Origin of the sequence: Diaminobutyricimonas aerilata, assembly GCF_002797715.1 — a bacterium.
GTDB classification, from domain to species: Bacteria; Actinomycetota; Actinomycetes; order Actinomycetales; family Microbacteriaceae; genus Diaminobutyricimonas; species Diaminobutyricimonas aerilata.
On record NZ_PGFF01000001.1, the window covers coordinates 111,287 to 556,491 of the forward strand.

441 protein-coding genes, 7 tRNA genes, 2 rRNA genes and 2 pseudogenes (2 of these 452 running past the window's edge) are annotated in these 445,205 nt (G+C 70.3%); 275 read left to right on the plus strand and 177 right to left on the minus strand.

Annotated features, from left to right (window positions below):
• Positions 1-948, plus strand: partial view of a bifunctional proline dehydrogenase/L-glutamate gamma-semialdehyde dehydrogenase gene (locus tag CLV46_RS00570; protein ID WP_100362998.1) — the 3' portion only. 2,520 nt of this gene lie to the left of the window's left edge; 948 of the gene's 3,468 nt are visible here — the last part of the coding sequence; its start codon lies off the left edge, out of view; the stop codon is at positions 946-948.
• A 106-nt stretch (positions 949-1,054) separates the two neighbouring features.
• Here CLV46_RS00570 and CLV46_RS00575 read toward each other — a convergent pair whose 3' ends face one another.
• Complete coding sequence (locus CLV46_RS00575; RefSeq protein WP_100362999.1) at positions 1,055-1,639, minus strand: TetR/AcrR family transcriptional regulator; 585 nt, start codon at positions 1,637-1,639, stop codon at positions 1,055-1,057.
• A 117-nt stretch (positions 1,640-1,756) separates the two neighbouring features.
• On the opposite strand from CLV46_RS00575, the gene CLV46_RS00580 reads away from it, so the two are divergent.
• Positions 1,757-2,776 carry an aldo/keto reductase gene (locus CLV46_RS00580; RefSeq protein ID WP_100363000.1) on the plus strand — a complete coding sequence of 340 codons (1,020 nt, stop codon included), beginning with the start codon at positions 1,757-1,759 and terminating at the stop codon, positions 2,774-2,776.
• A 39-nt stretch (positions 2,777-2,815) separates the two neighbouring features.
• On the opposite strand, the gene CLV46_RS00585 is transcribed toward CLV46_RS00580, so the two are convergent.
• Both CLV46_RS00585 and CLV46_RS00590 read right to left on the minus strand, forming a co-directional pair.
• Entirely contained in the window at positions 2,816-3,523 is a 708-nt protein-coding gene (locus CLV46_RS00585) for a hypothetical protein (protein ID WP_100363001.1), read from the minus strand.
• Positions 3,524-3,596: 73 nt separating this feature from the next.
• A complete protein-coding gene (locus CLV46_RS00590; RefSeq protein WP_245866405.1) occupies positions 3,597-3,953 on the minus strand; it encodes a GntR family transcriptional regulator in 357 nt (118 codons plus the stop codon).
• A 202-nt stretch (positions 3,954-4,155) separates the two neighbouring features.
• Between CLV46_RS00590 and CLV46_RS00595 the strand changes: the two genes are divergently transcribed.
• Both CLV46_RS00595 and CLV46_RS00600 read left to right on the plus strand, forming a co-directional pair.
• The gene (locus CLV46_RS00595) at positions 4,156-4,695 is read left to right on the plus strand and encodes a Dps family protein (RefSeq protein ID WP_100363003.1); all 540 of its coding nucleotides are present in this window, start codon (positions 4,156-4,158) and stop codon (positions 4,693-4,695) included.
• A gap of 161 nt (positions 4,696-4,856) precedes the next feature.
• Positions 4,857-5,588: a hypothetical protein gene (locus CLV46_RS00600; RefSeq protein ID WP_100363004.1), complete on the plus strand. Its 732-nt coding sequence runs from the start codon at positions 4,857-4,859 to the stop codon at positions 5,586-5,588.
• 55 nt (positions 5,589-5,643) lie between these two features.
• Here the strand turns inward: CLV46_RS00600 and CLV46_RS00605 are convergent, their stop codons facing one another.
• Positions 5,644-6,081, minus strand: a complete 438-nt coding sequence (locus CLV46_RS00605; RefSeq protein ID WP_100363005.1) for an Lrp/AsnC family transcriptional regulator — start codon at positions 6,079-6,081, stop codon at positions 5,644-5,646.
• A gap of 104 nt (positions 6,082-6,185) precedes the next feature.
• Between CLV46_RS00605 and ddaH the strand changes: the two genes are divergently transcribed.
• Together ddaH and rocD are read left to right on the plus strand one after the other, a co-directional pair.
• Entirely contained in the window at positions 6,186-7,049 is an 864-nt protein-coding gene (ddaH, locus tag CLV46_RS00610; protein WP_100363006.1) for a dimethylargininase, read from the plus strand.
• Complete coding sequence (gene rocD / locus CLV46_RS00615) at positions 7,046-8,269, plus strand: ornithine--oxo-acid transaminase (RefSeq protein ID WP_100363007.1); 1,224 nt, start codon at positions 7,046-7,048, stop codon at positions 8,267-8,269. Before ddaH ends, rocD begins: the two co-directional genes overlap by 4 nt.
• A gap of 114 nt (positions 8,270-8,383) precedes the next feature.
• On the opposite strand, the gene CLV46_RS00620 is transcribed toward rocD, so the two are convergent.
• Genes CLV46_RS00620 through CLV46_RS00630 form a run of 3 tightly spaced genes read right to left on the minus strand, consistent with a single transcriptional unit; the run spans position 8,384 to position 10,718 of the window.
• Positions 8,384-8,689, minus strand: a complete 306-nt coding sequence (locus tag CLV46_RS00620) for an EthD family reductase (RefSeq protein WP_100363008.1) — start codon at positions 8,687-8,689, stop codon at positions 8,384-8,386.
• Positions 8,690-8,733: 44 nt separating this feature from the next.
• Positions 8,734-10,161 carry a dihydrolipoyl dehydrogenase family protein gene (locus CLV46_RS00625; protein WP_100363009.1) on the minus strand — a complete coding sequence of 476 codons (1,428 nt, stop codon included), beginning with the start codon at positions 10,159-10,161 and terminating at the stop codon, positions 8,734-8,736.
• Positions 10,158-10,718, minus strand: coding sequence for a hypothetical protein (locus tag CLV46_RS00630; protein WP_100363010.1), 561 nt, complete (start codon positions 10,716-10,718; stop codon positions 10,158-10,160). The genes CLV46_RS00625 and CLV46_RS00630 overlap by 4 nt, the downstream gene beginning before the upstream one ends.
• A 131-nt stretch (positions 10,719-10,849) precedes the next feature.
• Here CLV46_RS00630 and CLV46_RS00635 point away from each other — a divergent pair, with 131 nt between their 5' ends.
• The 5 genes from CLV46_RS00635 to CLV46_RS00655 all read left to right on the plus strand — a co-directional run bounded on the left by CLV46_RS00635 (position 10,850) and on the right by CLV46_RS00655 (position 14,733).
• The gene (locus tag CLV46_RS00635) at positions 10,850-11,419 is read left to right on the plus strand and encodes a TetR/AcrR family transcriptional regulator (RefSeq protein ID WP_100363011.1); all 570 of its coding nucleotides are present in this window, start codon (positions 10,850-10,852) and stop codon (positions 11,417-11,419) included.
• 70 nt (positions 11,420-11,489) lie between these two features.
• Positions 11,490-12,257 carry a helix-turn-helix domain-containing protein gene (locus CLV46_RS00640; RefSeq protein ID WP_100363012.1) on the plus strand — a complete coding sequence of 256 codons (768 nt, stop codon included), beginning with the start codon at positions 11,490-11,492 and terminating at the stop codon, positions 12,255-12,257.
• Positions 12,258-12,369: 112 nt separating this feature from the next.
• A complete protein-coding gene (locus CLV46_RS00645) occupies positions 12,370-12,945 on the plus strand; it encodes a small multidrug efflux protein (protein ID WP_100363013.1) in 576 nt (191 codons plus the stop codon).
• A gap of 47 nt (positions 12,946-12,992) precedes the next feature.
• Entirely contained in the window at positions 12,993-13,589 is a 597-nt protein-coding gene (locus tag CLV46_RS00650; RefSeq protein WP_100363014.1) for a TetR/AcrR family transcriptional regulator, read from the plus strand.
• Positions 13,582-14,733: an SGNH/GDSL hydrolase family protein gene (locus CLV46_RS00655; protein WP_100363015.1), complete on the plus strand. Its 1,152-nt coding sequence runs from the start codon at positions 13,582-13,584 to the stop codon at positions 14,731-14,733. The genes CLV46_RS00650 and CLV46_RS00655 overlap by 8 nt, the downstream gene beginning before the upstream one ends.
• 4 nt (positions 14,734-14,737) lie before the next feature.
• On the opposite strand, the gene CLV46_RS00660 is transcribed toward CLV46_RS00655, so the two are convergent.
• From CLV46_RS00660 to CLV46_RS00670, 3 genes are read right to left on the minus strand one after another with little or no spacing between them, the layout of a single operon-like run.
• Positions 14,738-16,789 carry an iron ABC transporter permease gene (locus CLV46_RS00660; protein ID WP_245866406.1) on the minus strand — a complete coding sequence of 684 codons (2,052 nt, stop codon included), beginning with the start codon at positions 16,787-16,789 and terminating at the stop codon, positions 14,738-14,740.
• A 2-nt stretch (positions 16,790-16,791) separates the two neighbouring features.
• Positions 16,792-17,754 (minus strand): iron-siderophore ABC transporter substrate-binding protein, encoded by a 963-nt coding sequence (locus CLV46_RS00665; protein ID WP_100363016.1) that lies wholly within the window; start codon positions 17,752-17,754, stop codon positions 16,792-16,794.
• Positions 17,751-18,584: an ABC transporter ATP-binding protein gene (locus tag CLV46_RS00670; RefSeq protein ID WP_211282115.1), complete on the minus strand. Its 834-nt coding sequence runs from the start codon at positions 18,582-18,584 to the stop codon at positions 17,751-17,753. Before CLV46_RS00670 ends, CLV46_RS00665 begins: the two co-directional genes overlap by 4 nt.
• A gap of 136 nt (positions 18,585-18,720) precedes the next feature.
• Between CLV46_RS00670 and CLV46_RS00675 the strand changes: the two genes are divergently transcribed.
• From CLV46_RS00675 to CLV46_RS16590, 3 genes are all read left to right on the plus strand, one after another.
• A complete protein-coding gene (locus CLV46_RS00675; RefSeq protein ID WP_100363017.1) occupies positions 18,721-18,951 on the plus strand; it encodes a hypothetical protein in 231 nt (76 codons plus the stop codon).
• 31 nt (positions 18,952-18,982) lie between these two features.
• A complete protein-coding gene (locus CLV46_RS00680; RefSeq protein ID WP_425430417.1) occupies positions 18,983-20,074 on the plus strand; it encodes an acyl-CoA dehydrogenase family protein in 1,092 nt (363 codons plus the stop codon).
• A 119-nt stretch (positions 20,075-20,193) separates the two neighbouring features.
• On the plus strand, positions 20,194-20,523 hold the full coding sequence (locus CLV46_RS16590) for a hypothetical protein (protein ID WP_157802176.1): 330 nt from the start codon (positions 20,194-20,196) through the stop codon (positions 20,521-20,523).
• A gap of 232 nt (positions 20,524-20,755) precedes the next feature.
• Here the strand turns inward: CLV46_RS16590 and CLV46_RS00690 are convergent, their stop codons facing one another.
• Together CLV46_RS00690 and CLV46_RS00695 are read right to left on the minus strand one after the other, a co-directional pair.
• Complete coding sequence (locus CLV46_RS00690; RefSeq protein ID WP_157802177.1) at positions 20,756-21,148, minus strand: four-helix bundle copper-binding protein; 393 nt, start codon at positions 21,146-21,148, stop codon at positions 20,756-20,758.
• Positions 21,149-21,801: 653 nt separating this feature from the next.
• Positions 21,802-23,061, minus strand: coding sequence for an alpha-hydroxy acid oxidase (locus tag CLV46_RS00695; RefSeq protein ID WP_100363021.1), 1,260 nt, complete (start codon positions 23,059-23,061; stop codon positions 21,802-21,804).
• Positions 23,062-23,233: 172 nt separating this feature from the next.
• On the opposite strand from CLV46_RS00695, the gene CLV46_RS00700 reads away from it, so the two are divergent.
• A complete protein-coding gene (locus CLV46_RS00700) occupies positions 23,234-23,848 on the plus strand; it encodes a flavodoxin family protein (RefSeq protein ID WP_100363022.1) in 615 nt (204 codons plus the stop codon).
• A 53-nt stretch (positions 23,849-23,901) separates the two neighbouring features.
• On the opposite strand, the gene CLV46_RS00705 is transcribed toward CLV46_RS00700, so the two are convergent.
• Positions 23,902-24,303: a hypothetical protein gene (locus CLV46_RS00705; protein ID WP_100363023.1), complete on the minus strand. Its 402-nt coding sequence runs from the start codon at positions 24,301-24,303 to the stop codon at positions 23,902-23,904.
• 130 nt (positions 24,304-24,433) lie between these two features.
• Between CLV46_RS00705 and CLV46_RS00710 the strand changes: the two genes are divergently transcribed.
• Positions 24,434-25,111: a FadR/GntR family transcriptional regulator gene (locus CLV46_RS00710; protein WP_100363024.1), complete on the plus strand. Its 678-nt coding sequence runs from the start codon at positions 24,434-24,436 to the stop codon at positions 25,109-25,111.
• Between the two features lie 211 nt (positions 25,112-25,322).
• On the opposite strand, the gene CLV46_RS00715 is transcribed toward CLV46_RS00710, so the two are convergent.
• Positions 25,323-26,150, minus strand: coding sequence for an ABC transporter permease (locus CLV46_RS00715; protein ID WP_211282116.1), 828 nt, complete (start codon positions 26,148-26,150; stop codon positions 25,323-25,325).
• Positions 26,147-27,148: an ATP-binding cassette domain-containing protein gene (locus CLV46_RS00720; RefSeq protein WP_100363025.1), complete on the minus strand. Its 1,002-nt coding sequence runs from the start codon at positions 27,146-27,148 to the stop codon at positions 26,147-26,149. The genes CLV46_RS00715 and CLV46_RS00720 overlap by 4 nt, the downstream gene beginning before the upstream one ends.
• 90 nt (positions 27,149-27,238) lie before the next feature.
• Between CLV46_RS00720 and CLV46_RS00725 the strand changes: the two genes are divergently transcribed.
• On the plus strand, positions 27,239-28,000 hold the full coding sequence (locus CLV46_RS00725; protein ID WP_100363026.1) for a TetR/AcrR family transcriptional regulator: 762 nt from the start codon (positions 27,239-27,241) through the stop codon (positions 27,998-28,000).
• A 117-nt stretch (positions 28,001-28,117) separates the two neighbouring features.
• On the opposite strand, the gene CLV46_RS00730 is transcribed toward CLV46_RS00725, so the two are convergent.
• Positions 28,118-28,693, minus strand: coding sequence for a mismatch-specific DNA-glycosylase (locus CLV46_RS00730; protein ID WP_100363027.1), 576 nt, complete (start codon positions 28,691-28,693; stop codon positions 28,118-28,120).
• A 24-nt stretch (positions 28,694-28,717) separates the two neighbouring features.
• The gene (locus CLV46_RS00735) at positions 28,718-29,257 is read right to left on the minus strand and encodes a phosphatase PAP2 family protein (RefSeq protein ID WP_157802178.1); all 540 of its coding nucleotides are present in this window, start codon (positions 29,255-29,257) and stop codon (positions 28,718-28,720) included.
• Positions 29,258-29,396: 139 nt separating this feature from the next.
• On the opposite strand from CLV46_RS00735, the gene CLV46_RS00740 reads away from it, so the two are divergent.
• Both CLV46_RS00740 and CLV46_RS00745 read left to right on the plus strand, forming a co-directional pair.
• Positions 29,397-29,774 (plus strand): DUF2255 family protein, encoded by a 378-nt coding sequence (locus CLV46_RS00740; protein ID WP_100363029.1) that lies wholly within the window; start codon positions 29,397-29,399, stop codon positions 29,772-29,774.
• Between the two features lie 130 nt (positions 29,775-29,904).
• Positions 29,905-31,020: an acyltransferase family protein gene (locus tag CLV46_RS00745; protein WP_100363030.1), complete on the plus strand. Its 1,116-nt coding sequence runs from the start codon at positions 29,905-29,907 to the stop codon at positions 31,018-31,020.
• Between the two features lie 43 nt (positions 31,021-31,063).
• On the opposite strand, the gene CLV46_RS00750 is transcribed toward CLV46_RS00745, so the two are convergent.
• Positions 31,064-31,801 carry a GNAT family N-acetyltransferase gene (locus tag CLV46_RS00750; protein ID WP_100363031.1) on the minus strand — a complete coding sequence of 246 codons (738 nt, stop codon included), beginning with the start codon at positions 31,799-31,801 and terminating at the stop codon, positions 31,064-31,066.
• Positions 31,802-31,829: 28 nt separating this feature from the next.
• Positions 31,830-32,615: an SGNH/GDSL hydrolase family protein gene (locus CLV46_RS00755; RefSeq protein WP_245866407.1), complete on the minus strand. Its 786-nt coding sequence runs from the start codon at positions 32,613-32,615 to the stop codon at positions 31,830-31,832.
• Positions 32,616-32,682: 67 nt separating this feature from the next.
• Between CLV46_RS00755 and CLV46_RS00760 the strand changes: the two genes are divergently transcribed.
• Positions 32,683-34,401, plus strand: a complete 1,719-nt coding sequence (locus tag CLV46_RS00760; RefSeq protein WP_100363032.1) for a long-chain-fatty-acid--CoA ligase — start codon at positions 32,683-32,685, stop codon at positions 34,399-34,401.
• A 9-nt stretch (positions 34,402-34,410) separates the two neighbouring features.
• Here the strand turns inward: CLV46_RS00760 and CLV46_RS00765 are convergent, their stop codons facing one another.
• A complete protein-coding gene (locus CLV46_RS00765; RefSeq protein WP_100363033.1) occupies positions 34,411-34,758 on the minus strand; it encodes a hypothetical protein in 348 nt (115 codons plus the stop codon).
• 113 nt (positions 34,759-34,871) lie between these two features.
• Here CLV46_RS00765 and CLV46_RS00770 point away from each other — a divergent pair, with 113 nt between their 5' ends.
• Complete coding sequence (locus CLV46_RS00770) at positions 34,872-35,324, plus strand: iron chaperone (protein ID WP_100363034.1); 453 nt, start codon at positions 34,872-34,874, stop codon at positions 35,322-35,324.
• A gap of 12 nt (positions 35,325-35,336) precedes the next feature.
• Here the strand turns inward: CLV46_RS00770 and CLV46_RS00775 are convergent, their stop codons facing one another.
• Entirely contained in the window at positions 35,337-36,044 is a 708-nt protein-coding gene (locus tag CLV46_RS00775; RefSeq protein WP_100363035.1) for a TetR/AcrR family transcriptional regulator, read from the minus strand.
• A 98-nt stretch (positions 36,045-36,142) separates the two neighbouring features.
• Between CLV46_RS00775 and CLV46_RS16895 the strand changes: the two genes are divergently transcribed.
• The 4 genes from CLV46_RS16895 to CLV46_RS00790 all read left to right on the plus strand — a co-directional run bounded on the left by CLV46_RS16895 (position 36,143) and on the right by CLV46_RS00790 (position 46,268).
• The gene (locus tag CLV46_RS16895; RefSeq protein ID WP_245866408.1) at positions 36,143-36,427 is read left to right on the plus strand and encodes a hypothetical protein; all 285 of its coding nucleotides are present in this window, start codon (positions 36,143-36,145) and stop codon (positions 36,425-36,427) included.
• Positions 36,424-37,179, plus strand: a complete 756-nt coding sequence (locus tag CLV46_RS00780; RefSeq protein ID WP_245866409.1) for an ABC transporter ATP-binding protein — start codon at positions 36,424-36,426, stop codon at positions 37,177-37,179. The genes CLV46_RS16895 and CLV46_RS00780 overlap by 4 nt, the downstream gene beginning before the upstream one ends.
• Positions 37,179-39,668 carry an ABC transporter permease gene (locus CLV46_RS00785; protein WP_100363037.1) on the plus strand — a complete coding sequence of 830 codons (2,490 nt, stop codon included), beginning with the start codon at positions 37,179-37,181 and terminating at the stop codon, positions 39,666-39,668. The genes CLV46_RS00780 and CLV46_RS00785 overlap by 1 nt, the downstream gene beginning before the upstream one ends.
• A 315-nt stretch (positions 39,669-39,983) precedes the next feature.
• Positions 39,984-46,268, plus strand: coding sequence for a DUF7507 domain-containing protein (locus tag CLV46_RS00790; protein ID WP_170028513.1), 6,285 nt, complete (start codon positions 39,984-39,986; stop codon positions 46,266-46,268).
• A 134-nt stretch (positions 46,269-46,402) separates the two neighbouring features.
• Here the strand turns inward: CLV46_RS00790 and CLV46_RS00795 are convergent, their stop codons facing one another.
• Entirely contained in the window at positions 46,403-47,452 is a 1,050-nt protein-coding gene (locus CLV46_RS00795; protein ID WP_100363039.1) for a LacI family DNA-binding transcriptional regulator, read from the minus strand.
• Positions 47,453-47,596: 144 nt separating this feature from the next.
• On the opposite strand from CLV46_RS00795, the gene CLV46_RS00800 reads away from it, so the two are divergent.
• From CLV46_RS00800 to CLV46_RS00840, 9 genes are all read left to right on the plus strand, one after another.
• Positions 47,597-48,856 carry an ABC transporter substrate-binding protein gene (locus CLV46_RS00800; RefSeq protein WP_100365802.1) on the plus strand — a complete coding sequence of 420 codons (1,260 nt, stop codon included), beginning with the start codon at positions 47,597-47,599 and terminating at the stop codon, positions 48,854-48,856.
• 83 nt (positions 48,857-48,939) lie between these two features.
• Positions 48,940-49,902, plus strand: coding sequence for a carbohydrate ABC transporter permease (locus CLV46_RS00805; RefSeq protein WP_100363040.1), 963 nt, complete (start codon positions 48,940-48,942; stop codon positions 49,900-49,902).
• Entirely contained in the window at positions 49,899-50,804 is a 906-nt protein-coding gene (locus CLV46_RS00810) for a carbohydrate ABC transporter permease (RefSeq protein ID WP_100363041.1), read from the plus strand. Before CLV46_RS00805 ends, CLV46_RS00810 begins: the two co-directional genes overlap by 4 nt.
• Before the next feature lie 2 nt (positions 50,805-50,806).
• On the plus strand, positions 50,807-52,582 hold the full coding sequence (locus CLV46_RS00815; RefSeq protein WP_245866410.1) for a DUF5605 domain-containing protein: 1,776 nt from the start codon (positions 50,807-50,809) through the stop codon (positions 52,580-52,582).
• Positions 52,579-53,352 carry an SDR family NAD(P)-dependent oxidoreductase gene (locus CLV46_RS00820; RefSeq protein WP_100363042.1) on the plus strand — a complete coding sequence of 258 codons (774 nt, stop codon included), beginning with the start codon at positions 52,579-52,581 and terminating at the stop codon, positions 53,350-53,352. Before CLV46_RS00815 ends, CLV46_RS00820 begins: the two co-directional genes overlap by 4 nt.
• Entirely contained in the window at positions 53,349-55,160 is a 1,812-nt protein-coding gene (locus tag CLV46_RS00825; protein ID WP_100363043.1) for a D-apionate lactonase family protein, read from the plus strand. The genes CLV46_RS00820 and CLV46_RS00825 overlap by 4 nt, the downstream gene beginning before the upstream one ends.
• A gap of 22 nt (positions 55,161-55,182) precedes the next feature.
• Positions 55,183-55,833, plus strand: coding sequence for a SatD family protein (locus CLV46_RS00830; protein WP_100363044.1), 651 nt, complete (start codon positions 55,183-55,185; stop codon positions 55,831-55,833).
• Complete coding sequence (locus CLV46_RS00835; protein ID WP_100363045.1) at positions 55,830-56,621, plus strand: hypothetical protein; 792 nt, start codon at positions 55,830-55,832, stop codon at positions 56,619-56,621. Before CLV46_RS00830 ends, CLV46_RS00835 begins: the two co-directional genes overlap by 4 nt.
• Before the next feature lie 128 nt (positions 56,622-56,749).
• The gene (locus CLV46_RS00840; protein ID WP_100363046.1) at positions 56,750-57,151 is read left to right on the plus strand and encodes an iron chaperone; all 402 of its coding nucleotides are present in this window, start codon (positions 56,750-56,752) and stop codon (positions 57,149-57,151) included.
• Between the two features lie 72 nt (positions 57,152-57,223).
• Here CLV46_RS00840 and CLV46_RS00845 read toward each other — a convergent pair whose 3' ends face one another.
• Positions 57,224-57,469 (minus strand): hypothetical protein, encoded by a 246-nt coding sequence (locus tag CLV46_RS00845; protein WP_100363047.1) that lies wholly within the window; start codon positions 57,467-57,469, stop codon positions 57,224-57,226.
• A 185-nt stretch (positions 57,470-57,654) separates the two neighbouring features.
• Between CLV46_RS00845 and CLV46_RS00850 the strand changes: the two genes are divergently transcribed.
• Complete coding sequence (locus CLV46_RS00850; protein WP_100363048.1) at positions 57,655-58,692, plus strand: SDR family NAD(P)-dependent oxidoreductase; 1,038 nt, start codon at positions 57,655-57,657, stop codon at positions 58,690-58,692.
• A 10-nt stretch (positions 58,693-58,702) separates the two neighbouring features.
• On the opposite strand, the gene CLV46_RS00855 is transcribed toward CLV46_RS00850, so the two are convergent.
• Positions 58,703-59,251 (minus strand): TetR/AcrR family transcriptional regulator, encoded by a 549-nt coding sequence (locus CLV46_RS00855; RefSeq protein ID WP_100363049.1) that lies wholly within the window; start codon positions 59,249-59,251, stop codon positions 58,703-58,705.
• Positions 59,252-59,281: 30 nt separating this feature from the next.
• Positions 59,282-60,310, minus strand: a complete 1,029-nt coding sequence (locus CLV46_RS00860; protein WP_100363050.1) for an NADPH:quinone reductase — start codon at positions 60,308-60,310, stop codon at positions 59,282-59,284.
• A 119-nt stretch (positions 60,311-60,429) separates the two neighbouring features.
• On the opposite strand from CLV46_RS00860, the gene CLV46_RS00865 reads away from it, so the two are divergent.
• Complete coding sequence (locus CLV46_RS00865; RefSeq protein WP_100363051.1) at positions 60,430-60,963, plus strand: hypothetical protein; 534 nt, start codon at positions 60,430-60,432, stop codon at positions 60,961-60,963.
• Positions 60,964-61,143: 180 nt separating this feature from the next.
• Here the strand turns inward: CLV46_RS00865 and CLV46_RS00870 are convergent, their stop codons facing one another.
• Together CLV46_RS00870 and CLV46_RS00875 are read right to left on the minus strand one after the other, a co-directional pair.
• A complete protein-coding gene (locus tag CLV46_RS00870) occupies positions 61,144-63,942 on the minus strand; it encodes a family 78 glycoside hydrolase catalytic domain (protein ID WP_100363052.1) in 2,799 nt (932 codons plus the stop codon).
• Between the two features lie 127 nt (positions 63,943-64,069).
• On the minus strand, positions 64,070-65,131 hold the full coding sequence (locus CLV46_RS00875; protein WP_100363053.1) for a LacI family DNA-binding transcriptional regulator: 1,062 nt from the start codon (positions 65,129-65,131) through the stop codon (positions 64,070-64,072).
• Between the two features lie 238 nt (positions 65,132-65,369).
• Between CLV46_RS00875 and CLV46_RS00880 the strand changes: the two genes are divergently transcribed.
• The 4 genes from CLV46_RS00880 to CLV46_RS00895 all read left to right on the plus strand — a co-directional run bounded on the left by CLV46_RS00880 (position 65,370) and on the right by CLV46_RS00895 (position 70,594).
• A complete protein-coding gene (locus CLV46_RS00880) occupies positions 65,370-66,689 on the plus strand; it encodes an ABC transporter substrate-binding protein (protein WP_100363054.1) in 1,320 nt (439 codons plus the stop codon).
• 86 nt (positions 66,690-66,775) lie between these two features.
• On the plus strand, positions 66,776-67,690 hold the full coding sequence (locus CLV46_RS00885) for a carbohydrate ABC transporter permease (RefSeq protein ID WP_100363055.1): 915 nt from the start codon (positions 66,776-66,778) through the stop codon (positions 67,688-67,690).
• Positions 67,687-68,517, plus strand: a complete 831-nt coding sequence (locus CLV46_RS00890; RefSeq protein WP_100363056.1) for a carbohydrate ABC transporter permease — start codon at positions 67,687-67,689, stop codon at positions 68,515-68,517. Before CLV46_RS00885 ends, CLV46_RS00890 begins: the two co-directional genes overlap by 4 nt.
• 49 nt (positions 68,518-68,566) lie before the next feature.
• Positions 68,567-70,594, plus strand: a complete 2,028-nt coding sequence (locus tag CLV46_RS00895) for an alpha-L-rhamnosidase-related protein (protein WP_100363057.1) — start codon at positions 68,567-68,569, stop codon at positions 70,592-70,594.
• A gap of 247 nt (positions 70,595-70,841) precedes the next feature.
• On the opposite strand, the gene CLV46_RS00900 is transcribed toward CLV46_RS00895, so the two are convergent.
• The 10 genes from CLV46_RS00900 to CLV46_RS00945 all read right to left on the minus strand — a co-directional run bounded on the left by CLV46_RS00900 (position 70,842) and on the right by CLV46_RS00945 (position 83,078).
• Complete coding sequence (locus CLV46_RS00900; protein ID WP_245866411.1) at positions 70,842-71,948, minus strand: spore photoproduct lyase family protein; 1,107 nt, start codon at positions 71,946-71,948, stop codon at positions 70,842-70,844.
• Between the two features lie 55 nt (positions 71,949-72,003).
• Positions 72,004-72,324 (minus strand): DUF7882 family protein, encoded by a 321-nt coding sequence (locus CLV46_RS00905; RefSeq protein ID WP_100363058.1) that lies wholly within the window; start codon positions 72,322-72,324, stop codon positions 72,004-72,006.
• 110 nt (positions 72,325-72,434) lie between these two features.
• On the minus strand, positions 72,435-73,832 hold the full coding sequence (locus CLV46_RS00910) for a rhamnulokinase (RefSeq protein ID WP_100363059.1): 1,398 nt from the start codon (positions 73,830-73,832) through the stop codon (positions 72,435-72,437).
• Complete coding sequence (locus CLV46_RS00915) at positions 73,829-75,865, minus strand: bifunctional aldolase/short-chain dehydrogenase (protein WP_100363060.1); 2,037 nt, start codon at positions 75,863-75,865, stop codon at positions 73,829-73,831. The genes CLV46_RS00910 and CLV46_RS00915 overlap by 4 nt, the downstream gene beginning before the upstream one ends.
• A 47-nt stretch (positions 75,866-75,912) precedes the next feature.
• Entirely contained in the window at positions 75,913-76,731 is an 819-nt protein-coding gene (locus CLV46_RS00920; protein ID WP_100363061.1) for an alpha/beta hydrolase, read from the minus strand.
• 46 nt (positions 76,732-76,777) lie between these two features.
• On the minus strand, positions 76,778-77,944 hold the full coding sequence (gene rhaI, locus CLV46_RS00925) for an L-rhamnose isomerase (RefSeq protein ID WP_100365805.1): 1,167 nt from the start codon (positions 77,942-77,944) through the stop codon (positions 76,778-76,780).
• A gap of 372 nt (positions 77,945-78,316) precedes the next feature.
• Positions 78,317-79,177: a sugar phosphate isomerase/epimerase family protein gene (locus CLV46_RS00930; RefSeq protein ID WP_100363062.1), complete on the minus strand. Its 861-nt coding sequence runs from the start codon at positions 79,175-79,177 to the stop codon at positions 78,317-78,319.
• On the minus strand, positions 79,174-80,334 hold the full coding sequence (locus tag CLV46_RS00935; protein ID WP_100363063.1) for a dihydrodipicolinate synthase family protein: 1,161 nt from the start codon (positions 80,332-80,334) through the stop codon (positions 79,174-79,176). Before CLV46_RS00935 ends, CLV46_RS00930 begins: the two co-directional genes overlap by 4 nt.
• Positions 80,331-81,464, minus strand: a complete 1,134-nt coding sequence (locus tag CLV46_RS00940) for a Gfo/Idh/MocA family protein (protein WP_100365806.1) — start codon at positions 81,462-81,464, stop codon at positions 80,331-80,333. Before CLV46_RS00940 ends, CLV46_RS00935 begins: the two co-directional genes overlap by 4 nt.
• Before the next feature lie 573 nt (positions 81,465-82,037).
• Positions 82,038-83,078 carry a LacI family DNA-binding transcriptional regulator gene (locus tag CLV46_RS00945; RefSeq protein WP_342746089.1) on the minus strand — a complete coding sequence of 347 codons (1,041 nt, stop codon included), beginning with the start codon at positions 83,076-83,078 and terminating at the stop codon, positions 82,038-82,040.
• 210 nt (positions 83,079-83,288) lie between these two features.
• Between CLV46_RS00945 and CLV46_RS00950 the strand changes: the two genes are divergently transcribed.
• From CLV46_RS00950 to CLV46_RS00975, 6 genes are all read left to right on the plus strand, one after another.
• The gene (locus tag CLV46_RS00950) at positions 83,289-84,149 is read left to right on the plus strand and encodes a DUF6807 domain-containing protein (protein WP_157802179.1); all 861 of its coding nucleotides are present in this window, start codon (positions 83,289-83,291) and stop codon (positions 84,147-84,149) included.
• Complete coding sequence (locus CLV46_RS00955; protein ID WP_100363065.1) at positions 84,139-85,233, plus strand: Gfo/Idh/MocA family protein; 1,095 nt, start codon at positions 84,139-84,141, stop codon at positions 85,231-85,233. Before CLV46_RS00950 ends, CLV46_RS00955 begins: the two co-directional genes overlap by 11 nt.
• A gap of 221 nt (positions 85,234-85,454) precedes the next feature.
• Entirely contained in the window at positions 85,455-86,756 is a 1,302-nt protein-coding gene (locus CLV46_RS00960) for an ABC transporter substrate-binding protein (protein ID WP_100363066.1), read from the plus strand.
• Between the two features lie 47 nt (positions 86,757-86,803).
• On the plus strand, positions 86,804-87,802 hold the full coding sequence (locus CLV46_RS00965) for a carbohydrate ABC transporter permease (protein ID WP_100363067.1): 999 nt from the start codon (positions 86,804-86,806) through the stop codon (positions 87,800-87,802).
• Entirely contained in the window at positions 87,799-88,683 is an 885-nt protein-coding gene (locus CLV46_RS00970) for a carbohydrate ABC transporter permease (RefSeq protein ID WP_245866412.1), read from the plus strand. Before CLV46_RS00965 ends, CLV46_RS00970 begins: the two co-directional genes overlap by 4 nt.
• Before the next feature lie 9 nt (positions 88,684-88,692).
• Positions 88,693-89,337: a hypothetical protein gene (locus CLV46_RS00975; protein WP_100363069.1), complete on the plus strand. Its 645-nt coding sequence runs from the start codon at positions 88,693-88,695 to the stop codon at positions 89,335-89,337.
• Positions 89,338-89,401: 64 nt separating this feature from the next.
• On the opposite strand, the gene CLV46_RS00980 is transcribed toward CLV46_RS00975, so the two are convergent.
• A complete protein-coding gene (locus CLV46_RS00980) occupies positions 89,402-90,232 on the minus strand; it encodes a CPBP family glutamic-type intramembrane protease (RefSeq protein ID WP_100363070.1) in 831 nt (276 codons plus the stop codon).
• Positions 90,229-91,191 carry a helix-turn-helix transcriptional regulator gene (locus CLV46_RS00985; RefSeq protein ID WP_100365808.1) on the minus strand — a complete coding sequence of 321 codons (963 nt, stop codon included), beginning with the start codon at positions 91,189-91,191 and terminating at the stop codon, positions 90,229-90,231. Before CLV46_RS00985 ends, CLV46_RS00980 begins: the two co-directional genes overlap by 4 nt.
• An 88-nt stretch (positions 91,192-91,279) precedes the next feature.
• On the opposite strand from CLV46_RS00985, the gene CLV46_RS00990 reads away from it, so the two are divergent.
• The 3 genes from CLV46_RS00990 (at position 91,280) to CLV46_RS01000 (ending at position 95,013) form a co-directional block, all read left to right on the plus strand.
• Positions 91,280-91,705, plus strand: a complete 426-nt coding sequence (locus tag CLV46_RS00990) for a VOC family protein (RefSeq protein WP_100363071.1) — start codon at positions 91,280-91,282, stop codon at positions 91,703-91,705.
• Positions 91,706-91,823: 118 nt separating this feature from the next.
• Positions 91,824-93,818 (plus strand): beta-galactosidase, encoded by a 1,995-nt coding sequence (locus CLV46_RS00995; RefSeq protein WP_100363072.1) that lies wholly within the window; start codon positions 91,824-91,826, stop codon positions 93,816-93,818.
• Between the two features lie 10 nt (positions 93,819-93,828).
• Positions 93,829-95,013 (plus strand): multidrug effflux MFS transporter, encoded by a 1,185-nt coding sequence (locus CLV46_RS01000; protein WP_100363073.1) that lies wholly within the window; start codon positions 93,829-93,831, stop codon positions 95,011-95,013.
• A 41-nt stretch (positions 95,014-95,054) separates the two neighbouring features.
• Here CLV46_RS01000 and CLV46_RS01005 read toward each other — a convergent pair whose 3' ends face one another.
• Positions 95,055-95,396, minus strand: a complete 342-nt coding sequence (locus CLV46_RS01005) for an L-rhamnose mutarotase (protein WP_100363074.1) — start codon at positions 95,394-95,396, stop codon at positions 95,055-95,057.
• Between the two features lie 148 nt (positions 95,397-95,544).
• On the minus strand, positions 95,545-98,151 hold the full coding sequence (locus tag CLV46_RS01010) for a glycoside hydrolase family 78 protein (protein ID WP_100363075.1): 2,607 nt from the start codon (positions 98,149-98,151) through the stop codon (positions 95,545-95,547).
• A gap of 288 nt (positions 98,152-98,439) precedes the next feature.
• Between CLV46_RS01010 and CLV46_RS01015 the strand changes: the two genes are divergently transcribed.
• The 6 genes from CLV46_RS01015 (at position 98,440) to CLV46_RS01040 (ending at position 102,976) form a co-directional block, all read left to right on the plus strand.
• Positions 98,440-99,675 (plus strand): Tm-1-like ATP-binding domain-containing protein, encoded by a 1,236-nt coding sequence (locus tag CLV46_RS01015; RefSeq protein ID WP_100365809.1) that lies wholly within the window; start codon positions 98,440-98,442, stop codon positions 99,673-99,675.
• A gap of 1 nt (position 99,676) precedes the next feature.
• Positions 99,677-100,501 carry a phosphoenolpyruvate hydrolase family protein gene (locus CLV46_RS01020; protein ID WP_100363076.1) on the plus strand — a complete coding sequence of 275 codons (825 nt, stop codon included), beginning with the start codon at positions 99,677-99,679 and terminating at the stop codon, positions 100,499-100,501.
• Between the two features lie 40 nt (positions 100,502-100,541).
• On the plus strand, positions 100,542-100,970 hold the full coding sequence (locus tag CLV46_RS01025) for a cupin domain-containing protein (protein ID WP_100363077.1): 429 nt from the start codon (positions 100,542-100,544) through the stop codon (positions 100,968-100,970).
• Complete coding sequence (locus CLV46_RS01030; protein WP_157802180.1) at positions 100,970-101,362, plus strand: AraC family ligand binding domain-containing protein; 393 nt, start codon at positions 100,970-100,972, stop codon at positions 101,360-101,362. The genes CLV46_RS01025 and CLV46_RS01030 overlap by 1 nt, the downstream gene beginning before the upstream one ends.
• Before the next feature lie 49 nt (positions 101,363-101,411).
• Positions 101,412-102,260, plus strand: coding sequence for an NAD-dependent epimerase/dehydratase family protein (locus CLV46_RS01035; RefSeq protein ID WP_100363079.1), 849 nt, complete (start codon positions 101,412-101,414; stop codon positions 102,258-102,260).
• A 269-nt stretch (positions 102,261-102,529) separates the two neighbouring features.
• Positions 102,530-102,976: a nitroreductase family deazaflavin-dependent oxidoreductase gene (locus tag CLV46_RS01040; protein ID WP_100363080.1), complete on the plus strand. Its 447-nt coding sequence runs from the start codon at positions 102,530-102,532 to the stop codon at positions 102,974-102,976.
• A 66-nt stretch (positions 102,977-103,042) separates the two neighbouring features.
• Here the strand turns inward: CLV46_RS01040 and CLV46_RS01045 are convergent, their stop codons facing one another.
• From CLV46_RS01045 to CLV46_RS01055, 3 genes are read right to left on the minus strand one after another with little or no spacing between them, the layout of a single operon-like run.
• Positions 103,043-103,633 carry a DUF3618 domain-containing protein gene (locus CLV46_RS01045; RefSeq protein WP_100363081.1) on the minus strand — a complete coding sequence of 197 codons (591 nt, stop codon included), beginning with the start codon at positions 103,631-103,633 and terminating at the stop codon, positions 103,043-103,045.
• Positions 103,630-104,046 carry a phage holin family protein gene (locus CLV46_RS01050; RefSeq protein WP_100363082.1) on the minus strand — a complete coding sequence of 139 codons (417 nt, stop codon included), beginning with the start codon at positions 104,044-104,046 and terminating at the stop codon, positions 103,630-103,632. The genes CLV46_RS01045 and CLV46_RS01050 overlap by 4 nt, the downstream gene beginning before the upstream one ends.
• The gene (locus tag CLV46_RS01055; protein WP_100363083.1) at positions 104,043-104,939 is read right to left on the minus strand and encodes a hypothetical protein; all 897 of its coding nucleotides are present in this window, start codon (positions 104,937-104,939) and stop codon (positions 104,043-104,045) included. Before CLV46_RS01055 ends, CLV46_RS01050 begins: the two co-directional genes overlap by 4 nt.
• A 343-nt stretch (positions 104,940-105,282) precedes the next feature.
• Between CLV46_RS01055 and CLV46_RS01060 the strand changes: the two genes are divergently transcribed.
• Together CLV46_RS01060 and CLV46_RS01065 are read left to right on the plus strand one after the other, a co-directional pair.
• Positions 105,283-107,136 (plus strand): hypothetical protein, encoded by a 1,854-nt coding sequence (locus CLV46_RS01060; RefSeq protein WP_100363084.1) that lies wholly within the window; start codon positions 105,283-105,285, stop codon positions 107,134-107,136.
• 174 nt (positions 107,137-107,310) lie between these two features.
• Positions 107,311-107,805, plus strand: coding sequence for a hypothetical protein (locus tag CLV46_RS01065; RefSeq protein WP_100363085.1), 495 nt, complete (start codon positions 107,311-107,313; stop codon positions 107,803-107,805).
• 62 nt (positions 107,806-107,867) lie between these two features.
• Here the strand turns inward: CLV46_RS01065 and CLV46_RS01070 are convergent, their stop codons facing one another.
• Both CLV46_RS01070 and CLV46_RS01075 read right to left on the minus strand, forming a co-directional pair.
• A complete protein-coding gene (locus CLV46_RS01070; protein WP_100363086.1) occupies positions 107,868-108,080 on the minus strand; it encodes a hypothetical protein in 213 nt (70 codons plus the stop codon).
• 103 nt (positions 108,081-108,183) lie between these two features.
• Complete coding sequence (locus CLV46_RS01075; protein WP_100363087.1) at positions 108,184-108,768, minus strand: GNAT family N-acetyltransferase; 585 nt, start codon at positions 108,766-108,768, stop codon at positions 108,184-108,186.
• A gap of 56 nt (positions 108,769-108,824) precedes the next feature.
• Here CLV46_RS01075 and CLV46_RS01080 point away from each other — a divergent pair, with 56 nt between their 5' ends.
• Positions 108,825-109,373: a putative immunity protein gene (locus CLV46_RS01080; protein ID WP_100363088.1), complete on the plus strand. Its 549-nt coding sequence runs from the start codon at positions 108,825-108,827 to the stop codon at positions 109,371-109,373.
• Positions 109,374-109,486: 113 nt separating this feature from the next.
• Here CLV46_RS01080 and CLV46_RS01085 read toward each other — a convergent pair whose 3' ends face one another.
• Both CLV46_RS01085 and CLV46_RS01090 read right to left on the minus strand, forming a co-directional pair.
• A complete protein-coding gene (locus tag CLV46_RS01085) occupies positions 109,487-111,784 on the minus strand; it encodes an ATP-binding cassette domain-containing protein (RefSeq protein ID WP_100365810.1) in 2,298 nt (765 codons plus the stop codon).
• A gap of 70 nt (positions 111,785-111,854) precedes the next feature.
• The gene (locus tag CLV46_RS01090; RefSeq protein WP_100363089.1) at positions 111,855-112,481 is read right to left on the minus strand and encodes an SDR family NAD(P)-dependent oxidoreductase; all 627 of its coding nucleotides are present in this window, start codon (positions 112,479-112,481) and stop codon (positions 111,855-111,857) included.
• Positions 112,482-112,668: 187 nt separating this feature from the next.
• Between CLV46_RS01090 and CLV46_RS01100 the strand changes: the two genes are divergently transcribed.
• The gene (locus CLV46_RS01100) at positions 112,669-113,049 is read left to right on the plus strand and encodes a winged helix-turn-helix transcriptional regulator (protein ID WP_100363090.1); all 381 of its coding nucleotides are present in this window, start codon (positions 112,669-112,671) and stop codon (positions 113,047-113,049) included.
• Positions 113,050-113,055: 6 nt separating this feature from the next.
• Here the strand turns inward: CLV46_RS01100 and CLV46_RS01105 are convergent, their stop codons facing one another.
• Complete coding sequence (locus CLV46_RS01105; protein WP_100363091.1) at positions 113,056-113,445, minus strand: hypothetical protein; 390 nt, start codon at positions 113,443-113,445, stop codon at positions 113,056-113,058.
• A gap of 38 nt (positions 113,446-113,483) precedes the next feature.
• Between CLV46_RS01105 and CLV46_RS01110 the strand changes: the two genes are divergently transcribed.
• Positions 113,484-113,882 carry a TIGR03618 family F420-dependent PPOX class oxidoreductase gene (locus tag CLV46_RS01110; protein WP_100363092.1) on the plus strand — a complete coding sequence of 133 codons (399 nt, stop codon included), beginning with the start codon at positions 113,484-113,486 and terminating at the stop codon, positions 113,880-113,882.
• Positions 113,883-113,899: 17 nt separating this feature from the next.
• Here CLV46_RS01110 and CLV46_RS01115 read toward each other — a convergent pair whose 3' ends face one another.
• A complete protein-coding gene (locus CLV46_RS01115; RefSeq protein ID WP_100363093.1) occupies positions 113,900-114,877 on the minus strand; it encodes a serine hydrolase domain-containing protein in 978 nt (325 codons plus the stop codon).
• A gap of 139 nt (positions 114,878-115,016) precedes the next feature.
• Complete coding sequence (locus CLV46_RS01120; protein ID WP_100363094.1) at positions 115,017-115,202, minus strand: hypothetical protein; 186 nt, start codon at positions 115,200-115,202, stop codon at positions 115,017-115,019.
• A gap of 90 nt (positions 115,203-115,292) precedes the next feature.
• On the opposite strand from CLV46_RS01120, the gene CLV46_RS01125 reads away from it, so the two are divergent.
• A complete protein-coding gene (locus tag CLV46_RS01125; RefSeq protein WP_100365811.1) occupies positions 115,293-116,138 on the plus strand; it encodes a PHP domain-containing protein in 846 nt (281 codons plus the stop codon).
• Positions 116,139-116,162: 24 nt separating this feature from the next.
• On the opposite strand, the gene CLV46_RS01130 is transcribed toward CLV46_RS01125, so the two are convergent.
• The 5 genes from CLV46_RS01130 to CLV46_RS01150 all read right to left on the minus strand — a co-directional run bounded on the left by CLV46_RS01130 (position 116,163) and on the right by CLV46_RS01150 (position 121,197).
• On the minus strand, positions 116,163-116,960 hold the full coding sequence (locus tag CLV46_RS01130; protein ID WP_100363095.1) for a sugar phosphate isomerase/epimerase family protein: 798 nt from the start codon (positions 116,958-116,960) through the stop codon (positions 116,163-116,165).
• Between the two features lies 1 nt (position 116,961).
• The gene (locus CLV46_RS01135; RefSeq protein WP_100363096.1) at positions 116,962-118,005 is read right to left on the minus strand and encodes a zinc-dependent alcohol dehydrogenase; all 1,044 of its coding nucleotides are present in this window, start codon (positions 118,003-118,005) and stop codon (positions 116,962-116,964) included.
• Positions 118,006-118,067: 62 nt separating this feature from the next.
• Positions 118,068-118,961 (minus strand): carbohydrate ABC transporter permease, encoded by an 894-nt coding sequence (locus CLV46_RS01140; RefSeq protein WP_100363097.1) that lies wholly within the window; start codon positions 118,959-118,961, stop codon positions 118,068-118,070.
• On the minus strand, positions 118,961-119,938 hold the full coding sequence (locus CLV46_RS01145; RefSeq protein ID WP_157802181.1) for a carbohydrate ABC transporter permease: 978 nt from the start codon (positions 119,936-119,938) through the stop codon (positions 118,961-118,963). The genes CLV46_RS01140 and CLV46_RS01145 overlap by 1 nt, the downstream gene beginning before the upstream one ends.
• Positions 119,939-119,940: 2 nt before the next feature.
• A complete protein-coding gene (locus CLV46_RS01150) occupies positions 119,941-121,197 on the minus strand; it encodes an ABC transporter substrate-binding protein (RefSeq protein WP_100363099.1) in 1,257 nt (418 codons plus the stop codon).
• Positions 121,198-121,339: 142 nt separating this feature from the next.
• On the opposite strand from CLV46_RS01150, the gene CLV46_RS01155 reads away from it, so the two are divergent.
• Positions 121,340-122,359 (plus strand): LacI family DNA-binding transcriptional regulator, encoded by a 1,020-nt coding sequence (locus CLV46_RS01155; RefSeq protein WP_100363100.1) that lies wholly within the window; start codon positions 121,340-121,342, stop codon positions 122,357-122,359.
• A 19-nt stretch (positions 122,360-122,378) separates the two neighbouring features.
• Here CLV46_RS01155 and CLV46_RS01160 read toward each other — a convergent pair whose 3' ends face one another.
• Positions 122,379-122,669, minus strand: a complete 291-nt coding sequence (locus tag CLV46_RS01160) for a helix-turn-helix domain-containing protein (RefSeq protein ID WP_100363101.1) — start codon at positions 122,667-122,669, stop codon at positions 122,379-122,381.
• A gap of 65 nt (positions 122,670-122,734) precedes the next feature.
• Between CLV46_RS01160 and map the strand changes: the two genes are divergently transcribed.
• A complete protein-coding gene (map, locus tag CLV46_RS01165; RefSeq protein WP_100363102.1) occupies positions 122,735-123,511 on the plus strand; it encodes a type I methionyl aminopeptidase in 777 nt (258 codons plus the stop codon).
• Positions 123,512-123,545: 34 nt separating this feature from the next.
• Here map and CLV46_RS01170 read toward each other — a convergent pair whose 3' ends face one another.
• The gene (locus tag CLV46_RS01170; protein WP_100363103.1) at positions 123,546-124,172 is read right to left on the minus strand and encodes a DNA alkylation repair protein; all 627 of its coding nucleotides are present in this window, start codon (positions 124,170-124,172) and stop codon (positions 123,546-123,548) included.
• A 97-nt stretch (positions 124,173-124,269) separates the two neighbouring features.
• On the opposite strand from CLV46_RS01170, the pseudogene CLV46_RS01175 reads away from it, so the two are divergent.
• Together CLV46_RS01175 and CLV46_RS01180 are read left to right on the plus strand one after the other, a co-directional pair.
• Positions 124,270-125,246 (plus strand): annotated as a pseudogene (locus CLV46_RS01175) (serine hydrolase domain-containing protein).
• 10 nt (positions 125,247-125,256) lie between these two features.
• Positions 125,257-125,841, plus strand: coding sequence for a YdcF family protein (locus CLV46_RS01180; RefSeq protein WP_211282118.1), 585 nt, complete (start codon positions 125,257-125,259; stop codon positions 125,839-125,841).
• On the opposite strand, the gene CLV46_RS01185 is transcribed toward CLV46_RS01180, so the two are convergent.
• Positions 125,793-127,265, minus strand: coding sequence for an MFS transporter (locus tag CLV46_RS01185; protein WP_100363104.1), 1,473 nt, complete (start codon positions 127,263-127,265; stop codon positions 125,793-125,795). The genes CLV46_RS01180 and CLV46_RS01185 overlap by 49 nt on opposite strands.
• A gap of 115 nt (positions 127,266-127,380) precedes the next feature.
• On the opposite strand from CLV46_RS01185, the gene CLV46_RS01190 reads away from it, so the two are divergent.
• Positions 127,381-127,950: a TetR/AcrR family transcriptional regulator gene (locus CLV46_RS01190; RefSeq protein WP_245866415.1), complete on the plus strand. Its 570-nt coding sequence runs from the start codon at positions 127,381-127,383 to the stop codon at positions 127,948-127,950.
• A gap of 22 nt (positions 127,951-127,972) precedes the next feature.
• Here CLV46_RS01190 and CLV46_RS01195 read toward each other — a convergent pair whose 3' ends face one another.
• Both CLV46_RS01195 and CLV46_RS01200 read right to left on the minus strand, forming a co-directional pair.
• Positions 127,973-128,833, minus strand: a complete 861-nt coding sequence (locus CLV46_RS01195; RefSeq protein WP_100363105.1) for a PhzF family phenazine biosynthesis protein — start codon at positions 128,831-128,833, stop codon at positions 127,973-127,975.
• 97 nt (positions 128,834-128,930) lie between these two features.
• On the minus strand, positions 128,931-129,518 hold the full coding sequence (locus CLV46_RS01200) for a 2'-5' RNA ligase family protein (protein WP_100363106.1): 588 nt from the start codon (positions 129,516-129,518) through the stop codon (positions 128,931-128,933).
• A gap of 133 nt (positions 129,519-129,651) precedes the next feature.
• On the opposite strand from CLV46_RS01200, the gene CLV46_RS01205 reads away from it, so the two are divergent.
• Both CLV46_RS01205 and CLV46_RS01210 read left to right on the plus strand, forming a co-directional pair.
• Positions 129,652-129,888, plus strand: coding sequence for a hypothetical protein (locus CLV46_RS01205; protein ID WP_157802182.1), 237 nt, complete (start codon positions 129,652-129,654; stop codon positions 129,886-129,888).
• A gap of 69 nt (positions 129,889-129,957) precedes the next feature.
• On the plus strand, positions 129,958-130,611 hold the full coding sequence (locus CLV46_RS01210) for a class I SAM-dependent methyltransferase (protein ID WP_100365814.1): 654 nt from the start codon (positions 129,958-129,960) through the stop codon (positions 130,609-130,611).
• Here the strand turns inward: CLV46_RS01210 and CLV46_RS01215 are convergent.
• The gene (locus CLV46_RS01215) at positions 130,578-131,549 is read right to left on the minus strand and encodes a DMT family transporter (protein WP_100363108.1); all 972 of its coding nucleotides are present in this window, start codon (positions 131,547-131,549) and stop codon (positions 130,578-130,580) included. The two genes, CLV46_RS01210 and CLV46_RS01215, sit on opposite strands and share 34 nt — an antisense overlap.
• A 72-nt stretch (positions 131,550-131,621) precedes the next feature.
• Here CLV46_RS01215 and CLV46_RS01220 point away from each other — a divergent pair, with 72 nt between their 5' ends.
• Together CLV46_RS01220 and CLV46_RS01225 are read left to right on the plus strand one after the other, a co-directional pair.
• On the plus strand, positions 131,622-132,545 hold the full coding sequence (locus tag CLV46_RS01220; RefSeq protein ID WP_100363109.1) for a LysR family transcriptional regulator: 924 nt from the start codon (positions 131,622-131,624) through the stop codon (positions 132,543-132,545).
• Positions 132,546-132,762: 217 nt separating this feature from the next.
• Positions 132,763-133,698, plus strand: coding sequence for an NADP-dependent oxidoreductase (locus CLV46_RS01225; protein WP_100363110.1), 936 nt, complete (start codon positions 132,763-132,765; stop codon positions 133,696-133,698).
• Between the two features lie 127 nt (positions 133,699-133,825).
• Here CLV46_RS01225 and CLV46_RS01230 read toward each other — a convergent pair whose 3' ends face one another.
• From CLV46_RS01230 to CLV46_RS01245, 3 genes are all read right to left on the minus strand, one after another.
• On the minus strand, positions 133,826-134,395 hold the full coding sequence (locus CLV46_RS01230; protein WP_100363111.1) for a GrpB family protein: 570 nt from the start codon (positions 134,393-134,395) through the stop codon (positions 133,826-133,828).
• A 35-nt stretch (positions 134,396-134,430) separates the two neighbouring features.
• The gene (locus CLV46_RS01235) at positions 134,431-134,811 is read right to left on the minus strand and encodes a hypothetical protein (RefSeq protein WP_100363112.1); all 381 of its coding nucleotides are present in this window, start codon (positions 134,809-134,811) and stop codon (positions 134,431-134,433) included.
• A gap of 563 nt (positions 134,812-135,374) precedes the next feature.
• On the minus strand, positions 135,375-135,944 hold the full coding sequence (locus tag CLV46_RS01245) for a dihydrofolate reductase family protein (protein WP_100363114.1): 570 nt from the start codon (positions 135,942-135,944) through the stop codon (positions 135,375-135,377).
• Positions 135,945-136,186: 242 nt separating this feature from the next.
• On the opposite strand from CLV46_RS01245, the gene CLV46_RS01250 reads away from it, so the two are divergent.
• A complete protein-coding gene (locus CLV46_RS01250; protein ID WP_100363115.1) occupies positions 136,187-136,591 on the plus strand; it encodes a VOC family protein in 405 nt (134 codons plus the stop codon).
• Positions 136,588-136,905: a winged helix-turn-helix transcriptional regulator gene (locus tag CLV46_RS01255; RefSeq protein ID WP_100363116.1), complete on the plus strand. Its 318-nt coding sequence runs from the start codon at positions 136,588-136,590 to the stop codon at positions 136,903-136,905. The genes CLV46_RS01250 and CLV46_RS01255 overlap by 4 nt, the downstream gene beginning before the upstream one ends.
• Positions 136,906-136,933: 28 nt before the next feature.
• Here CLV46_RS01255 and CLV46_RS01260 read toward each other — a convergent pair whose 3' ends face one another.
• The gene (locus CLV46_RS01260) at positions 136,934-137,179 is read right to left on the minus strand and encodes a hypothetical protein (protein ID WP_100363117.1); all 246 of its coding nucleotides are present in this window, start codon (positions 137,177-137,179) and stop codon (positions 136,934-136,936) included.
• A 337-nt stretch (positions 137,180-137,516) separates the two neighbouring features.
• On the opposite strand from CLV46_RS01260, the gene CLV46_RS01270 reads away from it, so the two are divergent.
• Positions 137,517-138,377 (plus strand): hypothetical protein, encoded by an 861-nt coding sequence (locus CLV46_RS01270; protein WP_100363119.1) that lies wholly within the window; start codon positions 137,517-137,519, stop codon positions 138,375-138,377.
• Positions 138,378-138,478: 101 nt separating this feature from the next.
• On the plus strand, positions 138,479-139,201 hold the full coding sequence (locus CLV46_RS01275; RefSeq protein ID WP_100363120.1) for an SDR family oxidoreductase: 723 nt from the start codon (positions 138,479-138,481) through the stop codon (positions 139,199-139,201).
• Between the two features lie 72 nt (positions 139,202-139,273).
• On the opposite strand, the gene CLV46_RS01280 is transcribed toward CLV46_RS01275, so the two are convergent.
• Positions 139,274-140,176, minus strand: a complete 903-nt coding sequence (locus CLV46_RS01280) for a LysR family transcriptional regulator (protein WP_100363121.1) — start codon at positions 140,174-140,176, stop codon at positions 139,274-139,276.
• Between the two features lie 120 nt (positions 140,177-140,296).
• Positions 140,297-141,136, minus strand: coding sequence for an alpha/beta hydrolase (locus CLV46_RS01285; RefSeq protein ID WP_245866416.1), 840 nt, complete (start codon positions 141,134-141,136; stop codon positions 140,297-140,299).
• Between the two features lie 458 nt (positions 141,137-141,594).
• On the opposite strand from CLV46_RS01285, the gene CLV46_RS01290 reads away from it, so the two are divergent.
• Positions 141,595-142,224 carry a DUF6198 family protein gene (locus CLV46_RS01290; protein ID WP_245866417.1) on the plus strand — a complete coding sequence of 210 codons (630 nt, stop codon included), beginning with the start codon at positions 141,595-141,597 and terminating at the stop codon, positions 142,222-142,224.
• A 33-nt stretch (positions 142,225-142,257) separates the two neighbouring features.
• Positions 142,258-143,259, plus strand: a complete 1,002-nt coding sequence (locus CLV46_RS01295) for an alpha/beta hydrolase (protein ID WP_100363123.1) — start codon at positions 142,258-142,260, stop codon at positions 143,257-143,259.
• 12 nt (positions 143,260-143,271) lie between these two features.
• Here CLV46_RS01295 and CLV46_RS01300 read toward each other — a convergent pair whose 3' ends face one another.
• The 6 genes from CLV46_RS01300 to CLV46_RS01325 all read right to left on the minus strand — a co-directional run bounded on the left by CLV46_RS01300 (position 143,272) and on the right by CLV46_RS01325 (position 151,053).
• The gene (locus tag CLV46_RS01300; protein WP_211282119.1) at positions 143,272-143,733 is read right to left on the minus strand and encodes a PDZ domain-containing protein; all 462 of its coding nucleotides are present in this window, start codon (positions 143,731-143,733) and stop codon (positions 143,272-143,274) included.
• Positions 143,734-143,939: 206 nt separating this feature from the next.
• Entirely contained in the window at positions 143,940-146,894 is a 2,955-nt protein-coding gene (locus tag CLV46_RS01305; protein WP_100363125.1) for a glycoside hydrolase family 2 TIM barrel-domain containing protein, read from the minus strand.
• A gap of 9 nt (positions 146,895-146,903) precedes the next feature.
• Positions 146,904-147,785, minus strand: a complete 882-nt coding sequence (locus CLV46_RS01310; RefSeq protein ID WP_100363126.1) for an aldo/keto reductase — start codon at positions 147,783-147,785, stop codon at positions 146,904-146,906.
• A gap of 4 nt (positions 147,786-147,789) precedes the next feature.
• Positions 147,790-148,713, minus strand: coding sequence for a carbohydrate ABC transporter permease (locus CLV46_RS01315; RefSeq protein WP_100363127.1), 924 nt, complete (start codon positions 148,711-148,713; stop codon positions 147,790-147,792).
• Positions 148,714-148,724: 11 nt separating this feature from the next.
• Complete coding sequence (locus tag CLV46_RS01320) at positions 148,725-149,609, minus strand: carbohydrate ABC transporter permease (protein WP_100363128.1); 885 nt, start codon at positions 149,607-149,609, stop codon at positions 148,725-148,727.
• Between the two features lie 109 nt (positions 149,610-149,718).
• Complete coding sequence (locus CLV46_RS01325; protein ID WP_100363129.1) at positions 149,719-151,053, minus strand: ABC transporter substrate-binding protein; 1,335 nt, start codon at positions 151,051-151,053, stop codon at positions 149,719-149,721.
• A 250-nt stretch (positions 151,054-151,303) separates the two neighbouring features.
• On the opposite strand from CLV46_RS01325, the gene CLV46_RS01330 reads away from it, so the two are divergent.
• Both CLV46_RS01330 and CLV46_RS01335 read left to right on the plus strand, forming a co-directional pair.
• Positions 151,304-152,053, plus strand: coding sequence for an SDR family NAD(P)-dependent oxidoreductase (locus CLV46_RS01330; RefSeq protein WP_157802183.1), 750 nt, complete (start codon positions 151,304-151,306; stop codon positions 152,051-152,053).
• Positions 152,054-152,067: 14 nt separating this feature from the next.
• Complete coding sequence (locus CLV46_RS01335) at positions 152,068-152,469, plus strand: carboxymuconolactone decarboxylase family protein (protein WP_100363131.1); 402 nt, start codon at positions 152,068-152,070, stop codon at positions 152,467-152,469.
• Between the two features lie 13 nt (positions 152,470-152,482).
• Here the strand turns inward: CLV46_RS01335 and CLV46_RS01340 are convergent, their stop codons facing one another.
• On the minus strand, positions 152,483-153,364 hold the full coding sequence (locus tag CLV46_RS01340) for an SMP-30/gluconolactonase/LRE family protein (RefSeq protein ID WP_100363132.1): 882 nt from the start codon (positions 153,362-153,364) through the stop codon (positions 152,483-152,485).
• 125 nt (positions 153,365-153,489) lie between these two features.
• Here CLV46_RS01340 and CLV46_RS01345 point away from each other — a divergent pair, with 125 nt between their 5' ends.
• Both CLV46_RS01345 and CLV46_RS01350 read left to right on the plus strand, forming a co-directional pair.
• Positions 153,490-154,506 carry a LacI family DNA-binding transcriptional regulator gene (locus tag CLV46_RS01345; RefSeq protein ID WP_100363133.1) on the plus strand — a complete coding sequence of 339 codons (1,017 nt, stop codon included), beginning with the start codon at positions 153,490-153,492 and terminating at the stop codon, positions 154,504-154,506.
• The gene (locus CLV46_RS01350; RefSeq protein WP_100363134.1) at positions 154,503-155,528 is read left to right on the plus strand and encodes a LacI family DNA-binding transcriptional regulator; all 1,026 of its coding nucleotides are present in this window, start codon (positions 154,503-154,505) and stop codon (positions 155,526-155,528) included. The genes CLV46_RS01345 and CLV46_RS01350 overlap by 4 nt, the downstream gene beginning before the upstream one ends.
• Before the next feature lie 100 nt (positions 155,529-155,628).
• Here CLV46_RS01350 and CLV46_RS01355 read toward each other — a convergent pair whose 3' ends face one another.
• Complete coding sequence (locus CLV46_RS01355; RefSeq protein WP_100363135.1) at positions 155,629-156,765, minus strand: Gfo/Idh/MocA family protein; 1,137 nt, start codon at positions 156,763-156,765, stop codon at positions 155,629-155,631.
• A 443-nt stretch (positions 156,766-157,208) separates the two neighbouring features.
• Here CLV46_RS01355 and CLV46_RS01360 point away from each other — a divergent pair, with 443 nt between their 5' ends.
• The 12 genes from CLV46_RS01360 (at position 157,209) to manD (ending at position 170,559) form a co-directional block, all read left to right on the plus strand.
• Positions 157,209-158,480: an ABC transporter substrate-binding protein gene (locus CLV46_RS01360; RefSeq protein WP_100363136.1), complete on the plus strand. Its 1,272-nt coding sequence runs from the start codon at positions 157,209-157,211 to the stop codon at positions 158,478-158,480.
• Between the two features lie 93 nt (positions 158,481-158,573).
• The gene (locus tag CLV46_RS01365; protein WP_100363137.1) at positions 158,574-159,539 is read left to right on the plus strand and encodes a carbohydrate ABC transporter permease; all 966 of its coding nucleotides are present in this window, start codon (positions 158,574-158,576) and stop codon (positions 159,537-159,539) included.
• A complete protein-coding gene (locus tag CLV46_RS01370; protein ID WP_100363138.1) occupies positions 159,536-160,390 on the plus strand; it encodes a carbohydrate ABC transporter permease in 855 nt (284 codons plus the stop codon). The genes CLV46_RS01365 and CLV46_RS01370 overlap by 4 nt, the downstream gene beginning before the upstream one ends.
• 11 nt (positions 160,391-160,401) lie before the next feature.
• Entirely contained in the window at positions 160,402-161,169 is a 768-nt protein-coding gene (locus CLV46_RS01375; protein WP_157802184.1) for a sugar phosphate isomerase/epimerase family protein, read from the plus strand.
• Between the two features lie 16 nt (positions 161,170-161,185).
• Positions 161,186-162,268, plus strand: coding sequence for a Gfo/Idh/MocA family protein (locus CLV46_RS01380; RefSeq protein ID WP_157802185.1), 1,083 nt, complete (start codon positions 161,186-161,188; stop codon positions 162,266-162,268).
• Positions 162,269-162,358: 90 nt separating this feature from the next.
• Positions 162,359-163,207 carry a sugar phosphate isomerase/epimerase family protein gene (locus CLV46_RS01385; RefSeq protein WP_425430397.1) on the plus strand — a complete coding sequence of 283 codons (849 nt, stop codon included), beginning with the start codon at positions 162,359-162,361 and terminating at the stop codon, positions 163,205-163,207.
• Entirely contained in the window at positions 163,204-164,289 is a 1,086-nt protein-coding gene (locus CLV46_RS01390) for a Gfo/Idh/MocA family protein (RefSeq protein ID WP_100363141.1), read from the plus strand. The genes CLV46_RS01385 and CLV46_RS01390 overlap by 4 nt, the downstream gene beginning before the upstream one ends.
• 37 nt (positions 164,290-164,326) lie before the next feature.
• Positions 164,327-165,217, plus strand: a complete 891-nt coding sequence (locus CLV46_RS01395; protein WP_100363142.1) for a sugar phosphate isomerase/epimerase family protein — start codon at positions 164,327-164,329, stop codon at positions 165,215-165,217.
• A 65-nt stretch (positions 165,218-165,282) separates the two neighbouring features.
• On the plus strand, positions 165,283-166,329 hold the full coding sequence (locus CLV46_RS01400) for a LacI family DNA-binding transcriptional regulator (protein ID WP_245866418.1): 1,047 nt from the start codon (positions 165,283-165,285) through the stop codon (positions 166,327-166,329).
• A gap of 167 nt (positions 166,330-166,496) precedes the next feature.
• Entirely contained in the window at positions 166,497-167,903 is a 1,407-nt protein-coding gene (uxaC, locus tag CLV46_RS01405) for a glucuronate isomerase (RefSeq protein WP_100363144.1), read from the plus strand.
• On the plus strand, positions 167,900-169,333 hold the full coding sequence (locus tag CLV46_RS01410; protein WP_245866419.1) for a mannitol dehydrogenase family protein: 1,434 nt from the start codon (positions 167,900-167,902) through the stop codon (positions 169,331-169,333). The genes uxaC and CLV46_RS01410 overlap by 4 nt, the downstream gene beginning before the upstream one ends.
• Positions 169,330-170,559: a D-mannonate dehydratase ManD gene (gene manD / locus CLV46_RS01415; RefSeq protein WP_100363146.1), complete on the plus strand. Its 1,230-nt coding sequence runs from the start codon at positions 169,330-169,332 to the stop codon at positions 170,557-170,559. Before CLV46_RS01410 ends, manD begins: the two co-directional genes overlap by 4 nt.
• Positions 170,560-170,792: 233 nt before the next feature.
• Here the strand turns inward: manD and CLV46_RS01420 are convergent, their stop codons facing one another.
• Positions 170,793-171,578, minus strand: coding sequence for an NAD-dependent epimerase/dehydratase family protein (locus CLV46_RS01420; protein WP_157802186.1), 786 nt, complete (start codon positions 171,576-171,578; stop codon positions 170,793-170,795).
• 403 nt (positions 171,579-171,981) lie between these two features.
• On the opposite strand from CLV46_RS01420, the gene CLV46_RS01425 reads away from it, so the two are divergent.
• The 5 genes from CLV46_RS01425 to CLV46_RS01445 all read left to right on the plus strand — a co-directional run bounded on the left by CLV46_RS01425 (position 171,982) and on the right by CLV46_RS01445 (position 177,158).
• The gene (locus CLV46_RS01425) at positions 171,982-172,881 is read left to right on the plus strand and encodes a DMT family transporter (protein WP_100363148.1); all 900 of its coding nucleotides are present in this window, start codon (positions 171,982-171,984) and stop codon (positions 172,879-172,881) included.
• 40 nt (positions 172,882-172,921) lie between these two features.
• Positions 172,922-174,607 carry a circularly permuted type 2 ATP-grasp protein gene (locus tag CLV46_RS01430; RefSeq protein ID WP_100363149.1) on the plus strand — a complete coding sequence of 562 codons (1,686 nt, stop codon included), beginning with the start codon at positions 172,922-172,924 and terminating at the stop codon, positions 174,605-174,607.
• Positions 174,601-175,530, plus strand: a complete 930-nt coding sequence (locus CLV46_RS01435; protein WP_100363150.1) for an alpha-E domain-containing protein — start codon at positions 174,601-174,603, stop codon at positions 175,528-175,530. Before CLV46_RS01430 ends, CLV46_RS01435 begins: the two co-directional genes overlap by 7 nt.
• On the plus strand, positions 175,527-176,372 hold the full coding sequence (locus CLV46_RS01440) for a transglutaminase family protein (RefSeq protein WP_100363151.1): 846 nt from the start codon (positions 175,527-175,529) through the stop codon (positions 176,370-176,372). Before CLV46_RS01435 ends, CLV46_RS01440 begins: the two co-directional genes overlap by 4 nt.
• Positions 176,373-176,495: 123 nt before the next feature.
• On the plus strand, positions 176,496-177,158 hold the full coding sequence (locus CLV46_RS01445; RefSeq protein WP_211282120.1) for a ThuA domain-containing protein: 663 nt from the start codon (positions 176,496-176,498) through the stop codon (positions 177,156-177,158).
• A gap of 13 nt (positions 177,159-177,171) precedes the next feature.
• On the opposite strand, the gene CLV46_RS01450 is transcribed toward CLV46_RS01445, so the two are convergent.
• The gene (locus CLV46_RS01450; RefSeq protein WP_211282224.1) at positions 177,172-178,470 is read right to left on the minus strand and encodes an MFS transporter; all 1,299 of its coding nucleotides are present in this window, start codon (positions 178,468-178,470) and stop codon (positions 177,172-177,174) included.
• A 174-nt stretch (positions 178,471-178,644) separates the two neighbouring features.
• On the opposite strand from CLV46_RS01450, the gene CLV46_RS01455 reads away from it, so the two are divergent.
• Positions 178,645-179,517: an alpha/beta fold hydrolase gene (locus tag CLV46_RS01455; protein ID WP_100363154.1), complete on the plus strand. Its 873-nt coding sequence runs from the start codon at positions 178,645-178,647 to the stop codon at positions 179,515-179,517.
• Between the two features lie 77 nt (positions 179,518-179,594).
• Here the strand turns inward: CLV46_RS01455 and CLV46_RS01460 are convergent, their stop codons facing one another.
• Positions 179,595-180,422: an aldo/keto reductase gene (locus CLV46_RS01460; protein ID WP_100365817.1), complete on the minus strand. Its 828-nt coding sequence runs from the start codon at positions 180,420-180,422 to the stop codon at positions 179,595-179,597.
• 119 nt (positions 180,423-180,541) lie between these two features.
• On the opposite strand from CLV46_RS01460, the gene CLV46_RS01465 reads away from it, so the two are divergent.
• From CLV46_RS01465 to CLV46_RS01475, 3 genes are read left to right on the plus strand one after another with little or no spacing between them, the layout of a single operon-like run.
• A complete protein-coding gene (locus CLV46_RS01465) occupies positions 180,542-181,837 on the plus strand; it encodes an ABC transporter substrate-binding protein (protein ID WP_245866420.1) in 1,296 nt (431 codons plus the stop codon).
• A gap of 31 nt (positions 181,838-181,868) precedes the next feature.
• Positions 181,869-182,804: a carbohydrate ABC transporter permease gene (locus tag CLV46_RS01470; RefSeq protein WP_100363155.1), complete on the plus strand. Its 936-nt coding sequence runs from the start codon at positions 181,869-181,871 to the stop codon at positions 182,802-182,804.
• A 29-nt stretch (positions 182,805-182,833) separates the two neighbouring features.
• Positions 182,834-183,700 (plus strand): carbohydrate ABC transporter permease, encoded by an 867-nt coding sequence (locus CLV46_RS01475; protein WP_100363156.1) that lies wholly within the window; start codon positions 182,834-182,836, stop codon positions 183,698-183,700.
• Here the strand turns inward: CLV46_RS01475 and CLV46_RS01480 are convergent.
• Positions 183,690-184,721 carry a LacI family DNA-binding transcriptional regulator gene (locus tag CLV46_RS01480; RefSeq protein WP_100363157.1) on the minus strand — a complete coding sequence of 344 codons (1,032 nt, stop codon included), beginning with the start codon at positions 184,719-184,721 and terminating at the stop codon, positions 183,690-183,692. The genes CLV46_RS01475 and CLV46_RS01480 overlap by 11 nt on opposite strands.
• A gap of 313 nt (positions 184,722-185,034) precedes the next feature.
• On the opposite strand from CLV46_RS01480, the gene lplAB reads away from it, so the two are divergent.
• Positions 185,035-186,084 carry a lipoate-protein ligase LplAB gene (gene lplAB / locus CLV46_RS01485; protein ID WP_100363158.1) on the plus strand — a complete coding sequence of 350 codons (1,050 nt, stop codon included), beginning with the start codon at positions 185,035-185,037 and terminating at the stop codon, positions 186,082-186,084.
• Between the two features lie 85 nt (positions 186,085-186,169).
• Positions 186,170-186,460, plus strand: a complete 291-nt coding sequence (locus CLV46_RS01490; protein WP_157802187.1) for a hypothetical protein — start codon at positions 186,170-186,172, stop codon at positions 186,458-186,460.
• A gap of 15 nt (positions 186,461-186,475) precedes the next feature.
• Here CLV46_RS01490 and CLV46_RS01495 read toward each other — a convergent pair whose 3' ends face one another.
• The 7 genes from CLV46_RS01495 to CLV46_RS01525 form a co-directional block, all read right to left on the minus strand.
• Positions 186,476-186,754, minus strand: coding sequence for a GNAT family N-acetyltransferase (locus CLV46_RS01495; RefSeq protein WP_100363160.1), 279 nt, complete (start codon positions 186,752-186,754; stop codon positions 186,476-186,478).
• Positions 186,755-186,783: 29 nt separating this feature from the next.
• Positions 186,784-187,797, minus strand: a complete 1,014-nt coding sequence (locus CLV46_RS01500) for a LacI family DNA-binding transcriptional regulator (RefSeq protein ID WP_100363161.1) — start codon at positions 187,795-187,797, stop codon at positions 186,784-186,786.
• Between the two features lie 13 nt (positions 187,798-187,810).
• Entirely contained in the window at positions 187,811-189,214 is a 1,404-nt protein-coding gene (locus CLV46_RS01505) for a glycoside hydrolase family 1 protein (RefSeq protein ID WP_100363162.1), read from the minus strand.
• Entirely contained in the window at positions 189,214-190,065 is an 852-nt protein-coding gene (locus CLV46_RS01510; protein ID WP_425430418.1) for a carbohydrate ABC transporter permease, read from the minus strand. Before CLV46_RS01510 ends, CLV46_RS01505 begins: the two co-directional genes overlap by 1 nt.
• A gap of 47 nt (positions 190,066-190,112) precedes the next feature.
• Positions 190,113-191,156: a carbohydrate ABC transporter permease gene (locus CLV46_RS01515; RefSeq protein ID WP_100363163.1), complete on the minus strand. Its 1,044-nt coding sequence runs from the start codon at positions 191,154-191,156 to the stop codon at positions 190,113-190,115.
• A gap of 87 nt (positions 191,157-191,243) precedes the next feature.
• Complete coding sequence (locus CLV46_RS01520) at positions 191,244-192,554, minus strand: ABC transporter substrate-binding protein (RefSeq protein ID WP_425430398.1); 1,311 nt, start codon at positions 192,552-192,554, stop codon at positions 191,244-191,246.
• 210 nt (positions 192,555-192,764) lie between these two features.
• Positions 192,765-193,724, minus strand: coding sequence for an aldo/keto reductase (locus CLV46_RS01525; protein WP_100363165.1), 960 nt, complete (start codon positions 193,722-193,724; stop codon positions 192,765-192,767).
• A gap of 53 nt (positions 193,725-193,777) precedes the next feature.
• Between CLV46_RS01525 and CLV46_RS01530 the strand changes: the two genes are divergently transcribed.
• Entirely contained in the window at positions 193,778-194,173 is a 396-nt protein-coding gene (locus CLV46_RS01530) for a MerR family transcriptional regulator (protein ID WP_100365820.1), read from the plus strand.
• Positions 194,174-194,176: 3 nt separating this feature from the next.
• On the opposite strand, the gene CLV46_RS01535 is transcribed toward CLV46_RS01530, so the two are convergent.
• A complete protein-coding gene (locus tag CLV46_RS01535; protein WP_100363166.1) occupies positions 194,177-194,524 on the minus strand; it encodes a gamma-glutamylcyclotransferase family protein in 348 nt (115 codons plus the stop codon).
• 287 nt (positions 194,525-194,811) lie between these two features.
• On the opposite strand from CLV46_RS01535, the gene CLV46_RS01540 reads away from it, so the two are divergent.
• From CLV46_RS01540 to CLV46_RS01555, 4 genes are read left to right on the plus strand one after another with little or no spacing between them, the layout of a single operon-like run.
• Positions 194,812-195,420, plus strand: a complete 609-nt coding sequence (locus CLV46_RS01540; RefSeq protein ID WP_100363167.1) for a SipW-dependent-type signal peptide-containing protein — start codon at positions 194,812-194,814, stop codon at positions 195,418-195,420.
• Entirely contained in the window at positions 195,420-196,085 is a 666-nt protein-coding gene (locus CLV46_RS01545) for a hypothetical protein (RefSeq protein ID WP_100363168.1), read from the plus strand. Before CLV46_RS01540 ends, CLV46_RS01545 begins: the two co-directional genes overlap by 1 nt.
• A gap of 2 nt (positions 196,086-196,087) precedes the next feature.
• Entirely contained in the window at positions 196,088-197,293 is a 1,206-nt protein-coding gene (locus tag CLV46_RS01550; RefSeq protein ID WP_100363169.1) for a signal peptidase I, read from the plus strand.
• Between the two features lie 17 nt (positions 197,294-197,310).
• Positions 197,311-197,775, plus strand: coding sequence for a hypothetical protein (locus CLV46_RS01555; RefSeq protein WP_100363170.1), 465 nt, complete (start codon positions 197,311-197,313; stop codon positions 197,773-197,775).
• Between the two features lie 70 nt (positions 197,776-197,845).
• Here CLV46_RS01555 and CLV46_RS01560 read toward each other — a convergent pair whose 3' ends face one another.
• On the minus strand, positions 197,846-199,585 hold the full coding sequence (locus CLV46_RS01560) for an MDR family MFS transporter (RefSeq protein ID WP_100365821.1): 1,740 nt from the start codon (positions 199,583-199,585) through the stop codon (positions 197,846-197,848).
• 203 nt (positions 199,586-199,788) lie between these two features.
• Here CLV46_RS01560 and CLV46_RS01565 point away from each other — a divergent pair, with 203 nt between their 5' ends.
• On the plus strand, positions 199,789-200,559 hold the full coding sequence (locus CLV46_RS01565; protein ID WP_100363171.1) for a M15 family metallopeptidase: 771 nt from the start codon (positions 199,789-199,791) through the stop codon (positions 200,557-200,559).
• Positions 200,560-200,701: 142 nt separating this feature from the next.
• On the opposite strand, the gene pgm is transcribed toward CLV46_RS01565, so the two are convergent.
• The gene (gene pgm / locus CLV46_RS01570; RefSeq protein ID WP_100363172.1) at positions 200,702-202,321 is read right to left on the minus strand and encodes a phosphoglucomutase (alpha-D-glucose-1,6-bisphosphate-dependent); all 1,620 of its coding nucleotides are present in this window, start codon (positions 202,319-202,321) and stop codon (positions 200,702-200,704) included.
• A gap of 93 nt (positions 202,322-202,414) precedes the next feature.
• Between pgm and pheA the strand changes: the two genes are divergently transcribed.
• Entirely contained in the window at positions 202,415-203,359 is a 945-nt protein-coding gene (pheA, locus tag CLV46_RS01575; RefSeq protein ID WP_100363173.1) for a prephenate dehydratase, read from the plus strand.
• Positions 203,360-203,376: 17 nt separating this feature from the next.
• Here pheA and CLV46_RS01580 read toward each other — a convergent pair whose 3' ends face one another.
• Positions 203,377-204,432, minus strand: coding sequence for a diacylglycerol/lipid kinase family protein (locus CLV46_RS01580; RefSeq protein ID WP_100363174.1), 1,056 nt, complete (start codon positions 204,430-204,432; stop codon positions 203,377-203,379).
• 88 nt (positions 204,433-204,520) lie between these two features.
• Here CLV46_RS01580 and serS point away from each other — a divergent pair, with 88 nt between their 5' ends.
• The 9 genes from serS (at position 204,521) to CLV46_RS01625 (ending at position 215,254) form a co-directional block, all read left to right on the plus strand.
• Entirely contained in the window at positions 204,521-205,786 is a 1,266-nt protein-coding gene (gene serS / locus CLV46_RS01585; RefSeq protein ID WP_100363175.1) for a serine--tRNA ligase, read from the plus strand.
• Positions 205,783-206,586: an HAD family hydrolase gene (locus CLV46_RS01590; RefSeq protein WP_100363176.1), complete on the plus strand. Its 804-nt coding sequence runs from the start codon at positions 205,783-205,785 to the stop codon at positions 206,584-206,586. Before serS ends, CLV46_RS01590 begins: the two co-directional genes overlap by 4 nt.
• A 73-nt stretch (positions 206,587-206,659) precedes the next feature.
• Positions 206,660-207,937 carry an LCP family protein gene (locus CLV46_RS01595; protein ID WP_100363177.1) on the plus strand — a complete coding sequence of 426 codons (1,278 nt, stop codon included), beginning with the start codon at positions 206,660-206,662 and terminating at the stop codon, positions 207,935-207,937.
• 29 nt (positions 207,938-207,966) lie between these two features.
• Positions 207,967-208,054: transfer RNA gene (locus CLV46_RS01600), tRNA-Ser, on the plus strand.
• A gap of 99 nt (positions 208,055-208,153) precedes the next feature.
• Positions 208,154-208,537: a cupin domain-containing protein gene (locus tag CLV46_RS01605; protein WP_100363178.1), complete on the plus strand. Its 384-nt coding sequence runs from the start codon at positions 208,154-208,156 to the stop codon at positions 208,535-208,537.
• Positions 208,538-208,703: 166 nt separating this feature from the next.
• On the plus strand, positions 208,704-209,987 hold the full coding sequence (locus CLV46_RS01610; protein WP_100363179.1) for an LCP family protein: 1,284 nt from the start codon (positions 208,704-208,706) through the stop codon (positions 209,985-209,987).
• A complete protein-coding gene (locus CLV46_RS01615; RefSeq protein ID WP_100363180.1) occupies positions 209,987-211,099 on the plus strand; it encodes a glycosyltransferase in 1,113 nt (370 codons plus the stop codon). The genes CLV46_RS01610 and CLV46_RS01615 overlap by 1 nt, the downstream gene beginning before the upstream one ends.
• Positions 211,100-211,377: 278 nt before the next feature.
• Positions 211,378-214,062: an alpha/beta hydrolase-fold protein gene (locus tag CLV46_RS01620; RefSeq protein ID WP_211282122.1), complete on the plus strand. Its 2,685-nt coding sequence runs from the start codon at positions 211,378-211,380 to the stop codon at positions 214,060-214,062.
• A 76-nt stretch (positions 214,063-214,138) separates the two neighbouring features.
• Positions 214,139-215,254 carry a COG1470 family protein gene (locus tag CLV46_RS01625; RefSeq protein ID WP_157802189.1) on the plus strand — a complete coding sequence of 372 codons (1,116 nt, stop codon included), beginning with the start codon at positions 214,139-214,141 and terminating at the stop codon, positions 215,252-215,254.
• A 17-nt stretch (positions 215,255-215,271) separates the two neighbouring features.
• On the opposite strand, the gene CLV46_RS01630 is transcribed toward CLV46_RS01625, so the two are convergent.
• The gene (locus tag CLV46_RS01630) at positions 215,272-216,315 is read right to left on the minus strand and encodes a LacI family DNA-binding transcriptional regulator (protein ID WP_342746090.1); all 1,044 of its coding nucleotides are present in this window, start codon (positions 216,313-216,315) and stop codon (positions 215,272-215,274) included.
• A 113-nt stretch (positions 216,316-216,428) separates the two neighbouring features.
• Here CLV46_RS01630 and CLV46_RS01635 point away from each other — a divergent pair, with 113 nt between their 5' ends.
• The 9 genes from CLV46_RS01635 (at position 216,429) to CLV46_RS01675 (ending at position 226,884) form a co-directional block, all read left to right on the plus strand.
• The gene (locus CLV46_RS01635; RefSeq protein ID WP_245866421.1) at positions 216,429-217,403 is read left to right on the plus strand and encodes a sugar phosphate isomerase/epimerase family protein; all 975 of its coding nucleotides are present in this window, start codon (positions 216,429-216,431) and stop codon (positions 217,401-217,403) included.
• Positions 217,400-219,130 carry a dihydroxyacetone kinase family protein gene (locus CLV46_RS01640; RefSeq protein WP_100363185.1) on the plus strand — a complete coding sequence of 577 codons (1,731 nt, stop codon included), beginning with the start codon at positions 217,400-217,402 and terminating at the stop codon, positions 219,128-219,130. The genes CLV46_RS01635 and CLV46_RS01640 overlap by 4 nt, the downstream gene beginning before the upstream one ends.
• The gene (locus tag CLV46_RS01645) at positions 219,127-219,591 is read left to right on the plus strand and encodes a ribose-5-phosphate isomerase (protein ID WP_100363186.1); all 465 of its coding nucleotides are present in this window, start codon (positions 219,127-219,129) and stop codon (positions 219,589-219,591) included. Before CLV46_RS01640 ends, CLV46_RS01645 begins: the two co-directional genes overlap by 4 nt.
• Positions 219,588-220,541, plus strand: a complete 954-nt coding sequence (locus CLV46_RS01650) for a 3-hydroxyacyl-CoA dehydrogenase family protein (protein ID WP_100363187.1) — start codon at positions 219,588-219,590, stop codon at positions 220,539-220,541. Before CLV46_RS01645 ends, CLV46_RS01650 begins: the two co-directional genes overlap by 4 nt.
• A gap of 132 nt (positions 220,542-220,673) precedes the next feature.
• The gene (locus tag CLV46_RS01655; RefSeq protein WP_100363188.1) at positions 220,674-222,029 is read left to right on the plus strand and encodes an ABC transporter substrate-binding protein; all 1,356 of its coding nucleotides are present in this window, start codon (positions 220,674-220,676) and stop codon (positions 222,027-222,029) included.
• Between the two features lie 80 nt (positions 222,030-222,109).
• Positions 222,110-223,051 carry a carbohydrate ABC transporter permease gene (locus CLV46_RS01660; RefSeq protein ID WP_100363189.1) on the plus strand — a complete coding sequence of 314 codons (942 nt, stop codon included), beginning with the start codon at positions 222,110-222,112 and terminating at the stop codon, positions 223,049-223,051.
• The gene (locus CLV46_RS01665; protein WP_100363190.1) at positions 223,048-223,926 is read left to right on the plus strand and encodes a carbohydrate ABC transporter permease; all 879 of its coding nucleotides are present in this window, start codon (positions 223,048-223,050) and stop codon (positions 223,924-223,926) included. Before CLV46_RS01660 ends, CLV46_RS01665 begins: the two co-directional genes overlap by 4 nt.
• A 46-nt stretch (positions 223,927-223,972) precedes the next feature.
• Positions 223,973-225,484, plus strand: a complete 1,512-nt coding sequence (arfA, locus tag CLV46_RS01670) for an arabinosylfuranosidase ArfA (RefSeq protein WP_100363191.1) — start codon at positions 223,973-223,975, stop codon at positions 225,482-225,484.
• Positions 225,481-226,884: a glycoside hydrolase family 5 protein gene (locus tag CLV46_RS01675; RefSeq protein ID WP_100363192.1), complete on the plus strand. Its 1,404-nt coding sequence runs from the start codon at positions 225,481-225,483 to the stop codon at positions 226,882-226,884. The genes arfA and CLV46_RS01675 overlap by 4 nt, the downstream gene beginning before the upstream one ends.
• Before the next feature lie 46 nt (positions 226,885-226,930).
• Here the strand turns inward: CLV46_RS01675 and CLV46_RS01680 are convergent, their stop codons facing one another.
• Positions 226,931-228,091, minus strand: a complete 1,161-nt coding sequence (locus CLV46_RS01680) for an epoxide hydrolase family protein (RefSeq protein WP_100363193.1) — start codon at positions 228,089-228,091, stop codon at positions 226,931-226,933.
• A gap of 59 nt (positions 228,092-228,150) precedes the next feature.
• Between CLV46_RS01680 and CLV46_RS01685 the strand changes: the two genes are divergently transcribed.
• Both CLV46_RS01685 and CLV46_RS01690 read left to right on the plus strand, forming a co-directional pair.
• Complete coding sequence (locus CLV46_RS01685) at positions 228,151-229,104, plus strand: helix-turn-helix transcriptional regulator (RefSeq protein WP_100363194.1); 954 nt, start codon at positions 228,151-228,153, stop codon at positions 229,102-229,104.
• 254 nt (positions 229,105-229,358) lie between these two features.
• A tRNA-Ser gene (locus CLV46_RS01690) sits at positions 229,359-229,448 on the plus strand.
• A 55-nt stretch (positions 229,449-229,503) separates the two neighbouring features.
• On the opposite strand, the gene CLV46_RS01695 is transcribed toward CLV46_RS01690, so the two are convergent.
• Both CLV46_RS01695 and CLV46_RS01700 read right to left on the minus strand, forming a co-directional pair.
• Positions 229,504-230,103, minus strand: coding sequence for a dihydrofolate reductase family protein (locus tag CLV46_RS01695; RefSeq protein WP_100363195.1), 600 nt, complete (start codon positions 230,101-230,103; stop codon positions 229,504-229,506).
• 52 nt (positions 230,104-230,155) lie between these two features.
• Positions 230,156-230,914: a DeoR/GlpR family DNA-binding transcription regulator gene (locus CLV46_RS01700; RefSeq protein ID WP_100363196.1), complete on the minus strand. Its 759-nt coding sequence runs from the start codon at positions 230,912-230,914 to the stop codon at positions 230,156-230,158.
• A gap of 50 nt (positions 230,915-230,964) precedes the next feature.
• Here CLV46_RS01700 and CLV46_RS01705 point away from each other — a divergent pair, with 50 nt between their 5' ends.
• Positions 230,965-231,357 (plus strand): TIR domain-containing protein, encoded by a 393-nt coding sequence (locus CLV46_RS01705; RefSeq protein WP_100363197.1) that lies wholly within the window; start codon positions 230,965-230,967, stop codon positions 231,355-231,357.
• Here the strand turns inward: CLV46_RS01705 and CLV46_RS01710 are convergent.
• Positions 231,321-232,499, minus strand: a complete 1,179-nt coding sequence (locus tag CLV46_RS01710; RefSeq protein WP_211282123.1) for a sensor histidine kinase — start codon at positions 232,497-232,499, stop codon at positions 231,321-231,323. The genes CLV46_RS01705 and CLV46_RS01710 overlap by 37 nt on opposite strands.
• Positions 232,496-233,152: a response regulator transcription factor gene (locus tag CLV46_RS01715; protein ID WP_100363198.1), complete on the minus strand. Its 657-nt coding sequence runs from the start codon at positions 233,150-233,152 to the stop codon at positions 232,496-232,498. The genes CLV46_RS01710 and CLV46_RS01715 overlap by 4 nt, the downstream gene beginning before the upstream one ends.
• A 122-nt stretch (positions 233,153-233,274) precedes the next feature.
• Between CLV46_RS01715 and CLV46_RS01720 the strand changes: the two genes are divergently transcribed.
• The 4 genes from CLV46_RS01720 to CLV46_RS01735 are packed head-to-tail and all read left to right on the plus strand — an operon-like array spanning position 233,275 to position 236,768.
• Positions 233,275-233,850 carry a hypothetical protein gene (locus tag CLV46_RS01720; protein ID WP_100363199.1) on the plus strand — a complete coding sequence of 192 codons (576 nt, stop codon included), beginning with the start codon at positions 233,275-233,277 and terminating at the stop codon, positions 233,848-233,850.
• A complete protein-coding gene (locus tag CLV46_RS01725; protein WP_100363200.1) occupies positions 233,847-234,917 on the plus strand; it encodes an efflux RND transporter periplasmic adaptor subunit in 1,071 nt (356 codons plus the stop codon). The genes CLV46_RS01720 and CLV46_RS01725 overlap by 4 nt, the downstream gene beginning before the upstream one ends.
• Positions 234,914-235,579 (plus strand): ABC transporter ATP-binding protein, encoded by a 666-nt coding sequence (locus CLV46_RS01730; protein ID WP_100363201.1) that lies wholly within the window; start codon positions 234,914-234,916, stop codon positions 235,577-235,579. Before CLV46_RS01725 ends, CLV46_RS01730 begins: the two co-directional genes overlap by 4 nt.
• Entirely contained in the window at positions 235,572-236,768 is a 1,197-nt protein-coding gene (locus tag CLV46_RS01735) for an ABC transporter permease (RefSeq protein WP_100363202.1), read from the plus strand. Before CLV46_RS01730 ends, CLV46_RS01735 begins: the two co-directional genes overlap by 8 nt.
• Positions 236,769-236,830: 62 nt before the next feature.
• On the opposite strand, the gene CLV46_RS01740 is transcribed toward CLV46_RS01735, so the two are convergent.
• The 3 genes from CLV46_RS01740 to CLV46_RS01750 are packed head-to-tail and all read right to left on the minus strand — an operon-like array spanning position 236,831 to position 238,859.
• On the minus strand, positions 236,831-237,619 hold the full coding sequence (locus tag CLV46_RS01740) for an ABC transporter permease (protein WP_245866422.1): 789 nt from the start codon (positions 237,617-237,619) through the stop codon (positions 236,831-236,833).
• A complete protein-coding gene (locus CLV46_RS01745; protein WP_100363203.1) occupies positions 237,616-238,506 on the minus strand; it encodes an ABC transporter ATP-binding protein in 891 nt (296 codons plus the stop codon). Before CLV46_RS01745 ends, CLV46_RS01740 begins: the two co-directional genes overlap by 4 nt.
• Positions 238,503-238,859 carry a GntR family transcriptional regulator gene (locus CLV46_RS01750; RefSeq protein ID WP_100363204.1) on the minus strand — a complete coding sequence of 119 codons (357 nt, stop codon included), beginning with the start codon at positions 238,857-238,859 and terminating at the stop codon, positions 238,503-238,505. The genes CLV46_RS01745 and CLV46_RS01750 overlap by 4 nt, the downstream gene beginning before the upstream one ends.
• 182 nt (positions 238,860-239,041) lie before the next feature.
• On the opposite strand from CLV46_RS01750, the gene CLV46_RS01755 reads away from it, so the two are divergent.
• From CLV46_RS01755 to CLV46_RS01765, 3 genes are read left to right on the plus strand one after another with little or no spacing between them, the layout of a single operon-like run.
• Positions 239,042-239,473 (plus strand): hypothetical protein, encoded by a 432-nt coding sequence (locus tag CLV46_RS01755; RefSeq protein WP_100363205.1) that lies wholly within the window; start codon positions 239,042-239,044, stop codon positions 239,471-239,473.
• Positions 239,467-239,688, plus strand: a complete 222-nt coding sequence (locus tag CLV46_RS01760; protein ID WP_100363206.1) for a helix-turn-helix transcriptional regulator — start codon at positions 239,467-239,469, stop codon at positions 239,686-239,688. The genes CLV46_RS01755 and CLV46_RS01760 overlap by 7 nt, the downstream gene beginning before the upstream one ends.
• A complete protein-coding gene (locus tag CLV46_RS01765; protein WP_100363207.1) occupies positions 239,688-240,647 on the plus strand; it encodes an NAD(P)-dependent alcohol dehydrogenase in 960 nt (319 codons plus the stop codon). Before CLV46_RS01760 ends, CLV46_RS01765 begins: the two co-directional genes overlap by 1 nt.
• Before the next feature lie 185 nt (positions 240,648-240,832).
• On the opposite strand, the gene CLV46_RS01770 is transcribed toward CLV46_RS01765, so the two are convergent.
• Positions 240,833-241,210 carry a glyoxalase superfamily protein gene (locus tag CLV46_RS01770; RefSeq protein ID WP_245866424.1) on the minus strand — a complete coding sequence of 126 codons (378 nt, stop codon included), beginning with the start codon at positions 241,208-241,210 and terminating at the stop codon, positions 240,833-240,835.
• 83 nt (positions 241,211-241,293) lie between these two features.
• Here CLV46_RS01770 and CLV46_RS01775 point away from each other — a divergent pair, with 83 nt between their 5' ends.
• Together CLV46_RS01775 and CLV46_RS01780 are read left to right on the plus strand one after the other, a co-directional pair.
• Positions 241,294-241,695 carry an MmcQ/YjbR family DNA-binding protein gene (locus tag CLV46_RS01775; RefSeq protein WP_100363209.1) on the plus strand — a complete coding sequence of 134 codons (402 nt, stop codon included), beginning with the start codon at positions 241,294-241,296 and terminating at the stop codon, positions 241,693-241,695.
• 15 nt (positions 241,696-241,710) lie between these two features.
• Positions 241,711-241,783, plus strand: a tRNA-Arg gene (locus tag CLV46_RS01780).
• Positions 241,784-241,858: 75 nt separating this feature from the next.
• Here the strand turns inward: CLV46_RS01780 and CLV46_RS01785 are convergent.
• Entirely contained in the window at positions 241,859-242,266 is a 408-nt protein-coding gene (locus CLV46_RS01785) for a hypothetical protein (RefSeq protein ID WP_100363210.1), read from the minus strand.
• Between the two features lie 114 nt (positions 242,267-242,380).
• Positions 242,381-242,755 carry a PLDc N-terminal domain-containing protein gene (locus tag CLV46_RS01790; RefSeq protein WP_211282124.1) on the minus strand — a complete coding sequence of 125 codons (375 nt, stop codon included), beginning with the start codon at positions 242,753-242,755 and terminating at the stop codon, positions 242,381-242,383.
• Between the two features lie 143 nt (positions 242,756-242,898).
• Between CLV46_RS01790 and CLV46_RS01795 the strand changes: the two genes are divergently transcribed.
• Both CLV46_RS01795 and CLV46_RS01800 read left to right on the plus strand, forming a co-directional pair.
• Positions 242,899-244,206, plus strand: a complete 1,308-nt coding sequence (locus tag CLV46_RS01795; RefSeq protein ID WP_100363211.1) for a cation:proton antiporter — start codon at positions 242,899-242,901, stop codon at positions 244,204-244,206.
• A gap of 91 nt (positions 244,207-244,297) precedes the next feature.
• On the plus strand, positions 244,298-245,116 hold the full coding sequence (locus CLV46_RS01800; protein ID WP_100363212.1) for a CPBP family intramembrane glutamic endopeptidase: 819 nt from the start codon (positions 244,298-244,300) through the stop codon (positions 245,114-245,116).
• Positions 245,117-245,125: 9 nt separating this feature from the next.
• Here CLV46_RS01800 and CLV46_RS01805 read toward each other — a convergent pair whose 3' ends face one another.
• Positions 245,126-246,334: a DUF998 domain-containing protein gene (locus tag CLV46_RS01805; protein WP_100363213.1), complete on the minus strand. Its 1,209-nt coding sequence runs from the start codon at positions 246,332-246,334 to the stop codon at positions 245,126-245,128.
• A gap of 48 nt (positions 246,335-246,382) precedes the next feature.
• A complete protein-coding gene (locus tag CLV46_RS01810; protein WP_245866425.1) occupies positions 246,383-247,606 on the minus strand; it encodes an ROK family protein in 1,224 nt (407 codons plus the stop codon).
• Positions 247,607-247,760: 154 nt separating this feature from the next.
• On the opposite strand from CLV46_RS01810, the gene CLV46_RS01815 reads away from it, so the two are divergent.
• From CLV46_RS01815 to CLV46_RS01835, 5 genes are all read left to right on the plus strand, one after another.
• Entirely contained in the window at positions 247,761-248,687 is a 927-nt protein-coding gene (locus tag CLV46_RS01815) for a carbohydrate ABC transporter permease (RefSeq protein WP_100363214.1), read from the plus strand.
• A gap of 9 nt (positions 248,688-248,696) precedes the next feature.
• Positions 248,697-249,653 (plus strand): carbohydrate ABC transporter permease, encoded by a 957-nt coding sequence (locus CLV46_RS01820; protein WP_100363215.1) that lies wholly within the window; start codon positions 248,697-248,699, stop codon positions 249,651-249,653.
• 53 nt (positions 249,654-249,706) lie between these two features.
• Positions 249,707-251,044 (plus strand): ABC transporter substrate-binding protein, encoded by a 1,338-nt coding sequence (locus tag CLV46_RS01825; protein ID WP_100363216.1) that lies wholly within the window; start codon positions 249,707-249,709, stop codon positions 251,042-251,044.
• 105 nt (positions 251,045-251,149) lie between these two features.
• Entirely contained in the window at positions 251,150-252,652 is a 1,503-nt protein-coding gene (locus tag CLV46_RS01830) for a glycoside hydrolase family 36 protein (RefSeq protein ID WP_100363217.1), read from the plus strand.
• A gap of 71 nt (positions 252,653-252,723) precedes the next feature.
• Positions 252,724-254,280: a DUF4832 domain-containing protein gene (locus tag CLV46_RS01835; RefSeq protein ID WP_245866427.1), complete on the plus strand. Its 1,557-nt coding sequence runs from the start codon at positions 252,724-252,726 to the stop codon at positions 254,278-254,280.
• Positions 254,281-254,342: 62 nt separating this feature from the next.
• On the opposite strand, the gene CLV46_RS01840 is transcribed toward CLV46_RS01835, so the two are convergent.
• From CLV46_RS01840 to CLV46_RS01850, 3 genes are all read right to left on the minus strand, one after another.
• On the minus strand, positions 254,343-255,557 hold the full coding sequence (locus CLV46_RS01840) for a pyridoxal phosphate-dependent aminotransferase (RefSeq protein ID WP_100363219.1): 1,215 nt from the start codon (positions 255,555-255,557) through the stop codon (positions 254,343-254,345).
• Between the two features lie 162 nt (positions 255,558-255,719).
• Positions 255,720-256,616, minus strand: a complete 897-nt coding sequence (locus CLV46_RS01845; RefSeq protein ID WP_100363220.1) for a dihydrodipicolinate synthase family protein — start codon at positions 256,614-256,616, stop codon at positions 255,720-255,722.
• Positions 256,613-257,824: a Bcr/CflA family efflux MFS transporter gene (locus CLV46_RS01850; protein WP_100363221.1), complete on the minus strand. Its 1,212-nt coding sequence runs from the start codon at positions 257,822-257,824 to the stop codon at positions 256,613-256,615. The genes CLV46_RS01845 and CLV46_RS01850 overlap by 4 nt, the downstream gene beginning before the upstream one ends.
• 90 nt (positions 257,825-257,914) lie before the next feature.
• On the opposite strand from CLV46_RS01850, the gene CLV46_RS01855 reads away from it, so the two are divergent.
• Positions 257,915-258,490 carry a CGNR zinc finger domain-containing protein gene (locus CLV46_RS01855; protein ID WP_100363222.1) on the plus strand — a complete coding sequence of 192 codons (576 nt, stop codon included), beginning with the start codon at positions 257,915-257,917 and terminating at the stop codon, positions 258,488-258,490.
• A 7-nt stretch (positions 258,491-258,497) separates the two neighbouring features.
• Here the strand turns inward: CLV46_RS01855 and CLV46_RS01860 are convergent, their stop codons facing one another.
• Positions 258,498-259,184, minus strand: a complete 687-nt coding sequence (locus tag CLV46_RS01860) for a FadR/GntR family transcriptional regulator (RefSeq protein WP_100363223.1) — start codon at positions 259,182-259,184, stop codon at positions 258,498-258,500.
• Positions 259,185-259,371: 187 nt separating this feature from the next.
• Here CLV46_RS01860 and CLV46_RS01865 point away from each other — a divergent pair, with 187 nt between their 5' ends.
• Genes CLV46_RS01865 through CLV46_RS01880 form a run of 4 tightly spaced genes read left to right on the plus strand, consistent with a single transcriptional unit; the run spans position 259,372 to position 263,843 of the window.
• Complete coding sequence (locus CLV46_RS01865) at positions 259,372-260,658, plus strand: aminotransferase class V-fold PLP-dependent enzyme (RefSeq protein ID WP_100363224.1); 1,287 nt, start codon at positions 259,372-259,374, stop codon at positions 260,656-260,658.
• Between the two features lie 46 nt (positions 260,659-260,704).
• Positions 260,705-262,009, plus strand: a complete 1,305-nt coding sequence (locus CLV46_RS01870; protein WP_245866429.1) for an ABC transporter substrate-binding protein — start codon at positions 260,705-260,707, stop codon at positions 262,007-262,009.
• The gene (locus CLV46_RS01875) at positions 262,006-262,974 is read left to right on the plus strand and encodes a carbohydrate ABC transporter permease (protein WP_100363226.1); all 969 of its coding nucleotides are present in this window, start codon (positions 262,006-262,008) and stop codon (positions 262,972-262,974) included. Before CLV46_RS01870 ends, CLV46_RS01875 begins: the two co-directional genes overlap by 4 nt.
• On the plus strand, positions 262,971-263,843 hold the full coding sequence (locus CLV46_RS01880; RefSeq protein ID WP_100363227.1) for a carbohydrate ABC transporter permease: 873 nt from the start codon (positions 262,971-262,973) through the stop codon (positions 263,841-263,843). The genes CLV46_RS01875 and CLV46_RS01880 overlap by 4 nt, the downstream gene beginning before the upstream one ends.
• Before the next feature lie 143 nt (positions 263,844-263,986).
• On the opposite strand, the gene CLV46_RS01885 is transcribed toward CLV46_RS01880, so the two are convergent.
• Positions 263,987-264,733: an HNH endonuclease family protein gene (locus CLV46_RS01885; RefSeq protein WP_245866432.1), complete on the minus strand. Its 747-nt coding sequence runs from the start codon at positions 264,731-264,733 to the stop codon at positions 263,987-263,989.
• A gap of 195 nt (positions 264,734-264,928) precedes the next feature.
• Between CLV46_RS01885 and CLV46_RS01890 the strand changes: the two genes are divergently transcribed.
• The 5 genes from CLV46_RS01890 to CLV46_RS01910 all read left to right on the plus strand — a co-directional run bounded on the left by CLV46_RS01890 (position 264,929) and on the right by CLV46_RS01910 (position 268,232).
• Entirely contained in the window at positions 264,929-265,744 is an 816-nt protein-coding gene (locus CLV46_RS01890; protein ID WP_100365826.1) for an alpha/beta fold hydrolase, read from the plus strand.
• On the plus strand, positions 265,741-267,156 hold the full coding sequence (locus CLV46_RS01895) for a sensor domain-containing diguanylate cyclase (RefSeq protein ID WP_100363229.1): 1,416 nt from the start codon (positions 265,741-265,743) through the stop codon (positions 267,154-267,156). The genes CLV46_RS01890 and CLV46_RS01895 overlap by 4 nt, the downstream gene beginning before the upstream one ends.
• Before the next feature lie 63 nt (positions 267,157-267,219).
• A complete protein-coding gene (locus CLV46_RS01900) occupies positions 267,220-267,525 on the plus strand; it encodes a DUF7882 family protein (protein WP_100365827.1) in 306 nt (101 codons plus the stop codon).
• Between the two features lie 28 nt (positions 267,526-267,553).
• Positions 267,554-267,883, plus strand: a complete 330-nt coding sequence (locus CLV46_RS01905) for a DUF7882 family protein (protein WP_100363230.1) — start codon at positions 267,554-267,556, stop codon at positions 267,881-267,883.
• An 85-nt stretch (positions 267,884-267,968) separates the two neighbouring features.
• The gene (locus CLV46_RS01910) at positions 267,969-268,232 is read left to right on the plus strand and encodes a hypothetical protein (protein ID WP_100363231.1); all 264 of its coding nucleotides are present in this window, start codon (positions 267,969-267,971) and stop codon (positions 268,230-268,232) included.
• A gap of 20 nt (positions 268,233-268,252) precedes the next feature.
• On the opposite strand, the gene CLV46_RS16595 is transcribed toward CLV46_RS01910, so the two are convergent.
• Both CLV46_RS16595 and CLV46_RS16600 read right to left on the minus strand, forming a co-directional pair.
• Positions 268,253-269,038: an EAL domain-containing protein gene (locus tag CLV46_RS16595; RefSeq protein WP_157802190.1), complete on the minus strand. Its 786-nt coding sequence runs from the start codon at positions 269,036-269,038 to the stop codon at positions 268,253-268,255.
• Between the two features lie 107 nt (positions 269,039-269,145).
• Positions 269,146-269,409: a hypothetical protein gene (locus tag CLV46_RS16600; protein WP_157802191.1), complete on the minus strand. Its 264-nt coding sequence runs from the start codon at positions 269,407-269,409 to the stop codon at positions 269,146-269,148.
• A 213-nt stretch (positions 269,410-269,622) separates the two neighbouring features.
• Between CLV46_RS16600 and CLV46_RS01920 the strand changes: the two genes are divergently transcribed.
• Positions 269,623-269,958 (plus strand): Dabb family protein, encoded by a 336-nt coding sequence (locus CLV46_RS01920; RefSeq protein WP_100363232.1) that lies wholly within the window; start codon positions 269,623-269,625, stop codon positions 269,956-269,958.
• A 102-nt stretch (positions 269,959-270,060) separates the two neighbouring features.
• Positions 270,061-270,912: a serine/threonine-protein kinase gene (locus tag CLV46_RS01925; protein ID WP_100363233.1), complete on the plus strand. Its 852-nt coding sequence runs from the start codon at positions 270,061-270,063 to the stop codon at positions 270,910-270,912.
• Positions 270,913-270,940: 28 nt separating this feature from the next.
• On the opposite strand, the gene CLV46_RS01930 is transcribed toward CLV46_RS01925, so the two are convergent.
• A complete protein-coding gene (locus tag CLV46_RS01930) occupies positions 270,941-271,693 on the minus strand; it encodes a universal stress protein (protein ID WP_100363234.1) in 753 nt (250 codons plus the stop codon).
• Positions 271,694-271,788: 95 nt separating this feature from the next.
• Here CLV46_RS01930 and CLV46_RS01935 point away from each other — a divergent pair, with 95 nt between their 5' ends.
• The 9 genes from CLV46_RS01935 (at position 271,789) to aac(3) (ending at position 280,167) form a co-directional block, all read left to right on the plus strand.
• Positions 271,789-273,480, plus strand: coding sequence for a sensor histidine kinase (locus tag CLV46_RS01935; RefSeq protein WP_100363235.1), 1,692 nt, complete (start codon positions 271,789-271,791; stop codon positions 273,478-273,480).
• The gene (locus CLV46_RS01940) at positions 273,477-274,106 is read left to right on the plus strand and encodes a response regulator (RefSeq protein ID WP_100363236.1); all 630 of its coding nucleotides are present in this window, start codon (positions 273,477-273,479) and stop codon (positions 274,104-274,106) included. The genes CLV46_RS01935 and CLV46_RS01940 overlap by 4 nt, the downstream gene beginning before the upstream one ends.
• Positions 274,107-274,170: 64 nt before the next feature.
• Positions 274,171-275,184, plus strand: coding sequence for an isopenicillin N synthase family dioxygenase (locus CLV46_RS01945; RefSeq protein WP_100365829.1), 1,014 nt, complete (start codon positions 274,171-274,173; stop codon positions 275,182-275,184).
• Between the two features lie 86 nt (positions 275,185-275,270).
• Entirely contained in the window at positions 275,271-275,615 is a 345-nt protein-coding gene (locus CLV46_RS01950) for a hypothetical protein (RefSeq protein WP_100363237.1), read from the plus strand.
• On the plus strand, positions 275,612-277,378 hold the full coding sequence (locus tag CLV46_RS01955; protein WP_157802192.1) for a hypothetical protein: 1,767 nt from the start codon (positions 275,612-275,614) through the stop codon (positions 277,376-277,378). The genes CLV46_RS01950 and CLV46_RS01955 overlap by 4 nt, the downstream gene beginning before the upstream one ends.
• A 17-nt stretch (positions 277,379-277,395) precedes the next feature.
• Positions 277,396-277,899, plus strand: coding sequence for a hypothetical protein (locus tag CLV46_RS01960; protein ID WP_157802193.1), 504 nt, complete (start codon positions 277,396-277,398; stop codon positions 277,897-277,899).
• Positions 277,883-278,530, plus strand: a complete 648-nt coding sequence (locus tag CLV46_RS01965; protein WP_100363240.1) for a hypothetical protein — start codon at positions 277,883-277,885, stop codon at positions 278,528-278,530. Before CLV46_RS01960 ends, CLV46_RS01965 begins: the two co-directional genes overlap by 17 nt.
• Before the next feature lie 63 nt (positions 278,531-278,593).
• Positions 278,594-279,319 carry a phosphatase PAP2 family protein gene (locus tag CLV46_RS01970; RefSeq protein WP_100363241.1) on the plus strand — a complete coding sequence of 242 codons (726 nt, stop codon included), beginning with the start codon at positions 278,594-278,596 and terminating at the stop codon, positions 279,317-279,319.
• A 32-nt stretch (positions 279,320-279,351) separates the two neighbouring features.
• Positions 279,352-280,167: an aminoglycoside 3-N-acetyltransferase gene (gene aac(3), locus CLV46_RS01975; RefSeq protein ID WP_100363242.1), complete on the plus strand. Its 816-nt coding sequence runs from the start codon at positions 279,352-279,354 to the stop codon at positions 280,165-280,167.
• A gap of 6 nt (positions 280,168-280,173) precedes the next feature.
• On the opposite strand, the gene CLV46_RS01980 is transcribed toward aac(3), so the two are convergent.
• From CLV46_RS01980 to CLV46_RS01995, 4 genes are all read right to left on the minus strand, one after another.
• Positions 280,174-281,532 carry a cryptochrome/photolyase family protein gene (locus CLV46_RS01980; RefSeq protein ID WP_100363243.1) on the minus strand — a complete coding sequence of 453 codons (1,359 nt, stop codon included), beginning with the start codon at positions 281,530-281,532 and terminating at the stop codon, positions 280,174-280,176.
• Positions 281,529-281,966, minus strand: a complete 438-nt coding sequence (locus CLV46_RS01985) for a MarR family winged helix-turn-helix transcriptional regulator (protein WP_100363244.1) — start codon at positions 281,964-281,966, stop codon at positions 281,529-281,531. The genes CLV46_RS01980 and CLV46_RS01985 overlap by 4 nt, the downstream gene beginning before the upstream one ends.
• A gap of 368 nt (positions 281,967-282,334) precedes the next feature.
• Positions 282,335-283,624 carry an ABC transporter permease gene (locus CLV46_RS01990; RefSeq protein ID WP_100363245.1) on the minus strand — a complete coding sequence of 430 codons (1,290 nt, stop codon included), beginning with the start codon at positions 283,622-283,624 and terminating at the stop codon, positions 282,335-282,337.
• Positions 283,621-284,385 carry an ABC transporter ATP-binding protein gene (locus CLV46_RS01995; protein WP_342746091.1) on the minus strand — a complete coding sequence of 255 codons (765 nt, stop codon included), beginning with the start codon at positions 284,383-284,385 and terminating at the stop codon, positions 283,621-283,623. Before CLV46_RS01995 ends, CLV46_RS01990 begins: the two co-directional genes overlap by 4 nt.
• Before the next feature lie 172 nt (positions 284,386-284,557).
• Here CLV46_RS01995 and CLV46_RS02000 point away from each other — a divergent pair, with 172 nt between their 5' ends.
• The 3 genes from CLV46_RS02000 to CLV46_RS02010 all read left to right on the plus strand — a co-directional run bounded on the left by CLV46_RS02000 (position 284,558) and on the right by CLV46_RS02010 (position 286,919).
• Positions 284,558-285,667, plus strand: coding sequence for a sensor histidine kinase (locus CLV46_RS02000; RefSeq protein WP_157802194.1), 1,110 nt, complete (start codon positions 284,558-284,560; stop codon positions 285,665-285,667).
• A complete protein-coding gene (locus tag CLV46_RS02005; protein WP_100363248.1) occupies positions 285,664-286,344 on the plus strand; it encodes a response regulator transcription factor in 681 nt (226 codons plus the stop codon). Before CLV46_RS02000 ends, CLV46_RS02005 begins: the two co-directional genes overlap by 4 nt.
• A gap of 131 nt (positions 286,345-286,475) precedes the next feature.
• Positions 286,476-286,919 carry a DUF6069 family protein gene (locus CLV46_RS02010; RefSeq protein WP_100363249.1) on the plus strand — a complete coding sequence of 148 codons (444 nt, stop codon included), beginning with the start codon at positions 286,476-286,478 and terminating at the stop codon, positions 286,917-286,919.
• Positions 286,920-286,962: 43 nt separating this feature from the next.
• Here the strand turns inward: CLV46_RS02010 and CLV46_RS02015 are convergent, their stop codons facing one another.
• Positions 286,963-287,997, minus strand: coding sequence for a helix-turn-helix domain-containing protein (locus tag CLV46_RS02015; protein WP_100363250.1), 1,035 nt, complete (start codon positions 287,995-287,997; stop codon positions 286,963-286,965).
• 55 nt (positions 287,998-288,052) lie between these two features.
• Complete coding sequence (locus tag CLV46_RS02020) at positions 288,053-288,691, minus strand: TetR/AcrR family transcriptional regulator C-terminal domain-containing protein (RefSeq protein ID WP_100363251.1); 639 nt, start codon at positions 288,689-288,691, stop codon at positions 288,053-288,055.
• 26 nt (positions 288,692-288,717) lie between these two features.
• Here CLV46_RS02020 and CLV46_RS02025 point away from each other — a divergent pair, with 26 nt between their 5' ends.
• The 3 genes from CLV46_RS02025 (at position 288,718) to CLV46_RS02035 (ending at position 291,563) form a co-directional block, all read left to right on the plus strand.
• Positions 288,718-289,716, plus strand: a complete 999-nt coding sequence (locus tag CLV46_RS02025; RefSeq protein ID WP_211282125.1) for a quinone oxidoreductase family protein — start codon at positions 288,718-288,720, stop codon at positions 289,714-289,716.
• Between the two features lie 38 nt (positions 289,717-289,754).
• Positions 289,755-290,981 (plus strand): FAD-dependent monooxygenase, encoded by a 1,227-nt coding sequence (locus CLV46_RS02030; protein ID WP_100363252.1) that lies wholly within the window; start codon positions 289,755-289,757, stop codon positions 290,979-290,981.
• A gap of 201 nt (positions 290,982-291,182) precedes the next feature.
• Positions 291,183-291,563 carry an ACT domain-containing protein gene (locus CLV46_RS02035; RefSeq protein ID WP_211282126.1) on the plus strand — a complete coding sequence of 127 codons (381 nt, stop codon included), beginning with the start codon at positions 291,183-291,185 and terminating at the stop codon, positions 291,561-291,563.
• Positions 291,564-291,573: 10 nt separating this feature from the next.
• On the opposite strand, the gene CLV46_RS02040 is transcribed toward CLV46_RS02035, so the two are convergent.
• Positions 291,574-292,440 carry a CE1 family esterase gene (locus tag CLV46_RS02040; protein WP_100363254.1) on the minus strand — a complete coding sequence of 289 codons (867 nt, stop codon included), beginning with the start codon at positions 292,438-292,440 and terminating at the stop codon, positions 291,574-291,576.
• A gap of 110 nt (positions 292,441-292,550) precedes the next feature.
• Here CLV46_RS02040 and CLV46_RS02045 point away from each other — a divergent pair, with 110 nt between their 5' ends.
• Positions 292,551-292,895 (plus strand): MerR family transcriptional regulator, encoded by a 345-nt coding sequence (locus tag CLV46_RS02045; RefSeq protein ID WP_100363255.1) that lies wholly within the window; start codon positions 292,551-292,553, stop codon positions 292,893-292,895.
• Positions 292,896-292,977: 82 nt separating this feature from the next.
• Positions 292,978-294,126, plus strand: coding sequence for an AAA family ATPase (locus CLV46_RS02050; RefSeq protein WP_100363256.1), 1,149 nt, complete (start codon positions 292,978-292,980; stop codon positions 294,124-294,126).
• Positions 294,127-294,174: 48 nt separating this feature from the next.
• Here CLV46_RS02050 and CLV46_RS02055 read toward each other — a convergent pair whose 3' ends face one another.
• Positions 294,175-295,347, minus strand: coding sequence for an MFS transporter (locus CLV46_RS02055; RefSeq protein WP_100363257.1), 1,173 nt, complete (start codon positions 295,345-295,347; stop codon positions 294,175-294,177).
• 82 nt (positions 295,348-295,429) lie between these two features.
• Positions 295,430-296,554: a 23S rRNA (uracil(747)-C(5))-methyltransferase RlmC gene (gene rlmC / locus CLV46_RS02060; protein WP_100363258.1), complete on the minus strand. Its 1,125-nt coding sequence runs from the start codon at positions 296,552-296,554 to the stop codon at positions 295,430-295,432.
• Positions 296,555-296,599: 45 nt separating this feature from the next.
• On the opposite strand from rlmC, the gene CLV46_RS02065 reads away from it, so the two are divergent.
• Positions 296,600-296,779 carry a hypothetical protein gene (locus tag CLV46_RS02065; RefSeq protein WP_100363259.1) on the plus strand — a complete coding sequence of 60 codons (180 nt, stop codon included), beginning with the start codon at positions 296,600-296,602 and terminating at the stop codon, positions 296,777-296,779.
• A 42-nt stretch (positions 296,780-296,821) separates the two neighbouring features.
• Complete coding sequence (locus CLV46_RS02070) at positions 296,822-297,664, plus strand: hypothetical protein (RefSeq protein WP_100363260.1); 843 nt, start codon at positions 296,822-296,824, stop codon at positions 297,662-297,664.
• 36 nt (positions 297,665-297,700) lie between these two features.
• Here CLV46_RS02070 and CLV46_RS02075 read toward each other — a convergent pair whose 3' ends face one another.
• Positions 297,701-298,456, minus strand: coding sequence for a class I SAM-dependent methyltransferase (locus tag CLV46_RS02075; RefSeq protein WP_100363261.1), 756 nt, complete (start codon positions 298,454-298,456; stop codon positions 297,701-297,703).
• A gap of 122 nt (positions 298,457-298,578) precedes the next feature.
• On the opposite strand from CLV46_RS02075, the gene CLV46_RS02080 reads away from it, so the two are divergent.
• A complete protein-coding gene (locus CLV46_RS02080) occupies positions 298,579-299,730 on the plus strand; it encodes an epoxide hydrolase family protein (protein ID WP_100363262.1) in 1,152 nt (383 codons plus the stop codon).
• A gap of 107 nt (positions 299,731-299,837) precedes the next feature.
• Here the strand turns inward: CLV46_RS02080 and CLV46_RS02085 are convergent, their stop codons facing one another.
• Entirely contained in the window at positions 299,838-300,548 is a 711-nt protein-coding gene (locus tag CLV46_RS02085) for a winged helix-turn-helix domain-containing protein (protein WP_100365831.1), read from the minus strand.
• A 350-nt stretch (positions 300,549-300,898) separates the two neighbouring features.
• On the opposite strand from CLV46_RS02085, the gene CLV46_RS02090 reads away from it, so the two are divergent.
• A complete protein-coding gene (locus CLV46_RS02090) occupies positions 300,899-301,114 on the plus strand; it encodes an SCO4848 family membrane protein (protein ID WP_100363263.1) in 216 nt (71 codons plus the stop codon).
• A 41-nt stretch (positions 301,115-301,155) separates the two neighbouring features.
• On the opposite strand, the gene CLV46_RS02095 is transcribed toward CLV46_RS02090, so the two are convergent.
• Positions 301,156-302,148 (minus strand): GbsR/MarR family transcriptional regulator, encoded by a 993-nt coding sequence (locus tag CLV46_RS02095; protein WP_211282127.1) that lies wholly within the window; start codon positions 302,146-302,148, stop codon positions 301,156-301,158.
• Positions 302,149-302,223: 75 nt separating this feature from the next.
• Between CLV46_RS02095 and CLV46_RS02100 the strand changes: the two genes are divergently transcribed.
• Positions 302,224-302,490, plus strand: a complete 267-nt coding sequence (locus tag CLV46_RS02100; protein WP_211282128.1) for a hypothetical protein — start codon at positions 302,224-302,226, stop codon at positions 302,488-302,490.
• Positions 302,491-302,500: 10 nt separating this feature from the next.
• Positions 302,501-303,874 carry a serine hydrolase domain-containing protein gene (locus tag CLV46_RS02105; protein WP_211282129.1) on the plus strand — a complete coding sequence of 458 codons (1,374 nt, stop codon included), beginning with the start codon at positions 302,501-302,503 and terminating at the stop codon, positions 303,872-303,874.
• Positions 303,875-303,927: 53 nt separating this feature from the next.
• On the opposite strand, the gene CLV46_RS02110 is transcribed toward CLV46_RS02105, so the two are convergent.
• Positions 303,928-304,518: a pentapeptide repeat-containing protein gene (locus tag CLV46_RS02110; RefSeq protein WP_100363266.1), complete on the minus strand. Its 591-nt coding sequence runs from the start codon at positions 304,516-304,518 to the stop codon at positions 303,928-303,930.
• A complete protein-coding gene (gene upp, locus CLV46_RS02115) occupies positions 304,505-305,137 on the minus strand; it encodes a uracil phosphoribosyltransferase (RefSeq protein ID WP_100363267.1) in 633 nt (210 codons plus the stop codon). Before upp ends, CLV46_RS02110 begins: the two co-directional genes overlap by 14 nt.
• Before the next feature lie 48 nt (positions 305,138-305,185).
• On the opposite strand from upp, the gene tadA reads away from it, so the two are divergent.
• Positions 305,186-305,617, plus strand: coding sequence for a tRNA adenosine(34) deaminase TadA (gene tadA, locus CLV46_RS02120; protein ID WP_100365833.1), 432 nt, complete (start codon positions 305,186-305,188; stop codon positions 305,615-305,617).
• 100 nt (positions 305,618-305,717) lie between these two features.
• Here the strand turns inward: tadA and CLV46_RS02125 are convergent, their stop codons facing one another.
• Positions 305,718-306,680, minus strand: coding sequence for a cation diffusion facilitator family transporter (locus CLV46_RS02125; RefSeq protein WP_100363268.1), 963 nt, complete (start codon positions 306,678-306,680; stop codon positions 305,718-305,720).
• A gap of 42 nt (positions 306,681-306,722) precedes the next feature.
• Between CLV46_RS02125 and proC the strand changes: the two genes are divergently transcribed.
• Positions 306,723-307,547, plus strand: a complete 825-nt coding sequence (gene proC / locus CLV46_RS02130; RefSeq protein WP_100363269.1) for a pyrroline-5-carboxylate reductase — start codon at positions 306,723-306,725, stop codon at positions 307,545-307,547.
• Positions 307,548-307,944: 397 nt separating this feature from the next.
• Here the strand turns inward: proC and CLV46_RS02135 are convergent, their stop codons facing one another.
• Together CLV46_RS02135 and CLV46_RS02140 are read right to left on the minus strand one after the other, a co-directional pair.
• A complete protein-coding gene (locus CLV46_RS02135; protein ID WP_100363270.1) occupies positions 307,945-308,616 on the minus strand; it encodes a potassium channel family protein in 672 nt (223 codons plus the stop codon).
• The gene (locus tag CLV46_RS02140; protein ID WP_100363271.1) at positions 308,609-310,030 is read right to left on the minus strand and encodes a TrkH family potassium uptake protein; all 1,422 of its coding nucleotides are present in this window, start codon (positions 310,028-310,030) and stop codon (positions 308,609-308,611) included. The genes CLV46_RS02135 and CLV46_RS02140 overlap by 8 nt, the downstream gene beginning before the upstream one ends.
• 85 nt (positions 310,031-310,115) lie before the next feature.
• Between CLV46_RS02140 and CLV46_RS02145 the strand changes: the two genes are divergently transcribed.
• From CLV46_RS02145 to CLV46_RS02165, 5 genes are all read left to right on the plus strand, one after another.
• Positions 310,116-310,559, plus strand: a complete 444-nt coding sequence (locus CLV46_RS02145; RefSeq protein ID WP_100363272.1) for an ArsR/SmtB family transcription factor — start codon at positions 310,116-310,118, stop codon at positions 310,557-310,559.
• Positions 310,560-310,660: 101 nt separating this feature from the next.
• Positions 310,661-310,855 carry a helix-turn-helix domain-containing protein gene (locus CLV46_RS02150; RefSeq protein WP_100363273.1) on the plus strand — a complete coding sequence of 65 codons (195 nt, stop codon included), beginning with the start codon at positions 310,661-310,663 and terminating at the stop codon, positions 310,853-310,855.
• A gap of 102 nt (positions 310,856-310,957) precedes the next feature.
• Positions 310,958-311,056, plus strand: a complete 99-nt coding sequence (locus CLV46_RS02155; RefSeq protein WP_003792170.1) for a 30S ribosomal protein bS22 — start codon at positions 310,958-310,960, stop codon at positions 311,054-311,056.
• 118 nt (positions 311,057-311,174) lie between these two features.
• A complete protein-coding gene (locus tag CLV46_RS02160; protein ID WP_100363274.1) occupies positions 311,175-311,426 on the plus strand; it encodes a glutaredoxin family protein in 252 nt (83 codons plus the stop codon).
• Positions 311,423-311,737, plus strand: coding sequence for a Dabb family protein (locus CLV46_RS02165; RefSeq protein WP_100363275.1), 315 nt, complete (start codon positions 311,423-311,425; stop codon positions 311,735-311,737). The genes CLV46_RS02160 and CLV46_RS02165 overlap by 4 nt, the downstream gene beginning before the upstream one ends.
• A 126-nt stretch (positions 311,738-311,863) precedes the next feature.
• Here CLV46_RS02165 and CLV46_RS02170 read toward each other — a convergent pair whose 3' ends face one another.
• A complete protein-coding gene (locus tag CLV46_RS02170) occupies positions 311,864-312,484 on the minus strand; it encodes a PadR family transcriptional regulator (RefSeq protein WP_100363276.1) in 621 nt (206 codons plus the stop codon).
• Between the two features lie 136 nt (positions 312,485-312,620).
• On the opposite strand from CLV46_RS02170, the gene CLV46_RS02175 reads away from it, so the two are divergent.
• Positions 312,621-313,166, plus strand: a complete 546-nt coding sequence (locus CLV46_RS02175; RefSeq protein ID WP_157802195.1) for an NADPH-dependent FMN reductase — start codon at positions 312,621-312,623, stop codon at positions 313,164-313,166.
• Positions 313,167-313,277: 111 nt separating this feature from the next.
• Here CLV46_RS02175 and aspS read toward each other — a convergent pair whose 3' ends face one another.
• Complete coding sequence (gene aspS / locus CLV46_RS02180; RefSeq protein ID WP_100363278.1) at positions 313,278-314,618, minus strand: aspartate--tRNA(Asn) ligase; 1,341 nt, start codon at positions 314,616-314,618, stop codon at positions 313,278-313,280.
• A 105-nt stretch (positions 314,619-314,723) separates the two neighbouring features.
• Here aspS and CLV46_RS02185 point away from each other — a divergent pair, with 105 nt between their 5' ends.
• From CLV46_RS02185 to ccsB, 5 genes are read left to right on the plus strand one after another with little or no spacing between them, the layout of a single operon-like run.
• Positions 314,724-315,371, plus strand: a complete 648-nt coding sequence (locus tag CLV46_RS02185; RefSeq protein WP_100363279.1) for a histidine phosphatase family protein — start codon at positions 314,724-314,726, stop codon at positions 315,369-315,371.
• Positions 315,368-315,961, plus strand: coding sequence for a TlpA family protein disulfide reductase (locus CLV46_RS02190; RefSeq protein WP_245866435.1), 594 nt, complete (start codon positions 315,368-315,370; stop codon positions 315,959-315,961). The genes CLV46_RS02185 and CLV46_RS02190 overlap by 4 nt, the downstream gene beginning before the upstream one ends.
• On the plus strand, positions 315,961-316,683 hold the full coding sequence (locus CLV46_RS02195) for a cytochrome c biogenesis CcdA family protein (protein ID WP_100363281.1): 723 nt from the start codon (positions 315,961-315,963) through the stop codon (positions 316,681-316,683). The genes CLV46_RS02190 and CLV46_RS02195 overlap by 1 nt, the downstream gene beginning before the upstream one ends.
• 4 nt (positions 316,684-316,687) lie before the next feature.
• The gene (gene resB, locus CLV46_RS02200; RefSeq protein WP_245866436.1) at positions 316,688-318,334 is read left to right on the plus strand and encodes a cytochrome c biogenesis protein ResB; all 1,647 of its coding nucleotides are present in this window, start codon (positions 316,688-316,690) and stop codon (positions 318,332-318,334) included.
• Positions 318,331-319,290: a c-type cytochrome biogenesis protein CcsB gene (gene ccsB, locus CLV46_RS02205; RefSeq protein WP_100363282.1), complete on the plus strand. Its 960-nt coding sequence runs from the start codon at positions 318,331-318,333 to the stop codon at positions 319,288-319,290. The genes resB and ccsB overlap by 4 nt, the downstream gene beginning before the upstream one ends.
• An 18-nt stretch (positions 319,291-319,308) precedes the next feature.
• Here the strand turns inward: ccsB and CLV46_RS17040 are convergent, their stop codons facing one another.
• Together CLV46_RS17040 and CLV46_RS02210 are read right to left on the minus strand one after the other, a co-directional pair.
• The gene (locus CLV46_RS17040; protein ID WP_281253538.1) at positions 319,309-319,443 is read right to left on the minus strand and encodes a hypothetical protein; all 135 of its coding nucleotides are present in this window, start codon (positions 319,441-319,443) and stop codon (positions 319,309-319,311) included.
• Positions 319,444-319,496: 53 nt separating this feature from the next.
• Complete coding sequence (locus CLV46_RS02210; protein ID WP_100363283.1) at positions 319,497-320,519, minus strand: o-succinylbenzoate synthase; 1,023 nt, start codon at positions 320,517-320,519, stop codon at positions 319,497-319,499.
• 198 nt (positions 320,520-320,717) lie between these two features.
• On the opposite strand from CLV46_RS02210, the gene CLV46_RS16605 reads away from it, so the two are divergent.
• The 10 genes from CLV46_RS16605 to CLV46_RS02260 all read left to right on the plus strand — a co-directional run bounded on the left by CLV46_RS16605 (position 320,718) and on the right by CLV46_RS02260 (position 330,336).
• On the plus strand, positions 320,718-321,206 hold the full coding sequence (locus CLV46_RS16605) for a hypothetical protein (protein WP_157802196.1): 489 nt from the start codon (positions 320,718-320,720) through the stop codon (positions 321,204-321,206).
• On the plus strand, positions 321,203-322,114 hold the full coding sequence (locus CLV46_RS02220) for a 1,4-dihydroxy-2-naphthoyl-CoA synthase (protein ID WP_100363285.1): 912 nt from the start codon (positions 321,203-321,205) through the stop codon (positions 322,112-322,114). Before CLV46_RS16605 ends, CLV46_RS02220 begins: the two co-directional genes overlap by 4 nt.
• 13 nt (positions 322,115-322,127) lie before the next feature.
• Positions 322,128-323,234 carry an AMP-binding protein gene (locus CLV46_RS02225; RefSeq protein ID WP_100363286.1) on the plus strand — a complete coding sequence of 369 codons (1,107 nt, stop codon included), beginning with the start codon at positions 322,128-322,130 and terminating at the stop codon, positions 323,232-323,234.
• A 231-nt stretch (positions 323,235-323,465) separates the two neighbouring features.
• Positions 323,466-324,161 (plus strand): ABC transporter ATP-binding protein, encoded by a 696-nt coding sequence (locus CLV46_RS02230; protein WP_100363287.1) that lies wholly within the window; start codon positions 323,466-323,468, stop codon positions 324,159-324,161.
• Positions 324,158-326,419, plus strand: a complete 2,262-nt coding sequence (locus tag CLV46_RS02235; protein ID WP_100363288.1) for an ABC transporter permease — start codon at positions 324,158-324,160, stop codon at positions 326,417-326,419. Before CLV46_RS02230 ends, CLV46_RS02235 begins: the two co-directional genes overlap by 4 nt.
• Positions 326,420-326,521: 102 nt before the next feature.
• Positions 326,522-326,908 carry a DUF1048 domain-containing protein gene (locus CLV46_RS02240; RefSeq protein ID WP_157802197.1) on the plus strand — a complete coding sequence of 129 codons (387 nt, stop codon included), beginning with the start codon at positions 326,522-326,524 and terminating at the stop codon, positions 326,906-326,908.
• Positions 326,905-327,702, plus strand: coding sequence for an ABC transporter ATP-binding protein (locus tag CLV46_RS02245; RefSeq protein WP_100363290.1), 798 nt, complete (start codon positions 326,905-326,907; stop codon positions 327,700-327,702). The genes CLV46_RS02240 and CLV46_RS02245 overlap by 4 nt, the downstream gene beginning before the upstream one ends.
• A 9-nt stretch (positions 327,703-327,711) precedes the next feature.
• Positions 327,712-328,479, plus strand: coding sequence for an ABC transporter permease (locus CLV46_RS02250; RefSeq protein WP_100363291.1), 768 nt, complete (start codon positions 327,712-327,714; stop codon positions 328,477-328,479).
• 43 nt (positions 328,480-328,522) lie between these two features.
• Positions 328,523-329,308, plus strand: coding sequence for a MerR family transcriptional regulator (locus tag CLV46_RS02255; RefSeq protein ID WP_100363292.1), 786 nt, complete (start codon positions 328,523-328,525; stop codon positions 329,306-329,308).
• 50 nt (positions 329,309-329,358) lie between these two features.
• Complete coding sequence (locus CLV46_RS02260; protein WP_425430399.1) at positions 329,359-330,336, plus strand: 1,4-dihydroxy-2-naphthoate polyprenyltransferase; 978 nt, start codon at positions 329,359-329,361, stop codon at positions 330,334-330,336.
• Here CLV46_RS02260 and CLV46_RS02265 read toward each other — a convergent pair.
• Positions 330,271-330,603 carry a DUF4229 domain-containing protein gene (locus tag CLV46_RS02265; protein ID WP_100363293.1) on the minus strand — a complete coding sequence of 111 codons (333 nt, stop codon included), beginning with the start codon at positions 330,601-330,603 and terminating at the stop codon, positions 330,271-330,273. The two genes, CLV46_RS02260 and CLV46_RS02265, sit on opposite strands and share 66 nt — an antisense overlap.
• 64 nt (positions 330,604-330,667) lie before the next feature.
• Here CLV46_RS02265 and CLV46_RS02270 point away from each other — a divergent pair, with 64 nt between their 5' ends.
• From CLV46_RS02270 to CLV46_RS02280, 3 genes are all read left to right on the plus strand, one after another.
• On the plus strand, positions 330,668-331,000 hold the full coding sequence (locus CLV46_RS02270) for a PLDc N-terminal domain-containing protein (protein WP_100363294.1): 333 nt from the start codon (positions 330,668-330,670) through the stop codon (positions 330,998-331,000).
• Positions 330,975-332,660, plus strand: coding sequence for a 2-succinyl-5-enolpyruvyl-6-hydroxy-3-cyclohexene-1-carboxylic-acid synthase (gene menD / locus CLV46_RS02275; RefSeq protein ID WP_100363295.1), 1,686 nt, complete (start codon positions 330,975-330,977; stop codon positions 332,658-332,660). Before CLV46_RS02270 ends, menD begins: the two co-directional genes overlap by 26 nt.
• Positions 332,661-332,834: 174 nt before the next feature.
• Positions 332,835-333,659, plus strand: a complete 825-nt coding sequence (locus tag CLV46_RS02280) for a PPK2 family polyphosphate kinase (protein WP_100363296.1) — start codon at positions 332,835-332,837, stop codon at positions 333,657-333,659.
• Between the two features lie 230 nt (positions 333,660-333,889).
• On the opposite strand, the gene CLV46_RS02285 is transcribed toward CLV46_RS02280, so the two are convergent.
• On the minus strand, positions 333,890-335,146 hold the full coding sequence (locus CLV46_RS02285) for an isochorismate synthase (RefSeq protein ID WP_245866438.1): 1,257 nt from the start codon (positions 335,144-335,146) through the stop codon (positions 333,890-333,892).
• A gap of 70 nt (positions 335,147-335,216) precedes the next feature.
• On the opposite strand from CLV46_RS02285, the gene CLV46_RS02290 reads away from it, so the two are divergent.
• From CLV46_RS02290 to CLV46_RS02305, 4 genes are all read left to right on the plus strand, one after another.
• Positions 335,217-335,969 carry a class I SAM-dependent methyltransferase gene (locus CLV46_RS02290; protein ID WP_245866440.1) on the plus strand — a complete coding sequence of 251 codons (753 nt, stop codon included), beginning with the start codon at positions 335,217-335,219 and terminating at the stop codon, positions 335,967-335,969.
• A gap of 2 nt (positions 335,970-335,971) precedes the next feature.
• Positions 335,972-337,063 (plus strand): polyprenyl synthetase family protein, encoded by a 1,092-nt coding sequence (locus CLV46_RS02295; protein WP_100363297.1) that lies wholly within the window; start codon positions 335,972-335,974, stop codon positions 337,061-337,063.
• A 55-nt stretch (positions 337,064-337,118) separates the two neighbouring features.
• On the plus strand, positions 337,119-338,474 hold the full coding sequence (locus CLV46_RS02300; protein WP_100363298.1) for an FAD-dependent oxidoreductase: 1,356 nt from the start codon (positions 337,119-337,121) through the stop codon (positions 338,472-338,474).
• Between the two features lie 78 nt (positions 338,475-338,552).
• Positions 338,553-339,095, plus strand: coding sequence for a hypothetical protein (locus CLV46_RS02305; protein ID WP_100363299.1), 543 nt, complete (start codon positions 338,553-338,555; stop codon positions 339,093-339,095).
• An 86-nt stretch (positions 339,096-339,181) separates the two neighbouring features.
• On the opposite strand, the gene cls is transcribed toward CLV46_RS02305, so the two are convergent.
• The 3 genes from cls to CLV46_RS02320 form a co-directional block, all read right to left on the minus strand.
• Positions 339,182-340,630: a cardiolipin synthase gene (gene cls / locus CLV46_RS02310; protein WP_211282228.1), complete on the minus strand. Its 1,449-nt coding sequence runs from the start codon at positions 340,628-340,630 to the stop codon at positions 339,182-339,184.
• Positions 340,631-340,704: 74 nt separating this feature from the next.
• Entirely contained in the window at positions 340,705-341,193 is a 489-nt protein-coding gene (locus CLV46_RS02315; protein ID WP_100363301.1) for a YajQ family cyclic di-GMP-binding protein, read from the minus strand.
• Positions 341,194-341,265: 72 nt separating this feature from the next.
• Positions 341,266-342,459: an MFS transporter gene (locus tag CLV46_RS02320; RefSeq protein ID WP_100363302.1), complete on the minus strand. Its 1,194-nt coding sequence runs from the start codon at positions 342,457-342,459 to the stop codon at positions 341,266-341,268.
• A gap of 78 nt (positions 342,460-342,537) precedes the next feature.
• Here CLV46_RS02320 and CLV46_RS02325 point away from each other — a divergent pair, with 78 nt between their 5' ends.
• Positions 342,538-342,882, plus strand: coding sequence for an ArsR/SmtB family transcription factor (locus CLV46_RS02325; RefSeq protein ID WP_342746093.1), 345 nt, complete (start codon positions 342,538-342,540; stop codon positions 342,880-342,882).
• Positions 342,883-342,893: 11 nt separating this feature from the next.
• On the opposite strand, the gene CLV46_RS02330 is transcribed toward CLV46_RS02325, so the two are convergent.
• Positions 342,894-343,919: a LacI family DNA-binding transcriptional regulator gene (locus tag CLV46_RS02330; RefSeq protein WP_100363304.1), complete on the minus strand. Its 1,026-nt coding sequence runs from the start codon at positions 343,917-343,919 to the stop codon at positions 342,894-342,896.
• Positions 343,920-344,061: 142 nt separating this feature from the next.
• Between CLV46_RS02330 and CLV46_RS02335 the strand changes: the two genes are divergently transcribed.
• Positions 344,062-344,143: transfer RNA gene (locus CLV46_RS02335), tRNA-Tyr, on the plus strand.
• Between the two features lie 51 nt (positions 344,144-344,194).
• Here CLV46_RS02335 and CLV46_RS02340 read toward each other — a convergent pair.
• Together CLV46_RS02340 and CLV46_RS02345 are read right to left on the minus strand one after the other, a co-directional pair.
• Positions 344,195-346,483: a LuxR C-terminal-related transcriptional regulator gene (locus tag CLV46_RS02340; RefSeq protein WP_100363305.1), complete on the minus strand. Its 2,289-nt coding sequence runs from the start codon at positions 346,481-346,483 to the stop codon at positions 344,195-344,197.
• A 95-nt stretch (positions 346,484-346,578) separates the two neighbouring features.
• Positions 346,579-347,427, minus strand: a complete 849-nt coding sequence (locus CLV46_RS02345; protein ID WP_100363306.1) for a class I SAM-dependent methyltransferase — start codon at positions 347,425-347,427, stop codon at positions 346,579-346,581.
• Between the two features lie 121 nt (positions 347,428-347,548).
• On the opposite strand from CLV46_RS02345, the gene CLV46_RS02350 reads away from it, so the two are divergent.
• Positions 347,549-348,346, plus strand: a complete 798-nt coding sequence (locus CLV46_RS02350) for an inositol monophosphatase family protein (RefSeq protein WP_100365838.1) — start codon at positions 347,549-347,551, stop codon at positions 348,344-348,346.
• Entirely contained in the window at positions 348,339-349,652 is a 1,314-nt protein-coding gene (locus tag CLV46_RS02355; protein WP_100363307.1) for a M23 family metallopeptidase, read from the plus strand. Before CLV46_RS02350 ends, CLV46_RS02355 begins: the two co-directional genes overlap by 8 nt.
• 231 nt (positions 349,653-349,883) lie before the next feature.
• On the opposite strand, the gene CLV46_RS02360 is transcribed toward CLV46_RS02355, so the two are convergent.
• On the minus strand, positions 349,884-351,632 hold the full coding sequence (locus CLV46_RS02360) for a glycoside hydrolase family 13 protein (RefSeq protein ID WP_100363308.1): 1,749 nt from the start codon (positions 351,630-351,632) through the stop codon (positions 349,884-349,886).
• Positions 351,633-351,895: 263 nt separating this feature from the next.
• Between CLV46_RS02360 and CLV46_RS02365 the strand changes: the two genes are divergently transcribed.
• The 5 genes from CLV46_RS02365 to CLV46_RS02385 all read left to right on the plus strand — a co-directional run bounded on the left by CLV46_RS02365 (position 351,896) and on the right by CLV46_RS02385 (position 356,075).
• On the plus strand, positions 351,896-353,149 hold the full coding sequence (locus CLV46_RS02365; RefSeq protein ID WP_100365839.1) for a sugar ABC transporter substrate-binding protein: 1,254 nt from the start codon (positions 351,896-351,898) through the stop codon (positions 353,147-353,149).
• Between the two features lie 63 nt (positions 353,150-353,212).
• A complete protein-coding gene (gene malF, locus CLV46_RS02370; RefSeq protein WP_100363309.1) occupies positions 353,213-354,826 on the plus strand; it encodes a maltose ABC transporter permease MalF in 1,614 nt (537 codons plus the stop codon).
• Positions 354,826-355,764, plus strand: a complete 939-nt coding sequence (locus tag CLV46_RS02375; protein WP_100363310.1) for a sugar ABC transporter permease — start codon at positions 354,826-354,828, stop codon at positions 355,762-355,764. The genes malF and CLV46_RS02375 overlap by 1 nt, the downstream gene beginning before the upstream one ends.
• 133 nt (positions 355,765-355,897) lie before the next feature.
• A tRNA-Thr gene (locus CLV46_RS02380) sits at positions 355,898-355,969 on the plus strand.
• Positions 355,970-356,001: 32 nt separating this feature from the next.
• A tRNA-Met gene (locus CLV46_RS02385) sits at positions 356,002-356,075 on the plus strand.
• A gap of 52 nt (positions 356,076-356,127) precedes the next feature.
• On the opposite strand, the gene CLV46_RS02390 is transcribed toward CLV46_RS02385, so the two are convergent.
• Positions 356,128-357,378, minus strand: a complete 1,251-nt coding sequence (locus CLV46_RS02390; protein ID WP_100365840.1) for a CoA transferase — start codon at positions 357,376-357,378, stop codon at positions 356,128-356,130.
• A gap of 117 nt (positions 357,379-357,495) precedes the next feature.
• Here CLV46_RS02390 and CLV46_RS02395 point away from each other — a divergent pair, with 117 nt between their 5' ends.
• Positions 357,496-357,954: a DUF3817 domain-containing protein gene (locus CLV46_RS02395; RefSeq protein ID WP_100363311.1), complete on the plus strand. Its 459-nt coding sequence runs from the start codon at positions 357,496-357,498 to the stop codon at positions 357,952-357,954.
• A 10-nt stretch (positions 357,955-357,964) separates the two neighbouring features.
• On the opposite strand, the gene CLV46_RS02400 is transcribed toward CLV46_RS02395, so the two are convergent.
• Positions 357,965-358,258 carry a DUF1330 domain-containing protein gene (locus tag CLV46_RS02400; protein ID WP_100365841.1) on the minus strand — a complete coding sequence of 98 codons (294 nt, stop codon included), beginning with the start codon at positions 358,256-358,258 and terminating at the stop codon, positions 357,965-357,967.
• Between the two features lie 115 nt (positions 358,259-358,373).
• On the opposite strand from CLV46_RS02400, the gene CLV46_RS02405 reads away from it, so the two are divergent.
• Positions 358,374-358,820 carry a carboxymuconolactone decarboxylase family protein gene (locus CLV46_RS02405; RefSeq protein ID WP_100363312.1) on the plus strand — a complete coding sequence of 149 codons (447 nt, stop codon included), beginning with the start codon at positions 358,374-358,376 and terminating at the stop codon, positions 358,818-358,820.
• A 5-nt stretch (positions 358,821-358,825) separates the two neighbouring features.
• Here CLV46_RS02405 and CLV46_RS02410 read toward each other — a convergent pair whose 3' ends face one another.
• Complete coding sequence (locus CLV46_RS02410; protein WP_100363313.1) at positions 358,826-359,131, minus strand: hypothetical protein; 306 nt, start codon at positions 359,129-359,131, stop codon at positions 358,826-358,828.
• Positions 359,132-359,346: 215 nt separating this feature from the next.
• On the opposite strand from CLV46_RS02410, the gene CLV46_RS02415 reads away from it, so the two are divergent.
• Genes CLV46_RS02415 through CLV46_RS02430 form a run of 4 tightly spaced genes read left to right on the plus strand, consistent with a single transcriptional unit; the run spans position 359,347 to position 363,550 of the window.
• Positions 359,347-360,441 carry a phosphotransferase enzyme family protein gene (locus CLV46_RS02415; RefSeq protein WP_100363314.1) on the plus strand — a complete coding sequence of 365 codons (1,095 nt, stop codon included), beginning with the start codon at positions 359,347-359,349 and terminating at the stop codon, positions 360,439-360,441.
• Entirely contained in the window at positions 360,438-361,730 is a 1,293-nt protein-coding gene (locus tag CLV46_RS02420; RefSeq protein ID WP_100363315.1) for an ABC transporter substrate-binding protein, read from the plus strand. The genes CLV46_RS02415 and CLV46_RS02420 overlap by 4 nt, the downstream gene beginning before the upstream one ends.
• Positions 361,730-362,656: a carbohydrate ABC transporter permease gene (locus CLV46_RS02425; protein ID WP_100363316.1), complete on the plus strand. Its 927-nt coding sequence runs from the start codon at positions 361,730-361,732 to the stop codon at positions 362,654-362,656. Before CLV46_RS02420 ends, CLV46_RS02425 begins: the two co-directional genes overlap by 1 nt.
• Before the next feature lie 9 nt (positions 362,657-362,665).
• Entirely contained in the window at positions 362,666-363,550 is an 885-nt protein-coding gene (locus tag CLV46_RS02430) for a carbohydrate ABC transporter permease (protein ID WP_100363317.1), read from the plus strand.
• Between the two features lie 10 nt (positions 363,551-363,560).
• Here the strand turns inward: CLV46_RS02430 and CLV46_RS02435 are convergent, their stop codons facing one another.
• The gene (locus CLV46_RS02435; RefSeq protein ID WP_100363318.1) at positions 363,561-365,513 is read right to left on the minus strand and encodes a PKD domain-containing protein; all 1,953 of its coding nucleotides are present in this window, start codon (positions 365,511-365,513) and stop codon (positions 363,561-363,563) included.
• A gap of 203 nt (positions 365,514-365,716) precedes the next feature.
• Between CLV46_RS02435 and CLV46_RS02440 the strand changes: the two genes are divergently transcribed.
• The gene (locus CLV46_RS02440) at positions 365,717-366,223 is read left to right on the plus strand and encodes a VOC family protein (RefSeq protein ID WP_100363319.1); all 507 of its coding nucleotides are present in this window, start codon (positions 365,717-365,719) and stop codon (positions 366,221-366,223) included.
• Between the two features lie 15 nt (positions 366,224-366,238).
• Here the strand turns inward: CLV46_RS02440 and CLV46_RS02445 are convergent, their stop codons facing one another.
• The 5 genes from CLV46_RS02445 to nagE form a co-directional block, all read right to left on the minus strand.
• Positions 366,239-366,562, minus strand: a complete 324-nt coding sequence (locus CLV46_RS02445; protein WP_157802198.1) for a hypothetical protein — start codon at positions 366,560-366,562, stop codon at positions 366,239-366,241.
• A 59-nt stretch (positions 366,563-366,621) separates the two neighbouring features.
• Positions 366,622-366,924 carry a peptide methionine sulfoxide reductase gene (locus CLV46_RS02450; RefSeq protein WP_100363321.1) on the minus strand — a complete coding sequence of 101 codons (303 nt, stop codon included), beginning with the start codon at positions 366,922-366,924 and terminating at the stop codon, positions 366,622-366,624.
• A 28-nt stretch (positions 366,925-366,952) separates the two neighbouring features.
• Positions 366,953-367,828: a serine hydrolase domain-containing protein gene (locus CLV46_RS02455; RefSeq protein ID WP_100363322.1), complete on the minus strand. Its 876-nt coding sequence runs from the start codon at positions 367,826-367,828 to the stop codon at positions 366,953-366,955.
• Positions 367,829-367,859: 31 nt separating this feature from the next.
• Positions 367,860-368,777 carry a universal stress protein gene (locus CLV46_RS02460; protein WP_100363323.1) on the minus strand — a complete coding sequence of 306 codons (918 nt, stop codon included), beginning with the start codon at positions 368,775-368,777 and terminating at the stop codon, positions 367,860-367,862.
• A gap of 179 nt (positions 368,778-368,956) precedes the next feature.
• Entirely contained in the window at positions 368,957-370,870 is a 1,914-nt protein-coding gene (gene nagE / locus CLV46_RS02465) for an N-acetylglucosamine-specific PTS transporter subunit IIBC (RefSeq protein WP_100363324.1), read from the minus strand.
• Between the two features lie 261 nt (positions 370,871-371,131).
• Between nagE and CLV46_RS02470 the strand changes: the two genes are divergently transcribed.
• From CLV46_RS02470 to CLV46_RS02500, 6 genes are all read left to right on the plus strand, one after another.
• Entirely contained in the window at positions 371,132-372,550 is a 1,419-nt protein-coding gene (locus CLV46_RS02470) for an RHS repeat-associated core domain-containing protein (RefSeq protein ID WP_100363325.1), read from the plus strand.
• A 27-nt stretch (positions 372,551-372,577) separates the two neighbouring features.
• Positions 372,578-373,135 carry a hypothetical protein gene (locus CLV46_RS16910; RefSeq protein ID WP_100363326.1) on the plus strand — a complete coding sequence of 186 codons (558 nt, stop codon included), beginning with the start codon at positions 372,578-372,580 and terminating at the stop codon, positions 373,133-373,135.
• A gap of 1,163 nt (positions 373,136-374,298) precedes the next feature.
• Complete coding sequence (locus tag CLV46_RS02485; protein WP_100363328.1) at positions 374,299-375,171, plus strand: phosphotransferase; 873 nt, start codon at positions 374,299-374,301, stop codon at positions 375,169-375,171.
• Between the two features lie 22 nt (positions 375,172-375,193).
• Positions 375,194-375,640, plus strand: coding sequence for an FAS1-like dehydratase domain-containing protein (locus CLV46_RS02490; RefSeq protein ID WP_100363329.1), 447 nt, complete (start codon positions 375,194-375,196; stop codon positions 375,638-375,640).
• Positions 375,637-376,041 carry a MaoC family dehydratase gene (locus CLV46_RS02495; RefSeq protein ID WP_100363330.1) on the plus strand — a complete coding sequence of 135 codons (405 nt, stop codon included), beginning with the start codon at positions 375,637-375,639 and terminating at the stop codon, positions 376,039-376,041. The genes CLV46_RS02490 and CLV46_RS02495 overlap by 4 nt, the downstream gene beginning before the upstream one ends.
• Entirely contained in the window at positions 376,041-377,126 is a 1,086-nt protein-coding gene (locus CLV46_RS02500) for a UDP-N-acetylmuramate dehydrogenase (protein ID WP_100363331.1), read from the plus strand. Before CLV46_RS02495 ends, CLV46_RS02500 begins: the two co-directional genes overlap by 1 nt.
• A 10-nt stretch (positions 377,127-377,136) precedes the next feature.
• On the opposite strand, the gene CLV46_RS02505 is transcribed toward CLV46_RS02500, so the two are convergent.
• The 6 genes from CLV46_RS02505 to CLV46_RS02530 form a co-directional block, all read right to left on the minus strand.
• Entirely contained in the window at positions 377,137-377,766 is a 630-nt protein-coding gene (locus CLV46_RS02505; protein WP_100363332.1) for a response regulator, read from the minus strand.
• Complete coding sequence (locus CLV46_RS02510; RefSeq protein WP_100363333.1) at positions 377,763-378,908, minus strand: sensor histidine kinase; 1,146 nt, start codon at positions 378,906-378,908, stop codon at positions 377,763-377,765. Before CLV46_RS02510 ends, CLV46_RS02505 begins: the two co-directional genes overlap by 4 nt.
• Positions 378,909-379,751, minus strand: a complete 843-nt coding sequence (locus CLV46_RS02515; RefSeq protein WP_100363334.1) for an ABC transporter permease — start codon at positions 379,749-379,751, stop codon at positions 378,909-378,911.
• Complete coding sequence (locus CLV46_RS02520) at positions 379,748-380,686, minus strand: ABC transporter ATP-binding protein (RefSeq protein ID WP_100363335.1); 939 nt, start codon at positions 380,684-380,686, stop codon at positions 379,748-379,750. The genes CLV46_RS02515 and CLV46_RS02520 overlap by 4 nt, the downstream gene beginning before the upstream one ends.
• 153 nt (positions 380,687-380,839) lie before the next feature.
• Positions 380,840-381,742, minus strand: a complete 903-nt coding sequence (locus CLV46_RS02525) for an endonuclease domain-containing protein (RefSeq protein ID WP_100363336.1) — start codon at positions 381,740-381,742, stop codon at positions 380,840-380,842.
• 182 nt (positions 381,743-381,924) lie between these two features.
• Positions 381,925-383,124: a pyridoxal phosphate-dependent aminotransferase gene (locus CLV46_RS02530; protein ID WP_245866442.1), complete on the minus strand. Its 1,200-nt coding sequence runs from the start codon at positions 383,122-383,124 to the stop codon at positions 381,925-381,927.
• A gap of 629 nt (positions 383,125-383,753) precedes the next feature.
• On the opposite strand from CLV46_RS02530, the gene CLV46_RS02535 reads away from it, so the two are divergent.
• The 6 genes from CLV46_RS02535 (at position 383,754) to CLV46_RS02560 (ending at position 387,135) form a co-directional block, all read left to right on the plus strand.
• Positions 383,754-383,826 (plus strand) — tRNA-Trp (locus CLV46_RS02535).
• Between the two features lie 42 nt (positions 383,827-383,868).
• Entirely contained in the window at positions 383,869-384,150 is a 282-nt protein-coding gene (gene secE / locus CLV46_RS02540) for a preprotein translocase subunit SecE (RefSeq protein WP_100363338.1), read from the plus strand.
• Positions 384,151-384,212: 62 nt separating this feature from the next.
• Complete coding sequence (gene nusG / locus CLV46_RS02545; protein ID WP_100363339.1) at positions 384,213-385,157, plus strand: transcription termination/antitermination protein NusG; 945 nt, start codon at positions 384,213-384,215, stop codon at positions 385,155-385,157.
• 128 nt (positions 385,158-385,285) lie between these two features.
• Positions 385,286-385,714, plus strand: a complete 429-nt coding sequence (gene rplK, locus CLV46_RS02550; protein WP_100363340.1) for a 50S ribosomal protein L11 — start codon at positions 385,286-385,288, stop codon at positions 385,712-385,714.
• Between the two features lie 138 nt (positions 385,715-385,852).
• Entirely contained in the window at positions 385,853-386,542 is a 690-nt protein-coding gene (gene rplA / locus CLV46_RS02555) for a 50S ribosomal protein L1 (RefSeq protein ID WP_100363341.1), read from the plus strand.
• Positions 386,543-386,604: 62 nt separating this feature from the next.
• A complete protein-coding gene (locus CLV46_RS02560; protein ID WP_100363342.1) occupies positions 386,605-387,135 on the plus strand; it encodes a GNAT family N-acetyltransferase in 531 nt (176 codons plus the stop codon).
• Between the two features lie 3 nt (positions 387,136-387,138).
• Here the strand turns inward: CLV46_RS02560 and CLV46_RS02565 are convergent, their stop codons facing one another.
• Positions 387,139-388,095: an NADP-dependent oxidoreductase gene (locus CLV46_RS02565; RefSeq protein ID WP_100363343.1), complete on the minus strand. Its 957-nt coding sequence runs from the start codon at positions 388,093-388,095 to the stop codon at positions 387,139-387,141.
• A gap of 151 nt (positions 388,096-388,246) precedes the next feature.
• Between CLV46_RS02565 and CLV46_RS02570 the strand changes: the two are divergent.
• Positions 388,247-388,834 (plus strand): annotated as a pseudogene (locus CLV46_RS02570) (DUF998 domain-containing protein); the annotation flags it as partial.
• A gap of 22 nt (positions 388,835-388,856) precedes the next feature.
• On the opposite strand, the gene CLV46_RS16915 reads toward CLV46_RS02570, so the two are convergent.
• Both CLV46_RS16915 and CLV46_RS02580 read right to left on the minus strand, forming a co-directional pair.
• Positions 388,857-389,585: an alpha/beta fold hydrolase gene (locus tag CLV46_RS16915; protein WP_100363345.1), complete on the minus strand. Its 729-nt coding sequence runs from the start codon at positions 389,583-389,585 to the stop codon at positions 388,857-388,859.
• Positions 389,582-390,172, minus strand: coding sequence for a YqaJ viral recombinase family protein (locus CLV46_RS02580; RefSeq protein ID WP_100365842.1), 591 nt, complete (start codon positions 390,170-390,172; stop codon positions 389,582-389,584). Before CLV46_RS02580 ends, CLV46_RS16915 begins: the two co-directional genes overlap by 4 nt.
• A 194-nt stretch (positions 390,173-390,366) precedes the next feature.
• Between CLV46_RS02580 and CLV46_RS02585 the strand changes: the two genes are divergently transcribed.
• Together CLV46_RS02585 and CLV46_RS02590 are read left to right on the plus strand one after the other, a co-directional pair.
• Positions 390,367-390,765, plus strand: coding sequence for a hypothetical protein (locus CLV46_RS02585; RefSeq protein ID WP_157802200.1), 399 nt, complete (start codon positions 390,367-390,369; stop codon positions 390,763-390,765).
• Complete coding sequence (locus tag CLV46_RS02590; protein ID WP_425430400.1) at positions 390,717-390,986, plus strand: helix-turn-helix transcriptional regulator; 270 nt, start codon at positions 390,717-390,719, stop codon at positions 390,984-390,986. The genes CLV46_RS02585 and CLV46_RS02590 overlap by 49 nt, the downstream gene beginning before the upstream one ends.
• 9 nt (positions 390,987-390,995) lie before the next feature.
• On the opposite strand, the gene CLV46_RS02595 is transcribed toward CLV46_RS02590, so the two are convergent.
• Positions 390,996-392,183 carry an ROK family transcriptional regulator gene (locus CLV46_RS02595; RefSeq protein ID WP_211282131.1) on the minus strand — a complete coding sequence of 396 codons (1,188 nt, stop codon included), beginning with the start codon at positions 392,181-392,183 and terminating at the stop codon, positions 390,996-390,998.
• Between the two features lie 111 nt (positions 392,184-392,294).
• Between CLV46_RS02595 and CLV46_RS02600 the strand changes: the two genes are divergently transcribed.
• The 9 genes from CLV46_RS02600 (at position 392,295) to CLV46_RS02640 (ending at position 402,090) form a co-directional block, all read left to right on the plus strand.
• A complete protein-coding gene (locus CLV46_RS02600) occupies positions 392,295-393,791 on the plus strand; it encodes a sugar ABC transporter ATP-binding protein (RefSeq protein WP_100363347.1) in 1,497 nt (498 codons plus the stop codon).
• Positions 393,788-394,807, plus strand: coding sequence for an ABC transporter permease (locus tag CLV46_RS02605; RefSeq protein ID WP_100363348.1), 1,020 nt, complete (start codon positions 393,788-393,790; stop codon positions 394,805-394,807). Before CLV46_RS02600 ends, CLV46_RS02605 begins: the two co-directional genes overlap by 4 nt.
• Complete coding sequence (locus CLV46_RS02610) at positions 394,788-395,879, plus strand: ABC transporter permease (protein WP_100363349.1); 1,092 nt, start codon at positions 394,788-394,790, stop codon at positions 395,877-395,879. Before CLV46_RS02605 ends, CLV46_RS02610 begins: the two co-directional genes overlap by 20 nt.
• Before the next feature lie 11 nt (positions 395,880-395,890).
• On the plus strand, positions 395,891-397,096 hold the full coding sequence (locus tag CLV46_RS02615) for a substrate-binding domain-containing protein (protein ID WP_100363350.1): 1,206 nt from the start codon (positions 395,891-395,893) through the stop codon (positions 397,094-397,096).
• Between the two features lie 61 nt (positions 397,097-397,157).
• Positions 397,158-398,024 (plus strand): sugar phosphate isomerase/epimerase family protein, encoded by an 867-nt coding sequence (locus tag CLV46_RS02620; RefSeq protein WP_100363351.1) that lies wholly within the window; start codon positions 397,158-397,160, stop codon positions 398,022-398,024.
• Positions 398,025-398,113: 89 nt separating this feature from the next.
• Positions 398,114-398,854: a sugar phosphate isomerase/epimerase family protein gene (locus tag CLV46_RS02625; protein ID WP_100363352.1), complete on the plus strand. Its 741-nt coding sequence runs from the start codon at positions 398,114-398,116 to the stop codon at positions 398,852-398,854.
• Entirely contained in the window at positions 398,851-399,957 is a 1,107-nt protein-coding gene (locus CLV46_RS02630; protein ID WP_100363353.1) for a Gfo/Idh/MocA family protein, read from the plus strand. The genes CLV46_RS02625 and CLV46_RS02630 overlap by 4 nt, the downstream gene beginning before the upstream one ends.
• 10 nt (positions 399,958-399,967) lie before the next feature.
• Positions 399,968-401,044, plus strand: coding sequence for a Gfo/Idh/MocA family protein (locus tag CLV46_RS02635; protein WP_100363354.1), 1,077 nt, complete (start codon positions 399,968-399,970; stop codon positions 401,042-401,044).
• Between the two features lie 26 nt (positions 401,045-401,070).
• Entirely contained in the window at positions 401,071-402,090 is a 1,020-nt protein-coding gene (locus CLV46_RS02640) for a sugar phosphate isomerase/epimerase family protein (RefSeq protein ID WP_100363355.1), read from the plus strand.
• Positions 402,091-402,395: 305 nt separating this feature from the next.
• On the opposite strand, the gene CLV46_RS02645 is transcribed toward CLV46_RS02640, so the two are convergent.
• Positions 402,396-402,689 carry a GIY-YIG nuclease family protein gene (locus CLV46_RS02645; RefSeq protein WP_100363356.1) on the minus strand — a complete coding sequence of 98 codons (294 nt, stop codon included), beginning with the start codon at positions 402,687-402,689 and terminating at the stop codon, positions 402,396-402,398.
• A 273-nt stretch (positions 402,690-402,962) separates the two neighbouring features.
• Here CLV46_RS02645 and CLV46_RS02650 point away from each other — a divergent pair, with 273 nt between their 5' ends.
• Genes CLV46_RS02650 through CLV46_RS02660 form a run of 3 tightly spaced genes read left to right on the plus strand, consistent with a single transcriptional unit; the run spans position 402,963 to position 406,051 of the window.
• Positions 402,963-403,691, plus strand: coding sequence for a response regulator transcription factor (locus CLV46_RS02650; RefSeq protein WP_281253541.1), 729 nt, complete (start codon positions 402,963-402,965; stop codon positions 403,689-403,691).
• Positions 403,688-405,142 (plus strand): sensor histidine kinase, encoded by a 1,455-nt coding sequence (locus tag CLV46_RS02655; protein ID WP_100363357.1) that lies wholly within the window; start codon positions 403,688-403,690, stop codon positions 405,140-405,142. Before CLV46_RS02650 ends, CLV46_RS02655 begins: the two co-directional genes overlap by 4 nt.
• Before the next feature lie 51 nt (positions 405,143-405,193).
• A complete protein-coding gene (locus tag CLV46_RS02660; protein WP_100365846.1) occupies positions 405,194-406,051 on the plus strand; it encodes an NAD-dependent epimerase/dehydratase family protein in 858 nt (285 codons plus the stop codon).
• A 9-nt stretch (positions 406,052-406,060) separates the two neighbouring features.
• Here CLV46_RS02660 and CLV46_RS02665 read toward each other — a convergent pair whose 3' ends face one another.
• A complete protein-coding gene (locus tag CLV46_RS02665) occupies positions 406,061-408,121 on the minus strand; it encodes an ABC transporter ATP-binding protein (protein WP_100363358.1) in 2,061 nt (686 codons plus the stop codon).
• Positions 408,118-409,851 carry an ABC transporter ATP-binding protein gene (locus tag CLV46_RS02670; protein WP_100363359.1) on the minus strand — a complete coding sequence of 578 codons (1,734 nt, stop codon included), beginning with the start codon at positions 409,849-409,851 and terminating at the stop codon, positions 408,118-408,120. The genes CLV46_RS02665 and CLV46_RS02670 overlap by 4 nt, the downstream gene beginning before the upstream one ends.
• Before the next feature lie 356 nt (positions 409,852-410,207).
• On the opposite strand from CLV46_RS02670, the gene rplJ reads away from it, so the two are divergent.
• The 6 genes from rplJ (at position 410,208) to CLV46_RS02695 (ending at position 415,041) form a co-directional block, all read left to right on the plus strand.
• The gene (rplJ, locus tag CLV46_RS02675; protein ID WP_100363360.1) at positions 410,208-410,723 is read left to right on the plus strand and encodes a 50S ribosomal protein L10; all 516 of its coding nucleotides are present in this window, start codon (positions 410,208-410,210) and stop codon (positions 410,721-410,723) included.
• Between the two features lie 45 nt (positions 410,724-410,768).
• The gene (gene rplL, locus CLV46_RS02680) at positions 410,769-411,161 is read left to right on the plus strand and encodes a 50S ribosomal protein L7/L12 (RefSeq protein WP_100363361.1); all 393 of its coding nucleotides are present in this window, start codon (positions 410,769-410,771) and stop codon (positions 411,159-411,161) included.
• A gap of 189 nt (positions 411,162-411,350) precedes the next feature.
• Positions 411,351-411,479 (plus strand): hypothetical protein, encoded by a 129-nt coding sequence (locus CLV46_RS17045; RefSeq protein ID WP_281253542.1) that lies wholly within the window; start codon positions 411,351-411,353, stop codon positions 411,477-411,479.
• 173 nt (positions 411,480-411,652) lie between these two features.
• Positions 411,653-412,984, plus strand: coding sequence for an ABC transporter substrate-binding protein (locus tag CLV46_RS02685; protein ID WP_100363362.1), 1,332 nt, complete (start codon positions 411,653-411,655; stop codon positions 412,982-412,984).
• Positions 412,985-413,077: 93 nt separating this feature from the next.
• Positions 413,078-414,049 carry a carbohydrate ABC transporter permease gene (locus CLV46_RS02690; RefSeq protein WP_100363363.1) on the plus strand — a complete coding sequence of 324 codons (972 nt, stop codon included), beginning with the start codon at positions 413,078-413,080 and terminating at the stop codon, positions 414,047-414,049.
• Complete coding sequence (locus CLV46_RS02695) at positions 414,046-415,041, plus strand: carbohydrate ABC transporter permease (RefSeq protein WP_100363364.1); 996 nt, start codon at positions 414,046-414,048, stop codon at positions 415,039-415,041. The genes CLV46_RS02690 and CLV46_RS02695 overlap by 4 nt, the downstream gene beginning before the upstream one ends.
• A gap of 62 nt (positions 415,042-415,103) precedes the next feature.
• Here CLV46_RS02695 and CLV46_RS02700 read toward each other — a convergent pair whose 3' ends face one another.
• Positions 415,104-417,599 (minus strand): glycoside hydrolase family 38 N-terminal domain-containing protein, encoded by a 2,496-nt coding sequence (locus CLV46_RS02700; protein WP_100363365.1) that lies wholly within the window; start codon positions 417,597-417,599, stop codon positions 415,104-415,106.
• A gap of 277 nt (positions 417,600-417,876) precedes the next feature.
• Between CLV46_RS02700 and CLV46_RS02705 the strand changes: the two genes are divergently transcribed.
• A complete protein-coding gene (locus CLV46_RS02705; protein ID WP_100363366.1) occupies positions 417,877-419,256 on the plus strand; it encodes an ABC transporter substrate-binding protein in 1,380 nt (459 codons plus the stop codon).
• Positions 419,257-420,101: 845 nt separating this feature from the next.
• Here CLV46_RS02705 and CLV46_RS02710 read toward each other — a convergent pair.
• The 4 genes from CLV46_RS02710 to CLV46_RS02725 all read right to left on the minus strand — a co-directional run bounded on the left by CLV46_RS02710 (position 420,102) and on the right by CLV46_RS02725 (position 424,368).
• On the minus strand, positions 420,102-421,058 hold the full coding sequence (locus CLV46_RS02710) for a carbohydrate ABC transporter permease (RefSeq protein WP_245866450.1): 957 nt from the start codon (positions 421,056-421,058) through the stop codon (positions 420,102-420,104).
• Entirely contained in the window at positions 421,055-422,032 is a 978-nt protein-coding gene (locus CLV46_RS02715) for a carbohydrate ABC transporter permease (protein ID WP_100363367.1), read from the minus strand. The genes CLV46_RS02710 and CLV46_RS02715 overlap by 4 nt, the downstream gene beginning before the upstream one ends.
• Positions 422,033-422,289: 257 nt before the next feature.
• On the minus strand, positions 422,290-423,315 hold the full coding sequence (locus tag CLV46_RS02720) for a Gfo/Idh/MocA family protein (protein ID WP_100363368.1): 1,026 nt from the start codon (positions 423,313-423,315) through the stop codon (positions 422,290-422,292).
• A gap of 48 nt (positions 423,316-423,363) precedes the next feature.
• Entirely contained in the window at positions 423,364-424,368 is a 1,005-nt protein-coding gene (locus CLV46_RS02725; RefSeq protein WP_100363369.1) for a Gfo/Idh/MocA family protein, read from the minus strand.
• A gap of 214 nt (positions 424,369-424,582) precedes the next feature.
• Here CLV46_RS02725 and ggt point away from each other — a divergent pair, with 214 nt between their 5' ends.
• Together ggt and CLV46_RS02735 are read left to right on the plus strand one after the other, a co-directional pair.
• Positions 424,583-426,436 carry a gamma-glutamyltransferase gene (gene ggt, locus CLV46_RS02730; RefSeq protein ID WP_211282132.1) on the plus strand — a complete coding sequence of 618 codons (1,854 nt, stop codon included), beginning with the start codon at positions 424,583-424,585 and terminating at the stop codon, positions 426,434-426,436.
• Positions 426,437-426,577: 141 nt separating this feature from the next.
• The gene (locus CLV46_RS02735) at positions 426,578-428,446 is read left to right on the plus strand and encodes an ABC transporter ATP-binding protein (RefSeq protein WP_100363370.1); all 1,869 of its coding nucleotides are present in this window, start codon (positions 426,578-426,580) and stop codon (positions 428,444-428,446) included.
• A 14-nt stretch (positions 428,447-428,460) separates the two neighbouring features.
• Here the strand turns inward: CLV46_RS02735 and CLV46_RS02740 are convergent, their stop codons facing one another.
• Genes CLV46_RS02740 through CLV46_RS02750 form a run of 3 tightly spaced genes read right to left on the minus strand, consistent with a single transcriptional unit; the run spans position 428,461 to position 430,665 of the window.
• Entirely contained in the window at positions 428,461-429,264 is an 804-nt protein-coding gene (locus CLV46_RS02740; protein WP_100363371.1) for a TrmH family RNA methyltransferase, read from the minus strand.
• A 50-nt stretch (positions 429,265-429,314) separates the two neighbouring features.
• The gene (locus CLV46_RS02745) at positions 429,315-430,028 is read right to left on the minus strand and encodes a DUF305 domain-containing protein (RefSeq protein ID WP_245866451.1); all 714 of its coding nucleotides are present in this window, start codon (positions 430,026-430,028) and stop codon (positions 429,315-429,317) included.
• Positions 430,009-430,665, minus strand: coding sequence for a thioredoxin-like domain-containing protein (locus CLV46_RS02750; protein ID WP_100363372.1), 657 nt, complete (start codon positions 430,663-430,665; stop codon positions 430,009-430,011). Before CLV46_RS02750 ends, CLV46_RS02745 begins: the two co-directional genes overlap by 20 nt.
• A gap of 138 nt (positions 430,666-430,803) precedes the next feature.
• Between CLV46_RS02750 and CLV46_RS02755 the strand changes: the two genes are divergently transcribed.
• From CLV46_RS02755 to CLV46_RS02775, 5 genes are all read left to right on the plus strand, one after another.
• A complete protein-coding gene (locus tag CLV46_RS02755) occupies positions 430,804-432,168 on the plus strand; it encodes a cystathionine beta-synthase (protein WP_100363373.1) in 1,365 nt (454 codons plus the stop codon).
• Positions 432,169-432,181: 13 nt separating this feature from the next.
• On the plus strand, positions 432,182-433,339 hold the full coding sequence (locus CLV46_RS02760; RefSeq protein WP_100363374.1) for a cystathionine gamma-synthase: 1,158 nt from the start codon (positions 432,182-432,184) through the stop codon (positions 433,337-433,339).
• A gap of 120 nt (positions 433,340-433,459) precedes the next feature.
• A complete protein-coding gene (locus tag CLV46_RS02765; RefSeq protein ID WP_100363375.1) occupies positions 433,460-433,762 on the plus strand; it encodes an ArsR/SmtB family transcription factor in 303 nt (100 codons plus the stop codon).
• Positions 433,759-434,148, plus strand: coding sequence for a VOC family protein (locus CLV46_RS02770; protein ID WP_100363376.1), 390 nt, complete (start codon positions 433,759-433,761; stop codon positions 434,146-434,148). Before CLV46_RS02765 ends, CLV46_RS02770 begins: the two co-directional genes overlap by 4 nt.
• 49 nt (positions 434,149-434,197) lie before the next feature.
• Complete coding sequence (locus tag CLV46_RS02775) at positions 434,198-434,815, plus strand: alpha/beta hydrolase (RefSeq protein WP_157802201.1); 618 nt, start codon at positions 434,198-434,200, stop codon at positions 434,813-434,815.
• Positions 434,816-434,883: 68 nt separating this feature from the next.
• Here CLV46_RS02775 and CLV46_RS02780 read toward each other — a convergent pair whose 3' ends face one another.
• Complete coding sequence (locus CLV46_RS02780; RefSeq protein WP_100363378.1) at positions 434,884-435,153, minus strand: GlsB/YeaQ/YmgE family stress response membrane protein; 270 nt, start codon at positions 435,151-435,153, stop codon at positions 434,884-434,886.
• A 362-nt stretch (positions 435,154-435,515) separates the two neighbouring features.
• Between CLV46_RS02780 and CLV46_RS02785 the strand changes: the two genes are divergently transcribed.
• Complete coding sequence (locus CLV46_RS02785; protein ID WP_100363379.1) at positions 435,516-436,673, plus strand: Cmx/CmrA family chloramphenicol efflux MFS transporter; 1,158 nt, start codon at positions 435,516-435,518, stop codon at positions 436,671-436,673.
• On the opposite strand, the gene CLV46_RS02790 is transcribed toward CLV46_RS02785, so the two are convergent.
• The gene (locus tag CLV46_RS02790; protein WP_100363380.1) at positions 436,670-437,074 is read right to left on the minus strand and encodes an arsenate reductase ArsC; all 405 of its coding nucleotides are present in this window, start codon (positions 437,072-437,074) and stop codon (positions 436,670-436,672) included. The two genes, CLV46_RS02785 and CLV46_RS02790, sit on opposite strands and share 4 nt — an antisense overlap.
• Positions 437,075-437,138: 64 nt before the next feature.
• Positions 437,139-438,449, minus strand: a complete 1,311-nt coding sequence (locus CLV46_RS02795; protein WP_100365850.1) for an FAD-dependent oxidoreductase — start codon at positions 438,447-438,449, stop codon at positions 437,139-437,141.
• Between the two features lie 53 nt (positions 438,450-438,502).
• Here CLV46_RS02795 and CLV46_RS02800 point away from each other — a divergent pair, with 53 nt between their 5' ends.
• Positions 438,503-438,880, plus strand: coding sequence for an ArsR/SmtB family transcription factor (locus CLV46_RS02800; RefSeq protein WP_100363381.1), 378 nt, complete (start codon positions 438,503-438,505; stop codon positions 438,878-438,880).
• A gap of 6 nt (positions 438,881-438,886) precedes the next feature.
• On the opposite strand, the gene CLV46_RS02805 is transcribed toward CLV46_RS02800, so the two are convergent.
• The gene (locus CLV46_RS02805) at positions 438,887-439,876 is read right to left on the minus strand and encodes a PHP domain-containing protein (RefSeq protein ID WP_100365851.1); all 990 of its coding nucleotides are present in this window, start codon (positions 439,874-439,876) and stop codon (positions 438,887-438,889) included.
• 125 nt (positions 439,877-440,001) lie between these two features.
• Between CLV46_RS02805 and CLV46_RS02810 the strand changes: the two genes are divergently transcribed.
• From CLV46_RS02810 to CLV46_RS02825, 4 genes are all read left to right on the plus strand, one after another.
• On the plus strand, positions 440,002-441,303 hold the full coding sequence (locus CLV46_RS02810; RefSeq protein ID WP_245866453.1) for an APC family permease: 1,302 nt from the start codon (positions 440,002-440,004) through the stop codon (positions 441,301-441,303).
• Positions 441,293-442,012, plus strand: a complete 720-nt coding sequence (locus tag CLV46_RS02815; RefSeq protein WP_100363382.1) for a cyclase family protein — start codon at positions 441,293-441,295, stop codon at positions 442,010-442,012. The genes CLV46_RS02810 and CLV46_RS02815 overlap by 11 nt, the downstream gene beginning before the upstream one ends.
• A gap of 620 nt (positions 442,013-442,632) precedes the next feature.
• Positions 442,633-444,153, plus strand: a 16S ribosomal RNA gene (locus tag CLV46_RS02820).
• Between the two features lie 423 nt (positions 444,154-444,576).
• Positions 444,577-445,205, plus strand: a 23S ribosomal RNA gene (locus CLV46_RS02825) (it continues 2,485 nt past the right edge of the window).
• The 16S and 23S rRNA genes sit together here, the layout of an rRNA operon.

Here is a 445,205-nt window from a genome sequence, read left to right on the forward strand (position 1 = left end):
TTCCACCTCACTGAGTACTTCGGACCGGTGCTCGGCATCATGACCGCCGCGACGCTCGAGGAGGCCATCGAGCTGCAGAACGCGGTGCCGTACGGGCTCACCGCGGGACTGCACTCGCTCGACGCCGACGAGGTGGCGCTGTGGGCGCACACCGTCGAGGCGGGCAACCTCTACATCAACCGCGGCATCACCGGAGCGATCGTGCGGCGTCAGCCGTTCGGCGGCTGGAAGCGCTCGTCGGTGGGCCCCGGCGCGAAGGCGGGCGGCCCGAACTACCTCCGCACGCTCGGCAGCTGGCGCGCGGAGTGGCCGGCGATGCACGAGAACGTGAGCCTCGAGCGGATGGACGAACGAGCCCGGCGTGTCATCGAGGTGGCGCAGCCCGGCATCTCGTTCGCCGAGTTCGACCGGGCCCGCACCGGGGCGCGCAGCGACCTCATCGCCTGGAACGAGGAGTTCGGCGTCTCCCGCGACGTGTCGGCGCTCGGTGTCGAGCGCAACGTGTTCCGCTACCGCCCGGCCCGCGTCGTCGTGCGCCTCGCGGAGGGCGCCGCTGTCGGCGACCTCGTGCGCGTGCTCGCGGCGGCCGCGATCTCGCGGGCGACCGTCTGGGTGAGCTCGGCGGCCCCGCTCCCCGCCGACCTCGTGCGCCTGCCCGAGGTGGAAGCGGGCGTGCTCCGGATGCGCGAGACGGTCGTCGAGTCCGACGCCGAGTTCGCGGAGCGTGCCGCATCCGGATTGCCGGCCGACCGCATCCGCCTCATCGGCGGCTCCGGCGGCGCCCTCGCGCACGCGCTCGGCGGCGCAGCCGGCCTCGCGGTCTACGACGGCGAGGTCACCGGGGCCGGCCGCATCGAGCTGCTGCCGTTCCTGCGCGAGCAGGCCGTGTCGCTCACCGCGCACCGCTTCGGCAACCCGGACCGCGCCATGGAGGAGCTGCCCCTCTGAGAGTGGCCCCCCGCTCTTCGGGACGTCGGCGCCCGCTGGTCGAGTAGGCGCGGCGAAGCCCGCCGTATCGAGACCTCCACGTCGGGCGCCGACGCGAACGGAGCGCCTACCCTCGCCCGAGGATGCCGTCGAGGAGCAACCCGATCATCCTTTCGGAGCGTCCAGGCGGGTCGCCGGGTCTGCTCGCGGTGAGGCGGCTGAGGGCGATGATGAGGTCTTCCGCCCGCACGTCGTCGCGTGCCCCGCCGTCGCGTGCGGCCGCATCCAGCAGCTTCTGCACCCGGGGGCTGAGGGTGCCGAGGAAGTAGTCGGGCAGTGGCGCGAACGCCGGGTCGCCGGAGTGCAGGGCGGCGGCGAGACCGCGCTTCGTCGCGACGAAACCGGTGAAGTCCCGCGCCCAGCGGCGCAGCGCCTCCGCAGGCGGATGAGCGAGGGCGAGCTCGTCGGCGGCCGCGGCGGTGGCGTCGACCCCCCGGCGGAAGACGGCGATCACGAGGTCCGACCGTTGGGGGTAGTTGCGGTAGATCGTGCCGACCCCGACTCCCGCGCGAGCGGCGATGTCGCGCATGGGGGCGTCGACGCCATGCTCGGCGAACACGGTCTTCGCCGCCTCGAGCACGGCCTCGGTGTTCCGCACCGCGTCGGCACGTTTGCGCCGCGTGGTCGTCGCGGTCTCGTCGGCAGCGGGCATTCGATCCTCCTGAGGGGTCGACAAACGGAACGTTGTTCCGTATAGTTCCGGATGACTGTTCCGTTTAGAACAGCGTACCGTGCCGACATGCTGCGGCACCCCATTCCAGGAGGATCCATGGACCACCGTCCGCTCGGCCGCACCGGCATCCACGTCTCACCCTTCGCGCTCGGCGCGATGATGTTCAGCTCGTTCGGCACCAGCGACCAGACCCAGGTCGACCGCATGGTGGCCCGGGCGCTGGACGCCGGCATCAATCTCGTCGACACCGCCGACGCGTATGGCGAGTCCGAGGAGATGCTCGGCCGCGCGCTGAAGGGACGGCGCGACGAGGTGGTGCTCGCGTCGAAGTTCTCCCGTCCGCTCGATGACGACGTGAACCACCGGGGCGGGTCGCGCCGATGGATCATGACCGCGGTCGAGAACTCGCTGCGCCGGCTGCAGACCGATCACCTCGACGTCTATCAGATGCACCGGCCCGACCCTCAGACCGACATCGAGGAGACCCTCTCGGCGCTCACCGACCTGGTGCGCAGCGGCAAGGTGCGGACCATCGGCTCGTCCGACATGCCGGCCTCGGAGATCGTGGAAGCGCAGTGGGTGGCCGAGCGGCGCGGCCTCGAGCGTTTCCGCGTGGAGCAGCCGCACTACTCCCTGCTCGACCGCGCCATCGAGTCCGAGGTGCTGCCGGTCGCACAGCGCTACGGCATGGGAACCGTCATCTGGTCGCCGCTCGCCAGCGGGATGCTCACCGGCCGCGTGCGCCGGGGGCAGGAGTCCGACCTCCGCCGCACCCGGATGTTCGCGGCGCTGCGGGACGAGCGCCGGATCGACGCCGTCGAGCAGTTCGTCGTGCTCGCCGACGAGGCCGGGCTCTCGCTCACCCACCTCGCGCTCGCCTTCGTGATCGCCCACCCCGGGGTCACCGCCGCTCTCATCGGCCCGCGCACGATGGAGCAGCTCGACGACCTCCTCGCCGCCGCCGACGTGCAGCTCTCCGACGAGGTGCTCGATCGGATCGACGAGATCGTGCGCCCCGGCACCGATATCGGGCGGATGGATCAGACCTACAACACGCCGCCGATCCTCGAGGCCGGTCTGCGCCGTCGACCGGCGGGCGCACGCGCGGCGGCCTGAGTGGAGGACGGCTCGGCGCACGCGCACCGGGTCGGGCCGTCAGCGCACGCGCTCCGAGGAGTGCCCTTGCGAGAGTTCGTACGACGGCTGGCGGAACGCGCGCACCCAGCGGTAGATGCCGGCCCCCGGCAGCGGGTTGCGCACGGCGTCGAAGCGGATGCCCGTGTCGCGATCCGCGTCGGGCGGGCGCCGCAGGGTGAGTTCCGCGAAGGCGCGCCAGCGGCTCGTGGGGAAGGCGTAGTACAAGCGGAGCCGCCACGGCTCCCGCTCGAGCGCCTCCGCGAGGTCGTCGAGCGGCGCCGGCAGGTCCGCCGGGCCGAGCGTGCGGGCGCACAACAGCACCGCTCCCTTCTCGGATCGGTACGGCAGCAGCGTGCCCAGCCGTGCCCGGGAGGGGGAGCGGTGCGCCATCAGCATGAATCGCGACGGCACGCCGATCCCCGTGGAGGCGAGTTCCACATCCGCCGCGCCCTCCACCGACTGGAAGCGGAAGGCGAGTCCGATCACGTCGGGCGCCCAGTCGGGCAGACCGGCCGATCGTGACGCGCGGGCGACGACCGGCACGTGGCCGGGCGGTGGAACGTCGATCCACGGGATGCCGGAAGAGCCGCGCCGCGGATACCAGCGCAGGTCGCCCTCGAGCAGCACGCCGTGGGCATGGATCGGCCGCGGGCGGCGCACGAGCATGACGGCGCGGAACACCGCCCTGAGCGCGTGACCGGCGATGGTGGAGACGATCGGCTGCACCCCGCCATCCTGCGGCGAGCGCGTTGCGCGCGGCCAGGCGCGGCGGCGATACACAGGGACCGCGGGGCTCCGGTCAGTCGCGCAGGGCCGCCCGTGCGAGGTCGAGCGCGAGCGTGTGGTCGACACCCAGTTCCCGGATGCGGTCGGCGAAGGCGCGCGCGGCCAGTTGCGCCTGCCGTTCGGTCGCGTCGCCGTGGGCGCTCACGAAGGTGCCCGCCCGTCCGCGCGTCTCGATGACCTCGTCGTGTTCGAGTTCGCGGTAGGCGCGGGCGACCGTGTTCGCCGCGATCCCGAGCTCCGCGGCGAGCGCCCGGACCGTCGGCAGTCGCTCCCCGACGGCGAGCGCGCCCGAACGGACGCCCTCGATGACTTGCATGCGTACCTGCTCGTACGGCGGAACGGACGACCCCGTATCGATCGCGATCTTCACGACCGGCACGGTAGCAGCGCGGGGTTAAGGCCTGGTGCGTGAGCGCCTCCCGGTAGCGGACTGGGCGGTGCCGCTACAACTCCTCCATGTTTCCCGACCGTTCCGGGCATGCCTCGACCGGCTCCGGCGTTCTCCCTACCGTGGTGAACGGATGCGGTCTGCCGCACCGGTTCGACGCCATCCGCTTCAGGAAGGAAGAGACATGACCGACACCATCGACCGGCCCCTGGCCGACACCGAGGGTCCGCACGAGACGGACTACCAGAACGCCGAACGCGGGTTCACCGCGTCCGACCAGCTGACCGGCGCGCTGCAGGAGGTGCTCGTCGACCTGATCGAGCTGCACCTGCAGGGCAAGCAGGCGCACTGGAACGTCGTGGGTCCGAACTTCCGCGACCTGCACCGCCAGCTCGACGAGATCGTCGACGCGGCACGCGAGTTCAGCGACGACGTCGCCGAGCGCCTCCGCGCCCTGCACGCCACCCCCGACGGGCGCAGCGGAGAGGTCGCCAAGACGACCACCCTGCCGGAGTACCCGAACGGCGAGGTGAGCACCACCGAGACGGTCGACCTGATCGTCACCCGCCTCGAGGCGGTCGTCGGCACGATGCGTCGTGTGCACGACGACGTCGACGAGGAGGACCCGACCAGCGCAGACCTGCTGCACGCGATCATCCAGTCGCTCGAGCAGTTCGCGTGGATGGTGGGCGCGGAGAACCGCATCCCCTCGCCCCGCAAGTAACAGCCTCAAGCCGGCCCCGCCGCCCGACCGGGTGGCGGGGCCGCGGCGTGCGCGCGGACGGCGTCACGTGATGCTGAGTGCCGGCTGGATGTTCTCTGCGCTGACTTCTTCCCTCAAGGTGGCGAGCGTTGACTCGGCACACTGAGCGAGGAGAGCACACCATGAGCACATCCGACCGAATCCCCGGTGACGGACGCGACGACCGACCTCCGGCGGGCGTCGACCGCTCCGCCGCGAACGCCCCCGGAGCCGCCGACCGCACCACCCCCGCCGTTCCCGTGGGACACGACGAGACGACCGCGGCGCACCGTGACGAGACCGCCGCCCCGGACCGCAACCTGCGCCACGAGGTCGTGGCGCGCGAGAAGGAGGAGTACGGCGGCATCAAGTTCGGCTCCGCGTTCTTCGGCTGGCTCACCGCCACCGGAACCGCCGTGCTGCTGACCGCGCTCGTCGCGGGAGCCGGCGCAGCACTCGGGCTCGGCGCCGTCGAAGACGTCGAGCAGACCGCGCAGGAGAACGCTGAGACCATCGGGCTGATCGGCGCGATCTCGATCCTCGTCATCCTGTTCATCGCCTACTACTGCGGAGGCTACGTCGCGGGCCGGATGGCGCGGTTCAGCGGGGCGAAGCAGGGGCTCGCGGTCTGGCTGTGGGCGATCGTGATCGCCATCGTCGTCGCGATCATCGGCGCCATCGCGGGCGCCCAGTGGAACATCCTGGGCAACCTCAACAGCTTCCCCCGACTGCCGATCAATGAAGGCGCCCTGACGACCACCGGCATCGTGACGCTGGTGCTCACGCTCGTCGTGAGCCTCGTCGGCGCGATCCTCGGCGGTCTCGGCGGCATGCGGTTCCACCGCAAGGTCGACCGCGCCGGCCTCGGCCGCTAGTCGAGAGAGAGACGGCGCCGGCTCCGGATGGGGCCGGCGCCGTCGTCTGCACGCGTCAGTCGTGCGAGCGGTGGATGAGCCGCGACAGCACGATCGCGCTACGGGTGTGATCCACGTTCGGCGCGATCCGCACGCGCTCGAGCGCGTTCTCGAGCGAAGGGATGTCGCGCGATCGCATGTGCACGATCGCATCCGCCGAACCGGTGACCGTGCCGGCGTCGACCACCTCGGGCACACCCGAGAGGATGCGCTTGAGCTCATCGGGCGCGACCGTGCCGCGGCAGAACAGCTCGACGTACGCCTCGGTCGCCATGCCGTCGACGGCCGGGTCGACCTGGATGGTGAAGCTGCGGATGACCCCGTCCGCGACGAGCCGGTCGACACGCCGCTTGACGGCGGAGGCGGACAGTCCGACCTTGTCGCCGATGTCGCCGTACCCGGCCCGGGCGTTCTGACGCAGCAGGTCGATGATTCCGTAGTCCAGACTGTCCATCCGCCCAGCCTACGCTCGAATCGTGCGCACACGGGCATCCGCGCGCCGGATCGGTGCGCCTGACGGCGGGAATCCCCGGATGTGTGCGTGACAGACTGGCGAACATGACGCTCGCCGACGCCACGATGACCGAACCCGCCGCGACGACCCCGCGGCGGGTTCCCACGACGCGCACCGTGCTCATGTGCCGCCCCGACCACTTCACCGTGAGCTACCGGATCAACCCGTGGATGCATCCGGAGGACCCGACCGACACGAGTCTCGCCGTGCGGCAGTGGCAGACGCTGCACGACCTCTACGTCGAGCTCGGCTTCGACGTGCACCTCATCGACCCGGAACCCGGACTGCCCGACATGGTCTACGCGGCGAACGGCGGTTTCGTGCTCGACGGGATCGCCTACGGCGCGAGCTTCACCTACCCCCAGCGCCAGCCCGAGGGGCCGGCCTACATGGACTGGTTCAGAGCGAACGGCTTCGACGTGCGCGAGCCCGCGCACGTGAACGAGGGCGAGGGCGACTTCCTGCTCGTGGGCGACGTCATCCTCGCCGGCACCGGTTTCCGCAGCGCGACGCCGAGCCACGAGGAACTCGCCGCGATCTACGGTCGCGAGGTCGTGAGCCTGACCCTCATCGATCCGCACTTCTACCACCTCGACACCGCGATCGCCGTGCTCGATTCGGCCGGTGGGCCGGACAGTGTCGCGTACCTGCCGAGCGCCTTCGACGAGCGCTCGCTCGAGGTGCTGCGCGAGCGCTACCCCGACGCGATCCTCGTGAACGACGCCGACGCCTCCGTGCTCGGGCTCAACTCGTTCAGCGACGGCTACAACGTGGTCATCGCGGCGCGGGCCGTCGACTTCGAACGGCAGTTGCGCGAGCGCGGATTCAACCCGATCGGCGTCGACCTCTCCGAGTTGCTGCTCGGCGGCGGCGGCGTCAAGTGCTGCACCCTGGAGCTGCGCCGATGAGCACCGTCACCGACGAGACCGCCCTGCTGATCGAGCGCGAGGAGCGTCACCTCGCCCACAACTACCACCCGCTGCCCATCGTCGTCGCCTCCGGCGAGGGTGCGTGGGTGACGGATGTGGCCGGTCGCCGCTACCTCGACTGCCTCGCCGCCTACTCCGCGGTGAACTTCGGCCACGGGCATCCGGCCCTCGTCGCCGCCGCTCGCGATCAGCTCGACCGGATCACCCTCACGAGCCGCGCGTTCCACAACGACCGGCTCGGGGAGTTCGCGGCGGAGCTCGCCGCGCTCGCCGAGAAGGACATGGTGCTTCCCATGAACACGGGAGCCGAGGCGGTCGAGTCGGCGATCAAGGTCGCCCGCGCCTGGGGGTACCGCGTCAAGGGGGTGCCCGCCGGGCAGGCGACGATCATCGTCGCCGACGGCAACTTCCACGGGCGCACCACCACGATCGTGAGCTTCTCGACCGATCCGGAGGCGCGGGGGGACTTCGGTCCGTTCACCCCCGGGTTCGTGCACGTGCCCTACGGCGACGCGGCCGCGCTCGAGGCGGCGATCGACGACACGACCGTCGCGGTGCTGCTCGAGCCGATCCAGGGTGAGGCGGGCATCCTCGTGCCCCCGGCCGGCTACCTGCCCGAGGTGCGCCGCATCACCCGCGAGCGGAACGTGCTCTTCGTCGCGGACGAGATCCAGTCGGGCCTCGGGCGCACCGGCGCGACCTTCGAGTGCGACAACTCGGGCGTCGTGCCCGACCTCTATCTGCTCGGCAAGGCGCTCGGCGGCGGCATCGTGCCGGTGAGCGCCGTCGTCGGAGACGAGAACGTGCTCGGTGTACTGCGCCCCGGCGAGCACGGATCGACCTTCGGCGGCAACCCGCTCGCGGCGGCCGTCGGTCTCGCGGTGGTGCGGATGCTCGCGACCGGCGAGCCTCAGGCCCGCGCCCGCGAGCTCGGGGCGCACCTGCACTCGCGGCTCGAGTCCCTCGTCGGCCGCGGGGTGATCGCGGTGCGCGGCGCGGGACTCTGGGCGGGCATCGACATCGACCCGAGCCTCGGCACCGGGCGCCGCGTGTGCGAGTTGCTCATGCAGCACGGGGTGCTCGCGAAGGACACGCACGGCTCGACGATCCGCCTGGCCCCGCCGATCGTCGTCGAGCGCGACGACCTCGACTGGGCGGTCGACCAGCTCGAGGCGGTGCTCGCCGAACTCGCCGCCTGACCGGGCCAGACCGGGCCCGCCCGCCCCCTCGCGCCCGCTCGCGCATCCGTGAGTTGCGGACTTCTGCGGGAACGAGCGCGCCCGAAACCGCAGAAGTCCGCAACTCGGGCGGGGTCAGGCGCTCTCGATGTCGGAGAACAGGCCGGTGAAGGTCGTTCCCGTGCCGATCAGCAGCGGGAAGAACTCGCCGGCGATCGGGGTCGCCACGGCGGCCGAGGCGTCGTCGTAGCTGTCGAAGTACAGATCGAGCGTGCGGTAGGCCGGCGTGGGGGTGCCGTCCTCCTTCGGCCACACCTTCGCCGCTTCGAGGCGCCGCAGCGCCGGGAGCTGCGCGGCGAGCTCCTGGATGCGCGCATAGGTGATCTCGAACGCGGCCGGGTCGGCGGGGTTGTCGATGATGAGGGTGATCTTCGTGGGCATTTCTGTTCCTTCTCTTCTGGGTGGGTGGTGCGGTTCGGTGGGGATCAGCGGCCGGCGGTCTCGAGCAGGCGCAACCAGATCTCGCTCATGGTCGGATAAGCGGGCACGGCGTGCCACAGGCGGTCGAGGGTGACCTCGCCGGCGATCGCGATCGTGGCGCCGTGCACGAGCTCGGTCACGTCCGGTCCAACGGCGGTGAAGCCGACGATCGTGTTGGTCGCGTCGTCGATGAGGATGCTCGCCCGACCGGTGTAGCCGTCGGCGTGCAGTTGCGCGCCGGCGACCGCGCCGAGGTCGTACTCCACGGGGCGTACCGTGAGTCCCGCCTCGGTGGCGCTCGCGAGCGTGTGCCCGACGGAGACGATCTCGGGGTCGGTGAAGATGACCTGCGGGATCGCGCGCCGATCGGCGGTCACCACGTGACGACCCCAAGGGGCGTCGTCCACGGGGGTGCCGGTCGCGCGGGCGACGATCACATCGCCGGCCGCGCGCGCCTGGTACTTGCCCTGGTGGGTGAGCAGGGCACGCGCGTTCACGTCGCCGGCGGCGTAGAGCCCGTCGACGGGAACGCCATCCGCGTCGAGCACGCGCAGCGTCTCATCGACACGGAGCCACCCGGGGGTGAGCCCGACGTGCTCGAGGCCGAGGTCGCCGGTGTTGGGGCGGCGGCCGGTGGCCACGAGCACCTCGTCGGCGTCGATCACCTCGCCGTCGGCGAGGGCGATGTGCACGCCGGCAGCGTCGCGGTCGACCCGCGCGGGTTCGGCCCCGATCATCACGCGCACTCCGGCCGCCTCGAGGGAGGCGACCACATGCTGCGCGGCGTACGGCTCGACCCGGGGGAGCACGCCGTCGCGGGCGATGAACGTCACGCGGGCGCCGAGCGCGCTGTACGCGGTGGCCATCTCGGTTCCGACGACACCGCCGCCGATGATCGCGAGGTGCTCCGGCAGGCTCATCGCCGAGACGGCTTCGCGGCTCGTCCACGGTGCGGCGTCCGCGAGACCCGGGATGGGCGGGAGGGCGGCGCTCGTGCCGGTGGCGATGACGACCGCGTGCCGTGCGGTGAGCGTCGTCACCTCGCCGTCGGTGCCGGTCACCGTGACCGTGCGGGGAGCGCTGAGCCGCCCGCGGCCGCGCACGAGGGTGATGCCGACGGATTCGAGCCACTCGACCTGTCCGTCGTCGTGCCAATGGGAGGCGAAGCGGTCGCGACGGGCGAGCACGGCCCTCACGTCGAGCGTTCCGGTGATCGCGGCGGCGGCTCCGGGCAGCTGCCGCGCGGCGCGCAGGGCCGCGACGTCGCGCAGGAGTGCCTTGGTGGGCATGCACGCCCAGTAGGAGCACTCGCCCCCGACGAGTTCGGCCTCGACGATCGCCGCGGTGAGCCCGCCCTGCACCACGCGGTCGGCGACGTTCTCGCCGACGGGCCCGGCTCCGATGATGACGACGTCGTACTGCTCGCCGGTCATCGCGCATCCGCCTTCGCGGCGCGCTGCAGGCGGATGGCGGAGATCAGGAAGAAGATGCCGCCGAGGGTGGCATACCCGGCGAGGCTGGCGAGCGACGCGCTCGCGGTGCCGGACTGGGCGATGAACGCCGCCCCGGCGAGTACGGAGATGCCGCCGCTGAGGATCATCGGCCACTGTCCGCCGAGGGACCGGCGGCCGATCGCGACGATGAGCTGCACGGCACCGGCGGTGACCGCCCAGGCGCCCCAGACGACGAGGATCGCGGGCAGGCCGGCACCGAGGGCGACGGCGATGCCGATCGCCGCGAGCAGGCTGAACGCCATGTTGGCGTAGAGCGCCCGTGCGGGCCGCGCGATGCGGGAGGCACGGTGGTCGATGACGGCCGCGACGAGGTCGACGACGGGGTAGAGCACGAGGAGCGTGATGCTCAGTGGGGTGAGCGCCGACGCGGTGACGGCGAGGAGCGCGGCCCACACGACCGCGAATCCGAAGCGCACGAAGTAGAGCGTGCGCAGAGATCGGGCGATGGACGGGGAGGGACGTTCAGTGACTGTCATGGTTCCGTTTCTCGAAGTCGGGCGGGGATGCGTTTCGCGCCACCCGCAGGTAGAATGACTAGTCACTCTACCTGCGACGACCGTACGGGGTATCGCCGGGCGAGCGCAAGTGCCACGGAAAGGGGCCACCTATGATCGAGGCCGTGAAGGTGTCGATGCGCGAACGACTGATCGACGCGGCGACCGAGCTGTTCTATGCCGAAGGCCTGCGCGCCGTGAGCGTCGACAAGGTGATCGAGCGTGCCGGCACGACGAAGGTGACCTTCTACCGTCACTTCAAGAGCAAGGACGAGCTCGTCGTCGCCCACCTCGAGCGCCGGGCTCAGCAGGAGCGCGACGGCATCACGGGGGCGATCGCGCACGCCGAGGGCGATCCGGACCGCGCGTTCCAGCTGATCGCCGAGCAGCTCGGCATCATCGCGTGCGAGCCCGGCTTCCGCGGCTGCCCGTTCATCAACGCCGCGGCCGAATACCCCGACGGCACGAGTGCCGTCCGACGGGCCGTCGATGAGCACCGGGCGTGGTGCAAGGCCGCCTTCGCCGAGATCGTCGCCCCGCTCGACCTGCCCGACGCTGCCGGAGTGGCCGACGATCTCATGCTCATCCGAGACGGGGCCATGGTCGCCGGATACCTCGACGATCAAGACGCCCTTGCAGCATCCTTCCTGCGCAGCACTCGCGCGGTGACCCGGCGGGCCTGACCGCGTAGCGCTTGACCGTGTGGCGGGGACAGGGTCTTCACTGGAGGGGCAGGAAAGAGGAGTCGCGCACATGGCATGGAGCACGCGGGAGATCGCCGACCTGGCGGGCACGACGGTGAACACCGTGCGCCACTACCACCGGCTGGGGCTGCTCGAAGAGCCGGATCGGATGTCGAACGGGTACAAGCAGTACGAGGTGCGGCATCTCGTGCGGCTGCTGCAGATCCGACGCCTGCGCGACCTCGACGTGCCCCTCGATCAGATCGAGCTGGCCGGGCAGACCGGGGATCGCTCGAGGGAGGCGCTGCAGGCCGTCGACGCCGATCTCGCGGCGAGCATCGAACGACTGCAGCGCGCCCGTGCCGAGGTCCGCGCCATCCTGCAGGGCACCACGCTCACCGACCTGCCGGCGGGTTTCGAGGATGTCGGCTCCAAGCTGACCCGCACCGATCGTTCGCTCATGCTCATCTACTCCCAGCTCTACGACGAGGAGGCGATGAGCGACCTGCGCCGGATGCTCGAGGACGACGATCACTCCACCGCGGAGGAGTTCGACCAGCTGGATCCGGACGCCGACGAGGAGACACGCCGCAACCTGGCGGAACGGTACGGCGCCTCCATGGCGCGGAACCTCGCCGACTACCCCTGGCTCACCGATCCGACCGCGCACCTGCAGAAGAGTCCGAAGATCACGCAGGAGACCTTCATCGCCGCGGTGCAGGCGCTGCACAATCCGGCCCAGCTCGACGTGATGGGACGCGCGGGCGTGATCGCGGCGCGGATGTACGAGCAGGCGCGCGCCGAAGCGGCCGAGGCCCGCGATCCTGAAGCGGAGTGAGTCGGATTCCGCCCACGGCGATCAGCGCACTCGACCGCTTGACCCTGTGGTGAGAACACGGCTTTGACTGCTCCGCATACGGCGATCCGCGCCGTCGAAGGAGCAGTCAGTCATGTCATCCACCCCGTACCCCTACGAGGGGATCCGCGAATTCATCGCCCAGCTGCCGGAGTTCGTGCAGCCGATCGTCGTCGCCGGCGCGGGCATGATCCCCTACGTCGAGGGCGAGGGCTCCGCGGCCCTCGGCATCCTCGTCGGCATCCATCCGATCGTCGCCGCGGTCGCGGGGGCGACCGGCAACTTCCTCAGCGTGCTGCTCGTCGTGCTGCTCAGTTCCCGGATGCGCGAGTCGGTCGTCGCACGCCGGGCGGCCGCCCGCCAGGCGACCGCCGACGGTGCCACCTCGACCCTCGTCGAGGATCGGCCCGAACAGGGCGCGAGCGACAAGCCGACGCGTCGCGCGAAGGGGCAGAAGCGACTCGGCGTCTGGCTCACGCGTTTCGGCGTGCCCGGCGCGAGCATTCTCGCCCCCCTCGCCCTGCCGACCCAGCTGACCGCGGCGTTCTTCGTCGGCGCCGGCGTGCCCAAGCGCTGGGTGCTGCTCTGGCAGGCCATCGCGATCGTGCTCTGGACCGGGCTCATCGCCGCGGCCGCCCTCGGTCTCGTCAACCTGCTGGGCTGGGCGTGACAACCTACGGACCGTAGGTCGGCGCCTAATGGGTATAGGCTGAGGCCATGAGCCGCAGTCCCCTCACCCGCGAGACAGTGATCGCCGACGCCGCGGCGCTCGCCGACGAGGCGGGATTCGATGAGGTCACGCTTTCCGCCGTCGCACGCCGACTCGGTGTGCAGGCGCCGAGTCTCTACTCGCACGTGCGAGATCTCGCCGCCTTGCGCGACGGGATCTCCGCACTCGCGCTCGCCGAACTCGGGCGGCGCGTCGCCCTCGCCATCGGCGGGCGATCCGGCCGGGCGGCCCTGCGGGGTCTCGCCGACGCCCACCGCGGGCTCGCGCGCGACCGACCTGGCCTCTGGCGCTCCCTCCAGCGCCGCGTGGGCGCGTCCGTCGCCGCGGCACCCGAAGCCCGCACCCTCGTGGCGCTCAACGACGCCGTGCTCGACGGCTACGGGCTGCCGCAGCGTGAGCACGTGCATGCCACGCGGATGATCGGCAGCGTGGTCAACGGATTCCTGGCGCTCGAGAGCACCGGCAGTTTCGACCACAGCGATCCCGCCCCCGACGTCTCGTGGGCGCGGATCCTCGACGCGCTCGATGCGCTCCTGCGCGAGTGGCCGTCGACCGAGCCCACGGCGGAGGACCCCCATGCGTGACATCCCCATCGTGCCGGCGCTCGTGCGCGGCGCTGCGGAACTCGAGGCCACCGACCGCGGCGTGCGCCCGCACCGGCTACCGCGTGCCGTGCGCGAGCGGTTCCCCGATCCGCAGCTGCTCATGGTGGAGGCCCAGCCTTCGGGCGTGCGTGTCGCCTTCATCACGGACTCCGACGCGGTCGAGCTCGTCGTCCACGCGACGCGCGTCGCCTACCGCGGCGTGGACCGTCCCCGAGGGGCGGTCGACCTGACTGTCGACGGCGTGCCCGTGGCGTCGTCGCAGCTCACCGGTGGCGACCGCATCGAGACCGATCTGAGCACGGGCGTCAACGAGTTCATCCCGGGCCCGGCGCACGTCGCCACGTTCGACGGGCTCGGCTCGGGTGAGAAGACCGTGGAGTTGTGGCTGCCGCACAACGAGTCGGTCGAGCTCGTCGCGCTGCGCAGCGCCGCCCCGGTGCGGCCGCGCGCCGCAGGTCGCCTGTGGCTGCACCACGGCAGCTCGATCAGCCACGGGTCGAACGCCGCGACCCCGACGCAGATCTGGCCCGCCGTCGCGTCGCGCCTCGGCGGCGTCGAGCTGCAGAACCTGGGGTTCGGGGGCAGCGCCCTCGTCGACCCGTTCACGGCCCGCGTGATGCGGGACTCGCCGGCAGACCTGATCAGCGTGAAGCTCGGCATCAACGTCGTCAACCTCGACGGCATGCGGCTGCGCACGTTCGTGCCCGCCGTGCACGGGTTCCTCGACACCATCCGCGACGGGCACCCCACGACGCCGTTGCTCGTCGTCTCGCCGATCCTGGCGCCGATCCACGAGGACACCCCCGGGCCGGGAGCGGTCGATCCGGCGAGTCTCGGCGGCGGTCAGGTCGCGTTCACGGCGACCGGCACCCCGGGCGACACGGCACTCGGGCGGCTCACGCTGCGCGTCATCCGCGAGGCCCTCGCACGGGTCGTCGAGGATCGCCGGCGGGACGACCCGAACCTGCACTACCTCGACGGCACGGAGCTCTACGGCGAGGCCGATGCGGCGGTGCATCCGCTGCCCGATCGGCTGCACCCCGACACGGTCACCCACCGGCTCATCGGGGAACGGGTCGCCGAGCACGCATTCGGGCCCGCGGGTCCGTTCGCGGCGCGCTGACGGGTCAGACGGATGCGGTGCGAGAGCGCCAGAGCAACCAGGCGAAGTACGGGGCTCCGACGAGGGCGGTGACGAGCCCGGCCGGCAGCTGTCCTGGGGCGATGACCGTGCGCCCGATCGTGTCGGCGAAGCACACGAGCGCGCCGCCGAGCAGTGCCGCCGTCGGCAGCACGCGCGAGTGGCGGCCGCCGACGAGCGCCCGCGCCGCGTGCGGGGCGACGAGTCCGACGAACGAGATCACGCCGAGCGACCCCACCGTGGTCGCGGTGAGCAGCACCGCGAGCGACAGCAGGGCGAGCCGACTCGAGGGGAGCCGCACACCGAGCAGTCGCGGGGTGTCGTCGTCGAGGGAGAGCAGGTCGAGCCGGCGCGCGAGCACCACGAGCAGCGGCACGGCGATCGCGATCGACAGCACGAGTGGCAGCAGCGACGGGAACGTGCGCCCGTAAGTCGAGCCCGACAGCCAGGTGAGGGCCTTCGTCTCGTTGAACGGGTCGGTGAGCACGATCACCATGCTGATCGCGTTGAGCAGCGCGGCAGACACCCCGATACCGATGAGCACGAGCCGGTTCTGCTGCAGCCCACCGCGGGCGGCGAGGCCGAAGACGAGCGTCGCGGCGGCGGCGGAGCCGAGCAGCGCCGAGCCCGTGACCGCCCACGCGCTCGCGAGTGGCACGGCGGTGAGCACGGCGATCGCGGCGAGCCCGCCACCGCCCGCGACGCCGAGGATGCCCGGCTCGGCGAGGGCGTTGCGGCTCACCGCCTGCACGATGGCCCCCGCGAACGCGAGCGCGGCCCCGCCGAGCAGCGCCGCGAGCACCCGGGGCACCCGGGTGTTGAGGATGAACTGGGTGGTGTCGCCGGCGCGACCGGCGATCCAATTCGCGACGTCGCCGAGCAGCAGTTTCGCGTCGCCGAGCAGCACGGCCGCGACGAGCACGGCGACGGTGACGACGACGAGCACGCCGACGGCGGTGAGGAAGCCCGCGCGGGAGCGCACCCGGGCGAGCGAGGCGCCGGTCTCCACGGAACCGGAATCGCGCACGCGGAACGCGATCGCCACGAGGAACACCGCGCCGAGCAACGTCGTCACGACGCCCGTCGGCACCTCCACGCCGGCCTGAGCGCCGAGCAGCGCCCGCACCACCACATCCGCCCCGAGCACGATGACGACGCCGATCGCGGCGGACATCGGCACGAGCGCCCGGTGCTTGGCGAGGCCCCGGATGCGGGCGGCGAGCAGGCGGGTGATCGCGGGCGCCGCGAGGCCGACGAACCCGACCGGTCCGGCGACCGTGACGGCGGCGGCGCTCAGCAGCACGGCGACGACGACGGCCGCCACGCGGGTGCCGCGCGGATCGACGCCGACCGAGCGCGCGGCGTCGTCGCCGAGCCCGAGGATGTCGAGGCGACGGCCGAGCAACAGCAACAGCACGACACCGACGGCGACGACCGGCGCCATCTGGGTGACCGAGGTGAGGCCGATCTGCGCGAGGTTGCCCTGTCCCCACGCGTACAGGCCCGAGGTCTCCTGCGCGAACAGCAGCAGGAGGGTGCTCGTCACGGCGTGCGTGCCGAGCGCGATCGCCGAACCGGCGAGCACGAGCCGCACCGGTCCGCTGCCGCCACCGGAGACGGCGAGCACGAGTGCGGCGGCGGCGAGCCCGCCGACGAAGGCGACGAGCGCCGAGGGCAGCACGGGGATGCTGAGCCCGAACGCGGCGACGGCGACGACGGCGAGGTGCGCCCCCGCGTTCACAGCGAGCGTGTCGGGCGACGCGAGCGGGTTGCGCGACGCGGACTGCATCGCGGCGCCGGCTGCGCCGAGCGCGACACCGACCACCAGGCCGGCGAGCAGTCGCGGGATGCGCGAGGCGATGAGCACGTCGGCCGACTGGTCGACGCCGGCTCCGGTGAGCAGCGCCCACAGCTCGGCCAGCCCGACGGCGGCGGTGCCCTGCGTGAGATGCACCGCCGCCATCACCGGCAGGAGCACGGCGACGCCCAGGATGAGCGCCGGCAGTCCCCAGCCGACCCGGGAGCGGGTGAGGGTCACCGTCAGGCGTTGACCGCGGCGACGACCGCGTCGATGTACTGGATCATCGCCTTGGGGCCACCGAACATCCAGATGCCGTCGGGCAGGCGGTGCACGTCGCCGGACTGCACGAAGGGCAGCGACTCCCACACCGCGTTGCCGGCGAGGCTCGTGAAGGGATCCGTCTCGGCGCTCGAGGTGATGTAGAGGAACTTCGTGTCGCCGAGCGCGGTGAGGCCCTCGACATCGGTGCTGCCGAGACCGTAGGCGGGGTCGCCCTCGATCTCCCACGGGGTGGTGAACCCGAGCTCCTCGTTGATGGCGGCGAGCTGTGACCCGGAGACGAACGGGCGGATCGTGACCTGCCCGCCGGTCATCCAGCCGTCGGCGAAGGCGAGCGGCGTTCCGGTGAGCCCGGCCTCCTCGATCGCCGCGGCACCGTCGGTGAGGGCGGCATCGAACTCAGCGAGCAGCTCCTCCGCGGCATCCTCGGTGCCGGTCGCCTCGGCGACGAGCTCAACGTTCTCGCGCAGCCGGTCGAGGGGCCGCTCGAGCTCGGCGCTCTGCACGACCAGCACGGGCACGAACTCCTCGAGCTGCTGGATCGCCGTCTCGGGCAGGTCGGTCGTCGCCACGACGAGGTCGGGGTTGAGCGACGCCACGGTGTCCATGCTCGGCTCGCCGCGCGTGCCGATGTCGGTCGCGTCGTCGCCGATCGGCGCCGCCGTGTCCCACGTGTTGTAGCCGTCGATGTCGGCGACCCCGACCGGCTCGACGCCGAGAGCCGCGAGGTATTCGGTGACGTTCCACTCGGTGGAGACCACGCGCTGCGCCGGGCCGTCGAGTTCGACCTCGACGCCACGGGCATCCGTCACCGTCAGGGTCGCGCCGGACTCCTCGCCCGCGGGCGCCTCGGTGGTGCCGCACGCGGTCAGCGCGAGGAGGGCGGTCAGGGCGACGAGGGGGGTGGCTCCGCGGAGTCTCATGCGGCAGGGGTCCTTTCGGGGCGGATGTGGTGGCGGCCGATCGCGCGGGTGCGGATGCCGCCGGTGAAGGGGTCGGTGTCGACGTCGATGCGGATGCCGTAGACGTCGGTGAGGCGCTGGGACTCGAGCACGTCGCCGGGAGCGCCCGCGGCGACGATGTCGCCGCGGGAGAGCAGCACGAGATGGTCGGCGACCGCGGCCGCCTGGTCGAGGTCGTGCAGCACGACGCCGATGGTGACGGCGTGCTCGTCGGCGAGCTCGCGCATCAGGTCGAGGATCTCGACCTGGTAGCGCAGGTCGAGGTAGGTGGTCGGTTCGTCGAGCAGCAGTACCCCGGTCTCCTGCGCGAGGCAGCTCGCGAGCCACACCCGCTGCAGCTGACCGCCGGAGAGCCGGTCGACCGGGCGGTCGGCGAAGTCGGCGACCCCGGTCACGTCCATGGCGTGGGCGATGGCGGCCGCGCCCTCGGGGTCGGCGCTGCGGAAACGCCCGCGGTGGGGGTGGCGGCCGAACTCGACGACGTCCTGCACGGTGATGCCGCCCGGGGTCGGGCGGCTCTGGGCGAGCAGGGTGATGGTGCGCGCGAACTCGGGTCGGGTGAGGGTCGAGACGTCGGTGCCGTCGTCGAGCAGGATGCGGCCCGAGCGGGGAGGGTGCAGGCGGGCGAGGGAGCGCAGCAGGGTGCTCTTGCCGCTCCCGTTCGGGCCGACGAGCGCGGTCACTCGTGCGACGGGCAGCGTGATGCTCGCGTCGCGCACCACCTCGTCCGAGCCGTAGGCGAGGGAGAGGTGGTCGCCGCGCACGCCGTGGGGCAGCCGGTCGGAGGTCACGGTCGAGGAGCTTAGCTTAGGCTTACCTCACTTGTCGAAACCATGTCGGTCCGGAGGGCTGCGACGCGGCTGGCAGCTGCCCGCGGCCTCGGTGTGAGAAGCCCCGACGAGGCGGGCCCGGTCGTAGCGTCGCCTCATGACGAACGACAACGAGCGCACCCACACCGACACCATGAGCGACTCCGGACTGCCCCAGGACGAGCCCCTCGCGCAGGACGCGGCCTCCGCCGCGCAGGTCGACACCGTCGACGAGGAGGGCACGAGCGACGCGAGCCCGGCGAGCGACCCCGACGCCGGGGCCGACGTGCCGGCCGATCCGGCGACCGGGATGCCGGCCACGACCGCCGTGTACCAACAGGGGTCGTGAGCCGGGGCGATCGGCCTAGTCTGGTCGCGTGCTGACTCCGGAGCTGCTCGACCGCATCCGTTCTCGTGCCGCCGGCTACGACCGCGACAACGCGTTCTTCTGGGAGGACCTCGACGAGCTCCGCGCGGCCGGATACCTCGCGCCGCGTCCGCTGCTGCAGGTCGCGCGGGAGCAGCGGCTGCTCGCCGCCCACGCGCCGGCGACCGCACTCGGCATCAACATGCACCTCGTGTGGGTCGGCGTCGCGCGCGTGCTCGCGGAGCGCGGGGACGACTCGCTGGTGTGGCTGCTCGAGGAGGCGGAGGCGGGGGAGCTGTTCGCGTTCGGCAACAGCGAGCCCGGCAACGACGCGGTGCTCTTCGACTCGCTCACGCGGGCGGAACCGCGGCCGGACGGCGGCTACGCGTTCACCGGCACGAAGATCTTCACATCGCTCTCACCCGCGTGGACGCGCCTCGGGGTCTTCGGCCGCGACGGTGACCGCCTCGTGCACGGGTTCCTCACGCGCGACACGCCGGGCTGGCGCTCGCTCGACGACTGGGACACCCTCGGGCAGCGCGCGACCCAGAGTCACACCACCGTGCTCGAGGGCGCGGTCGTGCCGGCGGAGCGGATCGCGCGCATCCTGCCGGTCGGACCGAGCGCCGACCCGTTCGTGTTCGGGATCTTCGCCAACTTCCTGCTGCTCATCGGCTCCGTCTACGCGGGCATCGCCGACCGGGCGCTCGAACTCGCGGTCGAGGCAGCGCAGCGGCGCACCTCGCACAAAAACGACGGCGCCTCCTACGCGGTCGACCCCGACATCCGCTGGCGCATCGCGGACGCCGCGCTCGCCCTCGACGCGCTCGCCCCGCAGCTCGAGACGCTCGCCGCGGACGTCGACGGGGTGGTCGACCGCGGCGCCGACTGGTTCCGTCAGCTGACGGGCGCCAAGCACCGCGCCACGGAGACCGCGCGGCACGTCGTCGACCAGGCGATGCGCGTCGCAGGCGGGGGTGGCTACCGCTCCTCGAGCGAGCTCGCCCGCCTGCAGCGCGACGTGCTCGCGGGTATCTACCACCCGTCGGACACCGAGTCGGTGCACGCGACCGTCGCCGCGAACCTGCTCGGGCCGCTGCCCTGAGCCGGCCGGCGTCACACGGTTACGGTGTGTGACGCCTCGCCTGGTGACTCGGCCGCGGTGTTCGTAACGTGGCAGCACGCATCCGGACCTCCCGGTTGCCGCGACCAGACGAGGCGAGCATGACGAACCGTTCGAGCACCCGGGCCACCACGGCACGATGCGAGCACGGCGCGATGTGCGAGCACACCGATGCGGGGCACGCGGCGTCCCCCATGCGCGTCCGTCTCGCCTCCGCCACGCCGAGCCGCTGGCGTGACGCCACGGTCGAGCAGGTCACGGCCGGCGGATGGATCGCGCTCGCGCTCCTCGACGGCGGACGGGTCTGGGCCTGGCACCACGCGGCGCTCGCGCTGCAGCCCGGCGCCCCGGTCGCGCTGCACGCCGACTACGACGTGCTCGCCACCGGCGACGCGCGGGTGAGCGTGCTGCGGGCACCCGAGGTCGGCTGACCGCGTCGTCGCTCTCTGAGCTCGCCGCGCCCTGAGCTTGACGCGCCCTGAGCTTGTCGCGCCCTGAGCTTGTCGCGCCCTGAGCTTGTCGAAGGGTGCACCCGTGCCGCGGGCGTCGCTTCGACAGGCTCAGCGACCGGGCCGTTCGCTCCCTGAGCTTGTCGAAGGGCGCACCCGTTCCGCGGGCGTCGCTTCGACAGGCTCAGCGACCGGGCTCAGCGGCCGGAGTGGCTCATCCCATCGACATGGCGGCGCGCATCGACGCCATCATGTCGTCCATCGCCTCGGCGGCGGTGCGGCAGGCCTGAGCGCACAGCTTGCAGTGCTCGTGCATGTCGGCGTGCTTCTCGCACTCCTCGGCGCACGCGGTCATCATCGTCATCGTCGCCTGCATCATCGCCATCATCGACTGCATCTCGAAGCCGCTCGGCCGCAGCATCATCCGCATCATGGCGGAGCTGACATCCGCGCAGTTCATGCACATCGAGGCGCACATCGCCATGCCGGCCTCGGCGTCGCCGTCGGCGCACATGACGCACGCCTGCTCGGCGGCGGTGAGCGTCTCCATACAGCGCTGCATCATGTCCATGTCCATGCCCTGCATGGACCGCATGCGGTCGCCCATCATCTCGTTCATCATCATGGTGATTCCGTCCGTTCCGGGGGCCGCCGTGCGCGGTCCGGTACTCGCGCATCCACGGGGCCCGTCGGCGCCATGCTACGACCGCGCCGTCCCGCGGTGCGGGACGCCTCACGCGACTCCCAGCGACGCGGGCGCCGCGCCCCGTCGCATCCCGGTTTCCCGTCGCAAACTGCGGGTGCGCCCGCCCGTCACCCGCACTTCGCGACGGGAACTCGCCCGCCGCCGGCGCCGATCGGGCCCGCGCGGCGGTTTCCCGTCAGTAGTGGCCCTTATGGCGTGTCCGTAAGGGCATCTACTGACGGGAAACCGACCGCGAGTCGCCGCCGACTCATGGCCGCCGCGATCCCACCCGCGGCATCCGCGTGGTCGGTTCCCCGTCGCGGATCGCGGGCGCCGCGCCCGGCCGCATCTCGGTTTCCCGTCGCAAACTGCGGGTGCGCCCGCTCGTCACCCGCATTTGGCGACGGGAAATCGCCCGCCGCCGGTGCCGATCGGGCCCGCGCGGCGGTTTCCCGTCAGTAGTGGCCCTTATGGCGCGTCCGAAAGGGCACCTACTGACGGGAAACCGACCGGCAGGCGGATCAGCGCCCGACGCGCGGTGCGTCAGACGCGCCGAGTGTCCGAAGTGCGGTGCGTCAGGCGAGCGTGCTCGACTCCGCGCGCTGCCGCGGCGCGAGGCGCTGGAGCTGCGTCACGTGGCCGGGCTCGAGCTCCTCGAGCGACGCGACGCCGAGGAGGCGCATCGTGCGGGAGATCTGCCCCGAAAGGATCGTGATCGCGCGGTCGACGCCCTCGCGTCCGCCGGCCATGAGCCCGTAGAGATACGCGCGTCCGATCATCGTGAAGCGCGCGCCGAGGGCGACGGATGCCACGATGTCGGCGCCGGACATGATGCCGGTGTCGAGGTGCACCTCGGTGCGGTCGCCGACCTCGCGCACCACATCCGGAAGCAGGTGGAAGGGGATGGGCGCGCGGTCGAGCTGACGTCCGCCGTGGTTCGAGAGGGTGATGCCGTCGACGCCGAGGTCGGCGAGCCGCACGGCGTCGGCGACGGTCTGCACGCCCTTGACGACGACCTTGCCGGGCCATTGGTCGCGGATCCAGCGCAGGTCGTCGTAGGTGACGGTCGGGTCGAACATCGAGTCGAGCAGCTGCGCCACGGTGCCCGACCAGCGGTCGAGGCTCGCGAACGCGAGCGGCTCGGTCGTGAGGAAGTCGATCCACCATTGCGGACGCGGGAGCGCGTTGATCACCGTCGCCGGGGTGAGCGTCGGCGGGATGGTCATGCCGTTGCGGGTGTCGCGCAGGCGGGCACCGGCGACGGGCACGTCGACGGTGACGAGCAGCGTGTCGAACCCGGCCTTCGCGGCGCGGTCCACGAGCGCCATCGAGCGGTCGCGGTCCTTCCACATGTACAGCTGGAACCAGTTGCGTCCGGTCGGGCCGCCCGCCGCGGCGACGTCCTCGATCGAGCTCGTGCCCATCGTCGACAGGGCGAAGGGGATGCCCGCGGCGGCCGCGGCGGACGCCCCGGCGATCTCGCCCTCGGTCTGCATCATGCGGGTGAAGCCGGTGGGGCCGATGCCGAACGGCAGCTCGACGCGCTTGCCGAGCACGTCCCATCCGGTGTCGACGTGCGACACGTCGCGCAGGATCGCCGGGTGGAACTCGATGTCCTCGAACGCCTGGCGTGCCCGCGCGAGGCTGATCTCGGCCTCGGCGGCGCCTTCGGTGTAGTCGAACGCGGCCTTCGGAGTGCGGCGCTTCGCGATCGCGCGCAGGTCGGCGATCGTGAGCGCGGACTGCAGTCGTCGCTTCTTCGCGTCGAGCGTCGGCGCCTTGAAACGCATGAGCGGGGCGAGATCGCGCGGGCTGGGGATGCGGCGCTGCACCATGGGGGCTCCTCGGAACGTGTGGTCAGACCACACGAGTGTACGACAGCATCCGGGCGGATGCGACCCGCCGGACGCTGTCCGACGGCTGAGCGCTTGCCGTGAGCGGCGAGGCGGTGCCGCCCACGGCACCGAACCTGGACCGGACACCGCACCCGAGAAACCGGAGAGAAACATGGACCAGACCCTCACCGCCGTCGCGCTCAACTGCACGCTCAAGCCGTCGCCGGCCGAATCGAGCACCGACGTGCTCGCCGGGCAGCTCATCGCCGAGTTGGCGCACCACGGGGTGACCACCTCGTCGTTCCGCGTCGTCGACTACGACGTGAAGCCCGGCGTCGAGGCCGACATGGGTGACGGCGACCAGTGGCCGCAGATCCGCGAGCAGGTGCTCGCCGCCGACATCCTCGTGCTCGCGACCCCGACGTGGATGGGGCACATGACGAGCATCGCCCAGCGGGTGCTCGAACGACTGGATGCGGAACTCTCGGAGCAGGACGACCTCGGCCGCCCGATCCTGTTCGACAAGGTCGCGTGCGCGGTCATCGTCGGCAACGAGGACGGCGCACACCAGATCAGCGCGGAACTCTTCCAGGCGCTCAACGACGTCGGCTTCACGATCCCCGCTCAGGGCGTCACCTACTGGAACGGCGAGGCGATGGGCAGCATCGACTACAAGGACCTCGACGAGACCCCCGAGCAGGTCGCGACGACGACCAAATCGGTCGCGGCGTACGTGGCGCACCTGGCCCGGGTCACCAAGCAGAACCCGTATCCCGCAGTCTCCTGACCCTCAGCGCCGGGCTCGTAGAACGGCTGGTCCGTCTCTCGGGTCTCGGGCCACTAGAGGCGTTCCCACGTGACAGACGTGGGCGCGAACTCGGCGCGCCCGGCGGTGGAGGTGTCGACCAGGACTCTGGCTAGCGCGTGCGCCTCGAGTATCGTTCGCACCTCGTCCGGTAGTCGGAGCCGGACGTGGACCCCGTCCGACTCCTCAGTGAAGCGGATGCGGATGCCACCTCCAGGCACTCGTCTGGTCACATCGCCGAGGTCCTCTGCGCCAGGTGACGCCACGTACACGATCAAGCCGGAGAACGTCAGGCTTCCGCGTCCGAGAAGGTCGGTATCGAAGTGCATCTCGAACGCCTCGTCGTCGGGTTCCCACCGCAGGCGCGGTCGTCCCGGCACGTCATGGAGCAGCGTCACCGTGACTTCGGACGAGCCACTCGTGACGAGTTCCAGCATCGGTGTTCAGTCCCCGTCGAGTAGGTGATGCACCTTCTTGATACGGAGAGTATCCGGCGGCCGCTTACTACCGCCTCACCGCCGGCCCGCCGCGGCGGTTGGGCGGTTCCGTGTTCGGTAGGTTCGCACCATGCGCTCGCACGAACTCGTGCTCGACTGGGTCGAGCGGCGGCTCGCCGCGCGCGACCTCGTGCTCGGCGGACGGCTGCCCGGCGAGCGGGCGCTCGCCGAAGAGCTCGGCGTCTCGCGCACCGCGGTGCGTGAAGGACTGCGCGTGCTCGAGGCGATGGGGGTGGTGCGTTCGGCCGTCGGATCCGGGCCCACCTCGGGCACCGTCGTCGTGGCGGAGCCGTCGGTGGCCCTCGGCTCCGCGCTGCGGCTGCACCTCGCGACCGAGCACCTCCACGCGACCGACGTCGTGCAGACGCGCGTGCTGCTCGAGACCTGGGCGGCGGAACACGCCGACCCGCACGATGCGAGTCTCGACGCGGCCGCCGCCCTGCTCGGCGAGATGGATGACGAGACGCTCGCCCCGGCGGAGTTCCTCGACCGCGACGCCGCCTTCCACGTCGCCGTCGCCGCGTCGGCCGGTAACCCGCTCATCGGCGCCATGATGGCGTCGATCCGTCACGCCGTGCGCGACTACACGCTCGCCGCGGCCGAGCGCCTCCCCGACTGGAACGCGACCGCCGCCCGTCTGCGCCGGGAGCACCGCGGCATCCTCGAGGCCCTGCGTGCGGGCGACGGGCCCGGCGCATCCGCCGCGCTCCGCGCCCACATCGAGGGCTACTACGGGGAGGCCCGCTAGCGGCTGCCGCGGCGCGATTCTCGTCCGGGCAGGGAAATGTCGGCTTGCGTGCGACCTCCGCCGCGCATCCTTCCGCTTGCGCGCGTGATGACCCCGGCGCGAAGGAATGTGGATGGCGGGACCGCCGCGCCCCTCCAGCTCGGCGAAGGCCCGTCGTGCGACCCGCTTCGACAGGCTCAGCGACCGACACGGTCGCCGCGCCCGTGGGGGCTCAGCGACTGAGGCGCCGCCATCGCCGGGCCGCGAGCGGCAGGAAGACGGCGGTCAGCGCGATCGGCACGACGATCGCGAGCGCGGACGCGTTGTCGGCGAACCAGGATGCTCCGCCGCCGGCCTGCTCGCCCAGCAGTCCGCGCACGGCGGTGACCGTCTGCGAGAGCGGGTTCGCGTCGGCGATGACGCCGAGCCACGAGGGCATGGTCGCCGTGTCGACGAACACGCTGGAGAGGAACAGCAGGGGCCACACGAGCACTTGGATCGCGTTCACCGCCTCCTGGTTCCGCACCCGGAGGCCGAGGTAGGCACCGATCCAGAGCATCGCGATCCGCAGCAGGATGAGCAACCCGAGCGCAGCGGCGGCGGCGTGCACGGGCGCGTCCGGGCGCCATCCGAGCAGGAGGCCCGTGGCGGCGACGAGCGTGAGGCCGACGAGGCTGTTCAACAGGTCGGCGACGCACCGGCCGGCGATCACCGCGGCCCCGCTCATCGGCAGCGACCGGAATCGATCGGTGATGCCGCTCGACACATCCGCGAGCATCGCGGTCATGGTGCCCTCGAGCCCGAAGAACATCGTCATGGCGAGCACTCCGGGCATGACGAAGTCGAGGTAAGAGGCCCCCGCGGGTGCGCCGATCGCGCCGCCGAGCAGTCCGACGAAGATCAGCATGATCATCACCGGGAAGAACCAGCCGAACGCCATCACGCCCGGTCGGTTGCGCCAGTGCAGCAGTTCGCGAGCCGTCACGGTGGCGGTATCGGCGATGAACCAGCGCACGGGTCGAGCGGCGGATGCGGCGGGGGATGCGGTGGTGGCGGTCACGCGGGCACTCCTTCGGTTCGGGTGGTGGGGTTCGACGTCGCCGTGGTCCCGGTCAGGGAGAGGAAGACGTCGTCGAGGGTCGGGGTGCGGATGGCGAGGTCGGCGACCCGGATGCGCGAGTCGGCCAGCACGGCGGCGAGCCCGAGCACCGCCTCGCCGCGGTCGGCGACCGGCACGTGCACGCGGCCGTCCGCGCTGCGGACGGGACCGGTCGCCCAACGCTCGGCGTGCCGGGTGACGGCGGGGATCTCGGCCGGGTCCTGCGGCACCAGTTCGAGCGTGTCGTCGCCGACCCGCTTCTTCAGTTCGCCGGGTGTGCCGGCGGCGACCACCCGTCCGTGCGCGACGAGGGAGATGCGGTCGGCGAGTTGGTCGGCCTCCTCGAGGTACTGAGTGGTGAGCAGCACCGTCGTGCCGCCGGCGACGAGGGTGCGCACGGCATCCCACACCTCGCGTCGTCCGCCCGGGTCGAGTCCGGTCGTCGGCTCGTCGACGAACAACACCTGCGGGGCGACGAGCAGGCTGACCGCGAGATCGAGCCGTCGGCGCATGCCGCCGGAGTAGGCGCTCACCGGCTTGCGGCCGGTGTCGGCGAGCGCGAACCGTTCGAGCATCTCGTCCGCCCGGCGGCGCGAGTCCGCGGGGGAGAGCCTGCTGAGTCGACCGAATAGCACGAGGTTCTGCCGGCCGGTGAGTTGCTCATCGAGGGCCGCGTACTGCCCGACCAGTCCGATGCGCCGGCGCACTTCCGCGCCCTCCCGCGCCACGTCGTGCCCGGCGACCCGCACGGTGCCGGAGTCGGCGGCGAGGAGGGAGGTCATGACGCGCACCGCGGTGGTCTTGCCCGCGCCGTTCGGCCCGAGCAACCCGTGCACGGTGCCGTGCGGCACCTCGAGGTCGAACCCGTCGAGCGCCGGGGGGTCGTCCGGCGCGGCTGAGGGATACCGCTTGACCACTCCGTCGGCGACGATCGCGGCCTGCGTGCTGGTCGAGGTCATGGATCTCCTTCGTATGCCGTACCGTACGGCGTACGAGAACCGTAGAGTACGGTGTACGAAAACGCAAGAGGCGGCGCGGAAGGGGCGGGAATGGCGAGACGAACGAGCGCCGCGGACCTCACGCGCAGCATCTACCTGCTGTGGGGGCACCACCCCAACGCCGGACGATCCGGGCTGACCGTCGAACGCATCGTCCGGGCCGGCGTCGAGCTCGCCGACGCGGACGGGCTCGATGCGGTGTCGATGCGCAAGGTCGCCGAGCGCCTGGGCGTCGGCGCCATGTCGCTCTACGGCCACGTGCCCGGCAAAGACGACCTGACCGCGCTCATGCTCGACGCCGTGTTCGCCGAGCTCTACGGCGACGACGTCGAGGAGCCGTCACGGGCCGGCGACTGGCGCGCGGCCATGCGTCATGTGGCGCAGCAGAACTGGGAGCTGTACGAACGGCATCCGTGGCTGCTCGACCTGCGGGCCGCGCGGCCGACGCTCGGCCCCCACGTGAGCCGCAAGTACGAGGCGGAGGTGCGACCCCTCGACGGCATCGGCCTCACCGACGTCGAGATGGATGCGGCACTCACCCTCGTGCTGAGCCATGTCGAATCGACGGCGCGGGTGCGGCGCACGCTCGCCCGCACGCGCGACGAATCCGGACTCACCGACGCCGAGTGGTGGGGCATCGTCGCTCCCGTGCTCGAGCGGGTCATCGACGACCCGGACCTCGTCATCTCCGGCCGCGTCGGCACGGCCGCGGGCGAGGAGTTCAACGCCGCAGCCGATCCGGTGCACGCGCTGACCTTCGGTCTCGACACGATCCTCGACGGTCTCGAGGCACGCATCCGGTCCCGCCGCTGACCGCCGGCGCGCCCGTTCCCTGAGCCCGTCGAAGGGAACCGCCGTACGACTCGCTTCGACGGGCTCAGCGAGCGACGTTCCCTGAGCCCGTCGAGGGGAACGGGTCGTGCAAACGCCTCAGCGGACGGGCGGCAGCAGCCCCGCGGCGCGGGCGGGTCCGGCGTAGGCGGCGGCGAGGGTGGTGACGGTGTCGTGGGCGTTGAGGCCGCTCGGGTTCGGCACCACCCACAACTCGGCGCCGGCGAGCGTCTCGTCCTGCCGCCCCACCGTCGCACGCGGCCGGTCGAAGCCCTGCCGGTAGGCGGTGATGCCGACGATCGCGACGACGTCGGGCGCCCAGCGGGCCACGTCGTCCGCGAGCCGGCGTGCGCCGTCGCGCAGCTCCGCCCGCGAGAGCTCGTCGGCGCGCGCGGTCGCCCGCCGCACGAGGTTCGAGATGCCGATGCCGCGCTCGACGAAGGCGGCGCGTTCGGCATCGCTCATGCCGGCGGCGAAGTCCGGCATCCGGTCGATGATGCCGGCCTCGAGCAGCGCCGGATAGAAACGGTTGCCCGGATGTGCGAACGGTGTGCGCGTCGCCGCGGTCCAGAGGCCGGGGTTGATGCCGACGAACAACAATCGGATGCCCTCACCGACGAGGTCGGGGATCTCCGCGCCCCGGAAGGCCTCGAGCTGCGCGCGGGTGAATCCCATCAGCGAATTCTGCCCGACCCCGTCTCACGCCGCCGTGCGCACGGTCCGATCGGCGCGTGGACGACCCGTGAGCAGCCAGCCGACGATCGCCACCGCCGCTCCCAGAACGGCGCCCGCGACCGTGTCGCTCAACCAGTGCACGCCGAGGTACGTGCGGGCGAGGGCGTGCAGCAGCACGTAGAGCGCCCCCGCGGCGACCACCCATGAGCGGCGCACCAGGAGTACGACGGATACCGCGAGTGCGGATGCGGCGGACGCGTGCCCGCTCGGCCACGACGGGCTCGCGAGCTCGAGCAGCCCGCCCGGCGGGCGGTCCGCGCCGACGAGTTCTTTCACGACGCGCGTGAGTACCGCCGTCGCGACCGCGGTGGCGAGCAGGAAGAGCCCGCCCCGGCGGTACCCCCGCACCACGAATGCGATCGCGAGGGCGGCGGGCAGCAGTACGGACCCGAACAGCACCCCGCCCTGCACGCTCAGCGCGAGGGCCACCGCCGTCAGAGCCGGTGCGCGCGCCTCGCGCATCACCTGGAGCCACGTCGCGTCCCACGCCTCGATCCAGCCCATCGCTCCCTCCGCATCCAGCTTCACCCTGTCGAGGGGCGACGGATCGGATTCGCGGCCGATCCTGAGGCGTCGTCCGCATTCCGCCCGGGCGGGAACAGGTCGCCCCCGCGTGCTGTTGTCGCCCGACAGGAGGTCGAGCATGTCGACGTGGACGGATGAGGAACTCGAGAAGGTCGGCGCGGCCGAGGAGCTGCAGATCACTTCGCGGCGGTTGGACGGCACGCTGCGGCCCGCCGTCACGATCTGGGCCGTGCGGGTGGGCGACGGCGTCTACGTGCGCTCCGCCTACGGGCCGCAGAACGGATGGTTCCGCCGGGCCGTCGCGAGCGGCGCGGGACGCATCCGCGCGGGCGGTGTGGAACGCGACGTGACGTTCGTGATCGCCGATGCGGCACAGCATCCGGCCATCGATGCCGCGTACCACGCGAAGTACGACCGTCACGGAGCCGCGATCGTCGGCACCGTCGTCGGCGAGAAGGCGGCCGCCGCGACCCTGTTGCTGCTGCCGATCGACTGAGCGACTCGGGCGGATCGGCCGTGGCCGCCTGGACGATCCGCCGCACCGCTCGCAGGGTCTGACCTCCCGGCGGGCGATGGTGGCTGTGCGGCCGACGCGGGTCGGGCGCCCGCGTTCCTAGTGTCGGCTCATGACGCGTCCGATGGCCGAAGCCGCCCCCCGACCCACCCGAACGCCACGGCTCGCGTGGCTCGACAACCTGCGTGTCGCGCTCATCGTGCTCGTGGTGCTGCATCACCTCGCGCTCATGTACGGCGCCGCCGGCCCGTGGTACTGGGTCGAGCTCGAAGCAGACACGGCCGCGACCACCGTCGCGCTGATCTTCCTGCTGGTGAACCAGTCGTGGTTCATGGGCTCGTTCTTCGCCATCTCCGGCTACTTCGCGCCGGGATCGTTCGACCGCAAGGGAGCGGGCGCGTTCGTGCGCGACCGCCTGCTGCGACTGGGCGTACCGCTCCTGCTGTACGTCTTCGCGCTCGCGCCCCTCGCCGCCGCCATCGGCGCGGTCGGCCTCGGTGCGCCGCTGCCGAGCTATCTCGACGCGATCGGCTCGGGACCGGCATGGTTCCTCGGGGTGCTCCTCGTGTTCTCGCTCGGTTACGCGCTCGTGCGGCTCGGGCGGCCGGCCGGCCCTACGCACAAGCGGCGGCTCACAGTGCGCGCGCTCGTCGGTTTCGTGGTCGCGCTCGCCGCGGCGACCTACCTGTGGCGCTTCCTCGTGCCGTTCGGCACCTTCATCCCGGTGGTCGACCTGCCTTCCGCGTTCGAAGCGCCGCAATACGTCGCCCTGTTCGCCGCAGGGGCGGTCGCGTATCGCCGCGGGTGGCTCGAGCGGCTCCCGGGCCGGTTCGGCGTCGGCGCGGGCATCACGGTCATCGTCGCGACCGTGCTGCTGCTGCCGATCATCGCGCTGTACCCCGACGCGATGGCGGGCGGCGGCACCTGGCAGTCGGCGGTGCTCGCCCTGTGGGAGGCCGTCATGGCGACCGGTATGCCCCTTGCACTCATCGTGCTGTTCCGGCGCCGGGCCGATCGTCAGGGACGGGTGGCGCGGGAGCTCTCGGCGAGTGCGTTCTCGGTGTTCCTCGTGCACGCTCCGGTCATCACCGCGGTGGCGGTCGCCCTGGATCCGCTCGGGATGCCCGCGGTGCTCGGCTTCGCGGTCGGCGTCGCGGTGGGGCTGCCGCTGTCCTTCCTCGTCGCAGCCGGGTTGCGGCGGCTGCCGGGGCTGCGACGCGTGCTGTGAGGCGTGTCCCGCAGGCGGCTGCCGACGGGCTGACCCGCCGTGCCTACTCGGCGACGTACACGTCGAAGCCGTCGAGCTCGACGAAGCCGAGCCGCGCGTACACGCGCGCGGCCTCGTCGGTGTCGGGGTTGAGTACGACGAACCCGACGCCCCCTTCGAACGCGCGGGCCAGGAGCCACGAGGAGAGTGCCGCCGCGATGCCGCGCCGTCGCGCATCCGGCACCACGGCGACGCCGCCGAGCAGCCCGCTCGGGCCCGCCCATCCGTCGGCGCGCACGATGTACCCGGTGCCGACCGGGCGGCCGTCGACGCTCGCGAGCGCGACGTCGACCGGCTCCGTCTCGACGAGTGGCGCCATCCAGTCGGTCGCGGGCTCGCCGCCGAACGCCTCCGCGTCGACGGCGGTCACGGCGGCGAGGTCGCTCCCGGTGGCGGCACGCAGCTGCACGCCGGATGGCACGTCGGCAGCGACGAGGTCGCGCGCGTCGAGCGCCATGAGGCGTTTGCGGAAGAGGAGACGTCCCATATCCCACGTCGCATCGGCGGGGACACGCACGCCCCACGGCGCACCGCGTTCCGCGTACCAGCGCTCGAGGGCGTCGCGGTCGACCGCGTCGACGTCGTGCACGTCGCCGTTATTGTAGGCCGGATGGGGCAACCCGCTCGCCATCAGGCGCACGCCGGGCAGCTCGCCGACGGCGCCGCCGCGGTCGGTGCGGATGAGGCCGTGCACCTGCCAGGCGTCCCCGTGGGCGGTGCGGGCGAGAGTCGCGTCGATCACGCGGGAACGCTACCGAGTCGAGCCCGGCTCAGTCGAGCGCCACCGGCTCGAGGGTGGCCCGCTTCGGTTCGCGTCCGTCACCGGAGGACCGCCCGGTGAGACGGCGACCCACCCACGGCATGACGTGCTCGCGGTAGTAGGCGGCGGTGCGCCGCGCGGGCGCGCCCGGCGCCGCCGCGGCCACCTCGTCGACACCCCACTCCGGCGGCACCGGCACGTCGAGGGCGCGCAGCACGTTCGAGGCCACGCGAGCATGCCCGGCCGGGCCGAGGTGCAGCAGGTCGGCCGACCAGTACCGGATGTCGCGCAGGCCGGCATCTCCGAAGTTGTCGACCATCGTCACGCCGTCGGGCAGCGGGTCGGCCAGCAGCCGGCGCGTGAGTTCCTCGCCGCGCGTGCGCACGAGTCGGCCGAGCGGCAGGTGCTCCGACGGGTCCCCTCCGCTGAGCAGCAGCACGTGGGCACCGCTCGCGGCCAGCCGGTCGACGGCGTCGCGCAACTGCCGGGCGACCGCCGTCATGTCGATGCGCGGGCGGATGATGTCGTTCCCGCCGCCGTTGATGCTCACGAGGTCGGCGTTCAGGGCGACCGCCGCATCCACCTGCTCGGCGACGATGGGCGCGAGTTTGCGCCCGCGGATCGCGAGGTTGGCGTAGCGGAACGGCTCGGGCGCGGTGTGGCGGGCCAACCCGATCGCGACGAGGTCGGCCCAGCCGCGCACCGAGCCGTCGGGCAGTTCGTCGCCCACCCCCTCGGTGAAGCTGTCGCCGATGGCGACGAAGCTGCGGATGTTCGAGCCGGCCGCGGGATTCACCCGAGCAGCGTACGCCTGCGGCCGTGTGGAGGGCCTTCTCCCAGCGGGCATCGCCACCATGAGGGGGATGGACGAGCCGCACGACACCCTTTCCGACCCGGAGCGACCCTGGCTGCAGCACTATGCGCCCGGGGTTCCGGCCGACATCCCCGACGTCGACCACACCCTCGTCGACGTGCTCGACCGTTCGTGCCGCGCCCACCGCGAGCGCACCGCGCTCGAGTTCTTCGGGCGCGTGATGTCGTACGGCGCCCTCGAGCAGCAGGTCGCACAGGCGGCCGAGGGGCTGCGGCGGCTCGGTGTGAGCGCGGGGGATCGGGTCGCGATCATCCTTCCGAACTCGCCCCAGAATGTCGTGGCGTTCTACGCGGTGCTGCGTCTCGGCGCCATCGCCGTGCAGCACAACCCGCTGTACACGGCGCCGGAGCTGCGCCACCAGTTCGAGGACCACGGCGCCCGCGTCGTCGTGGCGTGGACCAAGGTCGTCGACACCGTGCTCGGCTTCGCGGATGCGGTGGGTATCGAGGCGATCATCGCGGCCGACATCGTGGATGCGATGCCGCTCGGCAAGCGGATCGCGCTGCGCCTGCCGATCGCGAAGGCCCGCCAGGCGCGCTCCGCACTGGGCGCATCCGTGCCCCGTCATCCGCTCGTGCACGACTGGCGTCGGCTGCACGTGCACGGGCGCCTCGACGCCGCTCACCCCCGACCCTCCGTCGACGACACGGCACTCATCCAGTACACCAGCGGCACCACCGGCGCGGCGAAGGGTGCCGTGCTGAGTCATGCCAATCTCGTGGCGAACACGATGCAGGGTCGCGCGTGGCTGCCGGGCCTGCGCGAGGGCGACGAGGTCTTCTACGGGGTGCTGCCCCTCTTCCACGCCTACGGCCTGACGCTCAACCTCACATTCGCGATCAGCGTCGGAGCCCGGCTCGTGCTCTTCCCCACGCCGGATGTGGGGCTCATCGTGTCGGCCGCGCGACGCACGCCCCCGAGCTTCATCCCCGCCGTTCCACCGCTCTACGAGCGCATCGCCGCCGCGGCGGAGAAGGGCGACATCGACGTGAGCGGCGTGCGGTACGCCATCTCCGGCGCCATGAGCCTCCCCGTGTCGACGGTCGAGCGGTGGGAGGCGGTGAGCGGCGGCTACCTGGTCGAGGGATACGGGATGACCGAGACCTCGCCCGTCGCCCTCGGCAACCCGGTGGGTCCGACCCGCCGCCCGGGCACCGTCGGGGTGCCCTTCCCCAGCACGCGCATCCGGCTCATCGATCCGGAGCACCCGGATCGCGAGCTCGCACCGGGCGAGCGAGGGGAGTTGCTCATCTCGGGTCCGCAAGTGTTCCAGGGGTACTGGGGCAACGACGAGGCGACCGCGGCGGCGCTGCTCCCGGAGCGCTGGCTGCGCACCGGCGACATCGCGGAGGTCTCCGACGACGGGTTCGTGCGCATCGTCGACCGACTGAAGGAACTCGTGATCACGGGCGGCTTCAACGTGGCGCCGTCCGAGGTCGAGCAGGCGCTGCGTGAGCATCCGGACGTGCTCGACGCGGCCGTCGTCGGGCTCCCCCGCACCTCCGGCGGGGAGGACGTCGCGGCATCGATTGTGCTGCGGGTCGGTCGCAACTCGACCGTGGAGGCGGTGCGCGAGTTCGTGCGCACGCGACTCACGCCCTACAAGGTGCCGCGGCGCATCGACATCGTGCTCGAGCTCCCGCGGAACCTCGTGGGAAAGGTGCTGCGACGCGAGGTGCGGCAGCGGATGCTCGACCGCGACTCCTGACGTCGGCGGTCAGCGCAGCGGCCGGAGCTCCTCCGGCGCGGGGAACGGCAGCGTGTATTCGAGCAGCGGAGTGCCGATGTCGCCCCAGTCGTCGCGCTTCACGACGACGCGGTCGCGGCTCACCTGGGTGATGCGCACGCGCAGGTCGGTGCCGTCGTCGAGGCGCAGCGTGTACGGGTCGGCGAGGAAGCGGAGTCCGCGCTCCTCGAGCACCCGCTCCGCGTCGAGCCACTCGACGGGCCCGCCGACCTCGTGCCCGAGCAGGTCGATCGGCTGGAAGTCCTCGCCCACGGGACGGATCCATCCGACGATCTCGCCGTCGTCTCGCCGGTGTTCGATCCAGTCCGCGGTGTCCACCGCTTCAGGCTAATGAGCGTGTCACCGCATCGATCAGGATTCGAGAAGCGCCACGCGAGATCCGCTCGTTACCGTGTAACGCATCCAGGCGACGATCGACGAAGGAGCAGGGCATGAGCGAGACGACGACCGACGAGAAGACCGCAGGATTCTCGCTCGAGGAGCGCGCGGCGATGAAGGCGCGCGCGGCCGAGATCAAGGCGGAGGCCCGAAAGGGCGGCTCGAAGGCGGCGAAGGACGAGGCGTCGGTGCTCGAGAAGATCGCCGAGATGGCCGAGCCCGATCGTGCGCTGGCGGAACGGCTCCACGCCCTCATCGCGGAGGCGGCGCCGGACCTCGCGCCGAAGCTCTGGTACGGGCAGCCCGCCTACGCGAGGGCGGGCAAGGTGGTGTGCTTCTTCCGCAGCGGCCAGGTCGACAAGGAGCGCTACTCGACGTTCGGCTTCAGCACGGAGGCGCGGCTCGACGACGAGAGCGGCCTGTGGCCCACGTCGTTCGCACTCACCCACCTCTCCGCTGAAGGCGAGGCGCGGATCCGGGAGCTTCTCGCGCGCGCCTCCGGCTGAAAGCGGGGCGGGTCACCCCGCGGCGGCGGTCCTGGTCTCGATGCCGTCGAGCAGACATGCGAGGCCGAACTCGAAATCCGCGCCGGGCGGGCCGGGCGGCCGGGAGAGATAGCCGTCGCTGACGAGCGCGGCGACGTGTTCCAGGTTGCGGGTGACGAGGCGTGGAGCGATGAATTCGCCGACGGATGGGTCGAACGACTCGCCCGCGGTCAGGAGGTCACGCTCCGTCTGCGACGCCGCACGTACGAAGCCGTCGACCAAGGTGACGACCTGCAACGTCGTCGTCGTGTCCAGTCCCGTACCGGACAGCGCCTCGAGTGCCGCCTCCAACCACATCAGTGTGCGTGGGCTGGTCGGCAGCCTCACCGCCACGTCGAGCAACCACGGATGCGCTCGATACCGCTCCCGGAGTGCATGGGCCCACTCGCGCACGCCCGCCCGCCAGTCGTCTCGTGAGATCGCCGGTGGGTCCCCGAGTCCCACCTCTCGCGCGAGCACGTGCAGTTCATCCCGCGAACTCACGTAGCGGTACATCGCGTTGGTCGTGAGTCCGAGGTGATCGGCGACCCGGCCGAGTGACATGCCGACGATCCCCTCGGCATCTCCGAGTCCGACCGTCGCGGAGACCACCTGCTCGAGCGTGTATGCGGGGCGGGGTCCGCGGGTCGACGTCGCGGTGATCCCGTCCCAGGCCCGTTCCAACCCGATCGGGAGCGGCATGTGGTCGGTCCTCTTTCTGTCTGCCGCAATGCTATCGCGACACGGCCCCAACTGTGTATAGTCCAAACAGTGGAGCCTATGAACAGAAAGGTCCGATGATGAATGAGACGCGACGCGCGCCGCGCGGCCTGGTGGTGACCGCCTGGGTCGTGAGCTTGGTGGTCTTCGTCGCCACCCTCGCGCAGGTGGCCGTCTGGGCGATGATCTGGTGGCTCGGCGGCTCGGCCATCGTGCCGTTCTGGGAATGGACGCTCGGTGCAGGCGGGGTGGTGGTCCTCGCCCTCATCGCCGCGGTCTTCGTCGCGGGGCGGCTACCGGGACGCGGCCGCTCCGAGCGGCCCGTGAGCGGCACGCGGGTGCCGAGATCGGAGGAACTCCTGTGATCGGGGCGCCCCTGCGGCTCGACGACGTCAGCCGTGTCTACGGTTCAGGAGAGAGCGCAGTCCGGGCACTCGACCGCGTCACCGCGGCCTTCCAGTCCGGCACGTTCGCGGCCATCATGGGCCCCTCCGGTTCGGGCAAGAGCACCCTCCTGCACTGCGCCGCCGGCCTCGACCGCCCGGATGGTGGCACGGTCACGCTGCTGGGCGAGTCGCTCGACGGGCGCACCGAGGACGAACTGGCCGTGCTGCGCCGGAATCGCGTCGCGTTCGTGTTCCAGTCCTACAACCTGATGCCGGTGCTCACCGTGGCGCAGAACGTCGCGTTGCCTGCTGTGCTCGCGGGCCGTCGACCGGATCGCGCGCGCATCCACGAGGTGCTCGGTCGGCTCGGGCTCTCGGAACGTGCACACCACCGGCCGGGCCAGCTCTCCGGAGGACAGCAGCAGCGGGTCGCGATCGCCCGCGCCCTCGTCGGCGACGCGCGGGTGCTCTTCGCGGACGAGCCGACGGGTGCCCTCGACACCTCCACGGCGCACGAAGTGCTCGGGTTGCTTCGTGCGGCCGCCGACGAATACGGGACGACCGTGCTCATGGTCACCCACGATCCGGTCGCCGCGTCCTATGCCCACACGGCGCTGTTCCTCGTCGACGGCCGCATCGTGGAGCAGGTGCAGCGACCCGGCGCCGACCGTGTGGCCGCTCTCCTCGCCGGACTGTCCACGCGAACGCGCGTCGCCTCGGGCGTGAACTGATGTTCCGGATCGCCCTCGCGGGGTTGCGACGTCGGGCGGGCGCCTTCGTCGCGGTGCTCGCGGCCGTGCTGGTCGGCGCGGCCCTGCTCGTGCTGTGCGGCGGGCTCTTCGAGACCGGCATCCGACTGGCCGCTCCTCCCGTGCGCACCGCCGGCGCACCGGTCGTCGTGATCGGTGACGCCGACTACACGATGCTCGACGAGGAGGGCCGCCCGACGACCGACCTGCGTCCGTATCCGGAGCGTCATCGCATCACTCCCGACACGGTGCAGCGGATCGCACGACTCGACGAGGTCGAGGCCGTCGTGCCCATCATCGGGTGGGCCGGTTCCGTGACACTGGATGGCCGCACCCACCCCGTGATCGGCCGCAACTGGTCCGCGGTGTCACTGGATCCCGGTGCCGGCGCCATCGACGGCTCGGCCCCGGGTGATGACTCCGTCGCGGTTTCGGAAGAGCTCGCCCGGAACTGGGGCATCACGGTCGGGAGGCGGATCGAGCTCGTCGTCGAGGGTGTCCGCCGGACGGTCCGAGTGGCCGGCATCGTCGAGGGCGGGCATCCGACCGTCTTCTCGAGCGACGATGAGGCGGTGGCGTGGACCGGCGGCGACGGCCGCGTCGATGCGGTCGGGGTCGTCCCGGTGGACGCGGTGGGAGATGCGGCGAGCGCGATCGAGCGCGGCATCGAGGGGGTGTCCGCGCTCACCGGCGACGGTCGGGGTGCCGCCGAGGACTCGGCCGTCTCGCGTTCCCGCCTGCCGGCGATCGTCACGGGTGCCGTCTTCGGTGGGATCGTGCTCGTCGTGCTCGGCACGGTGGTCTCGGCGACCGTCGCGCTGTCGACGAGTCAACGTCGGCGTGAGCTCGCCTTGCTGCGGGCCGGCGGTGCGACCACGCGTCAACTGCGGGCCCTCGTCGTCGGCGAGACGTCTCTCGTGGCTCTGTTCGGCGCGTTGCCGGGATTGGCCCTCGGCATCCCGCTCTCCGAGGCGGTATTCGCGACCATGCAGTCCGGCGGTCTCGTCGCGAGCGGGATCGAGATGCGCATCGGCGTGCTCCCGGTCGCGGTGGCCCTCGTCGTCTCTGTGCTGGTCGCGGCCGTGGCATCGCTGACCGCGGCCCGATCGGTGTCGCGGATGCGAGCGATCGAGGCACTCCGCGACCCCACCCTGGACGCGGCCGGCACGGGGGTCGCGCGCTGGATCCTCGGCATCCTGTTCGGACTGGGTGCAACGGCGCTGGGCGTGCTCACCGCCATCATGCCGCCGTCGCTCGTGTCCGCGACCGGCGGGCCGGCGGTGCTGGCAGCGGTGATCGCCGTTGCGCTGCTGGCGCCGGCCCTGCTCCGCGCGGGCCTGGCGCTCTCGAAGCCGCTGGCGCGCGGGGTGGCTGCGCGCCTGGGCACGCTGGCCGTCGTCAACGCGCGGGCTCGGATCCCTCATTGGGCGACGGTGACGACGTCGGTCGCGCTCGTGGTCGGGCTGGGCGCGGGCAACCTCGTGAGTCAGTTCACGCAGGCGACCGCCGCTGCGGATGCCGCCGCCGCATCGCTCCGAGCAGACGCCGTGCTCTCCGTCCCCACCGGGGTGGAGGCGGCTGCGGTCGATCGGGTGCGCTCCCTCGACGGTGTCACGGCGGCCTCACGCTTGATGATCAGCGCCGGGTGGATCGAGCGACCGTTCGACCCCTCCCACCGTGACGCCCCCTGGTCTCTGCGAGGCGTCGACTCCGCGGGCGCGGACGTGGTGGGCATCCCGGTCGAAAGGGGCGACCTTGCGCGATTGGAAGGGGAGTCGGTCGCTGTGCCGTCCCGCACCGCACGTGAGCTCGGCGTCGGGATCGGTGACCAGCTCGGGTTGCGGATGGGTGATGGCGCGTTCGTGGAGGCGCGGATCGTCGCGCTCCTCGACGATCGGCCGGGGTATGAGAGTCTGTACCTTCCCGCCGACCTGGTCGCGGCGCATACCGACGCGCGGGCGGCTCGGCACCTCCTCGTCATCGGGGACGCGCAGCATTCGGCGTTGCACGCGGCGGTCCCGAACGCGGTCGTCACCGATCGCTCGGGTGTTCGCGAGCTGTTCGCGACCGGGCTCGGTGTGCAGGCACTCATCGACTACCTGCTCGTGGCGATCGCCGTCGCCTATGCCGCGATCGCGGTCGCGAACACGGTCGCGGTGTCGGTGCTGAGCCGCAGGAGGGAGTTCGCCTTGCAACGACTCACGGGATCGACCGCGAGCCAACTGAATCGGATGCTCGCTGCGGAACTGACGGCCGTCGTCTCCGTCGGCGTCGTCGTCGGGACGGTGGCGGCTTCGGTCGCGATCGTGCCCACCGCCCTCGCGGTGACCGGCACACCGTTCCCGTCCGCGCCCGGCTGGATCTACCCGGGGCTGCTCGGTCTCGTGGCGCTCATCGTGCTGCCGGTCGCGGCCGCCGCCATCCGATGGGCGACGCGAGGCCGGCCCGTGGAGGTGATCGCGGAGGGGTGAGCGTCTTGCGCGTTCATCCCGTTCGGGTCTCCGCGCCGTGACCGTGGGCCGGACCTCGCGTCGAAGCTCCGGTCCGGGCGGCCCGTCCGCGCGAGGGCGGGCTGGGTGGTTGCTTCTTCCGCGGCGGTTCTGCGCGCGCCGCCGGGCGAAAGCGAGGGTGATCACAGAAAAGAGTGGCGCTGAGGGGGTTTCGCCAATAGTCTGGCGCCGACCGAGGGGGACCGGTCGTTCGAAGGCGAATGTTAGGGGGGTCGCTCCATGGGCGACGCATCTGTGATCCGATTTTCAGCTCCGTCACGCGCATGGCGCTCCTCGATGCGACGCGGCTCTCGAGGGTGGCTCGCCGCCGTCGTCACCGTGGTACTCGGCGCGACCGCGGCCTTGGCGGGCGCTGCGCCCGCGAACGCGGCGCCGGTGTACCAGATCGCCGGACGTTGGACCACGACGCCCCCTGCTACCGTCGGCAAGGGTGCTGTGCTGACCGCGGAATGGCGCGTGAACGTCAACGACGACGCGCCCGCGCCTTCTAACGAGCCTGTCGACAACGTCGACTTCACGGTGACGCTGCAGAGCGGCCTCTTCCGCACGCTGCCCGACGCATGTCTGACGACCGCGGGGCTCGACCCCGTCTCGAGCATCTCCGCCGATGGGCGTACCCTGGTCTGCAATCTCGGCACCCAGCCGGAGGGGTCCGCGCACCTGGTTCAGACCGCAGTCGTGGCCGACGGACGCACCGGTGACCAGCTCGGCGCCACCGGCACTGTCGAGGGCGGCTCCGCCCAGTTGCCCAACGTCCGCATCCAGAACACGTTCGGCATGGACATGTACTGGGGCACCCCGACGCCCTCGCGGGTCCTCGTCGCGCCCAGCACGACAGAGTTCGACTTCGAGTGGACCCTCTATCTCGACCGCGGCAGCGATGACGGTCCGCAGACAGTGAGCTACAACCTCTCGATCCCGGTCGAGAGCGGTCAGCCGCTTGCGATCGGCACGCTCCAAGGCGGATGCGCCCCCTATCGCAGCACCGCCGTCGCCGACGGGCACCCGTATACCGAGTGGCCGGCGCGGCCCGATCAGAGCGCGCCGTTCGTCGAACAGTGCGACCTCGTCAAGACCGGCCCCAACACCTTCCGCCTGACGCTCACCGGCATCGACTACTCGCAGGTCCTCGTGCCGACCCGTGATTCGGCCGGCAACGCGATCCCGCCCGCGCGGGTCGCGATCGCCACGGGCTCGATCTGGTTCCGGCTGAACGGCCACACCACGGTGACCCGGGCGGACCTCACCGCGAGCGCACCCGTGTACGTGTCGGTCACGGGGGCCAGGGACACCGACCTCGTGGGCAACAACACGGCCGGCAAGCCGCTGCCGCTGGTGGGCGGGTGGAGCTCGCACTGGGACCGCTCCTTCACGCAGTCGGGCGGCGTGCCACTCGACAACACCTACCGGGTCGCGCAGGGAACTGTGGTGGCGACGCGTCTCGCCGACGCCACGGGACAGAACCCCGAGAACCCCGGCACGATGGTGCGGCAGAACTGCACGGTGCTCGACACCCTCTACGTCACCTACGAGGACCACGACGTCTCCTGGTCGTTGCCGAGGCAGCCGGAGACGACGATGCCGGCGAACCGATACGTCGTCGAGTGGTACACCGGAAACGACCCACGGGTCACCCGCACCAGCGCGCTCTACGACCCGGACGCGTTCGACTGCGACATCGCGACGGGCTGGACCAGATCCGAGCCGGACACGCCCGCGGAGCGTGCGGCGGTCAAGGCGGTGCGGATCACCTTCACCAACGCCCAGGTGGAGGGCTACATGGTGCGGCACGAGGTCACCCAGCGGATCCGCCCGGCCACGCCGATCGGAATGGACGTCTGGACGTGGCACAACCACTCCACGAACGGCAACTGGATCGACCCCACGGACGCGCGAAACGAGACCCCGGTTCCTGGAGCGCGGTATGACTACACGACGGCCTACCGCGATGTGCTGCACGTCATCACCGTGGAGCCGGACATCCGCAAAGCGGTGGATCGCGAGGTCGTGCGTCCCGGCATCCCGGCGACGTACACCCTCACCTACTCGGCCAACGGCACCGGTATCGTGCCTGCGACGGCAGACGACTTCGTCATCCGGGACGTGCTGCCCGTCGGAATGACCTACGTCACCGGTTCGGCGACACCCGCACCGACGATCGCGACGGATGCCCAGGGTCGCCAGGTCTTGCGCTGGGAGATCGACGGCGTGCCGACGAACGCCCCGCAGACGCTGCAGTATCAGGCGGTCGCGAACAACGCGGTGACCCCCGGGCAGACGCTGACGAACGTCGTCACCTCCTCGGTCGAGGGATACACCTCCGAGCCCGCGCAGGCGGAGGTGACCGTGTCCACGGCGGGCACGACGCTCATCGGCAAGACGACCGACCAGTGGTTCATCGCGAACCCCGACGGTTCGGGCGACGGCGACGGTTCGTGGACGGTGACCATCAGGTCGCAGGACCCGCTGCCACAGGCCTTCACCGACACGATCGACATCCTCCCGTACAACGGTGACGGGCGCGGAACCGATTACGTGGGCACTTACCGGGTCACCTCCGTCGCGGCGCCGGGATCTACCGTGTACTACACGACGAAAGACCCCGCGACGCTCAACGACGACCCGGGCAACACGGTGAACGGCACTGCGCCGGGATCGATCGCGGGCAACACCTCCGACTGGTCGACGACGCCGGTCGCCAACCCGACGGCGATCCGCGTGATCGGCCCGTCGCTCGCCTCCGGTACGTCGCGCCAGTTCCGCGTCAACATCACGACCGACGGCGCCGACCCCGGCGATGTCTGGGTGAACCGCGCCCAAGCACGCACCGGGCACACCCAGCTGGTGATGCGCACCTCCGAGCCGCTCACGATGGGCACCTACTACTCCGTGTCGCTCAAGAAGTACGTGCAGGATGCGCAGGGGGTCTGGCACGACGCCAACGACGCCGCCGACTTCCCGGCGTTCCGGCCGGGTGACACCGTGCCATACCGGGTCGTGGTGACCAACACCGGTCAGGGCACGCTCAACGACCTGGTCATCACGGATGACCAGCAGCCTGAGCTCGGCGCCTTCGAAGTCGACACGCTCGAACCGGGGGAGGAGAACGCGTTCACCCACGAGTACGAGATCACCCTGCCGGCAAACGCTCCCGACCAGCTCGTGAACACGGCGTGCGTGAACGTCACGGAGCAGCCCGCCGACGCCGAGGACCCCGTGCAGGAGAGCTGCGACCCGGCCGGCATCCGCATGGACGGCGACCCCGATCACGAGAAGTCGCTGATCTCCGCCACCCCGATCGGCGACGGTCAGTGGGAGGTCGTCTTCGGCCTCGACGTGGTCAACACGCTGACGGCGCCCACCTCGTACCGCCTCGAGGACACGCTGCACTTCACCGACCAGGCGACGATCACCTCCGCGACCGTCACCGAGTCGCCCGCCGGCGTCACCCTAGCCACCCCGGCGTGGAACGGCGGCAGCAACGTGCTCATCGCCGCCGGCGTGCCGCTGCTCGGCACCGACGACGTGGGCTACACCGCGCACCACTACGAGGTGACGGTGATCGCCGACGTGCCCCTGCAGCTCGAGGGTGCGGGTGCCGCGACGGACGACCCGACCCGCTGCCCGGCGGACGGTGACGACTCGGATCGCGCGTTCAACAACACCTCCGCCCTCACCGACGTGCAGGGCGAGGTCGAGGTCGACCAGAAGTGCGCCGAGATCCCGTCGATCGACATCGAGAAGTCGGTGGCCGAGGGTCCGACCCCGAACGGCGACGGCACGTGGACGGTGCTCTACGACGTCGTGGCCACGAACTCCGGCTCTTTCGAGGGCGCCTACGAGATGCGCGACCGGATGACGCCCACGGGCGACATCACCGTCGGCTCCCGTGAGGTCGTGACCACGCCGGCCGGCGTGACGGCATCGCCCACCTGGACCGGGCTCGGCCCGGTGGGTGCGCCCGAGAACGTGATCGCGACGGGCGTGATACTCCCGGCCGGTGGCACGCACACCTACCAGATCGAGGTCGTCATCGGTGTCGACTCCGCGGACGGGGCGCCCGTGGTGACCTCGTGTGACGACCCGGGCACCGGCGGCCTGGCCAACTCGGCGGAGATCGAGCACAACGACCTCACCGATTCGGACGACGCGTGCATCACGATCGCGTTCATCACGGTGGAGAAGACGATCAGCGAGGGACCCACGCCGAACGGCGACGGCACCTTCTCGATCACCTACGACATCGTCGCCGAGAACATCGGTGCGGATGCCGGTGAGTACTTCGTCACCGACCGCCTGCAGTACGGCGAGGGCATCGACATCGTCTCCGCGGAGGTGACCGAGACGCCCGACGGCGTCGTCGCGAACGCTGACTGGACGGGAACCGGACCCCAGCAGGACTCCCCGGAGAACCTCATCGCCGATGGGATCGGGCTCGCGGCGGGCGGCACCCACACCTACCAGGTGGAGGTCTCCGTCGAGATGGACGAGGAGACCATCGATCCCGCCGCGCTCGAGTGCCCCGCGCCCGGTGAGGCGGGGGCTCTCGCGAACTCGACGAGCCTGAACCACAACGGCATCGTCGCGATCGACGACGTCTGCGCCTCCCTCCCGCTGATCGGCGTCGACAAGACGATCTCCGCCGGTCCGACCGGCAACGGTGACGGCACCTGGACGATCACGTACGACCTCGTGGCGACCAACGCGGGCGAGGCGGCAGGCGACTACGACGTGGTCGACCGTCTGCAGTACGGCGACGGCATCGTGATCGAGTCCGCGGACGTGATCACCCTGCCGGGCGGCGTCGCCGACCCCGCCACGTGGACGGGTCAGGGGGCGGAAGGTGCGGACGAGAACGTCGTGGCCACCGACATCCCGCTCGCGCCCGCCGCCTCGCACACCTACCAGGTGCAGACCGTCGTCTCCCTCGACCGTGACGTCGCCACCCCGACGAGCCTCGCCTGCCCGGCGCCGGGCGACAGCGGCGGCCTCGCCAACTCGGTGGAGCTGACGCACAACGGCGAGACCTTCGACGACGACGTGTGCGCTCCGCTGCCCTTCATCGAGATCGACAAGTCGCTCTCCGGCGCGGTGGTGCCGGTCGACGGCGAGGACGGCGTGTACGACGTGACCTACGAGGTCACGGTCACCAACAGCGGTCCCGGAGCCGGCGAGTACGACCTCGTCGACGAGCTCGCGCCGGGCGAGGGCGTCGAGATCGTGGGCATCCAGAACGTCACGACGGATGCCGCCGACCCGGTGCCGATGAACCCGGGCTTCGACGGTGTCGACGACACGCTCATCGTGGACGACCAGCCGATCGCCGCGGCGCCGACCGCTCCGGTCGTGCACACGTACCTCGTGACGGTGCGGTACTCCGCCGACCTGAGTGAGGTGGAACTGCCGGTCGGCGACGCGTGCACCACTCCGGAGGGCACAGTGGCCGGCGGGCTCGACAACGTCGCCACGGTCGACTGGAACGGCATCGAGGACTCGGATGACGAGTGCGTGCGCCCGGGCAAGCCGAGTCTCGACAAGCAGCTCGTCTCGGCCACGCCGATCGGCAACGGGCAGTGGAACGTCATCTACGACCTGATCGTCGGCAACGTCGGCCAGGAGCAGACGACCTACAAGCTGGACGACGAGTTCCTCTTCGCCGAGGCGGTGACCGTTGCCGACGTGACCGTCACCGGTCCCGAGGGCGTGACGATCAGCGACACGTTCGACGGGGCCGACGACCAGCGCATCGCGACCGACATCGCGATCGCCGGTCTCGACGACGACGGATACGCGCCGCACGTCTACCGCGTCACCGTCACGGCGAACGTGCCGCTGCAGTTCGACGAGCCGGCCGGAGACGGAACCGGGTCGCCCGACTGCACCGTGCCGTCCGGCTCGAACGGCCTCCGGCAGGGGCTGAACAACGCGGCGACGCTGACCGACGAGACCGGCGGCGAGATCACCGACACGGACTGCGCGCCGCTGCCGGAGTTCGACATCGAGAAGTCGGTCGTCGGGTCCCCGGTCAAGCAATCGGGCGGTGCCTACACGGTCTCGTACGAGATCACCGTCACGAACCTGGGTGACGTCGCGGGCGAGTACACCGTCACCGACCGGCTGCGTTTCGGCGCGGGCATCGCGGTTCGCAGCGAGGACGTGACGGCGACCCCGGCCGGGGTCACCGCAGCAGCCGGATGGACGGGTCGCGGGTCGGTGGGTTCGACCGAGAACGTGATCGCGGCCGGGGTGGCGCTCGCCGCGGGTGCGGAGCACGTGTACACCGTGCAGGTCGTCGCCGCTGTGACTGCCGCGGCGGCCGATGCGACCACGTATCAGTGCCCCGCTCCGGGCTCCGATCAGCCGGGCGGCTTCGCCAACACGGCGGGTCTCGCGCACAACGATCTGACCGCGGCGGCCGAGGCCTGCGCGACGCCCGAGCGACCGGGTATCGCGACCACGGGCGGAACTCTGCCGAGCGGCCTCCTCCTGGTGGCTCTGCTGGCCCTGTTCGGCGGCATGGGCGTGCTCGTCGTCCGCCGGATGAGGAAGGACGCCGCCTGAGCTGAGACCCCCGGCCGCCCGGACCCCAAGCTCGCGGCCGAGGCACGAAGCCGATCCGTTCGCGTCAATCGGCTTCACCGACGCCCCCGTTCCCCTACGGGGGCGTCGGTCGCGTCTGCGCCGATGACCCGAGCTCAGGCTCCGTCAGGTCGAGGAGGTGCCGTCGACCCTCGCTCGACGAGCGCGGAGGGCAGTACGCGGAGGTCGACCCTCTCGCCCTTCTCGATATGGTGGCGGATCATGTCGAACGAGACGGTGCCGAGTTCGTCGAAGTCCATCCGCATCGTCGTGAGCGGCGGGGAGGTGTAGGCCGACTCGGGCATGTCGTCGACGCCGATGATCGAGTAGTCGCTCGGCGCTTCGAAGCCGCGCGACCGCATGGCACCCATGAAGCCGAAGGCGATCGCGTCGCTGGCCGCGAAAGCGGCGGTGAACGAGGTCGGATCGACGTGCGAGCCCGCCCGGTGGCCGGTCTCTGCGCCCCAGCTGGTTCCGGGGATGGCCGGGAGCGGCACGAGGCCGGCCTCCTCGAGGGCGTCGGTGTAGCCGCGGGCCCGCTCGATGGTCTCGTTGCGGTTCGCCGGACCCGCCACGTGCAGGATCCGTTCGTGCCCCAGCTCGATGAGGTGGCGGGTGGCGATGAGCCCGGCTTGATAGGAGTCGAGCGCGACGGTGTCGGCGCTCGGTCGTGGGCGCCCCGAGAGCGTCACGACCGGCAGTCGATCCGAGATGCCCTCGAACAATTCGTCAGCGTCCCGGTACTGCGTGGCGAGGATGATGCCGTCCACCTGGAGGGACTGGAGGTTGTCGAGCACCCGGCGGGCCTCATCGAGGGCGCCCGGCTCATCGATGTCGGAATCGATGTGGCTGATGACGATGGAGTAGTCGGTGGCGCGGGCGGCGGCCGTCAGCCCCGAGTAGAGGGCCGTGACGCCGTAGTTCATCGTGCCCATCGTCATCACCCCGATGGTGTGCGTCCGGTTGGAGCGGAAGGCGCGGGCGACGTGGTTCGGCCGGTAGCCCAGCTCGGCGACCGCCGCCTCGATGCGCTCGCGCGTCGCAGCGCTGACATAGCCGGATCCGCTGAAGAACCGCGAGACCGTCTGCGCCGACACGTCGGCGAGGCGCCCGACGTCGGCCATGCTCGGCCTCGTCCGCTCGTGGCGTGGCCGCGTGGTGGTCATGCCCCCACCCTACTTTCCGCGCATAAGTGATCGATAACTTGACATCCGATGTGTGATCGATAACCTATCCCGCAGACGCTGCAGCACTGCACGTCGGACACCGACGTTCGACCCTCGGACGTCGCTCAGCGAAAGGACGCAATGATGCGTGCAGGCAGGAAGTCCGTGGCCCTCGTCGCGGGCGCCGCAGTGGTCGTGGGCCTCGCCGGATGCTCCGCCGGTGGATCGGCCGACGGCAAGACCCAGATCACCTGGTTCAAGCTCACCGAGACGGCCGAAACGGCGAACGAGGCGATCGCACAGATCGTGAGCGACTTCGAGTCGGAGAACCCCGACATCGACGTCGTCGTGGAGGAGCGCGCGGTCGACGCGCACAAGGACGCCCTCCGCACCACGCTCGGCACGAGCGGTGCGCCGGACATCTTCTTCTCGTGGGCCGGACCCGGACTCGGCGGTGAGTTCATCGAGGTGGGCGCGAGTCTCGACCTCGAGAAGTACTACGAGGAATTCGGCTGGGCCGACCGCTTCTCGGAGGCGACCCTCGAGACCGTCACCCAGTACGGCCAGTACGACGGCGTGCCGTACACGCAGCGCGGCGAGGCCCTGTTCTACAACAAGGACCTGTTCGCGAAGGCGGGCGTCGACGCCGTGCCGACGACGTACGACGAGCTCGTCGCCGCCGCCGAGAAGCTCAAGGCGGCCGGCATCACGCCCATCCAGTTCGGCGGCACCGTCAACTGGCACGTCATGCGCCTGCTCGACAGCATCCTCGAGACCAAGTGCGGCTCCGACGGCTACCAGGCCCTCGTCACCCACGAGGCGAGCTGGGCGGATGAGGAGTGCGTCACCGAGACGTTCACCGAATTCGAGAAGTGGACGAGCGAGTACCTCAACCCCGGCTTCATCTCGATCAACAACGACGAGTCGAGCGCCTTGTTCTACTCCGGCGAGGCCGCCATGGCGCTCGAGGGCGACTGGTTCAACCAGGTGATCCGCGACAACGGCATGGACGAGTCGACCGTCGGCCTGATGCCCTTCCCGACCGGCACGGGACGGCTCTACGGATTCAACGAGAACAACTACATCTCCTCGAACTCCGAGAACCCCGATGCCGCTGCGGCGTTCCTCGACTACCTCACCTCGGAGGACGCCCAGAAGACGTTCATCGCGGCATTCGGCAGTCAGTCGGTCAACGTCAACGTGCAGGCGGAGGGCGGAAGCGAACTCGACCAGGCATGGACCCCGATCTTCGAGAACGCGACCGGCATCTACATGAACAACGACCAGAACCTCTCCCTCGCCGAGACCACCGAGTACTGGCGCATCCAGAACCTCGTCGCCACCGGCGAGCTCGACCCGGCCGACGCCGGCAGCGAGTTCCAGAAGTTCCTCGATCAGCAGTAGGCCCGACCACTGCAGTCGCCCCGGCCGGGGCGGCGACATCGTCGCCCCGGCCACTCCCACTCCGCAACGTCGCAAGGGATCCCATGTCAGCAAGCACAGTGCCGACTGCGCCACGCGCGCGCCGCCGGCCGCCCGCCTCGCGGGGTCGGGCCCGCCGATTCACCCACGTCGGGTTCGTCGCCGCCCTGCCCTTCCTCGCCCCCGCCCTCGCCGCCTACATCGTGTTCGTGGTGGGGCCGATGATCGAGTCGGTCCGGCTCAGCTTCTTCGAATGGTCGGGGTTCCAGGGAGCGCCGCAGGAGTTCGTCGGCCTCAAGAACTACGTGCGGATCTTCACCCAGGACCCGGTGTTCTGGACCGCCCTCACCAACACCGTCATCTGGGTCGTGCTGTCGCTCGTCATCCCGGTGGCGCTCGGACTCGTCATGGCTCTCGCGCTCAACCGGCCCCTGTTCGGACGGAACGCGTTCCGGTCGCTGTTCTACATCCCGGGGGTGCTCGCCCCGATCGCCATCGCCAACATGTGGCGGTGGATGTACAACCCGAACTTCGGTGTCGGGGTGACCCTCGCCGAATTCTTCAACGCACCGTGGATCGCCGACATCCAATGGCTCGGCGACAAGAACATCGCCCTCTACTCGATCTTCGCCGCCTTCGTCTGGCAGATCGCCGGAACCAACATGGTGCTGTTCCTCGCCGGATTGCAGTCGGTCGTGCCCGAACACGTCGAGGCCGCGAAACTCGACGGCGCCAACGCGTGGCAGGTGTTCCGCAACGTCACCCTGCCGGCTCTGCGCCCGGTGACGGTGGTGGTCGTGGTGCTCACGATCATCAACTCGATCAAGGTCTTCGACCTCATCGTCGGCATGACCGGCGGCGGCCCCGCCCAGTCGACGCAGGTGCTCGCGCTGTGGTCGTTCACCCAGTCGTTCGGCAATCACGAGTACGGGATGGGCAACGCCATCGCCACCGTGCTCCTCGTCATCACCCTGATCATCGTCGTGCCGTACATGGTCTGGACGGCACGGCAGGAGAAGAACTCATGAGCCTCTCGACCGTCCCGCCCGCCGTCGTCGACGCGGCGCTGCCCGAGAAGCGCCGCCGCGCCGGCTGGGGCACCTCCCACCGCGACTACATCAAGATCGGTCTCTGGATCGCGCTCGTGATCGCCGTGCTCGTCTGGTCGGTGCCCATCATCTTCATGGTGTTCACGTCGCTGAAGAGCGAGGCCGACATCTTCGGGACGCCCGCCTTCGTGCCCCCGTGGTCACCCGAGTGGGGCAACTACGTCGAGGCCCTCGACCGCGGCAATCTGCTCTCCGCCGGAGCGAACAGCCTCATCATCGCGCTGTTCAAGGTGCCCATCGGGCTGCTCATCTCCGCGGCGGCCGCGTTCGCGCTCGCCCGACTGCGGTTCAAGCGGCAGCGACTTCTCATGGGGATCATCGCGATGGGCGCGATGGTGCCGATCCAAGTGGCGATCGCCCCGTTGTTCCAGGTGATCAACGGGCTCGATCTGCTCAGCACGCACATCGGGGTGATCCTGCCCTACATCGCCTTCGGCCTGCCGTACCAGACGTTCATCCTCTACGGGTTCTTCCGCGGCATCCCCGAGGAGCTCGACGAGAGTGCCCGCATGGACGGAGCCGGCAACTGGCGGATCTTCTTCCAGATGATCCTGCCGCTGTCCAAGCCCGCGCTCGCGGCGCTGCTCATCCTGGACTTCGTCGCCACCTGGAACGAGTACTCGATCGCTCTCGCGCTGCTGCAGAGTCAGGACTCGTGGACGATTCCGCTCGCGATCCAGGGCTTCCAGTCCCAGTTCACGAGCTCGTACGGGCCGCTCAACGCCTTCACCATCATGTCCGTCTTCCCCGTGCTCATCGTCTACCTGCTGTTCCAGCGCTACTTCGTCGAAGGCGCCTTCGCCGGCGCCGTGAAAGGCTGATCGTGCCCACCCTCACCCACCACGCCCCGTTCACCGCGGAAACGCCCCTCTTCGAGGTGCTGCGCGACCCACGTGGTCACGAGGTCGTGTCGCGGCACCTGCCCGGGCTGGTCGGCTCCGCGATCCTGCACACCCTGCACTCGTATCCCGTCGGTCTGGTCGTCGAGACCGAAGCCGGTCTCGCCGACGACCCGCACACGCAGCGCATCATCCTCTCCGACATCGCGTCGATCGACCGCAGCCTGCCGGCCCCGCAGCCCGCGCCCGAGCGGCTCGTCACGCCGTCGGAGGACTACGAGCGTGCGGAGGTGCGCGTCGGCTCGGCGAGGGCGCAGTGGACCGAGTCGGTGCCGGTGTACGGCCGCTTCGAGCTCCGGCTCGACGGACCCTCGCACGGCAACCCGTTCCGTGACGTGGAACTGCGGGCGCAGATCGACGGCCCCGACGGTTCGGTCTCCGTGCCCGGTTTCTACGACGGCGCCGGCGTCTTCCGTCTGCGGTACATGCCGGCGGGGGAGGGCACCTTCTCCTTCCTGACATCGAGCAACGCGCGGTCGCTCGACGGCGTCGCGGGCTCGTTCGAAGCCACCGCGCCGGCACCCGGTGCGCACGGGCCGGTGCGTGTCGCGGAGACGTTCCACTTCGCCCACGCCGACGGCACCCGCTACCGGCCGATCGGCACGACCTCGTACGCCTGGATCCACCAGGGCGACGAGCTCGAGCAGCAGACACTCGCGTCCCTCGAGGCGGGCCCCTTCAACAAGATGCGCATGTGCGTGTTCCCGAAGTCCTACCTCTTCAATGAGAACGAGCCGCCCCTGTATCCGTTCGAGGGGTCGCCGGACGCCGGCTTCGACTTCCAGCGTCCATCGACCGCGTTCTGGGCGCATCTCGAGCGACGCGTCGAGCAGCTCGGCGCGCTCGGGATCGAGGCGGACCTCATCCTCTTCCACGCCTACGACCGGTGGGGCTTCTCGACGATGGATCCGGTCGCGGACGACCGGTACGTGCGATACGCGGTCGCCCGCCTCGCCTCGTTCGCGAACGTGTGGTGGTCGCTCGCGAACGAGTACGACCTGCTGTTCGCGAAGACGACGGACGACTGGGAGCGATTCGCGCGCATCGTGCAGGGGGACGACCCCGTGGGTCACCTGCTGTCGATCCACAATTGCCGCGACTTCTACGACTACTCGCGGCCGTGGGTCACGCACGCGAGCATCCAGCGCCGCGACATCTACAAGACGTCGGAGATGACCACCGAGTGGCGCGAGCGGTGGGCCAAGCCCGTCGTCATCGACGAGTGCGCCTACGAGGGTGACATCGACCAGGGATGGGGGAACATCACCGGCGAGGAGATGACGCGCCGCTTCTGGGAGGGCGCCGTCCGCGGCGGGTACGTCGGGCACGGCGAGACCTACGTGCATCCGGACGACATCCTCTGGTGGGCGAAGGGCGGCGCCCTCCGCGGCAGCTCGCCGGAGCGGATCCGGTTCCTGCGCCGGATCCTCGAGGAAGGGCCGGATCTGCTCGAGCCGTCGCCGCTCGACTGGGACATCCCGAGGGCCGGGGTCGACGGCGAGTACTACCTCTACTACTTCGGCTTCAACCAGCCCACCTACCGTCGCTTCCTGCTCGACCCGGCGTTCGCGTACACGGTGGACGTGATCGACACGTGGCAGATGACGGTCACCCGTCTCGACGGCACCTACGCGGGGCGGTTCACCATCCCGCTGCCGGGCCGGCAGTACATCGCGGTGAGACTGCAGGTGGCCTCGTGAGCGTCGCGGGCGAGCACCCGTCGCCACGACTGGCGGGCAGGACGGCCCTCGTGACGGGCGCGGCGACCGGAATCGGTCGCGCCGTGGCCGACCGGTTCGCGGCCGAAGGCGCCCGCGTCGTCTACGCCGACCGGAATTCCACCGGCGCGATCGACGCCGCCGGCGGCCACGCCGACCGGCGAGCGGTGACCATGGACATCTCCGACGAGCGCAGCGTGGAGGAGGCGTTCGCGGAACTCGGTGATCAGTGGGCGCCGGATGTGGTCGTCGCGAACGCCGGGGTGCAGCTCTTCGGACACGACGCGAGAATCGCCGATCTCGAGCTCGACACCTGGCGCCGCACGCTCGACGTGAACCTGACCGGCACCTTCCTCACGGTCAAGCACGCGGTGCGCTCGATGCTGCGCTCCGGCGGCGGATCGATCATCGTCACGGGGAGTCCGACAGCGCTGAACGGCGAGGGAGCCGACTTCACCGCGTACAGCGCCTCGAAGGCGGGCGGTCACGGCCTCGCGCGCGCGGTCGCGGCGGCGTACGCCGAGCACGGCATCAGGGTCAACGTCGTCGTACCCGGGTACACCGAGACGACGCTCGTGACCGCGATCTCCGACGACGCCGACTCCCGCGCCGCGATCGTGGGCCGCATCCCGCTCGGCCGGCCCGGCACCCCACGCGACGTCGAGGGGATCATGGTCTTCCTCGCCAGTGACGACGCGTCGTTCGCGACTGGCGCGACGTTCACGGTCGACGGGGGGATGACGACGCTGTGAACACGGACGCCGGTGCGGACGCTCTGTACGAGGCGGCCGAGTCGGCCTGGGACGTCTCGGAACCACGGCCGGAGCCCTGGGCGCACGGGCCGTGGCGGCTCGAGCGCCGGGGTGACGAGCTCGCGGACATCCGCTTCGACGGCACCCTCGTGCTGCGGATGATCCGCGCGGTGGTCAGAGACCGGGACTGGAACACCGTTCCGGTGGAGGTCACCGGTGTGCACCGTGCCGCCGGCGACCTCCGCCTCGAGTTGCGGTTCGACGGGTTCGGGGTCGAGGCGACCGGCACGATCGCGGTGTCCGCGTCGGACGACGGGATCGAGGTGCGGCTCGCGCTCGCCGCGGTTCGAGCATTCGAACGCAACCGCATGGGACTCGTCGTGCTCCATCCGCCGACCGTCGCAGGGGCGGGACTCGAGGTCCGGTCGCCGGGTGGAGCCCCGACCCGCACCCGATTCCCGGAGCGCATCGCCCCGCACCAGCCGGCGTTCGACATCGCCGCGCTCACGTGGACCGCCGACGGTGTGACCAGCGCGCTGGAGTTCGAGGGCGACGTGTTCGAGATGGAGGATCAACGCAACTGGACCGACGCCTCCTTCAAGACCTACAGCACTCCTCTCGCCCGGCCGTTCCCGGTGCACGTGCGCGCCGGCGAGCGGATCGAGCAGAGCGTCGCCCTGCGATCCCGTCGCACCATGCCGGCGGCGCCGACCGCACCCGAGACGCGTCTCGCCCTCCGAGCGGCGGGCCGCTGGATTCCGGAGCTCGCGATCGGGGCGTCCACCGCGGCGGGTGACGTGCCGTCATCCGTTCGTGGGCTGCCGGTGTCGACCGTGCTCGTCGAGCTGGCGCTCGGTACCGGGAACTGGGAGGCGGCCCTCGACCGGGCGCTCGAGGAAGCGTGCGGGCGGCCGCTCGATGTGCGGCTGGTCGCGGCGGCGGGGTCGGAGATCGACGCCGCGTTCGCCGTGCTCGCGCGGGGCGACGTGCCCCTGCGCCGACTCGGGGTCTTCTCCGCGACGACGCACGTGACCGAGCAGGCTCTGTGGGATGCGCTGCGTCGAGGAGTCGCACGCACCGGGCTGACGGTCGACCTCGTCGGTGGGGCGCGATCGCACTACACGGAACTCAACCGGCGGCGTCACGATCTGCCGTCGGATCTCCCGGCGCTCGCGTTCAGCGTCACGCCGCAGATGCATGCGACGGAGCGTTCGCAACTCGTCGAGTCGATCGGGATGCAGAGGCTCGTGGTGGAGGACGCCGTCGCCATGGCGGCGGGCCGGCCGGTGCACGTCGGGCCGGTCACGCTGCGCCCCCGGTTCAACGCGGTGGCCACGAGCGCCGGACCGGCTTCGGACGTCACCACCGTCGCCACCGGGTACGGCGCCGAACATGTTCCCGGTGCCACCGATCCGCGCCAGGGAGCCGAGGCGCTTGCGGCGTGGACGGTCGCGAGCGCTGCGGCGCTCGCCGTGCAGGGCGTCGAGAGCATGACGTTCTACGAGAGCTGGGGGCCGCGCGGGGTGGTCGACGCGGCCGGTGAACCGTACCCCGTCGTGCGGGCGATCGACTGGCTCGCGGAACTCGCGGGTCGACCGATGCTCGAGACGACCGGCACCCGTTCGCCGCACGTCTGGATTCTGGCCGGCCGCGCCGAGGGCGGCGACATCGCCCTGGTGGCGAACCTGTCGGAACGGCCCGAGCGGGCACGCATCGCCGATGTCGCCGTCGATCTCGCGCCCTGGACCGCCGAGCGAGTCGAACTCACCGACCGCCGACGCGACGCAGAAGCACTTATATCTTCTTAGCAATCAGTCATAGACTTATGGCATGGCCAGCGTCGTAGCGATCATCGTCGACATCGTGCGCTCCCGCGAGCTCGAGGATCGCGCGGCCGCCCAGACGATGATCGAGTCGACGTTCGCGAAGGTCGCCGCCGTACATCCGCCCGTCCGCCCCCTGTGGGCCACGGTCGGCGACGAGTTCCAGATCGCGATGCCCGACGTCGCCTCGGCGGTGCGCACCACGACGCTCGTGCGCCTGCTGCTCACCGATGGAGTGGACTGCCGATTCGGCCTCGGCTCCGGTGAGGTGATCGAGGTCCGTCCGGGCGCGAGCGGTCCGATCCAGGACGGGTCGGCCTGGTGGAGTGCCCGAGACGCGATCGACGAGGCGCGGCGGCGCGAGAAGTCGACCGCCCCGTACGCCCGCACCTGGTATCGGGCGGCGGCGGCTCGAGAGGCCGCATCCGAGGGTCTCGTGAACGGGCTGCTGCTTCTGCGCGACGAGCTCGTCTCCGGGATGTCGCCGCGCGAACGCCGGCTGGCCGCAGGTTCGATGCTCGGCCGCACCCAGGTCGAGCTCGCGGCGGATGAGGGCGTCAGTCAATCCGCCGTGTCGCAGAACCTGCGTCGATCGGGCGCCCAGGCGATCGCGGCGGCGATGGATGCGCTCGCCCCCGACCGACGGCGGAACTCGTGATCGCCTCGACGCTGCTGTTCATGGTCGGCACGGCCGACGTGCTGCGGGCGCTCCCGCGCCCCGTGCGCTGGCCGGCCGTGGTGGTCGCCTGGTTGGCACTCGGGGTCGCCATCACGCTCGGCTTGGGTCTCGCATGGCCGCTCACTCTCCTGACCGTCATCGGCGCGACCGCCTGGGTGGCGCTCATGCCGTCGGACGACCGTGAGCGGCCGCGGCGCCTCTGGCCGGCGCTCCTGCTCGCGGCGGTCGTCGGCGCCGTCGTCGCGGTCGATGGCGCGGCACCGCGCGGTCCGCTCGCGACCGCGTGGCGCGAGTCCGCCGTCGGCCCCTTCGCCGACGTCGCGCCCGGGCTCGCGCTGGGGGCACTCGCGGTGGGCGTCTTCCTCACTCGCAGTGCGAACCTCATCGCGCGAGCCGCGCTCGGCCGCGCGCTCGGAGACAACGCCCCGACCGCCGCGTCGACGAATCCGGGATGGCGGGTGCGCATCGGGCGTGCCGAGGTCGGCGCCGTCGAGACGGTCCCGCGCGATCCGCGCACCCGGCCGACCCTGCGCGGGGGGCGGATGATCGGGCCGCTCGAACGGGTGCTCATCGTCGTGCTCGCCCTCGCCGATGCCTCGACGATCATCGCGGCGCTGCTCGCGGCGAAGGGGATCGTGCGGTTTCCCGAGATCTCCGAGGACCGCGGCACCGGGTCGAAGGCCGAGGAGTTCCTCGTCGGCAGTCTCACCAGCTGGGCGCTCTCCGCCGGCGCCGTGCTCTTCGTGTTGGCGGTGCAGGAACGCTGATATCCCGTCCGATATCAGCAGACACCTTATGCCCGAGACGTCCTCGCATCCGGCAGTTTTCGAGAAGCGGCGAGGGCGGTTCCCCGGCAGACTTCGAGAGGAACATCGAATCACCGGGGAGGAACACCATGACGGAGACCACGGACACGGCGATCGGAACCGCCGCGGAGCCGGAGACCTTCACCTCCGAAGAGCGCGCAGCCATGAAGGAGCGCGCGAAGGAGAAGATCGGCGAGATGTCGGGCGGCGATCGCGCGATCTCGGAGCGGTTCCACGCCCTCGTCATCGCCGCGGCCCCTCACCTCACCCCGAAGACCTGGTACGGCATGCCGGCGTACGCGAAGGACGGCAAGATCGTCTGCTTCTTCCAGCCGGCAGAGAAGTTCAAGGCGCGCTACGCGACGATCGGGTTCAACGACGCGGCGAGACTCGATACCGGGACGGTCTGGCCCACCTCGTTCGCTGTGACGGAACTCGCCGCCGCCGACGAGGAGTTCTTCGCCGACCTCGTCAGGAGGGCAGCGGGCTGATCGACCCGCCGGGGATGGTGCACCAGGGCGAGGTCTCGAAGGACCGCTGATCCCGGTCGAAGGCCGAGAAGCTCAGCGACCGTTCCCGCTCAGGCCCGCCGCGCGCAGTTCCGTCAGGTATTCGCTGTCGGCGGGGTGCAGGTAGTACGCCTCCGAGCGCGCGCCGTCGGGCGTCTGGATGCGCACGGGCGTGCCGCCGGCGCCGATGACGGCATCGAACGCCGTGAGCGGGAGGGCGGCACCAGGATTCGCCAGCAGCCACTCCTGCGTCGCTCTCTCGCAGCGAGAGAACCAGTGCCCTGCTTCGCCTGTGTTCACCGTCCCATGGTGGCGGTGCAAGGTGGCCGGCCGGTGAAGGGGCCGCAACCATCCGGAGCTGTCTCGAGCGCGCGCCGTGCGATCCGGCGCAGGGGAGCTCGGTGTCAACAAAGTTGACACCGAGCGGGGGTCGTCGCAGACTCGATTCGTCCCGACACCGCGGTCGGGCCTGTCGAAGGAGCATCATGCGCGATCCGAACCGTCCGCTCACCGCCAAGTCGTCCATCGGTGACTGGCTCGATCATCCGGTGGGTGGCCCCCTCCTGCGCGACCTGCTCGCTCAGGGTGGTCAGGACGAGAGCGCGCTCAAGCCCGTGCGACTGTTCGCGTTGCAGCGCCTCGTCACGCTGAGCCAGGGCAAGATGCCGCAATCCGTGGTCGACGACCTCGTCGCGAAGGCGAACGGCGGTGTCACCCCGGTCGTCGACGACGAGCCGGAGGAGCCCGCGGCGGGCCCCGCCCCGTATGCCGAGCGCATCACGCCCGGCCGCTTCGAGGGCCAGACGGTCATCGTCACGGGCGCCGGATCCGGGATCGGCCGGGCGACCGCGTCCCGCATCGTCCGGGAGGGTGGCCGCGTCGTCGCCGTCGACATCTCGCAGGAACGGCTCGCGGAGTTCGCCGCGGCACACACTGATGCCGACGTGGTCGTGGTCACCGGCGACATCACGAAGGACGACGACGTGCGCGCGATCGTCGAGGCGGCGGGGAGCCGGGTGGACGGGCTGGCGAACATCGCCGGGATCATGGACGACATGACGCCGCTGCACGAGGTGTCGGACGCGGTGTGGCAGCGGGTGTTCGCCGTCAACGTGGACGGCTTGTTCCGTCTGTCGCGCGCCGTGCTGCCGCTCATGCTCGCAGCCGGTCGCGGATCCGTCGTCAACGTCGCGTCCGAGGCGGGCCTGCGCGGGTCCGCCGCGGGCCTCGCGTACACGGCGTCGAAGCACGCGGTGGTCGGGATCACCAAGAGCTCGGCGTACATGTACGGCGGCAGCGGCATCCGGGTCAACGCGGTCGCCCCGGGACCGGTGGCGACGAACATCCAGGCCACGTTCGCCTCGGAGCTCGGTCAGGAGCGCATCGGCGCGGCGATGCAGACGCTGCCGCCCGTCGCGGAGCCGGCGCAGCTCGCCGCCTCGATCACCTTCCTGTTGAGCGACGACGGCACGAACGTGTCGGGCGCGATCCTGCCGTCGGACGGCGGCTGGTCCGCGCAGTGACGCGCGGCCGTCAGGGCGTGATGAGCTGCTGGAGCATCGCGCCGTAGCGGCGGGCGAGGTCGTCGGTGAGGGCGGCGAGCAGCGTCTCGTCGCCCACCACCCACAGGCTGTAGAAGAGTCCGCCGACGATCGAGGCGCACATCGCCGCACGCAGCTCGGCGTCGTCGCCCTCGAGTCGCTCGCGCAGCGGCGCGACGAACGCGGACACGTGTACGTCCTTGAGCCGTGAGCCGACGCCTTCGGTGTCGCTCGCGCGCAGCAGCGCGAGGTACACGCCCCGGGTCTGCTCGCCCGAATCGAGCATGAAGCGGATGAAAGCCTCACCGAGCCCGTCGAGCGGACCGTCGAGCAGCGCCGCCGGTTCGAGGGCGAGCTGCATCGTCTCGAGGAAGAGCTGCTCCTTGCCGGCGAAGTGCCGGATCACGAGCGCCGGATCGACGGCCGCCTCCGCCGCGATGTCGCGCACGGTGGTGCCCGCGTACCCGCGCTCGGTGAACAGCCGCTCGGCGGCGGTGCGGATCGCGTCGCGCGACGAAGCGCGGGGCGTGGTCGTGTTCACCCGTCGATGCTAGGCCCGCCGGGGCCGGATTCAGGGCTGCTGAACCTGGATGAGGACCTTGCCGACGGTGTTGTTCTGCACCGCGTCGTGCGCATCTGCGGTGCGCTCGAGCGGGAAACGGTGCAGGGGCAGACCCGCCGCCTCCCCGATCGGCAGAGCGCCGTCGCGGATGGCGGCGTTGACGTCCTCCGCACCCCGCGTGATCGCCTCGGCGCCGACCGTGTAGAGCAGCACGAACTGGTAGCGCAGATTGAGTCGCATCGCCTGCCCGACGTCGACGGTCAACGGCCTCCCGCGATCGTTGGCGTACGTCGCGATCGTCGCCCGTTCCCGCACGACCGCCGTGTTGAGCGCGTCGTTCGCGCTCACCGCCACCTCGACGACCTGATCCACACCATCCGGCGCGAGAGCGCGGATGCGCGCCACCGCGTCCTCCTGCGTGTAGTCGACCACGTCGTGCGCTCCGGCGGCTCGCGCGAGCGCGGCCTTCGCGTCGTTGCTCACCGTCGTGATCACGCGCGCGCCCGACCAACGGGCGAGCTGGATGGCGGCGTGGCCGACCGCGCCGGCTCCGCCGGCGACGAGCACCGTGCGGCCCCGCAGGGCTCCCGGATGCAGGCGGTCCGGTGCGTCCTCGGCGACCGTCAACGCCCGGTGAGCGGTGAGTGCGGGCACGCCGAGACTCGCACCCAGCTCGAAGTCGGCCTCATCCGGCAGCGGGATCACCCGGTCGGCGGGGACCACGGTGTACTCCTGTGCGGTGCCGCTCCGCGGCCGCTGGTACGCCGCGATGACGAGCCACACCCGGTCGCCGACGCGCACGTGCGAGACGCCCTCGCCCACCGCATCGACGATGCCCGCGCCGTCCTGGTTGGGCACCGACTCGCCGACCGAACCCGCCGCGCTCCCGGATCCCTCACGCGCCTTCCAGTCGGTCGGGTTCACTCCCGAGACGACGACCCGCACGCGGACTTCGCCGGGGGCGGGATCGGGGACGCTCCGGTCGACCAGGGTCAGGCGGGAGGAGTCACCGGGCGTCGTGTAGATGATGGCCTTCATGCTTCAGGCAACGCCGTGACCGCGGCGCCGATTCCTCGATGCGCCGACGGATCCTGCCCCCTTCCGTCGTCCAGCGAGGTGTTACCCGGATGAAACGGAGCCGGGCGTACACTCCGAAAATGGAGCAGGCGAACAGCACGACGGTCGTCGTGGTGGGCCCCGGGTCATCCGAGGTGCTCGACGATCTCGACCGTCTTCCCAACGTCACCGCGGCACCGCTGGGCAGCGACCCGGATTCGAGTGTCGCCCATTTCGTGCGCGGCGCGCACACGTCGTACGTCGCGCACGACCGCGATCCGCTCGAACACGTCGCCGCGGCGTGGGTCGAACTCTTCGAGGAACGGGCGACACTCGGCACGCTCGATCTCGAGGTCGAGACGGCGGTGGAGGCGTTCCGGCGTGGCGCTGCCGAGCTACCCGACTACTACATCGTGCTCGAGCCGGAGTCGCTCGTCGGCACGTGGAAGCACTGGTGGCTGGGCGTGCTCGGCGACGCCTCGCCCAACCGGGTGCTGCCGGCGGAGTCCGACGTCGCATCCGTGCGCCGGATGCTGGGACGCCTGCCGTCGGGCCGACCCTGGCCGCAACCCGACCGCTGGTTGCCGGCACTGCGGATGCGCGTGCCGGACCGCGTCGGCATCGCCGGCGCCTGACCTCCGGTCCCTGAGCCCGTCGAAGGGCCGGTCGAGTAGGGCGCCCCGGCGTATCGAGACCCGGTGCTCGGCTCCCGCTGGTCGAGTAGGGCGCTCTGCGCCCGTATCGAGACCTCCGTGCGTGCGGACCCGCGGTCGGGTCGTCGTCCGTGGGGGTCTCGATACGGCGGCTTCGCGCGCCTACTCGACCGGCGGGTGCTGCGTAGCGACGAGGGCGACCTCGACGGCGGCGAGGTGCTCCTGCGGCGCCATCACGAAGGAGTTGCGCAGGGTGCGCTGCGGGATCCACTTCGTGCGCCGCCGGAACTCCCGCGCGGCCTCCGGGCTCTGCTGCGTGAGTGCGTCGATGACCGCCTCGTACGCGGACTCGTCGGCGACGACGCGGTCGAGCGGGGTGTCGAGGGTGATCGGCGCCCGCTCGGCGGCGGCCGCCTCGAGCTCCGCGGTGAACCGGTGGTGGCCGGAGCCGACCTCGGTCTGCTCGGCCCCGGGCAGCTGCACGCGGGCGCGCACGCCCGCCGGCACCACGACATCCACCTCGAGCGTCGAGCCCGCGCGTCGCCACTCGACGCTCGCCAGCCCGTACGGTGTCTCGTGGGCGGTGCGTGCCCAGTCGAGGCCGTCGAGCGGCAACGGGCGCACGTCGATCGCGCGGTACCCCGGCTCAGCGGGAGCGAGTCCGCCGACGGCACGGTGCAGCCAGTCCGCCACGGCGCCGAACGCGTAGTGGTTGAACGACGTCATCTCGCCCGGGTTGATCGAGCCGTCTTCGAGCATGCTGTCCCAGCGCTCCCAGATGGTCGTCGCGCCCATCGTCACGGCGTAGAGCCACGACGGGTTCTCGCGCTGCAGCAGCAGTCGGCGCGCGACCTCGACGTGCCCGGCCTCGACGAGCGCGTCCTGGATGAGCGGCGTGCCGACGAAGCCGGTGCTCATGTGGAACCCCGCGGCCCGCACCAGCTCGGCGAGCCGGTCGCCCATCGCCTGCCGCCGCGTCGCATCCTGCACGATGCCGAATCGCAGGGCGACGGCATAGGCGGTGGGGGCGTCGCTCAGCATGCGGCCCGCGGGGGTCACGTATTCGCGCACGAAGGCGTCGCGGATGCGGTCGGCGGTTCCGGCGTAGCGCTCGGCGTCGTCGGCGCGACCGAGCAGAGCCGCCGTGTCGGCGACGAGGCGCGTCGAGCGGTACAGGTACGCCGACGCGACGATGTCGGGGTCCGTCTTCGCGTCGGCCGGGTGCTCCGGAGGGGCGTCGGGGTCGAGCCAGTCGCCGAACTGGAACTCGCCCTCCCACAGCATCCGCTCGCCCGCGCGACGCAGCAGGGCATCGGCCCACGCGCGCATGCTGTCGTACTGCGTCTCGAGCACGTCGCGGTTCGCGAACCGCTCGTAGAGCGCGGTCGGGACCACCGTCGCGGCGTCGCCCCAGGCGGCGGCCGGCGCAGCGTCGCCGGGAAGGGGGTCGGGCACGACGAACGGCACGACGCCGTCATTCGCCGCCTGCTCGAGCGCGAGGTCCTCGAGCCACGACGACAGGAACGCGTCGCAGTCGAACAGATAGCTCGCGGTGGGAGTGAAGACCTGGATGTCACCGGTCCAGCCGAGGCGCTCGTCGCGCTGGGGGCAGTCGGTCGGCAGCGAGAGGAAGTTGCCGCGCATGCCCCAGACGACGTTCTCGTGCAGCCGGTTGACGAGCGGATGGGAGGTCTCGAACCAGCCGGTGCGTCGCATGTCGCTGTGCAGTACGACAGCCTCGACGGCGTGCGGCGCGAAGTCGCCGGGCCAGCCGTCCACCTGGGCGTAGCGGAAGCCGTGGAAGGTGAACTTCGGTTCCCACACCTCGAGGCCTTCGCCGCGCAGGGTGTAGGAGTCGGTCGCGGCGGCCGCGCGGAGCGGGCGCAGCCCGAGCTCGCCGTGTTCGAGCACCTCCGCGTGCCGGAGGGTGACCGTGCTGCCGGCGGGCCCGTGCACGGTGATGCGCAGCCGCCCGACGAGGTTCTGCCCGAAGTCGAGCACGGTCGCACCGGAGGGGGTGGTGATCACCTCGGCAACGGGAACGGTCTCGATGCGGCGCACCGGCTCGGCGGCACGGGGCGCGGGGGTGACGTCGACCGGAACGATGGTGGCGGCCGGCCATTCGGCGTCGAAACCGGGTTGCGACCAGCCGGCCATCTCGAGCCGCGCGTCGTAGTGCTCTCCGGCGTAGATGCCGCTCGCGGTGCGGGGGCCTTCGGATGCGGTCCAGGAGTCGTCGGTCGCGATGACCTGCTCGGCGCCGTCGTCGAAGGTGAGCACGAGCTGTGCCGAGACGCTCGGCTGCGGCCCGTAGAACGGGCGCGCCATCTCGCGGAACCCGTAGATCTCGGTGAACCACCCGCCGGCGTAGTCGATGCCGATCGCATTGGCGCCGGTGTGGATGAGGCTCGTCACGTCGGCGACATCGAACAGCAGGCGGTGCTGGTAGCTCGTCCATCCGGGCTTCATCTCGCCGTCGTCGACGGGCGTGCCGTTGATCTCGACCTGGTGCACGCCCTGCGCGGTGGAGTAGAGGTAGGCCGATCGCACCGGACGGTCGACGACGAACTCCCGGCGGGCGAGCGCGGGGCGGGCGTCGTCCGAAGGCGCGGCGAGGCCGATGAACGGGGCCTGCCATCCGGCGCCGCCGAGGTGGCCCGCCGTCACCACGACCGGCTCGCTCCATGCGGAGGTCGAGCCGTCGGCGCCGGTGACGCGGACTCGCAGGGTGCGCTGCTCACGGGGCTCGAGCGGGGCGAAGGGCCACTCGACCGCGACGGACTCCCCGCCGACGTTCGCCGTCTCGCCACCGCCGTCGATCTCCGCACTCGCCTGCACCCAGTCCGTGCGGTCGCTCTCGACGATCCAGCTCAGCCGTGGTCGCGCGTCGGCGACGGGGGCGCCGTCGTTGCGGCGGCCGGCGCGGAGGCGGATGACGCGCACGTCGTCGGTCGTAGTCATGGAGGGTCCTTCCTCGGGGGACAGCGGTGTCCTCACGGCCGATGGCGGCCGGAAGCGTGGAACGATTCAATCACGAGCTCTGTAGAACGGTCTACTCCGTGCGTCGATCCCCTGCATCCGACCGTCCTCAGCGGCGTCGGAGCAGGGAACGACGTCGTACGGGGGCGGTCGACCCACGCACCTTGAGGGTCGGCGTGCTGACGTACTCGACGGGTTCCGAGCGGCCGGCGATCTGCTCGATGAGCAGGCGCACGGCCTGCCGCCCCATCTCGACACCCGCCTGATCGACCGTCGTCAGTGAGATCGCCGGGTGATCGGCGAGGTCGATGTCGTCGTAGCCGATGACGGATACCTCCGCAGCCGTGAGTCCGAGTGCCCCCACGGCGCGCAGGGCGCCGAGGGCCAGCTCGTCGTGCGCGGCGAAGATCGCGGTGGGGCGGTTCGGTGTCTGCAGCAGCGCGCGGGTCGCCTCGAAGGAATGCCGCTCCGTGGGGCCGGTGCGCACGACCTCGACATGCGATCCGTGTCCGGCAGCGCGCATCATCCGCTCGTACACACCGAGACGGATGGCGTGCGGGGTCGAGTTGCCGAAGGTGACCGCTTCACTGCGGGTGACGTGCGCGATCCGCTCGTGCCCGAGGGAGAACAGATGGTCCATCACGAGCGCGGCGCCGACGGCGTCGTCACCGACGACCCGGTCGTAGTTCGATGCGTCGTCGTGGCGACCCAGCATCACGACGGGGGTCCGCTCGGCGAGTCGGGCGAGCCAGTCGGCCTGCACGAGTGGGGAGACCGCGACGATCCCGTCGACCTGCCGATCGGCAAGTGCCTCGAGCGCTCGATAGCCCTCGACCGCGTCGGTCTCGATGCCCGCGTCCGCGGGGGCGATGATCAGCTGGTAGTCCGTACCGGCGATCGCCTCTGTCGCGCCTTTGAGGATGCGGATGAAGAACGGGTTCCCGAACTCCGGGATCTCGATCCCGAGGGTGAAACTCGACCCTCGCATCGCGCGGGCGGCCACGCGCGGACGGTAGTTCAGTTCCGCGATCGAGGAGTTGACGCGCTCGCGCATCGTGTCGCTCACGCCGTAGGCGCCGCGAATGACCTTGGATACCGCCGCGCGCGAGACGCCGGCATGCCGGGCGACGTCTTCGATGGTCGCGAACTTGCGTCCGGTCACGTTCGACATGCGTCCTCCATCGTGCCGACCGCGATGCCGGCGAGGCCAGACTAACCGAGCGCGGGCGGGTGGCGGCAGGGATCGAACGCGGAGGCGAAGGCAAACGTAGATCGCTCTACGCGTTACGCATCCGTTAGCGCCAAACGTTTGACATCGATCTACACTCGGCCGTAGCGTGTGTGCCGAGCCGATGTTGAACCGATTCAACAATCGGCACCACAGAGTGGTCCTTACAAGGAGGTAACGGATGATTTCCCGTCGTTCACGACGCACCATGCTGGCCGTCGGTGCCAGCGGGCTCGCGCTCGGACTCACGCTCACCGGCTGCAGCACCGGGGGCGGCAGCTCCGACGGCTCCGTCGAGCTGTCGTACCTCGTCGACAATGCCGAGAGCACCGTCGCGACCGCGGAAGCACTCGCCGAGGCCTTCAACGCCGAGCACGAGGGCGAGATCACCGTCAAGGTCGATACCCGTCCGCAGGGCGCGGAAGGCGACAACCTCGTCAAGACGCGTCTCTCTACCGGGGAGATGGCGGATGTCTTCGCCTACAACAGCGGATCGCTGTTCCAGGCTCTCAACCCCGACCAGACGCTCGTCGACCTCTCCGACCAGGACTTCGTGGACAAGTTCGACGAGAACTTCGTGAAGGTCGTCTCGGGCGAGAACGGCGTGTACGGCGTGCCGATGGGGCAGTCGATGGGCGGCGCGATCCTCTACAACAAGGACATCTACGCGGAGCTCGGTCTGCAGGTGCCGACCACGTGGGATGAGTTCGTCGCCAACGCCGAGGCCGTGAAGGCGGCCGGCACGGCGGCTCCGATCATCCAGACGTACGGCGACACCTGGACGTCGCAGCTGTTCGTGCTCGGCGACTTCGCGAACGTGCTCGCCGAAGACGAGGACTGGGCCGAGAAGTACACGGACAACGAGGCGAAGTACGTCGACGAGCCCGCCTTCGCCGGCTTCCAGCACCTCGAGGAACTCGGCAAGGCGGACCTGTTCAACGAGGATTTCGCGTCGGCCACCTACGACGACGGCGTGCGCATGATCGCGACCGGTGAGGGCGCCCATTACCCGATGCTCACCTTCGCGTCCGGCCCGCTCGTGCTCAACCACCCCGACGCGGTCGACAAGGTGGGCACCTTCCCCATCCCGGGCGAGAGTGCCGAAAGCAACGACCTGACCGTCTGGATGCCGGGAGCCGTCTACATCCCGAAGTCGACCGAGGGTGAGAAGCTCGACGCGGCGAAGACGTTCCTCGCGTGGCTCGCCACCCCGGAGAGCTGCGACATCCAGGCCGAGTCGAGCGCTCCGCAGGGGCCGTTCGTGGTCGAGGGCTGCGAACTGCCCGACGACGCCCCGGCGATGGTCACCGACATGCAGCCGTACTTCGACGAGCAGCGCACCAACCTCGCGCTCGAGTTCCTCTCCCCGATCAAGGGACCGGCCCTCGAACAGATCACCGTCGCGGTGGGCTCGGGCATCACCTCCGCCGCGGAGGGCGCCAAGCAGTACGACGACGACGTGACCAAGCAGGCCCAGCAGCTCGGCCTCGACGGCTGGTGATCCACACCGCCTGACGACGTGATGCGGGGGCTCGGAAGCGGGCCCCCGCATCCTCGATCGTCCGACCCTCGATCGATGGAGATCCCATGAGCACCCTCGCCGCTCCGCCCCTGCGGCCGTCCCCGGACCGGAAGCAGCGCCGGGCCATGAAGAGCCCGTATCCGACCTGGTTCTTCCTGCCGGCCGGTGTCTTCTACGTCATCCTCTTCCTGGTCCCGACCGTCGTCTCGTTCTACTTCGCGTTGACCCGGTGGACCCTGTTCGACGTCGAGTTCATCGGATTCGACAACTTCGTGCAGTTCTTCCGCGAGCCGGCCCTCATCCAGGGCTTCGTGAACACCTTCGTCTACGCGTTCCTCACCTCGGGCCTCAAGGTCGTGCTCGGCCTGCTGCTCGGCGTGCTGCTCACCTCCCAGATCGTCGCCCGGGGCTACCTGCGCAGTGTCGTGTTCTTCCCGGTGCTCGTCTCCACGATCGGCGTCGGCATCACCTTCAAGGTGCTGCTCGACCCGTTCGACGGCATGGTCAACCAGGCCCTCGCGGCCATCGGCATCGAAGGTCCCGGCTGGCTCACCGACCCGGCCTGGGCGCTCCTCTCCGTCGCGCTCGTCGACGTGTGGAAGGGCGTCGGACTCGCGACGCTCATCTACATCGCCGGTATCGTCGCGATCCCGCAGGAGTACTTCGAGGCGGCCAAGGTCGACGGGGCGAACGCGTGGACGAACTTCTGGAACATCACACTGCCGCTCGCGCGGCCGGCCACCGTGACCGTCGTCATCCTGTCGCTCATCGGCGGTCTGCGCTCGTTCGACCTCATCTGGGCGATGACGCGAGGCGGACCCGGGTACACGAGCGATGTGATCGCGTCGGTCATCTACAAGCAGTACCAGGCCGGATTCTTCGGCCTGTCCACCGCGGGCAACGTCGTGCTCTTCCTCGCGATCGCCCTGCTCGTCGTGCCCTTGCAGGCATGGCTCAACCGGAAGCGAGACGACGAATGAGGAACCGGGTCTGGCGCTACGGCGGCGGTGCACTGGCGATCGTGCTCTCGGTCGTCGTGTTCATCGTGCCGTTCGTGTTCATCGTGCTCACGGCCGCGAAGACGCCGCAGGAGGCCTCGCTCCTGCAGTTCAGCTGGCCGACCGAGTGGGCGTTCTTCGACAACCTCGCCGAAGTGGTCGCCGCCCGCGACTTCATCCTCGTGCGGGCCTTCGTCAACAGCGCGGTGCTGACCGTGGCCGCAGTCGCCCTCATGGTCGTGCTCGCCGCGATGGTCGGGTACGTGTTGCAGCGGCGCCGCAGCAAGTGGAATCCGCTCGTGAACTTCCTCGTGCTCGCCGGCCTCATCATCCCGCCGGCCGTCGTGCCCACCATCTGGGTGCTGCAGGGGCTCGAGCTGTTCAAGACGCTGCCGGGCCTGATCTTCGTGCACGTCGCCTTCGGACTGTCGTTCTGCGTGCTGCTGTTCCGCGCGTTCGTGGCGACCATCCCGCGCGAGGTCGACGAGGCGGCCGTGATCGATGGAGCCGGTCCGCTGCGGCTGTTCTTCACCGTGATCTTCCCGCTGCTGCGATCGGTGATCGTGACCGTGATCGTCGTGCAGGCGGTGTTCGTCTTCAACGACTTCACCTACGCCCTGTACTTCCTGCCGGGCGACGAGAACGCGACCGTGCAGCTGACGCTCTACAACTTCCAGTCGCAGAGCCTCAGCCAGTGGAATCTGCTGTTCATGGACGTGCTCCTCATCACGATCCCGCCGCTGATCATGTACATCTTCTTCAACCGGCAGATCGTCGCGGGCATGACCTCCGGTGCCGTCAAGGGCTGAGCGGCCGGGCCTCGTCGACACGTCGGGGGTGTCCGCGGCGACGCGGCGGATGCCCCTGGCCTCGCGCGACGAGATCCTCGCCGCCGCGCGGCGAGCGAGCCGGGATCCGTTCCCCGACCTGCCGGAGGATCCCCGCCCGGTGTCGTGGATGTACGGCCCCGGTCAGTACGAACTGGCCGTGCTGCACCGGCTCGTGCGCGACGGGCTCGCCGCCAACCGGTTCGCGCACTACGCGCAGAACTTCGGTGTGCTCGACGCGCGTTCGGTGTTCCGGGCGGACGCACTCGGGCCGACGGGACGCCTCGTCGTCGCGGCGACGGGCACGCCGACCGTCACCGCCGACGGCGCGGACGTTCCGGCCGCCGCGGTTCCGGACGGATGGGCGATCGAGCTCCCGGCCGCGGTGCGCCGCATCACGGTCGTGGTCGAGCCGGCACCCGGTGGGCCGGCCGCGATCGCCGTGCTCGCCGGCGACGGACTGCTCGCCCCCTCGTGGTCGGATGCGGCCGGGCATCCGCTCACCGTGCGCCCGGGTACACGTGACACCGCACCGCACGCGCTCGGGGAACCGGTCGTCGAACTCGTCCCGCTCGGCGACCGTGCACACTACGCGCTGCCCGCGGCCGCGCTCGCCCGCGTCGTGATGCGCGCCCCCGAGCGGCCGACCCTCATGAGCGGCGAGTCCCTCGCCGAGGCGGCCGCCGCTCCCCACGAGGCGGAGACGGCGCACGAGGTCGTCGCGACGGGCACCGGCCGGTGGGCGTCTCGGCACGAGCTCGGGTTCCGCCACCTCACGGTCACCGACCCGGTTCCCGAGGCGGTCAGCGTCGAGGCGCGCATCCGCCCGGTGCCGCGGCGGGGCGCCTTCGTGTGCTCCGACGACACCCTCACCCGCATCTGGGCCACGAGCGCGTACACGCTGCGCTTGTGCCTGCAGGGCCTGGTGATCGACGGCATCAAACGCGATCGGATGCCGTGGGCGGGCGACCTCGCGCTCAGCACCCTCGCGAACGCGTTCGCCTTCGCCGACGCCGACATCACGCGCGACACGATCGTCGCGCTCGGGAGCCCGCGCGACGGCTACGTCAACGGCATCTCGGACTACTCGCTGTGGTGGCTGATCAGCACCGCGTTCTACCGTCGGCACTTCGACGACCCGCACTTCGCCCGGGAGGAGGCCGAGCGGGTGCACGCCTTCGTCGAGCGGCTCGTCGCCGACGTCGACGCGCGCGGACTGTTCCGCCCGCGCTCGGTGCCGAGCGGCTTCAGCTCCGGCAACGACGGCGGGGTGTTCATCGACTGGGGTGTCCGAGTGCCGCCGGGGCGTTCATCGACGGCGCTGCAGGTGTTGTGGGTGTGGGCGCTGCGCAGCGCCGAGCGGCTGCTCGTCGACGCGACCCACGCGGGCGCCGAGCGGGTGGCCGAAGCGGCGCGATCCGCCGAGCGGGCGCTGCGCGCCGACGCGTGGGATGCGCGACGCGGGGTCTGGCGCGAGCACCTCGAGCAGCCGTCGGAACCCGATGCGTACGCGAACCTGCTCGCCGTGCTCAGCGGTCTGACGGATGCGGGGGAGAGCCCCGCGGTCGTCGAGGCGATCGGGGCGACGGCCGGGCGCACACCGTTCATGGCGTCGTTCGCCCTCCGCGCCCTCGGCGTCGCCGGCCATCGCGCCGCGGCCGTCGACCGCATCCGTCGCGACTGGGGCGCGATGCTTGACACGGGCGGCACGACCTTCTGGGAGGAGTTCGCCGACCCGGGGGAGAGCCCCTACGCGATGTACGGTCGGCCGTTCGGCAAGAGCCTGTGCCACGCCTGGGCCGCCGGTCCGGCGGCGCTGCTGCCGGAACTCGTGCTCGGCATCCGCCCGCTCGCCGACGGCTGGACGCGCGTCGCCGTCGACCCGGACCTCGGCGACCTGGAATGGGCAGCGGCCGTGGTGCCGCTTCCGCACGGCGACCTCGTGGTGCGCGCGGACGGCGACGGCGTGCACGTCGACGTGCCCCCGGGCACGGTACTCGTGCGCGACGGCGCCGACACCCCCGGCCCCGCCCGCGTCAGCTGGTCGCTCGCCCCCTGATCCCTTCGCTGGTCGAGTAGGGCGCTCTGCGCCCGTATCGAGACCCCGTGTCCGGGACCCGGGGTCGAAGCGCCGTCCGTGGGGGTCTCGATACGGCGGCTTCGCGCGCCTACTCGACCGGCGTGGTTGCGGTCGGGCTCGCGAGTTGGCGAATACATCTCTATAGGCGACGTTTTCGGGTGCTTTTCGCCAACTCGCGCATCCGTTGGCCCTCGACCGGCGGGCGCGCGGGCGCGCGGCGGGCGGGTCAGAAGGCGTAGCGCACCTGGACGTACGGGGTCTCCTCGTCGATGACGCGCAGCAGGTCGTCGAGGTAACGGCGCTTGGTGCTCGACTTGTACCGCACGTTCCACGCGCCGTTCTGCGAGCGCTTCGCCTCCTGCAGCTCCGGGCGCCACAGCAGGTCCTCCGCCTTCGGATGCCACCCCATGTTCACCTCGTGCAACTGCTCGTTGTGGGTGAGGAAGATGATCTCGGCCTTCAACTGCGCCTTGGCCGCCGGGCCGATTCCCGCATCCAGTTGGCGCAGCATCTCGCGCCACTCGTCGAGCCAGCCGTCGACGACGATCACGGGAGAGAAGTTGACGTGCACCTCGTAGCCGGCGGCGACGAAGTCGTCGATCGCCGCGATGCGCTCGCTGATCGGGGAGGTGCGGATGTCGGTGATCTTCGCGATGCGTTCCGGCATGAGCGAGAAGCGCACGCGGGTGCCGCCCTGCGGGTCCCAGTCGAGCAGGTCGCGGTTGACGAACTTCGTCGCGAACGACGCCTTCGCCGTCGGAAGGTCGCGGAACAGCTCGACGATGTCGCGCACGTTGTCGCTGATCGCGGCATCCACCGAGCTGTCGCCGTTCTCACCGATGTCGTACACCCAGGCATCGGGATCGCACTGATTCGGTTCGAGCTTCATTCCCTGCCGTTGCACGTGCCGGGCGAGGTACCCGGTGATCTGCTCGATGTTGACGAACGTCGTCACCGGGTTGCTGTAGCCCTTGCGGCGCGGCACGTAGCAATACGCACACGCCATCGCGCAGCCGTTCGACAGCGACGGGGCGATGAAGTCGGCCGAGCGTCCGTTCGGCCGTGCGGTGAGACTCTTCTTGATCCCGAGCACGAGCGCCTCCGTCTTGATGCGCACCCAGCGTTTGACGTTCGTCTCGTCGCCGTGCAGTTCCGGGATGCGCCAGTGGCTCGCCACCTCGATCACCTCGGCGTCGGGCCAGCGCTCCAGGATCTGGCGACCACGCGGCAGTTCCACGGCCGCGGGCTCAGCGTAGATGCGCCGGATGTCGAGCATCGGGCGCTCGCGCGGTCGGGCGGGAGCGCCGCTGTCGATGCCCTGGGTGTCGGTCATCCCGGCACCCTACGAGCCGGCGCTGGCAACGACCCCTCTCGCTGGGTGCCGCCTGTCAGACCCCGGCGAATGAGTCCTTCGCGTGAGCGGCGTCGAGCTGGATGCCGCGATTGGAATGGGCGGCGTTGGTGAACGCGTCGAGCATCCGGCGGTGCACCGGCACCGGGTCGACACCGTCGAACTCGAACTCCAGGTCGAGACCGGCGTGCATCCACAGGATGCAGCGGCGGGCTCCCGCCTCGTCGCTGCGCACCCACGAGATCACGAATGACTCAGCGCGACGGAGCTTCGACGTGGCCACGAGCTGCAGACAGGTCAGCACCTCGTCGTCGAGCGGGATCGGCTCGCGTTGCGCGCCGTAGTACAGAGTGCCCATGCGGTACCTCCTCGTGCCGCCGCCCGGACTCCCCAGTCGCCCGGTGCGCGCCACTTGGCCGCGACGCTACCCCTCTCAGGCCCGCTCGACAAGGGCTCCCGGTGGTGCGGTCACGGCTCGAACCGGCGCGTCTGCACACTCGCCGCGACGACCGAACGCAGCGCCTCCAGGCCGCCCTCGATCACGCCGAGCGCCCGCGCCTGAACGAGCACGTTGCCGATCGCCGTGGCCTCGACCGGGCCCGCCACGACGGGCAGCCCGGACCGTTCGGCGGTGAGCCGGCAGAGGAGCTCGTTCTGCGACCCGCCACCGACGAGGTGGATGGTGTCGACACGTCTGCCGGAGAGTTCGGATGCGGTGCGCACCGCATCCGCGAAAGCGGCGGCGAGGCTCTCGACGATCGAGCGGGCCCACCCGGCGCGCGAGTCGGGCAGCGGCAGGCCGCGATCCCGGCAGTGCTCGGCGATGCGGGTGGCCATCGAGCCCGGAGCGAGGAACCCCGGATCGTTCGCGTCGAACAGGGCGACCGGGCCGTCGTAGACGGCGGCCTCCGCGAGCAGCACGGGCAGGTCGACGACGGATCCGTCGCGCTCCCACTCGCGCACGCTCTCGGTGAGCAGCCAGAGCCCCATCACGTTGTGCAGGTAGCGCACCGTGCCGTCGACGCCGCCCTCGTTCGTGAAGTTCGCCGCACGGCCGGCGTCGGTGAGCACGGGCGCGTCGAGTTCGACCCCGACGAGCCCCCACGTTCCGCAGCTGATGTAGGCGAAGTCGGGCGAGGTGGCAGGCACGGCGACGACGGCGGATGCGGTGTCGTGCGATCCGACGGCGATGACGTGGGCGTTGCTGCCGAGCTCGTCGGCGACGTGCGGCAGCAGTGCGCCGATGGTCTCGCCCGGGTCGACGAGCGGGGGCAGGATACGCGACGGCAGCCCCAGCCGGGCGAGGAGTCCGGCGTTCCAGGTGCCCGTCGCCGGATCGAGCAGGCCGGTCGTGGAGGCGTTGGTGCGCTCGGCGACCTGTCGTCCGGTGAGCCAGTAGGCGAGCAGGTCGGGCACGAGCAGGGCCGCGTCGACGTCGTCGAGGCGCTCGGCGGCGAGCTGGAAGACCGTGTTGAACGGCAGATGCTGCAGTCCGTTCGCACGGTAGAGCTCGTCGGCGGGCACGATCGCGTGCACCGTCTCGACGCCGGCCGCGGTGCGGTCGTCGCGGTAATGGAACGGCTCCCCGAGCATCCGACCCTCCCGCAGCAGCGCGTAGTCGACGGCCCACGAGTCGATGCCGATGCTGCGCACCGGGGCGCGGCGCGCGGCCTCGCGCAGCCCGGCGAGCACGTGCTCGTACAGGCCGAGCACATTCCAGTGCAGGCCGTCGGGCGTGCGCACGGGTCCGTTCGGGAACCGCGCCACCTGCTCGAGCTCGATCGACGTCGGGGTGACGCGGGCGAGCATGACCCGCCCGCTCGTCGCCCCGAGGTCGACCGCGGCGATCGCGACCGGCTCGGTCATCGCAGGAACGCGGCGGCGACGCCCGCGTCGACCGGCACGTGCAGTCCGGTCGTGTGCGAGAGCTCCGGTCCAGTCAGCACGATGACGGCGTTCGCGACGTGGTCGGGCAGCACCTCGCGCTTGAGGATGGTGCGCTGCGCGTAGAACTTGCCGAGGTCCTGCTCGTCGATGCCGTACGTCTTGGCGCGGTTGGCGCCCCAACCGCTCGCGAAGATGCCGGAACCGCGCACGACACCGTCGGGGTTGATGCCGTTCACCTTCACCCCGTGCTCGCCGAGCTCCACGGCGAGCAGGCGCACCTGGTGCGCCTGGTCGGCCTTCGTCGCCGAGTAGGCGATGTTGTTCGGGCCGGCGAAGACAGAGTTCTTCGACGCGATGTAGACGATGTCGCCGCCGAGCTGCTGCTCGATGAGCACCCGGGCGGCCGCCTTCGACACGAGGAACGAGCCCTTCGCCATCACGTCGTGCTGCAGATCCCAGTCCTGCTCGGTCGTCTCGAGCAGCGGCTTCGACAGCGACAGCCCGGCGTTGTTGATGACGATGTCGAGCCCGCCGAAGGCGAGCACCGTCTCCTGGATCGCGGCGTCGATCTGCGCCGCATCCGTGACGTTCACCTGCACGCCGATCGCGACATCCGTGGTGCCGAGCTCGGCCGCGGCGGCCTGCGCCTTCTCGAGGTCGAGGTCGGCGATCACGACGCACGCGCCTTCCGCGGCGAGGCGGGTGGCAATGGCCTTGCCGATGCCGGATGCGGCGCCGGTGACCAGGGCGATGCGGGTCGCGTGGGACTTCGGCTTGGGCATCCGCTGCAGTTTCGCCTCCTCGAGCGACCAGTACTCGATGCGGAACTTCTCCTCGTCGCTGATCGGCGCGTAGGTCGAGATCGACTCGGCGCCGCGCATGACGTTGATCGCGTTGAGGTAGAACTCACCGGCGACGCGGGCGGTCTGCTTGTCCTTCCCGTAGCTGAACATGCCGACGCCCGGTACGAGCACGATCAGCGGATCCGCGCCCCGCATCGCAGGGCTCTCCGGCGTCGCGTACGCCTCGTAGTAGGAGCGGTAGTCCTCCCGGTATGCGTCGTGCAGTTCCTTCAGACGCGCGATCGACTCCTCGACGGAGGAGCCTGCGGGCAGGTCGAGCAGCATCGGCTTGACCTTGGTGCGCAGGAAGTGGTCGGGGCAGCTCGTGCCGAGCGCGGCGAGGCGCGGGTGCTCGGCCGCGGCGAGGAACTCGAGCACCTCGGGGGCGTCGGTGAAGTGCCCGACCATCGGCCGATCGTGGGACGCGATCCCCCGGATGGTAGGGGCGAGCGCGGCCGCCTTGGCCCGGCGCTCGGCGTCGGGGAGGGCGCCGTAGCCGTCGAGCGGGGCGCCGAACGGGTCCGGCCGGCCGTGCTCGTCGAGGTACCGCTGAGCGGTCTCGATGATCCACAGGCTGTTGCGCTCCGCCTCCTCGCTCGTGTCGCCCCACGCGGTGATGCCGTGCCCGCCGAGGATGCAGCCGATCGCATCCGGGTTCTGCGCCTTGATGCCGGCGATGTCGAGGCCGAGCTGGAATCCGGGGCGGCGCCAGGGCACCCACACCACCTTGCCGCCGAACGCCTCGGCGGTGAGACGCTCGCCGTCGGCGGCGGTCGCGAACGCGATACCCGAGTCGGGATGCAGGTGGTCGACGTGCGCCGCGTCGACGAGACCGTGCATCGCGGTGTCGATCGACGGAGCGGCGCCGCCCTTGCCGTGCAGGGTGTAGTCGAACGCGGCGACCATCTCGTCCTCCCGCTCCACGCCGGGGTAGACGTCGACGAGGGCACGGAGCCGGTCGAGCCGCAGGACCGCGAGGCCCTTCTCGGAGAGGGTTCCGAGGTCACCACCAGACCCCTTCACCCACAGCAGCTCGACCGGCTGTCCCGTGACGGGGTCGATCTCCGACCCCTTCGCCGACGTGTTGCCGCCGGCGTAGTTCGTGTTGCGCGCGTCGGCGCCGAGGCGGTTCGAGCGCTCGATGAGCGCAGCGACGGTCTCGTTCGTCATGAGGTGCTTCTTCCCTGCGTTGTAGTGCGGTCTGCGGATGCGGTGGCTCAGCGGGCGGGGGTGGATTCGCGGTCGCGGGCGAGCAGCCACGACTCCATCCGCCGGATGGTGCCGAGCCCGTCCGGGGTGTCGGGCCGGTTGAGGTGGCCGTGACGCGAGGCGGGCTCCGTCTCGACGACGACCTCGACACCCGCCTCCGCGAGCTGACGCGCGTACGCCTCGCCGGAGGTGCGCAGGTCGTCCTCGTCGCTGTTGACGATGTAGGTGGGCGGCAGGCCGGTCAGGTCGGCGAGCGGCGGGATCGCCTCGACCGGGGCCTCGGATGCGGGACCGCCGGTGTAGGTCTCGTACATGCCGAGGATTTGCTGCGGGCTGAACCGGTACTCCGGCGCGATGCCGGCCATGACGCGTTCGAGCTCCGGGTCGTGCGGCGGCTGCACCGCGTGGAGCGTCGGGTAGGCGAGCAGCACGGTCGCCGGTTGCGGTCCGCCCGCGTCGCGCAGCCGCAGGGCCGCGCCCGCCGCGAGGTTGCCGCCGGCGCTCGCGCCACCGAGGTGCACGCGGTCGATGCCGCTCTCCTCGGCGAGCCTGACGCCCCAGAGGAACGCCGCGACCACGTCGTCGGAGGGCACCGGATAGTGCACCGTGTCGCTCGCCAGGCGGTAGTCGACGCTCACCACGATGGTGTCGGTGTCTTGCGCGATGCGGGTGGAGACCCAGTGCGCCTCGGGCATGTCGAGGTCGCCGTGCTGGAACCCGCCACCGTGGTTCCAGACGAAGACGCGGCGCGGCCTCGCGGAACTGCGGTACACCCGCACGGGGATCGGTCCGTGCGGACCCGGCGCCGTCGTCTGCTCGACGCTCATCGCCGCCCGCCTCGGGGCGCAGCCCACCGCATCCGGGATTCCATGCTCAGGCGCCCCATCCGGCCTGGTCGCCGCCCACGCGGTCGGCCTCGATCTTCTCCTGGTAGCCGCTCTCAGCGTAGGCGCGCAGGGGGTTCGCGGGCAGCCCACGCGACTCGCGCCACTCCGCGAGGGCCGGGCGCACGTCGGTGTAGAACGCGTCCATGAGCACCTCGTTGGCGCCCAGCACATCGCCGGCGTTCTGCGCTGCGGTGAGCGCGTCGCGGTCGACGAGCAGGGCGCGCGCGGTCATCTCCTGCACGTTGAGCACGCTGCGGATCTGGCCGGGGATCTTCTTCTCGATGTTGTGGCACTGGTCGAGCATGAACGCGACGCCGCTGTCGGCGCCGTACCCGCCACCGCGCACCACCTCGAGGATGATGCGGAACAGCTGGAACGGGTCGGCCGCGCCGACGATGAGGTCGTCGTCGGCGTAGAAGCGCGAGTTGAAGTCGAACGAGCCGAGCTTTCCGAGCCGCAGCAGCTGCGCGACGATGAACTCGATGTTCGTGCCGGGCGCGTGGTGACCGGTGTCGAGGCACACGAACGCGCGGTCGCCGAGGGCGGCCACGTGGGCGTACGAGGTGCCCCAGTCCGGAACGTCGGTGTGGTAGAACGCCGGCTCGAAGAACTTGTACTCGAGCACGAGCCGCTGGTGCTCACCGATGCGCTCGTAGATCTTCGCGAGGGAGTCGGCGAGGCGGTCTTGGCGGGCGCGGATGTCGTCCTGACCCGGGTAGTTGGTGCCGTCGGCGAGCCAGATCTTGAGGTCGCGCGATCCGGTCTCGCCCATGATGTCGATGCACTCGAAGTGGTGGTCGATCGCCTTCTGGCGCACCTTCGGATCGGCGTGCGTGACGCTGCCGAGCTTGTAGTCGTCGTCCTGGAAGGTGTTCGAGTTGATCGTGCCGAGGCCCACGCCGAGGCTCTCGGCGTGGCTGCGGAGGGCGGCGTAGTCGTCGACCTTGTCCCACGGGATGTGCAGCGCGACCGTCGGCGCGAGCCCGGTGAGCTCGTGCACCTTGGCCGCATCCGCGATCTTCTCGAACGGGTCGCGCGGAACGCCCGCCTGGCCGAAGACCTTGAAGCGGGTGCCCGAGTTGCCGAAGGCCCAGGAGGGCAGTTCGATGGCCTGCTCGGTGAGGCGTGGGGCGATGTCGCCGAAAGAGGGCATGGTGCGAATCTCCATTGATCGGGGGCGCTGGTTCCGCGCAACTGAATCGTTTCATTCCGGTGGGTGGTCCGTCAAGTCCGGGACCCGCGGGCGGCGGGCCGGCGCGGCGGGTGTTCGTCGCGCCGCTCGCAGGCGCCGCCAGGTCGGTTTCCCGTCAGTAGTCGCCCTGATCGGCGCCGCGAAAGGGCGTCTACTGACGGGAAACGGCTCGCACGAGCACCCGGCGCCGATTTCCCGTCGCGAATTGCGGGTGTGGGCGGCGCGGACCCGCAATGTGCGACGGGAGATCGTCGGCGCGGGCCGGTCCGGCGCGGATGTGGTCGGGTTGGATGCGGTGGTCGTCGCCACGGCGATGCGGTCGGCCGGCTGCGGTCAGGCGACCGGGGCGGGGATCGGACGCAGGTGCGGCGCGACGAGCGCGTCGAAGCGCTCCGCCGTGATGCGAGCGACGTCGGCGAACGGCGCGTCCCACACGTACTGGTTGAAGATCTCGACCTCGATGTCGCCGGTGTAGCCGACCTCCTCCACGAGGGCGGTGATCGGGGCGAAGTCGATGTGTCCGTCGCCCGGGTAGCCGCGCGCGAGCAGTACGTCGGCGGGCAGCGGGGTGACCCAGTCGCACACCTGGTAGCTCGCGATGCGTCCCTCCGCGCCGGCACGCCGCACGGACGCCTCGAGCGCCGGGTCCCACCACACGTGGAAGGTGTCCACCACGACGCCGACCTGTTCCGGCGCGAAGTCGGCCGCGAGGTCGAGCGCTTGTGCGAGCGTCGACACGACCGCGCGATCGGCGGCGTACATCGGATGCAGCGGCTCGATCGCGAGCGTCACGCCGGTGTCGCGTGCGTGGTCGGCGAGCTCGCCGAGCGCGTCGCGCACGCGGGATCTGGCGCCGATCAGGTCGCGCGACCCCTCCGGGAGTCCGCCCGCCACGAGCACGAGCGCCGGCGCGCCGAGCGCCGCAGCCTCGTCGAGCGCGCGGCGGTTGTCGTCGATCGCGGCGCGGCGCGTGGGGCCCTCCTCGATCGTGAAGAACCCACCGCGGCAGAGGCTGGAGACCCGCAGGCCGCTGTCGGCGACGCGGCGCACGGCATCCGGCACCCCGACCGCCTGCACGGGCTCGCGCCACAGGCCGATGCTCTCGTAACCGGCGGCCACCGGCACCGCGAGCGCCTCGTCGAGGTCGGCGTATTTGATGGTCGCCTGGTTGAGCGACAGGCGCGGATGCGTCATCGGTGCACTCCATTCACGGTGAGCATCGAGTGCCAACGGGCGGCAGCGAGCTCGGGTCGTTCGAGGGCGCCGGCGGCGTTCGCGAGCCGCACGATCTCGCTCAGGTGCGGCAGGCTGCGCGCGGAGTGCAGTCCGCCCACCATGGTGAACGCCGGTTGGTGTCCGTTGAGCCAGGCGAGGAACGCGACGCCCGTCTTGTAGAACCAGGTCGGCGCCGCGAAGATCTGCCGCGACAACTCCTCGGTGGGGCCGAGGATGCGCGTGTAGGCCTCCGTGTCGCCGGCGTCAAGCGCCGCGATCGCGGCCGAGGCGTTCGGCGCGACCGCCGCGAACGCGCCGAGGAGGGCATCCGAGTGCCGTTCGCCGTCGCCCGCGATGAGCCCGACGTAGTTGAAGTCGTCGCCCGTGAAGAGCGTCGCGCCCTCGGGGAGTCGGCTGCGCACGGCGATCTCGGCGTCGGCGTCGAGCAGGCTCATCTTGATGCCGCGCACCTTCTCGAGATGCCGCTCGATGATCGCGACCACGGTGTCGGTCGCCGCCGGCACCTCGCGCGATCCGAAGTACCCGGCGAGGTTCGGGTCGAACGCCTCGCCGAGCCAGTGCAGCACGACCGGACCCGTCGCCCGCGAGAGCACGGCGTCATAGACGCGCTCGTAGTCGGCGGCGCTCTGCGCGGCGCGGGCGAGGTGGCGGCTCGCCATGAGCACGACCCCGGCGCCCTGCTCCTCGGTGAACTCGAGCTGCTCCACATAGGCGTCGATCACGCGCTCGAGGGGGATGTGCTCCTCGTCGACGTGGTCGGTGTTGACGCCCACGACGAGGTCGCCACCGACCTCGCGCGCCGCCTCGGCGCTGCGGCGGATGAGGTCACGGGTCGCCTGCGCATCCAGGCCCATGTTCCGCTGGGCGGTGTCCATCGCATCCGCCACTCCCAGCCCCCACGACCAGACGTGACGCCGGAACGCGAGCGTCGCGTCCCAGTCAATGTCGGCCGGATGTCCGGGCACGTTCTCACCGGCGATGCGCGGGACCACGTGGGCGGCGGCGTAGGCGACCCGCGAGGTGAGCGGGCGCGTCGGCCGGCGGAACGCGGGCGCCTCGGCGAGCGACTCCGTGCGTGTGGAGCCGTCGGCGTGCAGCAGCAGGAGGTCGGTCATCCGTTGTCCCGGCCGACGAGGGGTAGGTCGACGCGCCGCGCCGACTCGGAGCTCTCGAGCCCCTTCTCGGCGAGCAACACCCCGCGGGCGCCGGCGTAGAAGTCGTACGGGTGCGGGGCGTCTTCGACCACGTGGCGGATGAACTGCTCCCACTGCCGCTTGAACCCGTTCTCGGGGGTCTCGGCATCCGGCACCTCGAGCCAGTCGCCCGCGTAGTCGTGGGTCTCGGGCAGGTCGGGGTTCCAGGTGGGCCGCGGGGTCGCGTTGCGCGGCTGGATCTTCGCGCCGAACAGCCCCACCACGGCGCTGCCGTGGGTGCCGTCGACCTGGAACTCGACGAGCTCCTTGCGGTTCACGCGCACCGTCCAACTCGAGTTGAGCTGCGCGATCACGCCGCCCTCGAGTTCGAACACGGCGTACGCGGCGTCATCCGCGGTCGCCGGATACGCCGCGCCGGCCTCGTCGGTGCGCTCCGGGATGTGGGTGACGGCGCGCGAGTACACCGACTCGACGCGGCCGAAGAGGTTCTCGAGCACGTAGCTCCAGTGCGCGAACATGTCGACGACGATGCCGCCGCCGTCCTCCTTGCGGTAGTTCCAGCTCGGGCGCTGCGCCGGCGCCCAGTCGCCCTCGAACACCCAGTAGCCGAACTCGCCGCGCACGCTGAGGATGCGGCCGAAGAAACCGGAGTCGATGAGGCGCTTGAGCTTGAGCAGGCCCGGGAGGTAGAGCTTGTCGTGCACGACGCCGTGCTTGATGCCCGCGGCATCCGCCTTGCGGGCCAGCTCGAGCGCATCCTCGAACGTCTCCGCCGTGGGCTTCTCGGTGTAGATGGCCTTGCCGGCGGCGATCGCCTTCTCGATGGCGGCGACGCGCGCCTTCGTCACGAGGAAGTCGCCGTAGATCTGCCAGCGCGGATCGGCCAGCGCGGCGTCGAGGTCGGTGGTGTAGTGCTCGATGCCGTGCTTCGCGGCGAGTTCGGCGAGCTTCGACTCGGTGCGCCCGACGAGCAGCGGCTCGACCTGCACGAGGGAGCCGTCGGAGAGGCGCACACCGCCCTGGTCGCGGATCGCGAGGATCGACCGCACGAGGTGCTGCCGGTAGCCCATGCGTCCGGTTGCGCCGTTCATGATGATGCCGATGGGGGCGTGGGCCACGAGACTCCCTTGTTCGTTCGTGCGGTTGCTCAGAGTGTATGGGTAACCGCTTTCCCATCGCAATGGTGAGGTGAGCGGCGGGGCGGGCGCCGGTGGTCGCGGCCTCTGGTCGTGCGTCCGACGGCGCCCCTCGGGGTTGCGCGAGTCGGACGTTCCGGATGCCTGTCAACGGTGCTGCTCGCGAGGTCGCTGTGTCGGAAATTCAGGAGTTCCTGGGCCGCTCGCTCGCCTCTGGCGCGGAGATCCGCTGCCCCGCGGGTCGACACCCCTGAATTTCCGACACCTCGCCGCCCGGAGCCGCGCGGCCTGACGACGCCCGCCCGGCGTTCTCGACTGCCGACGGAAGCCGCATCGATGACAAGTCGCGATGTCGGAAACTCAGGAGTTCCGCGCAGCGGAAGCCCGAAACCGCCCCACCAGCGGCGCCGCGCGCGTGGAAACCCCTGAACTTCCGACACGGCTCCGGAGGTGCGCCGCGAGGGTTGGAACTCCTGAGTTCCGACACCCCCGCGGGGCGCGGTGCGAGGAGCGCGGTGCAACCCGGGGTCAGCGGCGGGGCGGGGTGCTCTCGCGCACGACCACCTCGGATGCGACGGTCTCCGTGCGGTCACCGCCCTCGTCCGGCTCGCGCAGCGCGAGGCGCATCGCGCACTCGCCGACCTCCACGAGCGGCACGCGCACCGTCGTGAGCGGCGGGGTCACGTCGCGGGCCGTCGAGATGTCGTCGTATCCGGCGACGGCGAGATCCTCGGGGAGGCGCACGCCCGCATCGCGGAACGCGGACATCGCGCCGATCGCCATCACGTCGTTGACCGCGAACACGAGTTCGATGTCGTCGACGCCGCGCGCGAGCAACTCGCGCCCCGCCTCGTAACCGCCGTCGCGGGTGAAGGGTGCCCGCACGACGCGGTCATCCGGCAGGTCGAGGCCCGCGGCCCGCAGCCCGTCGCAGAACCCGTCGACCCGATCATCGGATGTGCGCAGCGCCGCCGCCCCGGCGATCGCCGCGAAGCGACGGTAGCCGAGTTCGACGAGCCGCTCCGCGAGAGCCCGGGCTCCTTCGCGGTTCGCGAGGGCCACCGTGTCGAAGGGCAGTTCGTGCTGGCTGATGAGCACGACGCGTCCGCCGGACTCGGTGAAGCCGCGCAGCTCCGCCTCGAGCGCGTGGTCGTCGGCGCCGGTGAAGCGGCTGCCGGCGAGGATGAGCACCCGCGGGCGCTGCCCCCGGATGACGCGCACGAGAGCCAGCTCCCGGTCGTTGTCGCGGTCGGTCACGGCCATCGTCACGACGAGGTTGGCGGCCTCGGCGGAGCGCACCACACCGGATGCGATGGACGAGAAGTAGGGATCGGCGATGTCCGCGACGAGGAGCGCGACCGTGGAGGTCGCGCCGCGCGCGACGGCCTGCGCCGAGAAGTTGGGCCGGTAGTCGAGCTTCTCTGCGGCGGCGAGCACGCGAGCGCGGTAGGCGTCGTTCACGCGACGGGTCGAGCCGTTCAGTGCCCGGGATGCGGTCGCGAGCGAGACGCCCGCCTCGCGCGCGACGTCGTGCAGCGTCGCCGCTGAGCGGGGCATGGGCACGCGCACGGGGCTCCTTCCGCAGGCCACTTCTCGCGAATGCTAGCAGGATGGGAAACGGTTTCAGCGGGTGGAGGTGCCCGCCCGGCGGAGCGGCCGAACAGCTGGGTAATCGCTTTCCCCGAGTGGCATGATGGTCGGGTCGTCGGGGATGCCCCGGCCGAGGTCACGGGATGCGGAGGCGCGATGGAGCGGCATACGAGCGGGGGAGGGGTTCCCGTGGATTCCACCGTCCCGATCCGCGACGACGGCACCGCCCTCGACTTCGGCGACGGACTCGCGCGCTACACCTACCGCTCCGACGCGCCGCCGCTCGAGTCGCCCCGCCCGTTCGCGCACCCGCTGCGCACGTCATCCGGTGTCGTCGTCAGCGACCACCGCCCCGCCGACCATCCGTGGCATCACGGGCTCTCGTGGGCGATCGCGAACGTCTCGGGCCACAACTTCTGGGGCGGCCCCACGTTCGTGCGCGGCGAGGGGTACCGGCAGCTCGACAACGACGGACGCCAGGTGCACCTCGGGTTCGAGCCGGCGGCGGATGCGGTGGTGCAGCGGGTGCGGTGGGAAGCGGCCGACGGTCGCCCGGTGCTTGCCGAGCGTCGGGTCCTGCGAGCCCGCACCGATGAGCGCGGGTGGATCCTCGAGGTCGACACCGCCCTCGAGAACGTGACCGACGGCGACCTCGTGTTCGGATCGCCGACCACGGAGGGGCGTCCGGATGCCGGCTACGGCGGACTCATGCTGCGCGCGCATCCGCGGTTCCTCGGGGCGACCGTGTTCGACGAGCACGGCACCGGCGGCGACGAGCTGCGCGGCACGCGGTCGCGCTGGGTCGCCCTCGCCGCATCCGACGCGACCGTGCTCATGGTCGACCGGGATGCCTCGCGCGAGTGGTTCCTGCGCACGGAGGAGTTCGCCGGGCTGTGCGCGGCGCCGTTCTTCAGCTCCGAGACCGTGCTCGCCTCGGGCGGCACCCTCGCGATCCGTCACGCCGTGCTCGTCGCCGACGGCGCGCTGACCCGACCCGAAGCGGCGGCGGCCGCCGCTCGCATCCTGAACGGAGCCACCGGTGTCCTCTGAACCTGTGCTGCGCGCCGCGATCATCGGCACCGGTGCCGTCGCCGCCTCGCACTCCGCGGCGATCGCGGCCTATACCGGCGCGGCGCTCGTCGCCGTGACCGACCACGACCCCGACCGCGCGCACGACTTCGCCGCCCTGCACGGCGAACCGGCCGTGTACGACGACCTCGCGTCGCTGCTCGCCGCCGAGTCGCCCGATGTGGTGCACATCTGCACACCACCTGGGGTGCATGCCGACCAGGCGGATGCGGCGCTCGCGGCGGGTGCGCATGTCGTGGTCGAGAAGCCCCCGGCGCTCACCCTCGCCGAGATCGATCGGATGCTGGCCGCGGCGGAGCGCGCGGACCGGCGACTCGCGGTCGTGTTCCAGCAGCGCACGGGCAGCGCGGCACAGCACGTGCGCGACCTGCTCGCCTCCGGGGCGCTCGGCCGGCCGCTCGTCGCGCTGTGCCACACGCTGTGGTTCCGCGGCGAGGACTACTTCGCCGTGCCGTGGCGCGGGCGCTGGGAGACCGAAGGCGGCGGCACGACGCTGAGTCACGGCATCCACCAGCTCGACCTGCTGGCCTACCTGCTCGGCGACTGGGCCGCCGTCAGCGGGCAACTGTGGCGGCTCGATCGCGACGTGGCGACGGAGGACCTCTCCACCGCGGTCGTGCGATTCGACGCGGGCGCGATCGCGTCGGTCGTGACGAGCGTGCTCTCGCCGCGCGAGACGAGCGTCATCCGCATCGACACCGAGCTCGCGACGATCGAGCTCGAGCACCTCTACGGTCACGCCCACGCGAACTGGCGCATCACGCCGCGCCGCGACGTCGACGACGCCACCGTGGCGTCGTGGCGGCTGCCCGACGACGAGCGGGCGAGCGGCCACGACGACCTCGTGCGCCAGGTGTACGACGCGCTGCTCGCGGGTGCCGGACTGCCGGCCGTCGCGGCGGATCCGCTGCGTTCGTTCGAACTCGTGGCGGCGCTCTACGCCTCCGCGCGCCTCGGCCGCGAGGTGCGGCGGAGCGAGCTGAGCGACCCGGGTCTGCGCGGCGCGCTCGAGGCTCCCGTGACCGAGGTGCGGCCGCCGCGCTGAGCCCACCGGGGCCACGCGGCGACCGCGGGGTGCCCGCCGCGTGACCGTCGCGCGGCCGCCGCACCGACCACCGCGGCTCGTTGCGCGGCGCGCGTCATTACATCGTTGAATCGATTTTCCGGATGCGCATTGACCGGCTCGGACCTCATGCCTATCCTTGGGGGAAGCGTTTTCCCGAAAACGTCCGCACCAGGTAACGATGACGTTCCGAAAGGACAAGGATGTTCAGATCACGTAGGGCGCGTATCCGCAGCACGGTCACGGCGATCGCCGCCACCGGTGTCCTCGCACTCACCGCATGCGCCGGCGGGTCCGGCGACGAGGGCTCCGACGGGCCCGTCACCCTCGACTTCGCCTTCTGGGGCAACGACGTGCGCGCCGAGATGTACGACGAGGCGATCGCGGCGTTCAACGAGGAGTTCCCCGACATCAAGGTGAACGTGAGTTTCCTCGGCTTCCCCGAGTTCTGGGAGAAGCGCCAGATCGAGTCCACGAGCGGCGGCCTGCCCGACGTGATGCAGTTCGACTACTCCTACCTGCGCCAGTACTCCGAGAACGGGCTGCTGCTCGACCTCGGCCCGCACCTCGGCGAGGGCATCGACACCGACCCGATCGACGAGAAGATCCTCGACATCGGCGTCGTGAACGACACCACCTACGGCATCGCGACGTCGACCAACGCGTGGACGCTCTACCAGAACCCGAAGCTGCTCGAGTCGATCGGCGCCGCGCCGTACGAGGGCGGCGGCAGCTGGGAGGACTACACCGACTGGGTGCAGGCCACGACGGATGCCGCGGCCGCGGCCGGGCAGCCGATCTACGGCGGCACCGACTTCACGGGTCGCATTCAGAACTTCGAACTGCAGCTGCGCGCCCAGGGTTCCTACCTCTTCAACGATGACGGCGAGCCCGGGTTCGACGAAGACGACCTGCGCGCGTTCTGGGAGCAGGGCGCACCGTTCCGCGAGGGCGCCGGCGTTCCGCAGCAGCGCCTCGAAGAGGTGTACCCGCTGTCGGGCTTCGACTCGGCGATCACCGCGAGCGAGCTCACCTGGGACAACTTCGGTGCCGGCTACCTCGGCAACCTCGGCGAGGGCTACACCGAGCTGCTGCTGGTCGAACCGCCGATCACCGAGGAGGGCGCGAAGGACCTGTACCTCAAGCCCTCGATGCTGCACACCATCTCGGCGAACACCGAGCACCCGGAGGAGGCCGTCGAGCTGCTCAACTTCCTCGTGAACGCCCCCGAGGTCGGAGCCGCCTTCGGCACCAACCGCGGTCTGCCCGCATCCGAGACGCAGCTCGAAGGCGTCGAGTTGGGCGGACTCGAGGCGCAGATCCAGGAGTACGAGGAGTCGATCAGCGATCGCCTCGGCGACCCGCCCGCCGTGCCGATCGTCGGCTACGGCAGCCTCGAAGAGAAGTTCCGCGTCATCGGCACCGACCTCGGCCTCGGCGTCGTGACGGTCGATGAGGCCGTGGAGCAGTTCTTCACCGAGATGGATGTCGTGCTGAACCAGTAGGTTCGCACCGCATCCGACCGCTCGAAGACGAGATCCGGAGACACACCATGACCAACGCAGCGACCGCGACGCCGGTGCCGCCTCCGGCTGTCGTCGACGCCGCCCGCCCGGGGGAGTCCCGGGCGGGCGGCGCCGCCCGGCCGCCCCGCCGCAAGCCCGCCTCGCGACGCGAGAACGTGGCCGGCTACGGGTTCCTTCTGCCCTGGCTGGTGGGCTTCTTCGGCCTCACGGTCGGTCCGATGCTCATCTCGCTCTACCTCGCGTTCACGAGCTACAACCTGTTCACCGACCCGAAGTTCATCGGCATCGACAACTTCGTGCGCATGTTCACCGACGACCCGGTGTACATGAAGTCGGTGGGGATCACCGCGATCTACGTGCTCGTCGGCACGCCCGTGAAGCTCGCCGCGGCGCTCGGCATCGCGATGCTGCTGAACTACCGCGACCGCGGCTCGGGCTTCTTCCGCTCAGCCTTCTACGCCCCCTCGCTCATCGGTGCGAGCGTCAGCGTCGCGATCGTGTGGCGTGCGATGTTCGCCAACGACGGGCCCGTCGACTCGGGACTGAACATCTTCGGCATCGAGCTGGGCGGATGGGTCGGCAACGTCGACCTCGTCGTGCCGATGATGATCATCCTGGCGGTCTGGCAGTTCGGTGCCCCGATGGTGATCTTCCTGGCCGGGCTCAAGCAGATCCCGCGTGAGCTCTACGAGGCGGCCGAGGTGGATGGAGCGGGCGCGTTCCGCAGGTTCCGCAGCGTGACGCTGCCGATGCTCTCGCCGGTCATCTTCTTCAACCTGCTGCTCGAGACGATCCACGCGTTCCAGATCTTCGCCTCCGCGTTCATCATCTCCAACGGCAGCGGAGGGCCGGGAGGCATGACCAACTACTACACGCTCTATCTCTACAAGCGGGCCTTCAGCGATCAACAGATGGGGTACGCGTCGGCCATGGCCTGGGTGCTCGTCGTCGTGGTCGCGATCATCGCGTTCGTGCTCTTCCGCACCTCGCGCGGCTGGGTGCACTACAGCGGAGACAGCAAGTGACCGCCACGACCGCCGCCCGCCCCATCGGCACGCGTCGTCAGCCGACCCGCAAACGCGTCGCGACGATCGTCTGGGCGGTGGCACTGACCCTGCTCACCCTGCTCGTGCTGTACCCGCTCGTGTGGCTCGTCTTCTCGACGTTCAAGCCGTCGAGCGAGTTCGGCTCGAACCCGGGGCTGTTCCCCGAGAGCCCGACACTGCAGAACTACGTCAAGGTCGCCGAGGGCATCGGCGGAACCCCGCTGTGGCGCTTCTTCGGCAACTCGCTGCTCATCGCCTCGATCGCGGTGGTCGGCACGCTCATCTCGTCGTCGATGGCCGCGTACGCCTTCGCGCGCATCCGCTTCAAGGGTGTCGGCGTGTTCTTCGCGGCGATGATCGGAACGCTGCTGCTGCCGTTCCACGTGCTGATCATCCCGCAGTACATCGTGTTCCAGAAGCTCGGCCTCATCGACACGTACGTGCCGCTGCTGATCGGCAAGTTCCTCGCGGTGGAGGCGTTCTTCGTCTTCCTCATGGTGCAGTTCATCCGCGGACTGCCGCGCGAGCTCGACGAGGCGGCCCGCATCGACGGTGCGGGCCACATCCGCACCTTCGTGTCGATCATCCTGCCGCTCATCAAGCCGGCGCTCATCACCTCGGCGATCTTCAGCTTCATCTGGACGTGGAACGACTTCCTCGGGCCGCTGCTCTACATCACCTCGCCCGAGAAGTACCCGCTGCCGATCGCGCTGCGGCTCTACAACGACGCGACGAGCACCTCGGACTACGGAGCCACGGTCGCGGTGTCGATGCTCGCGCTCGTGCCGATCCTGTTGTTCTTCATCGTGTTCCAGCGGTTCCTCGTCGCCGGCGTGGCCACCCAGGGGCTCAAGGGTTAGGCTCCCGCGGTGTCCAGACGCGCGGAACGTGCCGCGCGCCGGGCGGAGCTCTCCGGCTCCGGCCCGGTGCGCGCGGGCGGCGTCGCGCCCCGCTGGCCGGGCGCGACGAGGGCGTTTGCGCTGTTCGGCGAGGTGCTGCTCACCGGGGTGATCGTCGCCGTGGCATCCGTGCCTCTCATCACCGTGCCGTTCGCGCTCGCGCTGGGCCACCGTCACCTGCGGCGGTACCTCGCCGCGGAGGAGTCCGGATGGGCGGCGCTGCTGCACGACGCCCGCCACGTGCTGCGGTCGCTGCCGCTCGGGCTCGCCGCGCTCGTGCTCGCGGTGGCACTCGCGGTCGACCTCGCCCTCGCGATCGACGCGGTCGTGCCCGGAGCCCCGATCGTCGGGCTCGCCGGATGCGCGGGGGTGGCGCTCCTCGTGCTCGCCCTCGTCACCGCGGCGCGCGGGTGGTCGCCCGAGACGGGGTGGCGCGCGGCCCTGCGGGGGCTGCCACGGATCTGGCGTGACGACGTCGCGGGCGCCCTCTATGTGATCGCGGCCGCCGGGTTCGTCGCGGTGGTCACCTGGCAGCTGCCGCCGCTCGTCGTGCCCGCGCTCGGCTGCCTGGTGTTCGCATCCCTCGCGGTGCCGGAACGCCCGCGCCGCGACTGACCCGCTCCCTGAGCCTGTCGAAGGGAGCTCGTGCAACCCGCTTCGACAGGCTCAGCGTGCGACGTCAGCCGCCGGGGCTCGGCACGAGGAAGATCGGCAGCAGTCCCGGGTTGTGCGCGTGCACGATGACGAGCCAGACGATGAAGTCGAACAGCAGGTGCACGATCAGCACGTACGTGAGCGACTTCGTCTGCGTGAAGATGTACCCCTGCAGCAGCGCGAAGGGGATCGTGAGCAACGGGCCCCAGCTCTGGTAGCCGAGCTCCCACAGGAACGACACGAAGATCGCCGCCTGCAGCAGGTTCGCGAGCAGCAGCGGAAAGTGCCGTCGCAGCAGCGCGAACACCGTGCAGATGAAGAACAGCTCGTCCCACGTGCCGACGGCGTTCACGCCCACGAAGAGCCGGGCGATCTCGTCGAAGTGGTCGACGACCGGCCAGTTGCGGTACGCGCCGGAGGTGATGAAGTAGAAGGGCAGGATGAGCCAGCCGAGCAGCGGCACCGCGAAGAGGTAGCTGCGCTCGAGCGGCGTCCACGGCTGTCCGGCCCGCCAGGGGAAGCGGATGGCCGCGCGCTTGTATCCGAAGCGGTCGATGAGGAACGGCACGGCGACGGACGCGGTGAGCACCGCCCCCATGAGCGCCATGTTCGGGTAGCTGATGTCGGCCGCGACCGAGATCGAGCTCACGATCGTCAGTCCGATGCCGATGAGCAGCAGGTCGCGGAAGTACTCACGCTCGATGAGGGCCGACCAGGCGATGCTGACAGCCAGCACGATGTAGCCGGCGAGCGACGACTCCACCACGAAGAGCAGGAATGCGGAGGCGGCGACACCGAGCGCGGGGACGAGTTTGAGCGAGACGCGCGGCATGGTGCGGTTCTCGACGGTCGTCATGGCTCAAGCATGCCAGGCGGCGGATAGCGGGCGGCGAGCTCGGAGCCGATCCGGTGCAGCTCGGCTCGCACCTCGAGGGGTTCGAGCACCTCGACGTCGGCGCCCCACCCGGCGAGGTTGCGGGCGATGTCGAGCGGAGTCGGACTGCCCAGTCGCACGCGGGAGCGGCCGTCGTCGTGATCCTCCTCGACGTGGCAGTGCTGCCCGAAGTGATCGCGCAGGATGGGCACGAAGCGGGACGGGATGAGCACCGCAGCCCATGTCGCAGAGCGGCGCTCCTCCATCTCGCCCACGATCTCGTCCCACGCGGTCGCGAGATCGAAGTCGTCCGGACGCTCGAACGAGTCCTCCGCCTGCTCGGCGTCGAGGATGCGGTCGAGGCGGAAGGTGCGCCGCCCGCGCGGCGTGCCGGCGACGAGGTACCAGACCTCGTCCTTGTCGACGAGGCCCCACGGGTCGATCGTCCGTTCGCTGCGCGGTGCCGACGGGCTCGAGTAGACGATCCGCACCTTCCGGTTCTGCACGATGGCACGTTGGAGCAGTTCGACCATGGGTGGCCGTTCCGTCACGCGGTCCCCCCATCGCGCAGGATCGATGATCGTCGAGCGTGCGGCGGCCGTCGCCGTGGAGCGGAACGTCGAGGGCAGCGCGCGCACCAGCTTGCGCAGCGCCGCCTTCGCTTCGTCGGAGACGGCCGCCGCCGGTCCGACGAGCAGGAAGAGCGCTTGCGCCTCGGGCGCCGTGAGACCGGTCAGATCGGTGCGCGCGCCGCCGACGAGCGACCAGCCACCGTGGCGTCCGGGTTGGGGATACACCGGTATCCCCGCGGCGGAGAGCGCCTCGAGGTCGCGCCGTGCGGTGCCGACGGACACCTCGAGTTCCTCGGCGAGCTCTCTCGCGGTCACGCGCCCGCGCCCCTGCAGGAGCAGCAGGGCGGCGATGAGACGGTCGGCACGCATGTCGTCCATCTTCGTCGGAAAAGTGCTCAGAGGATGCGCACTTTGAAGTGGAGGCTTGAATCACGACCACGATCGAAAGGACCGCACCATGTTCCGAGGACTCACCACCGTCAACTTCTTCGCCGACGACCTCCACGAGGTGAAGAAGTGGTACACGCCGCTGTTCGGCATCGAGCCGTACTACGGGAAGGACTTCGGCGGTCGCCTCGCCTACATCGAATACCGGCTCGGCGACTACCAGCACGAGTTCGGCTTCCTCGACCGCCGCTTCGCGCCGCACCCGGCGAGCGAGGTGGCGGCCGGTGCGGTCGTCTACTGGGCCGTCGACGATGTCGAGGCTGCCTACCGACGCCTGCTCGAGCACGGTGGGGTGTCGCATGCCATTCCGACCGAGCACGGTCCCGGATTCGTCACCGCCTCGGTGATCGATCCGTTCGGGAACGTGCTCGGGGTCATGTACAACCAGCACTACCTCGACGTACTCGCCTCCGTCGGGAAGCGGCCGGCCGAGTAGTCGCCCGCCGCAATCGCGACTCGCTGGTAAGTCACTTCGCGAACCCGTCCCCGCCCATCCGGCAAGCGCTTTCCGACTAAGCTGGACGCGCGACCCGCCATGGCGACGGGTCGTTCCCATGACCTCCCGAGGAGCGAAGATGCACTACGGCGGCGACTACAACCCCGAGCAGTGGCCCGAGGAGATCTGGGCGGATGACGTGCTGCTCATGCAGCAGGCCGGCGTCACGATGGTCAGTCTCGGCATCTTCTCGTGGTCGCGCATCCAGCCCGCCGAGGGAGTGTTCGACTTCGACTGGCTCGACAAGGTGATCGGGCTGCTGCACGACGGCGGCATCACGGTCGATCTCGCGACGGCGACCGCCTCGCCGCCGCCGTGGATGGTCGAGTCCTACCCCGAGGTGCTTCCGCGCGACGAGAACGGCGTCGTGTACTCGCCCGGGAGCCGCCAGCACTACGCCCCCGCGTCGCCGGTCTACCGCCGGCTCGCCCGCGAACTCGTGACCGCCATCGCGCAACGCTACGCGCAGCATCCGGCCGTCGTCATGTGGCACGTGAACAACGAGTACGCGTGCCACATGCACGCGGACTACTCGGATGTCGCGGCGATCGCGTTCCGCGAGTGGCTCGAGCGCAAGTACGAGACCATCGCCGCGCTCAACGCGGCATGGGGCACCGACTTCTGGTCGCAGCGGTACACCGCGTTCTCGCAGATCCTGCCGCCGCGCCGTGCGCCGTACAGCCACAACCCGACGCAGCTGCTCGACTTCCGCCGGTTCACCTCCGACTGCTTCCTCGAGCTGTACACGATGGAGCGCGACATCATCCGCGCCGCCGGTGCGACCCAACCGGTGACGACCAATTTCATGGGTCCGTTCATGCCGCTCGACTACTGGAAGTGGGCGCAGGAGGTCGACGTCGTCTCGGACGACGCCTATCCCGACCCGAACGATCCGGAGAGCTTCCGCGATTCCGCGTTCCAGCGCGACCTCGTGCGTTCGCTCAAGCCGGATGTGCCCTGGATCCTCATGGAGCAGTCGACGGGTGCGCTCAACTGGCGCCCGAGCAACGCGCCGAAGCTGCCCGGACAGATGGCGGCCCTCAGCATGCAGGCGGTCGGCCGCGGAGCCGACGGCATCCTGTTCTTCCAATGGCGGCAGTCACGCGGCGGCGCCGAGAAGTTCCACTCCGCGATGGTGCCCCAGGCGGGCCTGCGCGCCCGCACCTGGCACGAGGTCGTCGACCTCGGCGCTGCGCTCAAGGTGCTGCCGCAGCTCCCGGTCGGCTCCGGCGCCCGAGTCGCGCTCGTGTTCGACTGGCAGAACTGGTGGGCGATCTCGAACCCCGATCATCCGGTCGTGCTCGACTACCTCGACCTCGTTCGGCGCTGGTATCGCGCGCTGCATCGGGATCACGTGCAGGTCGACTTCGTGCATCCGCGCAGCGACCTGTCGGCCTACAAGGTCGTCATCGCGCCGCAGCTGTACCTGCTCGACGAGGCGGGGGCGGATGCGCTGCGCGGCTTCGCGGAGGATGGCGGGCATCTGCTCGTGACGGCGTTCAGCGACGTCGTCGACCACGACGACCGGTTCCTCGAGGGCGGCTACCTCACCCGCCTGCGCGGGGCCCTCGGTGTCTGGCTCGAGGACTTCGGCGCCCTGGCGCTGCCCGGAACCGTCGGCGAGACGCACGTCGCGGTCGAGTCGGTCGCGGGGGAGTTCACCGGCGGACTGCTCGCGGAGTACATCGAGCCGGAGACGGCCGAGGTGCTCGGCCGCTTCACGTCGGGGCGCTCGGCGGGTCGCGCCGCCTTCACCGTCGCGACGACCGGGGCGGGGCGGGCGTACTACCTCGCCACGGTGCCGGACGAGGCGGGATGCCGCACGGTCGCCCGGCACGTGCTCACCGAGGCGGGAGTGGCACCGTCGATCCCCGCCCTGCCCGAGTACGTCGAGGTCGCCGAGCGCGGCGGCGTGCTCACGCTCATCAACCACGGGCACGAGACCGCGCACCTCGATGCGGGGGCGCTCGAGCACGTGGCGATGCTCGACGGTGGTCCCGTGACCGAGCTCGAGCTCGCACCGTTCGCGTCCGCCGTACTGCGTCGCGCCTGAGCCGGTCGGCGTGAAGGGCCGCAGCGCCGCGTTGCTCATCGCGACGCTCGGCAGCGTGCAGACGCTGTGGACGCTCACGATGGACCTCTACCTGCCCGCGTTCGTGCAGATCCAGCGTGACCTCGACACCTCGGCCGCGCTCGTGCAGGTGACGCTCACGGTTGCGTTCGTGGGCATGGCGCTCGGGCAGCTCGTCACCGGTCCGGTGTCGGATGCGGTCGGTCGCCGCCGTCCGTTGCTCGCCGTGCTGCTGCTGAGCGTGGTCGGTTCGGGCGCGAGCGCGCTCGCCCCAACCGTGGAGGTGCTCATCGCGGCTCGATTCGTGCAGGGGATGGCCGCCGCCGCGTGTGGGGTCATCGTCCTCGCGGTCGTGCGCGATCACTTCGAGGGCGCCGAGATGGTGCGCGCACTCGCGCGCCTCGCGGCGATCAACGGGGTGGCGATCGTGCTGGCCCCGTCTCTCGGCGCTGTGCTCCTCTATGTGATGGATTGGCGCGGGCAGTTCTGGTGCCTCGCCGCCTACGGACTCGTGCTCGTGGTGGTGGTCGGCCTGGCGCTCGCGGAGTCGCGGGTATGGGTCGCTCGCGAGCGGGGTCGGCTCGCCGCGGACTACCGAACCCTCGCCCGCGACGGTGGTTTCCGCGCCGCCGTCGTCACCGGCGGTCTCGTGTGGGTCGGGATGTTCTCGTACCTCGCCGCCTCGGCCTTCCTGTTCCAGGAGGTGTACGGACTCGACCCCGGGCAGTACGCGATCGTGTTCGCCTCCCACGGCGCACTCATGATCGTCGGCTCGCAACTCAGCGCGCGGTGGTCGCGTCGTATCGACCCCGCGCGGATCGCGACTCTCGCGACGATCGGGACCGCCGCATCCGCCGTGCTGCTGCTCGCGAGCGTCGCGCTGCTGCCGCAGTGGGGGTTCTGGTCGTTGCTCGTGCCGCTGTGGTTCTTCACGCTGGCGCTGGGCGTCTTCAACCCGGCGAACCAGGCGCTCGCTCTCGCTCCCCACGGTGAGCGCTCGGGCACCGCCGCGTCGCTGCTCGGCGCGGTCAACATGGGATTCGGCGCACTCGTCTCCCCAGTGGCCGGCCTGCTCGGCGTCGGCACGGCGGTGCCGACGGCGGTCGTGATGGTGGTGGCGCAACTCGCGGCGCTCGCCGCCGGAGCTCTCCTGCGCGGCCGCGGCGGCGCGCGGTAGCGCGGGACCGGATGCGGTGCGGCGGCCCGGACGCGGTGCGGCTAGCGCTCGAGGGCGGCGAGCTGTTCCTCGAGGTTGAAGACCTCGGTCAGCTGCAGGAAGCCGGTGTCGGGCGCCCCCTCGAGGTCGACGAAGAACTGCGCCATCTCGGCCTGCCAGCGAGCGTTGACGTCGGTGCGCGCCATCCCCTCCTGGGCCGCCTCCAGCGACTCCGTCTCGAAGTAGCCGATGAGCAGCCCGTCATCGCGCACGAAGAGCGAGTAGTTGTTCCATCCGGTGTCTTTGAGTGCTCGCAGCATCTCCGGCCACACGGCGGCGTGCCGTTCGCGGTATTCCGTGAGTCGCTCGGGCTTGACCTGCAGTTGGAAGCAGACGCGCTGCATGGGCACTCCATCGTCTCGATGAACCGATTCATTCCAGCGTAGCGCGGGGTCGGGCGCGCTGGTCGGGCGGATTCCCGTCTCGACTTGCGGGTCGCCCACCGCCTCACCCGCGATTCGCGACGGGAAACGGCCGAGGTGCCGCGCGGCGTCACGCCGTGGCGGCGACCGCCACGCGCTCGAAGTGGTGGGTGCCGCTGCCGACCTCGACCGCATCCTCACCCGGCAGCTGCACGATCGCGGTGGCGCCCGTCGGCACGGTCACCTCGACCCGCAGGGCGTGGCCGTCGAGTCGCCACGAGATCGCCGCGCGACCGTAGGGCGTCTCGTGCTCGGCGCGAGCCGAGGTGAGACCGCCGCCGGGTTGCGGGCGGAACGCGATCCGTCGGTACCCGGGCTGCGCGGGGGCGAGGCCCGCCACAACGCGGTGCAGCCAGTCCGCGACCGCACCGAGCGCGTAGTGGTTGAACGAGGTCATCGTGCCGGGGTTCACGGTGCCGTCGGGAAGCAGGCTGTCCCAGCGCTCCCACACCGTCGTCGCCCCCTGCGTGACGGCGTAGAGCCACGACGGGCACTCGCGCTCGAGCAGCAGGTCGTACGCCGCATCGAGATGACCGGTACCGCTCAGCGCATCCGACACCACCGGGGTGCCGGCGAATCCGGTCGCGATGCGGTTGCCCGCCTCCGCCACGAGTTCGGCGAGCCGGCGCCCGGCCGGGGCGACGAGGTGCTCGGGCAGCAGCCCGAAGCGGATGGCGAGCGCGTACGCGGTCTGCGCGTCGCTCGTGAGTCTGCCGTCCGGGGTGACGTACTCGGCGACGAACGACTCCCGCACCGCGTCGGCGAGGGCGGCGTACCGGGCCGCGTCGTCCGTCTTGCCGAGCTCCCGGGCGGTGCGTGCGAGGTGGTGGGTCGACCAGGCGAAGTACGCCGTCGCGACGAGGTAGCGGTCGGTGCGCGCGTCCGCCGGATCCTGCGGGGGAGCGGCCGGGTCCAGCCAGTCGCCGAGCTGGAACCCCTCGTTCCACAGGTGGTCGTCGCCGGCGAGCCGGTCCATCAGGTCGACCCACGCCTTCGCGCTGTCGTACTGGCGCTCGAGCAGGCCGCGGTCGCCGAACCGCTCGAAGAGGGTCCACGGCGTGAGCACCGCGACATCCCCCCACACGGCGCCGGGTCGGATGGGCGTCCACATGTGATGCGCGGGGATCACGGGCACGTACCAGGGGACGGTACCGTCCTCCAACTGCTCGATCGCGACGTCGCGCAACCACGAGTCGAGCATCCCCGAGCAGTCGTAGAGGAAGGAGGCGGTGGGTGCGAACACCTGCAGGTCACCCGTCCAGCCGACGCGCTCGTCGCGCTGCGGGCAGTCCGTGGGGATGTCGACGAAGTTGCCGCGCATGCCCCACACGACGTTGTCGTGCAGGCGGTTCACGAGCGGATCGGACGACTCGAACCAGCCGGTGCGCTCCATGTCGGTGTGGTACACCCGCGCGACCAGATCGCCGTTGTCGACCGCCTCCCGGATGTCGCCCGGCCAACCGGAGACGTCGACGTAGCGGAAGCCGTGGAACGTGAAGCGCGGCTCCCACTCCTCGGGTGCCTCGGTGGTCGACCCGCGCAGCGTGTAGATGTCGCGCGACTTCGCCGATCGGAGCGGGCGGGTGTAGATCTCGCCCTCCTGCATCACTTCCGCGGTGCGCAGGGTAATGACGGTGCCGGATGCGCCGGAGACACGGATGCGCACGCGGCCGACGAGGTTCTGTCCGAAGTCGAGCACGGTGCCGCCACTCGGGGTGTCGAGCACCGCGACGGGCGCGAGTTCGTCGGTGCAGCGCACGGGCGGACCGGTCGGCGCGACGAGGGTCGCGGGGTCACGCTGGGTGAGGCGCACGGGCGTCCATCCGGTGTCGTCGAAGCCCGGGCTCGACCAGCCGTCGTGCTCCTCCCGGGCGTCGTAGACCTCGCCGTCGTAGTTGCCCGTCGCGATGATCGGGCCGAAGGCGGCTCGCCAAGAGCCGTCCGTGGCGATCGTCTGCACGCGACCGTCGGCGTAACGGAGTTCGAGTTGGGCGATGAGCGACACGTCGTCGCCGAAGAGGTTGCGGAAGCCGCCCCGCCAGCCCATACGGCCGCGGTACCAGCCGTCGCCGAGCCATGCGCCGATCGCGTTGTCGCCGTCGAGCAGATAGGCCGTCACGTCGTAGGTGGCGTAGCGCAGACGCTCGCGGTACACGGTCCACCCGGGGGCGAGGGCCTCGCGGCCGACGCGGCGTCCGTTGAGTTCGACTTCGTACATGCCGTGCGCGGTGACGTAGAGGCGGGCCGAGGCGGGTCGTTCGGCGGTGAAGGAGCGACGGACGAGCGGAGGGCGGCGGTCGTCGGACTCGCGGTCCTCCGGCCAGTCGCCGGTGACCGGCACGCCGACCCAGTCGCCCGGGTCGAGCAGCCCTGTCTCGAGGGTCGTCGGCGGGCTCCACGGCGAGGTCTCCCCGTCGCTTCCGCGCACGCGCACCCGCACCGTGGCCGCTTCCCGCGACGCGAGCGGCGCGGATGGCCACGGCACGAGGACCGAATCCGGCGAGGTGTCCACGTGCGTCACCTCGACGCCTGTCGGCCGGCTCACCTCGAGGTCGTACCCGTTCTGCGCCCAGCCCGCCGGCGCGGTGGTCTTCCACGACAGGCGTGGGCGGCGCTCGCCGATGCCGAAGGGTTCGCGATGGTGTTCGACCGTGGGTGCGGCAACGGTGACCGACATTGGGCACCCGTCCTCTCTGAGCTGGGCGGCTCACGCGACGGCGGACCTGCCACATGAGACGTTTCAAAACGGATGCTACATCACAACCAATCGCTGGTTGACACGTTTCAAAATGCGAGTGATGATGGCGGAAGTGCGGCGCCGCGAGGTGCTCCGCGTCGTCGTCTGCGGTGGTGGCAGGCGGCGACGCGCGGCGGCTCGGCCGGCGCACCCGCAGTGCCCCGGCGTTCGACGATGAACAGGAGAGACGATGACGTACCCTCACCCGCTCGACCCCGCCCGATGCGCATGAGCGTCGTCGCGCTCGTCGGCACCCTCGACACGAAGGGCGCGGAATACCAGTGGATGGCCGATCGCCTCGCCGCCTCCGGGGTGGAGGTGCTCGTCGTCGAGACCGGCACCTCGCCGACCCACGGCTACACCGGCGACATCGCCGTCGGCCGCGATGAGGTCGCCCGTGCCGCGGGCTCCGACATCGAGCAGCTCGTCGCGGGGAACGATCGAGGTGTCGCCACCACGACGATGGGCGAGGGCGCCGCCGTCGTGCTCGAGCGCCTGTACGGCGAGGGTCGCCTCGACGGCGTGCTCGCCCTCGGCGGCAGCGGAGGCTCGTCGATCGCGGCGCGTGCGGTGCGCGACCTGCCGATCGGACTGCCGAAGCTCATCGTCTCGACCATGGCATCCGGTGACGTGTCGCCCTACGTCGGCGCAAGCGACGTGACCCTCATGTACTCGGTCGTCGACATCTCCGGAATCAATCAGATCTCCCGCTCCGTGCTCGGCAACGCCGCCGCCGCGATCGCCGGGATGGCCGACGCCTACGCCGCCCGCCGGGCGGACGAGCAGTACGACGACCGCCCGCTCGTGGCCGCGTCGATGTTCGGCGTCACCACCCCGGCGGTCGAGTCGGCGCGGGCGCGCCTCGAGGAGCTCGGCTACGAGGTGCTCGTCTTCCACGCCACCGGATCGGGCGGGCGCGCGATCGAGAAGCTCGCCTCCTCCGGGCTGCTCGCCGGCGTGCTCGACCTCACCACCACCGAACTCGCGGACGACCTCGTCGGGGGAGTGCTCAGCGCCGGACCCGCGCGGCTCACCGCCGCCGGTGATGCCGGCGTGCCGCAGGTCGTGAGCCTCGGCGCGCTCGACATGGTGAACTTCGGTCCGCGCGACACCGTGCCGGAGCGGTTCGAGCATCGGCACTTCTTCATCCACAACCCGACCATCACGCTCATGCGCACGACGGTCGAGGAGAACGCCGAACTCGGCCGTCGCATCGGCGCGAAGCTCGCCGCGGCGGTGGCACCGACGGTGCTCATGGTGCCCCGCGCCGGTGTCTCCGCCCTCGACGCCGAGGGCATGCCGTTCGCCGACACGGCCGCCGACGACGCGCTCTTCGACGCCGTTCTGCGGGGCGTCGACGGCAGCGCGGTCACCGTGATCGACTCGGACCACCACATCAACGACGACGGGTTCGCGGTGCGCGCCGCCGACGAGCTCGACCGGCTCATCCGCGGGAGGAACTGACATGGACCGCACGACCGCACTCGAACGCCTCACGGCGACCGCCGCATCCGGACGCCCCATCATCGGAGCGGGCGCCGGCACGGGCATCTCCGCGAAGTCCGCCGAGGCGGGCGGCGTCGACCTCATCATCATCTACAACAGCGGCCGGTACCGGATGGCCGGACGCGGCTCGCTGAGCGGGCTGCTCGCCTACGGCGACGCCAACCAGGTGGTCGTCGAGATGAGCCGCGAGGTGCTGCCGATCGTGCAGGACACGCCCGTTCTCGCCGGTGTGAACGGCACCGATCCGTTCCGCATGATGGGGCGCTTCCTCGACGAGCTCAAGGGCATGGGGTTCGCCGGCGTGCAGAACTTCCCGACCGTCGGGCTCTTCGACGGGGTGTTCCGGCAGAACCTCGAAGAGACGGGGATGGGCTACGACCTCGAGGTCGAGATGATCCGCCTCGCCGCCGAACGCGACCTGCTCACCGCCCCATACGTGTTCGACGTCGAGTCGACCATCGCCATGACCGAGGCCGGGGCGGATGTGCTCGTGCCGCACATGGGCCTCACCACGGCGGGCACCATCGGGGCGCACACGGCCCTCACCCTCGAGGAGTCCGCGCACCGCGTGCAGCAGATGCGCGACGCCGCGGTGAAGGTGAACCCCGACGTGATCGTGCTCTGCCACGGCGGCCCGATCGCCGAGCCCGAGGATGCGGCGTACATCCTGCAGCACACCGACGGGGTCGCCGGGTTCTTCGGCGCCTCCTCCGCGGAGCGCCTGCCCACCGAACGTGCCATCAAGGCGCAGATCGAGAACTTCAAGTCCATCGAGCTCGGCTGAGCGCCGACCCCATCCGCACGATCCGAGAAGGAGAACGACCATGCCCGCAACCGCCCAGAACGGCCGCCGCCCCGACGAGGTGCCCACACGCACCTTCGGCTGGGGCACGATCAAGTGGCTCGTCACCCCGCACCTCGACGAGGGCGCCGGCCTCACGACCGGCGAGGTCATCATCCAGCCCGGCCAGGGCCACGACCCGCACTCCCATCCCGGTGAGGAGGAGGTCATCTACGTGATCTCCGGCGAGGGCGAGCAGACCGTCGGGGATGGACCCGCGTTCCCGATCCGTGAGGGCGATGCGATCTACATCCCGCGCGGCACGGTGCACTCCACCTACAACGCCACGTGGCGTCCGCTACGGCTCGTGGTCGTCTACACCCCGGGCGGTGCCGAGACCGGGCTCGACGGGTTGCCCGACGCGAAGCTGCTCGAGCCGGGTGTCGCCCCGCTCTGGGCGCAGGCGAACTAGTGCCGGTCTACCGCCCGGGGCAGTGGCACTCGCCCGAGAACAAGCCGGAGTGGAGCGACATCGCCGCGATCGGCCGGTTCTCCGTGCCGGTGGACGGTGGACGTTTCGAACGGCACTTCCACGACGACCACGAGGTGTGGTTCATCTCGGGCGGCAAGGCGAAGGTGTTCAGCGACGGCGAGGAGCATTACGTTCAGGCGGGGGACTTCGTGCTCACCCGAGCGGGCGACGTGCACGACGTGCTCGAGGTGTACGAGACGCTCACCGGGTTCTTCCTCGAGACGGGGATGCCCGCCGGCGGGCGCACCGGCCACCTGCACGAGACCGAGGCGGATGCCGCGGGGCACGACGTGCCGGCGGCGCCGTTGCCCGCGGACTTCCCCACCCGCTGAATCCCGCCCTGCCTGCTGCAACCCGCATCCGCACCGTCGAGAGGACCCCATGCGCATCGCCGTCACCGGAAGCTCCGGCAAGCTCGGACGGGCGACCGTCGACCGGTTGCGAGCCGAGGGGCACGAGGTGCTCGGGCTCGACCTCGCCGGGTCGGCCGGGGTGGGCTTCACGCGCGTCGACCTCACCGACTACGGGCAGACGCTCGACGCGCTCCTCGGCGTGACCGCACGTCACCGCGGACTCGACGCGCTCGTGCATCTCGCGGCCATCCCGGTGAACGGCTTGGTTCCGGATGCCACGACCTTCCACTCGAACATGGCCGTCTCGTTCAACGTCTTCTTCGCGGCGCATCGGGCGGGCATCCGCACGATCGTCTACGCGTCGAGCATCACCGCGGCCGGGTTCCCGTTCGAGGACGCCCCGCCCTACCTGCCCGTCGACGAGCAGTACACGGCGGCGAACAACACCTACGCGCTCGTGAAGGTGATGGAGGCGGCGATGGCCGGGCAGCTGGTGCGCTGGGCGCCGGAGGCGTCGTTCACCGCCTTGCGCTTCACCAACATCGTCGCGGCGGGGGACTACGGCACCTTCGCCCGCGCGGCAGATCCGACCTATCGGCGCGACCTGATCGGCTCGTACGTCGACGCCCGCGACGGGGCGCTCGCCGTGTCGCTCGCGCTGCGGCACGCACGGCCCGGACACGAGGTGTTCAACATCGCCGCCCCCGATTCCGGCAACGCCGTGCCGAGCGCGGAGCTCGCCGCGGCGTGGTTCCCGGGCACGCCGGTGCGCGAGCCGCTCGGCGAGTACGAGTCGCTCTTCTCCACCCGGAAGGCGCAAGAGGTGCTCGGGTTCCGTGCCGAGCACCTGTGGCGCGCCGAATACGTGCCCGAGTGACACGCGCGTTCCCTGAGCGTCGTTCCCTGAGCTTGTCGAAGGGAACCGTCGTACGACCCGCTTCGACGGGCTCAGCGAGCGTGATCGTTCCTTGAGCTTGTCGAAGGGAACCGTCGTACGACCCGCTTCGACAGGCTCGGCGAGCGTGATCGTTCCCTGAGCTTGTCGAAGGGAACCGTCGTACGACCCGCTTCGACGGGCTCAGCGGGCGTGTCCGTTCCCTGAGCCTGTCGAAGGGAACTCGCCGGAACACCGGCGAGAATGGGGGCATGCCGCTGACCGGAGACTACGAACCCAGCACCGCCGAGTGGGCCCGCACCCAGGCCGAGAAGTACGAGAGCACGAACGGTGAGGAGGGCGGCGACCTCTACGGGCGCCCCGTCATCGTGCTCACGAGCGTGGGCGCCAAATCGGGCAAGCTGCGTAAGACCGCCCTCATGCGCGTCGAGCACGAGGGCGAGTACGCCGTCGTCGCCTCGCTCGGCGGTGCCCCGAAGAACCCCGTCTGGTACTACAACCTCGTCAAGCACCCGCACGTCGAGCTGCAGGATCGCGCGGTCAAGCGCGACTACGTCGCCCGCGAGGTCTTCGGTGAGGAGCGCCAGGTCTGGTGGGAGCGCGCGGTCGCGGCCTACCCGCCCTACGCCGACTACCAGGTGAAGACGGAGCGCACCATCCCGCTGTTCGTGCTCACCCCGATGGACGACGCCAGCTGATCCTCTCCGCAACACAGCGATGCCGGCCCGCCGCGGAAGCGACGGACCGGCATCCGGTGCGGCAGATCAGCTGCTGAAGTTCTGCCGTGCCTCCTGGGCCTGGTCCTTCACGTCGCCGGCGGCCGACCCGGCCTCCGACTTCACGTTGTCGGCGGCGTCGGTCGCGGTCTCCTTCACGGCCTGCGCAGCCTCCTGCGCCGGCTCCTTGAGGTTCTCGCCGACCTGCTTGGCGACATCCGTCACCTCGTGCACGAGCGGCTGCGCCGCCTCCTTCACGGATGCGCCGAGCTGCTTCTCCTTCTCGCTCGCGGGGAGCAGCGAGGCGACGAGCCAGCCGACGCCGAAGGCGATGAGGCCCACGGCGAGCGGATTGCCCTTCGCCTGCGCGACGGCCGAGCTCGCGGCACCCGAGACGCGGTCGCCCACGCCCGAGACACCGCCGGAGGCGCTGCTGCCGGCCGACGACACCTTGTCTTTCGCGTCTCCGGCGACGCCCATGACGCGGTCCCTGACCGAGCCGACGGCGTCACGCACCTTGTCGGTCTGACGGCCGACGATCTTCGACGGGGTCACCTTGTCGGCGAGGGCGTCGACGTCCGACCCGAGCTCCGCCCGGGTCGCCTCGATGTCTGCGCGGATCTGATCCGGGTTGCTCATCGGTTCTCCTCATTCCTTTTCAGCGTTTCGGGGATCTTCTTGATCGATTCGGCGGTGCGCGGGGCACCCTTGACCTGCTTCATCTCCTTGCGCCCCATCGAGAACAGGATGAGGGCGATGACGCCCCAGATCAGGGCCACGACGACCGCCGACCATCCGTTGTCGATGAGGTGTCCGAGGCCCCACCAGAGGGCCACGGAGAGGAAGAGCACGGCCATGAGGGCCGCATAGCCGGCGCCGCTGATCAGCCCGGCGCCCTTGCCCGCCTTCTTCGCCGAGTCGGTGAGCTCGGCCTTGGCGAGCTCCACCTCCTGGCGGATGAGAGTCGAGAGGTCGCGGGTGACCTCGCTGAACAGCTGGCCCAGCGAGGCGTTCGCCGCGTGTTCCTCCGACGGCGTTCTCGCGTCGGTCATGGTCGGACGTCCTCGGCTCCGCCGCCGACGGACGGCGACGGGTCACCGTTGCCGGCGTTCCACTCGGAGGTGTTCGCGTCGTCATCCGACTCGTCACCGGCGGCGGAGAACTGCGATGCGGTCGCGCCGTAGAGCGGCGTCTCGGCGCCCGCGGAGGCGGGGCGCTCGTCGACGAACTCGTCGTCGATCGGCGTGGTCGCCGTGGCGGGCGCGGCGTACGCGGCGCCCGCTGCGCCGAGTCCGCCGCCGACGCCGGCACCCAGGGCGCCGTCGTTGCCGGCGGTGTAGGTACTGCCGCCCGCGTACGAGTCGGCCGTCGTTCCCGTGAGGTCCGTCGTCGGCGTCGTGTCGGCGGCCGTCGAGGATCCCGTGGACCCGCTCGAGCTGCTCGACCCGCCCGCGAGGGAGCGAGTCAGGCGACCGGCGAGGATGCCCGCGATCGCCGCGCCGGCGATGAACACGCCCGGCTTGCGGCGGGCGAAGTCCTGCACCTCCTGCAGCAGCGAACCGGGGTCGCGCTGGTCGAGCCAGCCCGCCACGTCACCGGCGCGTGTGGCCGCCTGGCGCACGAGGTCGGAGGCCATCCCGCCCTCTGAGCTCTGCGCCATGTTGTTGAGCTCGTCGCTGAGCGACCGGAGTCCACCGGCGACCCGCTGCTGCTGCTGACCCGCCTGATCGGTGAGTTCGGTGCGGGCCTGGTGGAGCAGGTCCTTCGCCTGGTACTTGGCTTCTGAGGCGACGTTGCCGACCTCGTCCTTGGCGACTCCTGCGACTCGCTGGCCGGCCGATGCCGCCTCCGAGCCGAGGTTCGACGCCTGCTCTTTGGCGTCCTGAAGCTTTCCGCTGCCCGAGCCGCCGTCGTCCGGGGTCGCGGGGGTGTTCGTATACGTCATGTCCCATCCCTTTCGCGTGCGTAGCCGGTGACCGTGCCGCACGCCGGCACGCGGAGTCACCGTCCGTGCCAGCAGTTTGTGCGGGCGTTCCGAGCGCGAGAAGATCTGGGCCGGATGTGTGGGCCAGTGTTCAGAAGCCTTTACGTCGGCGCTCAGGGGGCGTATACCGGGTGATGCGCGTGCGCTCTCAGGAAGTGCTGCGTGACTTCTCAGGGGCGTGACGACCGCCTGGCGGCGCGTGCATCGACGCCCGTGCCCGGGCGGTCGCGGTGCCGGATTGCAGCGTCGTTGCAAGCGCCATACTCGCCCCCTGGCGAACCGCGCCGGTGGCGAGAGTGGAACCATGAGAACCCACGCACACCGCACTCCGCTGCTCGCCGCAGCGACGGCGCTCGCGCTGATGGGCGGACTCGCCGTCGCGGCAGCCCCCGCGGCGTTCGCCGACGAGGTCTCGTCGAGCGGGTCCACTTCCGTCGAGACCCCCGCCGAAGCCGCACCGCCCGCCGCTGAACCGGCGCCTGAGCCGACGAGCGAACCGGCCGTGGAGCCCGCCTCCGAGGCGCCCGCCCCGCCCGCACCGGAAGCGATCACCGCTCCCGCCCCGACACCGGCCGCGGAGCCCGTGCCCGAACCGTCCGCCGAGCCGGTCTCCGACGTCCCCGCCGCGGCAGTTCCGCAGGCGCTCGCAGAGCCCACCGAAGACCCGAACCCGCCCAAGGTGATCAACACCGTCCCCGCTCCCGGAGCGGTCTACAACGCGGGAACGAAGGTGACCGTCGCCTTCGAGTGCGTCGACCCCGACGACCCGATCGTCTATTGCGGCACCCACTTGCACGAGCTGGGCGATGAGGTCACGCTCGAGCCCGGCTCGTACCACTGGCGGTTCTACGCGAACAACGCGCGCAAGCAGACCATCACCGACGTGCACTTCAGGGTGTTGCCCTACGACACGACGCCGCCGGTCGTCACGATCGACGCTCCGGCCGTACCGGCGTCCGGCTGGTACAGGTCGGAGACCGACGTCGTCTTCACGGCAGCCGACTCCAGCGAGGTCTCCTACGTTCTGATCGAGCTCGCCGACGGCACCACCCGGAATTCGGTCGGACCTGTGCTGGAACACCACTTCCGCGAGGGCATCACGGTCGCGAACGTCTGGGCAGCCGATCACTACAACAACAAGAGCGCCCCGATCCCGATCGTGGTCAAGGTCGACTCGACGGCCCCGACCATCTCAGTGCAGACTCCGGCCGGTCCGTTCGAGGTGGGTGACGACGTCGACCTCGACTTCTCCTGCGCCGACGCCGCCTCCGGCGTGGACGAGTGCTCCGCCGGCTCCGCGACCGGGGACAAGCTGGACACGCGAGCGCCCGGCGACTACGCAATCGACATCAGGGCCGAAGACAGGGCCGGCCACCTCGCGACCAGCACCTTCACCTATACGGTGCTCGCCCCGGACACCGAAGCGCCTCGTGTGATGCTCGACATGCCCGCGCCGAACGCGCGTGGCTGGTACACCCACCCGGTCGACGCGCTGCTCTGGGCGGATGACGCGGAGGGCCGGGGAGTGAAGTCCCTCGACTGGAAGGTGACCGGGCCCGAGCCGAGTTCCGGCTCGTCGGAGCTCGAGCAGGCGCTGCGTTTCGCGGCCGACGGCGTGCACACCATCACGGCGTCCGCCTCGGATTCCGTGGGCAACGACAGCGGGCCGAGCGAGTTCATCCTCCGGGTCGACTCCACGGCTCCGATGATCGACGACAACACGAAGCTGACCTTCGTGCAAGGTGCCGTCGCCGACTTCTCGTCGCTGTGCACCGACGCCACCTCCGGCGTCGCGGAATGCGGTGAACCGCCCGTGCTCGCGGCCGCAGTGTGGCCGACGGACACGCTCGGGGAGCACACGGTGACGATCGGTGCGGTCGATCACGCGGGCAACATCGCGACGGCCGAGGTCACCTACGAGGTGATCGCCGCTCCCGCCGTCGAGCCGGACCCGACTGAGCCCGATCCGGCCACCGGGCAGCCCGGGACCGAGCATCCGGTGACCGAGCAGCCGACCGGGGCGCACCCGCAGTCCACGCGCACCTCTCAGCTCGCCTCCACGGGAGCTTCGGCGCCGATCGCCGCGGTGCTGTGGGCCGGGTTGCTCCTGTTGCTCGGTGCTGCCGGTGTCATCGTGATGCGACGTACGACCGCCTGAACCGGGTACTCGCAACGGAAGCCCCCGCCTCGGCGGGGGCTTCCGTCGTGCCGCGACGGCGAGGGGGAAGAGGTGCCGCGCGGTGCCGACGGGAGGGGGCGAAGGTCCGTAGACGCCCCTCGAACGGGGGACGACAATGAGCGCACCCGCCCCCAACCCGCGAAAGGAAGAACCATGCGCTCCCCCCGCACGGCCGTACTCGCCGCAGTGATCGGCATCGCCGCCGCACTCGGCACCGCAACACCCGCACTCGCGGCGCCGTCGGCACCCGCGACGTCCGCCCCGGCCACATCCAGAGCCGAGGTGATCGACGTCGCCACCCGCACCGGCAGCACGACGGCGACCATCCTCGTTCGCTATACCTGCACCGGCTCGGCCGAGCAGGTGCACACCTGGGTCTCCGTCAAGCAGGCGAAGAGCCTCACCTCCGACAAGCGCCTCATGGAAGAGGGAACCGGCTACGGCGGTGTGGCCGCGGCGTGGAGTCAGAGCCACGGCGGCTCCCCGATCTGCGACGGCAAGCAGCACTACTCGCTGTTCAGCGTCGACCAGGAAGAGGCCGGCTACGGCACGCTCAAGCGCGGCATGGCCTACATCCAGTTCTGTCTCTTCGACGCCTACAACACGCAGATCCCGGTGAGCGACATGGAGTTCGGCTACCTGCTCTGAACCCGATGAAGAAGAAGGACCCGCGGGCGTCGCCCGCGGGTCCTTCGACGTCCATCCCCGGATCAGGCGTCGGGACGCACGTCCTGTGCGCCGCCGCCGACCGAGGGGGAGGGGCGGCCGGCACCCGGTTCCCACGACGACTCGTCGCCCACCGGGTCATCCGTGTCCGACGGGGTGAGCTCGGCGTCGAGCTCGTCGGATGTGGTGGTCGCGTCGTCGGCTCGATGTGCGCCGGTCGAGGCGTGCTCGTCTCGGTTCGTGTTCGGATCGGTCATCGCGGTTCCTCTCGCATCGCGGCGGGCCGTGCCGCTTCCGGCACCGACGACCACCGTCGTCGTCAGTCTCGTCCGCCGGCCGCGCCCGGGGAAGGGGCCGTCGTCATCCGGAGGGGTTGCGCAGGTCCAGGCGCATGATCACGCGGGGGAAGCCGTCCAGTACCGACTCCGTGTCGGCCGCCTTCGTGAACCCGGCGCGTTCGAACAGCCGTCGCGTGCCGACGTACGCCATCGTCAGGTCGACCTTCTCGCCGTGGTTGTCGACCGGATATCCCTCTACAGCGGGCGCGCCGTGGTCGCGGGCGAACCGGACCGCCCCGGCGAGCAGCTCGTGCGAGATGCCCGTGCCGCGGTGCCCAGGGCGCACACGGATGCACCAGATCGACCACACGTCGAGGTCGTCGACGTGCGGGATCTTCCGATTCCGGGCGAAACTCGTGTCGGCGCGCGGGTGCACCGCCGCCCACCCCACCACGGCGTCTCCGTCGTACGCGAGGACCCCGGGCGGCGGGTCCTCCCGGACGAGCTGCTCGACGAGAGCGCCGCGTTCCGGTCCGTGCAGCGCCAGATTCTGCTTCGACGGGAGCCGGTAGCTCAGGCACCAGCACACGTTCGCGTCGGGTCGCTTCGGACCGACCATGGTCTTCACGTCGTCGAACGACGTCGCCGGACGCACCTCGATCGCCATGCCGACACCCTGCCACCCGGATCCGACCCGGGCAACGGGCGTGGAAGGGTTGTGGCATGACCGGCGGGAGTGACTTCGACCTGACCATGGATGAGCTGCGGGTCGTCGCGCGCTACGCCGCCGAGTGTGCGCAGGAGGTGTTGCCGGTGTTCGAGCGGACGCACCCGGCGGATGCGCGACCGCGGGCCGCGCTCGACGCGGCGTGGCTGTTCGCCGAGGGGGCGCGGAGGACGATGCTGCAGCGCACCGCCTCGCTCGACGCGCACCGGGCCGCGAAAGACGCCGCGACGGAGTCCGCGCGACTCGCAGCCCGCGCGGCCGGCGACGCGGCCGCAGCGGCGTACCTGCATCCCATCGCGAAAGCGCACCAGGTCGGCCACATCCTGCGCGCCGCCGCGTGCGCCGCGCTCATCGCCGAGCTCGAGGCCGACGGGGATGAGGCGGTCGGCGACGCGGCGGTCGAACGCTACCGCCAGAGGGCGACGCCCGAGCTGGTCGACGTGCTGACGCGGTACCCCGCCGCGCCGAGCGACCGCTCCCGGCTGGGACGGCTCATGAGCGCGCTCGACGCGGCGCTTCGACAGGACGGACCGACCGCGCGCTGACCACCGCATCCGGTCGAGCGACGCCGAGCTCGTCGAGCGTGCCCGTTTCGGACGTTATGCGGCCGGATCCGACCCTGAAACGTCCGGACGAGGCACGTTCGGCGACACGAGGATCAGGCTCCGACGTACTCCGCCAGGTGCTGCCCGGTGAGGGTCGAGCGGTCGGCGACGAGCTCCGCCGGGGTGCCTTCGAACACCACACGGCCGCCGTCGTGGCCGGCGCCGGGACCCATGTCGATGATCCAGTCGGCGTGCGCCATGACCGCCTGGTGGTGCTCGATCACGATCACCGTCTTGCCGGCGTCGACGAGCCGGTCGAGCAGTCCGAGCAGGTGCTGCACGTCGGCGAGGTGCAGTCCGGATGTCGGCTCGTCGAGCACGTAGACCCCGCCCTTGTCGCCCATGTGGATCGCGAGCTTGAGCCGTTGGCGCTCGCCGCCCGACAGGGTGGTGAGCGGCTGGCCGAGCGAGAGATAGCCGAGTCCCACATCCACCATGCGGGCGAGGATGGCGTGCGCGGGGCCGGACCCGAAGAACTGCTCCGCCTCGCTCACCGGCATCGCGAGCACCTCGCTGATGTCCTTGCCGTTGAGCTTGTACTCGAGCACCTGCGGCTGGAATCGCTTGCCGCCGCACTCCTCGCACGTGTTGGCGACCCCGGCCATCATCGCGAGGTCGGTGTAGATGACGCCGAGGCCGTTGCAGTTGGGGCACGCGCCCGCGGAGTTGGCGCTGAACAGGGCGGGCTTCACCCCGTTCGCCTTGGCGAAGGCGGTGCGGATGGGGTCGAGCAGACCCGTGTAGGTGGCGGGGTTGCTGCGACGGGAGCCGCGGATCGGCGCCTGATCGACGGTGACCACGCCGGCTCCCTTCGGAACGGAACCGTGGATGAGCGAGCTCTTGCCCGAGCCGGCCACACCCGTCACGACGGTGAGCACGCCCAGTGGGATGTCCACGTCGACGTCGCGAAGGTTGTGGCGGGTGGCACCACGGATCTCGAGCGCCCCGGTGCGCTCCCGCACGGCGGGCTTGAGTCGCGCGCGGTCGTCGAGGTGCCGACCGGTGAGCGTGTCACTCGCCCGCAGCCCGGCGACATCGCCGGTGTACTGCACGACACCGCCGTGCACGCCGGCGCGCGGGCCGAGGTCGACGACGTTGTCGGCGATGAGGATCGTCTCGGGTTTGTGCTCGACGACGAGCACGGTGTTGCCCTTGTCGCGCAGTCGCAGCAGCAGTTGGTTCATCCGCGCGATGTCGTGCGGGTGGAGCCCGACCGTGGGCTCGTCGAACACGTAGGTGACATCGGTGAGGCTCGACCCGAGGTGCCGGATCATCTTCACGCGCTGGGCCTCGCCGCCCGAGAGCGTGCCCGACGAGCGGTCGAGGCTGAGGTAGCCGAGCCCGATCTCGACGAACGAGTCGAGGGTCTGGATGAGGCCGCTCAGCAGCGGCGCGACCGAGGGCTCCTGGAGTCCTCGCACCCACTGGGCGAGGTCGCTGATCTGCATGCGGCAGGCGTCGGCGATGTTGAGGTCGCCGATGCGGGAGGCGAGGGCCGCCTCATTCAGGCGCGCCCCCTCGCACTCCGGGCAGGTCGTGAAGGTGACGGCGCGGTCGACGAAGGCGCGGATGTGCGGTTGAAGCGCGTCCTTGTCCTTCTGCAGGAATCCCTTCTGCACCCGGGGCACGAGACCCTCGTACGTCATGTTGATGCCCGAGACCTTGATCTTGGTCGGCTCGCTGTAGAGGAACATGTGGCGTTCCTCGTCGGTGAAGTCGCGGATCGGCTTGTCGGCGGGAAAGAACCCGGACTCGCTGTAGATGCGCACCTGCCAGCCGTCGACGTTGTAGCCGGGGATCGTCATGGCGCCCTCGGCGAGCGACTTGCTGCTGTCGAACAGCTCGTCGAGGTCGATCTCCGTCACCTCACCACGACCCTCGCAGCGCGGGCACATGCCGGCGGGGAGGTTGAAGCTGTAGTGGAACGACGGGCCCGCCGACGGCACCCCCAGACGGCTGAACACGATGCGCAGCATGGCGTTCGCATCCGTCGCCGTGCCCACGGTGGAGCGCGCGTTCGCCCCCATCCGCTCCTGGTCGACGATGATCGCGGTCGTCAGCCCCTCGAGCAGGTCGACTTCGGGGCGGCCGAGGCTCGGCATGAAGCCCTGCACGAAGGCGCTGTAGGTCTCGTTGATGAGCCGCTGCGACTCGGCGGCGATCGTGCCGAAGACGAGCGAGCTCTTGCCGGATCCCGAGACGCCGGTGAAGACGGTCAGGCGGCGCTTGGGGATGTCGACGTCGACGCCGCGCAGATTGTTCTCGCGCGCGCCGCGCACGACGATCGTGTGGTGGCTGTCGGCCGCGGCGAAGCGGCCGCCGGAATGTGAGAGCTCGTCGCTGGGGGTCACGCGTCCGATGCTAGCGACGGGCGGGGTCACCCGGTGTCCTGAATCCGGGCGCAACCGAGTGCGTGACCGGCTACAGTCGGGCCACCGCACGGCCGACGAGGCCCGGTGCGAGTCGCAGCATCGCGGGCAGCAGTCGCGATGGCCCGGGCAGTGCGACGGGTCGGCGGGCCTTGAGGGCCCGGAGTGCGACCTCCGCGACCTCGGAGGCCGGCAGCTTGGTGCCGGTCTTGCCCGCGTTCATCGGGGTGTCGGTCGTCGGCGGCATCAGTTCGAGCACGTGGGTCCCGTACGGCGCGAGCTGGCGGCGCAGACCCTCGGTGAAGCTGTGCAATCCCGCCTTCGCGGCACCGTAGGTCGGCGCGCGGGTGGGGGAGACGAGGGCGAACCCTGAGGTGACGAACACGAGGGCCTCCGGGGTGGGCCAGCGGGCGAGCACCTCGCCGGTGAGGTGGATGGGCGCCGACAGGTTGACGGCGATCTCCGCGTCCAGGTCTCGCGTGGGATCGGTTCCGGCCGTGAAGTCGCGGTCGACGAGGGTGCCGGCGTTGTTGATGAGCACGTCCACGCCGCCGAAGCGTCGCGCGACCTCGTCCAGCATCGCGGCGCGGTCATCCGCATCCGTGATGTCGGCGCGGACGGCGACTGCGGTCGGATGCGCTGCGCGAACCGGTCGAGGGCGACCTGGGAGCGGCCGCAGACCGCGACGGCCGCACCATCACGCAGGAAGGCTTCGGCGAGAGCCGAGCCGATGCCGGAGGTGCCGCCGGTGATGAGGACGACGCGCTGTCGAGTGATGGGGTGCTCCTGTTTCCGTCGAGGTGGTGCGGTATACATTCGTAACCGACCCTAGGCACGTGCCCGGCACACCGGAAGGACGCACTTTCGTGAACGTTGGTATCCGCGACGAAACCGCCGACTGTCAGCGCGCCACCGACGTGCTGGCACGCACCGCAGACAAGTGGACGGTTCGTGTCTTCATCCGGCTGCAGGATGCGCCGCGTCGGTTCGGCGAGTTGAGGCGGATGATCGACGGCATCTCGCCCAAGATGCTCGCCTCGACGCTCCGCGGCCTCGAGCGCGACGGCCTCGTCTCGAGAACGGTCTTCCCGACCAACCCCCCGAGTGTCGAGTACGCGCTCACCGACCTGGGACGGGAACTGGCCGTACCGGTTCAGGCGCTCGGCGACTGGGTGCTCGGCAATCTGCACCGCATCGAGTTCGCGCGAGCCGAGTTCGACGACGTCGATCGTTCGCCTCGTCGCTGACCCGCTCTAGCGCTGCAGGCCGAGCGTCGCGAGGAGGTCCTCGTGCAGCTCGAACCAGACGGTGTGGCACGAGTCGAGCTCGATCACGTCGACCCAGGCACGCTCGCCGTCCTGCACACGGGAGGCGGCCGACGAGAACCGGCGGTCGTATCCCGAGAAGCGGGGCAGGCGCGCCTCGAGCGCGCGGATGAGGGGACGCAGGTCGCGTGCCAGGGCCGCGAGCTCGGCCACGATCCGGGCATCCCACACGGCGTCGCGGTGGCGGTTGACGGCGAACGGGTCGTCGTCGGTCGGCCGGATCTGCCAGTTCGTCACGGCGGAGCGCAGCCGTGAGTTCAGCGGCAGGAATTCCCGGTACACCGCCTCGACCTCGACCCGGGCGTCTGCGGCATCCACCTCGGCGGCCAGCAGCTGTTCTCCGTATTCTGGGCCGCATGACGAGAAGCTGGAACGACGTGCGCGCCTACTTCGAACGCGGGGCCATCGCCCACGTGGCGACCCTGATGCCCGACGGCTCGCCGCACAGCGTGCCGGTATGGGTGGCGGTCGAGGGCGACGAGCTCGCCTTCTTCTCGATCGCGGATTCGCGTAAGGACAAGAACCTCAGCGCCGACCCGAGAGTCGCGGTGTCGACCACGAACCCGGAGAACGCGCTCGACATGGCGTTCGTGCGGGGAACAGTCACGACGCGCTTGACCGGAGAAGAGGCGATGCCGATCGTCGACCGGATCGCCGAGCTCTACACCGGCGGACCCTACGACATCCGGTCGGGGCTCGCCGCCTTCCTCGTCACGCCGGAGGTGGCGTGGGCGAACGACTACCGGTCGGAGTAGCGCCGCCCGACGCGTCGTCAGACGCCGGAGACCACCGCGTTGTCGAGTTCGTCGGCGTTCACGGTCGGGCGTTCCGCACGATTCGTGAGCAGCACGTAGGCCACGCCGACCGTCGGATGCACCCAGAACTCCGCGCCCGACCAGCCGCCGTGTCCGTAGGCGTCGCGGTCGATGAGTCCCGGCGCGCGGGTGCGCAGGTTCCACGTGAAGCCCCAGTCCTGGCCGCGCTCGGCCGGGTAGGGGTCGAGTCGGGGGATGTCGCCGGTGAGCGGACGCAGCATCATCGCGAGAGTGGTCGGCCGCACGATCTCGCCGGTGTTGCGGAGCAGGGCGGCGCCGACCGACAGCAGGTCCTCGGCTCGGCCGAGCAGTCCGGCGCCCGGATGACGCAACGCCGCGAACCGCTGCAGGTCGAGTCCGGCATCCGCCGCATCCACGACGTGATGCGGGTCGGATGCTTCGTCGAGCGTCAACCCCGATGCCTCGACCCCGGCGAGCGTGTCGGCGACGGCCTCGTCCCACACGCGTCCGGTCCGCGCGCGGATCATGCGGGCGACACCCTCGAAGGCGATGGTCGAGTACCGCGAGGCCGTGCCCGCCGCGAAGTCGCGCTCGCCGAGGAGCCCCGCTTCGAGTCCGGCGGCTGTGTCCATCGGCGGCTCCGCGATGCCCGAGGTGTGGCTCACGAGATGCCGCAGCCTCACGACATCGTCCCGGTTCCGTCCGAACTCCGGCACGTCCGACTGCAGCGGCGTGCCGGGGGTGGCGAGCCCCATCTCGATCATCCGCGCGGCCGCGAGGCCGACGAGGGGCTTCGTGATCGAGAACAGACGGTAATGGTCGTCGATGCGGGCGGCGCGGCTGCCGGTTGCTCCGAACGCGTCGAGCGCCTGTACGCCCGCCGCGGTGGCGACGCCGAGCACTGCCGTCGGCAGTGCGCCGGATTCCACCTGTCGGCGAGCCCAGTCGAAGGCGTGCGCGAACGGTTCGGACATGGCGGCTCCTCGAGGGCAGGGCAGGTGCTCGACCGTAGCGAGCGGCTCATCCGTTGTCCAGAGCGGCGACGCGCCCGCGCCTCGTCCGCCGGTCGGCCGCGGGAGAGTCGCTGCACGACGACGCCGCCGCCTCGTGCGCTCAGCTCAGCACGAGGTCGGGCACATCGTGGAAGTAGTCCACCAGCGTGATCGGTGAGGTGCGCGGGATCGTGCCGTGATCGGCACACACCCAACGGGCTCTGCCCGTCGACTGATCGAGCGCCACGGACAGCGGCGACCCGCAGGTGCCGCACGTGATCGCGTCGACGGAGTCGAACTCGTCCATGGCGAAATGGTAGACAGCAGGCGGGGGCGGCGGCCATACCGTTCGGCGAAACGTGAGCACGGTCTCCGGGCCGATGGCAGCATGGCGGTCATGACACTTCCCGCCGATGCCCACGTGCACAGCGAATGGTCCTGGGACAGCGGGTCGGATCCCGCCTCCCCCGGACGGATGGCCCGCGCCTGCGAGCGGGCGGTGCGGATCGGGCTGCCGGCGATCGTGTTCACCGAACACCTCGACCTCGAGACGGCGTGGCGCGTCGACGAGGGCGACATGGGGGAGCACGCGGGCTCGCTCGTCGACGACGCGGGGTACGTGCGGCTTCCGCCGTTCGATCTCGACGGGTACCTCGAGGCGATCGAGCGGTGCCGCGCGGCGCATCCGGAGCTGCGCATCCTGACCGGCCTCGAATTCGGGCAACCGCACTTGTGGGACGAGGTCGCCGCCCCGATCGTGCGCGCGGTCGACCGGGTGAACGGATCGCTGCACATGCTGCCGCTGCCCGGCGGAGACCGGAGCGAACCCGTCACGCTCTACCGCTACAGCGCGGCCGACGACGTGATGTGGGCCTACCTCGAGGAGATCCCGCGGATGGTCGCGGGCTCCGACACGTTCGAGGTGTTCACCCACATCGACTACGCGGTGCGCGCGTGGCCGACGGCCGAGCTCGGGCCGTTCGACCCCCGACGGTTCGAGGAGGGCTTCCGTTCGGCCATGCGGGCGATCGCCGCGTCGGGGCGGGCGCTGGAGATGAACACGCGACGGCTGTGGTCGTGGATCCCGCAGTGGTGGAGCGAGGAGGGCGGCCGCGCGGTGACCTTCGGCAGCGACGCGCACGTGCCGGAGGCCATCGCCGCGAACTTCCCCGAGGCGAAGGCGATGCTCGAGTCGTTCGGTTTCCGTGAGGGATCCCGCCCCGAGGACTTCTGGACCCGCTGAGCGCGCCGGCGGTGGGCCGGCTCCTCACTCCCGCCGCAGCAGCGCCGCGACTCGGGGCAGCACCTCCCGTGCCGGACCGCTGAGCCCGCATTCCATCGCGAGCCAGCCGTCGTAGCCGATGTCGTCGAGGGCGTCGAGTGTGTCGTCCCAGTCGTAATGGCCGGCGCCCGGCTCCAGGCGGTTGCTGTCGCCCAGCTGCACGTGCCCGATCCGCGATCCGGCGGCGCGGATCGCCGCACCGGTGTCCGCCTCCTCGATCGACATGTGCCACGTGTCGGCCACGACGGCGAGTCCGGGCGAGCCGATCTCATCGACGTACCAGCTGGCATCCGCCAGCGTGTTCACCACGAAGTCCTCGAAGCGGTTGAGCGGCTCCAGGTAGGCGACGACCCCGAGGGTCGCAGCGTGCGCCGCGATCTCATCGAGTGCCTCGAGCAGCAGGCGGCGCGATTCGTCGTCGCTGCGCGGAGGCACGAACGGCGGGAGGTGCTTCGAGAAGAGGCCGAACGCGTGCGGCGTCACGAATCCGTTGCCGCCCGCGGCAGCGACGACGCCGAGCAACTCCTTCAACTCGTCGATCGCACCGCGGCGACGCTCCTCGTCGAAGTCGCCGATGAAGTGGTCGACGTGTGCGACGGCGCTGGGCATCTCGACGCCGGCGGCGCGCGCGGCCTGCAGCTCCGCGGTACGAGAGACGAACACGCCGTTCCCGCGACCCGACAACTCGATCCCGTCGAATCCGACCGAGCGGGCGAACGCGAACTTCTCCTCGAGCGTGTCGCCTTCGCAGGTCGACTCCTGTGCGGCGAGCTTGAACGTCATGTCACACCGCCTTCGCGTCGAGCACGACCTGCAGCACATCGCGCGGGGAGCCGTCGAGCAACTCGAAGGCCTCGCGTCCCCGCTCGAGCGGCATGGTGTGCGAGATCAACTCCGTCACCCGCAGACGGCCGGACACGGCGAGATCGACCGCCGTGCGCTGCAGCCGATACTCGTCCCAGCGATGGCGCAGGGCGGGAGCGACGCCGGAGATCTGGGATGCGATCACGGCGACGCGATTGTGGTGGAACTCCTCACCGAGCCGCAGCCCGACGCCTTCGCCTTGCATGAACCCGGCGACGCAGACACGGGAGCTGTACGCGACGGACCGGATGGCCTCGTGCATCGCCGAGTAATTGCCCGACACCTCGAGGCACACGTCGGCGCCGAGCCCGCCGGTGAGTTCGCGGATGCGCTCGGCGACGCCGCCCGCGGAGGCGTCGATCACCTCGTCCGCACCGAGCTGTTGCGCGAGTTCCCGCCGCGAGGCGACGCCGTCGACCGCGATGACGCGCGCGCCGTTGAGGCGCGCGAGCTGGGCGACGAGCTGTCCGGGCACGCCGAGGCCGAACACCGCGACGGTTTCGCCGATGTGGATGTCGGCGTCGAGCACCACGTTCAGCGCGATCGCGCCGATGTGGGAGAAGATCCCGATCCGCGGGTCGGCGTCGGGGGAGAGGATGCGCTTCGCGGCGCGGTCCGCTTTCTGAACCGTCTCGGTGCGGTGTCCCCAGGTGCCCCAGATGACATCGCCGACGGCGACGGTGGTGACCTCGGCGCCGACCTCGACGACCTCGCCCACCTCTTCGTAGCCCCAGCCGTTGACGGGGTACTCGAAGCTCGTCGACCCGTCGACGAACAAGCGGCGCTGCTCGTCCCACCGCTTGTTCAGGTAGGGATTGGTGCCGCGGTACGCCGTCAGCTCCGTGCCGGCGGAGATGCCGGAGTAGAGCGTCGAGATGCGCACCTCGTCGACGGCGAGCGGTCGTGACTCCTCGTCGACGACCTGAGCGAGGCGGGGAGAGCTGAAGCTGACCATACGGCCCATGGGTGGGGTGTCCTTTCTGGGACGGGATGCCGGGTGGAGTCGGGGCGGAAACGGTGGTCGGGTCAGCCCTTGACGGCGCCCGCGAGGAAGCCCTGGGTCACCTGCCGCTGCAGCACGATGAACAGCACGATGACCGGCAGGATCGTGATGAGCGTGCCGGCCGCGAGCGGCCCGATGTCGAGGGAGCGGCCGCCCGTGAACATGTACAGACCGGACGTGAGCGGACGGAAGTCGCCGCCCGGCAGGTACAGCAGCGGGATGAGGAAGTTGTTCCAGTTCCCGAGGAATGTGAACACCGCGAGGGCGCCCATGCCCGAACGTGCCAGCGGCATCATCACCCGCAGGAAGATCTGCAACTCCGACGCGCCGTCGACGCGGGCCGCCTGCTCCAGTTCGACCGGCAGGTCGGAGAAGAACGCCCGCATGAAGAACGTGCCGAAAGACAGTCCGCCCGAAGTGAGCAGCAGCACTGCGCCGAGGAGGGTGTCGAGCAACCCCATGGAGCGCAGCTGGAAGTACAGCGGGATCATGTAGGTGAAGAACGGCACCAACAGGCCGAGGACGACGATGTAGAACAGGATCGTGCGCCCGCGGAACGGCAGCCGGGCGAACGTGTACCCGGCCATGGTCGAGAAGAGCACGACGAACAGGGTGCTCGGCACGGTGAGCAGGATGCTGTTCCAGAGGTAGTCGCTGAAGCGTCCCACCGTCCAGGCGTCCACGATGTTCTGCAGAGAGAACGTCGAGAAGAAACCGAACGGGTTGACCCGCACGTCCTCCGGCGTCTTGAGCGTCGTGGAGATCACGAGCAGCACGGGGAAGAGCGTGAACAGCGCGAGCACGAGCAGCAGCGCGTGCCTGCCGATCTGCGGGCGGGGCCGCCGCATCCCGTCGGAGCGCGCGCCGATGCGGCGCGGTGCCGCGACGCGCGGCGAGTCCACCGTCGTGTGGGTCATCACGCCCCCGTCCCATCGATCGACAGCCGTCGCTGCAGCCGGTTGAGGAACACCGCCACCGGCACCGAGAGCACCGTGATGAGCAGTGCGAGGGTGGTGCCGTAGCCGATCCTGCTGACCTCGAACGCCTGGCTGTAGGCATAGGTGCCGATGGTGTCGGTCGCGTTCGCCGGCCCTCCGCCGGTCATGATGAAGATGATGTCGAAGACGCTGAACCCGCCGACGAGGGTGAGGGTCAGCACCATGAGGAACACCGGCATGATCTGCGGCAGGATGACGTACCACAGCCGCTGAGCCGGGTTCGCGCCGTCGATCTTGGCGGCGTCGACGAGCTCCACGTCGACGTTGCGCAGCGCCGACAGCAGGATCACGATCACGAATCCGGTGGCCGCCCAGATCGCGGTGGCCAATACGGCGAAGAGCGCGAGATCCGGGTCGCCGAGCCAGCCGCGGGTGAGCGCGCCGAGTCCGACCGCCGTGAGCGCCTGGTTGAGCCATCCGCTGACCGGGTCGTAGATCCAGCCCCACACGATGCCGATGGCGACGCCGGGAAGCACGTATGGCAGGAAGAAGACGACCCGGTATCCGGCGCTGCCGGAGCGGGTGGTCCACAGCAGCACCGACACGAGCAGCCCGATCACGAGCGGTGCCGCCGTGCCGATGACGATCCAGATGAGGTTGTTGCCGAGCGCGTGCCACACCTCGGGGTCGAGGAACATCTCCTGGAAGTTCGCGAGACCGACGAAGGCCGGATTCGGGTCGATCCCGTCGAAGTCGACCACCGAGTAGTAGAGCGCGTTGGCCAGGGGGAACACGAAGAACACGACCGTGAGGATCATGACGGGCGCCACGAGCAGCACCCCGAGTCGGGTCTGCGCTCGCCGCGTCACCGGCGGCGAGGGGTTGAGCGACCCGCGCCCACGGCGACCCGGGGAGGGGGTCGCCGCGGCGGCGGTGGGAAGAGCCGCAGTCGTCACGGTCAGTAGTTCTTCTCGAGGTCGGCGGCGACCTGATCGGGCTTCTTCTGCCCGGTCAGCAGGGCCTGGATGCCATCCCACATCGCCTCGTTGAAGGTGTCGGACATGAGCACGTCGACGTTGTATCCGAAGTCCCCGCTGCCGTCGGCGATGGCGCCGGCGTCGGCCAGGATCTGGGTGAACAGCGGCGTCGCTTCGATGTCGCTCGTGTCGACGGGGAACGCGGGGATGCTCTGCTGGTTCTCCACCTGCCACTTGCCGTGCTCGGGGGTGAGGTTCCAGTCGAGGAACTCGATGGCCGCGTCCGCCTTCTGTGTGGACTTCGAGATGAACAGACCCGACCCGAGTCCGCCGCTGAAGATGCCGGGGGAGTCGGCCGCGGGGAACGGGATGTAGCCGACCTCGAAGTCGACGTTCCGCTCGATGTCCTGAGCGAGCCAGCTGCCCGTGGGGTTGATCGCGGCCTTGCCGGAGTAGAAGAGGGCGTTGGCGCTGTCGTAGGTGACCGCCGTGGGGGACGGCGTCAGGAGCTTCTTCGCGTTGTAGTCAGCGAGCACCTCGAGGGCACCGACCACCTCGGGGGAGTCCCAGGACGACTCGCCCGCGATGAGCGCCTCCATGGCGTCGCCGCCGACCTCGCTCGACAGCACCATGCTGAGCAGGTGCCCGCCCTGCCAACCCTCCTTGTCGCTCACTGCGAACGGGATGACGCCGCTGTCGCGGATGGCTTCGGCCGCGGCGGTCAGGTCATCGAGTGTCTCGGGCTGGGCGAGACCCAGCCCCGCGAAGATGTCCTTGTTGTAGAACAGGCCGACGCTCTCGATCTCGTTCGGGATGCCGACGAGCTTGCCGCCGAAAGTGACTCGTTCCTTCGCGAAGTCGTAGATCGGCCAGTCGTTCTCGGAGTAGGCGTCCGTGAGGTCGTAGAGCAGCCCGGCCTCTTCGAGTGCTCCCGCGAAGCCGGGGCCCGTGTCATAGCCGAACACGTCGGGTCCCTCGCCTGACCGCAGCTGTGTCTGCAGCACGGTGCGCATGTTCTCGGAGGGCACCACGTCGAGCTTGACCGTGATGCCGGTCTCCTCCTCGAAGGCAGCGAGGTCCTCTTTCGTCAGGTCGAGGTCCGCCGTGTCTTCGGGTTGACCGATGAGGAACCGGATGGTGTCCGGATCCGAGTCGCCCTGGCCCGGTGCGCCGCCGGTGCATGCCGCGAGAGAGAGGGCGACGAGCGCCGCCGCGCCGAGGGTCGTTGACTTCCGCATGATGACTTCCTTGTCAGCTTTCGGGACCCCGCACCGGTGCGGGGTGGCCCGACTCTACAGCGCTGTAGATCGGCATGTAAAGGATTTCTCTTCAGCGCTGTAGATTGATCGTCGACGGGCGACGGCGACCGGGAGGACGAGCATGATCAGACCGCGTATGGCCGATGTCGCAGCGCGCGCCGGGGTCTCGGAGAAGACGGTCTCGAACCTGCTCAACGGCTATCCCCACATCTCCGAGGCGACCAGGCACAAGGTCGAGTCGGCGATCGCCGAGCTCGGCTATCGACCGAACCTGGGCGCGCGCAACATGGGGCGCGGCCGCACGGGCTTCATCGCCTTCGCGGTGCCGAGCCTCGGCAACCCGCACTTCGCTGAACTCGCCGGACGGGTGATCCACGCAGCCAAGCAGCACCACTGGACGGTGCTGATCGAAGAGACCGGCGGCGAGGAGACCTCTGAGGACGAGCTCGTGCGTGCGCTGCCCTACGTCGTCGACGGCGTCATCCTGCACCCAGAGTCGCTCACGATGACAGACATCGAGGAGCGCGGTCGCGACACCCCCATCGTGCTGCTCGGCGAGCGGGGCCTCGAGCGGGTGGCCGACCGCGTGGTCGCCGACAACATCTCGGCGGCGGCGGAGATGACGGAGCACCTCCTCGACACCGGGCGCCGTCGCATCGCGACGGTGGGCATCCGCGCGGACGCCGAGTTGCAGGCCAGTCGCTTCCGCGACGAAGGTGTGCGGAGGGCGCTCGAGCGCCGCGGTATCGACTACCCGGACGAGCTGCAGATCGAGATCCCCGACTACAGCCGGGCGAGCGGTGCGGCAGCTGCTCGGGCGCTCGCAGACCTCGACCCTCGTCCGGACGCGGTGCTGTGCTTCAACGCCGGAGTGGCGGCGGGGATGCTCAGCGGGCTCCACGAGTTGGACATCCGGGTACCTCGGGATCTCGCTGTGGCGGGTTTCGACGACGTCGATGAAGCCGAATTCATGGCGCCTCCGCTCACGACGATCGCGTGGGACATCGAGGGCATTGCGGAGTCGGCCGTGCGGTTGCTCGCGGAACGCTACGACGATCCGAGTCTGCCGACGCGGGACGTGACCGTGACCCACGCCCTGAGGATCCGGGCGAGTACCGCCGCCTCGCCCGGCTGGGCCTGAGCCCGCCGCGCTGGGCTGGCTACGAGGCCAGCCGCTTCGCGGCGTCGGGGTCGGAAGCCGCCCGTTCCGGCCCGCTGATCTCGGCCCACACGGCGTCGAGCGAGAGGCCGAGCACGTCGGCGATCGCGGCGATGGTCGGGAACGCCGGGGTCGCGATGCGGCCCGTCTCGATCTTGCGCAGGGTCTCGGGCGAGACGTGGGCCGCGAGCGCGGTCTCGAGCATCGGGCGCTCGCCGCGGGCCTGGCGCAGAAGGGCGCCGAGGCGCTGCCCGCGCTCGACCTCGGCGGGGGTGAGGGGCAACCGGACCATGCGCCGATTGTAGTACCGGGATGATATGGCCGGTATAGTTATCGGATGCGACAGCGAGCTGCCCGATGATCGAGATCTTCAGTCCCACCGAACTGCGCCGGGCGCGGGTCACCGGCGCGCTCGTCGGCGACATCCTGCAGACGCTCAAGGAGCGGACCGTCGTCGGCACCAACCTGCTCGAGATCGACCGCTGGACCCGGGAGATGATCGTCGAGGCCGGGGCCGTGTCGTGCTACGTCGACTACGCACCGTCGTTCGGGCGCGGGCCGTTCGGCCACTACATCTGCACGGCCGTCAACGACGCCGTGCTGCACGGCATGCCGCACGACTACGCGCTCGCGGACGGCGACCTGCTGACCCTCGACCTCGCGGTGGAGGTCGACGGGATCGCCGCGGACGCCGCGATCAGCTTCGTGGTGGGCGATGCCCCCTCGCCCGAGAGCGCGGCGCTCATCGAGACGACCGAGCGCGCCCTGCGCGCCGGGATCGCCGCGGCCGTGCCGGGCGGCCGGATCGGCGACATCTCCCACGCGATCGGCTCGGTGCTGAGTGCCGCCGGATATCCGATCAACACCGAGTTCGGCGGACACGGCATCGGGTCGACGATGCACCAGGATCCGCACATCTCGAACACCGGACGCCCCGGTCGTGGCTACCGGCTGCGTCCCGGGCTGCTGCTGGCGCTCGAGCCGTGGGTGATGGCGGACACCGACGAACTCGTCGTCGACGCGGACGGGTGGACCCTGCGCAGCGCGACCGGCTGCCGCACGGCTCACACCGAGCACACCATCGCGATCACCGACGACGGACCCGAGGTCCTCACGCTGCCGCCGCGGGGCTGACGGGGAGCTGACCCGGCCGCCTCCAGTGGCGCTCTCAGCCCTTCGCGAGCGAGCGGATGCGGTCCGCCTCGTCGGCCGGAAGGTGCTCGACGGCCATCTGGACGACCTCGCGAGGCAGGCGCCGTGCCGTGCGATCGAGGAACGGAATGAGGGTGTCGGGCATCCGCTTGCCGATCGTCCGCAGGAGCGTGGCACTCGCCTGCCGCATCCCGGGATGCCGTTCCGGCGCGAGGCGCTCCACGAGCTCGAGCGTCGTCGACGGGTCGCCGGCCTTCACGAACACGCCGGTGGCGAGGAGCGCCAGCATCCGCACCCACACGACGTCGCTCTTCGCGAGCTGGAAGAAGCGGTTGCGCGAGCCCTCCCGGTGCGCGTCGCCCAGGATCGACTCCGCGACCGCGGCGACGAGCTCCTCGTCGTCGACCCTCTCGGCGCGCGCGGCATCGAGGAGTTGTTCGACCACGGCCGACGGGTCCCGGCCGGCTCGGTACTGCTCGACGAGGATCAGCAGGGCGGCGAGGCGGTCGGGGCGATGCTCGCTCCAGAGCAGGGAATCGATCTCGGTGGGCGGCAGGGCGGCGAAGCGGCGGGCGACCCGGCGGATGCTCGCGTCGTCGGTCGCGCGCACGAGCGCGGCGGCGACCTCGTCTGCACCTGCCATCCGTTCAGCCTAAGCAGCGCGATCGTGTGTTCCCCGGCGATACGCTCGGCGTGCAACGCCGCGTGGCCGGTCGGCGTGATCGACAGCAGGAGCCGTCATGTCCGTTCCCTTCACGCACGCGTTCGACTGGGCGCGACGCCACGTCGAGTCGGGCGCGTTGCCGACCGCTGTGCTCGGTGTCGCCACCGCGTCAGGCATCCAGGCGCTCGACGCGTTCGGCACGACCGGCACCCGGCCCGCCCGCACCGACGATCACTACCGTCTGTTCTCCATCACGAAGCCGCTCGTCGGCCTCGCGGCCGCGCGCATGATCGAGGCGGGGCTCGTCACCACCGAGACCCCTCTGCAGGCGGACGTGCCGGAGTTCGGACGCGACCGCGACGACGTGGTGCGGCTGAGGCATCTGGTGAGTCACACGTCGGGTATCGCGGAGCCGCCGATGGACTCACCCGACGGCCTCGAGGCGGGACTCCTCGGCCCGCGCGACTTCGCCGCGGGCAGCGCCTCGCGCTACTCGACCATCGCGTTCGAGGGCATCGCGCGGATGATCCGGGCGCGCACCGGGCGCACTTGGGATGCCGCCGTCGCCGACGCGGTCGGCCCGGTCGGCGCCACCGGACTCACGCTCGACGAAGCCGCGGATCCGCACGACGTTCCGGATGCAGCTGCCGAGGGGCTGGACCTGCAGCGCTTCGCCGCCCTGCGCCATCGGGCGCCGGTCTCCTGGGCCGGGCAGAGGACCTGCTGGCGATCGGTACCGCTCTGCTGCGCGACTCCGGCGACATCGCGCGCCCGGCGACGCTCGCGATGATGCTGCGCCCGCTCACCGGCGACATTCCGCGCCTCGACCCCTACACCGCCGAGCGCGGGCAGGACTGGGGCTTCACGTGGAACCTGCGCACCCGTGCGCCCGGCCTGATCGATCGCGACGTCTACGGGCACCGCGGCTGGTCGGGGGCGGAATTCTGGGTGCACCCCACGGTCGGGATCGCGTTCGTGCTGCTCACCAACCGTGCGGACCGACCGGGCGTAGACCTCGACGAGCTCGACAACGCGGTCGTGTCCGGCGTCTGAAGCGCAGCTCGTGAGGATCCGGCCCCTGCTGTTCGCCGCCGCGGCGCTCGCCACGCGCGCGCACCCGGACGGCGCGGAGGCCGTCGTCGTGCTCGGCTACCGGAACCGTGGGCGACGGGCCAACTACGTGAACCGGTACCGGGTGCGTGCGGGCCTCAGATCTCAGCGCGGCGGCGAGTCGAGTGTGCTCGTGTTGTGCGGTGGCGCCGTCGGCGGCGACGTGGCGGAGGCGGAGCTGATGGCCCGGTATGCGCGCGAGCGGGGCTATCGCGGGCCGCTGCGGCTCGATCGCGAGAGCCGCACGACGTGGGAGAACATCCGCAACGCCATCCCGCTCATCGAACACGCGGATGCCATCAAGATCGTCTCGAACTCGCTGCACGCCGAGAAGGGTCGTCTCTATCTCGCACAGATGCGACCGGATCTCGCCGAGCGGCTGGTGCGCGCCGACGACTACCGCTTCGGCGAGATGTTGCTGCTCAAACCGATCGCGGCGGTCGTCGGATGGAGGCGCCGGCCTCGAGTGGTCCGCACAGCGGCCGCGGCTCAGGCCTCCGCGAGCGCCTCGAACACGACCGTCTCGTCCGCCGGCTGACGGCGACGGCGGCGGGGTCGGCCGGCGACGGCGGCGACTGCGGCGAGCAGCGCAGCGCCGGCGAGCACGAGGAAGCCCATCGTGTACCCGGCCTCGGTGGGCTCGCTGGTGGCGCCGTGCGAGGTGCCGGTCACGATCGCCGTGGTCACGGCGGTGCCGATGGCCGAGCCGATGGTGCGGAAGTTGGCGTTCATCCCGCTCGCGACGCCGGTCTGGTTGAGCGGAACGCTCTGCACCACGATGCTCGCCGTCGCGGCGTTCGCGAGACCGAGGCCGATGCCGAACACGGCCGCCCACAGCGCGAGCTCGAACGCGGTCTCGTGCACCAGCGCGATGGCGGCGGTGGAGGCGGCGACGAGCGCCGCGGCGATCGTGAGCTGCGTGCGCAACCCGATCCACTTCGTGAGCGGGCCGGTGGCCAGGCCCGCGAACGCCATGAGCACGAGCATCGGCAGCATGAGCAGTCCGGACTCCGCGACGGAGGCGCCGAGCCCGTAACCGGTGGAGGTCGGCTCCTGCAGGAAGCGGGCGAAGTACGCCCACACGCCGAACATCGCGGCACCGAGCAGGATGGCGGCGACGTTCGTGTTCCACACGCCCGGAAGGCGCAGCATCCGCATGTCGACGAGGGGCTCGGAGGATCGCAGTTCCACGACGATCCAGCCGGCGAGCGCGAGTGCGGCCACCGCGAAGGAGCCGAGGATGAACGGCGAGGTCCATCCGACACTGCCGGCGAGGCTCAGCGGGAGCAGGGCGGCGACGAGCCAGGTGGAGAGCAGGATAGCGGCCGGCACGTTGATGCGGCCGCTTCCGCGCTCGTCGGCCGCCGGCACGAACCGGCGCACCATGAGGGCGCTGATGAGCACGCCGATGAGCGGCACGAGGAACAGCCCGCGCCAGCCGACGAGGGTCGACAGCGGCCCGGCCAGCGCGGTGCCGATGCCGGCGCCGGATGAGACGATCGCCGAGAGCACGCCGATGCCGGAGCCCACCCGGCCGGCGGGCATGATCTCGCGCACGAGGCCGAAGCCGAGCGGGAAGATGGCGCCACCGACACCCTGCAGCACGCGACCGACGAGCAGCACGGTGAGGTTGGGCGCGAGGGCGGCGACGAGGCTTCCGACGGCGATGGCGCCCAGGGCCAGCAGGAACACGCGGCGGCGTCCGATGAGGTCGCCGACGCGGCCGAGCAGCGGGGTCGCGACGGCGGCGGTGATGAGCCAGGCGGTGAGCGTCCACGCGACGCCGGAGGCGTCGGTGAGCAGGTCGACCTGCACGAGGGGCAGCACCGGCACGAGCAGCGACTGCAGCGTGGCGAACGCGCCGACGCCGATGCCGAGAGCGGCGAGCGCGTGCCCGGAGCGCGGCGCGCGCTCGATCCGTACGGCTCCCGCGGGCGAGTCGGAGGTGAGGGTGGTGGTCATGGGGTTCCTTTCGGAGCGCCCGCACCGTCGAGGGCTATGATCAGGAGGCAGCCTCCGCTCGGAGGCGCCCTCCGGTACGTTAGCGGAGGCGGCCTCCGTTTCGCAAGGAGCGATCGTGTCGATCGTCGATATCCCCGACTGGGTGGGAGTGCGGCGACCGCAACGCGCGGATGCGCGGCGCAACTTCGACGCGCTGCTGGCTGCCGCACGCGCGGCCTTCGCGGAGCGCGGTCTGCAGGCCTCCCTCGAAGACATCGCGCGCGATGCCGGCGTCGGAATCGGCACCCTGTACCGCAACTTCGCGAGCCGCGACGCCCTGGCCGAGGCGGTGTACGTGCAGGAGGTCGAGTCGTTGATCGCCGCTGCGCAGGCCACCCATGACCAGGAGCCGTGGGCGGCATTCGCGACCTTCCTCGACCGCTATGTCGAATACGTCGGCACGAAACGCGCCCTGCTCGAGGGCCTCAACCGCGGGTCACCCGCTCTGCTGGCCTGCAAGGGCGCGATGATGCAGGCGGGCGCCCCGGTGCTCGAACGCGCGCAGGCCGCCGGCGTCGTGCGCGACGACATCGTCGTCGAAGACGTGCTGCGCATGATCTCGGGAATCACGAGCGTGCAGTTCCCGGATGCCGCGCAGCGCGACAAGGTGCTCGGCATCGCGATCGACGGCTTGCGCGTCCGCTGACCGTCCGCCGCCCGCCGAGTGCTCAGTCGGAGCTGCCGGCACCGAGCTCGTCGGCCGTACCGGTCACCCGAATGCGTCCCGCGCTCGGGATCGTGACGGAGATCAGCGAGGGGCGGCCGACTTCGCTGCCCTGCTCCACGGTGATCTCCGCATCCGAGGCGACGTGGCCGCCGTGGCGCAGGTACGCGCCCAGTCCCGCCGCCGCCGATCCCGTGGCCGGATCCTCCCTGATGCCGCCGCGCGGGAAGGGGTTCCGGCTGAAGAACCGGTGCTCCGAGACGCGGTGCACGACCGGCACCGTCCCATCCCAGCCCTGCCGATTCTGCAGCGTGAGCACAGCGTCCGCGTCGTGGTCGAGTCGGGCAAGTGCGTCAGCGCGCACCGGCACGAGCGGATGCGGGTTGCCGCCCCGGATGAACGCGGGCGGCAACGCGGGATCGAGGTCCGCCTCCGTCAGCCGTAGCGCCTCGAGCAGCTCGCTCAGCGTCGAAGGATCGAGCGGCTCGACCGCCGTCTCGACGGCGGTCAGCGTCGCCCGCTCGGGCGTGACCTCCACGGGTACCTCGCCCGCGTTCGTGCGCAGCTCGATCACCGGACCCGCGCCCTGCCGCGCCAAGGCGACACCCGACGCGATGGTCGCGTGACCGCAGAAGGCGATCTCGGCGCGAGGGGTGAAGTAGCGGATGCGTGCCGAACGGTCGGTGATCTCGGTGAGGAACGCGGTCTCACTGAACCCCAGATCGGCCGCGATGCTCAGCATGTCGTTCTCCGACAGCCGCTCCGCGTCCAGAACCACCCCAGCCGGGTTCCCGGAATCCGGCCCGCCGTCCGGGGTGGTGAACGCCCGGTACTTCAGAGTCCTCGCCGCAGCCGTACTTCCCATACCGCAGGTGTACCGGCAGCCCGGCCCGCGAGACGAGATCCAATGCGCACCCGGTGGATGCGGCGACGGAGGCGTGCGGGGCGATGCGCCGCCCGGTCTATCCGTCGAGAGCAAAGGTCTCCCGATGCTCGCCTTGCTCGTACCAGACGAACTCGATTTCGCTCAGTACTTCCGAGGCAGACCGAAGCGGTGAGTCGGTCACGGTTCGATGCAACTCGGACCAGCGGTCGTCTGGCATGTCACCGCAGTAGGCGACCGACATGTGGAAGATCCAGTCATCGACCGGGAGCTCGCCGACGCGCGCGAAGTCGGTGCGCTCGAGTGCATGCGTGAGGGACGCGTAGGCGTCCACAAGCGAGGGTGATCGCGCCAAGCGGAGGATGGCCACTCGGAAGGGCGGTGGGAACCCGTCCAACGTGTCGACGTTCATGGTCACGGGAGTCTGCTCGGCAGCCCAATCCGCGATGAAGTTCTTGAGCGATTCCACCCGGCGCGGCTCGTGAAAGCCGCGGAGAGTCACATGGCCGGCGTGAGGATGCGTCGCGCCGGTGGGCAGCAACGGCGCAACCGCCCGACGAGCGGCTTCGTAGGCGCGCAGCACTCCATCAATCGGACGGAACACGACATATTGCTGGCCCTCAAGGGCGGCGAGCTGTGCCGGGTCGGTCATGAACGGTCGCGGCATCCGTCTTCCCTCGCTCTGTCGTGTGGTCGAACGCTAGTGGTTGGCGCGTCTCACGCGGCGGGTGTTACGCCGACCGAGCCGCGGTGTCCGGGGTTCCCTACCCGCCTGCGAGATGTGGGAGTACGTTGCCGTCATGGAAGGTGGCCGTGTCCGGTGGGGGTGGGTGGCGGCGGCCGCGTGCGTCCTCATCGCGGCCCTCTTCTACATCGGTACCGCGCAGAGCGGAACGTGCCAGCACTACGCGATGGAAGCCGGCGGCGGGGGCCGTTGCGAGACGGCTGCTTCGGTCGCGCAGGTGTGGGTCGCGGTGGTCGCCGCGGGCGCCTTCGTCACGTACGCGATGTTCCGGGCACTGCGCTCGCGTCGGTGATCCGCCAGACAGGTGGCGCCGAGCGGGGTCAACCGCATTCGGGTCGCCGCCGGTCCCTACGCTGGCGTGATGGGGTTGCTCGCGGCGCTCGGCCGGTTCAACGCGGCGCATCCGTGGTCGCACAACGACGCCTACGCGGGCTTCGTGCTCCGGCACGCGAGAGCGGTGCGCCGGGGTGGGGGTGACACGGCGGTCGACGTCGGATGCGGCACCGGCAACATGGTCGAGCGGCTCGCGCGGGTCTTCCCCCGAGTGATCGGCATCGAACCGGATGCTCCGACGGCTGCCATCGCCGCGCGCCGGTTCCGCGGGTCGCCTGTCGTCGAGATCGAGCATCGCGCCTTTGGAGCGGAACCGCGGCGCGGCTGCGACTTCATCGTGTTCGTCGCCTCGCTGCACCACATGCCGCTCGAACCGTCGCTCATCGCCGCCCGCGACGCGTTGCGGCCCGGCGGCAGGATCGTCATCGTCGGGGTCGCTCGAGAATCCCGCGGCGACACCGTTCGGTCGCTCGTCTCGCTCGCGCTGAATCCGCTCGTCGGACTCGTCCGCCATCCGGCGCGTGTCGAGCATCCGCCGCCTCACATGCTCGCGCCGGCCGTCGACGCCGTCGAGTCGTTCGAGGAGATCCGGGCCGTCGCGGAGAGGGTGCTGCCGGGCATCCGGATGCCCCGTCGGCTCTTCTGGCGCTACACGGCGTCGTGGGTGGCGCCCGCGCGCTGAGCGGCTGGCGCGGCTTCGACCTCCGGGTGCGGTACCGTTTCGGCCCTCGCTCGCCGGTGCCGCCGCTCGATCGCCTGACCGGCGTAGCTGGCGGCGATGATCAGCAGCGCACCGCAGATTCCCACCGGCCCGATCGCCTCGCCGGCGATGACCACTCCGACGAGCAGCGCCCACACCGGTTCCGTACCCATCAGGATGCTCGCGCGCGAAGCTGACGTGCGGCGCACGGCCCAGAGCTGCACCACGAACGCGAAGACCGAACACAGCAGACCGAGGAAGAGCACGTCCATCCACCCGCGCGCATCGAGCCGCATCACGGCGACGGGCAGGTCGGACCCGGCGATGACGGTGAACGAGACGGCGCAGACGATCATCTGCACGAGCACGACACCGAGCGAACCGTCGCTGCGTCCTCGCGTGAGGTGTCCGCTCGCCGTCACGTGGAAGGCGCGCACCACCGCCGCCGCGATCACGAGACCATCGCCCGGCGTCGGGGTTCGGAAGTCGCCCTCGGAGACCAGCAGTGCGACGCCGACGACCGCCGCGACGGCGGCGATGAAGTACGACCGGGGCAGCCAGGAGCGGGATGCGAGACCCTCGAGCACCGGCGTCATCACGAGAGCAAGGCTGATCAGCAGACCCGCGTTGGTCGCGGAAGTCAGGTGCACGCCCCACGTCTCGAGCCCGATGACGGCGGCCTGAGTGCAGCCGAGGCAGGCGGCGATCACCAGGCCGCGTCCTCGGGGGAGGCGCTCCTTGCGAGCGAGGCACAGGATGGCCGTGGCCGCCGCTGCGACGAGGAATCGAAGCGCGACCGCCGACGGCACACCCGTGTCGGCGGCGAGGTCCTTCGCGGCCAGGAAGCTCGCGCCCCACACCGCCGCGACGCCGAGCAGGAGAAGGTCGACGAGCGGTTCGGATCGGGTGCGCGGGGCCATGCCGCTACTGTCGGTGCAAGCGATGCTGAAGAGCAACAGCCATCGTCTTGATCGACACATTAGGAAGCACTTATGGATCCGGCTCGACTGCGTCTGCTGCGCGAGCTCGGTGATCGCGGCAGTGTCGCCGCGGTCGCCGCGGCGATGCACGTGAGCGCGTCGGCGGTGTCGCAGCAGCTCGCCGCTCTGCAGGCCGGTATCCCTGTGCCGCTCACCGTGCGGCGCGGGCGCCGGCTCGTGCTCACGGAGGCGGGCGAGGCACTCGCCGTAGCCGGCGCGCGAGTGGAGCAAGCGCTCGCCGAGGCGCGGGATGCGGTCGGGTCCTTCCTCGAGTTCGAGCAGCGCGCGGTCAGCGTCTCCGCCTTCCACAGCGCGGGCCTCGCCCTCTTCGCGCCGTTGCTCACCGAGCTCCGTGGGCGCCCGCAGGTGTCCCTCGTCGATGCGGATGTGGCACAGAGCCGGTTCGCCGGCCTCACCGCCGACTACGACCTCGTCATCGCCCACCGGCTCGCGCACGATCCGGAATGGCCCGTCGCCCGTCTGGCCGTGACTCCGCTGCTCGTCGAACCGCTCGATATCGCCCTGCACGACGCGCATCCGCTCGCCGCACAGTCGAGCATCACGCCGGAACAACTGCGCAACGAGCGGTGGATCTCCACGCATGAGGGGTTCCCGCTCGCCGGTGTGCTCGCGCACCTGGGGGCCTTGAGCGGCAGCGCCCCGCGTGTCGATCACTACATCAACGAGTTCTCCGTCGCCGCGCAGGTGGTGCGCACGGGCGCTGCGATCGCGGTCATGCCCCGCACCACGGCGGCGCCCCTCGCCGTCGACGGAATGGTGTTGCGGCCGGTCGCCGGCGCAACGCTGGCCCGCCATGTCGACGTGCTCGCGCGTCCGGATGCCCTCGCGCACACGCCCGTGCGCACGGTGCTCGCCGCGCTGCAGCGAGTCGCGGCCACCGCCGCGCAGCGCTCGAGCCAGGGCACGCTCGGCTGAACCGCCGGGCGGCGCGCGTCTCCCGCTCAGCCGACCGCGACACCGGGCAGGCCCTCGGCTCTCGTAGGGGTCGAACGCCTCCTGGCGCCCGGGTGCCTCCTCTGGCGCCGATTTCCGGATGCATGGACCGCTGGAATGCCGGTTGCTTCGAAATCGAAGCAGTGCTACGGTCATCTCAGTGCTTCGAACTCGAAGCAATAACGAGAGGATCAGGATCATGAAGGCAGTGCGTTTCCACGAAGTCGGCGGCCCCGAGGTGCTCCGGTACGAAGAGATCGAGCGGCCCACACCGGCGGCCGGCGAGGTGCTGGTGCGCGTCGCCGCGTCCGCATACAGCGCGGCCGACAACGGCATGCGGGCGGGGTTCCTGCCCATCCCGATCGTGTTGCCGCACGTCCCCGGGTACGACGTCTCCGGCACGGTCGAGACCCTCGGTGACGGCGTGACCGGGCTCAGCGTCGGCGACCCGGTGATCGGCTTCCTGCCGATGGAGCGCGACGGCGGCGCCGCGGAGTACGTGATCGCGCCGGCGGAGGCCCTCGTGCCGGCGCCGACGAGCATCCCGCTCGCCGACGCGGCAGCCCTGCCGTCGGTGGCTCTGACCGCGTGGCAGGCGCTGTTCGACGAGGGCGCTCTCGAAGCGGGACGGCGTGTGCTGATCGTCGGTGCCGGCGGGGTGGTTGGCAAGTACGCGATCCAGCTCGCCAAGCGAGCCGGCATCCACGTCATCGCCACCGCGAGCCCGCGCAGCATCGAGGATGTCCGCGCCGCGGGCGCGGACGAGATCATCGATCACACGGTCACGGACCTCCTCGACGCGGTCGGCGATCGAGTCGACGTGCTGATCAACCTCGCGCCGATCGACCCGGAGCAGTTCGCTGCCTACGTCGCCCTCGTGCGCGATGGTGGCGCCGTGGTGAGCACCACGGCGTTCATGGCCACGCCCGGCGACGACAGTCGCGGCGTCCGCGCTGTGACCGTCTTCGTCCGCCCCAACCGGGATCGCCTTCGCGAGCTGGTGTCGCTCGTCGATGCCGGCGCGCTGCGCGTCGAGGTCACCCGCCGCATCCCGCTCAGTGAGCTGCAGTCCCTCCATGCGGAGGGCGCGGCCGGCCGGATCGCCGGAAAGGTCATCGTCATCCCGGCCCGATGATCGCGCTCCGCTCGAGCGGTTCCCGTTGCCGACGGAGTCGAAGAGACGAGAGAGGCTCCCGGTGGCGACACCCGGGGGCCTTTCTCGTGCGCGGCCGCGGACCCACCCAACGCGTCCGCCCGTGGACTCACTCCGTGCGGGCAGCCCTCGCGCGTTCCTTGACGGCGGTGATGACATCCGTCTTCGCGTCCGCGTAGTCGTTCATGTCGTCCCACCGCCGGGTGAGCAACGACCGTTTGGTGCGCTCGTAGAGGGCGCAGTCGTCGGCATCTCGGCGCAGGTGATCGCGCAAGAGGAGGTACTCGTCGATCGCCGCGGCGCCGCGTTCGTAGAGATGCACGTGGACGTCGCGAGCCGGGGTGCGCACGAGCCGGTGCCCCGGCTCGCGCACGCGCAGTTCGTATCCGACGGCGATGAGCGGCTCGAGGTAGTCCTCCTCCGCCGTGATGTCATCGACCGCGACGACGATGTCGACGATGGGCTTCGCCGCGAGTCCGGGAACGGAGGTGGATCCGATGTGCTCGATCTCCACGACCGACGGGGCGAGGGCCTCCCGGATGCGGTTCCGATGCTCGACGAAGACGTCCGGCCAGCGGGGGTCGTAGTCGTGCAGGGTGATCTCGAGTGCCTCGGGCCCGCCGACGATCTCGACGGTCGTCACATCCGGTCGACGTCGATGGCCGCTGTTGCTACTCACCTCGACATCATCCCCGAGAAACCGAGATCCGCCCGTCAGTCCACCGCCGCGATGTTGGGCACCACCTGGTCGCGATACTCGTCGGGGACGATCTCGTACTTCTGGCCTGACAACGCCTTCACGGCGATCCCACCGCCCAATCCGCCGCACGCACTCGCGTCGTAGTCGGTGTCGCCGTAGTCGACGAGGATGCAGATCGAGTCCATGTCAACACCGCGGGACAGCCAGATCCGGTTCCCGTCATGTTCCCCCGCGAAGCGGGCCGTGCCCGCCTTCAAGTAGGTGCCCTCTTGCTCGAGGAACACCGCGGGGAGCGCGTCGTCATCCGTCGCCGCGCGATCCAGCACCCGAAAACCCGAGCCACCGAGGGGCGCGCACCCCGCCGTCACCAACAGCAGGAACCCTGCGACCGCCACCCCAACGCCTCTACGCATATCGACATCGTCTCAGTTATTAGGACGGCTGGCCAGAGGCGCTCCCGTCCGGCGTTGACGGCGTGTGCGCGGATCCGGCGTCGCTCGCTCAGGGCCGACTCGACCTCCGCTGGATCGGCGCCGTCGGCACGCCGATGCCGCGCGCGACACTGGCCGGTGACTCGTCTGGATCCGTTATGAGCGATCGCGAGAGGCAGTCGACTCAAGCTTTCGAGCATTGCGGATGCTGGCGACGCCGCCGCCGATGAACACCACTCCCATCAATGACTGGATGGCAGGCAGAACTCGCGCCGCCTCTCCGCCGATGACGAGAAGTACTACGGCGCCGGCGATGAGGACGACACCGAACACCAGCTGCACCGGCCCGACCACGCGCAGCAGCCGAGCGGACCGCCGAGCCTGAACCTCCGGATCCCACGCCATACGTCATGGTGCCTCAAGTTCGGGGTGCCGCGCCCTGCGTTATCCCCGGCCCATTACCTGTTGGTGAAAAGGCACTCGGTCCTGCGCGCGCTCCTTCATCGACATGCGAGAGCCCGTTCAGGTCATCTCGGAACTGAGGCCGGTCGGTATCGGAGGGCGACCACTCCCGACCGGAACTCCTGGCGGCCGACGAGCTCGAGCTGAATGCGATCGCGCAGACCGGCGAGGAGTGTCGGTCCATGCCCGGCGAGCACCGGGTGCACGAGGAACTCGTATTCGTCGATCAGTCCCAGATCCGCCAGTGCCGAGGGAAGCGTCACGCCTCCGACCCAGAGGCCCTCGCCTGGCTGCTGCTTCAGGCGCTGGACCGCTGAACCCACATCGCCCTGCACCAGCTCGGCGTTCCAGTCGACCGCGCCGAGCGTGCTCGAGACGACGTACTTCTTCGCCCCGTCGATGGCCTCGGCGAACGGCATCTCCGACTGTCGCATCCAGTCGGGCCACTCGCCCGTGGACGGCCTCCGCCACGCCGATTCCATCATCTGATACGTCACGCGGCCGAACAGGAGGGCATCGGCCTGCTCCATCTGACCGGTCCAGTAGCGCATCGATTCCTCGTCCGGGGGTAAGCCGGCCTCGTGCGAGGCTGACCCGTCGAGCGTGATGTTGATCGAGTATCTGAGGGGTCTCACTTCGGTGCTCTCCTTCGATGCTCCGCAGTCCACCGGGCCATGCGCCGCCGACGTCACTTCATGTATACGTCGTCCACATTATCGGTCGCAGTGTGTTTTGCCACCTGGTCGAGGGCGGGGCGCGCGGCATCGGTGCCGACTGGCGATCGTGCCGATCGGGGGCGCCGTTCACGACGGACGGGCTCCGGCCGTGAGAGAGAGGCCCCTTGACGCGGCACTTGCATTTTGCAAGTGTTAGCCGCATGAGCCTTTTCATCACCTGCCCGGTCGAGAGCGTCGAGCGCGCGACCGCCTTCTACACCGCCCTCGGTTGGACCCTCAACACCGAGATGTCGGATCACAACGTTTCGTGTTTCGCGATCGCGCCCGAGCAGTACCTCATGCTCGGCAGCCGCGAGATGTACGCGAGCGTCGGCGGCTCCGAGGACCTGGTCGGCGGACCCGACACCCCCTCGAAGGTCACGGTCTCGTTCGATCTCGGCAGCCGTGAGGCGGTCGATGAGCTCGTCGAGCGCGCCGGCGCCGCCGGCGGGCGGATCGGTGATATCGACGACTACCCGTTCATGTACCAGCGCCAGTTCGACGACCCCGACGGCTACCACTACTCGCCGTTCTGGATGAAGCCCGAGGCCGACAAGACCGCGTGAGCGACCTCGCCGCAGCACTCGACGTCGTCGGCGCCCGGTGGGCCCTGCTGATCGTGGAGCGGCTGCTCGACGGGCCGCAGCGCTACGGCGACCTGCAACGCGAGCTCGGAGTGCCCACGAACATCCTCGCGACCCGCTTGCGCGAACTCGAAGCGGCGGGCGTGCTCGCGCGACTGCCGCTTCGACACAACACCCGGGCCTACGCGCTGACCGATCGCGGGCTCGCCCTGCGCGAGGCGATCGTGGCGCTCGGGCGCTGGGGCGCCGAAGGAGCCGACTCGAGCCGGGCACCGACCGCGTCGCCGCAGTCGTAGGGGAATCGGGCCGAGCTCCACGTTGGCCCTACATGCCGCGCTTGGCCATCCAGCGATAGACGAAGAAGGCGACGATCCCTAGCGCGATGAGTCCGATACCGAGGAACACGAACAACGGGCTGCCCGCGTCTGAATCGGGATCGACCACGGCCCTGACGGTCCAGAAGGTGCCCAGCGCGATCGAGATCCAGGGGAGAACGAGCCGGAGGGGCCCGTACCGCCACTTGTATCTCCGCGCCGGCTGGTCGCGGTCGTCGACCTCTGCTCGATCCACCGGCTCAGTCCCTCCTGCTGCCGGCCCGCCGGTCCTTGCGGAACCAGATGGCGCCGTATGTCGCGCAGCACGCGCCCACGATCATCAAGAGAGCTGTGAGCAGCCACGCGGGGAGCCCCAGGCGCGTGCTGTCCCACGGGTCGCGGAGAACGAACGGGAGGTATACGAGCGCGAACGTGATTAGACCTAGCCCGGCCCACATGATGGTTCTCGGATTGCCGGGTCGCTTTTTGAACACGTCTCACCCTATTGCTCGACTCACCCAGTTGGCTCGGCGTTCCGCAGATGTTCGTCTGACTTCCCGTCGGGTCCTGCCATCCGGAGGGATCCTTGACTCATGTCGAAGGGGTGGTGGCTCGCGATCGCCGCATTCGGGTCCGTAAGCCTGTTGATCGGCGCGGTCACGGTCTTCACCTGGATGGTCGACGAGACGCACTTCGACCGACCGGATGAGCGCTTCGACCGACTCACGGCCCAGGTGGCAGAGGTGCCCGGCGTCACTGTGGATGCATCGGAGCGATGGGTTGAAGCGCCCATCTTCTTCGAGCCGAACGCCCGCATCGAACTCAGTGTCGAGGAGGCGAGTCTCCCCGCCTTGCTCGACGCCGCATGCACATCCCCGTACCGCGACAGCGTCAGCTGGTCTCTGCGCGTGCGGACCGAGGGGGCGAACGTCGTCGCAGTGCACAGCGACCCGGAGGATCCACACGGGGCGCGTGGTGAGCGCTGCCCCGACTTCGGCCTCGACGTCACCGGTCTCATCGCGCACGTCGACCGCGCCGTACCCGGACTCGACCTGCGAGCGACCGTGTGGGGGAGGGACACGCTCGCACTGGGCACGGCCGAGGATGTTCCCGACCCCCTTCATGACCTGTTGCCGCTGGTCGCCCACGCGGAGGACCTCCGCGATGCGGCAGGGCTCCATCCCGACCGACTCGTCGAGATCAATGCCGCCGATCTCATCCTCGTCATCCGACCCGGCGAGCAGGAGCGGTATCTCGAGCTGCTCACCCGACTCGTGGAGGAGCACGGCGTGTCGAGCTACTGGGCCGACGGCGGCGGCACGCCGTCCGACGGGGTCGAGAAGGTGCAGATCGTGGCGCCCGATCAGGAGCACGACGAGATCGAGGATGCCCTCCGCGCGTCCGATCTGCACGTTGCGGATCTGCCGGTTCGTTTCATCCCCGATAATCCCTGATCGCATCCACTCGGGCTCCCGCGTGCGGTGATGCCCTGAGGGCATCGATCGGACGAAAGAGGTGTTGGACGAGGTCGAGCGGGTGCGGGAACGTCGCTGGTATGACAGTGAACTCCACCACCCACATCGTGCTCCTCGGAGCAACCAGCGGCATCGGACTCGCCACGGCGCGTGCCGCCGCTCTAGCCGGCGCTCGAGTCACGATCGGCTCACGGCGCGCGAGTTCGGTCACGCGCGCGCTGGCCGAACTCCCGGACGGAGTTCGCGGGAGCGCCGTGGATGCGTCCTCGACCGAGAATCTCGCCCGCTTCTTCGACGCCGCGGGGGAGTTCGACCACTTCGCCTACACCGCCGCGGAGCCTCTCGTGGGCGCTCCGCTGGCCGATTACACCGTCGACGCGGCGACGGCGTTCCTCGGCCTGCGGCTGGTGCACGCTCTCGATGCCGTCCGGCTCGCTGTGCCGCATGTGAAGCGCGGGGGCTCCGTCACACTTACCAGTGGCACGGCGGCATTCAAAGGCGGCGTCGGGTGGACTCTCGGCGCCGCGGCGTCCGGTGCCATGATCTCGGTCGTGCGCTCGCTCGCGGTGGAGCTCGCACCGATCCGGGTGAACGCCGTGGCGCCCGGGGTGGTGCGTTCACCGCTCTGGGACGGGATGGGTGAAGCGGAGCGTGAGGACATGTATCGCAGCACCGGAGAGAGCGTCCCGCTGGGGCGCGTCGCCGAGGTCGGTGACGTGGCGAAGGCGTACCTCGCCCTCATGGACCAGGACTATGTCACCGGCGCCGTGTCCGTCGTCGACGGCGGCACGCTCGTCGCCTGAGCTCCAAGCGCCGGACGGATGACTCCGTTGCGCTGCCGGCGTGATGATCGCGACCGCGGCCGGGAGGCGTGGTCAGTCGCGCGCCCCGGTGTCTGCGGAGTAGGCGGCGAGTGCGATCCGGATCAACTGCTGCAGCACCGGGGTCATGCGGCTCCGTTCGAAGGCCAGTGCCGTCTCCGCCTCGCCGAGTCCCTCGACTTCGCGGTAGACGATGTCCGGCCGCGTGTAGAACGTGGCAGCGGACTCCGGCAGCAGCACGATCCCGCGACCGCCGGCGACGTGCTCGAGCTTCTCCTCCACCGTGCTGACCACGGGCAGAGTCTCACGCGCGGTCGTCAGCGCATCCGGTCGTGCGGCTGCTGCGGCATCGCGCCACTCCGGATGCGTATCCGGCGGCTGCAGGAGGTCGAGCAGTGCGATGTCGGCGAGTGACGGCAGATCTCCCGTGGCCAGCGGGTGCCCCTCGGGAAGGGCGACGAGTCGCCGCTCGCGGAAGAGGGGCACGAGTTCGAGATCGTCTCGGGACACCGGCAGTCGCACGAAGCTCGCGTCCACCCGGCCGTCGTGCACCACGTCGACCTGGCTCTCCCAGCCGGTACGGACGACATCAACCGTCAGCTCCGGGAAGAGCTCCCGCAGCCGGCGGACCACCGGAGTGATCGGGACGCCGGGCATGAATCCGATCGTGAATCGCGTCTGCCCTCGAGCCACCGTGCGCGCCTGCCGCTGGAGTCTCGTCGCGCTGGCGAGGAGGGCGCGGGCGTCTTCCACAAGAGCTGCCCCAGCGGGGCTGAGGACGGTGCCGCGCGCTGATCGCTCGAAGAGCGTGACGCCCAACTCCTTCTCCAGGGTGGCGATCTGTCGGCTCAGAACCGGCTGTGCGATGTGCAGTTTCTCGGCCGCCCGCCCGAAGTTGAGCTCCTCCGCCGTGACGACGAAGTAGCGGAGCCTGCGAATGCTCAGGTCGGTCGTCATGGCCGTGGTCCGGGAGGGACGCTCTGCTCGGACATGGCGCAATCCTGTCACTCTCTAGGCGGCGGTCCAGCCGATGATCTGCAGAACCCGGTGGTGGCAGCGTCTGTCGTGCGCGCGCCGTTACCGCCAGAGCCAGCGCAGTGCGTCGGGGAGGACGACACCGCCGTGGTTCGGGCTGTGGCCGCCGTCGCCGAGGACGAGTCGGTGATCGTAGCCCCGCTCCGCGAGAGCCGCGGCGACCAGCAGGTTGTTGCTGTACCAATTCCGCTCCGGCTGATCGAAGTCGAGGTCCCACCGGCTCGCCTGGAGGAACACCCGGATCGGTTTGGCGGGCGAGCTTGTGATGAGCTCCGGATAGGGGTTGCCGCCCGGGATCTGCGCGAAGCTGGCGACGAAAGCCAGTACCCGTCGGAATGAGTCCGGGTGCTCCCACGCGACGGTGAAGGCGCAGTTACCTCCACTGCTGCCACCGCAGATCGCCCTCCGGTCGGGATCTTCGGTGATCGCGAGGCCGAGCCGTTCCCGGACGGCGGGCAGGATCTCGCTGAGCAGGAAGTCGCCGTATCGGCTGTTCGCCGGGTCGTACTCGGCGTTGCGGTTTCCAGGCTGGCCCGGGTCCACGAAGACGCCGATCGTGACCGGCATCGACCCCGCGTGGATCAGGTTGTCGAAGACCACCGCGGCGCGCATATCGAGGCTCGGGTCCAGGTAGAGCTGCCCGTCCTGGAACACCATCAGAGCCGCTGGTTCCGCGGGGTCGTACTGCGCGGGAACGTACACCTGCACGGTCCTCGTGGTGCCTGGGTAGAGGGCACTGTCATCCCACGTGAAGCGTTCGATGCGGCCTCGGGGAGTTCCGTCGTGCGGAGACGACTGCGGCCCGTGCAGATAGTGCAGGGGAACGTGCCGGCTGACAGGGTGCGGGACGTAGGGCACGGAGGTCTCCGTCGTCTGGCTCACGCTGCCGACCGTATCGTCCCGCTTCGCGGTGATCCGACGACGGCGTGTACGAGGTCGGAGTCGATCGTCGGCATCGACACCACTCTCGCGGCCGGCGACGGCCAAGGGAAGAGGCGGTGGGTCCGGCGGTGGGTGGCCGCCGGACCCGCGCGCGTCGCGGTGGGTAGCCGCGACGGGGAGCTCCGCGGTTCGGGCCGTGGAGCATCCGGGGGTGGCGTCGCGCGTGGGGGAGCGCGTGACGTCGGGCGAGCGCTTCAAGTTCGGGTCGAGAAGCGTTCGGTCGGCGCCGGGTTCGGGAGGAGTCGGCGCCCGATGCGTCATCGCATCCATGAGAGGAGATGGCGAACGGGCCGATCCATGACGCGGAATCGAAACATTCCGTGGGAAAGAATCTCCGCCGCGGTGGCTGGTAGCGTCGCCGGGTCGAGATCGAGGCGAACGGATGGGGAACCGACGACGTGAGACCGCTGAGCACGGCCCAGCCGGAGCGGGACGCGACCCGCCACTCCGCCCTCGAGAACATCGCCGGGCTGCTCGTCGGCACCTTCGTCATCTCGCTCGGACTCGACCTGCTGCGCACCGGCGGCGCCGTCACCGGCGGCACCGCGGGCCTCGCGCTCCTGCTCTCGTACGGCACCGGATGGCCGTTCCCGGTGCTGTTCGTCGCGGTGAACGCACCGTTCTTCGTGCTCGCCGCGTGGGTGAAGGGCTGGCGCTTCACCCTCATCAGCGCGGGGACCGTCGTCGCCGTGTCGGCGTTCGCCGTCGTGCACGACGCGGGCTTCGAGGTGCTGCGGCTTGACCCGGTGTACGCCGTGATCGCGGGCAACATCCTGTGCGGCATCGGCATGCTCATCCTGTTCCGGCACGGCGCGAGCGTCGGCGGGTTCAGCATCGTCGCGCTCATCGCGCAAGAGCGGTGGGGGTGGCGTGCCGGCTACGTGCAGCTCGCGTTCGACCTCGCCGTGGTGGCCGGATCGCTCGCCGTCATCGCCCCCTGGATCAGCGGGCTGTCGGCCCTCGGCGCCGTCGTGCTCAACCTCATCATCGCGATGAACCACCGGCCGGAGCGTTACGTCGGCCACTGACGCTCGCTAGTGTTCCGAACGGGAGGGGGCGTCATGGCAGGGGGAATCGGTCGCGTCGCGGGGGTGCTCGGACTCGGAGCGGTCGCGGCGACCGCCGCGGCGTTCGCGGTGAGCCCGCGCCCGGGCGCGGCACTCATCAAGGCCGTGTTCGAGCGCGGCGGCCGGCAGGTGCTCGAGAAGATGCGGCCGCACGCGCCGGGCGGCGTCACGGTGAAGCGCGACATCCCTTATCGGGAGCACGACGCGGATGCGCGACTCGACGTCTACCGGCCGGACGGGGCGACCGGGCCGCTGCCCGTCGTCATCTGGATCCACGGCGGCGCCTGGGTCTCCGGCGGCAAGAAGGACGACGTGCCGTACTTCGAGCTGCTCGCCGCCGACGGACGCGCCGTCGTCGGCGTCGACTACTCCCTCGGCCCGCACCGCACCTACCCGACCGCGCTGCACCAGCTGACCGACGCCATCCGGTACCTCGGCGACCACGCCGACGAGCTGGGTCTCGACCTCGACCGGGTCGTCATCGCCGGCGACTCCGCCGGGGCACAGCTGACGAGCCAGCTCGCCGCGCTCGCCACGAACCCGTCCTACGCCGCGAACACCGGGCTGCCGGCACCGTTGCATCCGGAGCAGTTGCGCGGTGTCATCCTGTACTGCGGCATCTACGACGTGCCCCGCCTGCTCCAGAGCCGCGGGCTGCTCGGCTGGGGCGACTCGATCGCCTTGCGCGCGTACACGGGGTTGCGGCGACCGCTCGGGTCGGATGCGGTGCAGCAGATGTCGACGCTGCAGCACGTGACGGCGCAGTTCCCGCCGGCGTTCATCAGCGGCGGCAACGCGGACCCGCTGACCGAACACCATTCGAAGGCGCTCGCCGCGCGGCTCGACGAGCTCGGCGTGCGCGTCGACACCCTGTTCTGGCCCGACGACACGACGCCGGAACTGCCGCACGAGTACCAGTTCGACCTCGACGGCGACGCCGGCCGCATCGCATTGACGCGCACCCACGAGTTCCTGCGCGGAGTGCTCGCGGACTGATCGCCGAAAGGCTCAGAGCGCGAGCACGGTGGCGCGGGCGAGCCCGTCCGCGCCGACGGAACGCAGGGTCACCCACTCGCCGTGGGCGTACCCCGCGAGCGCCGCGCTGAGTTCATCGGCGGAGGAGACCGGGGTGCGGTCGACCGCCGTCACGACCTCGCCCGCGCGCAGTCCTGCCGACGCGGCGACCGAGCCGGTCGACACCGAGGTGACCCGCACGCCGCCGACGGCGACGCCGGTGCGCACACCGAGGCGTTCCTCCGCATCGGTGCCCGCGTCATCCGACTGGCTCTGCGGACGCTCCGGCGCCGCCGGGGTCGACGTGTCCGCGGGCGCCCACCCCACGAGTCCCAGCGTGAGCGCTCCGGCGGCGGCGGTACCGATCAGTCCGCGGGCGAAGCGGATGCTGAGACCGGGCTGCGGAGCCTCGGATGCCGGGAGCGGGGCGGGGGATCGGTGCGGGTCGTCGTCCATGTGCTCACTCGACCGCATCCGGCTGCGCGTCTCACTCGGTTCACCTGTGGAGCCGCTCGGGATTACCCGGCGAACACCGGTGAGCCGCATTCATCGCGAGAGCTCTTCTCGCGTCGTTCCCGACGCGAGACGGCGGAAACATCGCGAAGCGCGGCTCCATAACGATGGATTCGCCAACTCGCGGGCAGGGACGCCCTTCGACCGGCTCAGGGACCGGGACGGAAACGGAAGCGCGCCGTGCGCGGCTCGCGCGACACGGCGTACCGCTCGGGCAGCGCCGGGCCGACCGATGCGCTACCGACGCCGCGGTGTGCGAGGTCGAGGGTGAGGTGGATGCGTCCGCTATCGCGCAGATCGTGCGGATGCCGCGCCTGCTCGAGCGTCTCGGCGGTCCACCGTCGGGCGGCGAACCCGAACGGCCGATCGGCCGTCACCACGAGGGACCGGTCGGCGCTCCGGAGCGTCAGCTCGCGCACCTCGAGGCGCGTGCCGTTCTCCTGCGGCACCGGGTACGGCGTCTGCAACTCGTCGACGCTCGACCCGAAACGGCCCAGTCGCGCGGCGGTGCGACTGTCGACGTACGCCTCGCCGGGACCGAGTCCGAACCACTCGACGGCGTCGAACGCGCGGTCGAGTCCGAGGCGGAGCCCGAGCCGGGGCAGAGTGACGTCGTGGTGTCCGTACGGGGTGTCGTGCCACGCGCCCTCGAATTCGACGGCGAGGTCGAGCACGAGCTCGTCGCCGTCGCCGTCGCTCCACCAGGTGAAGGTCGACCCGAGCGCGAACGGCTGGGTCGCGGGAGAGGAACGCACCCGCACCTCGAGCGCGTCATCGCCCACGGAGAGCGAGCGGATGCGGTGAGTCATCCGGTCGATCCCGGTCGCCTTCCACACGCGCACGAGGTCGTTGCGTCCGCCCTGCCCGCGATCGTTCTCGGTCGGCGCCCGCCACACGTCGAGGAGCGGCCCGTCGAAACGGATGCCGCCGAGCTCGAGCATCCGGCCGCTCGTCGAGTCGAATACCGCCGGCCCGATCCGCACCCCGGAGCCGTCGGTGCGCAGCGGCCGCCGCGGGCCCGCAAGCGCCGGGGTCGGTGCGGAGAGCCGGTGCTGTGCGAACGCCACCTCGTGTCCGGCATCCGCCCACACGGTGTCCGTCGCGAGGGTCGCCGAGACGGTGACCCACCACTCCGCTGAGTCGTCGGTGTCGAAAGCCGGGAGTGGCACCGAGATCTGCGACCGCGGTGGCACCGCGGCCACCGCGAGGTCGCCGGAGTCCACGAGGGCGCCGTCGCGCTCGAGGCGCCACGAGAAGGCGAGGTGGCCCAGGCCGATCGCGTCGTGCTTGTTCGCGAGCACCACGGATCCGCGGGTGAACGTGATCCCGACCGGGGCGAACGCCGCCGCGAGCTCCGCGTAGCCGGGCGACGGCGTGCGGTCGGCGAACAGCAGCCCGTCGAGGCAGTAGCGCCCGCCGTTCGGCCGGTAGTCGACGTCGCCGCCGTGCATCGTGAACGGGGTGCCGTCATCCGTGCGGGCCGTGAAGCCGTGGTCGATCCACTCCCAGACGAACCCGCCGCAGAACCGGTCGGAGGATTCGAGGATGCGCTGGTACTCGTCGAGGGAACCGGGCCCGTTGCCCATCGCGTGCGCGTACTCGGCGAGCAGGAACGGCAGAGAGCGGCGCCGCGCATCTTCGTCGTCGGTCACGTCGTCAGGACGCGGTTCCTCGCGGTGGCCGATCGCCTCGAGCGCGTCGAGAGACGGGTACATGAGGGAGTAGAAGTCGCTGTCGCGGTACGACGGGTCGCGTTCGTAGAGCACCGGCCGCGAGGGGTTGCGATCCCGGATCCACTCGCGAAGCACCCGCCATCCGTCGCCGCGCCAGCTCTCGTTCGCGAGCGACCACACGATCACGCTCGGCGAGTTCTTGTCCCGCTCCACCATGCGCCGCACCCGGTCGAGCATCGCCTCGTGCCACACCGGCTCGGTGGGCGGGTTGCCCTCCCACCCGGCGTAGATGAAGCCGTGCGTCTCGAGGTCGCACTCCTCCACCACCCACAGTCCGTACTCGTCGCACAGGCGCACGAACTCCGGATGCGGCGGGTAGTGGCTCGTGCGCACCGCGTTCACGTTCGCGCGCTTCATCATCACGATGTCGCGCCGCATGGTCTCGACATCGAGCGCTCGCCCGCGCTCCGGGTCGTGCTCGTGCCGGTTGACCCCGCGCAACAGCACGGGGGCGCCGTTGACGAGCATCCGGCCGCCATCGATCGAGACCGTGCGGAACCCGATCGCGAGCTGCACCACCTCGTCGCCCGCGGTGAGGGTGCCGCGGTAGAGCCGCGGAGTCTCGGCGCTCCACGGTTCGACCTCGCCGACGCGGATGTCGACGCCGGTCGGCACCTCGACGCCGAGCTCCGGCACCCGCACGACGCCCGGCGCGCTCGCGTCGACGCGCAGTGTGCCCGAGTGCCACAGCGGGTCGAAATCCGCGCGCACGACGTGGTCGTCGGCGCCGCCCGCGGGGCGGGCGAGCAGTTCCACGTCGCGGAAGATGCCGGGCAGCCACCACATGTCCTGGTCTTCGAGGTAGCTGCCGGCCGACCAGCGGTGCACGCGCACGGCGAGCACATTGCGACCCGGACGCAGGTGGGCGGTGACGTCGAATTCGAAGGGCAGGCGGCTCCCCGTCGACCAGCCGAGGCGCTCGCCGTTGAGGTGCACGAGCGCGCACGAGTCGACTCCCTGGAAGCGCAGCAGCGTGCGCCCCGCGGGCCACTCCGCGGGCAGCTCGAACACGAGCCGGTAGTCGCCGGTCGGGTTCTCGTCGGGCACATGCGGCGGATCGATCGGAAACGGGAACGCCGTGTTCGTGTAGAGCGGCCCGTGCTCATCCCGCCGCGGCGCCGACATGCGCGGCTCGGCCGCCCACGGCACGGTCACGTCCTCCAGGACCCAGTGCGACGGCACCCGGATCTCGTCCCAGTCCGAGGCGTCGAGGTCCGGGTCGGCGAACCCGTCGCCGGTGCCCGCCGCCGTCGGCGACAACCGGATCCGCCACGTGCCGTTGAGCGACAGCACCACCGCATCCGTGACCGCATCCGCTCGAGCCGGTTCGCGTCCCTCGCCCGGCGCCGGGCTCTGCACATATGCGGTCACGGATGCGATTCAGTCGTTGGGGGTGGGCGGAGGCGTGCCGAGCGCGTCGATCGCCGCGAAGAAGCCGTCGGGGATGGGGGTGTCGAGCAGCTCGCGGAGTCCGGCGACGCGCTTGACCGAGTAGATGCCGACGACAGTCGAGTGGATGCGCGGCTCCCGCAGCGAGAAGTGCAGCGCCGCCGCGGCGACCGGCACGCCGTGCTCGGCGCACGTCGCGTGCACGCGGTCGATGTACTCGAGCAGCTCGGCGGAGGCGGGCTGGTAGCCGTAGGTGTCACCGCGGCTCGACGAGCCGGCGAGGATGCCGCCGCCGAAAGGCGCGGCGTTGAACACGGTCATGCCGCGCTCGGTCGCCGCCTCGATGATGCCGAGGCCGCTGCGGTCGACGAGCGTGTACCGGTTGTGGGTGAGCACCGCGTCGAACGCGTCGGTGCGCACGTACTCCTCGACGAGCGCCCGGCGGCCGGCGGCGACGCCGATCGCGCCGACGAGTCCCTGCTCGCGCAGCTGCACGAGCGCCTCGACGGCACCGCCCGGCGCCATCGCCTCGGCGACGGTGATCGCGTACGGGTCGTGCAGGTGGAACAGTGGCAGCGTGTCGAGGCCCAGCCGCTGCGTCGTCTCCTCGAACGACCGCTTCACGCGGTCGCCGTCGAAGACACCCGTTCCGGGATCCTGGTCGGCCTTCGAGAAGACGACCTTGCCGGCGGGGAGTCCTCCGGCGCGGGCGATCGCCTCGCCGAGCAGGCGCTCGCTCTCGCCCTCCGCGTAGTTGTTCGAGGTGTCGATCTGTGCGAAGTCGGAGGCGACGAGGGCGTCCGCGAGTTCCGCATCCGCCCCCTCGCGCTTGCCCAGACCGGAGGTTCCGAGAGTGACCGGCTCGAGGTTCATGTGTTCAGCCCTTCAGCGACCCGGACGCCAATCCGGTCATGATCTGCTTGTTCAGGAACAGGTAGAGCACGAGCATGCCGACCACGTTGATGCTGATCGCTGCGAACAGCGGTCCGTAGTCGGTCGAGCCGTACTCGTCACTGAAGTTCAGCAGACCCACCTGCACGGTCGCCAGTTCGCTCTTCGTGGTGAAGGTCAGAGCGATGAGCAGGTCGTTCCACACGCTGAAGAACTCGACGAGCGCGATCGTGATGATCGCGTTGCGCATCATCGGCACCCCGATGAGGAAGAAGCTCTTCACCATGCCCGCTCCGTCGAGCGTCGACGCCTCGAACACCTCGCGCGGAATCGCCCGGAAGTACGCGGCCATCAGGAACACGGTGAGCGGCAGTCCCATCACCGTGTACGTGATGATGAGCGGCCACAGCGAGTTGGTGAGCCCGGTGCGGAAGTACACGGTGAACAGCGGCACGAGGATCATCTGGCCCGGGATCATGATGCCGGCGACGAACGCCAGCAGCACGGTGTTGCGCCCCTTCCACACCATCACCTCGAGCGCGTACGCGGCGGCGACACCGAGCACGATCATGAAGAACAGCGACGGCACGGTCACGAGGATGCTGTTGAGCAGGTTGTTCGCGAGGTTGCCCGTCGTCCACGCGGCGACGTAGTTGTCGAACGAGAACGACTCCGGAAGTGCCCACGTCGGCTTCGCGAAGAACTCGTTCTGCGTCTTGAACGAGCCCAGCACCAGCCAGACGATCGGGTACACCTCGACCACGACGAGCAGGGTGATGAGGATGCGCACGGGCAGCTTGCGCAGCATCCGTCTGCCGCCGCCGGCCCGGCGGGGCGGACGGCGGGAGGCGAGGCCGTTGGTCGAGGGGATCCCGGCGGCGGGCCGGAGGGCGGCGGTGTCGATGGCCATGGTCGGTGCCCTCAGTTCTTGGTGATGTCGCGACGCGACGAGCGGAAGACGAACAGCGTCACGAGGAAGCACATGATGGTCAGCACGAACGCGATCGTCGAGCCGTAGCCGTAGTCCGAGTAGTTGAAGACGGTGCGGTACATGAGCAGTGTGAGCGGGGTCGTCTCGTTGCCCGGCCCGCCGTTGTTGAGCGCGAGCACGGTGTCGAACACCTTGAGGGTGTTGTTCACGCTGAAGATCACCGACGACAGCAGCACCGGCAGTGACAGCGGCAGCACGATGTGCCGCACGAGGCGCAGGCCGGTCGCACCCTCGAGGCGGGCGGATTCGAGCGTCTCCTCGGGGATGTCGAGCAGTCCCGCGTACAGCAGCACGGCGAAGAAGCCCATCGAGCGCCACAGCTCCATGAGGATCGCGACGGTGAAGGTGCCGTCGCCGGTCGAGAACCAGTCGACGGCGGGGATGCCGAACACCTCGAGGCCCGCGTTCACGGGGCCGTCCTGCTGGCCGACGGCGAAGAGGCTCTTGAACAGCAGCGCGACGGCGACGGTCGGCAGCACGGTGGGGAAGAACACGACGGTGCGCACGAAGGTCGAGGCTTTGCGCAGCACGAACACGTACATGAGCGCCAGGCCGTAGCCGAGCAGGATCTGCCCGACGGAGAGCACGAGCGCGTACTTGATGGTGAACCCGAGCGCCTCGAGCGCCTGCGGGTCCTGGAAGAAGCGGACGAAGTTGTCGACGCCCGCGAACTCGAACCCGCCGAGCGGGTTGCCCGTGTAGAAGGTGAGGCCGAGCGACCAGAGCACCGGCACGAGCTTCACGAGCGTGTAGACCAGCAGCGCCGGTCCGAGCAGCAGCAGGATCGCCTTCTTGTCGCCGAGGACACTCTGCACGGCGTTTCCTTTCGCGTCTGCCGCATCGGGTGCGGCGGGGATGGGCGGCCCGGATCCCCCGATCCGGGCCGCCGGAGGGCTACCGATGAGCCCCGGTGGTGGGCGCTGCTCAGCCGGCCTGGTCGAGGTCGGCTTGGAGCATGCCCATGTAGTCCTCGGCGCTCATGCCGCCGGTGAGCAGCAGCGACACGTTCGTCTGCGCATCCGAGGTGGTCTTCGCGTCGAAGAGCGCCTCGAACCACAGCACGGTCTCTTCGGCCTCGCTGACGATGCCCTGCAGCTCCTCGGTCAGCGGCGGTACGTCGGTGACCTCCTGGTTGAGCTTGAAGCCGGAGATGACGCCCTGGTTCTGCAGCACGCTCGAGCCGTAGTTCTCGGCGATGCAGCTCAGCCAGTCGCCGACACCGTCGTTGTACGCCTTCGTCGAGGTCGCCGTCGCGGCACCGGCGTTCGCCGGCCACTGGCCGCTGTCGCCCTCGCCGCCCTCCACATCCGGGAACGGCATGAAGCCGACGTTTTCGACGCCGACCTTGTTCTGCTCGGGATCGTTGAGGTTCGCCAGGAACCAGGAGCCGTTGTAGTACATGCCGGCCTGGCCGTTGAGGAACTGGGCGTTGGCGGTGTCGGTGTCGCGCGAGGTGATGCCCTCGCCGAACGCGCCGGCGGCACCGAGGTCGGCGACGGCCTGCGCGGCCTCGACGTACTCGGGGTCGGTGAGCTTCGCGTCGCCCTCCTTGACCGCGGTCATCGCGTCCGGGCCGAGGCTGCGGAAGATGTAGTTGCCGATGAGGCGCGTGACCGGCCAGCCCTGGCTGCCCGCCTCCGTGATCGGCACGACCCCGGCGGCCTTCAGCGTGTCGGCGGCCGCGACGAGGTCGTCCCACGTCTCGGGCTCCGTGATGCCGTTGTCGGCGAAGAGCTGCTTGTTGTAGAAGATGCCCTCGATGTTGTACTGGAACGGCAGGCTCGCCATGTTGCCGCCGTAGGCGGCCTTCACGGTCGACACGGCGGCGGGCAGGATGTTGTCCCACACGTCGAGCTCCTTGAGCGTCTTCTCGTAGTCGAGCGCGAGGTCGTTCTTGCCGAGGTCTCCATCGGGCTTCACCTGCGCGGTGCCGGCGACGAACATCGTCGGAAGCGAGTCCTGGCTCGCGAGCAGCGTGATCTTCTGCACGACGTCGGCCTGGGCGACCGTCTCGCTTTCGAGCGGCATGGCCTCGTTCTCGGCCGAGCACTGGTCTTCCGAGAGCGTCGCGAGCTCGTCGCGGATGATCGAGTTCTCCGCCGGGGTCAGCAGCGTGAGGGAGCTCGCGCCCCCTCCGCCGCCCCCGGTGGCGTCTCCGCCGCCGGACGCGCATCCGGTCAGGAGGATGGCAGCTGCGCCCACTCCCGCCGCGAATGTGGTGAGGCCGCGGGTGCGGTTCCTCGAGAATGCTGTGGACACGTTTCCTCCTTGAAAGTGCTGCCGCGGTCGATCAGCGCTTCGATTGCCGATTGACACGTTTCAAGTGGGAACGATAGGCACCGGTCATCCCGCTGTCAAGCGGACTGGGCGAAAACCGGTTGACCAATTCCCGTGACTGTTTGACACGTTTCAACTCGCGGGACACAATGGCGGCACACCGGGACGAGTAGTTGCCGCATCGACGACGATGCTCGGCCGGCATCCGATCACTCGCACGGGAAGCGCACGCATGAGACTGCAGGGAAAACGGGCCATCGTCACGGGAGCCGCCGGGGCGCTCGGCCGGGTCATCGCCGAGACGCTCGCCGCCGAGGGCGCGCACGTCGCCGGGGTCGACCTCAACGCCGACGGCCTCGAGATCACGGCCGCAGGCGTCCGGGCGCACGGCGTCGACGCCCTCTCGGCGACCGCTGACCTCACCGACTTCGACGCGGTGCAGGCCGCCGTCGGAGGCATCGTCGAGCAGTGGGGAGGCGTCGACATCCTGCTCAACGGCGCCGGCGGCGGCGCCGTCAGCTGGTTCCACGAGATGAGCTACGAGACCTGGAGCACCCAGATCGACCGCAACCTCACCTCGGTCTTCAACGTCACCCGCGCGGTGCTGCCCGGCATGATCGAGCAGCGCTCCGGCCGCATCATCAACATCACCTCCGTCGCGGCGATCGCCGGAGGCCGGCTCGTGCGCGGCGCGACCGCGTACGCCGCGGCGAAGGCCGGCGTCGTCGGCCTCACCAAGGCGCTCGCGATCGAGGTCGCCGAACACGGCATCACCGTGAACGCGCTCGCCCCGGGCGCGCAGGCGACACCCGGGCGCGACAACGACACCCCCGAGCGGCGGGAGGCGCTGCTCGCGCAGATCCCCACCCGACTGCTCGGGCAGCCGGAGCACCTCGCGCAGACCGTCGTCTACCTCTCCGCGCCCGAGACGGTCAACGTGACCGGCGTCATCCTGCCGCTCGACGGCGGACACTCCATCTGAGAAAGGCCAACCCCATGAACGACCGGCTCGCGAAGGGCAAGGCCAAGTTCGACGAGGTCTACGGCGAAGGCAAGAGCGAGGGCCTCGTCGGGATGCAGACGGGCCTCGCGCAAGACCTCGCCCGCTACGGCATCGAGTTCAACTTCGGCGACATCTACGCCCGCCCCGGGCTCACGCTCGCGCAGCGCGAGCTCATCACCCTCGCGGCGCTCGTCGCGCTCGGCGGTCTCGAACCGCAGTTGCGCGGGCACACCCGCGGTGCGATCAACGTCGGATGCACCGCCACCGAGATCCTCGAGACCGTCATCCACACCGTGCAGTACGCGGGGTTCCCGCGCGCGCTCAACGCGATCCGGGTCGTCACCGACGCCCTCATCGAGTACGGCGTCGAGATCCCCGAGCCGCTCGGCGAGTGAGATGGCTCCGCGGTCAGCGCGCGGGACGCGCCGCCTGCGTCGTCGTGGTGCGGATGCGGTAGAGGCTCGACGAGGCGGTCAGGTAGAGGTCGCGGCCGTCGTCGCCGCCGAAGCACACGTTCGACACCGTCTCGGGCACCGGCAGTCGCAGCAACTCGTCGCCCTCGGGGCTGAGCACCACGAGCGCCTCGCCGGCCGAGGTCCACACGCGGCCCTCGACGTCGACGCGGAAGCCGTCGGAGGCGCCCGGGTCGACCGAGGCGAAGACGCGGCCGTGCCGGGCGCCGCCCTCGACGACCGTGTAGGCGCGGATGTGCCGCGCGCCGCCCGGGCCGGCATGCATGCCGGTGTCCGAGACGTAGAGCACGCTCTCGTCGGGCGAGAACGCGAGCCCGTTCGGGTGCTCCATGTCGGTGATGACCGGCACGAGCTCGCCCGTGGCCTCGTCGAAGCGGAAGACGAAGCATCCGCCGTACTCCTGGTCGCCCGGGTGACCCTCGCGACCGCTCGGGTCGATGCCGTAGGGCGGGTCGGTGAACCAGATCGCGCCGTCGGAGGCGACCACGACGTCGTTCGGCGAGTTGAGCCGCTTGCCGCCGAACGAGTCCACGAGCGTCGTCGGCGTGCCGTCGACCTCGCGCTCGACGGCGCGTCGACCGTGCGAGCACTGCACGACGCGGCCCTCGAGGTCGAGAGTGCGTCCGTTGGTGTACTCGACCCCGTCGCGGTGCACCCGGGTCTCGCCGGTCTCGGGCGAGAACTCGAGGATGCGGTCGTTCGGGATGTCGCTCCAACGCACCGTGCGCGACTCCGGGATCCAGATGGGACCCTCCGCCCACTCGGTGCCGGTGTACAGCTTCTCGAGAACGGAACCTTCAGCGATGAGATCGGCCATGCGCCCACTGTGGCAGACGGATGCGCGGCTCACGCCCGCGCATTCGGCGCTTTAGTAGGGTGGGCCCACCGCGGGCCGGAGTCGTCGCCCAGGCCGCCCGCGATCGGGCGGGGAAGGAGCGATCGATGGCCGTGAGCGTGCGGGACGTCGCGGCGCGCGCGGGGGTGTCGGTCGGCACCGTCTCGAACGTGCTCAACCGGCCGGCGAAGGTGGCCCCCGAGACGGTCGCTCGCGTGCAGGCCGCGATCGCCGAGCTGGGCTTCGTGCGCAACGCCGTCGCGCGCCAGCTGCGCGCGGGGCACAGCCGCAGCATCGGGCTCGTCGTGCTCGACGTCGGCAACCCCTTCTTCACCGACCTCGCCCGCGGTGCAGAGGACCGTGCCGCGGCCGACGGACTCGCCGTGCTGCTCGGCAACAGCGACGACGACGCCGCCCGCGAGGCGGCGCACCTCGACCTCTTCCAGGAGCAGCGCGTGCACGGGGTGCTCGTGTCACCGCTCGGTCCCGACGCGCTGCCGCGCCTGCGGCGCTTGCGCGAGAACGGCATTCCGGCCGTGCTCGTCGACAGTCCCTCGGACGACGACTCGTTCTCGTCCGTCGCCGTCGACGACGTCGCCGGCGGGCACCTCGCCGTCACCCACCTGCTCGAGCAGGGTCGGCGCCGCATCGCCCTGATCGCTGGACCGAGCCACATCCGCCAGGTGGCCGATCGCATCGCGGGCGCTCGGCGCGCGGTTGCGGAGTGGCCCGGCGCGACCCTCGAGGTCGTCACCGTGCCCGCGCTCACCGTGCTCGAAGGCCGAGCCGCGGGGGAGTCGATCCGCGACCGCCCGGCCGAGCAGCGTCCGGACGCGATCTTCGCCGCGAACGACCTGCTCGCGGTCGGGGCGCTGCAGGCCCTCGTGATGCTCGGTTCCATCGACGTGCCGGGCGACATCGCGCTCGTCGGCTACGACGACATCGACTTCGCCTCGGCGACGGTGGTGCCACTCACCTCGGTGCGACAGCCGAGCGCCGAGATCGGCGCCCGCGCCGTCGACCTGCTGCTCGGCGAAGCCGCCGACCCGGAGGGCTTCGCGCGCCAGCAGGTCGTGTTCCAACCCGAGCTCGTGGTGCGGCGATCCAGCGGCGGTGCGGCGTGAGCACGCCGACGCGGCCCGGCAAGGTCGGCATCCGCGAGGTCGCCGTCGCGGCGGGGGTGTCGCAGGGGAGCGTCTCGCACTACCTCAACCACCCCGACCGCGTCTCCGCCGACAAGGCCCGCCGCATCCAAGACGCCATCGACCAGCTCGGCTTCGTGCGCAACAACGCCGGCCGCCAGTTGCGTCTCGGGCAGAGTTCGACGATCGCGTACCTCGTGCCGGATGTGAGCAACCCCTTCTTCGCGTCGCTCGCCGAGGGCGTCGAGGTCGCCGCCGCGCGCGCCGGCCTCGCCGTGTTCATCGCGAACTCGAACCGCGACCGCGCGCGGGAGGACTCCTATCTCGAGCTCTTCCAGGAGCACGGGGTGCGCGGCATGCTGGTCGCCTCGCCGAACCCCATCGAGGACCGGCTCGCGGCCATCCGTGCGCGCGGCATCCCCTCGGTGCTCGTCGGGCAGCGCGCCTCGACCCCCGAGCAGCCGTCGGTCTCGATCGACGACGTCTCCGGCGGATACCTCGCCGCCCGCCACCTCATCGAGGCCGGATGCCGCCGGCTCGCCTTCGTCGGCGGGCCCCTGCGCATCCGTCAGGTCGCCGACCGGCTGCAGGGCGCGAGTGCGGCCATCCGGGAGGAACCCGGCGTGACGCTCGAGATCATCGATGTGAGCTCGCGCATCATCGCGGAGGGGCACGAGGTCGCCGAGGCGATCGTCGACCGCGACCCCGCCGCTCGGCCCGACGGGGTCTTCGCGGTCAACGACCTGCTCGCGATCGGCATGGTGCAGACCCTCGTGGCCCGCGGCGTGCGCGTTCCCGACGAGCTCGCGCTCGTCGGCTACGACGACATCGAGTACGCCGGCAGCTCGATCGTGCCGCTCACCTCTGTGCGCCCGCCGCACGAGGAGTTCGGGGAGGCGGCGCTCGATCTGCTGCTCGCGGTCAGCTCCGACACGGAGCCGCCGGAGTCGACGCAGCTCGTCTTCCCGCCGGAGCTCGTCGTGCGCGCGAGCACGCGCCGCTGAGCCGGCGGGGGTCCTTGAGCCTGTCGAAGGGCGGTCCCTGAGCCTGTCGAAGGGCGGTCCCTGAGCCTGTTGAAGGGCGGTCCCTGAGCCTGTCGAAGGGTCAGTCGGGGAGGGCGGCGGTGACGTCGTCGTGACGGCCGGCGAGCACGTCGTCGATGCTCACCCGGGTGGCGGTGACGGCGGACACGTAGACGGCCCGCACGGTCGCGAGCGCCAGCAGGGCGTCGTCCACGGTCACGCGCGGCGGCCGTCCGGTCGCGAGGGCCTCGAGCACGTCGAGGTACTGGCGGATGTGGCCGCGGGTGAAGTCGTCAGTCTCCGTGAGCAGCTCCGGCAGCTCGATCTCGGGGATCCCGGCCGCCGCCGAGTGGTCCGCACGGTCGCGACCGGCGGTCTCGCCGGATGCGGTGTGCAGGTAGGCGAGGTCGTCGTCCTCGACGATCGCGGTGCCGTCGGTGCCCATCACCTGCAGGCGGGTGCCGAGTCCCGGATACGCGGCGGTGGTCGCGTGGAGCACGGCGAGGGCGCCGCTGTCGAACCGGATCGACGCGGTCGCGGTGTCCTCCACCTCGACGCCCTCGTGCGCGAGCAGCGCGATGTCCGCCGACACGGTCACGGGTCGGCCGAGCATCCAGAGCAGCACGTCGACGGTGTGCACCCCTTGGTTCATGAGCGCTCCGCCGCCGTCGAGGCGCCAGGTGCCGCGCCACGAGCCGGAGTCGTAGTACTCCTGCGACCGCCACCACGGCACGCTCGCGATGGCCGAGGTGACCCGGCCGAGGCGTCCGTCGGCGATGGTGCGCGCGAGGAAGCGGTTGCCGGCGTCGTAGCGGTGCTGGCTGATGACCGTGCACACGAGGTGCGGAGCGCGGGCCGCCGCAGCCCCCAGCTTGCGGGCGCGCGCCACGTCGACATCGATCGGCTTCTCGATGACGACGTGCATGCCGGCCTCGAGTGCCGCGACGCCCAGCTCGACGTGCAGTCCGCTCGGTGTGGCGACGACCACGAGGTCGCAATGGAGCCCGCTCGCGATCAATTCGCCGAGGTCGCCGAAGACGCGCGGCCGCTCGGCACCCGAGTCGACGATCTGCTGGGCGAGGGCCTCGGCGGCGTCACGTCGTCCGTCGACGAGGGCGACCGTGGCGATGCCCGGCAGGGCGCGGATGGCGCGCGCATGCGTGACCCCGATCACGCCGCAGCCGATGATCGCCGCGGCGATGCGCTCCGTCGCGCTCATGTGACCTCGCTCCCTCGGGTGCGGGCCCGTCGCCCGGCACTCGGATGGGCACCAGACTAGGGCCGTCCCCCTGCTCTGGCAAGCGATTGCCAGTTCAGCATTGTTGAGCGAAACCCCGTTTTGGCAATCGCTTGCCTCGATCGTTTTCCGCGTGCCACAATGACGACGCATCGCGGCCGGTCGATCCGATCCGCGCCGTATGAACCGTTCCATGACGAAGAGGTCGTGAGTTGTCCCGAACGTCAGCGCCACCCCGCGATCCGCGGTCGATGGCGCCTGCCGGCGGCCCTCCCGCACCGCCGAGTCGCTGCGGACGGTGCTTCCCGCCGGATCCCCACCATCGTCCGCGCATCCGCGCCGGGCGGATCCGGCGAACGACCGGCACGCCGGCTCTGCGGTAGCCCCGGGCCACCACCGGCACCCACACCATCAAGGAGGATGACATGGCAAGAAGGTCACGAACGGCCCTCGCGGTCGCCGGAGTGCTCGCGATCGCGCTGAGCGCGTGCTCGAGCGGAGGCGGCGCGGAGGAGACGAAGGAAGACGACGGTCCCGTCACGCTCGAGTTCTGGGCGTGGGGATCGAACATCGACAAGCGGGTCGAGGTCTGGAACGCCGAGAACCCCGACATCCAGGTCGAGATCTCGGCCCCGGCCGCGGGCAACGACATGCCCGTGCAGGTGCTCAGCGCCGTCCGCGCCGGACAAGGGCCCGACATGGCCCAGGCCGAGTTCACCCAGATGCCCACCTACGTGTCCGCGGGCGTGCTGCACGACCTCGAGGCGAACCGGGACGACATCGTCGACAAGTTCTCCGAAGAGGTCATCGAATCCGTCTCGTTCGACGGCACCCTCTACGGCATCCCGCAGGACCTCGGCCCGGCGCTGCTCATGCACCGCAAGGACCTCTTCGCCGCCAACGGACTCGAGGTGCCCACCACGTGGGACGAGTTCCGCTCGCTCGCCGAGAAGGTGCGCACGCTCGAGGGCGGCGACAAGTACCTGCTCAACTTCAGCTCCCTCGACGCCGACCTCTTCATGGGCCTCGCCCTGCAGGCCGGGGCCGAGTGGTGGTCGTACGAGGACGACGCCTGGCAGGTGAACATCGACGACGACGCCACGCAGGAGGTGCTCGACTTCTGGAAGGGGCTCGTCGAAGACGACCTCGTGAGCACCTACCAGACGAACAGCCCCGAGTACATCGAGGCCGTCGCCTCCGGCCGGGTCTTCGCGACGATCGCCGGAGCGTGGGCGCCCGGTCCGCTGCTCAACCAGTACCCCGACACCGTGGGGCTCTGGGCCGGAGCCCAGATCCCGCAGTGGGACACGGATGAGCCGCGCGTCTTCGCGCGGGGCGGGTCGGCCGACGTGATCCTCGAGGGCACCGACCACTACGAGCAGGCCGTCGAGTTCCTCACCTGGCTGAACGCGTCCGACGAAGGCGCCGAGGGCCTCGTCGAGGTCAACAAGTTCACGGCGGCGCTGCACGGCCAGGAGATCGACCGCACCCCGCCGGCGCTCATGCCCGACGACACCGAGTACTGGCCGACGGCGTCAGAGGCGGCATCGCACCTCGTGAGCGTGCAGTGGGGACCGAACACGCAGGTCGCCTTCACGGCCATCACGGATGAGCTCGGCAACGCCATCGAGGGAACGGCGCCCTGGGAGGACGTGCTGCCCACGGTCGACAAGATCGTCGGCGACGACCTCGGCTGATCCCCTGACCCCGGCTCCGCGCCGCCCGGTGATCGCCGGGCGGCGCGGGCCCCATGAAATCCGAAGAGGGTTCGAGAAATCCGAAGAGGGATTGTGACCACGACAACGGCCCCCCGCCGCGCGACGACGGATTCCGCTCCGCGCCGCAAGGCGAACACCATCCGGCGTTCGCACCACGTCTTCGCCTACGCGCTCATCGCGCCCGCGCTCGCACTCTTCGCCGTCGCGTTCGTGATCCCCATCGTGTACTCGATCGGGCTCAGCATGTTCTCCCGCGAGGCGGGGAGCGGCGGCGCGTACGCCCCGAAGGAGGACGCGTTCGTCGGCCTCGGGAACTACGTCTCCGTGCTCGCCGATCCGACGTTCTGGGCCAGCCTGCAACGGCTCGCGATCTTCGCGGTGATCATGGTTCCGCTCATGATGCTGACCTCGATCGTGCTCGCCCTGTTGCTCGACCTGCCGCGCGTCGGCGCGCGGGCCTTCAGCCGCACCGCGATCTTCCTGCCCTACGGAGTACCGAGCGTGATCGCGGCGCTCATGTGGGGCTTCCTCTACGTGCCCGAGATCAGCCCCGTCTACCAACTGGCCGGGTCGATCGGCCTCGAGCTGCCGCCCCTGCTGCGCGGCGACCAGATCTACACCGCCATCATCAACGTCGTGCTGTGGGGCGGCATCGGATTCAACGCGATCATCATCTACACCGCGCTGCAGTCCCTGCCCGCGGAGCGGATCGACGCGGCCCGGCTCGACGGCTGCAACGAGTGGGCGATCGCGCGGCACGTGAAGCTGCCGCACGTGCTGCCGGCCACCGTGCTCACGGCGCTGTTCTCGATCATCGGCGCCCTGCAGATCTACAGCGAGCCGCAGATGCTCTCGAGCCTCACCACCGCCATCCACTCGACGTTCTTCCCGCTCATGCGGGTGTACCGAGACGCCTTCGCGCACGACGACCTGAACTCCGCGGCCGCCGCGTCGATCCTGCTCGCCCTGGCGACCGTGCTGCTCTCGCTGCTCGTGCTCGGTCTGCGCACGTTCACCTCCCGGAAGGCCAACTCATGAGCCGAGCATTCCCGGCGCGCGCACGACAGCCGCGCAACGTCATCGCGACGATCGTGCTGCTCGGCGCGGTCGTGTACTTCCTGCTGCCGATCGTGTGGGTGTTGTTCTCGTCGACCAAGACGACGGGCGAGCTCTTCACCACACCCGCGTTCTCATTCGGGTCCGGCTTCTTCGACAACATCGTCGACCTGTTCCAATACCAGGGCGGCGCGTTCGCCGTGTGGCTCGGCAACAGCTTCCTCTACTCGATCGTGGGGGCGACCCTCTCGACGATCGTCTCCGCCGCCGCCGGGTACGCGCTCGCGCTGTACGACTTCCCGGGCAAGAAGGCCATCATGATCGGCCTGCTGGCGGGTGTGCTGCTGCCGACGATCACCCTCGCGATCCCGCAGTACATGCTCTTCGCCCAGTGGGGGCTCACCAACACCTACTGGGCGGTGCTCATCCCCGTGTCGATCACCCCGTTCGGCATCTACCTCGCCTTCGTCTACGCCAAGGCGAGCGTGCCGGTCGAGCTGCTCGAAGCCGGCCGGGTGGACGGGTCGTCGGAGTTCCGCACGTTCTCGTCGATCGGGCTGCCGCTGCTGCTGCCGGGTCTCGTGACGATCTTCCTGCTGCAGTTCATCGGGGTGTGGAACAACTTCCTGCTGCCGTACATCATGCAGTCGGATGCCGACCTCGCCCCGATCACGGTGGCGATGTACCTCATGCTCAACCGGGGTGGCAGCGAGCCCATCCTCTACTCCATCGCGATCGCCGGCTCCGCCGTCGCCGTGATCCCCGTGGTCGCCTTCGTGCTGCTGCTGCAGCGCTTCTGGCGGCTCGACCTCATCTCCGGCAGCATCAAGTAGGAAGGAACGACGTGCGCAGCATCGGCGTCATCGTCAGCAGCGACCGGATCGAGGCGGCCCAGGCCGCGGGGGCCGACTATGTCGAGCCCACGATCGTGAACAACCTCGTGGCCCGCTCCACGGACGGGGTCTGGGGCCCGAACCCCGACAGGGAGACGCCGACGGGATGCCCGTCGTTCGCGATCCTCTTCCCGGGCGACCTCCGGCTCGCCGATCCGTCGTTCTCCGCCGACGAGGTGACCGCCTACCTCGAGGCGGTGCTGCCGGTCGTCGCCGCCCACGCGGCCCCCGGAGCGAAGATCGTGTTCGGCAGCGGGGCCGCCCGCACGATCCCGGAGGGTGTCGACCGTGCGGAGGCCGAGACGCGTTTCGCCGACGTCGTTCGGCAGGCGAGGGACATCGCGGCGCGCCACGACCTGCGCATCGTGCTCGAGCCGCTGCACCGCGGGGAGACGAACCTCATCAACTCGATCGCCGAGTGCGCCGCGTTCCTCGACGAGCACGGCATCGACGGGGTGCCGATCGTCGCGGACCTCTTCCACATCATGCTCGAGCACGAACCGCTCTCGGTCGTCCGGGAGCAGGGGGCGCGGATCGGGCACGTGCACATCGCCGACGCGGAGCGCCGTACTCCCGGGTCGGGTGACTGGCCGCTCTCCGAGTTCCTGCGCGCCCTCGACGAGGGCGGGTACACCGGTTCCGTGTCGCTCGAGTGCAACTGGGACGACTTCCCGAGCGAGGTCGCGTCGGGTCTCGCGCACGTGCGCACCCTCGTCTGAACCGCGCGACGACCGCGTGAGCCCGTTCCCCCGCGCGCTGCCGACGCCGGAGCACCCCGACCCGCGCGACGCCCCGGCGCTGCGCTGGGGCGTGCTCGGTCCGGGCGTCATCGCCGCCGACTTCACGACCGCGCTGCACCGGCACACGACGCAGCGCGTGGTCGCCGTCGGTTCCCGGGATGCGGCCCGGGCCGCCGCCTTCGCCGCCCGCCACGGTGTCGCGCGAGCGCACGGGAGCTACGAGGAGCTCGTGGCGGACCCCGGTCTGGACGTCGTGTACGTCGCGACACCGACGAGCGAGCATACGGCCCACGCCCTGCTGGCGATCGCCGCGGGCCGGCACGTGCTCGTCGAGAAGCCGCTCGCCCGCACCGCCGTCGAGGGCGTCGCGATCCGTGCGGCGGCCGAGGCACGCGGCGTGCTCGCCCTCGAGGCGATGAAGACGCTGTACCTGCCGCACCTCCAGGTGCTGCGGCGGTTGCTCGCGGACGGGGCGATCGGAGAGGTGCGGTCCGCGGCTGCGGCACTCGGCATGCCGACCCCGTTCGACGCCCGCACCCGCCTCTTCGACCCGGCACTCGGGGGCGGGGTGGCGCTCGACATCGGCGTGTATCCGGTCGCCTTCGTGCACGCCGTCGCCGGCGACATCGAGCGCGTCGCGGCCCGCGGCACCCGCGCTCCCTCGGGTGTGGACGACGACATCGACGCGGAGCTCACCCACGCGGCGGGTGTGCGGTCCCGGGTGACGGCGACGTGGCGGCGGGCCGTCGACGGCGGGGCGATCGTGCAGGGGAGCCGCGCCCGCGTGGTGCTCGGTGCGCCATTCCACAACCTCGCGCCGCTCACGCTGTCGGACCCGGCGGGCTCGACCATCGCGTTCGACGAGAGGCGCTGGCCGGGGCGGGAAGGCATGGCGTTCGAGGCGGCGGCCCTCGCCCGGTGGGTGGAGATCGACGACCGAGCCGCCGTGCGGACGGCGGGCGACGCGTCACTCGCCGTGCTGCGCGTGCTCGATCGCATCCGCGACTGCGTCGGTGCCGCATCCGCCGATGGAACAGATTTTGGCAACCGGTTGTCAAAGTCGTCATCGCCCGGTTAGGGTGACTCTGCCGGCCCGCCGTAGAGCCTCTGCTCGACCGCGGTCCGCACACGATCGAGGGGCCGACGACGGCCCGGATGAGGGGGAACGGTGGCCGAGAGCCCCGCGACGACCTGGACCCTGTCGGGGTTCGGCGACGAGATCGATCCGGAACCCGACATGCAGGCCGCCGTGCTGCTCGCGCTCGGCGCCCGGCACATCGAGGTGCGCAGCGCCTGGGGCGTCAACGTCGCCGACTTCACCGACGCCCTGACCGTGCGGCTGCGACGGGTGCTGGATGCGCGCAGCATCGCCGTCTCGGCGGTCGCGTCCCCGATCGGCAAGGTCGACGTCGCGCTGCCGGTGGAGCACGAGGTCGAGCGGCTGCGCCGCGTCATCCGCGTGGCCGACGGTCTCGGCGCCCGCTACATCCGCATCTTCTCGTTCTACCGCGCCGCCGGTCACTCCCACGACGACGTGCGCGACGCCGTGCTCGAGCGCATGGCGGCACTCGCCGCCGAGGCCGAGCCGGCGGGCGTCGTACTGCTGCACGAGAACGAGAAGGAGATCTACGGCGACACCCCGGACCGCGTGCTCGACCTCGTCGAGAGCGTCGGCTCCCCGGCCCTGCGGCTCGCGTGGGACAACGCGAACTTCGTGCAGGTCGGCGTGCGTCCGTTCACCGACGGCTACGCACTGCTGCGTCCGTACCTGGAGTACCTGCAGGTCAAGGACGCGATCGCCGGCACCGGCGAGGTCGTCCCGGCAGGCCACGGCGATGGAGAACTGCTCGAGACCGTCACCGCGCTCCGCGCCGACGGCTACGCCGGATTCGCGTCCCTCGAGCCCCACCTGGCCAGCGCCCATGAACTGGGCGGGTTCTCGGGACCCGCCGCCTTCGGCGACGCCGCTCGGGCGTTCGCCGACCTCACCCGCCGCATTGGAGTGCACCTCGCATGAGCAGAGTCCGATTCGCCCTCGCCGGCGCCGGCATCATCTCGAAGCAGCACGGCATCGTGCTCGACCAGCTGAAGGAGCAGGCCGAGCTCGTCGCCGTGGCCGACCCCGTGCTGTCGAAGGCGGAGGCGCTCACACAGGAGCGCGGCGGGCGCGCCTTCCCCTCGCTCGGCGACGCCCTCGCCGGAACCGACATCGACGTCGTCGTCGTGTGCACGCCGACCGGCACGCACGGCGACCTCGCCATCCAAGCCCTCGAGGCCGGCAAGCACGTCATCATCGAGAAGCCCGCCGAGATCACCGTGGAACGCGCCGACCGGATCCTCGCCGCGCAAGAGCGCGCGGGGAAACTCGTCACCGTCATCTCGCAGCACCGGTTCGACCCGTCGACCGAGATCGTCGTCGAGGCCGTGCGCAGAGGCGAGTTCGGCCGGCTCACCTCGGGCATCGCCTCGATCGACTGGTGGCGCGGGCAGAGCTACTACGACTCGGGCGACTGGCGCGGCACGTGGGCCCTCGACGGGGGCGGCGCGCTCATGAACCAGGGCGTGCACACCGTCGACCTGCTCGTCGCGGCGATGGGTCGCCCCGTCGAGGTCTTCGGCTACACCGCGGTGCTCGCGCACGAACGCGTCGAGACCGAAGACGTCGCCGTCGGCGTCGTGCGGTTCGAGTCGGGCGCCCTCGGTGTGCTGCACGGCTCCACCGCCGTCTACCCCGGCCTCGTCGCGCGCCTGCAGGTGCACGGCGACCGCGGCTCCGCCGTCATCGAGAACGACCGGCTCACCTACTTCCACTCCACCCCGGTCGACGTGCAACCGGAGGACGCGTTCTTCGGCAGCCAGGGCGGCGACACGAACCAGGCCGACCGGTTCGCCGGCGCCGACGGCAAGCCCGTCGTGGCCGGGTCGAGCGTCGCGGGCCAGATGTCGGATGCACACCTCTACCAGTACGAGAACTTCCTCGCCGCGCTGCGCGGCGAGGAGGAGGTGCGCGTCGGGCTCCGCGAGAACCGACAGGCGATCGCCATCATCACCGGTCTGTACGAGTCGGCGCGCACCGGCGCCCCCGTACGGCTCGCCTGAACCGCACCGACCGACCCCGCGACCACCGAGGAGCCCCATGACCGCCGCATCCCCCCGCACCCCGCGCATCGCCGCGAACCCCATCCCGTACTGGGCGAAGGCCGGCAAGACGCGCGAGGTGTTCGAGCGGGCGTTCGCCGACTTCCAGCGCATCGGCTTCACCGCCGTCAAGGCCGACATCCCCGAGGGGATGACCGCCGACGAGTACCGCGAGTGGATCGCCGGGTACGGCCTCGCGCCGTCGCTCAGCCTCTTCAGCAGTCCCCTCGACGAGACGGTCGACATGGACGACGTGCTGGAATCGGCGCGGCGGTTCGGCGCGGCGCAGGCGTCGCTCGGACTCGACCGCACGATGCTCTCGTCGATGGCGGTACCGGCCCGGATGGAGACGCCCGCGGTGGGTGCGGACTTCAGCCAGGAGCGGCTCGACCGGGCGATCGAGAACGCCGGCCGCGTCTGCGAGGTGCTCATCGCCGAGGGCATCCGCCCCCTGCACCACTCGCACGTGGGCGGCGTGTTCGAGACGGAGTACGAGATCACGAGCCTGCTCGACACCCTCGGCCCCGACCTGCTCGGATTCGGCCCCGACACCGGCCACCTGCGGTGGGCCGGTGCCGATCCCGTCGCGCTCATCCGCAGGTACGCCGACCGCATCGGCGGCATCCACATCAAGGACGTCTACCCGGACTTCCTCGATCCGGAGTCGTACGACGGGCGCGGTTACCGCGAGCTCGGCGAGAGCAAGCGGCTGTGGGCCGAGCCGGGGCGCGGTGTCCTCGACTTCGACGCGATCGTCGCCGCGATGCCCGACGACTACGACGGCGACTACATGATCGAGATCGACCACCCCAGCGTGCAGGACGAGTACGAGTCGCATCGCATCTCGTTCGAGTGGGCCCGCTCGGCCCTGCCCGCGAGCGCGGGGTAATGTCGCGTACGGATCCGCAACCGGCCGTGCCGCCGCCGGCGGACCGCACCGAGCGTGGAGGTCGTGTGACATCGACAGGATCGGGTGACGACGCCGTCGCGCCGGCGGCCGGAGCCACCCGCGCGCACCCGCGCAAGGCGGCGACGATCTACGACATCGCGCAGCTCGCCGGTGTCGATCCGTCGACGGTGTCGCGCGCGCTGAGCAAGCCCGGACGCATCAACGCCATCACGGCCCAGAAGATCCAGGAGGCCGCGCGCTCGCTGAACTACCGGGTCAACCCGGCGGCGCGGGCGCTCCCCACCGGTCGCACCCGCACCATCGGGTTGATCGTGAGCGACATCACCAACCCGGTCTTCTTCGACATCGTGCGCGGTGCCGAGCAGGAGGCGGCGAACCAGAACTACACCCTCGTGCTCGCGGAGTCCCGCGAGTCCAACGACACCGAGCTGCTCACGGCGCACCGGCTGCTGCCCTCGGTCGACGGTCTCATCCTCGCCACCAGCCGTCTCGACTCCGAGCAGATCCAGGAGCTCGCCGACGAGAAACCCGTCGTGGTGCTCAACCGCGTCGTCGACGGAGTCGAGAGCGTCGTGGCCGACGTCGACGCCGGGGTGGGGCAGGCCGTCGAGCACCTCGCCGGGCTCGGGCACCGTCGGGTCGGGTACTTACCCGGTCCGGAGCGGTCGTGGGTCTCCGGGCGCCGCGGCGAAGCGATCGCGCGGCAGTGCGCGCAGCGAGACATCGAGGTGACGATGCTCCCCGCGGCACGGCCGATGATGGAGGGCGGACGTCAATCGGCGGGCGACGTGCTCGCCGCGGGGGTGACCGCGCTGTTCACCTACAACGACCTGCAGGCGATCGGTCTGCTGCTCGAACTCACCGCGACGGGCACCCGCGTTCCGGACGGGTTGAGCATCATCGGATTCGACGACATCTTCGGCGCCGACTTCACGACGCCGCCGCTCACGACGGTCGCCGCCCCGCACGCCGAGACCGCGGCATCGGCGGCGCGCAGCATCCTGGCTCGGCTCGACGGTGAGGAGCGACCCGCGTCGGGGGCCCATCTGCGCACCGAACTCGTCGTGCGCGGCTCCACCGGTCCCGCCTGAACCGCACCGCGGCGGGTCCTCCGCGACGCGACCGTGCCGACCGGTGGCACCGTTCGCCGTGCGATCGAGCGCGCTCACGGTGTGCCGCACGCCGTGCGCGGACGATTCCGCGCGCGTCTTTGGCAACCGGTTGACAACGTCGCGCCGATACCGCCACGATGGATCACATGTCAGCGTCGATCGCGGTGCATCCGCACCGTCTCCTTCCCGCGGATCCCGCGACCCGCGCGATCGCCGAATCGCTGCTCACGCTCGTCGAGCACCTGCCGATCCTCTCGCCGCACGGACACGTCGATGCGGCCGTGCTCGAGCGCGACGAGCGCTTCCCCGACCCCGCGACGATGCTCGTGACGCCCGACCACTACGTCACCCGCCTCCTGCACGCCGCGGGGGTGCCGCTCGGTGAGCTGGGCCTCGGCAGCGAGCCCGCCCCGCCTCGCGAGGTGTGGCGCCGGTTCTGCGCGGGATGGCCGCTGTTCGACGGCACGGCCTCGGGGTACTGGCTGAGGTCCGAGCTCGTGCAGGTGTTCGGCATCGACGACGCCCGGCTCACCGCCGAGCACGCGGACGACCTGTACGACGAGCTCGAGCGCCGGCTGGGGAGCCCGGAATTCCGTCCGCGCGCCCTGTTCGAGCGCTTCGGCATCGAGGTGTTCGCGACCACCGACGATCCCCTGGACGACCTCTCCGCCCATCGCGCTCTCGCCGCCGATCCGACCTTCCGCGGCCGGGTGCTGCCCACGTTCCGGCCGGACGCCTACCTCAAGGCGCACAGCGCCGGATGGGCCGAGCGCGTGGATCGACTGATCTCCGTCGCCGCCGGTGGCGCCTCCGGCTACGCGGGCTACATCGCCGCCCTCGAGGAACGCCGCCGGTACTTCATCGCGCACGGAGCGGTCTCGACCGACCACGGCGCCGCGACCGCGCAGACGCTCAAGCTCGACCCCGCGGACGCCGCCGCACTGTTCGACCGCGCGCGGGCCGGCGACGCCGACGCGGCGGACGCGGCCGCGTTCGAGGCGCACATGATGTACGAGATGGCCCGGATGTCGGTCGACGACGGGCTCGTCATGACGGTTCACCCCGGCGTCTTCCGCAACCATCACCGGCCCTCGTTCGACCGTTTCGGGGGCGACACCGGGCACGACATCCCCGTGCGCATCGACTACACCGCCGCCCTCCGACCGCTGCTCAACGACTTCGGCACGCGCGAAGGCTTCCACCTCGTGCTCTTCACGATCGACGAGACCACGTTCTCGCGCGAGCTCGCGCCGCTCGCCGGCTTCTACCCGGCGGTGTACATCGGCGCTCCCTGGTGGTTCCTCGATGCGCCGGATGCGATGCTGCGGTTCCGCTCGGCCGTCACCGAGACGGCGGGCTTCAGTCGGGCATCCGGGTTCATCGACGACACGCGCGCCTTCGCCTCCATCCCCGCCCGGCACGATGCGGCACGACGCGTCGAATGCGCGTTCCTCGCGCGGCTCGTCGCGGAGCACCGGATCACCGAGGAACGCGCCGCCGAGATCGTGGTCGATCTCGTCGATCACGCCCCGCGTCGGGTGTTCAAGCTGTGACCGGCCGCACCGCGGAGGCCGTCGCCCTCGACGCCGCGTCGCACCCCCGGTCGCGCACCGCGCCGGTGCGCATCGTGCACCTCGGCCTCGGTGCCTTCCACCGTGCGCACCTCGCCTGGTACACCGACCGGGCTGACCCGGCTCGTGAGTGGGGCATCGCCGCGTTCACGGGCCGCCGGCCCGACGCCGCGCTCGTGCTGGGCGCCCAGGACGGGTTGTACACGCTCGTCGAGCGCGGTCCCGACGGCGACCGGTTCGAGGTGATCGAGAGCCTCGTCGAGGCCCGCGACGGCGCCGATGTCGCACGGCTGCGCGAGCTGCTCGCGCGACCCGAGGTGGCGATCGTGTCGCTCACCATCACGGAACCCGCGTACCTCGTGACGGCGGACGGTCGTCTCGACACGGGATCCCCGGAGGTCTCGGACGACATCGCGCGGGTGAGCTCCGTGCTCGCGGGGGACGCGTCCCCCGCCCCGAGCACCATGCCCGGTCGCCTCGTCGCGGGCCTCGCCGCCCGGCGCGACGCGGACGTCGGCGGCCTGTCCGTCGTGAGCTGCGACAACCTGTCGCGGAACGGGCAGGTCACCCGCGCCGCCGTGCTCGGCATGGCGGAAGAGGTCGACCCGGACCTGCGCGCGTGGATCGAGCGGGAGATCGCGTTCGTGGACACGTCGGTCGATCGCATCACGCCGCGCACCACCGACGACGACGTCGAGCTCGTGCAGCAAGCGACGCAGCTGCACGACCGCTCCCCGGTCGTGACCGAGCCGTTCCGCAGCTGGGTGCTCGCCGGGGAGTTCCCGGCCGGCCGGCCGAGCTGGGAGGACGCGGGCGCCGTCTTCGTCGACGACATCGAGCCGTTCGAGCGACGCAAGCTGTGGCTGCTCAATGCGGCACACTCGCTGCTCGCCTACTCGGGCATCGCGCGCGGCCATGCGACCGTCGCCGAGGCGCTCGCCGATGCCGACTGCGCCCGCTGGGTGGAGGAGCTGTGGGATGAGGCCGCCGGCCTCCTCCGCGACCCGGCACTCGACCTCGACCGGTACCGGGCCGACCTGCGCGACCGGTTCGCGAACGCCCGCATCGCCCACCATCTGACGCAGATCGCCGAGGACGGGACCGCGAAGCTGCGGGCCCGCGCCGTGCCCGTCCTGCGCGGCGAACGCGAGGCCGGCCGATCCGGTGCCGCCGCGGCGCGGCTCATCGCGGCGTGGATGGACCATGTCGCTGGGAGCGCCGATCCGGCACAGCTGCCCGACGCGCGGCGCGACGACATCGCCGACGCCCTCGCGGCGCCCGGGGAGGAACGCACGGTGCGCCTGCTGGCCCTGCTCGACACCGCCCTGGCCGACGATGCGGAGGTCGTCGCCCTGATCGAAGAGCGGTCGCGTGAGCTGCACGCGGCCGCCGGAACGGAAGGAACCCGATGAGGATCATCGCCGCCGACGTCATCGTCACGAGCCCGACCCGCAACTTCGTGACGCTCAAGATCACGACCGACGAGGGCATCACCGGTCTCGGCGACGCGACCCTCAACGGCCGCGAGCTCGCCGTCGCCTCCTACCTGAAGGACCACGTCACCCAGCTGCTCATCGATCGCGACCCGCACCGCATCGAGGACACCTGGCAGTTCCTCTACCGCAGCTCCTACTGGCGCCGCGGTCCGGTCACCATGGCCGCGATCGCCGCCGTCGACATGGCGTTGTGGGACATCAAGGGCAAGGCGGCCGGGATGCCCGTCTACCAGTTGCTCGGCGGCGCCTCCCGCACCGGCCTGCGCACCTACGGCCACGCATCCGGACGTGACCTGCCGGAGCTGTTCGACTCGATCAACCAGCACCTCGAGGAGGGCTACAAGTCCATCCGGGTGCAGACCTCGGTACCCGGCATCACGGCGCTCTACGGCGTGGCCGCGCAGGTGCAGGCGACGGGCGAGCGTTACGACTACGAGCCCGCCGGCCGCGGAGCCCAGCCGGCGGAGGAGGACTGGGACACCCGCGCCTACCTGCGCCACCTCCCCGGCGTGTTCGAGGCGGTGCGCAACGAGTTCGGCCCGGAGCTGCCGCTGCTGCACGACGCGCACCACCGGCTCACGCCCATCCAGGCCGCGAAACTCGGCAAGGAGCTCGAGCCGTACGACCTGTTCTGGCTCGAGGACTGCACGCCGGCCGAGAACCAGGACGGCCTGCGGCTCGTGCGCCAGCACACGACCACCCCGCTCGCGATCGGCGAGGTGTTCAACACCGTCTTCGACTTCCAGACCCTCATCCGCGAGCAGCTCATCGACTACGTGCGTGCTGCATCCACCCACTTCGGCGGCATCTCCCCGCTCAAGAAGGTGATGGACTTCGCCGCGCAGTACCAGATCAAGTCGGGCTTCCACGGCCCGACCGACATCTCGCCCGTCGGCCTCGCGGCGCAGTGCCACGTGGGGCTCGCCATCCACAACTTCGGCATCCAGGAGTACATGGCGCACAGCGACAAGACGAACACCGTGTTCGAGCAGTCGCTCGTGTTCGCCGACGGGTTCCTGCACCCGGGCGACAACCCCGGACTCGGCGTCGAGCTCAACGAGGAGGCGGCCGCGAGCTTCCCGTACCAGCAGGCCTACCTGCCCTACAACCGCCTCTCCGACGGCACGGTGCACGACTGGTGAGTCGACCCACGGCACGGCCCGTCGCTCCCTGAGCCCGTCGAAGGGGGCACCCCGATGACACTCGCTCCCTGAGCCTGTCGAAGGGTGCCGCCCGCCGCGCACCCTTCCGCATGCCGGGATCATTTCCCGCGCATCCGGAAAGGTGAGCGGCACCGCCTGGAGCGGAACCTTCGCGGGCTCGGCGAGCCGAGCCTCAGCGAGGCGAGCGTGGCGAGCGTGGCGAGTGCAGTGCGTCAGTCGCGCGGCACCCCGAGCTGCCACGTGGTGAACTGCCCGCCGAGCGGCTCGCCCATCGGCGCGATGTCGCCCGGCTCGATGCCGCGCTCGCGCGCCCACGCGTAGGCGTCGTCGAGCGGCTCGAACCCGATGGCCTTGCCGGGGCCGAGCGGGAACCACGCCGACTCGTTCGCGGAGACGCCCCACACGATGTGGTGCTGTCCGTCGTCGAGCTGCGCCACGGCCTCGATGAGCCGCGCCATGTCGCCGGGCGAGAACCAGATCGGCAGGAAGTCGGGCGACGGCTCGGTGTTGAACGCGCAGATGCGCACGGACACGATCGACATGCCGGTGCGGTGCGACACGACGGCGCCGAGCAGCTCCATCGCGGCCTTCGTCACGCCGTAGTACGTGTCGGGGCGGGGCGCGAGCAGATCGGTCGCGCGCGCCTCGGCGGCCGTCGCAAGGCCGACGGCGTGGATGGAGCTCGCGAGCAGCACCCGCCGCACCCCGGCGTCCCGCGCCGCCTCGAGCACGAGGCGCGTGCCGGTGATGTTCGTGTCGTTGAGCTCGTCCCACTCGCGCTCGCTCGGGAAGCCGGCGAAGTGCACGACCGTGTCGGCGCCCTCGAACGCGCGCGCGAGGAAATCGCGGTCGAGGATGTCGCCCTCGATGACCCCCTCCACGTCGCCGCCCGCCCCGGGTGCCTCGAGCAGACGCAGTTCGCGGTCGGGGCGTTCGAGAAGGGGCGAGACGGCGCGACCGATGCGGCCTCCGGCTCCGGTGACGACGATGGTGCTCATGGTGCTCCCGTGCCGCGGGGAACGGACCGCGGCTTCGCGATTCATGCTTCCGGGATGCTCAACACACGTGCAACGCGCCCCCCGCTTTCGTTGAGCGAACGTCCAGGATGCGGCTGAGTCCCGCTGGTCGAGTAGGGCGCCCGTATCGAGACCTCCCTTCCGCAGGCGGTTCGCGTGGGGGTCTCGATACGGCGGGCTCCGCCGCGCCTACTCGACCGGCGGGTAGAGGGTGCCGCGCGTGCGCCTGGGCACCGCTGGTCGAGTAGGGCGCCCTGGCGCCCGTATCGAGACCTCCCCTCCGCGGGCGGCGACAACGACTACTCGACCAGCGGAGGCGCCGCCGCGCCGTCCGCTACCGTCGGACGCAGGAACGAGCCCCGCCCTTCGACCCCGGAGTCGCCCGATGTCATCCCGCACCTCGTTCCTCGCGCTCGTGGTCGCCGGTCTCTGCTGGGGCACCGGCGGCGTGCTCGGCCGCGAACTGGGCGCCGTCGCCGACGCGAGCGCCCTCACCGTCGCCGCCTGCCGGCTCGTGTTCGGCGGACTGCTGCTGCTCGCGCTCCACCTGGCGCGCCGCGGGCGGATGCCGCGGGGCGCGCGTGCCTGGCGCGGTATCGCCGCCCTCGCCGTGCTCGCGGCCGCGTATCAGGGCTGCTACTTCGGCGCCGTGTCCCTCGGCGACGTCGGCATGGCGACCCTGCTCGCTCTCGGGTCCGCGCCGCTGTTCGTGCTGCTGATCGAGGCGCTGCGCGACCGGCGGATGCCCGGGGCGCTCGCGCTCGCGCGGGCGGTGCTCGCCGTGGCGGGCCTCGCCCTGCTCATCGGCACCGTCGCGCCCGGCGAGCAGGACGTCACCTCGGTGCTGCTCGCCCTCGCCTCCGGACTCGCGTTCGCGTTCTTCACCGTGGTGGGCAAGCACGCGGTCGCCGGCGTCTCGCCGATGGCGGTGCCCGCGTTCGCGTTCACCGGCGGGGGAGTGCTGCTCGCCCTGCTCGCCCTGCCGGCCGGCGGACTCGCGTTCGCGGCCACCCCCACATCCGTCACGCTGCTGATCGCCCTCGCCGCGGTGCCGACCGCGCTCGCCTACGGCCTCTTCTTCGCCGGCCTCGCCGGCAGCTCGAGCGCGACGGCGAGCATCGTCGCGCTGCTCGAACCGCTCACCGCGACGGCGCTCTCCGTGGTGCTGTACGACGAGACCCTCGGCCCCCTGCAATGGGTCGGCGCCGCCCTGTTGCTCGTCTCGATCGGCCTCAGCGCCCTCGATCGGGATCGCGGATCTGTGCGACAGCCGACTGTCGTGTGAGCGAAACAACGCCGCAACATCCGGCCCGTATCGTCGGGGCATGGGTGACCTGTTCGAGGGCTACGGGGCGAGTTCCACACGCGCAACCGGCGCGTGGGACGAGATGTTCGCCGCGCCCGGCCGGGCGCGCTCCGGCTATCGGGAGATCCACGCCGCACTCGCGCGGATGACACAAGACGAGCTCCGCGGACGCACCGATGCCCTCGCGAGCTCGTATCTCGCGCAAGGGGTGACGTTCGACTTCGCCGGCGAGGAACGCCCCTTCCCGCTCGATGCGGTGCCCCGGGTGATCGAGCAGGACGAGTGGCGCACCGTCGAAGCCGGCGTGAAACAGCGGGTGCGGGCGCTCGAGTCGTTCCTCTCCGACATCTACTCGCACCAGCGCGCGGTGCGCGACGGCGTCATCCCCGCCCGCCTGATCAGCTCCTCGAGTCACTTCCACCGCGCGGCGGCGGGCATCGTGAGCGCCAACGGCGTGCGCATCCAGGTCTCCGGCATCGACCTCATCCGCGACGAGCAGGGCGCGTGGCGCGTGCTCGAAGACAACGTGCGCGTGCCGAGCGGGGTGAGCTACGTCATCTCCAACCGGCGGGTGATGGCGCAGACGCTGCCCGAGCTCTTCGTGTCGATGCGCGTGCGGCCGGTCGGCGACTATCCGCACAAGCTCCTGCAGGCGCTGCGCGCCTCGGCGCCGGAAGGGGTCGACGAACCCACCGTCGTCGTGTTGACCCCCGGCGTGTACAACTCCGCCTACTTCGAGCACACGCTCCTCGCACGTCTGATGGGCGTCGAGCTCGTGGAGGGCCGCGACCTGTTCTGTTCCGGCGGTCGGGTGTTCATGCGCACGACCTCCGGCCCCCGCCGGGTCGACGTGATCTACCGCCGGGTCGACGACGAGTTCCTCGACCCGCTCATCTTCCGCGCCGACTCGATGCTGGGTTCTCCGGGACTCATGCTCGCGGCCCGTCTCGGCAACGTGACGATCGCGAACGCCGTCGGCAACGGCGTCGCCGACGACAAGCTCGTCTACACCTACCTGCCCGACCTCATCCGCTACTACCTCGCGGAGGAGCCCATCCTGCCCAACGTGCAGACCTGGCGCCTCGAGGAACCGGGCGCGCTCGAGGAGGTGCTCGACCGGCTCGACGAACTCGTCGTGAAGCCCGTCGACGGCTCCGGCGGCAAGGGGCTCGTCGTCGGACCCGCCGCGTCCGCCGCCGAACTGGATGCGCTGCGGTCGCGACTGCAGAAGGACCCGCGCGGGTGGATCGCCCAGCCGGTCGTGCAGCTCTCCACCATCCCGACCCTCGTCGACCAGGGGATGCGGCCGCGGCACGCCGACCTGCGACCGTTCGCCGTGAACGACGGCAACGACGTGTGGGTGCTGCCCGGCGGGCTCACGCGGGTGGCGCTGCCGGAGGGCCAGCTCGTCGTGAACAGCTCGCAGGGCGGCGGATCGAAGGACACCTGGGTCGTCGGTCGCGACCCGATCGTCGCGTCGGGTCACGACATCCAAGGTCTCGTCGCGGAGCAGGCGTCGGTCACCCAGAGCATCCCGATCGTCCCGGGCGAGCACCGGCAGGACCACAACCCGCAGGACGCGCCGCAGCGGGATCAGCAGCAACAACAGCAGCAAGGCCGCGACGGGAACCGCCGTCGGGGGTTACCGCCGGAACCGGGCGCTGACCGGGACATCCACGCATCGCAGGGGGGAGCCTCATGCTGAGCCGCATCGCCGAGTCACTGTTCTGGATCGGGCGCTACATCGAGCGCAGCGACGGCACCGCGCGCATCCTCGACGTGCACCTGCAACTGCTGCTCGAAGACCCGTGGATCGAGGAGAACCTCGCCTGCCGGTCGCTGTTGAGCGTGATGGGCAGCGAGGTGCCCGACGACGCCGAACTCACCCGCGCCGACGTGCTCGCGATCCTCGCCGTCGACCGCGGCAACCCCGCGTCGATCGCCTACTCCCTCGGCGCAGCCCGCGAGAACGCCCGTCGCGCGCGCGAGATCGTGAGTACGGAGCTGTGGGAGGTGCTCAACACCACCCGGGCGCGGATGCCGCGCAAGGTCGCGAGCGACAAGGTGCACGAGTTCTTCGCCTGGGTGCGTGAGCGGGCGGCGCTCGCCGTGGGGATCATCGAGTCGTCGACGAGCCGCGACGAGGCGTGGAGCTTCTTCACCCTCGGACGCAGCCTCGAGCGGGCGGACATGACCGCCCGGCTGCTCGCCACCCGCGCCCTCACGGAGGCGTCCGGGCCCAGCTGGACCACGATCCTGCGCAGCTGCGGCGCCTACGAGGCGTACCTGCGCACCTACCGCGGGGTGCCGAGCGCCCGGAACGCGGCCGAGTTCCTGCTGCACGATCGGCTCTTCCCCCGCAGCATCCTCTTCGCGGTCTCCCGCGCCGAGGCGTGCCTGCGCGAGCTCGAGCCCCGGGCCGACCGCATCGGGGTGGGCGATCAGGCGCAGCGGCTGCTCGGCCAGATCCGCAGCGAGCTCGAGTACCGCCCGATCAGCGACATCCTCGAGGACCTGCCGCGGCACATGGACGACGTGCAGTCGGCCACGAGCGCCGCGAGCGAGGCCATCCGCCGGCGGTACTTCCCGACCAACGCCGCGCCGAGCTGGGTGGGGGAGGCCTCGTGAAGCGGCTGCGCATCCGCCATCTCACCGGCTACCGGTACGAGGGCGAGGCGACCGCGTCGTACAACGAGGCGCGCATGCTGCCGGCCTCCTCGGACGGGCAGTTGGTGCTGGATGCCCGGCTCGAGATCTCCCCGGTGACGAACACGCACAGCTACACCGACTACTGGGGCACGCGCGTGCGGTCGTTCGAGATCCTCACCCCGCACCGCGAGCTCTCGCTCACCGCGACGAGTCTCATCGAGGTGCGCCAGCGCACCCACCCGCCGCACGAGGCGGATTGGGACGACCTCGCCCGCACGGCGGAACTCGACCTCGCCTATGTCGAGCAGCTCGCACAGACCCGCCGCACCGATCCGCCCGCCGAGGTCGCCGACCTCGCCCGCGACCTCGCGGCGACCGCGTACGGTCCGTGCGACGCCGCGTTGCGCATCTGCACCGCGATCGGCGAGGCGGTCGAGTACATGCCGGGCGTGACCGGGGTGCACACGACGGCGGCGGAGGCGTGGGAGCACCGTCGCGGCGTCTGCCAGGACATCGCGCACCTCGCCCTCGGCGCCCTGCGCTCGGTCGGCATCCCGGCGCGCTACGTGTCGGGTTACCTGCATCCGGTGCCGGATGCCGAGGTCGGGCGCACCGTCGCCGGAGAGTCGCACGCCTGGGTGGAGTGGTTCTGCGGCGAGTGGCGCGGCTTCGACCCGACGAACCTCATCGACATCGGCGACCGCCACGTGCGGGTGGGGCACGGCCGCGACTACGCGGACGTCTCCCCGCTGCGCGGCGTCTACGCCGGCCCGCGGTCGTCGCAGCTCTTCGTCACCGTGGAGATCACACGCGTCTCCTGACGCGCGCGCGTGCGCGGCGTGGCCGCCCGCCGCGGAGCTTCTTGCCGCCGTCACGCGGCGGAGAACACGCGCGTCTGCTGGGAGCACGGCCGCCGGATGCATGCCGGGCGGCAGGATGGCGGAATGGCGCGCATCCTCGTCTTCACCCGCACCACCGGATACCGACACGAGTCGATCGAGCCCGGCGTCGAAGCCGTTGTGGAGCTCGCCGCCGACCACGGACACGACGTCGAGCACACCGAAGACCCGAGCGTCTTCGCGGGCGACCTCGACCGGTTCGCCGCGGTCGTGTGGCTCAGCACCGACGGCGACGTGCTCGACGACGCCCAGCGGGAGGCGTTCGCGGCGTGGCTGCGCGCCGGCGGCGGCTTCGCCGGGGTGCACGGTGCCTCCGCGAGCGAGAAGGGGTGGCCCGAGTTCGAGGACATCGTCGGCGCGCGGTTCAGCGGCCACCCCGCCGACCAGGGCATGACCGCCACCATCCGGGTCGAGGATGCGACGCATCCGTCGACCGCGCACCTCCCGCGGGGGTGGAGCCGCGCGGAGGAGTGGTACTCGTTCGAGCGGTCGCCGCGCGAGCGCGTGCGGGTGCTGCTCTCCGTCGACGAGTCGCAGTACGACGTCGGCGAGTTCGCGATGGGCGAGGATCATCCGCTCGCCTGGGCGGGCACCTACGGCGACGGGCGCACCTGGTACACCGCCCTCGGGCACGCGTCCGAGACGTGGGGCGACCCCGCCTTCCGCGAGCACGTGTGGGGCGGCATCGCCTCGGTGCTGCGCGTCTGAGCCGCGTCGACCGTCAGCGTTCGCCGGTCGCCTCGACCACCGCGATCGCGCCGGTGAGCGGTCCGCGCGCCCGCAACCGCTGAACCAGACGGCGCGGATGCCCGACCTCGCGCCAGTGCACCTCGTGATGCCGCGCGAGCCAGCCGAGGCACACCGCCGCCGCGACGAAACCCGACGCCGCCGCGACCCCGAGCGCCCAGCGCGGACCGAACGCGTTCGCGACCGCGCCGACGAGCGGCGCCCCGATCGGCGTGCCACCCATGAAGATCGCCATGTACAGCGCCATGACGCGACCCCTCAGCGCGGGTGAGGTGGTCGACTGCACGTAGGCGTTCGCGCTCGTCATCATCGTGAGCGAACACAGCCCGATGAGGGCGAGGGATGCGGCGAACGTCTCGTAGGTCGGCATGAACGCCGAGAGCGTGCAGGTCGCCCCGAAGCCCGCTGCGGCGAGCATCACCATGCGCATCCGGGGCCGATCACGTCGCGCGGCGAGCAGCGCGCCCGCGACCGAGCCGACCGCCATGATCGACGACAGCAGCCCGAACTCGGTCGCACCGCGGCCGAACTCGACCGTCGCCATCGTCGAGGTGAAGATCGCGAAGTTGAGGCCGAAGGTGCCCACGAGGAACACCATCACGAGGATCGTGACCACGTCGGGCCTCGATCGCACGTACGCGAAACCGGCCCGGATCTGCCCCTTCTCGCGCGGGGCGCGCGGCATCGGACGCATCGTGTCGGAGCGCAGCGCCGCGAGGGAGCCGAGCACCGCGGCGTAGCTGACCGCGTTGATGATGAACACCCATCCGGACCCGACGAGCGCGATGAGCACGCCCGCGACGGCCGGCCCGATGAGGCGCGCGCCGTTGAACGACGCGGAGTTCAGCGCCACGGCGTTCGGCAGGTCGCGGTCGGTCACGAGCTCGGCCACGAACGTCTGACGCGCGGGAGCGTCGAGCGCCGCGGCCACCCCGAGAAGCAGGGCGAGGGCGTAGACGTGGTACAGGTGCGCGACGCCGGTGAGCACGAGCACGCCGAGCAGGGCGGCGAGCAGAGCGGACGCGGTCTGAGTGCCGGCGAGCAGCTTGCGGCGGTCCACCCGGTCGGCGATGAGACCCGTCCAGGGCGCGAGCACGAGCTGCGGGGCGAACTGCAGCGCCATCGTGATCCCGACCGCGATCGCGTCGTGGTCGGTGAGCTCGGTGAGCACGATCCAGTCCTGCGCCGTGCGCTGCATCCACGTGCCCACGTTCGACACGATCGCCCCCGCGAACCAGAAGCGGTAGTTGACGCTCGAGAACGAGCGGAACATCGCGCTCACGATCGACGCCGCCCCGCGGCTCGGGGCTCCCGGATGAGCCGCGGCTCCGCCGCCCCCACCGCATCCGTTCGCACCATGACCCGATCCAGGGTAGGCATCCCGCGGCGCGTGCTCGCCCGGCTCTCAGCGCACGCCCGGTTCTACACTGAGGGTGAGGAGCTCCCGATGCCCAGATTCACCGCGACCCGACGCGACGACGTCTTCACCGACGCGCACGGCGTCGACATCCACTTCTACGAGTGGCGCGTGGGCAAGCCGCGCGCGATCGTGCAGCTCTCGCACGGGCTCGGCGAGCACGCGCTGCGATACGCGGTGCTCGCTCAAGAGCTCGTCGATGCGGGCTACACCGTCTACGCGAACGATCAGCGCGGTCACGGGCAGACGGGACTCGGGCAGTGGGGCGGCGACCGCACCCGGCTGGGCAAGCTCGGTCCCGGCGGCACGCCCGCGGCGGCGGCCGTGCTCACCCAGTTCACCGCGCTCATCCGCGAGCGGAACCCCGATGTGCCCATCGTGCTCGTCGGGCATTCGTGGGGTTCGCTGCTCGCGCAGATCACCCTCACCCGGCACGCCGGCGACTACGCCGCGGCCGTGCTGAGCGGCACCGCATACCGGATGCCCGGATACATGCGCGCCGGCAACCTCAACAAGCGGCACGCCCACCTCGGCACCACGGGCGCGGAGTGGCTGAGCCGCGACGCCGAGGTCGCGAAGGCGTTCCTCGACGACCCGCTGACCTTCGAGGCGGATGCCCTGCGCCTGTTCGGCATCATCGACGGATTGCGGGTCTACGGTCGTCCCGGGCGCATGGACGCCGACATCCCGCTGCTCATCATGGTCGGCGACGACGACTACTTCGGCGGTGTCGCCAGCTCGCGTCGGCTCGCCGCGGACTACCTTCGGCGCAGCGCGTTGAGCGACGTGCAGGTGCTCGTCTATCCCGAGGCGCGGCACGAGGTCTTCAACGAGACCAACCGCGATGAGGTCGTCGCCGATCTCGTCGCCTGGCTCGACGCCCACCTGCCGCCCCGCCGCTGACGCGGAGCGCCGAGAACGCCCGTCGTCGACGCCCGCAACTCACCGAAGAGGCAGTGCGAGAGCGTCGGACCTCGGGCTCAGTGCCCGGTGGAGTCGGAGTCGACGCCCGCGTCGGGGCCCTCGTCGAGCGAGTCGATCGCGGCGAGGTCGTCGGCGTCGAGTTCGAAGTCGAAGATCGCGAGGTTCTTCTTCATCCGCTCGGGGTCGCCCGACTTCGGGATGACGACGAGCCCGTTCTGCACGTGCCAGCGCAACACGACCTGCGCCGGCGTGCGTCCGTGCTTGTCGCCGACGTCGGCGAGCACCGGTGCGGCGAGCAGATCGCCCGACTGGCCGCCGAGCGGGCTCCATGATTCGGTCACGATGCCGTGCTCGGCGTCGTAGGCGCGCTGCTGCGTGCGCTGGATGGCCGGGGAGAGCTGGATCTGATTGACCGCGGGAACCACGTCGGTCTCGGCCACGAGCACGTCGAGGTGCGCGGGCTTGAAGTTCGAGACACCGATCGATCGCACGAGCCCGTCCTGCTGCAGGCGCTCGAACGTGCGCCAGGTGCTCACGAACTCGCCCCTCCGCGGCAGCGGCCAGTGGATCAGCAGCAGGTCGACGTAGTCGAGTTGGAGGCGCGCGAGAGAGGCGCGAAGACCGTCGACCGCGCGGTCGTCGCCCTGATACTCCCCGTCGAGCTTCGTCGTGACGAACACCTCTTCGCGCGGAACGCCGGAGGCGCGGATGCCGCGACCCACGCCGGTCTCGTTGCCGTACTTCACCGCCGTGTCGATGTGGCGGTAGCCGAGCTCGAGAGCGGTCGCGACCGCGACCTCGACCGCCTGGTCGTCGAGCGGCCAGGTGCCGAGTCCGAGCTGCGGGATGGAGCGGCCGTCGTTGAGTGTGAGCGAGGGGATCATGCCCACACGCTAGCTCTCGGACCGGCCGGTCACCTGCGCGCTCGCACCGCGCATCCGAGCCACGGCCTTGACCAGTTCTTTACAGCGCTGTAAATTCTCTCCCGCTGCTGTCGAAGGAGATGTCGCACGTGAATCCTGCTCCCGGTCGTCCCGCCCTGGTGAGTCGTCGCTCGTTCCTCGCGGTGTCTGCGGCGGCCGCCGCGCTCGGCGTGAGCGGGTGCGCCACGTCAGGTTCCGGAGGCACGACGACGCTCCGCTTCTACGAGCAGAAGACGGAGGTCATCGAGTACTTCGGAAAACTGCTGCGCCGGTTCGAGAAGGAGCAGCCCGGCATCCGCGTCGTCCATGACACCACCGTGGCGATCGCACCGCAGTTCGTGCGCGGCGAGCCCGCCGACGTCGGGTGCTTCAACAACAACCTGGAACTCGCCCGCTACATCAAGCGCGGCGTGCTGACCGACCTCTCCGACCTGCCTTCAGCGGCGCGGATCCGCACCGACATCTCCGACCTCACCGACCAGTACGCCACCTTCCCCGGCCGCACGAGCGTGCTGCCGTACTCGCTCGCCGCGGCCGGCGTCATCTACAACAAGCGCATCTTCGACGAGCTGCAGCTGCCGGTGCCCGAGACGTGGTCGCAGTTCGTCGACGTGTGCGAAGAGCTGCAGCGCGCCGGCATCACGCCCATCTACGCGACCGATCGCGACACCTGGACGCTGTGGCAGGGGCTGTTCGACTACTCCGTCGGCAGCCTCATCGACACCGGCAGCTTCTTCCGCAAGATGAAGGAGCTCGGCACCGAGGTCGGTCCGGATGCGGAGGTCTCGTTCGAGAAGGACTTCGCGGTGCCGATGGAGCGGGCGAAGACGATCTCGACGTTCTTCAACCCCGACCACGCGGTGCGCTCCTACGCCGACGGCAACCTCGCGTTCGGCAAGGGCGAGGCGGCGATGTACTTCCAGGGACCCTGGGCACTCAGCCAGATCGCCCTCGTCGATCCCGACCTGCCGATCGGCACGTTCGCCCTGCCGGTGTCGGAGGATCCGGCCGACCGCAAGGCGCGCGTCAACATCGACCTCGGTCTGTGGATCCCGACGCAGTCGCGCCACCAGGACGAGGCGCGCGAGCTCGTCGAGTTCCTGATGCGCCCCGACATCATCGAGGCGTACAACAACGACAATCTCGCCTACTCCACCACCGAAGGCGCGCCGCCGCAGCAGGACGAGCGCGTCGCAGGCCTCCAGCCGTACATCGACGACGCCGCGTTCTACCAGGGGGCCGGCACGTTCGTGCCGAACTCCATCCCGCTCGGCAACTACCTGCAGGCGGCCATCCGCAGCGGGAACTTCGAGGCGATGCTCCGCAAGCTCGACGCCGACTGGCGGCGCGTCGCCGGACGGGGGGCCACGGTATGACCCGCACGACCCAGCTCGAGGAGGAGCGCCCATGACCCTGCAGACCCCGCTCGCCGAGGTCGCCGTGCAGCAGGAGGGGCCGCCCGTGCGCACCCGTTCCCGCTCGCGCCGGCGGATCGAGCCGATCTACTACCTGTTCCTCGTGCCGGCCCTCCTGCTGTTCACCGGATTCGTCGTCGTGCCCGCCGTGATCGGCATCTTCTACAGCTTCACCGACTACGTCGGGTACGGCTCGTGGTCGCTGCTCGGGCTGCGCAACTACACGGCGCTCTTCTCGGACCCCGACATCCTGGGGTCGTACGGGTTCACGCTCGGCTTCGCGGTCGTGACCGTCGTGATCGCCCAGGTGATCGCCCTCGCCCTCGCGGTCGCGCTCACCAAGCGCATCCGCTTCGCCGCACCGTTGCGCACGATCTTCGTCATCCCGATGGTGCTGTCGGGCATCGTCGTCGCGTACGTCTTCAACTTCCTGTTCTCGAACTCGCTGCCCGCCTTCGCGAGCGCCGTCGGCTTCGCGCCGCTCGAGCAGAGCATCCTGGGCAACCCGGATCTCGCGTGGTTGTCGATCGTGACCGTCTCGGCCTGGCAGACCATCCCGGGCGCTTTGCTCGTGTACACGGCCGGGCTCACCTCCATCCCGGGCGACCTGTACGAGGCGAGCTCCCTCGACGGTGCTTCGGCGTGGACGCAGTTCCGTTCCATCACCCTCCCGCTCATCGCGGGCTTCGTGCTCATCAACACCGTGCTGGGGGTGAAGGGATACCTCGGCGTCTACGACGTGATCGTCGGCCTCACCGGCGGTGGGCCCGGCACCTCCACCCGCAGCGTCGCGATGGCCATCTTCGGCGGGTTCACCGGCGGCGACTACGCGTACCAGATGGCGAACGCGACCATCTTCTTCATCGTGACCGTGATCATCTCGGTCGCCCAGCTGCTCGTCACCCGCGGAAGGACCATCCGACTGTGACCTCCGTCGAAGCCCCTCCCCGCCCCCGGATGAGCGACCCCGCCGCCCCCCGCGGCGCCGCGCGCCGGCGCCGGCTGGGCGGCACCAACTGGCCGCTCACCATCCTGCTCCTGCTCGCCACGCTCACGGTGCTGGCGCCGCTGTACGTGACCCTCTCGATGGCGTTCAAGACGAGCGAGCAGGCCGTCGACGGCGAAGCCTTCGCCCTGCCGGCGCCGTTCAATCCGCAGAGTTTCGCGGTGGCGTGGGAGCTCACGCGGTTCCCCGTGTCGTTCGGCATCTCCCTCGCCGTCGCCGCGATCACGGTCGTGCTGACGCTGTTCCTCAGTTCCCTCGCGGCGTACGCGATCGTGCGCAACTGGGATCGGCGGCTCTTCCGGTGGTCGCTGTTCTACCTGCTCGCCGCGCTCTTCCTGCCGTTCCCGGTGGTGGCGCTGCCGCAGATCCAGCTCACGGCGATGACGGGACTCGACAACCCGATCGGCGTCGGCATCCTGCACGCGATGTTCCAACTGTCGTTCAGCGTGCTGCTCTACACCGCCTACCTGCGCTCCATCCCGATCGAGCTCGAGGAGAGCGCCCGCATCGACGGTGCGACGACGTGGCAGATCTTCCGGCGGATCATCCTGCCCCTGCTCGGACCGATGAACGCCACGGTCGGGATCTTCGCCTTCCTCGCGTCGTGGAACGACTTCATGCTGCCGTCGCTCATCACCGCCGACCCGGCGCTGCAGACGCTGCCGGTCGTGCAGAACATCTTCCAGAGCCAGTTCGGCACGAACTACAACGTCGCATTCGCGTCGTACCTGATGGCGATGGCGCCGACGATCATCGTCTACCTCATCGCCCAGCGCTGGGTGATCAGCGGCATCACGCAAGGAGCGGTCAAGCACTGATCGCGGAGCCCGGCACCTCCGGCGCGCTCTCGCGGAACACCAGCCCGTGGCCGACGGTCACGTGCCGACCCGGTTCCGTGAGCCCGTCGAGACGCTCGAGCAGCAGGTCGAGCGCACGCTCGGCGAGCGTGCGGGTGTCGGGGGCGACGGAGGTGAGGCTCGGCGCGGTGCTCGCCCCGAGGTCGATCGCGTCCCACCCGACGACCGCGACATCCGCCGGCACCTCGAGCCCGTGGCGCCGGAGGGCGCGCAGCGCGCCGATCGCGGCGAGATCGTCGCGGCACAACAGCGCGTCCGGCGCCACGCCCCGGCCGAGCGCCGCGTGGAGGGCCTCCTCCGCACCGGGGGCGTCGCCGTCCGTGCGGGGCACGAGCAGTGCCGGGTCGAAGGCGAGCCCCGCGCGTTCGAGGGCGTTCCGGTAACCACGGATGCGCAGGGCCGACGTGCGCGAGAGGGTGCCCACCTCGTGACCGAGGAACCCGATCCGGCGGCGGCCGGATCGCAGCAGGTGGTCGACGGCGGTCTCGGCCGCGGCGACGTTGTCGACCGCCACCTGGTCGGCCCCGATCGGCTGCGGGTCCTCGCCGAGGAACACGATCGGGGTCCCGTCGCTCAACTCGTCCAGCTCCGCAGCGCTGAGCGCTTGCGGGTGGATGACGATCCCGTCGATCGTGCCCGACTCGCGGTCGTGCAGCACCGCCCGCTCCCCGTCCGCGGTGCCGCCCGTCTCGGCGAGCAGCAGGCGGTAGCCGCGCGCGTCGGCGACCCGGGCGAACACGTGGGCGAGCTCGGCGAAGTACGGCCGCCGCAGGTCGGGGAAGGCGAGCGCGAGCATGCTCGAGCGGCCCGTCGCGAGACTGCGTCCCGATCGGTTCGGACGGTAGCCGAGTTCGTCGATCGCGGCCTGCACCCGTTCGCGCATCCGGGGGCTCACGTGCCGGTATCCGGCGACGACGTTCGACACGGTCTTCATCGAGACGCCGGCGTGCTCCGCCACATCCTGCAGCGTCACCCGGCCCATGACGGAAGGGTACCGCCGGGTGTCGCGCCGTCCACCTCCCTCCGAACCCCCTGTTCTCGGGTGGACCGCACGGGGTCCGCCGGGAGTCCACCCAGTCGTCCGGCGGCGCTGAGCGCGGATGTTCCGGGCCGCGGTCGGCGTGTCCGCCCGGCGGGCGCGGCGTGTCGGTGGCGGATCCGCTGTCACTGTCGGGGAGGTGCAGGGAGGCCGCGTCCCCGCCCGGTGTGCCCGCCGCGGGCGGCGGTCCACGCCCGGGTTTCGCTGTGCGCGAGACGCACCGCAGCCGTGCAGCGGCCGGAAGTAGGCTGACCGCATGCACGGCGAATACAAGGTGCCCGGGGGCAAGCTCGTGGTGGTCGACCTCGATGTCGAAGACGGGCGGATCTCGAACTTCCGTCTCGCGGGAGACTTCTTCCTCGAGCCCGACAGCGCCCTGGAGGCGATCGACCGGGCCGTGAACGGGCTCGCCGCCGACTCCGACGCGAAGACCATCGCGGATGCGGTGCGCCGGTCGCTGCCGGAGGGCGCGCAACTGCTCGGCTTCAGCCCCGAAGCGGTTGCGACGACCGTGCGCCGCGCGCTCGCCCGCGCATCCAGCTGGACCGACTACGACTGGCAACTCGTGCACGGGGCCGCCTATCCGCCCGTGCTGCAGATGGCGCTCGACCAGGTGCTCGCGGAGGAGGTGGGCGCCGGCCGGCGCCAGCCGACCCTGCGCATCTGGGAGTGGGAGCAGCCGGGTGTCGTCATCGGCAGCTTCCAGTCGGTGAAGAACGAGGTCGACCTCGACAACGCCGCCAAGTACGGCATGGACGTCGTGCGCCGGGTGAGCGGCGGCGGAGCCATGTTCATGGAGGCCGGCTCCGTGATCACCTACTCGATCTACGCGCCGAGCGAGCTCGTGCAGGGCATGAGCTTCGCCGACTCGTACGCGTTCCTCGACGAGTGGGTGATCGTCGCGCTGAAGTCGCTCGGGATCGACGCGTTCTACCAGCCGCTCAACGACATCACGAGCGCCAAGGGCAAGATCGGCGGTGCCGCGCAGAAGCGACTCGGCAGCGGTGCCGTGCTGCACCACGTGACGATGAGCTACGACATGAACGGCGAGCGGATGACCGAGGTGCTGCGCATCGGTCGCGAGAAGCTCTCCGACAAGGGCACGACTTCGGCCGCGAAGCGGGTGGACCCGCTGCGCAGCCAGACCGGACTGCCGCGCGCCGAGATCATCCAGAAGATGATCGGCACCTTCCGGGGGCTGTATGGCGCGACCGACGGCGACATCACGCCGGAGGAGCTCGCCCGCGCGGAGCAGCTCGTGCGCGAGAAGTTCGCGACGCCGGAGTGGCTCTACCGCGTGCCGTGAGCGACACCCCGGTACGGTCACGCGCGCCGCGGGATCATCCCTCAGGTTGATCCCCACCGCCGGGTCGCCGCTTAGGCTCGTAGTCATGGATTGGTTGATCTTCGCCGGCATCGCCGTCGCGGTCGTCGCCCTCGGGGCGCTCGCCCAGCGGATGGGCTGGATCGACCTCTCCGACAAGGGCACCCGCCGCGGCGGGGGCACGAGCCCGATGGTGATCGGCGACGAGGTGTTCCACCCGGCGCGCTACGAGTCGCAGCTCGAGCTCGACCGCCAGACGGTGCTGCCCGCTCCGGCGCCACTGCCCGGCGACGGAGACCTCGGCGTCTACGCCGGCCGGGTCGAGATCGACCTCAGCCGCGAGCGCCGCTCCGCCTGACGAAGCGCGTCCGGATCAGCGCTTGGTGAGGTCGGCGTACTCCGGATGGTCGCGCACGAAACGGGCCACGAACGGGCACGCGGGCACCACCCGGTAGGAGGTGTCGGTGCGGATGAGGTCGAGCGTGCCCTGCACGAGCTTGCCGCCCAGTCCCGCGTTACGCCGGTGCTGCGGCACCTCGGTGTGGTGGATGCGGATGTCGTCGCCGTCGATCTCGTAGTCGGCGATCCCGACGACCTCGTCCCCGTCGAGCAGGGCGTAGCGCTCGGCGTCGGGCTGGTGTTCGACCTTCATGCGATCAACCTAGAAGCGGAATCTGGAACTCAGGTGGACGCCCGCTGCACGAGGCGGGTCGGCAAAAGGGTGAGGGTGTCGACCTCCTCCCCGTCGATGAGACGCACGAGCGCCTCCGCCATCGCCGTGCCGAACTCGATCGACGGCTGCTCGACGGTCGTGAGCTCGGGGCGCGAGGAGATCGCGTAGGAGTTGTTGTCGAAGCCGATCACCGCGACGTCGTCGGGCACCCTCATGCCGCGTTCGCGCAGGAGGTTGAGCGCTCCGAACGCCATCTGGTCGCTCGCCGCGAAGACGGCGTCGATGGGCTCGCCGCGATCGAGCAGTCGCCGCATCGCCGCCGCGCCGCCCTCCGGCGTGAAGTCGCCGTCCTCGACGAGCTCCGCCGGAAGGCCCGCCTCATCGAGCGCGCGGCGCCATCCGGTGAGGCGGTCGATGCCCGCCGCCATGTCGCGGCGGCCCGTGATGTGCGCGATGCGGGTGCGTCCGCGCTCGATCAGGTGGCGGGTCGCGCGGGAGGCCGCGTCGATGTTGTCCACGTCGACGACGTGCACGTTCTCGCTCTCGCGACTCATCGGCCGGCCGCCGAACACGACCGGCAACCGCCCGGCGAGATCGACGTACGAGGCGTCGTCGTTGTGGTGCGAGAGCACGAGCATCCCGTCGACGTTGCCGCCCTGCAGGTAGCGCCGCGTCTTGCCCGGGTCGCCCTCGGCCGCGATGAGGAGGGTGAGCGTGTAGTCCGTCTGTGCCAGCCGGAACGCGACGCCCTGGATCACGGAGGCGAAGAACGGGTCGGCGAAGAAGCGGGCCGTGTTCTCGGGGATGACGAGCGCGATCGCCTGGGTGCGCCGGCTGGCGAGCGTGCGTGCCGCCCGGTTGGGCACGTACCCGAGCTTCTGGATCGCGTCGTTGACGGCGCGGATGACCTCGGGCTTCACGCGCGGCGAGGCGTTCACCACGCGCGACACGGTCGATCGGGAGACCCCGGCGAGCTCGGCCACCTTCTCGAGGGTCGGTGCGCTCCCGTGGTCGATCGACATGCGAGACCTCCGATCAGCGACTGGGCGCGTATTCGCCCGCGATGATGCGGGCGTACTCGAGTCCCGAGTCCTTGATGATGCGCTCCTGTGTACGGTAGTCCACCCGCACGATGCCGAATCGCTTGTTGTAGCCCCACGCCCACTCGAAGTTGTCGAGCAGCGACCACACGAAGTAGCCCCGCACATCCGCGCCCTCGTCGATCGCGGCCGCGACCGCGTCGATGTGCGCGCGGATGTAGGCGGTGCGCTGAGCATCGTGCACGTGCCCGTCCTCCGACACCTCGTCGTCGTAGGCCGCGCCGTTCTCGGTGACGTAGAGCGGGGGAAGCGTCGGGTACTCCCGACCCAGCCGCACGAGCAGCGTGCGGAGTCCGTCGGGGTTGACCTCCCAGTCCATCGCCGTGCGCGGGAGGCGCCGGGTCGGGAAGGTGAGGTGTTCGCTGCCGACGAAGGGCGAACGTCCCGGCTTGTCCGTCGGGCGCAGCGACGGCCGCGCGTTCTCCGGCAGCGGCCGCCCGCTCACGTTGTCGTCGTGGTAGTGGTTCACCCCGAGGAAGTCGATCAGCGCCGCGATGATCTCGAGGTCTCCCTGCTGCACGAACTCCTCGAACCGGTACTTCGCCACATCCTCGAGCAGGTCGGCGGGGTAGCGGCCGAGCACGATCGGCTCGAGGAACGCGCGGTTCCACAGCGCGTCGAGCCGACGGGCCGCGTCGACGTCGCGTTCGTCCTCCGGGTCGTCGGGGATCGCGTTGGTGAGGTTGAGCGTGATGCCGATGTTCTGTGCGCCGAGCTCCCGCAGCACGCCGGTGGCGAGGCCGTGCGCAAGGTGCTGGTGGTGCAGCGCGGCGAGGGCAGCGCGGGGCTCCTGCCGACCGGGGGCGTGCTCGCCGCCGGCGTAGCCGATGAGGGAGCTGCACAGCGGTTCGTTGAACGTCGTCCAGTGCTGCACGCGGTCGCCCAGGCGGTCGTACACCGCGGCGGCGTAGTCCTGGAACCGGTACGCCGTGTCGCGGTTGGTCCAGCCGCCCTTCTCCTCGAGCGCTTGCGGCAGGTCCCAGTGGTACAGGGTCAGCCACGGCAGGATGTCGGCGTCGAGGAGTTCGTCGACGAGGCGCGAGTAGAAGTCGAGCCCCTTCCCGTTGACGAAGCGGTCGCCGGGCTTCACGCGGGCCCAGCTGGTGGAGAAGCGGTAGGACCCGAGTCCGAGACGCTTCATGAGCGCGACGTCCTGCGGCATCCGGTGGTAGTGGTCGACGGCGACCTCGGGGGTGTGCCCGTTGGCGACCGCTCCGGGGACGCGCGCGTAGGCGTCCCAGATGGAGTCCTCTTTGCCGTCTTCGTGTGCCGCGCCTTCGATCTGGGCAGCGGCGGTCGCCGAGCCCCAGAGGAAGCCCGGGGGGAAGGTGTTCGTCATCAGCCCTTGACCGCTCCTTGCATGATGCCGGCGATCAGTTGCCGCCCGGCTACGACGAATAGTACGAGAAGAGGGATGGTGGACAGGATCGCGCCGGTGAGCACGATCGAGTAGTCGACGTAGTAACCGGACTGCAGCTGACCGAGCGCCGTCTGCAGGGTGGGGTTCTGCGGGCTCAACACGATGAGCGGCCACAGGTAGTCGGTCCACGCCGTCATGAAGGTGAACAGCGCGAGGATCGCCATCGCCGGTCGCGCGGCGGGCAGTGCGACGTTGACGAACGTGCGGAACTGGTTCGCGCCGTCCATCCGCGCCGCCTCGATGAGCTCGTCGGGGATCACGTCGACGAGGTACTGCCGCATGAAGAAGACGCCGAACGCCGTGACGAGGGTCGGCACGATGACCGCGCCGAGCTCGCCGGTCCAGCCGAGCTGCCGCATCACGATGAACAGCGGGATGATGCCGAGCTGGGTCGGGATCGCCATCGTCGCGATGACGAAGATCATCAGCCCGTCGCGGCCGCGGAACCGCAGCTTCGCGAACGCGTAGCCGGCGAGCGTCGAGAAGCTCACGACCGACACGGTGATGATCGTCGACACGAGGAGGCTGTTGCCGAGGGCGAGCCAGAACGGGATCGCGTCGAACACCTTCGCCGCGTTGGCGAAGAAGTTGCCGCCGGGGATGAGCGGCAGCGTCTCGCCGCGGGTCGAATTGGTGCCCGAGCCGACGACGAACGACCACCACAGGGGGTAGGCCGAGCCGAGCAGCACTGCGGTCAGCAGTCCGTAGGAGAGGAAGCCGGGGCGGCTGCCGATGCCGGCCATGCCGCCGCCGCGATTGCGGCGATTCACCTTGGCGGGCTCGACCGGGAAGGCGGCCGGGGTCGTGGTCTGCAGGCTCACGGGCGTGCTCCTCGCTGCGCTGCCAGGCGGCGCGCGCTCGCGCGCTTGATCGCCCGGTTCTCGGACGAGGCGATGCGCCTCGAGATGAAGAAGTTGATGAGGCCGAGCGTCACGATCAGCAGGAACAGCAGCCATGCGATCGCGGACGCTTCGCCGAAGTTGCCTCGGAAGAACGCCATCTCCCACAGGTAGAGCACGGTCGTCTGGAACTGACGGTCGTAGCCGCCGATCCCGCCCGCGGCCGACACGTCGAACAGTCGCGGCTCGGCGAAGATCTGCAGCCCGCCGATCGTCGCCGTGATGATCACGAAGATGAGGGTGGGGCGGATGCTCGGCACGGTGATCGAGAAGAAGCGGCGGGCAGCGCCGGCCCCGTCGATCGCGGCCGACTCGTGCAGGTCGCGCGGTACGGCTTGCATGGCCGCGAGCAGGATGAGCGCGTTGTAACCGGTCCAGCGCCAGTTCACCATCGTGGCGATCGCGATGTGGCTCGGGAGGGTGTCCTGCTTCCACATGACCGGGTCGATGCCGATGGTGCCGAGGAGGTTGTTCACGAGGCCGGACTGTTCGTTGAACACGCTCGAGAAGATCAGGGCCACGGCGACCGGGGTCACCACATAGGGCAGCAGCACGCTCATCCGCCAGAAGGTGCGGGCCTTGAGGTGCTGGTCGAGCACGGCGGCGATCACGAGCGCGACGGTGAGCTGCGGGATCGTGGAGAGCAGGAAGATGCTGAGCGTGTTGAAGATCGAGTTCCAGAAGAACCGGTCCTGCAGCACGGCGCCGAAGTTGTCGAGACCGACGAAGTCGCCCTGGCCCGACAGCAGCTCCCAGTCGTGCAACGACACGACGAGCGTGTAGACGAGCGGGAACGCGCCGGTGATGGCGAACAACACGAAGAAGGGTGCGATGTAGACGTACGGCGAGGCCTTGACGTCGAAGCGGCTGAGCCGTTGCCGCCAAGTGAGAGGGGCGGCGACCGCAGACCGTCGAGCGGTCGAGGGGGTCGCCGCGGGCGGCCGGTCGAGGGTGCTGGTCATGGCGGTTCCTTGGACGCGAGGAGAAGGAGGTGAAGGGGCGAGGCCCCGGCCGGGGGGAGCCGGGGCCTCGCAGGGTGGACGCGGGGGTCAGTCCACCAGTTCGGACAGGAGCGTCAGGGCTTCCTGCCAGGCGGCGTCGCGGTCGGCTTCGCCGTTGTCGAGCTTCTTCAGTGCCGGGCCGAACACGTTCTCCTGGATGACCGAGTCGTCCGGGCCCTTGAACTGGGCCACGACGCCCTCGGCGCGCGAGGCGAGGATCGCGCCGGTGGGCGCGCCGTTGAACACCTCGTTCGGGGTGGCCTCGGCGGCCAGGGTCTCCTGCGCCTCGACCGTGCTCGGGAAGTTGCCGGCCGCGGCCGACTGCTTCACCTGCTGCTCGGGCTCGGTCAGCCAGCTCGCGAGAGCGGCCGCCTCCTCCTTGTGCTCCGAGGTCTCGGGGATGCTCAGGAAGGTGCCGCCCCAGTTGGCGGGGCCGCCGGGGAACACGTCGGCGAAGTCCCATCCGGTCTCCGGTCCGCCGCCGCCGGCCTCGAGCTGGCCGGTGATGGTGCCCAGCATCCAGCCCGGGCAGGTGAACACGGCGAAACTCTGGTCGGTGAACGACTTGCCGCCGTTCCAGTCCCACGCGCTCTCGGCCGCGGAGAGTCCGTCGGCCGCGCCCTGCGCGATGAGGTCGAAGCGGGCCTCCATCTGGGCGTTGCCCTCGATGTTCAGCTCGCCGTCCGCGGTGTAGTAGCCCTCCTCGAGCTGGTTGACCATGGCGTTCCAGACGAAGCCGGAGTGGTCGTACCAGGCCTTGCCGGTCGCCGCGTGGTACTGGCGGCCGAGCTCGAAGAAGCGCTCCCAACTGGCATCGGCTCCGCCGAAGAGCTCGGCGACCGCGGCGCGGTCGGTCGGCAGGCCGGCCGCGGCGAACGCCGGGCCGTTGAAGCACAGGCCCTCGGGGCCGACGTCCATGCCGTAGCCGATCACGCGACCCTCGGGGTCGGTCGCCTGCTCGTACTTCCAGTCGATCCAGTCCGACTTGCGGTCCTCGATGCCGTGGTCGCGCAGGTCGACGAACTGGTCGGAGACCTCCATGATCTTGCCGAGCCAGCCCTCCTCGATGGCGACGACATCCGAGAGACCCGAGCCGGCGGCGATCTTGGTGAAGGCGTCGGTGCGGGCATTGCCGCCGGTGTCGATGTTGGTGGCTTCGATCTTGATGCCCGGGTTGGCCTTCTCGTACTCCTTGTAGAGCTCCTCGTAGCCCATGGTGCCGAAGGTCGTCACCGTGAGGGTGACGTCGCCGTCACCTCCTCCGGAGCCGCCGGATGAACATCCGGTGGCGAGGAGGGCGAGGGTTGCGGCGCCGGCGACGGCCGCTGCTGTGGTGCGTCGTGAAATTCTCACGGTCACTCCTTTGTGTGCGTGGATGAGGCAGGAGTGGGAGCGCCTCGCAACTTTCGTGGGAGCGCTCTCACGATGCGGATGACGCTAGAGCGGTGCAAGGCGGCTGTCAACGACAGAATCCGTCCACGCACGAAGAAGGGCCGGTCAGGGGCCAGAAAAATCATGGGAGCGCTCTCACGGCACTCGGCGTGTCGCCTCGCGCTCCCCTCACCTGTGTTACGCCGGCGACGTGGCGTCCACCTCGTCGAGACGCGTCCGCAGCTCCTCGGGCAGCTCCAGTCGCACCGCTTCGAGCGCGCTCTCGAGCTGTTCGGGTTTGCTGCCTCCGAGGATGGGGGTGATCGACGGGCGGCCGCCGACGAGCCAGGCGAGCACGACCTGCCCGCGGCTCGCGCCGAGCTCGCGAGCGACCTCGTCGAGCACCTCGAGCCGGCGCCGATTGCCCGGGTGGTCGTACGCCTCCGGGATCGGCTTGGCGGGGTTGTCGTACGCGCCGCTCAGCAGCGGCGTGTACGCCCAGATGTCGAGTTTCTCGGTCGCGGCGAGGTCGACCAGCTCGTCGTCGAGCATGCCGAAGCGGTGGTTCTGCCCCGGCGGCAGCACGCCGGGTCGGGGGCGCAGGTACGACCGACTGTGCTGCAGCGCGTCGACCGGGCGCAGGCCCCGCTCCAGCGCGTGCCGACGCGCCCTCTCGACCCGCCACGCCGGGTGGTTCGAGGTTCCGACGCGCTTGGTGAGCCCGTCGGAGACGAGGGCACCGAAGGCCTCCGCGGTCTGCTCGATCGGCACGGTGCGGTCCTCCATGTGCGCCCACAGCAGATCGACCCGCTCGATGCCGAGGCGCCGCAGGCTGCCTTCCGCGGCGGTCCGCACGGCGGTGGGCGAGAGGCCTTCGCGCGACGCCGGCCAGTCATCCTTGTCCCGCGGTTCCGCGCCGACCTTCGTGCTGATCTTCACCCGGGCTCGCGCGTCCGGCCGGGCCTTCAGCCAGCGGCCCAAGAGGCGCTCGCTGTCCCCGCCGTAGCCGGATTCGCTCGCCCAGAACGCGTAGCAGTCCGCAGTGTCGATCCACTCGCCGCCCGCCTCGACGAACCGGTCGAGGAGTGCGAACGACGTCCTCTCGTCGATGGTGATCCCGAACATCATGGCGCCGAGCGCCAGCCGAATTCCCGTCATGACCCCATGCTCCAAGCTGGAGCGCGCTCCAGCGCAAGGGCATGATCGTGGTCATGCAGACCTTCACCCCGGCGGAGGCAGCCGAGCGCACCGGATTCAGCCTCGACACATTGCGTTACTACGAGAAGGCGGGGCTGCTCGGCCGCATCCGCCGGGGCGCCGGCGGTCGTCGCGCCTACACCGAGAGCGACATCGAATGGCTCGGGCTCATCCGCTGCCTGCGTGACACCGGCATGCCGATCGCGCAGCTGAAGAGCTACGCGCAACTCGCGACCGACGACTCGACGATGGACGAGCGTCTCGCCCTGCTCGAGCAGCACGATCGGGAGGTGCAGGCGTCGATCGACGCCCTCCTCGCTCAGCAGCGGCGCCTGCGCGAGAAGATCGCCTGGTACCACTCCGAGGGGGCGTCCGCCGAACGGCACCTCGCGCGCTCGATGCTCGCCTGACTGCTAGAGCGCGATGTCCTTCGGCACGTAGACGAACGCATCCCGGCCCGACTCGAGGCGGACGCCGATGCGGCGGTAGGCGACCCGTTCGTAGTGGTCGGCGGCCGCGAGCTGCGACTGGTCGAGTTCGAGCACCGCACCGTCGACGCGATCGGAGGGCCGTCCCGTGTGCTCGAGTCCGGGATGCACGTCGCTCCCGCTCGCCGCGATGACGTCGGGATCGGTGATCCGCACCTCCCCGAGCCGATAGCCGGCGAGCGTGTCGGGCTGCGTCGGCACGACCCGGCCGAACAGCGCGAGTTGCACGCGCTCGAGTCGGAGGGTGCCGAACGAGAACACGAGGGCGCTCATGGGTCCACTCTAGGAGCCGGACGGTTGGCGTCCCGCGCCTTGGGGTAGACAGACCGTCCTGTCCCATCACTGGGGTCTTGGGGGGACAAATCGTCCCGCCCTACTGTCGAGTCAAGCCGGGAGGCGGCGCTCACTAGGCCGCCGGGGATCCGACCCGGCAAAGGGGACCGGTCGCATCCGTGCACAGGGCTTTCTGGCGGATCCCGCCCTCTCTCTCGTCCACGGATCGCAGCAGTACGGCCCACAGCAGTGCGCCGTGCGGATCCCTTTCATCGCTTGGAAAAATCATGTCTTCCACCGTCACCTCCACCCGTCCCGCCCGCAGCCGCAAGGTGCGCGCCATCCTCGCCGGAGGCGTCGTGCTCGGCGTCGGCGCGGCCGTCACGCTCGCCGCCTGGTCTGACTCCGAGTTCGCCACCGGACTGTTCAGCGCCGGCTCCTTCAACCTCGAGGGCAGCGCGAACGGGACCGCCTACGACGAGCACCCGGCCGCAGACGCCCCCGCGTCGCTCGCCTTCTCGCTTCCGCTGGCGCAGAACCTCGCGCCGGAGGAGACGGTCTACGCCCCCTTCGCCGTGCGTCTCGACGACACCACGACCTCGCCCGCCGACGTCGCTCTGACAGTCGCCGGCACGACCGGTGTCGTCGCGGGCCTCACGTACGAGCTCATCGCGACGTCGAGCTTCGGCTGCGACGCCACCACCACGGGCACGACGATCGTGCCGTCGGGCACGGCGCTCACCGCGGGCACCGGGTCGTTCGACCTCGCCGCCGGAACCGCCGGCGCCGCCGGAGCCCCGGTGAACCTGTGCTTCGCCGTCAGCGCCGACTCCAGTCTCGCGCAGGGCCAGTCGGGCGCCGTCACCTGGCAGTTCGCCGCCACCTCGGCGAACTGATGACGAACGCGGCCACGCCGCGTCGACGGGACATCCGACGGCGACGGCGCTTCCGACGCGCCCGTGCGCTGCTCGCGGGGGCCCTCGTGCTCGGCGGGGGAGCGGCGACGACGCTCGCCGCGTGGACCGACGGCGAGTTCGCCGCCGGTGCGGTCGCCGCGAGTGTCTTCGCCACGGAGTCACGCGGCTCGGGAGACTCGGGGTACCGCCCCAACGACACCGCGCCCGGCGCCGTGCTGACCTTCACCTCGGGGAGCGCCATGTCGCCGAGCAGCTCGCACTACGCGTGGCTCAACGTGCGGACGACCACCGGGTCGACCGTCGCCGGCACGACGGCGCTCGCCGGCCTGACGACGGCCGCCGCGGCGAGCGGCGACCTGCGACCGGTGCTCGAGTACCGGATGGTGCGAGGCGCCTCGGCGACCGCGGCATGCGACAGCACCGCCTTCACCGCCTCCGCCACCTACCTCGTGGGCGGCGCGGCGGCTTACGCCTCCGTCTCGAGCGCCGTGCCCTCGACCCGTGTGCCCACGACGCTCGGCGCCCACGGTGCGGGGGAAGCCCGCTTCTGCGTCGACATCCGCATCCAGAGCACGGCCGCCAGCACCTACCAGGGCACCGGCGCGACGTTGACCTGGCGTTTCGACTCCATCTCGGCGGCGTGACCATGGTCCGCCCCGCGCGCCGCACCCTCTCGACCGTCGGCGAGATCGCCCTCACTGCGCTCGCCGCGGGCGGGGCCCTCTGTCTGCTGCTCGTGGTGCTCGCCGTGGCGTTCCATGTCACTCTCATCATGTTCAAGACCGGCTCGATGTCGCCGACCATCCCCGCCGGCTCGCTCGCGGTCGTCCGTGAGATCCCGGCGAACGAGGTGCGGGTCGGCGACGTCGTGACCGTCGACAGGGCCGGAGCGCTGCCGGTCACCCACCGGGTGACCTCGGTGCAGCCGGCGGCGGGTGGGCAGCGCATCATCACGATGAAGGGCGACGCGAACCGGGATCCCGATCCGTTGCCCTACACGGTCGAGCGGGTGCGGCTCGTCATCGCGCACGTGCCGGAGCTCGCGCGCGTCGTCGGCTGGTTCTCCGACGCCCGGGTGATGGGAGGGATCGCCGTCGTCGCGGCGGGCATCGTCACGTGGGCGTTCTGGCCGCGGGAGTCGACCGAGGTCCACGGACCGCGCCACCGGGCGCCCCGCGCGCCGCGCGGATCGCGCGTCGCGCGGTCGATGGCGATCGTGCTCGTCGGTGGCGGAGTGCTCGCCGGCACGGCCCTGCCCGCACAATCCGCACGCGCGGTGGAGACGGAGATGGTCGAGCACGTCGTCGAGGGCGAACATGTGACGCTCGTGAGCGTCGGCGATGCGGCGCGGAATCGACGGATGACTCCCGGAGGATCCGCGGTGTGGCAGGTGGGCGCGCTCGCCCAGGCGGAGGAACGTGGCGAGGTCGCGCTCTCGATCAGCGGCATCGGGGATCCCGGCGCGGGGTTCGAGATCGCCGTCACGGCGTGCAGCGAGCGCTGGCGCGACGATGCCTGCGCTGGCAGCGCGACCGAACTCCTGTCGCGCCGCTCCGCGCCCGTCGGCGACGACACCATCGCGTTGCAGCGCATCCGGACCGACGAGCAGAGCTGGTTGCGCATCGCGGTGCACCGCCGCGCGGACGCCGCCGCGGCGGGCCGACTCGAGTTGCGACTGCAGGCGGATGGATTCGGCGACGTCGTGGTCGTCGGCAGCGACGTCGACGCCCCGCTCGCCACCACCGGCGCGAACGTCGCCGGACCGATCGCCGTGGCACTGCTCGCGGTCGGCACCGGATTGCTGGCTGCACGACTCGGCCGTCGGCTCCCGCGGTCGGCGGTCGCGCGATGATCGGGCGGCGTGGTCGCGTGGCCGCACTGGTGCTCGGCGCCGCTCTCACAGCGACCCTCGTCACCGCGACGCCCGCGTCCGCGAGTTGGAGCGACCCCGAGCACGCCGGCGGCACGGTCGCCGCGGGCCGGGTGCTGCCGCCGGGAGGATTCACCTGCACGGTCGGCAATTTCCTCGTCGGCGGACTGCTCCAGCAGGCCATCCGTTTCAGCTGGACCGCACCGCCCGCCACGAGCCTCAAGCCGAACCGATTCAGCGTGACGCTGAGCTACGCCGGGGGACTCAACCCGCCGACCGGCACCTACTCGGCGAGCGGCACGGCCACCGAGCTGTTCGTGCCGACGAACACGGTCATCGGCATCGGCAGCAGCACGGCGCGCATCAGCTCGCACCTCGGCACCTGGTCCTCGTCGCCGGCGGCGCAGACCCGCACCGTCTCGGTGACGAACGTACTGCTCGGCGTGCTCGTAGACTGTTCCTGATCCCGAGCGTCCCGGGCGGATGCACGCATGACGAAGGCCCGGCGACGCGGAGTCGCCGGGCCTTCGGCTGTCAGCGGCGTGAGGCCGTGGGGATCGAACCCGTCGCCGTGCCCGGTTCATGCAGGGCGCCCATCGCATCCGCCGCGCGCTGAGCCTGCAGCTGGGTGTCGAGCTGGGCGTCGGCGTCGGCCGCGTCGGCGGCGTGCGCCTCCTGCAGTGCCGACTTCTCGCGCAGCGGCGTCGCCTTGAGGAAGAAGCTCAGCGCGAACGCGATCGCGACGACCGCGAAGCTCACCCAGAAGACGGTGACGGTGGCCTGCCCGAAGCCGTCGAGGAACGGTGCCGACAGGCGGTCGTCGGCGGCGTTGAGGAACGACGTGTCGCCGTTGAGCGCATCCGCGAGCTTGCCCTGATCCTTGCTCGTCAGCAGCTCGACGATGCGGGCGTTGTCCGGATCCGCCACGACCTGGGGATCCTGCAGCGCGGCGGCCAGCTCGCGCTGGTGCGCGCTGTTCTCGAAGGCGGCCTTGAGCGTGTCGGGGATGCGGCTGAACAGCACCGAGAAGATGACCGCCGTGCCGAGGGTGCCGCCGATCTGACGGAAGAACGTCGCCGCGGAGGTCGCCACACCCATGTCGCGCGGACCCACCGCGTTCTGGCTCGCGATCGTGAGCGTCTGCATCAGTTGGCCGAGTCCGAGACCCGCCAGCAGCATCCCGCCCATGAGGAACCAGACCGGCTTGTCGTAGCTCGAGAAGGTGAGGTACAGGAAGCCGGCGGCGAGCAGGAACGTGCCGATGATCGGGAACATGCGGTAGCGCCCCGTGCGCGCGATGATCTGGCCGCTCGCGATCGACGAGATCATGAGGCCGAGGATCATCGGCAGCATGAGCAGTCCGCTCTCGGTGGGGCTCACGCCGTTGACGAGCTGCAGGTACAGCGGGATGGTCATCATCGCGCCGAACATGCCGAAGCCGACGAGCACGCCGAGCACGGTGGCCATCGAGAAGGTCGACGAGCGGAACAGCTTGAGCGGGATGAGCGCGTCATCGCCCATGAGCCGCTCGACCCACACGAACGAGACGATGCCGATCGCGCCGACGATGTAGCAGGCCCACGCGCCGGGGGAGGACCAGCCCCACTCGCGACCCTGTTCGGCGATGAGGATGAGCGGAACGACCGCGAGCACGACGGTGAGGGCGCCCCACCAGTCGATGCGTGCGGATCGCGGCGTGTGCGGCAGGTGCAGGAACGCCATGACGATGGCGAGGGCGATGATGCCGATCGGGATGTTGATCAGGAACACCCAGCGCCATCCGGTGACGCCGAAGATCTGGTCGACGCCGGCGAGCAGGCCGCCGATGAGCGGACCGAGCACACTCGAAATGCCGAACACGGCGAGGAAGTAGCCCTGGTACTTCGCGCGTTCACGCGGGGCGAGGATGTCGCCCATGACGGCGAGGGGGAGGGCCATCAGCCCGCCCGCACCGAGGCCCTGCACCGCGCGGTATGCGGCGAGCTCGTACATCGAGTTCGCCATGCCGCTGAGGAGTGACCCGATGAGGAAGATGACGATCGCGATGATGAACAGCGGGCGTCGGCCGAAGATGTCGCTGAGCTTGCCGTAGATCGGCGTCGCGACCGTCGAGACGATGAGGAATGCGGTCGTGACCCATGCCTGCAGGCTCAACCCGTCGAGGTCGTCGGCGATCGTCTTCATCGAGGTTCCGACGACGGTCTGGTTGAGGGCGGAGAGGAACATGGCCGCCATCAGGCCGAAGATCACGTAAAGGATCTGCTTGTGGGTCATCACGCCACCGGCGTCGGCGATGGCCTGGGCGCGGTCCTTCGATGAGATCCGGGGGGTTGTGCGACGCGGCATGGGTCCTTCTGGGGGAGTTAAACGACAGCAGCCGTCGGCGACACCGACGGCGGTAAACTTGCGCAGACTGCAAAGTTACACGCCGAGCAGCTTTCGGGCAAGTGGTTCACGGCGGACGTTAGGCTCGATCGATGCTCGCCCGACCCCTCGCTGTCGCCCTCGCCGCCGTCACCCTGCTTCTCGCCGGTTGCGTCGGAACGCCGGACCCGGAGCCGACCGAGCCGCCCACCGCATCCGCCACTCCGACCGAGAGCGCGACCCCCACGCCCACGCCGACGCCCACTCCCACCTTCGACAGTTCCGCGCAGTCGATCGACGACCCGAACAGCACGTGGGTCGTCGTCAACAAGCTGCGCCCGCTGAACCCGGCCGACTACACGCCCGGGGACCTCGTCGACGTGCCGGTGCCGTTCGCGAACCCGCCCCAATTGCGGCGGGAGGCCTCGGATGCGGTCGTGGCGATGTTCGCGACCGCGAGCGCCGAAGCGGGGCTGCAGATGCAGTCGCAGAGCGCCTATCGCAGCTACCCGACCCAGGTGACGGTCTACAACCGCTACGTCAGCGAGCGCGGACAGGCCGGAGCCGACCTCACGAGCGCCCGGCCCGGGCACAGCGAGCACCAGACCGGCCTGTCGATCGACATCTCGTCCGTGCCGGCGAACTGCTCGCTCGCCGCGTGCTTCGGAGAGACGCCGCACGGGCAGTGGCTCGCCGCGAACGCGTACCGCTTCGGCTTCATCCTGCGCTACCCGGCCGACAAGACACCCGTCACCGGGTACGAGTACGAGCCGTGGCACTTCCGGTACGTGGGCGTGCCGCTCGCGACCGAGATGCACACCAAGGGCATCACGACGCTCGAGGAGTTCTTCGGGCTGCCGCCCGCCCCCGGCTACGCCGGCTGACGGTCGCCCGCCTCCGACTCGCGCCCTGCGGCCGCCGAAGTCGCACTCCGGCACAGTACGGACACGTGTGCACCGTGCGGAAGTGCGACTTCAGGGTCCGCGCGAGCGTTTCCCGCAGCGGGGACCCGCGGGGAGGTGCGGGTCAGGCGCCGAGGGCGGCGTCGACGATCGCGCGGGCTTCCGCCTGCACCTCCCGCAGGTGCTCGGAGCCGCGGAACGACTCGGCGTAGATCTTGTACACGTCCTCGGTGCCGCTCGGGCGGGCCGCGAACCACGCGTGCTCCGTGACGACCTTCACCCCGCCGACCGCGGCGCCGTTGCCGGGCGCTTCGCTCAGCCGCGCGGTGATCGGGTCTCCGGCGAGGGTCTCCGCGGTGATGGCGGAGCCGTCGAGCTTGCCGAGCCGCGCCTTCTGCTCCTTGCTCGCCGCCGCATCCACCCGCTCGTACGCGGACGCACCGAAGCGCTCGGTGAGCTCGGCGTACAGCTGCGACGGCGTCTTGCCCGTGACGGCGACGATCTCCGCGGCGAGAAGGGCGAGCAGGATGCCGTCCTTGTCGGTCGTCCACACGGTGCCGTCTTTGCGCAGGAAGCTCGCGCCGGCGCTCTCCTCGCCGCCGAACGCGACCGACCCGTCGATGAGGCCGGGCACGAACCACTTGAATCCGACCGGCACCTCCCACAACCGGCGGCCGAGCGATTCGGCGACGCGGTCGATCATCGTGCTCGACACGAGCGTCTTGCCGATCGCCGCATCCTGACGCCACTCCGGCCGGTGCGTGTAGAGGTACTCGATCGCGACCGCGAGGTAGTGGTTCGGGTTCATGAGGCCGCCGTCGGGTGTGACGATGCCGTGACGGTCGGCGTCGGCGTCGTTGCCGGTGAGGATGTCGAAGTCGTGCCGGTGCGCGAGCACCGACGCCATCGCGGAGGACGACGACGGGTCCATGCGGATCTTGCCGTCCCAGTCGAGCGTCATGAAACGCCAGGTGGGATCGACCGTCGGGTTCACGACGGTGAGGTCGAGCCCGTACTTCTCGGCGATGAGCTTCCAGTACCCGACGCTCGCGCCGCCGAGCGGGTCGGCGCCGATCCGCACGCCGGCACGCTTGATCGCGTCGATGTCGATGATGTTCTCGAGGTCGGCGACGTAGTGCTCGCGGAAGTCGTAGGTGTCGACGCCGCTCGGTTCCGCCATCTTCACGTCGCGGTTGCCGTCGGCGATGAGCTCGTTGGCTCGGTTCGCGATCCACGATGTGGCGTCGGAGTCGGCCGGTCCGCCGTGCGGCGGGTTGTACTTGAAGCCGCCGTCGCGGGGCGGATTGTGGCTCGGGGTGATGACGATGCCGTCGGCCTGGTCGTCGTGCCCCTCCCTGTTGTAACGCAGGATGGCGTGACTGAGCGCCGGTGTCGGCACGTAGTCCTCGTACGCGTCGACGAGGGCGTGCACGCCGTTCGCCTCGAGCACCTCGAGCGCCGTCGTCTCGGCGGGACGGCTGAGGGCGTGCGTGTCCCGACCGACGAAGAGCGGACCGGTGATGCCCTGGCTCGCCCGGTACTCGACGATCGCCTGCGTGATGGCGGCGATGTGCGTCTCGTTGAAGGCGGTGTCGAGCGAGGAACCACGGTGCCCGCTCGTGCCGAACACCACCCGCTGAGCCGGGTCGGAGACGTCGGGCACTCCCGCGTAGTACGCGGCGATGAGTGCCTCCACGTCGACGAGGTCGGATTCGGTGGCCGGTGTTCCCGCTCGGTCGCTCATGCGGCAAGTCTGGCACCGCGCACGGCCCGTTCTCCACGGGCTTTCAGCTTCCCGGATGACGAGGGAACGGCGTGCGCCGCTAGGCTCGCAGCCATGCCCGATCCCGCCTCGACCGAGCGCTACAGCTACCTCGGACCGGCCGGCACCTTCACGTGGGCCGCGCTCACGCGAGTGCCCGAAGCCCAGGGCAAGGAGTGGGTGTCGGTCAACAACGTGGGGGAGGCCCTGCACGACGTCGTCTCCGGCCGCAGCGTCGGCGCGGTCATCGCGATCGAGAACAGCGTCGAGGGCGGCGTGAGCGCCACCCAGGACGCCCTCGCGAGCATCCCTGACCTGCGCATCACGGGGGAGTACCTCGTGCCGGTCGACTTCGTACTCGTCGCCCGCCCGGGCACGGCGCTCGCGGATGTGCGGGTCGTGAGCGCGCATCCGGTCGCCTACGCCCAGTGCCGGGGTTGGCTCGAGCGCACCATCCCGGCGCACGCCCACGTTCCGGCGAGCTCGAACGTCGCGGCCGCGCACGACCTGCTCGACGGGGCGATCGCCGACGCCGCGATCGCGCCGCCGACCATCCGCGAGCAGGTCGACGTGGAGGTGCTCGCCGAGCACATCGTCGACAACCCGCACGCCGTCACCCGCTTCGTGCTCGTCGGCCGCGCCGGCCGGCTGCCCGAGCGCACCGGAGCGGACAAGACGAGCCTGATCGTCGAGCTGCCCCACGAGGAGCCCGGCGCGCTGTTGGAGATGCTCGAGCAGTTCGCCACGCGCGGCGTCAACATGAACCGCCTGCACTCCCGGCCCATCGGCGACGCGCTCGGCCGGTACCGGTTCGTCATCGACATCGACGGTCACGTGCAGGACGAGCGTGTCGCCGACGCGCTGCTCGGGCTCAAGCGGTTCAGCCCGAAGGTGATCTTCCTCGGGTCCTACCCGCGGGCCGACCGGCAGGCCGTCGAGGTCACCTCGCGGTACGACGACGACGTGTTCATCGACGCCCGCGACTGGCTGCGCGGGCTGCTGAGCGGCGAGCCGGAGTAGCAGCGGAGCAGCGGCGCCTACTGCGGCACGTCCACCGAGTGCCGGGCTGCGCCGACCTCCTGGTCGGAGTCGATCTCCTCGTCCTGCGGGATCCGCACGACGAGTGCGCCCGGGTCGATGTAGGTGCGGATGGCGGTCGCCTTGCCGAAGGCGTCGCCGTCGAGTTCGTACTCCTCCGGCTCGGAGAACCGCATCACGAGCTGGCGCCCCTTCATGTAGCGCAGGGCGCGCACCTCCTTGCTCGTGCCCATGAGGCGTCGGCCGACCTCGGTGCGGCGCAGCACGCCGTTCTCCCAGGCGATCTTCACCCAGATCTGGAACCAGCCGAAGAGCCCCTTCGGGCGCAACGCGACGATGTCGAACAGTCCGTCGTCGACGGCGGCCTCGGGCAGCAGCAGGATGTTGGCCGGCAGCGATCCGCAGTTGCCGATCAGGATGGTGTGGGCGGCCATGCCGCGGGTCGGCTCGTTGTCGAGGCGATAGCGCATCCGGAGCCGGGATCCTCCCTTGAGGGAACGCGCGATCGCGTCGACGTAGGCGAGCCAGCCCACCTTTTTCTTGAGTTCCTCGTTGGTGTTGACGATCATCTGGGCGTCGAGCCCGAGTCCGGCCATCACGAGGAACGCGTTGCGCGAGAGGCTGCCGTCCTCCATGCGCGCCTCGAACACGCCGAGGTCGATGCTCCGGTCCTTGCCCGTGAAGGCGACCTCGATCGAGCCCGGCTGGTCGTCGAGGGTGAGGTCGAGGTTGCGGGCGAGCAGGTTGCCCGTGCCCGACGGGAGCAGCGCGATCGGTACTCCCGTGCCGCGCAGCTGTTCGGCGACCGCACGCACCGTGCCGTCGCCGCCGGCAGCCATGACGACCGCGGCACCCTGCTCGAGCGCCTTCTTCGTGACCTCGCCGCCCGGGTCTTCGACGCTCGTCTCGAACCACAGCGTCTCGCCCCACCCGGCGCGCTGCTGCGCGTCGGCGACGGTCGCGCGCAAGTCGTCGACGTCGACCTTCACCGGGTTGTACACGACCGCGGCGACGCTCGGGTTCGCGGGGCGGGTGGCCGTCTCGGGTGCCGTCATGGCACCAACGTATGTCACCCGCCCGTGAAGGAAGGGGGTGTCCGGGCGCATTCCCGGGCGGCGCCGCGGCGATCGATAGGCTGAGCGGGTGATCGATCCGCAGCTCCTCCGCGAGAATCCCGACCGAATCCGTGCGTCGCAGGAGCTGCGCGGCGGCTCGTCGTCCGCGGTCGACGAGGCGATCCGAGCGGATGCGGAACGCCGCGCCGCGATCGGCGAGTTCGAGGCGCTGCGCGCCGAGCAGAACGCGTTCGGCAAGAGGGTCGCGAGTGCCCCGAAGGACGAGAAGGCGGCCCTCGTCGCCCAGGTGCAGGAACTCGCCGCGCGGGTGAAGGCGGCGAGCCAGCGTGCGAGCGAAGCGGAGGGCGAGTTCACCCGCATCGTGGGCCGCATCCCGAACCTCGTGCTCGACGGGGTGCCTGCGGGCGGGGAGGACGACTTCGTCACCCTCCGCGAGGTCGGCGAGCGGCCCGTGTTCGACTTCGAGCCGCTCGACCACCTGGCGCTCGGCGAGAAGCTCGACGCGATCGACATGGCCCGCGGGGCGAAGGTCTCCGGCGCGCGGTTCTACTACCTCAAGGGCATCGGCGCGCGGCTCGAACTCGCCCTCATGCAGCTCGCCCTCGACCGGGCGCTCGCGGCCGGGTTCGTGCCGCTCATCACGCCCACTCTGGTGAAGCCCGAGATCATGCAGGGCACCGGATTCCTCGGCGAGCACGCCGACGAGGTGTACCACCTGCCCGACGACGACCTCTACCTCACCGGCACGAGCGAGGTCGCGCTCGCCGGCTACCACGCCGACGAGATCCTCGACCTGTCGGACGGGCCGCTGCGCTACGCCGGATGGTCGACGTGCTACCGCCGCGAGGCCGGAAGCCACGGCAAGGACACCCGCGGGATCATCCGCGTGCACCAGTTCAACAAGCTCGAGATGTTCAGCTACGTCGACCCGGCCGACGCCGAGGCGGAGCACGAGCGCCTGCTGGCCCTGCAGGAGGAGATGCTGCAGTCCCTTGGGCTCGCGTACCGCGTGATCGACACGGCGGCGGGCGACCTCGGCACGAGCGCGGCGCGCAAGTTCGACGTGGAGGCGTGGGTGCCGACGCAGGACGCGTACCGCGAACTCACGAGCACGAGCAACTGCACCACCTTCCAGGCGCGACGGCTCGACATCCGTTCCCGAACCGAGAGCGGCAAGACGGCTCCGGTCGCGACCCTCAACGGCACGCTCGCGACCACTCGGTGGATCGTCGCGCTGCTCGAGACCCATCAGCGTGCCGACGGCTCGGTCGCGGTACCCGAGGCGTTGCGCCCGTACCTGGGCGGCCTCGAGGTGCTGGAGCCGGTGCGATGACGGACCGCTGGCTCGTGGCCCTCGACATCGACGGCACCGTGCTGCAGGAAGACGGCACGATGTCGGATGCGGTGATCGAGCAGGTGCAGCGCGTCGCCGACCTGGGGCACGAGGTCATGCTCGCCACGGGGAGGTCGGTGTCGATGACCCTGCCCATCCTCGACCGGCTCGGCATCTCGCCCGAGTACGTCGTGTGCGCGAACGGCGCCATCACGCTGCGCCGCGACGGCGACGCTCCGGTCGGCTACCGGCGCGAGTTCGTCGAGACCTTCGATCCCGCCGAGGTGCTGACGACCATCCGCGGGCATCTCTCCGAGGCGCGGTTCGCGGTCGAGGACGCGGAGGGCCACTACCGCTACTCGGGCGGCGCGTTCCCCGACGGGGCGCTCTCGACCACGAGCGAGCACGTCGAGTTCGAGGAGCTGCTCGATCTCGAGGCCACGCGTGTCGTCGTCATCTCGCCGGAGCACGACATGGAGGAGTTCCTCGGCGTCGTCGAGCGGATGGGGTTGCACCGGGTCAGCTACAACGTCGGCTGGACGGCTTGGCTCGACATCGCCCCCGACGGCGTGAACAAGGCGACCGCGCTCGAGCGGGTGCGGCAGCGCCTCGACGTGCCGAGGGAGCGGGTGCTCGCGATGGGCGACGGACGCAACGACATCGACATGCTCGAGTGGGCCTCCGAGCATGGGCGCGGGGTGGCGATGGGACAGGCGCCCGACGACGTCGCCGCGGCCGCGTCCGAGCGCACCGGCACCGACCTCGACGACGGCGTCGCCGCGGTCCTCGCGGACTTCTGATCCGCCGACCAGGGCGACGGCAGGTGCGCCCGGTACACTCGTGTCCTCCCCCGACCCGAGCCGCAGGAGCCGAGTGAGCCAGCCCGACACCGCCGCGCCGACCCGTCGTCGCGGTCCGCGCGCGTTCGCGCGTCACGGACGGCTGCCTGCCCGCAGCACCCCGCGCAGCGTGCTCGCCTTCATCGCCGCGGCCCTCGCGGTCGTGCTCGTCGGGGTCGGTTCCGTCGCTGCGATCGGCGTGTGGCAGTTCACGAGCAGCATCGAGACGTTCGACATCGGCGGCGACGGCGAGGCCGTCGCCGCCCCGCCGTCGATCGGGGCGTACCCGGGCGGCTTCAACATCCTCATCGTCGGGGCCGACAACGACCCCGACCAGCAGAGCGAGGCGTTCGGTGAGCGCGACGCGACGCTCAACGACGTCAACATGCTGCTGCACGTCTCGGCCGACCACAGCCGGGCGACGGCCGTGAGCATCCCGCGCGACCTCATCGTGCCCGTGCCCTCGTGCGACGACCCGGAGGGCGGCGGTCCGAAGTCGCCCATGTCGGCGCAGCCGATGAACTCGGTGCTCGCCCACGGCGGCATGCCGTGCGTCGTGAAGACGGTCGAGGAGCTCTCGGGCCTCGAGATCCAGTTCGCCGGCCTCATCACCTTCAACGGCGTCATCCAGCTCTCCTCCGCGATCGGCGGCGTGCCGATCTGCACGACGGGTCCGATCGTCGACCCGCACACCGGCATCAACCTGCCGGAAGCGGGCACCTACACGCTCGCCGGCGCCGAGGCGCTCGCCTTCCTGCGCACCCGCCACGGCATCGGCGACGAGAGCGACCTGGGCCGCATCAACGCGCAGCAGATGTTCCTCTCCTCCCTCGTGCGCACCCTCAAGAGCGGCGAGACGCTCGGCAACCCGCAGAAGGTGCTCGGCCTCGCCATCGCCGCCCGCGACACCATGAAGCTGTCCCAGAGCCTCGCCAACATCGACACGATGCTCTCGATGGCGGCCGCGCTCAAGGACATCCCGCTCGAGACCGTCGCCTTCGTGCAGTACCCCAACCAGTACGGGTCCGGCGACGAGGCGGGGCGGGTGTTCCCGGTGCGCGACACGGCGGAGCAGCTGTTCTCCGCCCTGCAGGAGGACCGTCCGTTCGCGCTCGGCGACCAGTCCGAGCGGGTCGGCGTGGTCGAGGACCCGAACGCGGCGCCCCCCGCCCCGAGTACTCCGGTCGAGACCCCGGCGGCTCCGGACCCCTCCGCGAGCGCCCCGGCGGAGACGCCGGCCGGCCCGGAGGTCATCGAGGGGCTCGAGGGTCAGACGGCCGCGACGCCCACCTGCGCCGTCGCCGCCGACTGACGCCCCGCGCTACACTCGGGCTGTCTCCGGGAGGGCTGTCCGAGCGGCCGATGGAGCTGGTCTTGAAAACCAGTGGGCAGAAATGTCTCGTGGGTTCGAATCCCACGCCCTCCGCCACGATCCGCGTCACCCTTGTTCGACTCCCACAACCGCGTGGGGCTCGACGCGGAGGTCTCCGACAGCGCGATAGCGCGGTCCGGCGGTCAGGCTGGGGGGATGACCGACGTTTCCGCCACCGACATCGCCGCCGAACTCCGCCGCGTGGAGAAGTACTGGACGCCGAGGGTGATCGGCCGGGTCAACGACCAGTACATCAAGGTCGCCAGACTCCTCGGCGAACTGGTCTGGCACGCCCACGAACACGAGGACGAGATGTTCCTCGTCGTCTCGGGCCGGCTCCGCATCCAACTGCCCGACGACCGCGAGGTCGTCCTCGGGCCCGGGCAGTTCCACGTCGTGCCGCGTGGGGTGCAGCACAACCCGATCGCCGACGAAGAGGTCGAGATCGTGCTGATCGAGACGGTGACCACCGCGCACACGGGGGACGTGACCGTCGACGGCACCGTGCCGATCGAGCAGCAGGTCGGCGACTTCAGCTGAGGTCGGGCGCCGCCCGTGACGGGGGCGGTGGGACCTCCGCCTCTGAGCGTATTGAGGAGCCATCGGCTACACTCGCTGGGTCCCGCGGCTGTGGCGCATCCCTCCGTCGCGAGCGGGATCGCCCTTCGCCGCCTCGAATCCCCCTCGACGGAAGGTCCCCGTCCGCATGAGCGATCTGCGCCCCCGCACCCGCGCGGCGCGACGTGCCGCCGAGCGGCGCGCCGGCATCGCGCGCCACGGACGGCTCCCGCGATCGCGCCCTTGGAAGTCGATCCTCGCCGTGCTCGCCACGTGTCTCGCGGTCGTCTCGGTGAGCGGCGCGAGCCTCGCCGCGATCGCGGTGCGCGGCATCACCGACAACATCGAGACCGTGCAGCTCATCGAGGAGACGCCCGGCCCTCCGCCCAACATCGCGGCGATGGACGGCGGATTCAACATCTTCATCGCGGGCAGCGACACCCGCAAGGATCAGGGATACGCCGGCGACACCGACACCGCGCTCAACGACGTGAACCTGCTGCTGCACGTGTCGCAGGATCACTCCAACGCCGTCGCCGTCAGCATTCCGCGCGACCTCGTCATCCCCTTCCCCGCCTGCCCGAAGGAGGACGGGAACGGCAGCTACTCCGCCGCATCCGGTCTCCCGATCAATTCCGCCCTGAGCCGTGGCGGCCTGCCGTGCGCCGTGCTCGCGGTCGAGGAGCTCACCGGACTCGACATCCAGTTCGCCGGCATGATCACGTTCCAGGGCGTCATCGAGATGTCGAACGCGGTCGGCGGAGTGCCGGTGTGCGTGAACGACGCCATCAGAGACCCGTACACCGGGCTCGACCTGCCCGAGGCGGGCACCTACAACCTCGCGGGCGCCGAGGCCCTCGCGTTCCTCCGGTCGCGGCACGGCGTGGGCGACGGCAGCGACCTGGGTCGCATCAGCTCGCAGCAGGTCTACCTCTCATCCCTTGTGCGCACCCTGAAGAGCGGTGAGACCCTCGGCGACCTGGGCAAGGTGTACGGGATCGCGAGCGCCGCCACCCGCAACATGACCCTGTCGTCGAGCCTCGGATCGCTCGACACGATGGCCGCGATCGCGATGGCACTCAAGGACATCCCGCTCGAGAAGGTGACCTTCGTGCAGTACCCGGGCACGACGGGCCTCGGCGGCATGTACGAGGGGAAGGTCGCGCCGATCACCGCGCAGGCCGACGCCCTGTTCGACTACATCCGCTCCGACCAGCCGTTCGCCCTCGACGAGAACGCGTTGCGCGCCGGTGCGGTGGCCGATCCGAACGCGCCGGTCACCGAGACACCGCCTCCCGCCGCCCCGACCGATCCCTCGGCTCCCGCCGATCCGTCCGCGCCCGCCGCGGATCCGAACGCTGCCGGCGTGCAGACGCTCAGCGGTGTGAAGGGTCAGACGGCGGCCGACTACACCTGCTCGCAAGCCAACTGATGCGCACGCTTCTCTCCTTCGCCGGAGGGAGCGGACACCTCGACCCCCTGCTGCCGGTCGCCCGCGCGCTCGCCGCCGCCGGGCACGAGGTCGCGGTGCGCGGGAGCGCCGAGCACGTCTTCCGCGCTCGTGAGAACGGCCTCGAGCCGCTTGTCGAGCCAGTCGATCCTCAGCCCGACCAGCCCATTCAGCCGCTCGTGCCGCTCGACCTCGACAACGAGTTCGCGGTCATCGCCGAGCACTTCGCGGGGAGCGCGGCGCTGCGTGCCGCGGAGGCGACCACGCGCGCCATCCGCGAGTGGCGTCCGGAGCTCGTCGTCTGCGACGAGCTGGACTTCGGGGCGATGACCGCCGCGGAGGCGGCGGGCGTCCCGTGCGCGGTCGTGCTCGTCATCGCATCGGGCGGGCTCGTGCGCCCGGGCGACGTCGCGGAGCCTTTGCGGCGCCTGCGCGCGAGGTTCGACCTGAGCGCGCGACGCGGCGTTCCGCCGGCCGATCTCGTGCTCTCGCCGTTCCCCCCGTCGTTCCGGTCGCCGGCGCTGCCGCTGCCGCCCGGTGCGACGTCGTTCGCGCGGCCGGTGCCGCCGCGGCGACCGCGCGGGCCGCGTCCTCTCGTCTACTTCACGCTCGGCACGGTCTTCAACCGGGAGTCCGGGGATCTCTTCGAGCGCGTGCTGGATGGCCTCGAGGCGCTCGATGTCGACGTCGTGACGACCACCGGCCGGGAGGTCGACCCCGCGCTCCTCGCACCACGCGCGCCGCGCATCCGCATCGAGCGTTTCGTGGATCACGACGAGATCTTGCCGCGAGCCGACGTCGTGGTCTGCCACGGCGGCTCCGGCACCGTGATCGGGGCGCTCGCGAGCGGCGTGCCGGTGCTCGTGCTGCCGATGGGTGCGGATCAGTCCCTCAATGCGGAGCGGGTGGCGGCGCTCGACGCGGGAGCCGCCCTCGATGCGCTGCACGCCCGTCCGAATCGGATCGCCGACGTCGTGGCCGGGCTGCTGGCCGACCCGCCCCGCGGGGCCGCGACCATCGCGAACGAGTACGACGGTCTGCCGCCCGTGGGGGCCGTCGTTCCGGCGCTCGTCGAGTTGGCGGGCCGCTCGTAGCAGCGCTCGCCTGTTCGGCGCGGTGACCCGTGGACGCCTCGAATCGGCATGTGACTTCTCCAACGTTGTACATTGCCTCTTGACACCCGATCGTGGGGTACAGAACCATGGGCGGTGACGGATTCACAACGTTGTAAATTTCCCTGCTGGGGCGTTGGCGGACCTGTCGGCGGCTCGCGGGCGCGTCAGCCCGCGAGAGGGATGCGCACGCTGGCGTGCGTCGAGACGAAAACAGGAGATCGAAGATGATCGATGAGCAGACGCGGCGCAGGCGCCGCGTGAGATCGCGCTCGTGGGCTGCGCTCACGACCGCCGCGGCGCTGACCGCCGGAGGGTTGCTGATGGCCCCCGCCGCGAGCGCCGCCGGCGAGGACTCGTGGTTGTCCTCGCCCGCGGAGGGCCTGCACCGGTTCACGGTGCCGGCGAGCGCTGTGCAAGCCGCCGTCGGCACCACGCCCGCGGCCGTCGCCGTCGCCGTCGAGGGCAACTTCGGACCGGGCGGCACCTGGTCGCAGCTCAACCTCGGGCTCAACAACGGCAACTATTCGGCCACCCTCGGACCACTCGAGCCGGGCCTGTACTACTACCAGTTCGAGGCGACGATCGGCGGAACCGAGCAGCTCGTCGGGTTCCGCAACCCCGCGAGCCCCCAGGAGGTCACCTCGCAGCCCACCTGGAACACCTTCTTCGTGGACGGCGAGTCGGCCGACTGGCTCGCCGACGTACCGGCCGGCGGACAGCTCGAGACGATCTCGTACGACAGCACGGTGGCCGGCGCCGAACGATCGGCGCTCGTCTGGACCCCGCCGAGCTACGACGCCGACCGGGCCGAGCCGTATCCGGTGCTGTACCTGCTGCCGGATGCCGGACAGAGCCACCGTGAGTGGACTGAACTCGGCCGTGCCGCGCAGATCCTCGACAACCTCGCCGTGGAAGGCGAGATCGAGCCGATGGTCGTGGTGATGGGCGACGGCGACTCGAGCGACGCCCGCGCCGAAGTGCTCGACAACATCGTGCCCGCGGCCGAGGAGGCGTTCAACGTCTCCGCCGAGCCGACCGACCGGGCCATCGCCGGCATCGGCAGGGGAGCGTCGCAAGCCCTCAACCTGCTCGTCACCGATCCCGGCGAGTTCGCGCACGTCGGATCGTTCTCGGGCGGGCTCACGAGCAGCGTGAGCGCGGCCAAGGCGGCGCAGATCAACGCCGCGACCGACCTCGTGCGGCTCTACGTGGGCAACAGCACCGACCCGGCCTACAACCGCACGGCCGCCCTTCTCGACAAGTTCGACGCGGCGGGCGTGGAGTACCAGTTCGACGGCGTCAACCCCGACGCGGGAGGCATCTGGGAGAGCTGGCAGGAGAACCTGCACGACTTCGCGTCGCGCCTGTTCGGAGCCGACCAGGACGCCGGCCCGAGCGAGGGACACCTCGAGCTCGACGGGCCGCACTCGCTGCCCGCACCGGGCTTCACTCCCACCCCGTTCGTCGACGAGAACGGCATCGTCACCTTCGAGACCGGCACCGAGTACGCGAACGCCAAGAATGTCACCATCTGGGCCAACTGGGGTCCCTCGGGCAACTGGTTGCGCATCCCGATGGTGAAGCAGGGCGACCGGTGGCGTCTGACGCTCGGGCCGCTCGACGGCGGTTCGTACTACTACAAGTTCGTCGTCGACCGGGTCGACAAGAAGGACACGTCGAACCCGACCAAGGTGACCTCGGAGCCCAACTGGAGCACGTTCTTCGTGGCCGGCCCCGGCATCCGCGGCGAGTACACCGGGGACGTGCCGGCGGAGCAGCGCGGGGCCGTCTCGACGATGGCCTACACGAGCACCGCGGGGGAGCAGCAACGTTCCGCCCACGTCTGGACTCCGCCCGGATACGACGCCGAGCGGGCCGCGGCCTACCCGGTGTTCTACCTCCAACACGGCGGCGGGCAGACCTGGACCGACTGGATCGAGGTGGGCCGCGCGGCGCAGATCTTCGACAACCTGTACCGCAAGGGCGACATCGTGCCGATGGTCGTGGTGATGGGCAACGGCAACGGGGTCGACTTCCCCAAGGAACTGCTCGAGCGCATCGTCCCGGCCGCCGAGAACGCGTACCACGTGTCCTCCGACCCGGCGCAGCGCGCGCTCGCGGGCCTCTCGATGGGATCCGGCCAGGCGCTCAGCACGCTGTGGGCCCACCCCGGGAAGTTCGCGTACGTGTCCGGATTCTCCGCGTTCGGCGCACCGCCGGCGAACGCCGACATCGAGGCCATCAACGCGGGTACGAAGCTGCTGCGGATCTACTCCGGTGACCTGCAGGACTTCACCTACCAGCCCACCCTCTCGCTCATCGCGGCGATGGAGGAGCGCGGCGTGAACCACGAGTTCGCCCCGCTCATCCCGGGCCCGCACAGCTGGGACGTCTGGCAGAAGGCGCTCATCGACTTCGCGCCGCGGCTGTTCAAGGCGGACACGAGTGCGGGCATCCCGATCGAGGCGACGATCGCAGAGGGTGAGAACGGTGTGCTCGCCCTCACCGTGGCCGACTTCGGCGACGGAGTGACGCTGTCCGAACCCGAGAACGCCGGCGACCGCTTGCGCTTCACGGGCGCCCTGCCCGAGGTGACGGTCAGCGACTCGCGGACCGCGCAGCAGGCGGGCGTCGGCGGATGGGCGGTGTCGGGTCAGGCGGACGCCTTCACCTCGACCGGCCAGACCGTCGGCGCGGACCACCTCGGCTGGACGCCGCAGGTGCTCACGCCGCGTCCCGGGCTCACGGCGGGGGCGCCAGTCGCCACCGTCATGAGCGGCGGATCGGGGCTGGACACCCCCGGCCGTCTCGCCTCGGCCGACCGTGAAGGACGGTTCGGTTCGGCGAAGCTCGGTGCGGCGCTGTCGCTGGAGGTCCCGGTGGACACCCAGCCCGGCACCTACACCGGGAAGATCACCGTGTCGCTGTTCCCTGTCGACTGACCGGCGCTCGCCGGTCCGCGCGGCCGGTCGGACCTCGTTCCGGCCGGCCGCGCGCCCCACTGTTCAAGGACTGATCTTGCGTTTCCCCGTGCGGCGCGCCGCTCTCCTCCTCGCTCTCGTCGCGGGCTGCTCCGCCGCCTCCGGCGCGATCACGTCGTCCGCCGCGCCGCCCGGCCATCCGGCCACGACGACCGAGTCCACCGAGACCACGTGGGCCTTCCAGCCCTCGACGGGCGGCGTGCCCGACGGCCGGGTCTCGTTGCGTCATCGACTCGACCCCGGCGCGACCGTGACCGACGCCCTCGCGCTCACGAACTACAGCGCGCAGTCGGTCGCGTTCGACGTCTTCGCGAGCGACGGCGTCGTCACCGAGGGGGGAAGCTTCGACATCCTGCCCGAGGGGGAGGAGTCCACCGGGGCCGGCGAGTGGGTCACGTTCGGCCGGCTCGACGGCGCCCGCCCCCGCGACGGGGGCGGCATCACCGTCGAGGTCCCCGGGCGCACGGTGCTCGCCGTGCCGGTGGAGGTGCGGGTGCCCGAGGACGCGAGCCCGGGCGATCATCCCGCCGGCATCGTGGCCGAGCTCTCCCGCTCGTCGGAGGATGTCGATCTGACCTCGCGCGTGGGTGTGAGGCTGCATCTGCGGGTCACCGGCGACGTGGTGGCCCGACTCGAGGTGCGCGACACGCAGGTGTCGTTCGAGCCGTCGTGGAATCCGTTCGCCCCCGGCACGGCGACCGTGCGGTTCTCCGTCGCGAACTCCGGCAACGTGCGGCTCGGGGCCGAGAGCACGGTGACGGCAGCGGGTCCGTTCGGCGCCGCTCCCGCGACCGCGTCGACCGAGCAGCGGGAGGTGCTGCCGGGTCAGCATGCCGCGGTCACCGTGCGGATGCCGGTGTGGCCGCTCCTGGCGAGCTGGGGCGACATCGACATCCGGGCCGGCGTCGTCGGCGACGACGATCTGGACGTCGAGCCAGAGGGAGACACGGCCTCCTTCGTCGCCTCGACCGTCCCGTGGCCGACCCTGCTCTACCTCGTCGTGCTCGCCGGCCTGCTGCTCGCCCTCCGGCTGTCGCGCCGTCGCGCGGCGGCGCGGGTGCAGGCGCGCATCGACGCGGCCGTCGCCGCGGCGACGACGCCGGCCACGCCGGCCACGCCGGCACCCGACCCGGGTGCGCGGGTGGGCGAGTGACGGGCGTCCGCCCCCGCTCAGCGCTCCTGCGACGCTCCGGCGGGCGTGGCGTCGGCGTGGGTCGGCGAGTACGTGCCGGTCGACTCCCGGGCGACGATCGTGAAGTCGGGCTGCACCAGTCGCGGAGGCAGTCGCGGCTCCTTCTCCTGGAAGCGCTCGGTGAGCAGCGCGACCGCCGCCTCGGCGAGCTCCTCCCGCTTCGTCGCGACGCTCGACATCGAGGGCACCGAGAAGCGGGCCTCGTCGATGTTGTCGAATCCGATGACGGCGACGTCCTCGGGCACCCGGATCTCCTCTTCGCGCAGGGCGCGCAGCACGCCCAGACCGAGGGAGTCGTTGAGCGCGAAGACGGCGTCGAAGGAGACCCCGTCGCGGATGAGACGGTGCGTCGCCTCGGCGCCGCCGTCGCGGTTCCAGTGCGCGCACTCGCGCACCAGGTCGGGGTCGAAGCCGATGCCCGCGGCTTCGAGCGCCTGCCGGTAGCCGCGCAGACGCAGGGTGCTCGAGTTGGTGCCGGTGTCGGTGACGCTCGCACCGACCACCGCGACCCGGCGGCGGCCGATGCCGATCAGGTGCTCGACGGCGGCTCGGGCGGCCGACGTGTTGTGCATGGTCACGTGATCGGTCGGTCCCCCGAAGATGCGCTCGCCGAGCAGCACGATGGGGTAGGGCACCTCGAGGAACTTCGCGTCGTCCTGACCGAGCGCCACCGGGCTGAAGAGCAGGCCGTCGAGGAACCGGGGTCGGCTGCCGGAGAGCACGCGCAGCTCCGCATCACGGTCGCCGCTGGTCTGCTCCACGAGCACGCTGAGCCCCCGGCTCTCGGCCGCGCGGATCACGGCGTCGGCGAGCTCGGCGAAGTAGTTCTCGCGCAATGCGGGCACCGCGAGGCCGATGACCCCGGTGCGTCCCGAACGCAGTCCGCGGGCGGAGAGATTCGGCTGGTAGCCGAGCGTGTCGATCGCGTTCTGCACGCGAGTTCGCGTCGCGTCCTTGACGTACGGGTAATCGTGGATGACATTCGAGACGGTCTTGATCGAGACACCGGCGAGCCTCGCCACGTCGTGAAGCGTCGGCCCCATCGATGCTCCCGTCTCGTGTGGCGGATCACTGTAACCGTAGCGCCCCGGTGCTCCCGCCCCGGGAGCACCGACCCTGGAGAGATGGAGTGACCGTGAGTCTGACCGCCGATGATTGGCCGATCGCAGCCTCGATGCTGTCGTTCGGATCCGCCCCGCGTTCGGGCGATCCCGCCGAGCGCGGGCGATGGCGCGACGATCTCCAGGAGGTCGCCGACGCCGGCTTCACCGAGATCGACCTGACCGACTCCTGGTTGCCGTTCGGCGACCTGACCGACGAGCAGACGCGACTGCTGCGCGAGACGATCGACGAGGCGGGCGTGAGCGCCGTCTCACTCTCGGCCATCCGGCGGAGCGTGATCGACGAGGAGCACGGCGACGACCACCTCGCCTTCGCGCACCGCACCCTCGACCGGGCGGCCGAGCTCGGGGTGGGCGTGGTCTCGTTCGGATTGCATCGTGCTCTCACCGACGAGCAGCGCAAGCAGCTCTGGTTCTGGACGGTCGCGGGTCACCGCGACCGGGATGCCGACGAGGTCCGCTCGCTCGCCGCGAGCCGGTTCCGGGAACTCGGCCGGCACGCGGCTGAGGTGGGCGTGCTGCTCTCCCTCGAACTGTACGAGCACACCCTGCTCGGGTCCGCCGCATCCGCGGTGCGACTCGTCGAGGAGATCGACCTCGACGTGGTCGGACTGAACCCCGACATCGGCAACCTCATCCGCCTCCACGAACCGGTCGAGCACTGGCGCGACATCGTCGAAGCCACGATGCCGTACGCGAACTTCTGGCACGTCAAGAACTACAGCCGCGACGAGGACGCCGTCGCCGGCTGGTTCTCGGCCGTGCCCAGCTACCTCGAAAACGGGCTCATCGACTACCGGTCCTCGGTCAAGATCGCGCTCGCCTCGGGGTTCCAGGGCGTCATCTGCACCGAGCACTACGGCGGCGACGGACTGAGCATGAGCGCCGCCAACCGCGACTACCTGCGCACCCGGGTGCTTCCCCGGCGTCCGGTCGAGGTGGGCAGGAGTCGCGTGCGACAGCACTACCCGGAAGGAAGAAACCGATGACCCGCATCCACTCCGATCCCGACACCTTCGTCGACGACGCGCTCACCGGATTCGCGCTCGCCAACGCCGATCGGGTGCGCCGCGTCGACGGCGGCGTGGTCCGCGCGCACCCGCTTGCTCCTGGCAACGTCGCCGTCGTCGTCGGCGGGGGCTCGGGCCACTATCCCGCCTTCGCGGGCGTCGTCGGCGTCGGCATGGCCGCCGGCGCCGTCTGCGGCAACATCTTCACCTCGCCGTCGGCCGGCCAGGCCGTCCGCGTCGCGCGCGCCGCCGAGGCGGGCGGCGGCGTGCTCTTCAGCTACGGCAACTACGCGGGCGATGTGCTGCACTTCGGCGAGGCGGAGCGCAAGCTGCGCGAGGACGGCATCGACGTGCGCACCGTGCTCGTCACCGACGACGTCGCGAGCGCCCCCGTCGACGAGATCGATCGTCGGCGGGGGATCGCCGGCGACTTCTGCGTCTTCCGGATCGCGGGCGCGGCCGCCGAACGCGGCGACTCCCTCGACGAGGTCGAGCGACTGGCGCGGCGGGCGAACGCGATGACCCGCAGCCACGGCGTCGCATTCGCCGGATGCACGCTCCCCGGCGCCGCGGAGCCGCTGTTCACCGTTCCCGAGGGCATGATGTCGATCGGCCTCGGCATCCACGGCGAACCGGGCGTGCGCGACGTGCCGATGCAACGCGCACCGGAGCTCGCCCGCACCCTGCTGGAGCCGCTGCTCGCGGAACGGCCCGAAGGGGCGGGCCGCCGGGCGACCCTGCTCGTCAACGGGCTGGGCACCGTGAAGTACGAGGAGCTGTTCGTGCTCTACCGGTACGTCGCCGACGAGCTCGCCGCGGCGGACGTGGAGATCGTCGCACCGGAGTGCGGCGAGCTCGTCACGAGCCTCGACATGGCCGGCGTCTCGCTCACCCTCATGTGGCTCGAAGAGGAGCTCGAGCAGTTGTGGCTCGCCCCCGCCTCGGCTCCCGCCTTCCGACGAGGGTCCGTCGAGCCGGGCACCGCGGCGCCGACGGCACCGGAGGACGCGGCCGCCCCGGTCGCCGAGCGGCCGACTGTGGCCGTCGGCGAGGCGTCGATCGCGGCGGCCGGCGCGGCGCGGAACCTGCTGCACGCCGCACGAGAGGCCGTCCGGTCCGAAGTCGACGCCCTCGGGGCCCTCGACGCGGTCGCGGGCGATGGCGACCACGGCGTGGGGATGTTGCGCGGGCTCGAAGCCGCGTGCCGCGCGGCCGACGACGCCGACCCGGCGGTCGGCATCGAGGAGCTGCTCGACGGCGCGGGCTCGGCGTGGTCCGAGAAGGCCGGCGGCACCTCGGGCGCGCTCTGGGGGGCCGCCCTCGGCGCCCTCGGCGCCGCTCTCGGCGACCGGGAGAGGTACACCCCCGTAGTCATCGGCGAGGCGGTCGCCGCCGCCGCGGAGGAGCTCGTGCGACTCGGCGGTGCCGAACCGGGCGACAAGACCATGGTCGACGCCGTGCTGCCGTACCGCGACGCCCTCGCGCGCGCAGTCGCCGACGGCGCGGTGCTCGCGGTCGCGGCGAGATCCGCCGCGGACGTCGCCCGCGCGGCCGCCGACGAGACGGCGGCGCTCACCCCCCGCAAGGGACGGGCGCGGCCGCTCGCCGAACGCAGCGTCGGGCATCCGGACCCCGGAGCGATCTCGTTCGCCCTCATCGCCGCGACCGTCGCGGATGTACTCGAGAAGGAAGGCAGTCAGTCATGACCTGGAGCATCGTCATCGGAGCCGACGACGCCGGATTCGCCTACAAGGAGGTGCTCCGCGAGTACCTCGAGAAGGACCCGCGCGTGCGCGAGGTGATCGACGTCGGTGTGGATGCCGACGGCACGACACCGTACCCGCGCGTCGCGATCGCGGCGGCCGAGAAGGTGGCGGATGGCTCGGTCGACCGTGCGCTCCTCGTCTGCGGCACCGGACTCGGCGTCGCGATCGCCGCCAACAAGGTGCGCGGGGTGCGCGCCGTCACCGCGCACGACAGCTACTCGGTCGAGCGGTCGGTGTTGAGCAACAACGCCCAGGTGCTCACCTTCGGTGCGCGCGTGATCGGCATCGAGCTCGCGAAGAAGCTCACCGATGAGTGGTTGTCGCACGAGTTCGACCCCGGTTCCGCCTCGGCGGCGAAGGTGGAACTCATCGAGGGGTACGAGGAAGGGGACGCACGATGATCGACAGGACCGCAGTGGTCGGATCCGGCTACATGGGCGGCGGCATCGCGCAAGTGCTCGCGCTCGCCGGCAGGGAGGTGGCGCTCGCCGACGTCTCCGCCGAGGTCGCGACGGCCAGTCGCGAGCGCGTCATCCGCGAGGCGGGCGCGTACGCGTCCCGAGGCCTGTGGCCGGCGGATGCGCAGGAGCGCGTCGCCGAGCACGTGACGGCCGCCCCCTCCATGGAGGCCGCCGTCGCGGAGGCCCGGTTCGTCGAGGAGGCGGTGCCCGAGATCCTCAGCGTCAAGCACGACGTGCTCGGCCGGATCTCGGCGGCCGCCCCCGCGGACGCGATCATCGGCAGCAACACCTCGACCATCCGGATCGCCGATCTCGCGACGGCGGTCGCGGCCCCCGAGAGGTTCCTCGGCGTGCACTTCAGCAACCCCGCGCCGTTCGTGCCCGGGGTCGAGGTCATCCCGCACGCCGGCACCGACGAGTCCCTCGTGCCGGCGGTCATCGACCTGCTCGCCGCGAGCGGCAAGGTCGGGGTGCGGGTGGCCGACGTGACGGGCTTCGTGCTCAACCGGCTGCAGTACGCGCTCTTCACCGAGGCCGCGCGACTCGTGGAGGAGGGGGTCGCCTCGGCAGAAGAGGTCGACCTCATCGCCCGCACGACGTTCGGATTCCGCCTGCCGTTCTTCGGACCCTTCGCGATCGCCGACATCGCCGGGCTCGACGTGTACGAGTTCTGCTACGGCTCGCTCAGTGCCGCGTATCCGGATCGGTTCCAGCCGCCGCACTCGCTCACCGAGCGCACCGCCCGCGGCGAGAAGGGCGTGAAGTCGGGGCGCGGCTACCTCTCGACGCCGCCCGAGCAGCAGCCCGAACTCGTCGCGTACCGCGACGAGGCGTACGCGGCGCTGAGCGCGCTGCTCGAGCGACTCGGGCCGCCTCCCGTCCAGTACTGATCGGCCCTATTGACAGCTGAGGCCACTCGGCTATTGTCGTGTACAACGTTGTAGATATACAACGTTGTACACGGCGGCCCGGCCGCCGTGTCGCACCGACAAAGATGTCCACGCACCCGAAAGGAACACCCGGTGAAGACGAAGACCGTCATTACTGCGGCCGCCGCACTCGCCCTGTCCACAGCACTGGTCGCCTGCTCGGGAGGCGGCGATCAGGGCGGCGGCGGAGGCGGCAACGCGACCAACTGCACCAATGAGATCCCGAAGAAGGATCTGCCGACCGTCACCATGTGGGCCTGGTACCCGAACATGGAACTCGTCGTCGACAACTTCAACGAGCAGAACGACGAGGTGCAGGTCTGCTGGACCAACGTCGGTCAGGGCAGCGACGAGTACGACAAGTTCCAGACGGCGATCACCGCGGGCACCGGCGCCCCCGACGTCATCATGATCGAGGCCGACCGCATCCCCACCTTCCAGATCCAGGAGTCGCTCGCCGACCTCTCGGAGCTCGGCTACGAGGACGTCAAGGACGACTACAGCGAGGGCGCCTGGAAGGACGTCTCGGTCGGCGACGGCGTCTACGGCGTGCCCGTCGACGGCGGCCCGATGGGCATGATCTACCGCAAGGACCTCTTCGAGCAGTACGGCATCACGCCCCCCACGACGTGGGCGGAGTACGAGGCCGCCGCGCAGAAGATGAAGGATGCGGGTGGGCCGCTGTTCGGCGACCACGGGGCGAACGTGCCCGCCGTCACGATGGCGCTGCAGTACCAGGCCGGTGCCCAGCCGTTCACCTACGACTCCGCCTCGCCGGAGAACATCGGCATCGAGCTCAACGACGACGCGTCGAAGCAGGTGCTCGACTACTGGGCCGGGCTCGTCGAGAAGGGTCTCGTCGGCACGCAGGACCAGTTCACCCCCGAGTACATCTCGGGCGTCATCGGCGGCGACTACGCCACCTACATCTCCGCGGCGTGGGCGCCGGGCTACCTCACCGGCGCGGGTGTCGGCGAGGGCGAGGACGCCGGCGTGTGGGGCGTCGCGCCGCTGCCGCAGTGGGATCCGGCCAACCCCGTGTACGTGAACTGGGGCGGATCGGCCTTCTCGGTGACGAGTCAGGCATCCGACCCGGAGCTCGCGGCGAAGGTCGCGTTCGGCGTCTACGCCGACGAGGCGTCGCTCACCGACGGCTGGCAGAACCAGGTCATCTTCCCGCTCAACCTCAACGCCCTGAACTCGCCCGAGTTCGAGGAGTACGAGGTGCCGTTCTTCGGCGGGCAGCAGGCCAACAAGGAGGTCTACGTGCCGGCGGCCAACGCCTACACCGGCATGACCTACACGCCGTTCGGCCAGTACTACTACGACGCGTTCACCGAGCAGCTCGCCGAGATCAACGAAGGCTCGATCACCGGATCCGAGGCCGCCGACCGGCTGCAGGCCGACGTGACCGCCTACGCGGAGGAGCAGGGCTTCACCGTCGAGTAGCACCTCGACGACGTGGGCCGGCCGGCCTCGCCGGCCGGCCCACGTCACACGCCCGCCCGACCCTCGAACCGGAGAACTCCATGACCGTCGAACTCACGGCCGCGCCGACGAGGCCGCCGTCGAAGACCTCGCGCCGTGCCGGCACCGCCGCCCGGCAGCACATCATGGGATGGGCCTTCGTCGGCCCGTTCGCGATCGTCTTCCTCGCCCTGCTCGTCGCGCCGCTGCTCTACGCGCTGTACCTCAGCCTCTTCCAGAACCAGCTCATCGGCGGAGAGCGCTTCGTGCTCTTCGACAACTACCTCAAGGCCTTCACCGACCCGGACTTCCTCGACGGCGCCTGGTTCGTCATCCGGTTCTCGGTGATCCTCATCCCGATCCAGATGGCGATCTCGCTCGCCATGGCGCTCGTGCTCGATGTCGTCACCACGGCGTTCGCGCGCTTCTCGCGGTTGATGATCTTCCTGCCCTACGCGATCCCCGCCGTCATCGGCGCGCTCATGTGGGGCTTCCTGTACAGCAAGAACTTCGGCCCGCTCGCCGAGATCTTCGGAGCGCTCGGAGCGACCGCTCCCGATCTACTGAGCCGCGAACTCGTGTTCTTCGGTCTGCTCAACATCGTCATCTGGCAGTGGGCCGGCTACTACATGATCATCCTGTTCGCCGCGCTGCAGGGCATCGACCCGACGCTGTACGAGGCGGCCCGCATCGACGGCGCCAACCAGTGGCAGATCACGCTGCGGATCAAGATCCCGCTGATCATGCCCGCGCTCGTGCTGATCCTGGTGTTCGCGCTCATCGGCACGCTGCAGTTCTTCAACGAACCGCAGATCCTGCGCTACCTCGCCGCCGGCGCGATCCCCTCCGACTACACGCCCAACATGTACGCGTACCAGCAGGCGTTCGCCCTCGCGAACTACAACTACGGCTCGGCGATCTCGTTCGCACTCGGCGCCGTCGTCTTCGTCTGCGTCTACATCTTCCTGTTCGCCACTCGCAAGCGCGGGAGCTTCCTCTCATGACCACCGCACCCCTGGCTCGTCGTGGCCGCGCATCCCGGCACCTGCCGCTGCAGATCCTGCTCGGCTTCCTGCTCGTCTACTTCCTCATCCCGTTCTGGTGGGTCATCGTCAACAGCTCGAAGGATGCGGCGGGCCTGTTCGGCGGGGGCAGCGCCCTGTGGTTCGCGGGCGAGGTCGACTACCTCGGCAACCTGATCGACCTGTTCTCGTACGACGGCGGCATCTACCTGCGGTGGCTGCTCAACTCGACCCTCTACGCCGTCGTCGGCGGGGTCGGCGCGACCGTGCTCGCCGTCGCGGCGGGATACGGGTTCGCGAAATTCCGGTTCGGCGGCCGCCGGATCGGGTTCTCGGTGCTGCTCGGATCCGTGATGGTGCCGACGACCGCGCTCGTGATCCCCACGTTCATCATGTTCTCGGAGCTCGGCCTCACCAACACCATCTGGGCGGTCATCCTGCCGACGCTGCTCAACCCGTTCGGCGTGTACCTGATGCACATCTACGCTCGGGACGCGGTACCCGACGAGCTGCTCGACGCCGCGCGGGTCGACGGCGCCGGCGAACTCCGCACGTTCGCGCAGGTGGCGCTGCCCATGCTGCGCCCGGCCATCGTCACGGTGCTGCTGCTGTCGATCGTGTCGTCGTGGAACAACTACTTCCTGCCGCTCGCGATGCTCTCCGACAACCGGCTCTACCCGGTGACCGTCGGCATCGGGCAGTGGCAGGGCATCGCCTCCGCCAACAACGCGGGCGGCACGTCGCTGTGGAGCATCATCATCCTCGGCTCGCTCGTCTCGGTCATCCCGCTCGTCATCGCGTTCCTCACCCTGCAGAAGTACTGGCAGGGCGGTCTCGCGATCGGCAGCCTCAAGTGACCCCGCACATCACGTCGCCCGACACCCACCCGCACGAGAGAGAACTGTGAACAGAGCCCACCTCACCGTCGACCCGCACTTCGTCGTCGGCCCCATCAACCGCCGCCTGTTCGGCTCGTTCGTCGAGCACCTGGGACGCTGCGTCTACGACGGCATCTACGAACCCGGTCATCCCTCGGCCGACGAGGAGGGATTCCGCACCGACGTGATCGACCTCGTGCGGGAGCTCGGCGTGACCGCCGTGCGCTACCCCGGCGGCAACTTCGTCTCCGGCTACCGCTGGGAGGACGGGGTGGGTCCGCGCGAGGAGCGACCTCGACGACTGGACCTGGCGTGGCACTCGACCGAGACGAACGAGGTCGGGTTGGACGAGTTCGCCTCGTGGCTGTCGAAGGTGGATGCGGAGCTCATGTACGCCGTGAACCTCGGCACCCGCGGGGTGCAGGAGGCGCTCGACGTGCTCGAGTACGCGAACGTGCGATCGGGCACCCGGCTGTCGGACTGGCGTGTGGCGAACGGGGTCGCCGAGCCGCACCGGGTACGGATGTGGTGCCTCGGCAACGAGATGGACGGACCGTGGCAGCTCGGCCACGGCACCGCGCAGGACTACGCGCAGCTCGCCGTGAAGACGGCGCGCGCGATGCGCCAGCTCGACCCCGACCTCGAACTCGTCGCGTGCGGCAGCTCCGGGGCGGGGATGCCGACGTTCGGCACGTGGGAACGCGTCGTGCTCGAGGAGACCTACGACGAGGTCGACTACATCTCCTGCCACGCGTACTACGAGCCGAAGAACGGCGACTACGGCAGTTTCCTCGCCTCGGCGGTCAACATGGACCGTTTCATCGACTCCGTCGCGGCGACCGCCGACCACGTGAAGGCGGTGCGCGGCAGCGACAAGACGATGCAGATCTCGTTCGACGAGTGGAACGTCTGGTACCAGTCGCGGTACAACGAGGTCGACCGCATCACGCACATCGACGAGTGGCCGGTGGCCCCGCGCCTGCTCGAGGACTCGTACAGCGTCGCGGACGCCGTGGTCTTCGCGAACCTCATGATCTCGCTCGTGCGGCACGCCGACCGGGTGACCTCGGCGAGCCTGGCGCAGCTCGTGAACGTGATCGCCCCGATCATGACCGAGCCCGGGGGGCCGGCCTGGCGGCAGACGACCTTCTTCCCGTTCGCGATCACCTCGCAGTGGGCGACGGGTCAGACGCTCGAGCTGAAGCTCGACTCGCCGACCTACGAGACGGCGCTGTACGGCGCGGTGCCGGTCGTCGACGCCGTCGCCACCCACGACGCGGAGGCGGGAGCGACCTCGGTCTTCCTCGTGAACCGCAGCCTCGACCAGGAGGTGACCGTCGAGATCGACACGAGCACGCTCGGTGCCGTGACCCTCGAGGCGGCGCACCTGCTGCATGACGACGACATGCACGCGGCGAACACGCTCGAGCAGCCCGAACGCGTGGGACTGCGCCCCAACGACTCGGTGGTGGTGGGCGACCGGTCGGTCGCCGTCACGCTCCCTCCCGTGTCGTGGACGGCGCTGAGGCTCCGATGAGTGCCACCGACGCGGGGAGCACCCCGATCCTGCGGGTCGTCGGCGACCGGATCCTCGCGGGCGACACCCCCGTCGTGCTGCGCGGTTTCGGCCTGGGCGGGTCGCTCAACATGGAGAACTTCATCACCGGTCACGCCGGCTCCGAGTCGCAGACGCGCCGGGCCCTGCTGCGGAGCATGGGGGAGGAGAGCTACTCGCGGTTCTTCGACCGTTTCCTCGACGCGTTCTTCACGGATGCCGACGCGGCGAAGCTCGCCGAACTCGGACTCAACTCGCTGCGGGTGCCCTTCAACTACCGCCACTTCGAAGACGACGCCGCGCCCTTCGAGATCAAGGAGTCCGGGTTCCGCCTGCTCGACCGCATCGTCGACGCGTGCGCCCGCCACGGCATCTACACGATCCTGGATCTGCACGCCGTGCCGGGAGCGCAGAACCAGCACTGGCACAGCGACAACCCCACCCAGTGGGCGGCCTTCTGGGGTCAGCGGCAGTTCCAGGACCGCGTCGTGAACCTGTGGGAGCGGATCGCGGAGCACTACCGCGGCGACCCGTGGGTCGCCGGCTACAACCCGGTGAACGAGCCGGGGGACACGCACGGCAGCGCGATCGGACCGTTCTACCGCCGTCTCGAGGCGGCCATCCGCGCCGTCGACCCCGACCACATCCTCTTCCTCGACGGCAACCGCTACTCGACCCAGTTCGACCAGCTCGGCGATCCGCTGCCGAACTGCGTCTACACCGCGCACGACTACGCCCTCCCCGGTTTCGTCGACGGCGGCCCGTATCCCGGGGTGAGCCGCGGGCAGCACGTCGACCGCGACCGCGTCGAGGAGACCTTCCTCACCCGCACCGCGTACATGCGGGAGACCGGCACGCCGATCTGGGTGGGCGAGTTCGGTCCCGTCTACACCGGCGACCCGGAGCGGGACGAGCAGCGCTACCGTCTGCTGCAGGACCAGCTCGACATCTACCGCGCGCACGGCGCGAGCTGGGCACTGTGGACGTACAAGGACGTCGGGCTGCAGGGTCTCGCCGTCGTCGATCCGGCGTCGGAGTACCTCACCCGGATCGCGCCGGTGCTCGAGAAGAAGGCGCGGCTCGGCGTGGATTCCTGGGGCTCGACCGATCACGGGGTGCGCGGGATCCTCGACCCGATCGAGCGGCTGTTCCGAGAGGAGTTCCCCGACTTCCAGCCCTACCCGTGGGGCGCGCACCGCTGGATCCACGGTCACGTGCGCCACGTCATCCTCGCCGAGGCGATGGTCGACGAGTACGCCCGGCGCTTCGAGGGAGTGACCCCGGATGAGGCCGAGCGGCTCGCCGCCGCCTTCGACCTCGAGAACTGCCTCACGCGCGAGCGGCTCGCCGACATCCTCCGCGCCGACTCCTCCGCGCGCTGAACGCACGGACGCCACCGACCCGTGGGGCCGGCGGCGTCCGCGGCGGTCAGCGCACCGGGCGGAAGAACTCCCGGATGTCGTCGACGACGAGTTCGGGCACCTCCATCGAGGCGAAGTGCCCGCCGCGGTCGAACTCGCTCCAGTGCACGATGTTGTCGTTGTCCCGATCGGCGAAGGTGCGGATGGACTTGAAGTCGTCCTGGAACACGGCGACGCCCATCCGGCCGTGGTTGACCGCGGGCTCCCGCTTGAGACGACCCTCTTCGAAGTGGTACCGGCCGGCGCTCGCCGACGTGTTGGTGAGCCACTCGAGCGACACCGATGCGACGATCTTCTCGAGCGGCACGAGGCTCGTGCCGTTGCCGAAGTTCGCGAACAGCTCGTTCCACGCCAGTTGGCCGATGGGCGAGTCGGAGAGTCCGACGGCGACCGTCTGCGGCCGCGACGCGTTGATCGCGTTGTAGCCGCCGACGGACTGGAACCACTTCATGTGCTCGAGGGCGGCGTAGTCCTTGGGCTCGAGCTTCTCGAACTCGGCGGGGTCGCCGGACGGGAACGAGAACGCCTGCAGCACGTGGGAACCGAGGTAGCCGGCGGGCTGCAGCAGTCCGAGCTCCCGTCCGACGAGGGCGCCCGCGTCGCTGCCGTGCTCGCCGTAGCTCTCGTAGCCGAGTCGCCGCATGAGGGTGTCGAAGGCGCGGGCGACGCGCTCCATCGTCCAGCCGCGTTCCCGCACGGGCGTGCTGAACCCGAATCCGGGCAGCGAGGGGACGACCACGTGGAATGCGTCCTCCGCCCGGCCGCCGTGCGCCACCGGGTCGACGAGCGGCCCGATCATGTCGAGGAAGTCGATCACGTTGCCCGGGTAGGTGTGCACGAGCAGCAGCGGCACCGCCTCGGCGTGCGGCGAGCGCACGTGCACGAAGTGGATCGGCTGGCCGTCGATCTCGGTGATGAACTGCGGATGCGCGTTGAGCTGCTCCTCCGTCTGCCGCCAGTCGGAGGCCTTCCACACGTCGAGGGCTTCGGTGAGCCACACGTTCGGTGTGCCGTAGGTCCAGTCGTCGCCGGGTGCGGGCTGGGGGAGGCGGGTGCGCGCGAGGCGCTCGCGCAGGTCGTCGAGATCGGCCTGCGGGATCTCGATGCGGAAGGGGCGGACGTCGTCGTCGGTGGAGGCGGGGGCGGTGGTGGAGGAGGTGGTGTTCATGTCTCCGACGGTAGAAGTGAAACAGGAACAGTTCTTTCCTGTTGTGTCAGACTCGTGCGATGACAGCGACGTCTGCTCGTCTTCTCGCTCTTCTCGGTCTGTTGCAGGTGCGGCAGGAGTGGACCGGACCCCAGCTCGCCGACCGGCTCGACGTCAGCGTGCGCACGGTGCGCAACGACATCGACCGTCTGCGCGAGCTCGGCTATCCGGTCACGAGCATGCGCGGCACGGCCGGTCACTACCGGCTCGGACCCGGCGCCTCGTTGCCCCCGCTGCTGCTCGACGATGAGGAGGCGGTCGCGGTCGCGATCGGTCTGCGCGCGGCCTCCGGGGTGGCCGGCATCGCGGACTCGAGCGCGCGCGCCCTCTCCAAACTCGAGCACGTGCTGCCGTCGCGCCTGCGGCACCGCGTCGACGCGATCGCGCGCACGGTCGACCGGGGGCCCGAGAACACGAGCACCAACGCTCCCGACCCGGAGGTCGATCCGGCTCTGCTCGCCGACGTGGCCCAGGCCATCCGCGCCGTCGAGTGGCTGCGGTTCGACTACCGCGGACAGCCTCGGCTCGTCGAGCCCTACCGGCTGGTCTCGTGGCAGCGGCGCTGGTACCTCGTGGCGCGCGAGGTCGAGTCCGGCGAGTGGCAGACCTTCCGTCTCGACTGGATGACGTTGCGGATGCCGACCCGCCGAGCGTTCGACCCGCGTCCGCTGCCGGAACGGGACTACACCGACTTCGTCGTCCGCGAGGTGGCGTCGACCGGATGGCTCGTGCACGCGCGCATCACGGTGGCCGCGTCCGCGCCCGACGTGCTCGCCCGCATCAATCCCGCCGTCGGGGTGGTCGAGCCGCTCGACGAGAGGTCGTGCGTGCTCGTGACCGGAGCGGACAGCGTCGAGACGATCGCGGCCTACATCGGCATGCTCGGCCTCGACTTCCACGTCACGGAGCCACCGGACCTCGTGGAGGCGTTGCGGGTCATGAGCCGCCGCTACGCCGGAGCCGTCGCGGGCTGAGGGGGCACCCGGCCGGGCGAGGGAGTTCGAACCCGGCCGGGTGGTCGCTGGCGTCAGTGCCCGCCTGGGGGGGGAAGCGGGCCTGCTCGAGCGGAATGTGAAGCGGCGCCGCTCGGATGTTCAGCGGGTCCTCCGCGATCGGCGCCGGCACCACTCTACGGGTCCGCCATAGTGAGGACAAGATGTACCCCACCCCCAGAGCGGGGTGCGCGGATGCGGTGACCGGTCCCCGTGCCGTTAGGATGGACGGGCGAGGAGACGTCGCATAGTCCGGTCGAGTGCACCACCCTGCTAAGGTGGAGAACCCTCTAAGGGTTCCGTGGGTTCAAATCCCACCGTCTCCGCTTCCGAAGCCCGCCGCATCGTCGGCGGGTTTCGTCGTTCCCCGACCGGTTCCGGTCAGCCGCGGACGGGCCGGTAGGTCATGTGCGTGACCCGCGAGGCCGTCCGCACCGAGACGCGCTCGAGCGCCTGGGCCGCGACGCCGTCGAACAGTCGCTCCCCGGCGCCCAGGATGCACGGCGTGACGTGCAGTCGCAGCTCGTCGATCGCGCCCGCCGCGAGGTACTGGTTCACCGTCGCGGCTCCGCCCGCGATGGAGACGTTCCGATCGCCGGCCGCGGCGCGTGCCCGCTCGAGGGCGGAGTGGATGCCGTCGGTGACGAAGTGGAACGTGGTGCCGCCCTTCATCTCGATCGGCTCGTGCGCGAAGTGGGTGAGCACGAAGACCGGCCCGTGGTACGGCGGCTCGTCGCCCCACCAGCCCCGCCACTCGCGGTCCCACTCGCCGCGCACCGGGCCGAACATGTTGCGGCCCATGATGGTCGCCCCGGAGTCCACGATCGCGTCGACCTCCGCGCGGTTCTCCTCGTACGTCTCGAACATCCACCCGTGCAGCCAGTTCTCGTCGATGGCACCCAGCGGCGCCTGTTCGCTCTGGTCCGGGCCGGCCGCGAAGCCGTCCGCCGACACGGCGATGTCGCTGTACACGATTCCCACGGTCCGGCTCCAGTCGACGGGTGCGTCTCGCTCGCGCTCGGAGGCTACTCGCTCACCCCGCGGTGAGGAAGTGCGCGCCGGCCTTCGCGAGGGCGCGCATCACGGGTGCATCCGAGGGCGCATCGGTCACGATTCCCGTGACGTCGGCGAGGGGCAGCACCGGGAACCCGGAGGCGGTGCCGATCTTCTCCGAACTCGCGAGCACGTAGGTGTCGCCGGCGCGGGCCGCGAGCGCCCGCTTCATGGCCGCCTCCTCGCGGTCGCCGGTGGTGAGGCCGGCATCGGGGTGCACCCCGGTGACGCCGAGCAGGAACACGTCGGCGCTGATGTGCGCGAGCGACTCGAGGGCCGCCGCGCCGGCGGTGACGACCGAGTGCTTGAACAGCCGCCCGCCGACGACCTCGACCTCCACGGTCGCGTGCTCGGCGAGCGCCGCCGCGATCGTGGGACTGTGCGTCACGATCGTCGCCGCGAGTCGCGCGGGCAGGGCGCGCGCGACCGCGAGTGCGGTCGTGCCCCCGTCGAGCAGGGCGGTGGTGCCGGGGCGGATGAGGGCGGCGGCCGTGCGCGCGACCCGCGCCTTGCTGTCGACGGCGACCGACTGCCGGGCGGGGTAGTCGGCGACCGCGGGGCTCGCCGGGAGCGCACCGCCGTACACGCGCTGGCACAGACCGGCCGCGGCGAGTTCGCGCAGGTCGCGCCGGATCATGTCCTCGGTGACGCCGAGTTCCGCCGCGATGTCCTTGGCCACGACGCGACCGTCGGTGTCGAGGCGGTCGAGCAGGATCTCACGGCGTTGTGGCGCGAACATCCGCAGTCCTCCTTGTTTGTGCGTGTTTATCCATGTTAGCGTGCGTTTCCATGAAACCGCTCCTCATTCTGATCGCCGGCCCCTACCGTTCCGGCACCGGCGACGATCCCGACCTGCTCGACCGCAACCTGCGACGTCTCGAAGAGGCCGCCTGGCCGATCTTCCGCAGCGGGCACGTGCCCATGATCGGCGAATGGGTCGCCCTGCCGGTGCTCTCGAGCGCCGGAGCGGCGGGCATCACCGACCCGCTCGCCGAGAAGGTCATGTACCCGACCGCGCACCGGCTCCTGCAGCACTGCGACGCGGTGCTCCGCCTCCCCGGCGAGTCGAAGGGCGCCGACCTCGACGTCGCGATCGCCCGGGAGCGCGGCATCCCGGTCTATGCGCGGCTCGAGGACATCCCCGGCTACGTCGCCGACGAGGCGCTCGCCGAGGTCTCGTAGCGCTCGCCCGGGAGCGCCACCTCGACGGTCAATCCGCCCGCGGGGCGCGCCCGGGCCACCACCTCGCCGCCGTGCGCCTCGGCGATCGCCTTGACGATCGACAATCCCAGCCCCGCTCCCGCGGCGCTCGCGACGCGATCGGCGCCCAGGCGGCGGAACGGCTCGAAGAGCGCCGGGACGTCGTACGGGGCCACATCCGGGCCGGGGTTCTCGACCACCAGGAGGGCCCGCCCGTCCGGCGTTCGACCCGAGGCGACGCGCACCCAGCCGTGCTCCACGTTGTACTTCACCGCGTTGTCGACGAGGTTCTGCACGAGGCGTTCGAGCAGCACCGGATCGCCGCTCGTCGGCGCCTCCTCCGCCGAGGCATCGATGCGCACCGCCGCGTCGGCGTAGTGGGCCGCCACGTGCTCCACCACGTCGGCGAGGTCGACGAAGGAGCGTTCCTCGACGCGCCGCTCCGAGCGCGCGAGCAGCAACAGGCCGTCGATGAGTCGCTCGTGCCGGGCGTTCACCTCCAGCAGGGTGCGACCGAGCTGACGCACCTCCTCCGGCGCATCCGCGCGTGCCGACGCCACCTCGAGCAGCGCGCGATTCACGGTGAGCGGAGTGCGCAACTCGTGGGAGGCGTTCGCGATGAACCGGCGCTGACCGTCGAACGAGCGATCGAGCCGATCGAGCATCACATCGAACGTGTCGGCGAGCTCTTTCACCTCGTCGCGCGGCCCGTCGAGCGCGATGCGGGCGTGCAGCCGGCGATCGGCGTCCGGCGCCTCGGCGATCCGCTTCGCCGTGTCGGTGATGCGCTGCAGCGGCCGCAGGACCCTGCCCGCGACGACCCAGCCGATCAGGACCGCGGTGACGCCCACCGCGACGAGGGCGATCACCCCTTGCGTGATGAGCGCCTGCAGTGCCTCGTCCCGCGTCCGGTCCGCGATCTGCCGGATGAGCAGGGGCCGCTGCAGGGCGGGCGCACTCGGGTCGGGCGCGGGCAGCTCGCCACCGGTGTACAGGACCGTGTCGGTGAGGCGGCGGCTGACGAGCGCGTAGGTCACCCCGAGGGCCGCGGCCGTCGACGCCAGGAACAGCACGCCGTAGATGAGGGTGAGGCGGGCACGGACCGTCAATCGCAGCCGGCTCACCGGATGCGGTATCCCACACCGGGTTCGTTCTCGATCGGGTTGGGCTCACCGAGCTTGCGGCGCAGTTTGAGGATGGTGATGCGCACGACCCCGGTGAACGGGTCGATGTTCTCGTCCCACGCCTTCTCGAGCAGCTGCTCGGCCGACACGGTGCCGCCGTCGGCGCGCAACAGCTCGGCGAGCACGGCGAACTCCTTGCGCGAGAGCGGCACGTACCGCCCGTCGCGGTAGACCTCCCGGCGGTGCGGGTCGAGCCGGATGCCCGCGCGTTCGAGCACCGGGGGGGTCGCCGCCCGTGCGCGGCGCCCGAGCGCCGCGATGCGGGCGGAGAGCTCAGTGAACGCGAACGGCTTGGTCAGGTAGTCGTCGGCGCCGAGGCTCAGACCGGCGACCCGGTCGTCGATGCCCGCGGCGGCGGTCAGCATGAGCACCCGCGCGAGCGACGAGGAGCTGACCAGTTCGCGGCACACGTCGTCTCCGTGCATCCCCGGCAGGTCGCGGTCGAGCACCACCACGTCGTAGTCGTTGACGCTCGCCCGCTCCACCGCAGAGACGCCATCGCCGACGACATCCACGGCGTGCGCGTCGCCGCGGAGCCACTGGGCGACCGCGTCGGCCAGCAGCGGCTCATCCTCGACCACGAGCACCCGCATGCACCCATCGTGCTGCACCGCGGCGTTTCGCGGGCGTTAGCGAATGCGTCAACCGCCGGGAAACAGGCGCCCTGGTGCACTGATCCGGTCGTCGGGAGGGCCTCGTCGACAGGGAGGAAGACATGCGCACCACGGAACGGGGCAGTCGTCACGCGAGACTGCTCATCGCTCTCGCGTTCGCCATGACGGTCGGACTCGGCGGTTGCGCCGCGCCCGCGGCCGACGACGACGTCGCATCGATCGACTCGGGTGAGTCGGGCGAGACCGAGGCGCCCGATGACGGCGGAACGGCCGAGGGCGACGGCGTCGCTTTCGCCGAGTGCATGCGGGAGCAGGGCGTCGACGTCGGCGACCCCGGCAACGGCGAAGGTCTCCGGATCACGATGCCGGAAGGTGTCTCGCCGGAAGAGGCGGAGGCGGCGATGGAGGAGTGCCGGGAGTACCTGCCCGACGGAGGCCGGCCTCGCGAGCTGGACCCGGAGCAGCTGGCGGCTCAGCTCGAGTTCTCGAAGTGCATGCGTGAGAACGGGGTCGAGGACTTCCCCGACCCCGACGAGTCCGGACGCATCCGCATCGAGCGCGGGCAGGGCGGCGGATCCGTCGACACCGACTTCGCAGCCGCCGAGGAGGCGTGCCGGCACCTCATGCCGGCACGGCCGGGTGGCGGACCCGTCGACGACACGGAGGACGGGGAATGACGATCGCCTGGCGCCGCCGCGCCACTCTCGGTGCGATCGCCGCGATCGGGGCCGGGGCGGTGCTCGTCGCGGCGAACGGCGGCTTCGCGGTCGGCGTCGGTGCGGCACCCTCGGCCGAGGACGACCTGCCCGCCGCCACCGCCGAGGTCACCCGCCAGACGCTCGTCGACGCGCAGCGCGTGGACGGAGAACTCGGCTACGGATCGCCTTTCACGCTGAGCGCCGCGGCCGCCGGCACGGTCACCGAGGTGCCCGCGACCGGCACCGTCGTGGAACGTGGTCAGGCGCTCTACCGCATCGACGACGATCCGATCGTGCTCCTCTACGGCACGCTGCCCGCGTACCGCCCGCTCGCGCGCGGCGACGAGGGCGCCGACGTGCAGCAGCTGGAGCAGAACCTCGCCGCCCTCGGCTACACGGGATTCGACGTCGACACCGAGTACACGCGAGCGACCGCGACGGCCGTGGAGCAGTGGCAGGAGGATCTCGGGCGGGAGCAGACGGGCATCGTGGATCCGGCGGCCGTGCGTTTCGCCGACGGTGCCGTGCGTGTCGGCGCCCGGGAGGCCGGCGTCGGCGATCGGGTGCAGCCGGGTGCCACGGTGTACACCGCCACCGGGCTGACGCGCACGGTCACGGTGGAGCTCGACGTGGACGACGAGCGCCTCGCCGTCGCGGGGAACGCGGTCACGGTCACGCTGCCCGACGGGACGACCTTCGAGGGTTCCATCGCCTCCGTGTCGAGTGAGATCGAAGCGGGCGAGGGGCCGGAAGCCGAACCCACGACCGTGCTGGTCGTCGAGGTGGTCCCCGTCGAGGGCGCGGATCTCGGGGCGCTCGACACCGCATCGGTCGAGGTCGACTTCACGGCGGAGACGCGTGAGGGCGTGCTCGCCGTGCCGGTCGCCGCGCTCCTCGCGCTCGCCGAGGGCGGATACGCCCTCGAGGTCGTCACCGATGGCGGCACCCAGCTGGTCGCCGTGACGACGGGCCTCTTCGCCGACGGACTCGTGGAGGTGTCCGGGGAGGGTGTCACCGAGGGCACGGTCGTCGGAGTCCCCTCATGAGCGCGGTGATCGAACTCGAGCGGGTGAGCAAGCGGTACCCGGGCGGAGTGCACGCCCTCCGGGAAGTCGACCTCGTGGTCGAGACGGGCGAGCTGCTCGCGATCGTCGGGCCGTCCGGTTCGGGCAAGTCGACCATGCTGCAACTCATCGGCACGCTCGACCGGCCGACCTCCGGCACCGTGCGGATCGCCGGCCACGATGCCGGGCGGCTCGACGACCGGCAGCTGTCGGCCCTGCGCGCCCAGCGCATCGGGTTCGTGTTCCAGCAGTTCCATCTCGCCCCCGGGGTGAACGCGCGGGACAACGTCGCCGACGGGCTGCTCTACTCGGGGCTCTCCCTGCCCGAGCGCCGGCGGCGGGCCGACCGGGCGCTCGATCGGGTGGGGCTCGCGCATCGCGCCGATCACCTGCCGCATCAGCTCTCGGGTGGCGAACGGCAGCGGGTGGCGGTGGCGCGGGCGGTGGCGGGCGAGCCGTCGCTGCTGCTCGCCGACGAACCGACCGGCAACCTCGATTCGGTCGCCGGCGCCGCGGTCATGTCGCTTCTGGGAGACCTGCACGACGACGGCACCACGGTGCTCGTCATCACGCACGACCGCGAGATCGCGCGGGCCCTTCCGCGCCGGGTGTGGATCCGGGACGGGGTGATCGGCCATGACTGAGCTGACACCGGCACGATTGCGGATGTCCGACATCCTGCGCACCGGGTCCTCCGGCCTGCGCAGCCGACCGACCCGTGTCGCGCTCTCCGCGCTGGGGATCGCGATCGGGATCGCCGCCATGGTCGCCGTGGTCGGCATCTCGTCGTCGAGTCGGGCCGATCTCGACCGTCAGCTCGCGGCGTTGGGAACGAACCTCCTGCGCGTGGCTCCCGGTCAGACGCTGTTCGGCGAGGCCGCGCAGCTGCCCGAGGAGTCGACCGAGATGGTCGCGCGCATCGGTCCGGTGACCGACGTCAGCGCGACCGGGTCGATCGCCGCCGACGTCTACCGCAGCGACCTCATCCCGAGCACGGAGACGGGCGGGATCTCCGCGGTCGCCGCGCAGCTCGACCTGCCGGAGACGGTCGGGGCGACGATCGGCGAAGGGACCTGGCTCAACGCGGCGACCGCCCGCTATCCGGCGGTCGTGCTCGGGGCCACCGCGGCGGAACGGCTCGGCATCGGGTCGGTCGACCACCATCCGCAGATCCTGATCGGCGGCGAGTGGTTCACCGTCGTGGGCATCCTCGACCCCGTGCCACTGGCCCCGGAACTCGATCCGGCGGCGCTCGTCGGCTGGCCCGTCGCGGACAGCGAACTCGATTTCGACGGGCATCCCACGACGCTCTACACGCGCAGTGCGGACTCCGCCGTCGAGTCCGTGCAGTCGGTGCTCGCCGCGACGGCGAATCCGGAGGCGCCGAACGAGGTGGACGTGTCGCGCCCCTCGGACGCGCTCGCCGCTCAGCAGGCGACCGACCGCACATTCACCGCCCTGCTGCTCGGACTGGGCGCCGTCGCGCTGCTCGTCGGCGGGGTCGGCGTCGCGAACACGATGGTGATCTCGGTGCTCGAACGCCGAGGGGAGATCGGGCTGCGTCGCTCCCTCGGCGCCACCCGGGGGCACATCCGGGTGCAGTTCCTGACCGAGTCGCTGCTGCTGTCGTCGATCGGCGGTGTCACGGGCGTGCTGCTCGGGGCGGCCGTCACCGCCGTCTACGCGACCGTGCAGGGGTGGCCCGTCAGTGTGCCGCTCTGGGCGGCGACCGGCGGAGTGGTCGCGACGCTCGTGACCGGAGCCGTCGCGGGGCTCTATCCCGCCGCCAGGGCCGCGCGCCTGTCACCGACCGAGGCGCTCGCCGTGCCGTGAGCGGTTCCGCTCCGGAACGCGAGATGCCCCGCCGTTCGCACGGCGGGGCATCTTCCTTGCGGTCAGCCGCGGGGCGTCGCCCGGCGCAGGATGAAGAACCCCGCGACGCCCGCGATCGCCGTGATGACCAGGCTCCACAGTGCGCTGCCGAGGAAGCCCGTCGTGGCGAACCACTCGCCGACCCGTCCCCACGACTGGGTGAAGGTGGCGAGCGCCACGAGCCCGAGCAGGATGACGGCGACGACGACGGCGAGAGCGGTCAACCCCACGGCCTTCCACCGCACGAACACGGTCGCGGCCACCGCTCCGATGAAGAAGAAGAACATCAGGGCCAGGAAGACGATGACGAAGCGCTGGAACCACGATCCGTCGCCGAAGTACAGGCTCGTGAACATCCGCCCTCCGACACCCCAGCCGTCGGTGGCCCGTTCGATCTCCCCGAGCACGGTCATCCCCGTCGCGAAGACGGCCGAGAGCAGGGTGAAGGTGACGGCGGAGCCGAGGTAGTAGTCCCGGCGCGTCACGCTCATCCCGAGAGCGAAGCTGAAGGTCTGATTCATGGCCTGGATGGCCACGACCATCATGTAGACGAAGATGAACAGGCTCGCGCCGCTGTAGCCGAACCCTTCGGTCACGTCTGCCCGGTCGCCGGGGTCGGTGACCTGGCTCATGATGATCCACCAGATGGCGAGGTTCACGAGGAAGATCAGCCCGAGGATGATCCACGGTGCGGTCAGCACCGTGTACGGGTTCGCGAACTGCAGCTTCACGACATTGCCGATGCGGGCGAACACCCCGGGGCCGTGGGTGGTGGGGGAGTCCGCGGCGTGCGCGGAGGTCAGGGTGGTCATGGCGTTACCTCGAATTCCTTCTGGGCCGTGCCGGTGATGCGCACGACGAGCTGCTGCAGGGAGACGGGCGCGAGCTCGAGGCCGGCGGCGGTGGCCGAGCGACGCTCAGCCTCGCCCAGTCCGGCCACCGTGACGGAGGCGAGGCCGCCGAGGCCCTCGCGGTGCAGCACTTCGCGCTGGGCGACGAACTCGTCGATGACGCTCGTGCGGCCGACGAGGGTCGTCGCCGAGGAGCGCAGCGTCTCGGCGGACTCGTCCACCAGCAGGCGACCCTGGTCGATGACGAAGACGTGCTCGAGCAGGTTGCTCACCTCGTCGATCAGGTGGGTGGACAGCACGATCGTGCGGGGGTGGTCCGCGTAGTCGGCGAGCAGGCGGTCGTAGAAGAGCTGGCGCGCGACCGCGTCGAGGCCGAGGTAGGGCTCGTCGAAGAAGGTCAGCGGCGCTCGGGACGCGAGCCCCACGATGACGCCGACCGACGAGAGCTGGCCGCGCGAGAGCTTCTTGATGGGGCGGTTGAGGGGGAGCCGGAACTCGTCGACCAGCTGTTCGGCGAAATCCGCGTCCCAGTGCTCGAAGAACCACGGTGCCGACCGGAACACGTGCTTCGGGCGGAAGTCGTCGGGGTAACGCTGGCTCTCCTTGATGAAGCACACGTTGCGCAGCACGCTCGCGTTCTCGGCCGGGGTGGCGCCGAACACTTCGGCGCGGCCGGCGGTCGGGAACTCCTGGCCGGTGAGCAACTGCATGAGCGTCGATTTTCCCGCCCCGTTGCGGCCGAGCAGCCCGTGGATGCGGCCCTCCTCGAGCCGCAGGCTCACGTCGTCGACGGCGCGCACGCTGCCGTAGTGCTTGCTGAGGCCGATGGCCTCGGCGATGGTGGTCATGCCTGGTCCTCGTTCCGGATCATGTCGGTGAGTTGGTCGGTGGTGATGCCGAGCTTTCGCGCCTCCTGCAGGAGGGGGGTCACGTACTCGGTGCGGAAGCCGTCGCGCCGCTTGCCGAGCAGGCGCTCGCGAGCTCCGGTGGTGACGAACATGCCGATGCCTCGCTTCTTGTAGAGGATCCCGTCGTCGACGAGGAGGTTCACGCCCTTGCCGGCGGTCGCGGGGTTGATGCGGTGGAAGGCCGCGAATTCGTTGGTCGAGGGGACCTGCGATTCCTCCTCGAGCACGCCGGAGATGATCTCGTTCTCGATCTGTTCTGCGAGCTGCAGGAAGATCGGCCTGCTGTCGTCCATCCGACCTCCGGTGCCCTGGTTGGTTACTTGGGTAATTAACCAACCATGTCGGTTCGCGGATGTCAAGGGCCGGACGCCGATCCGGTTCCCCCACGTCGGTCGTGTAAAAAATCTTTGACAGCCGGGTGCTCGGGGGCGTACCTTCGCCATGTCGAACATTTTTGACATGACCGGAGGCGGAGATGGCACTGCAGGAGAAGAACGCGTGGATCCTGGGGGTGCTCGCCGTGCTCGCGTACGGCGCTTACCTCGTTCTGCTGTTCACGGGATCCGAGCCGGGTACGCCGCTCGAGGAGCGCCCGTTCGCGTGGCCGATGATCTGGGCCATCGTCGGCTCGATCGTCGTGTCGATCGTGCTCAACATCATCGCGTCGATCGGTGAGCCGAAGGGTGCGGAACGGGTCGATCAGCGGGATCGCCAGATCGGTCGATTCGGCGAATACACCGGGCAGTCGCTGCTCGTGGTCGGCTCGCTCGTCGCCCTCGTGCTCACCATGCTCGGGGCTGCGCACTTCTGGATCGCGAACGCGATCTTCCTCGGGTTCGTGCTCTCCGCCGTGCTCGGGTCGGTCGCGAAGATCGCCGTGTACCGCAGGGGGATGCCCGAATGGTGAAGCCCACCCGGGTGACCAACAGCATCCGCGCCCTGCGCACCGCTCGCGGCGACCTCACCCAGGCGGAACTCGCCGAACGGATCGGGGTCACCCGCCAGACCGTCATCGCGATCGAGCAGGGCCGGTACTCGCCCACGCTCGAGCTCGCGTTCAAGATCGCCCGCGTCCTCGAGGTTCCGCTCGACGACGTGTTCCACTACCCCGAGGAGTCCTGATGCACGCCATCCGCTACACCCGATACGGCACACCCGATGTGCTGCGCCTCGACGAGGTGCCCACCCCCGAGCCGAAAGCCGGCGAGGTGCTCGTGCGGGTGCAGGCCGCCGGAGTCGATCCCGGGGTCTGGCACCTCGTCACCGGCACGCCCTACGCGGTACGCGCCGCGTTCGGGATGCGCCGCCCCCGGCGACCGCAGCTCGGCGGTGACGTCGCCGGCGTGGTCGACCGCGTGGGGGAGGGGGTGACGGCGTGGTCACCCGGCGACGCCGTGTTCGGCGTCGCGGTCGGGTCCTTCGCGGAGTACGCGATCGCCCGCGCCGATCGTCTCGTGCGCCGGCCGTCGGCGTTGACCGCGGAACACGCGGCCGCGCTCCCCACCTCCGGGCTCACCGCGATGCAGGGGTTGCGCCTCGGTGGGGCGGATGCGGGGCGCCGCGTGATCGTGCTCGGGGCGGGCGGCGGGGTCGGGCACTTCGCCGTGCAGCTCGCCCGCATCGCCGGCGCGCACGTCACCGCGGTGTGCGGACCGGACAAGGTCGACTTCGTGCGAGAGCTCGGGGCGGATGTTGTGGTCGATTACACGCGGGAGCGGCCGAGCGGCACGTTCGACACGGTCATCGAGATCGCGGGCAACCGGTCCGTGTCCGAGCTGCGCGCGCTCACCGCGCCCGGGGGAACGGTCGTGCTCGCCGGCGGCGAGGGCGGCGGCCCCCTGCTCGGTGCCGCCGTACGGCAGTTGCGCGTGTCGCTCACGCCGTGGGTGCGGCCGCGGGTGCGTCCGCTGCTCTCGGTGCCGAACGCGGCGGACCTGGAGCGCCTCGCGGAGCTCGCGGGTTCGGGGGAGCTCCGCCCGCACGTCGAGCGGGTGTTCCCCCTCGACGGAGCCGCGGATGCGCTCCGCGACCTCGAGCGCGGGCACACCCGCGGCAAGCTCGTGCTGCGCGTCGCCGACTGACGCTCCGCGGGCGCGCCGCCGCCCGTGGTCGCGCGGTCGGGCGGTCGCCCGCGGTCGGGCGGTCGCCCCGCGGTCGCCCGGGCGGTCGGTTTCCCGTCAGTAGTTGCCCTTTCCGGCGTCGCTGAAGGGCATCTACTGACGGGAAACGGATGTGGGGGTCGGGCCCAGTGCGCCGGCGGGGCGAGTCAGGCGGGCCGGCAGAAGCGCAGCTGGTTGCCGTCGGGATCCTCGACCGTGAGGGTCGCGCCTCCGGGCGCATCCTCGTCGACAGTCGCGTCGACCCCGCGGGCGTGCAGGTCGGCGTGCAGCGCGTGCACGTCGTCGACGGCGATCCACACGGCCGCGTGCGGCGTGCCGTCACCCTCGTGCTCCGACAGGTGCAGCGTGCAGTCGCCCCGCACGACTTGCAGGTAGAGCGGCAGTTCCGGCGCGAACCGGTGCTCCCAATCGCGCGCGAAGCCGAGGTGGTCGACGTAGAAGCGAGCCGCCGCATCCGCATCGCGCACGCGCAGCACGGGCACCGCGTGCCCCAGTCCGATCCGCTCCATCGCGACCTCCTGCACGTCAGGGTAGTGACGGCGTGGCCGCGCGTCACCGGTCTGTCATCGACCTTTCGGTTGTCGGTGGCCGGCGCTACCGTGCCCCCATGGCCGAGCCGCATCCCGAGGTCGTCGATCCCGCGCACCCGCTCGTCGACCGCGTGCGCCGGATCTGCCTCGCCTACCCCGAGGCGGTGGAGGTGGCCGCGTGGGGACGCCCGACCTTCCGCGCCGGCAAGAAGATCTTCATCACGGTGAGCTCGGCCATGGATCGCCCGCTCACGATCGTCTTCAAGCCCGACCCCGACGACGTCGCCGCGCTCGACCAGGATGACCGCTTCTTCGTGCCGCCGTACTTCGGGCCGGCCGGGTGGCGGGCGATCGACCTCGACCGGCCCGACCTCGACTGGGCCGAGATCGCCGAGCTCGTCGACGCGTCCTACCGTCAGGTGGCGCTGCGACGGCAGCTGAAGGCGCTCGATTCGTCTGGGAGGTCACCTCTGGTGTAGTCTCGACGACGGCTTGCGCCCGTAGCTCAACGGATAGAGCATCTGACTACGGATCAGAAGGTTGGGGGTTCGAATCCCTCCGGGCGCACACTGGTTGAGACAGTATGAGACGGCTCGCGGAAGCGGGCCGTCTTCGTTTAAGCCCCCGGATGCGGCGGAGCGGTCAGTCCCAGACGACGAACCGGTCGTCGGCTTGAACGACGATCCAGTCGCCGCACGTGAAGCCCTCGCCCGGCAGCTCGCCCTCGGGCCACCAGCCGGGTTCGAACGCCGGTTCCCCCTCGACCGCGCCGGGCTCGCAGTAGTCCGCCGTGATCCCGCCCTCGGCGGTGAAGGCGAGCATCGCGCCCTCGTCGATCGTGTTGTAGGCGATGCGGATGTCCTTCGCGTCGTCCGGGACCAGCTGGGGGACGCGGGCGGCATCCCACGACGCCTCCATGTCACCGAGGTCGGCGTACTCGGCTCCGTATTGCTCGTTGACACCGAACGCCTGGCAACCGGCGAGGATCGGGATGGCGACGGCGAACGTGGAGACGGCGAGCAGGCCGCGGCGGGTCGTGCGAGTTGTCATGCGCCCAGCCAACGCGCTCCGCTGGCGGCGGTCGTCGCCCGGGCGGGTGACGGTGGTCATCACCGCGATGGATATCGGCCGCGCGTCACCCGGATGCGCCCGGCCGTGCCCGCCTCACTCCCCGGCGGTGCGGCGACGCTTCGCCTCGAGTTCCGCTTCGAGTCGGCGGATGCGCTCCTCGCGTTCGGTCGCCGCGATCTCCGCCTCGAGGGCCGCCAGTTGCGCCTCGGTGCTCCCCGGCGCCGGCGCGGAGTCCGGCCGCCTTGCCTCCGCCCGTCGTGGATCGCCGAATGGGACGGCGGGTTGGGGTCGACTCCACTCGCGGCCGACGAGGAACCACACGATGCTGCCCACGAGCGGCAGGAACACGACGAGGAGCACCCAGGCCATCTTCGGCAGGTGGCGCACCTGCCCGTCGTCGCGCGCGATGATGTCCACGAGGGCGCCGATCACGAGCAGCAGGATGAGCGCCGAGAAGAGCAGATACACGCCCCACACGCTATTGGCGAGCAACGCTCAGCGCGAGTCCCCGTCGGCGCCCCCATTACGTGAGCGGCTGTCGTTGCTTCGTCTTCCATGCACCGTCGCCCGAAGCGCCGGAGTGAGCCGACGGTCGCGCCTAGGGTGAGCGGATGATCGAGTTCGACGGGCAGGCGCTGGTCTTCGCTGCCATCGGACTCGCCACCCTCGCCGCCGCCCTGCTGCCGAAGCTCGTGCGCAACTCGCCCGTCTCCCTGCCGATGGTCTTCCTCGCCGGCGGGATCGCGGTCTTCGCGCTCCTCCCCGACCTGCCCTCACCGGATCCGATCGCTCAGCATCCGATCGCGCTGCACCTCACGGAGTTGTGCGTGATCGTCGCGCTGATGGGAGCGGGCCTCGCGGTCAACCGGGTGCCGTCGTGGCGCACCTGGTCGTCGACCACGCGTCTGCTCGCGATCACGATGCCGGTCTCGATCGTCGCGGTCGCCGCTCTCGGCTGGTGGGGCCTCGGAGTCGGCGCCGCTGCGGCGGTGCTGCTCGGGGCCGCCCTCGCCCCGACCGATCCCGTGCTCGCCACCGAGGTGCAGGTGAGCGAGCCGATCGTCGACCGCCAGGACGAGAGTGAGGAGGGCGACGACGACGAGGCGCGCTTCGCACTCACGTCGGAGGCCGGACTGAACGACGGGCTCGCCTTCCCCTTCACCTACGCGGCGATCGCGATCAGCCTCGCCGGCATCGCCCCGTCGGGCTGGCTCGGCGAGTGGCTGCTCGTCGACGTGCTCTGGCGGCTCGCCGTCGGGCTCGGCGTCGGAATCGGCGTCGGCTGGCTGCTCGGCCGGCTGTTCTTCTCGGGTTGGGCGGAGCGACGCGGCTTCACCGAGGAGTCGGAGGGGTTCGTCGCCCTCGCGTGCACGTTCCTCGCCTACGGCATCGCCGAGGTCGCGGAGGGCTACGGATTCGTCGCCGTCTTCGTCTGCGCCGTCGCCATCCGTCATGCCGAACGCGACCACGGCTATCACCGCGTCATGCACACCTTCGTCGAGCAGATCGAACGCCTGCTCACGATGACGGTGCTCGTGCTGCTCGGCGGTGCCATCGCCCGCGGACTGTTCGAGGACATCGGATGGCTCGAGATCGGATTCGCGGCCGCGGTGCTGCTGGTGGTGCGGCCGGTCATCGGTTGGCTCAGCCTCACTCCGGGCAAGACCGGTCCGCGCGAGCGCGCCGTGATCGCCTTCTTCGGAGTGCGCGGCGTCGGGTCGCTGTTCTACATCGCCTATGCGCTCGAGCACGGCGACTTCGCGGATGCCCAGCGGCTGTGGTCGATCGCGGGTCTCGTCGTCGTGTGCTCCATCGTGCTGCACGGTGTCGCGGCGACCCCGGTCATGGCCCTGCTCGATCGGCGCCGCGCGAGGGCGGCCCGAGACGGCGACAGTCGTACCGCGGGCACGCCCGTCTGAGCCTCGGCTGCGACCGCGGTCTGGTGGCCGTGCGGTCCGGGTGCCATCATTCCGGGATGTCCCTGCCCGCATCCGTCTCGCGACCCCACGGATGACGCCGCACCGCGATCCGCCCCGGCGTGCGTCCGCGGTGCTCGCGCGCGCCGCGATCGTCGTCCTCGTCTTCCTGCTGGGGCTCGCGGTGATCGTGGCGCTCACGAGGAACGAGCCGGCCGCCGCGCACTCGACGCTCGTGACGCGCATCCTCGTCGGAATCGTCGTCTCCGCTCTCGTCCTGGGGACGGTAGTGGGTCTCAGTCGGCACGATCGCCGCCCGTTGTCCGATGCCGGGATGTCGGGGACCGTCGGATGGCTGCGCGGCGTCGGGGGTGGAGCGCTCGCCTGGATCGTGCCCGCGGCCGTCGCCGTGGCGGTCATCGGAGTGCCGGCCGGTGCCCCTCTGCCGCCCGCGGAGGCGTGGGGCACCGTGCCGCTCGTGCTCGCCGCGGTGCTGCTCTCGGAGGCATTGCCCGAGGAGGTCGCATTCCGTGGGTATGCGCAAGGCATCCTCGAGCCCCGGGTGGGCAGGTGGGGAGCGATCCTCGCGCAAGCCGCGGCGTTCACGGCCACCGGGGTCGGCGTGCGGCTCGCGACCGGACCGGTCACGACCACCGATGCGGTGGTGTTCGCGGGCATGGGGATCGGGCTCGGGTACCTGCGCGCGGTGACCGGGAACATCGCGGTCGCGGTCGGCTTTCACGCGGCGTTCCAGACCGGCGCTCAGCTCGTGCTGGCGCACGGACTGCTGGGGGCGACGGTCGACCACCGGCTCGCGATGCTCGCGCTCGGACCGATCCCGTTCGCGGTCGGCATCGCCGCCCTCGTGACGCTGCACTCGCGGCGCGCAGGAAGGGCGCGTCCCCACGGATGAGGCCGGCGGTCAGCGGGTCCGGCGCGGGAGCAGGGCGCCGATCAGCGCGCCGACGATGAGCACGCCGATGGCGAGGGCGGCCCTCGGCACGGGCGCGGAGGTGCTCGGTACCGCGGCTCGAGCCGGGGCTCGTACCGGGCCGAGCGCCGCGGCGCGTGCGGCGGCGGCAGAGACGGCCGCCGTCTGCGCCTCCGCCTGGCGGGTGAAGAGGATGAGCCAGGCGAGGATGACGACGACCGAGAGCAGCTCCACCGCGGTGAGGTTGTAGTACCCGACGGGCCAGAACAACAGCACGATGACGACGAGCCCGCCTTCGAACACCGCGGTGGCGAGCACGAAACTCTTCGGCAGCCCGCGCAACAGCGTCGGCACGAGCGCGATGAGCACGGCGAAGACGACGACCGCCGACGTCGCGAACACGTTGTGCAGGATCACGTCGGCGTCGACGGGGACGAGTCCGACCCCGATGAGCAGCACCCCGGCGAGCACGAGGAGCATCCGGATGACACCCACGCCGCGCAGGTCCCCGCCGCCGGGCCGCCGGCGGGAGGTGAGATCGGTGGTGAGGTAGTCGGCGAGCGTCGTGATGACGAGCCCGCCGATGATGAGCGTGAGGTTGAACGCCTGGGCGGAGGCGGCGCCGCCCGCGCCCAGCGCGCTGAAGTTCCGGTGCCACCACGTCGGGTCGTCGGCGGTGAGCATGCTCGCGAAGACGCCGGCGACGAGGAACAGGCCGAGCAGTGAGGTGAGGGTGCGGGTCGTGATCTCGGAGGCGATGAGCGCGAGCGCGTACGTCGTCGCCGCGACCGTCGCGCCGACGAGGGTCGTCGCGGCGGGGGTGTCGAGCGACAGGTCGCGGAAGGCGAGCTGCAGCACGGTGAAGACGGAGACGATCAGCAGCAGCGCCATCCCCGCCCCGGTGAGGGTGAGGCCGGCGGTGTCGACGGCGCGTTGCACCGGCGAGCGTCGGGTCCAGCGGAACTGCCGACGGGAATGACGCACGTAGACGAGGGCGAACACCGGCGCGCCGACGAGTGCCGCGGTGAGGGCGGCGATGCCTCCGATCGAACCGGTGCCGCCGAGCGGCGCCTCCCGGTTCCAGAACGCGATCAGTCCGACGAGCACGCCGACGACGGCGCCGATGGCGGCGGCTCCGAGCGCGTCGCCTTCGCGGCGGAGGTGGAGCGCGGCCGCGACGGTCGGTGCCGGGGAGGACATGGCCCGACTGTAGGACACCGTGCCGACAGCTGACATGCCGGCGGGCGGTTACCCGGCGCGCGTCGCCATCAGTCGCGCCGTCTCGGCGGGACTCGGGAAGGAGCCGAGCTCACGGACGGCCGCGTCCAGCACGGCGTTGAGGTGACCGGCGGCGAGGCTGATCCCACCCATCGCGACCGCTTCGGATCCGAGATCCGACACCGCGACCTCCGGCGGCAGCGGGCAGATCGAGCGCAGGGTCTGCTCGAACCGGGGGAGGAACACGTCCGCGCCGGGGGCGCTGCCACCGCCGATCACGAGCAGTTCCGGGTCGAGGGCGAGGGTGAGCGCCGCGGCACCCGTCGCGAGGTCGTCGGCGAACTCCTGCACGGCGACGACGGCGGCGGGATCGCCCGCGCGGGCCGCGTCGAAGATCTGCTCACGGCTGGGCCGCGGATCGCTCAGCACCGAGGTGCCGTACCGCTCGTTGAGTTCGGCCCACTTGAGTTCCGGCATCTCGCCGACGATCCCGGCGGCGCCGTGAACGCCGCGGTGCACCTTGCCGTCGACGATCGACGCGCCGCTCGTGCGGATGCCGCAGAGGATGTAGACGACGTCGCTGTAGTCGCGGGCGGCGCCGATGGTGAGTTCCGCGTGGGCGCCGAGGGCCACGTCCCCCTCGACGAGGATGGCGGCGTCGAACTCGGCGCCGAATCGCTCACGCAGATTCAGCCCCACCCATCCCGGCATGCCGGTGCCGCCGAAGTGCAGCACGTCGCCGCCCCGGCCGATGGAGCCGGGGGAGCCGATCGCGACCGCCCAGAGGGCGTCGCGGGTGATGTCGAGTTCGTCGAGCAGCTCGTCGCTGACGGTGAGCGCGGCGGCGACGCGTTCCTCGGCGGCCAGGTTCTCGTCGACGCGGGCGGTGCGGTGGCCGAGCACGGAACCGGTGAGATCGGTGACGACGGCGTAGATGTGGTTCGCGCCGATGTCGAGGGAGAGGAACCGTCCCAGATCGGGCCGCACGCGGAACACCGCCGCGGGTCGCCCGACGCCGCGGGTCGGCGCGTCATCGGCGACCGCGAGCCAGCCGTTGTCGACGAGGTCCGACACGATCGCGTCGACCGCTGTGCGGGAGAGGCCGGAGTCGGCGGCCATCGTGCGCATCGTCTGCGGGGCGCGCATGACGGCGCGCAGGATGCCGAGCGAGTTCATCCGCCGGAGCAACGACCGGCTGCCCATGGTGCCGCCCGGTGTCTCGAGAATCGCCTCTTGCGACATCCGTTCCCTCACTTGCGCTTTATAACGGCACGTTGCATTATTAACCCGTTCCACTCGACTCTACTCTCGGGCATCCCGCTCGGGAGCACCGGAAAGCCGTTCGCGTCCGCGCGTCGGCGTGCGCCAACGACGGCTGAAATCGCTCGGGGGCGCTGAAAGGCAGCCCATGTCAGCCCCCTCCGTGAGCGCCGGCCGACGCCGCCTCGCGCCGAGCGCACCGCGACGGCGCCGCGACGATCGCCGGGTCGCCCTGCTGTTCATCGCGCCCGTGCTGATCGGGTTCGCGGTCTTCTACCTGTACCCGACCATCCGCGGGCTCTGGTGGTCGTTCACCGACTACAGCCTGCTCGGCGAGCCGGAGTTCATCGGGCTGCAGAACTACGCGGAGGTCGTGCAGGACGGCGAGTTCTGGAACTCGATGGGCGTCACCCTCTACTACGTCGTGTTCAACGTGGTGAGCCAGACGGCGCTCGCCCTGCTGCTCGCCGCGCTCATGCACCGGCTCACCCGGTCCGTCGTGCTGCGCACGACCCTGCTCATCCCGTGGCTCGTACCGAACGTGACCGTCGGTCTCATCTGGCTGTGGCTGCTCGACACGAACCTCGGGTTCGTCAACCACCTCATCACCGGCATGGGATTCGACGCCGTCGGCTTCTTCACCAACCCCGCCCTCGGCATCCCGACGATCTCCCTCGTCAACACCTGGGCCTTCACCGGATACACGGCGCTGCTGTTCTACGCGGGCATGCTGCAGATCCCGAACGACATCTACGAGAGCGCGTCGCTCGACGGCGCGAACGAGTGGCGCCTGTTCACCCGGATCACCCTGCCGCTGCTGCGCCCGATCATGGCGCTCGTGCTCGTGGTGTCGCTCATCGGGTCGTTCCAGATCTTCGACACCGTCGCGGTGACCACGAGAGGCGGGCCGGTGAACGCGACGAGGGTCATCTACTACTTCATCTACCAGCACGCGTTCAACTACTTCAACATGGGCTACGCGGCCGCCATGGCCATCGTCCTCGTCGTGATCCTCGGTGCCCTCACCGCCATCCAGCTGCGCCTTCTGCGCGCCTCGGAATCCCAACTCGCCTAGGACGCCGCCATGTCTCTCACCACACAGGTCTCGCCCGCGCCCGTCGCCGTCGGCGAGGAGCGACCCGCTCCGCCGCGCCGCCGCGAGCGCCGTCCGTTCTCGATCGGCCGGGTGCTCGGCTGGGTCGTGCTGATCGTCTCGCTCGTGCTGACGCTCTTCCCGTTCTACTGGATGCTCAAGACGGCGCTCACCCCGGCCGCCGACGTCATCCGCAACTCGAGCGCGTTCTTCCCCGACAACCCCACGATCATCAACTTCGCGCGGGTGCTCGGCTTCCTGTCACCCGATGAGGACCGCGCCGCCGGTGGTTCGGGCGCCTCGATCAACTTCCTGCTCTACCTCTGGAACTCGGTCGTCTACTGCGGGCTCATCGGCTTCTTCCAGACCCTGTTCTGCGCGATGGGAGGGTACGCGTTCGCACGGCTCAAGTTCCCGGCCCGGAACGCGCTGTTCTCCGTGCTCATCGCCGCCCTCATGGTGCCCGGCATCTTCACGCTTCTGCCCAACTTCGTGCTCGTGCGCGACCTCGGGCTGCTCGACAACCTGCTCGGCATGGTCGCCCCCAGCCTGCTCATGACACCGTTCGCGATCTTCTTCATGCGGCAGTTCTTCCTCAACATCCCCGTCGACGTCGAAGAGGCCGCGCTGCTCGACGGCGCCGGCAAGGCGCGCGTGTTCTGGCGCATCGCCCTCCCCATGAGCAAGGGCCCGCTCATCACGATCGGGCTCATCACGGTGGTCTGGGCCTGGAAGGACTTCCTCTGGCCACTGCTCATCGGCCGTGACGAGTCCGTGCGCACCGTGACCGTCGGTCTCGGCGTGTACCTGCAGCAGTCGCCCAACACCCAGCCCGACTGGACGGGCCTCATGGCCGGATCGACGCTGTCCGTCATCCCGGTGCTCATCCTGCTCGTCTTCCTCGGCCGCCGCATCGTCGAATCCCTGAACTTCACCGGCATCAAGTAGCCGGGACGACCCTCCACCTCCACCCCGCAATCCCCACACAGAGAGAGAAACCGATGACACGAATCCGTCGCGTCGCCGCCATCGCAGCTGCTGGCGCGCTCATCGCAGGCGCATCCGCCTGCTCCACCGGGGGAGGCGCCGAGAGCGGCGTCACCCTGCAGTACTGGATGTGGGACGACACCCAGGTGCCGGCCTACCAGCAGTGCGCGGACCAGTTCCACGAAGAGAACCCCGAGATCACGATCGAGATCAGCCAGGCCGCATGGTCGCAGTACTGGACGAACCTCACCACGCAGATCGCCGCGGGCAGCGCACCCGACGTGTGGGTCGACCAGGCGTCGTACTACCCGCAGTTCGTCGAGAACAACCAGATCGTCGACATCCAGCCGTTCGTCGAAGAGGACGACATCGATCTCGACCAGTACGTGGAGGGCATGGCCGACCTGTGGAAGGTCGACGACGCCCGCTACGGCCTGCCGAAGGACTGGGACACGATGGGCCTGGTCTACAACAAGGCGGCGCTGCAGGCCGCCGGCGTCGACGAGGCGTCGCTGTCGGAGCTCACCTGGAACCCGCAGGACGGCGGCACCTTCGGTGAGCTCATCGCGAAGCTCACCGTCGACACCCAGGGCCGCAACGGCCTCGACCCGGCGTTCGACAAGAACAACGTGGCGGTCTACGGGTTCCTGCCCGAGTGGGCCGACGGATCGCAGGGCCAGAACGGATGGGGCAACCTCGCCCACTCCAACGGCTGGACCTACGCCGACAAGAACCCGTTCCCCACGGAGTTCAACTACGACGACCCGAAGCTCGTCGAGACCATCGACTGGCTCGCCGGTCTCTCGGGGCAGGGCTACGCGCCTCCGCTCGACGCGCAGTCGACGCTCGCCCGCTCCGAGGTGCTCACGAGCGGTGGTGGTGCTCTCACCACCCTCGGTTCCTTCAACCTCGCCGTCTACAAGGACATGACCGACGAGTACGGGTTCGCACCGCTGCCCATCGGTCCCGAGGGTCGCAAGTCGGCCATCAACGGGCTCTCCGACGCGATCTACGCGGGTACGAAGCACAAGGAGGAGGCGTGGGAGTGGGTCAAGTACCTCGCCTCGGCCGACTGCCAGAACATCGTCGCCGAATCGGGCGTCGTGTTCCCCGCCATCAAGGAGGCGTCGGAGAAGGCCGCTCAGGTGCGTGAGGAGCAGGGTCTGAACACCCAGCCCTTCCTCGAGCAGCAGAAGGCCGAGGACGGCACGTTCATCATCCCGATCAGCCAGAACGGAACCGAGATCAACCAGATCGTGCAGGACGCCATCCAGAGCGTGGCCCTCGGCACGCAGGACGCCGAGTCCGCGTTGAGCGCCGCCAACGAGCAGGTCAACGCCCTGCTCGAGTGATGCCGCGACCGTGGGGCGGCGCCCGCCGCCCCACGGTCCACCCCGCTCGACCGCACGCCCCCCCCACGCCCGCACGCCTCGCAGCCCGGACAACAGAAAGCACTCATGCTGCACACCTTCGCCTTCCACGACCTGTTCATCCCGGGCAACGTGAGTGCGCCGCCGACCCGCATCGACACGGGCTACCTCATCCCTCCCGGCCGCGTGGCCCTGCTGCATCCGTTCGGGGAGACGGAGTTCTACCGTCACGGCTGGAACTCGTGGAGCCCGAGCGGGTGGACCCGCACCGACGGCGAGACCATCGGCATCAAGAACAGCCCCGGCCGGCTGCTGACCGCCGACGATGCGGTCAACGACACGCCCCACGCGCACAGCGGGAGCGCCGTCGGCGCCATCGCGGGCCCGAACGGAGACGTGCTGCTGCTGGGCTCGCTCGGCCTCGGCACCCCGCGGGTCGGAGCCGACGGCAACACGCTGTGGGCTCGAGCGGAGCATGACGAGGCCGGGTGGTTCGTGGCCTACGGGCCCGAGCAGAAGGTGTTCGCCGACTACGCCGACCTCGTCTCCGAGCGGCTCGGGCGTCGCTCGCAGAAGGCCGGGCGCGTGTGGAGCAGCTGGTACTCGTTCTACGAGGGCATCGACGAGCAGCTCGTCGCCCGCACCGCCGCCGATCTCTCCGGTTACCCCTTCGACGTGTTCCAGCTCGACGACGGCTGGGAGCCGATCGTCGGCGACTGGACGGCCGGGCCCGACTTCCCGTCGGGCATGGAGGCGACCGCGCGCACCATCCGCGACGCGGGCTTCCGCCCCGGCCTGTGGCTCGCGCCACTCATCGCGCTGCCGCAGTCGCCCATCGTGCGCGAGCGCCCCGATCTGCTCGTGAAGGACGAGCACGGACAACCGCTCGTCACCGGCTACAACTGGGGCTCGCACTACCACTCCCTCGACACGACGCAGGACGAGGTGAAGGAGCACCTCCGCGAGGTGTTCACCCGGGTGACCGGGTGGGGCTTCAGCTACCTCAAGCTCGACTTCATGTACGCGGGGGCCGTTCCGGGTCACCGGCAGCGCGACCTCCACCGCGAGGCGGCGTACCGCGACGCGATCCAGCACATCCGTCAGGTCGTCGGCGACGAGGTCTACCTGCTCGGATGCGGCGTGCCGATGATCCCGTCGGTGGGCGTGTTCGACGGCGCGCGGGTCGGACCCGACGTCGGCGCGTTCTGGGACAACGCCGAACGAGTGGGCGACCCCTCCGGCGTCGGCGCGCGGAATTCGATCATCGACTCGGTGAACCGGGCCTGGATGAAGCGCCTGTACGAGGTCGACCCCGACGCCGTGTACTTCCGCAGTGCGCGCAACCTGCTCGACGCGTCGCAGCGCGGGATGCTGCAGGACGTCGCCGCCATCCTCGAGTTCAAGTCCACCTCCGACCCGGTCGAATGGCTGTCGGAGTCGGAACGCGAGGAGCTCCGGCGCTACCTGGAGCGCTCGAACGAGGTGCGGCAGCTCGGCCGCTACACGTTCAGCATCGACGGCCGTGAGGTGGATCTCACCGCCGCCGTCACCGGCACCTACGTGCCGGAACCCCCCTCCGTCGTCGCCTGATCCGGACGACGCGAAGAACCCTTCACAAGACGGCGACGCCGATGTCGCCGGGAAAAGGCAGGTGGTTCGACATGAAGAGAAGAACACGGATGATGCGGGCGGTGGCGGCGGTCACGACGTCGCTCGCCCTGACCGCGGTCGCCGCGGGCGGGGCGGTCGCCGCGACGCCCGGCTGGACGCCGCTCACCCCCGCGGAGGAGCCGGCCGCGAATCCGCTCAAGGGGTTCGTCCCGTTCGCCGGGCAGTACGACCCGGCGACGAACACGTTCCCGCACTCGATGGAGTGGGCGTACTTCCCGCTCGACGCGGTCATGACCGGGCCGGACACGTTCGACTGGACGGTGTTCGAGGCGAGCCTCGCCGACATCGCCTCGCGCGGACACCAGACCGCGCTGCGGTTCTACCTCGACTACCCGACGCGCGAGAGCGGCATCCCGCAGTTCCTCATCGACGGCGGGTTGGAGGTGCGCCCCTACGACGAGTTCAACAACAACGGTGTGAGCGTGTCGCCCGACTACGACGACCCGAACCTGCGCGCCGCCCTCGACAGCTTCGTCGCCGCTCTCGGTGAGCGCTACGACGGTGACCCGCGCATCGGCTACGTGCAGGCGGGGCTGGTCGGGTTCTGGGGTGAGTGGCACACCTGGCCCTACAACGGTGACGGCCGGCCGAACTGGATGCCGTCGGATGAGACGCAGCTCGACATCCTGCAGGACTTCGTCGCCGCGTTCCCGACGACCGAGATCCAGGTGCGCAACCCGAACACGATGAACGCGCCGCTGCCGATCGGCTACCACGACGACTCGTTCGCCCTGTCGACGATGATCAGCCCGCTCGGCTGGCACTTCATGGACAACATGGTCGCCGCGGGCGCGACCGAGAAGTGGCAGCAGTACTCGATCGGCGGCGAGCTTCGTCCGGAGCTGCAGCCATGCATCTTCAGCGCGGCAGGGTGCCCGGTGATCGAGGAGGGCGGCGACAACGACTTCGCCGGCAGCCTGGAGCAGACCCACGCCACGTGGCTGCTCAACCACTACGCGTTCCAGACCGGGTACTCCGAGGCCGACAAGCCGGCGGCGCTCGCCGCAGCGCAGTCGCTCGGCTACTCGTTCCGCGCGACGGAGGCGTGGGTGCCCGCCACGACGGGTGCCGGCGCCACCACGATCGGACTGACGGTGTCGAACATCGGCGTCGCCCCGTTCTACTACGACTGGCCGATCTCGATCGCCTACCTCGACGCGACCGGAGCGGTCGTGCGAAGCGTGGAGACCGACTGGCTGATCAGCGACGTCGCGAGCGGCGCGACCGAGCAGTTCGTCACGACGGTCGACACGACCGGGCTGCCGGCCGGCGACTACACCGTCGTCGCACAGGTCGCGAACCCGCTGCCCGGTGGCATGCCGGTGCGTTTCGCGAACGCCTCGCAAGACGCGGATGTCGACGGCTGGCTCACGCTCGGCGTGACGACCGTCGCCGCCGCGGGCGCAGCCCCGGTTCCCGGTACGGCCGGAGCGCCGGAGCTCGCCGCGACGGGCGCCGACGTGTCGACCCTGCTCGGGCTCGCCGCGGCGGTGACGCTGCTCGGCCTCGCGGGCGTCGTCGCGGAGCGCCGGGTCGCGCGCCGCTGACGCGCCGCTGACGCGACCGCCGTCCGCCCCTCGGGGCGGGCGGCGGTTCCGCGCATCCGGGATCAGCCCCAGTCGCGGCCCTCGAGGAACTCGCGGATCCGGCCGATCGCGTCTTCGAGTTGATCGACGCGCGGCAGCGTGACGATGCGGAAATGGTCGGGGTCGGGCCAGTTGAACCCGGTGCCCTGCACGACGAGCACGTGCTGCTCCTCGAGCAGGTCGAGGATGAGCTTGCGGTCGTCCTTCACCGGGTAGACCTCGGGGTCGAGCCGCGGGAAGCAGTACAGGGCGCCGCGCGGCTTGACGCAACTGACGCCGGGGATCTCCTCGAGCATCCGCCACGTCACGTCGCGCTGCTCGAGCAGGCGGCCGCCGGGAAGCACGAGGTCGTGGATGCTCTGGTAGCCGCCGAGCGCCGCCTGGATGGCGTGCTGGGCCGGCACGTTCGGGCACAGGCGCATGTTCGCGAGCAGGTCGAGACCCTCGATGTAGCTGGCCGCGTGACGCTTCGGACCCGACACGGTCATCCAGCCGGAACGGAACCCCGCCACCCGGTACGCCTTCGAGAGGCCGTTGAAGGTGAGGGTCAGCACGTCCGGCGCGACCGCGCCGAGGGAGACGTGCTCGGCGTCGTCGTAGAGGATCCTGTCGTAGATCTCGTCGGCGAGCAGCAGCAGCTCGTGGCGGCGGGCGACCTCGGCGATGGCCTCCAGCACCGGGCGTCCGTAGACCGCGCCGGTCGGGTTGTTCGGGTTGATCACGACGATCGCCTTCGTGCGCTCGGTGACCTTCGAAGCGAGGTCCTCCACATCCGGTTGCCAGTCGGAGGACTCGTCGCAGCGGTAGTGCACGGCGCGACCGCCGGCGAGGCTCGTGACGGCCGTCCACAGCGGGTAGTCCGGGGCGGGGATGAGCACCTCGTCGCCGTCGTTGAGCAGCGCCTGCAACGACATGGCGATGAGTTCGCTCACGCCGTTGCCGAGGTAGACGTCGTCGACGTCGACATCCGGGATGCCTTTGCGCTGGGCATCCTGCGCGACCGCACGGCGGGCCGAGAGGATGCCCTTGCTGTCGCTGTAGCCCTGCGAGGCGGGCAGGTTGGCGATGATGTCCTCGAGCAGCTCCGGCGGCGCCTCGAATCCGAACGGCGCCGGGTTGCCGATGTTGAGCTTGAGGATCGGATGCCCGGCGCTCTCGAGCTCTTTGGCCCGGGTGAGGGCGGGCCCCCGCACGTCGTAGAGCACGTCGGCGAGCTTGGCGGACTGCAGCAGCTCCATGAGCGCCGATCCTCTCACGGACGCCCCGTCCCGTCCGCCGCTGATCCGCTCCGCGTGGCGGGGGCCCTTCCGCATCCCGCTGGTCGAGTGGGCGCGGCGGAGCCCGCCGTATCGAGACCCTCCCGGAGAGCACGTGCCGTCCGGGGTCGGCCCGCGCGCGGATCAGTCCGCGAGCTGCAGCTCGTCGACGACGCGGATCACGCGCGTGCGGGCATCCGCATCGAGGCCCCGCACGGGGCGCGGCAGCGAGTCGGGGGCGACGAGCCCCAGGTGTTCGGCGATGGCGGCGGTGACGCGGTAGCTGCTGAGTTCGGCGAACAGCGCCCACAGCGGCGCGAGCCGGGTGTGCTCGGCCGTGGCCGCGGCGTGGTCGCCGGCGAGCGCGGCGCGCGTGATGGTGACCGCGGGACGGGGCAGCGTGCCGCCGAGCACCGAGTACCAGGCGTCGCACCCGGCCTCGAGTCCGGTCGCCGCCGCCGCGTCGCCCGAGACCCCCACCGTGACGGTCGAGGGGATGCGGTCGCGGATCGCACGCACGCGGGCGGCCGCTTCGGCCGGATCGGCGGGCACGCCGGGGATCTTGATCGAGGCGACGTTCGGCAGTGCGGCGATCCGCTCGTACAGGTCGAGGGAGAAGGTGACGTGCGTCGTGCCGGGGTTGTCGTACACCACGAGCGGCACCGAGAGCCCCGCGGTCACGTCCTCGAACAGGCCGAACACCTCGTCATCGTTCAGGGCCTGATAGGTGACCGGGGCCAGCAGCACGGCGCTCGCTCCCGCCTCCTGCGCGTCGTCGGCGAGGGCGCGCACCTGTGAGGTGCGCAGCGCGCCGATCCCCACCATGACCGGCACCGGTCCGGCGTTCCGCACCGCCGTGCGCGCGGCCCGGCGTCGCTCCTCGCGGTCGAGGTACATGTACGAGCCCGTCGATCCGAGCGAGGTGATCGAGTCGACTCCAGCGGCCGCAAGTCGGTCGACGAGGCGGGCGTACGCGCCCTCGTCGACGGCGTCGTCTCGCAGGGGGGTGTGGGGGAAGGCGCTCAGCCCGGTGAACCTCATGGTCGACCATTGTGCCGGTGTCGCCGCTCGCCGGATCGGTCCAACCGGAGGATCGCGGCCGCGCCGATGAGCGACACCGACGAGATGACGAGGAGCACGCCGGCGACGGGGATCGCGCTCGTGATGCCGATGAGCCCCGCGATCGGGGACGCGAGCCCGGCCACGGTGAAGTTCACGAACCCGTGCACGGAGGTCGCCGTGCCGGCTTGATCGCCCTGGTTCTCGAGTGCGATCGCCGTCGCGCACGGGAAGCATCCGCCGCATCCGGCGACGTACAGCCACAGGCAGGGGAGCAGCCCGGTCAGTCCGGTGCCAGTCCACGTGAGCGGCACGATCGCCGCCGCCCCGATCACCGCTACCGCGACCGACCACAGCAGCACGCGCGGGGCGGGCATCGTTCTCCCCAACCACCCGGCGAGTTGCACGCCGATCACGAGACACAGCGAGGTCGAGAGGAAGACGAGGGCGAAGCCGGTCGCGTCCATTCCGAACACCCCCTGCAGCAGGAGCGGCGAGGCGGCGACGTAGGCGTAGACGGCGGCGTACGTCATGCTCGCCACGAGCGTGCCGCGCCGGAAGGCCGGGTCGCGCCACACCGCGCGCGCCCGCTCGCGCAGTCCACCGGTCGAGGTGTGCGGGCCGCGGGTGTCGGGTGCCGCGACGACGCACGCGGCGAGAACCGCGGCCGACACGGCCGCGAGTGCGAGGAAGATGCCGCGCCAGCCCACGATCGGGAGCAGCACGGCGCCGGCGACGGGGGCGAGCAGGGGAACGGTCGTCGTCACGAGCGTGATGCGCGACAGCAGCCGCAGCAGGCCCGGCCCGTCGGCGACGTCGCGAGCCATGGCGAGCACGAGCACCGCACTGCCGGCCGCGCCGATCCCCTGGACGACCCGCACCGCCGCGAGTACCTCCACCGACGGCGCGGCCGCGCACCCGAGAGTGGCGACCAGGTGCAGGCCGTTGGCGAGCAGCAACGGGCGGCGGCGCCCGACCCGGTCGCTCCACGACCCGACGACGAGCTCGCCGAGGGCGAGTCCGATCGTCATACCGGCGAGCGTGAACTGCACGGCGGCGTCGCCGGCACCCAGGTCGTGCTGCAGCTGGGGGAAGGCGGGCAGGTACAGGTCGATCGAGAGCGGTCCGAGCGCAGCGAGCATCCCGAGCAGCAGTACGGGGGCGAGTCGCGTCGTCGTCCCTGTCGTCATGGCACCTCCTCATGACACCGGCGTAAGGGATTCACCGGTGTCCACCTTGACGCACGAGCGCGCTACCGGTCAAGCGGTTACGCTGGTGTCATGAGCGAGCAGCAGGAGTTCGCGGCCGAGAACGCCCGGATCCGCGACGACCCCCGCCTGCTGCGCGACTTCGTCAACACGCTCGAGCGGCAGACCGGCGACGAGGCGCTGACCTCACCGGAGGCGCTCGCCGACTGGTTCGCGGATCGGGGTCTCGTCCCGCGCGGAACCGCCCTCCGGCGCGGCGACCTCGACATCGCGATCGCCCTTCGCGAGGGGCTCAGGGCGCAGATGCTCGAGCACGCCGGTCACCCGTCCGACGACGACGCCGCGCAGGCGCTCGATGCCGCCGCGGCGCTCGTGCCCCTGCGGGTCGGATTCGCGGGCGGGCGGTACCGGCTCGTCGCCGTGCGCGACGAGCCCGCGCAAGCCGCCTTCGCCGCGTTGTTCGACGCGCTGCGCCGCACCCGCGAGTCCGGCGAATGGGAGCGGCTCAAGGCGTGCTCACGGGACTCGTGCCGGTGGGCGTACTTCGACTCCTCCCGCAACCGCTCCAAGCGCTGGTGCACGATGGCCGGCTGCGGCAACTACATCAAGATGCGCCGCGCCCGCGGTGGGGAGCCGGCGCTGGGCTGAACCGCGGTCAGGGCTCCGGATGCGGGTGCAGCACCCCGAGCCAGTGCGCGGTCTGCGCGACATGGGCGGATGCGGCGACCGACGCGGCGGCGGGATCCTGCCGTTCGATCGCGTCGACGATGGCGCGATGACCCGCGTCGCTCGCGTGCTTCACCGGGTCGCCCTCCCCGCCGCGCAGGATGCGATACCGCCGCCCGCGCGCCCGGAACACGCTCATGAGCGACGTGATCGTCGGGTTGCCGGCCGCGGCGCAGATGGACTGGTGGAACTCGTAGTCCAGTCGCGACACCTCGTCCGGGTCGTCGGTCGCCTCCATCCGCGCGGCCAACTCCCGCAACTGTTCGACCAGGCCCTCGGGCGCGCGCGCCGCCGCTTGTCCCGCGGCATGGCCCTCGAGTACGCGACGCACCTCGAACAACTGCAGCAGCCCTTCGAGCGGCAGCAGGTCGACGGTGATCGAGAAGCCGCGCACGATGTCGGCGGGGTCGAGGCGCGAGACGTAGGTGCCGGATCCGTGGCGCACGTCGATCGCGCCCAGGGTGTCGAGGATGCGCACGGCCTCGCGCAGCGAGCTGCGCGAGACCTTGAGCCTGCTGCACAGTTCCGCCTCGGGAGGGAAGCGCTGGCCCGGCGACAATTCGCCCGACGAGATCATCTGGCGCAGCCCGTCGAGCGCGGTGTTCATGGCCGACATGCGCGCGCCCCTTCCGTCCGTGCCCACGTTACCCAGACGCAAGTCATCTGAGCACTTTTCCACGATCGTCGTTGCGTCGTGGCGGAGAACCGGATCTTTACACGATTGAAACACTTCGTGGCGCAGAAATGAATACGCTGGCCGACACGAGATGTCTGATGACTTGACCGAGAGGCCGATCCGAGCGATGACGACGGGCACGACCGCAGCACCCCGGCCCATGGTCGACGGCACGGGGCGACCGGCGATGGCGCTGTGGACTCTCGACCCCAGCACGATCCACCTGAACCACGGTTCGTTCGGAGCCGTCCCGGTCGAGACAGCCGCGTATCAGGCCGAGCTCGGTCGCGAGATGAACGGCATCCCCGGCGACTGGTTCTCCGCCCTCCCCGGCCGCCTCGGCGCCGCCCGCGAACGCGCGGCCGAGTTCCTGCGCGTCGCGCCGGAGTCTGCTGCCTTCGTGATCAACGCGAGCGCGGGCATCTCGGTCGTGCTGCAGTCCCTCGAGCTGCGCCCGGGCGCCGAAATCCTCGTCACCGACCATTCCTACGGTGCCGTCACCATGGCGGCGCAGCGCGCCGTGCGGCGCGTGGGCGGGGTCGTGCGCGAAGTGCCCGTGCCGCTCGATGCGGCCGACGACGAGGTCGTCGACATCCTCACCAGCGCGTTCACCGACGGCACGGCCCTGCTCATCGTCGACCAGATCACCTCCGCGACCGCGCGGGTGTTCCCCATCGCCGCGATCGCCGCACGGTCTCACGAGCGCGGCGTGCCGGTGCTCGTCGACGCCGCCCACGCCCCGGCGATGCTGCCTGAACCGCTCGCCGGCAGCACGGCGGACTACTGGGTCGGCAACCTGCACAAGTGGGGGTGCACGCCGCGCGGCGCCGCCGTGCTCGTCGCCTCCGACGCGGTCGCCCAATCGCTGTACCCCTCGATCGACTCGTGGGGGCACCCGCACCCGTACCCGACCCGCTTCGACACGCAGGGCACCGTGGACGCGACCGCCCAGCTCGCGGCGCCGCACGCCCTCGACCTCATCGAGCGCGAGTTCGGCTGGGATGCGGCGCGGTCGTACATGACGCGTCTCGTCGAGTACGCGGAGACCCTCATCGTCGACGCTCTCGAGCAGGCGTGGGACGGGCCCGCGCGCGTCGCGGCGGCGTCACCCGCCCCCGCGATGCGGCTCGTCGGTCTGCCCGACGGGCTCGTGCGCACGCCGACCGACGCGCATGAACTGCGCGACGTGCTCGCCCTCGACCTCGGCTTCCAGACCGCGATCACCTCGTGGAACGGCACCGGATACCTCCGGCTGTCCGCGCACGTGTACAACACGGCGGACGACTACCGGGCCTTCGCCGACACGGCGGTTCCCGTGATCGCTGAGCTCGCGCACATCCGCTCGACCGAACCCGATCTCACCCTCGACGAGACCATCGCCCAGCACCGCACGGCGCGCACCGCGACCGCCTGAGCGTCTCGTCGCCCATCCGAATCACAGAACAGGAAGAAGGAGAATCGTGAAACGACTCACCACCTCGCTCGCGGCAATGGCCGCCGTGGGCGCGCTGACTCTCACCGGCTGCTCGAGCGGGGGAGGGGGAGAGGGCGGCGACGTGCAGCTGCAGATGGTCGAGACCCTCACCAACCCGGCGCGCTCCGCCGTGCTCAAGGAACTCATCGCGGGCTTCGAGGAGGAGAACCCGGGCATCACCGTCGAGCTCGTGTCGCCCCCCACCGAGCAGGCGCTCACCACCGTGCAGCAGATGCTGCAGGCGGGCAACGGCGTCGACGTGCTCGAGGTGCAGGACAGCACGGTCGGACCGTTCACGGCGAACAAGTGGATCTACGACATGAACGCCGACCTCGAAGGCTGGGACGGCTGGGACGCGCTGACGGAGAACGCGAAGAAGTTCGCGAACCCCGACGGACCGACCCACATGATGCCGTACGGCTTCTACGGGCTCAGCCTCTTCTACCGCACCGACATGATCGAAGAGGCCGGCTTCGATGAGCCGCCGCACAGCTGGGAGGACCTCGTCGAGATCGCGAGCGCGGTCAACGACCCCGCCTCGAACCAGTACGGGTACGCGTTCCGCGGGGGCACCAACGGAAACTCGAACGCCGCGGCGATCATCACCGCCTACGCCGCCGACCTCATCGACCCGGAGGACGCCTTCCGCCTCGCCGACGGCAGCGGCACGGTGTTCTCGACCGACGAGGCGCAGCAGGCGATGGACGACTACCTCGAGCTGTTCAAGAACGGCTCGCCGCCCTCGTCGATCGCGTGGGGCTACCCCGAGATGGTGCAGGGCTTCAGTTCCGGCTCGACCGCCTTCCTGCTGCAGGACCCCGAGGTGATCGCGACCATCCGCGACGACTCGACCCTCACCGAGGACCAGTGGAGCACCACTCCGCTGCTCGTCGGCCCCTCGGGCAAGGCCGCGCAGCCGATCGCGACCGCCGGCTGGGGCATCGCCGAGAGCAGCGAGCACAAGGAGGAGGCGATCAAGCTCATCAAGTACCTCGCCTCCGGTGACGCGCCGCTGACCTTCGCCAAGGGCAACTCGCTCGTGCCGATCCTCACGAGCGCCGCGGACGACCCCTTCTTCAGCGAGGGCCCCTGGGCGACCTACGTCGAGATGAACGAGGACCCCGACACCTACCTCAACGTGGCTCAGCCCCGCGGCGTGGCCTGGTGGACCGAGTGGGGCGAGAAGGCCGACCGCGAACTGCAGCAGGTGCTGCTGGGCGAGATGACGACGCAGGACCTGCTCGCCGAGTGGGACGCGTACTGGTCCGAGAAGTACGCAAGCGAGGAATGAGCGTGACCTCGGGAACCCTGGAGCGGTCGGCCGCACGGCCGGCCGCTCCGGCCCCGCCGCCGGGGCGCCGCACCCGGCGCGCGTTCACGCGGCGCCGAGCCCTCACGATCGCGGCGTTCCTGGCCCCGGCGGCGGTGTTCGTCGCGATCTTCACCTACTACCCGCTGCTCTCCGGCGGGGTGGGTGCGTTCCGCACCTGGACGGTGTACAACATCACGAACCAGCCGTGGGTCGGGTTCGGGAACTTCGAGACGGTGCTGAACGATCCGCTGTTCTACAGCACGGTCGGCAACACCGTGCTGTGGGTCATCGGATCGCTCGTGCCGCAGTTCGTGATCGGGTTCGCGCTCGCGTTGTGGCTGCGACCGAAGTTCCGGTTCCGCGGCATCTACCAGGCGCTCGTGTTCTTCCCGTGGGCGGTCAGCGGCTTCCTCATCGGCATCCTGTTCCGCTGGATGTTCAACGGCGAGTTCGGCGTCGTCAACGACCTCCTCATGAAGACCGGCATCATCGACACACCGCTGCCGTGGCTCGCGGACCCGGCGCTCGCGATGCCGGCGATCATCCTGGCCAACGTCTGGTACGGCGTCACGTTCTTCGCGATCATGATCCTCGCGGCGCTGCAGTCGGTTCCGGATGAGCTCTACGAGGCGGCCTCGCTCGACGGCGCGGGCCGGGTGCGCGCGTTCTGGCACGTGACCGTGCCGTACATCCGCACGACCCTCGCCCTCACGGTGCTGCTGCGCACGATCTGGATCTTCAACTTCCCCGACCTGATCTTCGGCATGACCGGCGGCGGTCCGGGCGGTCGCACCCACATCGTGACGAGCTACATGATCGAGATCACGCAGCAGGGCGACTACGGGCGCGCGAGCGCGCTCGGGCTCATCGTGTTCATGGTGCTCGCGATCTTCGCGGTGTTCTACCTGCTCGCCACCCGCGAGCGGAAGGAGGCGCTGCGATGAGCACCACCGCGATCGCCCGCCGCACGGCGCATCCGAACTCCACCGGTACACGGACGAGCCGCATCGTGCGCTTCGTCGCCCTCGGGGCGTGGCTGATCTTCACGCTGTTCCCGCTGTACTGGATCGCGGTCACCGCGTTCAAGCCGCGCAGCGACATCTACAAGTTCCCGCTCGAGTACTGGCCGAGCACGTTCTCGATCGAGAACTTCGTCGGCCTGTTCGAGAAGGCGAACTTCGGGGTGTACCTCGTGAACAGCATCGTCGTGGCGACCGTCGCGGCGATCCTGGTGACGCTCATCTCGCTGCTGTCCGGCTACATCATCGCCCGGTTCGAGTTCCGCGGTAAGGGCGCGATCATCATGGCGTTCCTCGTGACGCAGATGATCCCCGCGTTCATCGCGCTGGGTCCGCTGTACCAGCTCATGGTCGACCTCGGGCTCGTCAACCAGCGCACCGGTCTCGTGATCGTCTACATCGCGATGTGCATCCCGTTCTCGACGATCATGCTGCGCGGGTTCTTCGAGAACGTGCCGGATGCGCTCGAAGAGGCGGCGATGATCGACGGCTGCAGTCGGTTGACGGCGCTGTTCCGGGTGCTCGTGCCGGTCATGGCCCCGGGCATCATCGCCGCGTTCATCTTCAACTTCGTCAGCTGCTGGAACGAGCTGTTCCTGTCGGTGACGCTGATGACCTCGGACGCGAACAAGACGGTGCCGACCGCCCTCAACGGGTTCATCACGAGCTACAACATCGACTGGGGCTCGATGTCGGCGGCCGCGGTGCTGACGGTGCTGCCGACGATGGTGCTCTTCGCCTTCGCGAGCAAGTACATCGTGCAGGGCCTCACCTCGGGTGCCGTGAAGGGCTGACCCGGCGCGACCCGCTTCGACGGGCTCAGCGAGCGACGCTCGCTGAGCCCGTCGTTCCCTGAGCCTGTCGAAGGGAACCGCCCGCGCCCGACGCCGCCTTCCGCGACTCGCACATCCGCGCGGCGCGGACCGCCGGATGCGCGTCAGGGCGCGAGCGCAGAGGTGAGCGCGGGCTCGTCGCGGCAGCCGCCGAGCACGCGCGCGATCCCGTCGCGTTCCGGCGGGGTGACCCACAGGCCGTAGGCGGCCTTCACCGACACGATGCGGGCCACGTAGTCGCAGCGGAAGGACTTCTGCGGCGGCAACCAGGTGGCGGCGTCGCCGTCGCCCTTCGACGAGTTCGCGGCACCGTCGACCGCGAGCAGGTTGAGCGGGTCGTTCGCGAGCAGCACCCGCTCGTCCTCCGTGAGTCGCTGCGCTCCCGTCTGCCACGCATTCGACAGGGCGACCACGTGGTCGATCTGCACCTCCGCCGACGTCGCCTGTCCACGTATGAACCGGATGCGGTCGCCGGTGAAGGGATCGTCGAGGGTTCCGCTCAGCACCCGGCATGTGCCGTCGACGGTCGTCGCGGTGAGGTCGCGGGCGAGGATGTCGTTGCGGGTGTCGCAGCCGTTGCGATCGACGTCGAGCCACGCCTCGCCGAAACGCTCCTCGCGGTCGTACCCGGTCTTCGGCGCGCGTCCCTTCACCGGAAGCGTGTCGAGGAGCGCGAGCGCGGTGCCGTCCGCGGCGTCGGTGCGGCCGGATGCCGGTGGCGCGGGCTGCTGATCGCCGAGCGTGGGCAGTGCGGCGACGAGCGCGATCGCGGCCGCCGCGATCAGCACGAGCAGCACCCATCCGGAGCGTCCGCCGCGACGTCGGCGGAGGCGCGGAATTCGGCGGGGCACCGCGCTACTCTGCCGCGCGGAGACCGCGGATGGTCGTCGCCACTCCGGGTCGCGCGGCTGTGCAAGTCCACCGCGGCGCACGGAACGCCCTGCTCCGAGAGCCGGTCGGCTAACCTGAGAACATACCGAACGGCCGCGATCGACGCTGCCCCGCATCCGCGGCCACCGGTGACGACCGACGGCGATCGGAGCGAGATGACCTCGACCAGTACGAACGGCACGGTAGTCCAGCGCAACAACGTGCGCGTGCACGGCAATCCCGACGGGCGGCCGATGCTGTTCGCCCACGGTTTCGGCTGCAGCCAGGAGATGTGGCGCGCCGTCGCACCCGCCTTCACCGACGAGTACCGAGTGGTGCTCTTCGACGCGGTCGGATCCGGCGCCTCCGATGTGTCGGCCTACGATCCCGGCAAGTACGACTCGCTGCACGGGTACGCGCAGGACGTGCTCGAGATCATCGAAGAGCTCGACCTGCACGACGTGATCTACGTCGGGCACTCCGTCAGCGCCATGGTCGGCGTGCTCGCCGCGAACCGTGACCCGTCCCGCTTCGGGGCGCTCGTGCTCGTCGGACCGTCGCCCCGCTACGTGAACGAGCCGGGCTACGTCGGCGGGTTCGAGCAGCCCGACATCGACGGGTTGCTCGACGCGCTCGACTCGAACTACCTCGGCTGGTCGGCGACGATGGCGCCGGTCATCATGGGCAACGCCGATCGACCGGAACTCGGCGAAGAGCTGACCGAGAGCTTCTGCACCGTCGACCCGGAGATCGCGCGGCACTTCGCCCGCGTCACGTTCCTCTCCGACAACCGGCGCGATCTCGCCGAGGTCGTAACGCCGACCGTGATCCTGCAGACCTCCAACGACGTCATCGCTCCGGAGGAGGTCGGCCGGTACGTGCACGAGCACATCCGCGGCAGCGAATTCGTGATGCTCGACGCGAGCGGCCACTGCCCGAACATCTCCGCCCCGGATGAGGTCGTGAGCGCGATCCGGTCGTTCCTGCGGTGACCGACGGCATCGAGGGAACGGAACCGGCCGAGGATCTCGTCGAGCTGTACGAGGGGGCCCCGTGCGGGCTGCTCTCGACCACGCCCGACGGCGTGATCACCCGCGTCAACTCGACCTTCGCCGGATGGCTCGGCCGGTCCGCCGCCGACCTGCACGGGGTCGCATTCCGCGACCTGCTCACGACGGCCGGCCAGCTCTTCTACGAGACCCGGTATGCGCCGGTGCTGAACCTCTCGGGGGAGGTGCGGGAGGTGGCGCTCACCGCGCGTCGCGATTCGGGGGAGCTGCCGATCCTCGCGAACGCGGTGCTCGTGCGCGACGCCGCCGGTGCTCCCGTGAGCGTGCGGGTCGCGGTCTTCGACGCGTCGGAACGGCAGGACTACGAACGCCGCCTGCTCGCCGCCCAGCGCACCGCCGCCGCGTCCGAGGCGCGGGTCCGTGCCCTGCAGGAGGCCTCGAGCGCGTTCAGCGCCGCGCACTCCGAGCGCGATCTCGCCCGCGCCCTCGCATCCGCGACGAGGACGGCCCTCGTGGCCACCCGCGCGATCGTGCTGCTGCTCGACGACGACGGCGTGCTGCGTGCCCAGGACGAAGCGGATGCGGTGCTCGGCGACGCGCTCGCACCGCTCGCCTCCGAAGCGCTGCACGACGGCACCGTGATCACGCTCGCCGACCTCGACGACGCGGCCGCCGCATCCGCCGACCTTTCGCTCGCATTCCGCGACGCCCGGCTCGAGGCGGTGAGCATCGCTCCGCTGCACGACGACGGGGCGCCGCTCGGCGCGGTCGTCGGGCTGTTCGCGCGGGCGCGCCGCATCGACGCCGAGGTCACCGAACTGCACGCCACCCTCGCCCGGCAGGCGGCTCAGGTCTTCGTGCGCTTGCGCCTGCAAGGCGAGCTCGAATACCGGGCGCTGCACGACCAGCTCACCGGTCTGCCCAACCGCAAACTGCTGCAGGAGAGACTCGACAGCGTGCTCGCCGGCGCCCGACGGCGCGGCCGGCCGGTCGCGGTCATCTTCCTCGACCTCGACGGGTTCAAACGGATCAACGACGAACTCGGTCACCGGATGGGCGATGCCGTGCTGAGCGAAGTGGCCTCCCGGCTCGCGTGCGCGGTGCGCCGCGAAGACGTGGTCGGGCGATACGGGGGCGACGAGTTCGTCGTGGTCTGCGAAGACACCGAATCGACCGGCGCGGGAATCGTCGCGGAGCGCCTCCGCTCCGAAGTGGCGCGTCCGCTCGAGTCGGTGCCGAGCGGGTACCCTGTGACGGCGAGCATCGGCCTGGCCGTCTGGATGCCCACCGAACCCGAGCCGCCCACCCCCGATGTTGCCCTGCGCGCGGCCGATGAGGCGATGTACGCGTCGAAGCGGGCCGGGCGGGATCGGGTCACGCTCGTCGCATTGTGACGCGCCGCGTCGAGCGCGGCACTAGCCTGGTCACCGGAGCTGGTGCCGATCGAAGGGGACGCGTTGGGGACCCTCACATACGATTCGGCCGTCACGGTCACCTTCGACGACCGGATGCTCGCGCATCTGCAGGTCGTGGTCTGGGCGAAGTTGCGGCGCGGCGAGCAGTTCTCGTTCACGTGGGCCGAGGGACAGCCGGCCGAGCATCGGCGCACCTCGGTCTGGATCGCGCCGTCGATCCCGCTCGCCTTCCGCTACGACGGCATCGACGTGCCCGAGATCGACCAGCGCTGGATCGACGCCCTCATGCGGGCCGCCAATTCGGCCGGCGGCCTCCGGCCGCTGCCTCAACCGGAGGCGGAACGGTGACCCCCGCACCTCAGCGGAGGCCGGGCACATGGGCGTACTGACTTACGGAGTCGGCGCGCCGGAGATCGACATCGAAGACCGGACGCTCGCACACCTGCAGTTCGTGATCGCCATGAAGCTGCGCCGCAACGAGCAGTTCCTGCTGACGTGGGAGCACGGCATGGAGCGCGGAGGCGGTCGCAGCGCGGTCTGGATCAGCCCTTCCATCCCCGTGCACTTCCGCTACTCGGGCAGCAAGCAGCCCCGGCTCAACCGGGCGTGGCTCGAGGCGCTCATGGAGGCGGCGAACGGTCCGACCGGACTGCACCACGTGCCGGAACCGGCGGGACCGCCCGTGCCGCCTCGCCCCTTGCTCTGAATCGACCCGGGCCGGCCGAAGGTGCGCCGGGTCCCGGGGCGACGGGGTTTAGGCTCGGGATGACGTTCGAGCGGGAGGCCCCCACGTGAAGATCAACCGGCTGACGGTCGACGGCAAGGACTACTTCCTCCCGGATCCCGTGACGGAGCTCCGAGCGCAGATCCTCGAGGCGGTGCGCGCCGGCGGCGGTTACGTCAACATCCCACCGCTGCGTGGCGGGCCCGGCATCGACATCCTGTTCTCGCCGGGCATGCCGGTCACCTGGACGCAGATCGACGTGGGCGGCGAGAACGCCGAGCCGACGGCCTCGCAGGCGCAGTCCTATGAGGACCCGTACGACGGTCTGTGACCCGCTGACCGCGGCACCTGTCAGACGGGTTCGACGCCGCCGAGCACGCTCGACTGCGCATCGAGCAGGGCGATCGTCTCGGCCTCCCCGCGCGCTTCGCCGAACAGGTAGCCCTGTCCCCGATCGCACCCGAGGCGGCGCAGCCGCTCGACCTGGGCCCGTGTCTCGACCCCTTCGGCGACGGTGCGCAGCCCCTGGTGGCGCCCGAACCGCACGAGGGCGGCGAGCCGTCGCGCATCGGTGAACGCACCGGAGAGCAGCGAGCGGTCGATCTTCACCTCGGTGGTCGGCAGACGCCGCACCCGGGCTCGGGAGGCGTGGCCGACGCCGAGGTCGTCGACCGAGATGCCGACCCCCTCGTTCCGCAACCGTTCGAGCCGTTCGATGCCCGCGGAGTCGATGAGGCGGGATTCGGTCAGCTCGAGCGTGAGCAGCTGCGCGGGGAAGTCGCTCTCCGCGAGACGATCGAGCACGTCGTCGACGAAGCGGTCATCGTAGAGCTGCACCGCGGAGACGTTGACCGAGATCTGCAGGCGGTGCCCACGCGAGGCGATGCGGCGCCCGAACGCGGTCGCGTCATGCAGCATCGCGCGCCCGAGAACGTCGATGGCGTCCGACCCTTCGGCGAGCCGGATGAACTCGAAGGGCAGCACCTTGCCCCGCTCGGGGTGATGCCAACGGCTGAGCGCCTCGAGCCCGACGATGCGGCCCGATTGCAGATCGACCTGCGGCTGGTAGTACGCGACCACCTCGCCCCGCTCCAGTGCACCGCGCAGCTCGGCGACCCGCTCGTCATGGTGGGTCATGGGGCCTCCTCGTGCGACGAATGCCGCGAGACCATTCCAGGGCATCCGCCGCCGCTGGTCCAGCGGGCGACAGGATCCCGGGCGATCGTTATACTCCGGCCGCCCGCTCACCAGTCGGGTCGGTGCTTGATGCGCGAACTCGACTGCACGTGGTGCTCCCACGCGATCGCCGCCGCCCGTTCGAACGATCGGGTGTAGCCGATCAGACGCCGCTCCTCGCCGCGCACCGCCCACGTCACCGCGCGGAACCACACCTCGCGCGACGGACCGAACTCGAGCCGGCGGATCACCGCGATCGGCTCGACGGGCCAGCCGTTGCGCAGCTCCCACTCCGACGGCTGCGCGATGCGCGCCGGATGCCAGTCGACCATGGTGCTCCTGAGGGATGGAGGAGCAGCCCGGCCGCTGCGGCTCGATGCTACGAGACCGGCACCGACATCCGTCCGCGCGTGCCTGTCGCCCGGCGCCGCTGGTAGTTCGCCAGGGGTCGTCGACGGAGCGGATCGGCGTGCCTAGCCTCGGAGCATGAGTGCGAACGCCCACACCGATCCCACCGCGAGCCTCGGCAACGACGCGGCCTCGCGATGAGCGGCGTGCTGCACCTGGTGCTCCTCGGATGGAAGCCGACGACATCGGAGAGCGACCGAGCCGAGGTGGTCGACGGAGTCCGTGGCCTGCCGGATCGGATCCCCGGCATCCGCGCGCTGCACGAAGGACCGAGTGTGAGCCCCGAGGGCCTCGAGCAGGGGCACGACTACGCCTTCGCGATGATGTTCGAGTCGACCGCGGCTCGGGACGCGTACCTGCCGCATCCGGCGCACCTCGAGGTCGCGAGCCGCATCCAGGCGGCCGCGGACCGCGTGACGGTCTTCGACCTGGACGCCGGGGACGAGTCGGTCGTGCTCGGCTCCGCCGAGTGAACGCCGCGCGGTCCCTCCAGCGGGACGAACGGCCCTAGGGGTCCGCCCCGAGTCGACGTATCTTCGACTGTCCCGCGTCGGACGGGACCGGAAGGGCCGTGGATGGCACAGCTCGCGCGCGAGCGCATCGTGGTGGGCATCGGTGAAGCGCCGTCCGACGAGGCGGCTCTGCACTGGGTCGCCGCCCGGGCCACCCGTCGGCCGGTCGCGGTGACGCTCGTGATGACCGCCGACCTGCGGTTCGCGGACTACGAAGCGGTGTGCGCCGAGCTCGAGGTCGCCGAACGCGTGATCACCGAGCGCTCGCCCGGAACTCCGACGCGCGGCGTGTTCGTCGATGGGCCCGCCGACTCCCCGCTGGTGAAGGCGGCAGAAGAGGCGGACCTGCTCGTGCTGGCGGCGCACCCGGCGACGGTGGCGACCCGTCCGCCGGTGCCGCTCGGGTCCGCGGCCGACGCCTCCCGCGTGACCGTCCTCGTGCCGTCAGCGTGGAGCGAGGCGACCGGTCCGGTGATCGTCGGCATCGACGGGGACGACACGACTGCCGCCGCCCTCGCGGTGGCCGAGCGGGAGGCCGCCGCCGTGGGCGCCTCGGTGCAGACCCTCGAGCGGGAGTCGACCGCCGCGCCGGTGCCGCTCCCCGTGCTCGTCGATGACGCCCTCGCAGCGGAGCCGGCCGACGGGGTCCTCGCGGCGGCGACCGCCGGGGGACCGATCGACGTCGCCGACGCGTTCGCGACGGAGGGAGCAGCGGACTTCGTTGCCGCGCTCGTGGGCGACGGAGCGTCCACCGAGTCGGCCCCCACGGATGCTCCGATCCCGGTCGACCGAGCGGTGCGGCCGACCCTCGTCGTGGTCGGCGCCGGTCATCGGGCGCTCGTCACGGGCACGCTCACGTCGCCGGACGGCGACGAGCTGCTGACGGATCACACCCCGCTCGCGATCGTGCGCTGACCGATCCGGCAGCGGACATCCCGCGGCCTCAGCGCACGATGAGCGTCGGTGCGTTGAGGTTGAGCAGCACGTCGTGCAGCACCGTGCCGAGCACCGCGTCGCCGGACGAATCGCTGCCCTGGCCGACCACGAGCAGTGCCCGGCTGCGCGCCGCATCCAGGAGAGCGTCTGCGGGGAGGCGCGTGCTCGTGCGCGACTGTATCTCGATGCCCGGCGCGGTGGCACGGGCCGTCGCCGCCGCGACCGCGAGGGTGTCGCCGTGCGTGGTCCCCGCGTGCACGAGCAGAAGAGGCGCGACGAGCTCGTGTGCGCGCCGGGCGGCCGCCTCGGCCACCGCGGTCGCGGTGGGTCCGCCGTCGATGCCGGCGACGACACCCACCCGGGAGCGCACGTCGAGGTCGGGCACCACCGCGAGGGACGTTCGGGTGTGCAGAGCGATGCGTGCCGCGAACGAGCCGGTCACCCGACCGTGCAGGTACCCGGTCTTGTGGCTGCCGATCACGAGTACGTCGTCGCCGGACCCGCGCGTGGCCAAGGTGCGCCAGACGGGTCCGCCGAGCAGCTCCTCGTGCACCGCGAGTCCCGGGTGCGCCGCCCGCGCTTCCCGTGCCGCGTCGGCGAGCGCGGAGGCACCGCGGGCGCGATCGGGCGCGACGGTGGGGTCGTTCACGTGCACCAGGGTCACCTGCCCGCCGTCGATCGACGCGATCCGACACGCCCACCCGACGGCTCTCCGACTCGGCGCCGACCCATCGACGCCGACGATGTACGCGCCGCTCATCCACCCTCCGCCTCAAGGCTGCCGAGAGCATCCGGCTTGCGAACGGGACCAAGGTCCCGCGAAGGTAGTATCCGACGCGGACCGAAAGGGGTGACATGACGGAGGAGCCGGCGCCGATCGTCTTCCCCGACGCGCCCCGATCGCAGCTCGAACGCACGATCGAGGAGCTCGTCGACCGCGCACAAGCGGTGCTGCGCACCCAGGGCCGGTTGCGCTCGCTCCTGCAGGCGACGCGCACCGTCGTCGATGATCTCGAGCTCGAGGGCGTGCTGCGACGACTCGTCGAAGCTGCCGCGCGCCTCGTCGACGCGGAATACGGCGCCGTCGCGGTGATCGGCGCGGATGCGCGACTGCAGCGCTTCGTCGAGATGGACGACCGGGGCGCCCATGCGTGGGGTCGCACGCTTCTCGGTGACGGCATGGCGGGCTCCGTGGTGACCGCGGGCCCGATGCGGGTCGAGCGACTCGCGGACTACCTCCCCGACAGCGATCTGCCTGACGAGCTGCGCGACATCGCCTTCCTCGCCGTGCCCATCCGGGTGCGCGGCGAGCAGTTCGGGCAGCTGTTCCTCACCGCTCACTCGGGACAACGCTTCACGGAGGAGGACGAGGAACTCGCCGGGGCGCTCGTCGCCACGGCCTCCATCGCCATCGAGAACGCGAACCTCTTCGAGGAGGCGCGTCGGCGCGAACGCTGGACCGCGGCGATCGCCGAGACGACGGCGGCGCTCCTCGCGAACGACACCGGCACCGACGGGCTCGACGTCATCGCCGACAGCGTCGCCTCGCTCGTCGATGCGCGGCTCGTGTGCATCGTCGAGTCGGTCGGTGACGGGTCGGAGCTGCGGATCCGCGTCGCGCGCGGCGACGGCGCGGAGACCATCGTGGGCAACGTCTATCCGGCCGAGGGATCGCTCGTCGGGCGCGCCCTCGAGAGCGGAGCGGCCGCCTACACCGATGGTGCAGAGAGCGGCGCGATCGCCGACTGGCAGCCCGCCTTCGGCCCCACCTACGCGGTGCCGCTCACCGCATCCGACACGCGACTCGGCGTGCTGACCATCACGCGCCCCGTCGGCGGGCCGGGCTTGTCGGACACCGAACTCGAGATGGCGCACGAGTTCGCGGTGCAGGCGAGTGTCGCGCTCGAGGTCGCCCGCGGACGCATCGACCGGCGCCGATTGGAACTCGCGGAAGACCGGGCGCGCATCGCCCGCGACCTGCACGACCACGTCATCCAGCGGCTGTTCGCCACGGGACTCTCGCTCGGCGCCCTCGCCTCGGCCGTGCCGGACCAGATGCGGCCGCAGCTCGACGAGCAGGTCGACTCGATCGACGCGGTCATCCGGCAGATCCGCACCGCCGTCTTCGCACTGAACTCCGACACCGGCGGCAACGCGGGCACACTCCGCCACCGCCTGCTCGACGTCATCTTCGAGCACACGCCGACCCTGGACTCCACTCCGCGCCTGTCGTTCCACGGTCCCATCGACGTCATGGTCGATGCTGAGGTCAGCGACGACGTGCTCGCCGTGGTGCGGGAGTCGCTGTCGAACATCGCCCGCCACGCGCAGGCGAACGCGAGTTCGGTGGAGGTCAGTGTGGCGGACGGATGGCTCACGGTGAATATCGATGACGACGGCCGTGGGCCGGGGGACAGTGACCGGCGCAGCGGCCTCGCGAACCTCGACGACCGCGCCCGTCAGCGCGGTGGCACCTACGCGATCGCGCCGCGTGATGGCGGCGGCACGCACGTCGAGTGGCGCGTCCCGCTCGGAGAGTACGCGTGATCCGGGTCTTCCTCGCCGACGATCACGAGATCGTGCGCCGGGGCATCGCCCAGCTCGTCGACGCGGAAGAGGACTTCGAGGTCGTCGGTGAGGCCGGCACGGTGCGCGACGCCCTCGCCCGCATCGCCGCGACGAATCCCGATGTGGCGGTGCTCGACGTGCGCCTGCCGGACGGCAGCGGCATCGAGCTGTGTCGCCAGGTGCGTTCGTCGTATCCGGAGACCCGGTGCGTCATCCTCACCGCGTACGACGACGACGAAGCGAGCTATGCCGCGGTCATGGCCGGCGCGAGCGGCTACCTCATCAAGGACGTGCGCAGCGGCAGCCTGATCGAGGGCATCCGCCGCGTCGCTCGCGGCGAGAACCTGCTGCCCGCGGCGGTCTCGGCCCGGGTGAGCGAGGGGCTGCGCCGACCGAACCTGCCGGCGGCGCCCGAACTGTCGCTGCGCGAGCGGCAGGTGCTGGGCCTCATCGCCGACGGACACACCAACCGTCAGATCGGCGAACAGCTCGGCATCGCCGAGAAGACCGTCAAGAACTACGTCTCCGGGCTGCTCGCGAAGCTCGGAATGGAGCGCCGCACCCAGGCCGCAGTGTACGGCGCGGACCTGCGCAAGCAGCCGTAATACGGCGTCATGCGGGCGGCGTAACAATCGCGCGGACCGCCGGGTGCTCTGCGAGCATCGTCGCGTGCTCGACTCACTCCCTACTCTCGACTTCTCCCGACTGCGCGCCGGCGGCGCCGAAGCGGACGCCTTCCGCCGCGACCTGCGCCGCGTGACCCACGAGGTCGGCTTCTTCTATCTGACCGGCCACGGGGTCGACCCGCAGCTCACCGCGGACCTGCTCGCCGCATCCCGCCGCTTCTTCGAGCTGCCGGAGGCCGACAAGCTCGCGATCGAGAACGTGCTCAGCCCGCAGTTCCGCGGCTACACGCGCGTCGGCGGTGAGCTCACCCGCGGGAAGGTCGACTGGCGCGAGCAGATCGACGTCGGCGAGGAGCGTGAGACGGTCGCCGCGGGCGACGGCGTGCCCGACTACCAGCGACTCGAGGGACCCAACCTGTGGCCGGATGCGCTGCCGGAGCTGCGTCCGCTCGTCGAGCGCTGGATGGCCGAGCTCAAGCGGGTGTCGCTCGAGCTCATGCGCAGTTGGGCCGAGTCGCTCGGATCCCCCCGGGATGCTTTCGACGAGGCGTTCGCCGACCACCCCTTCCCGATGCTCAAGATCGTGCGCTACCCGGGCCGCGAGGAGGGTCCGAAGGCGCAGGGCGTGGGGGCGCACCGCGACGGCGGCGTGCTGACGCTGCTGCTCGTCGAGCGCGGCAAGGGCGGTCTGCAGGTCGAGCACGAGGGCGAGTGGATCGACGCGCCGGCCGTGCCCGACGCATTCGTCGTCAACATCGGCGAGATGCTCGAACTCGCGACCGGCGGGTATCTCAAGGCCACGCTGCATCGGGTCGTCTCGCCGGCCGCGGGCGACGACCGCATCTCGATCCCGTTCTTCTTCAACCCGGCGCTCGACGCCCGGATGCCGCAGCTCGACCTGCCCGCGGACCTCGCCGCCGAGGTGCGCGGGGTCTCCGCCGACCCCGACGACAACCCCATCCTCGAGACCTACGGCGACAACGCGCTGCGCTACCGCCTGCGCGCCCACCCCAACGTCGCCGAGGTGCACCACACCGATCTGCTCGCCCGCCGCTGAGCGCACGGACGAGGGGAGTGCTCCCCATGGGCAGGAGGCATGCGTCGCCCTAGCGTGGACCTCGAGAGGTTCGAGGGGAGCACGGGGTGGACGTCGAGCTGGATCTGGATGCACTGGACGACCTGCGCGGTGAGCTCGTCACGGTCGCCGACGGGCTCCGAGGCAACGAGCGGTTCGGGCGTGACGCCGCGGACGCGGCGGCGCACCCGGAGCTCGCCCGGGCTCTGCACGAGTACGTGACCAACTGGGACATCCGCCGCGACGATCTGCTGGAGGCGGTCTCGCTGCTGGGCGACACCGTACAGGCGATCGTCGAGTCGTTCCGCGACCTCGACCGCACCGCGGGAGCCGCCCTCGACGAGGCCGTGCCGCAGTTCGCGGTGACGCCCTCGGCCACGGTGCACCCGAACCCGGCGGCGGTGCTGTCGTGACCATGCTGACGCCGCTCAGCGGGGAACCCGAGGTCGTACAGGACTCTGCCGACGCCGCCGACGACATCGCCCAGGCGATCGAGGACGCGGCGCGCTGGCTCGACCGGCTGGCCGAGCCGGGACGCTTCACCTCGAAGGCGACGGACGCCCTGCGCGGGGACTCGACCGCCGTCGCTGTCGAACTGCGCGAGGTGACGCCACGTTTCACCGAGACCGCCGACGCGCTCTCGGGATACGCGCGCGAACTGCAGGACGCCCAGGAGACCGCCGAACGCGCGATCGCGCAGGCGGACGAGGCCCAGGGTCGGGTCGCCTCGCTCGGCAGCCAGGTGGTCACGCAAGGGCTCGAGGTGGCCGGCGAGGCCCTCACGCTCGACCTCGACGGCGCAGGCGATGCCGCCGAGGAATTGCGCGGCCTGACCACCCGCCTCGACGCCGCCCGGGAGGACCTCGCCGACGCGCTCGCTTTGTACCGCTCGGCCGTGGACCGCAAGAACGACGCCGCCGAAGCCGCGGCCCGCCGCATCCGGCTCGCCGCCGACCATTACCGCGACCGGCTCGTCGACCACCTCGGCTCGTTCTTCGACGGCCTCGGCAACCTCCTCGACCTCATCGGCGACTGGATCGAGGGCTTCTTCCGCGGCGTACTCGACGTGCTCCTCGCGATCGGCGACGCCATCGTCGACGCGTTCACCGCGCTCGGAGCGTTCCTCACCGGGCTCGTGCTGCTCGGCATCGAGGGGCTGCTGCAGCTCGGGCTCACGATCGAGCAGCTGCTGCGCACCGGCCTCGCGCTCGCGCTGGTGGGACTCGGAACTCTGCTGTTCGCCTGGCTGGCGCTGCGCGAGGCGAACGCTCCCGACCCGACGGTGACGCCGCTCGACGGACCGGCCGGACGGCACCGGTCCCGCACTCCCGGCACCGAGTGGTCGAGCCTCGTGCTCGACAACGGCGAACTCGACAACGACGGCGGCGAGACCGAGACGCACATCACGGTGACGCAGATCCTCGACGAGAACGGCGACCCCGTGCTCGACGAGAACGGCAAGCCCGTCTACCGAGTGCTGCTGCCGAGCACGATCGACTGGGGGATCGGCAACTACGACCAGGGTGCCCTCAACGACGCCGGCACCGACGTCATCCTCGCCCTCTACCCGGAGATCCAGACCGCCTACGAGAAGGCCGTGCGCGAGGCGATGGAACAGGCCGGTGTGCCGGAGGGATCCTCCGTGATGCTGAGCGGCTGGAGCCTCGGCGGCATCATGGCCGGCAAGCTCGCGGCCGACGAGACCTTCCCCTACAACGTCGACACGATCTTCGTCTCCGGTGCCGCCCCGCATCTGTACGACATCCCCTCCGACGTGCTCGTCATCCAGCAGCAGCACACCGGCACCGACGACGGCGGCCTCATCGGATACGTGCCCGATCCCGTCGCCCCGATCGACGACCTGCTCACCGGCCGGAACGACCCGCCCCAGGGCCCCAACCACATCCACATCGTCGCCGAGAACCCGAACGGCAATGTGCTCTCGCACAACTCGACGTCGTACGCGCAGACCGCCCACGACCGCCTCGACGACCCCTCGGGTCTGACACCCGACCAGCAGGCGAGCCTGCACGCAGCGGAGGACAAGTACTTCAGCGAGAACGAATCGGAGCAGGAGTTCGTCGCCACCGAGCAGCCCGGAACGCGGGCGGGCGAGCCGTTCCCGCCGCCGCTGCCCCTGCCGTTCGGCCTTCCGAATCCGGTGCCCGCGTGGTGACGGGTAGGGTTGGCGGCGTGACGAGCCCCGGTGCCGCAGCCGTCCGACGTCTTGCGTTCGGCGCGGCTGCCCTCACCCTGGTCGCCGTCGCGGCAGGATGCGCGGCCCCGGGCCCCGCGGACCTCTCCGCCGTGAGTGACGCGGTGACGGACGCCGTCGAGCAGACAGGGTTCGATGTGCGCACGGTCGCGGTACGCACCCAGTCGCCCGGCCTCCCCACCGCCACTTCGCTCACCGTCGCGGTCTACGTCGAGACGGGCGACGCCGCTCCGCTCGCTCCGGCCGTCGATGCCGCGCTCGACGCGGCCTGGCACAGTAGTCCCCCGGAGCCCGACGCCGGAGTCACCCTGTTCTTCTTCGAGGGCGAACCGGTCGAGGGCAGCGAGTTCGAATGGCGCGACAACACCGTCGTCGACCTGACCGACGCGGGCCTCGAACTCGATCTGCTGGTGAGCGGACGCAGCGGCCGGATCTCCGTCGACGCCGGCACCCTCGCGGAACGGTATGGACCGCGCTCCTGAGGTCGCGGCCGCCGCGCTGCCGCGGCTGCTGCTGAACCTCCCCGGCCGGTGGTGGGACTTCCCGCTCCACGACCCCGTGGCCGGTGATGCCGCGATCCGCCGCATCATCGACGACCACGTCGGTCGTGCCGACCGGTTCGCGACGTTGCGCCGGCAGCTCGCCGCCCAACTCGGTGATGCGCTCCGCACGGCGTCGGACGGTGGCGCGTCATCGCTCAGCGTCGCGGTCGAGCTTGTGCCGCGCGTGCCGCTCAGCGCGACCTGCTCCGTGCACCTCCCCGACCTGTCGGTGAGCCCCGCGGTCGGCACGGATGCGAGGGTTGTGATGGACGTGTTCGCCGAGAGCCTCGAGCGCTCCGGGCTCGGTGAGGGCACGGCGCCGCACCGATTCGGCGCCGGATCGTCGCAGGTACTGCGCACCCACCGCATCCGAGCCGTGCAACCGGACGGGGACGATCCCCTCGATGTACTCGTCATCGACTACTGGATCACCGTGCCCGGCACGAAGCGGCTGGCCCTCGTGCGCTTCTCGAGCCCGTTCGTCGACCTTCAGGCGTCCCTGCTGCGTCTGTTCGACGCGGTGCTGCGCGCAGCGACGTGGCAGCCCGCGCGGGCGGAGGCTCGCGGCTGAGCGACCGCCGTGACCACGCCGGACCGCGCCGCGAGGGCGGCCGACGCTGGTTAGCATTCCCGGATGCCCGACTCAGCCGCCACCCGTAACGACCTCCGCAGCCAGGACGCCGGCGCCGCGCGCGTGCAGCGGCTGTGGCCGCTCGTCAGCGGCCTCGTCGCGCTCGGCCTCGTGGTGATCGGCGGAGCGCTCATCGCCCTGCGGCAGTACGACGTCGTGCCGTATGAGGTCGACCAGGAGTGGATGGAGGAGCTGCTCGAGGTGCGCAACCCGTTCTTCGAGACGGTCGCGATCGGCTTCGACGAACTCGGCGGCGGCATCGTCGGGGTGATCGTCGTTCCGATCCTCCTCATCGTGGTGCTCGTGCTCGTGAAGCGCCGCTGGGGTGCACTGTACTTCCTCGTCGCCGCGGTGCTCAGTGCGGGACTCGTGCAGCTGATCAAGAACCTCGTCGACCGCCCGCGGCCGGAGGAGATCCTCGTCGCCGCCGACTTCGGCTCCTTCCCGAGCGGGCACACCGCGAACGCGGCGACCCTCGCCGTCGTGCTCGGCATCATCCTGCGTCGCTGGTGGGTGTGGATGCTCGGGGTGCTGTGGGTCATCGGCATGCTGCTGAGCCGCAACTACCTCGGTGCCCACTGGCTCACCGACACGGTCGGCGGGCTCGTGCTCGGAGCGGCCGTGGCGCTCATCGTCTGGGCGCCGTTCGCACACAAACTTCATCGCGAGACACTCCGGCGACGGCACATCGCCGCGCCCCCGACCCCGGAGCAGCCGGTCGGCAGGTGACGCGCGCCGCGCCCTCGGGTTAGCGTCGGAGGGTGACCGGATCGACACCGCCGCCGTCCACGCGCGCGAGTCTCGCGGACGACCTGCGCCGCCTCGGCCTGGAGCCGGACGACGCCGTCATGGTGCACGGCGCGCTCAGCCGCGTCGGCCCGGTCGTCGGCGGCCCGGACGCCCTCGTCGACGCCCTGCTCGAGGTCGTCGGACCCGGCGGCACGGTGCTCGGCTACCAGGACTGGGAACTCGGGGTGGACGTCTGGGACGCGGACGGCCGCGTGCTCGAGGACCTGCGCGCCCACGTGCCGCCGTTCGACCCGGCGACAGCACGAGCGGCCCGGGCGCACGGCATCCTCGCCTCGACCATCGGCACCCGCCCCGGGGTCGTGCGCAGCGGCAACCCGGGAGCCTCGGTCGCCGCCCTCGGCGCGCGGGCGGGGGAGTTCACCGCCGACCACAACCTCGTCGATGGCTACGGTGCAGACTCGCCGTTCGCGCGTCTCGTCGACGCGGGCGGGCGGGTCGCGATGATCGGTGCGCCCCTCGACACGATGACGCTGCTGCACCACGCCGAGGCGCTCGCCGACGTGCCGGGCAAGAGGCGCATCCGCATCGAGTACCCGATGGTCACGCCGTCGGGGGTGGAGTGGCGCTGGGCCGAGGAGTTCGACACGGACGCCCCCGTCGTCGACGCGTTCCCCGATGACTTCTTCGCGCGGATCGTCGAGGACTACCTCGCGACGGGCGCCGGTCGCAGCGGCAGGGTCGGTCGCGCCGAGTCGGTGCTCGTCGACGCGGCCGGCATCGTGCCGTTCGCGGTGGAGTGGATCGAGGCGCGCGCGCCTCGCCACTGACCGCGATCAGGCGGGGGAGGTGCGGCGCATCCGCTCGTAGGCGGCGAGGGCACGCCGCCGGGTCTCACCCAGGTCGACGATCGGCTCGGGGTACTCCGGGGTGCCGTACTCGGGCACCCACCGCCGCACGTAGCGCCCGTGCGGGTCGAACTTCGTGCGCTGCAGCTCGGGGTTGAACACGCGGAAGAACGGGGCGGCGTCGGCGCCGGAACCCGCGACCCACTGCCAGTTGGCGGCGTTGTTGGCCTCGTCGGAGTCGACGAGGGTGTCCCAGAACCATTGTTCGCCCACGCGCCAGTCGGTGAGCAGGTTCTTCACGAGGAAGCTCGCCGTCACCATCCGCACCCGGTTGTGCATGTACCCGGTGTGCCACAGTTCGCGCATGCCCGCGTCGACGAGGGGGATGCCGGTGCGTCCGTGACGCCAGGCGTCGAGTTCGGCCGGGTCGGGATCCGCCCACTCGAAGGCGTCGAACGACGACCGGTAGTTGCGGGTGGCGAGGTCGGGGGTGGAGAACAGGATGCTCGTGTTGAACTCGCGCCAGCCGAGCTCGCTGAGGAACTTGCCCGCGTTGCGGCGGCCGGCGTCATCCAGTTCGCCGTTCAGGCGGTGCCAGACCTGCACCGGTGACACCTCGCCGAACCGCAGCCGCGGGCTGAGCCGGGAGGTGACGGTGAGCTCGGGCCGGTCCCGCTCGTGGTAGTCGCCGAGGGTGTCGGCGACGAAGTCATCGAGAGAGTCGCGGGCGGCCGCCTCGCCGGGCGTCCACGTCTCGCGGAGTCCGCCCGCCCAATCCGGAGCGGTGGGGAGCAGAGTCCACTCGGCGAGGTCGTCGCTCTCGACCTCGACCGCGTGCATCGAGTCCGGCGCGGGCGCGAGGGCACGCACGGGACGCTCCTGCGCTGCGCGCCAGAAGGGCGTGAACACGCGGTAGGGCGCCCCCTGCTCGGTCTGCACCGTCCACGGTTCGTGCAGCAGGTTGGCGGCGAAGCTGCGCACCTCAACGTCGTCGTCGCGCAAACGCTGCTTGAGCCGCGCATCCACCTCTCGCGACGCTCCGTAGCGGCGGTTCCAGTACACGGCACCGGCACCGGCCTCGCCGACGAGGCGCGGCACCACCGTCTCGGCGGCGCCGCGTCGCAGCGTCAGCCGTCCGCCCCGCTCCGCCACCGCATCCGCGAGCGCGCCGAGGCTGCCGTGCAGCCACCAGCGGCTCGCGCCGCCGAGCGGCCGGGATTCGGGACTCGCCTCGTCGAGCAGGTACAGCACGACGATCGCGCCACCGCGCGCGGCCGCGGCGGCGAGCGCGGGGTTGTCGTCGACCCGCAGGTCGTCACGCAGCCAGACGACCGTGGGGGAGGTCACGCGCGACCCAGGCGCAGTTTCGTGCAGAGCTCCGTGAGGGTGCGCAGTTCGTCGAGGGTGAGGGTGCCGCCGACGCGGCGGGCGATCGCGTCCGCGTGCTGGATGGCGACGCGGCGGAACAGCTCGTAGCCCGGCTGGCTGATCTCCACGATGGTGCCGCGGCCGTCATCCGGATCGCTCGACTTCGTGACGAGTCCGCGCACGACGAGGCGGTCGACCATGCGGCTCACACTCGGCTGCGTGAGCAGCAGGTGCTTGTGCAGGTCGCGGATGCGCAACCGTCGATCGGGCTGGCGCGAGAGGTTGAACAGCACGTCGTATTCGGTGAGCGACAGCTCGCCGGTGGGGAAGGACTCCTGCAGCTCGCGCAGCACCGTCACTTGCGCGCGGAACAGTGCCTCCCACGCGTCGACCGCGACCGCCTTCTCGCTCACCCCACCACTCTAGGCAGCGCCGCCGACAGCGCGTCGGGGCTTCTGCTGGGAGCAGAGCGCGGGTCGCCGCCTCCCGCCGCTCCCTGCGCCCGCCGAAGGGCCCGTGCGTGAACGTCGTGCCCGGCTCGGCGGCGAACCCGCTCCGGACGTGATTGAGGGCCGGTCGCAGAGGCAAGCGACCGGCCCTCTCCCTTGCACCAAGAGTGTCCTGCAATCACATTCCGCGGTAGCTGCCACAGCAAACAACTAACGCTCTTGAAATGTATAACGAGGAGGTAACGGTGTCTAGTTATCCGTTCGTTATTTTCCTGCGAGTTCGCTCAAGCCGGCTCGCTCCCCGTCGCGGACGTCGGGCTCCTCGTCGGCGCTCACTCGTATCGGAGAGACGTCACCGGGTCGGCGCGTGCCGCACGGGCTGCCGGCAGCGCTCCGGCGAGGAATGCGATCCCCATGACCACCAGGATGATCGAGGCGACCGAGACAGGATCGAAGGCGATCAGGGTGAGGCCAGGCAGGCTCGTGAGAAGCCCACCCGAGAGCGCAGCGCTGACCACGCCGCCCACGAGGATCGCGATGACCACGCCGAGAGCACTGCCGAGAAGCCCGATGAAGGCGGCCTCCAGGCTGAACAGCGAGAAGATCCGGCCACTGCCCATCCCCATGGCCTTCATGAGCCCGATCTCGCGGGTGCGCTCCTGCACCGACATGAAGAGGGTGTTGACGATCCCGAATCCCGCCGCAAGCAGGGCGATGATCGCGAAGGCGTTGAGCACGAGGACGATGCCGTCGATGACTGCGGTGATGGCGCCGAGCTGATCGGCGACGGTGGTGCCTGTGAAGCCGGCGTCGGAGAGGCGATCCTGCAGGGCGGTGATCTCATCCGCCGTGGCGTCGGGACTGAACCAGATGCTCGCCTGACCGTACCGCTCGGTCTCGTCGCTGGACAGCCCGGTGCTCTGCGCCGCGAACAGCGCGTCGGTGAGGGCATCGTTCGTCGTCACCGCGGCGCCGGCAGGAGAAGCCAGTGCCTCCTCGGCCACGCCGATCACTGTGGCGTCGATCACGTGCTGGGAACGGTCTGCGGCGGTCACCGCGATCGAGACCGTCTGCCCGACGGCGGCCTCATCGGTGTCGAAGCCCAGCGGCTCGACATACGAGACGGGGATCAGTGCCTGCAGTTCGCCGGAGGTATCGTCGAGTTCCTCCCCCGCGGCGAGCTGAACGGACTGACCCTCCACGAGTGAGCCGATGCTCAGCACGAACCGGTCTCCGTCGCCGGCGCGGATGTAGTCCGCCGAGATCGACTTGGTGGCCTGCACGTCGAGGACCCCGTCCACGTTCTCGAGGGTGTCGAGATCGGCCGGTCCCAGGGCCGAGACGGTGGCGCCATCGAAGCCGCCACTCGCGATGGCGTCCGGGTCGTATTCCGCGGGACCTGAGTCCTCCGCCGAATCGGAGTTCTTGGTCACGCTCATGACATCCGGCGCCCCCACGGCGGTCACGGTGTCGTCGATGTACGCGTTGATCCCCGTGCCCAGACCGCTGGTGAGCGTCAGGGTGAACGCCCCGACGAAGATGGCCAGCACCGTCAGAGTCGTCCGCGTCTTGGACCGGAACGTGTTCGCGACGGCCGAGCGGACGAGGTCCGGGGCGTTCATGCGGCCACCGCCGCGCTGTCCTCGACCACGAGACCGTCCCTGAGGAAGATGCGGCGGTCGCACCGGGCAGCGAGATCCTCGTCGTGGGTCACCACGATCAAGGTGATGCCGTGCTCTCGGTTGAGAGTGAACAAGATGTCCTCGACAACCGCGCCGGTCTGGCTGTCGAGGTTTCCCGTCGGTTCGTCGGCGAAGAGGATGCGCGGGTTGTTCACCAGGGCGCGGGCGATCACCACCCGCTGCTTCTGTCCGCCGGAGAGGTCTGCGGCCTTGCTTCTGGCCTTGCCCTCCATCTCGAGCTGCTCCAACGCGGCGAGACCGCGGCGGCGCCGCTCCGCCCGTCCGATACCCGCGATCTTCATCGGCAGCACGACATTGTCGAGCACGGTCGTGTTCCCGGTGAGGAAGAACTGCTGGAACACGAAGCCGAACGTCCGATTCCTCGTGCGGTTGAGACGGCTTCCCCGAAGGGTGCCGGTGTCGACACCTTCCAACACGATCCCGCCCGATGAGGGCGCGTCGAGCAGCGCCATGAGATGCATGAGGGTGGACTTGCCGGATCCGCTCTTGCCGACGATCGCGATGCTCTCGCCTTCGTGCACGCCGAAACTCACGCCTCGGAGGGCATCGAACCGGTTCTGGCCGCGCCCGTATGACTTGTGCAGGTCGTCGACCGACATGATCGGGGTGTTCATGGGACTCCTCAGGTATCGGGGTGAGCTTCCAGCGTCGCGACGTCGGCTTCGCGGCGCGTCGCCCACCTGCGGGCACTTCGATACCGCCGACGCGGTACGTCGCCTGGCCCGCTGGGATGATGCGGGCTGCCCCGGGCTGCTCCACACTGGACACGTGGACGCGACCGTGGACGGGCGGGACCCTTGGTCTCCGTCGGTCAGACGGGCCCTGAGGTGGGTAGGTGATGCCCTCGGGGTCTTGCTCGTCTTCTCGTCGTTCTTCTTGCACGGCCCTCTGCCGCAATCGCGATCCGCCTCCGCGGTGGCGCTGATCGCGATTCTCGTCGCGGCCCTGCTGCTCCTCGTCCGCCGACGATGGCCCATCCCTGTCCTCGCGGGATGCGTCGCGCTGTATGGCCTCGCGAGCGCGACCGGAACCGTCGCGCCGGGGATCGTACTGGCCATAGCGATCGCGACATTCGGCCTCGCCAACCGGTCCACGAGACGCGTCACGATCATCGCCGCAGCTATCACCGCAGCGGCGGTGTTCCTGCTGAGCGTGATCGGCGCGGTCGTGAGCGCCGCCGACCCGAGGATGGTGCAGTTCGTGCTGGCCGTCGCTCTTGCGGCGGCGGCGGGCGACGCGACCCGTTCGCGGCGTGAATACATCGTCGCGATCACCGAGCGAGCCGAGCGCGCGGAGCAGACCAGGGAGGCGGAGGCCAGGCGTCGCGTCTCGGAGGAACGCCTGAGGATCGCGCGCGATCTTCACGACACCGTCGCGCACCAGATTGCGGTGATCAGCCTCAACGCCGGGTTGGCCTCGTCTTCGCTGGAATCCCCAGAGAAGGCGAAAGAGGCATTGAGCGCCATCCGCAGCGCGTCCCGAGCCGTGCTCAGTGAGATCGGCAACCTCCTCGCACTGCTGCGCACCGAAGATCCCGATGCCGTGATCACGGCGCCGCCGCCGGGCCTGGGGAGACTCGACGAGTTGGTGGCGCAATTCGCCCAGTCGGGCCTTGCGGTGCGGCTCCGGGTAGAAGGGGACCCTGGCCGCGTCGGGGGCACCACCGACCTCGTCGCGTACCACGTCATCCAGGAGGGGCTCACGAACGCGCTCAAGCACGGCGGCGACCACCGTGCCCACGTGCTCGTCGAGGTCACCGACGACCAGGTGGCGGTGGTGGTCACGAATCCCACCGTTCCCTCCGCTGTGGACGCCGAAACCCGTGGTGCGACCGTCGGTCACGGTCTGCTCGGCCTGCGTGAACGAGTCGCGTCGGTCCGTGGCGTCATCGAATCCGGCATCACGGCCGGCGGCTATCGGCTTGCGGCCGTCCTGCCGTCCACGAAGGAGGGACCCGGGTGATCCGCGTGCTCGTGACGGACGACCAGCCGCTCATCCGCCGGGCAGTGTCGGGCATCCTGGATCAGGCCGACGGGGTCGAGGTCGTCGGTGAGGCGGACACCGGTACCGCTGCGATCGCGCAGACCGCGCTCCTGCACCCGGACGTCGTGCTGATGGATATCCGGATGCCGGAGCTCGACGGCATCGACGCCACCGCATCCATCTGCAGTGACCCGGAGCTCGCTCAGACCCGCGTGCTGATCCTGACGACCTTCGAAGAGGACGAGTACGTGCTCGCGGCGTTGCGGGCAGGTGCCAGCGGCTTCATCGGTAAGGGCGCCGAGCCGGAGGAGATCGCGCGCGCCGTCCGCGCCGTGCACGCCGGCGAATCGCTGCTCTCGCCCCGTGCCACGAGGGCGCTGATCGAGAAGTACGTGCGCGCGCCGGGCAGTCCGCCCGCTCACCGACCATCGGGCGCGCCACCGGAGCTCGATCAGCTCACCGATCGGGAGCGTGAGGTGCTCGTCCTCGTGGGACGCGGGCTCTCGAACACCGACATCGCGACCGACCTCTTCATCTCCCCTCACACGGCGAAGACGCATGTGAACCGGATCATGATCAAGCTGCAGGCGCACGACCGGGCGCAGCTGGTGATCCTGGCCTACGAGAGTGGCATGCTCCGTCCCGGGGGCGGCTGACCCGACATGGAGTACCCCGAGCGCGGTACTCGGGATACGTCTCGGAGGGGACGCGCGCACCCCGTCGCTCCGCGAGCCTGGACCCACCGCCGCAGAACGCCGCGCGACGGCATCCGATCCAGGAGGAGAACATGTCGACGACACTGCGCCGTATCGACCGCCCGCCCGTCGCCGTTCCGCTGGCCATCGCCGTCGTGGCCGTGCTCGCCAGCGCGCTCAACGCCCTGCTGGCGCTCGCCGGAACCTCCATCGGCGCCCGCGGCCCGGGGCTCCAGCCCATCCCCTTCCTCAGCTTGACGGTCCTCGCGGCTGTCGGCGGCGCGGTCGGATGGCACCTCGTCGACCGGATCGCGAAGCGTCCTAGTCGCGTGATGAGGTGGCTGGTTCCGTCGTTCCTCGCCGTGTCGTTCCTGCCGGACATCTTCATCGGCATCGCCGCGGGAACCGGTGACGGATGGGTCTACGCCGCCGTTCTCATGTGCATGCACGTCACCACCATCACGGTCGCGGTCCTCACCTACCGGCGCCTGATGCCCCTCAAGGATCGCGAGGGTCGACGGGATCAGGACGCATGACGATGAACCGGTTGCGCCGCATCCGTCCGAGCAGGCACCCGTGTCACCGCGCGGCGAGGATCGCGGCGGACAGCCATCGGCCGAGGTCACGGAATCCGGGTCCGTCGGCGTTGCTCTGAGCTCGGCGCGCACTGTCGAGCAGTGCCGCATCCGGATGCGGCTGACCGTTGATGATCGAGATCAGTTCGAAGTAGCGCCCCTGCGTCGCGGTGTACTCCGCGTCCTGGAGCGCCTCGAGCGTGATGGTGTCGAGATCGCGATAGCGGGCTGCAAGCCGTTCCCGGAGATCGTCGTCCGCCGCGACTCCGAAGGTGTGGGCGAGCTGGTCGACCAGTTCTGCGGCAAGGGACACCACCTGGCCGTCATCCGCCGCGAACCCGGCCTGATGAGCGGCCGTCAGTTTGGACATGAGGTCACCGCCTGCGGAGTGGAGGAACTCCTGGACCGGGGGTGTGGACATCTCCGAGCCGGGGAACTCCGCGTACGTAGCGTGGAGATAGGAACGTGTCGCCTCTCGGAACCGGTCATCCCGCAGGAGCTCCGCCAAGGTGACCCAGGCGTCGAGCTGCTCAGGGGCAGGGTCCGGCGGAAGCACCGGCCGCACATCTGGGATCCGATCGAGCGCTTCCTTCGGAAGGCGTGCGGAGACGTCGTCCAGGAACTCGTCGACCAGTCGCTGACGCTCGGCGTCGGACATCGTCACCAGCTTGCGCAGGAGGTTCGCCCGCTCCGCTGTCCCCTCCTGCCGCACGAGCGCGCGGAGCACGGCACGCTTCGCGTGCATATCCGTCGTCCTCTTCTCGATCACGTCGAGATGCTCGGCGAGGACGTCACGCAGCGAGGTCGTGCCGGCGAGCACGCGGCGGACGTGATCCAGGCCGGTATCGAGGTCGCGCAGCGTGCGGACCAACTCCAGACGGGCGATCGCATCCAGGTCGTAGAGGCGATGACCACCGTCGGTGGTGTCTGTGGGCTGAACGAGCCCCTCGTCGGCGTAGTAGCGGATGGCGCTGACGCTGAGCCCGGTGCGGAGGGTGACCTCTCCGATGGAGTAGAGAGTGTCTTCTGGGATGTGCATGCTCTCACCTTGTGGTCTCAAGGGACTTGAGATGCAAGCGGGAGTCCCGCGCCGGTCACGCGTCCGGCCGGGCGGCGATCCCGTCGAGCACCATGCCGAGGTGCCGTTCGAACCGCTGCTCGCCGTCGTCCCTGAGGTGTCCGGCCTGCTTGACCAGTGCCGCGCCTTCGCCGATCCAGGCGTCGCGCTCGCGCATCGAGTAGCGCGACGGATCGGTTCCGGCGGACTGGCGCCTCTCCTGCTCCTCGATGACGAAGCCCACCACGAATGCGGTGACCACGTCGACGGCGTCGTCAGCGTCGGCGGGTGTCCAGCCGGCCGCGGACCAGCGTTCGAACAACGGCTCCTTCATGCGCACGACGTCCGGGTCGGTGATCCGAGTGCCGCTGAAGATGCGGGCCCCGTCGCGGTGGAGCAGGTACTCCGAGCGCAGCACCCGGGCGTAGGCGGCGAGATCATCGCGCCACCCGTCGCCCGGCGGAATCGCGCCGAACGCGTCGGCCACACGGCGCATGACCTCGGTAGCCATCTCGTCGAGCAGCTCCTGCTTGTTGCGCACGTGCCAGTACAGGGCGGGGGCGCGGACGTCCAGGCGCGAAGCGATCGCGCGGACGGTGAGGTCGTCCATGCCCTGATCGTCGAGGAGTTCGAGCGCCGCCGCGACGATCCGCTCCCGGGTGATTCCCTTGGTCATGGTTGACACCTTAACAATGTTCAGGCATGCTGGCCGCATTGTTGAACAAAGTTAAGGAGAGTCCGATGCGTGCCGCAATCTTCACCGCCCCCGATGCGTCGCCCGTCTGTGCCGACTTCCCCGAGCCGACTGTGCCGCCCGGTTCCGAGCCCTTGCAGCTCGTCGGAGCGGGCCTCCACAACGTCGTGCGCGGGCTGGCCACCGGGCGGCACTACGGCCGCGGCCAGATGAGGTATCCGCTGGTGCCCGGCATCGACGCGGTCGCCCGCACCAGCGATGGGCGACTCGTCTACACCGGCTACGCCCGTCCGCCATTCGGGACGATGGCCGAGCGTCTCTTCGCTCCCTTCCAGGCGGACGTTCCTGCGGGGGCGGATCCCCTCGCGATCGCCGCGGGCATGAACCCCAGCCTGTCGGGCTGGATGGTCCTCACCGCTCGGCGCAGGGAACTCGGGGCGTTGGGTACCGTGCTGGTGCTCGGCGCCACGGGGACGTCCGGCAGCCTCGCCGTGCAGGGGGCGCTGGCGCTCGGGGCCGAGCGGGTCATCGCCGCCGGGCGCGATCAGGGGACGCTGGAGCAACTGCGTGGCGAGGGAGCGACGACCGTGTCGTTGGCCCACGACGGCCCCGACAGTCTGGAGCGGGCTCTGGCGGATGTCGTGTCCGAGACCGCGCCGGGTCTCGTGTTGGACTACCTGTGGGGATCCGTAGCCGAAGCGGCCTTCGCCGCGCTGGGTCGCAGCGGCGAAGACGTCGAGGCGGACACCTCCTACGTGCAGATCGGCACGCTCGCGGGGGCGAAAGCAGCGCTGCCCGCGGATCTGTTGCGCAGCCGGCGGATCCGCATCACCGGCAGCGGCGTCGGGTCGGTGTCCCACGAGGAGATGCTCGCCGAGGCGCCCGAGGTCATGGCGCGGTTCGCCGACGGAACCCTGCACCTGCCCTACACCGCGTTCCCGCTGAGCCGAATCGGTGAGGCGTGGGCGCACACCGGTCGCAGCCGCGTCGTCGTGGTGCCGGACTGAGCCGTTCACCAGTCGGTCGTGATCGGAGAGGGAGAGTCATGCAGAAGAGGGCATTGGTAGTGGGGCTCGGGATCGCGGGGATGTCCGCGGCGATCGGGCTGCGTCAGGCGGGATGGACGCCGGTGATCGTCGAACGGGCGCCGGAGCGGCGCACCGGGGGCTACTTCGTCGGGTTGTTCCCGGCGGGGCGGCAGGCTGCGGTCGACCTCGGGATCGCCGACCACCTGCACACCCGAAACCCGGATCGGGCGGCGGGCGCGGACTCGTGGTCGGTGGATCGCCGGGGCAGGCGCCGGTCGACTCTCGGATTCCTCGACCAGCCCGGAGAGCCGGCAGCGACTCTGCGCGGCGACATCGAAGCCGCGCTGTGGGAGGGCATCACGGGCATCGAGGTGCGGTTCGCGACCACCCCGATCGCGATCACCGAGGGTCCGGCCGAGGTGCAGGTGGTGCTCCAGAACACTGGCACCGGTGCTCAGGCCCGCGAGAGCTTCGACCTGGTGGTCGGCGCGGATGGGATGCGCTCGAGCGTGCGCCGGATCGTGTTCGGTCCGCACGAGGAGTACGTGACCAGGTGGAACGCGATGATCTGCGCCTTCCAGCTGAAGGAGCAGGTGCCCGCGTACGGCGCGAGCGACAGCATCGTCATCGCGCGCGCCAAGCGGGCGGTGTGGGTGTTCGGGCTCGCCGACCACGCGCCCACCGCGCTGCTGACCTATCGGACCCGGGACATTCAGGAGCAATTCAGCGGGTCGCGGGTCGAGCGGCTGCGCGCGATCTTCTCCGGGATGGACGACCCCGTGGTGCGCCACGTCCTGGACTCCCTGCAAGAGGCCCCCGACCACCTGTTCGACTCGGTGCACCAGGTGCGGATGCCCCGGTGGAGCGCGGGGCGGGTCGTGGTCGTGGGCGATGCGGCGTGGTGCATGAACCTCTACTCGGGTATGGGCGCCACGTCCTCACTTCGCGGCGGCGCTGCACTGGGCACCACCCTGCAGGACCACCCCGACGACCTCCAAGCCGCCCTCGGCACCTGGGAGGCCGGGCTGCGTCCGTTCATCACCCAGCACCAGCGCACCGCCCGTCTCAAGCAGCAGATGTTCGTCCCGTCGAGCCGTCGGGCCGAGGCGCTGCGGGCGGTGCTCGTCGCTCTCGCCCACAGGATCCGCGGCCGTCGGCCGGCGACGGAGGTGGATGGGCCGGGGTCCTCGGCGCTGTCCGGCACGTCGGCACAGTCGCCCAGCAGCGCGCGCATGAACGCGTAGGCGGCAGTAAGACTGCGAGGCGGTGCGTTGCCGCACCGTGCCGGTGATGAGCGGAGATGGAGCCGATCGAGCGCAGTCGCCTGATCACAAGCGCGCCCCCCGCCGCGATGACATGATGAGAGCGCGCGATGCTCGCGGCTCCCGATCGATGGAGCCTTCCGCGCGGTGCGAAACGGACCTCGAATGCCCGCTCCCTCTGTCGTGTTACGTCCACTCGCCGGTGACTACGTGATCGCCCGGCTCGCTCCCACGGCCGAGCCGCCGGCGCGCCTGCTCACGAGCCCCGACCTCGACGGGTTCGTCTCGATCACCCGCACGCCGCAGGAGCTCTCGATCGTCTGCCGCTCCGAATCGGCGCCGGAGGATGCGGAGATCGACGGGCCGTGGACGGCCGTGTACGCGAGCGGTCCGATCCCGTTCGGGCTCACCGGCGTCGTGACCTCGCTGGTGGCTCCGCTGTCCGCCGTCGGATGCCCCGTCTTCGTCGTCTCGACCTTCGACGGCGACGTCCTCATGTTCCCCACGGCGAGCCGCGACCAGGCGCGCGAGCAGTTGGCGGCCGCGGGCCACACGCTGCTGTAGTCGGCAGCCGCTACTCCGCGGTACCGACGCCGAAGAAGCGCGCCACCTCTTCGGCGGTAGAGATGTCGCGACCGGTCCGACCCAGGATGAACGGCGCCCTCTTCGGACCCGGGACGGTGTGGCCGCCGCCGTGGATGGTGAAGAGCCGCACGGGGGGCCGCTCCCGGTCGGTGTAGTCCGTGCGGGCGGCCCAGGGCCGCCGGCCTTCGGGCGAGACCCGCGACGTGCGGGGCGGGTCCGTGACGCCGTTGCGCCGCGCGAAGTACTCGGCCGTCTGCACCATGGACAGGGTCGTGCCGCCGACCTTGAACATCCGCTCGGCCCATCCCCTCATGCGCCCGCCCTCGAAAGGCGCGATCGGGTCCGCCGTGCCGTGGACGAGCAGGACAGGCAGCGGATGCGCTGCCGCGGCGGGTCTCGGATCGACGAAGCTCGCCGCGCTCGGCATGGTGGCGCCGACCACCGCGGCCCCGGCGAGCAGGTCGGGCACCTCGTGGATGAGCCGCATGGCCATCTGCCCTCCGTTGGAGAAGCCGGCCACGACGACGCGCCGCCGGTCGACGGCGTGGGTCTGAGCCAGCCGGTCGATCACCGCGCGCACGAAGCCGACATCGTCGATGTTCTCCCGACGGGCCGGGAAGCGGCTCTCTCGGCGTGCGTCGTTCCAGTTGCCGCGGTACCCGTCGAGGTACGCCACGACGGCCGTGCCCCGATCCGCGAGGGCGTCGAAGGACGCCCCGGTGAAACGGCGGTGGACCTCGCCGGTCTGGCGCGACCCGTGAAGGATCAGGACCAGGCCGCGACCCGGCCGGCCCGTCGGATCTCCGATGACGGTGAGCGTGCGGCTCCGGCCCGCGACCTCGATGCTCTCGTGCATGAACTCTCTTCCTGTCCTGAGTCGGCGAGGGGAGCGGGCGCGCCCCCGCTTCCGCGCGCGACCACGCCGACGCTAGGCTCTGACACCGTGTCAAGGTCAAGGCGGCAGCGGTGAAGATCGGTGAACTGAGCCGACGGAGCGGCGTGAGCCCCCGCTCGCTGCGTTATTACGAGCAGCACGGCCTCATCCACGCGGAGCGCGGGCCCAACGGCTACCGCGAGTACGACGACGCGACCGTCGAGCGAGCCGCCACCATCCACGAGCTGTTCGGCTTGGGCTTCCCGCGTCCGGTCGTGCGCAGCGTCCTCGCCTGCAGCGGTCAGGCTCCGGCATCCGCCCACGACGACGCCGTCGTGCACCTCGCGCGAGTGCGGGACGAGATGGCCGGTCGCATCGCCCGGCTGTCCGAGACGCACCGGCTCGTGAACGAGTTCCTCGACGCCCGAGGGGCGTAGGGCTCCGCCACTCCGGATCGGCGTCTGCCGCGTCCGACCCGGGGCGGATGCGGGCGTCACCGGCCGCTGACACAGTGAAGGCATGCTCACCGCCGTCGCGATCTCCGGATACCGCTCCGTGCACGACCTCGTGCTGCCATTGAGCGGACTCAACGTCATCACGGGGGCGAACGGCAGCGGCAAGTCGAACGTGTACCGCGCGTTGCGGCTCATCGCCGGCATGGCGGAGGGTGGGGCCATCCGTGCCCTCGCTCGCGAGGGCGGCCTGGATGCGGTGCTCTGGGCGGGACCGGAGCAGCCGGTGAAACCGGGCTCGACCGCGCAGGGCACGATGCGCACGCGGCCGATCGCGCTGCAGCTGGGTTTCGCGAGCGACGACCTCGGGTACCTCGTCGACCTCGGCCTGCCGGTGCCGGCGGAGTCGACGATGTTCAACCGCGACCCCGTCATCAAACGCGAGTCGGTGTTCGCCGGCCCCGTCGCGCGACCGTCGGCGTTACTCGTCGAACGCCGCAACGCCCACGTGCGCGTGCGCGACGACGCCTGGCACGACGTGCCGTACGCACCGCCCGGGCATCGCAGCATCCTCGGCGAACTCGGCGACACGCAGACGACCCCGGAACTGCTGACCCTGCGCAACCGGCTGCGCGACTGGCGCTTCTACGACCACCTGCGCACCGACATCGACGCACCCGCCCGCCGTCCGCAGATCGGCACGCGCACCCCGGTGCTGAGCGACGACGGATCGGACCTCGCGGCGGCCCTGCGCACGATCGTCGAAGACGGCGGGGCGCGGACGCTCGACGCCACGATCGACGAGGCCTTCCCCGGGTCGCGGATCGAGGTCGCGGCGACGGACGGTGTCTTCACGCTCGGGCTGCGTCAGAGTGGACTGCTCCGTCCGCTCGGGGCGGCGGAACTCTCCGACGGCACACTGCGCTTCCTGCTGCTCACTGCGGCTCTGCTCACCCCGCAGCCACCCGAGCTCATGGTGCTCAACGAGCCGGAGACGAGCCTGCACGTCGACCTCCTGCCCGCCCTCGCCTCCCTCATCCGTCGCGCATCCGAGAACACGCAGGTCGTCGTGATCACTCACGCCCAGCGTCTCGCCGAGCTGCTGGGGGAGGCGCCGGAGGTGAACGCCCTCACCCTCGTGAAGCGGTCCGACGCGACCGACATCGACGGACTCGGGATGCTCGAGCGCCCGCGGTGGGACTGGGGCAAGCGCTGACGCGTCCCGTTCTCTGAGCCTGTCGAAGGGAACCCGCGGGCGACCCGGTCAGTGACCGCGCTCGGCGCGCGGCACCCGCTGATCGCGCGGGAACGCGACGAGCAGCAGACCGGAGAGCATCCACACGACGCCGATGCCGCCGATAAGCCAGCCCGCATCCAGGCCCGACACCGCGCCGGCGAGAGCGGCGCCGACCGCCGCGGCCGCGGAACGCAGTCCCGCGCCGATCGTGAACACCTGCGACTTCACCGTCGCCGGGCTCTCCTGGTCGCGCAGCAGCAGCATCGCGGCGTTCGCCGGCGCGGTGAAGATGCCCGCAAGGCCGATCACCGCGATCGTGTACAGGATGCCGAGGTCGGGTGTCGCGGCGAAGATGAGCACCCCGGTGGCGGCGAAGCCGGCGCCCATCACCCACGCGGGGGAGCGGCGGGTCCACCGGCGCACGGCGATCGCGATCGCGCCCGCGAGGCCGCCCACGGCGAAGGCGGTCATGATCCACGCGGCCGCGCCGATGTCGCCGGCCCGTTCGATCGAGAGCCCGACCGCGGCGACGCCCGCGGCACCGCCGCCGACCTGACTGAGCGTGCCGGAGATGGTCACGACCGCGATCGGCCGGTGCCGCACGAGGTGCGTGATGCCCGCCGCGATCGTGCGACGCACCCCCTGCTCGGGCGCCGGTCGCGCATCCATCGAGAGCCCCAGTGAACCGAACGTGCCGATGAGGGCGAGTACCGCCATCGCGAACATCGCCGACCGTGCCGAGTCCAAAGCGATCGCGAGTGCCGCGATGGCGGGACCGGCGATCGACGCCATCGTGTACGAGAGGGAGTCCTGCGCGTACGCCTTGCGCGGCTCCGCGATCGCGCTCGTCACGAAACTCGACATGCCGCCCATGTACACCGGTGTGGTGAGCCCGGCGATGACGAGCGCGAGCGCCACGAGCCCGGTGGGCACGTCGCCGAGCATCGCCGCGATCGCGAACGCGAGCGCGGTGGTGAGCGCGGCGCCGATGAGCAACCGCCGGGGCCGACGCATGCGGTCGAGCACGGTACCGACCAGGGGGGCGACGACGATCGCCGGGAACAGCGCGGCGCCGGTGAGCAGTCCGCCGATCGCGACGGAGTCGAGCCGTTCGACGGCGAGCACGGGGAGGGCGACGACGGTACCGGCGCTCGCGAGTCGAAGCGGCACGGACGCCGCCTGGTAGCTGAACGCGCTCATGCGGCTCCGGAAGTCATCCTCCCGATCGTGCCACGCCCTCGCGGGCGGTCGCGCGCCGACGCAGCGCCCTTCCAGGCGGGCGTCACACTCGTTCGAGCAGGGTGATCACCTCGAAGTGCTCGGTGTGCGGGAACATGTCGAGCACGCGCGCCCGCACGGGACGCCACGACGGCATCGCGGCGAGATCCTTCGCGAGGGTGACGGCGTTGCAGCTCGAGTAGATGACGTGTCGCACCTCGGAGCGTTCGATCCACCCGGCGAGCTCCGTCCCGATGCCGCGTCGCGGCGGGTTGACGATCACGAGGTCCGGATGCTCGTCGGCGGCGAGCGCGAACCCGGTCGCGTCGCCCACCTCGAAGCGCACGTCCGTCGCGGCGGCCGCGGTCGCGCTGGCGCGCGCGCTCTCGATCGCCTCGGCGCTCGTCTCGATGCCGAGCACCCGCCGTCCGGGCGCTGCGCAATGCAGCGCGAACCCGCCGACCCCGCAATACAGATCCCACACCGAGCGCGGCTGCAGCGCATCCGTCCACTCCACCGCTTGCGCGTAGAGGGCCGCCGCGACGGCGCTGTTGGTCTGGAAGAAGCTCTGCGGGCGCAGCCGGAGGTCGACCGTGCCGAGGCGCATGGTGAGCGTGTCGTTCTCGGTGAGCACCACCTCGGTGTCGCCCTCCACCACCGCCTTGTGCTCGGGGTGCAGGTTCACCGACACGACCGTGGCCCGCGGTTCCGCGGCGAGCAACGACGGCAGCTGGGCGCGGATGGCGGGCAGCACGTCGGCCGTGCGCACGACGAAGCGCACCATCAGTTCACCGGCCGGCGACTCGGTGAGGATCACGTTCTTGAGTTGACCGCGCCGCGTGGGCACGTCGTAGGGCTCGAGTCCGGCCGCGGTGATGAACGACGCCACGGCGGGCAGCGCGGCCCGGATGCCCGGGGTGCACACCGCACAGCCGCGCAGGTCGATGCCGCGTCCGCGTCCGTCGAGCAGTCCGAGAGTGGGTGCCGCGATCGTTCCGCCGACCATCATCTTCGCCTTGTTGCGGAACCCGCCCTCCGCGCTGGGGACCGTCGGCAGCCACTGGATGCCCGGATGCGGCGCGAGCAATTCACGCACGCGCGCCTCCTTGCCGGCGAGCTGCTGCTCGTACGGCTGCTCGAGCAGGGTGCACGAGCGGCACAAACCGGCGTCGAAATAGGAGCACTGCATGGGCTACCGATCCTAGGCCGGGCCGCCGCACGGCAGGATGACACCATGAACCGTCGCACGACCGTCGTCATCCTGTTCGTCGCGAGCGCCCTGTTCGCGGCCTCCGCCGTGCTCGCGTTCGCGAGCGGCGACGAGTTCACCGCGACGCTCAACGCGATCGCCGCTCTCCTCTTCGTCGTCGCGGCGGTCCTCGCGAGGCGTCGTCAGCGTGACACGCGTCGCTGACGCGGTTCGGTGAACCGGGCTCGCACCCGGCAGGATGACTGAGTGCTCCTCCGCTTCCGCGTCGCTCTGCTGGCCGTCGTCGCCCTGATCGGCGGTTGCGCCGCCGGCCCCGCCGACCCCGTCGACGTCGCCGCCGAGCTCGCCGAGGACCTCTCCGCCATTCCGGGCGCGATGCCCGTCGAACCCCACCTGATGAGCATGACCGTGGACATGAGCCCGGACGCGACCGACGAACAGGTGCGTGACGCGGCGCACCGAGTGGTGCGACTCGCCGGCGACGCCGACTACCTGGGCACCGTCGACCTCGCCCGCCCCGGACCGGATGCCGGCGCAAGCGACTCCATCCGGGAGCGCACGTGGACGGTGCGGCTGCACCCGCCCGAGTCGGCGGAGGATCCGGACGCGCTGACGGACATCCTCGCGATCGAGCGCCTCGGCGGGGTGCGCGGCATCACGGTGATCGACGGCTGGCCGTACGTGACCATCGACTCGATCGAGCAGTTCTCCGACCGTTTCCACGGCATCCGCGACCTGGCGCTGTTCCGCGACGGCGGCACCTACACACTCTTCTCCGACGAGCACCTGCGCATCGTGCACGTGCCGTCACGCACCTCCACCGAGGCGATCGACGTGATCATCGGGATCGCACGCGACCACCCGGATGCGGAGGTGCTGCTCGAGGCCATGACGGACGGGCCGCAATGGCCGAAGCTGTGGGTGGCGCGGCTCACGCCTGACGAGGTGGCCGACATCGACCGGCTCCTGCGCGACCCGGGGCTCGCCGACGCCGATGTCGAGGGCCACCCGCTCGACTACCAGCTCACGACCGTCGGCGACGACGGTCCCGTGTACACGGAGGGCACGTTCGGCGACGTGCCGCATTGACGCTGCGCGACCGCATCCTGCGCGGCCCGGATCCGCTCAGCCGGGGGTGCGGCCGATCGCATAACGGAACGCGTTGACCAGCCGGTAACCGCCGCTTTCCGTGCGGAACCGGCGGGCCGCGGCGAGCAGCACCGGCGTCGCCTCGTCGATCACGTCGGCATCCTCTCCCATGAGCACGCCGCGCACGAGCGTCGCGTCGTCGGGGGCCTCCCACGGCATCTCGACGATGCCCGCCTCGAGCACGGTGAGCCCGCCCTCGGTGAGCAGCTCCTCGAGCCCGCCCTCCTGCCGCAGGTCGCCGTCGGGGCGCAGTTCCTCACCGGCCGCCTCGGCGACCGCCCGTTCGAGCACGTCCAGGTCGTTGCGCGCGCCCTCCGCCCAGTTGCTGATCGCGATCCGTCCCCCCGGCACCGTCACGCGCGCCGCCTCGGCGAGGGCGGCGAGGGTGTCGTCGGCGAACTGGATCGCGTTGACCGCCGTCACGACGTCGAAGGAGTCGTGACCCCACGGCAGCGACTCGGCGGCACCGAGCCGTACGTCCGCGTCGGGTGCGAGAGAACGGGCCGCGTCGATCATCCGCGGAGCCGGGTCGATCCCGGCGGCCACGGCGCCCACCGAGTGCAGCATCGCGAGGAACTCGCCGCTCCCGCATCCGACATCGAGCACCCGGCTGCCCGGTCCGATGCCCGCGCCGGCGATGATCGCCCGGCGCGCGGGATCCGAGAAGCCGCCCCACAACGCCGCCCAGTCCGCCGCGACACCCGACCAGGCGTCCTCGTCCGCTCCGTCCACCGCTCCTCCTCCGTCCCCAGTGTGCCCCGGATCGTCGGGTCTCGGCGCGATCGGCGCTGATGCGTCGGATGTCGGCAGTTCTGCCTCGTGCGCGGGTCGGCGGTGTGCAGCATCATGGCCGCATGGTGCACGAGATCCGGCCCTTCACCATCGACGTCGCGCACAGCGACCTCGACGATCTGCGGGCGCGCATCCGCGCCACGCGCTGGCCCGACCGGGAGACCGTCGACGGCTGGGCGCAAGGCGTGCCCCTCGCGGTGATGCGCGAACTCGCGCGCTACTGGGCCGACGAGTACGACTGGCGTCGCGTCGAGTCCCGGCTCAATGCGCATCCGCAGTTCACGACGCGCATCGACGGCGTCGACGTGCACTTCCTGCATGTGCGCTCGCCGCATCCGGAGGCGACGCCCCTGCTGCTCACGCACGGCTGGCCGGGGTCGGTCATCGAGTTCCTGCGTGTGATCGAGCCGCTGACCGATCCCGAGCGCCACGGTGGCCGGCCCGAGGACGCGTTCCACCTGGTGCTGCCGTCCGTCCCCGGATACGGCTTCAGCTCGCGCCCGCGGGAAGCCGGCTGGGGGATCGAACGCATCGCCCGCGCGTGGGCGGAACTCATGGCGCGCCTCGGCTACCGGCGTTACGGGGCGGGCGGAGGCGACTGGGGCACGAGCATCAGCACGATGGTCGGCGTGCACGACCCGCAGAACGTCATCGGGTTGTACCTCACTCCACCCCTCGTGGGAGCGGATCCGGCCACTCTCGACGATCTGACGGAGGCGGAGCAGGCGTCGCTGGATGCGCTCGCCGCCGTGGGCGAGACCGGGTCGGGGTACGCGGCGATGCACTCGACACGTCCGCAGACGCTCGGCTATGCGCTGCTCGACTCGCCGGTCGGGCAGGCGGCGTGGATCTTCGAGAAGTTCGCGGCGTGGGTCGACGGCGATCCGCTCGAGGTGCTCGGCATCGACGCGGTGCTCGACGACATCACGCTCTACTGGCTCACCGGCACTGGGGCGTCGTCCACCCGGCTCTACTGGGAGAGCTACGCGACGGTCGACGGATGGTTCACCGCCGGCACGACCGACACGATCGACGTGCCCGTCGCCGCATCCGTGTTCCGCGACATCCCGCGCCCGTCCCGCCGGTGGGCGGAGCGACGGTTCACCGACATCCGCTATTGGAATGAACCCGAACGCGGCGGCCACTTCGCCGCGTTCGAACAGCCCGAGCTGTTCGTGCAGGAGGTGCGCGCCGCCTTCCGCGCGCTCCGCTGACGTTGCGGGGTCCCTTCGACGGGCTCAGGGACCGGGCGGTCGCTGAGCTTGTCGAAGCGGGGCGTGCGTGGCGGTCCATTCGACGGGCTCGGGGACCGGTGTCGGTGTCAGAAGACGTCGGGGCTGGGGGTGCTCGCGTAGCGGATCGCGACGTCGGCGTGGCGGTCGAAGCGGTAGCCCGCGCCGCGCACCGTGCGCACGATGTCTTCGTAGGCGCCGAGCTTCGAGCGCAGGCGGCGCACGTGCACGTCGATGGTGCGCTCGTTCGGGGCCTCCTCCTCGCTGTCGGCCCACAGCTTGGCGATGAGCTCGGCGCGCTCGATGGTGCGGCCCTCGCGCAGCACGAGGTACTGCAGCAGCTCGAACTCCTTGTAGGTGAGTCCGGCGTTCTCGTCGTCGATCACGACGCGCTTGCGGGAGATGTCGATCACGACGCCCTCGGCGCGGACCTCCTCCGGCTCGGGCTCCTGCCGGTGCTTGGCGAGCGCGGCCGGGTCCTGCAGGGCGAGCCGCACGACATCGACGTCGCGGCCGCCGGCGCTGCGCGGGGCGAGGGCGACGGCGGCGTACGTCTCGGCGGAGGGGGCGAGCTGGGCGGTGACCGCCTTGAGCGCCTCGACGAGCTGGCTCAGGTCGACGCCGTCGGCGGCGGCCTTCGCCTCGTCGATGCCGACGTAGAGCACGAAGCCGCGGGCCTCGGTGCCTTCGGGCACCGGACGCAACCGCGGCTGCTGGGTGGGGGTCTCCCGGGCGGGGGCCGGAGCGACGGCGTGGAGCTGAGCGGCGGTACGGGGACGGTCGAGGGTGGCGAGAGACATGGGAGAGAAGTCCTTGGGTGCGTCGACGACGCCGGTCATCACCGGAACGGTTCGTCGGAGGGGATGTCGAAGTAGAGGAAACCGCGCCGCGGATCTGCGGCGGTGGGTCCGGATCGCGTTATGCGCAGATATCCGGACGGGGCGAGAGGGAAGAAGTGCCGCTCACGCACACATTCGACAACACATGACCGTCGCCGCCGGCATCATCATGCCGGCGTTCCCGTGGGCCTCGAGGGAGGTCAGGGGACGTGCGAATACGGTCATGCGTGCAAGTTTCTTGCACCACCCGCCGGAAAGTCAAGCCGGCACGACGACAACGGACGCTCGGCGCCGCCGCTTAGGCTGAATCCGTGCTCACTCTCGCCGTCATCGTGCTGCTGCTCGGAGCGGTGTTCAACATCGTCGCCTGGCCGCAGTTCCTGCGCCGCGTCTCCGCCGACCCGCGGGCCAGGGATGCGCAAGGGAACGCGACCCGCTTCCTCACCGTGCACCGCGTGCTCGTGGGCATCGCCCTCGGAATCGCGGTGCTCTCGGTCGTCGCCGCCGTGGGGCTGCTGCTGGCCTGAGCGGCTAGTCGACGAGCGCGCCGAGGTTGTCGACGGTCTGGCTAACGATCGTCGGTCGGCGCCACCTGTTTCTGCAGTCCCGCGCGTTGTTCGGGCGAGAGGCGGTCGGGCCGGGCTTGTAGCCGATACCCTGCATCGTTCTCGTGCACCGTGAACGGGTCAGCGAGGACAGGCTGTTCTCGCAGCTGTCGGATTGCGGCGTCGAGTCGGTGGCGAGTCCATCCCAGTGCACTGACCAGTTGTGCTGCGGTCATGCGGTGCTGCGTGTGGCCGAGCGCGGCGGCGACGGTCATCGCATCGTCCACGGTCGGGGCCGCCAGGCCGCTGCCGCGAAGTTGCTCGGTCAGGTTTCCGAAGAACCGGCTCATGTGAGCGAGCCGGATACCCACCGGGCTGTCCTCGCCGAAGAAGGCGACGCCCTGTTGGGCGACATCGGCGACGCTCGCATGGCCGCTGGAGTCGGCGCGGATTGCTCGTGTCCACACATCGTCGCCGACCCTGTATCGCTCTTTGCGGCTGCCGGGCTCGACGTGACGTTCGACGAGTTCCATGCGCTCGAGGTACGCGATCGATTTGGACACGGATGCGGGGCTCACGCCGAGGTCGCGCACAAGGGCGGCAGCCGTCATGGTGTCGGTTGCGGAGGTGGCGAGGCGGGCGAAGACTCGCGCGGCCATTCGCGGCATCCCCGTCGCGGCGAGCGTGGAAGCGAGTTCGCTGATGAACGCGTCCCTGACATCCCCGGTGCCGCTCGCCGGCGTTGCGCTGACGCGCTTGCGACCGTCGCGGCGGTTCGCCTGGTGTGCTTCCGCTGCGTCGTAGTCGCGATGCCCGTTGCGGGAGACTTCACGGCTGACGGTCGACGTCGGGCGTCCGATCTGCCGCGCGATCTGTGCATAGGAGCGCCCTTGCGCGAGCCCGGACGCGATCGCCTGTCGATCCTCGAGATTCAGCCGACCCGCCGCCATCCGTCCTCCGATCGTGTCGCAACGCGTCGGATTGCGTTCACTGACATCGTTTCGCAACGATCTCACGATTCCTCGCACCTTACGTTGACGCTCCGAGAAACGCAACGTAGCGTTTCGTCAATCCGAAACATGATGGAGGGTGTGATGCACGTCTTGGCGATCTCGACGGTGAACGATAGCGACCGGTTCTGGGGTGGTTTGAAGAAGGCGCACGGGCGCCTACCGAAGGGCGCGACGTGGGTTCTCGCTCTGGCAGACACCGACGGGACGAGGGCGGTGAACGTGATCCGGTCCGAGTCGATCGAGGGGGTCCGAGCCGTTCTGGATGAACATGCGGGGCCGTCAGCGACCACCGAGTATTTCGAGGCCGACGCCGCCAACGCCATCGGCCTCAGCCTCGGTAAGTAGGGCCCCGCTGGTGTCCGCGCTCGCCCAGGTGCGCCCCCGGATCGCCGAGATCCTCGCCCGGTACCAGACCCCCGGCGCAACAGTCGGCATCCTGCACCGTGGTGAGCTCACCGAGCTCGCTTACGGCGTGAAAGACATCACCACCGGAGAGCCCGTGGCGTCCGACACGGTGTTCCAGTGCGGGTCGTTGACGAAGTCGTGGACGGCGCTGGCTTTCATGCAGCTCGTCGACGAAGGCGAAGTGGCGCTGGATGAACCGGTGCGTAGCTACCTACCGGAATTCCGGGTGGCCGACCCGGCCGTGAGCGCCCAGGTGACGTCACGGCAGTTGCTCAATCACACGAGCGGGATCGAGGAGTCCTTCGGTGACCCGGGCGACGACGACGACGTGTACGAGCGGATGGTCGAGGCCGTCGCGGATGCGCCCCAGGTCAGCCCCTTCGGCTCCGTCCATGGATACAGCGCCGCCCTCGGGTACGCGATCCTCGCCCGCATCATGGAGGTCATCGACGGCAAGCCCTGGCACCGGATCATGGCCGAGCGGCTCTTCACCCCGATGGGGATCACCGACACCCACGCCTGGCGCGAAGAGGTCGACACGGCCCGTGCAGCCCGCGGCCACCTGATCCGCTCGCTCGGCGAGGGACCGATCCCCACGCCAGTGGACGACCTGCCCCGTGCGTTCGGCGCTGGCGGCGCGATCACCTCCACCATCCGTGACGTGCTCGCCCTGGCTCACGTCTACCTTCACGCCGGCCTCGCCCCGAACGGCCAGCGCATCGTGTCCGCGGCCGCGATACGCGAGATGACGACCTCACGGGTGCCGATCCCCGACCCCTACACTCTCGGCCGAGAATGGGCGCTCGGCCTCGTCGTCGCCGACTGGCACGGGCACACCGTCTATGGACACGACGGCAGCACGATCGGGCAGAACGCCCGCCTGCGCATCCTCCCTGACGATGACCTCGCGTTGGCCCTGCTCAGCAACGGCGACCCTCGCGAAGGCCGCCACACGGAGATCTTCAACCTCATCCTCGAGCAGTTGGGGACCGTCACCATCCCCCCGCTGCCGACCCCCGACCCGAGCATCGTCCTCGACCCGGCGCGCTACGTCGGCGTGTTCGAACGACCCGGCACCCGTTTCGAGGTCACCGCGGAACAGGGCACGCTCCAGCTCCACCTCGAGGTCGACTCCATGCAGGCGGCGATCATGGGCACACCCGACCGCATCACCCACGACCTCCTTCCCATCGACGACACCCACTTCCTCATGCCGCCGAACACGCTGCTCGAGGAAGCGCAGACGGCGGCGATCTTCGGCTTCCGTGACGGGCGCGCCCACTACCTCCACACCAACGCCCGTCTCCACCCTCGGAGATCGTGAGGGCCCGCACCGTGCATCGCAACGTGCCGCTCACCCCTGAAGGGGCGATGCGTCTAGTCGACGAGCGCGCCGAGCGACTCGGCCACCGTCACCGCGAGGGCGGCGTCGATGTGCACGCCGCGCCAGTCGATGCCCGCGAGGGTCGCGCCGGCCGCATCCGCGCCGACGAGGTCCGCGCCGCGCAACCGGGCGCGGGAGAGGGTCGCCTGCACGAGCGACGCGCCCCGGAACGACGCCTTCTCGAGGCGCGCATCCGTGAAGTCGGCTTCGTCGAGCTTGACGCCCGCGAACGACACCTCGCGCAGGTCCGCGGCGAACAGGCTCGTGAGACTCCAGTCGCCTCCGACGACGGTGAGCGGACGCAGCGCGCATCCCATGAACTGGCTGCCCGAGAGCTTGCAGTGCTCGAACGTCGCGTCGAACATGCTCACCTCGCGGAAGGTGCACGTGGCGAACCGGGTCGAGCGGTGCACGGATGCGTTGAGGCGGCCGCCGAGGAACTCGCAGCCGTCGAAGACGGTGCCGGCGGTCACGACCTCGGTGAGGTCGCAGTCGATGAAGACGCAGCGCTCGAAGCGTTCCGCTCCGAACGTGCGTCCGTACCAGTCCTCGGACTGGAAGGTGCGTCCGCTAGACGGTTCCATACAGCCGGTCGCCGGCGTCGCCGAGCCCGGGCACGATGTAGCCGACCTCGTTGAGCTTCTCGTCGAGCGCGCCGAGCACGATGGTCACGTCGCGGCCCTGGGTCGCCTTCTCGACGGCGGCGAGCCCCTCCGGGGCCGCGATCAGGCAGATCGCGGTCACATCCACCGCTCCGCGGTCGAAGAGGTACTCGATCGCGGCGATGAGCGAGCCGCCGGTGGCGAGCATCGGGTCGAGCACGAACGTCTGGCGGTTCGAGAGGTCGTCGGGGAGGCGCTCGGCGTAGATGTCGGGCTGCAGCGTCTCTTCGTTGCGCACCATGCCGAGGAATCCGACCTCGGCGGTGGGCACGAGCTTGACCATGCCGTCGAGCATGCCGAGGCCGGCGCGCAGGATCGGCACGACGAGCGGACGCGGGTCGGCGATCGCGACGCCGGTCGTGGTGGCGACGGGCGTCTCGATGGTCACGTCGACCGTGCGCACGGACCGCGTCGCCTCGTAGGCGAGCAGGGTCACGAGCTCTTCGGTGAGGTTGCGGAAGGTGGGCGACGGGGTGGACTTGTCGCGCAGCACCGAGAGCTTGTGGGTGATGAGCGGATGGTCGGCGACGTGGACTCGCATAAGGTCAACCTATCGTCAGGAGGGCATGTGGACGGGGTCGGCAGCTGGATGCGCGAGGCGCTCGCCGAGGCGCGGTTGGCGCTCGACACGGGCGACGTGCCGGTCGGGGCGATCGTGCTCGACGGCAGCGGCGCGGTGATCGGCCGTGGCCGCAACGAACGCGAGCTGCGGCAGGATCCGACGGCCCACGCCGAGGTGCTCGCGCTGCGCGAGGCGGCCGCGGCGACGGGGGACTGGCACCTCACCGACGCGACGCTCGTCGTGACGCTCGAGCCGTGCGTCATGTGCGCGGGCGCGATCCTCTCCGCCCGCGTGCCGCGGGTCGTGTTCGGCGCGTGGGACGAGAAGGCGGGCGCCGTCGGCAGCGTCTACGACGTGCTGCGCGACCGCCGGCTGCCGCACACCGTGGAGGTCTTCGCCGGCGTCGACGCCGACGCCTCCGCGGCCCTGCTCACGGAGTTCTTCGAAGCGCGCCGCTGAACTCCCGTCCCCGGTGAGTTGCGGACTTCTGCGGGAATGACGCGCGCCGAAGCCGCAGATGTCCGCAACTCACCGACTGGGGTGGAGGCGTGGGGCCGGGTCAGTCGGCGGCTTTGATGACGATCGCGTCGGTCGACGGGTTGTCGGCGCCCGCCGGCAGGTACACGTCGGGCTCGAGGTAGATGACGCGGGCAGTGGGCACCTGCTCGCGGATCGCCGTCTCGAGCGCGTTGATCGACGTGGCGACCTCGGTGAGGCGGGTCTGACGCGGGAAGGCGACCTTCGCGCCGACGAGCAGCTCGTCGGGTCCGAGGTAGAGGGTCTTCAGGTGGATGAGTGCCTCGACCTCGGGGTGCTGGTTGATCACCCCGCGGATCTTCGCCACATCCGCGGCGCTCGCGCCCTCGCCCACGAGCAGGCTCTTGGTCTCGACGCCGAGGATGATCGCCACGACGATGAGCAGCACGCCGATCGCGATCGTGCCGATGCCGTCCCACATGGCGTCGCCGGTGAGCACGGTGACGCCGACTCCGACGAACGCGAACACGAGGCCGAGCAGCGCCGCGGTGTCTTCGAGCAGCACGACGGGGAGCTCGGGCGCCTTCGCGCGCCGCACGAACTGCACCCACGACTGGTTGCCCTTCAGCGGGCGGGACTCGCGGATGGCGGTCCGCAACGAGAACGACTCGAGCACGATCGCCACGGCGAGCACGAGCAGCGGCAGCCACCACTGCTCGAGCGGGTGGGGGTGGGTGAGCTTCTCCACGCCCTCGTAGAGCGAGAACACGCCGCCGACGGCGAACAGGATGATCGACACGACGAACGCGTAGACGAAGCGCTCGCGACCGTAGCCGAACGGATGCGCCTCATCCGCCGCCCGACGCGCCTTGCGTCCGCCGAGCAGCAGCAGCAGCTGGTTGCCGGAATCGGCGAGCGAGTGCACGCCTTCGGCGAGCATCGAGCTCGACCCCGAGAACGCCCACGCGATGAACTTGGTGATCGCGATGCCGACGTTCGCCAGCAGTGCCGCGATGATGGCCTTGCTGCCACCCGATGCGCTCATGGTCCGCCCTTCCCGGTGCTTCTCCCAAGTTACACTCGGCGCGTGAGCGACTCCCTCCCCACCATCGCCATCCTCGGAGCGGGTTCGATGGGCGGCGCGATCCTCGGCGGGCTCCGCTCGGTGGAGGTCGACGGCGGCATCCGCGTCACGAACCGCACCGCCGCGAAAGCCGACGCGATCACCGGCGAGAACGTGTTCTCACTCGCCACCGAGGTCGACGCCGACGCGAACCGCCGGGCGGTGTCGGGCGCGCGCATCGTGGTGCTCGGCGTCAAGCCGGTGGGCATCGTGCCGCTGCTGACCGAGATCGCGGATGCGCTCGAGCCGGATGCGGCGGTCGTGAGCGTCGCGGCCGGCGTGCCGCTCGCGGCGATGGAGGCGGTGTGGGGCGGTGCGCTGCTGCGCGCGATGCCGAACACCCCGTCGCTCGTCGGGCGCGGCGTCACCGGCGTGGCGTCCGGTTCCCGGGCGGGGGAGTCGGACCTCGCGCTCGTGGTGCGCCTGTTCGAGACGGTGGGCTCGGTGCTCGTCGTGGAGGAGTCGCGCATCGACGCCCTCAGCACGATCTCCGGGTCGGGTCCTGCGTACGTCTTCTACCTGATCGAGCAACTCACTCGCACCGCCATCGATGCCGGCTTCACGCCGGAGGAGGCGGCGCTCATGGTGAACGACACGTTCCTCGGCGCCGCGGAACTGCTGCGCGCCTCCGGCGTCCCCCCGCAGGAGCTGCGTCGTCGGGTCACGAGCCCGAACGGCACCACGGAGCGTGCGATCGCGGAGCTCGAGACCGCGGACCTGAAGTCGCTCTTCGACCGGGCGACCGCATCCGCCCTCGCTCGCGCGAAGGAGATCGCGGCCGGCGCCTGACCCGCCCGGGAGCTCGCGAGCTGCGCCGGTCGGGTAGGCCGTTCACGGCCGTATCGAGACCTCGGAGGGCGTCCGTCGTCGGACTGCGCGGTATGGACGTGCCGCGCGTTCTCCACGGTGCCGCCGACACTTCCGCGGCGGGCGAAAGGATGCGCGGCACCCGTCGATCGCGGTCGGCGCCCGACCCGCCCCCGGAGCCCGCGACGACCCGCCTCGGGAGCCCGCGATGGCCCACGCGGGTCGGCGAGTTGGCGAAAACCACGCGAACGGGTTCGCCTTGGCGATGTTCTCGCCGACTCGAGGATCGAGTCGCGATGCTCGCCGGTCGAGTAGGCCGTTCACGGCCGTATCGAGACCTCCATGGGGGCGCCCGACGTCGGAGTGCGGGAGGGCGGGGTCAGCCCTGCACGGAGGCGAAGCGCTCGATCGCGCCGCTCGTGCCCGACACGATGATGAGGTCGTGGTTCGAGATCACGGTCTCGGGGGTGGCGTAGGTGAAATCCTTGCCCGGAGGCTTGACCCCCACGACCGTCACGCCGAACTTGCGCCGCACCTGCGACTCCCCGAGCGGCAGACCCCGGATGGGCTTCGGCGGGTACATCTTCACGATGGCGAAGTCGTCATCGAACTCGATGAAGTCGAGCATCCGCCCCGACACGAGGTGCGCGACGCGCTCGCCGGCCTCCGCCTCGGGGTAGATCACGTGGTTGGCTCCGATGCGCGCGAGGATCTTGCCGTGCGACTGGCTGATGGCCTTCGCCCAGATCTGCGGGATCTTGAGGTCGACGAGGTTCGCGGTGATGAGCACCGACGCCTCGATCGACGAGCCGACTGCCACGACCGCGATCGCGAACTCCTGCGCACCGATCTGGCGGAGGGCGTCGATGCTGCGCGCATCCGCCTGCACGGCGTGGGTGACCCGCTCCGACCACTTCTGCACGAGACCCGCGTCCGCGTCGACGGCGAGCACCTCGCGGTCGAGACGGTCGAGTTGGCCGGCGGTGGCCGCGCCGAAGCGTCCGAGTCCGATCACGAGCACCGGGGCGTCGTGCGGGATCTTCTCAACCAACGATCGGCCTCTCCTCGGCGTGCCGGAACAACTGTCGCCGCTGGCTGGCGGCGAGCGCCGCGGCGAGCGTCACTGTACCAATGCGTCCCATGAACATCGTCGCGGCGAGCACGTACTGTCCGGAGTCCGGCAACGCCGCCGTCAGCCCCGTCGACAGGCCCGAGGTCGCGAAGGCGGAGATCACGTCGAACAGCACGTGATCCAGCGGAGCCTTCGAGATCTGCAGGATGATGATCGACGCCGCCGCGACGGTCGTCGCGCCCCAGAGCACCACGCTCACGCCGAGGCGCAGCACATCCGACGGCACGCGCCGTTCGAACGACTCCATCTCGTCGTTTCCGCGCGCCTCCGCGAACGCGGCGAGGAACAGCACGGCGAGCGTGGTGACCTTGATGCCGCCGGCGGTCGACGCGGATCCGCCGCCGATGAACATGAGCATGTCGGCGACGAGCAGGCTCGAGCCGTTGAGCTCGGCGATGTCGATCGTCGCGAAGCCGCCCGACCGCGTCATCATCGACAGGAACAGCGCCTGCAGAATCTGCTGCCCCGGATCGAGGGCGCCGAAGGTGTCGCGGTTGTCGAGTTCGAGCAGGTAGAAGGCGAAGCCGCCGAGCACGAACAGCAGCAGCGTGGTGACGAGGGTGAGCTTCACGTGCAGCGACCAGCGCCGCGGCTCCTTGTGGTTGCGCAGCAGGGCGTAGATCACCGGGAAGCCGATCGCGCCGAGGAAGACGCCGACCATGATGAGCCCGAGGAACCAGATGTCGCTCGCGTACGGCTCGATGCCTTCGCTCGTCGGCAGGAATCCGGTGTTCGTGAACGCCATCACCGAGAAGTAGAACGACTGGTAGAGGGCGTCGAGCAGCGGCACGCCCTCGATCAGGATGCGCGGCAGCAGCAGCAGCGCGACCGCCACCTCGATCACGAGGGCGCTGACCGCGACGGTCAGCAGCAGGCTTCCCGTCTCGCCGAGACGCACGGCCTGCGCTTCGGTGACGCCCTTGCGGATGCGCAGCGGGTTGGCGTCGCTCGCCGCGAGGAGCCGCTGACGCAGCCCGAGCTTGCGGGAGATGACGAGACCGAGGATCGAGGCGACCGTGAGCACGCCGATGCCGCCGATCTGCACACCGAGCAGGATGACGCTGTGGCCGAAGCCCGACCAGTAGGTGGCCATGTCGACCGTGCTGAGCCCGGTGACGCAGATGACCGAGACGGCCGTGAAGACCGCGTCGGCGAGGGGCGGCACTTCGCCGCTCGCCGTCGAGATGGGCAGCGAGAGCAGCCCCGTGAACAGCACGATGAGGCCGGCGAAGATGTAGATGCCGAAACGCGCCGGGGTACCCGCGGCGATGCGGTCGATCGAGTCCCGGATGCGGCCCAGGACGGACTTGCGCTTTACGGGCGTGCTGCCCATCCGCTTCCTTCCCGTCGGGCGACGAACCGACGACATGGTAACCCCGGCCCCCGGCGCTCACGGACCCGTTGGATACCCTGGGCGGGTGCCCGACATCTTCGACGTGATCGCCGACGCCACCCGCCGCGACATCCTGGCCGCGCTGCTCGAGAGCCGCAGCGGCGGTGACACCGCCGCGGGAGAGCTCAGTGTGGGGCAGCTCGTCGAGCGGCTGAGCATCAGCCAGCCCACCGTGTCCAAGCACCTCAAGGTGCTGCGCGACCACGGGCTCGTCACGGTGCGCGATGCCGCACAGCACCGGTACTACCGGGTCGACGGCGCCCCGCTCGTCGAGATCGAGAGCTGGATCGCCCCGTTCATCGACGCCGAACTCGATCCGGCGGACTCGGATGACACCGCCGTGTTCGCGGCGTGGGCGGGCACCGACGTCGCCGATCGGGTGGGCCGGGCGGCCGCGGAGACCGCCCATCGCGCCTCCGCACCGCTGCGCGCGGTGAAGCACCTGGTGGACCGCACCGGGCGCCGGTGAGATCCCTCCATTTACACCGCGACACTCCTGCCCCTATATTCGAGTTCCAGCACTCCAGTCACACCAGCACCGGAGGCACGGCCCCCGGGAGGAGCACGCGCATGTCGCCGGATCTGTCGGATGTGCGTTTCCTCACTGTCGCCGAGGTCGCGCAGATGATGCGCGTCTCGAACATGACGGTGTACCGGCTGGTGCATTCGGGCGAGTTGCCGGCCGTGCGTTTCGGCCGGTCGTTCCGCATCCCGGAATCGGCCGTCGCGATCGCGATCGACGCCGGCAAGCGCGACGTCGGCTGACCCGCTGGTCGGCTCCCCGCGAAACGTAGTACACTCGGCGGGTTGTGTTTTCCGCGGTTCTGAACGGACCGGTCGGTTCCGTCAGTAGGCAGTGAGGTACACATGGGCTCCGTCATCAAGAAGCGCCGCAAGCGTATGGCGAAGAAGAAGCACCGCAAGCTCCTTCGCAAGACGCGTCACCAGCGTCGCAACAAGAAGTAAGTCCCCGGACTTCCGGACGCCAGGCCCTCGGGCCTGGCGTTCGTCGTTTCCGGCCTCGTCCCGAGCGACCCGGCTCCGTGCCCGTGCTTCGGGAGGCGGTCTCCTCTACTGTGGGGGCGTGACGGTGCACGTGACCCTGCTCGGCAAGCCGGGCTGTCACCTGTGCGACGACGCCCGGGCCACGGTGCAGCGGGTGCTCGTCGATCATCCGTCCGTCCGGTTCGACGAGCGCTCGATCCTCGACGACGCCGACCTGCTCGAGAGATACGTGGAGGAGATCCCCGTGGTGCTGATCGACGACCGGGTGCACACCATCTGGCGGGTTGACGAGTCCCGACTGCGGGCGGCGCTCGCCGAGGCCGGCGCATGATCCGCCACGTCGTCACCTGGAAGCTGCGCGCCGTCGACGAGGCGCAGCGCGACGCCGACGCGCAGGCCATCGTCGATCGCCTGCGTTCCCTCGTGCCGCTCATCCCCGAGATCAAGTCGCTCGAGGTGGCGCGCAACACCGCCTATCCGGAGCAGAACTGGCACGTCGTGCTCATCGCCGACTTCGATGACCTCGACGGCCTCGAGACCTATCAGCAGCATCCGGCACACCTCGAGGTGGTGTCGTTCGTGCGCTCGGTCGTCGCCGAGCGGGCGAGTGTCGACTTCGAAGCCCCGAGCCGCGTGATCTGACCGCGCCCGGGCGGCCGGTCCCTGAGACGTCGGTCCCTGGGCCTGGCGGTCCCTGAGACGTCGGTCCCTGAGCCAGTCGGTCCCTGAGCCTGTCGGTCCCTGAGCCTGTCGAAGGGACGCCCCGGCTCAGTCGGCGAGGATGAGGTAGAGCGCCCGGCGCGTCTCGTCGAGCTTCTCCGTCGCTGCGGCCCGCTGTTCGGGAGTCGCGGCGAAGCGGAACTGCTGCACGACGCCCATGAGCTTGCCGACGCTCGCATGGAACTCGGCGTCCTCCTCGGTTGCGCCGGCGACGGCCTGCCAGGCGCGATCGAGCTGCTCCTTGTTCTCCTCGACGTAGGCGCGACCGGCCTCGGTGAGGTCGAACTGCGTGCGTCGGCCGTCGCCGCTCGACACGATCAGCTCTTCGTCGACGAGCTGCTGGAGCGTCGGGTAGACGGATCCGGGGCTGGGGCGCCAGGCGCCGGCGGTCTTCTCGGCGATGGCTTTGATCAGGCCGTAGCCGTTCGAGGGTCCGTCGGCGAGCAGGGAGAGGATGGCCGAGCGCACGTCGCCGCGACCGGCTCGCTGGCCGCCGCGCGGACCGAATCCGGGACCGAAGCCGGCGCCGGGACCGAAGCCCGGTCCCCGCCCGCCTCGCCCGTGTCCGTGTGGGCCGCGCAGCGCGAAGCCGTGCCGGAATCGCCCGCCGTCGTGCTGGTGGCCGTCGTGATCGTTCTCGTGGTGACGGTGGTGTTCGTGGGTGTTCATGATGTTCGCCTTTCATAGCGTTGTGTCGCGAACGGCTCGCGATGCGTCAAAGATATATCGGCGAAGTCGAAACGTCAATAGTTGCTGCGTCGGGTATCCGCTGGCGGCCTGCGGCGGGTGGGGCTACCATGCGGACATGTCGGCCACCGTCGCCCTCGCCCTGTGCGGCAGCCTCCGCACCGGCTCGCTGCACGCGGCGCTGCTCAGCGCCGTCGCGGCCCGCGCGCCGCACTTGCGTTTCGTCGGCGGCAGGCTCGTGCCCGACCTGCCGCTCTTCCGCGACGACCTCGACCCCGTGCCCGCGGCGGTGCGCGAGTTCCGCCTGCTCGCCGAAGCCGCGGACGTCGCGATCATCTCGTCACCGGAGTACCTCGAAGCGCCCTCCGGCGTGACGACCAACGCGCTCGCGTGGCTCGCGGGCTGCAACGCGCTCGCCGGTACGCCCACGCTCCTCATGAGCGCGTCGCCCGGACGTACCGGCGGCGTGCGCGGGCTCGCCGGGCTGCTGCCCGCGGTGCTCGCGCTCGGTGCCCGCCCGATCGACCCGGTCGTCGTCGCTCACGCGACCGACCGCATCCGCCCCGACGGGGAAGTGCTCGACGCGGGACTCGACCTGCGCCTGCAGATCGCCGTCGACGACCTCGCCGCGGCCGTGGGCGCGCCGGCCGCAGCCGTCTCCTGACGACCGACTCGATTTCCCGTCCCGATTTGCGGGTGTCGGCGGTGCGCACCCGCGATTCGAGACGGGAGACGGCGTGCGTCGCTGCGGGTCGGAGCCGGGCTGCCGATCGGGTTACGGGGTCAAGCGGTTGGGTCCGCGGAAGAGGTAGGTCACCTCGCGGATCGAGGGCTGGTGCAGCAGCAGCATGATCACGCGCTGCAGGCCCATGCCGAATCCACCGTGCGGGGGCACCCCGTAGCGGAAGAAGTCGAGGTAGAAGCCGAGCTCCTCCGGGTCGAGGCCCTTCTCGCGGGCCTGCGCCTCGAGCACGTCGATGCGGTGCTCGCGCTGCGCTCCAGTCGAGATCTCGACGCCGTTGAAGATGAGGTCGTAGCTGTTCGTGAGACCCGGGTCGCCCTCGTGACGCATGTGGTAGAACGGCCGGATGCTCGACGCGTAGTCGGTGAGGAACACGAACTCGTGGCCGAACTCCTCCTTCACGTACGCGGCGATGCGGCGCTCGCCCTCCGGGTCCATGTCGTCGTCGGCGCGCGGCACCTCGTAGCCGCGCTCGGCGACGATGCGCTTCGCCTCGGCGAGCGGGATGCGCGGGAACGGCGTGGTCGGCACGGTCACCTCGAGGCCGAAGAGGGCCTCGATCTCGGCACCGTGCTTCTGCTTGACGGCAGTCAGGCCGGCGACGAGCAGCTCCTCGTGCATCCGCATGACGTCTTCGTGCGAGTCGACCCAGCTCATCTCGGCGTCGATGCTCGTGAACTCGGTCGCGTGGCGGCTCGTGAAGCTCGGGTCGGCGCGGAACGCCGGGGCGACCTCGAACACCTTGCCGAAACCGGCGGGCTGCGCCATCTGCTTGAAGAACTGGGGGCTCTGCGCGAGGTACGCCTTGCCCTCGAAGTACTCGACCTCGAACAGCTCGGCCCGCGACTCCGACGCGCTCGCCATGAGCTTGGGGGTCTGGATCTCGATGAAGTCGTGCTCGACCCACCAGGTGCGCAGCGCGTGCAGGAACGTCGTCTGCACGCGGAAGATGAGGTTCTGCTCCGGACGGCGCAGGTCGAGGAAGCGCCAGTCGAGGCGCTTGTCGATGCTCGAGTCCTCGGCGATGGGCGTCTCGGCGATCGCGTGCGTGATCACCTCGAGCGTGCCGATCTTCACCTCGATGCCGCCGAGCTTGACGCGTTCGTCGTGCTTGAGCTCACCGGTGACGGTGATGAAGCTGCCCTGGCTGAGGCCGCTGATCGTCTCCGTGATGGCCAGGCGGCCGGCGGATGCCGCATCCGTCTCGTCGAGCTCGCGGACGGCGGGGTTCACCAGCTGCACCGCCCCGGACTCGTCGCGCAGCACGACGAACTGCACCTTCTTCTGATCGCGCACCGTGTCGACCCATCCGCTGACGGTGATGGGGCCGTCCTGCTGGGCGGCGAGATGCTTGATCGGGGTGCGTGCGGTCACGGGGCACGAGTCTAGTCGCGAGCGGGACGGCGGGCCCCGGGCCGACGGGGAGGGACACCCATCCGCCGATTTTCGACACGGCGTAGAAAACGTAGACTGGAAGGTATGCCGGCGACGCTCATCCACCTCGTCCGCCACGGCGAGGTGCACAACCCGGACCGCGTGCTCTACGGCCGCCTGCCCGGGTTCGGGTTGAGCGATCTCGGCCACCGGATGGCGGAGCGCGCCGCCGCGCACCTGCAGGGTCGCACCATCGTCAAGCTCTATGCGAGTCCGCTGCAGCGCACGCAGGAGTCCGCGAAGCCCTGGTCGGACCGCTTCGGACTCGAGATCACGACCGATGAGCGCCTCATCGAACCGCACAACAAGTTCGAGGGCCGCCGGGCCTCGTTCGGTCCGGGGTTGTTGACGCAACCAGAGACCTGGCCGTGGATGAGCAACCCGCGTCGCCCCAGCTGGGGCGAGCCCTTCGTCGACATCGCGGCACGGATGCTCTCGGTCGTGCACGACGCGTGGTCGTCGGTCGATGACGGCGAGGTCGTGCTCGTGACCCACCAGCTGCCGATCTGGATGGTGCACCGCTCCGTGAACGGAAAGAAGCTGTACCACGACCCGCGCCGGCGTCGCTGCAGCCTCTCGAGCATCACGACCCTCGAGTACCGCGAGAGCGCCCCCACCTCGTTCGCCGAGATCGACTATCAGGATCCTGCGGCAGACTTGCTCGCCGAATCCGTCGACCTGGGAGCCGTGTGACCCGCCGAGCCCTCGCCGTCGCCGCGCTCGGGGTCGCCCTCGCGCTGGCCGGCTGCACCGCGAGCGATCCTCTCGCCGAGGAGTACCGCGACGGCGGCGACCAGAACTACATCTCCGGCGACGGCGCCGTCGTCGAGATCGCGCCCGACGACCGCGGCGAACCCGTCGAGTGGACCGGCGAGACCCCCGACGGCACGGAGTTGTCGAGCGACGACCACGTCGGGGAGGTCTACGTCGTCAACTTCTGGTACGCCGGATGCCCGCCGTGCCGCGCCGAGGCCGACGACCTCGAGGAGGTCGCCGCGGCGGTGGCGGACGACGACGTGCAGCTGATCGGCGTGAACACCACCGACGACGCCGAGACCGCCGACGCGTTCGCCCGCACCTACGAGGTGAGCTACCCGACGGTGCTCGACGCGGGCACGAACTCCGTGCAGCTCGCCTTCGTGAGTGACGTGCCCCCGAACGCGGTTCCCACGACGCTCGTCCTCGACCGGGAGGGCCGGGTGGCCGGCCGGATCAGCGGGCGACTCGAGGCCGCCTCGATCCTCGAGTCGATGATCGACCGCGTGCTCGCCGAGGCCGAGTGATGGGGTCGCTCGTCGAGAGCGGCAGCCTCGTCGCGGCCCTCCCCATCGCCCTGCTCGCAGGCCTCGTCTCCTTCGCGTCGCCGTGCGTGCTGCCGCTCGTGCCGGGATACCTCGGCTACGTCACCGGGATGACCGACGGCACCTCGGCCCGGCGGGGGCGGATGCTCGCAGGAGTCGGCCTCTTCGTGCTCGGCTTCACCGTGGTGTTCCTCGCCTGGTTCGTGCTCATCGGCACGGTGGGCGTGTTCCTGCTGCAGTGGGAATGGCTGCTCTCGCGCCTCGCCGGCGTCGTCGTGATCGTCATGGGCGTCGTCTTCCTCGGTCAGGTGACGTTCCTGCAGCGCACGGTGAAGCCGTCGTGGCAGCCGCGCGCCGGACTCGTCGGCGCGCCGCTGCTCGGCGCCGTCTTCGCCCTCGGCTGGACGCCGTGCCTGGGCCCGACGCTCGTCGCGGTCTCGTCGCTCGCGGTGCAGGACCCGCCGCGCGCGGCGCTCCTCGGCCTCGCCTACTGCCTCGGGCTCGGCATCCCGTTCCTGCTCGTCGCCCTCGGCCTCGGCTGGGTCGGCAGCTCCCTCACCTGGGTGCGTCGCCACATCCGCGCCGTCAACATCGCGGGCGGCGTCGTGCTCATCGTCATCGGCGTGCTCATGGTGACGGGCATCTGGGCCGTGCTCATGTCGCGATTGGGGGCGGTGATCAGTGGCTTCGAGACCGTCCTCTGATGAGGTGACCGCGGGCGAGCGCACGCACGACCCGCTCCGCCCGTCCGACCACTTCGACGCCCCCGCCGGCACCGTGACCCAGCCGAAGCTCGGCCCCGTCGGCTACCTGCGCTTCTTCTGGCGGCAGCTGACGAGCATGCGCACCGCGCTCATCCTGCTGCTGCTGCTCGCCGTGGCCGCCGTGCCGGGTTCGCTGTTCCCGCAGACGAGCTCCGACCCCAACGGCGTCGTGCAGTTCAAGCGCGACAACCCCGACGCCGTGCCCGTGATGGACTTCTTCCAGCTGTTCGACGTCTACACCTCGGTGTGGTTCTCGGCCATCTACCTGCTGTTGTTCGTCTCACTCGTCGGCTGCATCATCCCGCGCGCCAAGCACCACTACGACGCCCTGCGCGCGCGGCCGCCGCGCACCCCCGCCCGCCTGCAGCGCCTGCCTGCGTACGCGACGGCCGACACGACGGCGGATGCCGCGGTCGCCATCGACGAGGCACGCAAGCTGCTGCGCTCCCAGCGGTACCGCATCGAGCCCTTCCCTTCGACAGGCTCAGGACAGGCGGAGGGCCGCGACGGAGCGTCCTCGCTGTCGGCGGAGCGCGGGTACCTGCGCGAGACCGGCAACCTCGTCTTCCACAGCGCGCTCGTCGGCATCCTCGTCGCCGTCGGCGCGGGCGGCGGATTCAGCTACACCGGGCAGAAGGTGATCGTGCAGGACCGAGCGTTCACCAACGCGCTCACGAGCTACGACAGCTTCAACCCCGGCCGGTTCTTCGACGAGTCCGCGCTCGAGCCGTTCAGCATCCGCCTCGACGACTTCACCGCCGAGTACGAGGAGAACGCCGAGACGCGTCAGCCGCAGGCGACCGACTTCGAGGCGAAGGTCACGACGACCACCCAGGACGGCACCGAGAAGCAGCAGACCATCAAGGTCAACCACCCGCTCGAGATCGGCGGTAATCAGGTCTACCTGCTCGGCAACGGGTACGCCCCGGTCATCACGGTGCGTGACAGCACCGGGGCGGTCGCGTTCTCCCAGCCGGTGCCGTTCCTGCCGCAGGACGGCAACAACACCTCCCTCGGGGTCATCAAGGCACCGGATGCCCGACCCGACGACCTCGCCTTCCTGGCCTTCTTCTATCCGACCGCGGCGCCGCTCGAATCGGGGGCGCTCACCTCGGTGTGGCCGGAGCCGGAGCTGCCCGTGCTGAGCATGAACCTGTACACCGGTGACCTCGGGCTCGACGAGGGCGTGCCCCGCAACGTCTACGCGCTCGATGTCGACGAGCTCGAACAGCGCACCGGCGGCGAGACGGGCATCGATCCGATCGTGCTCGAACCCGGCGGCAGCGCGGACCTGCCCGACGGTCTCGGATCGGTGACCTTCGAGGGCATCCAGCGCTTCGTGAGCCTCGACATCCACCACGACCCGACGCAGGGCTGGGTGCTGCTGTTCGCCGTGCTCGTGATCGCGGGTCTGCTCACGAGTCTCTTCGTGCCGCGCCGCCGCATGTGGGTGAAGGCCACGCCGATCGACGGCGGCACCCGCCTGGAATACGCGGCGCTCGCGCGCGGCGACGACCCGAACCTCGAGCGCGCGGTGGCCGATCTCGCCACGGCGCACGCTCAACGACTCGAACGTAGGATGCACTCGTGAACGACGCCCTCACCTCGTATTCGCTCGTCGCCGCCGTGTCGGCGATCGTGGTGTACGCGCTCGCCTTCATCGCGTTCACGATCGACCTCTCCCGCCGCGCCGCCCGCCGGGGTGAGACGGCGGCGGCCCAGCCGGCCGTCGCATCCGCTTCGGGGGGCACCACCACCCTCGTCGCCGCTCCGGTCGCCGTCGACGAGCGCTCCGCTCGCACGCCCCGCTTCGCGCGGGTCGGCCTCGCGCTCACGACCATCGGGTTCCTGCTCGGCGTCGCCGCGGTCGTCACGCGCGGCATCGCCGCGGGCGGGCGCGTGCCGTGGTCGAACATGTACGAGTTCGCGCTCACCGGCACGACGATCATCGTCGGGGTGTTCCTGCTCGTGCACCTGTGGCAGCGGATCGAGTACCTCGGCACCTACATCACCGGGTTCGCGTTGCTCGCCCTCGTGCTCGCGACGGTCAACTTCTACGTCGGGCCCGTGCCGCTTCCACCGCCCCTGCAGTCGGTGTGGATCGTCGTGCACGTGTTCGTCGCGATCCTCGCCACGGGGTTCTTCGCCCTCGGCGCGGGACTCTCGATCGCGCAGCTGCTGCAAGCACGGCGTGAGGCGCGTCGTTCGGGCCTCACCTTCCTGCGCACCCTGCCGGGAGCGGAGGCGCTCGAGAACCTCGCCTACCGGGTGAACGTGATCGGCTTCGTGTTCTGGACCTTCACGCTCGTGTTCGGCGCCATCTGGGCCGAGCGGGCCTGGGGCCGTTACTGGGGCTGGGACACCAAAGAGGTGTGGACCTTCATCATCTGGGTCATCTTCGCCGGGTACATCCACGCCCGCGCGACGCGCGGATGGCGCGGATCACGGTCGTCGTGGCTGGCCATCGTCGGATTCGCGGCGGTGCTGTTCAACTTCACCATCGTGAACCTCTTCTTCAAGGGGCTCCACGTCTATTCGGGGTTGTGACCCCGCGCCGACCGACGGTCAGAGTCCGCGGCGCATGACGCGCGGCCGGTCGTCGAGCGGACGCCAGCGGTAGTACAGCACCACTGCGACCAGCCCGCTCATGAGCGCGACCGCCGCCGATGCGAGCGTCGTGATCCCCAGCACATCCACCATGATGCAACCCCCTGCTGCTCCCGTTAACCAGACAGAGGGGTCCACCCCCGGGATCATGACGCGGATCGCGGAAATCCGTCCGAATCCGTCCCGAACCCATCCGGACCGTCGAGCAGGGCGCGGCACCGCCGGAGCCGGTCGAGCCACCATGCCGTGCGCTCGGGGCTCGCCGCGTGCCGGTCGAGCAGCGTCGCCGACACGGTCGGGCGCCGCACCTCGACGCGTCCCAGGCGGGGCAGCAGCGGGTCGTCGGTGACGTCGGCGCTCAGCAGCGCCGCGGTACCGAGGCCGTGATCGAGACCCGGGTCGGGCAGGCTCGCGGCGAGATGCGCTCCCATCGCGATGCCGACCGACGTGTCGAGCGCGCTCGAGACGACGGCGGGCAGTCCGGCGGCCGCGACGATGCGCCGCGCTGCCGTCACGCCGCCGAGCGGTTGCGCCTTGACGATCAACAGGTCGGCGGCACCCTCGCGGGCGACGGCGAGGGGATCCGCTGCCTTGCGCACGCTCTCGTCCGCCGCGATCGGGATCGCGAGGTCCGCGATCCGCTCGCGCAGTTCGGCCAGTTCCGGCACCGTGGCACACGGCTGCTCGGCGTACTCGAGGTCGAACGGGGAGAGCTCGCGCAGCGCGTGCTCCGCCTCATCGACGTTCCACCCGCCGTTCGCGTCGATCCGGATGCGCCCTTCGGCCCCCATCCGCCGACGCACCTCGCGCACGCGGGCGACGTCGTCCGAGCGGGTCTGCCCGCGTTCGGCGACCTTCACCTTGACGGTGCGCACGCCGGGGAACCGGTCGAGCACCGCGGCGACCCGCTCGGGCGGCACGGCGGGCAGGGTCGCATTGACGCGCACGTCGCCGGCCCCGAGATGCGGGGTCCAGCCGAAGTCGATCGCGGCGGCGAGCCACGCGGCCGCCTCCGCGTCGTCGTACTCGACGAACGGCGAGAACTCGGTCCAGCCCTGCGGGCCCTCGATGAGGAGCGCCTCGCGCACGTCGATGCCGCGGAACCGCGTCGCGAGCGGCAGTGCGACGACGCGGGCCCGGTCGACGAGTTCCTCGACGGAGGGCAGCATCCGTTCAGTGTGGCACCGCTCGCCCCGCCTGTCGCCGTGTGGCCCGCCGAGCGTGCCTCCATCCGACGTTTCCGAGGCGGATCGGCGCTTCAAACGTCGGATGGAGGCACGCTCGACGGGTACGAGGGCGCCGGCGGGCCGGATGCGGGGCGCCGGGGCGACGGGCCGGCGTCCGGGCGCCGCGGTTAGGGTGGGGACGTGAACGACCAGCGCGATCCCGGCGGCGCGGTGCCCGCCACCCCGCCGCCCGCCGCGGCGTCTGCGCCATCCCCGGCCCCCGACCCCGCCCCGGTCCCCGAGCCCGTCGGAGGGCCCACCCCGACGGCGCCTGCCTCGGCGACTGAGCCGGCCCCGGTCCCTGAGCCCGTCGAAGGGACCACCCCGGCCGACTCGCCGCGTCCGCGCAACCGGGTGCTCGGCATCACGACGTTCGTGCTCGCGCTGCTGCTGCTCGCCGGCAACATCGTCGGCATCGTGCTCTCCAATGATCCGGCTACCTTCGTGGTCGCCACCGGAATCGCCTACGTCGTCATCTTCGGCTCGCTCGTCACGTTCCTGATGGGTGCCGTCGCGGCCGTCGCGAACCTCGGTCGCGGGTGGGGCTTCGGTGCGATGGCGGTCAGCTTCGTCGCCAACCCCTTCGTCATGCTGTCGGTGCTCAACCTGTTCTCGGGAGTCGGCGCGTGACCGTCTCGGAGCTGTTCGACCCGTCGGAGTGGACCGACGTCGCGGGCTTCGACTCGCTCACCGACATCACCTACCACCACTCCACCGACGGGCGCATCGCCCGCGTGGCGTTCGATCGCCCCGAGGTGCGCAACGCGTTCCGCCCGCACACCGTCGACGAGCTCTACGCGGCCCTCGACGACGCCCGCCGCAACCCGCGCATCGGCGTCGTGCTCCTCACCGGCAACGGCCCCAGCCCGAAAGACGGCGGCTGGGCCTTCTGCTCGGGCGGTGACCAGCGCATCCGCGGACGCTCCGGCTATCAGTACGAAGGCGACGACGCGACCGCGCCGTCCCCGGAGCAGACCGCGTCGCTCGGTCGGTTGCACATCCTCGAGGTGCAGCGCCTCATCCGCTTCATGCCGAAGGTCGTCATCGCCGTCGTGCCCGGATGGGCGGCCGGCGGCGGGCACTCCCTGCACGTCGTCTGCGACCTCACGATCGCGAGCGCCGAGCACGGCCGTTTCAAGCAGACGGATGCGGATGTCGGCTCGTTCGACGCCGGGTACGGCAGCGCGTACTTCGCCCGGCAGATCGGGCAGAAGGCCGCGCGCGAGGTGTTCTTCCTCGCCCGCGAATACTCCGCTCAGCGGGCGTACGAACTGGGTGCGGTGAACGCCGTCGTGCCGCACGCCGACCTCGAACGCACCGCGCTGGAGTGGGCGCGCGAGGTGCTCACCAAGTCGCCGACCGCCATCCGGATGCTCAAATTCGCGTTCAACGCGGTCGACGACGGGCTCGTCGGGCAGCAGGTGTTCGCCGGCGAGGCCACCCGCCTCGCCTACGGAACGGACGAGGCCGTCGAGGGACGCGACGCGTTCCTCGAGAAGCGGGCGCCGGACTGGTCGCCCTACCCGTGGCACTTCTGACCCGGACGCAACGATGAGGCGGCTGCGCGCGGTGCGTGCCGCCGAGGTGCCGCAGGCGCTGCGGGCGGCGCTCGCCGGCGGCGACGCCGTCCTGCCGCTCGCCGAGGGCGCCGAGCGCCCGCATGACCTTCCCGGGCAGGTCCCGCAGCGCGTCGCCGTCGTGGTCGAGACGAGCGGGTCGAGCGGCCGGCCGAAGCGCGTGATGCTGAGCGCGGATGCCCTGCTCGCGAGCGCCGCGGCGTCGGCGTCGGCCTTCGGTGGGCCGGGACAGTGGATGCTCGCGCTGCCGACCCACTACATCGCCGGGCTCAACGTGCTCGTGCGATCGATCGCAGCCCAGAACGACCCGGTGCCGCTCGTCGGCCGGTTCGAGCCGCAGGCGTTCATCGAGGCCGTCGGCCGGATGGACGCGTCCCGCCGGTACGTCGCGCTCGTCCCGACCCAGCTCGCCCGGATACTCGAGCATCCGGAGGCCCGGCGCGCCGCCCTCCGGCTCGACCGCATCCTCGTCGGCGGACAGGCGACCCCGGCCACGTTGCTCGCCGAGGCGCTCGACGCCGGACTCGCCGTGAGCCGCAGCTACGGGTCGAGCGAGACCAGCGGCGGGTGCGTCTACGACGGCCGGCCCATCGGCGACACCCGCCTGCGGATCGTCGACGGGCAGGTGCAGGTCGCGGGCAGCGTGCTTGCGGAGGGGTACCTCGCCGACGAGCAACTCACGGCCGAGCGTTTCGTCGACGACGCGGGGGAGCGGTGGTACCGCACCGGCGACCTCGGGCGCCTCGGCGACGGCGGTCCGCTCGAGGTGACCGGCCGCGCCGACGACGTGATCATCAGCGGCGGCGTGAAGGTGTCACTCGGCGCCGTCGAGCGGGTCGTGCGCGACCTGCCGGGGCTCGCGGATGCGGTGGTCGTCGCCGCGCCGCACCCGGAGTGGGGTGATGTGCCGGTCGTCGTGACCACGCACACCGCCGACCTCGACGGGATGCGGGCTGCGGTGGGGCACGCGCTCGGCGCGGCCGCTCGCCCGTTCCGGGTGCTCGTGGTCGACGAGCTGCCGCTGCTGCCGTCCGGCAAACCGGATCGGCGCGAGCTCACGGTCCGAGCCGCGCAGCGCTGAAGGCGGTGTGATCGGCCTCGAATCCCGCCAGGGGTGAGGGGCATCGTTCGCGCCCGCTGGGCGTCCGCCGTCTCGCTTCGATCGGCGGAGATCCGCCTCGGTGCAGCGAATCGGGTCTTGACATTGACCCTGCATCAACGCCTCATGCTGTCGCCGAGGCGCCGGCGTCGGCCGATCGGCAGCGTCATACGCGCGCCTCGACCGATATCCACCGGACCACGAGGACAGCGAATGTTTGTTTCAGTCTCAGGGCTCGCGAAGAGCTACGACACCGGCGTGGTGACGCCGGTTCTCCGAGGCGTCGATCTCCAACTCGATCAGGGACGGATCGGCGTCATCCTCGGCCCATCCGGGTCGGGCAAGTCGACGCTGATGAACGTGATCGGCGGTCTCGATCGGCCGGACGACGGCTCGGTCGAGGTGGACGGACAGCGCATCACCGACTTCAACGACGCCGGGCTCGCCGAGTACAGGCGGGACCGCGTCGGGTTCGTCTTCCAGTTCTACAACCTCGTGCCGAACCTCACGGCCGGCGAGAACATCGACGTCGTCTCCAACATCAGCAGGCAGCCACTGTCGACCGGCGAGGTGCTCTCCGCTGTGGGGCTGTCCGACAAGAAGCATCGGTTCCCGAGGGAGCTCTCGGGCGGCGAGCAGCAGCGTGTCGCGATAGCGCGAGCGATCGTGAAGAACCCCAAGCTCCTGCTGTGCGACGAGCCCACCGGGGCCCTGGACGCGGAGGCGTCCCGCGACGTGCTCGCCCTCATCCAGCAGGTCAACGCCGACTTCGGCACGACCGTCCTGATGATCACCCACAACGAGGCGATCGCCGACATGGCCCACAGCGTCTTCCGCATGCGAAGCGGTGACGTCGTGACCGCGACGCACAACGCCCAGCCCATTCCCGCCGAGAGGATCGACTGGTGACGGCGCTGGGCCGGCGCGTCCGGCGGATGATCGCCGAGCGCAAGGGCCGGTTCGTCGGCACCGTCATCCTCGTGCTCGTCGGCAGCTTCTACTTCACCGCCGCCACCGGAATCGCGGGCAGCCTCGAGCGGATGGTCGTCGGGTTCGCCGAGGAGAACAGGCAGGAGGATCTCACCTTCACCACGGATCGCCCCCTTCGGGACATCCCGGCGCGGGAGGCGGACCTCGCGGCCGTGATCGACGAGCAGTCGCAGCACGAGGTCGCCCTCCCCGGCGCCGAACTCCGGCTCCTCGAAGCGGGGACGGAGGTCAACACCTCGAGGATCATGTCGGGACGCGATCTGGAGAACCCCGGGGAGGTCCTGCTCGATCCGCGGTTCTTCGCCGCGCAGAACCGGCAGCTCGGCGACGAGATCACTCTCGACGGCCGGTCCTTCACCGTCGTCGGCACGGTGGCCGTGCCGAACTACGTCTACATCCTCAAGAACTACCACGATGTCCTGCCCACCACCGGCTTCGGCATCGGCGTCATCTCGGCCCCCGACATGACGGCATTGCGGGACGCGGAGGGGGCACCGGACCCGAGCGCGACCTACAGCGTGCGCTTCACCGAGCGGGAGGGACTCGACGAGCGGATCGACCGGTTCCGCGAGCAGATCAGCCGGGACGGATACGCCATCACGGAGTGGAGGGCGGCCGACGACAACCCTCGGATCAGCATGCCGTGGGGCAACATCACGAGCATGCAGTCGATGAGCCTGCCGGTGTCGATCGCGTTCTTCCTGCTCAGCAGCGTGGTCGTCAGTGTGATCGTCATGCGGGCGGTCAAGTCCGACAGCATCGTGATCGGCACGCTCTATGCGCTCGGCTACCGGCGGCGGGAACTCATCCGGCACTACCTCATCATCCCGGTGCTGATCGCCGGCCTCGGCGGTATCGCCGGCGTGCTGCTGGCGCTGCCCGCCGTGGGACCGTTCGTCAGCACGATGCTGGCGACCTACAACCTGCCGGACACGGTTGTCTTCTTCACGCCACTGAACCTGGCGGTCGCCGTGCTCGTGCCGGTCGTGCTGATCGGCATGGTGAGCCTGCTGGCGATGCGCCGCGTGCTCCGCACGCGCGCCGCCGACCTCATGAGAGGCACCGAGCGGTCCGCGAGGGTGAACGTCCTCGAGCGCGCTCTACGGCTGGACCGGTTGCCGTTCGCGAGGACGTTCCGCATCCGCGAACAGCTGCGCAGCATCCCGCGTCTGGTGTTCCTGCTGCTCGGGGTCGCCGCGGCGTCGACGGTCATGCTGTTCGGCCTCACGTTCAGCAATTCGATGAACACCGTCACCGAGAAGGGCGCGTTGGCGCGCTACGAATACCCCCTTGAGTACAACTTCACGGCGCTGCGCAATCTGCACGAGGACCCTCTCCCCGAGGGAGCCGAGCCGTATCACGCGACCCGTGTACATCCCGAGGGCCGGGAGTCGGCCACGTTCTACCTCACGGGACTCCTGCCCGACTCGGTGGGGATGAGGCTGAAGGATTCACGAGGTGACGAACTGCGGAGGGACCAGGTGAACGTCACCTCGCCGCTCGCCGACCGTCTGGGGATCTCCCAGGGCGACACCGTGCGGGTGGTGAACGAGCTCACCGGGGCCGCCTACAGCTTCCGGATCGACGGGATCGTCCACGCCTACGGCGAGCAGTTCATCACGATGCCGCTCGACGACTTCAACCGACTGACCGGCTACCCGGAGGGGAGCTACCGCACGGTGCTCGCCAGTCACGAGATGGAATTCGACGAGGCGGAGCTCTCAGGGGTACTCGACACCCGGGATCCCGACGCCTTCGACGACATCGGCGCGCCCACGGGGCTCGTGGTCGGCTCGGTGACGGCCGTCGCGGCGCTGATCGCCGTCATCATCCTGTCGCTCGTCACGTCCCTCATCATCGACGAGAACCGCAGCACCATCTCGCTGCTGAAGATCCTCGGCTACCGCAGGAAGGAGGTGGCGAAGTTGATCCTCGGCAGCACGACCCCCGCGGTCATCGCGGGGTTCGCGCTCGGGGTGCCGTTGATGCTCGTGTTCGCGGACACGCTGTTCGACCTCGTCGCGGAGACCGCCAACATGGTGCTCCCGGTGATGATGAGCCCGCTGGACATCCTCATCAGCTTCGTCGTGATCATGGTCGTGTATCGGATCACCAGGTGGATCTCGGGACGGAGGCTCGCGAAGGTGTCGATGAGCGAGGCCCTCAAGGCCGAGTGATCCGCCCCGACGGCGCGCCGGGTGCTCGACGGAGGCGATCCAGGACGATTTGCGCGACGACCCTTGACCCTGACGCTGCGTCAGCCCTTCAGTCTCGTCGTCATGAACACTTCACTCTCCTGGATCGAGAGGCTGGTCGGCAGCCTCGACGACAAGAAGCAGTACCGGGACTACCGAGCACGCGTGTCGGGACTCCCCGCGGACTACCGCGCCACGGCCGATGCGCTCGAGCGCTACCTCACTCACGTGGGGCCCACCTCCGATTCCGCGACGCTGCTGGCGCTGCTCACCGACTCGGTCGAGACGCTCGAGCGGGGCGTCGAACGGGGCGACACCGTCGCCGCAGTCGTCGGCGACGACCCGACGGTCTTCGCCGACGACCTGCTGGCTCGGCACCCCGGCGAGAGCTGGCTGGACGGCTGGATCGGCACGGAACGACGCCGCCTCGCGGATGCGGTGCGCGCCGCGACCGCGGGAGGTGCACGATGAGCGCGACGGCCGCTCCGGCCATCGCCGTCCGCGGCATCGAGAAGTCCTACAAGGACCTCCACGTGCTGCGGGGCGTCGATCTGGAGGTGCAGCGCGGCACGGTGTTCGCGCTGCTCGGATCGAACGGCGCCGGAAAGACGACCCTCGTGAGGATCCTCGCGACGCTGCTGAAGGCGGACGCGGGCACCGCGTCCGTCGGCGGCCTCGACGTCGCGAAGCAGTCCGCCCAGGTCCGCGAGGCGATCAGCCTCACGGGCCAGTTCGCGGCAGTCGACGAACGCCTGACCGGACGTGAGAACCTCGTGCTCATCGCCCGGCTCCGCCACCTGCGTTCACCCGGTGCGATCGCGGACGAACTGCTCGCCCGCTTCTCGCTCACCGAGGCCGGCGGTCGGAAGGCGTCCACCTACTCCGGCGGCATGCGCCGCCGGCTCGACATCGCCATGAGCCTCATCGGCAACCCGAGCGTGATCTTCCTCGACGAGCCCACCACGGGCCTCGACCCCGAGGCCAGGCAGGAGGTGTGGGAGACCGTACGCCAGCTCGTCGGCGAGGGCACCACCGTTCTGCTCACCACCCAGTACCTCGAGGAGGCGGAGCAGCTGGCCGACCGCATCGCGATCCTGCATCAGGGCCGCATCATCGTCGACGGCACCCTCGCCGAGCTCAAGAAGCTGCTGCCTGCCGCGACCGTCGAGTACGTCGAGAAGCAGCCCACCCTCGAGGAGGTGTTCTTCGCCCTCACCGGCGGGGGCACCGACGACACGACAGACGCCGCGACGGCGCAGAGATAGAGGACCGACATGACCAAGCACTTCCTCGGCGACACCGCCGTGCTCACCGGGCGCTCGCTCACGCACATCGTGCGCAGCCCGGACACCATCATCACGACCGCGGTGACCCCGATCGCGATCATGCTGCTGTTCGTCTACGTGTTCGGAGGTGCCATCGACATCGGCGGCGCGACCGAATCGTACGTCGGGTACCTGCTGCCGGGCATCCTGCTGATCACCGTCGCGTCGGGGATCTCCTACACGGCGTACCGGCTGTTCCTCGACATGCAGGGCGGCATCTTCGAACGGTTCCAGTCCATGCCGATCTCGCGGGCCTCCGTGCTCTGGGCGCACGTGCTGACCTCGCTCATCGCGAACCTCGTGTCGCTCGCGCTCGTGGTGGGCGTGGCGCTGATCATGGGGTTTCGCACCGGAGCCGATGTCGGCGCGTGGCTCGCGGTGCTCGGCATCATGGCCTTGTTCACCCTCGCCCTGACCTGGCTCGCCGTGATCCCGGGCCTGACCGCGAGCTCGGTCGAGGGGGCCAGCGCGTTCTCGTACCCGCTGATCTTCCTTCCCTTCATCAGCTCCGCTTTCGCTCCCACGGAATCGATGCCCGGCCCCGTGCGCTGGTTCGCCGAGAACCAGCCGGTCACCTCGATCGTCGACTCGATCCGCGCGATCTTCTCCGGGCAGCCGGTCGGCGGGGACCTGTGGGTCGCCCTCGCCTGGTGTCTCGGCATCCTCGTGGTCGCGTTCGCCTTCGCCATGGCGACGTACCGGCGGAAGATCTCCTGACGGGCATGCGCCGGAGTCGGCACAGGAAGGGCAGGATCGAATCGTGCTGACCATCAGTCAATTGGCCGCGTACGCCGGAGTGACCGTGCGGGCCGTGCGCCACTATCACCAGATCGGACTGCTGCCGGAGCCCGAGCGCGATCGCTCGGGCTACCGGCGGTACGGCGCACACGCCGTCGTGTCTCTCGTGAAGATCGCCACACTCGCCGACGCGGGCGTGCCGCTGTCGGAGATCGGCGATCTGGTCGAGGCGGATGAGGAGACGTTCGCGGCAGCCGTCCGGCGCATCGACAGACGCCTCAGCGACGAGATCGCCCGCCTCGAGCGCAGCCGCACCTCGATCGCGGAACTGGCGGCGGGGGATGCGCTCCTGCTGCCGCGGGAGGTCGTCGCCTACCTCGACCGGCTGCGGGAGCTCGGCGTGTCGGGACCGGTGCTGGCCGGCGAGCGCGACGGCTGGATCCTGATGGCGGCCCGATGGCCCGACCGGGTGCGGGACTGGATGCCGGGCAAGCTCGCCTCGCTCGACGACCCCCGCATCGTGCGGCTCTACCGTGTGCTCTCGCTGCTCTTCGACAAGAGCGAACTCGACGAGCCGCTCATGAACGAGGCGGCTGATCTCATGGCGGAGCTCGCTGAGCAGGCCTACGAGGCGGACTACAACACGGCCCAGGAAGCCCAGGAGGACGCGGTGCCGTTCGATCTGCTCGAGCTGCTGGCGCTCGAGACCGATCCACGCGCGACGCGGATGGTAGAGCTGATGCGCGAACGCGGCTGGGAGGGGTGGACCCGCCTCGAGAAGGTCGAGCCGCGCGCGACACCGAGGTAGAGACCTGCGTCGGTCAGCCGCCCCTCCGCCGGATCGGTACGATTCACGGCGTGGTAGCACGACAGCAGCGCATCGACCCCCGGAAGGTGAACCGCGCGACGCGGCCGCAGGCGAAGGGCGGACGCAAGTCCGGGCCTCCTCCGGTGCGCAAGGCGACCGCCGCCGACTGGATCGCCGGCGCGCGCATCCGCACCCTCCCGCTCGCGATCGCGCCGGTCGCTCTCGGCAGCGCGTGCGCGTACCTGCTGAGCATGCCCGGTGTGCACTGGGTGCGCGCGCTGCTCTGCCTCGCCGTCGCGCTCTTGCTGCAGATCGCCGTCAACTACGCCAACGACTACTCCGACGGCGTGCGCGGCACCGACAATCACCGCGTCGGTCCGTCACGGCTCACCGGATCGGGTGCCGCGAAGCCGCGCACCGTGCTCACGGTCGCGCTCGTGTTCTTCGGTCTCGCGGCGCTCGCCGGCCTCGCCGTCGTGGTGCTCGGCCAGCAATGGTGGCTCGTCGCCGTCGGCGCCGCCTGCCTCGTCGCGGGCTGGTTCTACACGGGAGGCAAGCGCCCCTACGGCTATTACGGCCTCGGCGAGGTGTTCGTCTTCATCTTCTTCGGACTCGTCGCGACCCTCGGCACGATGTACGTGCAGGTCGGAGAGGTGTCGCTCGAGGCGTGGCTGTGCGCCGCCGCCATCGGGTCGATCTCGTGCGCGGTGCTCGTCGTCAACAACATCCGCGATCGTGAGCAGGATGCCCTCGCGGGCAAGCGAACGCTGACGGTGCTCATCGGCGATCGCGCCTCGCGCATCCTGTTCACCGTGCTGCTCGTGCTGGTGCCGTTCGGCATCCTGGTGTTCTTCGCGATCTTCTACGTGAACGCGTACCTCGTGTACTTCGTGCTGCTCGCGGCGATCCCCGCCGCGGTCATCACCCTCTTCGCGAAGACACCGCCGGAGTTGATCGTGGCACTACGGCTCGCGACCGTCACCGCTCTGACGTTCGGGCTGGGCCTCGCCGCCGCGATCGCCTTCTGACGGGGCGCTCCCCGGCGCGCGCGGCGTCGCGAGCGCATCCTCGGCGTCCTCGTCGTCGTCGACCGGCGGCTTCTCGCGGCGGGCTCGGAACTCCGCCGCCGCCGCGTCGCGCAGCCGACCGAAGAACACGTACGCGATGCATAGGCCGACGATGGCGGCGATGGGGGCCGAGAGCCACCAGTCGAGACCGACCAGCATGAGCACGGTGAACACGACCGCGAACAGGCCCACGCGCAGTGCGCCGTAGAGGAGACCGGGTCGTTTCACGGCCCTCAGTCTAGGCTCGACCGGCTCCCGGTCGGCCCCCAGCGGATGGATCTACACTGTGTAGATGGCCCGGCTACTGGTCGTTCTCCCGTTCCTCGTCCTCGTGACGATGGTGTGGGCGATCGTCGATCTCATCATGATCGATGAGTCGCGCGTGCGCGGGGTGAACAAGCTCGTGTGGGCTCTCATCATCATCCTCCTCCCGGTGATCGGGGCGGCGCTGTGGTTCTTCCTCGGTCGCGAACGCGGCGGCAAGCGCCCCGCCTCGCGCCAGGTCGCCCCGGATGACGACCCCGCATTCCTGGAGCGTCTGAACCGCGACAGCGAGGAGCGCATCCGCAAGCTCGAGCAGGAGCTCGCCGACCTCGACGATGACCCGCCCGCGACCAAGGAGTGAGTCGCCCGCCACCGACTTCTCGGTGGCCCTGCTCGACGAATTCGTGCGTCTCGGTGTGCGCGACCTCGTGCTCTGCCCCGGTTCGCGCTCGCAAGCGCTCGCGCTCGCGGCGGCGGAGTTCGAGCGGCTCGGCGCGCTGACGCTGCACGTGCGGATCGACGAGCGGGTCGCCGGGTTCGTGGCGCTCGGTCTCGCCGCGGAATCGCGTCGACCCGTGCTCGTGGTGAGCACCTCCGGCACCGCCGTAGCGAACCTGCACCCGGCCGTGCTCGAGGCGCACCACTCCGGTGTTCCGGTGATCGTGCTGAGCGCGGACCGGCCGGATGAGTTGCGCGGCATCGGTGCGAACCAGACGACGGAGCAGCGCGGCATCTTCGGCCCGCAGATCCCGACGACCGACGTTCCGGCGCCGACCGGGGCGGAGCGCGAACCGGAGTACGCGGCCCGCATCGCGCGCGACGCGGTGGCGTCGGCGCGCGGCGCAGTGCACGTGAACCTGTCGTTCCGCGAACCGCTGTCGGCCGCGATCACGCTCGACGGCGTCGACACGGAGTGGACGGCCCCCGCATCCGCCACCCCGATCGAACCCGTCGCCCTCGAACCCGCGGCCGGCACCGTCGTCGTCGCCGGACACGACGCCGGCGACGCGGCGGAACGACTCGCCCGCGAGCTGGGTGCGCCGCTGCTCGCCGAGGTGTCGAGCGGGGCCCGGTTCGGCCCGAACCTCGTCGTCGCCTATCGGGAGCTGCTCGCCGAGCCGGGGTTCGGCGACGAGGTGCGACGCGCGATCGTGGTCGGGCATCCGACGCTGAGCCGCGAGATCCCCGCTCTGCTGCACCGCCCCGACGTCGAGGTCGTCGTCGTGCGCGGGCGTACGAGCGAACCGTACGACCCGGGCCGCACCGCGCGCATCGTCGACGCGATCGCTGTGCACGGTGAGCCCGAGCGGTCCTGGGCACGCCCGTGGGTCGGACGCTGGGTCGCGGCGTCGCGGATGCTGCTCGAACAGCCCTCGACGGCACCCCCGATCGACGCGTCCCGGTCGAGCACCCCGGCCGAGCAGTCCGCCTACGCGAAGCACGTGCTCGCCGAGCTGCGCCGTCCGGTGGACCGGCGGATGCTCGTCGAGGCGGTGTGGGCAGCCACCTGGCCGCACGACCGGCTCGTGCTCGGCGCGTCACGGCTCATCCGCGAAGCCGATCGTGTTGTGCCCGGCAAGCGCATCCGCGTGCACGCCAACCGCGGTCTCGCCGGCATCGACGGCACCGTCTCGACCGCGACGGGCATCGACCTCGCTGTCGGCGCCGAACGGGAAGCGGCCGGTGCCGCTCGCGGGGTGACGCGCGTGCTGCTCGGCGACCTGACCCTGCTGCACGACCAGGGTGGGCTCGGGCTCGTGCCCGGGGAGCCGACGCCCCGACTGCAGGTCATCGTCGGGAACGACGGCGGCGGCACGATCTTCGACGGACTCGAGGTCGCGGCGAGCGCCGACACCGCCGCGCTCGAGCGGGTCATGCTCACCCCGCAGCGGGTCGACCTCGCGGCGCTCGCCGCCGCGCACGGGTGGGAGTACCGACGCGCCGCCACCCGCAGCGAACTCGACCAGGCGCTCACCGCATCCGAACTGCCGGTGCTCATCGAGGTGCCGCTCGAGCGCTGACCCGTGCTCCTCGTCGTGCCTCAACGCTGAGTTGCGGACAACTGCGGGAACGCGGGCCGGGATTCCCGCACTTCTCCGCAACTCACGGGAGGGTGAGTCGGGGCGCGCCGGCGGGAGTCGCGCGCCCGCTGGGAATCGATGCGCCGACGCGAGCGCCAGGGCTAGCGTGACCGCATGTTGGATGAACTGCGTGTGCGCCCCGGCCTCGACCTCGCCCGAATCGACCCGCACTCGACCCCCGGCTGGACGGACGGCCGCGCCGCCGCGGAGCAGACGATGCACGACCAGCTCGACGAGCTGTCGGAGCTGCAGGAGAAACTGTTCGCCCACGGCCGGCAGGGCGGCACCCGGCGGGTGCTGCTCGTGCTGCAGGCGATGGACACGGCCGGAAAGGGCGGAGTGGTGCGGCACGTCGTCGGTGCGGTCGATCCGCAGGGCGTGCGCATCGCGTCGTTCGGGGCGCCGACACCGGAGGAACTCGAACACGACTTCCTCTGGCGCATCCGGGCCCAGCTACCGCAGGCGGGCAAGATCGGCGTCTTCGACCGCTCGCACTACGAAGACCTGCTCGTGCCGGCGGTGCGGCAGGGACGCTCCGAGGACGAGCTCGCCGACCGCGTCACCGCCATCCGGGACTTCGAGGCCGAGCTCGCCGCCGAGGGCACCGTCGTGCGCAAGGTGATGCTGCACATCTCGCGCGACGAGCAGAAGGAGCGACTGCGCAAGCGGCTCGAGCGCGCCGACAAGCACTGGAAGTACAACCCGCACGACCTCGAGGACCGGGCCCGGTGGGACCGCTTCCAGGCCGCGTACCGCTGGATGCTGCAGGCGACGGATGCGGACGAGGCCCCCTGGTACGTCGTGCCGGCCGATCGCAAGTGGTTCGCCCGCTTCGCCGTGCACACGATCCTGCTCGAGGCGCTGCGCGGTCTCGACCTCGACTGGCCCGAGGCGGACTTCGACGTGGAGGCAGAGAAGCGCCGTCTCGAGGCGAGCTGACCCGTTCCCTGCGCCCGTCGTTCCCTGAGCTTGTCGAAGGGAACTGTCGTGCGACTCGCTTCGACGGGCTCAGCGGGCGTGTCCGTTCCCTGAGCTTGTCGAAGGGAACTGTCGTACGACTCGCTTCGACGGGTTCAGCGAGCGTGCCCCGTTCCCTGAGCTTGTCGAAGGGAACTGTCGTGCGACTCGCTTCGACAGGCTCTGCGGGCGTGCCGCTCAGCGAGCGCGGGTCAGGCGAGGGCGTCGAGCACCGGGCGGAACTTGAGGCTCGTCTCCGCGAGCTCGCGTTCCGGTACCGACTCGGCGACGATCCCCGCCCCGGCGAACGCCGTGACCATGCCGTCGTCGGAGAGCTGCGCCCCGCGCAGCGCGATCGCCCAGTCGCCGTCGCCCTCCTCGTCGACCCAGCCGACCGGTCCGGCATAGCGACCGCGGTCGTGCCGTTCGAGGTCCGCGATCGTCCGCAGGGCCACCTCGCGCGGAGAGCCGGCGACCGCGGCGGTCGGATGCAGTGCGGCGACGAGGTCGAGCACCGTCGCGCTACCGGCGAGGGTGCCCTCGACGTCGCTCGCGAGGTGCCACAGGTTCGGCAGCTTGAGAGTGAACGGCTGCTCGCTCGCCGCGACGCCGGTGCTGAACGGACGCAGCGCGCCGAGCACGCTGCGCAGCGCGTAGCCGTGCTCGCCGAGGTCCTTGCTCGAGGTGGCGAGCGCGGTCGCCCGCGCGCGATCGGCCGCCGCGTCCTCACCTCGGGCGGTGCTGCCCGCGAGTACCCGGGCGGTGACGGTGCGGTTGTGCACGCTCACGAGCGTCTCGGGGCTCGAGCCGAACAGGCCGTCGACGGCGTGGGTCCAGGTGTCCGGGTAGGCGGTGGCGAGGGAGGCGAGCACGGCCCGGCGGTCGGCGGTGTCGGGCAGCCGACCGGTCAGCGACCGGGCGAGCACGACCTTGCTGAGCTCGCCCGAGCGGATGCGGTCGACGGCCTCGCCGACGGCCGCGACGAATCCCTCGGGCGAGGGTGTCCCGGCGGAGAGTCGCACGGCGCCGGCCGAGCCGATCGGCCGCGGACGCGACGACGCGTATCCGCCGCCCCCGGAGACCTCGGTCACCCAGCACACGCCCTCGCGACGCCCGAACAGCATCCGCGGCACGACGAGCACGCTCGACTCGGCCGAGTGGTCGGCGAACGCGAAACTGCCGAACGCGATGAGGCCGGATCCGGCGCGACGCACCTGGTCGTCGATGGTCGCGGTGGCGACGACGCGGCGCCAGGCGTCCGCGGCATCCGATATGCGGCGCGGGCCGTGGAACTCCAGCCGCAGCGCCTCACCCACCCCGACGATGCCGTCGCCGCGACGCAGGAACACCAGCGGATGCCGCGGGTCGGCGTAGGGGAGCAGATCGTCGATCTCATCGCACGGCCGCGACCTCGCGGTGAGGGCCGGCAGGTGCAGGTCGGTGAGCGTCGACACGGGGGAGTTGCTCACCCCTTCACCCTACGCCGGGGCACAGGCCCCTCCCCGCGCGGAACCTGGGCGCCGACTAGACTGGATCGTTGTGAGCCGCGCCGACATGAACAAGCGACCCGAGCAGGTCGCGGGCATGTTCGATGGGGTCGCCCGGGGATACGACCGCACGAACAATCTGCTGTCGATGGGCAACGCGCCGCTCTGGCGCATCGCCACCGTCAAGGCGGTCGAACCGCAGCCGGGTCAGCGCATTCTCGACCTCGCCGCCGGCACCGGCACGAGCAGCGCCGCCCTCGCGCGCACCGGGGCGACCGTCGTCGGCGTCGACATCTCGCCCGGGATGATCGCCGAGGCCCGCGAGCGTCACCCGCAGCTGGAGTTCGTCGAAGCGAACGCCGAGAAGCTGCCGTTCGGCGACGACGAGTTCGACGCCGTCACGATCAGCTTCGGGCTGCGCAACGTCGAGCATCCGCGCACCGCGCTCGCCGAGATGTTCCGCGTCATGAAGCCCGGCGGACGGCTCGTCGTGTGCGAGTTCTCCCGCCCGCCGATCGCGCCCGTCCGTGCCGGCTACCACGCCTACCTGCGCTGGGTGATGCCGCGCGTCGTCGGCGCCACGAGCACCAACCCCGACGCCTACGGGTACCTCCGCGAGTCGATCGAGCAGTGGCCCGACCAGGCGACGCTGAGCCAGTGGATCCGCGGTGTCGGGTTCACCCGCGTCGCCCACCGCAACCTCACCGCGGGGGTGGTCGCGCTGCACCGCGGACACAAGCCGCAGGACCAGACGATCCTCGCTGCGGCCAAGCGCCGCCGCCAGCGGCGTCCGCGACCGGAGTGACCATGACCACCACCCCCTCCGGCCCTCGGGGACGGCGCAGCAACACGCTGACCTCGTCGCTCGGTCTCGGCGAGAAACTGTTCGCCTCGAGCGAGGAGCGACGCTTCGCCGCCGCGATCGAGCAGGGCCTCGACGAGGTCGAGGTCGGACTCCTCGAGGTCACGCGGTTCGCCGACGACCTCGCGGATGTGACCAGCCGCTACCTGCTCGAGGCGGGCGGCAAGCGGGTGCGGCCGGTGCTCACCCTGCTCACCGCGCAGCTCGGGGAGGGCAACAACCCCGACGTCATCGTCGCCGCGCAGACGGTGGAGATCACCCACCTCGCCTCGCTCTACCACGACGACGTCATGGACGAGGCGGAGCTGCGCCGCGGCGTGCCCTCCGCGCAGAACGTGTGGGGCAACTCGGTCGCCATCCTCACCGGCGACCTGCTCTTCGCCCGCGCGAGCGTGCTCATCTCCTCGCTCGGCGAGCGCGCCATCGCGATGCACGCCGCCACCTTCGAGCGCCTCGTGCTCGGCCAGCTGCACGAGACGATCGGCCCCCGCGACGGTGAGGACCCGATCGAGCACTACCTGCAGGTGCTCGCCGACAAGACCGGATCGCTCATCGCGACCGCCGCCGAGGTCGGGTTGGTGTTCTCGAACGCCCCGGAGGAGTACCGCGCCCCGCTGTCGGCGTTCGGGGAGCGGATCGGCGTCGCCTTCCAGCTCGTCGACGACATCATCGACCTCTCCGCCCGCACCGACGAGACCGGCAAGACCGCCGGCACGGATCTGCTCGCGGGTGTCTCCACCCTGCCGCTGCTCTACCTGCGGCGCGCGGCCGTCGACGACGACGAGGCCGCCGCGCTGCTCGCGAGCATCGAGGCCGAGGTCGACGCCGCGTTCGCCGGCGACCCGGACGCCCCGCCGAGCGTTGCGTTCCAGGAGGCGGTCGCGCGGTTGCGCGAACACCCAGTGACCGCCGCTACCCTGGCCGAGGCGCACCGCTGGGCTCGGGACGCGGTCGACGCGCTCGCCCCGCTCCCCGACGGTCCGGTGAAGAAGGCGCTCACGCGCTTCGCCGAGAGCATCGTCGAACGCAGCAGCTGACGACCCGCGTCATCCGCTGCCTGGCCGCGCTGCGCCGCGCAACGAAAGAGGAAGTATGACCAAGCTGCGACTCGCCATCGTGGGAGCCGGGCCCGCCGGCATCTACGCCGCCGACATCCTGCTCAAGCAGGAGAAGGCGTTCGACGTGTCGATCGACCTGTTCGAGCAGCTGCCGGCCCCGTACGGACTCGTGCGGTACGGCGTCGCCCCGGACCACCCCCGCATCAAGGGCATCATCGGCGCGCTGCGCGAGGTGCTCGACCGCGGCGACATCCGCATCTTCGGCAACGTGCTCTACGGTCGCGACATCACCCTCGACGACCTCAAGAAGCACTACAACGCGGTCATCTTCGCGACCGGTGCCGTGCGCGACGCCGACCTCGACATCCCGGGCATCGACCTCGAGGGCAGCTACGGGGCGGCCGAATTCGTCAGCTGGTACGACGGGCACCCCGACTTCCCGCGCGAATGGCCGCTCGAGGCGCAGAGCGTCGCGGTGATCGGCAACGGCAACGTCGCCCTCGACGTCGCCCGCATGCTGGCCAAGCACGCCGACGACCTGCTGCCGACCGAGATCCCCACCAACGTGTACGAGGGGCTCAAGAAGTCGCCGGTCACCGACGTGCATGTGTTCGGCCGCCGCGGTCCGATGCAGGTGAAGTTCACCCCGCTCGAACTGCGCGAGCTCGGCGAACTGCGTGACGTCGACATGATCGTCTACGACGAGGACTTCGACTACGACGAGGCCTCGCGCAACGCCATCTCGAGCAACAAGCAGGTCTTCGTGATCGACAAGGTGCTCACGCAGTGGCGTCAGCGCGAGACCGGGCAGGCCAGCCGGCGACTGCACCTGCACTTCTTCGCCCGCCCGGCCGAGGTGCTCGGCGAGGACGGCAAGGTCGTCGCGTTCCGCTACGAACGCACCGAACCGGATGGGGCGGGCGGCGTGCGCGGGACCGGCGAGTTCCGCGAGGTGCCGGTTCAGGCCGTGTATCGCGCGGTCGGCTACTTCGGTTCGCCGCTCGACGGCATCCCCTTCGACGACCGGCACGGCGTCATCCCGAACCACGAGGGCCAGGTGCTCGGCGACGACAACCAGCCGATGCCGGGCCTCTACGCGACGGGCTGGATCAAGCGCGGACCGGTGGGTCTCATCGGGCACACCAAGTCCGACGCGATGGAGACGGTCAGGCACGTCATCAACGACCAGGCGAGCTGGTGGACGCCGGAGCACCCGGACGAGGCCTCCGTGGAGGCCCTGCTCACCGAGCGCGGCGTCGACTTCACGACCCTCGACGGCTGGCACGCGCTCGACGAGCACGAGCTCGGTCTCGGTGCCGCCGAGGGCCGCACCCGCATCAAGGTCGTGCCGCGCGAGGAGATGGTCGCCATCTCGAACCGGCGCGCCTGACCGCTCGTGTTTGGTTTGGCGCGACCGCCGCGGCGGCGGCGGAACACCGCCGCGCCTCGGCGGTGGGATGATCGGGGAATGCACGCAGAACGGGGACCGGTCCAGCCGCCGGCCCTGCCGTCGCCCGACGAGGTGGCGGCGCAGTTCGGCGCGCCGCTGTTCACCTTCGTCGCGCAACCGCGCCTGGCGGAGTGGGCCATCAACGCCGAGCGCACCGACGGGACGATCGACACGGTCGCGGTGCTGTACTGGTACTTCGACGACCCGCACGCGCCCGCCTATCGCGACTCGCTGTGGGAGGCGGTGCGCACTGCTCGCCCGCGCGACCCGCAGCCCTCGCTCGCCGAGGCGACCGCGCGGCACCTCGAGCACGTCATCCGCAACGTCGGTGGCCGCCCCGAGCACATGAGCCTCGAGGAGTGGATGCGCTGGAACCCCCTGCCCGCTGTGCACGACGTGCGCGACACGACCCTCGTGGTGAACGGCGCGCACCGTCCGGCCGTGACGATCGAGCTGCCCCGCTGGGTCGGCTACGGCACGATCATCGGCGACAGCACGGTCACGGTCGCCGGCGACCGCGCGAAGCTCGACACGATCGACCTGGCCCTCGTGGAGCGCTGACCCGGCCTCGCTCGCTGAGCCTGTCGAAGCGGGTCGTACGGCGGTTCCCTTCGACGGGCTCAGGGAACGGCGCCGCATCCGACGGTCTACTGCACGGCGGCGGTGAGGCGCGCGATGTTGTCGAGCACCTTCGAGCGGAACGGGCGGGCCTGCCACTCCTCGAGCGTCAGCTGCCGGCTCTTCGCGCGATACCCCGCCTCGACCTCGCGGAGGGAGCGCACGAACGAGGCGCCGCGGATCATCACCGAGATCTCGAGGTTGAGCGTGAACGACCGCATGTCCATATTGCTCGACCCGATGACCGACACGTCGTCGTCGATGGTGAAGTGCTTCGCGTGCAGCACCGTCGGCTCCCGGTAGAGCCAGATGGTGACGCCGGCCCGCAGCAGCGCCTCGTAGTAGCTGCGCTGCGCATGGTAGACGAGCGGCTGGTCGCCGATCTCGCTCACGAACAGCTGCACGTCGAGACCGCGCTGCGCGGCCGTCGTGATCGCGTAAAGCATCGACTCGTCGGGAACGAAGTACGGGCTCGTGATGATGATGCGCTCGCGCGCGTTGTAGAGCAGCGCGTTGAACAGGCGCAGGTTGTTCTCGCCCTCGAAGCCCGGTCCGCTCGGCACCACCTGGCAGTCGAGCGGATCCTCGGTGGTCGCCGCCGTCATCGTCTCCCGCTCGCGCAGCAGCAGGTCATCCGTCTCGCTGTACCAGTCGGTCACGAAGAGGGCGTCGATGCCCGCGACGATCGGTCCCTCGAAACGCACCATGAGGTCGCGCCATTTGAGTCCACGGCGGCGATTGCGCCAGCGGTCGTAGCCGCGGTCGATCATGTTCTGCGAGCCGGTGAACGCCACCTCACCGTCGATGACGAGCAGCTTGCGGTGGTTGCGCAGGTCCGGTCGCTGGAACTTGCCGCGCAGCGGCTGCACCGGCAGCATGAGCTGCCACTGCACCCCCATCCGCTTGAGCCGCTTGAGCGTGCGCCGGTACGGCGGGTACTGCCGCGAGGCGATGTGGTCGAGCAGCACACGCACCGTCACCCCGCGACGGTGGGCGTCTTCGAGGGCGCGGAAGAACGGCTCGCTCGTGTCGTCGACGGCGAGGATGTAGAACTCGACGTGCACGTATCGTCGCGCCTTCGCGACGGCTTCGGTCATCGCCGCGATCGACTCGTCGTACTCCGGGTACAGGCGTGCGGTGTTGCCACCGACGAGCGGCATCGCGCCGAGCGTCCGGTTCAGCTCCACCACCGGGGCGAGCCACGACGGCCACGAGCTGTTCTCGCTCACGTGCTCCATGCCGACGGTGGAGTCGAGGATGTACTGGTTGATCGTCGACTGCCGTTCACGCCGCTTGCGCGGGAGCTTCGTGCTGCCGATGAGCAGGAACAGCAGGAACCCGATGTACGGGATGAGGAAGATCGCGAGCAACCAGGCCGTCGCGGTCTGCGGGCGCCGGTTGATCGGCACGACGATGATCGCGGTGATGCGGATCGCGAGGTCGATCGCGAGGAGGACGACGGCCCAGATGGTGGTCATGAGGGTCGGGTCCACGCCCCAACTCTAGGGGCGGCCCGCTCGCGGCGACGGCCCCAGTAGGGGCGGTGCCGGGGTCAGCGCATGTTGACGAACTGCAGGGCGACGTCGAGGTCCTTGCCCTTGAGCAGCGCGATCACGGCCTGCAGGTCGTCGCGGCTCTTCGACTGCACGCGCAGCTCGTCGCCCTGGATCTGGCTCTTCACGCTCTTCGGGCCCTCGTCTCGGATGATCTTCGCGATCTTCTTCGCGTCATCGCTCGAGATGCCGTTCTTCATGCCCGCCTCGATGCGGAACTCCTTGCCGCTCGCGAACGGCTTGCCGGCGTCGAGGGCGCGCAACGAGATGCCGCGCTTGATGAGCTTCTGCTCGAACACGTCGAGCACCGCCTTGACCCGCTCCTCGGTCGAGGCCTTCATCAGCACCTTCTCGCCGCTCCACTCGATCGAGGCGCCGACGTTCTTGAAGTCGTACCGCTGCGCGATCTCCTTCTGCGCCTGGATGAGCGCGTTGTCGGCCTCCATCTTGTCGACCTTGCTGACGATGTCGAATGAGGAATCTGCCATGACTCCAGCCTAGACATCCGCATCCTGCGGCGGCACACGGCGGCTCGTTCGAGGAACGAGCCGCCGTGACGGTCAGGCGGGCAGGGCGGGGCTCGCCGTCCGGCGTCGGACGTAGCCGAGCAGGAACGACACGAGCGCGAGGGCGGTGGCGATCGCCCCGGTCACCGGCACGGCGGCTGCTCCTCCGGTGGCGAGGGCGGCGGCCCCGAGCGGAGGTGCGATCGCGATTCCGAGGTACATCGCCGTCGAGTACCACGAGATCGCATGAGCGGCCTGTTCCGAGTCGATCGTCACCAGTCGGTGCTGCACCGGCACGGTCGCGGCGAAAGCGACGACGCCCCAGACGGCGAACACCACCACGTCGGCGACGAACGACCGGAACACGAGGGCGAGTGCCGCGAGGGCGACGATCTGCCCGGCGAGTGCGAGCGTCGCCGTCGCGCGGTTCCCGACCCGGTCGGTCACCGGACCGATCGCGATGTTCCCCGCGACACCGGCGAGTCCGTAGACCAGCAGCAGTGCGGCGAGCGCCGTGCCGGAGCCGCCCGTCGCCTGCTCGGTGACCGCCGCGCTGCGGATGTACACGGTGTTGAAGCCGGCCGTGAGCAGCGCCGTGGCACCGAGGACGGCGAGGATGCGCGGGTCCCGCAGGGGTGCCAGCCGGCGGGCGAACGAGGCAGGGCCGGCGAGGGGCACGTGCCCGACGAAGAGCGGGATCGCCACGGCGAGCAGCGCGGCCAGTGCGACGAGCGACCACAGTGGTGCGCGCCATCCGAACGCCTCTCCCAGCGCCGTGCCGAGCGGCGAGCCGACCGCGGTCGCCAGCGTGAACCCGGCTCCAACGAGCGCGAGTGCGCGGCCCCGCCGCTGCGGCGGCACGAGGGCCGCGGCGGCGGCGGTGGCGGTGGGCACGAGGGCCGCGCCGCCCAGGCCGGCCAGGGTGCGCCCGGCGATGAACAGCGGGAGGTCGGGAGCGAGCACCGCGAGCGCGGAACCGAGACCGAGCACCGCGACCCCCGCCGCCATGAGGGTGGATCGGGGAACCCGCGGCAGCAGCAGCGCGACGGCGGGGGACGCGATGGCCACAACGAGCGCGTATCCGGTGATCGCGTAGCTCACCGCGCTCGGGGTCGCCCGCAGGTCGGCGGCGATCTCGGGAAGCAGGCCGGCGATGACGAACGCGTTGGTGCCCACGACGAAGAGAGCGGTCGCGAGCAGGAGCAGCTTGAGAAGAGACGGGCCGTATGATGGTTGGGCATCGGTCATACCGCAGACGCTAGCGAATGGTTTGATCGATGTCCAACCATGGAGGTGTGCGTGGAGGACCGGTATCCGATCCCCGACATGGCCGACGTCGAGCTCGTCGACGTGCTCCGTGCCCTCGCCGATCCTGTCCGTCTCGACATCGTGCGCCTGCTGGGTGACGGCGAGCCGCACCTCAAGAGCGACTGCGTCGCCGAACGGCCCGACCTCCACAAGTCGACCTATTCGCATCACTTCAAGACCCTGCGGGAGGCCGGCGTCACCCGCATGATCGTGGAGGGGCGCTCGCATCAGATCCGGTTGCGCAAGGACGAGCTCGCTGCGCGCTTCCCGGGTCTGCTCGACTCCGTGCTTGCCCAAGGACCGACGACACTCACGCGCGAGTTCCTGACCGACCCGGGCGCCGCTCCCGACTCGTCGGACTGACGTCCGCCGCGTCAGCGGGCGCGCGGGTCGTGCCGCGCCGTGCTGCCGCGCACCACGAGTTCGTAGGGCAGTGGGGTGTTGAGAGAGCCGTGCGCCCGGTTCTCCGGGTGCAGCTGATCCATGAGGATCTCGACGGCGAGCTCGCCCTGCAGTTCGGGGAACTGGGCGACCGTGGTGAGCCCGAAGAACTCGGCGAGCTCGTGGTCGTCGATGCCGATCACCGAGAGGTCGTCCGGCACCCGCAACCCCATGTCGCGCGCGGCGAGGATCGTGCCGATCGCCATCTCGTCGGAGGCGGCGAAGACGGCCGTCGGCCGGTTGCGCGGACTCCCGAGCAGCTGCTTCGCCGCGTGGTACGCGCCCTGCAGGGTGAAGTCGCACGGCGCGTACAGGGTCGGGTCGACGGGGATGCCGACCGCCTCGAGTGCGGCCTCGTAGCCCTCTCGGCGGTTGGTGGGCACGTGGAAGTCGCGCTCGTCCTCCACATCGCCGCCGATGTGCGCGATGCGGCGGTGACCCAGCGAGACGAGGTGCTCGGTCGCGAGCCTCGACACCTCGACGTCGTCGATGCTGAGCGTGCGCACCCCGGTGAGCGGACCGCCGACGCCGACCACGGGCTTGTCGATGTCGAGCAGCCGGGTCACCTCGTCCGGTGTGAGCTCCAGATTGATCGCGATCACCGCATCCACCCGTTTGCGCAGCAGGAAGTGCTCGAAGACGCTGCGCCGCTCATCGCCGCCTCCGCTCAGGTTGTAGAGGGTCAGGTCGTAGCCGTGCGACAGCAGGCGGCGCTGCGCGCCCTCGATCACGGCGCCGTAGAACCAGCGGTTGAGGAACGGGATGACGACGCCGACGTTGCGGGTGCGTCCGGTCGCGAGGCCGGAGGCGCTCGACGAGACGACGTAGCCGAGTTCGGAGGCCGCCGCGGCGACGCGTTCCTTCGTGGCGGGGGAGACGTGGCCTCGACCGCTCAGCGCGCGGGACACGGTGGCGGTGGAGACGCCCGCGAGCTGCGCCACTTCGTCGATGCCCGGCATGCGCCACCCTCCTCGGTCGGTGCGATCCTATCCGCGGGCGGCGTCACACGCGGTGCCGGCCCGTGGTTCGCGACCGCTCGCGATCCGTATATCCTTGTCTGCGCGCCTCCGGTTGGTGAATACATCGGTCGGGTGCGCACACGGCGAGTTACCCAAGCGGCCAAAGGGATCTGACTGTAAATCAGCTGTCTACGACTTCGGGGGTTCGAATCCCTCACTCGCCACCGATCCACACGAAGGCGCCCCTCAGCGGGCGCTTTCGTCTTTCCCGCCCGTCACACGAGGGCGTGCTCGGCGCGGTACGCGGCGCGCAGATCCTCCGGGCAGGCCGCGGAGGCGGCATCCGCGGTGGTCAGTGAGGCGAGCCGATCGAGCACGCCGAGCGCCGCCGCGGAGTCGCCCGCATCGTGGTGCGCGTGGGCGAGGGCTCGGAGGGTGGCCGCCTCGCGTCCGTGATCGCCGGAGGTCACCGCGATCTCGAGCCCGCCGGCGAGCCGGGAGATCCTCGTCCGGCTGTCGCGTGCGGCGTCGGCGCTGAGGATGAGGGCCCGGTTGAGACACCGGAGATCCCCCAGTCGGCGGAACGTGTCCACGAGCTCATCGAGGTCGCCCGCCTCCTCGAGGCCGAGGGTCGCCTGCACGATGCGCGCGTGAGCGACCTCGTGCTCGTTGAAGACCGCCTCCGCGTACGCCCGGCACTCCGCCGCCCACACCCGCGCCATCCGCGGATCCGTCTCGACGGCCGCCGACGCCATCATGTACCGCACGTTGTTCACGTGCGTCAGATCGTCCGCCCGGGCGTACGCGCGCATCGCCGCGGAGAACGCCTCCAGCGCACCCGGGAGGTCGGCGTCGGGGCCGCTGTTCAACGCGATCCCGCGGGCCTGACGGATGGCACCGAGCTCCCAGTCCTCCCCGCGCTCCGCGGCGAGCCGCTCCGCCTCGGCGAGGTGGGCGAGAGCCGCCTTCCGATCATCGCGATAGGCGGCGGCGAGTCCGGCGAGCTGATGAGCCGCGCGGCGCGACCCGCCCCCGTGAGTCGCCAGTGCGAGTGCGCGATCGCCGAGCGCGGTCACCCGGTCCACGTCGACGAAGGCGATCGCGTTGCCGAGCGCGAGGAGGTCGTCCGCGTCGGCCTCCTCCAGCACGGCCGCGTCGGTCGAGGCCCGCACCAACGCGGTGATGCTGTCGACGTCCGCCCCGTACTGCTCCACCCCGATCGACAGGGCGGTCGCCAGGTCGAGGGCGCTCGGATGCCTCGTCGACAGCGCCCACCGCAGCGCGGCATTCACCTCGGGACACAGGATCGCCGATGTGCGGCCCGCCTCGGGGCTCGCGTCGGTGCGTGCCTGCCCGGCGAACCGCCTCGCGATGACCGCGGTGTGCTCGGTGTGCTTCCGACGCACCTCGTCGATCAGCCCCGGATCGGTGCGGGCGAGCACGAACTCGCGCATGACGGCGAGCATCCGCAGTCGGGGCGGATCGGCGCTCACCGGGATCAGTAACGACTGGTCGAGCAGCCGGAGCGCGGCACCGTTCGACCCGCGGCCCGCGACGGCGGCGGCCAGCTCGAAGTCGAACGTGCCCGGGAGGGCCGCGAGCCGCCGGAGCACATCCTGGTCTTCGGCCGTCAGCAGATCCCAGGTCCACTCGAAGGCCGTCGCAAGGGAACGATGGCGTCCGTCGGGTGAGGCGCGGTCGAGCGAACCGACGTCCGCGACCAGTCGCGCTTCGATCGCCGCGAGCGGCAGATGACGGGCGACGGACGCGGCGAGTTCGAGGGCGAGCGGCAGACCATCGAGCCGTGCGCAGATGCGGTCCGCCGTCGCCCGATCCGCGTCCGCGACCGCAGTGCCGGCGGTCCGCAACCGGTCGAGGAGCAGCGCAGTCGCCGGCGAATCCACCCCGGCGGACGCGAGCGGCCGCACCGAGTGGACGACCTCATCGGGATCGCCGAGCGGCGTCCTCGACGTGACGAGCACACGCAGGTCAGGGGCGCGACGCAGCAACCGCCGGACGGCGTCCGTCGTCGCGCGGCCGACCCGGTCGGCGTTGTCGAGTACGAGGAGGTAGTCCTGAGCCGAGAGCGCGACGCCGAGCGTGTCGGTGAGCTCGGCGCCCGGGGGCAGCTCGAGCCCGAGGGTGCGCGTGATGCGCGCGGCCACCTCGGACGGCTGCGCGTGCTCGAGCTCGACGACGAGCGGAACGCGTTCGCTCTGATCGCGGGCGTACTCGAGCGCGAGTCTCGTCTTGCCGACCCCGCCCACGCCGGCCAGGGTCACCCAGCGCCCGCTCGCGAGCAGACCCGCGATCGCGGCCAGATCGCGTCCGCGGCCCCGCAGCGGGTTCGCGGGCGGGTGCACGGACGCGTCGCGCAGCGCGAGAGCCGCCGAGATGAGGTCGGCCCGGGTGTCGGCGCGGAGCTTGCGGCGCAGACTCGCGATGTGGCTCTCGACGGTGCGCACGGAGATGAACAACTCCGCGGCGATCTCGGAGTTGTTCCACCGCCGCTCCACTGCGGCGAGCACCGCGCGTTCCCGCGGTGTGAGAAGCGGGCCTCCCACGCGGGGATTCTACTCGCGGTCACCCGTTCCGCACCCGGCGGATTCCGGGGAGGAGGAGAGGCGGATGCGCGGGCCGCGCATCAGCCTCTCCCTGATCAGCGCACCGTCGCCGTGAGGAGCAGGTACTCCCAGCGCATCCCGCCGTCGTCTTCGAGCACCGCGTCGCCGACGGCGTCGAGAGCCGCGTCGAGGGCCGCCAGCTTCTCGGGGTCGTCGGCATTGCGGTTGTACACCGCGATCACCGGTCCGTAATGGGATGCGAAGTGCTGGCGGAACTCCACCCCCGACGCGAACCGGTCCACGCGCACCGTGTCGCGGACGGCGTGCACGTCGGTGACCGCGTCTCCGAGCAGCCCGCGCACGTGCTGCTCGTCTCCCCACAGGGGAGCCGGCTGCGCCCCGGGAGGGGGCGGGGCGTTGAAGGGCTTCATCGCGGCGAACATCTGCCCGACGAGTCCGCTGGGCGTCCAGCTCAGCAGGCCGATGCGCCCGCCCGAGCGGGTGACGCGCAACAGCTCCGCGGAACTGCGCTCGTGGTGCGGCGCGAACATGATCCCGATGCTCGAGATCGCGACGTCGAACTCGCCGTCGGAGAACGGCAGCGCTTCGGCGTCGGCTTCGCGCCACTCCAGTTCGGCGCCCGCCTCGCGGGCGTGACGTCGTCCGGCGTCGAAGAGCTCCGGGGTCAGGTCGGTCGCGACGACGCTCGCGCCGCGCAGGGCCGCGGGGATCGCGGCGTTGCCGGTGCCCGCGGCGATGTCGAGCACGCGTTCGCCCGGCCGGATGTCGACGGCCTCGACCAGGCGGGGCCCGAGCGACCAGATGAGGTCGTGGGCGAGCGCGGGGTAGTCGCCCGAGGCCCACATCGCCCGATGCTTGCTCTTCAAGGCGCGGTCGGCCTCATCGGTGCTGCTGGTGGTGCTGCTGCTTTTCAGATCTGTCATGTCCGACTCCTGTGTTCTCGTTGGGGACACCACAAGGCTCCGCCGACGTCCCGCCCCGCACATCCGTGCTGAGCACGGAGATCACACGTCGCGCCGAGACGCGTGTGATTGGGTGGAGAGCATGAGCGCGGAACTGCTGGAGATCGCCCGAGCCATCGCCATCCAGGCGGGCGAGCTCGCGGCGCGGCGCCGAGCGGAGGGGGTGAGCGTCGCCGCGACGAAGTCGTCGTCCGTCGACATCGTCACCGAAGCCGATCGCGAGACCGAGAACCTCATCCGCTCGCTCATCGCCGAGGCGCGACCCGACGACGGGTTCCTCGGCGAGGAGGGCGGCGGTGAAGGCGGTGGCAGCGGTCTCACCTGGGTGGTCGACCCGATCGACGGCACGGTCAACTTCCTGTACGGCATCCCGCACTACGGCATCAGCATCGCCGTGGTCGAGGGCGACCCCGACCCGCTCACCTGGCGGGCGCTCGCCGGATGCGTCGTCAACCCGGCAGCGGGGGAGACCTTCACCGCGGCGGCGGGAGCGGGCGCCCGGCTGAACGGCCGGCAGATCCGCGTCAACGACGCCGTGTCGCTCTCGCAGGCTCTCGTGGCCACCGGCTTCTCGTACACCGCCGAGCGGCGTGTGGAACAGGCGACCGCGGTCACCAACCTCATCGGCCGTGTGCGCGACGTGCGCCGCATGGGGACCGCGTCGCTCGACCTCTGCTTCGTCGGCTGCGGACGGCTCGACGCCTACTTCGAACGGAACCTCAACCCGTGGGATCACGCAGCCGGCGCACTCGTCGCGGCCGAGGCGGGCGCCTTCGTCGGCGGGTGGAACGGTTCACCGGCGGGTCGCGAATTCATCCTCGCCGGGCACCCCGAACTGATCCGCGAACTCGAGCCGGCCCTCGTCGAGAGCGGTGCGTGAAGCCCCGTCAGGTGGCCTTTCGCTCGATATCGAGTTACCCTTTATCGATCCGTTACATTTCGAGCGATCGCTCGAGGCCTTCGACGGTGCCGAAAGTACGACGACACGGGCCCACCTGCGCCCGGGTCATCCACTGAGGAGAAGTTCCCTGCTGTTCCACGAGTCTGCCGAGCCCCGCGAGGGCGACGCTCCCACCACGACGTCTGATCTCGCGTTCCTCGGCCTCTCGACCGCGGACGAGCCCCGGCCCGCCACCGCGGCGATCCCGATCCTCGTCGACTCCACGACCGATCAGCAGTTCAGCAGCCGTCGCGAGCGTCGCGAGCAGGAGCGTTCGAACGCCCGCCGGCCCATCCGCCGTCGCCCCGCCCGCCCCGTCGTCGAGTCGACCGGCACCGCCCCCGACGCGATCCAGACGCCGCGCGCATCGACCGTCGAGGAGCTCGTCGGCCCGGAGCCCGCGCGCGACCGCGTGCGTCGCCGCAAGGCCAAGGCGAAGTCCCGCACCGCCACGCGCCCGCCCCGCGCCCCCCGCGCCGGTGCCGCCGCCGGCCCGTCGCCCATCCCGGTCGCGACCGCCGCGGACCAGCGCTCGCTCCGTGAGCGCGTCGCCGGCAAGCTGCTCTCCTCCGGCGTCATCCTCTTCACGGGCGCCATGCTCGTCGGCCTCACCGTGCCGGCCAACCTCTTCACCCCGCAGTCCTCGACCGCGTCGACGACGTTCGTCGAGGCGACCGGCGGCGACACCACGATCGCGTTGCAGAACGTCGAGACCGCGGCCGGCGTCGCGCCGACCGTGAGCCGCGACAACTACACCGTCACCTCGTACGCCGAGCAGCTCAAGGCGAAGTACGGCAACCGCAACTTCACCTACGTCGCGAGCGGCACGGGAGCCATCCGCTGGCCGTTCCCCTACGCCGTGCCGATCACCGACGGCTACGGTGCGCGCACCGCCCCCTGTCGCGGATGCTCGACCCAGCACAAGGGCGTCGACTTCGTGCCCGGCAACGGCGCGCCGATCTACGCGATCGCCGACGGCGTCGTCAGCACGCACGAGGAGGGTGGCGGCCTCGGCAACCACGTATTCCTCGAGCACATCGTCGACGGCCAGGAGGTGCGCAGCGTCTACGCGCACATGCAGTGGGGTTCGAGCCCGCTCGTCGAGGGCCAGGAGGTCAAGGTCGGCGACTTCATCGGCCTCACCGGCGAGACCGGTCAGGCGACCGGCCCGCACCTCCACTTCGAGATCTGGGTCAACGGCGAACACGTCAACCCCTTCGACTGGTTGCAGACCCACGCCGGCTGACCTCCGCATCCGCTTCACGACGAACGCCCCGCCTCGAGCGGGGCGTTCGTCGTTTCCGCCGCGCGGGTCCGGGGTGGAGGGCCGTGAGTTGCGGACATCTGCGGGAATCCGCGGATCGATTCCCGCAGATGTCCGCAACTCACCGCTCCGGTGAACGGCGGCGCGGCGGTCCGAGAACGACGATGCCCCCGCCGCAGCGGCGGGGGCATCGGAGAAGGGGCGGGGTGGGCGTCAGGCGCGCAACCACACCGTGGTGTCGGGCGGCAGCACCGCGCCGTCGAGATCCGAGCTGGCGACGAGCACCTCGCCGGCGGGGAGTTCCACGGGGGTGTCACCCGCGTTCGCGACGACGGTGACCTCGCCATTGCGGAACGCGACGACGTCGGGGCCGAATCCGGGCACCCAGTCGAGCGAGCCGTGGCCGAGGTCGTTCGCGGCGCGCAGGGCGAGCAGGGTTCGGTACAGCTCGAGCGTGCTGCCCGGCGCACCACGCTGCACGTCGCGGGCGAAGCTCGCCCAGTCCGACGGCTGCGGCAGCCAGCTCGCACCCGTCGCGTTGAACCCGAAGGCGGGGGCGTCGGCCTCCCACGGCAGCGGCACGCGGCATCCGTCACGGCCGTAGCGCTCGCCGCCGGTGCGGATCCACGTCGGGTCCTGGCGGGCCTCATCGGGCAGGTCGATCGCCTCGGGGAGCCCGAGCTCCTCACCCTGGTAGATGTACGCGCTGCCCGGCAGGGCGAGCATGAGCGCGGTCGCCGCGCGAGCGCGACGCAGACCGACCACCGGGTCGGGCAGTCCGGGCGACTTGGGCCCGAGGCCGTGACCCTGCGGGTTCTCGGCGGTGATGGCGAGCCGGCTCGCGTGGCGCACGACGTCGTGGTTGCTCAGCACCCACGTGCTCGGCGCGCCGACCGAGGCGAACGCCGCGATCGAGTCGTCGACCACGCGGCGGATGGCGGTCGCCTTCCACGGCGTCTCGAGGTACGAGAAGTTGAACGCCTGGTGCATCTCGTCGGCACGCACCCAGTCGGCGAGGCGCGCGAGGGGCTCCACCCACGCCTCGGCGGCGAGGATGCGGTCACCCTCGTACTCGTCGAGAACGTCGCGCCACTCGCGCCAGATCTCGTGCACCCCCTCCTGCGCCCAGTACGGCGGGGTGTCCGGTCCGCTCGCGCTGATCTCGGGCTCGAGCGCGCCGGCGTCGAGGGTCGGGGTCGATCCACCCATGCTGCCGCCGCCCTCCGGCGGCGTGTAGTCCGGCAGGCCGGGCACCTTCACCATGCCGTGGGCGACGTCGACGCGGAATCCGTCGACACCGCGGTCGAGCCAGAACCGCAGCACATCGCGGAACTGCTCGTGCACCCACGGGTTCGTCCAGTCGAGGTCGGGCTGCGACGAGTCGAACAGGTGCAGGTACCACTGTCCGGGGGTGCCGTCGGCTTCCTCGACGCGGGTCCAGGCGGGACCGCCGAACACGGACTCCCAGTTGTTCGGCGGCAGCTCGCCGTTCTCCCCGCGACCGTCGCGGAACAGGTACCGCGCGCGCTCGGGGGACCCGGGAGCGGCGGCGAGCGCCTCCTGGAACCAGCGGTGCGCACTCGAGGAGTGGTTGGGAACGATGTCGACGATCACCCGGAGTCCGAGCTCGTGCGCGCGGCCGAGCATCCGGTCGAAGTCGTCGAGGGTGCCGAACAGGGGATCGACATCGCAGTAGTCGGCGACGTCGTAGCCGGCGTCCTTCTGCGGCGAACGGTAGAACGGCGAGAGCCAGACGGCGTCGACGCCCAGCTCGGCGAGGTCGCCGAGCCGCTCGGTGATGCCGGGCAGGTCGCCGATCCCGTCACCGGAGCCGTCGGCGAAGGAGCGCGGGTAGACCTGGTAGATCACGGCGGAGCGCCACCACTCGCGGCCGAGGCCGGTGGTGGTCGCGGGGGAGGCGTCGGGGCGCCCCTCGATGGTGGAGGTGGTCTCGGTGGTCATGCGTACCTCGGGGCGTGGTCGGTGTGGCACTCGGGATGACTGTAAGCGATTGCAGTCGGGCGCCGGAAGGAGGTTGACGGACGGAATTCAATCGTGCCGCTTCTGTTGTTGGCAAATCGTTCTGAACGATGTATGAATGGAAGCGCTTGCAGATCGCGAGCGAAACCACGAGTACGGCCACAACGTCGCGGCCCGGGTCCCACAGCGGATCCCCCGGTCACCGGGTGTGCGGCGAGGTCGTCCTGCACACGAAAGGTGACACCATGACGGTGAAGACCCCGCGCCGCAGCCTGCTTCTCGCGGGTGCTGCGCTCGCCGGCGGAGCGCTCGTGCTCTCCGGCTGCTCCGCATCGGACGGCGGCGGTGGCGAGAGCGACACCTCGACGTTGACGGTGTGGCTCGACGCCAACCGTGCCGAGGCCCTCGGCGACGTCATCTCCGACTTCGAGGAGGAGAATGACGTCACGGTCGACGTCGTGCAGAAGGACTTCCCGGCGATCGCCGGCGACTTCACGCAGCAGGCGCCGACGGGCAAGGGCCCGGATGTCGTCATCGCCCCCCACGATGCGCTCGGCCAGCTCGTCACCAACGGCATCGTCGAGCCGATCACTCTCGAGAACCCGGACGACTTCCAGGAGGTCGCGATCCAGGCCGTCTCGTACGAGGGCCAGGTCTACGGCGTGCCGGTCTCGATCGAGAACGTCGCGCTCATCCGCAACACCGACCTCGACCCGAACGCGCACGCCACGTTCGACGAGCTCGTCTCCGCGGGTCAGGCGCTCGTCGGCCAGAACGGGGTGGAGTACCCCGTCATCATCCAGGCGGGCGACAACAACCTCGGTGACCCGTACCACCTGTACCCGATCCAGACCTCGTTCGGCGCTCCGGTGTTCGGCACCGACGCGGAGGGGGCCTACAACCCCGAGGACCTGCAGATGGACAACGAGGGCGGCAAGGCCTTCGCCGCGAAGCTCGCCGAGTGGGGCGCGAGCGGTGTGCTCAACCCGAGCCTCACCGGCGACATCGCCATCGAGTCGTTCGTCGGCGGCAAGTCGCCGTACATGATCACCGGCCCGTGGAACCTCGAGCGCATCAAGGAGGCCGGCTTCGGCTACTCGATCGAAGCCATCCCGTCCGCGGGTGGACAGCCGTCGCAGCCGTTCGTCGGCGTGCAGGGCTTCTTCGTCAGCTCCTACAGCGAGAACGCCCTCCTCGCGAACAAGTTCGTCGTCGACTACATGGGCTCCGAAGAGGTGCAGACGGCGATCTTCGAGTCGGGCGGTCGCGCTCCGGCGCTGAAGACCGCGTTCGAGGCCGCGCAGTCCGACCCGGATGCGGCCGCGTTCGGCGAGGTCGGCGCGAACGGCGCCCCGCAGCCGTCCATCCCCGCGATGAGCGTCGTGTGGGAGGACTGGGGTGTGACCGAGGGTGCCATCATCGACGGCTCCGCCGGTGACCCCGCCGCGGCCTGGGCCGCCATGGCCGAGGGCATCCGAGGCAAGATCGCCGCTGGCTGACCCACGGGCCGGGCGGGGAGACCCGCCCGGCCCGTCCCCGCCGCATCCTTCTGACGGAGACACATGACCACCAACGTCGGCGCGCCCGCCAACATGACGCCCGCCCCTCCGCCCTCGCCGGTCTCCGGTTCGCCGCGCGCGGGCTCCGGTGGGGTGCGCTCCCTCCTGGTCAAGATCACGCTGCTCGGCCTGCTCGACGCCGTCGTCGTGTACGCGCTGTTCGTGCTCGTGATGGCCGAGAACTGGGTGTGGTTCGCGCTCGCGGCGGTCGCGCTGCTCGCGATCAACTGGATCTACCTCTCCCGTCGGAAGCTGCCCGGCAAGTACCTCACGCCGGGGCTCATCTTCCTGCTGCTCTTCCAGGTCTTCGTCGTGCTGTACAGCGGATACATCGCCTTCACGAACTACGGCGACGGTCACAACGGCACGAAAGAAGCCGCGATCTCGGCCATCGTCGAGAAGTCGCTCGTGCGCGTCGAGGACTCGCCTGCGTATGCGGTCACCGTCGTCGAGCAGCTCGGCGAGTTCAGCCTGCTCGTCACCGACCCCGACGGGGTCGTGTCGCTCGGCGGTAACGAGCGCCCGCTCGAGGAGGTCGACGACGCCGAGCTGGAGGGCGACCGCGCCGTCTCGGTGCCGGGTTACACCTCGCTGAGCCTCGGCGACCTGCTCGACAACCAGCGGGCGATCACCGAGCTGTCGGTGCCGCTGACCGACGACCCGAACGACGGCGCGCTGCGCACCGCCGACGGCAGCACCGCGTTCCTGTTCCGCTCGACCCTCGTCTACGACGAGGGCGCCGACACCTTCCTCGACACCGAGAGCGGCGCCGTCTACTCCGACAACGGCGAGGGCGAGTACGCGACCGCCGACGGCGAGGCGCTGACGCCGGGCTGGACGATCAACGTCGGCTTCGAGAACTTCGCACGGGCATTCGGGGACGAGGACATCCGCGGCCCGCTCGTCGGCGTCATCCTCTGGACCTTCGCCTTCGCCGGGCTCTCGGTGCTCACGACCTTCGCGCTCGGACTCTTCCTCGCGATCGTCTTCAATCACGAGCGGATGCGCGGCAAGAAGATCTACCGGGTGCTGATGATCCTCCCGTACGCCTTCCCGGGGTTCCTCTCGGCGCTCGTCTGGGCGGGCATGCTGAACCCGTCGTTCGGCTTCGTCAACCAGGTGCTGCTCGGCGGGGCGGAGATCAACTGGCTCTCGGATCCGGTGCTCGCGAAGATCTCGATCCTGCTCGTCAACCTCTGGCTCGGGTTCCCGTACATGTTCCTCGTCTGCACGGGGGCGCTGCAGGCGATCCCGTCGGACGTGCTCGAGGCCGCGACCGTCGACGGCGCGCGGCCGTGGAACGTCTTCCGCTTGATCAAGCTGCCGCTGCTCATGGTCTCGCTCGCCCCGTTGCTGATCTCGTCGTTCGCGTTCAACTTCAACAACTTCAATCTGATCTACATGCTCACCAACGGCGGTCCCCGCGACATCGACGCCCCGGTGAACGTCGGCGCGACCGACATCCTCATCACCCTCGTGTACAAGGTGGCGTTCGGCACCTCGACCGGCCGGGACTACGGACTCGCGAGCGCGTTCGCGATCCTCATCTTCTTCGTCGTCGCGACGGTGTCGATCATCGGCTTCCGGCGGACCAAGGCCCTGGAGGACATCAACTGATGACCGCATCGACCGCATCCCGACCCGCTGCGCCGCGCACCCTCTCCGCCGACGAGGTGCAGTCCCTGCGCCGCCGCCCGGCCGGCTTCGGTCGGTGGTTCGCCGACACGGGCTGGCGTCACCTCGTGGGTGTGCTCGCCGGGATCTTCTGCGTCTTCCCGCTGCTCTACGTGCTGTCGTCGTCGCTCAACCCGAGCGGCACGCTGCTCAGCGCGAACGGACTGTTCACCGTCGTGGACTTCGGCAACTACGTCGATCTGCTCTTCAACCGGCCACAGCAGCCCTACATCGCCTGGTTCGCCAACACCCTGCTCATCGGGCTGATCTCGGCCGCGGGCACCGTGTTCCTCGGCGCCCTCGCGGCCTACGCGTTCTCGCGCATGCGGTTCACGGGGCGGCGCATCGGATTGCTCACACTGTTGCTCGTGCAGATGTTCCCGCAGCTGCTCGCCGTGGTCGCGATCTTCCTGCTGCTCAACGCGATCGGCGACATCTTCCCGGTGCTCGGCCTCGACTCGCAGATCGGCCTCATCCTCGTCTACCTCGGCGGCGCCCTGGGGGTGAACACCTACCTCATGTACGGGTTCTTCAACACGGTGCCGGCCTCGATCGACGAGGCGGCGAAGATCGACGGAGCCGGACACGCGCGCATCTTCTTCACGATCATCCTGCGCCTCGTCGCGCCGATCCTCGCCGTCGTCGGTCTGCTCTCGTTCGTCGCGACGACGAGCGAGTTCGTGATCGCGAGCGTCGTGCTCGCCGACCCGACGAAGCAGACTCTCGCGGTCGGCCTGTACCGCTTCGTGTCGGAGGAGACGAGCCGCAACTGGGGCCTGTTCGCCGCTGGCGCGGTCATGGCCGCCGTGCCGGTGATGGCGTTGTTCCTGTACCTGCAGAAGTACATCATCAGCGGCCTCACCGCCGGCGCGGTCAAGTGACCCGGAGGACCGCCCGCCGGGCTCCGGTTTCCGCGCGCGGGGTCGCCCGAAGGGGTCGCTCCGGGGGAGTGAGACAGCCCTCGCGGAGGTGCTAGTCTTCTCTGGTGCCTCGGCCGGCTCGTGCCGAGCGCGCGCCCCGATAGCTCAGTGGTAGAGCACTTCCATGGTAAGGAAGGGGTCGTCAGTTCAATCCTGACTCGGGGCTCTGGTCGTCGCCCTAGCCGGCGCACGGTCTGCGGCGGGATAGCTCAGGTGGTTAGAGCACACGGCTCATAATCGTGGTGTCGCGGGTTCAAGTCCCGCTCCCGCTACGACGAAGAAGGTCCCGCTTGCGGGGCCTTCTTTCTCGTTCCGGGATGTCGTTCATCCCCACTCGGCCGGATCGGCACCCCAGGCACGCGGCGGGAAGGCGAAGTCGTCCGGGCCGAGCGCGGGCCGGGGATATTCGAGGTCGCCGTGGCGCACGGTCGTCGGAGTGAACCGCGCCTGCTCCGTCGCAACGCGCGGCATTCGCAGCAGCTCGTGCGCGAGGCGCGCGAGGGACACCTGCACGCGCCAGCCGCCCCCCTCCCGTTCGCGACGACGGAGCGCCGCGGCCACGCCGCCGGCGAGCAGGTAGCCCGCCGAGTGGTCGAGCGCCTGGGCGGGCAGAGCGCCGGGCGTCCGGCCGTCCGCCGACTCGGCGACGGCGATCCCCGTCGCCGCCTGCACGATGCTGTCGAAGCCGCGGCGGTGCGCCCACGGCCCGTGTGCGCCCCAGGCGCTGATGCTCGCCACGACGAGCGACGGATGCCGCCGGGCGAGCGCCTCCAGGTCGAGTGTCCCTGGGCGGTAGCCGTGCACGAGCACGTCCGCCTCGGCGAGCAGTTCGGCGAACCGGGCCGAGCGCACATCGAGCACCGTGGTGCGCTTGCCGGCCCCCGTGTCCTGATGCTGCCACTCGATCTCGGGGATGGTCGGCGGGTCGACCCGCAGCACGTCGGCACCCCACAGGGCGAGCGTGCGGGTGGCGACCGGTCCGGCCAGCACGCGGGTGAGATCGAGGATGCGCGGGCGGGACGAGTCGTGCGCGGCGGCGTCGCCGGTGCGTTCGAAGCCGAGCAGTGGCGTCGCGTCGACGGCGGGCGCTTGCTCCTCAGCGAGCCACTCGGACTCGGTGCGGACGGCGGCCGCCACGCCGCCCGCGGCGGTGATGCGTTGCTCGGCCTCGCTGGCCGGCAGCCCCGAGAGCCGGCGACGCAGGTCGTCCACACCGGAGTCCGGCCGCAGGTCGAGGGCCTCGAGCAGTCGATCGCGATGGTGCGGGTAGTTCGCGTGCGTTCGCATCCATCCGTCGGCGGCCGGATGGAAGCCCGACAGCGGCGCCCACGCGCCGGGCTTCTCGCCATTCCGGCGGAAGTGCCGTTCGCTCGTGACCGCTGTCGCGATGCGTTCCGGGTCGAGGGTGCTGGCGGCCCGCGTGCCACTCCACTCGTCGAGGCACAGCGCGGCGAAGCTGACCGCCTCGCCGACGAGCCGCCCGGATGGCAGCCGTCCGCCGAGCGGCGCGATGGGTGCCTCGACGTCGGTCGCCGGTGCGCCGATCGCGTGGCGGGCGGCATCGAGCAGTGACATGCGCACACGCTAGAGCTTCACGGCCCGGACGGGCAGGTCCAGTGACGCCGCGGTGGCCGCGCTGACCGGTCCCCGCGGCACCGTACGCTCGAGACGGAACCCCGACGAAAGGCCCCGATGTCCCCGCGCGCGCTCTTCCGCACCTTCGCGATCGCCGAGGCGGTGACATGGGCTCTGCTGATCGCCGGCATGCTGCAGAAGTACGTCTTCCACGGCGGCGGATGGGGAGTGTCGATCGGAGGCGCGCTGCACGGCTTCGTCTTCCTCGGATTCGCGGCCGTCGTGCTGCTCGTCGCGCTCAATCAACGCTGGAGCGTCGGACTCACGTTGCTCGCGTGGGCGAGCGCAGTCGTGCCGTTCGCGTCGATCCCCGCGGAGATCGCACTCGATCGCTCCGGGCGGCTGGCCGGGGGATGGCGCCGCGAGGCGACGGCCGACCCGCGGGACGCCCATCCGCTCGACCGCTGGCTGCGCTGGTGGCTCAACCGGCCCGTGCTGCTCGCCGTCGTGCTCGGTGCGGTGCTCGTCGCCGTGTTCGTCGCCCTGCTCATCGGCGGACCACCCGGCACGGAGTGACCCGCGCCGGTCAGTCGACCATCGGCACGATCCGGATGTCGCGCGTCGCTCCGCCGTCAAGGGCGCGCAGCGCCTGCTGGTACCCCTCGCTCTCGTACGCGGCGATCGCCTGCTCCACCGACGGGAACTCGATCACCGACGTGCGCTCCAGGCTGCCAGCCTCGAACGCCGCCGCGGGCAGGCCGCGAGCGAGGAACCGTCCCCCGTGCGCGGCCATGACGTCGCCGGCGAGCGCGGCGTAGCGCGCCACCTTCTCCTGGTCGCGAATCGTGCGGAACGTGTTCACCCAGAGCGCCTTCGGCATGAGCCCAGTCTGCACCGGACCGGTGTGCCCCGGGCATCCGGACCTCACACTCCCGATCCCCGCGTCGTCGGAGTGGCGGGCGGCACCTCCGCCGCCCGTGAGAAGGAGAAGACGGATGTCGCACATCAACATCGGCAAGCAGTTCCCCGGCGCGTACCAGGCGATGCTCGCCCTCGACGCCCAGACGGAGGTCGCGATCCGGGAGGCCGGGCTTCCGCCCCTGCTCGCGGACCTCGTGAAGATCCGCGCATCGCAGCTGAACGGATGCGCGTACTGCCTGCGGATGCACACGCGCGTCGCCCTCGAGCACGGGGAGACCGCCGATCGACTCGCCGTGCTCGCCGCCTGGTGGGAGTCGCAGTACTTCACGCCCGCCGAGCGGGCTGCGCTGCGGATCGCCGAAGGGGTGACCCGCATCGCCGAGTCCCGCGACCTGGCGAGTGAGCCCGACACCGAGCAGGCGCTCGACGATCGACAGATCGCGGCGGTGACGTGGCTCGCCATCGCGATCAACGGCTGGAACCGCGTCGCCGTGTCGAGCCACTACCCGGTCGCTCCCTGACGCGCTCAGCGGGAATCGTCGAGCACGCGGCCGAACCACGCGGCGAGCAGAAGCGCCATGCTCACGGCGCCGCCCGCCACTGCCGCGCGCTCCCCGCGGCCATGCACGCCGGAGCGCAGGAGCACGGCGCCGGCGAGCGCGTTCGCGGCGCTCCAGATCACGTTCGTCGTCGGAGCCGACAGTCCGCGGCCGGGCGGATGCGCGAGGGGGGACGGGAAGCGGCGACCCTGCACCCCGCTCACGCCGTGCGGCACCGCGTTGACCAGCAAGGCACCGGCGATCACGCGGGACACGAGGCGCGCTGACGACATCGCCGGCCTCCGATCGCAGGGGTGGGCGGCCATGCTAGACCGCCCACCCGGGGCAAGCGCGATGAACCTGTGCGCGAGCCTCGTGCCAGCCGGGAGGACGCTCCCGACTTCCGGGTGTCCGGCATCGCCGGGGTAAGCACGGCGGTAGCGCGCCGCCCCCGGCGCGCCGGCGACGACGAATCCCCCCGTCGGAGCCACCCCGAGAGAGGACGACGGTGTCCGCAGGTTCCCGCGCGCAGAACGCCAAGAGGCGCCGTCGAGCGACGCTCGCGGCGCGGGTGTCGAGCGAGTTCGGGATCGACGTGCGCAGCGTCGACCCGGTGGCCGGCGGATACGACAGCCACGCCCGCGTGTGGCGTGGAGCGGGTGCCGACGGTCGTTCCTGGAGCATCAAGGAGAGCGTGCGCGACACCCGGTTCGGCCTGGCGCTCGCCGCGGGCCTGGGCGAAGCGGGCGTGATCGGCGTCAGCGCACCGCGACGCTCGCGCACCGGTGAGCCGTGGAGCGTGCGCGACGGCGTGTTCCTCTCGGTGGCGCCCTGGGTGGATGGCGTGGACGCCGTGGCGGACGAGGCCGAACCGATGCGCTGGCACGAGTTCGGCGCCACGCTGCGCGCCGTGCACGAGTCGCCGTCGCCGCCGACCGTCCGACCCGCCCGTCGTGGCATCCGACGCGGCGTGCAATCACCCGCCGCGCTCCTCGCCGGGGTCGACGCGCGCGTGCGCGAGACCGCGCGGCCCGCGGCGGATGCGGAGGACACCGTGGTGCACGCGCTCGGCCTCTGGCGCGAGCACCGCGACCGGTTCGTCGCGCTCGCGGAACTCGAGCGTCGACTGAAACGGGAGCGGGTGCACTCGCGGCGCGTGCCGCTGCACGGCGACCCGCACACCGGCAACGTCATCGTCGCCCCGGACGGGCGCCCGTGGCTGATCGACTTCGACGAGGCGACGACCGCGCCGCGCGAGGTCGACCTCATGCTCATCGAACTCGGCGTCATCTTCAGCAGACCGGTGACCGACACGCAACGGGCCGCGTTCCGTTCGGGCTACGGCGCCGACGCGGTGATCGACGAGTCGCGCATCGTGCGTTTCGGATGCGTGCGCGCCGTCGAAGACCTCGCCGCGACGATGCACCAACTGCTCGACGGACCCGCCGATCGTCGCTCCGGCGACCTGCGCATCCTGCAGGGCCTGCTCGGCGGCGACGGGCTCGCCGCGCTCGTCGAGCGCCGCATCGCCGGCGAACGGCCCGCCGGTTCCTCTCCCACCCCGCCCCGGGCAGTCCACGAATCACGCGAAGGAACACCATGACACACAGAAGATCGACCCTGCCCGTCGCCGCGGGCGTCATCCTGGCGGTCGCCCTCACCGGCTGCAGCGGTTTCGGCGGCGGAGGTGACGACGAGTCGGAGCCCGGCTCGCTCACCTTCACCACGTGGGCCAGCGAGTCGGAGCAAGCGGCGTTCGAGGAGCTCATCGCCGAGTTCGAGAGCAGCCACGAGGGCGCGAGCGTCGAGCTCAACGTCGTGCCGTACGACCAGATGTTCAGCAACATCGACGCCCAGCTCAGTTCCGGTGAGGCGCCCGACGTGTTCCGCGTGGACTACGGCAACCTCGGCGTCTACTCCAGCCAGGAGCAGCTGCTCGACCTGAGCGACTATGTGACCGAGGAGGAGGCCGACGCCTTCACCCCCGCCTTCTGGGAGGCCGTGTCGTACGACGGGGTGCCTTATGGCGTGCCCCACCAGACCGACGTGTCGGCGCTGCTCCTGAACCTGCCGCTCATGGAGGCCGCCGGCATCACCGACATCCCGACCACACTCGAGGACGCGTGGACCTGGGAGGAGTTCGCCGACGTCGCGGCCCGGTTGCGGGCGTCGCTGCCGGCCGAGCAGTACCCGTTCGTGTACAACTGGCAGCTCGGCGGCACGCCCCGCTGGCTCAGCTGGGTGTTCCAGGCCGACGGCGCCCTGCTCGAGGACGACGGCACGACCCCGGCAATCGATTCGCCCGAGGCGGCGAAGGCGCTCGACTTCACGAAGAGCTTCTTCGACAACGGATGGGTACCGCCGACGAGCTCGGTGAAATCCGCGACCTACGCGGACGCGTTCTTCACCGAAGGCACCGTGGCGATGGCGTTCGCCGGATCGTTCCTCGTTCCCGACATCGACAACCTCGCCGACTTCGAGTGGACCGCCACCCCGATGCCGGTCGACGAGCGCGGAGCGACCGACCTCGGAGGCAACGCGCTCGTCGCCACGGCGGAGACCGACGAGGCCGACCTCGCGGTCGAGTTCCTCGAGTTCATGGCGTCACCGCAGAACATGACGGCGTTCTGTGCGGCGACGAACGAACTGCCGACCCGCGTCGACATCGATCCCGCCGACATCCGGTTCGCCGTGCGTCCCGACGTCATGCCCGTCTTCGTCGAGCAGGCGACGACCATCCAGCCCTCGGATGTGAAGCAGTTGACCTCGCCGTACCTCGCCGAGATCGCGGTGGGCATGCAGGACCAGCTCGAGCAGGCGTTCGTGAGCGGGCAGGGAACCGACGAGACGCTCGCCGGCATCGCCGCAGCCGTCGAGCAGGCGACCGACTGATGACGGCGCTTCCCGTCCGTCGCCTGGCGGGGGCTCCGCTCCCCACCCGGCGTCATGGCCGGTGGCGCGATGTCGCCGCCGGATACGGCTTCCTTGCGCCCAACATGCTGCTGATGGCGCTGTTCCTCTTCGTGCCCATCGTGTGGGCCGTGCAGCTGTCGTTCCAGCAGACGAAGGGGTTCGGAGACCCGGAATGGGTCGGCGTCGACAACTACGCGCGGATGGTCGCGGATCCGGTGTTCTGGCAGAGCCTCGGAAACACGCTGCTCTTCACCGCCGTCACCGTGCCGGTCGAGCTTGCGGCGGGCCTCGGGCTCGCCGTGCTGCTCAACTCGGTGCTGCCGGCGAAGAGCCTGTTCCGCACGGTGATCGTGCTCCCGCTGGTCATCTCGGGGGTCGCCTCCGGCATGATCGCGGTCACCATCTTCAGCGAGTCCTCCGGCGTCGTGAACAAGGTGCTCGCCGCGGTCGGACTCTCGCCGGTCGGGTGGCAGTCGGAGGGCGCGCCGGCGATGGTGTCGGTCATGCTCACGGCCATCTGGCTGCGGGTGGGGTTCAACATGGTGATCTATCTCGCCGGGCTGCAGAACATCTCGCCGGAGCTGTACGAAGCGGCCCGCATCGACGGTGCGCGCGGCGGGCAGCAGTTCCGTTCCATCACGGTGCCGCTCGTCGGGCCGTCGACGTTCTTCCTGCTCATCATGAACGTGATCTCGTCGTTCCAGGTGTTCGACATCGTCTTCGTCATGACCGGGGGCGGCCCCGGCTTCGCGACATCCGTTCTCGGCACCTACGCCTACCGCAACGGCTTCCAGATCCGCGAGCAGGGCTACGGCGCCGCGCTCGGCGTCGTCATCCTGCTCGTCACTCTCGTGTTCACGTACGTGCAGTGGCGCACGAGCCGCACCCGCGACCTGGTCGAGTAGGGCCCCACGATGACCACGTCCACACTCCGGCGGAGCATCCGCGTCTCCGCACCCCGCCGGCGCGGGGCGCGTTCGGGCTCGCGGGCGGGGTACCTCCTGCGGCTGCTGCTCGCGGTGCTCGCCTCCGCCATCGTGTTCTTCCCGCTCTACTGGATGCTCGTCATCGCGTTCTCGCCACGCGGCGACGTGTTCGAGGCCGGCGAGCTGCGGTTGTGGCCGAGCGCCTTCAGCGTGGAGAACTTCGTCACGGTCTTCGACCGGTTCCCCGTCGCGGAGTGGTTCGGCAACTCGCTCGTGATCGGCGCGTTCGTCACGGTGTTCACCGTGGTGCTCAACCTCATGGCCGGGTACGCCTTCGCGCGCATCCGCTTCCCGGGACGGAACCTGCTGTTCCTCCTCGCCCTCGCCACGATGATGATCCCGGTGCAGGCGATCATGGTGGCGCAGTTCCGGCTCGTCACCGGGCTCGAGATCTACGGCACCTACTGGTCGGTGATCCTGCCGGGCGCGGCCGCCGCGTTCGGCATCTTCCTCGCCCGGCAGTTCTTCCTGTCCATCCCGCAGGAGCTGATCGAGGCGGCCCGCATCGACGGGGCCGGGCACCTCCGCGTCTTCCTGCAGGTGGTGTTGCCGCTCAGCAAGCCGCTCATCGCCGTGCTCACCCTGTTGACGTTGCTGGGCAGCTGGAACGACTTCGCCTGGCCGCTCATCGCGCTGAAGGACAACGAGCTGTTCACCCTGCCCATCGGGTTGCTCTATCTCAAGGGGCAGTCGACGCCGGACTACAGCGCGAGCATGGCGCTCGCCCTCGTCTCGGTGCTGCCGATGGTGATCCTCTTCCTCGTCTTCCAGCGCTACTTCGTGCAGGGCTTCGCGCGCAGCGGCATCCGTTGAGCGGGAGTGCTCACGGTGTCGTGGCGAGGAGGTCGTCGACCGTCGCCACGACGGGAGCGTTGGTGGTGGAGCTGGACAGGTAGTAGGTGAGCCCGACGCCGCCAGGTGCCTGCAGAGCCGCGACGCTGTTCGTGACCGAGCGCAGCCATCCCGTCGGTTCGGCGGTGCCCGCCTCCCACACCTTCGCCTGCACGGTGGTGGGGGAGGTGCCGGTGACGCGGAGGCGCACCAGTAAGCGGTCGCCGGCGGTGAAGGTGACGCCCGGTGCGGTCGTCTGCGACTGGAGCACGACCTCCCCGCCCGTGGCGGTGAGCTGCTCGAGCGAGACGCCGACCGTTCCCGTCGCGCGCAGCTGCACCTTCGCCTGGTACCCGCCGGCGCCGACGATGCGCCGCCCGATGAGGGTGGCGTACACGCCGCCGCCGGTCGGGGGCTTGTCGACCGACAGCGTCGCCACGAGATCGGTGCTCGTCGACGACGGCTGGGTGAGGTACGCGCGGGCGCTCGAGCCGGCGGTCGGCAGACGGAACACCCCCCGCGTGCCGTCCACCGCGTAGTTCGCGGCGGTTCCGGTGACACTCCACGGTCCTCCGACCTCGGCCGAGCCGAGGCCGGTCGCGACGGTGCGTCCGAACGCGTCGGCGGCGATCGGGGGCGCACCCGCGACGACCGACACGGTGCGCGTGGCGCTCGCCGTCGCCCCGTCGTCGTCCGTGACGGTCAAGCGCACCGTCCGGTCGCCCGCGGTGGCGTAGCTGTGCTGCACGGTCGCTCCGCTGGCGGTCGTGCCGTCGCCGAACTCCCACGCGTACCCCCTGATCGTGCCGTCCGCATCCGTCGACGCTGCTCCCGAGAAGCTGCAGGTGAGGCCGGCGCACGACGAGGTGAAGGATGCGGTCGGCGGCGCGTTCGGCGGCGGAGGTGCTCCGGGTCCGATCGTGACGGCGTCGGTGAACGTGCCGCCCGACGCCCGGCCGAACCGGGCTGACAGCGACTCGTCGGTGACGTCGACGAAGAGGGAGCCGAAGGTCGGGTTGGCGTTGAGCGCGGAGTAGGCGGCGACGTACCCCATCTCCGAATCGGAGAGGTTGGCGTTGCGCAGCGCGGTGCCGCCCGTGCCGACGGTCGCGAACGTCGTGCCGGCGCCCTTCGCCTGCTGCGCATCCGTGTCGGCGAGGCATGCCGCGGTGAACGTGCCCGGTGTGATGGCGGGGCACCCGGCCGAGTGGGCGAGCTGGTGCGTGCGCTGGTAGAGGTGCTCGTGCCCGCTCAGCACGAGGTCGACGCGCTTGGAGACGAGCATGTTCACGAGTCCCGCACCGGGTCCGCACTGGTAGTCGCCGATCGAGAGGCACGGCATGTGCATGCCCACGACCACCCACGGGATCGCGGCGGCGCGAGCCCCGTCGATGGCCGATGCCGTCCAGTCGTAGCGCGGAGTGCCGGGCGCGTACGACCACGTGCCGTCGGGGAACTGGAGGGCGGGGGAGATCATCACGAAACGCACGAGCGGGTCGGCGGCCGGAACGTCGACGTACCACTGCCGACCGTAGGTGCCGATCGCGCCCGGAAGCTGGTTGGGCAGGCACGCCGAGAAGTCGTTGATGTTGCCGTTCTGCCCGTTGCTCTCGTGGTTGCCGGCGATGAGCTCGAACGGGAACCCGGCGCCGACTCGGCTGGTGACGAAGTCGCACCACGCGGATTCGGCTCCGACGGCGCCGTAGGAGAGGTCCCCGAGAGCGAGGTGTAGCTCCGAATCGCTGTCGGCGATTCCGGTCATCACGGATGCGGCGGCGGTGCTCGCCGAGAAGTCGCCCGACGCCGAGAACGTGAGCGACGTCGCGGCCGGCTCGATGGCGGCCGGCTCGACCGCCGCGGGGGTGACCGCAGCGGGCACGGCGATGGCCGTGGCGAGCAGGCCCAGTCCGGCGAGGGCGGTCAGGGATCGGCCGACGACCTTCATGAGGGCACCTCCACCCCCGCGATCGGGAGCGGACGCGGAAGGCGCCGTCGCCCTCGCCGGGTGGGTCCGCGCGAACGTCGCGCGTGGTGCAGCAGAGGCTACGCCGACCGCCGGCGGACGGTAAGTAGACGGTGCCGTCTGCGGTTCGGGCGGTCCCGCCCGCGGCTTGACTTTGACGTTGCGTCAACGCCGACGATCGAGTCATGAACGATTTCTTCGACGCCGCTGCGATCAGCCCGGTCCCCGCCCCCTCTCTCGACGCGGTCGCGCCGGAGGTCTACCGGGGCATCTACGGCATGCCCATGTTCGCGACCATCCCGTCCTCCGACCTCGACGCATCCGCCCGCTTCTGGACGCACGGGCTCGGGTTCGTCGAGCTCTTCGCCGTGCCCGGCCGGCTCGTGCACCTGCGCCGGTGGGCGTTCCAGGATGTGCTGCTCGTGCCGGGGGAGAGCGACGAGCGGGCGCCGGCGATGACGGTGAGCTTCTCGAGCGTGCTCGGTCAACTGGATGCGGTCGCGGCGGCCTGCAATCGGCTGCGGCCGGGCTCGGCGACGCCCCCGCGGGAGACACCGTGGAACTCGACGGAGGTCGAGGTCGTCACCCCCGAGAACGCCCGCGTGATCATGACGGCGGCGCGTCCGCTCGTTCCGGACAGCGACTCGGCGCGCTACATCGAGAAGCTCGGCCTCGAGGTGCCTCACTCCTGAACGGCCGCCGGGGCGTCACGCTGCGCGAGGCAGATCCCGCGTGATGATCGCGACCGGCCGGGTGGCGGGCGCCGTGGCCGCGGGTCGAGGTCTGTTCCGCATCCGCAGGCCGACGATCCAGAGTTGCGCGACCACGAACGCGACGCCCGCGGCGAGCAGCCAGAGGATGGGGAACGCGTACTTCACCGGCTCGAGTGCGATCCCGAGCACCCGGAGCCCGAGGTCCCGTCGCCCCTGGACCTCGTCGTGCTCCGCCTCGATGGGGTCGTCGAGGTGGAACGGGTCGGCGGCCTCCTCGGCCGGCGCGGGGCCGAGTGCGGGGAAGGGGCGCGTCGTCATGATGCCAGCCTCCCCGGCGGCGATCGTCGGCACATCGCCCGCTGGTATCGACCGGCGTACTACTCCGGTCGTACATCCGCGGCCGTGAGCCCCGCCGGAGGGAGGGCGCGCAGCACTCGGAGCACCTCCTCGGCCGGTACTTCGCACGGGCGGAGCAGCAGCCCCTCGTTCGTGTGCCACACGTTCGCGCTCAGATAGCCGGGGCCGCCGAGCTCGTCCGCCGTGACGGTCGTGCTGCGTCCGCCGACGTGCTCGACGCGGCTGACGCCCCATGGCGACCCGTCGATGCTCTGACGCGACCAGCCGTCGGGCACGCGGGCGAGCAGCTCGGCGAGCTCCGCGGAATCGACCTCGTCCGGCATGGCCACATCGTACGCAGGCGAGTCGCCGTCAGCCCGCGAGCGCCTCGACCGCGAGCTGCGCGAGCACCGCATCGTGCTGTTCCACGTGCGCCGTGATCGTGATGACGGCATCGCGGTCGGGATCGACGACCACGTACTGGCCGTACCGCCCGTCGAGCCGCCACGTCGAGTCCGGGCCGCCCCACACGGCGAACCCGTAGCGGGCGTACGGCTCGGGCTCCCCGGTCACCACCCAATCGCTGTGCATCCGGTCGACATAGTCGGATGCGATGAGCTGCCGCCCCTGCCACGCGCCGCGGTCGCGCAACACTCGGGCGATACGCGCGAGTTCCTCCGTGCGCATTTCGAGGCCGCTGCCGCCGACGATGTATCCGAGCGGGCAGCGGTGCCATTGCGGATTGTGGATGTCGAGCGGGTCGAACAACCTCGGCAGCAGCCAGTCCCGCACGTCCCCCGCGACGGCGGCGAGCATCCGCATGGCCACGTAGGTGCTGACGTCCGAGTACTGGAACATGCGGCCCGCTCCCCGTGACGGTCGACGCAGCATCTCCTGCGCCAGATCCGGCCAGGGCACCCGTTGATCGCCGAACCATTCGAAGTCGATGCCGCTCGTCATCGTGAGCAGGTGCTCGAGGGTGACCGTGTCGACGCCGGCCCCGAACTCGAGGTCGGGCAGCACCGCGGAGACGGGCGTATCCAGTCGCAGTAGCCCCTCGTCCACGGCGATGCCGGCCGCGAGAGCGCACACGCCCTTCGACACCGAGTACAGGTTGACCCGGTCGTCGCTGCGCCACCGGTGTTGCGCTCCATCGTCGCCGACGAGCACGTGCGCGCCGTACGCGCCCAGACCGCGCTCGTCGATCTCCCGCACCAGTCGCTCCAGCACCTGCGCCGCCGTCGTCATCGTCGAAGTCTTGCAGCCGGTTTCGGCTCGGTCACGTCGGGAGTGGGTCCGGATCCCCGCCGGGCCGGTCGACGCGAGGCGCCGACCTCCGGGCGCTCGGGCGAACGGTCGTCGGCACGACCGCGACCGGACACGGCAGGTGCAGCAGCAGGTCGTGGGTGAGCGAGCCGAGGAGCCACTCCGCGAAGAGTCCCGATCGGCGGCTGCCGACCACGGTCAGCGCCGCTCGGCGGGCCTGCTCGACCATCACCCGCACGGTGCCGCCCTCGATGGCCTCGCCCGTGACGGCGACGTCTGCGCGTTCCTGCAGATACCCGACGGCGGTCTCGACGACCCGCCGGTGCTCGGCGCGCGCACGATCCTCCTCCGGCGGAGGGACGGCGAGAGCCTCGGCCGGCGCCACGCGTGGCACGATCCACCACGCGTGCACGACGTGCACCGGTCGTCCGTCGATCCGCGCCGATCGGGCGGCGAAATCGAGCGGCGCGGTCGACACCTCCTCATCGCCGACGCCGACGAGGATCGGCCCGGGCGCGGGAGTCCACCGCGCCGGCACGACCACCACCGGGCAGGCCGCGAGGGTCGCCACCTTGCGGGGAACGCGCTCGAAGTGCGCCGGATGCTCGCGGTCGCCGCGTTTCGATCCGATGACCAGCAGATCCGCGTCGCGACTGGCCTCGACGAGACGCCGTGTCGCGTCACCGAGTTCGACCCGCGCCGTGATCCCGGCTGCGCTGAACATGCGGCGCGCCGCCTCCATGCCCTCCCTGGAGGCCTGCTCGGACGCCTCCAGATTGAGCACGGTCCAGTCGGTGTCGCCGGACAACGCCACCTCGGCCGCGGTCAGCAGTTCGATCGACGCTGCCTCCGCCCTGGCGCGGTCGACGGCCCAGGCGAGTGCGGCCCGGCTCGCCGGACCTCCGTCGTAGGCGACCGTGATGCGGCTCATGGGAACTCCTTCGTCGGAGCCGACCGTTACCGACAGGCTCCGACGCTCCCGCCCGCCGGGTCAGGGCCGGAAGTCCCGTCGAAACCTCTCGATCCGAGGTGCCGGGCTGGCGAGCCTTCACGGCGGGCGACCTCGCGAACGTCGCCCGCCTGCATCGCGGGCGACGCTCGCGTCATGAGTCAGGACACATGAACCGTCGCGTCGGGGTTGTTGAGCACCACGACCGGTGTGATCGGGGAGTGCCCTGCCGCTTCGATCCGCGAGCGGTCGAATCTCACCAGGGGATCCCCCCTCCTCACGCGCTGGCCGGCGGTGACGAGGGTCTCGAAGCCGTCACCCTTCATCTTCACCGTGTCGATGCCGATGTGGATGAGGAGTTCCGTTCCATCGTCGAGCAGCAGACCGATCGCGTGGCCGGTCGGGAAGCTGCTCTCGACCTTCCCGTCCGCCGGAGCCGTCACGACGTCTCCGGTCGGGTCGATGGCGATTCCGGGGCCCATGGTGCCGTCCGAGAACATCCTGTCCGGCACGTCGGACAACGGCAGCACCCGGCCCGCCACCGGCGCGGTGAGATGGACGGCGGCAGGTGCCCGCGTCGCGGTGGCCAGTCCGGTCGTCCCCGTGTCGGTCGCCGGCGCCGGGCGACCCCCGATGACGTCCTCCATCGCGTCTTTGACGAACTGCACGTTCAATCCGTAGACGACCTGCACGGAGTGTCCTCCCGGCTTGATCGTGCCGGCGGCGCCCGCCCGTTTCAGCGCAGCGTCGTCGACCTTCGACACGTCGGCGATCTCCATCCGGAGCCTCGTCGCGCAGTTATCGAGCTCGACGATGTTGTCCTTGCCGCCGAGGGCGTCGACGAAGCGCTCCGCCGTCGCGTGGAAGCCGCCCCTTGACGCGGCATCCGTCGTCTCATCCTCGAGGGCGACGTCGTCCTCGCGTCCCGGCGTCTTGAGGTCGAAGCGACGGATGATCCAGCGGAACACCACGAAGTAGATCGCGAACCAGACTGCTCCCATGACCAGGATGCCCCAGGGGTTCTGCGCGAGCGGGTTGACCCATCCGAGCACGAGGTCGATGAACCCGCCCGAGAACCCGAACCCCATGCGCACCGGCAGCAGCGCCGAGATGAAGAGCGAGATCCCCGTGAAGAGGGCGTGGACGAGGTACAGCCACGGCGCGAGGAACATGAACGCGAACTCGAGCGGCTCGGTGACGCCGACGAAGAACGACGAGATGGCACCAGAGAGCAGGATGCCGGCGGCGACCTTCCGCCGCGTCGTCTTCGCGGTCACGTACATCGCCAAGGCGGCGCCCGGTAGGCCGAACATCATGACCGGGAAGAATCCGGTCATGTACTGACCCGTCACCCCGAAGACGCCTTCACCGGCCGAGCCCTGAAGGAAATTGTTCAGATCGTTGATGCCGGCCACGTCGAACCAGAACACCGAGTTGAGGGCGTGGTGCAACCCGAGCGGGATGAGCAGACGGTTGAAGAAGCCGTACAACCCCGCGCCCACCGGCCCCAGGGTCACGATCCATTCGCCGAAGGCGACCAGGCCGCCGAAGAGGAAGGGCCAGACGAACATCATGGCGACGGCGAACACCAGCGAGACCCCCGCGGTGACGATCGCCACCGAGCGCTTGCCCGAGAAGAACGACAGCGCATCCGGCAGCTTGGTGTCCTTGAAGCGGTTGTAGCACCAGGCCCCGATGAGGCCGCAGACGATGCCGACGAAGACGTTCTGGACCCGACCGAATGCGGGATCGACGCTCTCGACATCGACGCCCGTGAGTGCGGCATTCGTGGCGGGGCTCAGCATCGTCGTCACGGTCAACCACGACACCAGTCCAGCGAGAGCGGAGGTGCCGTCGGACTTCTTGGCCATTCCGATCGCGACACCCACCGCGAACAGTAGAGCGAGATTGTCGAGTAGTGCGCCACCGGCAGCGCTGAGGAAGGCGGAGACGACGTTGTCGGCTCCACCGTTCGCGTTCTTGATCCAATACCCGATTCCCGAGAGGATCGCCGCAACGGGAAGGACCGCGACCGGCAACATCAGCGACCGGCCGAGCCTCTGGAAAAACTTCATCGTGTCTCCATATCCGGCTCCCGAACGGAGCCAGGCAAGAGAGTACGCCCTGGGGTGAGCGGCACGTCGACGTTCCACACCCAGTGCCCGCGAGCCGTGCGGCGAGGCGAGTGGACGGCAGCGCCCAGCCGCAGCGCGCACCCACGGAACGAGTCCGGCAGCACGCGATGAGTGATCGGAACAGGATTGTCGGGTCGGCATTCAGAGTGGTCGCCAGTGGGATGCGCGTAATGGTGGGGCTGCTGCCGGTGGTTTGAGGCGTTGGAGACGAACGAACTCGCCGGCATCAGCGAAGGGCTCCGCCACGTCGAATACGGCTACGACGGCCTCGGGCGGGCGCTGACCGAAACGGTCGACAACCTCCTCATCCTCGACGAGACCACCACCCAGCAATGGGACGGATACACCGTCATCAGCCGCGACAGCGACGAGTTCGGCGCCACAGAACTCGTCCGCGACGCCATCGGCGATGTCGCCATCCAAAACAGCGACGCGCTCCTCGGCGAGGACACCCGGTGGGGACTCACCGACCGGCAAGGCTCCACCATCGGTCAAACCCACGGGTCCAAGATCGGACAACTCACCCACTACTCCGACTGGGGTGTCCCCACCTTCGACACCCTCGGATGGAACTCCGAAACCGGCTACACCGGCGAGCTCTCCGACACCGCCACCGGGCTGGTCAACTTCTACGCCCGCTCCTACGACCCCGACTCCGCCACCTGGCTCACCGCCGACCCCTACCGCGGCGACCCGACCAACCCGCAAACCCTGCACCGATACAGCTACGTCGGCAACAACCCCACCACACTCACCGACCACCTCGGCTACATGCACCAAGCCAACGAGATGAGCAGTAGCAGGTATCAAAACTACGGCGGCGGCAACTACTCCTCCACCGGATACCCCTCCTACGCCACCCCGTACCTCGGCAAAGCGCAACCCCCGCGGGAGAAGGTCACCCCCGGCGGAAAGCCCACCCCCGGACCCGCCACCAAGGCGAAGGCGCCCCCGAAGCCAAAAGCAAAGAGCCCCTCGACAAATAAGAAGCACGGGACTGCACGCCACGGCAGCGACGGTCTTGGTGCCCTCCTGGCATCCACAATTGCGATACCCGGAGGAATCGGGGCGATTGAGGCACTGCTCGGCGCGATCGGCGCGGGATCGGTAGCAGCATTCCAAACGCTGATGGGCTGGATCGCTTCCGCCGGCGCTGCAGTTGCCGCCTCCATGGCGCCACTCGTTGCGACACTCGCGCTCGTGCTCAGCATGTCGGGCGACTCGACAAACGCGCGAGAGAATGCCGCGGGCGCCGCAGAGGCGGCGCAAGAAGGGGGCGCAACTTCTCCCGGTAACCCCAACGACGATTGCCCTCCGTTGAAGCAGTGCTACGGAGACAATGGGCCAGTCCCGTTCAGGAAAGACACCAACCACATGTTCCGTGACGATCGCGGGCACATCGTCGATTCGCCCGCCTTCCGCCAGCAGGTGCAGGACACGGTGAAGTCGAACAACTATGCATTCAACAAGGACGTCGGCACGGGGTGGGTAGACACATACTTGCGCATGGTCGACGGAAAACAGATCTGGGTTCAGGTCTTCCGGCCGAAGAACGGCGGAGCGCCCCAGATCAACAACGCAGGTATAAACACTGGTGAGTACATCATTCCCTTCCCATGAAAGGCATCGCGTTGAGGCGACGAGAAGATGGCGGACGCACCGATGGCCGGTGATGGCGAGACCGAGGCGCTTCTATACACGGAGGATGAGCTTCGGCGTGCGGTGCTGGCGTTTGCCGAGGAATGGCGATCGCACTTTTGGGGCGAGGGCGCCGATGAGGCCGCGCGTGCAGCATTTATCGGCGACTTGCAGGCGTTCGGGAACGGCACGCTCGATCCCGCGGCGTTCACCTATTTGGTCCGGTCGCTGTGGGCTGCACGTGGGGTCGAGACACTAGGTGATACCGGAAGGAACAGCCGCGACGAACCTAGTTTGCTCGTTCGGCTGCCTGACGGATTGATAAGTGCGCCGAAGCTGAGGGAGGGAGCCGACAGCAACTGGGCGGGGCAACCGAAGCCGCCAGTGGTAGGCCCGGGCACGCCGAGTATCACGGAGATGGGTGCGCTCCACTTCCTGCGTGACTTCTTGGATCGGTGGCTGAGCAGAGGCGCAACCCTCGATTCGCTGATCGCCGACCTTCGCTCCCCAGAGGTACTTGCCCGAGACCGTGACTGGCGCGACGCGCTTCGAGCGCTTGAGCCCTGAGTGTTCAAGCGAGTGCTACAAGACGGGACCGCGGGCACTCCTTGGCAATACGCGGTGCTGCGCGTGACGACCCGGAAGTGGGCGACGTTACTTATGCAGACTTCGTCGGGGTCTGGATTTCGCCACGGGGAGTCGGCGGAAAATGTTCCTGGGTTGTCCGAGCATGGCACCGCACCTTGGCGTCTTCGCGTCATGACTGCTCCTCTTCTCTTGATCACACGGCGTTGCACCGATGACGCCGAGGGAATAGCAAGGCCGTCGCGTCTGCATTCAGCGGCTATCTCTCGATGAAGAGTTCGCACTGTGATTCGCTGGCGCGCGATGTACCTGCGCGTGATGAGGTCGTCGGTGATGCGCTCGACGTCCTGAGCGAGGCGGCCGCGACCTCGACCGCCGTTCGACCTGGCGGGCAACATGTCGGTCGCGCGATCACCGCCGCTCCGATAGCGCGCAAGGAGACGGTAGACGGTGCGCGCGCTAACGCCGAGGTCACGACCAGCCTCCGCCGCCACAAACGCAGGCACCTCCGGCATGGCTGCCAGATCTCGTATCCGAGCATGGCGCGCGACCGCCACAGCCCACGAAGCTTGAGGAACCAAACTCGGGCTCTGGCTCGCGACGATCTCTTCAATCATGTGCCGCTCCTGCCGGTGTGCCCGCGACGCTACGCCCGGCGATCAAGGCGGGGAAGAGCGCCGGCCGACCAATCTCTTCGAGTTGAAGCTCGTTCGAACGCGAGTCACCAAACTCGTACGTGTTGTTCGGGGTCTTCCTCGCTGGCGAGCCGCTGGTGACAACGCCTCTGACACGTTGACAACGGCTTTGATGCGTACTGACAGTGACTTTGACTACCGACACGAGTGTCGGTGGTTACGCGTAGCGTGAGAAAAACGCGACACGCCGAAAACACAACATGTAGTGGAATGACACGACTGTCATTCCGGTTATATAGTGAGAACCCACGCCGCACGCATCCGCGTGACGAGCACCCAGACACGTCAGGAGGTCCGCCATGGACAACGACAACGACACCGTTGGCGGCTACGCAGTTCCCGTCGACCCGATGGACATGCTGCAGTGCGACAGCTGCCAGTAGGCAGCACGCCGACTACGCTTCGGAACCCCGGATCACCATGCTGAGTGATCCGGGGTTTCGTGCATCCGTGGACACGTATCTCGACGGCCTCGCCTCCGACGCCGACGTGCTCGATCGGGTGGCGCGCTGGCTCGGGCCGGTCGACGTGCGCACCGACCGCTCGCAACCGCACGGCGAGGCTCGGGTGCTCGAACTCGCCCCCCTCGACGGTCGCTGCGCGATCGCGAAGTGGCATCGCGCCGACCGCAACTACGACCGCGAGGTGCTCGCGTACGAGCGCAACGTGCCCTCGCTCGGCTCCGACGCGCCGCAGCTCATCGCCCACGACGACACCCTGCGCCTCGTGCTCGTCACCCGCGCACCGGGCGACGTGGTCGCCGGCACCGATGCCGCCCACGATCCGGACGTGCATCGGCAGGCCGGCGCCCTCATCCGGCGCCTGCACGAATCCGACCGCACGGTGCGCAACAGCGACTACGGCGCCGTGCTCGTGCGCAAGTTCGACCGCTGGTCGGATCGGGCGGCGCAGCTCATCGAGCCCGACGACCTCGCCGCCGCGGAGCGCATCGTGCTCGGCGCGCTCGACCTGCCCGAGCTCGAGCACGTGCCCGCCCACCGCGACAACAGTCCGCGCAACTGGGTGATCGACGAGGGCGGGCGGGTGCGGCTCATCGACTTCGCGGCCCTCGAGTACGAACCGTGGTGCATCGACCTGTTCCGCATGTCGCAACGCGAATGGCTCGACGCCCCGCACCTGCGCGAGGCGTTCCTCGACGGCTACGGCCGCCAGCCCGACGAGCTCGACGAGCGAATGCTGCGCAGCTTCCACGCCCTCGGCGCAGTGACGACGATCGCCTGGGCGACCGAGCACGGCGACGCAGCGTTCGCGCAGGAGGGGCGCGAGATGCTCGAGCGCGTGCTGGGCCGCACCCTCTACTGAGGCGCCGCCGTAGAATCGGGGGATGCCCGTCAACCCCGACCTCAAGGGGCGCACCTTCCCCTCAGCGCCGCCGTACCTGGTGGGCCGCGAGAAGGTGCGCGAGTTCGCCCGCGCCGTGTTCGCCACGAACCCGATCAGTCTCGACGTCGACGCCGCCCGCGCCGCCGGACATGCGGATGTGGTCGCCCCGCCGACCTTCGCCGTCGTCGTGCAGGAGCACACCCTCGCCCAGCTGCTGAACGAACCGGATGCGGGCATCGACTTCTCGCGGGTCGTGCACGGCGACCAGCGCTTCAGCTTCAGCCGCCCCATCGTGGCGGGCGACGAGCTCACCGCGACCCTCACCGTCACGAGCGTCAAGTCGCTCGGCGCGCACAGCATGGTGACCGCGGAGTCCACGATCGTCGGGGCGGACGGCGAGCACGTCGTCACCGCCACCTCCACCCTCGTCGTGCGGGGTGACGAGTGAACGCCCCCGAGGTCGGCGCGGTCGTCGCCGAGCGCACCATCGAGCTCTCGCGCGACTCCCTCGTGCGGTATGCCGGCGCATCCGGCGACTTCAACCCCATCCACTATCGCGATGACGTCGCCGCGAGCGTCGGTCTGCCCGGCGTGCTCGCGCACGGCATGCTCACGATGGGCCTCGCGGTGCAGCCGGTCGTCGACTGGATCGGCGACCCGGCGCGCATCGTCGACTACCAGGTGCGGTTCACCCGCCCGGTCGTCGTCGACCCGCGGACCGGCGCGACCGTCACCGTCACCGCGAAGGTCGGCGCGGTCGACGACGACATCGCCCGCATCGACCTCACCGTGACCTTCGGCGGCGACACCGTGCTCGGCAAGGCCCAGGCGCGGGTGCGCCTGGCCTGATGCGGTTCTCCGAACTCACCACGCTGCGGGTCGGCGGTGACGCGGCCGAGGTGATCGAGGTCACGGATGCCGCGGATCTGGTCCAGCGCGCGCGCGAGCTGTGGGGCCGCGGCGACGAGGTGCTCGTGCTCGGCGGCGGCTCGAACCTGCTCGTCGGCGACGACGGATTCGACGGAACCGTGCTGCGCGTCGCCACCCGCGGCATCCGCGAGATCGACGGGGCGGCGCCCGGTCGCGTCCGCCTGCGCGTGGAGGCCGGCGAATCGTGGGACGGCTTCGTACGGCACACCGTCGAACGCGGACTCGGCGGGGTCGAGGCGCTCAGCGGCATCCCCGGATCGGTCGGGGCGTCGCCGGTGCAGAACATCGGCGCCTACGGGCAGGAGGTCGCGGCGACGCTCGTCGCGATCGAGTTCCTCGACTACCTCACGGGCGAGCAGAGCCGGATGCCCGCCGCCGAGCTCGACCTCGGATACCGCACGTCCGTGCTCAAGCGCGGGCGGCAGGGCATCGTGCTCGCCGTCGAGTTCGATCTCGAGCGGGACGCCGACGGTGCGGTCGGCTATCCGCAGCTCGCCCGTGCGCTCGGGGTGGAGGTCGGCGACCGCGTGCCTCTCGCGACCGTGCGCGACACCGTGCTCGCACTGCGTCGCTCGAAGGGGATGGTGCTCGACGACGCCGACCCCGACACGTGGAGCGCCGGGTCGTTCTTCACCAACCCGATCGTGCGCGAGAACTTCGCGCGCGGCCTGCCCGCCGACGCGCCGCGCTGGCCGATCGGACCCGAGCAGCCGGATGTCGCGGTGCCGCTCGGCGAGCAGCCTGCCGCGCCCGCGCCACCGGTCGAGGGCTCCGTCAAGCTCAGCGCCGCCTGGCTCATCGAGCACGCCGGCGTCTCCCGCGGCTTTCGGCTGCCCGGCTCGCGCGCCGCGATCTCGAGCAAGCACACCCTCGCCCTCACCAACACCGGCGGGGCGACCGCCGAGGAGATCGCCGCGCTCGCCCGATACGTACGGATGCGGGTGCTGTCGGAGTTCGGTGTGCTGCTGCACCCCGAACCCGTCGTCATCGGCCTCGACCTCTAGCCGGCGCGCGTCAGAGCAGGCGCAGCTCCATCGCCTTCGTCACCGCGCGGGTGCGGTCGCTCACCTCGAGCTTCTCGAACACGTGCAAAAGGTGGGTCTTCACCGTCGCCTCGGCGACCACGAGGGTGCGGGCGATCTGCGGGTTGCTGAGTCCCTGCGCCACGAGCCGCAGCACGTCGAGTTCGCGCGGACTCAGCGTCGGGGTGGGTGTGCGCATCCGGGCCACCAATGCGGTCGCGACGCTCGGCGCGAGTGCCACCTCGCCCCGCAGCACCGCACGGATGCCGGCGACGATCTCCTCCGGCGGGGCGGCCTTCAGCAGGTAGCCGCTCGCGCCGGCCTCGATCGCGTCGAGGATCGAGTCATCGGACTCGTAGGTGGTGAGCACGACGACCTTCACGTCCGGCGCCTTGGCGAGGATGCGCGCCGTCGCCTGATCGCCGGTGAGCTGCGGCATCCGCAGATCCATGAGCACCACATCCGGCCGCTCGGCCAGCGCGAGCCGCACCACCTCCGCGCCGTCGGCCGCTTCGCCGACCACGGTGAAACCCGGCGTGGATGCGAGCAGAGCGACGATGCCGCCGCGGACGATCGGGTGGTCGTCGGCGACGAGTACCCGCACGGTGTCGTGGGCGGTCATGTCGTCTCCACCGGGATCGTGGCGAGCAGCTCGGTGCCGTGCTCGTCGCTCGAGATGTGCAGCGTTCCGTTCGCGAGGGCGAGCCGCTCGCGCAGCCCGTCGAGCCCGAAACCGGTGCGCGGCGCCGCGGGGTCGAAGCCGCGCCCGTCGTCCCGGACGCGCACCGTCACCGCATCCGGCTGCCGGGCGAGCGTCACCTCGACGCTCGTCGCGCCGGAGTGCTTCCTCACGTTCGCGAGTCCCTCCTGTACGCAGCGCAGCAGCACGATCTCCACGTCGCGCGGCACCGGGGCGTCGAGGTCCGCCTCGAGCCGCACGGTGATGCCCGATTCGCGGTGCATCCGCTCCGTCACGCGGGTGAGCGCGGCGGCGAGACCCGAGCGGAGGTCGACGTGCGCGCCCGCCGCGACGAGCGTGCGCGTCTCGACGAGGGCCTCACGGGCGCCGGACTCGAGCTGCTCCATCCGGGCCTCCACCGCATCCGCGTCGCGTTCGGCGAGCGACCGTCGGGCCTGCTGCGCGAGCATCACGAGTCCGGTGAGACTCTGCGCGATGGTGTCGTGCAGCTCGCGGGCGAGTCGCTCCCGTTCCGCGGTGATGCCGGCGTCGCGATGCAGGGCGGCGAGTTCCTCCTGCGCGGCCTGAAGTTCGTCGAGGAGGGCCTGCCGCAGCTCCACCTGCCGGTAGGTGGCGGCGATCCAGCTGCCGATGACGAGGCTGCCGCCGACGGAGAGCCCGACGTTGAGCGCGATCTGCGCGAGGGCGTCGGGCGACGAGCCGAGGGAGACGAACAGCCCGAACGTGACGGCCGCGCCGACACCCAGGTTGGCGACGATCGCCGACCGGATGCCGGCGGCCAGGATCCACACGAACGGATAGGAGAGGCACTGCAGCACCGACAAGACGGGCAGGGCGGAGACCGCGAGCCCCGTCGTGACGATGAGCAGGGCGGTGTAGGCGAGGGCCGGGGCATTCCCATCCGATCCCGTGCGCCCGAACGCCACCCAGCCGATCGGAACGGCGGCCACCGCCACCACTGCGGTGACGGCCCGCCAGCCGTCGAGGCCGGCGGTGGCGACGAGCGCCGCGCACACCACGGTCATGATCACGACCGTGAGGTGCATGGCGCGGCGCTCGTTCACTCAGCCATCCTTGCGGATCCAGCGGAAGGTCAGGCGGGCGAGGACGAGTCCCACCACGAGCCAGATCGCGATCGCGATCGCCATGCCTCCCAGGTTCCAGTCGCCGCCCTGCTCGAGCACGTCGAAGCCGTCGGGCAGGAACACGTAGCGCATGCCCTGCGCGAGCCACTTGAGCGGGAAGGCGCTCGCGACGTTCTGCAGCCACTCGGGCAGCCCGCTGAACTGCAGGTACACGCCGGAGATGAACTGCAGCACGAGCACGATGGGGATGATCACGGCCGTAGCGCTCTTGCCGGTGCGCGGCACAGCGGAGAGACCGATGCCGAGGATCGCGCACGTGATCACGCCGAAGAGGAACACCCACGCGAACGTGGTCCACCGCTGCGGGTCATCCGGCAGCTCGACTCCGAAGACGAGTGCGGCCACCGCGATGATGAGCGCGGCCTGCAGCAGGCCGGTCACGACGACCTGGCCGATCTTGCCGATGAAGTAGCTCGTCACCGGCAGCGGGGTGCCGGCGAGGCGCTTGAGCGTTCCGTCGCTGCGTTCCACCGCGATGTCGATCGACATGTTCTGCAGTCCGCTGATGAGCACCCCGGCGGCGAGCATCGCGGGCAGGTAGTACTCCGCCGCGGTGATCGCGTTGCCGGCGTCGTCGCGGCCGAACTCCTGCTCGCCGAACGCGACCGAGAAGATCGTGAGCATGAGCACGGGGAAGAGGAAGGTGAAGAACACCGAGTCGCTCTGCCGGAAGTACGCCAGCACTTCGTAGCGGATGCGGCTCGCGCCGATGCGCAAGGTGCGTCCGGCGGGCAGTGCGGGGGAGGCGGTGAGGGCGGTCATCGGTCTGCTCCGATCGGGTGGATGTCGGTCACGGGGTCGCCGGCGCCGGCGGGTGGGGTCGTGGCGCTCGCCGCGGCGGTTGCTGTCGCCGCGGCGTCGGCGACAAGCTGGAGGTAGATGTCCTCGAGGCTCGGACGCAGGATCTCGACGCCGTCGGGCTCCACGCCGTCGGCAGCGGCGACCAGGCGGGCGACGTGCGTCGCGGGTTCGGGGGTGCGCACCTCGCGCACCTCGCCGCCCTCACGCCACCTCACGATCGGAACCCGCGCATCCGCACCGCCGATCGCATCCACCGCCCCCTGCTCGACGATGCGTCCGGCGGCGATGACGCCCACCCGGTGCGCGAGCTGCGCAGCCTCGTCGAGGTAGTGGGTGGTGAGCAGGATGCTCGTGCCGTCGGCCTGCAGGGAACGGATGAGCTGCCAGAAGGAGCGGCGGGCCTCCGGGTCGAACCCGGTGGTGGGTTCGTCGAGGAACAGCAGCTCGGGACGGCCGACGATGCCGAGCGCCACGTCCACACGGCGCCGCTGCCCGCCGGAGAGCTTGCGGATCATCGTGCCCGCCTTCGCCTCGAGCCCGACCGCCGCGATGAGCTCGTCGACGTCGCGCGGATGCGGGTAGAACCCGGCGAAGTGCTTGAGCTGTTCGCGCACGGTCGCGTTGCCCGATTCGCCCGTGCTCTGCAGCACGATGCCGAGCCGCGCCTTCCACGGCAGTCCGCCGCGTTGCGGGTCGGTTCCGAGCACGTTCACCTCACCCGAGGTGCGATCGCGGTACCCCTCGAGGATCTCGATCGTCGTCGACTTGCCGGCCCCGTTCGGGCCGAGCAGCGCGTAGGTCTCGCCGCGGGCGATCTCGAAGCTCACGTCCTCGACGGCCGTGAACGGCCCGTAGGTCTTACGCAGTCCGCGGACGGACACCACTTGTTCGGTCATGCCCCCATGCTCCTCGCCAGGGGCGCTCGGCGGCAGCCGTGATCCGGATGGATTACGCATCCACCGATCGGTGGATGCGGTGGCTACCTCCCGCGCGCGCTGCCGTGCGCGCTGCCCGCGAACGTTATGTCCACTGGCGCCAATGGCCCCTCATCAACCGCGCAGACGGGGCTTTCGGCGCCCCTCGCGGCCGAGCATCCGTTCGATCCGTGCCACGAGCTCTTGAGACCGTCGCACGTCGTCGGCGTTGAGCATCACGACGCGCCATCCGAAGGACTCGAGGCGGGAGGCACGCGTCATGTCCCGGCGCCACTGCGCGGCATCCCTGTGGTAGTCGCCCTGATACTCCACAACCAGCCGCTCCGTCGGGAACACCAGGTCTCCGCGGTACACCGCTCCGTCGGGGAGCGCGATCGTGCGGTTCACCTCGAAGCCCTGGACGCCGCTGGCGGCCAGCACCGCACGGAGGCGCGACTCCATCGGGCTCTCGGCCGAAGGATCGAGCAGGCCGAGGGCCGTCTTCGCCGCGACGGACCCTCGGCCGGTCCGGGCGAGCTCTTCGCGCAGCTGCTCGACCGTTGCGAGCCGGCGACGGATGATGTCGTCTCCCACCGCGACGAGATCCGGCACGTCGAGCACCGAGGCGAGATCGCGCCAGGTGCGGGACGGGCCGGTGACGGGCATCCCGTGCACGAGGATGACGTCGCCGGCGGCGACCGTCAGCCGGTGCCCCACGACACCGCGGGCCTGAGGTGCGCGCCGCGGCGCAGGCACGCCGACGTGCAGACCGACGCCCTCGAGCGCGAGAGGCAGAGGCACGCTCTGAAGCGCTGCCGCGGTGACCGAACAGAAGAAGGCGCCGTTCACGAGGCGGGTCGAGTACGCAGCGCAGCGTTCGAGCACAGACGTCGGTGCGGCAGCGACCCTCACGCCGTGGAACGGCCTGTGCAGGTCGCGGCCCTGCAGGCGCCGTCGACCGACGCCGAGCGCCTCGGCGTCGCGGGTGCTGAAGCCGTCACGCGGCAGCTGGGGCGGGAGCGGTGTCGGCCGACGCATCCCGGCACGGTGCCATGCCCCGCGGGGCGACGCGCCGCTCCATCCACCGGCGCTCACGACAGGCGCCAAAAGCCCCTCAAACACGCGTCATTCGGGGCGTGTGCCGCCACTGGACATAACGTGCGCAACGCGGATGTGGAACCGCACGTGCGCGCGCAGGCTGGGAAGGGGAAGGGAAGCGGTCAGCCGAAGAGGCGCTGCAGCCTCTGCACGCCCTCGAGCAGGGCGTCGTCGCCGAGGGCGTACGACAGGCGCAGGTAGCCGCTCGGTCCGAAGGCCTCGCCCGGCACGGTCGCCACCTCGGCCTGCTCGAGGATGAGGTCGGCGAGTTCCAGCGAAGTCGTCGGGGTCACGCCGCCCCACTCGCGGTCGAGCAGGCCGGCCACGTCGGGGTAGACGTAGAACGCGCCCTCCGGAGTCGGAGCCACGACGCCGGGGATCTTGTTGAGTTCCTCGACGATCGTGCGGCGACGTCGGTCGAAGGCCTGGCGCATCCGCTCGACCTCGTCCTGCGGGCCGGTGAGGGCGGCGATCGCGGCGTGCTGCGACACGTTCGACACGTTCGAGCTGAGGTGCGACTGCAGGTTCGCCGCCGCGGTGATCGCGGCCTTCGGCCCGACCATCCAGCCGAGACGCCACCCGGTCATGGCGTACGACTTGGCAACGCCGTTCACGAGGATGGTGCGGTCGGCGAGGGCTGGCACCGCCTCCACGATCGAGACGGCCTTGACGCCGTCGTAGGTGAGGTTCTGGTAGATCTCGTCGGTGATGACCCAGAGGTCGTGCTCGAGCGCCCACTCGCCGATCGCGCGGGTCTGCTCGGGGGAGTAGACGGCGCCGGTCGGGTTGGACGGCGAGACGAACAGCAGCACCTTCGTGCGCTCGGTGCGGGCGGCCTCGAGCTGCTCGACCGTGACGAGGTAGCCCTGGTCGGAACCGGCGAACACCTCGACGGGCACACCGCCGGCGAGCTTCACGACCTCGGGGTAGGTGGTCCAGTACGGGGCGGGCAGCAGCGCCTCGTCGCCGTCGTCGAGCACCGTCGCGAACGCCTGGAACACCGCCTGCTTGCCCCCGTTGGTCACGATCACCTGCGACGCCGGCACCTCGAGTCCGCTGTCGCGCAGCGTCTTCTCGGCGATCGCCTCGCGCAGCTCCGGCAGTCCGGCGGCGGGCGTGTAGCGGTGGTTCTTCGGGTCGTGGGTCGCCGCGGCGGCGGCCTCGACGATGTGCTCCGGCGTGGGGAAGTCGGGCTCGCCCGCGGCGTAGCTGATCACCGGCCGGCCCTCGGCCTTGAGCGCCTTCGCCTTCGCATCCACTTTGAGCGTGGCGGACTCGCTGATGGCGGCGATGCGGCGGGAGATCTCAGGGGCGGGGCTCACGCCGTCCAGCCTACCGAGCGCGTGTCCACGGGGCACGAGCGTCGTCGGGCCGATGCCGCACGTGCCGCGGGCGTAAGGATGTGCGCAGCGAGCGCGGAATCTGGCGGCGGCGCGCCGTATGGAAGGTGCCGGATGCGGAGTGTCGATCATGAGATCCGCTCTCGCTGCCGTGACGCCCGGTAGTGGAGGGCAACAGCGACGAGGCACCGACACAGAGGCACCGACCCAGCGGCACCGACCCAGAGGCACCCGGCGGGACCCCGGTGAACCCCGAAGGGGCGGTCGGAACCGGCACGGGTCCGGCTCCGACCGCCTGTCCGCCGACGTCGCGGGAGGGCGACCCGCGAATCCCCCGCCGGCGGCTCTCCGAGACGGCAAGCACCCGCTGCTGCCGTCTCGGGCACGCGGCGGAGCGCGAAGAATGCGCCGCCGCGTTGACCTATTGAGTTCTCACCCGGGGAAGACCGGAGGCCCGGCGGCCTATGACGCGATCGGCACGAGTTTCTTCTCACGGATCGATGGCCTAGACTGATGCGAGGTGGTTGAAATCCGCCAAACTTCGCCGTGCCCGGAATCCCGGTGCGATCCCGAACGTTCGAGTCCGGCGGAGTGGTGCGGCTCACCCGTCTAGGGCGGTGGCTCAATTGGTAGAGCAGCGGTCTCCAAAACCGCAGGTTGCAGGTTCGAGTCCTGTCCGCCCTGCAAGTCGTTCCGAGCGGAACGGCGATGGTCGAAAGGTGTCTAGTGGCGAGAAAAGTAGTCGACGAGCCCAGTGAGGATGTCGTCGCCACCGCGAAGCAGGAGCGTGCCGAGCGGCGCAATCCCTTCGCGCGCATCGCCCTGTTCATCCGCCAGGTCATCGGCGAGCTGAAGAAGGTCGTCACCCCGACGCGTCGCGAGCTGATCACCTACACCGGTGTCGTGCTCGTCTTCGTGCTCATCATGATGGCGCTGGTCTCCGGCCTGGACTACCTGTTCGGGTTCCTGGTCTCCATCGTCTTCGGTGACGGGACCTTCGCGCCGTAACGACCGGCGCCCGGCGCCGTGGAGCGCCCGACCGAACGTGATCGACAACGAAATGAGTAACAGTGTCTGACCAAGAGCGCCGCGACATCGACCTCGCGACGGCCGCCGAGCAGTCCTCGGAGGTCGACGAGATCCAGGAGGGCAACACCCTCGAGGCCGACATCCAGTCCGTCGACGCGGCCGAGCACAGCGCGCTGCACGTCGTGGACGAGGACGAGGAGACCGAGGACGACACCTCCGACGTCGACGAGCTCATCGACGCGCTGAGCGCGGCGAGCGACCCCGAGGCCGACGCCATCGTGGACGACGCCCTCGACATCGACTCGCCCGACGAGGCCCTCACGGCCGACGTCGCCACCGACGACGAGGCCGAAGAGGATGCGCCGGTCGACCCCTACGAGGCGTTCCGCGCCGAGCTGCGTGCGAAGCCGGGCAAGTGGTACGTCATCCACTCCTACGCGGGCTTCGAGAAGCGCGTGAAGCAGAACATCGAGTCGCGCCGCGGCTCCATGGGCATGGAGGACTACGTCTTCGAGGTCCAGGTGCCGATGGAGGACGTCGTCGAGATCAAGAACGGCCAGCGCAAGCTCGTCAACCGCGTGCGCATCCCCGGCTACGTGCTCGTGCGCATGGACCTCAACGAGGACAGCTGGTCGGTCGTGCGTCACACCCCGGGCGTCACCGGCTTCGTGGGCAACTCGCACAACCCGACGCCGCTGCGTTTCGAGGAGGCTTTCAACATGCTGAAGAGCCTCGTGCAGGTCACGGAGGCCCCGAGCAAGGCCGCCGGCGGCGCGAAGGGCTCGGCCACCCAGGCCCGCGTCATCCCCGCCGAGGTCGACTTCGAGATCGGCGAGACCATCACGATCAAGGAGGGCTCGTTCGCGGGTCTTCCCGGCACGATCAGCGAGATCAAGCCGGAGAGCGGCAAGCTCACCGTGCTGGTCTCGCTCTTCGAGCGCGAGACCCCGGTCGAGCTCAGCTTCGACCAGGTGACCAAGCTCTGACCACAGTCTGACGGGGCTCCGCCCCCGCCGGCGTCGGATCCCGGTCCGACGCGCACCGCCCCCCGGAACGGCCGGGGGCGCGGGAGAGCGACCGCCAGGTCGCTCGCTACCGAACAAAGGAAAAACCAATGGCACCCAAGAAGAAGGTCACGGGGCTCATCAAGCTCCAGATCAACGCCGGCGCCGCGAACCCCGCGCCGCCCATCGGGCCCGCGCTGGGTCAGCACGGCGTCAACATCATGGAGTTCTGCAAGGCGTACAACGCGGCGACCGAGTCGCAGCGCGGCAACGTCATCCCGGTCGAGATCACCGTGTACGAGGACCGCTCGTTCACGTTCATCCTGAAGACCCCGCCGGCCGCCGAGCTCATCAAGAAGGCCGCCGGAGTCGCCAAGGGCTCCGCGACGCCGCACACCGCCAAGGTGGGTGTGCTGTCCAAGGAGTCGCTCCGTCAGATCGCCGAGCAGAAGCAGGCCGACCTGAACGCGAACGACATCGAGGCCGCCGAGAAGATCATCGCCGGCACCGCGCGCAGCATGGGCATCACCGTCGGCTGACGCCGGCCCCACATCCACACATCGACGACGACGGGACAACCCCGTCGGCACCGGATGCGGGCGTGCCGCCCGATGACCGGTGCGAGTGGGAGAGCCAGCCAGGCTCACATCACCACGACCTCACACAGGAGAAGACTCATGGCACAGAAGTCCAAGGCCTACCGGGCCGCAGCCGAGAAGATCGAACCGGGCCGGTTCTACAGCACCACCGAGGCGGTCGACCTCGCCCGCGAGACCGGGTCGAAGAAGTTCGACTCGACCGTCGAGGTCGCGCTCAAGCTCGGCGTCGACCCGCGTAAGGCCGACCAGATGGTGCGCGGCACCGTCATCCTGCCCCACGGCACCGGCAAGACCGCCCGCGTGATCGTGTTCGCGACCGGCGCGGCGGCCGAGGCCGCCATCGCCGCGGGTGCGGACGAGGTCGGCGGCGCCGAGCTCATCGAGAAGGTCGCCGGCGGGTACACCTCGTTCGACGCGGCCGTGTCGACGCCCGAGCTCATGGGCCAGGTCGGTCGACTGGGTAAGGTGCTCGGCCCCCGCGGCCTCATGCCGAACCCCAAGACCGGCACCGTGACCCCGGACGTCGCGAAGGCCGTGAACGACATCAAGGGCGGAAAGATCGAGTTCCGCGTCGACAAGCACGCCAACGTGCACTTCGTCGTCGGCAAGACCGGGTTCTCGCCCGAGCAGCTCAACGAGAACCTCAAGACCGCGCTCGACGAGATCCAGCGCGTGAAGCCCTCGAGCTCGAAGGGCCGCTACATCCAGAAGGGTGCGGTGTCGACCACGTTCGGCCCCGGCATCCCGCTGGACGTCAACGCGCTCTAAGCAGTCCCCGCACGAAGGCCCGCTGTTCCCGCAGCGGGCCTTCGTCGTCTCCGGAGGTTCCCATGATCGACATCCGCGCCGCAGTGGCGGGGGATGCCCGCGCGCTCGCCGCCGTCGCCGCCGCGACCTTCCCGCTCGCGTGCCCGCCCGGCACATCGGACGAGGCGATCGCCGCGTTCATCGCCGAGCATCTCAGCGAGCAGCGCTTCGAGGAGTACCTCGCGGACCCGCAGCGCGACCTGCTCATTGCGGAACTCGACGGCGCGCCGGCCGGCTACACGATGCTCGTCGCGGGCGATCCGACGGATGCGCATGTCGCCGCCGCCGTGACGGTGCGCCCCACGGTGGAACTGAGCAAGTGCTACGTGCTCGCCGACCACCACGGGCAAGGCGTCGCCGGCGAGCTCATCGAACGCAGCATCGAGGCTGCGGTCGCCCGCGGTGCCCGCAGCATCTGGCTCGGCGTCAACCAGCACAACGCACGGGCGAACGCGTTCTACGGCAAGCACGGGTTCGAGGTCGCCGGCACCAAACACTTCATGGTCGGCGACGAACGCCACGACGACTTCGTGCGGGTGCGGCCGCTCGACTGAGGGTCAGCCGTCGCTGACTTTGAGCACGATCTTGCCCCGCGTGTGCCCCTGCTCGATCGCCGTGTGCGCCGCCGCCGCGTCGGCGAGGTCGAAGACCCGGTCCACGTAGACGCGCACGTCGCCCGATTGCAGCAGGCGCGAGATCACGGCGAGCGTCGCGCCGTCGGGCGCGACCTTGTACGTCGTGCCGCGCAGACCCGCCTCGGCGACCTCGGTGGCGAAGCCCGGCCAGCTGCCGGTCGGCGCGTTCACGATGAGGCCTCCCGGGCGCAGTGTGCGCAGCGACCGGCGGCCGGTCTCGTCGTGCACGTTGCCGACGAGGTCGATCACGACATCCAGGTCGCCCACCTCGTCTTCGAAGCGGGTGGCCGTGTAGTCGATCGTCCGGTTCGCGCCGAGCTCCCGCAGCCACGCGACCTTGGCGGTCGAGCCGGTCGCGATGACGTGCGCCCCGAAGTACCGGGCGAACTGCACCGCGAAGTGGCCGACACCTCCGGAGGCGGCGTGGATGAGCATCCGCTGCCCCTCGTGCGCCTTCGCGACCTCGACGACCATGCCCCACGCGGTGAGCGCCGCGAGCGGCACGGCCGCCGCCTCGACGTGGCTCAGCGTGGTGGGCTTGCGGGTCAGGCTGAGGCTCGACACCGCGACGTACTCGGCATAGGTGCCACCGACGCGGGGGACCGTCGTCATGCCGTACACCTCGGTGCCGGGTTGGTACGGATGCGCTTCGTACGGCGCCTCGACGACGATGCCGCTGAAGTCGTTGCCGAGCACGGCGGGGAAGTGGTCGATCGCGGCGGAGACCCCTCGTCCGGCGCGCGTCTTGGCGTCGATCGGGTTCACCCCGGCCGCCACCACCTTCACGAGGAATTCGGCGTTCACCCGCACCGGCGACGCGACGTCGGCGACCGAGAGCACCTCCGGTCCTCCGAGCTGGTCCATCACGACTGCGCGCATGGCTCCCTTTCCGTCGTTGGCGTCACCACCATCCAACATCGCGAATGATTCGACCGTGTTTCGGTCGTGTCAAGCCCCGGGCAACACTGGCGTTCGCACCGCTCCAGGCCCCAGGATGTGGTCTGTGATGCTGGTGTCGACGGGTGGGCGGATGCGCCCGGTCGCCGATGAGGCGGTCGCCTGGTTCGGCTCGCTGCTCGTGGCGGTCGCGCTCACCATCATCTGGGTGGGCCGGCTCGGGGTCTCCCGCGACCTCTACGTGAGCGAGCTCGGCGCCGACGGCGAACCGACCGAGGCGTGGTTCGAGGCCGCGCTGCTGCTGCTCGTCGCGGGCGGCAGCGCCGTCGCCTGGACGGCCCGTCGCGTGCGCGCCACGGTGCCGCTGCTCGCCCTGTGGACCCCGGCGGTGTCGCTGTGGGTCGGGTGCGGCTTCTTCCTGCTCGCGTCGCAGGTGAACTGCACGAGCGGATGCCCGCTGCCGGTCGGCGACACCTTCACCTGGCGCGACTTCGTGCACACCGTCGCGGCGGTGCTCGCCTTCGCCGCCGGGTGCGTGGCCATGCTGCAGGTGTCGTTCAGCGCGGTGCGGCGCCCCATGGTGCTCTTCTCCCGGGCGAGCGGACTCGCGGTCGCGGCGATCGCCGGTGTCGGGGGGCTGCTGTCGCTCGCGGAGTGGCAGACCGGTTTCGGCAGCCGGCTCGAACTCGCGGCGACCACCGTCGGCCTGATCTGGATGTGCGCCTTCGGCGTCGGTTCGGCGCTCAGCGCCCGTCGAGCGCTGTCGACACCCGATCTCGCAGCGCTGCCCGGTAGGCCGACCAGTCCTCGTCGCGCGGCGGCACCGCCTCGAGCCGCGCGTGCGGAAGGTCGTGCTGCCAGCGTTCCGCGATCGAGAGCGGGTGCACCGGATCCCGCGGAGCCGCGATGATCGTCGTCGGCATCATGAGAAGGGCGAGTTCCGCCGCGTCGCGGTAGGCCCGATTCCGCGGCAGCTCGACCAGTCGGATGGCGCGCCGCACGGCATCCGGGGCGCCGAACTGGGCGAGCAGGCCGCGAGCACCGCGCCGGGACTGCAGCTCGACCGCGTGGTACAGACCGCCGGCGCGGAACAGCGCCGCTCCGCGCACCGGACCGTACCGGGTGAGGAGTTCGCCGATCACCGGGAAGGGGCGCAGATTCGGCGGCAGCGGTTCGGTGGTGAATGACGGGCGCAGCAGCACGAGACGCTCGACGCGCGCCGGGTCACGGAGTGCGAGGCGCAGGGCGACCGCCGCGCCGAGCGACTCGCCGACGAGGGACACCGGGCCGGGAGAGAGATCGCGTTCCACCTCCGCGGCGAGTGCGTCGAGGGTGAAGTCGGCCGGCCCGCCGATCGACGGATTCGCGCCGTGCGCGCGCAGATCCGGTGCGACGACATCCGTGCGCCCCTCGACGAGCGGGAGCATGTCGTCGCGACTGCCGCCGAGGCCGTGCAGCAGGACGACGGTCACGGACGCATGCCCGCGAGCACCTGGTCGGCCAGGTGCACGAGCATGTGGATCTCGTTCTCGTCGCGGTCGACCCACTTGCAGCGCGGCTCCGCGGCGACCGGCACGAAGTCGTCGTGCTGCTCCCACACCACCAGGGTGCGTTCGGCGCCGAGCACGTACTGCTGCCAGAACACCTGCCGCAGGTAGCTGCGCGGGATGGTGCGCCAGCCGCGCACGGTCGTCTTGATCTCGCACAGCTCGACGGTCGTACCGGTGACCCGGATGCCGTCGGGGGTCGCGAGGTGCAGCTTGTTGCCGTGCGCGTGGTAGAGCGTCGCGCTCGGGGTGATGCCGTGCTCCTTGTGCGCCCAGCGGGCGATCGCGGGCTCCCGCTCGCGCCCGTGGTCGGTGTACGCGTTGCCGCCGAAGGATCGTCCGGTGAGCTTCTCGAGCACGACCGACTTCACCGCGGCGGGGCTGGACAGCCGCGCCACATCCGTCGCCGTGACGCCTCGACTGCGTGCCCGCACCCACGCGACACGGTCGCTCACGTGGGCGACGGCGCGGTGGCGGTGGTCGGGCAGCGGCTCGTCCCAGAGGGGGAGCATCGGCTGCACGAGAGTCACCCCTCCATTGTGCGTCAGCCCGACGACGCTCGCCGCCGCGACGCGGCCGCGCGGGGCCGGACCGGCCACCGTGCTCGACGTTCCATGGCGGTGCGGACGTCGCGACAGCGCTGGGCCCGCCACGACGGATGTCAAGCACGCTTGTCAGATAGACAAGTTAGCTGTACTCTCCCTTCATGACGAGCTTCAGTGTGCGGGAGTGGGTTGCGGTCGTGGCGGGCACGGTGGCGTTCTTCGCGGGGGCGACAGTCGCGGGGGTGTTGTACGCCATGGACGTTCTGTCCGCCTGGGCGGGGTGGGCGCTCGCGGTCGTCGCGATTGTGGGGCTGGTGCTGTTCGTGGTGACGACGGTGCGCGCGTTGCTGCGCGGGGACACGGAGGGTGTGGAGCGCCGGGACGCGGCTCGGGCATCGATGGTCGCGATCCTGGTGATCGTGGTCAGCGGTTTCGCCTACTCGCTGCTGGAGGCCTTTGCCGGGCTGCCGCGGATGACGGCGGCGGTTCCCGCTGCCCTCGCCGGCCTCGTGTGGATGGTCGCGTTCAGCTGGGATCGTCTGACGGGCGACGAAGGTTGATCGCCAACCGCCTGCCGGTGCTGCGCGCCGAGCGTCGCTGGAGTCAGGCGGAGCTTGCGGATCGGATCAACGTCTCGCGCCAGACGGTCGTGTCGTTGGAGAGCGGCCGGTATGAGCCCACGCTGAAGATCGCGATGCGCCTCGCGGTGGTGTTCGGGCAGTCGATCGAGGAGATCTTCACTCCCGACCCGGCGGACATCGCGCGCGTCCGTACCGAGTGACGCGGCTCCCTAGGCCCCGACGAGAGAGTCGATGGATGCGGGGGAGAGGGCGTGGTGGATCGCCAGCACGCTCGCGCCGAGCAGAGCCGCCTTGTCGCCGGCCCGCGACTGCACGATCGAGAGGTGCTCCGTGGCGAGCGGCATCGAGCGGGTGTAGACGACCTCGCGCACGCCGGCGATGAGGTGCTCCCCGGCCTGCGACACGGATCCTCCGATGGCGATGACGGAGGGGTTGATGAGGCTCACGCACGTGGCGAGCACCTCGCCGAGGTCGCGGCCCGCCTGGCGCACCGCCTGGATCGCCTCGATGTTGCCGCGCCGCACCAGGTCGACGACCTCCTGCCCGGTCGACACCTGGAGCCCCGCGGCGCGCAGCGCCCGGGCGATCGCCGGACCCGACGCCATCGCCTCGAGGCAGCCACGGTTTCCGCACTGGCAGGGGATGCCTTCGCCGCGGGCGATCTGCACGTGACCGATGTCCCCCGCGATGCCGCGCGCGCCGCGCTGCAGCAGACCGCCGCTGATCACTCCCGACCCGATGCCGGTCGCGACCTTGACGAACAGCAGGTGCTCCGTGTCCGGCCAGGCGAACTCGCGCTCGCCGAGGGCCATGATGTTGACGTCGTTGTCGACGAGCACAGGCACGTGGAGGTGCCGCTGAACGACCGCGGGCACGTCGACGCCGTCCCAGCCGGGCATGATCGGCGGGTTCGTCGGGCGCCCGGTGGCGTGCTCGACCGGACCGGGCAATCCGACCCCCACGGCGATGATGTCGCTGCGACTGCGGTCCACGGCGGCGAGCAGTTCGTCGGCGAGGCCGATCACCCGGCCCAGCACCGCATCCGGACCCTCGGCGATGGCGAGCCGCTCGGTGCGCGACGCGAGCAGCGTGCCGGTGAGGTCGCTCAGGCCGACCGTCGCGTGGCTCGCGCCGAGGTCGGCGGCGAGCACAACCCGCGCGCTCGCGTTGAGGGCGAACTGCGAGGGGGGGCGGCCCCCGGTCGACAGTGCGTCGCCGACGGGGGCGATGAGGCCGAGCTGCATGAGCGTGTCGACGCGCAGCGCAACCGTGGAGCGGGCGAGGCCGGTGAGCGCGGCGAGCTCAGCGCGCGTGCGCGGGCGCCCGTCGCGGAGCAGCTGGAACAGCTCGCTCGCGCCCGACGGGCCGAGGGCGGAGCCCCGGCTGATGTCGACCATGGCAGAAGTAAAGCACGAGTATTTCGCGACGGGCAGGCCACTAAGTTCTTCTCGGCGCGATACTTTTGCGCGTCTATTGACCGAAGTCGCCCGACGCGCTACAAAGAGCCCATGACCTCGGCAATGACGCCGGTACTGGCCGCTCGCGGCATCGAGAAGAGCTTCTTCGGTGTGCGTGTGCTCCACGGCGTGGACCTCGAACTGCGAGCCGGACGTGTCCACGGACTCGTCGGAGAGAACGGCGCCGGCAAATCCACCCTCATGAAGGTGATCGCCGGCGTCTACGAACCGGATGCCGGCACGGTCGAGTTCGCGGGGGAGCAGGTGCGCTTCTCGCACCCCGTGCAGGCGATGCGGGCCGGGGTCGCGACGGTGTTCCAGGAGTTCAACCTGCTGCCCGAACGCACCGTCGCCGAGAACGTCTTCCTCGGCCGCGAACCGCGCCGGCGAGGACTCGTCGACCGGCGCGGGATGGAGCGGGCCACCACCGACCTGCTGCTCGAACTCGGCGTCGACTTCATCGAGGCGGGCGCCCCGGTGCGCACGCTGAGCGTCGCCGAGCAGCAGATCGTCGAGATCGCGAAGGCCCTCTCGTTCGACGCCCGCGTCATCTCGATGGACGAGCCGACCGCGGCGCTCGCCGACCACGAGGTCGCGCTGCTGTACACGATCGTGCGGCGGCTCGCCGAGCGCGGCGTCGCGATCCTCTACGTCTCCCACCGGCTCAAAGAGGTCTTCGACCTCTGCGACGAGATCACCGTGCTGAAAGACGGCGCCCTCGTCTCCACCGGTCCCACCACCGACCTCACGACCGGCGAGCTCGTGCGTCGCATGGTCGGGCGCTCCATCTCGACGTTCTTCCCGCCGCCGCGCGAGGGCACGACCGTGGGGGAGGTGCGTCTGCAGCTCGAGCAGGTCGGCAACGCGTACCTCGACGGCATCGACCTCGAAGTGCGCGCGGGCGAGATCGTGGGTCTCGCCGGCCTGCAGGGCAGCGGCCGCACCGAACTCGTCGAGGCGGTCTTCGGCATCACCCCGTTCACGCGCGGCCGGATGCGGCTGGGCGGGCAGGAGGCGCGCATCACCGGTCCGCGCGCGGCGGTGCGGGCGGGGCTCGCCCTCATCACCGAGGACCGCAAGGCCCAGGGACTCGCGCTCAACCAGAGCGTGCTCGACAACGCCCTGCTCGTCGTGCGCTCCGTGCTGCCGCAGCGGGCGGGGGAGGCCCGTCAGGAAGTGCCCGGCGTGCTGTCGTCGCTCGAGGTGAGTTCGCGCGGCCTCGGCCAGGAGGTGCAGTACCTCTCCGGCGGCAACCAGCAGAAGGTCGTGCTGGCCAAGTGGCTCGCCACCAAGCCGCGCGTCGTGCTGCTCGACGAACCGACCCGCGGCATCGACGTCGGGGCGAAGGTGGCCGTGTACGACCTCATGCGAGAACTCGCCGCCGACGGCGTCGCGATCCTCGTGGTCTCGTCGGAGCTGCCCGAGGTGATCGGGATGGCCGATCGGATCGTCGTGCTGCACGACGGTCGAGTGTCGGCGGAACTGCCGGCCGGATCGACCGAGGAGGCCGTGCTCGCCGCCGCGACCGGGCAGGAGGAGGCGGCATGAGGTTGCTGAAGGGCCGGCTCGACCCGACCGTGATCGTCTATCTGGCCCTGTTGGTCGCGGTCGTCATCGGGGCGATCCTCGTCGCGACTGTGGGACGCAACTTCTTCAGCGCCGGCAACATCCGCGACATCCTCACCGGCATGAGCGTGCTCGGCTTCGTCGCGATCGGGCAGACGCTCGTGATCCTCGGCGGGTCCCTCGATCTCTCGGTGCCCTACGTCGTGAGCCTCGCGAGCCTGCTCGCGGCCGACACGATGGCCGGCTCGTCGGCGAACGTGTTGCCCGGGGTGCTGCTCGCCCTCGGAGTCGCGGCACTCATCGGCCTGGTGAACGGGCTCGTGGTCACGAAGCTGCGGGTCAACGGCTTCATCGCGACGCTCGGCACGGGGCTCATCGTCAAGGGCTACCTCGACACCCAGTACAAGGGCACGTCGGGCGACGTGCCGTGGGAGTTCCGTCTCGTGGGCGTCACCCTCATCGGACCGGTGCCGCTGTCGACCCTGCTCATGCTCGCGGTCGCGGTGCTCGCATGGGTGTTCCTCACCCGCTCCCGCACCGGCCACCACCTCTACGCGGTCGGCGGCAGTTCGGATGTCGCGCGGCTCTCCGGGCTCCGCACCTCGCAGCCGCTCATCGTCGCCCACGTGCTGTGCTCGGTCACGGCGGCACTCGCCGGACTGCTGCTCGCCTCCCGTCTGGCGGTGGGCAGCCCGACGGTCGGAACGCAGGGCGGCTACGACCTGCTCTCGATCGCCGCGGTCGTGCTCGGCGGCACCCTGCTCATGGGCGGACGCGGGTCGGTCTGGGGCACCATCGGCGGCGTCGCGATCTTCGCGGTGCTCGACAACGTGATGAGCGTCATGCAGGTGAACCCGTTCATGAAGGATGTGGTGCGCGGCATCGTCATCGTCGCGGCGGTGGCCGTGTACACGGGTCGGGCGATCGAGCGCCGCCGGGCGCGGTTCGCGAGCACGCCGAGCGTGAAGGAGGCGACGGATGAGCCGGCCCGTGTCTGAGCCCCGGAGCGCGTCGCGCTCCGATGCGCTGCGCCGCCTTGCGATCTCCCTCGTGAGCCCGCGCGGAGCCGTGTTCCTGCTGCTCGTGCTGCTGCTCATCGCCATCACGGCGCTCAACCCGAACTTCGCCCAACCCGACCAGTTCATCCGCTTCATCCAGCGCGTGGCCCCGATCGCGATCGTCGCGATGGGCCAGTACTTCGTGATCGTCTCGGGCGAGTTCGATCTGTCGATGGGCTCGCTCGTCACCGCGCAGGTGGTGATCGCGGGCAACCTCATCGGGCAGGACGACGCCCTCGCGATCCCGGTGCTGCTGCTCATGCTCGTGTTCGGGGCGATCGTCGGCCTCGTCAACGGCCTCATCACGACGCTGCTCAAGGTGCCGTCGTTCATCGTGACGCTCGGGATGATGCTCGCCCTGCTCGGGGCGGTGCTGTTCTGGACCGGTGGCGCAGCGACCGGCAACCCGGCCGACTCGTTCCGCGAGATCGGCCGTGGCGGCATCCGCGACGTGCCCGTCTTCGAGATCATCCCGTGGTCGGTGATCATCCTCGCGGTGCTGCTCGCCGCCGCGATCTGGTTCTCGCGCGCATCGTGGGGGCGCCTGCTCGTCGCGGTGGGCGACAACCCGGTCGCCGCACGGTACGCCGGAGCGCGCATCTGGTGGGTGAAGACGAGCGCATTCATCGTCTCGAGCCTCAGCGCCACCGTCGCGGGTGTGCTGCTCGTCGGGTACGCCGGGGTGCACCCGTCGGTCGGCCGCGGCTACGAGTTCACCGCGATCACGGCGGTCGTGCTCGGCGGGGTCGTGCTCGGCGGCGGTCGCGGCTGGGTGGTGGCCGCCGTCGCCGGGGCATTCACGCTCGAAGCCCTGTTCGTGCTGCTCAACTTCGCGGGAGTGCCCTCGACCCTGCGCGACGCGGTGCAGGGCGTGATCATCATCCTCGCCGTCGCCTACGCCGCCACGACCTTCCGGGCCCGCCGTCGCGGCCGCTCGGCACAGACTTCGCCCCAAGAGGGTGGAGAGCCGGATCCCGACCGGGATCCGCGACCCCTGCAACGCACACAGTAAGGAGTCCGGGAATGCGACGACGCATCATCCTGACACCCGCGATCATCGGCGCCGTCGCCGTGATCGCTCTGGCCGGGTGCTCCACCGATCCCACCGCCGCGCCACCGGCGGAAGAAGAAGGCACCGAGAGCGAATCGGTGGACTGGTTCGACCAGGAGCTCTACGACAAGCAGGACGCCGAACGCGGGGTCACCCCCGAGGGGCCGGAGGGCCAGCCGTACCTGCAGCACATCAACGCGGAGATGGTCGACACCGCGGAGTTCGCGAGCCCTGGCGCGAAGAAGGTCTGCTTCGCGAACGCCTCGATCTCGAACCCGTGGCGCCAGACCGGCTGGATCACGATGAACGAGCAGCTCAAGGAGCTGCAGGCGGCCGGCGTCATCTCCGAGATGGAGACGCGCGACGCGCAAGACAACGACGACACCCAGATCGCCGACATCGACTACTTCATCGACGAGGGCGGTTGCGATGCGTTCATCATCTCCCCCAACTCGACGGCGGCGATGACCCCGGCGGTGGAGCGGGCCTGCGAGACGGGCAAGCCCGTCGTCGTGTTCGACCGCGGTGTCGAGACGGACTGCGCGGTGACGTTCATCCACCCGATCGGCGGCTTCGCCTGGGGCATCGACACGGCCGAGTTCCTCGTCGAGAACCTCGAGGAGGGGAACAAGGTCGTCGCTCTGCGGATCCTCCCCGGCGTCGACGTGCTCGAGCAGCGCTGGGCGGCGGCGGAGAGGATCTTCGAGGAGGAGGGCATCGAGGCGGTGGACTACTTCACCGGTGCCGACCCCGCCGAGATCAAGAAGATCATCTCCGACGAGCTGCAGAAGGGCGACGTGCACGGGGTGTGGATGGATGCCGGTGACGGCGCCGTCGCGGCGATCGAGGCCTTCGAGGACGCCGGGGTCGACTACCCGGTGATGACCGGGGAGGACGAGCTGAGCTTCCTCCGCAAGTGGAAGGAGACCGGGCTCACCGGGCTCGCGCCGGTGTACTCGAACTTCCAGTGGCGCACCCCGCTGCTCGCACTGCAGAAGATCTTCGCCGGCGAGGAGGTGCCCAAGGAGTGGGTGCTGCCGCAGGCCCCGATCACCGAGGGCGAGCTCGACGACTGGCTCACCAAGAGCGAGGGCATGCCCGACGGGCACTACGCCAAGTTCGGTGGCGAGGATCTGCCGGGCTATCCGCAGATCTGGCAGGAGCGCGAGATCCCCTGATCCCGCACACGACGGCCGGGCGGCGCACGCCGCCCGGCCGTCCCTTTCCGGAAGGAGCAGGATGCCCCGCATCCTCGGCGTCAACACCTGGGTGTGGACGAGTCCCCTCACCGACGAGTCGCTCGACCGCCTCGCGCGCCACGTCGCGTCGCTCGGGTTCGACGCGATCGAGCTGCCGCTCGAGAACCCGGGCGATTGGGATGCGCGCCGTGCGCGCGACCTGCTCGACGAGCTCGGGCTCGCCGGTTTCGTCGTCGGCGCGATGGCGCCCGGCCGCGACCTCGTGGCGAGCGACCGCATCGGCGAGACGCAGGAGTACCTGCGCGAGTGCATCCGCGCCGCCGAGGTGCTCGGGTCGCCCGTCGTCGCGGGACCGTTCTACGCGAGCACCGGGCGCACCTGGCGGATGACCGCGGATGAGCGGGGTGCGATCGTGCGGGAACTGCGCGAGTCGCTCGCCCCGGTCGCCGATGCCGCCGTGTCCGCCGGCGTGCGTCTCGGCATCGAGCCGCTCAACCGCTACGAGACGAGCCTCGTCAACACCGTGGATCAAGCGCTCGACGCGCTCGATCCGTTGCTCGGGCGCGGCGTCGGGCTCGCCCTCGACACCTACCACCTCAACATCGAGGAGAAGAGCATCACGGGCGCGATCGCCGCCGCGGGCGAGCACATCGTGCACGTTCAGGTGTGCGGCAACGACCGCGGCGCGGTCGGCGACGACCACCTCGACTGGCCCGCGATCCTCGCCGCGCTCGACGGCGCCGGCTACGACGATGCCCTCACGCTGGAGAGCTTCACGGGCGAGAACGCGTCGATCGCGACGGCAGCGTCGATCTGGCGTCCGCTCGCCGAGACCCAGGATGCCCTCGCGACGAGATCCCTCACCGCGCTGCGCCGGTTGACGACCGACCTAGATACGTATTCATAGTTCGCAACTTTTGCGTGCGTGTCGACGGAAGTCGTCCTAGACTTGCCCGCGGACCGATCCGGCCACATCCGATCTCATCGAGGAGTCCCGTGCCCAACGCCCCTGTCTCAGTCCAGCTCTACAGCGTGCGTGATGCCATCGCCGCCGACCTGCGGGCCGCCCTCGATCGCGTCGCCGCCATCGGCTTCGAGAACGTCGAGCTCTACGGGTTCGTCGACAAGGTCGACGAGTACGCCACCGCGCTCGAGGCCACCGGATTGCGCGCACTCTCGGCGCACGCGAGCCTCGTCGGTTCCGACGACGTGCAGCGCACCCTCGACGCCGCCGCGACGCTCGGTGTCACGACACTCATCGACCCCGCCGTTCGTGAGGAGAACTGGACCTCGCGCGAGGCGCTCACCGCGACCGCCGACTTCCTCAACGAGCTCGCGCCCGCTGCGGCCGAGCGCGGGATCACCCTCGGCTACCACAACCACTGGTGGGAGCTCGAGAGCCAGGTCGACGGCCGTCCCGCCCTCGAGGTGTTCGCCGAGCTGCTCGACCCGGCCGTCGTGCTCGAGGTCGACACCTACTGGGTCGAGGTCGGCGGCGTCGCCGCCCCCGCCCTGCTCGAGCGCCTCGGCGACCGGGTCAAGCTCATCCACGTGAAGGACGGCTCGGCCACGCGTGAGACCAAGGAGCAGCAGCCCGCCGGTCGCGGCATCGTGCCGGTGCCCGCGATCCTCGCCGCCGCCCCCGACGCCGTGCGCGTGATCGAGTTCGACGACTACGCCGGCGACGTCTTCGAGGGCATCGCCGAGAGCCTCACCTACCTCAAGGAGAACGCATGAGCGGCAGCGGCCGGGTCGGCGTCGGCGTCATCGGCGCCGGAGTCATCAGCAGCCAGTACCTCGACAACCTGACGCAGTTCCCCGATGTCGAGGTGCTCTTCATCGCCGACCTCGACCTCGACCGCGCGCGCACGCAGGCGGAGAAGTACGGCGTTCCCGGCAGCGGCTCCGTCGAGGAGCTGCTCGCGGTCGACGAGATCGAGATCGTCGTCAACCTCACCATCCCGGCCGTGCACGTCGAGGTCGGACAGCAGATCCTCGCCGCCGGCAAGCACGTCTGGAGCGAGAAGCCGTTCGCGCTCGACCGCGACAGCGGACGCCGTCTGCTCGACGACGCCCACGCCCGCGGGCTGCGCGTCGCCACGGCCCCGGACACCTTCCTCGGCGCCGGGCTGCAGACCGGTCAGCGGGTCGTCGACTCCGGCACGATCGGCACGCCGCTCACCGGCCTCGCGATCATGCAGGGGCCCGGCCCCGAGTCGTGGCACCCGAGCCCGGAGTTCCTCTTCGACATCGGCGCCGGGCCGCTCTTCGACATCGGCCCGTACTACCTGACGCTGCTCGTGCAGGTCTTCGGGCCCGCCGCGCGCGTCTTCGCCGTGTCGTCGACGGCGCGCACGACGCGCGTCATCGGCTCCGGCCCGAAGGCCGGCACCGAGTTCCCGGTCAACGTGCCCACGCACCACTCGGCGATCATCCAGTTCGAGAGCGGCGCCTCGGCCCAGCTCCTGCTGAGCTTCGAGTCGCAGCTGCGTCGCAGCGGTGTCGTCGAGATCAACGGCGCCGAGGGCACCCTCGAGTTCCCCGACCCGAACACCTTCGAGGGTGCGTCGCGCCTCTGGGCACGCGGCGAGGAGGAGTCGAAGGCCGTCGAAGCCGTCGGGTCGACCTTCACCCGCGGCACCGGCGTCGTCGAGCTCGCGCGGGCGATCCGCGCCGACGTGCCGGAGCGGGCGTCGGGTGAGCTCGGCTTCCACGTGCTCGACCTGATGGTCTCGATCGCCGAAGCCGCCGAGAGCGGCGAGCCCGTCGAGGTGACCAGCACGACGGCACGCCCGCAGGCGCTGCCGGAGGGCTGGGACCCGTCGGCGGCGACCCTCTAGGAGGCGACGGATGAGCACACTGCGTGCCGGCATCGTCGGCGGCGGATTCATGGCCGAGGTGCACTCGCGCGCCATCCGCTCGGCGCGCGGTGTGCCCGCCGCCCTCGCGTCGTCGTCGCCCGACCGGGCCCGCGCCGCCGCCGAGCGGCTCGGCATCGAGAGCGCGGCGGACGACCTGGATGCGCTCCTCGCCGACCCCTCGATCGACGTCGTGCACGTCTGCACGCCGAACCGTCTGCACCTCGATCAGGCGCTCGCCGTGATCGCCGCCGGCAAGCACGTCATCTGCGAGAAGCCGCTCGCGACGAGTGCCGACGACGCCCAGCGTCTCGCCGACGCCGCCCGCGAGGCCGGGGTCGTCGCGACCGTGCCGTTCGTGTACCGCTTCCACCCGATGGCACGCGAGGCGCGCGCCCGGATGGCGGCGGGCGACGCCGGCCGCCTGCTCACCATCAACGGCAGCTACCTCCAGGACTGGTTGCTCACCGAGACCGACGACAACTGGCGTGTCGACGACGGCCTCGGCGGTCCGTCCCGCGCGTTCGCCGACATCGGCTCGCACCTCGTCGACCTCACCGAGTTCATCACCGGCGACCGCATCACGCGGCTGCTCGCCGTGACCCGCACGGTCTTCGACCGCCGGGCGTCGAGCGCGGCGATCACCACCGAGGACCTCGCGGCCGTCGTCGTGGAGACCGCCGCCGGCGCGGTCGGCACGCTCCTCGTGTCGCAGGTGGCGCCGGGCCGCAAGAACGCCCTCGTGCTCGAGGTGCACGGATCGGCCGAGTCGCTGCGCTTCGAGCAGGAGAACCCGGAGCAGTTGTGGATCGGGCGCCGTCGCGGGTCCGAGCTCATGCTGCGCAACCCCGAGGAGCTCGGCGACGAGGCCACGCGCCTGAGCATCATCCCCTCCGGGCACGCCCTCGGCTACCAGGACGCCTTCAACGCGTTCGTCGCCGACAGCTACGCCGCCATCCGCGGTGAGCTGCACGAGGGACTGCCGGTGTTCGACGACGGTGTGCGCGCGGCGCGCATCACGGATGCGGTGCTCGCCTCGGCGAGCTCCGGCACCTGGGCCGAGATCTGAACCAGACACGAGACGAGGAGTACGCGATGACGCAGGAATCCACCCATCCGGTCACCCTTTTCACCGGCCAGTGGGCCGACCTCACCCTCGAGGAGGTGGCGCGCTACGCGAGCGAGTGGGGCTACGACGGTCTCGAGATCGCGTGCTCCGGTGAGCACCTCGACGTGTGGCGCGCCGCGGAGGACGACGAGTACCTCCAGGAGCGGCTCGACATCCTGAAGAAGTACGACCTCAAGGTGTGGGCGATCTCCAACCACCTCAAGGGGCAGGCCGTCTGCGACGACCCGATCGACTTCCGCCACCAGGCGATCGTCGGCTCGAAGGTGTGGGGCGACGGCGACCCGGAGGGCGTGCGGCAGCGCGCCGCCGAGGAGCTCAAGCTCACGGCGAAGGTCGCCCGCCGGCTGGGTGTCGACACCGTCATCGGCTTCACCGGCTCGAAGATCTGGCCCTACGTCGCCCAGTTCCCGCCGGTGCCCGCCGAGGTCATCGACGCCGGCTACCAGGACTTCGCCGACCGCTGGAACCCCATCCTCGACGTCTTCGACGGCGAGGGAGTGCGCTTCGCGCACGAGGTGCATCCGAGCGAGATCGCGTACGACTACTGGAGCTCGGTGCGCAGCCTCGAGGCGATCGACCACCGCGAGGCGTTCGGCTTCAACTGGGACCCGAGCCACATGATGTGGCAGGGCATCGACCCGGTCGGCTTCATCGTCGACTTCAAGGACCGCATCTACCACGTCGACTGCAAGGACACGCGTCTGCGTCCGCAGACCGGACGCTACGGCGTGCTCGGATCGCACCTGCCGTGGGGCGACCCGCGTCGCGGGTGGGACTTCGTCTCGACCGGTCACGGCGACGTGCCGTGGGAGGACTCGTTCCGCGCCCTGCGCTCCATCGGCTACACCGGCCCGATCTCGATCGAGTGGGAGGACGCCGGCATGGACCGCCTGCACGGCGCCAAGGAGGCCGTCGGCTACGTGCGCTCCCTCCTCTGGAAGCAGCCCGAGACCTCCTTCGACGCCGCCTTCAGCAACCAGTCCTGACCGCCCGTTCCCTGAGCCTGTCGAAGCAATCGTTCCCTGAGCCTGTCGAAGGGAACTGTCGTACGACCCGCTTCGACAAGCTCAGCGGGCGTGTGCGTTCCCTGAGCCTGTCGAAGGGGACTGTCGTACGACCCGCTTCGACGGGCTCGGCGGGCGTTCCCGTTCCCTGAGCCTGTCGAAGGGAACTGTCGTACGGGCTCGCTTCGACGGGCTCAGCGGGCGTGTGCGTTCCCTGAGCCTGTCGAAGGGAACTGTCGTACGGGCCTGCTTCGACGGGCTCGGCAGCCCAGCCCTCTCGAACGGCATCACTCGGGCGGTGTGTTCCCTCGCGCGCGCGACAGCGCAGGCAGATCGTGCCAGCGTCCGTCGATGATGGCGGCCTTCTTGCGACGGCTCCACCCTTGGATCTGCTTCTCGCGGATGAACGCGAGTTCGACGCTCTCCGATTGCTCCGCGAACACGAGTTCGACGGGCAGACGCGTGCGCGTGAAATTCGCACCGACACCGTCGGCGTGTTCCTGGATGCGCCGTTCGAGGTCGAAAGTGCTGCCGGTATAGAAGCTGCCGTCGGAGCAACGCAGGATGTAGACCCAGGGCATGCGGGAAGTCTTGTCCGCCAGACCCGGCGTCGCTTGTATTCCTCACAGGCGCTTCGACAGCTCAGCAGGCGTCGTTGCCTGAGCTTGTCGAAGGGAACGGTCGTACGACCCGCTCCGACAAGCTCAGCGAGCGTCGTTCCCTGAGCTTGTCGAAGGGAACCGCCCGTACTGCCCGTTTCGACAGGCTCAGCGAGCGTGAACGGCTCGCCACGCTCCGGGCGGCCGTCGAGCGCGTTCATAGGAAGCGCCAAGGTACGGCGGCAGACTGAAGCCGTGCCCACGGAACAGCCGCGCCTGACCCGCCCCGACGGGTCGCCCATCCGCGCCCTCGTCGTCGATGACGAAGGAGCGCTCGCCGACCTGCTCGCCATGGCGCTGCGATACGAAGGATGGGACGTGCGCACCGCCGAGGACGGCCAGCAGGCGTTGCGCACCGCCCGCGAGTTCGCGCCCGACGTGGTCGTGCTCGACATCATGATGCCGAACATCGACGGGCTCGAGGTGCTCCGACGGCTGCGCGCCGACGGGCGCGACGTGCCCGTGCTGTTCCTCACCGCGAAGGACTCCGTCGACGACCGGGTACTCGGGCTCACCGCGGGCGGCGACGACTACGTCACCAAGCCGTTCAGCCTCGAAGAGGTCGTCGCCCGGCTGCGTGGGCTCATCCGGCGCAGCAGCCTCGTCGTCGTGCACGGCGTCGACCCCATCCTGCGCGTCGGCGACCTCGAGCTCGACGAGGAGAGCTACGAGGTGCGCCGGGGCGACACCGAGGTGGAGCTCACCGCCACCGAGTTCGAACTCCTCCGGTTCCTCATGCGCAACCCGCGCCGCGTGATGAGCAAGGCGCAGATCCTCGATCGGGTGTGGAGCTACGACTTCGGCGGTCGCTCGAGCGTGGTCGAGATCTACATCTCCTACCTGCGCAAGAAGATCGACACCCTCGGCCCGCCGATGATCCACACGGTGCGCGGCGTCGGCTACATGATCAAGGCCGCCGGATGACCCGTCGCGCGCCCTGGTCGCTGCAGGCGCGCCTCATCGTCGGCATCGTCGCGCTGCTCGCGATCACGAGCGCCATCGTCGGTGCGGTCAGCGCGACCGTGCTGCAGGGTCAGCTCGTCGGGCGACTGGATGCGCAACTCGCGTCGGCCGTGCGGCAGGCGTCGTCCGCGCTCTCCGGCGACCCCGCGTCCCCGCCGCAGGTGCGGCGACTGTTGCCCGCGCAGGCGGCGGGGGCGCTCGCCCTCGTCGCCGTCGACGGCACGATCGTCAGCGCGGAGTACATCGGGGCGGAGGGCTCCGGCACGACGCTCTCGGTCGAACAGCAGCGCACGCTGCTCGGCGCGGAGGCGGACGGGCGCCCGGTGACGGCGTCGCTCGGCGGCGATCTCGGCGACTACCGGCTCGCGACCGTGCGAGTCGGGCCGAACGCGCAACTCGTGGTGGGTCTGCCGCTCGGGGACGTGCAGACGACGATCGGCCAGCTCGTGCTCACGATCGTGCTCGTCACCGCCGCAGCCCTCGTGCTGGCCATCGGACTCGGCATCGTCGTGGTGCGGCTCGCCCTCCGTCCGCTCGACCGCGTCATGTCGACCGCCACCCGGGTCGCCGAACTGCCGCTCGACCGCGGCGAGGTCGCGCTGTCGGAACGGGTGCCCGAGCACGACACCGACCCGCGCACCGAGGTCGGCAAGGTCGGCGCCGCGTTCAACCGGATGCTCGACCACGTCGCGTCGGCGTTGACCGCCCGTCAGCGCAGCGAGGACAAGGTGCGCCGCTTCGTCGCCGACGCGAGCCACGAACTGCGCACGCCGCTCACGGCCATCCGGGGCTACGCCGAACTCACCCGCCGCGCCCCGCACGACCTGCCCGAGGATGTGACGCGGTCACTCGCGCGGATCGAGTCGGAATCCGTGCGGATGACGCGGCTCGTCGAAGACCTGCTGCTGCTCGCCCGCCTCGACGAGGGCCGGGAGGTGCGCGCGGATGCGGTCGACATGGGGCCGCTGCTCGTCGACGCGGTGAGCGACGCGCACGCCGCCGCCCCGGAGCACGAGTGGGAACTCGACGTACCCGAGGAGCCCGTGCTCGTCACCGGTGACGCCGAGCGCCTGCACCAGGTGGTCGCCAACCTGCTCGCCAACGCCCGCGCGCACACCCCGCCCGGCACGCGCGTCGTGGTCGCGCTCACCGGCCGAGCGGGGGAGGCGGAGATCACGGTCACCGACGACGGGCCGGGCATCGATGCCGCGCTCGTGCCGAACCTGTTCGAGCGCTTCGTGCGCGGCGACGACTCCCGCTCCCGCCGCGCCGGCAGCACCGGGCTCGGTCTCGCGATCGTGCGCGCCATCGTCGACGCCCACCACGGCGCGGTCGCCGTAGAGAGCGTGCCGGGTCGCACCGTGTTCCGGGTGACGCTGCCGACCGCTTCCCGCGAACCCGCCGGGGCCTGACCCCCGCCCACCCGCATCCGGAGTCGGCGGTGGCAGGATGGCCGCATGTCGATGACGATCGCGGTGACCGGAGGAAACGGCAAGCTCGGACGCACGGTGGTGCGCACCCTGCGGGCGGAAGGCCACGAGGTGGTGAACCTCGACCGGCAGGGAGCGCGGGGCTCCGGCTTCCTCACCGTCGAGACCACGGACTACGGCCAGGTGATCGACGCCCTCGCCGGGGTCGACGAGCGGCACGGCCGTGTCGACGCCATCGTGCACCTCGCGGCGATCCCGGCCCCGGGCATCCTGAGCGACGTCGCCACCTTCCACAACAACATGCTCACGAGCTTCAACGTCTTCCAGGCGGCGCGGAAGCTCGGGATCAAGCGCATCGTCTACGCCTCCAGTGAGACGGTGCTCGGCCTACCCTTCGACGTGCCGCCGCCGTACATCCCGGTCGACGAGGAGTACCCGGCGCGACCGGAGAGCACCTACTCCCTCGTGAAGCACCTCGAGGAGCAGCTCGCCATCCAGCTCGTCCGCTGGGATCCGGAGCTGAGCGTCACGGCCCTGCGGTTCTCCAACGTGATGGACCCGGAGGACTACGCCGCCTTCCCGTCGTACGACGCCGACCCGAGGCTGCGCAAGTGGAACCTCTGGGGTTACATCGACGCCCGGGACGGCGCGCAGGCCGTGTCGAAGGCGCTGCAGACCCGTGGTCCCGGTTTCGAGGCGTTCATCATCGCGGCCGCCGACACGGTGATGTCGCGGCCCAACGCCGAACTCGTCGCCGACGTGTTCCCCGGAGTGGAGGTCACCCGCGAGCTCGGCGAGCACGACACGATGCTCTCGATCGAGAAGGCGCGCCGGATGCTCGGCTACGAGCCGCAGCACTCCTGGCGTGACACCCTCACCACCGACGCCTGAGCGCGCGGCTCAGCTCGCGCCGTCGACCGGACCGGGGAACGCGGGCTCCGGTGCCGACGGCTCGGCCGACACGATCGGCGCCTCGGGGTCGGTCGCGTGCTCGAACTGCGAGTTGTACAGGCGGAAGTACGCGCCGCGCCGTTCGATGAGCTCATCGTGGGTGCCCTGCTCGACGATCGCACCGTGCTCCATCACGAGGATGAGGTCCGCGTCGCGGATCGTGGAGAGCCGGTGCGCGATCACGAACGACGTGCGTCCCTCGCGCAGTGCCGCCATCGCGTGCTGCAACAGCAGCTCCGTGCGCGTGTCCACCGACGAGGTCGCCTCGTCGAGGATCAGCACACTCGGCTGCGCGACGAAAGCGCGCGCGATCGTGATGAGCTGCTTCTCGCCCGCGGACACGTTCGACGCGTCCTCGTCGAGCACGGTGTCGTACCCGTCGGGCAGCGCGTGCACGAACCGGTCGACGTACGTCGCGCTCGCCGCCTCGAGGATCTCCTCGTCGGTCGCCGACTGCCGGCCGTAGCGGATGTTCTCGCGGATCGTGCCGGCGAACAGCCACGGGTCCTGCAACACCATGCCGGTGCGGGCCCGCAGGTCGCGGCGGCCGAGTTGCGCGATGTCCTGCCCGTCGAGCAGGATGCGGCCGCCGTCGAGTTCGTAGAAGCGCATAATCAGGTTCACGAGCGTCGTCTTGCCTGCGCCGGTCGGGCCGACGATCGCGACCGTCTGCCCCGGGGCGACCGTGAAGCTCAGGTCCGTGATGAGCGGCCGCTCCGGGCTGTAGGAGAACGACACGTTCTCGAACTCGATGGTGCCGCGGCCCGCGGCGATCGCGGGGGCGTCGGCGGCATCCGCGCTCTCCTCCTCCTCGTCGAGCAGCTGGAAGACGCGCTCCGCCGAGGCCGTGCCCGACTGCACGACCGCCGCCATCCCGCCGAGCTCGGAGAGCGGCTGGGTGAACTGCTGCGAGTACTGGATGAACGCCTGCACGTCACCGAGCCGCAGCTGTCCGCTCGCCACCGACAGCCCGCCCGCGACCGCGATGCCCACGTAGGTGAGGTTCCCGATGAACATCATCCCGGGCATGATCATGCCCGACAGGAACTGCGCCTTGAACGCCGCCTGGTAGAGCTCCTCGTTCTCGTTGCGGAAGCTCTCGAGCGAGTCGCGCTCGCGGCCGAACACCTTCACGAGGGCGTGACCGGAGAACGACTCCTCGACGCGGGCGTTCAGTCGCCCCACCTTGCGCCACTGCATCGAGAAGGCCTTCTGCGACTTCGGCCCGATGATGCCGAAGATCACGGCCATGAGCGGCAGCGAGACGAGGGCGACGAGCGCGAGCTGCCACGAGATGCTGAACATCATGATGAGCACGCCCACGACGGTCAGCACGGAGGTGACGACGGTCGAGAGCGACTGCTGCATCGTCTGCGTGATGTTGTCGATGTCGTTGGTGACGCGGGAGATCAGCTCACCGCGCTGCACCTTGTCGAAGTACGACAGCGGCAGCCGGTTGATCTTCGCCTCGACGGATTCGCGCAGGCGCCACATCGTGCGCACCATGATCACGTTGATGACGTACCCCTGCAGCCACGTGAGCAGGGCCGCCGCGAAGTACAGCGCGAGCACGAGGATGAGGATGCGGCTCAGCGCCACGAAGTCGACGCCGGCGCCGACCTGGAAGTTCTGCATCGCCGAGACGACGTTCGCGAGCTCGCCCTGACCGGCCGAGCGCAGCGCATCCACGACCTGCTCCTGCGATGCGCCCGCGGGGAACTGCCCCGCGAGCTGCACCGACACGACGCCCTGGAAGACGATGTTCGTCGCCTCGCCGAGCACGCGCGGGGCGAGCACCGTGAGCACGACGCCGAGCGCGCCGAGGATCGACACGAAGACGAACCCGAACGCGTGCGGTCGCAGCAGTCCGATCAGGCGCTTGAAGCTCGTGCCGAAGTCCTCCGCCTTGCCCGGCGCGACACCGCCGCTCCAGTCGTCGGCGGAGAGGCGCGCCTGCTCGGCGAGCTCGAGTTCGAGCTTCTCCTCGTCGGTGAGAGTGGGGTCGCTCATGCCTGGGTCTCCGCTCCGAGCTGGGATTCGACGATCTCGCGGTAGGTGGTGGAGCTCTCGAGGAGCTCCTCGTGGGTGCCCATGCCGACGGCACGACCGCCGTCGAGCACGACGATGCGGTCGGCGTCGGTGATGGTCGAGACGCGCTGGGCGACGACGATCTTCGTCACCTCCGGCAGCTCGCGCCAGAGGGCCTGGCGGAGCCGGGCGTCGGTGGTCAGGTCGAGTGCCGAGAACGAGTCGTCGAAGATGAGCACTTCCGGCCGGTGGACGATCGCGCGCGCGATCGCGAGCCGCTGCCGCTGACCGCCCGACACGTTCGTGCCGCCCTGAGCGATGCGGGCGCCGAGTCCGCCCTCCATCGCCTCGACGAAGTCGCGACCCTGCGCGATCTCGAGCGCGTGCCACAGCTCGTCGTCGGTCGCCTCCTCGCGCCCGAAGCGGAGGTTGCTCGCGACGGTGCCGGTGAACAGGAAGGGTCGCTGCGGCACGAGCCCGATCGTCGACCACAGTCGGTCGAGGTCGGCGTCGCGCACATCGACGCCGCCCACCTCGACGCGACCCGCGGTCACGTCGAACAACCGGGGGATGAGCGAGACGAGCGTCGTCTTGCCGGCGCCGGTCGACCCGACGATCGCGAGGGTCTCGCCGCGTCGCGCCTCGAACGAGATGCCGCTCAGCACCGGCTGCTCGGCGCCGGGATAGGTGAACGCCGCATCCTCGAACCGCACCGTGCCCGGGGCGGGGAAGGTGGAGGCGGGGTTCTCCGGGCGGTCGAGGGTGGACTCGCTCGCGAGCACCTCGCCGATGCGCTCGGCCGACACGGCGGCGCGGGGGATCATGATCGCCATGAAGCTCGCCATGAGCACGCCCATCAGGATCTGACCGATGTACTGCATGAAGGCGAACAGCGTGCCGATCTGCATGCCGCCGGAGTCCACCTGGATCCCGCCGAACCAGATGACGCCGACGACGGTGACGTTGAGCACGAGCATCGCGAGCGGGAACAGCAGCACGAAGAGCGAGCCGACCTTGCGGCCGACGACCATGATGTCGGTGTTCGCGCCGCGGAACCGCTCCTCTTCGATCGGCTCGCGCACGAACGCCCGCACCACCCGGATGCCGGTGAGCTGTTCGCGCATGATGCGGTTCACATTGTCGAGCTTGTGCTGGTAGCTGCGGAACAGGGGCACCATGCGGCTGACGATGAGGCCCGAGATGAGCAGGATCGCGGGCACCGAGACCGCGATGAGCCAGCTGAGCTCCACGTTCTGCAGCAGCGCGAGGATGATGCCGCCGATCGCGAGCAGCGGCGCCATGACGAGCATGGTGGCGCCCATCATCGCGAGCATCTGCACCTGCTGCACGTCGTTGGTGTTGCGGGTGATGAGCGACCCGGCTCCGAACTGCGACACCTCGCGCTCGGAGAACGCGCTCACCTTCTGGTACACGTCGTTGCGGATGTCGCGGCCCATCTGCATCGCCGCGCGTGCGGCGAAGTAGATGCCGATGATCGCCGCGGTGATCTGGCCGAGGGAGATCGCGAGCATGATGACGCCCGTCGACCAGATGTACGCCGTGTCGCCGCGGGCGACGCCGTTGTCGATGATGTCGGCGTTGAGGCTCGGGAGGTAGAGGCTCGCGAGTGCGGAGAGGAACTCGAACACGAGCATGCCGAGCAGGAGCGCGCGATAGGGCTTGAGATAGCGGATGAGGAGTCTGGCGAGCATGGCTCTCCCGTGTGGGGGTTCGGAGTGAGCGGCATTCGAGCCTGGCACCGGGGTGCAGGCCCGTCAAGATGATGTGAACAGCATCCACTGACATTCCTTCGCCGCACATCCGCCTCGAGACGGACCCGCGCGGGGTGGCGTCGGCTTGCGCGGTCGACCGGGGTCCCGTATGGTGATCGGAGCCCAAGACCGCCGGTTATCGCCGTGCTCGCACGACGATCGAAGGTTCACGTGAGTGAAGGCCTGCGCAGGTGTATGAAGTTCCTCCCGATTCCGGGTTGTCAGCTCCGTGCCTCTGCGCCGGAGCTTTTTTCATGTGCACCAGGGGCTGCCGGCTTCAGACCCCAAGGAGTGCCATGGCGAACAAGGACGCATCCGTCGCCGAGCTCACGGAGAAGTTCTCCAGCTCGAACGCGGCTCTGCTCACCGAGTACCGCGGTCTCACGGTGGCTCAGCTCAAGCAGCTGCGCACCAACATCAGTGAGAACGCGACGTACGCCGTGGTGAAGAACACGCTCACCAAGATCGCGGCGAACAACGCCGGCATCAGCTCGTTCGACGACGAGCTCGCCGGTCCCTCCGCGATCGCGTTCGTGCACGGCGACACCGTCGCCGTCGCGAAGGCCCTGCGTGACTTCGCCAAGGCGAATCCTCTGCTCGTGGTGAAGGGTGGCTTCTTCGACGGGAAGCCGCTGACCGCGGACGAGGTGAACAAGCTCGCCGATCTCGAGAGCCGTGAGGTGCTGCTGGCCAAGCTGGCCGGTGCCTTCAAGGCTTCGCTGTTCGGCGCCGCCTACCTGTTCAACGCGCCGCTCTCGAAGGCCGTTCGCACGGTCGACGCGCTGCGCGAGAAGCAAGAGTCCGCGAGCTGACCAGCTCCGCGGTGACAGACAACCCCACAGACAAAGGAGACCATCATGGCCAAGCTCACCACTGACGAACTGCTCGACGCCTTCAAGGAGCTCTCGCTCATCGAGCTCAGCGAGTTCGTGAAGAAGTTCGAGGAGACCTTCGAGGTCACCGCCGCCGCCCCCGTCGCCGTCGCTGCCGCGCCGGCCGCCGGTGGCGCCGGTGGCGCTGCCGAAGAGGTCGAGGAGAAGGACTCGTTCGACGTCGTCCTCGAGGGCGCCGGCGACAAGAAGATCCAGGTCATCAAGGAGGTGCGCGCCCTCACCAGCCTCGGCCTCGGTGAGGCGAAGGCTCTCGTCGATGGCGCTCCCGCCACCGTGCTCGAGGGCGCGAACAAGGAGACCGCTGAGAAGGCGAAGGCCCAGCTCGAAGGAGCCGGCGCCACCGTCACCCTCAAGTAGTCGGGCCCCGGAAGGGGTTCACCACTTGCGGCGTGCAATCGCATCGAACGCGGGTCTCATTCCTGAATGATCCCGCGTTCGGAGGGCACCGCCCCCGATCGGGGCGGTGCCCTTTCGCGTTCCCGGAGACGGGAGCCGGAGGGGGACGTTCCACGTGTGCGGGCACGCCACGAGAAATGAAACCCAATCATGTTACGCAGGTTCCTGCAGAACGTGCGCGGCGCCTTCGCCGCGCAGTCGTTGCCCTTCCCATGGGAAGCAGAGCAGCATCCGCCGGATACGAACCGCATCCCCGATCAGATGATCTGGATGCGGTGACCCGTGGACGCCCCGTCGCCTCGAGCGGCGGGGCGTTCGGTCGTTGCGACGCCATAACGATCTTCTGGGAGCGCGTTCACGAGTTGTCCCGCGACTCGGCGCTCCAATACGTTGAGAAACTGGAAGCGCTTGCGAACCCGTGTGCTTCCGCATTACTCGATGAGGAGGAACACATGAGTTTCACCCTGCACCGCCGCCTGCTCGTTCCGATAGCCGCAGCAGGCATCGTCGGAATCGCCCTCGCCGGTTGTACCGGTGACATCGCCGCCGAAGACGCGGCGGATGTCGACTGCGGTCCCTACGAGGACTACGGCACCTTCGACGGCGAAGAGGTCACCATCTCGGGAACGATCGTCGAGGAGGAGGCGGACCGCCTCATCAACTCGTGGTCGGACTTCGCGACCTGCACGGGTATCGACATCAAGTACCAGGGCACGCGTGACTTCGAGGCGACGATCGCGCAGCTGGCCGAGGGTGGCAACGCGCCCGACATCGGAATCGTGCCGCAGCCGGGTCTCGTGGCGCTCCTCGCCGAGAACGGCTACCTCGAGCCGGCGTCGGCCGAGGTCGAGGCCAACGTCGACGAGTTCTGGTCGCCGGACTGGAAGCAGTACAGCACCATCGACGACGTCTTCTACGGCGCCCCGATGCTCGCGAGCGTCAAGGGCTACATCTGGTACTCGCCGAGCGAGTTCGAGGAGAACGGCTGGGAGATCCCGACCACCCTCGACGAGCTGTCGACGCTGACCGAGACGATCGCGGCGGACAGCGGCCACCTCCCCTGGTGCGCCGGCATGGAGTCGGGCGAGGCCACCGGGTGGCCGGGCACCGACTGGATCGAGGACTACGTGCTTCGCCTGCACGGACCCGAGGTCTACGACCAGTGGGTCACCCACCAGATCCCCTTCAACGACCCGCGCATCGTCGAGGCCTTCGACGCCGCCGGTGAGTTCCTGAAGAACCCCGAGTACATCGACACCGAGTCGCTCATCTCGACCCCGTTCCAGGAGGGTGGCCTGGCCATCCTCGACGGTCAGTGCTCGCTGCACCACCAGGCCTCGTTCTACGAGGTCAACTGGGGCGACGGCGTCGAGGTCGGCCCCGACGGCGACGTGTTCGCGTTCATCATGCCCCCGGTCGAGGCCGGCGGTGACCTGCAGGTGACCGGTGGTGGCGAGACCGTCGTGGCGTTCCGCATGAACGACGCCATCGACGCCGTGCAGCAGCACATGTCGAGCGACGTCTTCGCGCAGCTGCGCGTCGCCGAGGGCGGCACGGTCAGCGCGAACAACGCGGTCGACCCGTCCACCGCGTCGAGCCCGCTGCTCGAGCAGACGATCGAGATCCTGCAGGACGAGGCGACGACGTTCCGTTACGACGGCTCGGACCTCATGCCCGGCGCGGTCGGATCGAACTCGTTCTGGAAGGGCATCGTCGGCTGGCTGAGCGGCGATGACACGAAGGCCACGGTCGACGCGATCGAGAACAGCTGGCCCGCCTCCTGAGATAGGCGGCACTAAGGTGGAGGCGGGGCTGGCGCTCCGCCTCCACCCTTAGGTCCGTCCTCTTTCAACGTCGAACGAAGGGCACCGAGAGACATGACTACTGCTGACCTGCTCGGCAAGATCCTGCAGGTGGTCGGAGGGGTCGCGATCTTCGTCGCGGTCATCGGCCTCCTGCTCTTCCTGGTCGATAGAGCTCCGAAACGCGGGCGGGATTACATCCAGCTCGTCGCGTTCGTCTCGCCGGCCCTGATCCTGCTCACCATCGGGCTGATCTACCCCGCCATCCGCACCACCACGCTCGCCTTCTTCAGCCGCACCGGCGCGTGGACGGGCTTCGACAACTTCATCTGGGCCTTCACCCAACCGGATGCCGTGCGCACCCTCATCAACACGGTGATCTGGGTGATCCTCGTGCCGTTGCTCTCGACGGCGATCGGCCTCGCCTACGCCGTCTTCATCGACAAGAGCCGCGGCGAGCGCTTCTTCAAGGCACTCGTCTTCATGCCGATGGCGATCTCGTTCGTCGGCGCCGGCATCATCTGGCGTTTCGTGTACGACTTCAAGTCGCAGGGCCGCGACCAGATCGGCCTGCTCAACGCGATCGTCGTCGCATTCGGCGGCGAGCCGGTGCAGTGGCTGCAGTCCGCCCCGCTCAACACGTTCCTGCTGATCGTCGTGATGGTCTGGATCCAGACCGGATTCGCGATGGTGGTGCTCTCCGCCGCCATCAAGGGCATCCCGACCGAACAGCTCGAGGCGGCCCAGCTCGACGGCACGAACGCGTGGCAGCGCTTCTTCAATGTGACGGTCCCGGGCATCCGCGGATCGCTCGTCGTCGTGGTCACCACGATCTCCATCGCGACCCTCAAGGTGTTCGACATCGTGCGCACCATGACGGCGGGCAACTTCGACACGAGCGTCGTCGCGAACGAGATGTACACGCAGGCGTTCCGCGCCAACGAACCCGGTCGCGGATCCGCTCTCGCGGTCATCCTGTTCCTGCTCGTGCTGCCGATCGTCATCTACAACGTCCGAGTCCTCCGCCAGCAGAGGGAAGTCCGATGAGCAGCAGCGTTTCCCCCGTCGACCTCCCGATCCCGGGCAGCCGCGACGCCAAGGGCGCCATCGAGGTCGCCGAGGAGGGCAACACGAAGACCGCGCGCGTCAAGCGCCGGATGACCTCGCGCGGCGCGACCATCGCGGCGCTCATCATCGCGGTGCTGTGGACGATGCCGACCTTCGGGCTGTTCATCTCCTCCTTCCGGCCGGCGGACGACATCCAGTCCTCGGGCTGGTGGAGCTGGTTCGCGAACCCGAGCTTCACGCTCGAGAACTACCAGGAGGTGCTGCTGTCGACGTCGCAGTCGTCGCCGCAGCTCGGCGCCTACTTCGTGAACTCGCTGTCGATCGCCATCCCCGCGACGCTGTTCCCGCTCGTGATCGCCTGCATGGCGGCCTACGCCTTCGCTTGGATCAAGTTCAAGGGTGCGAACGCCTTGTTCATCCTCGTGTTCGCGCTGCAGATCGTGCCGTTGCAGATGGCGCTCATCCCGCTGCTGCAGATGTTCAGCACCGTGCTGCGCCCGCTGCAGGTGTGGCTGCACGACGTGATGCCGTTCATCCCGACGCAGAACTTCCTGCCGATCTGGATCGCCCACACGATCTTCGCGCTACCGCTGGCGATCTTCCTGCTGCACAACTTCATCTCGGAGATCCCGGGTGAGGTAATCGAGGCGGCGCGCGTGGACGGCGCGAGCCACACGCAGATCTTCACCCGTATCGTGCTGCCGCTCGCCATCCCGGCGATCGCGTCGTTCGCGATCTTCCAGTTCCTTTGGGTCTGGAACGACCTGCTCGTGGCGCTGATCTTCTCGGGAGGCACGCAAGACGCGGCGCCGCTCACCCAGCGTCTCGCCGAGCTCACGGGAAGCCGCGGTCAGGAATGGCAGCGGCTCACGGCAGCGGCGTTCGTGTCGCTCATCATCCCGCTCATCGTGTTCTTCAGCCTGCAGCGCTACTTCGTGCGCGGCCTGCTGGCGGGCTCCACGAAGGGCTGATCCCGACGGATGCACGGGGCCGGGTCGACATCGTCGGCCCGGCCCCTCACCGTCTCCGGCGCCTACTCGACCGGCGAGCTCGGCGCCGCGTCGCGGCGCAGCAGCACGTCGGCGACGCCGTGCGGGGCGAGCGGCACGGGGGAGCCGGGCACGTGCACGCCGTCGCCCGTCCATTCGAGCGTCGCCTCGAGCGCATCCGCGCCCAGGTTGCGCAGCCGCGCGCGCACGCCGTCGGGCACCTGCCGCAGCTCCACCGCGATCCGGTCGGCGGGGGAGACCCGCAGCGTCGGGGCAACCGCGGCCACCGGTCCGGCGTACTCCCGGGCCTGGAGCGGCTGCAGCAGGTCGCGGCCGAACGCCCGCACGCTCTCGTGCGTGACGCCGCCGGGACGCGAGGCGAAGCGGTAGCGGTAGACGCCGGTGCCCTCCTGGCGTGCCTGGAAGTTCGTGAAGTGCAGGTTGTTCATCAGCCAGCTGTTGACCGATCCGTCGCCCGCCTCGAGCTTGCGCGCCCATCGGCCGGTGTGGATGCCGCCGACCTGCACGAGCGGCGCGTCGATCGCGCCCCACAGCACATCCGCGCCGCCTCCGCGCACCCCGACGGCGTGCTGGATCGAGTACCAGTCCTTGCTCGTGTCCGGCAGCTGCTCGGTGTCCGCGGCGTAGACCGCGCCGGCGGTCTCGAGCAGGAACTCCGGGTCGTCCGAGGCGAACGGGAAGGCGACGAAGATGCTCTCCGGCCCGAACACCTCGGGCTTGGTGAGCCGCACGTCGAGGTCGATGAGGTCGCCGTCGCGGTAGAGCCGCAGGGTCGTCGTCGCCGTCGGAACGGTCGGCGCCGCCGTGGTCCACTCGATCGACACGAAGTCCGCCGACTCGCGCACCACCGGGGACGCATCGCCGGCACCGATCGACCGTTCGAAGTCGGGACCAGGATGGTCGGGGTGGAAGTCCTTCGGATCGCGCACGACCATCGGGTGCGTGCTGTCGGCGGGCACGCGGTCGACGAGCACCGCTCCGAGCCCGTGCGTGGAGCGCGGGTCGAGCAGCTCCCGTCCGGTGCGGGTGTCGATCAGCGAGACGACGCCTCCGCGCCGCGGGTCGACGGTCACCCGGTACGCACCCGCCTCGATGGTCGTGGACTCGCCCACGAGACGCGGCTCGGCGGGCACGGGGACGAGCGCCGTGCCGAACGCGGGGACCGCGACGAGCGCCGTCGCCATCCGCACCCCCTTCTCGCCGACCTTCACCTCGACGGTCACCGGTTCGACGCGGTTGCGCCCCGTCGGATTCGCGACGAGCACGCCCGACCGGTGCTCGGCATCCGGATCGCCCGCCGCCGCGACGCGGAAGAGGCCCTCCACCGCGAGGTCGCGCGCGACGTCGTAGGCGGTGTACGCCATCGCGGCCTTCCCGTTCCAGTGGGAGTGGCTGAAGGTCGAGTGCGGCTTCGAGTACGTCTCCCATGAACCCCACGTGTGCTCCGCGAACAACAGGAGCTGCTCATCCACCTCGGCGGTGTCGCGGGCGATCTCGTCGCGGGTGCGCAGCCGCACCGGTCCCCGCCGGTAGCCGAGCACGGTCGCGAGTTCGGGCCGGCCGTCGCCGCGGAGCTCGCTCAGCGCGAGCGTCGCCTGCGCGGTCAACGCGAGCGAGCGCGCCTCCCGGTACACCGCGACTTCGCGCGCGGTCGAGCCGTGTCCGTGCGACCACCAGTCCGACCACTCGCCGCGCACGACGGGCACGTCGGCGCGTACCGCCTGCGCCTCGAGCACGTCGAGCGCCTCGTCGATGGTGGTGGTGCGCATCGGCAGCTCGGGGTGCCGCGCGTTCCAGTGCCGCACGACCTCGAGGAAGAGCGCCGTGGGCCAGCGATTGTCGTTGCCCGCGTGCACGAGCGCGGTGTCGTAGGGGTAGTCCGCTCGGGCGTCGAGCTGTTCGACGAAGGCGAGGATGCGGCGTTCGGCCTCCTCGACGTCGGCGTCGACGATGCCCCACTCCTCGCCGAACCCGTAGTGGGTCGAGAGCCAGGTGAACACGCGGTCGCCGTCCGGCCCCTCCCACCAGAATCCGGTCGGCTGCTCGAACGGTGCGCGTCCGTGGTCGGGGTTGAGCGCCATGACGAGGCGGTCGATGCCGACGCGGCGCATCGCGGGCACGCTGCCCCACGCGGTGCCGTTCACGTCGCCGTGCTGCTCCGTGCGCACCGGGACGCCCGCATCCGCGAGGGCGGCGAGGGCGTCGTAAGAGGTGTCGAACTCGTACTCGGAGAGCAGCTGGGTCATGTTGAGGTAGCCGCCGGTGACCGCGAGGCGGCCGGACGCGACGCCGCGTCGCAGCCGCTCCCGATCGGCGTCGCTCGCGGTGCGCAGGAACTCGAGCACGGGTCGGGCGACCTCGAACGTCCAGCGGAACGCATCCGGACCGTCTCCCGGATGCGCGTCGACGAGGTCGAGCACGTGGTCGACGATGCGCACGTGCATCCGGTCGATGATCCGTGGGCTGTTGGTGTAGCCGACGTCGTGATGGGTGTGGCCGAGGAGCAGGATCTGCTGCATCGAAGTCGTCCTGGTTCTGGCTGGGAATCGGCCCCGGGAAGCGGAAGCGGCCGATTGTGGGATCGTTGCCAGATCGAGCCTAGTGAGGGAGCGACAGCGAGCGCAATATCGCGGTAACGATTTGGCGTCGGGCCCGTCGATCCGGGGTTCCGGCCCCTTGTGCCCCCGTCGGGTCTGAGTTACCGTGCGATGTGGGATGGTTCCCACATGCGCACCCGGAACCGTCTCCGGGCCAGGCGATGACGCCGGGTCCACCACTTTCCGAAAGGGATATTCAATGAAGAAGAGGCAGCACGTGATGCTCGCCCTCACCGTCGCGGCGTCCATCACGGCGCTCACCGCGTGCGGTGGCGGCAGCGGCAACAACACCGCCCAGAACGCCGACTTCGGTTCGGAGCCCACCGGCACCCTCAAGATCTGGGGATTCAACAACGCGGACGACGTCGGAACGTCGCGACTGGACTACGCCGCGGAGCAGCTCGAGGGCGTGGACATCGAGCAGGACAACGGCAGCTTCGACGCGCAGAAGTTCACCGCCCTCGCCGCCAGCAACGGACTGCCCGACGCGGTGCAGATGGACCGCAACTTCGTCGGCACCTACGCCGCCAAGGGCCTGCTCATGTCGCTCGACGAGTGCTACTCCGAGAACGACGTCGACCCCGACGAGGCCTACTACCCGCAGGTGATCGACGACGTCACCTACGACGGCAAGGTCTATGCGGTGCCGCAGTTCTACCAGCCGCCGGCGATCATGCTGAACATGCGCGTGCTCAACGCGGCCGGTGTGAGCCCCGACGCGTTCGACACGTCGAACCGTGAGGGCCTGCTCGCCGCCATCCAGACGCTCTACAAGGAGAGCGGCGGAAACCCGACCACCCTCGGATTCGACCCGCGCGTGCCCGGTCAGGCCGGAATCTGGCTGCTCGGCAACGGCGGTCAGATCATGGACGAGGACGGCAAGCCGACCCTCGACGACCCCGCCAACATCGACGCCGTCGAGTTCATGAAGCAGATGATGGACGCCCAGGGCGGGTACGCCAAGATCAAGAGCTTCATCGACTCGTTCGACATGTTCGGTGACAACAACCAGTTCGTCGCCGACCAGGTCGCCGCCGAGCTCATCGAGCAGTGGTACGTGAACGTCGTCGCCACGACGGCGCCGAACGTCGAGATCTCGGCCGTCCCGTTCCGCGACAAGGATGGCAACCCGTTCACCGTCGCGAGCGGCACCGCATTCGTGATCCCGAAGGGTGCGAAGAACCCGGCCGCCGCGTGCGCCTGGGCGCTCAACCTCACGTCGACCGACGGCTGGATGGCCGCCGGCGAGGCTCGCGCCGCGAACATCGAGAAGGAGGAGGGCCGCCTCAACACCGGTCTCTTCACCGGCTCGCCCGAGGCCGACCAGATGATCCGCGAGGAGTTCGTCGGTTCGACCGGCATCCCCGGATTCGACGAGGCGATCAACACCTACTACGAGGTTGCGAGCGAAGGTAAGTCGTTCGGCATCTCGGCCGCGGGTCAGGAGATCCAGACCGAGCTGCAGAACGCCATCACGGCGGCGCTGCTCGGCGAGAAGAGCCCCGAGGAGGCCATGGCCGACGGCCAGGCCGCCGCGCTCCGCGCGTGGGAGACCACGACGGGCGAGAACTCGGAGTAATCCGTAGCACGAAGAGGCGGGCGGGTCGCGACAGCGGCCCGCCCGCTTCGTCGTTGTCTGGGGGTCTGGTCGGAGGCGGGTGGGCGGTGGCCCCGTGGGCGGGCGCCGACAGCGGCGGCGCGGGGTGACCGCGGATGCGCGGCGAGAGCGTGTGCGGCTGAGCGACAGCGACAGCGGAACACCTGCGCGACGCGCCGGGCGGCGAGTGCGACACGCGTGGTGAACGGTCGTGCATCCGCTCTCGCGGTCGCACGAGCGGTCAGGGATGCCGGCGGATGGATCCGCCGTTGCGCCTTGAGGAGCGTCTCCTCCGGAGGTTTGCCGTTCGCGCTACAGCTTCACCGACGTGCGCCAGAAGTATCTGCCGCGCAACAACGAAGGTGTAGCGCAACGGCGTAACTCACCGGTGCCGTTGCGGTTGCCGTCGCCGTTGAGCTGCTGCCTCCGCGGCTGCGCTGCGCCATCCGCGGTTGCCGTCGCCGTTGAGCTGCTGCCTCCGCGGCTGCGCTGCGCCATCCGCGGTTGCGCTACAGTTCACCGCACGCGCGTCAGACGTATCTCGCGCGCAACACGCAACGTGTAGCGCAACCGGCTCGATCCGCGTGGACGGGTCTGGCACGCCCGCCGCCTCCGCACCGCCCTACCCGGCCGCTGGCGCGCGCCGCCGCGCAGCGGCCATGCCGCCCCGCACCGCGTTACCCGGCCGCTGCCGCGCTGCCGCGCTGCCGCGCTGCCGCGCGCCGCCGCGCGCAGCGACCCCGCCGCACACGAGAACCGCCGCCGCACACGAGAACGGCCGGCCCCCGCGAGGACCGGCCGTTCCGGATGGGCGGATGCGGCGGGGGTCAGCCCTTGCGGCCCTGGGTCGCGAGACCCTCGATGAAGTACCGCTGTGCGAAGGCGAAGATGATCAGCATCGGCAGCGTCACGAGCAGGGCCGCAACCATGACGAGTTGGTAGTCGCCCTGTCCGCCCGCGGTCGGGCTGAACTGCGTCATCGCGAACGAGATGCCGAGCGGCACCGTGAACTGCTCCACCGAACCGAAGTTCAGGTAGATCAGCGGGCCCTGCAGGTTGTTCCAGCTCGCCTGGAACTCGAAGATGAACACGATGATGAACGACGGGATCGCGAGCGGCAACGCCATCCGCCAGAACAGGCCGAAGTAGCCCACCCCGTCGACGCGCGCGGCCTCGAAGATCTCCCGTGGCAGCCCGAGGAAGAACTGCCGCTGCAAGAAGATGTAGAACGCCGACCCGAACAGGTTGGCGCCCCACAGCGGCACGTTGGTGCCGACGAAGCCGAGCTCGTTCCAGATGAGGTACTGCGGCACGAGGGTCACGGCACCCGGCAGCATCATGGTCGCGAGCACGATGCCGAACAGGAAGTTGCGGCCCGGAAACCGGAAGTACGCGAACCCGAACGCCACGACCGAGCTCGAGATGGTGACGAGTCCGGCGGCGAGCACGGCGATGAGGATGCTGTTGCCGGCCCAGGAGAGCAGCGGCAGCCGGTCCCACACCTCCGCGTAGTTCTCCGGACGGAACGTCTCGGGTATGAGCTTGTTGTCGAACACCTGCCCGCGCGGCTTGAGGCTCGCCGCGATCAGCCAGACGAACGGATACAGGAACAGCCCGGTCATGCCGAGCAGGAGCACCCACAGCACGACCTGGCCGATGATGTTCGTGGGGCGGTAGTTGCGGCGGCGCTTGCGGGGTCCGGGGCCGATCGCGTCGACGCCGACGGCGGCGACGCGCGGGCCGGGGGTGCCGCTCGTGTCGGTGGTCGCGCTCGTCGTGGTCACTTGCGGTCCCCTCCCTCGTAGTACACGAAACGGTTGCTCAGCTTCACCTGGATGAGGCTGATGAGCATGATGATGACGAACAGCAGCCAGGCCATCGCCGACGCGAAGCCGAAGTTGAAGCTGCGGAACGCCTGCTGGAAGAGGTAGATGCCGTAGAACAGCGACGCCTCCGGCGCCGCGTTCACTGCATCTCGATGGAAGAGCAGATAGGCCTGGTCGAACACCTGCAGGGCGGCGATGGTAAGCACGATGATGTTGAAGAACATCGCGCTCGAGATCATCGGCAGGGTGATGTTGAAGAACTGGCGGATGGGGCCGGCTCCGTCGATCGACGAGACCTCGTAGAGGTCACGGGGCACGTTCTTGAGCGCCGCGAGGAAGATGATCATCGTGCCGCTCACGGTCCACAGGGCCATGATCACGATCGAGGGCTTGATCCACGCCGGGTCGACGAGCCACTGCGGCCCGTCGATGCCGAAGAACCCGAGGAAGTCGTTGATCGCTCCGCGGTTGCCGTTCAGCAGCAGGAGGAAGACGGCGGCGGTCGCGACCGACGGCGTCATCTTCGGCAGGTAGAACACCGTGCGGAAGAAGCCGGAGCCGCGCTTGACGCGGTTGAGCAGCAGCGCGAGGGCGAGCGCGACGATGATCTCGAGCGGCACGGCGAGCACGGCGTAATACAGCGTGTTGCCGAGCGACAGCATGACCTTCGGCTCGTCGATGAGCAGCTGGTAGTTCGACAGACCCGCGGGAGTCGCCGTGTTCGTCGCGAGGTCGTAGTGGCTGAACGAGATGACGAGGCTGTAGACCATCGCGCCGAGCGTGAAGAGCAGGAAGCCGATCACCCACGGGGCGATGAAGAGGTAGCCGGCGAGGGCCTCGCGTTTGTTGAACGACTCGACCTTGCGGCGCTTCGTCGCGGCGGGCTTGCCTCCCCGACGCGTGCCGGAGTCGGACGTGGTGGCGACGGCCATCAGCGCACCGCCTCGACGCGAGCCGCGCCGGGGCCGACGCGGGAGGGAGATGTGTTCATGATTCCCCTTTCAAGAGGCGTCGATGACCCTTGCGCTTCGATGTGGCATCGTTGCCACACACTTGTGGCGACTATAGGTCGCCGGGAGCGGAGGCGCAACACGGTCGGCGCCGACGGACGGGACGGGTTGGCGGAAGCGGGTTCCGCAGACGTGCGGAGGCGCCGCAACGGAACCCAGTTGCGGCGCCTCCGGTCGAGTCATACAGCCGAGGTTAGAGCGCCGGGGCGCACGACCGGCGCGATGGCACCGCTTCTCCCAGACTCGTAGGCGGCGAGGATGATCCCGAGCACGTCGATGCCCTCGACGTGGGTATGCAGCGGGCGCGTACCGCCGATCAGGCTCGTCGCGAAGTGACGGATCTCGGCGGCGAACTCGTCGCCCTTCGGCAGCTCCACGGTGGCCGTCTCGCCACCGCGCACGCGGTAGTGCAGCGTCGTGCCGTCGGAGTAGAGGGACCCGAGTTCTCCCACCGCGGAGAAGCGTTCGGTGTTGGCCGTCGGCGTGTAGGCCCAGCTCGTGGTGATGGTGCCGACGACGCCGTTCTCGAAGCGCACGAGCACCTGCGCGGAGTCCTCCCCCTCCATGAACGTCAGGCGGTGGGTGGAGAGCATCGCCGCGACCTCGGTGGGTGCCGCGCCGGCGAGGTGCATGAGCAGGTAGCTCGGGTGGTATCCGGTGTCGATGAGCTCGCCGCCGCCACTCGTCTTCGCGGTCGCGCGCCAGCCCATGTTCTCGGGGTTGAAGTCGTTGTAGAAGCTGTCGGTGGTGCGCACCTCGAAGACGCGGCCGATGACGCCCGCGTCGATGAGTTCCCGCGCCTTGGCGACGGCGGGCGCGAACAGCTGGTTGTGGGCGCACATGAGCGTGACCCCGGCGCGCTCGACCGCCTCGGTGACCTCGGCGGCCTCCTCGGGCGTGAGGCAGAGCGGCTTCTCGCACAGGATGTGCTTGCCGGCCGCCGCGGCGGCGACGATCGCATCCTTGTGCAGGTGGTGGGGCAGACAGATGTCGACGGCGTCGATGTCGGCGTTCGCGATCATGTCGAGGTAGTCGGAGTAGGTCTCCGCCCCGGCGGCCTCGGCGCGTCGCTCGGCGTTCTCGGCGACGGGATCGGCGACGGCGACGAGCGTGACGACGTCCGGGTTCGCGAGGTACCCATTGACGTGGGCGCCGGCGATGCCGCCGGCCCCGATGAGTCCGACGCGGATGGTGCGAGTGGTCATGACTGGTGGATCTTCCTTCTGTGTATCGGGTGTCGGGATCGGGTCGGTCTAGAGGCGCACGGTCGTGCCGGTCGCCGCGGCCTCGTTGGCGGCGACGACGAGTCGGGTGAGTTCGACGGCGGCATCGAGGTTCGCGGCATCCGGCGTTCCGGTGCGGATGGCGTGCACCCACCGTGCGAAGGGGCCGTCGGCGGCGTCGAGCAGCGGCAGTTCCGTCCAGTTCTCCGGATCGAAGTGCGGGCCCTTGGCGAGCAGGCGTTCGCCGCCGAATCCGAAGAGGAGCGTGCCCTCCGTGCCGCGCAACTCGAACGCGAATGCCCCCGGCACCGTGACGTTGCTGGCCTCGATCACGGCGATCGCGCCATCCGGATAGGTCGCGGTCACGACCGCGTTGTCTTCGAGAGCGCGGCCGGTCACGCTCGTGTACGCGGCGGTCACGCTCTCGGGCCGCGCGCCGAGGAAGCGCTGCGCGAGATACACCGGGTGGCACCCGAGGTCGGTCAGCGCGCCGCCGATGGCGTCGTGCTCGTCGAAGAAGCGCTCCGGAAGCCAGCCGGCGAGCGCGCCGTCGTGGGCGAGCCGGATGCGGGCGTAGGTGAGGCGGCCGAGTCGCCCCTGCTCGAGCGCGTCCAGGGCGGTCACGGTCGTGGCCTCGTAGAGGCGGGGGAGCGAGACCTCGAGCTGCACGCCGTTCTCGCGGACCGCCGCGAGGATCTCGGCCGTCTCGTCGAGCGTCGGAGCGAGCACCTTCTCGGTGAAGATGTGCTTGCCGGCTCGCGCGGCGGCGACCATGACGTCGCGGTGCGGCCGCGTGGCGGTCGTGACGGTGACGGCGTCGATGTCGTCACGGGCGAGCAGGGCGTCGAGGTCCGCGGCGAACTCGACCCCGAACTGGTCGGCTCCGGCCCGCCCGCGCTCGGGGTCGTCGTCCCAGACGGCGACGAGTTCCGTGTCGGGGTGGGCGAGCACCGCGTTCGCGTAATCGCCGGCGTGCACGTGCCAGAAGCCGAGCACCGCCACTCGGATGCCGGGGGAGTCAGGGACTGAGGACATGGGGTCGAAGACCTCCGTTGTGGGATCGTTGTCAGGAAGCACGACACTCTAACTTCTGCTCCGCGAGCAGTGCTAGGGCGCATTCGGGGGTCGGATGCATCGATTCACGTTGCCGCTGAATCGCCCTCGGATATTCCGGCCGAACCGTTGCCCGCACGCGCCGCCGGGCGTACCCTCGGCAGCACACAGCGCTGTCACTCGTTCGGGGGTAGTCATGGTCGTCCAGTCCGCTCGTCTCGGCAGGATCGCGGCGGGGGTGGCCGCCACCGCGATGGCCGCCTCCGTCTTCGCCGCACCGGCATCCGCCGCTCCGTCCGCGAACTCGAGTCCGGCATCCGCCGCCGCCGCGACGTCGAGCCGCTCGACCTCGTACGGGTCGGGCGGTGCCGTCTCGAGCGTCGACCCGCTCGCCAGCCGGATCGGCGTGGAGGTGCTGCGACTCGGCGGCAACGCCGCCGACGCGGCCGTCGCGACCGCCGCGGCTCTCGGCGTGACCGAGCCGTACAGCGCAGGGATCGGCGGGGGCGGCTACTTCGTCTACTTCGACGCGGCGACGGGTGAGGTGAGCACGATCGACGGTCGCGAGACCGCCCCCGCCGGCATCACCCCCGACGCCTTCATCGACCCCGCCACCGGGGCGCCGTACCGGTTCACCCCCGAGCTCGTGTCGTCCGGCGTCTCCGTCGGCGTGCCGGGCACCCTCGCCACGTGGGAGGCGGCGACGGAGCGCTTCGGCACCTCGTCACTGCGCCTGCTGCTCGCGCCGTCGATCGCCCTCGCCGCGAAGGGCTTCCGCGTCGACGAGACCTTCCGTCAGCAGACGCTCGACAACAAGGCGCGGTTCGCCGCCTTCCCCGACACGGCGAAGCTCTTCCTGCCGGGCGGTGACGCCCCGAAGGTGGGCTCGACGTTCCGCAACACCGATCTCGCGAAGACCTACGGGCTCATCGCGCTGCGGGGCACCGACGAGTTCTACGAGGGCCGCATCGCCGACGAGATCGCGGACGTGGTGCAGAACCCGCGCAAGGACCCGGCGTCGCCGCTGCCCGCGCCGGCCGGCACGTTGACCGCGGAGGACATCGCCGCGTATGAAGTGCTGCACCAGGCGCCGACGCATGTGGACTACCGCGGGTACGACGTGTACGGCATGGCTCCCTCGTCGTCGGGCGGCACGACGGTCGGTGAGGCGCTCAACATCCTCGACAACTACCAACTCGGCGGTTTCGACGAGCTCGAGCGCAGCATGCACCGGATCCTCGAGGCGTCGGCTCGCGCGTTCGCCGACCGGAACGCCTACGTGGGAGACCCCGCTTTCGTCGACGTGCCGACGGAGACCCTCCTCAGCCAGGAGTTCGCCGACTCGCGAGCCTGCACGATCGACTCCGCGGCGGCGTCGCCCAAGCCGGTCGCGCCGGGAGCGCTCGACGGCTCGGGCTGTGCCACGGCGCCGTCGGCGGAGCAGCGGGATGACACCGAGAACCTGTCGACGACGCACCTGTCGGTCGTCGACAAGTGGGGCAACGCGGTCGCCTACACGTTGACGATCGAGCAGACCGGCGGGTCCGGCATGACGGTTCCCGGCCGTGGCTTCCTGCTCAACAACGAGCTCACCGACTTCAGCACGGTCTACGACCCCGCCGATCCGAACCGCATCGAGCCGCTAAAGCGCCCGCGTTCGTCGATGTCGCCCACGATCCTCGTCGAAGACGGCGAAGTCCGGCTCGTCGTGGGGTCGCCGGGTGGGTCGACCATCATCACGACGGTCATCCAGGTGATCACGAACTGGGTCGATTTCGCCATGCCGCTGCCGATGGCCATCGAGATGCCGCGGTCGTCGCAACGGAATACCCCCACCACCATTGCGGAGCCCGCGTACATGGACCAGGTCGCACCACTCCTGGAACCGTTCGGTCACGAGTTCGTGCCGTCCGGCGACGCATTGACGTCGGCGGCCGAGATCGGAGCGGTGGCCGGTGTCGAGGTCGAACGTTCCGGTCGCCTGGTCGCGGCCGCCGAGCCGGAACGTCGCGGCGGCGGCGCCGGACTCGTGGTGCGACCCGAACGCTGATCGCGGCGCCACTTTCAGGCGACGGCGCCGGTCGCGGCCGGCGCCACCTCCTGCAACTGGCGCCGAGGCGTACGACCGCCTCCGTTCGCCCGTCGCGGACGCGGGGCGGACGCACACCCGGCGGGCGCTACTGTTCACGGAATGAGCGGGATGCGCGGACAGGTGGGCCAATACGGCAAGCCGCGCACCCGCGTCAGCAGCGGCGACACCGCGGCGCAACGCGCGGAGAACGCGTCGGCGCCGCGCATCCCGCACCTGATGCGCCGCATCGGAGAGCTGTTCCGCCCCCACCGCACCGCGCTCACGATCACGATCGTGTTGGTGCTGATCTCGGCAGGTCTCGGGGTGCTGCCGCCTCTGCTGACGCAGCGGGCGTTCGACGAGGGGCTGTTCCCGCCCGGCGGGCCGAACGTGCCCGTACTGACCGAGATCGTGCTCATCATGATCGGACTGTGGGTCGTCTCGGCGGGCCTCAATGTCGGCCAGACGTACCTCACGGCGACCGTGGGCAACAAGGTGATGGGTGCCCTGCGCGTGCGCCTGTTCGAGCACCTGCAGCGCATGGAGCTCGGCTTCTTCACGCGCACGAAGACGGGCGTCATCCAGTCGCGGCTGCAGAACGACGTCGGCGGGGTCGCCGGCGTGCTCAGCAACACCATCTCGAGCGTCATCGGCAACACGGTCACCGTCATCGCCGCGTTCGTGTCGATGCTCGTGCTCAGCTGGCAGCTCACCCTCGTGGCGATCGTGCTGCTCCCGGTGCTCGTGATCGCGCAGCGCCGCGTCGGTCAGGTGCGCGCGCGCATCGCGACGAAGACGCAGGAGTCGCTGAGCGAGATGACCGCGATCACGCAGGAGGCGCTGAGCGTGAGCGGCATCCTGCTTGCCAAGAGCTTCAACCGGCAGGGCTCCGAGGTGCAGCGCTACGCCGACGAGAATCAGCGGCAGATCCGGCTGCAGGTCAGCCAGCAGATGAGCGGTCAGTGGTTCTTCGCGATCGTCAACGTCTTCCTCTCGGTGATCCCGGCCATCGTCTACCTGGCCTCGGCGTACCTCATCGCCGGCGGGGTGGATGTGACCGCGGGCACGATCGTCGCCTTCACGACGGTGCAGGCGCGGCTCACCTTCCCGCTCATGGGACTCATGCGCGTCGCCCTCGACCTGCAGACCTCCGGCGCCCTGTTCGCCCGCATCTTCGAGTACCTCGACCTCCGCCCCGCGATCACCGACCGCGCCCGCGCCGGCACCATCGATGCGGATGCGCTGGGTCGGGTCGAGTTCGACCACGTCACCTTCCGCTACCCCGACGCCCCGGAGGACTCCGCACCGACTCTCGACGATGTGTCGTTCACGGTCGAGCGAGGCCGGTTCGTCGCCTTCGTGGGACCCTCGGGTGCCGGCAAGACGACCGTCTCGTACCTCATCCCGCGGTTCCACGAGGTGGGCGGCGGTCGGGTGCTGTTCGCCGGCACCGACGTGCGCGAGCTCGAGCAGGACGAACTCGTGCGGCACATCGGCATCGTCAGCCAGGAGACCTACCTCTTCCACGCGACGATCGCTGAGAACCTCCGGTACGCGAAGACGGACGCGACGGATGCCGAACTGGAGGCGGCCGCGCGCGCGGCGAACATCCACGACACCATCGCGCGGTTCCCCGACGGCTACGACACGGTGGTCGGCGAGCGGGGCTACCGCTTGAGTGGCGGCGAGAAGCAGCGGATCGCGATCGCGCGCGTGCTGCTGAAGGATCCGCCGGTGCTGATCCTCGACGAGGCGACGAGTGCGCTCGACACGGTGTCGGAACGCATCGTGCAGGGGGCCCTCGACTCCGCGTCGCGCGGACGGACGACGATCGCGATCGCCCACCGGCTGTCGACGATCCTCGACGCCGACGAGATCTTCGTCGTCGATCGTGGGCGCATCGTCGAGCGGGGCACCCACGGGGAACTCGTCGCGGCGGGCGGCGTGTACGCGGGTCTCTACGCCGAGCAGCGCGCCGCCACCGCCTGATCGGGGCGGGCCGGTCAGCGCCCCAGGCGCTGCCGGCTCGCCTCGTACAGCGCGACCGTTCCGGCGGACGGGGCGCTCAACGAGCTCGCGGATCCACCGATCGGGATGCGGGCGATCACGTCGCACCCGTCGGGCCAGGCGCGGCTCATGCCGCGCGTCTCATTGCCGACCACGAGCACGGTGCCGGATCGCAGGTCCGCGTCGAACAGGTCGCGGTCGCCGCGTTCGTCGAGCCCGACGACGGTGAGCCTGCTCTCCCGCCGGTCGCGCCAGGCGAGCACCGCCTCGGCGCTCTCGGCCTGCACGACGGGGATGCCGAAGAGGGAACCGGTCGTCGCCCGCACGCACTGCGGGTCGTAGGGGTCGGCGGCGTGCCCGGTCGTGACGACGGCGGCCGCGCCGAACGCGTCGGCCGAGCGGATGAGCGTGCCGAGGTTGCCCGGAGACGACGACCGGTCCGCGACGACCACGAGGGCATCGTCCGCGAGCTCGAGGTCGTCGAGCGACGGATGCCGCTGTGTGGCGACGAGCAGCACCTCAGGGGCGCCGGCATCCTTCTCACCGAGTTCACGCATGAGCTCCTCGCTCATCGCGACCCGGTCGGCGTCGCGCGGGGCCCGGTCGAGCACGCCGTTCGCCCATTCCGAGAGGGCGCCGACCCGGTGGATGACCGTGTCGATCGGCCAGCCCGCGTCGAGGGCGAGCGAGATGGGGCGCACGCCCTGCACGAGGAACACCCCGGCGCGCGTGCGTTTCGTGCGGTTGCCGAGGTACGACTCCCACTGCTGGAATCGCGCGTTGCGCGTCGTGATCCGCACGGCATCCTCCCCGCCCGGAGCGGCATCCGGGACCCTACGACGATAGGGGGTCAGCGCGCGTCGAGCTTGTGCAGCAGGTCTTCCATGAGCGCGATCTCGCTCTCCTGCGCCGCGATGATGCCGCGCGCGATGGTGCGCACCGACGGCTGGTCGCTGCGCGCGAGCACGGCCCGCGCCATCTCGACGCCGCCCGCGTGGTGGTCGATCATGAGCTCGAAGAAGAGGCGGTCGGCGGCCGGGCCGTCGGCGGCGGTGAGCTCGGCGAGCTGCGCGGGTGCCGCCAGTCCCGGCATCGGAGCGCCCGGCTCGTGGGTCTCGTGTCCGGCGCCGTGCGCGCCCGGTCCATCGGATGCGGGACGCGTCATCCAGGTCATCGACGGCTCGGACGGGGCCTGGTCGAGCCCCCACTCGACGAGCAGTCCGTAGAGCTGGCCCGCCTGGCCCGACTGCGCGGTGATCATGTCGGTCGCGAGCAGGCGCACCGTGGGGTCGTCGGTGCGGTCGCGGACGAGGAGCGCGAGCTCCACCCCCTGCAGGTGGTGCGTCTGCATGTCGCGCGCGAATCCCGCCTCCGCGCTCGTGTCCGACGGAGGCCTCGCCGCCGGGGCGCTCGCGCGCCCTGCGACGAAGGCGAGCAGGAGCAGGATCACCACGGTCGCGACGGCCGCGACGATCGCGCGCGGACTCACCTCGCGTGCGCCGTCGCTCGTCGCGGCGGCCGGCTCGGGCGTGTCGCCCGACCGGTCAGGCGACCTTGCCGGCACCGTCGATCGCGCCCGTGCACACGGCGTTCGGTTCCGGCACGTCCTTCGACCGCCAGAACTTGCGGATGAACTGCTCGATCCGCTCGTCGTCGGTGGCCTCGACGTGGAGCTGCTGCCCCCACGCGGTCAGCACGACCGGCGCCGGGGCGTCCTCGAGCGGCGCGAGGATCGCGTACGTGTCGGGCATCGCATCCCGCAGCTGCTGCACGCCCGCGGCGTCGACCTCGGCGGGGTCGTAGCTGATCCACACGGCCCCGTGCTCGAGCGAGTGCACGGCGTTCTCGGCGGGCACCGGCTGCTCGTAGACGCCGCAGTTGAGCCAGGCGTAGGCGTGATCGCCACCGGCCGGCGGGGTGAGGTCGTACTCGATCGGCTCGTCGGTGTGCAGATAGCTGCCGATCGTGATCGTGTCGAGGCCCTCGATCTCGATGTCCTCCGGTGCGACCCGCTGGCCGTTGACCACGACCACGGTGATGATCGTGCCGACCACCGCGAGTCCCGCCACCGACGCGATCACCGCGGTGAGGAGGCGGTTGCGCTTCTCTCGCGCCTGCTTGCGCTTGAGCTCCTCGACCTTCGCGGCGCGCGCTGCTTCGCGCGCCTGCTTGACCGTGGGCTTCGTCCTCGCGTCCGGCATCCGGGATTCCTCTCCTGCGCCCTCGTTCCACAGGGCGGGCGACCCCCTGAAGGTATACGAAGCGGATGGGCCGATGGTTCAGCGGAGGCGCCGATCGCGCCCGCGTAACGCTCGGGACCGCGCTGTTAGCCTCGCTGCATGAAGTACGCGGAGTCCGTGATCGACCTGGTGGGCGACACCCCGCTGGTGAAGCTCAACCGGGTGGTCGAGGGCTACGCGCCCACCATCCTCGCCAAGCTCGAATACCTGAACCCCGGCGGATCGTCGAAGGACCGCATCGCCACGCGGATCATCGAGGCGGCCGAACGGGAGGGCAAGCTCAAGCCGGGCGGCACGATCGTGGAACCCACGAGCGGCAACACCGGCGTCGGGCTCGCCCTCGTGGCGCAGCAGCGCGGCTACCGCTGCATCTTCGTCGTGCCCGACAAGGTCGGGGAGGACAAGCGCAACGTGCTCACCGCGTACGGTGCGGAGGTCGTGGTGACCCCGACCGCGGTCGCGCCGGACAGCGCGGAGTCGTACTACAGCGTGAGCGACCGGCTCGCCCGCGAGATCCCGGGGGCGTTCAAGCCCGACCAGTACTCGAACCCGAACGGTCCGCGCAGCCACTACGAGACGACGGGTCCCGAGATCTGGCGCGACACCGACGGGCGCATCACCCACTTCGTCGCCGGCGTCGGCACGGGCGGCACCATCACCGGGGTCGGCCGGTACCTCAAGGAGGTGTCCGACGGCGCGGTGCGCATCATCGGTGCCGACCCCGAGGGGTCCGTGTACTCCGGCGGCACCGGTCGCCCGTACCTCGTCGAAGGCGTGGGGGAGGACTTCTGGCCGAGCGCCTACGACCCCTCCGTCGTCGACGAGGTGATCGCCGCCTCCGACGCGGAGGCGTTCGCCCTCACCCGGCGACTGGCCCGCGAAGAGGGCCTGCTGGTCGGCGGATCGAGCGGCATGGCCCTCGCATCCGCCCTCAAGGCCGCGGAGAAGCTCACCGCCGACGACGTGCTCGTCGTGCTCTTCCCCGACGGGGGCCGCGGGTACCTCGGCAAGGTCTTCAACGACGCCTGGATGCGCTCCTACGGGTTCCTCGACGCCGCGGGCGAGCGCACCGTCGGCGACGTGCTGCGCGCGAAGACCGGGCAGCTGCCCGAGCTCGTGCATGCGCATCCCTCCGACACCGTGCGCGACGTCATCCGGATCATGACCGAGTACGGCGTCTCGCAGCTGCCGGTGCTCTCCGCCGAACCCCCCGTCGTCATGGGCGAGGTCGTCGGTTCGGTGGATGAGCGCTCGCTCGTCGAGAGCGTCTTCACCGGCGACGCGAAGATGACGGATGCGGTGGGCGCCTTCGTCGCCCCGCCGTTCGGCCGGATCGGCGTGCATGAATCGCTCGACGCCGCCCGCGCAGCGCTCGGCTCCGCCGACGCCCTGCTCGTCGTCGCCGACGGCAAACCGGCGGGCGTGCTCACCCGCCACGACCTTCTCTCCTTCGTCTCCGAATAGGACCACCTCCCTCATGACGCACCACCACTTCGACACCCGTGCGTTGCACGCCGGGCAGGAGTTCGATCCGACGACCGGCGCGATCGTGCCGCCGGTCTACCTGACCTCGACGTTCGTGCAAGACGGCGTCGGCGGGCTGCGCGGCGGCTACGAGTACGCCCGCGCCGGCAACCCGACGCGCACGTCGCTGCAGGAGCAGCTCGCCGCGCTCGAGGGCGGCTCCCGGGCGCTGAGCTTCGCCTCGGGACTCGCGGCGGAGGACGCGCTGCTACGCGCGACGCTCTCGCCCGGCTCGCACATCGTGATGGGCAACGACGTCTACGGCGGTACGCATCGACTCGTGAACCGCGTGCACGTGCCGTGGGGCGTCGAGCTCGAGACCGTCGACATGAGCGACGTCGACGCGGTGCGCCGTGTCATCCGGCCCGGCAAGACCGACGTGCTGTGGATCGAGACGCCGAGCAACCCGCTCATGAAGATCACCGACATCGCGACGCTCGCCGCGATCGGCCACGAGGTCGGGGCGACCGTCGTCGTCGACAACACGTTCGCCTCGCCGGCCCTGCAGCAGCCGCTCTCCCTCGGCGCCGACGCGGTGGTGCACTCCACCACGAAGTACCTCGGCGGGCACACCGACGTCGTCGGCGGCGCCGTGGTCACGAACGACGAGGAGCTCGGCGAGCAGATCGCGTTCCTGCAGTTCGCGGTCGGCGCGATCTCCGGTCCGCTCGACGCGTGGCTCACCACCCGCGGCATCAAGACGCTCGGCGTGCGGATGCGACAGCACTCCGCCAACGCGCAGGTCATCGCCGAACGCCTGGCCGCGCATCCGGCGGTGCGCCACGTGTACTACCCGGGCCTCGTCGACCACCCCGGCCACGAGATCGCGGCCAGGCAGATGAGCGGATTCGGTGGGATGCTCTCCCTCGCGATCGAGGGTGGCGCCGAGGCGGCACGTCGATTCGTCGAGTCGACCGAGGTGTTCCAGTTGGCCGAGTCGCTCGGCGGCGTCGAGTCGCTCATCGGGTACCCGTCGGAGATGACCCACGCGTCGGTGCGCGGCACCGAACTCGAGGTGCCCGCCGACGTGGTGCGGTTGTCGGTCGGCATCGAGCACGTCGACGACCTCGTCGCCGACCTCGAGCAGGCGTTGGAGCGCCTTCCGCGCTGACCACGGTCGCTGAGCCTGTCGAAGCGCCCGGCCCGGTTCCCTTCGACAGGCTCAGGGAACGGTCGCCGAGCTCGTCGAAGCGTCTTGACATGCAAGCCGTCACTTGCCTATCGTGAACGCATGACGGACCTCTTCAAGGCGCTCGCCGACGAGACCCGTCGCGTCATCCTCGACGAACTCGCCGAGCACGATCCGCAGACCCTCTTCGAGCTGTGCACGCGCCTGATCGGCAAGCACGGCATCCAGTCGTCGCGTCAGGCCGTCTCTCAGCACCTCGACGTGCTCGAGGCGGCCGGACTCGTGCGCAGCGAGCGTCGGGGTCGGTACAAGTTCCACCACCTCGATGTCACCCCGCTTCAGCAGATCGCGCGCCGTTGGCCGCCGCGCGATCCCGCGGCCCCACCGAAAGGCGACACCCCATGAGAATCACCACCACGAGCGTTTTCGTCGACGACCAGCAGAAGGCGCTCGACTTCTACACCGGCACGCTCGGCTTCCAGCTCGCGAGCGACTTCCCGGCGGGGGAGCACCGCTGGATCACCGTCGTGGCGCCGGACGCGCCCGACGGCACGCAACTCGTGCTCGAGCCGAGCGACCACCCCGCGGTACCGCCGTTCAAGGACGCGCTCGTCGCCGACGGCATCCCGTTCGCCTCATTCGGGGTCGACGACGTGAACGCGGAGTACGAGCGGCTCCGCGCCCTCGGCGTCACCTTCGTGCAGGAACCGGTGTCGAGCGGTCCCTTCACCGCCGCGGTGCTCGACGACACGTGCGGCAACCTCATCCAGATCGCGAGCATGGCCTCCTGAATCGGCACTCCACCGCCTAGCCTGGAAGCGACCGAGGGAGGCGATGCGGATGCGCGTGAAGCCCCTCGACGAGTCGGCGATCCTGTGGTCCCGCAAGCCGGATGGCGGACCGCTGCTGGTCATGCTGCATGGCTACGGCGGCAACGAGTACGACTTCGAGCCGTTCTTCGACCGGGTGCCGCAGGGCGTGACGGCCGCGTCGTTGCGCGGTCCTACGCCACTGCGGGACAGGTGGTGCTGGACCGAGTACCCCCGCGAGGGTGTCGCCGGCGCGACGGCAGCCGTGCGCGGCGTCCTGGAATGGCTCGACCGGACCCCCGCATCCCGGGCGGCGCTGCTCGGATTCTCGCAGGGCGGCGCGACCGCGGTGCACCTGCTGCGCACGGCGCCCACCCGGGTGGAGGCGGTCGCCGAGGTGAGCGGATTCGTCTGGGAGGGTCGGGCGCACTCCGGCGTCGCGCGGATCCGGCCCCCGGTGTTCTCCGCTTTCGGCGACGTGGACGACGTCGTCGATGCCCGCCTCCGGGGTCGTTCCGAGGCATGGCTGCGCGACCATTGCGCGACCAGCTTCGCCCGCTATCCGGACATCGGGCACGTCATGGACGACCGGATGCTCGAGGACGCGCTCGCTTTCCTCACGCCGTTCCTGCTGCCCGAGGCGTCCTGAGGCGCACCGGAACGCGACGAAGGCGCGGACCGAGCGGTCCGCGCCTTCGTGTGTGAAGCTGTCGCCGCCTAGCGGGCGGTGCGACGGTTCTTCGTGACGAGGCCGTAGATCAACAGCACGATGAGCGAGCCGCCGATGGCGAGCAACCACGTGCGAAGGTCGAAGAACCCGCCCAGGTCGACCTGGAAGAGGGCGCTACCGATGAAGCCGCCGAGAAGCGCTCCGACGATGCCGAGCAGCAGCGTGATGAGCCATCCGCCGCCCTGCCGGCCGGGCAGAATGGCCTTCGCGATCGCGCCGGCCAGCAGGCCGAGGACGATCCAACCGATAATTCCCATGGTCGTGTCTCCCGTTCTCGCGGGCCGGCTTTCGACCCGCGGCGCTAGTGAAGCAGCACCCAGCGGGCGCGCACCACTTCTGCATCCGACATTCAGGAAACGCGGAGATTCTCGAGAATCGGCCGCACCCGCCCTGTCATCCGCTTGTTCCGCTTCTCGCGGCGGGCGTTCGGCTGCCTCTCGTCGGTAGGGTGCTGGGGTGAGTTCCCCCGAAGCATCCACGCTCGGGCTGCCGGCCGTCCGGTAGCCCCGACATCATCAGGCGCGAGAGCGCCCGTCCACGACTGGACGGATCGTGACGCGCGGAGTGCTGCCGTGTCGGCCCATGCCGACATCGACCATCCACTTCCCGGAGCTCATCCATGCCATTCGTCATCTACCTGCTCTCCGTCGCGGTCTTCGCGCAGGGCACATCCGAGTTCATGTTCGCGGGCCTGCTCGCCCCGATCGCCGACGAGCTCGGAGTGACCGTGCCGCACGCCGGTCTGCTCACCTCGTCGTTCGCCGTCGGCATCCTCGCCGGAGCGCCGGTCATGGCCGTGATCGCCCGTCGATGGCCGCCTCGCCGAGCATGGACAGGCCTTCTCCTGCTCTTCATCATCGCCCACATCGTCGGGGCCACCACGAACGACTTCGACGTGCTGCTCGTCACCCGGGTGGTCGCCGCGGTCGCGAATGCCGGCTTCCTCGCGGTGACGCTGTCGACCGTGTCGGCGCTCGTCACTCCCGCCGCGACCGCGCGAGCGCTCTCGGTGGTGCTGGCCGGCACGACGCTCGCGCTCGTCGCCGGGGTGCCGGGCGGGGCCGCGCTGGGTGTCGCGCTGGGATGGCGTTCGGCGCTATGGGGTGTCGTCGTGCTGTGCGTTCCTGCGCTCGTGGCCGTCGCCGTCGCCGCGCCGGTGCGCGCGACGTCGCACGGCCGCGTCGCCCTGACGGACGAGTGGCGTGCGCTGCGTCGACCGCGGGTGATGCTGGCGGTCACCGTGACCGCGCTCGTCAACGGTGCGACCTTCTGCGGCTTCACCTACCTCGCGCCGGTCGTCACGGGATCGGCGGCCATGCCGGCCGGAGCCGTGCCGCTCGTCCTCGCCGCCTTCGGGATCGGGGCGTTCCTCGGCGTGGGTGCGGCGGGGCGCATCGCGGACGCCCATCCGGCCCGACTCGTCGCGGTCGGCGGAGCGCTCGCGTTCCTCGGCTGGGTCGCGTTCGCGTCGGCCGCGCACTCGCCGGTGCTCGTGATCGCCCTCGCGGTGACTCAGGGCGCCGCGGGATTCGCCACCGGCGGCGCGCTCATCGCGCGCATCATGTCTCTCGCGTCGGGCGCGCCGACGTTGAGCGGGGCCACGGCGACGGTGGCGTTGAACATCGGCGCTGCCGCAGGTCCGGTGCTGGGCGGGATCGCGTTCGCGGCCGTACCCGGTTCGGGCCCGCTCGCCGCGTCCGCGGCGCTCGCCGCCGTCGCGCTGCTCCTCATCGCGCTCGGACGTCGGGCGCTGTTCCCCACCGAGGCGTTGCGCTAGGCCGGGAGCAACTCCGCGATGAGGGCCTCGACGCGGTTCCGGATGTCGTCGCGCACGCGCCGGACCGTGTCGAGGTCCTTGCCCGCGGGGTCCTCGAGCTCCCAGTCCTCGTAGCGCTTGCCCGGGAACACCGGGCACGCGTCGCCGCAGCCCATCGTGATCACCGCATCCGACTCACGCACTGCGTCGACCGTCAGCACCTTGGGCGTCTGCCCCGCGATGTCGATGCCCTCCTCCGCCATCGCCTCGACGGCGACGGGGTTGATCTGGTCCTTGGGCTCCGACCCGGCGGACAGCACCTCGACGCGGTCCCCGGCGAGCGCCCGCAGGTAACCGGCGGCCATCTGCGAGCGGCCCGCGTTGTGCACGCAGACGAACAGGACGGTGGGCTTCTCGCTCACGGCGACTCCTCGAGGGTGGGGTGGATGGCACCGGACGGTACCTCATGGATGTGTACGGCGGGATTCACGAGCAGCACTCCTCGACGGCCGACCCGGTGGAACACACGCCGGTCGCGGGGAGGCTCAGCCGTACCTCGCGCGCCGCGGCGGCGTCGCCGTCGAGATGGGCGACGATCGATCGCACCTGCTCGAATCCTGTCGCCAGCAGGAACGTGGGGGCGCGACCGTAGCTCTTCATGCCCGCGATGAAGAAGTCGGCTTCCGGATGCCGCAGCTCGGCGAACCCGTGCGGTTCCACCGTGCCGCACGTGTGCACGTTCGGGTCGATCAGCGGGGCTAGGCGTCTCGGCGCTTCGACGACCTCGTCGAGGTCGAGCCGGATCTCGCGCAGCAGGTCGAGCGCGGGCCGGAAGCCGGTGGCGTTCACGAGCCGGTCCGCCACGAGATCCTCGACGAGGCCATTGCGGTACCCGACGATGCGCATCCGCTCGTCGTCCTCCTCGAGGCGGAGGATCTCGAAACCGTCCACCAGTCGGATGCGGCCGTCCGTGACGAGCCGATCGACCCGCGACCCGAGCGCCGAGCGCGCGGAGAGGGCGTCGTCGGCGGCGGTCGTGACCCGCACGGCCGAGCGGTTGCGGATGAGCCAGCTCACCCGGGTGCCGGGCTCCTGTCGGGCGAGCTCCGCGAGTGCGAGCAGGGTGTTCGCCGCCGAATGACCGGCGCCCGCCACCACGATATGACCGCCGGCGAACGCCGCACGATCGCGCCCGAGCACATCGGGGAGCGCAGGGGAGACGCGGTCGCGCACCCGCTCCAGGCCGAGAGGGTCGAGTCCGGAGGAGCCGAGGGTGTTGGGCGTCCGCCACGTTCCGGATGCGTCGATCACCGCGCGTGCGACGAATTCGACGTCGCCGTCGTCGCCGCGGACGCGCAGCACGAACGGCACGTCCGAACGCCCGGTCGAGCGGGTGCGGTCCATGCCCCGTCGGGTGACGGCGGTGACCGCCGTGCGCACGCGGATGTGCGGGGCGATGCCCGGGAGCGCGGCAAGCGGTTCGAGCATCCGCTCGACGAGTTCACGACCGGTCGGGAGCGCATCGGCGTCGGGGGTCACCCATCCGGTGGGCGCGAGGAGATCGGCGACGACCGGGTCGATGAGCATCCGCCACGGGGAGAACAAGCGCACGTGGCCCCACTCGAGCACGCTCGACCCGACGGTGGCGCCCGCCTCGAACACGACGAACGGGCGGTCGCGGGCGGCGAGGTGCGCCGCCGCGGCCAACCCGATCGGTCCGGCACCGATGATGGCGACCGGGAGCGGGTCCACCTGCTCGCCGATCGTCGACGCGATCCGACTCTCCACCAGGCTCACGGCCACTCCTTCATCGATGGGCTTCGATGGAACAGTGACGGATATATCGACGGATGTCAATATTCGGGTACGCTCGACCCGTGACACTCCTGCCGATGGTCGACGACGCGCGCACCGACGCCTGCTGCTCGACCCCGACCCGCGACGCGCTCTCGGTCGAGGAAGCGGAACGGCTCGCGCGTCGACTGAAGGCGATCGCCGACCCGGTGCGGCTGCGGCTGATGTCGATCGTCGCCGCCTCCGAGGGGCGGGAGGCGTGCGTCTGCGACCTCACCGACCCGCTCGGGCTCAGCCAGCCGACCGTCTCGCATCACCTCAAGGTGCTCACCGACGCCGGCTACCTCGCCCGCCGCAAGCAGGGCACCTGGGCCTACTACCGGCTCATCCCCGGCGCCCTCGACGCCGTCACGGCGTCGCTCATCGCGGTCTGACGCCGGTCAGCGTCCCGTCCACTCGAGCAGCCGCTCGACGGGCCACGTGGTCACGATGCGCTCAGGCGGGATGCCGTTCGCCTCGGCGCGCTCGGCGCCGTAGTCGAGCAGGCTCAACTGGCCGGGGGCGTGCGCGTCGCTGTCGATGCTGAACAGGCATCCGGCATCGAGCGCCAGCTTGATGAGCTCGTCCGGCGGATCCTGCCGCTCCGGTCGCGAATTCACCTCGACCGCGACACCGTGCTCCGCGCACGCCGCGAACACGGCCTCCGCATCGAACGTGGCTCCCGGACGTGTGCCGCGCGATCCCTCGACCAATCGACCGGTGATGTGCCCGAGCACGTCGGTGTGGGGATCGGAGACGGCGCGGATCATCCGCCTCGTCATCTCGCGCGGCTCCATCTTGAGCTTCGAATGCACGCTCGCGACAACGACGTCGAGACGCCCGAGCAGCTCGGGCGTCTGATCGAGGGCGCCGTCGTCGAGGATGTCGACCTCGATGCCGGAGAGCAGGCGGATGCCGTCGCCGCCGAGCCCGGCGACGACCTCGAGCTGCTGCTCCAGACGCTCCGCGGAGAGCCCGTTGGCCACCCTCAGCCGGGGGGAGTGGTCGGTCAAGGCGAGGTACTCGTGTCCGAGTCGGCGCGCGCTGTCGACCATGAGCTCGATCGGGGTGAGGCCGTCCGACCACTCGCTGTGGCAGTGGAGGTCGCCCTTGAGCGCGGCGCGGAGGGTGCTGCGGGGAGCCCCGCCGGACTTCTCCCGCAGATCGGCCAGGTACTGCGGCACGTCGCCCTCGAGGGCCTCCCGGATCACGCGGTACGTCGTGTCGCCGATGCCCTTGGTGTGCTTGAGTCGCACGGGATCGGCGATGTGCTCGGGCGGGAGTCCGGCGAGCACGTCGCCCGCGGTGCGGAACGCCTTCGACTTGTAGCGCGACGACCGTTCGCGTTCGAGCAGGAAGGCTATCTCGGTCAGCGCGTCGAGCGGATCCATGCCGCCCATTCTCGCGCGAGGTCGTCGCCGTAGGCGGGGGCGTGTGCTCCTCACTGGCACCTTTCCGGCGCGCGGTGGCCGGAACGCGATGGTCGGTGTCGTACGGCCACGCCATCATGAACACCATGGCATCCACGTCCCCGATCGCGATCGTCCCCCCGGTGGCGGATCCGCACGGGGACGACGGTCGCATCGGACTCGTGCAGGCCTCTGCGCTGTACGTGGCCGCCGTGCTGGGAACGGGCATCCTCACGCTGCCGGCGCTCGCCGCAGAGGCTGCGGGGCCCGCGTCGGTCGTGGCCGTCGCGGCGGTGCTGCTGCTGTCGATCCCGCTCGCCGGCACGTTCGCGGCACTCGCGTCGCGGTATCCCGACGCCGGAGGCGTCGCGACGTTCGTGCGGCTCGCGCTCGGTGACACCGCCGCGCGGATGTCCGGCTACTGGTTCTTCTTCGGTGTCGGCGCAGGCGCACCCGTCGTCGGCCTGCTCGGGGCCGAGTACCTGGTGAGCGTGCTCGGCGGGGAACGGTGGCACGTCGTGCTGGCCACCGTGCTCATCTTCGTGCCGCCCCTCATCGCGAACGCGTTCGGGGTGCGGGTCTCCGGATCGGTGCAGCTCGTGCTCACCGGCATCCTCGTCTTCGTCGTGATCGGCGTGATGTCGTTCGCCGCGGGAGAGGTGCGCGAGCGCAACTTCGAACCCTTCCTGCCGCACGGGTGGGGCGGTGTGGGAGCCGCGATCAGCCTCTTCGTCTGGGCCTTCGCCGGGTGGGAGGCGGTCACCCACATCGCGGGCGAATTCCGCCGACCACGCCGGACGATCCCGTGGGCGACCGCCATCGCGATCATCGTGGTGGGGGCGTCGTACCTCGCCCTGCAAATCGCCACCGTCGGCGTGCTCGGCGAGTCCGCGGGAGACAGTCCCGTCGCGCTGCTCGATCTCGTCGGGGCGTCCGCGCCCGGGTACGCCTCGACCGTCGTGGCGGGGATCGCCGTCGTGGTCTCGGTCGGGGTGCTCAACGCCTACCTGCCGGCCTTCGCGAAACTCGGCGCCTCACTCGGCCGCGACGGGCACCTGCCGCGCTGGATCGGCCGTGGAGCGGAGGCCGGCGCAGTGCCCCGGCGCGCGCTCCTCGTCGTGGCGGTCATCGACGCCTGCTACCTGTCGCTCTGCGTCGCCGGCGGCCTCGACCTGACGCCGTTCATCCTCGTGCACACGAGCAGCATGGTGGCGGTCTACGCGCTCGGCATGCTCGCCGCCGTGAGGTTGCTCGAGCGCTGGAGTGTCGGCTGGTGGCTCGCGGTCGTCTCGCTCGTGCTCGTCGCGGGCCTCGTCGTGCTCGCCGGCGCCAACATGATCGTCCCCGCACTGCTGGCCCTCGCGGCCGTGGTGGTCACCCTCGTCCGAAGGAGGCGGCATGCCCGCTGAGACTCCCGCCGCATCCGCCGGCCGCCGCGTCGTCGACCTCAGCCATCGCATCCGCGCCGGGCTGGTCACCTATCCGGGCCTGCCGGAACCGACGATCACGCCGCACCTCACCCGGGAGGACTCCCGGGCCAGGTACGCGCCCGGGACGGAATTCGCGATGGACGTGATCCACATGATCGGCAACACGGGCACCTACCTCGACAGCCCGTACCACCGCTACGCCGGCGGCCCGGACCTCGCGGGACTCGAGCTCGCGAGCCTCGTCGACCTGCGCGCCGAGGTGGTGCACATGCCCGATCCGCCCGAGCGCGGCGTACCGGCGGAGGTCTTCCTCGACCGGGACGTGCGGGGCGCCGCTGTGCTCATCCACACCGGATGGGACCGGCACTTCGGCACGCCGGAGTACGCACACGGGGCGCCGTTCCTCGCGACCGACGCGGTCGAGTACCTCGTCGCAGAGGGGGCGGCGCTCGTCGGGATCGATTCGCTGAACATCGACGACACCGAGAGCGGGGGAGAGCGCCCCGCTCACTCCGGGCTACTCGCCGCCGGCATCCACGTGGTCGAGCACCTCACCCGGCTCGAGGAGCTGCCGGCGAGCGGGGCGCGGTTCACCGCGGCACCGCCCGCCGTCGAAGGATTCGGCACCTTCCCGGTGCGCGCGTTCGCGATCGTCGACGAGGACGCCGACGGAGCCCGATCCGCATGATTCCGGGCGACACGCCCGGGATGCGAGCTCCATTTGCCCGTTCCCGGATCGCCACGTAATGTTCTTACTCGTCACCCCAAAGGTGCGGGAGAGCGGAAGAGCTCCCCGGCCTCAAGCGGGACCAACCTCCTCAAGCCGAATGGCGCAGATCCTCTTGAAGGAATGCGTCCCAGCGCTTAGGATGGACAATCCATTCGGATCCCGGGAAACCGGGAGCGCAGGTCGATTTGACAAGCGAATCCAATGAGATACGGTAGGGACTCCACCCCTGAAGAACGAGCCGGAAACGGCGAGTGAACAGGCGTGCCCACCGGATCTGGATCGCCAGTCGGATTTGACAGGCAGAACCGAATGGGATAAGTTAGGACAGTTGCCCTGAAGCGGAACCGGAAGCGGTGAAGCGGCAGGCGCGCCCGATCCTTGAGAACTCAACAGCGTGCACTAAGTCAATGCCAAATTACCTCGTTGACTGACTCCGGTCAGTCATAGAGATTCCTTTGGATTAGACAGATTGTCAGTAGACAGTCTTTTAGTCAGACAAACTCGCGACGGCCCAGGTCAATTCCGACCCAGTCGTCGCACAGATGTGCCGGCCACTTCGGTGGTCGTGCAATCAAACATTTACGGAGAGTTTGATCCTGGCTCAGGACGAACGCTGGCGGCGTGCTTAACACATGCAAGTCGAACGGTGAAAGAGGAGCTTGCTCCTCTGGATCAGTGGCGAACGGGTGAGTAACACGTGAGCAATCTGCCCCTCACTCTGGGATAAGCGCTGGAAACGGCGTCTAATACCGGATACGACGCGCGAAGGCATCTTCTGCGCGTGGAAAGAACTTCGGTGAGGGATGAGCTCGCGGCCTATCAGCTAGTTGGTGAGGTAACGGCCCACCAAGGCGACGACGGGTAGCCGGCCTGAGAGGGTGACCGGCCACACTGGGACTGAGACACGGCCCAGACTCCTACGGGAGGCAGCAGTGGGGAATATTGCACAATGGGCGCAAGCCTGATGCAGCAACGCCGCGTGAGGGATGACGGCCTTCGGGTTGTAAACCTCTTTTAGCAGGGAAGAAGCGAAAGTGACGGTACCTGCAGAAAAAGCACCGGCTAACTACGTGCCAGCAGCCGCGGTAATACGTAGGGTGCAAGCGTTGTCCGGAATTATTGGGCGTAAAGAGCTCGTAGGCGGTTTGTCGCGTCTGCTGTGAAAACCCGAGGCTCAACCTCGGGCCTGCAGTGGGTACGGGCAGACTAGAGTGCGGTAGGGGAGATTGGAATTCCTGGTGTAGCGGTGGAATGCGCAGATATCAGGAGGAACACCGATGGCGAAGGCAGATCTCTGGGCCGTAACTGACGCTGAGGAGCGAAAGCGTGGGGAGCGAACAGGATTAGATACCCTGGTAGTCCACGCCGTAAACGTTGGGAACTAGATGTAGGGACCATTCCACGGTTTCTGTGTCGCAGCTAACGCATTAAGTTCCCCGCCTGGGGAGTACGGCCGCAAGGCTAAAACTCAAAGGAATTGACGGGGGCCCGCACAAGCGGCGGAGCATGCGGATTAATTCGATGCAACGCGAAGAACCTTACCAAGGCTTGACATATACCGGAAACGGCTGGAAACAGTCGCCCCGCAAGGTCGGTATACAGGTGGTGCATGGTTGTCGTCAGCTCGTGTCGTGAGATGTTGGGTTAAGTCCCGCAACGAGCGCAACCCTCGTTCTATGTTGCCAGCACGTAATGGTGGGAACTCATAGGAGACTGCCGGGGTCAACTCGGAGGAAGGTGGGGATGACGTCAAATCATCATGCCCCTTATGTCTTGGGCTTCACGCATGCTACAATGGCCGGTACAAAGGGCTGCAATACCGTAAGGTGGAGCGAATCCCAAAAAGCCGGTCTCAGTTCGGATTGAGGTCTGCAACTCGACCTCATGAAGTCGGAGTCGCTAGTAATCGTGGATCAGCAACGCCACGGTGAATACGTTCCCGGGCCTTGTACACACCGCCCGTCAAGTCATGAAAGTCGGTAACACCCGAAGCCGGTGGCCCAACCTTTTGGAGGGAGCCGTCGAAGGTGGGATCGGTGATTAGGACTAAGTCGTAACAAGGTAGCCGTACCGGAAGGTGCGGCTGGATCACCTCCTTTCTAAGGAGCATCTGACACCCTCGGGTGTCCAGAGCCAGACCTGAGACGAACGTTCTCAGCTGGTCAGCTCATGGGTGGAACATTGACTTTGGTCTCGATCGGACCGACCAGATCCCAGTACGCCTCTTCGGAGGTTGGAACGGATCCAGTCGGAATGACCGGGACATGCACGCTGTTGGGTCCTGAGGGACCGGGCACCGCTCGTCGAGCGGGAACCAACCTCTGGACTTCGAACCGACCGGCGGGATCGCCGGCGGAACGGAGTACCGCCCGTATTTTGAGAACTACACAGTGGACGCGAGCATCTTAGATTCGAGCGTGAGCACCTTCGGGAGCCATGTTCGGTCTACTAGATGATCTGATTTATTTAGATCATTGGTCTATCTCCGGCCTTCGGGCCGGCGATCGATTCAGAACTCATGTAGTCAAGTTTCTAAGAGCAAACGGTGGATGCCTTGGCATCTGGAGCCGAAGAAGGACGTAGTAATCTGCGATAAGCCTCGGGGAGTTGATAAACGAACTTTGATCCGAGGATTTCCGAATGGGGAAACCCCGCTGGGCGTGCTTGCACGACCTAGTGACTCCCGCCTGAATATATAGGGCGGGTAGAGGGAACGTGGGGAAGTGAAACATCTCAGTACCCACAGGAAGAGAAAGCAACCGCGATTCCGTTAGTAGTGGCGAGCGAAACCGGAACAGGCCAAACCGATCATGTGTGATAGCCGGCAGGCGTTGCATGATCGGGGTTGTGGGACTCTCACGAACTTCTGCCGAAGTTCACATTGACATGCGCGATATAGACGAACGGCATTGAAAGGCCGACCACAGAGGGTGCCAGTCCCGTAGTCGAAATGTCGCGCAGCGGTGGAGAGGATCCCAAGTAGCACGGGGCCCGAGAAATCCCGTGTGAATCTGCCAGGACCACCTGGTAAGCCTAAATACTCCCAGATGACCGATAGCGGACAAGTACCGTGAGGGAAAGGTGAAAAGTACCCCGGGAGGGGAGTGAAATAGTACCTGAAACCGTTTGCTTACAAACCGTTGGAGCCTCC

Excerpts from the sequence above, each read along its gene's own strand:
- CLV46_RS00575 (WP_100362999.1), bottom strand. The coding sequence starts at position 1,639 with ATGCCCGCTGCCGACGAGACCGCGACGACCACGCGGCGCAAACGTGCC.
- CLV46_RS00580 (WP_100363000.1), top strand. The coding sequence starts at position 1,757 with ATGGACCACCGTCCGCTCGGCCGCACCGGCATCCACGTCTCACCCTTC.
- CLV46_RS00595 (WP_100363003.1), top strand. The coding sequence starts at position 4,156 with ATGACCGACACCATCGACCGGCCCCTGGCCGACACCGAGGGTCCGCAC.
- CLV46_RS00600 (WP_100363004.1), top strand. The coding sequence starts at position 4,857 with ATGAGCACATCCGACCGAATCCCCGGTGACGGACGCGACGACCGACCT.
- CLV46_RS00605 (WP_100363005.1), bottom strand. The coding sequence starts at position 6,081 with ATGGACAGTCTGGACTACGGAATCATCGACCTGCTGCGTCAGAACGCC.
- ddaH (WP_100363006.1), top strand. The coding sequence starts at position 6,186 with ATGACGCTCGCCGACGCCACGATGACCGAACCCGCCGCGACGACCCCG.
- rocD (WP_100363007.1), top strand. The coding sequence starts at position 7,046 with ATGAGCACCGTCACCGACGAGACCGCCCTGCTGATCGAGCGCGAGGAG.
- CLV46_RS00620 (WP_100363008.1), bottom strand. The coding sequence starts at position 8,689 with ATGCCCACGAAGATCACCCTCATCATCGACAACCCCGCCGACCCGGCC.
- CLV46_RS00625 (WP_100363009.1), bottom strand. The coding sequence starts at position 10,161 with ATGACCGGCGAGCAGTACGACGTCGTCATCATCGGAGCCGGGCCCGTC.
- CLV46_RS00630 (WP_100363010.1), bottom strand. The coding sequence starts at position 10,718 with ATGACAGTCACTGAACGTCCCTCCCCGTCCATCGCCCGATCTCTGCGC.
- CLV46_RS00635 (WP_100363011.1), top strand. The coding sequence starts at position 10,850 with ATGATCGAGGCCGTGAAGGTGTCGATGCGCGAACGACTGATCGACGCG.
- CLV46_RS00640 (WP_100363012.1), top strand. The coding sequence starts at position 11,490 with ATGGCATGGAGCACGCGGGAGATCGCCGACCTGGCGGGCACGACGGTG.
- CLV46_RS00645 (WP_100363013.1), top strand. The coding sequence starts at position 12,370 with ATGTCATCCACCCCGTACCCCTACGAGGGGATCCGCGAATTCATCGCC.
- CLV46_RS00650 (WP_100363014.1), top strand. The coding sequence starts at position 12,993 with ATGAGCCGCAGTCCCCTCACCCGCGAGACAGTGATCGCCGACGCCGCG.
- CLV46_RS00655 (WP_100363015.1), top strand. The coding sequence starts at position 13,582 with ATGCGTGACATCCCCATCGTGCCGGCGCTCGTGCGCGGCGCTGCGGAA.
- CLV46_RS00665 (WP_100363016.1), bottom strand. The coding sequence starts at position 17,754 with ATGAGACTCCGCGGAGCCACCCCCCTCGTCGCCCTGACCGCCCTCCTC.
- CLV46_RS00675 (WP_100363017.1), top strand. The coding sequence starts at position 18,721 with ATGACGAACGACAACGAGCGCACCCACACCGACACCATGAGCGACTCC.
- CLV46_RS16590 (WP_157802176.1), top strand. The coding sequence starts at position 20,194 with ATGACGAACCGTTCGAGCACCCGGGCCACCACGGCACGATGCGAGCAC.
- CLV46_RS00690 (WP_157802177.1), bottom strand. The coding sequence starts at position 21,148 with ATGGGCGACCGCATGCGGTCCATGCAGGGCATGGACATGGACATGATG.
- CLV46_RS00695 (WP_100363021.1), bottom strand. The coding sequence starts at position 23,061 with ATGGTGCAGCGCCGCATCCCCAGCCCGCGCGATCTCGCCCCGCTCATG.
- CLV46_RS00700 (WP_100363022.1), top strand. The coding sequence starts at position 23,234 with ATGGACCAGACCCTCACCGCCGTCGCGCTCAACTGCACGCTCAAGCCG.
- CLV46_RS00705 (WP_100363023.1), bottom strand. The coding sequence starts at position 24,303 with ATGCTGGAACTCGTCACGAGTGGCTCGTCCGAAGTCACGGTGACGCTG.
- CLV46_RS00710 (WP_100363024.1), top strand. The coding sequence starts at position 24,434 with ATGCGCTCGCACGAACTCGTGCTCGACTGGGTCGAGCGGCGGCTCGCC.
- CLV46_RS00720 (WP_100363025.1), bottom strand. The coding sequence starts at position 27,148 with ATGACCTCGACCAGCACGCAGGCCGCGATCGTCGCCGACGGAGTGGTC.
- CLV46_RS00725 (WP_100363026.1), top strand. The coding sequence starts at position 27,239 with ATGGCGAGACGAACGAGCGCCGCGGACCTCACGCGCAGCATCTACCTG.
- CLV46_RS00730 (WP_100363027.1), bottom strand. The coding sequence starts at position 28,693 with ATGGGATTCACCCGCGCGCAGCTCGAGGCCTTCCGGGGCGCGGAGATC.
- CLV46_RS00735 (WP_157802178.1), bottom strand. The coding sequence starts at position 29,257 with ATGGGCTGGATCGAGGCGTGGGACGCGACGTGGCTCCAGGTGATGCGC.
- CLV46_RS00740 (WP_100363029.1), top strand. The coding sequence starts at position 29,397 with ATGTCGACGTGGACGGATGAGGAACTCGAGAAGGTCGGCGCGGCCGAG.
- CLV46_RS00745 (WP_100363030.1), top strand. The coding sequence starts at position 29,905 with ATGACGCGTCCGATGGCCGAAGCCGCCCCCCGACCCACCCGAACGCCA.
- CLV46_RS00760 (WP_100363032.1), top strand. The coding sequence starts at position 32,683 with ATGGACGAGCCGCACGACACCCTTTCCGACCCGGAGCGACCCTGGCTG.
- CLV46_RS00770 (WP_100363034.1), top strand. The coding sequence starts at position 34,872 with ATGAGCGAGACGACGACCGACGAGAAGACCGCAGGATTCTCGCTCGAG.
- CLV46_RS00775 (WP_100363035.1), bottom strand. The coding sequence starts at position 36,044 with ATGCCGCTCCCGATCGGGTTGGAACGGGCCTGGGACGGGATCACCGCG.
- CLV46_RS16895 (WP_245866408.1), top strand. The coding sequence starts at position 36,143 with ATGAATGAGACGCGACGCGCGCCGCGCGGCCTGGTGGTGACCGCCTGG.
- CLV46_RS00785 (WP_100363037.1), top strand. The coding sequence starts at position 37,179 with ATGTTCCGGATCGCCCTCGCGGGGTTGCGACGTCGGGCGGGCGCCTTC.
- CLV46_RS00790 (WP_170028513.1), top strand. The coding sequence starts at position 39,984 with ATGCGACGCGGCTCTCGAGGGTGGCTCGCCGCCGTCGTCACCGTGGTA.
- CLV46_RS00795 (WP_100363039.1), bottom strand. The coding sequence starts at position 47,452 with ATGACCACCACGCGGCCACGCCACGAGCGGACGAGGCCGAGCATGGCC.
- CLV46_RS00800 (WP_100365802.1), top strand. The coding sequence starts at position 47,597 with ATGCGTGCAGGCAGGAAGTCCGTGGCCCTCGTCGCGGGCGCCGCAGTG.
- CLV46_RS00805 (WP_100363040.1), top strand. The coding sequence starts at position 48,940 with ATGTCAGCAAGCACAGTGCCGACTGCGCCACGCGCGCGCCGCCGGCCG.
- CLV46_RS00810 (WP_100363041.1), top strand. The coding sequence starts at position 49,899 with ATGAGCCTCTCGACCGTCCCGCCCGCCGTCGTCGACGCGGCGCTGCCC.
- CLV46_RS00830 (WP_100363044.1), top strand. The coding sequence starts at position 55,183 with ATGGCCAGCGTCGTAGCGATCATCGTCGACATCGTGCGCTCCCGCGAG.
- CLV46_RS00840 (WP_100363046.1), top strand. The coding sequence starts at position 56,750 with ATGACGGAGACCACGGACACGGCGATCGGAACCGCCGCGGAGCCGGAG.
- CLV46_RS00850 (WP_100363048.1), top strand. The coding sequence starts at position 57,655 with ATGCGCGATCCGAACCGTCCGCTCACCGCCAAGTCGTCCATCGGTGAC.
- CLV46_RS00860 (WP_100363050.1), bottom strand. The coding sequence starts at position 60,310 with ATGAAGGCCATCATCTACACGACGCCCGGTGACTCCTCCCGCCTGACC.
- CLV46_RS00865 (WP_100363051.1), top strand. The coding sequence starts at position 60,430 with ATGGAGCAGGCGAACAGCACGACGGTCGTCGTGGTGGGCCCCGGGTCA.
- CLV46_RS00870 (WP_100363052.1), bottom strand. The coding sequence starts at position 63,942 with ATGACTACGACCGACGACGTGCGCGTCATCCGCCTCCGCGCCGGCCGC.
- CLV46_RS00875 (WP_100363053.1), bottom strand. The coding sequence starts at position 65,131 with ATGTCGAACGTGACCGGACGCAAGTTCGCGACCATCGAAGACGTCGCC.
- CLV46_RS00880 (WP_100363054.1), top strand. The coding sequence starts at position 65,370 with ATGATTTCCCGTCGTTCACGACGCACCATGCTGGCCGTCGGTGCCAGC.
- CLV46_RS00885 (WP_100363055.1), top strand. The coding sequence starts at position 66,776 with ATGAGCACCCTCGCCGCTCCGCCCCTGCGGCCGTCCCCGGACCGGAAG.
- CLV46_RS00890 (WP_100363056.1), top strand. The coding sequence starts at position 67,687 with ATGAGGAACCGGGTCTGGCGCTACGGCGGCGGTGCACTGGCGATCGTG.
- CLV46_RS00895 (WP_100363057.1), top strand. The coding sequence starts at position 68,567 with ATGCCCCTGGCCTCGCGCGACGAGATCCTCGCCGCCGCGCGGCGAGCG.
- CLV46_RS00900 (WP_245866411.1), bottom strand. The coding sequence starts at position 71,948 with ATGACCGACACCCAGGGCATCGACAGCGGCGCTCCCGCCCGACCGCGC.
- CLV46_RS00905 (WP_100363058.1), bottom strand. The coding sequence starts at position 72,324 with ATGGGCACTCTGTACTACGGCGCGCAACGCGAGCCGATCCCGCTCGAC.
- CLV46_RS00910 (WP_100363059.1), bottom strand. The coding sequence starts at position 73,832 with ATGACCGAGCCGGTCGCGATCGCCGCGGTCGACCTCGGGGCGACGAGC.
- CLV46_RS00915 (WP_100363060.1), bottom strand. The coding sequence starts at position 75,865 with ATGACGAACGAGACCGTCGCTGCGCTCATCGAGCGCTCGAACCGCCTC.
- CLV46_RS00920 (WP_100363061.1), bottom strand. The coding sequence starts at position 76,731 with ATGAGCGTCGAGCAGACGACGGCGCCGGGTCCGCACGGACCGATCCCC.
- rhaI (WP_100365805.1), bottom strand. The coding sequence starts at position 77,944 with ATGCCCTCTTTCGGCGACATCGCCCCACGCCTCACCGAGCAGGCCATC.
- CLV46_RS00930 (WP_100363062.1), bottom strand. The coding sequence starts at position 79,177 with ATGACGCATCCGCGCCTGTCGCTCAACCAGGCGACCATCAAATACGCC.
- CLV46_RS00935 (WP_100363063.1), bottom strand. The coding sequence starts at position 80,334 with ATGACCGACCTCCTGCTGCTGCACGCCGACGGCTCCACACGCACGGAG.
- CLV46_RS00940 (WP_100365806.1), bottom strand. The coding sequence starts at position 81,464 with ATGAACGGCGCAACCGGACGCATGGGCTACCGGCAGCACCTCGTGCGG.
- CLV46_RS00960 (WP_100363066.1), top strand. The coding sequence starts at position 85,455 with ATGTTCAGATCACGTAGGGCGCGTATCCGCAGCACGGTCACGGCGATC.
- CLV46_RS00965 (WP_100363067.1), top strand. The coding sequence starts at position 86,804 with ATGACCAACGCAGCGACCGCGACGCCGGTGCCGCCTCCGGCTGTCGTC.
- CLV46_RS00980 (WP_100363070.1), bottom strand. The coding sequence starts at position 90,232 with ATGACGACCGTCGAGAACCGCACCATGCCGCGCGTCTCGCTCAAACTC.
- CLV46_RS00985 (WP_100365808.1), bottom strand. The coding sequence starts at position 91,191 with ATGCGTGCCGACCGTCTCATCGCCGCCCTGCTGCTCCTGCAGGGGCGC.
- CLV46_RS00990 (WP_100363071.1), top strand. The coding sequence starts at position 91,280 with ATGTTCCGAGGACTCACCACCGTCAACTTCTTCGCCGACGACCTCCAC.
- CLV46_RS00995 (WP_100363072.1), top strand. The coding sequence starts at position 91,824 with ATGACCTCCCGAGGAGCGAAGATGCACTACGGCGGCGACTACAACCCC.
- CLV46_RS01005 (WP_100363074.1), bottom strand. The coding sequence starts at position 95,396 with ATGCAGCGCGTCTGCTTCCAACTGCAGGTCAAGCCCGAGCGACTCACG.
- CLV46_RS01010 (WP_100363075.1), bottom strand. The coding sequence starts at position 98,151 with ATGTCGGTCACCGTTGCCGCACCCACGGTCGAACACCATCGCGAACCC.
- CLV46_RS01015 (WP_100365809.1), top strand. The coding sequence starts at position 98,440 with ATGAGCGTCGTCGCGCTCGTCGGCACCCTCGACACGAAGGGCGCGGAA.
- CLV46_RS01020 (WP_100363076.1), top strand. The coding sequence starts at position 99,677 with ATGGACCGCACGACCGCACTCGAACGCCTCACGGCGACCGCCGCATCC.
- CLV46_RS01025 (WP_100363077.1), top strand. The coding sequence starts at position 100,542 with ATGCCCGCAACCGCCCAGAACGGCCGCCGCCCCGACGAGGTGCCCACA.
- CLV46_RS01035 (WP_100363079.1), top strand. The coding sequence starts at position 101,412 with ATGCGCATCGCCGTCACCGGAAGCTCCGGCAAGCTCGGACGGGCGACC.
- CLV46_RS01040 (WP_100363080.1), top strand. The coding sequence starts at position 102,530 with ATGCCGCTGACCGGAGACTACGAACCCAGCACCGCCGAGTGGGCCCGC.
- CLV46_RS01045 (WP_100363081.1), bottom strand. The coding sequence starts at position 103,633 with ATGAGCAACCCGGATCAGATCCGCGCAGACATCGAGGCGACCCGGGCG.
- CLV46_RS01050 (WP_100363082.1), bottom strand. The coding sequence starts at position 104,046 with ATGACCGACGCGAGAACGCCGTCGGAGGAACACGCGGCGAACGCCTCG.
- CLV46_RS01055 (WP_100363083.1), bottom strand. The coding sequence starts at position 104,939 with ATGACGTATACGAACACCCCCGCGACCCCGGACGACGGCGGCTCGGGC.
- CLV46_RS01060 (WP_100363084.1), top strand. The coding sequence starts at position 105,283 with ATGAGAACCCACGCACACCGCACTCCGCTGCTCGCCGCAGCGACGGCG.
- CLV46_RS01065 (WP_100363085.1), top strand. The coding sequence starts at position 107,311 with ATGCGCTCCCCCCGCACGGCCGTACTCGCCGCAGTGATCGGCATCGCC.
- CLV46_RS01070 (WP_100363086.1), bottom strand. The coding sequence starts at position 108,080 with ATGACCGATCCGAACACGAACCGAGACGAGCACGCCTCGACCGGCGCA.
- CLV46_RS01075 (WP_100363087.1), bottom strand. The coding sequence starts at position 108,768 with ATGGCGATCGAGGTGCGTCCGGCGACGTCGTTCGACGACGTGAAGACC.
- CLV46_RS01080 (WP_100363088.1), top strand. The coding sequence starts at position 108,825 with ATGACCGGCGGGAGTGACTTCGACCTGACCATGGATGAGCTGCGGGTC.
- CLV46_RS01110 (WP_100363092.1), top strand. The coding sequence starts at position 113,484 with ATGACGAGAAGCTGGAACGACGTGCGCGCCTACTTCGAACGCGGGGCC.
- CLV46_RS01115 (WP_100363093.1), bottom strand. The coding sequence starts at position 114,877 with ATGTCCGAACCGTTCGCGCACGCCTTCGACTGGGCTCGCCGACAGGTG.
- CLV46_RS01120 (WP_100363094.1), bottom strand. The coding sequence starts at position 115,202 with ATGGACGAGTTCGACTCCGTCGACGCGATCACGTGCGGCACCTGCGGG.
- CLV46_RS01125 (WP_100365811.1), top strand. The coding sequence starts at position 115,293 with ATGACACTTCCCGCCGATGCCCACGTGCACAGCGAATGGTCCTGGGAC.
- CLV46_RS01130 (WP_100363095.1), bottom strand. The coding sequence starts at position 116,960 with ATGACGTTCAAGCTCGCCGCACAGGAGTCGACCTGCGAAGGCGACACG.
- CLV46_RS01135 (WP_100363096.1), bottom strand. The coding sequence starts at position 118,005 with ATGGGCCGTATGGTCAGCTTCAGCTCTCCCCGCCTCGCTCAGGTCGTC.
- CLV46_RS01140 (WP_100363097.1), bottom strand. The coding sequence starts at position 118,961 with ATGACCCACACGACGGTGGACTCGCCGCGCGTCGCGGCACCGCGCCGC.
- CLV46_RS01150 (WP_100363099.1), bottom strand. The coding sequence starts at position 121,197 with ATGCGGAAGTCAACGACCCTCGGCGCGGCGGCGCTCGTCGCCCTCTCT.
- CLV46_RS01155 (WP_100363100.1), top strand. The coding sequence starts at position 121,340 with ATGATCAGACCGCGTATGGCCGATGTCGCAGCGCGCGCCGGGGTCTCG.
- CLV46_RS01160 (WP_100363101.1), bottom strand. The coding sequence starts at position 122,669 with ATGGTCCGGTTGCCCCTCACCCCCGCCGAGGTCGAGCGCGGGCAGCGC.
- map (WP_100363102.1), top strand. The coding sequence starts at position 122,735 with ATGATCGAGATCTTCAGTCCCACCGAACTGCGCCGGGCGCGGGTCACC.
- CLV46_RS01170 (WP_100363103.1), bottom strand. The coding sequence starts at position 124,172 with ATGGCAGGTGCAGACGAGGTCGCCGCCGCGCTCGTGCGCGCGACCGAC.
- CLV46_RS01185 (WP_100363104.1), bottom strand. The coding sequence starts at position 127,265 with ATGACCACCACCCTCACCTCCGACTCGCCCGCGGGAGCCGTACGGATC.
- CLV46_RS01195 (WP_100363105.1), bottom strand. The coding sequence starts at position 128,833 with ATGGGAAGTACGGCTGCGGCGAGGACTCTGAAGTACCGGGCGTTCACC.
- CLV46_RS01200 (WP_100363106.1), bottom strand. The coding sequence starts at position 129,518 with ATGCCGCGACCGTTCATGACCGACCCGGCACAGCTCGCCGCCCTTGAG.
- CLV46_RS01205 (WP_157802182.1), top strand. The coding sequence starts at position 129,652 with ATGGAAGGTGGCCGTGTCCGGTGGGGGTGGGTGGCGGCGGCCGCGTGC.
- CLV46_RS01210 (WP_100365814.1), top strand. The coding sequence starts at position 129,958 with ATGGGGTTGCTCGCGGCGCTCGGCCGGTTCAACGCGGCGCATCCGTGG.
- CLV46_RS01215 (WP_100363108.1), bottom strand. The coding sequence starts at position 131,549 with ATGGCCCCGCGCACCCGATCCGAACCGCTCGTCGACCTTCTCCTGCTC.
- CLV46_RS01220 (WP_100363109.1), top strand. The coding sequence starts at position 131,622 with ATGGATCCGGCTCGACTGCGTCTGCTGCGCGAGCTCGGTGATCGCGGC.
- CLV46_RS01225 (WP_100363110.1), top strand. The coding sequence starts at position 132,763 with ATGAAGGCAGTGCGTTTCCACGAAGTCGGCGGCCCCGAGGTGCTCCGG.
- CLV46_RS01250 (WP_100363115.1), top strand. The coding sequence starts at position 136,187 with ATGAGCCTTTTCATCACCTGCCCGGTCGAGAGCGTCGAGCGCGCGACC.
- CLV46_RS01270 (WP_100363119.1), top strand. The coding sequence starts at position 137,517 with ATGTCGAAGGGGTGGTGGCTCGCGATCGCCGCATTCGGGTCCGTAAGC.
- CLV46_RS01275 (WP_100363120.1), top strand. The coding sequence starts at position 138,479 with ATGACAGTGAACTCCACCACCCACATCGTGCTCCTCGGAGCAACCAGC.
- CLV46_RS01280 (WP_100363121.1), bottom strand. The coding sequence starts at position 140,176 with ATGACGACCGACCTGAGCATTCGCAGGCTCCGCTACTTCGTCGTCACG.
- CLV46_RS01295 (WP_100363123.1), top strand. The coding sequence starts at position 142,258 with ATGGCAGGGGGAATCGGTCGCGTCGCGGGGGTGCTCGGACTCGGAGCG.
- CLV46_RS01300 (WP_211282119.1), bottom strand. The coding sequence starts at position 143,733 with ATGGACGACGACCCGCACCGATCCCCCGCCCCGCTCCCGGCATCCGAG.
- CLV46_RS01310 (WP_100363126.1), bottom strand. The coding sequence starts at position 147,785 with ATGAACCTCGAGCCGGTCACTCTCGGAACCTCCGGTCTGGGCAAGCGC.
- CLV46_RS01315 (WP_100363127.1), bottom strand. The coding sequence starts at position 148,713 with ATGGCCATCGACACCGCCGCCCTCCGGCCCGCCGCCGGGATCCCCTCG.
- CLV46_RS01330 (WP_157802183.1), top strand. The coding sequence starts at position 151,304 with ATGAGACTGCAGGGAAAACGGGCCATCGTCACGGGAGCCGCCGGGGCG.
- CLV46_RS01335 (WP_100363131.1), top strand. The coding sequence starts at position 152,068 with ATGAACGACCGGCTCGCGAAGGGCAAGGCCAAGTTCGACGAGGTCTAC.
- CLV46_RS01340 (WP_100363132.1), bottom strand. The coding sequence starts at position 153,364 with ATGGCCGATCTCATCGCTGAAGGTTCCGTTCTCGAGAAGCTGTACACC.
- CLV46_RS01345 (WP_100363133.1), top strand. The coding sequence starts at position 153,490 with ATGGCCGTGAGCGTGCGGGACGTCGCGGCGCGCGCGGGGGTGTCGGTC.
- CLV46_RS01355 (WP_100363135.1), bottom strand. The coding sequence starts at position 156,765 with ATGAGCGCGACGGAGCGCATCGCCGCGGCGATCATCGGCTGCGGCGTG.
- CLV46_RS01360 (WP_100363136.1), top strand. The coding sequence starts at position 157,209 with ATGGCAAGAAGGTCACGAACGGCCCTCGCGGTCGCCGGAGTGCTCGCG.
- CLV46_RS01370 (WP_100363138.1), top strand. The coding sequence starts at position 159,536 with ATGAGCCGAGCATTCCCGGCGCGCGCACGACAGCCGCGCAACGTCATC.
- CLV46_RS01390 (WP_100363141.1), top strand. The coding sequence starts at position 163,204 with ATGAGCAGAGTCCGATTCGCCCTCGCCGGCGCCGGCATCATCTCGAAG.
- CLV46_RS01395 (WP_100363142.1), top strand. The coding sequence starts at position 164,327 with ATGACCGCCGCATCCCCCCGCACCCCGCGCATCGCCGCGAACCCCATC.
- uxaC (WP_100363144.1), top strand. The coding sequence starts at position 166,497 with ATGTCAGCGTCGATCGCGGTGCATCCGCACCGTCTCCTTCCCGCGGAT.
- manD (WP_100363146.1), top strand. The coding sequence starts at position 169,330 with ATGAGGATCATCGCCGCCGACGTCATCGTCACGAGCCCGACCCGCAAC.
- CLV46_RS01420 (WP_157802186.1), bottom strand. The coding sequence starts at position 171,578 with ATGAGCACCATCGTCGTCACCGGAGCCGGAGGCCGCATCGGTCGCGCC.
- CLV46_RS01425 (WP_100363148.1), top strand. The coding sequence starts at position 171,982 with ATGTCATCCCGCACCTCGTTCCTCGCGCTCGTGGTCGCCGGTCTCTGC.
- CLV46_RS01430 (WP_100363149.1), top strand. The coding sequence starts at position 172,922 with ATGGGTGACCTGTTCGAGGGCTACGGGGCGAGTTCCACACGCGCAACC.
- CLV46_RS01435 (WP_100363150.1), top strand. The coding sequence starts at position 174,601 with ATGCTGAGCCGCATCGCCGAGTCACTGTTCTGGATCGGGCGCTACATC.
- CLV46_RS01445 (WP_211282120.1), top strand. The coding sequence starts at position 176,496 with ATGGCGCGCATCCTCGTCTTCACCCGCACCACCGGATACCGACACGAG.
- CLV46_RS01450 (WP_211282224.1), bottom strand. The coding sequence starts at position 178,470 with ATGTTCCGCTCGTTCTCGAGCGTCAACTACCGCTTCTGGTTCGCGGGG.
- CLV46_RS01455 (WP_100363154.1), top strand. The coding sequence starts at position 178,645 with ATGCCCAGATTCACCGCGACCCGACGCGACGACGTCTTCACCGACGCG.
- CLV46_RS01460 (WP_100365817.1), bottom strand. The coding sequence starts at position 180,422 with ATGATCCCCTCGCTCACACTCAACGACGGCCGCTCCATCCCGCAGCTC.
- CLV46_RS01465 (WP_245866420.1), top strand. The coding sequence starts at position 180,542 with ATGTCGCACGTGAATCCTGCTCCCGGTCGTCCCGCCCTGGTGAGTCGT.
- CLV46_RS01470 (WP_100363155.1), top strand. The coding sequence starts at position 181,869 with ATGACCCTGCAGACCCCGCTCGCCGAGGTCGCCGTGCAGCAGGAGGGG.
- CLV46_RS01475 (WP_100363156.1), top strand. The coding sequence starts at position 182,834 with ATGAGCGACCCCGCCGCCCCCCGCGGCGCCGCGCGCCGGCGCCGGCTG.
- CLV46_RS01480 (WP_100363157.1), bottom strand. The coding sequence starts at position 184,721 with ATGGGCCGGGTGACGCTGCAGGATGTGGCGGAGCACGCCGGCGTCTCG.
- lplAB (WP_100363158.1), top strand. The coding sequence starts at position 185,035 with ATGCACGGCGAATACAAGGTGCCCGGGGGCAAGCTCGTGGTGGTCGAC.
- CLV46_RS01490 (WP_157802187.1), top strand. The coding sequence starts at position 186,170 with ATGGATTGGTTGATCTTCGCCGGCATCGCCGTCGCGGTCGTCGCCCTC.
- CLV46_RS01495 (WP_100363160.1), bottom strand. The coding sequence starts at position 186,754 with ATGAAGGTCGAACACCAGCCCGACGCCGAGCGCTACGCCCTGCTCGAC.
- CLV46_RS01500 (WP_100363161.1), bottom strand. The coding sequence starts at position 187,797 with ATGTCGATCGACCACGGGAGCGCACCGACCCTCGAGAAGGTGGCCGAG.
- CLV46_RS01505 (WP_100363162.1), bottom strand. The coding sequence starts at position 189,214 with ATGACGAACACCTTCCCCCCGGGCTTCCTCTGGGGCTCGGCGACCGCC.
- CLV46_RS01515 (WP_100363163.1), bottom strand. The coding sequence starts at position 191,156 with ATGACCAGCACCCTCGACCGGCCGCCCGCGGCGACCCCCTCGACCGCT.
- CLV46_RS01525 (WP_100363165.1), bottom strand. The coding sequence starts at position 193,724 with ATGACGGGAATTCGGCTGGCGCTCGGCGCCATGATGTTCGGGATCACC.
- CLV46_RS01530 (WP_100365820.1), top strand. The coding sequence starts at position 193,778 with ATGCAGACCTTCACCCCGGCGGAGGCAGCCGAGCGCACCGGATTCAGC.
- CLV46_RS01535 (WP_100363166.1), bottom strand. The coding sequence starts at position 194,524 with ATGAGCGCCCTCGTGTTCTCGTTCGGCACCCTCCGACTCGAGCGCGTG.
- CLV46_RS01540 (WP_100363167.1), top strand. The coding sequence starts at position 194,812 with ATGTCTTCCACCGTCACCTCCACCCGTCCCGCCCGCAGCCGCAAGGTG.
- CLV46_RS01545 (WP_100363168.1), top strand. The coding sequence starts at position 195,420 with ATGACGAACGCGGCCACGCCGCGTCGACGGGACATCCGACGGCGACGG.
- CLV46_RS01550 (WP_100363169.1), top strand. The coding sequence starts at position 196,088 with ATGGTCCGCCCCGCGCGCCGCACCCTCTCGACCGTCGGCGAGATCGCC.
- CLV46_RS01560 (WP_100365821.1), bottom strand. The coding sequence starts at position 199,585 with ATGACCCACAAGCAGATCCTTTACGTGATCTTCGGCCTGATGGCGGCC.
- CLV46_RS01565 (WP_100363171.1), top strand. The coding sequence starts at position 199,789 with ATGCTCGCCCGACCCCTCGCTGTCGCCCTCGCCGCCGTCACCCTGCTT.
- pgm (WP_100363172.1), bottom strand. The coding sequence starts at position 202,321 with ATGAGCGACCGAGCGGGAACACCGGCCACCGAATCCGACCTCGTCGAC.
- pheA (WP_100363173.1), top strand. The coding sequence starts at position 202,415 with ATGCCCGATCCCGCCTCGACCGAGCGCTACAGCTACCTCGGACCGGCC.
- CLV46_RS01580 (WP_100363174.1), bottom strand. The coding sequence starts at position 204,432 with ATGACGGCACCCGAGACGGCCACCCGCCCCGCGAACCCGAGCGTCGCC.
- CLV46_RS01590 (WP_100363176.1), top strand. The coding sequence starts at position 205,783 with ATGACGGACCGCTGGCTCGTGGCCCTCGACATCGACGGCACCGTGCTG.
- CLV46_RS01605 (WP_100363178.1), top strand. The coding sequence starts at position 208,154 with ATGACCGACGTTTCCGCCACCGACATCGCCGCCGAACTCCGCCGCGTG.
- CLV46_RS01610 (WP_100363179.1), top strand. The coding sequence starts at position 208,704 with ATGAGCGATCTGCGCCCCCGCACCCGCGCGGCGCGACGTGCCGCCGAG.
- CLV46_RS01615 (WP_100363180.1), top strand. The coding sequence starts at position 209,987 with ATGCGCACGCTTCTCTCCTTCGCCGGAGGGAGCGGACACCTCGACCCC.
- CLV46_RS01640 (WP_100363185.1), top strand. The coding sequence starts at position 217,400 with ATGACCCGCATCCACTCCGATCCCGACACCTTCGTCGACGACGCGCTC.
- CLV46_RS01645 (WP_100363186.1), top strand. The coding sequence starts at position 219,127 with ATGACCTGGAGCATCGTCATCGGAGCCGACGACGCCGGATTCGCCTAC.
- CLV46_RS01650 (WP_100363187.1), top strand. The coding sequence starts at position 219,588 with ATGATCGACAGGACCGCAGTGGTCGGATCCGGCTACATGGGCGGCGGC.
- CLV46_RS01660 (WP_100363189.1), top strand. The coding sequence starts at position 222,110 with ATGACCGTCGAACTCACGGCCGCGCCGACGAGGCCGCCGTCGAAGACC.
- CLV46_RS01665 (WP_100363190.1), top strand. The coding sequence starts at position 223,048 with ATGACCACCGCACCCCTGGCTCGTCGTGGCCGCGCATCCCGGCACCTG.
- CLV46_RS01675 (WP_100363192.1), top strand. The coding sequence starts at position 225,481 with ATGAGTGCCACCGACGCGGGGAGCACCCCGATCCTGCGGGTCGTCGGC.
- CLV46_RS01680 (WP_100363193.1), bottom strand. The coding sequence starts at position 228,091 with ATGAACACCACCTCCTCCACCACCGCCCCCGCCTCCACCGACGACGAC.
- CLV46_RS01685 (WP_100363194.1), top strand. The coding sequence starts at position 228,151 with ATGACAGCGACGTCTGCTCGTCTTCTCGCTCTTCTCGGTCTGTTGCAG.
- CLV46_RS01700 (WP_100363196.1), bottom strand. The coding sequence starts at position 230,914 with ATGTTCGCGCCACAACGCCGTGAGATCCTGCTCGACCGCCTCGACACC.
- CLV46_RS01705 (WP_100363197.1), top strand. The coding sequence starts at position 230,965 with ATGAAACCGCTCCTCATTCTGATCGCCGGCCCCTACCGTTCCGGCACC.
- CLV46_RS01715 (WP_100363198.1), bottom strand. The coding sequence starts at position 233,152 with ATGCGGGTGCTCGTGGTCGAGGATGAGCCGCTGCTGGCCGACGCGGTC.
- CLV46_RS01720 (WP_100363199.1), top strand. The coding sequence starts at position 233,275 with ATGCGCACCACGGAACGGGGCAGTCGTCACGCGAGACTGCTCATCGCT.
- CLV46_RS01725 (WP_100363200.1), top strand. The coding sequence starts at position 233,847 with ATGACGATCGCCTGGCGCCGCCGCGCCACTCTCGGTGCGATCGCCGCG.
- CLV46_RS01730 (WP_100363201.1), top strand. The coding sequence starts at position 234,914 with ATGAGCGCGGTGATCGAACTCGAGCGGGTGAGCAAGCGGTACCCGGGC.
- CLV46_RS01735 (WP_100363202.1), top strand. The coding sequence starts at position 235,572 with ATGACTGAGCTGACACCGGCACGATTGCGGATGTCCGACATCCTGCGC.
- CLV46_RS01740 (WP_245866422.1), bottom strand. The coding sequence starts at position 237,619 with ATGACCACCCTGACCTCCGCGCACGCCGCGGACTCCCCCACCACCCAC.
- CLV46_RS01745 (WP_100363203.1), bottom strand. The coding sequence starts at position 238,506 with ATGACCACCATCGCCGAGGCCATCGGCCTCAGCAAGCACTACGGCAGC.
- CLV46_RS01750 (WP_100363204.1), bottom strand. The coding sequence starts at position 238,859 with ATGGACGACAGCAGGCCGATCTTCCTGCAGCTCGCAGAACAGATCGAG.
- CLV46_RS01755 (WP_100363205.1), top strand. The coding sequence starts at position 239,042 with ATGGCACTGCAGGAGAAGAACGCGTGGATCCTGGGGGTGCTCGCCGTG.
- CLV46_RS01760 (WP_100363206.1), top strand. The coding sequence starts at position 239,467 with ATGGTGAAGCCCACCCGGGTGACCAACAGCATCCGCGCCCTGCGCACC.
- CLV46_RS01765 (WP_100363207.1), top strand. The coding sequence starts at position 239,688 with ATGCACGCCATCCGCTACACCCGATACGGCACACCCGATGTGCTGCGC.
- CLV46_RS01775 (WP_100363209.1), top strand. The coding sequence starts at position 241,294 with ATGGCCGAGCCGCATCCCGAGGTCGTCGATCCCGCGCACCCGCTCGTC.
- CLV46_RS01785 (WP_100363210.1), bottom strand. The coding sequence starts at position 242,266 with ATGACAACTCGCACGACCCGCCGCGGCCTGCTCGCCGTCTCCACGTTC.
- CLV46_RS01795 (WP_100363211.1), top strand. The coding sequence starts at position 242,899 with ATGATCGAGTTCGACGGGCAGGCGCTGGTCTTCGCTGCCATCGGACTC.
- CLV46_RS01800 (WP_100363212.1), top strand. The coding sequence starts at position 244,298 with ATGACGCCGCACCGCGATCCGCCCCGGCGTGCGTCCGCGGTGCTCGCG.
- CLV46_RS01805 (WP_100363213.1), bottom strand. The coding sequence starts at position 246,334 with ATGTCCTCCCCGGCACCGACCGTCGCGGCCGCGCTCCACCTCCGCCGC.
- CLV46_RS01815 (WP_100363214.1), top strand. The coding sequence starts at position 247,761 with ATGTCAGCCCCCTCCGTGAGCGCCGGCCGACGCCGCCTCGCGCCGAGC.
- CLV46_RS01820 (WP_100363215.1), top strand. The coding sequence starts at position 248,697 with ATGTCTCTCACCACACAGGTCTCGCCCGCGCCCGTCGCCGTCGGCGAG.
- CLV46_RS01825 (WP_100363216.1), top strand. The coding sequence starts at position 249,707 with ATGACACGAATCCGTCGCGTCGCCGCCATCGCAGCTGCTGGCGCGCTC.
- CLV46_RS01830 (WP_100363217.1), top strand. The coding sequence starts at position 251,150 with ATGCTGCACACCTTCGCCTTCCACGACCTGTTCATCCCGGGCAACGTG.
- CLV46_RS01835 (WP_245866427.1), top strand. The coding sequence starts at position 252,724 with ATGAAGAGAAGAACACGGATGATGCGGGCGGTGGCGGCGGTCACGACG.
- CLV46_RS01840 (WP_100363219.1), bottom strand. The coding sequence starts at position 255,557 with ATGGAGCTGCTGCAGTCCGCCAAGCTCGCCGACGTGCTCTACGACGTG.
- CLV46_RS01845 (WP_100363220.1), bottom strand. The coding sequence starts at position 256,616 with ATGAGGTTCACCGGGCTGAGCGCCTTCCCCCACACCCCCCTGCGAGAC.
- CLV46_RS01850 (WP_100363221.1), bottom strand. The coding sequence starts at position 257,824 with ATGACGACAGGGACGACGACGCGACTCGCCCCCGTACTGCTGCTCGGG.
- CLV46_RS01855 (WP_100363222.1), top strand. The coding sequence starts at position 257,915 with ATGAGCGAGCAGCAGGAGTTCGCGGCCGAGAACGCCCGGATCCGCGAC.
- CLV46_RS01860 (WP_100363223.1), bottom strand. The coding sequence starts at position 259,184 with ATGTCGGCCATGAACACCGCGCTCGACGGGCTGCGCCAGATGATCTCG.
- CLV46_RS01865 (WP_100363224.1), top strand. The coding sequence starts at position 259,372 with ATGACGACGGGCACGACCGCAGCACCCCGGCCCATGGTCGACGGCACG.
- CLV46_RS01875 (WP_100363226.1), top strand. The coding sequence starts at position 262,006 with ATGAGCGTGACCTCGGGAACCCTGGAGCGGTCGGCCGCACGGCCGGCC.
- CLV46_RS01880 (WP_100363227.1), top strand. The coding sequence starts at position 262,971 with ATGAGCACCACCGCGATCGCCCGCCGCACGGCGCATCCGAACTCCACC.
- CLV46_RS01890 (WP_100365826.1), top strand. The coding sequence starts at position 264,929 with ATGACCTCGACCAGTACGAACGGCACGGTAGTCCAGCGCAACAACGTG.
- CLV46_RS01905 (WP_100363230.1), top strand. The coding sequence starts at position 267,554 with ATGGGCGTACTGACTTACGGAGTCGGCGCGCCGGAGATCGACATCGAA.
- CLV46_RS16595 (WP_157802190.1), bottom strand. The coding sequence starts at position 269,038 with ATGACCCACCATGACGAGCGGGTCGCCGAGCTGCGCGGTGCACTGGAG.
- CLV46_RS16600 (WP_157802191.1), bottom strand. The coding sequence starts at position 269,409 with ATGGTCGACTGGCATCCGGCGCGCATCGCGCAGCCGTCGGAGTGGGAG.
- CLV46_RS01920 (WP_100363232.1), top strand. The coding sequence starts at position 269,623 with ATGAGCGGCGTGCTGCACCTGGTGCTCCTCGGATGGAAGCCGACGACA.
- CLV46_RS01925 (WP_100363233.1), top strand. The coding sequence starts at position 270,061 with ATGGCACAGCTCGCGCGCGAGCGCATCGTGGTGGGCATCGGTGAAGCG.
- CLV46_RS01930 (WP_100363234.1), bottom strand. The coding sequence starts at position 271,693 with ATGAGCGGCGCGTACATCGTCGGCGTCGATGGGTCGGCGCCGAGTCGG.
- CLV46_RS01935 (WP_100363235.1), top strand. The coding sequence starts at position 271,789 with ATGACGGAGGAGCCGGCGCCGATCGTCTTCCCCGACGCGCCCCGATCG.
- CLV46_RS01965 (WP_100363240.1), top strand. The coding sequence starts at position 277,883 with ATGGACCGCGCTCCTGAGGTCGCGGCCGCCGCGCTGCCGCGGCTGCTG.
- CLV46_RS01970 (WP_100363241.1), top strand. The coding sequence starts at position 278,594 with ATGCCCGACTCAGCCGCCACCCGTAACGACCTCCGCAGCCAGGACGCC.
- CLV46_RS01990 (WP_100363245.1), bottom strand. The coding sequence starts at position 283,624 with ATGAACGCCCCGGACCTCGTCCGCTCGGCCGTCGCGAACACGTTCCGG.
- CLV46_RS02010 (WP_100363249.1), top strand. The coding sequence starts at position 286,476 with ATGTCGACGACACTGCGCCGTATCGACCGCCCGCCCGTCGCCGTTCCG.
- CLV46_RS02015 (WP_100363250.1), bottom strand. The coding sequence starts at position 287,997 with ATGCACATCCCAGAAGACACTCTCTACTCCATCGGAGAGGTCACCCTC.
- CLV46_RS02020 (WP_100363251.1), bottom strand. The coding sequence starts at position 288,691 with ATGACCAAGGGAATCACCCGGGAGCGGATCGTCGCGGCGGCGCTCGAA.
- CLV46_RS02025 (WP_211282125.1), top strand. The coding sequence starts at position 288,718 with ATGCTGGCCGCATTGTTGAACAAAGTTAAGGAGAGTCCGATGCGTGCC.
- CLV46_RS02030 (WP_100363252.1), top strand. The coding sequence starts at position 289,755 with ATGCAGAAGAGGGCATTGGTAGTGGGGCTCGGGATCGCGGGGATGTCC.
- CLV46_RS02040 (WP_100363254.1), bottom strand. The coding sequence starts at position 292,440 with ATGCACGAGAGCATCGAGGTCGCGGGCCGGAGCCGCACGCTCACCGTC.
- CLV46_RS02050 (WP_100363256.1), top strand. The coding sequence starts at position 292,978 with ATGCTCACCGCCGTCGCGATCTCCGGATACCGCTCCGTGCACGACCTC.
- CLV46_RS02055 (WP_100363257.1), bottom strand. The coding sequence starts at position 295,347 with ATGAGCGCGTTCAGCTACCAGGCGGCGTCCGTGCCGCTTCGACTCGCG.
- rlmC (WP_100363258.1), bottom strand. The coding sequence starts at position 296,554 with ATGCAGTGCTCCTATTTCGACGCCGGTTTGTGCCGCTCGTGCACCCTG.
- CLV46_RS02065 (WP_100363259.1), top strand. The coding sequence starts at position 296,600 with ATGAACCGTCGCACGACCGTCGTCATCCTGTTCGTCGCGAGCGCCCTG.
- CLV46_RS02080 (WP_100363262.1), top strand. The coding sequence starts at position 298,579 with ATGGTGCACGAGATCCGGCCCTTCACCATCGACGTCGCGCACAGCGAC.
- CLV46_RS02085 (WP_100365831.1), bottom strand. The coding sequence starts at position 300,548 with ATGTCTCTCGCCACCCTCGACCGTCCCCGTACCGCCGCTCAGCTCCAC.
- CLV46_RS02110 (WP_100363266.1), bottom strand. The coding sequence starts at position 304,518 with ATGGAACCGTCTAGCGGACGCACCTTCCAGTCCGAGGACTGGTACGGA.
- upp (WP_100363267.1), bottom strand. The coding sequence starts at position 305,137 with ATGCGAGTCCACGTCGCCGACCATCCGCTCATCACCCACAAGCTCTCG.
- tadA (WP_100365833.1), top strand. The coding sequence starts at position 305,186 with ATGCGCGAGGCGCTCGCCGAGGCGCGGTTGGCGCTCGACACGGGCGAC.
- CLV46_RS02125 (WP_100363268.1), bottom strand. The coding sequence starts at position 306,680 with ATGAGCGCATCGGGTGGCAGCAAGGCCATCATCGCGGCACTGCTGGCG.
- CLV46_RS02140 (WP_100363271.1), bottom strand. The coding sequence starts at position 310,030 with ATGGGCAGCACGCCCGTAAAGCGCAAGTCCGTCCTGGGCCGCATCCGG.
- CLV46_RS02150 (WP_100363273.1), top strand. The coding sequence starts at position 310,661 with ATGTCGCCGGATCTGTCGGATGTGCGTTTCCTCACTGTCGCCGAGGTC.
- CLV46_RS02155 (WP_003792170.1), top strand. The coding sequence starts at position 310,958 with ATGGGCTCCGTCATCAAGAAGCGCCGCAAGCGTATGGCGAAGAAGAAG.
- CLV46_RS02165 (WP_100363275.1), top strand. The coding sequence starts at position 311,423 with ATGATCCGCCACGTCGTCACCTGGAAGCTGCGCGCCGTCGACGAGGCG.
- CLV46_RS02170 (WP_100363276.1), bottom strand. The coding sequence starts at position 312,484 with ATGAACACCCACGAACACCACCGTCACCACGAGAACGATCACGACGGC.
- CLV46_RS02175 (WP_157802195.1), top strand. The coding sequence starts at position 312,621 with ATGTCGGCCACCGTCGCCCTCGCCCTGTGCGGCAGCCTCCGCACCGGC.
- CLV46_RS02185 (WP_100363279.1), top strand. The coding sequence starts at position 314,724 with ATGCCGGCGACGCTCATCCACCTCGTCCGCCACGGCGAGGTGCACAAC.
- CLV46_RS02195 (WP_100363281.1), top strand. The coding sequence starts at position 315,961 with ATGGGGTCGCTCGTCGAGAGCGGCAGCCTCGTCGCGGCCCTCCCCATC.
- CLV46_RS17040 (WP_281253538.1), bottom strand. The coding sequence starts at position 319,443 with ATGGTGGATGTGCTGGGGATCACGACGCTCGCATCGGCGGCGGTCGCG.
- CLV46_RS02210 (WP_100363283.1), bottom strand. The coding sequence starts at position 320,519 with ATGCTGCCCTCCGTCGAGGAACTCGTCGACCGGGCCCGCGTCGTCGCA.
- CLV46_RS02225 (WP_100363286.1), top strand. The coding sequence starts at position 322,128 with ATGAGGCGGCTGCGCGCGGTGCGTGCCGCCGAGGTGCCGCAGGCGCTG.
- CLV46_RS02230 (WP_100363287.1), top strand. The coding sequence starts at position 323,466 with ATGTTTGTTTCAGTCTCAGGGCTCGCGAAGAGCTACGACACCGGCGTG.
- CLV46_RS02240 (WP_157802197.1), top strand. The coding sequence starts at position 326,522 with ATGAACACTTCACTCTCCTGGATCGAGAGGCTGGTCGGCAGCCTCGAC.
- CLV46_RS02245 (WP_100363290.1), top strand. The coding sequence starts at position 326,905 with ATGAGCGCGACGGCCGCTCCGGCCATCGCCGTCCGCGGCATCGAGAAG.
- CLV46_RS02250 (WP_100363291.1), top strand. The coding sequence starts at position 327,712 with ATGACCAAGCACTTCCTCGGCGACACCGCCGTGCTCACCGGGCGCTCG.
- CLV46_RS02270 (WP_100363294.1), top strand. The coding sequence starts at position 330,668 with ATGGCCCGGCTACTGGTCGTTCTCCCGTTCCTCGTCCTCGTGACGATG.
- menD (WP_100363295.1), top strand. The coding sequence starts at position 330,975 with ATGACCCGCCCGCGACCAAGGAGTGAGTCGCCCGCCACCGACTTCTCG.
- CLV46_RS02280 (WP_100363296.1), top strand. The coding sequence starts at position 332,835 with ATGTTGGATGAACTGCGTGTGCGCCCCGGCCTCGACCTCGCCCGAATC.
- CLV46_RS02295 (WP_100363297.1), top strand. The coding sequence starts at position 335,972 with ATGACCACCACCCCCTCCGGCCCTCGGGGACGGCGCAGCAACACGCTG.
- CLV46_RS02300 (WP_100363298.1), top strand. The coding sequence starts at position 337,119 with ATGACCAAGCTGCGACTCGCCATCGTGGGAGCCGGGCCCGCCGGCATC.
- CLV46_RS02305 (WP_100363299.1), top strand. The coding sequence starts at position 338,553 with ATGCACGCAGAACGGGGACCGGTCCAGCCGCCGGCCCTGCCGTCGCCC.
- cls (WP_211282228.1), bottom strand. The coding sequence starts at position 340,630 with ATGACCACCATCTGGGCCGTCGTCCTCCTCGCGATCGACCTCGCGATC.
- CLV46_RS02315 (WP_100363301.1), bottom strand. The coding sequence starts at position 341,193 with ATGGCAGATTCCTCATTCGACATCGTCAGCAAGGTCGACAAGATGGAG.
- CLV46_RS02320 (WP_100363302.1), bottom strand. The coding sequence starts at position 342,459 with ATGACCGATGCCCAACCATCATACGGCCCGTCTCTTCTCAAGCTGCTC.
- CLV46_RS02325 (WP_342746093.1), top strand. The coding sequence starts at position 342,538 with ATGGCCGACGTCGAGCTCGTCGACGTGCTCCGTGCCCTCGCCGATCCT.
- CLV46_RS02330 (WP_100363304.1), bottom strand. The coding sequence starts at position 343,919 with ATGCCGGGCATCGACGAAGTGGCGCAGCTCGCGGGCGTCTCCACCGCC.
- CLV46_RS02345 (WP_100363306.1), bottom strand. The coding sequence starts at position 347,427 with ATGACAGATCTGAAAAGCAGCAGCACCACCAGCAGCACCGATGAGGCC.
- CLV46_RS02350 (WP_100365838.1), top strand. The coding sequence starts at position 347,549 with ATGAGCGCGGAACTGCTGGAGATCGCCCGAGCCATCGCCATCCAGGCG.
- CLV46_RS02360 (WP_100363308.1), bottom strand. The coding sequence starts at position 351,632 with ATGACCACCGAGACCACCTCCACCATCGAGGGGCGCCCCGACGCCTCC.
- CLV46_RS02365 (WP_100365839.1), top strand. The coding sequence starts at position 351,896 with ATGACGGTGAAGACCCCGCGCCGCAGCCTGCTTCTCGCGGGTGCTGCG.
- malF (WP_100363309.1), top strand. The coding sequence starts at position 353,213 with ATGACCACCAACGTCGGCGCGCCCGCCAACATGACGCCCGCCCCTCCG.
- CLV46_RS02375 (WP_100363310.1), top strand. The coding sequence starts at position 354,826 with ATGACCGCATCGACCGCATCCCGACCCGCTGCGCCGCGCACCCTCTCC.
- CLV46_RS02390 (WP_100365840.1), bottom strand. The coding sequence starts at position 357,378 with ATGTCACTGCTCGATGCCGCCCGCCACGCGATCGGCGCACCGGCGACC.
- CLV46_RS02395 (WP_100363311.1), top strand. The coding sequence starts at position 357,496 with ATGTCCCCGCGCGCGCTCTTCCGCACCTTCGCGATCGCCGAGGCGGTG.
- CLV46_RS02400 (WP_100365841.1), bottom strand. The coding sequence starts at position 358,258 with ATGCCGAAGGCGCTCTGGGTGAACACGTTCCGCACGATTCGCGACCAG.
- CLV46_RS02405 (WP_100363312.1), top strand. The coding sequence starts at position 358,374 with ATGTCGCACATCAACATCGGCAAGCAGTTCCCCGGCGCGTACCAGGCG.
- CLV46_RS02410 (WP_100363313.1), bottom strand. The coding sequence starts at position 359,131 with ATGTCGTCAGCGCGCCTCGTGTCCCGCGTGATCGCCGGTGCCTTGCTG.
- CLV46_RS02420 (WP_100363315.1), top strand. The coding sequence starts at position 360,438 with ATGACACACAGAAGATCGACCCTGCCCGTCGCCGCGGGCGTCATCCTG.
- CLV46_RS02425 (WP_100363316.1), top strand. The coding sequence starts at position 361,730 with ATGACGGCGCTTCCCGTCCGTCGCCTGGCGGGGGCTCCGCTCCCCACC.
- CLV46_RS02430 (WP_100363317.1), top strand. The coding sequence starts at position 362,666 with ATGACCACGTCCACACTCCGGCGGAGCATCCGCGTCTCCGCACCCCGC.
- CLV46_RS02435 (WP_100363318.1), bottom strand. The coding sequence starts at position 365,513 with ATGAAGGTCGTCGGCCGATCCCTGACCGCCCTCGCCGGACTGGGCCTG.
- CLV46_RS02440 (WP_100363319.1), top strand. The coding sequence starts at position 365,717 with ATGAACGATTTCTTCGACGCCGCTGCGATCAGCCCGGTCCCCGCCCCC.
- CLV46_RS02445 (WP_157802198.1), bottom strand. The coding sequence starts at position 366,562 with ATGACGACGCGCCCCTTCCCCGCACTCGGCCCCGCGCCGGCCGAGGAG.
- CLV46_RS02450 (WP_100363321.1), bottom strand. The coding sequence starts at position 366,924 with ATGCCGGACGAGGTCGATTCCGCGGAGCTCGCCGAGCTGCTCGCCCGC.
- CLV46_RS02455 (WP_100363322.1), bottom strand. The coding sequence starts at position 367,828 with ATGACGACGGCGGCGCAGGTGCTGGAGCGACTGGTGCGGGAGATCGAC.
- CLV46_RS02460 (WP_100363323.1), bottom strand. The coding sequence starts at position 368,777 with ATGAGCCGCATCACGGTCGCCTACGACGGAGGTCCGGCGAGCCGGGCC.
- nagE (WP_100363324.1), bottom strand. The coding sequence starts at position 370,870 with ATGAAGTTTTTCCAGAGGCTCGGCCGGTCGCTGATGTTGCCGGTCGCG.
- CLV46_RS16910 (WP_100363326.1), top strand. The coding sequence starts at position 372,578 with ATGGCGGACGCACCGATGGCCGGTGATGGCGAGACCGAGGCGCTTCTA.
- CLV46_RS02490 (WP_100363329.1), top strand. The coding sequence starts at position 375,194 with ATGCCCGTCAACCCCGACCTCAAGGGGCGCACCTTCCCCTCAGCGCCG.
- CLV46_RS02500 (WP_100363331.1), top strand. The coding sequence starts at position 376,041 with ATGCGGTTCTCCGAACTCACCACGCTGCGGGTCGGCGGTGACGCGGCC.
- CLV46_RS02505 (WP_100363332.1), bottom strand. The coding sequence starts at position 377,766 with ATGACCGCCCACGACACCGTGCGGGTACTCGTCGCCGACGACCACCCG.
- CLV46_RS02515 (WP_100363334.1), bottom strand. The coding sequence starts at position 379,751 with ATGACCGCCCTCACCGCCTCCCCCGCACTGCCCGCCGGACGCACCTTG.
- CLV46_RS02520 (WP_100363335.1), bottom strand. The coding sequence starts at position 380,686 with ATGACCGAACAAGTGGTGTCCGTCCGCGGACTGCGTAAGACCTACGGG.
- CLV46_RS02525 (WP_100363336.1), bottom strand. The coding sequence starts at position 381,742 with ATGCGTCGGCCGACACCGCTCCCGCCCCAGCTGCCGCGTGACGGCTTC.
- rplK (WP_100363340.1), top strand. The coding sequence starts at position 385,286 with ATGGCACCCAAGAAGAAGGTCACGGGGCTCATCAAGCTCCAGATCAAC.
- rplA (WP_100363341.1), top strand. The coding sequence starts at position 385,853 with ATGGCACAGAAGTCCAAGGCCTACCGGGCCGCAGCCGAGAAGATCGAA.
- CLV46_RS02560 (WP_100363342.1), top strand. The coding sequence starts at position 386,605 with ATGATCGACATCCGCGCCGCAGTGGCGGGGGATGCCCGCGCGCTCGCC.
- CLV46_RS02565 (WP_100363343.1), bottom strand. The coding sequence starts at position 388,095 with ATGCGCGCAGTCGTGATGGACCAGCTCGGAGGACCGGAGGTGCTCTCG.
- CLV46_RS02580 (WP_100365842.1), bottom strand. The coding sequence starts at position 390,172 with ATGCTCCCCCTCTGGGACGAGCCGCTGCCCGACCACCGCCACCGCGCC.
- CLV46_RS02585 (WP_157802200.1), top strand. The coding sequence starts at position 390,367 with ATGACGAGCTTCAGTGTGCGGGAGTGGGTTGCGGTCGTGGCGGGCACG.
- CLV46_RS02595 (WP_211282131.1), bottom strand. The coding sequence starts at position 392,183 with ATGGTCGACATCAGCCGGGGCTCCGCCCTCGGCCCGTCGGGCGCGAGC.
- CLV46_RS02600 (WP_100363347.1), top strand. The coding sequence starts at position 392,295 with ATGACCTCGGCAATGACGCCGGTACTGGCCGCTCGCGGCATCGAGAAG.
- CLV46_RS02605 (WP_100363348.1), top strand. The coding sequence starts at position 393,788 with ATGAGGTTGCTGAAGGGCCGGCTCGACCCGACCGTGATCGTCTATCTG.
- CLV46_RS02610 (WP_100363349.1), top strand. The coding sequence starts at position 394,788 with ATGAGCCGGCCCGTGTCTGAGCCCCGGAGCGCGTCGCGCTCCGATGCG.
- CLV46_RS02615 (WP_100363350.1), top strand. The coding sequence starts at position 395,891 with ATGCGACGACGCATCATCCTGACACCCGCGATCATCGGCGCCGTCGCC.
- CLV46_RS02620 (WP_100363351.1), top strand. The coding sequence starts at position 397,158 with ATGCCCCGCATCCTCGGCGTCAACACCTGGGTGTGGACGAGTCCCCTC.
- CLV46_RS02630 (WP_100363353.1), top strand. The coding sequence starts at position 398,851 with ATGAGCGGCAGCGGCCGGGTCGGCGTCGGCGTCATCGGCGCCGGAGTC.
- CLV46_RS02635 (WP_100363354.1), top strand. The coding sequence starts at position 399,968 with ATGAGCACACTGCGTGCCGGCATCGTCGGCGGCGGATTCATGGCCGAG.
- CLV46_RS02640 (WP_100363355.1), top strand. The coding sequence starts at position 401,071 with ATGACGCAGGAATCCACCCATCCGGTCACCCTTTTCACCGGCCAGTGG.
- CLV46_RS02645 (WP_100363356.1), bottom strand. The coding sequence starts at position 402,689 with ATGCCCTGGGTCTACATCCTGCGTTGCTCCGACGGCAGCTTCTATACC.
- CLV46_RS02655 (WP_100363357.1), top strand. The coding sequence starts at position 403,688 with ATGACCCGTCGCGCGCCCTGGTCGCTGCAGGCGCGCCTCATCGTCGGC.
- CLV46_RS02660 (WP_100365846.1), top strand. The coding sequence starts at position 405,194 with ATGACGATCGCGGTGACCGGAGGAAACGGCAAGCTCGGACGCACGGTG.
- CLV46_RS02665 (WP_100363358.1), bottom strand. The coding sequence starts at position 408,121 with ATGAGCGACCCCACTCTCACCGACGAGGAGAAGCTCGAACTCGAGCTC.
- CLV46_RS02670 (WP_100363359.1), bottom strand. The coding sequence starts at position 409,851 with ATGCTCGCCAGACTCCTCATCCGCTATCTCAAGCCCTATCGCGCGCTC.
- rplJ (WP_100363360.1), top strand. The coding sequence starts at position 410,208 with ATGGCGAACAAGGACGCATCCGTCGCCGAGCTCACGGAGAAGTTCTCC.
- rplL (WP_100363361.1), top strand. The coding sequence starts at position 410,769 with ATGGCCAAGCTCACCACTGACGAACTGCTCGACGCCTTCAAGGAGCTC.
- CLV46_RS17045 (WP_281253542.1), top strand. The coding sequence starts at position 411,351 with ATGTTACGCAGGTTCCTGCAGAACGTGCGCGGCGCCTTCGCCGCGCAG.
- CLV46_RS02685 (WP_100363362.1), top strand. The coding sequence starts at position 411,653 with ATGAGTTTCACCCTGCACCGCCGCCTGCTCGTTCCGATAGCCGCAGCA.
- CLV46_RS02690 (WP_100363363.1), top strand. The coding sequence starts at position 413,078 with ATGACTACTGCTGACCTGCTCGGCAAGATCCTGCAGGTGGTCGGAGGG.
- CLV46_RS02695 (WP_100363364.1), top strand. The coding sequence starts at position 414,046 with ATGAGCAGCAGCGTTTCCCCCGTCGACCTCCCGATCCCGGGCAGCCGC.
- CLV46_RS02700 (WP_100363365.1), bottom strand. The coding sequence starts at position 417,599 with ATGCAGCAGATCCTGCTCCTCGGCCACACCCATCACGACGTCGGCTAC.
- CLV46_RS02705 (WP_100363366.1), top strand. The coding sequence starts at position 417,877 with ATGAAGAAGAGGCAGCACGTGATGCTCGCCCTCACCGTCGCGGCGTCC.
- CLV46_RS02715 (WP_100363367.1), bottom strand. The coding sequence starts at position 422,032 with ATGGCCGTCGCCACCACGTCCGACTCCGGCACGCGTCGGGGAGGCAAG.
- CLV46_RS02720 (WP_100363368.1), bottom strand. The coding sequence starts at position 423,315 with ATGACCACTCGCACCATCCGCGTCGGACTCATCGGGGCCGGCGGCATC.
- CLV46_RS02725 (WP_100363369.1), bottom strand. The coding sequence starts at position 424,368 with ATGTCCTCAGTCCCTGACTCCCCCGGCATCCGAGTGGCGGTGCTCGGC.
- ggt (WP_211282132.1), top strand. The coding sequence starts at position 424,583 with ATGGTCGTCCAGTCCGCTCGTCTCGGCAGGATCGCGGCGGGGGTGGCC.
- CLV46_RS02735 (WP_100363370.1), top strand. The coding sequence starts at position 426,578 with ATGAGCGGGATGCGCGGACAGGTGGGCCAATACGGCAAGCCGCGCACC.
- CLV46_RS02750 (WP_100363372.1), bottom strand. The coding sequence starts at position 430,665 with ATGCCGGACGCGAGGACGAAGCCCACGGTCAAGCAGGCGCGCGAAGCA.
- CLV46_RS02755 (WP_100363373.1), top strand. The coding sequence starts at position 430,804 with ATGAAGTACGCGGAGTCCGTGATCGACCTGGTGGGCGACACCCCGCTG.
- CLV46_RS02760 (WP_100363374.1), top strand. The coding sequence starts at position 432,182 with ATGACGCACCACCACTTCGACACCCGTGCGTTGCACGCCGGGCAGGAG.
- CLV46_RS02765 (WP_100363375.1), top strand. The coding sequence starts at position 433,460 with ATGACGGACCTCTTCAAGGCGCTCGCCGACGAGACCCGTCGCGTCATC.
- CLV46_RS02770 (WP_100363376.1), top strand. The coding sequence starts at position 433,759 with ATGAGAATCACCACCACGAGCGTTTTCGTCGACGACCAGCAGAAGGCG.
- CLV46_RS02775 (WP_157802201.1), top strand. The coding sequence starts at position 434,198 with ATGCGCGTGAAGCCCCTCGACGAGTCGGCGATCCTGTGGTCCCGCAAG.
- CLV46_RS02780 (WP_100363378.1), bottom strand. The coding sequence starts at position 435,153 with ATGGGAATTATCGGTTGGATCGTCCTCGGCCTGCTGGCCGGCGCGATC.
- CLV46_RS02785 (WP_100363379.1), top strand. The coding sequence starts at position 435,516 with ATGCCATTCGTCATCTACCTGCTCTCCGTCGCGGTCTTCGCGCAGGGC.
- CLV46_RS02800 (WP_100363381.1), top strand. The coding sequence starts at position 438,503 with ATGTCAATATTCGGGTACGCTCGACCCGTGACACTCCTGCCGATGGTC.
- CLV46_RS02805 (WP_100365851.1), bottom strand. The coding sequence starts at position 439,876 with ATGGATCCGCTCGACGCGCTGACCGAGATAGCCTTCCTGCTCGAACGC.
- CLV46_RS02810 (WP_245866453.1), top strand. The coding sequence starts at position 440,002 with ATGGCATCCACGTCCCCGATCGCGATCGTCCCCCCGGTGGCGGATCCG.
- CLV46_RS02815 (WP_100363382.1), top strand. The coding sequence starts at position 441,293 with ATGCCCGCTGAGACTCCCGCCGCATCCGCCGGCCGCCGCGTCGTCGAC.